Annotated in this window: 456 protein-coding genes, 3 tRNA genes and 1 riboswitch (2 of these 460 only partly in view); of the genes, 182 read left to right on the top strand and 277 right to left on the bottom strand. The window is 56.8% G+C overall.

Annotation, left to right across the window (positions count from 1 at the left end):
- Positions 1-399: the 5' portion of a GatB/YqeY domain-containing protein gene (locus tag Q0746_RS02470; protein ID WP_298256852.1), read on the bottom strand. The gene continues 60 nt to the left of window position 1, outside the view; the window shows 399 of its 459 coding nt (coding positions 1-399); its start codon is at positions 397-399; the stop codon falls past the left edge of the window.
- 169 nt (positions 400-568) lie between these two features.
- Here Q0746_RS02470 and carA point away from each other — a divergent pair, with 169 nt between their 5' ends.
- Together carA and Q0746_RS02480 are read left to right on the top strand one after the other, a co-directional pair.
- The gene (gene carA, locus Q0746_RS02475; protein ID WP_298256854.1) at positions 569-1,723 is read left to right on the top strand and encodes a glutamine-hydrolyzing carbamoyl-phosphate synthase small subunit; all 1,155 of its coding nucleotides are present in this window, start codon (positions 569-571) and stop codon (positions 1,721-1,723) included.
- A gap of 59 nt (positions 1,724-1,782) precedes the next feature.
- Positions 1,783-3,750 carry a glycosyltransferase gene (locus tag Q0746_RS02480; protein WP_298256856.1) on the top strand — a complete coding sequence of 656 codons (1,968 nt, stop codon included), beginning with the start codon at positions 1,783-1,785 and terminating at the stop codon, positions 3,748-3,750.
- On the opposite strand, the gene Q0746_RS02485 is transcribed toward Q0746_RS02480, so the two are convergent.
- Positions 3,691-4,341, bottom strand: a complete 651-nt coding sequence (locus tag Q0746_RS02485) for a GntR family transcriptional regulator (RefSeq protein ID WP_298256858.1) — start codon at positions 4,339-4,341, stop codon at positions 3,691-3,693. The genes Q0746_RS02480 and Q0746_RS02485 overlap by 60 nt on opposite strands.
- A 113-nt stretch (positions 4,342-4,454) precedes the next feature.
- Here Q0746_RS02485 and Q0746_RS02490 point away from each other — a divergent pair, with 113 nt between their 5' ends.
- Both Q0746_RS02490 and Q0746_RS02495 read left to right on the top strand, forming a co-directional pair.
- Positions 4,455-5,102 (top strand): pyrimidine 5'-nucleotidase, encoded by a 648-nt coding sequence (locus Q0746_RS02490; protein ID WP_298256860.1) that lies wholly within the window; start codon positions 4,455-4,457, stop codon positions 5,100-5,102.
- Positions 5,103-5,140: 38 nt separating this feature from the next.
- On the top strand, positions 5,141-6,325 hold the full coding sequence (locus tag Q0746_RS02495; protein ID WP_298256862.1) for a UbiH/UbiF family hydroxylase: 1,185 nt from the start codon (positions 5,141-5,143) through the stop codon (positions 6,323-6,325).
- Here Q0746_RS02495 and Q0746_RS02500 read toward each other — a convergent pair.
- Entirely contained in the window at positions 6,322-7,449 is a 1,128-nt protein-coding gene (locus tag Q0746_RS02500) for an aminotransferase class V-fold PLP-dependent enzyme (RefSeq protein ID WP_298256864.1), read from the bottom strand. The genes Q0746_RS02495 and Q0746_RS02500 overlap by 4 nt on opposite strands.
- Positions 7,450-7,581: 132 nt before the next feature.
- Between Q0746_RS02500 and Q0746_RS16675 the strand changes: the two genes are divergently transcribed.
- A complete protein-coding gene (locus Q0746_RS16675; protein ID WP_363322726.1) occupies positions 7,582-7,884 on the top strand; it encodes a DUF4156 domain-containing protein in 303 nt (100 codons plus the stop codon).
- A 28-nt stretch (positions 7,885-7,912) separates the two neighbouring features.
- Here the strand turns inward: Q0746_RS16675 and Q0746_RS02505 are convergent, their stop codons facing one another.
- Together Q0746_RS02505 and Q0746_RS02510 are read right to left on the bottom strand one after the other, a co-directional pair.
- Complete coding sequence (locus Q0746_RS02505) at positions 7,913-8,365, bottom strand: Lrp/AsnC family transcriptional regulator (protein WP_298256866.1); 453 nt, start codon at positions 8,363-8,365, stop codon at positions 7,913-7,915.
- Positions 8,362-8,817 carry an Lrp/AsnC family transcriptional regulator gene (locus Q0746_RS02510; protein WP_298256868.1) on the bottom strand — a complete coding sequence of 152 codons (456 nt, stop codon included), beginning with the start codon at positions 8,815-8,817 and terminating at the stop codon, positions 8,362-8,364. The genes Q0746_RS02505 and Q0746_RS02510 overlap by 4 nt, the downstream gene beginning before the upstream one ends.
- 135 nt (positions 8,818-8,952) lie before the next feature.
- Here Q0746_RS02510 and ilvC point away from each other — a divergent pair, with 135 nt between their 5' ends.
- Together ilvC and Q0746_RS02520 are read left to right on the top strand one after the other, a co-directional pair.
- On the top strand, positions 8,953-9,975 hold the full coding sequence (ilvC, locus tag Q0746_RS02515) for a ketol-acid reductoisomerase (protein WP_298256870.1): 1,023 nt from the start codon (positions 8,953-8,955) through the stop codon (positions 9,973-9,975).
- 89 nt (positions 9,976-10,064) lie between these two features.
- Complete coding sequence (locus tag Q0746_RS02520; RefSeq protein WP_298256872.1) at positions 10,065-10,985, top strand: DMT family transporter; 921 nt, start codon at positions 10,065-10,067, stop codon at positions 10,983-10,985.
- Here Q0746_RS02520 and glmM read toward each other — a convergent pair.
- From glmM to Q0746_RS02560, 8 genes are all read right to left on the bottom strand, one after another.
- Complete coding sequence (gene glmM, locus Q0746_RS02525) at positions 10,975-12,318, bottom strand: phosphoglucosamine mutase (protein WP_298256874.1); 1,344 nt, start codon at positions 12,316-12,318, stop codon at positions 10,975-10,977. The two genes, Q0746_RS02520 and glmM, sit on opposite strands and share 11 nt — an antisense overlap.
- A gap of 47 nt (positions 12,319-12,365) precedes the next feature.
- Positions 12,366-13,370, bottom strand: coding sequence for a dihydropteroate synthase (folP, locus tag Q0746_RS02530; protein ID WP_298256875.1), 1,005 nt, complete (start codon positions 13,368-13,370; stop codon positions 12,366-12,368).
- A 9-nt stretch (positions 13,371-13,379) separates the two neighbouring features.
- Positions 13,380-14,318 (bottom strand): dihydroneopterin aldolase, encoded by a 939-nt coding sequence (locus tag Q0746_RS02535; RefSeq protein WP_298256877.1) that lies wholly within the window; start codon positions 14,316-14,318, stop codon positions 13,380-13,382.
- A gap of 106 nt (positions 14,319-14,424) precedes the next feature.
- Positions 14,425-15,096: a cell wall hydrolase gene (locus Q0746_RS02540; RefSeq protein WP_298256879.1), complete on the bottom strand. Its 672-nt coding sequence runs from the start codon at positions 15,094-15,096 to the stop codon at positions 14,425-14,427.
- 155 nt (positions 15,097-15,251) lie between these two features.
- On the bottom strand, positions 15,252-17,846 hold the full coding sequence (locus Q0746_RS02545) for a putative PEP-binding protein (protein ID WP_298256881.1): 2,595 nt from the start codon (positions 17,844-17,846) through the stop codon (positions 15,252-15,254).
- A 61-nt stretch (positions 17,847-17,907) separates the two neighbouring features.
- Positions 17,908-20,001, bottom strand: coding sequence for a glycine--tRNA ligase subunit beta (gene glyS, locus Q0746_RS02550; RefSeq protein WP_298256883.1), 2,094 nt, complete (start codon positions 19,999-20,001; stop codon positions 17,908-17,910).
- A 1-nt stretch (position 20,002) separates the two neighbouring features.
- The gene (locus Q0746_RS02555; protein ID WP_298256885.1) at positions 20,003-20,527 is read right to left on the bottom strand and encodes a DUF6446 family protein; all 525 of its coding nucleotides are present in this window, start codon (positions 20,525-20,527) and stop codon (positions 20,003-20,005) included.
- Positions 20,524-21,465 carry a glycine--tRNA ligase subunit alpha gene (locus Q0746_RS02560; RefSeq protein ID WP_298256887.1) on the bottom strand — a complete coding sequence of 314 codons (942 nt, stop codon included), beginning with the start codon at positions 21,463-21,465 and terminating at the stop codon, positions 20,524-20,526. Before Q0746_RS02560 ends, Q0746_RS02555 begins: the two co-directional genes overlap by 4 nt.
- Before the next feature lie 191 nt (positions 21,466-21,656).
- Here Q0746_RS02560 and Q0746_RS02565 point away from each other — a divergent pair, with 191 nt between their 5' ends.
- Positions 21,657-23,393: a serine protease gene (locus Q0746_RS02565; protein ID WP_298256889.1), complete on the top strand. Its 1,737-nt coding sequence runs from the start codon at positions 21,657-21,659 to the stop codon at positions 23,391-23,393.
- A 56-nt stretch (positions 23,394-23,449) separates the two neighbouring features.
- Here Q0746_RS02565 and Q0746_RS02570 read toward each other — a convergent pair whose 3' ends face one another.
- Positions 23,450-24,022 carry a TetR/AcrR family transcriptional regulator gene (locus tag Q0746_RS02570; protein ID WP_298256891.1) on the bottom strand — a complete coding sequence of 191 codons (573 nt, stop codon included), beginning with the start codon at positions 24,020-24,022 and terminating at the stop codon, positions 23,450-23,452.
- A gap of 109 nt (positions 24,023-24,131) precedes the next feature.
- Here Q0746_RS02570 and Q0746_RS02575 point away from each other — a divergent pair, with 109 nt between their 5' ends.
- Positions 24,132-24,722, top strand: a complete 591-nt coding sequence (locus Q0746_RS02575; protein ID WP_298256893.1) for an NAD(P)H-dependent oxidoreductase — start codon at positions 24,132-24,134, stop codon at positions 24,720-24,722.
- Between the two features lie 121 nt (positions 24,723-24,843).
- On the top strand, positions 24,844-25,029 hold the full coding sequence (locus tag Q0746_RS02580; RefSeq protein WP_298256895.1) for a hypothetical protein: 186 nt from the start codon (positions 24,844-24,846) through the stop codon (positions 25,027-25,029).
- 25 nt (positions 25,030-25,054) lie between these two features.
- Here Q0746_RS02580 and Q0746_RS02585 read toward each other — a convergent pair whose 3' ends face one another.
- From Q0746_RS02585 to Q0746_RS02595, 3 genes are read right to left on the bottom strand one after another with little or no spacing between them, the layout of a single operon-like run.
- Positions 25,055-26,638, bottom strand: a complete 1,584-nt coding sequence (locus Q0746_RS02585; RefSeq protein WP_298256897.1) for a 5-guanidino-2-oxopentanoate decarboxylase — start codon at positions 26,636-26,638, stop codon at positions 25,055-25,057.
- Position 26,639: 1 nt separating this feature from the next.
- Positions 26,640-28,088 carry a TrkH family potassium uptake protein gene (locus Q0746_RS02590; protein WP_298256899.1) on the bottom strand — a complete coding sequence of 483 codons (1,449 nt, stop codon included), beginning with the start codon at positions 28,086-28,088 and terminating at the stop codon, positions 26,640-26,642.
- A gap of 59 nt (positions 28,089-28,147) precedes the next feature.
- Positions 28,148-29,014 carry a bifunctional 5,10-methylenetetrahydrofolate dehydrogenase/5,10-methenyltetrahydrofolate cyclohydrolase gene (locus tag Q0746_RS02595; RefSeq protein ID WP_298256901.1) on the bottom strand — a complete coding sequence of 289 codons (867 nt, stop codon included), beginning with the start codon at positions 29,012-29,014 and terminating at the stop codon, positions 28,148-28,150.
- Between the two features lie 181 nt (positions 29,015-29,195).
- Positions 29,196-29,273: riboswitch (SAM riboswitch) on the top strand.
- 56 nt (positions 29,274-29,329) lie between these two features.
- Here Q0746_RS02595 and metZ point away from each other — a divergent pair.
- The 7 genes from metZ (at position 29,330) to arsH (ending at position 34,995) form a co-directional block, all read left to right on the top strand.
- A complete protein-coding gene (gene metZ / locus Q0746_RS02600; protein ID WP_298256903.1) occupies positions 29,330-30,511 on the top strand; it encodes an O-succinylhomoserine sulfhydrylase in 1,182 nt (393 codons plus the stop codon).
- A gap of 92 nt (positions 30,512-30,603) precedes the next feature.
- Positions 30,604-31,704 carry a GTP cyclohydrolase FolE2 gene (gene folE2, locus Q0746_RS02605; RefSeq protein ID WP_298256905.1) on the top strand — a complete coding sequence of 367 codons (1,101 nt, stop codon included), beginning with the start codon at positions 30,604-30,606 and terminating at the stop codon, positions 31,702-31,704.
- Positions 31,701-32,381 carry an alpha/beta hydrolase gene (locus tag Q0746_RS02610; RefSeq protein ID WP_298256907.1) on the top strand — a complete coding sequence of 227 codons (681 nt, stop codon included), beginning with the start codon at positions 31,701-31,703 and terminating at the stop codon, positions 32,379-32,381. Before folE2 ends, Q0746_RS02610 begins: the two co-directional genes overlap by 4 nt.
- A 42-nt stretch (positions 32,382-32,423) precedes the next feature.
- Complete coding sequence (locus tag Q0746_RS02615; RefSeq protein WP_298256909.1) at positions 32,424-32,756, top strand: helix-turn-helix domain-containing protein; 333 nt, start codon at positions 32,424-32,426, stop codon at positions 32,754-32,756.
- A gap of 35 nt (positions 32,757-32,791) precedes the next feature.
- Complete coding sequence (arsB, locus tag Q0746_RS02620; RefSeq protein ID WP_298256911.1) at positions 32,792-33,859, top strand: ACR3 family arsenite efflux transporter; 1,068 nt, start codon at positions 32,792-32,794, stop codon at positions 33,857-33,859.
- Entirely contained in the window at positions 33,856-34,260 is a 405-nt protein-coding gene (arsC, locus tag Q0746_RS02625) for an arsenate reductase (glutaredoxin) (protein ID WP_298256913.1), read from the top strand. The genes arsB and arsC overlap by 4 nt, the downstream gene beginning before the upstream one ends.
- A 30-nt stretch (positions 34,261-34,290) precedes the next feature.
- Positions 34,291-34,995, top strand: a complete 705-nt coding sequence (arsH, locus tag Q0746_RS02630; protein ID WP_298256915.1) for an arsenical resistance protein ArsH — start codon at positions 34,291-34,293, stop codon at positions 34,993-34,995.
- Here the strand turns inward: arsH and Q0746_RS02635 are convergent, their stop codons facing one another.
- From Q0746_RS02635 to ftsY, 3 genes are read right to left on the bottom strand one after another with little or no spacing between them, the layout of a single operon-like run.
- Positions 34,996-35,601, bottom strand: coding sequence for an inner membrane-spanning protein YciB (locus Q0746_RS02635; RefSeq protein ID WP_298256917.1), 606 nt, complete (start codon positions 35,599-35,601; stop codon positions 34,996-34,998).
- A 3-nt stretch (positions 35,602-35,604) separates the two neighbouring features.
- Entirely contained in the window at positions 35,605-36,510 is a 906-nt protein-coding gene (locus tag Q0746_RS02640; protein ID WP_298256919.1) for an EamA family transporter, read from the bottom strand.
- A 4-nt stretch (positions 36,511-36,514) separates the two neighbouring features.
- Positions 36,515-38,098, bottom strand: coding sequence for a signal recognition particle-docking protein FtsY (gene ftsY / locus Q0746_RS02645; RefSeq protein ID WP_298256921.1), 1,584 nt, complete (start codon positions 38,096-38,098; stop codon positions 36,515-36,517).
- A 106-nt stretch (positions 38,099-38,204) separates the two neighbouring features.
- On the opposite strand from ftsY, the gene Q0746_RS02650 reads away from it, so the two are divergent.
- Positions 38,205-39,077 (top strand): lytic transglycosylase domain-containing protein, encoded by an 873-nt coding sequence (locus Q0746_RS02650; protein WP_298256923.1) that lies wholly within the window; start codon positions 38,205-38,207, stop codon positions 39,075-39,077.
- Positions 39,078-39,083: 6 nt separating this feature from the next.
- Here Q0746_RS02650 and Q0746_RS02655 read toward each other — a convergent pair whose 3' ends face one another.
- The gene (locus Q0746_RS02655) at positions 39,084-40,769 is read right to left on the bottom strand and encodes an NAD(P)H-dependent oxidoreductase subunit E (RefSeq protein ID WP_298256925.1); all 1,686 of its coding nucleotides are present in this window, start codon (positions 40,767-40,769) and stop codon (positions 39,084-39,086) included.
- 185 nt (positions 40,770-40,954) lie between these two features.
- Between Q0746_RS02655 and Q0746_RS02660 the strand changes: the two genes are divergently transcribed.
- Both Q0746_RS02660 and Q0746_RS02665 read left to right on the top strand, forming a co-directional pair.
- A complete protein-coding gene (locus Q0746_RS02660; RefSeq protein ID WP_298256927.1) occupies positions 40,955-41,998 on the top strand; it encodes an alkane 1-monooxygenase in 1,044 nt (347 codons plus the stop codon).
- 88 nt (positions 41,999-42,086) lie between these two features.
- On the top strand, positions 42,087-42,437 hold the full coding sequence (locus Q0746_RS02665; RefSeq protein ID WP_298256929.1) for a hypothetical protein: 351 nt from the start codon (positions 42,087-42,089) through the stop codon (positions 42,435-42,437).
- Between the two features lie 70 nt (positions 42,438-42,507).
- Here Q0746_RS02665 and xseA read toward each other — a convergent pair whose 3' ends face one another.
- Positions 42,508-44,058 carry an exodeoxyribonuclease VII large subunit gene (xseA, locus tag Q0746_RS02670; RefSeq protein ID WP_298256931.1) on the bottom strand — a complete coding sequence of 517 codons (1,551 nt, stop codon included), beginning with the start codon at positions 44,056-44,058 and terminating at the stop codon, positions 42,508-42,510.
- 64 nt (positions 44,059-44,122) lie between these two features.
- On the opposite strand from xseA, the gene purD reads away from it, so the two are divergent.
- Complete coding sequence (gene purD, locus Q0746_RS02675) at positions 44,123-45,385, top strand: phosphoribosylamine--glycine ligase (RefSeq protein ID WP_298256933.1); 1,263 nt, start codon at positions 44,123-44,125, stop codon at positions 45,383-45,385.
- On the opposite strand, the gene Q0746_RS02680 is transcribed toward purD, so the two are convergent.
- Both Q0746_RS02680 and Q0746_RS02685 read right to left on the bottom strand, forming a co-directional pair.
- Positions 45,382-46,137: a VCBS repeat-containing protein gene (locus Q0746_RS02680; protein WP_363322727.1), complete on the bottom strand. Its 756-nt coding sequence runs from the start codon at positions 46,135-46,137 to the stop codon at positions 45,382-45,384. The genes purD and Q0746_RS02680 overlap by 4 nt on opposite strands.
- Positions 46,134-46,457, bottom strand: coding sequence for a 2Fe-2S iron-sulfur cluster-binding protein (locus Q0746_RS02685; protein ID WP_298256935.1), 324 nt, complete (start codon positions 46,455-46,457; stop codon positions 46,134-46,136). The genes Q0746_RS02680 and Q0746_RS02685 overlap by 4 nt, the downstream gene beginning before the upstream one ends.
- 205 nt (positions 46,458-46,662) lie before the next feature.
- Here Q0746_RS02685 and Q0746_RS02690 point away from each other — a divergent pair, with 205 nt between their 5' ends.
- Complete coding sequence (locus Q0746_RS02690; protein ID WP_298256936.1) at positions 46,663-47,223, top strand: peptidoglycan-binding domain-containing protein; 561 nt, start codon at positions 46,663-46,665, stop codon at positions 47,221-47,223.
- A gap of 33 nt (positions 47,224-47,256) precedes the next feature.
- Complete coding sequence (locus tag Q0746_RS02695; protein WP_298256938.1) at positions 47,257-48,363, top strand: acetoin utilization protein AcuC; 1,107 nt, start codon at positions 47,257-47,259, stop codon at positions 48,361-48,363.
- Here Q0746_RS02695 and Q0746_RS02700 read toward each other — a convergent pair.
- From Q0746_RS02700 to Q0746_RS02745, 10 genes are all read right to left on the bottom strand, one after another.
- Positions 48,360-49,442: a zinc ribbon domain-containing protein gene (locus tag Q0746_RS02700; protein ID WP_298256940.1), complete on the bottom strand. Its 1,083-nt coding sequence runs from the start codon at positions 49,440-49,442 to the stop codon at positions 48,360-48,362. The genes Q0746_RS02695 and Q0746_RS02700 overlap by 4 nt on opposite strands.
- 117 nt (positions 49,443-49,559) lie before the next feature.
- Positions 49,560-50,906, bottom strand: coding sequence for a DegQ family serine endoprotease (locus Q0746_RS02705; protein ID WP_298258029.1), 1,347 nt, complete (start codon positions 50,904-50,906; stop codon positions 49,560-49,562).
- Positions 50,907-51,271: 365 nt separating this feature from the next.
- Positions 51,272-52,174 carry an acyl-CoA desaturase gene (locus tag Q0746_RS02710; protein WP_298256942.1) on the bottom strand — a complete coding sequence of 301 codons (903 nt, stop codon included), beginning with the start codon at positions 52,172-52,174 and terminating at the stop codon, positions 51,272-51,274.
- Between the two features lie 11 nt (positions 52,175-52,185).
- Positions 52,186-53,196 carry an SRPBCC family protein gene (locus Q0746_RS02715; protein WP_298256943.1) on the bottom strand — a complete coding sequence of 337 codons (1,011 nt, stop codon included), beginning with the start codon at positions 53,194-53,196 and terminating at the stop codon, positions 52,186-52,188.
- Positions 53,197-53,254: 58 nt separating this feature from the next.
- Complete coding sequence (locus Q0746_RS02720; RefSeq protein ID WP_298256946.1) at positions 53,255-53,449, bottom strand: DUF2065 family protein; 195 nt, start codon at positions 53,447-53,449, stop codon at positions 53,255-53,257.
- Positions 53,449-54,333, bottom strand: a complete 885-nt coding sequence (locus tag Q0746_RS02725; protein WP_298256948.1) for a protease modulator HflC — start codon at positions 54,331-54,333, stop codon at positions 53,449-53,451. Before Q0746_RS02725 ends, Q0746_RS02720 begins: the two co-directional genes overlap by 1 nt.
- Entirely contained in the window at positions 54,333-55,493 is a 1,161-nt protein-coding gene (gene hflK, locus Q0746_RS02730) for an FtsH protease activity modulator HflK (RefSeq protein ID WP_298256950.1), read from the bottom strand. Before hflK ends, Q0746_RS02725 begins: the two co-directional genes overlap by 1 nt.
- Positions 55,494-55,565: 72 nt before the next feature.
- Positions 55,566-56,924, bottom strand: coding sequence for a glutathione-disulfide reductase (gene gorA / locus Q0746_RS02735; protein WP_298256952.1), 1,359 nt, complete (start codon positions 56,922-56,924; stop codon positions 55,566-55,568).
- A gap of 15 nt (positions 56,925-56,939) precedes the next feature.
- On the bottom strand, positions 56,940-57,728 hold the full coding sequence (rpiA, locus tag Q0746_RS02740; protein ID WP_298256954.1) for a ribose-5-phosphate isomerase RpiA: 789 nt from the start codon (positions 57,726-57,728) through the stop codon (positions 56,940-56,942).
- 149 nt (positions 57,729-57,877) lie between these two features.
- Positions 57,878-58,540 (bottom strand): thiamine diphosphokinase, encoded by a 663-nt coding sequence (locus Q0746_RS02745; protein WP_298256956.1) that lies wholly within the window; start codon positions 58,538-58,540, stop codon positions 57,878-57,880.
- A gap of 223 nt (positions 58,541-58,763) precedes the next feature.
- On the opposite strand from Q0746_RS02745, the gene Q0746_RS02750 reads away from it, so the two are divergent.
- A complete protein-coding gene (locus Q0746_RS02750; RefSeq protein ID WP_298256958.1) occupies positions 58,764-61,169 on the top strand; it encodes a hypothetical protein in 2,406 nt (801 codons plus the stop codon).
- Between the two features lie 112 nt (positions 61,170-61,281).
- Here Q0746_RS02750 and Q0746_RS02755 read toward each other — a convergent pair whose 3' ends face one another.
- The 4 genes from Q0746_RS02755 to Q0746_RS02770 all read right to left on the bottom strand — a co-directional run bounded on the left by Q0746_RS02755 (position 61,282) and on the right by Q0746_RS02770 (position 64,057).
- Positions 61,282-61,971 (bottom strand): HTTM domain-containing protein, encoded by a 690-nt coding sequence (locus Q0746_RS02755; RefSeq protein ID WP_298256960.1) that lies wholly within the window; start codon positions 61,969-61,971, stop codon positions 61,282-61,284.
- Positions 61,968-62,396 carry a hypothetical protein gene (locus Q0746_RS02760; RefSeq protein WP_298256962.1) on the bottom strand — a complete coding sequence of 143 codons (429 nt, stop codon included), beginning with the start codon at positions 62,394-62,396 and terminating at the stop codon, positions 61,968-61,970. Before Q0746_RS02760 ends, Q0746_RS02755 begins: the two co-directional genes overlap by 4 nt.
- A gap of 138 nt (positions 62,397-62,534) precedes the next feature.
- Positions 62,535-62,756 carry a DUF2842 domain-containing protein gene (locus tag Q0746_RS02765; protein WP_298256964.1) on the bottom strand — a complete coding sequence of 74 codons (222 nt, stop codon included), beginning with the start codon at positions 62,754-62,756 and terminating at the stop codon, positions 62,535-62,537.
- A 5-nt stretch (positions 62,757-62,761) separates the two neighbouring features.
- Positions 62,762-64,057 (bottom strand): adenylosuccinate synthase, encoded by a 1,296-nt coding sequence (locus Q0746_RS02770; protein ID WP_298256966.1) that lies wholly within the window; start codon positions 64,055-64,057, stop codon positions 62,762-62,764.
- A 142-nt stretch (positions 64,058-64,199) separates the two neighbouring features.
- Here Q0746_RS02770 and secG point away from each other — a divergent pair, with 142 nt between their 5' ends.
- The 14 genes from secG (at position 64,200) to Q0746_RS02840 (ending at position 76,372) form a co-directional block, all read left to right on the top strand.
- Positions 64,200-64,562, top strand: coding sequence for a preprotein translocase subunit SecG (secG, locus tag Q0746_RS02775; RefSeq protein ID WP_298256968.1), 363 nt, complete (start codon positions 64,200-64,202; stop codon positions 64,560-64,562).
- A gap of 168 nt (positions 64,563-64,730) precedes the next feature.
- Complete coding sequence (locus Q0746_RS02780) at positions 64,731-66,374, top strand: CTP synthase (RefSeq protein WP_298256970.1); 1,644 nt, start codon at positions 64,731-64,733, stop codon at positions 66,372-66,374.
- A gap of 3 nt (positions 66,375-66,377) precedes the next feature.
- Positions 66,378-66,776: a TerB family tellurite resistance protein gene (locus Q0746_RS02785; RefSeq protein ID WP_298256972.1), complete on the top strand. Its 399-nt coding sequence runs from the start codon at positions 66,378-66,380 to the stop codon at positions 66,774-66,776.
- Between the two features lie 20 nt (positions 66,777-66,796).
- A complete protein-coding gene (locus Q0746_RS02790; RefSeq protein WP_298256974.1) occupies positions 66,797-67,090 on the top strand; it encodes a DUF1330 domain-containing protein in 294 nt (97 codons plus the stop codon).
- Between the two features lie 39 nt (positions 67,091-67,129).
- Positions 67,130-67,576 (top strand): TerB family tellurite resistance protein, encoded by a 447-nt coding sequence (locus Q0746_RS02795; protein WP_298256976.1) that lies wholly within the window; start codon positions 67,130-67,132, stop codon positions 67,574-67,576.
- Between the two features lie 14 nt (positions 67,577-67,590).
- The gene (locus Q0746_RS02800; RefSeq protein ID WP_298256978.1) at positions 67,591-68,316 is read left to right on the top strand and encodes a PhnD/SsuA/transferrin family substrate-binding protein; all 726 of its coding nucleotides are present in this window, start codon (positions 67,591-67,593) and stop codon (positions 68,314-68,316) included.
- A gap of 84 nt (positions 68,317-68,400) precedes the next feature.
- Positions 68,401-69,180 (top strand): ATP-binding cassette domain-containing protein, encoded by a 780-nt coding sequence (locus tag Q0746_RS02805; RefSeq protein ID WP_298256980.1) that lies wholly within the window; start codon positions 68,401-68,403, stop codon positions 69,178-69,180.
- A gap of 36 nt (positions 69,181-69,216) precedes the next feature.
- Entirely contained in the window at positions 69,217-69,948 is a 732-nt protein-coding gene (locus tag Q0746_RS02810) for a transporter substrate-binding domain-containing protein (RefSeq protein WP_298256981.1), read from the top strand.
- A 79-nt stretch (positions 69,949-70,027) separates the two neighbouring features.
- On the top strand, positions 70,028-70,894 hold the full coding sequence (locus tag Q0746_RS02815; protein ID WP_298258031.1) for an ABC transporter permease subunit: 867 nt from the start codon (positions 70,028-70,030) through the stop codon (positions 70,892-70,894).
- Positions 70,891-71,697, top strand: coding sequence for an ABC transporter permease subunit (locus tag Q0746_RS02820; protein ID WP_298256983.1), 807 nt, complete (start codon positions 70,891-70,893; stop codon positions 71,695-71,697). Before Q0746_RS02815 ends, Q0746_RS02820 begins: the two co-directional genes overlap by 4 nt.
- Before the next feature lie 61 nt (positions 71,698-71,758).
- Positions 71,759-72,460 (top strand): type 1 glutamine amidotransferase, encoded by a 702-nt coding sequence (locus Q0746_RS02825; protein WP_298256985.1) that lies wholly within the window; start codon positions 71,759-71,761, stop codon positions 72,458-72,460.
- Complete coding sequence (locus tag Q0746_RS02830) at positions 72,450-73,826, top strand: glutamine synthetase family protein (RefSeq protein ID WP_298256987.1); 1,377 nt, start codon at positions 72,450-72,452, stop codon at positions 73,824-73,826. The genes Q0746_RS02825 and Q0746_RS02830 overlap by 11 nt, the downstream gene beginning before the upstream one ends.
- Positions 73,823-75,118: an FAD-binding oxidoreductase gene (locus Q0746_RS02835; RefSeq protein WP_298256989.1), complete on the top strand. Its 1,296-nt coding sequence runs from the start codon at positions 73,823-73,825 to the stop codon at positions 75,116-75,118. Before Q0746_RS02830 ends, Q0746_RS02835 begins: the two co-directional genes overlap by 4 nt.
- A gap of 69 nt (positions 75,119-75,187) precedes the next feature.
- Positions 75,188-76,372 (top strand): DegT/DnrJ/EryC1/StrS aminotransferase family protein, encoded by a 1,185-nt coding sequence (locus Q0746_RS02840; protein ID WP_298256991.1) that lies wholly within the window; start codon positions 75,188-75,190, stop codon positions 76,370-76,372.
- 2 nt (positions 76,373-76,374) lie between these two features.
- Here the strand turns inward: Q0746_RS02840 and Q0746_RS02845 are convergent, their stop codons facing one another.
- From Q0746_RS02845 to phaC, 4 genes are all read right to left on the bottom strand, one after another.
- Positions 76,375-77,343: a LysR family transcriptional regulator gene (locus Q0746_RS02845; protein WP_298256992.1), complete on the bottom strand. Its 969-nt coding sequence runs from the start codon at positions 77,341-77,343 to the stop codon at positions 76,375-76,377.
- A 93-nt stretch (positions 77,344-77,436) separates the two neighbouring features.
- Positions 77,437-78,003 carry a polyhydroxyalkanoate synthesis repressor PhaR gene (phaR, locus tag Q0746_RS02850; RefSeq protein ID WP_298256994.1) on the bottom strand — a complete coding sequence of 189 codons (567 nt, stop codon included), beginning with the start codon at positions 78,001-78,003 and terminating at the stop codon, positions 77,437-77,439.
- A gap of 168 nt (positions 78,004-78,171) precedes the next feature.
- A complete protein-coding gene (locus Q0746_RS02855) occupies positions 78,172-78,621 on the bottom strand; it encodes a phasin, PhaP (protein ID WP_298256996.1) in 450 nt (149 codons plus the stop codon).
- 195 nt (positions 78,622-78,816) lie between these two features.
- Complete coding sequence (phaC, locus tag Q0746_RS02860; protein WP_298256998.1) at positions 78,817-80,628, bottom strand: class I poly(R)-hydroxyalkanoic acid synthase; 1,812 nt, start codon at positions 80,626-80,628, stop codon at positions 78,817-78,819.
- A gap of 112 nt (positions 80,629-80,740) precedes the next feature.
- Here phaC and phaZ point away from each other — a divergent pair, with 112 nt between their 5' ends.
- Positions 80,741-82,024: a polyhydroxyalkanoate depolymerase gene (phaZ, locus tag Q0746_RS02865; protein WP_298257000.1), complete on the top strand. Its 1,284-nt coding sequence runs from the start codon at positions 80,741-80,743 to the stop codon at positions 82,022-82,024.
- On the opposite strand, the gene Q0746_RS02870 is transcribed toward phaZ, so the two are convergent.
- From Q0746_RS02870 to Q0746_RS02890, 5 genes are all read right to left on the bottom strand, one after another.
- Complete coding sequence (locus Q0746_RS02870) at positions 82,021-82,716, bottom strand: alpha/beta fold hydrolase (RefSeq protein WP_298257002.1); 696 nt, start codon at positions 82,714-82,716, stop codon at positions 82,021-82,023. The two genes, phaZ and Q0746_RS02870, sit on opposite strands and share 4 nt — an antisense overlap.
- A 114-nt stretch (positions 82,717-82,830) precedes the next feature.
- Positions 82,831-83,442 (bottom strand): hypothetical protein, encoded by a 612-nt coding sequence (locus tag Q0746_RS02875; protein WP_298258033.1) that lies wholly within the window; start codon positions 83,440-83,442, stop codon positions 82,831-82,833.
- 10 nt (positions 83,443-83,452) lie between these two features.
- Positions 83,453-83,905 carry a VOC family protein gene (locus tag Q0746_RS02880; RefSeq protein ID WP_298257004.1) on the bottom strand — a complete coding sequence of 151 codons (453 nt, stop codon included), beginning with the start codon at positions 83,903-83,905 and terminating at the stop codon, positions 83,453-83,455.
- Positions 83,906-84,886 carry an alpha/beta hydrolase gene (locus Q0746_RS02885; protein WP_298257006.1) on the bottom strand — a complete coding sequence of 327 codons (981 nt, stop codon included), beginning with the start codon at positions 84,884-84,886 and terminating at the stop codon, positions 83,906-83,908.
- On the bottom strand, positions 84,886-85,626 hold the full coding sequence (locus tag Q0746_RS02890) for an alpha/beta hydrolase (RefSeq protein WP_298257008.1): 741 nt from the start codon (positions 85,624-85,626) through the stop codon (positions 84,886-84,888). Before Q0746_RS02890 ends, Q0746_RS02885 begins: the two co-directional genes overlap by 1 nt.
- Positions 85,627-85,838: 212 nt before the next feature.
- Here Q0746_RS02890 and thrS point away from each other — a divergent pair, with 212 nt between their 5' ends.
- Entirely contained in the window at positions 85,839-87,785 is a 1,947-nt protein-coding gene (gene thrS / locus Q0746_RS02895; RefSeq protein WP_298257010.1) for a threonine--tRNA ligase, read from the top strand.
- On the opposite strand, the gene Q0746_RS02900 is transcribed toward thrS, so the two are convergent.
- The gene (locus Q0746_RS02900) at positions 87,778-88,086 is read right to left on the bottom strand and encodes an ArsC/Spx/MgsR family protein (protein WP_298257012.1); all 309 of its coding nucleotides are present in this window, start codon (positions 88,084-88,086) and stop codon (positions 87,778-87,780) included. The two genes, thrS and Q0746_RS02900, sit on opposite strands and share 8 nt — an antisense overlap.
- A 287-nt stretch (positions 88,087-88,373) precedes the next feature.
- Here Q0746_RS02900 and Q0746_RS02905 point away from each other — a divergent pair, with 287 nt between their 5' ends.
- On the top strand, positions 88,374-88,583 hold the full coding sequence (locus Q0746_RS02905; RefSeq protein WP_021099906.1) for a cold-shock protein: 210 nt from the start codon (positions 88,374-88,376) through the stop codon (positions 88,581-88,583).
- 262 nt (positions 88,584-88,845) lie between these two features.
- Here the strand turns inward: Q0746_RS02905 and Q0746_RS02910 are convergent, their stop codons facing one another.
- Positions 88,846-89,844 carry a hypothetical protein gene (locus Q0746_RS02910; protein ID WP_298257018.1) on the bottom strand — a complete coding sequence of 333 codons (999 nt, stop codon included), beginning with the start codon at positions 89,842-89,844 and terminating at the stop codon, positions 88,846-88,848.
- 81 nt (positions 89,845-89,925) lie between these two features.
- The gene (thyX, locus tag Q0746_RS02915) at positions 89,926-90,834 is read right to left on the bottom strand and encodes an FAD-dependent thymidylate synthase (protein WP_298257020.1); all 909 of its coding nucleotides are present in this window, start codon (positions 90,832-90,834) and stop codon (positions 89,926-89,928) included.
- A 252-nt stretch (positions 90,835-91,086) separates the two neighbouring features.
- Between thyX and Q0746_RS02920 the strand changes: the two genes are divergently transcribed.
- From Q0746_RS02920 to Q0746_RS02935, 4 genes are all read left to right on the top strand, one after another.
- Positions 91,087-92,001: a hypothetical protein gene (locus Q0746_RS02920; RefSeq protein ID WP_298257022.1), complete on the top strand. Its 915-nt coding sequence runs from the start codon at positions 91,087-91,089 to the stop codon at positions 91,999-92,001.
- Positions 91,991-93,376 (top strand): surface lipoprotein assembly modifier, encoded by a 1,386-nt coding sequence (locus Q0746_RS02925; RefSeq protein WP_298257024.1) that lies wholly within the window; start codon positions 91,991-91,993, stop codon positions 93,374-93,376. Before Q0746_RS02920 ends, Q0746_RS02925 begins: the two co-directional genes overlap by 11 nt.
- Positions 93,377-93,446: 70 nt before the next feature.
- Positions 93,447-94,268: a DUF817 domain-containing protein gene (locus Q0746_RS02930; protein WP_298257026.1), complete on the top strand. Its 822-nt coding sequence runs from the start codon at positions 93,447-93,449 to the stop codon at positions 94,266-94,268.
- 26 nt (positions 94,269-94,294) lie between these two features.
- Entirely contained in the window at positions 94,295-94,729 is a 435-nt protein-coding gene (locus Q0746_RS02935) for a VOC family protein (protein ID WP_298257028.1), read from the top strand.
- A gap of 48 nt (positions 94,730-94,777) precedes the next feature.
- On the opposite strand, the gene Q0746_RS02940 is transcribed toward Q0746_RS02935, so the two are convergent.
- The 6 genes from Q0746_RS02940 to yajC form a co-directional block, all read right to left on the bottom strand.
- Positions 94,778-96,199 carry a pyridoxal-dependent decarboxylase gene (locus Q0746_RS02940; RefSeq protein WP_298257030.1) on the bottom strand — a complete coding sequence of 474 codons (1,422 nt, stop codon included), beginning with the start codon at positions 96,197-96,199 and terminating at the stop codon, positions 94,778-94,780.
- A 135-nt stretch (positions 96,200-96,334) separates the two neighbouring features.
- On the bottom strand, positions 96,335-96,688 hold the full coding sequence (locus Q0746_RS02945) for an Mth938-like domain-containing protein (RefSeq protein WP_298257032.1): 354 nt from the start codon (positions 96,686-96,688) through the stop codon (positions 96,335-96,337).
- 4 nt (positions 96,689-96,692) lie between these two features.
- Positions 96,693-97,445, bottom strand: a complete 753-nt coding sequence (locus Q0746_RS02950; protein WP_298257034.1) for a sulfite exporter TauE/SafE family protein — start codon at positions 97,443-97,445, stop codon at positions 96,693-96,695.
- Positions 97,438-98,406, bottom strand: a complete 969-nt coding sequence (secF, locus tag Q0746_RS02955; protein WP_298257035.1) for a protein translocase subunit SecF — start codon at positions 98,404-98,406, stop codon at positions 97,438-97,440. Before secF ends, Q0746_RS02950 begins: the two co-directional genes overlap by 8 nt.
- A 4-nt stretch (positions 98,407-98,410) precedes the next feature.
- On the bottom strand, positions 98,411-100,081 hold the full coding sequence (gene secD, locus Q0746_RS02960) for a protein translocase subunit SecD (RefSeq protein WP_298257038.1): 1,671 nt from the start codon (positions 100,079-100,081) through the stop codon (positions 98,411-98,413).
- A 3-nt stretch (positions 100,082-100,084) separates the two neighbouring features.
- Positions 100,085-100,405, bottom strand: coding sequence for a preprotein translocase subunit YajC (gene yajC / locus Q0746_RS02965; protein ID WP_298257040.1), 321 nt, complete (start codon positions 100,403-100,405; stop codon positions 100,085-100,087).
- Between the two features lie 146 nt (positions 100,406-100,551).
- Here yajC and Q0746_RS02970 point away from each other — a divergent pair, with 146 nt between their 5' ends.
- The 6 genes from Q0746_RS02970 (at position 100,552) to Q0746_RS02995 (ending at position 106,578) form a co-directional block, all read left to right on the top strand.
- A complete protein-coding gene (locus Q0746_RS02970) occupies positions 100,552-101,259 on the top strand; it encodes a hypothetical protein (protein ID WP_298257042.1) in 708 nt (235 codons plus the stop codon).
- Between the two features lie 81 nt (positions 101,260-101,340).
- Entirely contained in the window at positions 101,341-102,630 is a 1,290-nt protein-coding gene (gene serS / locus Q0746_RS02975; protein ID WP_298257044.1) for a serine--tRNA ligase, read from the top strand.
- Positions 102,631-102,756: 126 nt separating this feature from the next.
- Positions 102,757-103,542: a 5'/3'-nucleotidase SurE gene (gene surE / locus Q0746_RS02980; protein ID WP_298257046.1), complete on the top strand. Its 786-nt coding sequence runs from the start codon at positions 102,757-102,759 to the stop codon at positions 103,540-103,542.
- A complete protein-coding gene (locus Q0746_RS02985) occupies positions 103,539-104,192 on the top strand; it encodes a protein-L-isoaspartate(D-aspartate) O-methyltransferase (RefSeq protein ID WP_298257048.1) in 654 nt (217 codons plus the stop codon). Before surE ends, Q0746_RS02985 begins: the two co-directional genes overlap by 4 nt.
- A gap of 45 nt (positions 104,193-104,237) precedes the next feature.
- Positions 104,238-105,401, top strand: coding sequence for a peptidoglycan DD-metalloendopeptidase family protein (locus Q0746_RS02990; protein ID WP_298257050.1), 1,164 nt, complete (start codon positions 104,238-104,240; stop codon positions 105,399-105,401).
- A 121-nt stretch (positions 105,402-105,522) separates the two neighbouring features.
- A complete protein-coding gene (locus tag Q0746_RS02995; protein WP_298257052.1) occupies positions 105,523-106,578 on the top strand; it encodes a Hint domain-containing protein in 1,056 nt (351 codons plus the stop codon).
- Positions 106,579-106,597: 19 nt separating this feature from the next.
- Here the strand turns inward: Q0746_RS02995 and Q0746_RS03000 are convergent, their stop codons facing one another.
- The 5 genes from Q0746_RS03000 to Q0746_RS03020 form a co-directional block, all read right to left on the bottom strand.
- On the bottom strand, positions 106,598-107,086 hold the full coding sequence (locus Q0746_RS03000; protein WP_298257054.1) for a hypothetical protein: 489 nt from the start codon (positions 107,084-107,086) through the stop codon (positions 106,598-106,600).
- Between the two features lie 99 nt (positions 107,087-107,185).
- Positions 107,186-108,025 carry an ATP-binding protein gene (locus tag Q0746_RS03005; protein WP_298258035.1) on the bottom strand — a complete coding sequence of 280 codons (840 nt, stop codon included), beginning with the start codon at positions 108,023-108,025 and terminating at the stop codon, positions 107,186-107,188.
- A gap of 8 nt (positions 108,026-108,033) precedes the next feature.
- Positions 108,034-108,939 (bottom strand): twin-arginine translocase subunit TatC, encoded by a 906-nt coding sequence (tatC, locus tag Q0746_RS03010; protein ID WP_298257056.1) that lies wholly within the window; start codon positions 108,937-108,939, stop codon positions 108,034-108,036.
- Positions 108,936-109,523, bottom strand: coding sequence for a Sec-independent protein translocase protein TatB (gene tatB / locus Q0746_RS03015; RefSeq protein ID WP_298257058.1), 588 nt, complete (start codon positions 109,521-109,523; stop codon positions 108,936-108,938). The genes tatC and tatB overlap by 4 nt, the downstream gene beginning before the upstream one ends.
- A 26-nt stretch (positions 109,524-109,549) precedes the next feature.
- Complete coding sequence (locus Q0746_RS03020) at positions 109,550-109,762, bottom strand: twin-arginine translocase TatA/TatE family subunit (RefSeq protein ID WP_298257060.1); 213 nt, start codon at positions 109,760-109,762, stop codon at positions 109,550-109,552.
- Positions 109,763-109,992: 230 nt separating this feature from the next.
- Here Q0746_RS03020 and Q0746_RS03025 point away from each other — a divergent pair, with 230 nt between their 5' ends.
- Both Q0746_RS03025 and Q0746_RS03030 read left to right on the top strand, forming a co-directional pair.
- On the top strand, positions 109,993-110,310 hold the full coding sequence (locus Q0746_RS03025; RefSeq protein WP_298257062.1) for a hypothetical protein: 318 nt from the start codon (positions 109,993-109,995) through the stop codon (positions 110,308-110,310).
- Between the two features lie 19 nt (positions 110,311-110,329).
- Entirely contained in the window at positions 110,330-111,025 is a 696-nt protein-coding gene (locus Q0746_RS03030) for a YafY family protein (protein ID WP_298257064.1), read from the top strand.
- A gap of 31 nt (positions 111,026-111,056) precedes the next feature.
- Here Q0746_RS03030 and Q0746_RS03035 read toward each other — a convergent pair whose 3' ends face one another.
- Entirely contained in the window at positions 111,057-111,500 is a 444-nt protein-coding gene (locus Q0746_RS03035) for a DUF6314 family protein (protein WP_298257066.1), read from the bottom strand.
- Between the two features lie 9 nt (positions 111,501-111,509).
- Positions 111,510-111,857 (bottom strand): hypothetical protein, encoded by a 348-nt coding sequence (locus tag Q0746_RS03040; RefSeq protein ID WP_298257068.1) that lies wholly within the window; start codon positions 111,855-111,857, stop codon positions 111,510-111,512.
- Positions 111,858-111,938: 81 nt separating this feature from the next.
- On the opposite strand from Q0746_RS03040, the gene purB reads away from it, so the two are divergent.
- The 3 genes from purB to Q0746_RS03055 all read left to right on the top strand — a co-directional run bounded on the left by purB (position 111,939) and on the right by Q0746_RS03055 (position 115,463).
- Entirely contained in the window at positions 111,939-113,240 is a 1,302-nt protein-coding gene (gene purB, locus Q0746_RS03045; protein ID WP_298257071.1) for an adenylosuccinate lyase, read from the top strand.
- Positions 113,241-113,377: 137 nt separating this feature from the next.
- Positions 113,378-113,977: a hypothetical protein gene (locus tag Q0746_RS03050; protein ID WP_298257073.1), complete on the top strand. Its 600-nt coding sequence runs from the start codon at positions 113,378-113,380 to the stop codon at positions 113,975-113,977.
- A 385-nt stretch (positions 113,978-114,362) separates the two neighbouring features.
- Positions 114,363-115,463 (top strand): FliG C-terminal domain-containing protein, encoded by a 1,101-nt coding sequence (locus Q0746_RS03055; RefSeq protein WP_298257074.1) that lies wholly within the window; start codon positions 114,363-114,365, stop codon positions 115,461-115,463.
- A gap of 84 nt (positions 115,464-115,547) precedes the next feature.
- Here the strand turns inward: Q0746_RS03055 and lon are convergent, their stop codons facing one another.
- On the bottom strand, positions 115,548-117,956 hold the full coding sequence (gene lon / locus Q0746_RS03060) for an endopeptidase La (protein ID WP_298257075.1): 2,409 nt from the start codon (positions 117,954-117,956) through the stop codon (positions 115,548-115,550).
- 295 nt (positions 117,957-118,251) lie between these two features.
- Here lon and Q0746_RS03065 point away from each other — a divergent pair, with 295 nt between their 5' ends.
- Together Q0746_RS03065 and Q0746_RS03070 are read left to right on the top strand one after the other, a co-directional pair.
- Complete coding sequence (locus tag Q0746_RS03065) at positions 118,252-119,115, top strand: hypothetical protein (RefSeq protein ID WP_298257076.1); 864 nt, start codon at positions 118,252-118,254, stop codon at positions 119,113-119,115.
- A 52-nt stretch (positions 119,116-119,167) separates the two neighbouring features.
- The gene (locus tag Q0746_RS03070; RefSeq protein WP_298257078.1) at positions 119,168-119,665 is read left to right on the top strand and encodes a YcxB family protein; all 498 of its coding nucleotides are present in this window, start codon (positions 119,168-119,170) and stop codon (positions 119,663-119,665) included.
- Positions 119,666-119,669: 4 nt separating this feature from the next.
- Here the strand turns inward: Q0746_RS03070 and tgt are convergent, their stop codons facing one another.
- Entirely contained in the window at positions 119,670-120,800 is a 1,131-nt protein-coding gene (tgt, locus tag Q0746_RS03075; protein ID WP_298257079.1) for a tRNA guanosine(34) transglycosylase Tgt, read from the bottom strand.
- Between the two features lie 52 nt (positions 120,801-120,852).
- On the opposite strand from tgt, the gene Q0746_RS03080 reads away from it, so the two are divergent.
- From Q0746_RS03080 to Q0746_RS03105, 6 genes are all read left to right on the top strand, one after another.
- Complete coding sequence (locus Q0746_RS03080; RefSeq protein WP_298257081.1) at positions 120,853-121,548, top strand: hypothetical protein; 696 nt, start codon at positions 120,853-120,855, stop codon at positions 121,546-121,548.
- Between the two features lie 111 nt (positions 121,549-121,659).
- Positions 121,660-122,022: an SUF system Fe-S cluster assembly protein gene (locus Q0746_RS03085; RefSeq protein ID WP_298257083.1), complete on the top strand. Its 363-nt coding sequence runs from the start codon at positions 121,660-121,662 to the stop codon at positions 122,020-122,022.
- The gene (locus Q0746_RS03090) at positions 122,022-122,384 is read left to right on the top strand and encodes an iron-sulfur cluster assembly accessory protein (RefSeq protein WP_298257085.1); all 363 of its coding nucleotides are present in this window, start codon (positions 122,022-122,024) and stop codon (positions 122,382-122,384) included. Before Q0746_RS03085 ends, Q0746_RS03090 begins: the two co-directional genes overlap by 1 nt.
- Positions 122,381-122,704, top strand: coding sequence for a TfoX/Sxy family protein (locus tag Q0746_RS03095; protein WP_298257087.1), 324 nt, complete (start codon positions 122,381-122,383; stop codon positions 122,702-122,704). Before Q0746_RS03090 ends, Q0746_RS03095 begins: the two co-directional genes overlap by 4 nt.
- A 12-nt stretch (positions 122,705-122,716) precedes the next feature.
- Positions 122,717-123,469 carry a triose-phosphate isomerase gene (tpiA, locus tag Q0746_RS03100; protein ID WP_298257089.1) on the top strand — a complete coding sequence of 251 codons (753 nt, stop codon included), beginning with the start codon at positions 122,717-122,719 and terminating at the stop codon, positions 123,467-123,469.
- Complete coding sequence (locus tag Q0746_RS03105; protein ID WP_298257091.1) at positions 123,470-124,630, top strand: cytochrome P450; 1,161 nt, start codon at positions 123,470-123,472, stop codon at positions 124,628-124,630. It begins immediately after the preceding gene.
- A gap of 35 nt (positions 124,631-124,665) precedes the next feature.
- Here the strand turns inward: Q0746_RS03105 and Q0746_RS03110 are convergent, their stop codons facing one another.
- From Q0746_RS03110 to Q0746_RS03120, 3 genes are all read right to left on the bottom strand, one after another.
- Complete coding sequence (locus tag Q0746_RS03110) at positions 124,666-125,736, bottom strand: ABC transporter ATP-binding protein (RefSeq protein ID WP_298257093.1); 1,071 nt, start codon at positions 125,734-125,736, stop codon at positions 124,666-124,668.
- Between the two features lie 59 nt (positions 125,737-125,795).
- Positions 125,796-127,166, bottom strand: coding sequence for a sodium:proline symporter (locus Q0746_RS03115; protein WP_298257095.1), 1,371 nt, complete (start codon positions 127,164-127,166; stop codon positions 125,796-125,798).
- Between the two features lie 99 nt (positions 127,167-127,265).
- The gene (locus Q0746_RS03120) at positions 127,266-128,045 is read right to left on the bottom strand and encodes an SDR family oxidoreductase (protein ID WP_298257097.1); all 780 of its coding nucleotides are present in this window, start codon (positions 128,043-128,045) and stop codon (positions 127,266-127,268) included.
- A 367-nt stretch (positions 128,046-128,412) separates the two neighbouring features.
- Here Q0746_RS03120 and Q0746_RS03125 point away from each other — a divergent pair, with 367 nt between their 5' ends.
- Complete coding sequence (locus tag Q0746_RS03125) at positions 128,413-129,429, top strand: Hint domain-containing protein (RefSeq protein ID WP_298257099.1); 1,017 nt, start codon at positions 128,413-128,415, stop codon at positions 129,427-129,429.
- A gap of 72 nt (positions 129,430-129,501) precedes the next feature.
- Entirely contained in the window at positions 129,502-130,866 is a 1,365-nt protein-coding gene (locus Q0746_RS03130; protein ID WP_298257101.1) for a pentapeptide repeat-containing protein, read from the top strand.
- Between the two features lie 5 nt (positions 130,867-130,871).
- Here the strand turns inward: Q0746_RS03130 and Q0746_RS03135 are convergent, their stop codons facing one another.
- The gene (locus Q0746_RS03135; RefSeq protein ID WP_298257104.1) at positions 130,872-131,237 is read right to left on the bottom strand and encodes a SnoaL-like domain-containing protein; all 366 of its coding nucleotides are present in this window, start codon (positions 131,235-131,237) and stop codon (positions 130,872-130,874) included.
- A 118-nt stretch (positions 131,238-131,355) separates the two neighbouring features.
- On the opposite strand from Q0746_RS03135, the gene Q0746_RS03140 reads away from it, so the two are divergent.
- From Q0746_RS03140 to Q0746_RS03150, 3 genes are all read left to right on the top strand, one after another.
- Complete coding sequence (locus Q0746_RS03140) at positions 131,356-132,963, top strand: peptide chain release factor 3 (protein ID WP_298258037.1); 1,608 nt, start codon at positions 131,356-131,358, stop codon at positions 132,961-132,963.
- A 113-nt stretch (positions 132,964-133,076) separates the two neighbouring features.
- Positions 133,077-134,411: an acyltransferase gene (locus Q0746_RS03145; protein ID WP_298257106.1), complete on the top strand. Its 1,335-nt coding sequence runs from the start codon at positions 133,077-133,079 to the stop codon at positions 134,409-134,411.
- A 228-nt stretch (positions 134,412-134,639) separates the two neighbouring features.
- On the top strand, positions 134,640-136,163 hold the full coding sequence (locus Q0746_RS03150; protein ID WP_298257108.1) for a DEAD/DEAH box helicase: 1,524 nt from the start codon (positions 134,640-134,642) through the stop codon (positions 136,161-136,163).
- A gap of 85 nt (positions 136,164-136,248) precedes the next feature.
- Here Q0746_RS03150 and Q0746_RS03155 read toward each other — a convergent pair whose 3' ends face one another.
- The 41 genes from Q0746_RS03155 to Q0746_RS03355 all read right to left on the bottom strand — a co-directional run bounded on the left by Q0746_RS03155 (position 136,249) and on the right by Q0746_RS03355 (position 173,659).
- Positions 136,249-137,913: a ribonuclease J gene (locus Q0746_RS03155; protein ID WP_298257110.1), complete on the bottom strand. Its 1,665-nt coding sequence runs from the start codon at positions 137,911-137,913 to the stop codon at positions 136,249-136,251.
- Positions 137,914-138,687 carry a type III pantothenate kinase gene (locus Q0746_RS03160; RefSeq protein WP_298257112.1) on the bottom strand — a complete coding sequence of 258 codons (774 nt, stop codon included), beginning with the start codon at positions 138,685-138,687 and terminating at the stop codon, positions 137,914-137,916.
- An 80-nt stretch (positions 138,688-138,767) separates the two neighbouring features.
- On the bottom strand, positions 138,768-139,520 hold the full coding sequence (locus Q0746_RS03165) for a biotin--[acetyl-CoA-carboxylase] ligase (protein ID WP_298257114.1): 753 nt from the start codon (positions 139,518-139,520) through the stop codon (positions 138,768-138,770).
- Positions 139,510-140,949, bottom strand: coding sequence for an NADH-quinone oxidoreductase subunit NuoN (gene nuoN, locus Q0746_RS03170; protein WP_298257116.1), 1,440 nt, complete (start codon positions 140,947-140,949; stop codon positions 139,510-139,512). Before nuoN ends, Q0746_RS03165 begins: the two co-directional genes overlap by 11 nt.
- An 11-nt stretch (positions 140,950-140,960) precedes the next feature.
- A complete protein-coding gene (locus Q0746_RS03175; protein WP_298257118.1) occupies positions 140,961-142,502 on the bottom strand; it encodes an NADH-quinone oxidoreductase subunit M in 1,542 nt (513 codons plus the stop codon).
- On the bottom strand, positions 142,502-144,616 hold the full coding sequence (nuoL, locus tag Q0746_RS03180; protein WP_298257120.1) for an NADH-quinone oxidoreductase subunit L: 2,115 nt from the start codon (positions 144,614-144,616) through the stop codon (positions 142,502-142,504). The genes Q0746_RS03175 and nuoL overlap by 1 nt, the downstream gene beginning before the upstream one ends.
- 6 nt (positions 144,617-144,622) lie before the next feature.
- On the bottom strand, positions 144,623-144,928 hold the full coding sequence (nuoK, locus tag Q0746_RS03185) for an NADH-quinone oxidoreductase subunit NuoK (RefSeq protein ID WP_089944285.1): 306 nt from the start codon (positions 144,926-144,928) through the stop codon (positions 144,623-144,625).
- Positions 144,929-145,342, bottom strand: a complete 414-nt coding sequence (locus Q0746_RS03190; protein WP_298257125.1) for a hypothetical protein — start codon at positions 145,340-145,342, stop codon at positions 144,929-144,931.
- Positions 145,339-145,953 (bottom strand): NADH-quinone oxidoreductase subunit J, encoded by a 615-nt coding sequence (locus tag Q0746_RS03195; protein ID WP_298257127.1) that lies wholly within the window; start codon positions 145,951-145,953, stop codon positions 145,339-145,341. Before Q0746_RS03195 ends, Q0746_RS03190 begins: the two co-directional genes overlap by 4 nt.
- A complete protein-coding gene (locus tag Q0746_RS03200) occupies positions 145,953-146,354 on the bottom strand; it encodes a carboxymuconolactone decarboxylase family protein (protein WP_298257129.1) in 402 nt (133 codons plus the stop codon). Before Q0746_RS03200 ends, Q0746_RS03195 begins: the two co-directional genes overlap by 1 nt.
- Complete coding sequence (locus Q0746_RS03205) at positions 146,351-146,743, bottom strand: carboxymuconolactone decarboxylase family protein (RefSeq protein ID WP_298257131.1); 393 nt, start codon at positions 146,741-146,743, stop codon at positions 146,351-146,353. Before Q0746_RS03205 ends, Q0746_RS03200 begins: the two co-directional genes overlap by 4 nt.
- Positions 146,740-147,231 (bottom strand): NADH-quinone oxidoreductase subunit NuoI, encoded by a 492-nt coding sequence (gene nuoI, locus Q0746_RS03210; RefSeq protein WP_298257133.1) that lies wholly within the window; start codon positions 147,229-147,231, stop codon positions 146,740-146,742. Before nuoI ends, Q0746_RS03205 begins: the two co-directional genes overlap by 4 nt.
- Positions 147,232-147,256: 25 nt before the next feature.
- A complete protein-coding gene (locus Q0746_RS03215; protein ID WP_298257135.1) occupies positions 147,257-147,982 on the bottom strand; it encodes a hypothetical protein in 726 nt (241 codons plus the stop codon).
- 6 nt (positions 147,983-147,988) lie between these two features.
- Entirely contained in the window at positions 147,989-149,026 is a 1,038-nt protein-coding gene (gene nuoH / locus Q0746_RS03220) for an NADH-quinone oxidoreductase subunit NuoH (RefSeq protein WP_298257137.1), read from the bottom strand.
- A gap of 6 nt (positions 149,027-149,032) precedes the next feature.
- The gene (locus Q0746_RS03225; RefSeq protein WP_298257139.1) at positions 149,033-149,422 is read right to left on the bottom strand and encodes a hypothetical protein; all 390 of its coding nucleotides are present in this window, start codon (positions 149,420-149,422) and stop codon (positions 149,033-149,035) included.
- A gap of 6 nt (positions 149,423-149,428) precedes the next feature.
- Complete coding sequence (gene nuoG / locus Q0746_RS03230) at positions 149,429-151,444, bottom strand: NADH-quinone oxidoreductase subunit NuoG (protein ID WP_298257141.1); 2,016 nt, start codon at positions 151,442-151,444, stop codon at positions 149,429-149,431.
- Positions 151,445-151,447: 3 nt separating this feature from the next.
- Positions 151,448-151,933 (bottom strand): DUF3291 domain-containing protein, encoded by a 486-nt coding sequence (locus Q0746_RS03235; RefSeq protein ID WP_298257143.1) that lies wholly within the window; start codon positions 151,931-151,933, stop codon positions 151,448-151,450.
- Positions 151,930-152,337: a DUF5333 family protein gene (locus Q0746_RS03240; RefSeq protein WP_298257145.1), complete on the bottom strand. Its 408-nt coding sequence runs from the start codon at positions 152,335-152,337 to the stop codon at positions 151,930-151,932. Before Q0746_RS03240 ends, Q0746_RS03235 begins: the two co-directional genes overlap by 4 nt.
- Before the next feature lie 12 nt (positions 152,338-152,349).
- Entirely contained in the window at positions 152,350-152,691 is a 342-nt protein-coding gene (locus Q0746_RS03245) for a hypothetical protein (RefSeq protein ID WP_298257147.1), read from the bottom strand.
- A complete protein-coding gene (locus Q0746_RS03250) occupies positions 152,688-153,032 on the bottom strand; it encodes a hypothetical protein (RefSeq protein WP_298257149.1) in 345 nt (114 codons plus the stop codon). The genes Q0746_RS03245 and Q0746_RS03250 overlap by 4 nt, the downstream gene beginning before the upstream one ends.
- Positions 153,029-154,327 (bottom strand): NADH-quinone oxidoreductase subunit NuoF, encoded by a 1,299-nt coding sequence (gene nuoF, locus Q0746_RS03255; protein WP_298257151.1) that lies wholly within the window; start codon positions 154,325-154,327, stop codon positions 153,029-153,031. Before nuoF ends, Q0746_RS03250 begins: the two co-directional genes overlap by 4 nt.
- Before the next feature lie 43 nt (positions 154,328-154,370).
- The gene (locus Q0746_RS03260; protein WP_298257153.1) at positions 154,371-154,589 is read right to left on the bottom strand and encodes a DUF5337 domain-containing protein; all 219 of its coding nucleotides are present in this window, start codon (positions 154,587-154,589) and stop codon (positions 154,371-154,373) included.
- A gap of 19 nt (positions 154,590-154,608) precedes the next feature.
- On the bottom strand, positions 154,609-155,682 hold the full coding sequence (locus Q0746_RS03265; protein WP_298257155.1) for a hypothetical protein: 1,074 nt from the start codon (positions 155,680-155,682) through the stop codon (positions 154,609-154,611).
- 26 nt (positions 155,683-155,708) lie between these two features.
- A complete protein-coding gene (locus Q0746_RS03270; protein WP_298257157.1) occupies positions 155,709-156,842 on the bottom strand; it encodes an NADH-quinone oxidoreductase subunit E in 1,134 nt (377 codons plus the stop codon).
- A 43-nt stretch (positions 156,843-156,885) separates the two neighbouring features.
- On the bottom strand, positions 156,886-157,170 hold the full coding sequence (locus Q0746_RS03275) for a hypothetical protein (protein WP_298257159.1): 285 nt from the start codon (positions 157,168-157,170) through the stop codon (positions 156,886-156,888).
- A complete protein-coding gene (locus tag Q0746_RS03280) occupies positions 157,167-158,378 on the bottom strand; it encodes an NADH-quinone oxidoreductase subunit D (protein WP_298258039.1) in 1,212 nt (403 codons plus the stop codon). The genes Q0746_RS03275 and Q0746_RS03280 overlap by 4 nt, the downstream gene beginning before the upstream one ends.
- Positions 158,378-158,989 carry an NADH-quinone oxidoreductase subunit C gene (locus Q0746_RS03285; protein WP_298257161.1) on the bottom strand — a complete coding sequence of 204 codons (612 nt, stop codon included), beginning with the start codon at positions 158,987-158,989 and terminating at the stop codon, positions 158,378-158,380. Before Q0746_RS03285 ends, Q0746_RS03280 begins: the two co-directional genes overlap by 1 nt.
- A complete protein-coding gene (locus tag Q0746_RS03290; protein ID WP_298257163.1) occupies positions 158,986-159,519 on the bottom strand; it encodes an NADH-quinone oxidoreductase subunit B in 534 nt (177 codons plus the stop codon). Before Q0746_RS03290 ends, Q0746_RS03285 begins: the two co-directional genes overlap by 4 nt.
- Positions 159,510-159,875: an NADH-quinone oxidoreductase subunit A gene (locus Q0746_RS03295; RefSeq protein WP_298257165.1), complete on the bottom strand. Its 366-nt coding sequence runs from the start codon at positions 159,873-159,875 to the stop codon at positions 159,510-159,512. Before Q0746_RS03295 ends, Q0746_RS03290 begins: the two co-directional genes overlap by 10 nt.
- A gap of 277 nt (positions 159,876-160,152) precedes the next feature.
- The gene (locus Q0746_RS03300) at positions 160,153-161,271 is read right to left on the bottom strand and encodes a lytic murein transglycosylase (protein ID WP_298257167.1); all 1,119 of its coding nucleotides are present in this window, start codon (positions 161,269-161,271) and stop codon (positions 160,153-160,155) included.
- Positions 161,272-161,348: 77 nt separating this feature from the next.
- Entirely contained in the window at positions 161,349-162,386 is a 1,038-nt protein-coding gene (locus Q0746_RS03305; protein ID WP_298257169.1) for a serine hydrolase, read from the bottom strand.
- 93 nt (positions 162,387-162,479) lie between these two features.
- Positions 162,480-163,151, bottom strand: coding sequence for a hypothetical protein (locus Q0746_RS03310; RefSeq protein ID WP_298257171.1), 672 nt, complete (start codon positions 163,149-163,151; stop codon positions 162,480-162,482).
- Positions 163,151-163,927 (bottom strand): crotonase/enoyl-CoA hydratase family protein, encoded by a 777-nt coding sequence (locus Q0746_RS03315; protein ID WP_298257173.1) that lies wholly within the window; start codon positions 163,925-163,927, stop codon positions 163,151-163,153. The genes Q0746_RS03310 and Q0746_RS03315 overlap by 1 nt, the downstream gene beginning before the upstream one ends.
- A gap of 12 nt (positions 163,928-163,939) precedes the next feature.
- Positions 163,940-164,782: a hydroxymethylglutaryl-CoA lyase gene (locus Q0746_RS03320; RefSeq protein WP_298257175.1), complete on the bottom strand. Its 843-nt coding sequence runs from the start codon at positions 164,780-164,782 to the stop codon at positions 163,940-163,942.
- Complete coding sequence (locus Q0746_RS03325) at positions 164,779-165,435, bottom strand: glutathione S-transferase family protein (protein WP_298257177.1); 657 nt, start codon at positions 165,433-165,435, stop codon at positions 164,779-164,781. The genes Q0746_RS03320 and Q0746_RS03325 overlap by 4 nt, the downstream gene beginning before the upstream one ends.
- The gene (locus Q0746_RS03330) at positions 165,428-167,368 is read right to left on the bottom strand and encodes a biotin carboxylase N-terminal domain-containing protein (protein WP_298257179.1); all 1,941 of its coding nucleotides are present in this window, start codon (positions 167,366-167,368) and stop codon (positions 165,428-165,430) included. The genes Q0746_RS03325 and Q0746_RS03330 overlap by 8 nt, the downstream gene beginning before the upstream one ends.
- Positions 167,369-167,506: 138 nt before the next feature.
- The gene (locus Q0746_RS03335) at positions 167,507-169,105 is read right to left on the bottom strand and encodes a carboxyl transferase domain-containing protein (RefSeq protein ID WP_298257181.1); all 1,599 of its coding nucleotides are present in this window, start codon (positions 169,103-169,105) and stop codon (positions 167,507-167,509) included.
- A gap of 19 nt (positions 169,106-169,124) precedes the next feature.
- Positions 169,125-169,604: a hypothetical protein gene (locus Q0746_RS03340; RefSeq protein ID WP_298257183.1), complete on the bottom strand. Its 480-nt coding sequence runs from the start codon at positions 169,602-169,604 to the stop codon at positions 169,125-169,127.
- A 119-nt stretch (positions 169,605-169,723) separates the two neighbouring features.
- Positions 169,724-170,887 carry an isovaleryl-CoA dehydrogenase gene (locus tag Q0746_RS03345; protein WP_298257185.1) on the bottom strand — a complete coding sequence of 388 codons (1,164 nt, stop codon included), beginning with the start codon at positions 170,885-170,887 and terminating at the stop codon, positions 169,724-169,726.
- A gap of 829 nt (positions 170,888-171,716) precedes the next feature.
- Positions 171,717-172,937, bottom strand: a complete 1,221-nt coding sequence (locus tag Q0746_RS03350) for an aminotransferase class I/II-fold pyridoxal phosphate-dependent enzyme (RefSeq protein WP_298258041.1) — start codon at positions 172,935-172,937, stop codon at positions 171,717-171,719.
- Between the two features lie 56 nt (positions 172,938-172,993).
- Entirely contained in the window at positions 172,994-173,659 is a 666-nt protein-coding gene (locus Q0746_RS03355; protein ID WP_298257187.1) for an HAD-IA family hydrolase, read from the bottom strand.
- 121 nt (positions 173,660-173,780) lie between these two features.
- Between Q0746_RS03355 and glmU the strand changes: the two genes are divergently transcribed.
- The 3 genes from glmU to Q0746_RS03370 are packed head-to-tail and all read left to right on the top strand — an operon-like array spanning position 173,781 to position 177,643.
- Entirely contained in the window at positions 173,781-175,136 is a 1,356-nt protein-coding gene (gene glmU / locus Q0746_RS03360; protein WP_298257189.1) for a bifunctional UDP-N-acetylglucosamine diphosphorylase/glucosamine-1-phosphate N-acetyltransferase GlmU, read from the top strand.
- Positions 175,137-176,960 (top strand): glutamine--fructose-6-phosphate transaminase (isomerizing), encoded by a 1,824-nt coding sequence (gene glmS, locus Q0746_RS03365; protein ID WP_298257191.1) that lies wholly within the window; start codon positions 175,137-175,139, stop codon positions 176,958-176,960.
- Positions 176,957-177,643: a DNA alkylation repair protein gene (locus Q0746_RS03370; RefSeq protein ID WP_298257193.1), complete on the top strand. Its 687-nt coding sequence runs from the start codon at positions 176,957-176,959 to the stop codon at positions 177,641-177,643. Before glmS ends, Q0746_RS03370 begins: the two co-directional genes overlap by 4 nt.
- Here the strand turns inward: Q0746_RS03370 and Q0746_RS03375 are convergent.
- Positions 177,640-178,164, bottom strand: coding sequence for a hypothetical protein (locus Q0746_RS03375; RefSeq protein ID WP_298257195.1), 525 nt, complete (start codon positions 178,162-178,164; stop codon positions 177,640-177,642). The two genes, Q0746_RS03370 and Q0746_RS03375, sit on opposite strands and share 4 nt — an antisense overlap.
- Positions 178,165-178,249: 85 nt before the next feature.
- On the opposite strand from Q0746_RS03375, the gene moaA reads away from it, so the two are divergent.
- From moaA to Q0746_RS03390, 3 genes are all read left to right on the top strand, one after another.
- On the top strand, positions 178,250-179,254 hold the full coding sequence (gene moaA, locus Q0746_RS03380) for a GTP 3',8-cyclase MoaA (RefSeq protein WP_298257197.1): 1,005 nt from the start codon (positions 178,250-178,252) through the stop codon (positions 179,252-179,254).
- On the top strand, positions 179,247-179,675 hold the full coding sequence (locus tag Q0746_RS03385) for a hypothetical protein (protein ID WP_298257199.1): 429 nt from the start codon (positions 179,247-179,249) through the stop codon (positions 179,673-179,675). The genes moaA and Q0746_RS03385 overlap by 8 nt, the downstream gene beginning before the upstream one ends.
- Before the next feature lie 69 nt (positions 179,676-179,744).
- Positions 179,745-180,506, top strand: a complete 762-nt coding sequence (locus tag Q0746_RS03390) for a sulfite exporter TauE/SafE family protein (protein WP_298257201.1) — start codon at positions 179,745-179,747, stop codon at positions 180,504-180,506.
- A 77-nt stretch (positions 180,507-180,583) separates the two neighbouring features.
- On the opposite strand, the gene Q0746_RS03395 is transcribed toward Q0746_RS03390, so the two are convergent.
- Positions 180,584-181,747: a M20 aminoacylase family protein gene (locus tag Q0746_RS03395; protein WP_298257203.1), complete on the bottom strand. Its 1,164-nt coding sequence runs from the start codon at positions 181,745-181,747 to the stop codon at positions 180,584-180,586.
- A gap of 45 nt (positions 181,748-181,792) precedes the next feature.
- Complete coding sequence (gene argE, locus Q0746_RS03400) at positions 181,793-182,944, bottom strand: acetylornithine deacetylase (RefSeq protein WP_298257205.1); 1,152 nt, start codon at positions 182,942-182,944, stop codon at positions 181,793-181,795.
- 265 nt (positions 182,945-183,209) lie between these two features.
- Between argE and Q0746_RS03405 the strand changes: the two genes are divergently transcribed.
- From Q0746_RS03405 to Q0746_RS03425, 5 genes are all read left to right on the top strand, one after another.
- Entirely contained in the window at positions 183,210-184,229 is a 1,020-nt protein-coding gene (locus Q0746_RS03405; protein WP_298257207.1) for an ABC transporter ATP-binding protein, read from the top strand.
- Positions 184,219-185,214, top strand: coding sequence for a dipeptide ABC transporter ATP-binding protein (locus Q0746_RS03410; protein WP_298258043.1), 996 nt, complete (start codon positions 184,219-184,221; stop codon positions 185,212-185,214). The genes Q0746_RS03405 and Q0746_RS03410 overlap by 11 nt, the downstream gene beginning before the upstream one ends.
- A gap of 56 nt (positions 185,215-185,270) precedes the next feature.
- Positions 185,271-186,983 carry a peptide ABC transporter substrate-binding protein gene (locus Q0746_RS03415; RefSeq protein ID WP_298257208.1) on the top strand — a complete coding sequence of 571 codons (1,713 nt, stop codon included), beginning with the start codon at positions 185,271-185,273 and terminating at the stop codon, positions 186,981-186,983.
- Between the two features lie 82 nt (positions 186,984-187,065).
- Entirely contained in the window at positions 187,066-188,091 is a 1,026-nt protein-coding gene (locus Q0746_RS03420) for an ABC transporter permease (protein WP_298257211.1), read from the top strand.
- Positions 188,084-188,986, top strand: coding sequence for an ABC transporter permease (locus Q0746_RS03425; protein WP_298257212.1), 903 nt, complete (start codon positions 188,084-188,086; stop codon positions 188,984-188,986). The genes Q0746_RS03420 and Q0746_RS03425 overlap by 8 nt, the downstream gene beginning before the upstream one ends.
- An 81-nt stretch (positions 188,987-189,067) precedes the next feature.
- Here the strand turns inward: Q0746_RS03425 and Q0746_RS03430 are convergent, their stop codons facing one another.
- From Q0746_RS03430 to Q0746_RS03455, 6 genes are all read right to left on the bottom strand, one after another.
- Entirely contained in the window at positions 189,068-189,352 is a 285-nt protein-coding gene (locus tag Q0746_RS03430) for a hypothetical protein (protein ID WP_298257214.1), read from the bottom strand.
- A gap of 105 nt (positions 189,353-189,457) precedes the next feature.
- Entirely contained in the window at positions 189,458-190,738 is a 1,281-nt protein-coding gene (locus tag Q0746_RS03435) for a DUF3422 domain-containing protein (protein WP_298257216.1), read from the bottom strand.
- A 143-nt stretch (positions 190,739-190,881) separates the two neighbouring features.
- Positions 190,882-192,054 (bottom strand): type III PLP-dependent enzyme, encoded by a 1,173-nt coding sequence (locus Q0746_RS03440; RefSeq protein WP_298257218.1) that lies wholly within the window; start codon positions 192,052-192,054, stop codon positions 190,882-190,884.
- 247 nt (positions 192,055-192,301) lie between these two features.
- On the bottom strand, positions 192,302-193,159 hold the full coding sequence (yghU, locus tag Q0746_RS03445) for a glutathione-dependent disulfide-bond oxidoreductase (RefSeq protein WP_298257220.1): 858 nt from the start codon (positions 193,157-193,159) through the stop codon (positions 192,302-192,304).
- Positions 193,160-193,300: 141 nt separating this feature from the next.
- On the bottom strand, positions 193,301-194,734 hold the full coding sequence (locus tag Q0746_RS03450; protein WP_298257222.1) for an NAD(P)(+) transhydrogenase (Re/Si-specific) subunit beta: 1,434 nt from the start codon (positions 194,732-194,734) through the stop codon (positions 193,301-193,303).
- Between the two features lie 15 nt (positions 194,735-194,749).
- A complete protein-coding gene (locus Q0746_RS03455; protein ID WP_298257224.1) occupies positions 194,750-196,324 on the bottom strand; it encodes a Re/Si-specific NAD(P)(+) transhydrogenase subunit alpha in 1,575 nt (524 codons plus the stop codon).
- Between the two features lie 324 nt (positions 196,325-196,648).
- On the opposite strand from Q0746_RS03455, the gene kynU reads away from it, so the two are divergent.
- Positions 196,649-197,842, top strand: a complete 1,194-nt coding sequence (gene kynU / locus Q0746_RS03460; protein WP_298257226.1) for a kynureninase — start codon at positions 196,649-196,651, stop codon at positions 197,840-197,842.
- On the opposite strand, the gene Q0746_RS03465 is transcribed toward kynU, so the two are convergent.
- A complete protein-coding gene (locus Q0746_RS03465) occupies positions 197,839-198,243 on the bottom strand; it encodes a DUF1801 domain-containing protein (RefSeq protein ID WP_298257228.1) in 405 nt (134 codons plus the stop codon). The two genes, kynU and Q0746_RS03465, sit on opposite strands and share 4 nt — an antisense overlap.
- Positions 198,244-198,368: 125 nt before the next feature.
- On the opposite strand from Q0746_RS03465, the gene Q0746_RS03470 reads away from it, so the two are divergent.
- Positions 198,369-200,288 (top strand): cation:proton antiporter, encoded by a 1,920-nt coding sequence (locus tag Q0746_RS03470; RefSeq protein WP_298257230.1) that lies wholly within the window; start codon positions 198,369-198,371, stop codon positions 200,286-200,288.
- A 3-nt stretch (positions 200,289-200,291) separates the two neighbouring features.
- Here Q0746_RS03470 and cobT read toward each other — a convergent pair whose 3' ends face one another.
- Positions 200,292-201,299, bottom strand: coding sequence for a nicotinate-nucleotide--dimethylbenzimidazole phosphoribosyltransferase (gene cobT, locus Q0746_RS03475; RefSeq protein WP_298257232.1), 1,008 nt, complete (start codon positions 201,297-201,299; stop codon positions 200,292-200,294).
- 80 nt (positions 201,300-201,379) lie between these two features.
- On the opposite strand from cobT, the gene cobS reads away from it, so the two are divergent.
- Positions 201,380-202,150 (top strand): adenosylcobinamide-GDP ribazoletransferase, encoded by a 771-nt coding sequence (cobS, locus tag Q0746_RS03480; RefSeq protein ID WP_298257235.1) that lies wholly within the window; start codon positions 201,380-201,382, stop codon positions 202,148-202,150.
- Positions 202,151-202,215: 65 nt separating this feature from the next.
- Here the strand turns inward: cobS and Q0746_RS03485 are convergent, their stop codons facing one another.
- The 5 genes from Q0746_RS03485 to Q0746_RS03505 form a co-directional block, all read right to left on the bottom strand.
- Positions 202,216-202,731 (bottom strand): CarD family transcriptional regulator, encoded by a 516-nt coding sequence (locus tag Q0746_RS03485; protein WP_298257237.1) that lies wholly within the window; start codon positions 202,729-202,731, stop codon positions 202,216-202,218.
- A gap of 200 nt (positions 202,732-202,931) precedes the next feature.
- Entirely contained in the window at positions 202,932-203,270 is a 339-nt protein-coding gene (gene fdxA / locus Q0746_RS03490; protein WP_298257239.1) for a ferredoxin FdxA, read from the bottom strand.
- Between the two features lie 51 nt (positions 203,271-203,321).
- Positions 203,322-203,699, bottom strand: coding sequence for an RNA-binding S4 domain-containing protein (locus Q0746_RS03495; protein WP_298258045.1), 378 nt, complete (start codon positions 203,697-203,699; stop codon positions 203,322-203,324).
- Entirely contained in the window at positions 203,696-206,443 is a 2,748-nt protein-coding gene (locus Q0746_RS03500) for a helicase-related protein (RefSeq protein ID WP_298257241.1), read from the bottom strand. The genes Q0746_RS03495 and Q0746_RS03500 overlap by 4 nt, the downstream gene beginning before the upstream one ends.
- A 37-nt stretch (positions 206,444-206,480) precedes the next feature.
- Positions 206,481-207,041, bottom strand: a complete 561-nt coding sequence (locus Q0746_RS03505; protein WP_298257243.1) for a tetratricopeptide repeat protein — start codon at positions 207,039-207,041, stop codon at positions 206,481-206,483.
- Between the two features lie 82 nt (positions 207,042-207,123).
- On the opposite strand from Q0746_RS03505, the gene Q0746_RS03510 reads away from it, so the two are divergent.
- Both Q0746_RS03510 and Q0746_RS03515 read left to right on the top strand, forming a co-directional pair.
- Positions 207,124-207,411, top strand: a complete 288-nt coding sequence (locus tag Q0746_RS03510) for an SCP2 sterol-binding domain-containing protein (protein ID WP_298257245.1) — start codon at positions 207,124-207,126, stop codon at positions 207,409-207,411.
- Positions 207,408-208,355, top strand: a complete 948-nt coding sequence (locus Q0746_RS03515; protein ID WP_298257247.1) for an alpha/beta hydrolase — start codon at positions 207,408-207,410, stop codon at positions 208,353-208,355. Before Q0746_RS03510 ends, Q0746_RS03515 begins: the two co-directional genes overlap by 4 nt.
- On the opposite strand, the gene Q0746_RS03520 is transcribed toward Q0746_RS03515, so the two are convergent.
- The 10 genes from Q0746_RS03520 to Q0746_RS03565 all read right to left on the bottom strand — a co-directional run bounded on the left by Q0746_RS03520 (position 208,352) and on the right by Q0746_RS03565 (position 215,898).
- On the bottom strand, positions 208,352-209,035 hold the full coding sequence (locus Q0746_RS03520; RefSeq protein ID WP_298257249.1) for an ABC transporter ATP-binding protein: 684 nt from the start codon (positions 209,033-209,035) through the stop codon (positions 208,352-208,354). The genes Q0746_RS03515 and Q0746_RS03520 overlap by 4 nt on opposite strands.
- On the bottom strand, positions 209,028-210,290 hold the full coding sequence (locus tag Q0746_RS03525) for a lipoprotein-releasing ABC transporter permease subunit (RefSeq protein WP_298258047.1): 1,263 nt from the start codon (positions 210,288-210,290) through the stop codon (positions 209,028-209,030). The genes Q0746_RS03520 and Q0746_RS03525 overlap by 8 nt, the downstream gene beginning before the upstream one ends.
- Positions 210,291-210,622: 332 nt before the next feature.
- Positions 210,623-211,006 carry a DUF3461 family protein gene (locus Q0746_RS03530; RefSeq protein WP_298257251.1) on the bottom strand — a complete coding sequence of 128 codons (384 nt, stop codon included), beginning with the start codon at positions 211,004-211,006 and terminating at the stop codon, positions 210,623-210,625.
- A 92-nt stretch (positions 211,007-211,098) separates the two neighbouring features.
- Complete coding sequence (ureG, locus tag Q0746_RS03535; protein ID WP_298257253.1) at positions 211,099-211,710, bottom strand: urease accessory protein UreG; 612 nt, start codon at positions 211,708-211,710, stop codon at positions 211,099-211,101.
- Positions 211,707-212,390: an urease accessory UreF family protein gene (locus Q0746_RS03540; RefSeq protein ID WP_298257255.1), complete on the bottom strand. Its 684-nt coding sequence runs from the start codon at positions 212,388-212,390 to the stop codon at positions 211,707-211,709. The genes ureG and Q0746_RS03540 overlap by 4 nt, the downstream gene beginning before the upstream one ends.
- Entirely contained in the window at positions 212,335-212,802 is a 468-nt protein-coding gene (locus tag Q0746_RS03545; RefSeq protein WP_298257257.1) for an urease accessory protein UreE, read from the bottom strand. The genes Q0746_RS03540 and Q0746_RS03545 overlap by 56 nt, the downstream gene beginning before the upstream one ends.
- The gene (gene ureC, locus Q0746_RS03550) at positions 212,802-214,511 is read right to left on the bottom strand and encodes an urease subunit alpha (protein ID WP_298257259.1); all 1,710 of its coding nucleotides are present in this window, start codon (positions 214,509-214,511) and stop codon (positions 212,802-212,804) included. The genes Q0746_RS03545 and ureC overlap by 1 nt, the downstream gene beginning before the upstream one ends.
- Positions 214,511-214,816 (bottom strand): urease subunit beta, encoded by a 306-nt coding sequence (locus Q0746_RS03555; protein WP_298257261.1) that lies wholly within the window; start codon positions 214,814-214,816, stop codon positions 214,511-214,513. Before Q0746_RS03555 ends, ureC begins: the two co-directional genes overlap by 1 nt.
- Positions 214,817-214,827: 11 nt before the next feature.
- Positions 214,828-215,130: an urease subunit gamma gene (locus Q0746_RS03560; RefSeq protein WP_298257263.1), complete on the bottom strand. Its 303-nt coding sequence runs from the start codon at positions 215,128-215,130 to the stop codon at positions 214,828-214,830.
- Between the two features lie 3 nt (positions 215,131-215,133).
- Positions 215,134-215,898, bottom strand: coding sequence for an urease accessory protein UreD (locus Q0746_RS03565; RefSeq protein WP_298257265.1), 765 nt, complete (start codon positions 215,896-215,898; stop codon positions 215,134-215,136).
- Positions 215,899-216,364: 466 nt separating this feature from the next.
- Here Q0746_RS03565 and urtA point away from each other — a divergent pair, with 466 nt between their 5' ends.
- The 5 genes from urtA (at position 216,365) to urtE (ending at position 222,278) form a co-directional block, all read left to right on the top strand.
- Positions 216,365-217,639, top strand: coding sequence for an urea ABC transporter substrate-binding protein (urtA, locus tag Q0746_RS03570; protein ID WP_298257267.1), 1,275 nt, complete (start codon positions 216,365-216,367; stop codon positions 217,637-217,639).
- Positions 217,640-217,710: 71 nt separating this feature from the next.
- The gene (gene urtB, locus Q0746_RS03575) at positions 217,711-219,666 is read left to right on the top strand and encodes an urea ABC transporter permease subunit UrtB (RefSeq protein ID WP_298257269.1); all 1,956 of its coding nucleotides are present in this window, start codon (positions 217,711-217,713) and stop codon (positions 219,664-219,666) included.
- 3 nt (positions 219,667-219,669) lie between these two features.
- Positions 219,670-220,842: an urea ABC transporter permease subunit UrtC gene (urtC, locus tag Q0746_RS03580; RefSeq protein ID WP_298257271.1), complete on the top strand. Its 1,173-nt coding sequence runs from the start codon at positions 219,670-219,672 to the stop codon at positions 220,840-220,842.
- Positions 220,839-221,579: an urea ABC transporter ATP-binding protein UrtD gene (gene urtD / locus Q0746_RS03585; protein WP_298257273.1), complete on the top strand. Its 741-nt coding sequence runs from the start codon at positions 220,839-220,841 to the stop codon at positions 221,577-221,579. The genes urtC and urtD overlap by 4 nt, the downstream gene beginning before the upstream one ends.
- A gap of 3 nt (positions 221,580-221,582) precedes the next feature.
- Positions 221,583-222,278, top strand: a complete 696-nt coding sequence (gene urtE, locus Q0746_RS03590; protein ID WP_298257275.1) for an urea ABC transporter ATP-binding subunit UrtE — start codon at positions 221,583-221,585, stop codon at positions 222,276-222,278.
- A 9-nt stretch (positions 222,279-222,287) separates the two neighbouring features.
- Here urtE and Q0746_RS03595 read toward each other — a convergent pair whose 3' ends face one another.
- The 8 genes from Q0746_RS03595 to Q0746_RS03630 all read right to left on the bottom strand — a co-directional run bounded on the left by Q0746_RS03595 (position 222,288) and on the right by Q0746_RS03630 (position 233,487).
- A complete protein-coding gene (locus tag Q0746_RS03595) occupies positions 222,288-222,899 on the bottom strand; it encodes an SGNH/GDSL hydrolase family protein (RefSeq protein ID WP_298257277.1) in 612 nt (203 codons plus the stop codon).
- Positions 222,899-224,236 (bottom strand): proline--tRNA ligase, encoded by a 1,338-nt coding sequence (proS, locus tag Q0746_RS03600; RefSeq protein WP_298257280.1) that lies wholly within the window; start codon positions 224,234-224,236, stop codon positions 222,899-222,901. The genes Q0746_RS03595 and proS overlap by 1 nt, the downstream gene beginning before the upstream one ends.
- A gap of 454 nt (positions 224,237-224,690) precedes the next feature.
- Positions 224,691-226,214, bottom strand: a complete 1,524-nt coding sequence (locus Q0746_RS03605; protein WP_298257282.1) for a Ppx/GppA family phosphatase — start codon at positions 226,212-226,214, stop codon at positions 224,691-224,693.
- A gap of 100 nt (positions 226,215-226,314) precedes the next feature.
- Positions 226,315-228,489: an RNA degradosome polyphosphate kinase gene (locus Q0746_RS03610; protein WP_298257284.1), complete on the bottom strand. Its 2,175-nt coding sequence runs from the start codon at positions 228,487-228,489 to the stop codon at positions 226,315-226,317.
- Positions 228,490-228,570: 81 nt separating this feature from the next.
- A complete protein-coding gene (locus Q0746_RS03615; protein ID WP_298257286.1) occupies positions 228,571-229,242 on the bottom strand; it encodes a DnaA/Hda family protein in 672 nt (223 codons plus the stop codon).
- A gap of 5 nt (positions 229,243-229,247) precedes the next feature.
- Entirely contained in the window at positions 229,248-230,324 is a 1,077-nt protein-coding gene (locus Q0746_RS03620; protein WP_298257288.1) for an AI-2E family transporter, read from the bottom strand.
- 117 nt (positions 230,325-230,441) lie between these two features.
- Entirely contained in the window at positions 230,442-232,571 is a 2,130-nt protein-coding gene (scpA, locus tag Q0746_RS03625) for a methylmalonyl-CoA mutase (protein ID WP_298257290.1), read from the bottom strand.
- A complete protein-coding gene (locus Q0746_RS03630) occupies positions 232,534-233,487 on the bottom strand; it encodes a hypothetical protein (RefSeq protein WP_298257292.1) in 954 nt (317 codons plus the stop codon). Before Q0746_RS03630 ends, scpA begins: the two co-directional genes overlap by 38 nt.
- Positions 233,488-233,653: 166 nt before the next feature.
- Between Q0746_RS03630 and Q0746_RS03635 the strand changes: the two genes are divergently transcribed.
- Complete coding sequence (locus tag Q0746_RS03635) at positions 233,654-234,130, top strand: DUF4174 domain-containing protein (protein ID WP_298257294.1); 477 nt, start codon at positions 233,654-233,656, stop codon at positions 234,128-234,130.
- A gap of 122 nt (positions 234,131-234,252) precedes the next feature.
- On the opposite strand, the gene Q0746_RS03640 is transcribed toward Q0746_RS03635, so the two are convergent.
- The 7 genes from Q0746_RS03640 to Q0746_RS03670 form a co-directional block, all read right to left on the bottom strand.
- Positions 234,253-234,831 (bottom strand): hypothetical protein, encoded by a 579-nt coding sequence (locus tag Q0746_RS03640; RefSeq protein WP_298257296.1) that lies wholly within the window; start codon positions 234,829-234,831, stop codon positions 234,253-234,255.
- Positions 234,832-234,837: 6 nt separating this feature from the next.
- Positions 234,838-236,838, bottom strand: a complete 2,001-nt coding sequence (locus tag Q0746_RS03645; protein WP_298257298.1) for an acetyl/propionyl/methylcrotonyl-CoA carboxylase subunit alpha — start codon at positions 236,836-236,838, stop codon at positions 234,838-234,840.
- Positions 236,839-237,199: 361 nt separating this feature from the next.
- Positions 237,200-237,559 carry a hypothetical protein gene (locus Q0746_RS03650; RefSeq protein ID WP_298257301.1) on the bottom strand — a complete coding sequence of 120 codons (360 nt, stop codon included), beginning with the start codon at positions 237,557-237,559 and terminating at the stop codon, positions 237,200-237,202.
- A 192-nt stretch (positions 237,560-237,751) separates the two neighbouring features.
- Positions 237,752-237,883, bottom strand: coding sequence for a hypothetical protein (locus Q0746_RS03655; protein WP_298257303.1), 132 nt, complete (start codon positions 237,881-237,883; stop codon positions 237,752-237,754).
- 214 nt (positions 237,884-238,097) lie between these two features.
- Entirely contained in the window at positions 238,098-238,499 is a 402-nt protein-coding gene (locus tag Q0746_RS03660) for a DUF6497 family protein (protein WP_298257305.1), read from the bottom strand.
- Positions 238,496-238,795, bottom strand: coding sequence for a hypothetical protein (locus Q0746_RS03665; RefSeq protein WP_298257307.1), 300 nt, complete (start codon positions 238,793-238,795; stop codon positions 238,496-238,498). The genes Q0746_RS03660 and Q0746_RS03665 overlap by 4 nt, the downstream gene beginning before the upstream one ends.
- Positions 238,796-238,813: 18 nt before the next feature.
- Positions 238,814-240,346 (bottom strand): acyl-CoA carboxylase subunit beta, encoded by a 1,533-nt coding sequence (locus Q0746_RS03670; RefSeq protein ID WP_298257309.1) that lies wholly within the window; start codon positions 240,344-240,346, stop codon positions 238,814-238,816.
- 173 nt (positions 240,347-240,519) lie between these two features.
- Between Q0746_RS03670 and Q0746_RS03675 the strand changes: the two genes are divergently transcribed.
- The 8 genes from Q0746_RS03675 to Q0746_RS03710 all read left to right on the top strand — a co-directional run bounded on the left by Q0746_RS03675 (position 240,520) and on the right by Q0746_RS03710 (position 251,898).
- Positions 240,520-241,734: a multidrug effflux MFS transporter gene (locus tag Q0746_RS03675; RefSeq protein ID WP_298257311.1), complete on the top strand. Its 1,215-nt coding sequence runs from the start codon at positions 240,520-240,522 to the stop codon at positions 241,732-241,734.
- A 58-nt stretch (positions 241,735-241,792) separates the two neighbouring features.
- A complete protein-coding gene (locus Q0746_RS03680) occupies positions 241,793-243,172 on the top strand; it encodes a helix-turn-helix transcriptional regulator (RefSeq protein ID WP_298257313.1) in 1,380 nt (459 codons plus the stop codon).
- Complete coding sequence (locus Q0746_RS03685) at positions 243,169-243,954, top strand: alpha/beta fold hydrolase (protein ID WP_298257315.1); 786 nt, start codon at positions 243,169-243,171, stop codon at positions 243,952-243,954. The genes Q0746_RS03680 and Q0746_RS03685 overlap by 4 nt, the downstream gene beginning before the upstream one ends.
- Positions 243,955-243,963: 9 nt before the next feature.
- The gene (locus tag Q0746_RS03690; protein ID WP_298257317.1) at positions 243,964-245,100 is read left to right on the top strand and encodes an alpha-hydroxy acid oxidase; all 1,137 of its coding nucleotides are present in this window, start codon (positions 243,964-243,966) and stop codon (positions 245,098-245,100) included.
- Positions 245,101-245,224: 124 nt separating this feature from the next.
- Complete coding sequence (locus Q0746_RS03695) at positions 245,225-248,662, top strand: pyruvate carboxylase (RefSeq protein WP_298257319.1); 3,438 nt, start codon at positions 245,225-245,227, stop codon at positions 248,660-248,662.
- A gap of 135 nt (positions 248,663-248,797) precedes the next feature.
- On the top strand, positions 248,798-249,601 hold the full coding sequence (locus Q0746_RS03700; RefSeq protein WP_298257321.1) for a phosphodiesterase: 804 nt from the start codon (positions 248,798-248,800) through the stop codon (positions 249,599-249,601).
- A 97-nt stretch (positions 249,602-249,698) separates the two neighbouring features.
- Entirely contained in the window at positions 249,699-251,516 is a 1,818-nt protein-coding gene (locus Q0746_RS03705) for a M3 family oligoendopeptidase (RefSeq protein WP_298258049.1), read from the top strand.
- Between the two features lie 28 nt (positions 251,517-251,544).
- Positions 251,545-251,898 (top strand): MmcQ/YjbR family DNA-binding protein, encoded by a 354-nt coding sequence (locus tag Q0746_RS03710; RefSeq protein ID WP_298257323.1) that lies wholly within the window; start codon positions 251,545-251,547, stop codon positions 251,896-251,898.
- A gap of 52 nt (positions 251,899-251,950) precedes the next feature.
- Here Q0746_RS03710 and Q0746_RS03715 read toward each other — a convergent pair whose 3' ends face one another.
- The 3 genes from Q0746_RS03715 to Q0746_RS03725 all read right to left on the bottom strand — a co-directional run bounded on the left by Q0746_RS03715 (position 251,951) and on the right by Q0746_RS03725 (position 255,151).
- A complete protein-coding gene (locus tag Q0746_RS03715; RefSeq protein ID WP_298257325.1) occupies positions 251,951-252,943 on the bottom strand; it encodes an ankyrin repeat domain-containing protein in 993 nt (330 codons plus the stop codon).
- A 112-nt stretch (positions 252,944-253,055) separates the two neighbouring features.
- A complete protein-coding gene (gene rpoH, locus Q0746_RS03720; RefSeq protein WP_298257326.1) occupies positions 253,056-253,952 on the bottom strand; it encodes an RNA polymerase sigma factor RpoH in 897 nt (298 codons plus the stop codon).
- A 176-nt stretch (positions 253,953-254,128) separates the two neighbouring features.
- Entirely contained in the window at positions 254,129-255,151 is a 1,023-nt protein-coding gene (locus tag Q0746_RS03725) for an RluA family pseudouridine synthase (RefSeq protein ID WP_298257328.1), read from the bottom strand.
- Between Q0746_RS03725 and Q0746_RS03730 the strand changes: the two genes are divergently transcribed.
- Complete coding sequence (locus Q0746_RS03730) at positions 255,150-255,464, top strand: DUF6476 family protein (protein ID WP_298257330.1); 315 nt, start codon at positions 255,150-255,152, stop codon at positions 255,462-255,464. The two genes, Q0746_RS03725 and Q0746_RS03730, sit on opposite strands and share 2 nt — an antisense overlap.
- A gap of 27 nt (positions 255,465-255,491) precedes the next feature.
- On the opposite strand, the gene Q0746_RS03735 is transcribed toward Q0746_RS03730, so the two are convergent.
- Positions 255,492-255,568, bottom strand: a tRNA-His gene (locus Q0746_RS03735).
- 63 nt (positions 255,569-255,631) lie between these two features.
- Positions 255,632-256,165, bottom strand: coding sequence for a GNAT family N-acetyltransferase (locus Q0746_RS03740; protein WP_298257332.1), 534 nt, complete (start codon positions 256,163-256,165; stop codon positions 255,632-255,634).
- 65 nt (positions 256,166-256,230) lie between these two features.
- On the opposite strand from Q0746_RS03740, the gene Q0746_RS03745 reads away from it, so the two are divergent.
- A complete protein-coding gene (locus Q0746_RS03745; protein ID WP_298257334.1) occupies positions 256,231-256,425 on the top strand; it encodes a DUF6324 family protein in 195 nt (64 codons plus the stop codon).
- A gap of 2 nt (positions 256,426-256,427) precedes the next feature.
- Here Q0746_RS03745 and Q0746_RS03750 read toward each other — a convergent pair whose 3' ends face one another.
- Positions 256,428-257,714: a vWA domain-containing protein gene (locus Q0746_RS03750; protein ID WP_298257336.1), complete on the bottom strand. Its 1,287-nt coding sequence runs from the start codon at positions 257,712-257,714 to the stop codon at positions 256,428-256,430.
- On the opposite strand from Q0746_RS03750, the gene Q0746_RS03755 reads away from it, so the two are divergent.
- Positions 257,702-258,529: a DUF6502 family protein gene (locus tag Q0746_RS03755; RefSeq protein WP_298257338.1), complete on the top strand. Its 828-nt coding sequence runs from the start codon at positions 257,702-257,704 to the stop codon at positions 258,527-258,529. The genes Q0746_RS03750 and Q0746_RS03755 overlap by 13 nt on opposite strands.
- Positions 258,526-258,711: a hypothetical protein gene (locus Q0746_RS03760; protein WP_298257340.1), complete on the top strand. Its 186-nt coding sequence runs from the start codon at positions 258,526-258,528 to the stop codon at positions 258,709-258,711. Before Q0746_RS03755 ends, Q0746_RS03760 begins: the two co-directional genes overlap by 4 nt.
- A 149-nt stretch (positions 258,712-258,860) precedes the next feature.
- Here the strand turns inward: Q0746_RS03760 and Q0746_RS03765 are convergent, their stop codons facing one another.
- Complete coding sequence (locus tag Q0746_RS03765) at positions 258,861-259,316, bottom strand: MmcB family DNA repair protein (RefSeq protein WP_298257342.1); 456 nt, start codon at positions 259,314-259,316, stop codon at positions 258,861-258,863.
- A gap of 116 nt (positions 259,317-259,432) precedes the next feature.
- Between Q0746_RS03765 and Q0746_RS03770 the strand changes: the two genes are divergently transcribed.
- Both Q0746_RS03770 and Q0746_RS03775 read left to right on the top strand, forming a co-directional pair.
- Complete coding sequence (locus Q0746_RS03770; RefSeq protein ID WP_298257344.1) at positions 259,433-259,756, top strand: metalloregulator ArsR/SmtB family transcription factor; 324 nt, start codon at positions 259,433-259,435, stop codon at positions 259,754-259,756.
- Positions 259,749-260,165, top strand: coding sequence for an SRPBCC domain-containing protein (locus Q0746_RS03775; RefSeq protein WP_298257347.1), 417 nt, complete (start codon positions 259,749-259,751; stop codon positions 260,163-260,165). Before Q0746_RS03770 ends, Q0746_RS03775 begins: the two co-directional genes overlap by 8 nt.
- A 250-nt stretch (positions 260,166-260,415) precedes the next feature.
- On the opposite strand, the gene Q0746_RS03780 is transcribed toward Q0746_RS03775, so the two are convergent.
- Positions 260,416-261,300 carry a LysR family transcriptional regulator gene (locus tag Q0746_RS03780; protein ID WP_298257349.1) on the bottom strand — a complete coding sequence of 295 codons (885 nt, stop codon included), beginning with the start codon at positions 261,298-261,300 and terminating at the stop codon, positions 260,416-260,418.
- 87 nt (positions 261,301-261,387) lie between these two features.
- On the opposite strand from Q0746_RS03780, the gene Q0746_RS03785 reads away from it, so the two are divergent.
- A complete protein-coding gene (locus tag Q0746_RS03785) occupies positions 261,388-261,996 on the top strand; it encodes a class I SAM-dependent methyltransferase (RefSeq protein WP_298257351.1) in 609 nt (202 codons plus the stop codon).
- 3 nt (positions 261,997-261,999) lie between these two features.
- Here the strand turns inward: Q0746_RS03785 and nusB are convergent, their stop codons facing one another.
- From nusB to Q0746_RS03815, 6 genes are all read right to left on the bottom strand, one after another.
- Complete coding sequence (gene nusB, locus Q0746_RS03790) at positions 262,000-262,470, bottom strand: transcription antitermination factor NusB (protein ID WP_298257353.1); 471 nt, start codon at positions 262,468-262,470, stop codon at positions 262,000-262,002.
- Complete coding sequence (locus Q0746_RS03795) at positions 262,467-263,003, bottom strand: 6,7-dimethyl-8-ribityllumazine synthase (RefSeq protein ID WP_298257355.1); 537 nt, start codon at positions 263,001-263,003, stop codon at positions 262,467-262,469. Before Q0746_RS03795 ends, nusB begins: the two co-directional genes overlap by 4 nt.
- A 2-nt stretch (positions 263,004-263,005) precedes the next feature.
- Positions 263,006-264,097 carry a 3,4-dihydroxy-2-butanone-4-phosphate synthase gene (gene ribB / locus Q0746_RS03800; protein WP_298257357.1) on the bottom strand — a complete coding sequence of 364 codons (1,092 nt, stop codon included), beginning with the start codon at positions 264,095-264,097 and terminating at the stop codon, positions 263,006-263,008.
- Between the two features lie 160 nt (positions 264,098-264,257).
- Positions 264,258-264,824, bottom strand: a complete 567-nt coding sequence (locus Q0746_RS03805) for a hypothetical protein (RefSeq protein ID WP_298257360.1) — start codon at positions 264,822-264,824, stop codon at positions 264,258-264,260.
- Positions 264,825-264,869: 45 nt separating this feature from the next.
- Positions 264,870-265,388: a GNAT family N-acetyltransferase gene (locus tag Q0746_RS03810; RefSeq protein ID WP_298257361.1), complete on the bottom strand. Its 519-nt coding sequence runs from the start codon at positions 265,386-265,388 to the stop codon at positions 264,870-264,872.
- Complete coding sequence (locus Q0746_RS03815; protein WP_298257363.1) at positions 265,376-265,975, bottom strand: riboflavin synthase; 600 nt, start codon at positions 265,973-265,975, stop codon at positions 265,376-265,378. The genes Q0746_RS03810 and Q0746_RS03815 overlap by 13 nt, the downstream gene beginning before the upstream one ends.
- A gap of 188 nt (positions 265,976-266,163) precedes the next feature.
- Here Q0746_RS03815 and Q0746_RS03820 point away from each other — a divergent pair, with 188 nt between their 5' ends.
- The 3 genes from Q0746_RS03820 to Q0746_RS03830 all read left to right on the top strand — a co-directional run bounded on the left by Q0746_RS03820 (position 266,164) and on the right by Q0746_RS03830 (position 270,807).
- Entirely contained in the window at positions 266,164-267,453 is a 1,290-nt protein-coding gene (locus Q0746_RS03820) for a capsular biosynthesis protein (protein ID WP_298257365.1), read from the top strand.
- Positions 267,454-267,668: 215 nt separating this feature from the next.
- Positions 267,669-268,745: a polysaccharide biosynthesis/export family protein gene (locus Q0746_RS03825; RefSeq protein ID WP_298258051.1), complete on the top strand. Its 1,077-nt coding sequence runs from the start codon at positions 267,669-267,671 to the stop codon at positions 268,743-268,745.
- Positions 268,735-270,807, top strand: a complete 2,073-nt coding sequence (locus Q0746_RS03830; protein WP_298257367.1) for a capsular polysaccharide biosynthesis protein — start codon at positions 268,735-268,737, stop codon at positions 270,805-270,807. Before Q0746_RS03825 ends, Q0746_RS03830 begins: the two co-directional genes overlap by 11 nt.
- A 68-nt stretch (positions 270,808-270,875) precedes the next feature.
- Here the strand turns inward: Q0746_RS03830 and Q0746_RS03835 are convergent, their stop codons facing one another.
- From Q0746_RS03835 to Q0746_RS03910, 16 genes are all read right to left on the bottom strand, one after another.
- Positions 270,876-271,163 carry a hypothetical protein gene (locus Q0746_RS03835; protein ID WP_298257368.1) on the bottom strand — a complete coding sequence of 96 codons (288 nt, stop codon included), beginning with the start codon at positions 271,161-271,163 and terminating at the stop codon, positions 270,876-270,878.
- Positions 271,164-271,396: 233 nt separating this feature from the next.
- Entirely contained in the window at positions 271,397-272,503 is a 1,107-nt protein-coding gene (gene ribD, locus Q0746_RS03840) for a bifunctional diaminohydroxyphosphoribosylaminopyrimidine deaminase/5-amino-6-(5-phosphoribosylamino)uracil reductase RibD (RefSeq protein WP_298257370.1), read from the bottom strand.
- A gap of 4 nt (positions 272,504-272,507) precedes the next feature.
- Positions 272,508-272,975, bottom strand: a complete 468-nt coding sequence (gene nrdR, locus Q0746_RS03845; protein WP_298257372.1) for a transcriptional regulator NrdR — start codon at positions 272,973-272,975, stop codon at positions 272,508-272,510.
- A gap of 106 nt (positions 272,976-273,081) precedes the next feature.
- Positions 273,082-273,498, bottom strand: a complete 417-nt coding sequence (locus tag Q0746_RS03850) for a secondary thiamine-phosphate synthase enzyme YjbQ (protein WP_298257374.1) — start codon at positions 273,496-273,498, stop codon at positions 273,082-273,084.
- Entirely contained in the window at positions 273,495-275,144 is a 1,650-nt protein-coding gene (locus Q0746_RS03855) for an SDR family oxidoreductase (protein WP_298257376.1), read from the bottom strand. Before Q0746_RS03855 ends, Q0746_RS03850 begins: the two co-directional genes overlap by 4 nt.
- Positions 275,137-275,577 carry a DCC1-like thiol-disulfide oxidoreductase family protein gene (locus tag Q0746_RS03860; protein WP_298257378.1) on the bottom strand — a complete coding sequence of 147 codons (441 nt, stop codon included), beginning with the start codon at positions 275,575-275,577 and terminating at the stop codon, positions 275,137-275,139. The genes Q0746_RS03855 and Q0746_RS03860 overlap by 8 nt, the downstream gene beginning before the upstream one ends.
- Positions 275,578-275,631: 54 nt before the next feature.
- On the bottom strand, positions 275,632-276,123 hold the full coding sequence (locus tag Q0746_RS03865) for a hypothetical protein (protein ID WP_298257380.1): 492 nt from the start codon (positions 276,121-276,123) through the stop codon (positions 275,632-275,634).
- Between the two features lie 91 nt (positions 276,124-276,214).
- On the bottom strand, positions 276,215-278,188 hold the full coding sequence (rpoD, locus tag Q0746_RS03870) for an RNA polymerase sigma factor RpoD (RefSeq protein WP_298257382.1): 1,974 nt from the start codon (positions 278,186-278,188) through the stop codon (positions 276,215-276,217).
- Positions 278,189-278,287: 99 nt separating this feature from the next.
- A complete protein-coding gene (dnaG, locus tag Q0746_RS03875) occupies positions 278,288-280,267 on the bottom strand; it encodes a DNA primase (RefSeq protein ID WP_298257384.1) in 1,980 nt (659 codons plus the stop codon).
- Between the two features lie 63 nt (positions 280,268-280,330).
- Positions 280,331-280,864, bottom strand: coding sequence for a sarcosine oxidase subunit gamma (locus tag Q0746_RS03880; protein WP_298257386.1), 534 nt, complete (start codon positions 280,862-280,864; stop codon positions 280,331-280,333).
- Positions 280,857-283,763 (bottom strand): sarcosine oxidase subunit alpha family protein, encoded by a 2,907-nt coding sequence (locus tag Q0746_RS03885; protein ID WP_298257388.1) that lies wholly within the window; start codon positions 283,761-283,763, stop codon positions 280,857-280,859. The genes Q0746_RS03880 and Q0746_RS03885 overlap by 8 nt, the downstream gene beginning before the upstream one ends.
- Complete coding sequence (locus tag Q0746_RS03890) at positions 283,760-284,020, bottom strand: sarcosine oxidase subunit delta (RefSeq protein ID WP_298257390.1); 261 nt, start codon at positions 284,018-284,020, stop codon at positions 283,760-283,762. The genes Q0746_RS03885 and Q0746_RS03890 overlap by 4 nt, the downstream gene beginning before the upstream one ends.
- A gap of 9 nt (positions 284,021-284,029) precedes the next feature.
- A complete protein-coding gene (locus Q0746_RS03895) occupies positions 284,030-285,283 on the bottom strand; it encodes a sarcosine oxidase subunit beta family protein (protein WP_298257392.1) in 1,254 nt (417 codons plus the stop codon).
- A gap of 106 nt (positions 285,284-285,389) precedes the next feature.
- On the bottom strand, positions 285,390-285,974 hold the full coding sequence (locus tag Q0746_RS03900; protein WP_298257394.1) for a pilus assembly protein: 585 nt from the start codon (positions 285,972-285,974) through the stop codon (positions 285,390-285,392).
- A complete protein-coding gene (locus Q0746_RS03905; RefSeq protein WP_298257396.1) occupies positions 285,971-286,528 on the bottom strand; it encodes a TadE family protein in 558 nt (185 codons plus the stop codon). Before Q0746_RS03905 ends, Q0746_RS03900 begins: the two co-directional genes overlap by 4 nt.
- A complete protein-coding gene (locus Q0746_RS03910) occupies positions 286,525-288,000 on the bottom strand; it encodes a TadE/TadG family type IV pilus assembly protein (RefSeq protein ID WP_298257398.1) in 1,476 nt (491 codons plus the stop codon). Before Q0746_RS03910 ends, Q0746_RS03905 begins: the two co-directional genes overlap by 4 nt.
- 324 nt (positions 288,001-288,324) lie before the next feature.
- Here Q0746_RS03910 and Q0746_RS03915 point away from each other — a divergent pair, with 324 nt between their 5' ends.
- A complete protein-coding gene (locus Q0746_RS03915; RefSeq protein WP_298257400.1) occupies positions 288,325-289,755 on the top strand; it encodes a Glu/Leu/Phe/Val dehydrogenase in 1,431 nt (476 codons plus the stop codon).
- Positions 289,756-289,800: 45 nt separating this feature from the next.
- Here Q0746_RS03915 and Q0746_RS03920 read toward each other — a convergent pair whose 3' ends face one another.
- The 3 genes from Q0746_RS03920 to Q0746_RS03930 form a co-directional block, all read right to left on the bottom strand.
- A complete protein-coding gene (locus Q0746_RS03920; RefSeq protein ID WP_298257402.1) occupies positions 289,801-290,322 on the bottom strand; it encodes a hypothetical protein in 522 nt (173 codons plus the stop codon).
- 59 nt (positions 290,323-290,381) lie between these two features.
- The gene (locus tag Q0746_RS03925) at positions 290,382-291,338 is read right to left on the bottom strand and encodes an NAD(P)-dependent oxidoreductase (RefSeq protein WP_298257404.1); all 957 of its coding nucleotides are present in this window, start codon (positions 291,336-291,338) and stop codon (positions 290,382-290,384) included.
- A 113-nt stretch (positions 291,339-291,451) separates the two neighbouring features.
- Positions 291,452-291,823: a hypothetical protein gene (locus Q0746_RS03930; RefSeq protein ID WP_298257406.1), complete on the bottom strand. Its 372-nt coding sequence runs from the start codon at positions 291,821-291,823 to the stop codon at positions 291,452-291,454.
- Positions 291,824-291,875: 52 nt separating this feature from the next.
- On the opposite strand from Q0746_RS03930, the gene Q0746_RS03935 reads away from it, so the two are divergent.
- Positions 291,876-292,628: an alpha/beta fold hydrolase gene (locus Q0746_RS03935; RefSeq protein WP_298257408.1), complete on the top strand. Its 753-nt coding sequence runs from the start codon at positions 291,876-291,878 to the stop codon at positions 292,626-292,628.
- Positions 292,629-292,705: 77 nt separating this feature from the next.
- A complete protein-coding gene (locus Q0746_RS03940; RefSeq protein WP_298257410.1) occupies positions 292,706-293,065 on the top strand; it encodes a DUF4157 domain-containing protein in 360 nt (119 codons plus the stop codon).
- A 2-nt stretch (positions 293,066-293,067) separates the two neighbouring features.
- On the opposite strand, the gene Q0746_RS03945 is transcribed toward Q0746_RS03940, so the two are convergent.
- Positions 293,068-293,256, bottom strand: a complete 189-nt coding sequence (locus Q0746_RS03945; RefSeq protein WP_298257412.1) for a CTP synthetase — start codon at positions 293,254-293,256, stop codon at positions 293,068-293,070.
- Between the two features lie 177 nt (positions 293,257-293,433).
- Here Q0746_RS03945 and Q0746_RS03950 point away from each other — a divergent pair, with 177 nt between their 5' ends.
- A complete protein-coding gene (locus tag Q0746_RS03950; protein WP_298257414.1) occupies positions 293,434-293,556 on the top strand; it encodes an entericidin, EcnA/B family in 123 nt (40 codons plus the stop codon).
- Between the two features lie 47 nt (positions 293,557-293,603).
- Here Q0746_RS03950 and Q0746_RS03955 read toward each other — a convergent pair whose 3' ends face one another.
- Both Q0746_RS03955 and lepA read right to left on the bottom strand, forming a co-directional pair.
- Positions 293,604-294,236, bottom strand: coding sequence for a hypothetical protein (locus Q0746_RS03955; protein WP_298257416.1), 633 nt, complete (start codon positions 294,234-294,236; stop codon positions 293,604-293,606).
- A gap of 102 nt (positions 294,237-294,338) precedes the next feature.
- Positions 294,339-296,153 (bottom strand): translation elongation factor 4, encoded by a 1,815-nt coding sequence (lepA, locus tag Q0746_RS03960; protein WP_298257418.1) that lies wholly within the window; start codon positions 296,151-296,153, stop codon positions 294,339-294,341.
- 324 nt (positions 296,154-296,477) lie between these two features.
- Between lepA and Q0746_RS03965 the strand changes: the two genes are divergently transcribed.
- Together Q0746_RS03965 and Q0746_RS03970 are read left to right on the top strand one after the other, a co-directional pair.
- Positions 296,478-296,846: a hypothetical protein gene (locus tag Q0746_RS03965; RefSeq protein ID WP_298257420.1), complete on the top strand. Its 369-nt coding sequence runs from the start codon at positions 296,478-296,480 to the stop codon at positions 296,844-296,846.
- Positions 296,847-296,963: 117 nt separating this feature from the next.
- Complete coding sequence (locus tag Q0746_RS03970) at positions 296,964-297,278, top strand: hypothetical protein (RefSeq protein WP_298257421.1); 315 nt, start codon at positions 296,964-296,966, stop codon at positions 297,276-297,278.
- On the opposite strand, the gene Q0746_RS03975 is transcribed toward Q0746_RS03970, so the two are convergent.
- From Q0746_RS03975 to meaB, 5 genes are all read right to left on the bottom strand, one after another.
- On the bottom strand, positions 297,254-297,718 hold the full coding sequence (locus Q0746_RS03975; RefSeq protein ID WP_298257423.1) for a low molecular weight protein-tyrosine-phosphatase: 465 nt from the start codon (positions 297,716-297,718) through the stop codon (positions 297,254-297,256). The two genes, Q0746_RS03970 and Q0746_RS03975, sit on opposite strands and share 25 nt — an antisense overlap.
- Before the next feature lie 164 nt (positions 297,719-297,882).
- On the bottom strand, positions 297,883-298,377 hold the full coding sequence (locus Q0746_RS03980; protein WP_298257425.1) for a copper chaperone PCu(A)C: 495 nt from the start codon (positions 298,375-298,377) through the stop codon (positions 297,883-297,885).
- Between the two features lie 56 nt (positions 298,378-298,433).
- Positions 298,434-298,781, bottom strand: coding sequence for a hypothetical protein (locus Q0746_RS03985; RefSeq protein WP_298257427.1), 348 nt, complete (start codon positions 298,779-298,781; stop codon positions 298,434-298,436).
- Positions 298,782-298,951: 170 nt separating this feature from the next.
- Positions 298,952-299,239 carry a 50S ribosomal protein L28 gene (rpmB, locus tag Q0746_RS03990; protein ID WP_298257429.1) on the bottom strand — a complete coding sequence of 96 codons (288 nt, stop codon included), beginning with the start codon at positions 299,237-299,239 and terminating at the stop codon, positions 298,952-298,954.
- A 181-nt stretch (positions 299,240-299,420) separates the two neighbouring features.
- On the bottom strand, positions 299,421-300,383 hold the full coding sequence (gene meaB / locus Q0746_RS03995) for a methylmalonyl Co-A mutase-associated GTPase MeaB (RefSeq protein ID WP_298258053.1): 963 nt from the start codon (positions 300,381-300,383) through the stop codon (positions 299,421-299,423).
- A 122-nt stretch (positions 300,384-300,505) separates the two neighbouring features.
- On the opposite strand from meaB, the gene Q0746_RS04000 reads away from it, so the two are divergent.
- The 4 genes from Q0746_RS04000 (at position 300,506) to Q0746_RS04015 (ending at position 307,392) form a co-directional block, all read left to right on the top strand.
- Positions 300,506-301,225, top strand: a complete 720-nt coding sequence (locus Q0746_RS04000; protein ID WP_298257431.1) for a DUF3108 domain-containing protein — start codon at positions 300,506-300,508, stop codon at positions 301,223-301,225.
- A 31-nt stretch (positions 301,226-301,256) separates the two neighbouring features.
- Positions 301,257-303,674 (top strand): ATP-dependent helicase HrpB, encoded by a 2,418-nt coding sequence (gene hrpB, locus Q0746_RS04005; RefSeq protein WP_298257433.1) that lies wholly within the window; start codon positions 301,257-301,259, stop codon positions 303,672-303,674.
- Between the two features lie 66 nt (positions 303,675-303,740).
- On the top strand, positions 303,741-306,029 hold the full coding sequence (locus tag Q0746_RS04010) for a xanthine dehydrogenase family protein molybdopterin-binding subunit (RefSeq protein WP_298257435.1): 2,289 nt from the start codon (positions 303,741-303,743) through the stop codon (positions 306,027-306,029).
- Positions 306,030-306,297: 268 nt separating this feature from the next.
- Positions 306,298-307,392 (top strand): DUF2235 domain-containing protein, encoded by a 1,095-nt coding sequence (locus Q0746_RS04015; RefSeq protein WP_298257436.1) that lies wholly within the window; start codon positions 306,298-306,300, stop codon positions 307,390-307,392.
- Position 307,393: 1 nt separating this feature from the next.
- On the opposite strand, the gene kynA is transcribed toward Q0746_RS04015, so the two are convergent.
- The gene (gene kynA, locus Q0746_RS04020) at positions 307,394-308,236 is read right to left on the bottom strand and encodes a tryptophan 2,3-dioxygenase (protein ID WP_298257438.1); all 843 of its coding nucleotides are present in this window, start codon (positions 308,234-308,236) and stop codon (positions 307,394-307,396) included.
- A 161-nt stretch (positions 308,237-308,397) separates the two neighbouring features.
- On the opposite strand from kynA, the gene Q0746_RS04025 reads away from it, so the two are divergent.
- The gene (locus Q0746_RS04025; protein WP_298257440.1) at positions 308,398-311,478 is read left to right on the top strand and encodes a valine--tRNA ligase; all 3,081 of its coding nucleotides are present in this window, start codon (positions 308,398-308,400) and stop codon (positions 311,476-311,478) included.
- Positions 311,479-311,687: 209 nt separating this feature from the next.
- Here Q0746_RS04025 and Q0746_RS04030 read toward each other — a convergent pair whose 3' ends face one another.
- Both Q0746_RS04030 and Q0746_RS04035 read right to left on the bottom strand, forming a co-directional pair.
- The gene (locus tag Q0746_RS04030) at positions 311,688-312,455 is read right to left on the bottom strand and encodes a crotonase/enoyl-CoA hydratase family protein (protein ID WP_298257442.1); all 768 of its coding nucleotides are present in this window, start codon (positions 312,453-312,455) and stop codon (positions 311,688-311,690) included.
- 38 nt (positions 312,456-312,493) lie between these two features.
- Positions 312,494-312,658, bottom strand: a complete 165-nt coding sequence (locus Q0746_RS04035; RefSeq protein ID WP_298257444.1) for a Tat pathway signal protein — start codon at positions 312,656-312,658, stop codon at positions 312,494-312,496.
- 79 nt (positions 312,659-312,737) lie between these two features.
- On the opposite strand from Q0746_RS04035, the gene Q0746_RS04040 reads away from it, so the two are divergent.
- On the top strand, positions 312,738-313,841 hold the full coding sequence (locus Q0746_RS04040; protein ID WP_298257446.1) for a pyridoxal phosphate-dependent aminotransferase: 1,104 nt from the start codon (positions 312,738-312,740) through the stop codon (positions 313,839-313,841).
- A 4-nt stretch (positions 313,842-313,845) separates the two neighbouring features.
- On the opposite strand, the gene Q0746_RS04045 is transcribed toward Q0746_RS04040, so the two are convergent.
- Together Q0746_RS04045 and Q0746_RS04050 are read right to left on the bottom strand one after the other, a co-directional pair.
- Positions 313,846-315,057, bottom strand: a complete 1,212-nt coding sequence (locus Q0746_RS04045) for an aminotransferase class V-fold PLP-dependent enzyme (RefSeq protein ID WP_298257447.1) — start codon at positions 315,055-315,057, stop codon at positions 313,846-313,848.
- 84 nt (positions 315,058-315,141) lie between these two features.
- Entirely contained in the window at positions 315,142-315,852 is a 711-nt protein-coding gene (locus Q0746_RS04050) for a TIGR04283 family arsenosugar biosynthesis glycosyltransferase (RefSeq protein WP_363322731.1), read from the bottom strand.
- A gap of 40 nt (positions 315,853-315,892) precedes the next feature.
- Here Q0746_RS04050 and Q0746_RS04055 point away from each other — a divergent pair, with 40 nt between their 5' ends.
- The gene (locus tag Q0746_RS04055; RefSeq protein ID WP_298257449.1) at positions 315,893-316,663 is read left to right on the top strand and encodes a folate-binding protein; all 771 of its coding nucleotides are present in this window, start codon (positions 315,893-315,895) and stop codon (positions 316,661-316,663) included.
- A gap of 140 nt (positions 316,664-316,803) precedes the next feature.
- Positions 316,804-318,189 carry a DUF3179 domain-containing (seleno)protein gene (locus Q0746_RS04060; RefSeq protein ID WP_298257451.1) on the top strand — a complete coding sequence of 462 codons (1,386 nt, stop codon included), beginning with the start codon at positions 316,804-316,806 and terminating at the stop codon, positions 318,187-318,189.
- 23 nt (positions 318,190-318,212) lie between these two features.
- On the opposite strand, the gene Q0746_RS04065 is transcribed toward Q0746_RS04060, so the two are convergent.
- Together Q0746_RS04065 and Q0746_RS04070 are read right to left on the bottom strand one after the other, a co-directional pair.
- Complete coding sequence (locus Q0746_RS04065) at positions 318,213-319,382, bottom strand: benzoate/H(+) symporter BenE family transporter (protein ID WP_298257453.1); 1,170 nt, start codon at positions 319,380-319,382, stop codon at positions 318,213-318,215.
- Between the two features lie 79 nt (positions 319,383-319,461).
- Entirely contained in the window at positions 319,462-320,253 is a 792-nt protein-coding gene (locus tag Q0746_RS04070; protein ID WP_298257455.1) for an inositol monophosphatase family protein, read from the bottom strand.
- 100 nt (positions 320,254-320,353) lie between these two features.
- On the opposite strand from Q0746_RS04070, the gene Q0746_RS04075 reads away from it, so the two are divergent.
- Positions 320,354-321,265, top strand: a complete 912-nt coding sequence (locus Q0746_RS04075) for a DMT family transporter (protein ID WP_298258057.1) — start codon at positions 320,354-320,356, stop codon at positions 321,263-321,265.
- Here the strand turns inward: Q0746_RS04075 and Q0746_RS04080 are convergent.
- Positions 321,262-322,179, bottom strand: a complete 918-nt coding sequence (locus tag Q0746_RS04080) for a LysR family transcriptional regulator (protein WP_298257457.1) — start codon at positions 322,177-322,179, stop codon at positions 321,262-321,264. The two genes, Q0746_RS04075 and Q0746_RS04080, sit on opposite strands and share 4 nt — an antisense overlap.
- Positions 322,180-322,267: 88 nt before the next feature.
- Between Q0746_RS04080 and metF the strand changes: the two genes are divergently transcribed.
- The 7 genes from metF to Q0746_RS04115 all read left to right on the top strand — a co-directional run bounded on the left by metF (position 322,268) and on the right by Q0746_RS04115 (position 329,551).
- Positions 322,268-323,131, top strand: a complete 864-nt coding sequence (gene metF, locus Q0746_RS04085; RefSeq protein ID WP_298257460.1) for a methylenetetrahydrofolate reductase [NAD(P)H] — start codon at positions 322,268-322,270, stop codon at positions 323,129-323,131.
- Between the two features lie 71 nt (positions 323,132-323,202).
- Entirely contained in the window at positions 323,203-323,691 is a 489-nt protein-coding gene (locus Q0746_RS04090; protein WP_298257462.1) for a PaaI family thioesterase, read from the top strand.
- 197 nt (positions 323,692-323,888) lie between these two features.
- Positions 323,889-325,037 (top strand): ABC transporter substrate-binding protein, encoded by a 1,149-nt coding sequence (locus Q0746_RS04095; protein ID WP_298257464.1) that lies wholly within the window; start codon positions 323,889-323,891, stop codon positions 325,035-325,037.
- Positions 325,038-325,105: 68 nt separating this feature from the next.
- The gene (locus Q0746_RS04100; RefSeq protein WP_298257466.1) at positions 325,106-326,182 is read left to right on the top strand and encodes an iron ABC transporter permease; all 1,077 of its coding nucleotides are present in this window, start codon (positions 325,106-325,108) and stop codon (positions 326,180-326,182) included.
- Complete coding sequence (locus Q0746_RS04105; RefSeq protein WP_298257468.1) at positions 326,179-326,961, top strand: ABC transporter ATP-binding protein; 783 nt, start codon at positions 326,179-326,181, stop codon at positions 326,959-326,961. The genes Q0746_RS04100 and Q0746_RS04105 overlap by 4 nt, the downstream gene beginning before the upstream one ends.
- Positions 326,933-327,400 carry a pseudoazurin gene (locus tag Q0746_RS04110; protein ID WP_298257470.1) on the top strand — a complete coding sequence of 156 codons (468 nt, stop codon included), beginning with the start codon at positions 326,933-326,935 and terminating at the stop codon, positions 327,398-327,400. The genes Q0746_RS04105 and Q0746_RS04110 overlap by 29 nt, the downstream gene beginning before the upstream one ends.
- A 150-nt stretch (positions 327,401-327,550) precedes the next feature.
- The gene (locus Q0746_RS04115; RefSeq protein ID WP_298257472.1) at positions 327,551-329,551 is read left to right on the top strand and encodes an AsmA family protein; all 2,001 of its coding nucleotides are present in this window, start codon (positions 327,551-327,553) and stop codon (positions 329,549-329,551) included.
- 58 nt (positions 329,552-329,609) lie between these two features.
- On the opposite strand, the gene Q0746_RS04120 is transcribed toward Q0746_RS04115, so the two are convergent.
- A complete protein-coding gene (locus tag Q0746_RS04120) occupies positions 329,610-330,329 on the bottom strand; it encodes a WYL domain-containing protein (protein ID WP_298257474.1) in 720 nt (239 codons plus the stop codon).
- Between the two features lie 88 nt (positions 330,330-330,417).
- On the opposite strand from Q0746_RS04120, the gene Q0746_RS04125 reads away from it, so the two are divergent.
- On the top strand, positions 330,418-330,813 hold the full coding sequence (locus Q0746_RS04125; protein WP_298257476.1) for a RidA family protein: 396 nt from the start codon (positions 330,418-330,420) through the stop codon (positions 330,811-330,813).
- Between the two features lie 160 nt (positions 330,814-330,973).
- On the opposite strand, the gene Q0746_RS04130 is transcribed toward Q0746_RS04125, so the two are convergent.
- Together Q0746_RS04130 and Q0746_RS04135 are read right to left on the bottom strand one after the other, a co-directional pair.
- A complete protein-coding gene (locus Q0746_RS04130) occupies positions 330,974-331,558 on the bottom strand; it encodes a GcrA family cell cycle regulator (RefSeq protein WP_298257478.1) in 585 nt (194 codons plus the stop codon).
- A 118-nt stretch (positions 331,559-331,676) separates the two neighbouring features.
- Complete coding sequence (locus Q0746_RS04135; protein WP_298257480.1) at positions 331,677-332,591, bottom strand: DMT family transporter; 915 nt, start codon at positions 332,589-332,591, stop codon at positions 331,677-331,679.
- A 218-nt stretch (positions 332,592-332,809) separates the two neighbouring features.
- Here Q0746_RS04135 and rimO point away from each other — a divergent pair, with 218 nt between their 5' ends.
- Positions 332,810-334,198, top strand: a complete 1,389-nt coding sequence (gene rimO, locus Q0746_RS04140) for a 30S ribosomal protein S12 methylthiotransferase RimO (RefSeq protein WP_298257482.1) — start codon at positions 332,810-332,812, stop codon at positions 334,196-334,198.
- Between the two features lie 43 nt (positions 334,199-334,241).
- On the opposite strand, the gene Q0746_RS04145 is transcribed toward rimO, so the two are convergent.
- From Q0746_RS04145 to Q0746_RS04155, 3 genes are all read right to left on the bottom strand, one after another.
- Positions 334,242-334,670, bottom strand: a complete 429-nt coding sequence (locus Q0746_RS04145; RefSeq protein WP_298257484.1) for a hypothetical protein — start codon at positions 334,668-334,670, stop codon at positions 334,242-334,244.
- Positions 334,671-334,697: 27 nt separating this feature from the next.
- Positions 334,698-335,159: an ImmA/IrrE family metallo-endopeptidase gene (locus Q0746_RS04150; RefSeq protein WP_298257486.1), complete on the bottom strand. Its 462-nt coding sequence runs from the start codon at positions 335,157-335,159 to the stop codon at positions 334,698-334,700.
- A 420-nt stretch (positions 335,160-335,579) separates the two neighbouring features.
- Positions 335,580-335,933 carry a YigZ family protein gene (locus Q0746_RS04155; RefSeq protein WP_298257488.1) on the bottom strand — a complete coding sequence of 118 codons (354 nt, stop codon included), beginning with the start codon at positions 335,931-335,933 and terminating at the stop codon, positions 335,580-335,582.
- A 91-nt stretch (positions 335,934-336,024) separates the two neighbouring features.
- Between Q0746_RS04155 and Q0746_RS04160 the strand changes: the two genes are divergently transcribed.
- A complete protein-coding gene (locus tag Q0746_RS04160; protein ID WP_298257490.1) occupies positions 336,025-336,777 on the top strand; it encodes a YHYH protein in 753 nt (250 codons plus the stop codon).
- Here the strand turns inward: Q0746_RS04160 and Q0746_RS04165 are convergent.
- Positions 336,774-337,142 (bottom strand): diacylglycerol kinase, encoded by a 369-nt coding sequence (locus Q0746_RS04165; protein ID WP_298257491.1) that lies wholly within the window; start codon positions 337,140-337,142, stop codon positions 336,774-336,776. The genes Q0746_RS04160 and Q0746_RS04165 overlap by 4 nt on opposite strands.
- The gene (locus Q0746_RS04170; RefSeq protein WP_298257493.1) at positions 337,139-337,855 is read right to left on the bottom strand and encodes a M48 family metallopeptidase; all 717 of its coding nucleotides are present in this window, start codon (positions 337,853-337,855) and stop codon (positions 337,139-337,141) included. Before Q0746_RS04170 ends, Q0746_RS04165 begins: the two co-directional genes overlap by 4 nt.
- Positions 337,856-337,985: 130 nt before the next feature.
- Between Q0746_RS04170 and Q0746_RS04175 the strand changes: the two genes are divergently transcribed.
- From Q0746_RS04175 to Q0746_RS04185, 3 genes are all read left to right on the top strand, one after another.
- Positions 337,986-338,222 carry a hypothetical protein gene (locus tag Q0746_RS04175; protein WP_298257495.1) on the top strand — a complete coding sequence of 79 codons (237 nt, stop codon included), beginning with the start codon at positions 337,986-337,988 and terminating at the stop codon, positions 338,220-338,222.
- Positions 338,222-339,325, top strand: coding sequence for a class II histone deacetylase (locus Q0746_RS04180; protein WP_298258059.1), 1,104 nt, complete (start codon positions 338,222-338,224; stop codon positions 339,323-339,325). The genes Q0746_RS04175 and Q0746_RS04180 overlap by 1 nt, the downstream gene beginning before the upstream one ends.
- A gap of 175 nt (positions 339,326-339,500) precedes the next feature.
- Positions 339,501-339,800 (top strand): hypothetical protein, encoded by a 300-nt coding sequence (locus Q0746_RS04185; protein ID WP_298257497.1) that lies wholly within the window; start codon positions 339,501-339,503, stop codon positions 339,798-339,800.
- A gap of 79 nt (positions 339,801-339,879) precedes the next feature.
- Here Q0746_RS04185 and Q0746_RS04190 read toward each other — a convergent pair whose 3' ends face one another.
- From Q0746_RS04190 to Q0746_RS04210, 5 genes are all read right to left on the bottom strand, one after another.
- A complete protein-coding gene (locus tag Q0746_RS04190; protein ID WP_298257499.1) occupies positions 339,880-340,794 on the bottom strand; it encodes an AraC family transcriptional regulator in 915 nt (304 codons plus the stop codon).
- A gap of 106 nt (positions 340,795-340,900) precedes the next feature.
- Complete coding sequence (locus Q0746_RS04195; protein WP_298257501.1) at positions 340,901-341,302, bottom strand: rhodanese-like domain-containing protein; 402 nt, start codon at positions 341,300-341,302, stop codon at positions 340,901-340,903.
- A 15-nt stretch (positions 341,303-341,317) separates the two neighbouring features.
- Positions 341,318-342,208 carry a DMT family transporter gene (locus Q0746_RS04200; RefSeq protein ID WP_298257503.1) on the bottom strand — a complete coding sequence of 297 codons (891 nt, stop codon included), beginning with the start codon at positions 342,206-342,208 and terminating at the stop codon, positions 341,318-341,320.
- 46 nt (positions 342,209-342,254) lie between these two features.
- A complete protein-coding gene (locus Q0746_RS04205; RefSeq protein WP_298257505.1) occupies positions 342,255-343,163 on the bottom strand; it encodes a fatty acid desaturase in 909 nt (302 codons plus the stop codon).
- Positions 343,153-343,365: a DUF2061 domain-containing protein gene (locus Q0746_RS04210; RefSeq protein WP_298257506.1), complete on the bottom strand. Its 213-nt coding sequence runs from the start codon at positions 343,363-343,365 to the stop codon at positions 343,153-343,155. Before Q0746_RS04210 ends, Q0746_RS04205 begins: the two co-directional genes overlap by 11 nt.
- Before the next feature lie 101 nt (positions 343,366-343,466).
- Between Q0746_RS04210 and Q0746_RS04215 the strand changes: the two genes are divergently transcribed.
- Positions 343,467-344,327: a helix-turn-helix transcriptional regulator gene (locus tag Q0746_RS04215; RefSeq protein ID WP_298257508.1), complete on the top strand. Its 861-nt coding sequence runs from the start codon at positions 343,467-343,469 to the stop codon at positions 344,325-344,327.
- Positions 344,328-344,374: 47 nt separating this feature from the next.
- On the opposite strand, the gene Q0746_RS04220 is transcribed toward Q0746_RS04215, so the two are convergent.
- Together Q0746_RS04220 and Q0746_RS04225 are read right to left on the bottom strand one after the other, a co-directional pair.
- Positions 344,375-345,121: an SDR family oxidoreductase gene (locus tag Q0746_RS04220; protein ID WP_298257510.1), complete on the bottom strand. Its 747-nt coding sequence runs from the start codon at positions 345,119-345,121 to the stop codon at positions 344,375-344,377.
- Positions 345,118-346,572: a carnitine 3-dehydrogenase gene (locus Q0746_RS04225; RefSeq protein ID WP_298257512.1), complete on the bottom strand. Its 1,455-nt coding sequence runs from the start codon at positions 346,570-346,572 to the stop codon at positions 345,118-345,120. The genes Q0746_RS04220 and Q0746_RS04225 overlap by 4 nt, the downstream gene beginning before the upstream one ends.
- A 57-nt stretch (positions 346,573-346,629) precedes the next feature.
- Here Q0746_RS04225 and Q0746_RS04230 point away from each other — a divergent pair, with 57 nt between their 5' ends.
- Positions 346,630-347,019, top strand: coding sequence for a hypothetical protein (locus Q0746_RS04230; protein ID WP_298257515.1), 390 nt, complete (start codon positions 346,630-346,632; stop codon positions 347,017-347,019).
- Positions 347,020-347,021: 2 nt separating this feature from the next.
- Here the strand turns inward: Q0746_RS04230 and Q0746_RS04235 are convergent, their stop codons facing one another.
- From Q0746_RS04235 to Q0746_RS04245, 3 genes are all read right to left on the bottom strand, one after another.
- Entirely contained in the window at positions 347,022-347,537 is a 516-nt protein-coding gene (locus tag Q0746_RS04235) for a lipocalin family protein (protein WP_298257517.1), read from the bottom strand.
- On the bottom strand, positions 347,534-348,445 hold the full coding sequence (locus Q0746_RS04240; protein WP_298257519.1) for a 3-keto-5-aminohexanoate cleavage protein: 912 nt from the start codon (positions 348,443-348,445) through the stop codon (positions 347,534-347,536). The genes Q0746_RS04235 and Q0746_RS04240 overlap by 4 nt, the downstream gene beginning before the upstream one ends.
- A 90-nt stretch (positions 348,446-348,535) precedes the next feature.
- The gene (locus Q0746_RS04245; protein ID WP_298257521.1) at positions 348,536-349,576 is read right to left on the bottom strand and encodes an aldo/keto reductase; all 1,041 of its coding nucleotides are present in this window, start codon (positions 349,574-349,576) and stop codon (positions 348,536-348,538) included.
- A gap of 165 nt (positions 349,577-349,741) precedes the next feature.
- On the opposite strand from Q0746_RS04245, the gene Q0746_RS04250 reads away from it, so the two are divergent.
- Positions 349,742-350,335, top strand: coding sequence for a YceI family protein (locus Q0746_RS04250; protein WP_298257523.1), 594 nt, complete (start codon positions 349,742-349,744; stop codon positions 350,333-350,335).
- On the opposite strand, the gene Q0746_RS04255 is transcribed toward Q0746_RS04250, so the two are convergent.
- Positions 350,332-350,850, bottom strand: coding sequence for a hypothetical protein (locus Q0746_RS04255; RefSeq protein WP_298257525.1), 519 nt, complete (start codon positions 350,848-350,850; stop codon positions 350,332-350,334). The genes Q0746_RS04250 and Q0746_RS04255 overlap by 4 nt on opposite strands.
- Positions 350,851-351,012: 162 nt before the next feature.
- Between Q0746_RS04255 and Q0746_RS04260 the strand changes: the two genes are divergently transcribed.
- Positions 351,013-352,236 (top strand): MFS transporter, encoded by a 1,224-nt coding sequence (locus tag Q0746_RS04260; RefSeq protein WP_298257527.1) that lies wholly within the window; start codon positions 351,013-351,015, stop codon positions 352,234-352,236.
- A gap of 81 nt (positions 352,237-352,317) precedes the next feature.
- Positions 352,318-354,036, top strand: a complete 1,719-nt coding sequence (metG, locus tag Q0746_RS04265; RefSeq protein ID WP_298257529.1) for a methionine--tRNA ligase — start codon at positions 352,318-352,320, stop codon at positions 354,034-354,036.
- Here metG and Q0746_RS04270 read toward each other — a convergent pair.
- Positions 354,033-354,461 (bottom strand): YqaA family protein, encoded by a 429-nt coding sequence (locus Q0746_RS04270; RefSeq protein ID WP_298257531.1) that lies wholly within the window; start codon positions 354,459-354,461, stop codon positions 354,033-354,035. The two genes, metG and Q0746_RS04270, sit on opposite strands and share 4 nt — an antisense overlap.
- 222 nt (positions 354,462-354,683) lie before the next feature.
- On the opposite strand from Q0746_RS04270, the gene Q0746_RS04275 reads away from it, so the two are divergent.
- Both Q0746_RS04275 and Q0746_RS04280 read left to right on the top strand, forming a co-directional pair.
- Positions 354,684-355,148: a tetratricopeptide repeat protein gene (locus Q0746_RS04275; protein ID WP_298257533.1), complete on the top strand. Its 465-nt coding sequence runs from the start codon at positions 354,684-354,686 to the stop codon at positions 355,146-355,148.
- Positions 355,149-355,229: 81 nt separating this feature from the next.
- Positions 355,230-355,315: transfer RNA gene (locus Q0746_RS04280), tRNA-Leu, on the top strand.
- An 85-nt stretch (positions 355,316-355,400) separates the two neighbouring features.
- Here Q0746_RS04280 and Q0746_RS04285 read toward each other — a convergent pair.
- Positions 355,401-355,715 (bottom strand): DUF6280 family protein, encoded by a 315-nt coding sequence (locus tag Q0746_RS04285; RefSeq protein ID WP_298257535.1) that lies wholly within the window; start codon positions 355,713-355,715, stop codon positions 355,401-355,403.
- A 216-nt stretch (positions 355,716-355,931) separates the two neighbouring features.
- Here Q0746_RS04285 and efp point away from each other — a divergent pair, with 216 nt between their 5' ends.
- The gene (efp, locus tag Q0746_RS04290) at positions 355,932-356,495 is read left to right on the top strand and encodes an elongation factor P (protein ID WP_298257537.1); all 564 of its coding nucleotides are present in this window, start codon (positions 355,932-355,934) and stop codon (positions 356,493-356,495) included.
- 4 nt (positions 356,496-356,499) lie between these two features.
- On the opposite strand, the gene Q0746_RS04295 is transcribed toward efp, so the two are convergent.
- Positions 356,500-357,357 carry an alpha-1,2-fucosyltransferase gene (locus Q0746_RS04295; RefSeq protein ID WP_298257539.1) on the bottom strand — a complete coding sequence of 286 codons (858 nt, stop codon included), beginning with the start codon at positions 357,355-357,357 and terminating at the stop codon, positions 356,500-356,502.
- An 89-nt stretch (positions 357,358-357,446) separates the two neighbouring features.
- Between Q0746_RS04295 and Q0746_RS04300 the strand changes: the two genes are divergently transcribed.
- Positions 357,447-358,106, top strand: a complete 660-nt coding sequence (locus tag Q0746_RS04300; RefSeq protein ID WP_298257541.1) for an FkbM family methyltransferase — start codon at positions 357,447-357,449, stop codon at positions 358,104-358,106.
- On the opposite strand, the gene Q0746_RS04305 is transcribed toward Q0746_RS04300, so the two are convergent.
- The 3 genes from Q0746_RS04305 to putA are packed head-to-tail and all read right to left on the bottom strand — an operon-like array spanning position 358,097 to position 363,095.
- Positions 358,097-358,978 (bottom strand): glycosyltransferase family 10, encoded by an 882-nt coding sequence (locus tag Q0746_RS04305; protein ID WP_298257544.1) that lies wholly within the window; start codon positions 358,976-358,978, stop codon positions 358,097-358,099. The genes Q0746_RS04300 and Q0746_RS04305 overlap by 10 nt on opposite strands.
- Positions 358,975-359,715 (bottom strand): rhomboid family intramembrane serine protease, encoded by a 741-nt coding sequence (locus Q0746_RS04310; protein WP_298257546.1) that lies wholly within the window; start codon positions 359,713-359,715, stop codon positions 358,975-358,977. The genes Q0746_RS04305 and Q0746_RS04310 overlap by 4 nt, the downstream gene beginning before the upstream one ends.
- Positions 359,716-359,747: 32 nt before the next feature.
- Complete coding sequence (putA, locus tag Q0746_RS04315) at positions 359,748-363,095, bottom strand: bifunctional proline dehydrogenase/L-glutamate gamma-semialdehyde dehydrogenase PutA (protein WP_298257548.1); 3,348 nt, start codon at positions 363,093-363,095, stop codon at positions 359,748-359,750.
- Between the two features lie 117 nt (positions 363,096-363,212).
- Here putA and Q0746_RS04320 point away from each other — a divergent pair, with 117 nt between their 5' ends.
- Positions 363,213-363,668, top strand: coding sequence for an Lrp/AsnC family transcriptional regulator (locus tag Q0746_RS04320; RefSeq protein ID WP_298257550.1), 456 nt, complete (start codon positions 363,213-363,215; stop codon positions 363,666-363,668).
- A gap of 67 nt (positions 363,669-363,735) precedes the next feature.
- Positions 363,736-365,202 carry a cobyric acid synthase gene (locus tag Q0746_RS04325; RefSeq protein ID WP_298257552.1) on the top strand — a complete coding sequence of 489 codons (1,467 nt, stop codon included), beginning with the start codon at positions 363,736-363,738 and terminating at the stop codon, positions 365,200-365,202.
- A 3-nt stretch (positions 365,203-365,205) separates the two neighbouring features.
- Here the strand turns inward: Q0746_RS04325 and Q0746_RS04330 are convergent, their stop codons facing one another.
- The 3 genes from Q0746_RS04330 to Q0746_RS04340 all read right to left on the bottom strand — a co-directional run bounded on the left by Q0746_RS04330 (position 365,206) and on the right by Q0746_RS04340 (position 368,355).
- Positions 365,206-366,180, bottom strand: coding sequence for a hypothetical protein (locus Q0746_RS04330; RefSeq protein WP_298257554.1), 975 nt, complete (start codon positions 366,178-366,180; stop codon positions 365,206-365,208).
- Between the two features lie 71 nt (positions 366,181-366,251).
- Positions 366,252-367,628 (bottom strand): TolC family outer membrane protein, encoded by a 1,377-nt coding sequence (locus Q0746_RS04335; protein ID WP_298257556.1) that lies wholly within the window; start codon positions 367,626-367,628, stop codon positions 366,252-366,254.
- Positions 367,629-367,701: 73 nt separating this feature from the next.
- Positions 367,702-368,355, bottom strand: a complete 654-nt coding sequence (locus Q0746_RS04340; protein WP_298257558.1) for a protein-L-isoaspartate O-methyltransferase — start codon at positions 368,353-368,355, stop codon at positions 367,702-367,704.
- 240 nt (positions 368,356-368,595) lie between these two features.
- Here Q0746_RS04340 and Q0746_RS04345 point away from each other — a divergent pair.
- The 4 genes from Q0746_RS04345 (at position 368,596) to Q0746_RS04360 (ending at position 372,814) form a co-directional block, all read left to right on the top strand.
- Positions 368,596-368,669 (top strand) — tRNA-Cys (locus Q0746_RS04345).
- A gap of 519 nt (positions 368,670-369,188) precedes the next feature.
- Positions 369,189-369,809, top strand: coding sequence for a hypothetical protein (locus Q0746_RS04350; RefSeq protein WP_298257560.1), 621 nt, complete (start codon positions 369,189-369,191; stop codon positions 369,807-369,809).
- The gene (locus tag Q0746_RS04355) at positions 369,810-370,379 is read left to right on the top strand and encodes a hypothetical protein (RefSeq protein ID WP_298257562.1); all 570 of its coding nucleotides are present in this window, start codon (positions 369,810-369,812) and stop codon (positions 370,377-370,379) included.
- A 23-nt stretch (positions 370,380-370,402) separates the two neighbouring features.
- Positions 370,403-372,814 carry a hypothetical protein gene (locus Q0746_RS04360; protein WP_298257564.1) on the top strand — a complete coding sequence of 804 codons (2,412 nt, stop codon included), beginning with the start codon at positions 370,403-370,405 and terminating at the stop codon, positions 372,812-372,814.
- A gap of 455 nt (positions 372,815-373,269) precedes the next feature.
- On the opposite strand, the gene Q0746_RS04365 is transcribed toward Q0746_RS04360, so the two are convergent.
- From Q0746_RS04365 to Q0746_RS04405, 9 genes are all read right to left on the bottom strand, one after another.
- Positions 373,270-374,838: a relaxase/mobilization nuclease domain-containing protein gene (locus Q0746_RS04365; protein ID WP_298257566.1), complete on the bottom strand. Its 1,569-nt coding sequence runs from the start codon at positions 374,836-374,838 to the stop codon at positions 373,270-373,272.
- Positions 374,835-375,296 carry a plasmid mobilization relaxosome protein MobC gene (mobC, locus tag Q0746_RS04370; RefSeq protein ID WP_298257567.1) on the bottom strand — a complete coding sequence of 154 codons (462 nt, stop codon included), beginning with the start codon at positions 375,294-375,296 and terminating at the stop codon, positions 374,835-374,837. Before mobC ends, Q0746_RS04365 begins: the two co-directional genes overlap by 4 nt.
- Positions 375,293-376,081 carry a hypothetical protein gene (locus tag Q0746_RS04375; protein ID WP_298257569.1) on the bottom strand — a complete coding sequence of 263 codons (789 nt, stop codon included), beginning with the start codon at positions 376,079-376,081 and terminating at the stop codon, positions 375,293-375,295. Before Q0746_RS04375 ends, mobC begins: the two co-directional genes overlap by 4 nt.
- A 12-nt stretch (positions 376,082-376,093) precedes the next feature.
- Complete coding sequence (locus Q0746_RS04380) at positions 376,094-376,309, bottom strand: hypothetical protein (RefSeq protein ID WP_298257571.1); 216 nt, start codon at positions 376,307-376,309, stop codon at positions 376,094-376,096.
- Between the two features lie 72 nt (positions 376,310-376,381).
- The gene (locus tag Q0746_RS04385) at positions 376,382-377,125 is read right to left on the bottom strand and encodes a hypothetical protein (protein ID WP_298257573.1); all 744 of its coding nucleotides are present in this window, start codon (positions 377,123-377,125) and stop codon (positions 376,382-376,384) included.
- A gap of 35 nt (positions 377,126-377,160) precedes the next feature.
- A complete protein-coding gene (locus Q0746_RS04390) occupies positions 377,161-378,264 on the bottom strand; it encodes a site-specific integrase (protein WP_298257575.1) in 1,104 nt (367 codons plus the stop codon).
- A gap of 731 nt (positions 378,265-378,995) precedes the next feature.
- Entirely contained in the window at positions 378,996-380,741 is a 1,746-nt protein-coding gene (locus tag Q0746_RS04395; protein WP_298257577.1) for an ABC transporter ATP-binding protein, read from the bottom strand.
- A gap of 14 nt (positions 380,742-380,755) precedes the next feature.
- On the bottom strand, positions 380,756-381,892 hold the full coding sequence (locus Q0746_RS04400) for an ABC transporter permease (RefSeq protein WP_298257579.1): 1,137 nt from the start codon (positions 381,890-381,892) through the stop codon (positions 380,756-380,758).
- Between the two features lies 1 nt (position 381,893).
- On the bottom strand, positions 381,894-382,877 hold the full coding sequence (locus Q0746_RS04405) for an ABC transporter permease (protein ID WP_298257581.1): 984 nt from the start codon (positions 382,875-382,877) through the stop codon (positions 381,894-381,896).
- A gap of 322 nt (positions 382,878-383,199) precedes the next feature.
- Here Q0746_RS04405 and Q0746_RS04410 point away from each other — a divergent pair, with 322 nt between their 5' ends.
- The 3 genes from Q0746_RS04410 (at position 383,200) to Q0746_RS04420 (ending at position 388,655) form a co-directional block, all read left to right on the top strand.
- Positions 383,200-385,110 carry an ABC transporter substrate-binding protein gene (locus Q0746_RS04410; RefSeq protein ID WP_298257583.1) on the top strand — a complete coding sequence of 637 codons (1,911 nt, stop codon included), beginning with the start codon at positions 383,200-383,202 and terminating at the stop codon, positions 385,108-385,110.
- 89 nt (positions 385,111-385,199) lie between these two features.
- Entirely contained in the window at positions 385,200-386,150 is a 951-nt protein-coding gene (locus Q0746_RS04415) for a calcium/sodium antiporter (RefSeq protein WP_298257585.1), read from the top strand.
- A 588-nt stretch (positions 386,151-386,738) separates the two neighbouring features.
- Positions 386,739-388,655, top strand: coding sequence for an ABC transporter substrate-binding protein (locus Q0746_RS04420; RefSeq protein WP_298257587.1), 1,917 nt, complete (start codon positions 386,739-386,741; stop codon positions 388,653-388,655).
- A 127-nt stretch (positions 388,656-388,782) separates the two neighbouring features.
- On the opposite strand, the gene Q0746_RS04425 is transcribed toward Q0746_RS04420, so the two are convergent.
- Positions 388,783-389,778, bottom strand: coding sequence for a succinylglutamate desuccinylase/aspartoacylase family protein (locus Q0746_RS04425; RefSeq protein WP_298257589.1), 996 nt, complete (start codon positions 389,776-389,778; stop codon positions 388,783-388,785).
- 85 nt (positions 389,779-389,863) lie between these two features.
- On the opposite strand from Q0746_RS04425, the gene Q0746_RS04430 reads away from it, so the two are divergent.
- Complete coding sequence (locus tag Q0746_RS04430; RefSeq protein WP_298257591.1) at positions 389,864-390,934, top strand: substrate-binding domain-containing protein; 1,071 nt, start codon at positions 389,864-389,866, stop codon at positions 390,932-390,934.
- A 3-nt stretch (positions 390,935-390,937) separates the two neighbouring features.
- On the opposite strand, the gene Q0746_RS04435 is transcribed toward Q0746_RS04430, so the two are convergent.
- The 4 genes from Q0746_RS04435 to Q0746_RS04450 form a co-directional block, all read right to left on the bottom strand.
- Positions 390,938-392,683 carry an ABC transporter ATP-binding protein gene (locus Q0746_RS04435; protein WP_298257593.1) on the bottom strand — a complete coding sequence of 582 codons (1,746 nt, stop codon included), beginning with the start codon at positions 392,681-392,683 and terminating at the stop codon, positions 390,938-390,940.
- Position 392,684: 1 nt separating this feature from the next.
- Positions 392,685-393,824 carry an ABC transporter permease gene (locus Q0746_RS04440; protein ID WP_298257595.1) on the bottom strand — a complete coding sequence of 380 codons (1,140 nt, stop codon included), beginning with the start codon at positions 393,822-393,824 and terminating at the stop codon, positions 392,685-392,687.
- Between the two features lies 1 nt (position 393,825).
- Positions 393,826-394,809 (bottom strand): ABC transporter permease, encoded by a 984-nt coding sequence (locus tag Q0746_RS04445; protein ID WP_298257597.1) that lies wholly within the window; start codon positions 394,807-394,809, stop codon positions 393,826-393,828.
- Between the two features lie 144 nt (positions 394,810-394,953).
- Positions 394,954-396,027 (bottom strand): substrate-binding domain-containing protein, encoded by a 1,074-nt coding sequence (locus Q0746_RS04450; RefSeq protein ID WP_298257599.1) that lies wholly within the window; start codon positions 396,025-396,027, stop codon positions 394,954-394,956.
- Positions 396,028-396,237: 210 nt separating this feature from the next.
- Between Q0746_RS04450 and Q0746_RS04455 the strand changes: the two genes are divergently transcribed.
- The 4 genes from Q0746_RS04455 to Q0746_RS04470 all read left to right on the top strand — a co-directional run bounded on the left by Q0746_RS04455 (position 396,238) and on the right by Q0746_RS04470 (position 401,998).
- Positions 396,238-397,053 (top strand): alpha/beta hydrolase, encoded by an 816-nt coding sequence (locus Q0746_RS04455; RefSeq protein WP_298257601.1) that lies wholly within the window; start codon positions 396,238-396,240, stop codon positions 397,051-397,053.
- A gap of 271 nt (positions 397,054-397,324) precedes the next feature.
- A complete protein-coding gene (locus Q0746_RS04460; RefSeq protein ID WP_298257602.1) occupies positions 397,325-398,419 on the top strand; it encodes a carboxynorspermidine decarboxylase in 1,095 nt (364 codons plus the stop codon).
- A gap of 26 nt (positions 398,420-398,445) precedes the next feature.
- Complete coding sequence (locus Q0746_RS04465; RefSeq protein ID WP_298257604.1) at positions 398,446-399,687, top strand: saccharopine dehydrogenase family protein; 1,242 nt, start codon at positions 398,446-398,448, stop codon at positions 399,685-399,687.
- 121 nt (positions 399,688-399,808) lie between these two features.
- Positions 399,809-401,998, top strand: a complete 2,190-nt coding sequence (locus Q0746_RS04470) for an NADP-dependent isocitrate dehydrogenase (protein WP_298257606.1) — start codon at positions 399,809-399,811, stop codon at positions 401,996-401,998.
- A 185-nt stretch (positions 401,999-402,183) separates the two neighbouring features.
- Here the strand turns inward: Q0746_RS04470 and Q0746_RS04475 are convergent, their stop codons facing one another.
- Complete coding sequence (locus Q0746_RS04475) at positions 402,184-402,462, bottom strand: DUF3572 domain-containing protein (RefSeq protein WP_298257608.1); 279 nt, start codon at positions 402,460-402,462, stop codon at positions 402,184-402,186.
- Between the two features lie 97 nt (positions 402,463-402,559).
- Between Q0746_RS04475 and Q0746_RS04480 the strand changes: the two genes are divergently transcribed.
- Positions 402,560-403,972, top strand: coding sequence for a diguanylate cyclase (locus Q0746_RS04480; RefSeq protein WP_298257610.1), 1,413 nt, complete (start codon positions 402,560-402,562; stop codon positions 403,970-403,972).
- Position 403,973: 1 nt separating this feature from the next.
- Here Q0746_RS04480 and Q0746_RS04485 read toward each other — a convergent pair whose 3' ends face one another.
- From Q0746_RS04485 to Q0746_RS04500, 4 genes are all read right to left on the bottom strand, one after another.
- Positions 403,974-404,477 carry a periplasmic heavy metal sensor gene (locus Q0746_RS04485; protein ID WP_298257612.1) on the bottom strand — a complete coding sequence of 168 codons (504 nt, stop codon included), beginning with the start codon at positions 404,475-404,477 and terminating at the stop codon, positions 403,974-403,976.
- 5 nt (positions 404,478-404,482) lie between these two features.
- Entirely contained in the window at positions 404,483-404,866 is a 384-nt protein-coding gene (locus tag Q0746_RS04490) for a hypothetical protein (RefSeq protein WP_298257614.1), read from the bottom strand.
- Complete coding sequence (locus tag Q0746_RS04495) at positions 404,863-405,444, bottom strand: RNA polymerase sigma factor (protein WP_298257616.1); 582 nt, start codon at positions 405,442-405,444, stop codon at positions 404,863-404,865. Before Q0746_RS04495 ends, Q0746_RS04490 begins: the two co-directional genes overlap by 4 nt.
- A 72-nt stretch (positions 405,445-405,516) precedes the next feature.
- Entirely contained in the window at positions 405,517-405,993 is a 477-nt protein-coding gene (locus tag Q0746_RS04500; RefSeq protein WP_298257618.1) for an EF-hand domain-containing protein, read from the bottom strand.
- A 193-nt stretch (positions 405,994-406,186) separates the two neighbouring features.
- Between Q0746_RS04500 and Q0746_RS04505 the strand changes: the two genes are divergently transcribed.
- From Q0746_RS04505 to Q0746_RS04525, 5 genes are all read left to right on the top strand, one after another.
- Positions 406,187-406,591 (top strand): DUF983 domain-containing protein, encoded by a 405-nt coding sequence (locus tag Q0746_RS04505; protein ID WP_298257620.1) that lies wholly within the window; start codon positions 406,187-406,189, stop codon positions 406,589-406,591.
- Positions 406,592-406,627: 36 nt separating this feature from the next.
- Positions 406,628-407,218 carry an NUDIX hydrolase gene (locus Q0746_RS04510; RefSeq protein WP_298257621.1) on the top strand — a complete coding sequence of 197 codons (591 nt, stop codon included), beginning with the start codon at positions 406,628-406,630 and terminating at the stop codon, positions 407,216-407,218.
- A gap of 77 nt (positions 407,219-407,295) precedes the next feature.
- Entirely contained in the window at positions 407,296-408,297 is a 1,002-nt protein-coding gene (locus Q0746_RS04515) for a lysylphosphatidylglycerol synthase transmembrane domain-containing protein (protein ID WP_298257623.1), read from the top strand.
- Between the two features lies 1 nt (position 408,298).
- Complete coding sequence (locus Q0746_RS04520; RefSeq protein WP_298257624.1) at positions 408,299-409,612, top strand: FAD-binding oxidoreductase; 1,314 nt, start codon at positions 408,299-408,301, stop codon at positions 409,610-409,612.
- A complete protein-coding gene (locus Q0746_RS04525) occupies positions 409,609-410,346 on the top strand; it encodes an SDR family NAD(P)-dependent oxidoreductase (RefSeq protein ID WP_298257625.1) in 738 nt (245 codons plus the stop codon). The genes Q0746_RS04520 and Q0746_RS04525 overlap by 4 nt, the downstream gene beginning before the upstream one ends.
- Here Q0746_RS04525 and Q0746_RS04530 read toward each other — a convergent pair.
- On the bottom strand, positions 410,343-411,776 hold the full coding sequence (locus Q0746_RS04530; protein WP_363322733.1) for a UbiA family prenyltransferase: 1,434 nt from the start codon (positions 411,774-411,776) through the stop codon (positions 410,343-410,345). The two genes, Q0746_RS04525 and Q0746_RS04530, sit on opposite strands and share 4 nt — an antisense overlap.
- A 2-nt stretch (positions 411,777-411,778) precedes the next feature.
- Entirely contained in the window at positions 411,779-412,561 is a 783-nt protein-coding gene (locus Q0746_RS04535) for a lytic transglycosylase domain-containing protein (protein ID WP_298258061.1), read from the bottom strand.
- A 398-nt stretch (positions 412,562-412,959) separates the two neighbouring features.
- On the opposite strand from Q0746_RS04535, the gene Q0746_RS04540 reads away from it, so the two are divergent.
- From Q0746_RS04540 to Q0746_RS04550, 3 genes are all read left to right on the top strand, one after another.
- On the top strand, positions 412,960-413,154 hold the full coding sequence (locus tag Q0746_RS04540) for a pilus assembly protein (protein WP_298257628.1): 195 nt from the start codon (positions 412,960-412,962) through the stop codon (positions 413,152-413,154).
- Positions 413,155-413,409: 255 nt separating this feature from the next.
- On the top strand, positions 413,410-413,604 hold the full coding sequence (locus tag Q0746_RS04545; protein ID WP_298257630.1) for a pilus assembly protein: 195 nt from the start codon (positions 413,410-413,412) through the stop codon (positions 413,602-413,604).
- A 249-nt stretch (positions 413,605-413,853) separates the two neighbouring features.
- Complete coding sequence (locus Q0746_RS04550) at positions 413,854-414,048, top strand: pilus assembly protein (protein ID WP_298257630.1); 195 nt, start codon at positions 413,854-413,856, stop codon at positions 414,046-414,048.
- Positions 414,049-414,308: 260 nt separating this feature from the next.
- Here the strand turns inward: Q0746_RS04550 and Q0746_RS04555 are convergent, their stop codons facing one another.
- Entirely contained in the window at positions 414,309-414,638 is a 330-nt protein-coding gene (locus tag Q0746_RS04555; RefSeq protein ID WP_298257632.1) for a hypothetical protein, read from the bottom strand.
- An 80-nt stretch (positions 414,639-414,718) separates the two neighbouring features.
- Between Q0746_RS04555 and Q0746_RS04560 the strand changes: the two genes are divergently transcribed.
- From Q0746_RS04560 to Q0746_RS04610, 11 genes are all read left to right on the top strand, one after another.
- A complete protein-coding gene (locus Q0746_RS04560) occupies positions 414,719-414,907 on the top strand; it encodes a pilus assembly protein (RefSeq protein ID WP_298257634.1) in 189 nt (62 codons plus the stop codon).
- Positions 414,908-415,042: 135 nt separating this feature from the next.
- Positions 415,043-415,876 carry a Flp pilus assembly protein CpaB gene (gene cpaB / locus Q0746_RS04565; protein WP_298257636.1) on the top strand — a complete coding sequence of 278 codons (834 nt, stop codon included), beginning with the start codon at positions 415,043-415,045 and terminating at the stop codon, positions 415,874-415,876.
- Between the two features lie 213 nt (positions 415,877-416,089).
- The gene (locus Q0746_RS04570; protein ID WP_298257638.1) at positions 416,090-417,517 is read left to right on the top strand and encodes a type II and III secretion system protein family protein; all 1,428 of its coding nucleotides are present in this window, start codon (positions 416,090-416,092) and stop codon (positions 417,515-417,517) included.
- A gap of 6 nt (positions 417,518-417,523) precedes the next feature.
- The gene (locus Q0746_RS04575; RefSeq protein ID WP_298257640.1) at positions 417,524-418,171 is read left to right on the top strand and encodes an OmpA family protein; all 648 of its coding nucleotides are present in this window, start codon (positions 417,524-417,526) and stop codon (positions 418,169-418,171) included.
- A gap of 210 nt (positions 418,172-418,381) precedes the next feature.
- Positions 418,382-419,638, top strand: a complete 1,257-nt coding sequence (locus Q0746_RS04580; RefSeq protein ID WP_298257642.1) for an AAA family ATPase — start codon at positions 418,382-418,384, stop codon at positions 419,636-419,638.
- A gap of 15 nt (positions 419,639-419,653) precedes the next feature.
- Positions 419,654-421,099 carry a CpaF family protein gene (locus Q0746_RS04585; RefSeq protein ID WP_298257644.1) on the top strand — a complete coding sequence of 482 codons (1,446 nt, stop codon included), beginning with the start codon at positions 419,654-419,656 and terminating at the stop codon, positions 421,097-421,099.
- Positions 421,100-421,104: 5 nt separating this feature from the next.
- Positions 421,105-422,073, top strand: a complete 969-nt coding sequence (locus Q0746_RS04590; protein WP_298257646.1) for a type II secretion system F family protein — start codon at positions 421,105-421,107, stop codon at positions 422,071-422,073.
- Between the two features lie 4 nt (positions 422,074-422,077).
- Positions 422,078-423,058 (top strand): type II secretion system F family protein, encoded by a 981-nt coding sequence (locus Q0746_RS04595; RefSeq protein ID WP_298257648.1) that lies wholly within the window; start codon positions 422,078-422,080, stop codon positions 423,056-423,058.
- A 3-nt stretch (positions 423,059-423,061) separates the two neighbouring features.
- Positions 423,062-423,628 (top strand): tetratricopeptide repeat protein, encoded by a 567-nt coding sequence (locus Q0746_RS04600; protein ID WP_298257650.1) that lies wholly within the window; start codon positions 423,062-423,064, stop codon positions 423,626-423,628.
- A 36-nt stretch (positions 423,629-423,664) separates the two neighbouring features.
- Complete coding sequence (locus Q0746_RS04605) at positions 423,665-424,510, top strand: tetratricopeptide repeat protein (protein ID WP_298257652.1); 846 nt, start codon at positions 423,665-423,667, stop codon at positions 424,508-424,510.
- Between the two features lie 3 nt (positions 424,511-424,513).
- Complete coding sequence (locus tag Q0746_RS04610) at positions 424,514-424,993, top strand: prepilin peptidase (protein ID WP_298257654.1); 480 nt, start codon at positions 424,514-424,516, stop codon at positions 424,991-424,993.
- Here the strand turns inward: Q0746_RS04610 and Q0746_RS04615 are convergent.
- Positions 424,990-426,594, bottom strand: a complete 1,605-nt coding sequence (locus tag Q0746_RS04615) for a hypothetical protein (protein ID WP_298257656.1) — start codon at positions 426,592-426,594, stop codon at positions 424,990-424,992. The genes Q0746_RS04610 and Q0746_RS04615 overlap by 4 nt on opposite strands.
- A 165-nt stretch (positions 426,595-426,759) precedes the next feature.
- Here Q0746_RS04615 and Q0746_RS04620 point away from each other — a divergent pair, with 165 nt between their 5' ends.
- Entirely contained in the window at positions 426,760-428,073 is a 1,314-nt protein-coding gene (locus Q0746_RS04620; protein ID WP_298257658.1) for an ATPase, read from the top strand.
- A 77-nt stretch (positions 428,074-428,150) separates the two neighbouring features.
- Here Q0746_RS04620 and folD read toward each other — a convergent pair whose 3' ends face one another.
- The 17 genes from folD to ruvC all read right to left on the bottom strand — a co-directional run bounded on the left by folD (position 428,151) and on the right by ruvC (position 443,717).
- On the bottom strand, positions 428,151-429,053 hold the full coding sequence (gene folD, locus Q0746_RS04625; RefSeq protein WP_298257661.1) for a bifunctional methylenetetrahydrofolate dehydrogenase/methenyltetrahydrofolate cyclohydrolase FolD: 903 nt from the start codon (positions 429,051-429,053) through the stop codon (positions 428,151-428,153).
- 109 nt (positions 429,054-429,162) lie between these two features.
- Positions 429,163-430,839, bottom strand: a complete 1,677-nt coding sequence (locus tag Q0746_RS04630) for a formate--tetrahydrofolate ligase (protein ID WP_298257663.1) — start codon at positions 430,837-430,839, stop codon at positions 429,163-429,165.
- 172 nt (positions 430,840-431,011) lie between these two features.
- Complete coding sequence (locus tag Q0746_RS04635) at positions 431,012-431,599, bottom strand: MOSC domain-containing protein (protein ID WP_298257665.1); 588 nt, start codon at positions 431,597-431,599, stop codon at positions 431,012-431,014.
- 138 nt (positions 431,600-431,737) lie between these two features.
- Entirely contained in the window at positions 431,738-433,657 is a 1,920-nt protein-coding gene (ftsH, locus tag Q0746_RS04640) for an ATP-dependent zinc metalloprotease FtsH (RefSeq protein WP_298257667.1), read from the bottom strand.
- An 89-nt stretch (positions 433,658-433,746) separates the two neighbouring features.
- A complete protein-coding gene (gene tilS / locus Q0746_RS04645; RefSeq protein ID WP_298257669.1) occupies positions 433,747-434,970 on the bottom strand; it encodes a tRNA lysidine(34) synthetase TilS in 1,224 nt (407 codons plus the stop codon).
- Positions 434,967-435,794, bottom strand: coding sequence for a tol-pal system protein YbgF (gene ybgF / locus Q0746_RS04650; protein WP_298257671.1), 828 nt, complete (start codon positions 435,792-435,794; stop codon positions 434,967-434,969). The genes tilS and ybgF overlap by 4 nt, the downstream gene beginning before the upstream one ends.
- A gap of 12 nt (positions 435,795-435,806) precedes the next feature.
- On the bottom strand, positions 435,807-436,325 hold the full coding sequence (gene pal, locus Q0746_RS04655) for a peptidoglycan-associated lipoprotein Pal (protein ID WP_298257672.1): 519 nt from the start codon (positions 436,323-436,325) through the stop codon (positions 435,807-435,809).
- Positions 436,326-436,409: 84 nt separating this feature from the next.
- A complete protein-coding gene (gene tolB, locus Q0746_RS04660; protein WP_298257674.1) occupies positions 436,410-437,756 on the bottom strand; it encodes a Tol-Pal system beta propeller repeat protein TolB in 1,347 nt (448 codons plus the stop codon).
- 53 nt (positions 437,757-437,809) lie between these two features.
- Entirely contained in the window at positions 437,810-438,925 is a 1,116-nt protein-coding gene (locus Q0746_RS04665) for an energy transducer TonB (RefSeq protein ID WP_298257676.1), read from the bottom strand.
- Between the two features lie 6 nt (positions 438,926-438,931).
- Complete coding sequence (gene tolR, locus Q0746_RS04670; protein ID WP_298257678.1) at positions 438,932-439,408, bottom strand: protein TolR; 477 nt, start codon at positions 439,406-439,408, stop codon at positions 438,932-438,934.
- A gap of 3 nt (positions 439,409-439,411) precedes the next feature.
- On the bottom strand, positions 439,412-440,107 hold the full coding sequence (gene tolQ, locus Q0746_RS04675; RefSeq protein ID WP_298257680.1) for a protein TolQ: 696 nt from the start codon (positions 440,105-440,107) through the stop codon (positions 439,412-439,414).
- A gap of 111 nt (positions 440,108-440,218) precedes the next feature.
- Complete coding sequence (ybgC, locus tag Q0746_RS04680) at positions 440,219-440,611, bottom strand: tol-pal system-associated acyl-CoA thioesterase (protein WP_298257682.1); 393 nt, start codon at positions 440,609-440,611, stop codon at positions 440,219-440,221.
- Positions 440,612-440,614: 3 nt separating this feature from the next.
- The gene (locus tag Q0746_RS04685; RefSeq protein ID WP_298257684.1) at positions 440,615-440,833 is read right to left on the bottom strand and encodes a DUF6500 family protein; all 219 of its coding nucleotides are present in this window, start codon (positions 440,831-440,833) and stop codon (positions 440,615-440,617) included.
- Complete coding sequence (locus Q0746_RS04690) at positions 440,830-441,435, bottom strand: hypothetical protein (RefSeq protein WP_298258063.1); 606 nt, start codon at positions 441,433-441,435, stop codon at positions 440,830-440,832. Before Q0746_RS04690 ends, Q0746_RS04685 begins: the two co-directional genes overlap by 4 nt.
- Before the next feature lie 42 nt (positions 441,436-441,477).
- Positions 441,478-442,500, bottom strand: a complete 1,023-nt coding sequence (ruvB, locus tag Q0746_RS04695; protein WP_298257686.1) for a Holliday junction branch migration DNA helicase RuvB — start codon at positions 442,498-442,500, stop codon at positions 441,478-441,480.
- A 51-nt stretch (positions 442,501-442,551) separates the two neighbouring features.
- Positions 442,552-443,211 (bottom strand): Holliday junction branch migration protein RuvA, encoded by a 660-nt coding sequence (ruvA, locus tag Q0746_RS04700; RefSeq protein WP_298257688.1) that lies wholly within the window; start codon positions 443,209-443,211, stop codon positions 442,552-442,554.
- Complete coding sequence (gene ruvC, locus Q0746_RS04705) at positions 443,208-443,717, bottom strand: crossover junction endodeoxyribonuclease RuvC (RefSeq protein WP_298257690.1); 510 nt, start codon at positions 443,715-443,717, stop codon at positions 443,208-443,210. The genes ruvA and ruvC overlap by 4 nt, the downstream gene beginning before the upstream one ends.
- Before the next feature lie 339 nt (positions 443,718-444,056).
- Here ruvC and Q0746_RS04710 point away from each other — a divergent pair, with 339 nt between their 5' ends.
- The gene (locus Q0746_RS04710; protein WP_298257692.1) at positions 444,057-444,248 is read left to right on the top strand and encodes a DUF1127 domain-containing protein; all 192 of its coding nucleotides are present in this window, start codon (positions 444,057-444,059) and stop codon (positions 444,246-444,248) included.
- A gap of 77 nt (positions 444,249-444,325) precedes the next feature.
- Here Q0746_RS04710 and Q0746_RS04715 read toward each other — a convergent pair whose 3' ends face one another.
- The 9 genes from Q0746_RS04715 to Q0746_RS04755 all read right to left on the bottom strand — a co-directional run.
- Positions 444,326-444,679 (bottom strand): hypothetical protein, encoded by a 354-nt coding sequence (locus Q0746_RS04715; protein ID WP_298257694.1) that lies wholly within the window; start codon positions 444,677-444,679, stop codon positions 444,326-444,328.
- A 76-nt stretch (positions 444,680-444,755) separates the two neighbouring features.
- Positions 444,756-445,625: a 50S ribosomal protein L11 methyltransferase gene (locus Q0746_RS04720; RefSeq protein ID WP_298257696.1), complete on the bottom strand. Its 870-nt coding sequence runs from the start codon at positions 445,623-445,625 to the stop codon at positions 444,756-444,758.
- 65 nt (positions 445,626-445,690) lie between these two features.
- A complete protein-coding gene (locus tag Q0746_RS04725; protein WP_298257698.1) occupies positions 445,691-446,935 on the bottom strand; it encodes an MFS transporter in 1,245 nt (414 codons plus the stop codon).
- A 93-nt stretch (positions 446,936-447,028) separates the two neighbouring features.
- On the bottom strand, positions 447,029-447,715 hold the full coding sequence (locus Q0746_RS04730) for an adenylate kinase (protein ID WP_298257700.1): 687 nt from the start codon (positions 447,713-447,715) through the stop codon (positions 447,029-447,031).
- Positions 447,715-449,685, bottom strand: coding sequence for an acetate--CoA ligase (gene acs, locus Q0746_RS04735; RefSeq protein WP_298257702.1), 1,971 nt, complete (start codon positions 449,683-449,685; stop codon positions 447,715-447,717). Before acs ends, Q0746_RS04730 begins: the two co-directional genes overlap by 1 nt.
- A gap of 549 nt (positions 449,686-450,234) precedes the next feature.
- Complete coding sequence (gene rpsD, locus Q0746_RS04740) at positions 450,235-450,855, bottom strand: 30S ribosomal protein S4 (protein WP_298257704.1); 621 nt, start codon at positions 450,853-450,855, stop codon at positions 450,235-450,237.
- Between the two features lie 132 nt (positions 450,856-450,987).
- The gene (locus tag Q0746_RS04745; RefSeq protein ID WP_298257706.1) at positions 450,988-451,677 is read right to left on the bottom strand and encodes a M50 family metallopeptidase; all 690 of its coding nucleotides are present in this window, start codon (positions 451,675-451,677) and stop codon (positions 450,988-450,990) included.
- Positions 451,678-451,681: 4 nt separating this feature from the next.
- Positions 451,682-452,737, bottom strand: a complete 1,056-nt coding sequence (locus Q0746_RS04750; RefSeq protein ID WP_298257708.1) for a Hint domain-containing protein — start codon at positions 452,735-452,737, stop codon at positions 451,682-451,684.
- Between the two features lie 154 nt (positions 452,738-452,891).
- Positions 452,892-453,296, bottom strand: partial view of a lipid A-modifier LpxR family protein gene (locus tag Q0746_RS04755; RefSeq protein ID WP_298257709.1) — the final stretch only. 507 nt of this gene lie beyond the right edge of the window; 405 of the gene's 912 nt are visible here — the last part of the coding sequence; the start codon falls outside the window, past its right edge; its stop codon occupies positions 452,892-452,894.

Raw genomic sequence — 453,296 nt, forward strand, 5'->3', positions numbered from 1 at the left:
TTTCCCTTTCAAGATCCCCATCACGCGCCCCATGTCGCGGATGCTTTCTGCGCCGACTTCTTTGATCGCCGCATCCACTGCGGCCTCCGAATCCTTTTCGGACAATTGCGCAGGTAGAAAGTCTTCGATCACTTTGACCTCGGACAACTCACGCTCTGCCAATTCAAGGCGCCCGCCCTCCTCATAGGCACGCGCGCTTTCTTGACGTTGCTTCACCATCTTGCCGAGAATCGCCAAAACCTCTGGATCGCCGACGCTTTTGCCATCAATCCGCAGCGCGATGTCTTGGTCTTTGATCGCCGCATTAATCAGCCGCAAAGTGCCCAAACGGGCTGCGTCCTTGGCCTTCATGGCCTCCTTAAGGGCATCGGTGATGCGTGTGCGCAAGTCATTGGACATAAGGTGCCTTCCCTGAGACCTTGTGAAGCGCGTCTTTTACCTAAATCCGTCAAACATCACAACAGCCCCTTTGCGCGTTGCAAAAAAGGCAGTTGCTGTGGTTGACGCCCCCTGATCCCCCCCGTAGATAGTCCAAAGTTTTGCATTCAGCTTTGTGGGAGAAGCCGCCATGACCGCCAAACCGACAGCCTGTCTTGTTCTGGCCGATGGCACCGTATTTTACGGCCATGGCTTTGGGGCAACCGGCCAGACCACCGCCGAGCTATGTTTCAACACCGCCATGACCGGCTACCAAGAAATCATGACCGACCCGTCCTACGCGGGCCAAGTGGTCACTTTCACCTTCCCGCATATCGGAAACACGGGTGTGACAGCCGAGGATGACGAAACCTCCGTCCCCGTCGCGGCCGGAATGGTGGTCAAATGGGACCCAACGAAATCTTCGAACTGGCGCGCAACGGGTGAGCTGACCGACTGGCTGAGCAAGACCGGCCGCATCGGCTTGGGTGGCATTGACACCCGCCGCCTGACCCGCGCCATCCGCTCGCAAGGCTCGCCGCATGTTGCCATGGCACATGACCCTGAGGGCAATTTCGATTTGGAAGCGCTGGTCGCCGCCGCGCGTGGTTTTGCTGGGCTTGAAGGCCTTGATCTTGCAAAAGAAGTCACCTGCGCACAATCCTATACATGGGACGAGCAACGCTGGGCATGGCCCGAAGGCTTCACCAAGCGGACCGAGAAAGGCCATAAGGTTGTCGCCGTAGATTTCGGGGCAAAACGCAACATTCTGCGCTGCCTCGCGTCAGCTGGGTGCGATGTAACCGTTTTGCCTGCCTCCGCCACCGCAGAGGAAGTCTTGGCCCATAATCCTGACGGGGTATTCCTGTCCAACGGGCCCGGAGACCCTGCGGCCACGGGCGTTTATGCAGTGCCGATGATCAAGGGCGTTTTGGAGCAAGACATCCCCGTCTTTGGCATCTGCCTCGGTCACCAAATGCTGGCTTTGGCTCTGGGCGCGAACACCATCAAGATGAACCACGGCCACCACGGCGCCAACCACCCCGTTAAGGATTTGGACACCGGCAAGGTCGAGATCACCTCGATGAACCACGGCTTTACCGTCGACAGTCAGACGTTGCCCGAAGGCGTGTTGGAGACACATATCTCGTTGTTTGATGGATCGAACTGCGGCATTCGCGTGAAAGATCGCCCTGTGTTTTCAGTGCAGTACCACCCTGAAGCCTCCCCAGGACCACAAGATAGCTACTATCTGTTCGAACGCTTCGCCGCGGCAATGGCCGATAGAGCATCTGTGTCAGCTTAACGCCCCCTTAAGGAGAATCAATCAGTCTTCCAGCGTAGACCTTGCGCCGGAGATGAAGGATGAACGCGCCTGTTAAGCTGCCCAATCAGGCCAGCGCGCGCTCCGAACACAGGGGGTGGCGGGAAGAAGCCTTTCGTCGCCAACCCGCCAATGCGCAATCCCTTTTGGGCAAACAGCTGGTGGACAAAGGTGTTATCACCTCTCCCCAACTGTTGGTGGCCTTGGCACTTCAGGCGCGCCAGAATGTGCCCTTGGGGGAAATACTGGTCGCACAAGGCTTTGCAACCGAAGTCGATATTCTAAAGGTTCTCGCCAGACAGCATGACACCTATTTGGTCGATCTGGCCGCTTCCCCACCGGATCCGCGGCTGTTTGCATCGTTTTCGCCGGATGATTGCTTGCGGTTTGGCTTCATGCCTTGGCGCATGCAAGGGGACAAAACCATTCTGGCGACAGCCCATCCCGAACGCATCAACAGCATTCGCGTAAAACTGCCCCCGGACCATGACAATGCAGACTTCGTCTTGGCGGCGCGAAACGATATTCAGGAGGAAATTCACCTCCATTACAGTGCCCGACTTGCGCAACAAGCCGAAGAGAGAACTGCCCCGCAAGACAGTTGCCGCAATTGGTCCACCACAATGATGCAAATGACCTTGCTGACCTGCATTATACTATCGATCTTTGGCGCTTTCTTTGCCCCCGTTTGGTTGATCTGGACACTCTTTGGCGCGGCCACATTCTCTCTTTTCCTCAACAGCATTCTCAAGGCCGCCTGTACGTGGATCGCGCTTTGGCACGAAGCCGAACCGGCGTCGGATATGGCGCAACGCTCGGTCGGCAGGCTTCCCAAGATTTCCATTCTTGTTCCCTTGTTTCGCGAACGCGACATTGCGGGGGCCTTGGTGAAACGCCTTGCGCGGATATCCTATCCTAGGGAACTTTTGGAAATTTGCTTGGTTGTGGAGGCCAGCGATGAAGTAACACAAGAGGCCCTGACCAAAGGGGGGCTTCCTCAATGGATGCGCGTTGTGCGCGTGCCGCAGGGCGGAGTGCAGACAAAACCGAGGGCATTGAACTACGCATTGGATTTCACATCAGGCTCTTTGGTCGGGGTCTATGACGCCGAAGATGCGCCGGATCCTGGGCAGCTTCATGAGGTCGCTAAAAAGTTTGCGTTTGGAGGAGATGACCTTGCCTGTGTGCAAGGCATTTTAAGTTTCTACAATTCAAAAACAAATTGGTTATCTCGTTGTTTTTTCTTCGAATATGCAGGTTGGTTTCAGGTCATGTTGCCCGGTTTGCAAAAACTGGGCTTTGCCATTCCTCTGGGGGGAACGACCCTGTTTTTCCGCCGCGATGTCTTGGTTAAACTTGGGGCGTGGGACGCTCATAACGTGACCGAAGATGCCGATCTGGGTATGCGTCTGGCGCGGCGGGGATATCGATGTGAGATGATGGAATCGGTCACCCAAGAAGAAGCCAACAGCCACGTCTGGCCATGGGTCAAACAGCGATCACGCTGGCTCAAAGGATATGCCGTTACTTGGTGCGTTCACATGCGCCGGCCAGTCCTTTTGTGGCGCGAATTGGGGGCATGGAAGTTTCTTGGTTTCCAGACGTTGTTCCTGAGTACGCTGATGTCATTCCTACTGGCCCCCGTATTATGGTGGAGCTTGTTGGCCTATCTGTTCAACTGGCCCAACCCTGTGTTTGATCCAATGCCCAAACCGATGGTTCATGTGGCAACTGCCTTTTTTCTCTTCGCTGAGGTTGGAACGCTTGCAGTATTCACAACTGCAGTGAAAGGGTCTGTAAACCGCCCGAGCATTGGATGGATTATAACCCTCCCCGCCTACTTCATTTTTGGTACTTTGGCCGCATACAAAGGTCTTGGTGAATTGCTGTTCAACCCGTTCTACTGGGACAAAACCGAACACGGTATGTTCGGTGGCGCGTCCGATAGTTCAGTCAGCACCGATCTTTCCGGCGTCGATACGAAGACGAGTCTGGAAAGCTATGGATAAATGATCGCGAAGCGCCTTTGACGCCGCAGCACCATCGCGCGCTTCAATCGCTTGAACGATGGCCAGATGTTCGGCCAAAGCCACTTCACCGCGCCCGGCCGCGGCAAGGGATGTCGTCGCCAGCAACGCCATAGAGCGATACACGAGGTCAAGCTGGCGCACCAAGAACTGGTTGTGTGATGCCAAGTGAATCTGGCGATGAAAGCGCCTGTTCGCCTGAGACAACCGCGACGGGTTTGACAAAAACGCGTGATCCTCTTCGACCATCGCATACAGAACCTTCACCTCTTCGGCGGCCGCATGTTGTGCAGCCAATTCCGCCGCAAGCCCCTCCAAGGCCGTCCGCACTGTATACAGCTCTGCCATCTGATTGTGATCCAAAGACGCCACGATCAACGATCGCCCGTCACGCGTTAACATCGATTGCGTCTCCAATCGCTGCAACGCCTCACGGATTGGCGTGCGCGACACGCCAAACCGGTCGGCCAATTCGCTTTCGACCAAGCGATTTCCCGGCTTGTAGATGCCCGTATCAATCGCATGGAGGATCAAGCCATAGGCGTCATTTGCGGCGGGTACATCAATGGACATTATTCACACTTTCTGGATCACTGCCGCACGCTAGCCCTCTGCCCAGCTTGGTGCAAGTTTATCGCCGCATTATTCCCGTTGCAGTCCGCCCTCCGAACGCTAAAGTCGCGCTTATGCCATCCTTTGACTTCTCTCGCATACGCACTTGGGTGTTTGATCTCGATCACACGCTTTACCCGCCACAGATGCAGCTTTTCAGCCAGATTGAAGTCCGTATGGCCAATTGGGTGATGAAAGAGCTGGGTGTCGACCGCGCCGAGGCAGACCGTCTGCGGGCCAAATATTGGCGCGAACACGGAACGACTTTGGCGGGATTGATGCGGCTTCACAACGTAGAACCAGAAGGCTACCTGAGCGATGTGCATGACATTGACTTTACGGTTCTCGATCCCGACCCGTTGTTGCGCGATGCGATATCCGCTTTGCCAGGGCGCAAGGTGATTTACACAAACGGCACCGCGCCCTATGCAAAAAACGTGTTAAACGCCCGTGGCTTAGAGGGTGAATTTGATGCAATCTACGGCGTAGAACACGCCGATTTTCACCCTAAACCTGATCGATCTGCATTTGAAAAAGTCTTCGCGTTGGATGGGCTCTCGCCCGACGTTTCGGCGATGTTCGAGGACGATCCGCGCAATTTGGCCGTTCCGCATGCCATGGGGCTGCGCACGGTGCATGTGGCCCCAACCCCGCAAGCCGCACCCCATATTCACCATCACACCGACGATCTGCGCGGCTTTCTGACCCAGCTGATCCCATGACCCTTGGCCTCGCGTCAGTGGCGACATAGGTTGACTGCATGAGCACGGATATTTTCATCTCTGGTGGTGGCGTCGCAGGCCTGACAGCGGCATGCCTGTTTGGCAGCCAAGGATACAATGTCACCTGTGTTGACCCAGCACCACCCGTCACTCAACGAGATGCGGACGGGGCCGACCTGCGGTCAACCGCATTCTTGCAACCTGCCATTCCGGTGTTGGAGATGGCGGGCGTCTGGCATCAACTTGCCCCCCATGCCATGCCCCTGCAAACCATGCGTATCGTCGATGCCGGCGGCGAGGCGGCAACGCCCCGCGCGACCCGCGATTTCGATGCCGCCGACATCTCGGAACTGCCCTTTGGCTGGAACCTGCCCAATTGGTTGATCCGCCGAGAGTTGGTCGCCCGTTTGGCCGAGCTCCCCAATGTGGAATTCCTGCATGGCGTTGCCTGTACAAAAATATTCACCCGTTCTGCTTCTGCCAAACTTTGGCTCAGCAATGGGACCACCCAAGATGCGCAGCTGGTCATCGCGGCAGACGGGCGCAACTCACTGATCCGTGAAAACATGGGGATCGAGGTTAAAACCAAGCGCTATGGACAAAAAGCGCTGGCCTTCGCCGTCACCCATCCGGTGCCACACAACAATGTTTCAACCGAGATCCACCGCACCGGCGGGCCATTCACCTTGGTACCCCTGCCCGATTACAACGGCTCGCCCAGCTCAGCCGTGGTTTGGATGGAAACCGGTCCCGAGGCCGCCCGCCTACACGCCCTGCCCGAAGACGCCTTCAACGCCGAAATGTCGGAGCGGTCATGCCACCTGTTCGGCCCGCTGACTTTGGCCTCCAAACGCAGCATTTGGCCTATCATCGCACAGGTCGCCAACCGTTTCAGCGCCGAGCGCGTCGCCTTGATCGCAGAGGCTGCCCATGTCGCCCCCCCCATTGGGGCTCAAGGGCTGAATATGTCATTGACTGATCTGAGCGAATTGCTGGACCTCAGCCATTTGCACACTTTGGGCAGCAAAGACATGTTGGATGCCTATGACAAAAAACGCCATCTTGCCGTGAAGCTACGGGTGGCGGGGATCGATTTGCTGAACCGTGCATCCATGTCGCAAACCGAATGGATCAGGGACCTGCGATCGGCAGGGATCGGGGCGATACATGACACCGCCTCGATCCGAAAATCACTGATGAGACTTGGGCTTGGTGCCCGTTAAAGCACTTCGTCCGTGATCTCTTGCAGCGCCTTCAATGTGCCCTCGACATCATACAGCTTATCAAGGCCGAACAGCCCAAGGCGGAAGGTGCGAAAATCGTCCGGCTCGTCGCATTGCAAAGGCACACCCGCCGCGATTTGCACACCAATGGCCGTAAATTTCGACCCGTTTTGCACCGCAGGATCGTCTGTATAGCTGACCACCACGCCAGGCGCACCAAAGCCATCGGCGGCGACGGAGGTAATGCCTTTGGCTTTCAACATCGCCCGCACGCCGTCGCCCAACTGCCATTGCGCCGCGCGGAGTTTCTCGAAACCGTAGTCGCGGGTCTCTAGCATCGTGTCGCGAAAGCCGCGCAAGCCGTCCGTGGGCATCGTCGCGTGGTAGGCGTGACCGCCGCCCTCATAGGCTTCCATGATGGTGAGCCATTTCTTCAAATCAATCGCAAAGCTGTCGGATGTGGTCTCGTCGATCTTGGCGCGTGCGCGGGCGGACATCATCACCAGCCCTGCGCATGGCGTGGCCGACCAGCCCTTTTGCGGCGCGGAGATCAGAACATCCACGCCCGTCGCCTGCATATCCACCCAAGCACAGCCCGAAGCGATGCAGTCCAGCACCATCAACGCGCCGACTTCATGGGCCGCGTCGGCCATGGCTGTGATGTAGTCATCGGGCAGGATCACACCGGCGGAGGTTTCCACATGCGGCGCGAACACCACAGCTGGTTTTTCATCACGGATGCGGGCCACCACGTCGTCAATCGGGCACGGCTGGAACGGCGCGCGGGTGTCGTTGCCAGTTTGGCGGGCCTTCATCACGGTGGTCTCGGACGGCAAGCCGCCCGCTTCCATGATCTGGGACCAGCGGTAGGAAAACCAGCCGTTACGCACCACAAGCGCCCGTTGGTCGCGGGCAAACTGGCGGGCCACGGCCTCCATCGCATAGGTGCCACCGCCCGGAATCACGGCGACGGCCTCGGCCTTATAGACGTCTTTCAACATCCCCGAGATATCGGTCATCACCCCCTGAAAGGCCTTGGACATGGAGTTCAACGAGCGGTCGGTGAACACCACCGAGAATTCGCGCAGACCATCGGGATCAACGTTTTCGAGCAATGCAGACATGGGGTAACCTCCTGAGTTTGGAAGGGACGTTAGGAGGGATTTTGGGAGGATGCACGGGTTAATTTGAAGTTTTTCACTTCATACTCATGGTATTTAGTGATCTACAAAAGCTCTATTTTCACGGAGTTCATAATGCATAAATTTACTTTCCCCTTTTTCATTTTTTTGCTTGCCTCATGTAGCACCGAGTTGACGCCAGGTGCTCAGTTGGTACGACAAATATCTACAGCGATGACTTCAGAGTGTACGTTCTTAGGACCTGTTTCTGGATCAGAATCTCTGGGCTTTGATATAGCGGGGGATGCTGAGAGCGCTTTCAACAAGGTTCGGAATGAAGTCGCGGCACGTGGTGGCAACGCTTTTGTGTTAACGAATTCGACCTCCAGCGACGTCGCTACCAACGTTCAAGCAGACGCATATAGATGCCCGACCTAAACGCTACACTTAAGCCGGTCGGGGACTGTCACAACGGCCCCGCCAATCGCTCCTCGCTCAGCAGCACGTTGGCCTCCACATCCCCTACCCCCGGCAAGGTCATGACGCGGCGGCGTAGGACGCGTTCGAAATCGGACAGGTCACGAGCGACCACGCGCAGGCGGTAATCATAAAGGCCCAGCACATGTTGCACGGTTTGCACCTCGGGGATGGCGGTCACCGCGCGCTCAAAGTCCTCAAGGCTAACGCGCCCTTTGGTGGCGAGCTTCACGCCTAGGAACACCGTGACGCCAAACCCCAACGCCTCCGCGTCCAGATCAACGCGGCGGCCAGCCAGCACGCCCTCGTCCTGCAACCGCTTGATACGCCGCCATGTGGCGGGTTGGCTGAGGCCCAATTCACGCCCCAAAGCCCCCGCACTTAACGTTGCATCCGCCCCAAGGGCGCGCAGGATGGCGAAATCTATGGCGTCCCAACTCATATCGGTAACGTCTCGGTGGTCTTGATCGTGGCCACATGCATCAAGGCCTCCAACTCCGCAATATGCGGCAGGGTCAAGATGTGGTCGCGGTACAGGCTTTGGTAATGCGCCATGTCGCGGGCAATCACTGACAGACGCACATCCACACGGCCAAGGAAGGTTTGAATGGCAATGACTTCGGGTATGTTGCGGGCCGCGTCTTGGAAATCATCGAACGCCCGTGGCGCGGTCTTATCCAGCGTGAAACGCAAGGAGACCTCGACCGCGAACCCAAGCTTTGCCCAATCGATCACCGCGTATTGGCCTTTCAGGATGCCGCTCGTGGTGAGCTTCTCAAGCCGCCTTGCTGCGGTGGCGGGCTGGATTGCACATCGCTCAGCCAAGTCCGACACAGGAGCAGTCGGATCAGATTGCAAGTAACGCAAAAGGCGGCGATCAACATCATCAAGCATGAATTTTTAATACATTAGCCAAATCACGAATGCCAGGGCATATATCTTACAGATATATCATCGCTTTAACTCTAGCACCCCCAGCCCCAGCCTATATGTTGGCCCACAATCGAAACCTATATGAGGACGCCCGACATGCGCGTTTACTACGATCGCGATTGCGATGTTAACCTGATCAAAGACAAAAAAGTCGCCATCCTTGGCTACGGCTCCCAAGGCCACGCCCACGCGCTGAACCTGCGCGACTCCGGCGCGAAAAACCTTGTTGTCGCTCTGCGTGAGGGCTCCTCCTCCAAGGCGAAAGCCGAAGGTGAAGGCCTGAAGGTTATGGAAATTTCCGAAGCTGCGGCTTGGGCTGACCTGATCATGTTCACAATGCCCGACGAACTGCAGGCTGAAACATACAAGAAATACGTCCACGACAACATCCGTGAAGGCGCTGCAATCGCATTCGCCCACGGCCTGAACGTACACTTCGGCCTGATCGAGCCTAAAGAAGGCATCGACGTCATCATGATGGCGCCAAAAGGTCCGGGCCACACAGTGCGCGGCGAATTCACCAAAGGCGGCGGCGTACCTTGCCTCGTTGCCGTTGACCGCGACGCATCCGGCAAAGCGCTGGAAATCGGCCTGTCCTATTGCTCCGGCATCGGTGGCGGTCGTTCCGGCATCATCGAAACCGACTTCCGTGAAGAGTGCGAAACCGACCTCTTCGGCGAGCAAGCCGTTCTTTGTGGCGGCATCGTAGAGCTGATCCGCATGGGCTTCGAGACCCTTGTAGAGGCTGGCTACGAGCCTGAAATGGCCTACTTCGAGTGCCTGCACGAAACCAAGCTGATCGTTGACCTGATCTATGAAGGCGGCATCGCCAACATGGACTACTCGATCTCCAACACTGCGGAATACGGCCAGTACGTATCCGGCCCGCGCATCTTGCCTTACGAAGAAACCAAGGCGAACATGAAAGCGGTCCTTAGCGACATTCAGTCCGGCAAATTCGTGCGCGACTTCATGCTTGAGAACGCTGTTGGCCAGCCAACACTCAAAGCTTCGCGTCGCTCCAACGACGAGCACCAGATCGAATTGGTTGGCGGCAAGCTGCGCGCCATGATGCCATGGATCTCTGCTGGCAAAATGGTCGACAAAGCAAAGAACTAAGGCCTTTTCTCTCGGCTCAGGCCGAGCGATAGGATGAATTCGGAAAAGGCGTCTCGCAAGAGGCGCCTTTTTCATTTACCGGTGGTCACATGAGCACCCCGACCCCCGAAAACCCTGGATTGGTGAACTGGCTTTTGATCATGTCGCTTGGCATCATCTGGGGCAGTGCCTTTATGTCGGTGCGCCTGTCGCTGGACGGCTTTGGCCCATGGAGCGTCGCCGCTTGGCGCACAGCCATTGGCGGTGTCACCCTCGCGGTTTTTGGCGCAGCCTTGGGGCAAGGTCTGAACACCATCCCCTCCCTGCGGGGCTGGGCCTTTGCCGGCGTTATTGGTGCAGGCGCAATTGCCCTGCCCTTTGCCTTGCTAAGCTGGGGGCAGCAATTCGTGCCATCCGCCTTTGCGGGGGTTGCCATGGGGGCGGTGCCTTTGCTGGTTTTGCCGCTTGTCTACCTGTTCTCCAAAGAAGAAGGCATCGGTCCGCGCCGCATCATCGGGATGTCACTGGGGTTCATAGGTTTGTTCATCCTCGTCGGACCAGGAGCCACAGCCACATCCGGCCATGAGGCCGAGTGGTTGGGCCGCCTTGCCTGTCTTGGCGCGGCGGCCTGCTACGCATCCGGGTCTGTGATCACCCGCCGCTCCCCCAAGATGCCACCAATCGCCTTTGCAACGGCCTCCTTGCTGGTGGCCGCCATAATTCTTGTTCCGATTGCGGTGATCACCGAAGGCGTGCCCCAAAGCTACCCGATGAAACCCACGACCGCCTTGATATATGCAGCGCTGATCCCGACCGCATTGGCCACGGTAATTCGTGTGCGGGTTATCACGACCGCTGGCTCACTTTTCATGACATTAACAAGCTATCAGGTGCCGGTCTGGTCCGTCATTTTCGGGGTGAGCTTCATGGCTGAAGCCCTTCCCCAACAAATGTTTTTCGCTCTTGCGATTATCCTCGCGGGCATCGCAATCAGCCAGTCACGCGCTATGGCAGACCTGTTCAGGCGGTAGCGGTTTGAACGGCTGAAACCACGCTGCCCACGACCTGCGCAAGCTTTGCCTCATCCTCGCATTCTGCCATGACGCGGATAAGCGGCTCGGTGCCTGACTTGCGGATCAACAAGCGACCGTTGCCGTCCAAAGCCGCCTCTGCATCCTTGATCGCGGCCTTCACCGAGGCCTCATCCAGCGGCATTTGCCCCGCTGAATAGCGTACGTTTTCCAACAGTTGCGGGCATCGTTCGAATTGCGAGACCAAGGCGCTTGCGGGTTTGTTCAGCTGCTTCATCGCAACCAAGAATTGCAGCCCCGCCACCAAGCCATCGCCGGTGGTCGCATAATCGGTCATTACGATATGGCCCGACTGCTCCCCGCCAAGATTATAGCCGCCTTTGCGCATCCGCTCGACGACATAGCGGTCGCCAACGTCGGTGCGCTCCAAGCGCAGGCCTTTGGATTCCAGATGACGTTCCAGCCCGAGGTTGCTCATGACGGTGGCCACCAATGCCCCGCCCTTCAAGCGCCCTTCGTCAGCCCAACGGGTGGCCATGAGGGCCATCAATTGATCCCCGTCCGCAACTGCGCCGGTCTCGTCCAAAATCATCACTCTGTCGGCGTCACCGTCCAAGCAGATGCCCACGTCCGCACCATGAGCCACAACCGTCTCGGCAGCGGTGGTCACATTTGTCGAGCCACAGCCTTCGTTAATGTTATAGCCGTTGGGCGACACACCGACGGGGATCACTTCCGCCCCGAGTTCCCACAGAACTTCCGGAGCCGTTCTATAGGCAGCCCCATTGGCACAATCGATCACAACCTTGAGGCCCTTGAGGGTCATACCCTCCGGAAGCGTTGACTTCACCCGTTCGCCATAGCGAAAACGCCCGTCGTAAATGTGCTTCGCACGGCCGATGTTCTCGGATTGAGCGGGGCGAATCTCCTCTTCCATTATGGCTTCGATCGCCATCTCGTCCTCATCCGACAGTTTGAACCCGTCGGGGCCGAAAAACTTAATGCCATTGTCGTAATGCGGGTTGTGAGACGCAGAGATCATCACACCGACATCCGCGCGCATCGAGGTGGTCAACATACCCACAGCGGGAGTTGGCACCGGCGACAACAGCAACACATCCATCCCCGTAGAGGTAAATCCGGCCGTCAAAGCGTTCTCGAACATATAGCCGGACAATCGCGTGTCCTTCCCGATGACCACGCGGTGGCGACTTTGGTCTTTTCGGAAATAGCGCCCAGCGGCAGCCCCCAGCTTCAAGGCCATATCTGCGGTCATTGGATATGTATTTGCGCGCCCGCGCACCCCATCGGTGCCAAAGAATTTCCGTGCCATAGAAGGGCTTTCCTGTTTGTTCTGCCCGCGTTGCTGCGCGGGTCAAATTATGAGGTATGTAGCGCGCGCCATAAAGCGAAGGCTTGCCGGTGCGCATCTATATCATGTGCACGGATGATCTGAACACCCTGCATAAGCCCTTTTAATGCCACAGCCACCGATCCAGATGCGCGGTCTTCCGCTTGTGGGGCCCCGCCAATGTTACCAATGAAACGTTTTCGTGAAACCCCAAGCAAGATTTGGCAGCCCAAGGTGTGAAACAGGCTCAGGTTGCGGATCAAGGTCAGGTTATGCGCTTGAGTTTTGCCAAAGCCAATGCCGGGATCCACGATGATCCGTTCCTTGGGAATACCAGCCTTTTGCGCTGCGGCGACGCGCGCGGCAAGGTGGTCAAACACATCCAGCAGCACATTGTCATACTGCGGGCTGTCTTGCATGGTTTTGGGATCACCTTGGGCATGCATCAAGCAAATGGGGGCTGTGCTGTCTCGTGCCACATTTGGCATCTCGGCATCATAGGTCATGGCCGAGACATCGTTAAGCATCGTCCCTCCCGCCGCCAACGCCGCCTGCGCCACTGCCGCCTTGCGTGTATCGATGGAAATCGGCGCCGTCACGCCGGCCTCCCTGAGGGCCGCAATAACCGGTGCCGTGCGGGTGATTTCTTCCGCTTCGGGCACAAAGGCCGCGCCCGGGCGCGTACTTTCCCCCCCGATGTCCAAAATATCTGCACCCGCCTCAAGCATCACTTGCGCATGTGCGGCAGCAGCCTGCGGTGCGGAATACTTCCCCCCGTCCGAGAAGCTGTCAGGCGTGACATTCAGCACCCCCATGATCGCCGCCCTGTCTTTGGGCAAACCGGCCAAAACATGTGGCTCACTCAAGGTTTGCAAATGTTCAAAGGGCATATCCGAGGCGGGCATCAGCGCGTGGCTGATCCCGCGCTCTAATGGCTCAACCTGATTGAACCACAACGGGCCACCGTGCAGGGAAACCGCATCCGCAGGGCGTTTTGCATCAGCACAGACAATCGGGCGAAAGTAGACAGGCATAGGCTTAGATTACCCAAGCAATGGCGCAGAGTTCAACAACTCTTCAAAGGAAAGAACCTCCCCCGCCCCATGCGCCATATCCCCGACCGACACGACCCGCGCCGCATCAAATTCGCCAGCCAACCATTCGGCCAAAGCAGCTGCATCTCGCGTATCGGTTTCGGGCCCATCCGTGGCATCGAGAACCAACTTCGACGGGGCCCAGACACTCATCTGACCATGCTTCATGGCCCAATCCAGCTCTGTGCGGGTCGACACCACGACGCAGCGGCGATCCAATGCGGCCAGCACCCACGCATTTTGCTCCAACGCCAACAGGTCGATCCGGCGTTGCGCGGCGGGGTGCTTTGCCTTCGGAGCGGGTTCACCACCGACCGGCACACAGAGTATGACCGGCGCGCCTGATGCCTCCAAAGCATCCAGCGCCTTGCCCAATTCCGCAGCACCGATGACGTCATTCCCCAAGAAAGCCACCAATGGGGCCACCTCAACTGCGGTCTCGGCCACATCGCGTAGCATTTCGCGGTCGCGCACGATCTCGACACCAAGGGCACCGGGGCCGCGGTCCAGTTTTTCAATGCGCACAAACACCCGTGCGGCCAGCGGATCTGCGAGAATATCCTCGGCCACTTTCGCCGCCAATGTCTCCAGAAGGTTCAGGCGTTCCGCTTGCAATTCGCGGTCGATCGCCTCGGTGATTGTGTCATAGGACAGAATTTTGTCGACGTCATCATCCACCCCGCCCGCGCCGGTCAACTCCGGCAGCTGCACCTCCACAACCACGTTAAAACAGATGCGCTGCAATGTGCCGCGTTCTTGCTGAAACGCGCCGATCTCTACTTCACGGATATGGTCGCGCAGCGAAATTCGGTCGCGCAGCTCACCGCCAGAGGTTGCCTCGGCGCGCTCGCTTGGATGCGCAAACGCCAGTCTAATGTCAGAACTCATATGGTCGGGCTTTCTAAATCGCAAAGCGGGGTCACGCGCCTCTCTAGCAGGCCGGTTCAGGATGCGCACACCCCATTTGCGACCTATTCACCCATGTCTGCGGGGCTTAGGAGCGCGCGTAGAACAGGTGAACGCCGTGGCGCGCTGTGCGGCGGAACTTGGAGGCCCAACGCGGGTTCACCGCCGTTGTGTGGTAGAAGGTTGCCCCGCCCGACAATGTGCGCGGTGCCCCATTGAGCATCATCCGCGCAATCTTGCCCACACGGGCAAAGGCGGCGGGTTCGTTGATATGCTCGGGCCGCCCGTCACATGTATAGGTAAACTGGCAGGCAAACTTGCGCCCTGTGCCCTGTTTGATCACGCCGCAGACCGTGTCAGGAAAGCGCGAGGAAGACACGCGGTTCAAAATGACCTCAGCCACCGCGATTTGGCCTTTGATCGTCTCGCCACGGGCTTCGAAATATAAGGCCTCAGACAAGCAGCGCCACTCTGGGCCACCGGTGGCGGAGGGCAGCGCGTTCAGCGTTTTTGCATCTGTGATCAGCTTGCCCGTGCCGACAGCCTTGCGGCCGAGGGGCGTTGATATTTTCACCAATCTGGCGCTGTCCACGGAAGCCAAGCCGTCTTGGTACAGTTTTTCCGACTGCACGATCGCCGAACTGAAGGCCAAAGACGTCCCTGTCGAAGACGATTTCGCCCCGTCCGCCGCAGCAATTCCAGCGGTCAAAATCATGCACGCCGCGCCTACAGCTTTTGCTGTTGCCTGAATAAAGCTCATTACTCGCTACCTTGGGGCATATCCCCGCTATGATGATCCCCTCTGATCACAAGACGAGGGACATACTGCCTGAGCGTTAAGGAATCCAGCCATCCCCCGCGCAGCACCGCAAAATCCGCTAAAATCAGTTTAAATCGTCAATATTTTGTGGGAATTCACAGATCCGGAACAATACCGGCATCTTCGGGAAACTCGAAAACATCGTCTGCTTCAAGCGGATCGCGAATCGCCAGCTGGGCTGCGGCCAGTCGTGCGACCGGCACGCGATACGGCGAGCAAGACACGTAATCCATACCCAAAGAGCGACAGAACGCGATACTTTCGGGATCACCGCCGTGTTCACCACAGACCGATAAGGTCAGCTTCGAACGCACTTGGCGTCCCCGCTCCGAGGCCAGCGCCAGTAGCTCCCCGACCCCGTCCTGATCCAAGGCCAAAAACGGGTCCTCCGCAAAGACACCTTGGTTGACATAATCAGACATGAACCGCCCCGCATCATCGCGTGACAGCCCATAGGTCATCTGCGTCATGTCATTGGTGCCGAAACTCAGGAAGCTGGCGTGGGTTGCGATGTCACCGGCCCGCAAAGCTGCGCGCGGGGTCTCGACCATGACGCCAAAGCGGTACTCAAGGCGCTCACCTGTTTCGCTCATCACGTCAGCCGCCACCGCGTCAATCCGTGACTTTACGATCTCTACTTCGCGTTTGGCAGACACCAAGGGGATCATGATTTCAGGAACCACAGCCGCCCCTTGCGACGAGGCCTCGATCGCAGCTTCAAAGATCGCGCGCGCCTGCATCTCGTAGATTTCGGGAACGGTTAGCCCAAGACGCACCCCGCGCATCCCCAGCATGGGATTCACTTCCGACAGATCGTCAATACGCGCCTGCGCCTCGCGTGCGCTCATATCCATGGCGTCGGCCAGTTCCACGATACCGGCACGGGTGGAGGGCAGAAATTCATGCAAGGGCGGGTCAAAGAGGCGCAAACAAACGGGGCGCGGAGCCATGATGCGGAACATGTCCCGAAAGTCGGCACGCTGCATCGGCAAGAGCCGCGACAAAGCCGCCGCGCGATCTTCGGCGTCTTCGGCAAAAATGGCTTCGCGCAGCACTGTCAGGCGATCCTCGCCAAAGAACATATGTTCCGTCCGGCAAAGCCCGATGCCTTCTGCCTCGAACAGGCCAGCCGCCTCGGCGTCTTCTGGCGTGTCGGCGTTCGCCCGCACGCCGATGTCGCGCAGGTCATCCGCCCAGCTCAACAACTCGCGGAAGGCCCCGCTAAGACCTGCTTCGATCAATGGCACGGCCCCCGCGATCACTTGACCGTTGGTTCCATCCAGCGTCACCACATCGCCTTCGCCCAGCACACGGCCGTCCTCTGAGGTCAATGTGCGGGCCTTGGTGTTGATCACGACACCGGTGGCCCCCGCAACACATGGCAGCCCCAAGCCGCGCGCGATGACCGCCGCATGACCATTGGCCCCGCCGCGTTCTGTCAAAATGCCCTTGGCCGCATGCATGCCGCGCACGTCCTCGGGGCTAGTTTCACGACGCACCAGAATGCAGGCCTCGCCTTGAGCGGCGGCAGTCTGGGCAGCAAAGGAATCAAACACCAGTTTGCCCGTCGCCGCACCGGGGCTAGCGGCAATGCCATTGGCCAGAAGATCACGCACGGCATCCGGCGTCACTTGCTGGTGCAACAGCTCGGAGATCGCGCGCGGCTCAATTCTCAGCACCGCATCCTCGCGCGAAATAATGCCGTCATTGGCCAATTGGGTCACCACTGCAACCTCGGCACGCGCCGATCGCGGGGCGGTGACTGCATCCAGAATATAGAGGTTCCCCCCTTCCAGAGTGAACTCGATCTGCATCTCTTCACGCAGTCCGGTGCGGCTGACGTCACCTAGGCGGCACAGCTCTTTGAACACCTCTGACTGGGATTCTTCCAGCGACTCTCCACGGTCGTCACGCGTTAGGAAAATGGTGTCCTCATGCGCCCCGCTTAGCGCGTCTCGCCCTTGGCTCTGGCGTTTGTAACGTCCGACTTCCTGCGCATCACCGCTTTCGGAATTGACGAATTGGATCACACCAGCGCCGCTTTCGCCTTTGCCCATGCCGAAGGCCATGCGCTGCACCACTAGGCCTAAACCCGCGTCTTCCGGTGCCCCCTTGGACATGCGCAACAAACGGGCCGAGGTCCCTTCCCACGCACGCGCTGAAGACTTAAGCACTTGATAAAGCTGCGTTTCCACGTCCTGCGGGAAGGCCTCGTCGGTCTCGTCCTCATAGGCTGCCAGCGCTTTGTCGACTGTCAGGTCGGGGATGTCGAAGATTTCGTCGTCCAACCGCGCCACGTCGACCGAATAGGAGCGGATAAATTTCAAATGCAAGGCCGCCGCAGCGCCTGCCCCCAAACGCGAGGCAAAGAAGGCCTCATTGCTGCGGTTCATCCCGATGTTGAGGATGGTGCTTGGCCCGCCCCAATCCGTCTCCATCGGAGAGGAGCGCACGGATAGAACCGGCCAACTGCCGAAGTAATCCAACAGCCGCGCCATTTCGGGCTGATGCCCGCTGGCGATCGCCCGCACCGACGGAATTGAGATCGCAACCGTATCTGGAACAGGCATATCTAGCCGGACAAGGCGCTGCAGGCATTTCGCCCGCGCGCCATGCAGCTTCCGGTGGATCGCTGCGGTGGGCGTTATCAGCTCAAAGTTCAAATGGTCCAACATACTGCGGCGCAGCATAGGGCAGATGTGCGCCCGCGCAAGCGTGACGCACATCTATGTTAACGATTTATGACGGGTGTTACCCGTCGACCTTGGTCAAATCGGCCACCCCGCCGCAGATCACGCGGATACGGTGCAGCAAACACAGGCGGTTGCGGCGCACGATCGGGTTGTCGTCGTTGACCTGCGTGGCCTCGAAGAACGCATCAATCGGACCACGAAGCTGCGCCATAGCGGCCATGGCTGTGGCGAAGTCACCCTGCCCCATCGCCGGTTTGATCACGCCATCGGCTGTGTCGAGCGCTTTGAACAGGGCCTTTTCCTCGTCCCCTTCGGCGAATTTGGGATCAGGATCCAACTCATAGGAAACGCCGTCTTTCTCTTCTTCCTTGGACAGGATGTTGTTGGCACGCTTGAACCCTTGGATCAGGTTTTCGCCGTCGTCGGTTTTCAGCGCCTCTGACAAGGCCTCTGCCCGCTTCACCAGAAGGTTCAAATCGTCGCTGCCCTCCATCGCAATGCAAGCGTCGATGATGTCGTGCCGGATGCCCTTGTCTTTGAGGAAGACTTTCAGGCGGTCGTGGAAGAAGGAGAGGAGGTCTTCGGAGATAGACGTGTCACCCGATAGTTTGAGTTGAGAAATCAACATCACCACCGACGGCTTCCAGAGTGTCTTCAAACCAATTTCGACGTCATTTTCGAGAAGTAACCGAATAACCCCCAACGCCGCACGGCGCAGCGCGAAGGGGTCTTTCGAGCCTGTTGGCTTCTCGTCAATCGCCCAGAACCCTGTCAGCAGGTCGATCTTATCGGCCAGCGCCACTGTAACCGACACGGGTGCTGTTGGTACGTCATCTGACGGCCCCAAGGGCGAGTAATGCTCTTCACACGCAGCACCCACTTCAGCCGGCATCCCCGCCGCATCAGCGTAGTAGCGGCCCATCAGGCCTTGCAGCTCTGGGAATTCATAGACCATCTCGGACGACAGATCAGCCTTGGCGACCCGCGCCGCCTGCTCTGCCAGATCAGGATCAGCGCCTACCGCAGGGGCAATCTCGCGTGCCAAAGCGGCGATGCGCTCAATGCGTTCCTTCTGCGACCCCAGCTTGTTGTGGAAGGTCACATTCTCCAGCGCGTCGATCCACGGCTGCATTTTGTCGCCCTTGGCGATGCGCAGATCGTTCTCCCAGAAGAACGCCCCATCGGCCAAACGTGCAGACAGAACCCGCCCGTTGCCCGCCAGAATGGTGGCGCCTTGGTCGGCGGTCTCGATGTTGGCGACGGTCACATATTGCTCGATCCGGCCGGTTTTCGGGTTCCTGACCGAGAAGAACTTCTGGTGCTCTTTCATCGAGGTTTTCAAAACCTCTGGCGGTAGGTCAAGGAACTGCTCCTCGATCTTGCCCATCAGCACCACAGGCCATTCCACCAGCCCTGCGACCTCAGCCAGAAGGCCGCGATCCTCGACCACTTCCATGCCCTGCGCAAAGGCCTGATTGGTGGCGTCCGCCCAGATGTGATCGGCCCGCTCGGAGGCATCCAGCACAACCTTCGCACGCTTTAGCTTTACCGCGTAATCCTCGAAAGACGTTACAGAAAACGCATCCGGCGCCATGAAGCGGTGGCCCTGCGTGGTGTTGCCTGATGCAATGCCATCGATGTTTAGGTCCACCACCTCGGCCCCTGCCTCATCGGACAGGATGCACAGGATCGAATGCAACGGACGCACCCAGCGCAGCGCGCCAGTGCCCCAACGCATGGATTTGGGCCACGGGAAGTTGCGCACCGCGTGCTCCAGCACTTCCGCCACGATTTCGGCAGCAGGTCGACCCGGCTTGTCGATCACGGCAAACCAAACCTGGCCCTTCTTGTCGTCACGGGCCTCCAGCTGGTCTTCGGTCAGGCCGGTGGAGCGCAGGAAGCCTGCCATCGCCTGCTCTGGCGCGCCAACCTTGGGGCCTTTGCGTTCTTCTTTGACCGCAGGCGATTCAGCCAGCAGCCCTTCCACCGACAAAGCCAAGCGGCGCGGCGTTGAGAAGGCACCGGCAGAAGCATAGGTGAGCCCCGCCTCAACCAAGCCATTGGTGACCAGCTTTTTGAGATCCTCGGCCGCTTTGCCCTGCATACGGGCGGGAATTTCTTCGGAGAAGAGTTCAATCAGAAGATCAGGCATATCAGTTGCTTTCTGTCGGTCGAGCTGGGCATTCAGGGCCGACGGCTGTTCCGTCATAGGCCTTTTGCCCGCAATCATTGAGCTGCTGCCATATGTAGCCGCGCCCGTCGTCGAAGATGACCACAATGCGGTCCACCCCGTATTCAATGTTTTCGTGGCCCAAGAACGCCAAAGCGCTGCCATCTGCCAAGGCGTCCCCAATCTCGGACGCGTTGAAGCAGTCGAACCAGTCGGGCGCAGTCAAAGGCACCGCGCCATCTGCCAATTCGTAGGTTTCCGTCAGCATGGAGTGCGACATTGGCGTATCAAAGCACGCGCGATACCGGATCGGCGAAGACGTCGCGTCAATGGCTGTGATGTCATCTGCGATGATCTCTTCCGGCTCTCCGGTGACCACAGACACCAGCTGCACTGCGTCAGGTGCCGCCACTTTGTCGTAGTAGTGATACACTTGCAGGTAATAGAGCCCCGCGCCCGCTATCAATGCCATGACCATAATGCCGATCCCTACAATCTTGCCGTTCATGCCGCGGGCTCTGGGGTATAACCCCCTGCCGCCGTCTGAACGAAGGCATCTGCGCAGGCCACCGTCAGCGTGCGCACCCGCCCGATGTAGGCTTGGCGTTCGGTGACCGAGATCACCCCGCGCGCGTCCAACAGGTTAAACAAGTGGGACGCCTTGATGCATTGATCATAAGCTGGCTGCGCCATGACGATACGGCGGCCGGTCTTTGGATCATCCGCAGGTTCCGCCAAGATGCGGGCACATTCGGCCTCCGCGTCCTTGAAGTGCTGTAACAGCGTGTCGGTGTCGGCCACGTCGAAGTTCCAGCGCGCATATTGCGCCTCTGCCTCGCGGAACACATCGCCGTAAGTCAACGGGATCGGCGCATCTGGGTCGTTGAACGGCATCTCGTTGCCGTCATCAAAGCCCAGCACATACATCGCCAAGCGCTCCAGCCCGTAGGTCAATTCGCCCGAGACAGGTTTGCAGTCATGCCCGCCGACCTGTTGGAAATAGGTGAACTGCGACACTTCCATGCCGTCGCACCAGACTTCCCAGCCAAGCCCCCACGCGCCAAGCGTCGGGCTTTCCCAGTCGTCCTCCACAAAGCGGATGTCATGCACCCCCATATCGATGCCGATGGCTTCTAGCGAGCCAAGGTACAGCTCTTGCAAATCCGGCGGGGACGGTTTGATGATCACTTGGAACTGGTAGTAGTGCTGCCAGCGGTTCGGGCTGTCCCCATAGCGGCCGTCCGTTGGCCGGCGAGAGGGTTGAACATAGGCCGCAGCCCAAGGCGTCGCCCCCAAAGACCGCAAGGTCGTTGCTGGATGAAACGTGCCTGCGCCAACTTCCATGTCATAGGGCTGCATCACCGCGCAGCCCTTGGCCGCCCAGTAGTTTTGCAGACGCATAATGATCTCCTGAAAGGAGCGTGGTTTTTGTAGCGTTTCGGCCATGGTGCTTGCCCTAATGGTGGTTTGGTTTCTCAATAGGCAACCCCAGTGGGGGGGTCAATCACCTCCCCCTCTTCACAATCACAACGAACACGAGCTTTTCAGGTGCGCCCACCGCCTCAGGTGATAGTTTGCGCCAAATGAGAATCAGGGTGGCCCTTAGATCACCCATGGGACCAACGGGGATTTTGAGTATGTCGCGCAGTGTTTTTGCCGCTTTGTTTTTGACCGCATCCAGCGTGGCTTTTTCTGCTGCAGCACAGTCATGGGTACAGGTGGAAGCTTTGCCAAGCCTGCGTGCGGCAGAAGATCGCGCCCGCGCCTATAGCTCCGCGCTGACAGATGTGAACGGGTTTCGCCTTAGCTCCGGCTGGTATGCCTTGACCCTTGGGCCCTATGAAGAAGCCGAGGCTTTGGCCAAACTTCGCCAGCTGCGCAATGCAGGGATCATCCCGCGGGACAGCTACATCTCTGATAGCGCCCCCTACCGCCAGCAGTTCTGGCCGATTGGCGGCGGATCGACCGGTATTGCCCCCGAGGCCCCAGCACCATCTGCAGCAGAGCCAGCGGTCGAGGCCCCTACAGCGACCGCCGAGCCGGTGGCACCGGTGGAGGTTGAAGAAACCCCGCGCGAGGCGCGCGCTTCCGAAGGCCTGATGAGCCGCGACCAGAAGAAAGAGCTGCAAGTCGCCCTGCAGTGGTTTGGCTTTTACAAGTCCACGATCGATGGGTCCTTCGGCAAGGGCACCCGCAACTCTATGGCAAAATGGCAATCCGCCAACGGCTATAAAGCCACGGGCGTTTTGACGACCAAGCAACGCGAAACCTTGATGGGCAGTTACACAAGCGCATTGGCTGCATTGGGGTTGGGTGTGGTCAGCGAGGAAAAGGCCGGTATCGACATCACCATGCCCATCGGCCTCGTGGAGTTCGACAAATACGAATACCCCTTCGTTCAGTACAAGGGCAAAGACGGCAACGGCATGCAGGCGATGCTTATCTCGCAACCCGGTGACGCAGATACGTTGTCTGGCCTCTTTGAGATCATGCAAACGCTAGAGATTGTGCCACTGGAAGGGGAGCGCAAGAAAAACCGCCGCTCCTTCACCCTGACAGGGCAAAATGACCAAATCCATTCCTACACCTACGCCCGTACCGAAGGCGGCTACGTCAAGGGCTTTACACTGGTCTACCCCCCCGCCAAAGCTGACGATATGGCGCGGGTCATCGAGATCATGCAAGACAGCATGGTTATCAACGAAGGCACTTTGACCCCAGATCTGTCGGATGCGGCGACCCAAGGGATCGACCTGTTGTCCGGCCTTGACGTGCGCCAGCCGAAATTGTCGCGCTCTGGCTTCTATGTTGACGGGCGCGGGCATGTGCTGACCACCGCGCAGGCCGTGGCGTCTTGCGGGCGTATCACTTTGGATGGCAGCTACGAGGCGACCGTTAAGGCCACGGGCAAAGGGCTTGCCCTGCTGGAGCCCTCCACCAGCCTTGTGCCCCTGAACTACGCCAACTTCGCGACCACCCCGAGCCGCTTGCGTGCTCCGGTAGCTGTGGCGGGATATTCCTATGAGGGCGCGCTGGACGCCCCGACTTTGACCTATGGCACACTACAAGACGTCAAAGGTCTTGGCGGTGAAGCCGAATTAGCGCGTCTGGATCTCGCGGCCTTGTCAGGTGACGTTGGTGGACCGGTGCTGAATGCCTCTGGCGGAGTCTCCGGAATGTTGGTGGATCACGATCTCACCGGCAAGGCCCTCCCAAGTTCCGTCCGGTTTTCGTTGAAAGCCAGCGAGCTTGCAATCTTCCTGAGCGAAAACGGAGTAACCGCATCGGCCAGCGAAGCGACGGGTGAGCTGGATGCGGAAGATCTCGCGGTTTTGGGGACAGATATGGCAGTTTTGGTTAGCTGCTGGGAGTAGGTCTGCCCTCCTCGCTCACCCCTTGAAGGTGAGCGACCCGAAGCGCCTACGCAGGCCTAGCGGCACAGCCACGCATCTAGGTATTTTGTCAGGCGCTTGTCTACTGGATCTTCGGAATTGATCGAGCAAAAGTCCAACGCCATGCTTTGTATTGCAAAGGCTTGTATGCCCTCTGCCAAAATCACCGGCGACACGTCCTTGCGAAATGGTCCTGTGGAAAACCATTGGGCAAAGACCGTGATCTGGCGCTCAAAGGTGCGCGCCACTGGGCCGATTTCATCCTTCGCAGCCGCGCCTGAGTGGCGAATGATCAGATCAAAAACGTAACGCTCGCAGGTCATGAACTGAATCAACGGCATAAGATGCCCGATAAGCGTGTCCACTGTGGTTGGCTGCGGCAGGGATTCGAGTGTGTCCAGACAGGCGTCGATCTTCGCCCCGATGATAATCTCCATCAAGGCATCTTTGTCACGAAAATGCGCAAAGAACGTCCCCTTCGCGACGCCCGCGTTTTGCACCACCTGCTCCACACGCAAGGCAGAAAAACCGTCCGAGGCTATAATTTCCCGTGCGGATTCAATGAGTTTCGCCCGAGTAGCAAGGGATCTCTTCTGGACTGGTTTGTTCATTTCCCCATGAATACAAGATTTCCCGCCGGGGTCAAATTTTAAGTTGACCGTGGTCACTTTGTTAAATATGACCACGGTCAATATCGACATTCAACAAAGGATCCCCCCAATGCCCAACAAGCGAATCTTCATTCTGGTTGGCCATCCAGCCGAAACCTCCCTGAGCCGATCACTGGCTGAAACCTACAAAGAAGCCGCGCAGACCTCCGGAAACGAAGTGCGCATCACCTATTTGCATGACTTGGACTTTGACGCTGATTTCGAATACGGCGGATATTCCAAACACAAGCCGCTTGAGCCCTGTTTGACGGCGTTTCAAGGCGATTTGGAATGGGCGGAGCACTTTGTCTTGGTCACTCCGATGTGGTGGGGTGGATTGCCCGCAAAACTGAAAGGCTTGTTCGACCGGACACTTTTACCTGGATGGGCCTTCGACACGCGCACGCGCAAAATGGGGCTGCCCCTTCCTTTGCTAACTGGCCGGACGGCGCGCGCTGTCGTGACCTCCGATACTCCAGATTTCTTCTTTGGCTTGCTGTATGGGAAAGCCTTGCTTCGCCAGCTTAAAGGGCAAATTTTCAAGTTTATCGGTTTGAAGCCAGTGGGGATTTCGCATTTCTCTCAGGCAACGTCTCCCAAGCCCGAGAAAGTAGAGCTTTGGCTCGCGGACATGAGAAAACTTGGCACGCAGGGCAAGTAGCTTCGCGATCAAATGCACAGATGAGGTGAGCGGCACCGCTGCCGCCGCCTCGCCTGCGCGCAGGGTTCGGTGAGGCAAGGCAATCATTGCCCCTTTAAGACGCAACCGCTACAGTTGCCGCATGAAACATGTACCCAAAGAAACAACAGATGACGCGCTTATTCAGGAATTCCTGAACAAGGGCGGAAAAGTCAGCGTTGGCAAGACCAAACCGCTGAACCCAGAACTCGGGCTCAGCAACAATGTTTGGAACAACAAGCTGACCAAAGAAGAAAAAGCCGCCCGCGACAAGCACACCAAGAAGTAGGCAGGGCGGGTTTGCCTGCGCGGGGTTAGCCCAGCGCGGTCTCTGGCGTGATATGGATCAACGTCGGCCCATTGGCGATCAATGCGTCTTGCACCGCTTGCTTGAAGTCCTCAATCGAGCGCGGCGCCGAGGCCCTAGCGCCATAGGCCTGCGCCAGCTTACAAAAATCGGGATTTTGCGCGATCACCGCGTTCGGGGCAATTTGCGCGCGCGTCATGCTGTCCTCGATCTCTTTCAACTTGCCGTTGTCCCAAACAATGATCGGCAGGCTCAACCCTAGCTCGACAGCCGTCGCTAGCTCTTGCACGTTGTATTGGAAGCCGCTGTCGCCGTTGATCGAAACGACTGGCGTATCCGGCATGCCCATTTTCCCACCGATCGCCGCAGGTAGCGCATAGCCCAATGTTCCAAAGCCGGAGGGATGATGCCAATGCCCTGCGCGCTCCATTGGGTAGGTTTCATTGGCCACATAGGCGAATTGCGTCATGTCGGAAAAGATCATCGTGTCAGACGGCAAGGCTTCGTGCAAAGCATCAACCAAACCTATGATACCTGGTCGGTCTGCGGCGGTTTCCATGCGCCATTGCTGGCGGGTTTTCGCAATCGCAGCCGCGTCCCAATCGCTGTCGGAGGGCGTCATCATCTTCAGCAGAGCTTCCGCAAACACCGTGCAATCCGCCAACACCGGATGCGCGCTGCGGTGGTGGTCGGCTAGAACCTCTGGATCAAGATCAACGCGGATCAGCGGGCAGGCATGCATCAAAGGCTTGCGCCAAAGATCGCATTCGGACAGCTCGCTGCCCAACACCAGCACAACATCGGCCTGCGCCATAATATCTGCGCTGCCCGACCTGCCCAAAGTCGCCCCGAAGGTCAGCGGCGTATCATGCGCGAGAATGCCGCGCCCTGCGTAGGTGGTGAAACTTGCTGCTCCGCAACGCTCGACCAGCTGTTGCAGATATGCGGATGCATTTTTCGCCCCGCCCCCCGCGATGATCACAGGCTTTCGCGCGGCATGAAGCATCTCGGAGATACGGGTCAGCTGGGCCGTGTTGGGTGCGTCAAAGGCAATGACCCGATCGCTAAGTGGTGCGGCAGGCGCATCCCCCTCCAGCAAGGAAATCGGCACATTCATCAGCTTCGGCCGCGCGCGCGAGGTTTGGAACTCCAGCAGCGCACGGTCGATCAAGTGATAGGCCGCCTCTGCCGTATGCGCGGTCTCGGACCATTCGGCAACGCTCGCCCCTGCGCCTTCTTGATCTAGCATCTGATGCAATTGCCCGCGTGTCCCAACCACATCGTCCAGACATGAGGCAATCACCAACATCGGTACGCTGTCAGAATAGGCTTGCCCCACAGGGTTCATGATGTTGCACAGGCCCGGTCCAGTAATGACATATGCCACGCCTGGCTTGCCGGTGGCCCGCGCATAGCCATCCGCCATAAACCCCGCACCCTGTTCGTTGCGGGCCAAGACATGGGTGATCCCTGCCTCTTCTATCCCGCGATACATCTCTTGGTTGTGGACGCCCGGAATGCCAAAGATCACCTCCACGCCGCGATCCTTCAACATATGCGACAGCTGCGCACCTAAGGGTTTGACGGGCATATCAGGCTCTCCAGAAACGAACGGTGAAAATTGCGTAGACCGCCAGCAGCTCAAGCCGCCCGATCAACATAGAGGCGGCCAACAGCCATTTGGCGGTGTCGTTTAACCCCGAGAAATTGCCAGCAGGCCCGATTTCCTCGCCCAACCCCGGCCCGATGTTGGCCAAGGCCGACGCCGCCCCCGATACAGAGGTGATAAAATCCAGCCCAGTCATACCAAGAAGGACGGAAAGCCCCCCCATGGATACCAAAAACAACACGAAGAACGACATCACCGACGACATGACATCCTCGCCCACCGGCTTGCCTTCATAGCGCGGCTCAAAGATCCCATGCGGGGTGTGGATGCGGCGGATTTGCGCCTTGATCGACGCAAAAAGCAACTGGTAGCGGAAAATCTTTACCGAACAGGCCGTCGAGCCCGCGCAGCCTCCGACCAGCCCAAGAAAGAAAAACACCGCCACCGCAAAGCTGCCCCAAAGCTGGTAGTCCACGCTGGCGTAGCCGGTGCCTGATATGATGGAGACGACGTTGAACAGCCCCTCGCGAAACCCTACCGACGCATCCTCCCCGAAGGCGTAGATGCGAAAGACAGTCAACAGCAGCGTGAAGGCGAAAATCGCCATCAAATAGGCGCGAAGCTGGCTGTCACGCAGCAACGGCTTGGCCGACCCGGACAACAATTGGACATAGCGTACAAACGGCAAGGACGCCAAAATCATAAAGAAGGATGCCACATATTCCGGCGCGCCCTGAAAGGCCCCAAAAGAGGCATCCGACGTCGAGAATCCCCCCGTAGACATGGTGGTCAACGCATGATTGATCGCCTCAAAAACCGGCATTCCCACCATGGCGTAGGCCACTCCACACGCCACGGTCAAACCAATGTAGAAATAGGCGATCTGGGCCGCGATCTGCACCGCGCGCGGCAACACTTTACCCATCGTGTCAAAGGACTCCGAGCGGAAAATCTGCATCCCCCCCACCCGCAATTCGGGCAAGAACACCATTGCAACCACAATGATACCGATCCCCCCGAACCATTGCAGCATGGACCGCCACAGCTTCAGCCCGTCGGGCAAACTCTCCAGCCCTGTGAACACAGTGGCCCCAGTCGTGGTCAGCCCCGACATCGCCTCGAAGAAGGCATCAACATAGCGCGCCTCGGTGGCCCCCAAATACAAAGGCAACGCCCCGAAAACAGGCAGCGCCAACCACACACCCGTGGTCAACAAAAAGGTTTGTTGAATGGTTAATCGCCCGCCAACCCCATTGGCCGTGGCCAGCGCCACAAGGCAGCCGACCCCGCCCGTGATGATCGCACTTTCGGCGAAGGCGGGCCAATGACCGTTGCCGACCCATAGGTCCAGCCCCATCGGCACAAGCATGGAAGCCCCGAGGCAAGCGGTAAGAAGGCCAATCACATAGGCCACTGGGCGCGCGTCAAACATAACGCCAAGGCTTGGAGCGGAGCCGGTGAAGTGTCAAGCTTAAGAAGCCGCCGTTTGCCCTATAGCCAACCAGCTGCAAGCTGCCGCTGATGCGCGACCATAGCATTGCGCATCAAGATCGCGACGGTGACCGGACCTACCCCGCCGGGCACGGGGCTGACCCATCCCGCCACTTCCTTCACCGCGTCCGTGTCGACGTCCCCCACGATTTTCGGGCCATCGGCGGTCTCTATCTGATTGATGCCGATGTCGATCACCGCAGCCCCGGGTTTGATCATGTCCGGACCGACAAGATGGGCTTTCCCCACGGCCACAACAACCACATCGGCTCGGCGAGAATGCATGGCGACCGAGCGCGTCATATGATGGCACACCGTCACGGTGCAGCCTTCGGCCATAAGCATCATCGCCGCAGGCTTTCCGACGATCTCCGAATGGCCGATCATCACCACTTCCAGCCCTTGCAGCGTCAGGCCGGTTTCCTTGACCAACTCGACGCTGGCGGCGGCGGTACACGGGGCAAGGGTCACGTCAGAATAGACAATATTCCCGATCGACGCGGGGTTCATTCCCTCGACGTCTTTCAGCGGATGAATGGCGGACTGCAACGAACGCACATGGATGTGCTCTGGCAACGGACGTTGCAGGATAATGCCTAGAATACTGGGGTCGTCGTTCATCGCCAAGATGCGTTGTTTGCACTCGTTTTGCGAGATGTCAGCGGGCCAGCGCAGTTGCTCGAACGGCAGACCTGCTTGCTCGGCCCCGCGCGCCTGATTGCGCACATATACGTCGGCCTCGGGCGTGTCCCCCACCAAAACAGACACCAAACGGGGCATGTCAGCGACCTTGGAGGTGTAGTCCTTCACCTCCTGGATGATGCGCTTTTTGACAGGGAGCCCATTGATCAGCCGATTGTCTTTCATAATCCGTAATACCTTATATCCGTTGTGGTCACATGAAGGAGAAACGAACGGCATTTGCAAGGCCCTCGAGGCATGGATTTGACGCGGAATGCCACTAACTTTGTCGCCTATACGAAACTGCCGTCACGGCCCTGCATTTGGCCCGACGCGACGGTATTGACCCTGATCGCACACAGGCGTATCTAAATCTTGTGGCGATTTGTTACCGGATTGCGGGCCACGTTAAATATGCTGCTAAAGAGGATGGATAGCGTTGAGCCTCCCCCTTTTCCCGGTGGAGGCTTTTTATTTGGGCGATGCCCAACAGAGGATGACATGACAAAAGACTGGTCCCCCCGCACCAAATCCGTCCACAGCGGCTCTCGCCGTTCGCAATATGGCGAAATGTCCGAGGCGATATTCCTGACCCAAGGATTCGTCTATGACACCCCCGAGCAGGCCGAGGCCCGCTTTATCGAATCCGGCGCGGATGAGTTTATATATGCCCGCTACGGCAACCCCACCGTGCGCATGTTCGAAGACCGCATCGCGGACATGGAGGGCACCGAAGACGCCTTCGCCACCGCATCCGGAATGGCCGCCGTTAGCGGTGCGCTGATTTCCCTGTTGAAGGCTGGCGATCATGTCGTCTCTGCCAAGGCCCTCTTTGGGTCCTGCCTCTATGTTTTGGAAGAAATCTTGGGGCGGTTTGGCGTTGAGGTCACCTTCGTGGATGGGACAGACCTATCCGCATGGGAGGCCGCCGTGCGAGACGACACCAAGGTCGTCTTCCTAGAAACCGTCTCCAATCCGACTTTGGAGGTCATTGACCTGAAAGGCGTCGCAAAAATCGCCCATGCCAAAGGGGCGACCGTTGTGGTCGACAATGTTTTTGCGACCCCTGCGTTTTCAAAGGCTGTGGATTTGGGCGCAGATGTCATCGTTTATTCCGCCACCAAGCATATCGACGGCCAAGGCCGCTGTCTGGGGGGCGTGATCTGCGGCACACAGGATTTCATTCGAAAAACGGCTGAGCCATATCTCAAACACACCGGCGGGTCTTTGTCTCCGTTCAACGCTTGGGTCATGCTGAAGGGCTTGGAAACCATCCATCTGCGTTGCAATGCGCAGGCGGAAAGCGCCCTGTTCATCGCCCAAGCCCTCGAAGGCCACAACAAGCTGGATCGCACGCTGTATCCATACCTTAACTCTCACCCGCAACAGTCTATTGCAAAAGAACAAATGGGCGCCGGAGGCACCGTTATCTCGCTGGACCTTCAAGGTGGCAAAGAGGCGGCATTCAAGTTCCTGAACGCGTTGGATATCATCTTGATCTCAAACAACTTGGGAGATTCCAAAAGCATCGTGACCCATCCGGCGACGACAACGCATCAGCGGCTCAGCGACGCTCAAAAAGTCGATCTGGGCATCACGGAAGGCCTTGTGCGGATCTCCGTGGGGCTGGAGGACAAGACCGATTTGCTGAATGACATCCGCACCGCCCTAGACGCGGTCTAGGACGAATTGGTCGGTTTTTCTTTGTAACGCTTGGCTGCGCCCCCATATAAAGGGGCGCAAACTGCCGCTGCATCCCAAGGGAAGGAAGCCCGATGAATGTCCATACGCCTGAGCCAGACGAGCCAACCCGCGCAGAGGCCGAAGCCGCCCTTGCGGTGTTGCGCCAATGGGCGGGGAGTGCGGATCCGATTGAGGTAGCCGCGCTAGATCCGCTGGTCTCGCGCCTGATCCCCGGTGCGGAACTGGCCAATTACCCTGCCCTTGCCCGCGCTTACCCCGAAGATTTCGCCGTCGATGACGCCTATAAGGCGTCCATGCCCGACCTGCAAAATGGGCCGTCCTCGCTGATCCGCGGGTCCAAGCAGCATATCCAGCATGTTGGCATCTCTAACTTCCGCCTGCCTATCCGCCTGCGAAGCCGCGACGCCGACGATCTGACCCTTGAGACCTCCGTCACTGGCACCGTGTCCTTGGAGGCCGAGAAGAAGGGCATCAACATGTCGCGCATCATGCGCAGCTTTTATCGCCACGCCGAACAGACCTTCAGCTTTGAGGTCATCGAAGAGACGCTGGATTCCTACAAGACCGATTTGGAAAGCTTCGATGCGCGCATCCAGATGCGGTTCTCCTTCCCCGTGAAGATTGACAGCCTTCGCTCAGGCCTCAGCGGCTACCAGTATTACGACATCGCGCTTGAGGTCGTTGACACTGCCGGCACGCGCAAGAAAATTCTGCATCTGGATTATGTCTACTCGTCCACCTGCCCTTGCTCGCTGGAACTGTCCGAACATGCCCGCCAGTTTCGCGGCCAGCTGGCGACACCGCATTCTCAGCGCTCTGTCGCGCGGATTTCGATGGAGGTCGATAGCTCCGCAGATTGCCTGTGGTTTGAGGACGCGATTGACCTGTGCCGTGCCGCGGTGCCCACCGAGACCCAAGTCATGGTCAAACGGGAGGACGAGCAGGCCTTTGCCGAGCTCAACGCCGCCAACCCGATCTTTGTCGAAGACGCCGCACGGTCGTTTTGCGAGCAGCTGAAAGCAGACCCGCGGATCAAGGACTTCCGCGTCGTCGCGTCCCATCAGGAAAGCCTGCACAGCCATGACGCCGTATCTGTGATGACCGAAGGGGCCACTTTTGCAGCCGACAGTTTGGACCCCAAGCTGTTCAACACCTTGTTCCATGTAGGGTGAATATTGTCATCCTGCCTGGGCTGGACGGGACCGGCGCACTGGTCTCACAGCTTCAAGATTTGCTCGCGGTCGAACATAGTGTCACGGCGGTTCACTACCCTGCCGAGCTGTCCAGATATGATGACATCAAATCATGGCTGCAGTCCGCTTTACCCCAAACAGATTACATCCTCGTCGCGGAATCCTTTTCCGGACCGCTTGCCGTCATGATCGGGGCCAGTTGCCCGCGCCAGCTCAAGGGGATAGTTTTCGTAGCCAGCTTCGCCCGCTCTCCTCGCCGTTTGCCGGCAATATCTGCGTCCCTGCTGCGCTTCCTGCCGGTTAAATCGCGGGTGTTTACGGGGTTGGCGCAGCCGGTGTTGATGGGGAAATGGTCCTCCGCTGCATTCACCCGAAGCTTCACGAAATCGCTGCGCATAGTTCCCTTGGCCACATTGTCAGCACGGCTTCGGGAGGTTTTGCGCGTTGATGTCACAGATAAAATCGCACAGATCAAAGCGCCATACACCTACCTGCAAGCCACGCATGACCGATTGGTTCCGGCAAAAATCTCTAACGATTTCAACACCGGTGCCGGAAAGGTCACTCTTGTGGCCGGTCCACATTTCTTGCTGCAAGCAAACCCCGAAGACACCGCGAAACACATTTTGGCCTTCGCAGCGCAGCAACATCGTTGAAGGTGATTGACTTCCATCCATCATATCCATAATTCATGATATATGGATAAAAATGACGCCCTCGACGCCTTTGCCGCCCTCAGCCAATCCACACGACTGGATGTCTTTCGCCTGTTGATCAAAGCAGGGGCAGAAGGCATGTCCGCTGGGGACATCGGACAGGCCCTAGATGTGCGTCAAAACACCATGTCCAACAATCTATCGATCCTGACCCGCGCTGGCCTGATCAAAGGCGCGCGCAGTGGACGTAGCATCACCTACCATGCCGACATGGACGGAATGCGCGGCTTGTTGGCGTTTTTGATGGAAGATTGTTGCGGCGGGCGTGCCGAGCTGTGCCAACCCGTCATCGAAGAAATCGCCTGTGCCTGCTAAGGCCTTCCCCTCCCCACTCGATCCAAAGGTTTATCATGACTGACACCCCTTCACCGGCCGCAGCAGGCCTTGGCACCTTCGAGCGCTGGCTCTCGGTTTGGGTCGCCCTTGCCATCGGAGCAGGCCTTCTGCTGGGCAATCTGTTTCCGGGTCTCTTCTCTGCGCTTGCGGGGCTTGAAATCGCTTCGGTCAACCTGCCGGTGGCGGTGCTGATCTGGGCTATGGTTTACCCGATGATGGTCGGGGTGGACTTCGGCGCGGTCAAGCAGGTGGGGGACAAGCCCAAAGGGTTGGTCATCACCTTGGTCGTGAACTGGCTTGTGAAGCCTTTCACCATGGCCGCCTTGGGGGTGTTGTTCTTTGAGTATTTGTTCGCAGGACTGATCCCCCCCGACGATGCCCAAGCCTATCTGGCTGGGGTGATCCTGTTGGGCGCGGCCCCTTGTACGGCGATGGTATTTGTGTGGTCCAACCTGACCCGCGGGGATGCCACCTATACGCTGGTGCAGGTCAGCGTGAACGACGTGGTTATGATCTTTGCCTTCGCGCCCATCGTGGCATTCTTGCTGGGGGTGACGGATATTGTGGTGCCTTGGGACACGCTTCTTTTGTCGGTCGGCCTCTACGTGCTGCTGCCTTTGCTGGCAGGCTATCTGACCCGCAACGCTTTGATCCGCAAGAATGGCGCGGCAGCGGTGGACGACTTCAAATCGCGGGTGCAGCCTTTCTCGATCTTTGGGTTGTTGGTCACTGTGGTGCTGCTTTTTGGGTTCCAAGGCGAGGTCATTCTGGAGCGCCCCCTTGTCATTGCGTTGATCGCCATCCCCTTGCTGATCCAAACCTATGGTATCTTCTTTGTCGCCTATGGCGCGGCGCGGGTATGGGGCGTTCCCTTCAATGTGGCGGCCCCATGTGCGTTGATCGGCACCTCCAACTTCTTCGAGCTGGCGGTTGCGGTCGCCATTAGCCTCTTCGGTCTTGGTTCAGGGGCTGCCCTTGCCACGGTGGTAGGAGTGTTGGTGGAGGTGCCGGTAATGCTGTCACTGGTTGCCTTCGCAAACCGCACGCAACACTGGTTTCCAAAAGAGAAAGGCACATCATGAGTATCGTCATCCACCACAATCCGGCCTGCGGCACCTCGCGCAATGTTCTCGCAGTCCTTGAGGCCACGGGGGAGCCCCTGACCGTCGTGGAATACCTAGAGACGGGCTGGACACGCCCCCAGCTGCAAGCGCTGTTTGCCGCCGCCGGTCTTACGCCACGCGACGCGCTGCGCACCTCAAAGTCCCCAGCCGAAGAGTTGGGCTTGCTGGACCCTGCCGTCAGTGATGACGCCCTGCTGGATGCGATGCTCGAACACCCCGTCTTGGTGAACCGTCCTATCGTATGCACCCCCAAAGGCGTGCGCCTGTGCCGCCCAAGCGAGGCTGTGCTGGACCTTCTGGACAGCTACCCCGAAGGGCTGACCAAGGAAGACGGCTCTTTGATGTTAACCCCCTCTTAATCAGACGCCCTGACAAAACCGAGACACCTCATGACTGATACTCCGCAGATCGATGATGCGCATTTTCGTGTGCCCCTTCCCTTGGCCGCCGCACCCCCCAGCACCCACAAGCCAAGGATCGCCATGCTGTATGGCTCCTTGCGGGACCGCAGCTTCTCGCGGCTGATGACCGAGGAAGCCGCCCGCGTGCTGACCCGCATGGGCGCGGAGGTGCGCATCTTTGATCCGCGCGACCTGCCCCTGCCCGATAGCGAGGACGCAGATCATCCCAAGGTGGCCGAATTACGCGCGCTGGTGGCGTGGTCCGAGGGCATGGTCTGGTGCTCGCCGGAACGCCACGGCGCGATGACAGGCATCATGAAATCCCAGATCGACTGGATCCCCCTAAGCATGGGGGCCGTGCGCCCCAGCCAAGGAAAAACGCTGGCGGTGATGCAGGTAAACGGCGGTTCGCAATCCTTCAACACGGTCAACCAGCTGCGCATCTTGGGCCGCTGGATGCGGATGATCACGATTCCCAACCAGTCCTCGGTGGCCAAGGCATGGCAGGAATTCGACAACGACGACCGAATGAAGCCCTCACCCTTCTACGACCGGATGGTTGACGTGATGGAGGAGCTCATGCGCTTTACCCTGCTGACCCGCGACCTCAAACACGACCTTGTCGACCGCTACTCAGAGCGCAAAGAAAGCGGCGAGGAATTGATCAAGCGGGTGAATGCCAAGGCTGACTGACTAGGCGTCGGCCTCTGGATCGTCCGAGTATTTTTGCAGCATCCCCGCTTGCGACATGAAGAACGCAAACAAGGCGATGGGAAAGCCGAAGGTTTCGATTTTCACCCAAGCGTCTGTAGACATCAGTCGCCAAACCAACTCGTTCGCCACGGCCAAAGTGGCGAACATCGCGGCCAGTCGTTTGGTCAGGATCATCCAGCCCTCGGGCTTCAATGGAAGAAAATCGTCCAACACATATTCCAGCCATGACCGCTTCAGCAGCAAGCCAATCCCAAGGATCGAGGCGAACATGCCGTAAACGATCGTAGTCTTGATCTTGAAGAATTTCTCGTCGTTGAAATAGACCGTCAGACCGCCAAAGAAGATCACCATAAAGGCTGTGAGGATTTGCATGCGGCTAAGCTTGCCCGTCAACTTCCACAAGATACCCATCGATATCAGCAGCAGCGGCACGAATAATGCCGTCACCACGATGAAGCCGGAATATTCAGTGCCACCAATGGTGTACACCTCTTCTTTCATTTTCACATAGGCAATGAAGAACAACAGCACAGGGCCAAGTTCCAGCGCGGATTTCACGCCTTGAGAGATCGTCTTTTCTGCCATGTTCTAGCCTCCTGCTTCCACAATTACCGCGCCAAGCGCGATCAGCGCCATCAAGGTCAGGCGGCGCGGTCCGACCTTTTCGCCCAAAACCAACCAGCCAATCAAGGCCGCAAATACGGTCGAGGTCTCGCGCAATACCGCCGCCTCGCCGACGTTATCCAAACGCGTCGCCACCATGATCGACCCAAACGAGAAAAACGCCACGAATGCGCCAATCACCCCACGCCCCAACAATGGCGCCAGCGTTGGGCGGTTCGCCTTGCGCCACCATAAATAGGCGGCCACAGGAGGCATAAAAAACAGGCCATCTATGAAGAAAAACCATGCAAGAAAGGTAAACGGATCCGCCGTCGCGCGAATGCCGTAGGCGTCATAGGTCGTATAGGCGGCCACAAACAGCCCCGTCCCGACCGCCAGCCACAAGGCGGGCACCAGCGTGTCGCGGTTCACGGTAATGGTGCGCAAATTATATGCCGCCAGCCCGAAAATCCCCGCCAGCAAAGTGGCGACACCAAGCCATTGCACGATGCTAAACACCTCGCCAAACAAGAAATAGGCCCCGATGACCGTGAACAACGGACCAGTGCCGCGCACCACCGGATAGACGACTGTGTAGGCCCCCTTCGAGTAGGTGAAGCCCTGCATCAGCTTGTAGCCCACATGGATCACAAACACGGTCGCAAAGATCGGCCACATATGCGCCTCGGGCCACGGCACCACGAAAAGCGCAAAAGGCGCGGCCATCATGCCATAGCTGAAATCAATCGCCCCACGCGACAGCCACGGATCGTGGCGCCCCTTCTGCAAAGCCCCGAAAATCGCATGCAACAAAGCCGCCGCCAGTGCCAAGGCCAGCGCCAGCTGGTGCCCCGCCTCCGTGCCTTCCAGCGAGGTCAGCCATGCGCTCATACGGTCACTCGGTGGCTGCGCCGGTCAGGGCTTGGGCGAATTCCTCTGGGTCAAATGCATCCAGATCGTCGATTTGCTCTCCCACGCCGATCGCGTGAATGGGCAGGCCGAACTTATCCGCCAAAGCCACCAAAACGCCGCCCTTGGCCGTGCCATCAAGCTTGGTCATCACAAGGCCAGACACATCGCTGATCTGGCTGAACACGTCCACTTGGTTCAGCGCATTTTGCCCCGTCGTCGCATCCAGCACCAACAAGGTGTTATGCGGGGCTGTGTCGTCCTTCTTGCGGATGACGCGGACGATCTTGGCCAGCTCTTCCATCAGGTCGGACCGGTTTTGCAACCGCCCTGCGGTGTCGATCAGCAAGAGATCCGCGCCCTCTGCCTCGGCCTTCTCCATGGCCTCAAAGGCCAAGGACGCAGGGTCCGATCCTTCGGGGGCCGTCAACACCGGCACGCCCGCGCGGTCGCCCCATACTTGCAATTGTTCAACGGCGGCTGCACGGAAGGTGTCGCCCGCTGCGATCACAACCTTCTTGCCCGCATTGGAGAATTGCAGCGCCAGCTTGCCAATCGTCGTCGTTTTGCCCGAGCCATTGACCCCCACCACCAAAACCACCTGCGGGCGCTTCGGGTAGATCGGCATCGGCTTGGCCACCGGCTCCATGATTTTGGCGATTTCCGCTGCCAAAAGGTCTTTAATTTCTTGCGTGGACAGCTTCTTGCCAAAGCGGCCTTCGGCCATATTCGCGGTCACGCGCAAAGAGGTGTCGACCCCCATATCCGAGGCGATCAACAACTCTTCGAGCGCCTCTAGCATGTCGTCGTCCAATTCGCGACGCACGACGGTTTTCTCTTCCTTGCGCCCAAGCATCCGGCCAATCAGGCTTGGCTTCTTTTTCGGCGCGGCAGGCGCATCCGACCCCGCCAGAAGGGCTGCGGCCTCTGGGGCGTCGAGGGCGGCGGCCACATTCGCCTTGGCCTCTGCCAAGGCCTGTGCGGCGGCCTCTTCGGCGGCTTTTTCTTCACGTTCGGCTTTCTCTGCGGCGGCTTTGGCAGCTTGTTCCGCTTCCTCGGCTTCTTTTGCGGCTTGTTGCGCCGCACGCTCTGCGGCTTCTGCGGCGCGAGCCTCGGCTTCCAGCGCTTTTTGTTTCGCGGCTTCGGCCTCGGCAACTGCGGCTACGCGGGCCTCTTCGGCGGATTGCTGGTCGGCGGCAAGCTTTGCGGCGGCGGCCTCGGCGACTTTTGCGGCCAATGCCGCCGCTTCAACTTCGGCCAGACGCGCGGCCTCTGCTTCTGCGCGGGCTTGTTCTTCGGCGGCCAGTTTTTCCTGCGCCGCCAGTTTTTCCTGTGCAGCCAGTTTTTCTTGCGCAGCCTGGTCCTCGGCTGCAGCTAGGGCTGCAGCTTTGGCGGCGCGGGCTTCCTCCGCCAAGCGCGCTTCTTCGGCTATCCGCGCCTCTTCCTTCGCGGTCGTGTCAGCGACGACCTGTTCTTCGACGCCGCCATCTTCGACAATCGCATCCAGACCCTCTTCCAGCTTGGAAGAAGATTTGAAAAGTTTGTTCTTGAGCTTATTGAAAAAGGACATGGGGGTCTTCGAGGCCTTAAATGTTCCGACTTCTATCCACCTAACCTTTCACAGGCCCAGATGGAAGATGTGGCGCTCAATTGCCTGTCGGGTTAGGTCTGCGCCCATGAGATGGTTATTCGCCCTATTGCTGATGTCGGCCCCCGCTGTGGCCGCGCCCCCCGACCCGATGTGCACCACGGGGAAATGGGGGCATGTGCAATGCATTCGAGACGCGCATTTCGTTCATGACCTGTGCCAGTTGATCGAAACCACCTCCGCGACGCATGGGTTAAACCCGCATTTCTTCACGCGTCTGCTGTGGCAGGAAAGCCGGTTCAACCCCAATGCACTGTCGCATGCCAACGCCATGGGTATCGCGCAATTCATCCGCTCTACCGCGACCAAGCGCGGCCTCAAAGACCCGTTCAACCCTGCCGATGCGATTGATCACTCCGCTCAATATCTGGCGGAAATGGTTAAACGCTACGGGAACGAGGGCATGGCGGCGATCGGCTACAACGGCGGCGAGGCCCGCGCCGAAGGGTTTTTGCAAGGCAAGGGGCTGGCCTCGGAGACAGAAAACTACGTGCCGATCATCACCGGATTGGAGGCCGATGCTTGGCGCGATGGCAAACCTAAGACACATGATATGCACTTGTCGAAAACCGATAGCTTTCGCAACGCCTGCTATGCTTTGGCCAAGAAGCGACAGCTCACACCATTGCGAAAAGTGCCGCGCTACAAACCTTGGGGGGTGCAAATGGCGGCGGACCGGACCAAATCCGGCGCCCGCAGGCAATTTAAGCTGCGCACGGCCAACTGCCGCGCAACTGTTGCAAACGAAAAACTGGATGTGATTTACAAGAAACACCGCGTGGCAAAGCTAAAGGGTTGGTACATGGCCCGCATCAGTCGCAACAGCCGAAAATCGGCGCAATCTTTGTGCAATAAACTGCGCAAAAGCGGATGCTCTTGCGCAGTTTATAAGAATAATTAGAGCAGCTTACACTTCGTCTTTGAAGTGCTTCATCACCATGCGGATCGGGTTCGGCGCGGCCTGACCCAAACCACAAATTGAGGCGTCGCCCATCGCTGTGCACAGCTCTTCCAGCAGGGGTTGATCCCAGCTATCGCGCTCCATCAGCTTCACCGCTTTCTCGCACCCGACGCGACACGGGGTGCATTGGCCGCATGATTCATCCTCAAAGAAACGCAGCATATTCAGCGCGGCCTCTTTGGCGGAATCCTGATCCGACAGGACAACCACAGCCGCCGAGCCGATGAAGGTGCCCAAAGGTTGCAACGTGTCAAAATCCAGCGGCACATCATTGATATGCGCAGGCAGCAAGCCGGATGACGGGCCGCCCGGCTGGTAGGCCTTGAACACATGCCCCTCCAGCATCCCGCCAGCGGCGTCGATGATATCGGTGATGGTTGACCCCGCGGGCAGCAAATGCACGCCTGGCTTGGCAACACGCCCAGACACCGAATAGCTGCGCAACCCTGTGCGGCCATTCTTTTCGGTGGCGTTCAGAACATCCGGCCCTTCACGGCAGATGCGCGCAATCCAATGCAATGTTTCGACGTTATGCACCAATGTCGGCTGCCCAAATAGCCCGACCTGCGCCACATAGGGCGGACGGTGACGCGGCAACCCGCGCTTGCCTTCGATCGATTCGATCATCGCGCTTTCTTCACCGCAGATATATGCCCCCGCCCCGCGACGCAGCTCGATATAGCCTTCGGGCGCCAAACCTGCCGCCTCAATAGCTGCAATTTCGCGACACAGAATTTCCAGAACCGCCGGATATTCATCACGCATATAGATGTAGCAGCGATCCGCCTCCACAGCCCAAGCGGCGATCAACATACCCTCAAGGAAAAGATGCGGGGTGCGTTCTAGGTAGTAGCGGTCTTTGAATGTACCAGGCTCGCCTTCGTCGCCATTGACGGCCAAATAACGTGGACCGGCATTGCCGCGCACAAAGCCCCATTTGGTGCCAGACGGGAAGCCCGCGCCCCCGAGCCCGCGCAAACCGGATTCTTTGAGCAACGTCTGCACGTCTTCCCAATTTCCCCCGCTTCGAATCGTCAACAAAGCCGCGTAACCGCCTGTTTTGTTGTAATCTTCAAAGGTTTCATAATCAGGAATTTTGGCGTGCGTATCATCTGCGGCAATCGCCGATTCGACCTTGGCGACCGTCGCATGATCCACATGATTATGCCCCAGCTCAAGCACCGGCGCGGTGTCACAACGCCCCATGCAAGGCGCGCGCAACACCCGTACCTGTGTGGCATCCATCCCGTCTTCCAGCGCGGCCTTCAACGCCTGCGCCCCTGCCAATTCGCACGATAGTGAGTCGCACACACGGATCGTCAACGCAGGCGGCGGGGTCTCTTCCTCTTTGACCACATCGAAATGGGCATAGAAGCTAGCGACCTCGTAGACTTCGGCCATGGACAGGCGCATTTCTTCGGCCAGCGCACGCAGATTGGCGGCGGACAAATGGCCGAATTCGTCTTGTATGAGATGCAGAAATTCAATCAACAGATCACGGCGACGTGGCCGATCCCCCAGCAGCGACTGCACCACAGCCAAAGCATCGTCTTCATATTGACGGCCTTTGGTGAACTTTCGTCCCCGCCCCTTGCCCGATTTCCAAACGCCTTTGCGTTCATCTAGCGCCATGATGCTCTCCCGATCTTGCTTGTGGAGAACCTATGCCGAGACGCGTCGTCAAGAATACGCAAAAACGACCTCAATGAGCGTTCCTGCGCAGCCTGAGCCGGATTTATTTACAGCTCTTCCATGATTTGGGCACATTCGTATTATTTAGGAAACATCACAGCTCTACCGATTTGGAATAAACACCGATGCCCCGTTCTTTTCTCGCCTTCACCCTTGCCACATTGCTGCCTCTTCCCTTCTTGATTGCAGGTGCGTTTTTCGGGGGGTGGGCCGTGTGGATCGCGTTGTTCTACATCACCTTGTTTGTCGCTGGCGTGGATGAATTCATCCCCGCCTTGACCCGTGACGGTGAGGCGGCAGAGGACGAAGAGGCTGATCTGTTGTCCTTAATGCTTGTGGGCATTCACTTCTTTTTGCTGATTTTGATGGTTTGGGCCTTGTCGGGTCACGGCCCGCGTTTGTTTTGGATAGAAGCGGTAGGCTTATTCGTGGCCACTGGATTGTTCATGGGACAAGTCAGCAATTCCAACGCTCATGAATTGATCCACAGGAATGCCCGCGGTCTGCGTCGGGCGGGCAAATGGGTTTATATTTCGCTGTTGTTCGGACACCATGTATCGGCGCATCCGCTGGTGCATCACACTCATGTGGGCACGCCAAACGACCCAAACACCTCGCGCCTGAACGAGAGTATCTACCGCTTTATGCAACGTGCGTGGGTGGGGAGTTTCAAGGCAGGGCTCAGCGCTGAAGAAAAACGCTTGGCGCCTCTTGGCATTGGCCGGTGGGACATGAAAAACCCCTATTTTCTCTATGTCAGCGGAGCCGTGCTGATGCTGCTGCTTGCCCTGTTCATTGCGGGGCCATACGGCGTGTTGATCTATGTGCTCTTGGCCATTTTTGCGCAGACGCAACTGATGTTGTCGGACTATGTGCAGCATTACGGGCTGGAGCGCGCGCAGCTAGCAGATGGAACATATGAGCCCGTAGGCGTCCAGCATTCTTGGAACGCGCCGCATTGGTTGTCCTCCCTTTGGATGCTGAATGCCCCGCGCCATTCCGATCACCATGCGCATCCGTCCAAGCATTTCACGAACCTAGAGATCCCCGCACGCGGGGAGGCCCCCATGCTGCCGCATTCCTTGCCCGTTATGGCGTGTATCGCGCTTTACCCAAAGCTGTGGAAAAAGGTGATGAACCCGCATGCGCAGGCGTGGAGGGTGGCTTGACCCGTCGCCGCTTTGCACCCATTTTGGGCCAATGAAATATCTTGCCCTCCTTATCTGCCTTGCACTTCCCGCCCATGCGGAAACCCCGATGACAGCGGCCCAATTCGAGGCTTTTACCAAAGGGTCGACCATATTTTTCAACCGCCACGGTGCGCCCTATGGCGCGGAGCAATATCTCGAAGATCGCAAGGTCATCTGGAGCTTCCTTGACGGTAGATGCCAGCGCGGTTCTTGGAGCGCGAAGAGCGACCAGATTTGCTTCCTATATGACGGCCAACCCAGCCCTTTGTGCTGGTATTTCTTCGATGACAACGGCCGCCAATCCGCGCGGGTTGTCGGGGATGTTCCTGAAAACGATCTGGTTGCGGCGGGAAAAAGCAAAAGCCCCCTCGCCTGCCCGGGACCTGAAGTGGGCGTCAGCTATCGGGTGATTGAATGAGAACGCGCCAGCTGGGGACTTCCGCTCGTGCGGCATTCTGCAGGTAGGGTCCACAAGTAGGGATAGAAGGTTAATCGTCAAACAGGCTGGCTTGGCCTGATTTCGGCGGCTTTGGCTTGGGGGCGGGTTTTGCGGCCGCGCCGACAGGGATACGGGCATCTTTGAACTGAACCTCCAAGGCGGCGGCTTTCTTGGCGGCCTTGCTGTCAGTGACGACCTTATCGCCATCCCAAACCACCGCATACCCTCGCTGCAAGGTCGCTTGATATCCCAGCGTTTCGCGCAAACGGTCCAGCTTTTCCATGTTCGAACGCCAGTTGAGCACCTGCCCCTGTCCGGCTTGCGATGCTGCACGGGTGGCCCGTGCAAGACGGTCGCGTTGTAGGGTTAGGTCGCGGCTAAGCCCGTTGGGGCTTAATCCGGCGGCCACGCGGTCAAACTGCGCACGGGATCGTTCTGCCCGACGGTCCAACGCCACTGCCAGCTTGTCGCTTGCTTGGTTTAGACGGGCTTTCATCCGGTCGGTTTGACGCGCAAGGATTGAAGGGCGCAGCGGTGAGACGGCTTTTTCAAACGCCAGCCGTTTTGCCGCGGCCCCTGCCTTAAGCGACGCGTCCAAACGCCCGCCTGCAATATCGAAACGTTGACGCGCCACTTGCGTCAATTCCTCGCGACGGGGCAACGCGCGTGACACATCGGCCAAGCGCTGCTTGCGGGCGCCAACCATACCGGTGAGGGCTTGCGCCATACGCGCCCCATAGCTGTCGACCGCCGCCAGCAGTTCCAACCTTACGGGCACCGCATGCTCTGCCGCCGCCGTCGGCGTGGGCGCGCGCAAATCGGATACATAGTCAATCAACGTGGTGTCGGTTTCATGCCCCACCGCCGAGATCAGCGGAATGTCCGAGGCCGCCGCCGCACGGGCCACCGCTTCCTCGTTAAACCCCCATAGATCTTCAATCGAGCCGCCGCCGCGTGCAACGATGATCAGGTCGGGACGCGGAAGGGCCCCGCCTGACGTCAGCGCGTTGAAGCCGTTGATTGCAGCAGTCACTTGTGGCGCACAAGCCTCGCCTTGCACGGCCACCGGCCAAATCAAGACCTTGCGCGGGAAACGGTCGCGCAAGCGGTGCAAAATATCGCGAATAACCGCGCCTTGCGGCGAAGTCACAACGCCGATGATCTCTGGCAAATACGGAATGCGCTTCTTGCGCGATGCGTCGAACAGCCCCTCGCTTTCCAACAGAGCCTTGCGCTTTTCCAGCATGGCCATCAGCGCGCCGACACCTGCGGGGCGGATTTCTTCGATCACCATTTGGTATTTTGATTGTCCGGGGAAGGTGGTCAGCTTGCCGATGGCTACGACCTCCATCCCCTCCTCGGGCCGAATGGCCATTTTGGCGGCCTGCCCTTTCCAGATGATCGAGGCCAGCACCGCACGGTCATCTTTGAGGTCCAGATACACATGGCCGGATCGCGCAATCATCACGCGGCCAACCTCGCCTTTGATGCGCACGCGACCAAATTGCCCCTCGATGGTACGCTTCACCGCACCCGCAATTTCGGTGACTGTAAATTCCGGCTCGTTGCGGCCCGGTTGATCGTCTTCGAGAAGGTCCATGTCGTAGCTCTTGTGATGCCTGCCCGCGCAGCTTAGAACGCCCGAAACCAGAGGGGAAGCGACGATGAACATTTTGATCCTTGGAAGCGGCGGACGTGAACACGCTTTGGCATGGGCCGTGAAGCAAAATCCGAAATGTGATCGCCTGATCGTGGCCCCAGGAAACGCGGGCATCGCCGGCGTGGCAGAATGTGCCGCACTCAACATCATGAGCCCTGATGCTGTCGTCGACTTTGCCCAAAGCCAGTCGATTGATTTCGTCATCATCGGGCCGGAAGACCCGTTGGCCGCGGGCGTTGCGGACGCCCTGCGCTCTGCGGGCATCTTGTGCTTTGGCCCTTCGGCGGCTGCAGCACGGTTGGAGGCCTCCAAAAGCTTCACCAAGGAAATCTGCGACGCGGCCAATGCACCCACCGCAGGTTACGCGCATTTCACCGATCTTGAAGCCGCAAAGGCCTATGTTAAGGAGCAAGGCGCGCCGATTGTGATCAAGGCTGACGGTCTGGCCGCGGGGAAAGGCGTCGTTGTGGCAATGGAGCTGCAAGAGGCCCTAGACGCTTTGGATGACATGCTTGGCGGCGCATTTGGTGCGGCAGGTGCAGAAGTGGTGATCGAAGAGTTCATGGAAGGCGAGGAAGCCTCCTACTTCATCCTGTCAGACGGCAAGACCGTTTTGCCGATTGGCACCGCCCAAGACCACAAGCGCGCCTATGACGGCGACAAAGGCCCCAACACCGGCGGCATGGGGGCCTATTCCCCTGCCCCTGTTTTGTCGGACGACATCGCAGCCAAAGCCATCAAGGAAATCGTGCAGCCCACCATCGACGAGATGGCAAAACGCGGCACCCCCTATCAAGGTGTGCTTTACGCGGGCTTTATGATCAAAGACGGGCAGCCACGGCTGGTCGAATACAATTGCCGCTTTGGCGACCCTGAGTGTCAGGTGTTGATGATCCGTCTGGGTGCGCAAGCCCTCGACCTGATGCTCGCCTGTGCCGAAGAACGTTTGGCAGACGTGAGTGTCAACTGGGCGGATGACCATGCCATCACGATTGTGATGGCGTCAAACGGGTATCCGGCTGCATATGAAAAGGGTTCCGTCATTCGTGGGCTTGAAGCCCTACCCGAAGACAGCGCCAATATGGTGTTTCACGCCGGAACCAAAGCAGAAGGCGCGACGATCACCGCCGTCGGCGGACGCGTGCTCAGCGTCACTGCGCGCGGGGCGTCCCTGTCGGAAGCCCGCGACCGTGCCTATGCAATGGTGTCAGATATCGACTGGCCGGAAGGCTTTAACCGTTCAGACATTGGCTGGCGCGCGCTTTAGCGGCACTCAAGGGCCGCGTTCAAAGAGGCGCGGCCTTTATGTGGACCGACATCCCGCATCACCAATTTACCGTCCTCAAGGCGGGTCGCGATCACGCGGCTCCAGTTTGCCGAAGCGGTAATCAGCTCTTTGGTGTCATCGCAAATGCGCAGCCCGCCGCCTATGTCGACCTCGCCAATGCGGTGATTGGTCAAGCCTGCCTGATCCACCACATGCTCAAGCGCACCGTCGCGGTAGCGCCAAATGCGTAGGGTCTTGGCCAAATGCGGGCGATCGATATAGGCCAGCTCCACCAAGCCGTCGCCATCCAGATCAGCGACGCCAATCGGGGCCAGCCAACGGTTGGACCGCCCGATGTGAGGGGTCGAGGCAATTTTGCCGGTTTCATCATACACCGCCAACTGGGCGCCGGTGTGAACCTGAGTTTCAACCACCACCACTTCAGGCTGACCGTCCCCGTCAACGTCGGCCAAACGCGGGGCCACGTCCTCAAAGACGCGGTCCTTTGGCAGCTTGATTCTCACCTTGGTTTTATGCGCCCAATCCTCCACCACAAGCTCAAGCGTGCCCCACTCAATGGCATCCCCTAGGATACCATGGGCGTAGCGGGAGGTGGGGTCAGCGTAATGTGCCTCGACAATTGTGTCGGCGAGCGCGGCGGCCGTCCCGCCTGCAATCAAGCACGCGGCCAGCCCTGCGCGGCGCATGAAACCGCGCAGACTGCGCGACGCGAGACGCCGCGCCCTGATCAAATCTGCTTCTCTGGCATGCGAACGACAAGGCCATCCAGCGCATCAGTGACCTTCAACTGGCACGTCAGGCGCGATTTTTCGGCGTCTGGCTCATAGGCGAAATCCAACATGTCTTCTTCCATCGCCTCTTTCGCTGGAACCTTGGCCACCCAAGCCTCATCCACGTAAACGTGACAGGTCGAGCATGCACATGCGCCACCGCAGTCGGCCTCGATGCCGGGGATATTGTTGTCGCGCGCGCCTTCCATAACGGTCAAACCGTTGGCAACGTCTACAACATGCTCTTTGCCGCTGTGCTCGATATAAGTGATTTTGGCCATCTCTGGGCATCCCTGTCTTAGCAATTGGTCTAAAACGCATGTAGTGCAAGCCGTCCGCTTTTGCCAGCCCCTTTGGCTGTTGGTCGTGCTGCGCGAATGCCGCACTCGCATTTCAGCGCATCTGGCTCTCTTGGCGCAGGCGGTGCCATAAGCTAGTTTACCGGCAACGCGGCTCTAGACCGCATCACATAGGGTCCGAGCAGACATGTCCCAAATGATCAACAAACGCAGCCTCGCCGCTGCCGTGACGCTTGCCGTTTTGACGGGCTGTTCACCGGTGTCTGTTGGCCCCGACGTCACCAAGCTGATCACTCCGACCCATATTACAGCGGTGGATATGAAGCCTCCCTCTGAGCTGCCGGGCGTTTGCTGGGGGCATATTCCAGGGCCGCAGATCACCCAGATCGTGTCGGATATCGTCATCGCCACCCCTGCCCAATTCGGGCCGAACGGCGAGGAAATATCACCAGCAATTTACCGCGAAGTCACCCGTCCGCAAACGTTCAACGAAGGCGACGGCCGCTGGTTTACGCGCACATGCGACGCGGATATGACGCCCGAATTCGTGGCCACCTTGCAACGCGCTTTGGCGGCCCGCGGTCTCTACCGTGGGGACATCAACGGCCTGATGGATCAGCGCACTCTGCGCGCGGTTCAGGAGTTCCAAACACCGCAAGGCCTAGATAGCGCAGTGCTGAGCCAAAGCGCCGCCCAGCAACTGGGGTTGATCGCGGTTGAGGTCGAACGCGACACCTCCGAAGGGTAACCCTTTGCCCGGAGCGCGCAGGAAAGGACCATTGTGGCCAACACCCCGATCCTCCTAGGAAACTCCATCTACGAGCGCACTGGCAAGGGGACACGCCATCCTTTGGCTTGGCCCAAAACTGCCCCGACCTTGGCGCTTATCCGGCGCCTGCCGTGGTATGATCCGGCCCAATATGTGGAAAGCCCCCAAACCAGCTCACGCCGGATAAAGGCCTTTCATGACCCGAACTATGTTGACGCCGCCTTTGACGCCGAGACGCAACAAATGGTCCCCGATGCTATTCGCTTGAAGTTCGGGCTGGGCAGCAGCGACAACCCTATTTTTCCCAGCGTTATCCATCGCGCCTCGGCGGCCTGTGGTGCAGCACTCAAAGCCGCAGCGCTGTTGCGCGATGGCGGCGTCGTCCACAGCCCGCTGGGTGGCGCGCATCATTCGCAGCCCGCCCGCGCCAGTGGTTTTGGCTACTTCAACGACCTTGTGCTTGGGATAATGGCCCTCACTGAAACCTCCTCAAAACGCGTCGCCTACATCGATCTGGATGCGCATCACGGCAATGCCGTCGAGGACGCCTTTGCCTTCAACCCGAACGTCATGACCGTCTCGGTTCATCAACAGAACTGCTGGCCCCATAGCGGCATTGAGAGCGACCCGAAGTTCAATGTCTATAACCTTCCCGTGCCCGCAGGGTTCAACGATAGCGAAATGGCGCATGTGGTTCAGGAGGGCTTGCTGCCCTTGCTGGACCGCTTTGCCCCAGACGCCATCGTGATCCAAGCCGGAGCAGATGCACTTGAGGCCGACACGATGATGGACCTCGCTTTGTCAAATTTGGCCTATTTCGACACCATCAAGCAGTTGCGCAACCGCGCCCCGCGCATCTGGGTGACAGGTGGCGGGGGGTATAACCCTTGGGCGGTTGTGCGATGCTGGACGGGCATTTGGTGCGTCTTGAACGATCGCGATCCTGACACGTCAATCCCGCGAGACGTCGAAGACGACATCACCGCACATATTCAGGCTTGGCCAACGGTAACAGCCCCTCAAGACAACTGGCTGTCGACCCTGCAAGACGCGCCCCGTCCGGGTGAAGTTCGCCAAACGGTGGTTGATACGGTTGCCCGCTGTGTGGCAACTAACTAAGCCTGCGCGTCGTTCGAGCTGCCTTTGGAGGGATCACCGCAGGTGCCGCAAAAGTTGTAAAACGAGTTCTCGCGCGTGCCGCAGTTGGTACATTTGCTAAACAGGCAAAACCCGCAATGGACGCAATAGTCGACGTCAGCCATCGGTGGCTTCTCCGACTTTCTTACGGCCTTGGTGACAAACCGGCGGTCGCAGCTGGGGCAGACCCCGTCCGAAATCTTTTTCACCGCCGTTTCATATTCGATCAGCTTGCGTTTTTCGGTCTCGGGCTTTTGCTCTTCGGTCTTCTTGTTGCTTTGATAACGCATCATCGCCTTGATCGAAAAATGCGCAAACAACAAGGCCATGGCAATGCCGACGATGTATCTGACATAGCCGCCATAAGAGGGCAGATAGGGCACCAATTCGACGAAGAACGCAAAGAGAGAGAACAAAATGAAGCTTCGATAGATCGGCCAATAATGCGAGCTACGCTTCTTGGCGATCATCCACGCGGATATCAAAAGCAACGGCAAAGTCAGCGCGAGCCGAAGCATGAAAACCTTCAACACTTCGAATTTGCGGGCTTTTTCATATATAGGCCGCGCGGCATCTATGACCTGGCGCCTGTCTTGGCGAAGAGCCGCCAAGGTGCGGCGCGGCTCTACGCCTTTTTGCTCTAAGCGTTCGATGTCGCGCTCGGCTTTGCGTTCCTCAAGTTTCAGCGCCTCGATCTCATGGCTGCGCTTGATGACTTCAGAGTTCTGATCATCCGCTTCCGTGGCAGTTCGCGTCGCAATCCAGCTTCGAAAATTGATCAACTGGGTGTTGTAGTCCAAAGACCGTGACTTTAGTCGAACACGCGCATCTTCAATGTCGTTCTTATTGACGAGCAACGTGGCCTCGAGGGTGTCGATCCGCGCGTCGATGGCCTCTAGTTTGACGTTATCGACAAAGTCGCTCTGCGATATTCGCTTTCCGGCAGTCGGGACGTCGGACATGATCAGCCCGCCCAATTGTATCAGCAGCCCTGCGATCACAATAGACAACAACCACATGGCTAAGCTGAACCAAAACATCGGACGTCGGACGGCCTTCATTTGCATTTCCAATACATTTTTTCAATGTCGCCACAGCTAGCAAACCTTGCCCCTTTCAGGCAAACAAAAAAGGGCGCTCAAACAAAGCGCCCTTTCCTTAAACTATTGAAGCAATGATTATTCTTCGAGGCTAAGCGCCACAAAGCGGGGGTCACCTTCGCGGCGGATCAGCATCAAGAAAGACTTTCGCCCTGCGTCCTTTGCCTCCGCAATGCGAGCCTCCAGATCATCCACAGACGCGATCTTTTTCTGACCAGCTTCCACGATCAAGTCACCGGCGCGCAGGCCTTTTTCAAAGGCGTCACTGTCTTCCGAGACATCTTTGACCACCAATCCGTCAAGCCCAGCATCCAGCCCCAATTGCTCACGCAACTCGTCGGTCAGGACCGCAACGGTCATGCCCATGATCTTGCTTTCCTCAACCTCGGCCTTGTCCAATACAACTGGAACAGCGGTGGCTTCGGCTTCTTCACGGCGACCCAAGGTCACTTTCAACGTCTCGGATTTACCCTCACGGATAACCACGACGCGGACCGCTTTCCCCACTTGGGTGTTTCCGACCAAGCGCACAAGTTCACGTGTATCTTTCACGTCATTGCCGTCAAAAACGGTGATCACATCGCCCGCCTTAATGCCGGAATCCTTACCAGGACCATCAGGAACATCTGTCACCAGCGCGCCTTTGGCATCCGCCAGTTCAAGCGCCTCGGCCACATCTTCGGTTACGTCTTGGATGCGTACACCCAACCAACCGCGACGGGTTTCGCCAAATTCCTTCAATTGATCCACAACTTTGGTCACCACGTTGGACGCCATGGAAAAGCCAATCCCGATCGAGCCACCTGAGGGCGACAAAATGGCCGTGTTCACCCCAATCACATCGCCAGAAACGTTGAACAAAGGCCCGCCGGAGTTTCCGCGGTTGATCGCAGCATCCGTCTGGATGAAGTCATCATAGGTGCCCGACAAGGCGCGGCCACGTTGCGACACAATACCCGCAGACACGGAAAACCCCTGCCCCAACGGGTTGCCAACCGCCACGACCCAATCGCCTACCCGCGCGGCGTCACTGTCGCCAAAGGACACAAATGGCAGCGGCTTGTCGCTTTCGACTTTCAGCAATGCAATGTCGGTCTTCGGGTCGGTGCCGATCAGTTTGGCATCCAGCTTTTCACCCGAGAAGAACTCGATCTCAATTTCATCTGCCTTATCAATCACGTGGTTATTCGTGACGATATAGCCGTCCTCAGAGATCACAAAACCCGACCCCAAGGCGGAAGACCGGCGCGAGCGCTGCCCCTCTTGCTGGCGATCAAGGAAATCCTTGAAGAAGTCTTCCAAAGGCGACCCTTCGGGTACAATAGGGCGCGGTCCTTGATCAACATCCGCCACCGTTGTGGATGTGGTGATGTTAACAACCGCAGGACTTACTTGATCCGCCAGATCCGCAAAGCTTTCGGGCATCTTGGCGTTGGCCGCGACGGCATGTGCCAAAACAAGTACAAAGCCCAAAACCAAAGCCGAGAGTGCCCTGAACGGGCCAGTCTGACTGTCTGTCCTTGTGAGAATATCTACTTTCACGTTTTCGCTCCTTTGCGAACTCTGCCTATGCTTGGCGGCGGTCTTGCCTAAAGTCACGCCGCGCTCTGCACATAATCTGTGCGTCCATGCAGGCGTTATCAACCACCCGTAATGTCGCAATGCTTCAACTCACTGTGAGAGTTGTGTCAGTCTAGCACAAGCAGGCTTCCCGACAAACGCAAGGCAGGTCGGCGAATTCACGCTGTAATGCGTTACAAAACTTAACACCACGTTACCTTTGCAAGGGCCTAGCTGCGCTGCAGCCCCTCGCGTGCAGGCATTGATGCCGGCAGTTTGACATTTGCCGCCAACCCAACCCGCGACAGGCCACGGATCAGCTGGTATCCGGGGTCGAGCTGCCCTCTCTCCACCCCCAAAAGTGCTGAGTGCGGAAAGGCGTGATGATTGCCATGCCAATTTTCCCCAAATGTAATCAGCCCCAACCACGGCAGGTTGTATCCTTGAACCGGAAGCCCCTCGATCCGCCATGCTTGATGCCCGCCGCGATGGGCGAAATGCCCAACCATCCAATGCCCAAACAACGACACAAAAACCCGCAAACAGACGCCCCAAAGAACCCACGCCCAACCACCAAATGCGAAGAGCACCAAGGCCAAAGGGATTTGTTGCGCCATCCATGTGCGCTCTAAGAAACGGTAAAACCGGTCTTGTGCCACGGCCTCTTCAATCAATAATGTCGGGGGCGAACTCAAGTCATAGACACAGCACATCTGCCACCACGCATCGCGCCAGAACCCCGCATCATGGGACGGATGCGGCGGGCATTTTGTTTGGCGCTGGTGCCAGTCTCGCATGTCATGGGCGCGGATCATCCCGAAGGGGCCAGCCATCCCCACCAACACCCCCAACCAGACCAGCGCATATTCAACGGCGCGCGGGGTTTCGAAACTGCGATGTATGAGCAACCTGTGCATGCCCACGGAATGCCCTGCGCAGATCGTCACGGCACAAAGCACCAAAAAGACGAGAAAGGCATCAAGCTGCGCAAACAAAACGATCCCCGCCAGACCCGCCACCGCATTTCCCAACACCCACACCACTTTCACACGATCAGCACGGACAACCCCATCCACCGCAGATGTACTGCGGTCAGGGATCACCCGTTCTGTCGCGATCCATCGGGACTGCATGTTCCCCTCTCCTAGCTTTCTGCGCGGGCCATAACATCACGCGCCAACACATCCATCGCCAGATAGGCCGCGCCTTTGGTCACCGGTGTGAAGAACCAAGACGGCGCAAGAAGGCGATCATATTCCAAGCTGACGGATACTCTTGTGCCGTGGGGTTCTGCCTGAACGTGGTAGGTCAGATGCCGGTGTTTTAGCCAAGTTGCAAACGGGCTGCTGTCGGAGAGCACCTTGAAGACCACCGCGTCCTCCGAGCGCTCGACCACTTGCAAGGTCAAATACCCCTGCCCTTCGCGCCCTTCGAATTTCACCTTGCGCATCGCCCCTAGGGCCACGCCCTCGTCGATCACGACCTCTACCGGCTGCGGAAAAACACGAAGGACTTCCGGAAGGGGAAAACTTGGCTGAGTGGCCTGCTCCAAGGTGGCCCAAACCTGCGCTGGAGAGGCTGCAACGAGATGCGACGCCTCGCTGCGGTTGGTTTGCGAAAAGGAATAGGCATGTGGCAGCCCCTCTAGGCTGCAAACACAGAGGACCCCAAAGGCGACAGCCAAGCTGCCAAAGTCAAAGAACCGGCTCTTGGGGTCGCTGTCCCCGCCTTGCCGAAACAAGTCAAGAAGAGCCGCCCCACCTTTGAACAATATGAATCCGATGGCCGCAAGAATGGCGACAACTGCCACGATCATCGCAACGCAAAACACGACGATCAGCAATGCGCTGGCGGCCCTGGAATCTGACGCCACGGCAGGCTGCGGCGCAATCACACTGCCCACCCCAAGCACACAGGCCATCGCAAAAGACGATTGCAGCGTGCGCCGGAACACAATCACACTAAACCCTTGAGGCAGCCCATTGCGTACCGCAACCCAGCAAAGGTGAACGACCATGATGACCAATAGCGGGGCAACGAATTGCAGGCCGGTCTTCACATAGGCCGATTGCGACACAAGCCACGCGTAATACAAGGAACAGGCCGCTGCCGTAGAATGGGCCCAAAACACAGAGCGAAAAGCCATCTTAATCATAGGTGTCTCTAATCAATTCAGAACACAACTATGCGGCACAAACCCTGTGTTTCCAAGTCTAGAAAGCGCCCTTTGCGATCCAGACGAAGAAGACCCCAAGCGCCACGGCCGCAAGCCCCATCCCGCGACGGGTCTCGGGTGGTATATCTGCCAAAGCCTTCACAATGTCCTCCATACGCGAAGGGGCCAGTGCAAGCACCAGCCCCTCAACGACAAGCACAAGCCCTAAGGCCAATGCGATATGGATAAGCATCAGTTGGCAGCCGCGCCTGCGTCCGACTTCAGGTAGTCAAAGAACGGGCTGTCAGGGTTGATCACCAGCGTTGAGTTGCTCCCCTTGATCGAGTTCTCGTAAGCATCCAGCGAGCGGCGGAACTCGAAGAACTCCGCATCCGCACCATAGGCCTTGGCAAAGATCGCATTGCGAAGCGCATCGGCTTCACCACGGGTGATATCCGCAGTTTTCTGCGCCTCTGACACCAGCTCTACCACCGTACGGTCAGCTTGGGCACGCACACGCAACGCGGCTTCCTCACCACGCGCAATCTCGTCGGCGGCTTCACGTTCACGCTCTGCACGCATCCGGTTGAAAGTCGCGTCTAGGTTTTGCTCTGGCAGGTTGGTTTGCTTCAAACGCACATCGACAACTTCCAGCCCCAAGGAGCGCGCCTTGGCGCGGGCTTGACTGGTGATCCGTGTCATCAAGGACGCGCGATCAGCCGACAAAATGGTGTTCGAAGTCACGCCGTCGGAGCCCAGAACACTCCGGATAACGGGGTTCAGGATTTTCTCCAGCAGTGCGTCACCGGCACGTAAACCCCCAACACCAACAGCTTGGCGGAATTGCTCCACGTCTGAAATGCGGTAGCGGGCGAAAGCATCCACCACCAAACGACGGTCATCCGATGGGGTGACCTCGATGGCTTGGGTGTCCAGCGCCAAGATGCGGTCGTCATAGGTGACAACTTCTTGCAGCAAAGGCACTTTGAAGTAGAGGCCTGGTTCTTCCTTGACCGATTTGATCTGGCCGAACTGGAGCACTAACGCTTTCTCGCGCTCGTCGACGATAAACACCGAGGACAGGATCACGAATACCGCGCCAAACAGCGCGATTAGGGATATGGTTCCTTTGGTCATCAGTTGGACCCTCCGGTGGTCGTGCGACGCAACTCATTGAGCGGCAGATATGGGACAACGCCCTGCCCGCCTTCGGAAGAGCTGTCGAGAATGATTTTATCAGTGGAGCCGTAAACCCGTTCAACGGTCTCCAGCCACAAGCGTTTGCGCGTCACTTCTGGTGCTTTCGCATATTCTTCCAAAACGGCTGTGAAGCGTGCGGCTTCACCTTCGGCTTGGTTGACCTGCTGGGCGCGGTAGGCTTCGGCTTGCTCCAGAAGCTGGGCAGCTTCACCACGGGCACCCGCCAAAACTCGGTTGGCATAGGTGTCAGCTTGGCGCTGTAGGGTGTCGCGCTTTTGCTCGGCGGCTTGCACTTCGCGGAAGCTGTCGATGACTTCGCGCGGCGGGTCGGCCTTATCAAGGTTAAGACGCACGATATTCACACCGGAATCATATTGGTCCATCGTCGTTTGAATCAACTCAAGGGTGGTATCGGCAATTGCCTGACGGTCACGGTTCAAGATTGGTGCCAGTTCAGAGCGCGCAATGACCTCACGCATCGCCGATTCAGACACGGCGCGAATGGTTTCGCGTGGCTCGGCAAGGTTGAATTGAAACTTCGCTAAGTCGTTGATGTTCCAAACAACTTGGAAGTCTACATCGACGATGTTTTCATCCGTGGTCAGCATCAAGCCGCTTTCGCCGCGCCCCCCCAAACCGATGTCTTCGGTTTGCTCGCGGGTCACAGGTTGCACTTCCGCGGTGACCAGCGGCCAAGGCGCAAAGTTCAAACCGGATTCGCCGGTTGCGGAATATTCACCCAAGAACAGTTCAACCGACTGCTCTTCGGGCTTCACCGTGTAGAACGACTTGAACAGCCAAAGCGCCACAGCGCCCATGGCAATCAGTCCGAATGTGCCCTTAGTGAACCCAAGACCGCCAGATCCGGAGCCACCGCCACCAGTGCCATTGTTGGAGCCACCACCGCGACCGCCCATCAGGACGCGCAATTGCTCTTGGCCTTTTTTCATCAGCTCGTCGATCTCGGGGATCTCGCCACCGCTTGGCTTGCGGCCACCGCCACCGCCGTTGTTGTTCGAGCCGTTAGACCCGCCTCGATCGTCTCCTCCGCCGCGGTTTCCACCGCCGCCCCAAGGTCCGCCATTGTTACCGGCCATGCAGCATTATCCTCTTATCAATTCGTCTACGTTCTATAGCTTGGTCTTAAGTGGGTCCTTAAGGCCCCGAAATCAAGCGCTTCTTACAGGGGTCTTCATTGTAACCAGCTCTTCCGACATGGTCGGGTGCACGGCGCAAACCTGATCAAACTGCGCTTTGGTTGCCTTCATCTTCACCGCAATGCCAGCCAGTTGGATCATCTCACCTGCCGCAGGTGCCACAATATGGCAGCCCAACACCACGTCCGTGTCCTTGCAAACCACCAATTTCATCAACACGCGATCTTCACGACCAATGAAGCTTTGCTGCATTGGCTTAAACGAAGTCGAATAGATGTCGACAGGGCCAGCTTCTCGGGCCTCTTCCTCGGACATGCCCACGGTTCCCAACTCGGGCTGCGTGAACACGGCTGACGGGATAAGTTCGTGGTCAACCGGCGTTGGGTTGCCATTGAACACTGTCTCGACGAAAGCCATGCCTTCGCGGATCGCAACAGGTGTCAGGTTCACGCGGTTGGTCACATCACCAATCGCATAGATGGAAGCTTGGCCGGTCTGGCTGTAGTCATCGACGATGATCTCGCCACGACGGCCAACTTCTACGTCAACGTTCTCCAAGCCCAAGCCTTCGGTGTTTGGGGCCCGTCCGGTGGCATATAGCACGGCCTCGAACTCGGATGTATCGCCGTGGGTATCGGTGACCGAAACGCCGGCTTTGGCCTTTTGCATGTCGGCAATGTTGGTGCCGGTTTTGATGGTGATTCCACGTGCAGACATCATATCAGCAACCAACCCGCGCGCCTCGTCGTCAAAGCCGCGCAGAACTTGCGCGCCACGGTAGAACAAGGTCACCTCTACGCCCAGACCATGCATGATGCAGGCAAATTCGCAGGCAATAAAGCCACCGCCCACGATCAATATCGATTTCGGCAGTTTGTCCATGTGGAAGATGTCGTCGGACACCATGGCAAGATCGGTGTCGAAGTCCTCGGTGGGGCGCACCGGACGCCCGCCGGTCGCCACCAATATGTGTTTGGCAGTTTTGCGGGTGCCATCGGCCAGCGCCACAGTATGCGCATCTGCAATCGTGGCGCGCGAGGCGAATGTCTCCACGCCGGAATTTGTCAGCAACTTTTGATAAACGCCTTCAAGGCGGTCCAATTCGCCGTTTAAACGTGGCGAGAACTTGGACCAGTCGAATTCTCCCATGGAGACATCCCAGCCATAGTCAACCGCCTCGCCCATCGCTTCACGGTAGCCCGAGGCAAATACCATCAGCTTTTTGGGCACGCAGCCACGGATCACGCAGGTGCCCCCCAACCGGCTTTCTTCCGCCAAGCCGACCTTGGCCCCGCCTGCGGCGGCGACGCGCGCGGCCCGCACACCGCCAGAGCCGCCACCAATAACGAATAGGTCAAAGTCGAATTCCATGCGTTCTGTCCTTACTTAATCTGCGATGTCGACAAACAGGTTGTCCGTTTCTTGCACGTCGATTTTCTCGTGCTCGACGGTGCCATTGTTAATGTCGCGGACTTCCACAGACCCGTCGCCATTGCCAATCACAACTACGTCACAGATATCAATGAACAACCCGTTTTCAACCACGCCGGGAATTTGGTTCAGCACCAAAGACAGCTGGCGCGGATTCCCGATCCGACGCAGGTGCAGATCTAGGATAAAGTTGCCCTCATCGGTGACAAATGGCGTGGTGCCATTCATGCGGAGCGAGGTGCTGCGCCCCAATACATCCAGATTCACCAATGTTTCTTCAATCAACGCCTTGGTCGTCTGCCAGCCAAAGGGGATCACCTCTACAGGCATCGCGAAGGCGCCAAGGGTTTCGACCTGCTTTGACAGATCTGCGATCACGATCATCTGGTCAGAGGCCGTGGCGACGATCTTCTCGATCAGCAAGGCCCCGCCCCCGCCCTTTATCAGGTTCAGGTTATGGTCATATTCATCCGCGCCATCGATGGTCAGGTCCAGCCATTTGGCCTCGTCCAGCGTCACAATAGGGACGCCGACCTGTTGCGCCAACTCCGCCGTGCGCTTGGATGTGGCCACTCCGGTGACCTTCAATCCGTCGTTGCGCACCAATTCGCCCAAGCATTTCACCATCCATGCCGCAGTAGAGCCCGTGCCAAGCCCAACCTTCATACCGTCTTCCACATAATCGACCGCGCGTTTCGCCGCGACGAACTTGGCTTTATCAATGGGGGAAAGCGTGCCTGACATAGATGCATCCTCATATGGTGTCCGCAGTGCTTATACGCGCTATACGCGCGATGGGCGAGGCATAAAGCCGTGAAAATTGCCCATGAACGGGCGCAATATACCTGCAGCTGGTCGCACCCCTGTCGCAAGACAGTTTCACCCAGTGGTTTTCAGTCCTTTGGCACCAAGGCTTGCAACACGTCGTCAATATGCTCGACCGGCAAAAGAACCAACATTAACCGTGAGTTAAAGGACAAACGCACAGGGCCGGTGACTTCGTTGGACGTCCCCCCCCTTGTCCATGGGGCCATGGCAAGCCCCGCGATCGGATACTTCAAGCCCTCACTGCGTCCCGTGACCTCCCCCATCGGAAAAAGCGAGAAGCGGGTGCCGTGCGGAAGGTCAATCGAGAAGGAAGACGGCGCCAGAAAGCACAAGTCTTCTTCCCCCATAAGAATGCAGCGCTGCTCTGGGTGGCGCACCAAGGCCGTGCAGGCTGCCAATTCGTGGTCCAGCCGCCCCCCCGTGAAGCCATGCGCCAAAATTGCAGGGGCCGCGACTGACCTGAGACATTTCTCAAAGTCGGTGCTGTCTTGCTCTGCTATGGGGTAGACTGTGGTCGCATCCAATTTGGCGCGCGTATCCGGACTGAGGCTGTCCATGTCGCCGATTACAGCCTCGGGTTTCAGGTTATTCGCCACCGCCAGCTCGGCTCCACCATCGGCGCAAACTAGAATCGGTGCCACCTTAAGCGACTGAATTACATGTCTAAAATGTGTCGGAGCCCCACCCAAAAGTGTCATAAATAAGGGGGTGTGTACAATTTCTGCCATAGTGCGTGTATTAATGGACACACTGGAAACAAACGGCAAGTTTTCTACGCATAAAACGTCAAAACCAGACGGATTTCGTTTTCGTTTGCGAAATTCAGAGTGCTAGCTTTACGCAGTGGTGGGAGAAAGTGAGTATACCGTGGTTGGTGATAGTAAGATTTTAACAGTCTCATATGGGACATTTTCATGTACTCTGGAGGGGTTCGACGAACCGTTCTCGACGATGAAAGCGATTGCGGAGTATTTCCGTGATCTAGCGGCAGATGACCGCTATTTTGGCGCGGAGCCTCCGACGCCTGATACAGAAATGCTGCATAAGATTGCAGAAAGCACGATCCAGCGCCGCGTTGCCGCCGAACTGGCAGAGAACGGTGTGATCCTGCGCCAGACAGAGTCCGCCCCCGAGGTTGCGGCCCCTGCTCCGGCATTGGCAGTTGAATTGCCCAAAGCAGAGGTAGCGGTGGAGCAGACACCGGCGCCGAAAGCTGAGGTCATGACATCTGTTGCGAAAGTCCCCGTCGCCCCTCAGGTTACTCCGGTGCGCGCGGAAGCAGTCCCCAACATCGCGATGCCAGAGGCAAATACCGGCGATACAGTTGCCGACAAATTGCAGCGCATCCGCGCAGTTGTCGCACGGGAGAACGCAGCCCCCGCGCCCTACAGCGAAGACCAACACGCCGAAGAGTTCGAAGCCAACAGCGATGACGCTGACGCCCAAGCTCCAAGCGCCTTGTTTGAGACCCCCATCGATCTTGGGGATGAAGGCGCGGATAACGCCTCCATCGACGCGATCATGGCTGGCCTGAACGAGCCGGACGAGGATGATGCGGAAGCACAAGCTAAAGCAGACGCCGAAGCAGAAGCACAGGCTAAAGCGGACGCAGAAGCAGAGGCGCAGGCTAAAGCAGATGCCGAAGCAGAGGCGCAAGCCAAAGCGGACGCCGAAGCAGCAGCGCAAGCTAAAGCAGACGCGGAAGCAGCAGCGCAGGCCAAAGCAGAAGCCGAAGCAGCAGCGCAGGCCAAAGCAGACGCCGAAGCAGAAGCGCAAGCTAAAGCAGACGCCGAAGCAGCAGCGCAGGCCAAAGCAGACGCCGAAGCAGAAGCGCAGGCTAAAGCAGATGCCGAAGCAGAAGCGCAAGCCAAGGCAGACGCCGAAGCAGAGGCGCAGGCTAAAGCAGATGCCGAAGCAGAAGCGCAAGCCAAGGCAGACGCCGAAGCAGAGGCGCAGGCTAAAGCGGACGCCGAAGCAGAAGCGCAAGCCAAAGCGGACGCCGAAGCAGCAGCGCAAGCCAAAGCGGACGCCGAAGCAGAAGCGCAGGCCAAAGCAGATGCCGAAGCAGAGGCTGACATCTCAAATGAAGACGATGCGGAAAAGGCGGAAGAAGAAGCCCTGCGTCGTACCAAACCGCGCCGTCGCATCGTTGTTCAAAAGATTTCGCGTGCCGATATGGAAGCTGCTCAGGCAGCGAAAGAGGCAGAGTTGCCGCCAGAAATGGAAGCAGAACTCATGGCGGAACTGGCTCAAGTGGAAGCCGAAGCCGCCTCCCCAATCGAAGCAACTGACGAACCCGTTGCGGAAGAAGCGGTCGCGGACGTTGAAGCCGTAGTTGAAGCTGAACCACAAGACCAAGACGCAGACGACATTTTGTCCCGCCTGACTGGCTCCCTCGAAGAGGATGCCGTTGCCACGGAGCAAGACGTGTCTGAGCTGGCCCAACTGGACGGCGACAAGGATGACGAAGACGTCTTGAAATCCTTGATGATGGACGCAGATGCTGAAGTCGACACAGCCGTTGAAGCAGAAGCAGAAGCAGAAGCAGAAGCAGAAGCAGAAGCAGAAGCAGAAGCAGAAGCAGAAGCAGAAGCAGAAGCAGAAAAGCCAGCCGACATCGAAGCTGAGCGCAAGTCCAAATCTTTTGCCGCAATGGCTGAAGACGACGCAATCGAACGCTTGATGTCGACAACAAGCTCGCGCCTTGAGAATGATGAAAGCTCGGTTCGCCGTGCCTCCATCGCCCACCTGAAAGCTGCCGTTGCCGCAACGAAAGCCGATCGCTCTATTGCAGATGCGAATGACAAGCGTGAAGAAGAAGAACTGGACCAGTATCGTGACGATCTGGCCCGCGTTGTTCGCCCTGGTCGCCCGACCGCTGGCAGCAGCCGTTCTGACCGCCCGTCGCCTCTGGTCTTGATCAGCGAGCAACGCATCGACCAAGTGGAGGAAGCCGCCGAAGCTGTCGCAGCCTCCGCCCCTGCAGTTGATGTGCGTCCGCGCCGCGTGACCCGTGGCAATTTGGCACTACAAGACGAGTTGGAAGAACAGTTCGAAACTGAAGAGAACCTGTTCGTCGAAAACGACCAGATGTCTTTCGCGGAATATGCGGCAAAAGTTGGCGCATTGGAACTTCCGGACATTCTGGAAGCAGCCGCCGCCTTCTACGTGGAAATCGAGCAAGCGGAGCACTTCACGCGCCCGATGCTGATGCGCAAGCTGGCAACGATCTCTGGCCCCGAAGCGCCTTCGCGCGAAGATGGCTTGCGCGCCTTTGGCACTCTGCTTCGGACCGGCAAGCTGGTCAAAACCGACAACGGCAAATTTACGCTCTCCAAGAGCTCACAATATGCCTAAGAGGCCCGCTGGCCGGGTCTGCTCCCGGCTGGGCACCAACCACGGGACGAGGTGCGCAGAAATGCGCGCCTCGTTTCGCGTTTAAGCCCCTGTAATAAGTGCAAAAACATTACTAAGCGCCATCCAAAATGCGCCCCTGAAGCCAAAAAATCGAAGGGTAAGACGCCAGCCAAAACCACACAAAGCGGTTCAATCCAAACAGGCAGGCGTTGGCCAGATGAAAGCAAAACGCAATGGCCAGAAACAGGGCCAACACAGTCGGGTTCAGCACGCTTATGGGAAACAGAACCTCGAACACCATGGCGCTCCAAGATGCCCACCACAAAAGCCGCGGTCGCTTTGAAAGATCGCGAAGGGAAGCCGTCACCGGATAGGCAGAAAACCCGAAAACATCGCGCAGCGCCTGCCCGCCCCGCCAGTCTGGGTTCGCAATTTTGACCTGCCCCGATACAAAATATGACAGCATAACCTGCACCGCCAGATACCCGAACGCAGCTTGCGCCCAAAGCCCATCTGGCGCCCAATGCGCCAAACAAAGGCAAAACAACACCAAAAGCCCCATTCGATCACTGCCACCGTTGTAAGGCCCTTGAAATCGATGAAGCACCGCAAGGCTATGAAGGCATAATCCCAGCAGCACCCATTGGCTTTGCAGACCGAACAGCAGCAAAAAGCTCAAGGCCCCGCGAATGGCGAAAAGCTTGGGCGCAACACGCGACCCGAACACATGCTCGGCGCTTTGCTGCAAGAACGCGAGAGCCAACAGCAGTTCCGTTGCACGAAGAGCGTCGTCAAAGGTCATGGACAGCCGAATTCGGTCAATGGAAATGGATCGGAGGTGAATACTGTTTCTTGCGACTGCCCCGCGCCTTCCCCCTGCACAAACACCACGCGAAACTGAACATTCGTTTTAATGCGCGGTGCAGTAAGTTGCTTCACGTCAGCGCGCACACGGTGGCGAATCTGCGCAATACTGTGGGGCGTCGGGTGCAGCGCAATTCGCTCGGCGCAACTCATCACGAACAAAGATTCGTTGCGCATCGGGTTCCAAAACAAGCTGACAAGCATCCGCCACGGATCGATTTTCTGGGGGACTGGGCGAAAATCAGACCAAGCCTGCGATGAACCACCGCTTGGCTCGACCCACGCCCATTGAACGCGTGGCGAGGCTTCAACCGTTTGAAAAAACCGCCAAGACGGCAGCAAAACAGGGAAAATCAGAGACAAAGTCTTCAGCATGTCCGGAGTTAACAAAAGCAAAGTTAACGACGTGCTAAATTCCCTGTTCAAAGGCGCGTAAACGCAACAAACAGCCCTTGGCGTTGCGGCTAAATCCCGCTCCGGTAGATCGTTTTCAGCGCCCTATCATTCGTCCGCATCGGGATCAGCCTGACCGATCCCTTTGAAGATGAACTTAAACGGCAAGGCCCACACAAAGCCCAAGACCACGTAAATCGCGATTTCAAGCAGCACATGCGGGCGCTCCAGCGTCCCCAAGATAGACCACGCCACCGCAATATAAAGCGGCAAACCGATGATCAGGATCACCAGCGCCCAACGGCGGCGTGCTTTGTAACTTAGGGCCATCGCGATCAGTCCGAAAACGGATCAGTGACAAGAATGGTGTCGTCGCGCTCTGGCGAGGTCGACAGCAAGGCCACAGGGCAATCGATCAGCTCCTCAACGCGGCGGACGTATTTAATCGCCTCCGCAGGTAGATCCGCCCAAGACCGCGCGCCTTCGGTGGACTGGGACCACCCCGGCATGGTCTCGTAGATCGGCTTGCAACGGGCCTGATGGCTCGACGCGGTTGGCAGATAGTCGATGCGTTCGCCGTCCAGCTCGTAGCCGACGCAGATTTTCAGCTCTTCAAAGCCGTCCAACACATCCAATTTGGTGAAGGCAATGCCCGATACGCCAGACGTGGCGCATGTTTGGCGCACCAGAACCGCGTCAAACCAGCCGCAACGGCGTTGACGGCCTGTTACCGTGCCAAATTCATGGCCCCGCTCACCCAAGCGCTGGCCGTCGTCGTCTTGCAATTCACAAGGGAAAGGACCCTCGCCCACGCGGGTTGTATAGGCTTTGACGATGCCGAGGACGAAATCAATCGCGCCTGGCCCCATGCCGGAGCCCGTAGCGGCCTGACCTGCGATCACATTGGAAGAGGTCACAAAGGGGTATGTGCCGAAGTCGATATCCAGCAACGCGCCTTGCGCGCCTTCAAACAAGATGCGCTTGCCGGCTTTGCGCTTCTCAGCCAGCACTTTCCACACGGGAGCCGCAAATTGCAGCACGGAGGGTGCGATGGCTTCCAGCTGGGCGATCAGGGCCGCGCGGTCAACGGGATCTAACCCCATGCCACGACGCAGGGTGTCGTGATGCTCCAACAGGCGGTCAACGCGGGTTTCCAGCGTTTCACGATCGGCCAAATCAGCAACGCGAATGGCGCGGCGTCCCACTTTATCTTCATAGGCAGGTCCGATTCCGCGACCGGTGGTGCCAATCTTGGTGCCGGGATTCGCGGCTTCTTCTCGGGCGCGATCCAATTCGCCGTGCACCGGCAGGATCAGCGGCGTATTTTCCGCAATCATCAAGTTGTCAGCGTTGATCTCGACCCCTTGGCCTTGCAGCAAAGCGATCTCTTTTTCCAAGTGCCAAGGGTCCAGCACAACGCCGTTTCCAATGACCGACAATTTGCCGCCGCGCACAATGCCAGAGGGCAGAAGCGACAATTTGTAGACCTTGCCATCAATGACCAGCGTATGGCCTGCGTTGTGACCGCCTTGGAAGCGCGCGATGACATCTGCGCGCTCCGACAACCAGTCCACGATCTTGCCTTTGCCTTCGTCGCCCCATTGAGCGCCGACAACTACCACATTGGCCATGCTGAATTCCTTGTCCCGGAGATTAAACCCGCGCCCGTATACAAGCGCTTCTTCGTGGGGGGAAGTCACAAATGGCGGGTTGCGCCGTGACGCCGCCCCTACTACATACCACCGGAACAATTGCGTCATAGGCCACTGCCCCATGGAAAACATTATTCTCACCGTCCACTTGATCATTGCTTTGTGCCTGATCGGTATTGTGCTCGTTCAACGCTCTGAGGGCGGCGGTCTGGGTGTCGGCGGCGGCGGTGGCGGAACCACGTCAGGGCGCCCCTCGATCACTGCATTGGGCAAGCTGACATGGGTTTTCGGCATCGCATTTGTCATCACGTCAATTAGCCTGACCGTGATTGCCGCACGCAACGCCAACACCGGATCGGTGCTAGACGGCGATGCGATCACGGCCCCTGCGCAAAGCACGGCCCCCGCTGGCGATGCGCTGTTGCCGCCCAGCTTGCCTGCGACCGGTGATGCGCCATTGGCCCCACCTCGCATCGACGAGTAAAAACAAAAATTCACTAATTATGGGCGGTTAAGCGAAATCGCCCACATTATGTTGCGGCGCGCGGTTGCGGGAGCGCCGCGAATCCTCTATGTCTTAAATCCCGTGAGTAAGGGCATTTTCATGCTCTGAAGCACCAATAATTTCAGGTTACACGGGACAGATCCAGCCATGGCAAGATACGTATTCATCACCGGCGGGGTTGTTTCCTCCTTGGGCAAAGGTTTGGCTTCAGCGGCACTGGGTGCCTTGTTGCAGGCCCGCGGCTATTCGGTGCGCTTACGCAAACTTGACCCCTATCTGAACGTCGATCCCGGCACGATGAGCCCTTTCGAGCATGGCGAAGTTTTCGTCACCGACGACGGCGCGGAAACCGATCTGGATCTTGGTCACTACGAGCGCTTCACCGGCGTGGCAGCCCGCAATACTGATTCCATCTCATCTGGGCGCGTATATTCCACCGTTTTGGAAAAAGAGCGCCGCGGCGATTACCTTGGGAAAACCATTCAAGTGATCCCGCATGTCACCAACGAGATCAAAGATTTCCTGAATGTGGGCGACGACGAGGTCGATTTCATGCTGTGTGAAATTGGTGGAACCGTTGGCGACATCGAAGGCCTGCCCTTCTTTGAGGCCATCCGCCAATTCGCGCATGAACGTCCTCGTGGGGAATGCCTGTTCATGCATCTGACGTTGCTGCCTTATCTGGCGGCCTCGGGCGAGCTGAAAACCAAACCGACGCAACACTCGGTCAAAGAATTGCAATCTATCGGCATCGCCCCCGACATTCTGGTGTGTCGCTCCGAGCATCCTATCCCCGAGAAAGAGCGCGAGAAGCTGGCCCTGTTCTGCAACGTGCGCCCCGATAGCGTGATTGCAGCCTATGACCTTGGCTCTATCTACGACGCGCCGCTGGCCTATCACAAAGAAGGGTTGGACACGGCCGTGCTGAACGCCTTTGGCATCTCTCCTGCGCCAAAGCCAAAGCTGGGCGTTTGGGAAGATGTGTCCGATCGGGTGCATAACTATGAAGGTGAAGTGCGCGTCGCCATCGTGGGCAAATATATCCAACTTGAAGACGCCTATAAGTCGATCAAGGAAGCTTTGATGCATGGCGGCATGGCCAATCGCGTCAAGGTCCGCGTGGAATGGGTCGACGCCGAAGTGTTTGACCGCGAAGACGCAGCCCCGCATCTGGAAGGCTATCACGCCATTCTGGTTCCCGGTGGCTTTGGCGAGCGCGGCACCGAAGGCAAAATCAAAGCGGCGCAATTTGCCCGCGAAAAAGGCATCCCCTATCTGGGCATCTGCCTTGGCATGCAAATGGCCGTTGTCGAAGCAGCCCGCAACTTGGCCGGCATGGTGGATGCGGGCTCCGAAGAGTTCGACCATGAGGCCGGAAAGAAACGTTTTACTCCAGTGGTTTACCACCTCAAAGAATGGGTTCAGGGCAACCATAAGGTGAAACGCAAGGAAACCGACGACAAAGGCGGCACCATGCGCCTTGGGTCCTATAACGCGACATTGACCAAGGGCTCCAAAGTGGCGGAAATCTACGGCGACACAGCCATCGAAGAACGCCATCGCCACCGCTATGAGGTGGACACCAAATACAAGGACGCGCTGGAGGACAAAGGCCTGATCTTCTCGGGGATGTCTCCTGACGGCAGCTTGCCAGAAATCGTCGAAGTGAAGGACCACCCGTGGTTCATCGGTGTGCAATTCCACCCAGAGCTGAAATCCAAGCCCTTCGCCCCGCATCCGCTGTTCCGCGATTTTGTACGTGCAGCAAAGGACAATTCAAGGTTAGTGTAACCCATGTTCGAAAAATGGTTCAAACGCACCAGCCCGGAGGCCCCGCCTCTGCCCACCCCCACGGCGGAATTGTCATTGGGCGCGTTGTTGGTGCGTATGGCCAAGGCCGACAAGAATTATCACGTGACCGAAATCGGTGTTGTTGATCGCGTTTTGGCCTCACAATTCGATCTGACTTCGGTCGAGGCGGCCAGAATGCGTGCCGATTGCGAACGTTTGGAAAAAGCGGCCCCCGACACGGCCCAGTTCATCGCGTTGATCAACTCCAACATTCCCACAGCGCAACGTCGTGCACTTCTTAAGGCGCTCGCGGATGTCGCCCGCGCAGACGGAATAGATCACCCCGAAGAAGAAGCCCTGATACAGGTTCTCGCGACCGAATTGGACGCACAATATAAGTAAGCAAGGGAAAGAGCCCCATCATGCCCAAAGCCTATTGGATCGCCCACGCCGAAGTCTCTGACCCGAAGGTCTATGAGCAGTATAAAGCTGCCAATGCAGCGCCGTTCAAAGAATTTGGCGCCCGCTTTGTCGTCCGCGGCGGGGCACAAGAGGTCCGCGAAGGAGCTGCCAAGTCGCGCACCGTTGTCATCGAGTTCCCATCTTTGGAGGCGGCACAAGCGTGCTATGACAGCCCCGGTTATCAGGCCGCCTTGGCGATCCGGAATCCGATATCCGAGGCCGATCTGGTCATCGTCGAAGGCTATGAGGCCTAGCTGGTTGACACCGCCCTCTTTGAGCTGTCCTTTACCCCTATGATTGCTGATTTTTTCAAGCGGCTTACCGCCGCCAAGGACGCCCCGCTGGATGCCAGCGACGCCCGTCTTGCCCTTGCGGCCCTGCTGGTTCGCGTGGCCCGTGCCAATGATGATTACACCACCTCCGAAGTGGCGAAAATCGATGTGATACTGGCCCGTCACTACCCTGACCTTGATGCCACCACGGCTGCCGCCCTGCGCGTTGAGGGCGAAGAAATTGAAGACACGGCCCATGACACGATCAAGTTCACCCGCTCGATCAAAGACGCCGTAGAGCTGGACGACCGGATCGAGGTCATAGAAGCCCTTTGGGAATTGGTTCTCGCCGATGGCGAGCGTGATCACGACGAAGAAGGCGCCCTGCGTTTGATCGCACCGCTTCTGGGCATCAATGACCGCGACAGCGCTTTGGCACGCCAACGGGTCGAACAACGGCTGGCATGATCGCCAGCCTCCCCATGTATGACCGTCCAGAGACGGCTGAGGCGAACGACCGGTTGTGGCATTTAATTTGTGCGGCCTTAGGCGATTTGGCCCCCGACCGGCTGACCCGCGACATTGCCGATCTGACGACTCATTGGCAGTCTCCCGATCTGGTTTTGTCGCAGACATGCGGCTTCCCCTACCGCGCGATTTTGTCAGACAGGGTGCATCTTGCGGCCTCTCCTGTTCTGAACCTTGATTGCCCGACTGGGCACTATTACTCGGTCATCATCGCGCATAAAAGCCGCGCGGGCGCCCCATTGACCGACTTCAATTTTGCCACCGCCGCCTATAACGAGCCGATGTCGCAAAGCGGCTGGGCCGCCCTATATGCGCATATGTCGGGGGCCGGACTACAGCTGGGCGCGCTTATGCAAAGCGGGGCGCATCGTGCCTCCGCGCAGGCCGTGGCAGACAGACAGGCCGACATAGCGGCCATCGATGCGCTGACGTGGCAGATGATTTGCAAATGGGACGATTTCGCCTCCGATCTTTGTGTGATCGAAAAAACGGCACCGACACCAGCACTGCCCTATATTTGTGCCCGATCGGTGTCGCCAATTTTGATCCGAGATGCCCTGCGGCAGGCCAGCCGCGCCCTCAGCGAGGAAGACAAAGACACCCTTGGCCTTTTGGGGGTTACGGTCTTGCCAACGCAAGCCTATCTGGACATCGCGACGCCCCCGCCACCTGCAAAGTAACCTAGCGTCACTTTCCGAATTCCCATTGCAAATGCTGCGAATCTCGGCCCTATTAAACCACTGCTACCCAATTTGAGAGTTTACGTGTCTGCCAACACCCCCCCCGTCCTAGAAATCAAAGACCTGCATAAAGCCTATGGCGCATTGGAGGTGCTCAAAGGGGTATCTGTAAGTGCGAAAGCAGGGGATGTTGTGACGCTTATCGGCTCGTCGGGGTCAGGAAAATCGACGCTTCTGCGCTGCGCCAATTTGTTGGAACACAGTCAGCAGGGTGAGGTGCTGTTCGATGGCGAACCGGTCAAATGGAAAGGCGATGGGCTGGCCCGCCAGCCCGCGGATCCCCGTCAGGTCACCCGCATTCGCACGAATCTTTCCATGGTGTTTCAGCAGTTCAACCTTTGGTCGCATATGACCATCTTGCAAAACGTCATGGAGGCCCCTGTCACCGTTCTGGGCAGGGACCGCGCGGTCGTTGAACCTCAGGCGCGCGCGCTTTTGGACAAAGTGGGCATCGGGGACAAATGCGACGTCTTTCCCGCGCAAATGTCCGGCGGCCAGCAACAACGTGCCGCGATTGCGCGCGCATTATGCATGCAGCCCAAAGCGCTGCTGTTTGACGAGCCAACCTCCGCCCTTGATCCCGAGTTGGAGCAAGAGGTGGTAAAAGTCATCAAGGACCTCGCCGCCGAAGGGCGCACGATGATGATCGTCACCCACGACATGCGCCTTGCAGCAGATGTCAGCGATCATGTGATCTTCCTGCACCAAGGCCGGATTGAAGAAGAAGGCGCACCAGCTGAATTATTCGGCGCGCCCAAGACAGAACGATTGCAGCAGTTTCTGAGCGCAACCGTTCCCGCATAAACTTTAGCTACAACGCATAACTATGGAGAAACCAACATGAAAAACCTGATCCTTTCCACCACCGCCTTGGTGATGACCGCAGGTTTTGCATTGGCTGACGGCCACGGCAAAACCATCCGCATGGGCACAGAGGGCGCGTATCCTCCCTACAATTTCATCAATGACGCTGGCGAAGTCGACGGCTTTGAGCGCGAGCTGGGCGACGAGCTGTGCAAACGCGCCGAGCTGACCTGCGAATGGGTCACCAATGAATGGGACAGCATCATCCCGAACCTCGTGTCCGGCAACTACGACACAATCATCGCTGGCATGTCCATCACCGCAGAGCGTGACGAAGTTATCGACTTCACCGATCCATACACGCAGCCCGATCCATCCGCCTATTTGGCAATGTCTGCTGACGTTGACCTGAAAACCGCAGTGATCGCGGCGCAGGCCTCCACTATTCAAGCCAGCCACGTAGCCACGATGGAAGGCGCCACGCTGATCGAATTCGCAAGCCCAGAGGAAACGGTTGCTGCGGTCAAAAACGGCGAAGCTGATGCCGTTCTGGCCGACAAAGCATTCCTCGAGCCTGCGGCAGAAGCCGAGGCAGACCTGAGCCTCATCGGTGAAGACATCCTGTTGGGCGGCGGCATCGGACTTGGTGTGCGCGAAAGCGACGGGGAGTTGAAAGAAAAGTTCAACAAAGCCATCCAGTCCATGAAGGCCGACGGTTCTTTGAACGCGCTGATCACCAAGCACCTGCCTGGCTCCGCGACATTCTAAAACATCAAAGGTGGAGCACATCGCTCCACCTTATCACTGCTTCCTAAATACCTAATTCCGACGCTCGACTGGCCATCCCATCTTTAGTTATTGTACCGATCCCACCACCTTAGAGGGCCTGTCTTGGCTCAGCTGCTACCTGACAACGGGCAAGCACATGGGGCTGTATTGGGCCTTCGGCACCGTCCTCATCTTGCTTGCGATCACCGCCCCTGCGGCGTTGATGTTTGGCTTTGGTGGGGCGATGGCCGCGCGCTCGAATGTGCTTCCTATGCGCTGGTTCGGCAAAGGCTACATCGCCATCGTTCGCGGAGTGCCCGACATCGCCTTTTTCTTGTTCTTTGTCATCGCCTTGGATCAGGGCTTTGAATGGATGCGCCACCAGTACTTATGCCCTGACTGGGACCAACCGATCCGCCAGGGCAACGATTTCGTGGTCTGCCAAGCAGCAAAGCTGCCTTTGGGCGACGCCCCCCAATGGGTTCATGAGGTTTACGGATTTTTCACGGCGGTTCTGACATTTGCCATCGTCTTCGGAGCCTTTGCCGCAAATGTCTTATTCGGGGCCATGAATGCGGTGCCCAAGGGGCAAATCGAGACCGCCCAAGCCTATGGCATGACACCCGCGCAAATCTTCCGCCGCATCACCGTGCCGCAGATGTGGGTCTATGCCCTGCCTGGGCTGTCCAACTTGTGGATGGTGCTGATCAAGGCGACGCCGCTGCTGTTTTTGCTGGGTGTCGAGGACATTGTCTACTGGGCCCGCGAGTTGGGAAGTTCCAAAACGCCGCGCTTTACGGATTATCCCCATGGTGACTGGCGCTTGTGGTATTTTCTGGGGCTTTTGGTCTTCTACCTATCCTTCACCAAACTGTCTGAATTCGTGCTTGAGCGCATCATGAAACGCCTCACCCATGGCCAAGCCACCTTGGGAGGTGCGTCATGAGCTGTTGGGACACCGTTCAGGCCTATGCTTTCCGCTCGCTGGGATATGGCGAACGCCTGCTTCCACGTGATGACTTCACCATTTGCCAACAGGTCACGCTGATCGGCTCTGGGATGTTGTGGAACATCTATTTTGGACTGTTGGCGTTGATTGCCGGATTTGTACTGGCCAATGCTGTGGCAGTCGCGAAGGCCTCAAACAACATCTGGCTCCGCCGCCCTGCCAATTGGTTCATCTTGATTTTCCGTGGCTCCCCCCTGTTTATCCAGTTTTTCCTCGCGTATTTCTTGTTCCTCACCCTCAAGCAATCAACGGGGGCGTTTAGCTGGTTGACCTCGGCTTGGGCGGGGGCATTGATCGTGCTGTTCTTGAATACTGCCGCCTATACGGCCGAAATTTTCTACGGCGCGCTGCGGTCGGTCCCCAAGGGCGAGGTCGAAGCCGCAGACGCCTATGGCATGACCGGTTGGTCCCGTTTTCGCCGTGTGATCTGGCCCACCATGATGCGCCTTGCATGGCCCGCCTACACCAACGAGGCGATCTTCTTGTTCCACGCAACCACCTTGGTGTTTTTCGCAGGCTTTCCAATCGTCAAACAAGGCGGAGACGCTTTGTACTACGCCAGCTATTTTGCCGATAAGACCTTCAACCCGTTTGTCCCCTACCCCATTTTGGCAGGGTTTTTCATCCTGCTGACCCTGTGCGTCATCGGTATTTTCGGGCTTATCAACAAGCGCCTGAACCGGCATCTCCCGCAGCAGGAAAAACGCAAATTGCGCTACCGGCCACAACTTATCAGATAAGCCCTTTCGCGCAGCAAACGGCGCGACTACCTTACGCTTAATCGACACACTAGAGGCCCCAATGAAAATCGGCATCCTAACCTGCGGTCACGCAGCCTCCGAGTTGCAAGAAAAATTCGGCGACTTTCCGGACATGTTCCAATCCTTGCTTGATGATCAGGGGTTCACCTTCGAAACCTATGACGTCGAGCATCTTCAGTTCCCCACCAACATTCACGACTGCGACGGCTGGTTGCTGACCGGATCGCGCCACGGGGCCTATGAAGATCACGCCTTCATTCCTTTGCTGGAGACCTTCATTCAACAAGCCTATAGCGCGCATGTTCCGATGGTTGGCATCTGCTTTGGGCATCAGATCATTGCGCAAGCCCTTGGAGGGCATGTCGAGAAATTCTCGGGCGGTTGGGCGATTGGGCTGAACGAATACGACTTCGAAGACCTTGGATCTGTAAAGCTGAACGCGTGGCATCAAGACCAAGTCATACGCAAACCCGAAGGGGCAACCACAGTTGCCTCGAACGGGTTTTGCGAACATGCCGCACTGGTCTATGACACCCGCGCCTTTACCGTGCAGCCCCATCCCGAGTTCCAAGGGGCGTTGATCAAGGATTTCGCCCAGCTGCGTCAAGGCACGGCGGACTACCCTCAGGATTTGATGGATAAGGCGGTACAAACGTCGGCACAGAACAACCACAATCAGGCCTTGGCGTCCAAGATATCGACCTTCTTCAAGCAACCGCGTCAGCCTGCCCATGTCGAATAGCACAACCGCCTCAAACTGGTTGGAAACTCTTCCAGACGCCGCATCGTCCTACCTGAAGGACCACCGTTTGGACGAGGTCGAGTGCATCATCTCCGACCTGCCGGGAATCGCGCGTGGGAAAGCCGTACCTGCGTCCAAATTCGCAAAGCAATCGCAGTTCTTCCTGCCCAATTCGATCTATTTCCAAACGATCACAGGCGGTTGGGGGGAGGCCGCAGGCGCAGGCGGCTTTACCGAACCCGATATGATCCTCAAACCCGACATGAGCACGGCCTGCGCAGCGCCTTGGACGGGGGACTGGACGTTGCAAGTGATCCATGACGCCTTCGACCAAGCTGGCGAGCCGATTCCCTTTGCCCCGCGCAACGTGTTGAAACGCGTGGTGGAAATGTACCGCGCACGGGGATGGGAACCGGTTGTGGCCCCCGAAATGGAATTCTATTTGGTGGCCCGCAACATCAATCCCGCCGAAGCCATTGCGCCTATGATGGGGCGCTCGGGCCGGCCCGCGGCGGCGCGGCAGGCCTACTCCATGAGCGCTGTGGACGAATTCGGCCCCGTTATCGACGACATCTATGATTTCGCGGAACACATGGGCTTTGAGATCGACGGCATCACCCAAGAAGGTGGCGCGGGGCAGCTGGAAATCAATTTGCAGCACGGCGATCCGGTCAAGCTGGCGGACGAGATTTTCTACTTCAAACGCCTGATCCGCGAAGCCGCGTTGCGCCACGATTGCTTTGCCACCTTCATGGCCAAACCCATCGAGGGCGAGCCGGGAAGTGCAATGCATATCCACCACTCGGTAATCGACAAGGCGACAGGCGCGAATATTTTCACCGCCAAGGATGGCTCCGAGACGCCCGCCTTCAAGCATTTCATCGCTGGGCTGCAAAACCACCTGCCATCCGTTGTCGCCCTGCTTGCGCCTTATGTGAACAGCTATCGGCGCTACGTCAAAGATCAGGCTGCCCCGATCAACTTGGAATGGGGACGCGACAACCGCACCACCGGCATTCGAGTGCCCATTTCCGATCCTGCCTCACGGCGCGTGGAAAACCGTTTGGCGGGAATGGACTGCAACCCCTATCTGGGCATAGCTGCGTCTTTGGCTTGCGGGTTTTTGGGGCTCAAAGAGGAAAAGCCCCCTAGCGCCCAATACAAGGGCGACGCATATGAGGCCATGGCTGACGTGCCCCGCGGCCTTTATTCCGCATTAAATTTATTAAATGAAGACAAAGAAATACAGGGTATTCTTCATCCTGACTTCTCAAGAGTTTATTCGATCGTCAAGGCCGCAGAGTATGATGAATTCCTGCAAGTCATCTCGCCATGGGAGCGCGAGCATCTTTTGCTAAACGTATGAATCTTCTGGACGCCAATGACGCCCTTGGTGCCTATCCCGACGGGTATTACACCGCCTCAGCACGCCCCCTTGCCGCATTTCCGCCTCTAAGAGGTAAGGTAGTTGCAGACCTTTGCGTTATCGGCGGCGGCTACACCGGCCTGTCGGCGGCGCTACATGCGGCTCAATCTGGGTTGGACGTGGTGTTGATCGACGCCCAACGCGTGGGCTTCGGCGCGTCGGGGCGCAACGGCGGCCAAGTGCAATCCGGCTTCAACATCTCTCAACAGGCCCTCGAACAAATGCTGGGCCCCAGTGACGCCCGCGCGCTTTGGGACATGTCACAAGAGGCCATGGCGCTGACCAAAACCCTTTGCGCCAAACATGCCCCAGAGGCGGTGTTCAAATCCGGCATCGCGCACGCCAATTGGCACGCCCGAGAGACGCAAACCGACCACCAAAACGCCGCCTATCTGGCGGAACATTACGGCTATGACCAGATAGAACCCCTGTCCCAAGAGGCGCTTTACGGCATCTTGCGCTCCCCTGTGTATAAGGGCGGGACTTTGGATCACGGCGCGGGGCATTTGCACCCTTTGCGCTATGCTTTGGGATTGGCACGGGCCTGCGTCACATCCGGCGTGCGTATCTTCGAGACCACCAGAGCCCAGAGCATCGACGGCACAAACGTGCTTTGCGACGCAGGGACGATTTCCGCCTCGCATGTCATCCAAGCCACCAACGGGTATGGCACCGAACTGACACGCCCGACCGCCACACGGGTCATGCCGATCAATAACTTCATCGCGGCAACCGCGCCTCTTGGGGAACAACAAGCCGAGGTCCTGCGGCGCGACATTGCCGTGTCGGACAGCAAATTCGTGGTGAACTACTTCCGCCTAAGCGAAGACGGTCGTCTTTTGTTTGGGGGCGGGGAAAGCTACGGTTACCGCTTTCCAAAAGACATAGCGACAACCGTGCGCGCATCTATGGAGCAGGTGTTTCCCCAGCTCAAAGCCGTGGAGATCACCCATGCATGGGGCGGGACCTTGGCGATCACCCGATCCCGCCTGCCCCATATTTCACGCCCGCAGCCTGCAGTTCTAGCCGCAGCCGGATATTCCGGACATGGGGTCGCTTTGGCCGGTTTTACAGGCAAGGTCTTGGCCGATGCGGTGCGCGGTGACACCGACGGCTTTGACAGACTGGCGAAATTGCCAACCGCGCGCTTCCCTGGCGGGGCCGCATTGCGGTCTCCTTTGTTGGCCTTGGCCATGACTTGGTACGCCACCCGAGACAAATTGGGCATCTAGGCCCTTTTCGAAGATCGAAAAATAGGTTACAGGTTTTCCGAAAGATACTTTGGAAAAGGCAATGCTGGCATGCGTGACCTCCCTGTAACTGCCCCGAATACCTACACCTCGGAGCCCATCCCCGAAGCCGCCCAAGAGGCCATCGATGCGATGATGCGCAGTGGCGATCTGTTCCGCTATACAGCCGCCAAAGACTCCCCCGTTGCCCTGCTCGAGCAAGAGTTCGCGGCGCTTCTTGGGTCCAAATACGCGCTGGCGGTGTCGTCATGCTCTGCCGCCCTGTTCTTGGCCCTGAAGGCTTTGGATCTGCCCCGCGACGCAAAAGTCCTGATCCCCGCCTTTACCTTTGCTGCCGTACCCTCCGCGGTTATCCATGCCGATTGCCTGCCGGTGCTGGTCGAAGTTGGCGATAACTACCGCGTGGATTTGGACGATCTGGAGCGCAAAATCGCTTCGGCGGACGCGGTTTTGATCAGCCACATGCGTGGCCACACTTCTGATATGGATGCCATCATCGCGCTGGCCGAGCAGCATGGCCTACCGCTAGTGGAGGACGCCGCGCATTCCCTTGGTACGAAGTGGAATGGCCAAAACATCGGCACCCTTGGCAAGATCGGCTGCTTCTCGTTCCAAAGCTACAAAATGATCAACGCTGGCGAAGGCGGCATCATGATCACCGATGACGCCGAATTGGTCGCGCGGGCGGTCATTATGTCAGGCGCCTATGAGCACAATTGGGCCAAGCACGCGATTGTCGGTGACGAAGCCGCGAAATGGCAAAACAAGCTGCCGCTCTACAACCTGCGCATGCAGAACCTCAGTGCCTGCGTCATCCGTCCGCAATTGCCCGAGCTGGCTCGACGGGTGGCCGATGGACGTAGCAACCACGACTACGTTGCTGAACGCCTAGAAGGTAGCGGCTACTTCACCGTCCCTGCCCCATTGAATGCCGAGCTGCGTGCGCCTGATTCAATCCAGTTCAACCTGAAAGACTTCACGCCTGCCCAAGCCCAAGCCTATATGGACGCCACCAAAGCCCTTGGTGTCAGCACTCAGGTCTTTGGCCTGTCACAGGACAATGCGCGTGCATTTTGGAACTGGCAGTTCATTCCGGGTGACACGCCAGCTTTGCCGAAAACCCGCGCAATGCTGGCCAAGGCCTGCGACACACGCCTGCCCGCACGGCTGACCCGCGACGAATTGGACTATATCGCAGATGCGCTGATTGAGGCCGCAACAAAAGTGCGCGGCTAGTCCTACTCCAAGACCCGCATCTGCCCCTTGAGCCACGGCATCTTATGGGTGCAATATTCGACGATGTCGCGTTGGAACAAGGGGCGCATCTCGGCTGCGACCTGCGACGGCATATCCTGAGTAGCCCCCTCGCGGGCCATCAAGGAAATGCGCCGTGAAATTGGCTCAAAAGGCAACTCAAAGATGTCGACACGGTCAATAAACCGCTTTGCGCGCATCACGCCAAGCGGGGTCAGGATCGTCCAGCCTTCGCCCTTCGCCACCATCGCCATGATCGCGTGATAGCTGTCCAATTCAAAACGGTGAGACGCCCGCAGCTTCACCCGCGACAGATGCGAGGCAATCTGGCGCCCCATGACATGACGGGACGTATACAAAATCAACGGGTGCGCCCGAAGTGTCGCCATCAAATCTGCCCCTTCGCGCACCATACGGCGCGGGGTGACGACAACAAACGGGTCTTCCATCAGCGGATGAACCTCGTAGGATGGTGACAAATTGTTGGGCTCTGCGGTGACCGCCATATCCAATGCCCGCGTTTCCAGCTGATCCATCAAACGATGCGACGCGCCGGTTTCCAGCAAGAATTGCGCCTTTGGCATCTGTTCGGCCAATCCGGTCAGAAGGGCTGGTGTGACATCCGCGTCAAAATCCTCAATGACCCCGATCCGCAGGCGCATACGGGCCGACAAATCTTTAAGCGCCAACTCCGAGGTCGCCATAGCCGCCTCGTGCAAAATGGTCTGCGCACGGTGCAAAAACAGCTCGCCCGCCTGCGTCAACGGCATCGGGCGTTCCGTGCGGGTCAAAAGGCGCGCGCCAAGGGCGGCCTCAAGATTAGACAATTGCTGACTGACGGCAGAGGGGCTGGCCCCAAGTCTGCGCGCAGCGGCGGTTATGGAGGGCTCCTCGGCGGCGGCGACGAAGATTTCAACCTGCCAAAGCGTAATTTTCCCTGGAGTATCAACCATGTAGTTTCCTTAGAGCATGGCGGTTTGACCCGAGTGCGGTCGACAAGCCCACATCCCCCCAACCAAAGGGCTCAAGACGTAGGATATCGGCCCCTACTTCCCCATCTTCGCAACAGCGGCTTGCATTTCAGCCAGTTGCATTTTGATCGCGTCCAACTCGGAGCTATCATCCTCTTTCGACGCAGGCATGGGTTTTGAGGCCGCGCTATCAGCTGCCTCTGGCGCGCTCCAGCCTCCCATCATCGTCTTCATAAACGCCTCTTGTTGGGCTTTGATTTGCTCAAACCCCGGAACACCGGCAATCGGGCTGGAAATACTCTCGACAACTTTGCTTTGACCTTCGCGCAGCATCTCAAAACTTGCTGCAAGGAAGTCGGGAACCATGCTTTGGGCATTGGTGGTATAGCTGCGCACAAGATCTGTTAGCACGTTGATTGGCAAAACATTTTCGCCCTTGCTTTCGTTGTCGGCAATGATCTGCAAAAGATATTGACGGGTGAGGTCATCGCCTGACTTCAGATCAATAATTTGGACATCGCGGCCGTCTTTGATGAACCCAGAGATATCATCAAGCGTCACATAATCACTGGTCTCGGTGTTATAGAGCCTCCGCGACGCGTAACGTTTGATTAACAAAGGTGTCATTTCAGATTTAGCCACGAAAACCTCCCAGTATTGCAGTGCAGAAAAACGCTAGCGCAGGCGCAGCGAAAAAGAAAGGGGGCCTGCATTCGGGCGTGGCAACAAAAAAGGGCGGGCCCAAAGCCCACCCTAGAAACCTGCGCGCTAAAGGGAGGAGATAGCGGCAGTCTTTTGAAGCGTTAAAGCTTAGGCAGCTTTAGTTGCTTTTTTGGCTGTTGCTGTCAGCTCGTCTGTTGCTTTCTTAACAGCAGCAGAAGTGTCCTCTTGGATGTCTTTGCCAGCAGCCATCAGCAGCTCAACAGTTTCCATTTGAACTTTTTTCGCAACTTCAGCGAAAGCAGCCAAGTGCTCTGCGGAAGATTCTGCCTGTGCAGTTGCGAAGTCGGAAGCGGATTTTGCATAGTCAGCAGGCTCTGCTTGCGCTTTTGTAACACCGGAGATTTTGGTCAGTGTTTCTTTTGTCCATTTGGAAGACAGCTCAGCAGAAGTCGTCGCAGCGTCCAGAGCAACTTTGGACATTTTTTCGCCCAAAGCAGCGGAGTTTTTAACTGCTTCGTTGTAAGCAGACATGTCTACTGGAAATGCAGCTGCCATGTCGGAGAAAACTTTAGTGAAGTCTTGAGTTTTGTTAGCCATTGTCGTGGTCTCCAAGAAAGAGGGCCATCTGCGGCCCGATGTTTCGTTCGCGTCTGCAGAATATATACGTGCTGCATTGCAGCATTGCAAGCTTTTTTCTGCGTTGCGGCAAAAGATCGTTATCCCCGCTTCAGGTCAACGAAAACCTTGGACAGCAATATGCACCTATCCCTTGTGGAGAAGCCCGCGCGCCACTTATGACTTGCCGGATTTCATCAGCACGTAAGTCCCCGGAGCAGGCGCGAGTATAGGGCAGTCCTGATCTCCGGGCATCCGCGCCGCAACCATTCTATCTGAATCCTTCGACAGCCAAACATCCCAACGCGGCCACCAAGACCCCTCGTGAAACGTAGCCCCTGCCCACCAATCATCCTGCGAACCTGCCATGTCCGCGTTACTATAGTGACCATATTTTTTCTTTGAGGGCGGGTTAATGATCCCAGCAACATGTCCAGACTCAGACACGATGAAAGTCTTATCCGTTGATCCGAACTTCTGGATACCGGTGTAAGAGCCGCGCCATGCCGCAATGTGGTCGGTCTCACAGGCAATCGCGCAAATCGGCAAATCAATATCCGACAAAGCCAGCGTTTCACCCAAAAGCTGCATCGTGCCCTTGGCCAGCTTGTTGTCTTGGCAAAGGTCGCGCAGGTATTCCACGACAAAGCGCCCTGGCAAATTGGTACTGTCACCGTTCCAATACAGCAGATCGAAGGCCGGAGGGGCCTCCCCCATCATGTAGCTGCGAATAGCTGGCCCGTAGACCAAGTCATTCGCCCGCAAATACGAGAACGTCCGTGACATAAAGAATGAGTGCAAATAGCCTTTATCCGCGACCTGACGCTCGATCCCGTCCACAAAATCATTCTCCAAGAAAACGCCCATTTCCCCAGGGTCTTCGAAGTCAGACAGCATCGTGAAAAAGGTGGCGGACTTTACGGATGTATCGCCGCGCTTTTTCATCAAGGCCAGCACCAGTGACAACATTGTCCCTGCGATACAATACCCCACGGCGTTCAATTGCGCTTCGCCGGTAATTTTCTTCACCTGCTCAAAGGCCGTCAAATAGCCTTCGTCAATGAAGGTATCGATGCCCACGTCTGCGTAGCTTTCGTCCGGATTCACCCAAGATACGATAAACAATGTGTGCCCTTGATCGACGATCCATTTGATCAAAGAGTTTTGCGGCTTCAAATCCATGACGTAGAATTTGTTGATCCATGGAGGGAAGATCACAACCGGCGTCGCATGGACCTGTTCGGTCGTCGGCTTGTATTGGATCAGCTCGAACATGTGATTGCGGAACACCACAGAGCCTTCCGTCGTCGCGATGTTTTCTCCCACTTTAAAGGCGGTCTCATCGGCCAAGCTTACCAGTAAATCGCCCTCATTGGCCTCAATGTCGTGAACGAGGTTTTCCAACCCCTGCACCAAAGACGCGCCATCTGTTTCAACAGCCCGAGACAAGGCGTCAGGGTTGGTGGCCAAAAAGTTGGTTGGCGCAAACATGTCGATGATTTGCTGCGCGAAGAAGGACACACGGTTCTTCTCATGGTCCTCCAACCCTTCGAGGTTGTGCATCGCGTCTGTGATGGCCTCCGAGGAGTACATATATTGTTGTTTGATAAAGTTAAAATAAGGGTGAGTGTCCCACAGCTCTGACTTGAAGCGGCGGTCTGTTGGGCCTTTGTCCTGCGGAGGTTCAATTTTGCCATGCGCAAGCTGCTGCTGTGCATCGACATAATGTTTGAGCGACTTACCCCAATAATTGACCTGCTGTTCAAGAATTTTGGACGGGTTGTTCATCATTTCCGCCATATAGGCGGCGGCGGCTTGGACATAGACGTCTTGATTTGGGCCCTGAAGCCCGTGATCAGCCGACTTTTTCTTGCCCATGGCCGAGACCAGCCGCTTGGACAACTCATCCATCTTGGCAAGGTTTGCATTCAGGCGTTCTAGCTTTTCAGCATTATCATTCTCGGACGCACCATCAGTTTTAGTTGTCATATTAACTTTTCTACCCTACCTTGATGCTGCACTTGCGAAGCATACCCCTTTGCTATCGCAGCAAAGCGATAACTTGAAGTAGGGCAAAGCTTACGCTCGAAAGGAACTATCTGTGAAGTATATGGCAACTTATGACCTGATGGAAACTATGCGCGTGACCAATCAATGGCTTGGCGCAACTGCACAGGCCATGGGTGCCTTTCCTGCCGCAGGTATGACCGCAAACCCGATGTTCAAAATGCTGGGCGCGTGGGGAGAGGTTACCGAACGCGCTTTTTCTCGGATGGTGGCAAAACCTGACTGGAACATCGCCTCTGTCGTAGGGGAGGATGGCCGCGACCATCTGGTCGAAGTCGAAGTCACCTTGGCAAAGCCCTTTGGCGATTTGATCCACTTCAACGTCACCGACCGCCCTGAAAAACCGCGCAAAATTCTTCTGATCGCCCCGATGTCCGGCCATTACGCGACTTTGCTGCGCTCCACTGTGGTCAGCCTTTTGCCCGATGCGGAAGTCTACACAACCGACTGGCATAATGCCCGTGACATCCCTGTCAGCGAGGGCAAGTTCGACGTCGAAGACTACACCCTTTATCTTGTTGATTTTCTTAAAGAACTTGGCCCAGACACGCACGTGATTGCGGTCTGCCAGCCTGCCCCGTTGGCCTTGGCTGCGACCGCCTATCTTGCAGATGAAAACCCTAAGGCCCAGCCTCGTTCCCTTACGTTGATTGGCGGGCCGATTGATCCCGATGCGGCCGCCACGGACGTCACAGACTTCGGTCGCCGCGTCACCATGGGCCAGCTCGAAGGGACTGCCATTCAAAGGGTCGGCTTCAAATACAACGGGGTCGGTCGCCAAGTGTACCCAGGCTTGTTGCAGCTGGCGTCCTTCATGTCGATGAACGCCGAACGCCATAGCACCGCTTTCACAGAGCAGGTCATGCGCGTGGCACAAGACGAAGCGGGCGAGCACGACAAGCACAACAAGTTTTACGACGAATATCTAGCCGTGATGGATATGACCGCCGAATTCTACCTATCCACGGTCGAGCGGATCTTCAAAGGGCGCGAGATCGCAGAGAATCGTTTCATTGTGAATGGGAAAACAGTCGACATAGGCAAGATCTCAACGGTTGCCGTGAAAACCGTTGAGGGCTCCGAAGACGACATCTCCGCCCCGGGTCAATGCATTGCGGCGTTGGATTTATGTACTGGGCTACCCGAAGACATGAAGGCATCCCATGTGGAGCCCGGCGCAGGCCACTACGGTATTTTCGCAGGCAAAAGCTGGCGCAACAACATCCGCCCCTTGGTGCTGGAATTCATCGATGCAAACGCCGCTGCGCCAAAAGCCGCCAAAGGCAATGTCGCGCCGCTAAAGAAGAAAAAGGCCTAGGCTTGCAACCACTGCTTGAGCGCGGCATTGACCGCCTCAGGCTGCTCCAGCGTGGGCAAATGCCCCGCATCGGGCACAATTCTCAGCTGCGCACGCAGGATCAAATCTGCCATAAACTGATGGCGAGACACTGGGCACAACCGGTCATGCTCACCGCATAGGATCAGTGTCGGCATTTTCAGTTTGCGCAATGTCCCTTGCTGATCCGGACGCCGCTGCAACGCGCGAGACTGGCGCAGATACACGCCCTCGCCCATCTCCAGCGCCATATCCAGCACAAGGTCCAACACCGCCTGACGCCCCTCGCCCGGCGCGAGGAATTCGGGCTTCATATCTTCGCGAATGACCTCAACCAGCGACCCCGCCATGACGCGCGCGATTTGCGGCTCTCGTGCGGCGGCATAGGCGGGTGTTTCACTCAGCGCATTGGTGTCCATCAAGGCCAGTCGTGTCACCCGATCCGGCGCACGCCGAACCACCTCCATCGCGACGATCCCTCCCATGGATAAGCCCGCCAAGGCAAAGGTCGGTGGCGCCGATTCAAGAATTTCGGTGGTCATAGCTTCCACCGTGTCGTGGTTGCTGATCGGCGCAATATGAATGGCGCGATCACGCCCCAAGGCCTTGACCTGCGGCCCGTAAAGGCGCCCATCACACATCATACCAGGCAAAAGAACGAGTGGCTCGGGCATCAGTAACTCCTAGTTCGGCCGGCCTAGCTAGACCGTCGGGGGGATGAGAATGTTGAACAAACACAAGTACAGCGGGTAAACCTGTGGGTACAGGGGCAAACAATGTTCGATCCCTTATGGCAGGCCTAACCCGCGAAACCGAGGAAAATCTTCGTATCTGGCAGACCGCTGCGCCTGTGTCTCTTCCGGTTCGCGACCAGCGGCCAACAATTTGCCCCGCGGGGCGATGTAGCTGGAAATCGTGCGACGCGGCGTTGGTTCCCACGTCAGGTTAAACGCCGCCAGCTTTGGAAAAAACCATTGTTCCGAATATGGCAAATGATCATGTATCCAATAGGCCAAATCGCGCCAATCTCGCCCCTGCGCATATTGATCCGCAAACCAAGGAATGACGATCGTGGCCCCACCGATGGGGGCAACCGCCGAGCGGTCCCAAATGTGGCATTCACCAGGGTAATCATTGCGCGCGCAGTTCAGTTTGTTCTCGTTTCCAAACCTGTTCAACGTCGCAGAGCGATACCCAGAGCGCACCGTGACACAGCCAAAGGTTTCATGCAGCGGATCCAACAGCTCTGTGCAAAATGCCCGCCCGACCTGCAGTGTCAGCTCTATGTTTTCGGGGATATTTTGCAACTGGTGAAAATTCGCAATTTCAGAATACAAAAACTCGCGCATGAAGAAATACTTGGACAAGCGTTCGCGGCCCAAGGTCTCCAACGACCACATTGATGCCGGCTTACGGCGTACCATCGGATGTACCATAGCCGTTCCACCGAAACGCCCCATCCGTGTCTCGCAGCGGCGAGAACGGGTTATATGCGACTTCCCAGACATGGCCGTCCAGATCGCTGAAATAGCCGTGATGCCCCCCCCAAAACACATCTTGGGCAGGCTTGAGAACCTTGCCCCCTGCCCGTTCCGCATCAGCAAGCACCTGAGCAACCTCACCCTTTTCGCGAACGTTATGCGCCAGCGTCACCCCAGAGAACCCGCCGATGCCCGCCACATCGATGCCAAGCTCCTTCGCCAATCCGGACGCGGAATACAGCCCCAATGTCTGCCCGACCATATCAAATGCCACAACGCCATCCGGACTTGGGGTTCGCGTCCAGCCAAGTGCTTCGTAAAAATCGGCGGCAAGCGTCAGATCGGCCACAGCCAATGTGATCAGCGAAATCCGTTGTTCCAATTACAGGTCCTCCATCCAATCCTTGATCAACGCGACCGTGCCGTCTGTCTGTGCGGGGCTTAAGATGTCGCCTGCGATCACGTGGTTGAACGGATCATCATCGCCGGTGAGCTTTCGCGGGGCCAAGGTGACCGCTCCGCCCCATTTTGTCGAGATCGCACGGGTGGTTTCTGCCGACACCACTGCATCCTCGTCGGAAAACACCATCAGGACCGGCGTCGTAACCTTGGCGTAATCCGTTTCACGGGCATGTTTCACCAGCGCCATCATCGGGACCAGCGCCGTGGTGGGATAGAGCGTCGTCCAATATTTTGCGTGCCCCTCATTTTCGGGATCAAAGCTACGTTCGGCCCCTGCGACAAGCGCCGCCCAACTGCGCGCCAGAGGCCACTCCAATAAGGTCGCCGCAGGGGAGCGTACGCGGAAATTCGGCGACACCATCACAATACCTTTGACCTGCTTCATTAGCGCCGGATTGGTCGCCGCAATCGCCGTCGCGGTCCCCCCTGTGGACGTCGAGATAACGATCACCTCCTCGCCAATACGCCTGCCAATGGCGAGCGCTTCTGCGGTGTCCTCTATCCAGTCCCCTGCAACGGTTTCCACCATCGCCAAACCACCACGCCCATGCCCTGTAATACGAGTATAAAACAGGTTCGCACCAAGCTGCGTTGCCAGCATATCCGGCACGGGCCTGATTTCTTCAGACGTCGCGGAAAACCCATGAATGTAGACAATCGACAGCGACGTCTTTGCCCCGGCCTCGCCAGCCCAAATGATGCGTTTCTCGACCCCTTGGGTGATGTCATCAAAGGGCGCTTCAACCGCCTTAAGATATGCATCAAGATCATCCCCTAAAGCGCTCTCTTGAAATGATATTTCCACGTCGACGGGTTCACGAGGCGCAAACAGCCACACGGCAAGACCGATCCCCACCAGCAACAGCAATACGCGGCCAAGCCATTTGCCAAAAGCCTGCATTACACCCGCCCCAAAACATCAGCCACTGCAATCTCAATCATCTCCAACGCTGCCTCATCAGAGAACCGGTGATCCGCCCCTTTGAGCAGGGTCAATTGCATGTCCGGCCCGCTGGCATGTTCAAACAAGCGCTGCGCCACAGACATATCCACATCTGCATCCGCCGATCCTTGCAAAAAGCGGGTCGGAAAGGGCAAGGGTAGCGGCGCGCGCAACACCAGATTGTCGCGCCCCTCCTCAATCAACCGCTTGGTGATGATATAGGGCTCGCCATAGTCTGACGGCAAGGCCAGCTGCCCTGTCTCCAGCTCGGACTTTTGGGCGTCGGTAAAGCTGCCCCACATGCTGTCTTCGGTAAAATCAGGAGCCGCCGCAATTGTGACCAGACCCGCGATCCGCTCGGGGATGCGTTTGGTCATAAGCAGTGAAATCCATCCGCCCATGGAAGATCCGACAAGCACCTGCGGCCCCTTGGTCAGGGCCTCTATTGCGTCTTGGGCATCTTGCGCCCAATCGCCAATTGCACCGTCTTCGAATGCGCCTGAGGACTCCCCATGCCCCGAATAATCGAACCGCAAAAACGCGCGGCCCTGCGCCTTGGCCCATGCTTCGAGATGCACAGCCTTTGTGCCGCCCATATCGGATTTGAAGCCCCCTATGAACACCACTCCGGGGCCTGTCCCACCCGTTTTATGGAAGGCGATGCGGCGGCCTGAGGCCGTTTCTAGATAGTCAGGCATGGGGCCTCCGTCAAAATTGTTTGGCACAAGCTAGCGAATGCGGTTTGAGTTGCAACCGAAAGCCTACCGCATGATCTAGCAATGAAACCGCCCCTTTCAACCAAATAGCGTGCATCCTTGCTTGACCTTCGCGCAAGCTCCGGCCAAATACCCCCTACACATAACCCGCAACCGGGCGTTCCGTGGGCGCCAAACTGACGAGGAGCCAACATATGGCCTCTATCTCCCTGACCTTTCCTGACGGCAATTCGCGCGACTTTGAAGCTGGTGTCACCCCTGCTGAAGTTGCCGCCTCCATCGCGTCGTCGCTTGAGAAAAAGGCGATCTCTGCCACTGTAAACGGCGAGCATCATGACTTGGCGTGGCCGATCGAGGCCGACGCGCAAATCGCGATCAACACCATGAAGGACGAGGCCCCAGCACTGGAACTGATCCGCCACGATCTGGCGCATATCATGGCCCGCGCAGTACAAGCTCTATGGCCGGACGTGAAGGTCACCATCGGGCCGGTTATCAAGAATGGCTGGTACTACGACTTTGACCGAAAAGAGCCCTTCTCCAGCGAAGACCTCGGCGCCATCGAGAAGAAGATGAAGGAAATCATCAACCTTCGCGACCCAGTGCGCACAGAAATCTGGGACCGCGCGCGCGCGGTGAAGTTCTACGAGGACAACAACGAGCCCTATAAAGTCGAGCTGATCGAAGCCATTCCGGGCGATGAACCTTTGCGCATGTATTGGCACGGCGACTGGCAAGACCTATGCCGTGGCCCACATTTGCAGCACACCGGACAAGTCCCAGCTGACGCGTTCAAACTGATGTCTGTGGCGGGGGCCTACTGGCGCGGCGACAGTGATCGCGCAATGCTGCAACGTATCTATGGCGTGGCGTTCCAGAACAAAGAGAAGCTCAAAGAACACCTCCATTTCCTTGAGGAAGCCGAAAAACGTGACCACCGCAAATTGGGCAGCGAGATGGACCTGTTCCACATGCAAGCCGAAGCCCCAGGTCAGGTGTTTTGGCATCCGAATGGCTGGACCGTTTACACAGAACTGCAAGACTACATGCGCCGCCAGCAACGCAAAGGCGGCTACGTCGAGGTGAACACCCCGCAGGTCGTTGACCGCAAGCTGTGGGAGGCCTCCGGCCATTGGGACAAGTATCAGGAAAACATGTTCATCGTCGAAGTTGACGAAGAGCATGCCCGCGAAAAATCCGTGAATGCCCTTAAGCCGATGAACTGCCCCTGCCACGTTCAGATTTTCAACCAAGGCTTGAAATCCTACCGCGACCTGCCGCTGCGGATGGCCGAGTTCGGCTCTTGTGCACGCTATGAGCCGTCCGGCGCGCTGCATGGCATCATGCGGGTGCGCGGGTTTACCCAAGACGATGGTCACATCTTCTGTTCAGAAGACCAGATTGAAGCCGAAACAAAGATTTTCATCGATTTCCTGTCCAAGGTCTATGCGGACCTCGGCTTTAACGACTGGACGATTAAGCTATCGACTCGTCCGGAAAAGCGGGTCGGCTCCGACGAAACTTGGGACCGTATGGAAGCCGCCCTTGGGGATGCGTGTAAGGCCGCTGGTCACGACTTTGAAATCTTGGAGGGCGAAGGCGCCTTTTATGGTCCGAAGCTAGAGTTCACGCTGACCGACGCAATTGGCCGGAACTGGCAGTGCGGCACCTTGCAGGTTGATGCCAATACGCCCGGGCGTTTGGAATCCACCTATATCGGTGCGGATGGTGAGAAGCATGAGCCGGTCATGCTGCACCGTGCGACGTTGGGCTCCTTCGAGCGGTTTATCGGCATCCTCATTGAGGAGCATTCCGGAAAGCTGCCGTTCTGGCTGGCTCCGCGTCAGGTGGTGGTCGCCTCGATCATCTCGGATGCAAACGACTATGTGATTGAAACCGTTGCAAAACTAAAGGCCGCTGGCATTCGCGCCGAGGCAGATATCCGCAACGAGAAGATCAACTACAAGGTGCGGGAGCACTCGGTTGGCAAGGTGCCGGTCATCTTGGCGGTCGGGAAAAAGGAAGTCGAAGACGGCACAGTGACCCTGCGCCGCCTTGGTGAAAAGCAGACATCTGTGGTGGATGCGGCAACGTTGATTGCGGATCTCAAGCTGGAGGCCTGCCCTCCCGATCTCAGGTAAGCAAAGCCTGCACATCCTTGCCCCACCCCAAATGAAGCGTTCCGTTGTCAATGACGGGGCGCTTCATAAGTGTTGGATGTGCCAGAAGTTGCTCTAACGGGTCGGCCGCGCGCTCGGCGTCCGACATCCCGCGCCAAGTGGTAGAGCGCGTGTTCACCAATGCAGCGCCAAAAACCTCCAAGAATCGGGCCAGTTCGCTGCGGTCCAACGGGGTGGCGCGAACGTCGATAAATTCGGCGTTTGGCAATGCTTTGAGGGCCTTGCGGCAGGTGTCGCAGGTTTTGATGCCATAGAGTTTCATGCGGTTTTCCTTTTCGATTCCGGTCGGTTTATGGGCATGTTCACGAAATATGTCCAGAATTCGCCCATATGAAAACCATGCGTATCAATAACTTACCTTCCGAACGGGTGCCGAAAAACGCCGAATGAATATCAGTCATTGAAGTTTTAAAAAGCAGGTCTAATCTATTGCTTGTGAGACAGACTTTGCGTTTCGGCCTTCTTCTACGGAGCAGACCACTAAACTTGAAGACACTGCTACACCACCCCGCCGCAAACCCGCGGGCGGATACTAGAAGGAGACACGGAATGGCCACTGGCACCGTAAAATGGTTCAACACCACCAAAGGCTTCGGCTTTATCGCACCCGACGATGGCGGCAAGGACGTCTTCGTGCATATTTCAGCCGTTGAGCGCGCTGGTCTGACCGGCCTGCGCGACGACCAGAAAATCCAGTACGAGATGATCGAAGGCCGCGACGGCCGCGCGTCAGCTGGCGATCTGGTAGCACTTGATTAATATTTGAATGCTCTAAAACATGGAAAAGCCCGCTTATTTTGGCGGGCTTTTTTGTTGGGGTTTTGAGCGGGGTTTGCCGGTCGGCAAAGCGTCGGCAAAACGTTGGGCAAGCTGTCGGCGGGTTTAATCCCCAAGCCTATCGAAATGGCAGCGCCCGAACCGAGGGGTGGGAGCGGAACGCGCCCGCCCCGTGGGGGCGGTTCGGGCGCGGCACGATCTTTGATCGTGCGAGGTAAGATAGTTGCACTATCCTATGCCTCAACTAGATAGCACCGACCCAACTCGAATAACTAGACGGTGGATCAGCAGTCAAGGTGCGCCAATGCTCTCGAAAGAACTGTTCACAGTACATATCCGATAGGATGATTTTCTCACCGTTTTCTTTAACTCTAATGTTAAAGTTTTTTGCCAACTCATTCTTCACGGTACGTTGGTAGCTCGCCGACAATCCGCCTACAGTAGCGAGCACCTCGACATTTGGGTTGGCACGAACCTTGAGGAGTTCCAAATTTTGACGGTGAAAGGCTGAACCTAAAAATACAATCCGTTCTGCTTCCATCAAGTCCTTGTGCATCGCAGATTGCTTATCTTGGTCACCCATACCTTGTGTAAATGTTCTAATTTCCGAAGCAGCTACGGCAAGACTGTCAGCCCTCACATTTCCGAAAGGAGCGGCTGCAGTATCAGAATTTTGCCAAGGTAGCCTTCCTGCAATTCCATACGGCCTGTGAACACGAAGATCTTGCACGTAATCTTGAACCAATTCCTCAGTCAAACCATAGTAATTTGCGATCGATTTCGGGAGGTAATGCTCTAAGCAGCGATCATAATTAAATGAAACGAACGATAAGTTTTCGAAGATATTAGAAATATCTTCCCTCTTTCTATTCTCGCAAATAATTTTCGTTAGGTGAGAGTACCAAGTCGATCCAAATTTCCTCAAGTCAATTTCATTAGAACGCTCGTGAGTTTCCTTAAAGAAGTGACTTTGTTTCTCAGCGGAATGGATGGCTCTAACGATCCCTAACTTAGCTACAAGTTCAGTCTGAGCATCACCCAAGGCATCTACGATATTATCAATGGATATTGCTTGTTTGGCCGATGCTATTATTTGATGAGCCGAATGCCTGTGACTATTGAACTTTTCTACCTCCCTTCCCTCGTTTAGCGAAATCTTCAGCGCTTCAGAAAGAGTGCGGTCACCACTCGTCTGGCCATTCCAGTCATACTTGAGATTGATAATCTTTGAGATATCTTCCAATAGGGCGTCCCCGACTGGAAGCCCCACCTCGGCACTCGCCCCTGCCCCCAAGACAAAGAGTGTTTTCGCGCGAAACACCCGTCAGTCTCCAACAACCCCCATAAACTCCCGCCATTCACCTTTGGACATGCCGGAAGTCTCTTGGGTGACGTCCTCGCCTTTCAGCATACGGCGCAGGCAGTCGACGCCTTTGCCGGAGAGTTGTGCGCCGCCCAGACGGTAGTCCTCGAACGCGGAATAGGCTGCGGGGACCCAATCGGCGACGACCTTACAAATCGCATCGGCATAGACGCGGATTTCGTATTGGGCGTGGCTGTCCGCGCGCAGGCGCAAGAAGTGGAACAGATTGTGGAGGTCCACCTTCCAGTACCACTGCGTATAGATGTTGGCGGGCAGGTTCATGCGGGCCAGCTCGCGGGCCAGTCCGTCTTGGCCGTCATCGGAGATCATCGCCTCGTAGTTATCATAGGCGCGGGTGCTGTCGGACTTGAGGATTTCCAGCACGCGTGCGGCCTCCTCGCCCTCCAGAATTTGACCGCGGCCTTGGTTGTTCACCACGGATTGCGCGTTGATATGCTCGGGCGCGGGAATGTAGAATTCGCGATCAAGGATGGAATAGCGGGCGGAGTATTCGTTGACGTTGGCCGTCCGGTGGCGGATCCACTGGCGCGCCACGAAGACGGGCAGTTTGACGTGCAGCTTGATCTCGCACATCTCGAACGGCGTGGAATGCCAGTGGCGCATCAGGTAGCGGATCAGGCCTTCGTCGTTTTGCACCGATTTGGTGCCCTTGCCGTAAGACACCCGCGCGGCCTGACAGATGGCGCTATCGTCGCCCATATAGTCGATGACGCGGATAAACCCGTGATCAAGGACCTCATGGGCGGTATACAAGTGCTGCTCCATCCCCGGCACTGTGGCGCGCATCGTGGTGTTGGTTTGAGACCGCGCCTCAGCGATTTCCTGAGCTTGTTCGGTGGAAATAGGCATATGCGGTCTCCGGCGTATTAAGATTCGTGGACTGAAACCACATATTGCGTCGAAGGCGGGGGTCACATCAAGATGATGTTGCGGTTATCCACAAGGTAATGCCTATCCCTTTGAAACACGGGCGATTGTTTAGCAACACTCGGCAAATTCACCAGCTTCTGCACGCCTGTGTCGTTGACTTTTAACCTTTCCCGACCGAGTTTCCGAACAAAACGCGCCCAAGTGCGCTTATTCGGGCAGTGAGATATAGCTATGACATTTGATACAGCCGTGAAGGCATTTGGCATCCTTTCAATATCCGCACTGGTCGCTTGCGGCGGCGGCGGGTCGAACCCTGTCACGGGTGGCACAGTTGATACTGTTGTCGACCCCACTGATCCGAACACGGTCACCGGACAAAAGATCGCCTTCGACGAGTCTGTGGCATTGGTTGCCAACACGATGGAATTTGATGACCAAGGCACTGCTGACCCGTCAGATGACACGCTGAACATCAACAACATCCCATTTGACACCGAAACAGGGTTTTACAACAGAGCCGCTACCTTGCCCAATGGCTGGGGACTTTACGAGAGTGACGAGCGCGGCCAAAGCGGTCGCCTTAGATACTCCGCGATGTTCAACAGGTCTGCATCGGGTAACGTAGAAGGCGGTGTTGCCGCTTCTCCGGACTGGTTGGGGACCGCGAATAACGCCGGCGCATTGGTTCGCCGCAACAATTCCGCAATTTCACTGCCAGTGAACGGGATTATCCAATATACTGGCACCTATGGCGGCATCCGTGAATTGGACAATGACGTGGTCGGTGGCGCAGGGATTGAACTGGTCACGGGCGACGCAAGTGTTCTGATCGACTTTGACGATTTTGACATAACCGGCGATATCGTGGGCTTCATCACCAACCGACAAGTATACGACGCGGATACGCAAGCTCTTCTGGGCACCTTGGCAAGTGTTTCATTGGCTGAGGCGTTTATCAACCGCACCGACGCGACCATCGACGAAAGTACAGCCGTTGCCGTTGACGGCACTTTGAACGGGACTTGGGAAGGCGTGTTTGGAGGGGCAAACGGAGAGGAAATCGCTGCTTATGTTATCCTCAACGGCACGACGCCGGTAACCGCTGCGGAAGTACGCGAACTAGGTGTACTTCTGGTTGCTCAATAAAACCATATTGGAAGTCGCGCGGGGGGCGCTGCTTCTGACACTTCCGTTTCTATTTGCAACTGACGCTTCGGGGCAAAGCTCGCGAGGTGAAATAACGGTGGTTGAAAGCCGGTCACTTGCGTTCTCACTGGTATCGCAAGGACAACCTGTGCCTGCGCGCGCAATTGCGCTTGCGCTGCTCAAACGGGATCCGAACGACATCAAGGCATTGCTCGTGTTGTCGCGTGCGGAGCGCTTGATGGGGAACCTGAAGGACGCAAAGCGCGCAGGAAAGCGAGCCTGGAAAACAGCTGATTCCTCGGGACATAAGTTTACTGCGGCCATGCTTACCGCGCAGGCGGTATCCTCAATGGACAACAAGTTGTCTGCCCAAATCTGGTTGCGCCGAGCAGCGCAAGTTGCCCCCAATGAGAAGCTTAAAGCCTCCGCTGTTCGTGACTTACGTTTTGTAAGAGGAAGCAGCCCTGTTTCCCTTAACTTCGACATCTCCGTAGCGCCTTCAAGCAACATCAATAACGGCTCAAAATCAGAGTTCATTGAAATTGCAGGGCTTCCGTTTGCGCTTAGCGGCGATGCTCAGGCACTGTCGGGCATAGAATACGCCTTTGGCTCTACTTTCTCTTATAAACTACCGACCCAAAACGACTGGAACCTCACTGCGGGTTTATCGTTGTCGTCTCGTTTTTATACTTTGTCTTCCAGCGCAAAAGCCCTTGCGCCGGATGTAAGCGGCTCAGATTACGCATTTCAGGAAGTCACAGCCTCCCTGGTCGCCAGCAAACAGGATCGCGACAGAAAAGGTGCTACTAGCCTGCATGTTAAAGCAGGTCACAATTGGTATGGTGGATCCTCCCTCAGTCAGTTTGTCGAACTGGGGGCCAGTCGCCAACTCAGAGTCGGAAAAAGGTCATCTTTAGGCTTCAACCTTGGATTGCAGCGGCAATGGCGCCAAGACAGCGACCTTCGGTCTTCGGACGTTACCAATTTGTCAGTTACATGGGCTCATGCTCTGAACGGCGGTGGTGCTATTTGGGTAACCGGATACGCAAGTGACACGGCATCAGAATCAGCGGCAATTGCACATGGCAACTATGGCGCGACCATTCGATACACGCCCGCAAAGCCATTGTTTGCAGATACAAATCTGGAGCTTGCAATGGGGTATAGCGAGAAGGAATTTGACCGAGCCCAGTTTCCGTTTTCACGACGAGAGGACAAAACTGTGGATGCGTCAATAAAAGTGATTTTCAACGATCTGAATTACATGGGGTTTGCGCCAACGGCCGAATTGAATGCCAAACAGACAAGTTCAACGCTGGATCAATTCAGCCTTGAAGACATAGGCGTCAAACTTGGTCTTCGGTCGACTTTCTGACATTAGCCTCCCTACCCCGCAAAACACCCGTCGCCTTGAACGTGTCTTAGGGGACTTCGTCCGGACACGTATGCGCGGTGTATTGGGCGAGCTGTTCATGTTCGTCCTCAAACAAGGCTGGGCCGCCCTCTTCGGGGTGTTGTTTCTTGTGGCCATCATCGGCACCAAGCTGGTGTGGCAGGACGACTGGGCGCTGCAACGGTATGACGGGCTTTTCATTTTTGCCGTGACCACTCAAATTGCCATGCTCTACTTCAAGCTCGAAACTTGGGATGAAGCCCGCGTAATCTTGTTGTTCCACGTCACGGGCACAGCGATGGAGCTGTTCAAAATACGAATGGGATCATGGTCTTACCCAGAACCAGGCCTGTTCGTTCTGGGCGGCGTGCCTATGTTTTCAGGCTTCATGTATGCGTCGATTGGCAGCTATATTGCGCGGGTGATCCGCATCTTTCACATGCGTTTCGCACCTTACCCGCCACTTTGGGTGACCTTCGTCTTTGGCACGGCCATTTACGTGAACTTCTTCGCCCATCACTACACAATCGACATTCGGATGGGGCTCTTTGCCGCCTCGTTGGTTCTTTTTGCGCGAACCCGCATCTGGTTTTACGTCGGCACAGAGCCGCGCTGGATGCCCATGCCCGTGGCCGCCTTTTTATGCGCCTTCATTGTCTGGATCGCTGAAAATGTCGGCACGATGACCGGCACTTGGATCTATGCGGGGCAATCTGCTTTGGAGATGGTCAGTTTTGCGAAGATGGGGTCATGGTATTTGCTGCTTTGGGTGGCATTTGTGACCGTGACACTCGTGTCGCGTGGAGCATTGTCCCCGAATTCCGAACGCCCGCCCGCAAGGCCCTCGCCATCCGCGCCGGAGACGCTAAACTGACGCAGATTTCGAAGTTAGGAGCCCCCATGAAAATCGAATTCCTGCACACAATGGTGCGCGTCAAAGATTTGGATAAATCCATTGCGTTTTACAAAATGCTTGGCCTGATCGAGCGGCGTCGCATGGATCATGAAGCAGGTCGCTTCTCATTGATCTTCATGTGCCCCCCTGAGCAAGCCGACGGTCGCGCAGATGTTGAACTGACCTACAATTGGGATGGGGACGATGCCCTGCCCGATGACAGCCGCCACTTCGGCCACCTCGCTTACCGCGTCGAGAACATCTACGAGATGTGCCAAACATTGATGGATGCAGGCATCACCATAAACCGCCCCCCACGTGACGGGCATATGGCCTTCATCCGCTCTCCTGACAATGTCTCTATTGAATTGCTACAGATGGACGAGCCGTTGCCCCCGCAAGAGCCATGGGCCTCGATGGAAAACACCGGCCACTGGTAGCACAAACATGCAAGCGGCCCGCGTTGTCGTGGGCCACTTGCTTCGCTATTAGGCGGCGGCGCGCCTCACCGCGTCTTCTACAGCCGCGATAGCTGCCCGAATGTCTTGGCTGGTGGTGCGGTGGTTCACCAAAGCGGCGCGTAAACAACTGCGTCCCTTGATGACCGTTGTCGAGAACACCGCGTCGCCATTCAATTGCAACTGGGCCGCGATTTGATTGGCGTCGCCATGTTTCACATAGAGGCAACAGACATTGGAGGTCACCTCATAGGGTAGCTCCAGCACATCAGAGGCCCTGACCAGTTCAGCCATCAATGCCGCTTGCTTGCAGTTGTCGGTGATCGACTTGGAAAAGGCCTCCTCCCCGATCGATTTGATCGCGGTCCAGACCTTGAGCGCGCGAAACCCGCGCGACAGCTCCAAGCCATAATCGCAAAACCACAGATCACCGCCTCCGAGGCCCGCGTCTTGCTGCTCCAAGTAGCTGGGGCGGGATGTGAAACTGTTGATGTGCAAGCTGCGGTCATAGATCATGCAGGCCCCGCAGTCATAGGGAACAGACATCCACTTGTGGAAGTCGCAGGCAATAGAGTTTGCCCGCTCCATCCCCGTCGCAAGCTGCGCCCAAGGGGCCTCGGCCAAGCGCACCCAAAACCCGAAGGCCGCGTCTATATGCATCCAGATGTTTTGCGCCGCGCAGAAGTCGGCAATGTCCTGCAACGGATCGAAAGAGCCTGTATTCACCGCCCCCGCGGTCCCCACAACAGCCAAAGGCACCCGCCCTTGCGCCCTATCCTCAGCGACGAGCTGCGCCAAAGACCCCATGTCCATCCGCATATCCGCGTCAGTGTCCACGGTGCGGATCGCATCTGATCCAAAGCCCAAGACCTCCAATGCCTTACCAATGCACGAATGCGTACCGCTGCGTACATAGACTGACACCGGAGGCAGCGATTGGATGCCAGTTTGGCGGACCTCATGGCCGAATTGCTTGTTGCAGGCGGCGCTCAACGCCAAAATTGTGGCTTGAGATGTGCCCGTCGTCAAAATCGCCGACGCTTGCTTTGGCAACCCCGATACCCCCAGCAGCCAGTCAAGCGCTGCGCGCTCCACCTCCATTGCGCCGTGGTCGCGACCACCGCAATTGCTGTTCATGGTAGCGGCAACCAATTCGGCCCCGACAGAGACCGGCAATCCGGCCCCATGCACCCAGCCGAAGAAACGCGGATGCGTGTTGCCCGTCGCATAGGGCATGATGTCTTGAACCAGTTGCTCCAGTGATTGCGCCGAGCCGACCCCAGTGGTGTCCGGATTGAGCGCCAGCCGATGTGCCATGTCTTTCGGCTTTGGCTGCCAAGGCAGTTCTCGGGCCGATTTCATCCGCTGCAAGCAATGGTCCATCAGGTCGTGCATTTCGCGGCTGAAGTCATCCCAGTTTTCTGGGTCTAGATGTGTGCCTTCGGACGTCATAACGGGCCTATTCGTAGGAAAGTGGTTGAAAAGATATCTAGGTCATGCGGCAAGCGTTGCGCAATGTGGCGCGGGCCATCTGGGGCCTACCATCACATTATCGCAAATCACGCGTCGCATAATCGCGATGCGGGGCTACACTGGGATCAATGCTGCCCCAATGCGCCGCCCCTCAGACAACAGCACGTTATAGGTGCGGCAGGCGGTGGGGGTAGCCATTAACTCTACACCGATTTCAGCCGCATCCAACGCGTTGCGCAAGGCGGCCGGAATATGGGTTATCTCCGCGCCCGTTCCGACAAACAGCACGTCCAACAGCTTGGCGCGGCTGAGGATTGTGTCGCGATCCTCAAAGCCGCCCCATGCAAAGCGCTCGGTCGGCAGCAGCAGAACCGGCCCCTCAATAATTTCACCCCCGACCCGAAAGAACCCCGGACCGTAGCTGTCGACCGGAGGAGCGGTGTCATAGGTGATTTCAGTTAGTTTCATGGCGTTAGTCCCAGATCGGTAAGCCCATTAGGATGGCTAGGGCGATTATGACATAGGCCGTCAGGCGATAAAACACCTCAAGGCGTGGGATGAAGATGGCTTGGCCCAGTTTTGCCCCGATGCCGTAGGGGATCAGCAACAACAAACCAAGCGCGATGGCGTCCGACGTCAACATACCTTGCAGCGCCATACTGGGAAGAAGCAACAGGCTGCTCACGGTCAAAAACACCAAAGAGTTTGCACGAACCTGCTTAACCGGCGCCGAGCTGCTGAGTTGAAACAACAGCATCACCGGCCCCAACAGGCCCGTCGCCCCGCCAACAAAACCAGCCCCTGCCCCCACGCAAGCCTGTGTCGCGCGATAGGCTGACAACCGTTGACGCCAACCGCTGACAAGCGCCGCCAGGGTCACTGCGGCAACAGCAAGCACCGCCCAACGCACATGGGTCACATCACTGCTGCGCAACACATAGATGCCCACAGGCGCGCCCAGAACCGAAAAGCCAATCATCGTGAATACCGAACGCTTGTCCATTTGCCCCCATGCGCGCGGCACGAGTGTGACCAAGGACGCAAGAGCCGATACGGAAAAGGAGGCGACAGCCAGCTCCGGCACCCAAAAAATCGTGGCAACAGGCATGAAGATCAAAGCGGCACCGAACCCCGCAAAACCGTAGACGACCCCCGCCACGACGGTGATAAAAGCGACCCAGCCCAAGCCCGGTTGGGCAAGGGCTGAGGTCAAAACATCAAGCATCTATGTTTGCGTATTGCCCGCCAGCGTTCGGATCCTTCTTGGACCAGTCGCGCTTCACCCCAAGGAACAGCAAAATCGTGGAGGCCACGAAGACCGAGCTATATGTACCCACGATAATGCCCCAGATCATGGCAAACACAAAGCCGCGGATCACATCGCCACCCAGCACAAACAGCGCAATCAGCGCCAAAAGTGTGGTCACAGATGTCATCATCGTGCGCGACAGGGTTTCGTTGATCGACAGGTTCATAACCTCAGACAACAGCTTGGTCTTATACTTGCGCAGGTTCTCGCGAACACGGTCAAACACAACAACCGTGTCATTGATCGAGTACCCGACGATAGTCAGCAAGGCGGCAATGATCGCAAGGTCAAACTTAATTTGCACCGCAGAAAAGATGCCCAACGTGAGGATCACGTCATGCACCAAAGCGGCCACGGCCCCCACGGCGAACTGCCACTCAAAACGCATCCAGATGTAGATCAGCACTGCCGTGATCGCCATAAGGACGGCGATTGCAGCGGTTCTGATCAGCTCACCAGACACCTTTGGCCCAACGGATTCGACGGAAGGGAACTTCATCTTTGGATCAAGCGTTCGCAGCGCTGTCTCCACTGCCGAGACGGTTTCGCCAGTGACCGACTCGTCGCCCTCTTGCGCCTCAATGCGCACCATGGCGACGTTTTGATCGGCAGCAAAAGTTGGATCAAACACCTCGGTGATTGAGATGTCGCCCAAGCCCGCAGGTTCCAACGCCAAACGGTAGGCAGCCACATCTACAGGCAAGGTGCTTTCGGTCCGGATGGTTGTGCCACCGCGAAAATCGATGCCGTAGTTCAGGCCTTGCGTCAGGAAGGACGTCAAGCTGACCGCCACCATAATGACCGAGATACCCAGCCACATTTTCCATTTGCCAAAGAAGTCCCAAGACGTCTCGGAAGGTACAAGTTTCAAACGCATGGAATTATACCTCTAACTTTTTGGGGCGACGGCGCTCGAACCAGAACACAATGAGCATTCGGGTCACATAGATCGCAGTGAACACAGAGGTCATGATGCCAAGCCCCAGCGTCACCGAGAAACCGCGCACCGGACCGGAGCCCATGACGAACAAGATCACGGCGACGATGAATGTGGTGATATTGGCGTCCAGAATGGCGGATAGGGCTTTCTCGTAGCCCAGTTCAATTGCGCGGGCTGGCCCTTTGGAGGTTTTCAACTCCTCGCGGATACGCTCGAACACCAGCACGTTGGCATCGACCGCCATACCGATGGTCAACACGATGCCCGCAATGCCCGGCAGAGTGAGCGTAGCACCGATCAAGGACAGAAGGCCGAAGATGAGGCCTACGTTGATGATCAACGCGATGTTGGCGAAGATGCCGAAAGTGCCGTAGCTGAGGAACATGAAGACCAGCACGCCGATAAAGGCCACGATGCAGGCGATTTTCCCCGCGTCGATGCTGTCTTGCCCAAGCTCTGGCCCGATGGTGCGTTCCTCTAGAAAGGTCATTTTGGCTGGCAATGCCCCAGCGCGCAGCAAGACGGCGAGATTGGTGGATTCCTCGACCGAGAAGTTACCGCTGATCTGGCCGGAGCCGCCAAGGATAGCTTCGCGGATTACGGGGGCAGAGATTACTTCATTGTCCAGCACGATGGCGAAAGGTGCGCCGACGTTTTCGCTGGTGAAGAGGCCGAACTTGCGCCCGCCGGTTGAATCGAAGCGGAACGTCACGGACGGCTGCCCGTTTTGATCAAACGCAGGTTGTGCGTTGGCCAAGTCTTCGCCCGAGACAACCGGAGTTTTCTCGAGAATGTAGAAAGTGCCCTGCTCTTGCGGATCGATAGAAGGTGCTAGGAACTGGCGACCGGTGACCCGCTCATTCGGGTTGGATGTCCGTGAGACAACCGGATGAAAGCCCAGTTTGGCGGTTGTGCCAATCAGGCCTTTCAGTTCTGTCGCGGACCCAATGCCGGGCACCTGAATAAGAATGCGGCGCTCTCCTTGGCGCTGAATGGTGGGCTCGCGTGTGCCTGCTTCATCCACACGGCGGCGGATGATTTCCAGCGACTGTTGCATCGTGCGGTCGTCGGTGGCGACGCGCTCGGCCTCTGACAGGGTAACGGTGATTACATCACCCTGCCCCGAGACCTCAATGTCGTTGCTTCCTGCCCCCGTCAGGCTGGCCACGGGGGTTGCCAGTCCACGTACAAGGCGCAAGGCCTCTTCCAACCCAGCAGGATTGGAAATCTTGAGCTTCAACTCACCGGATCCGGCGTTCTGGCGGCGTATGGTGCCTACAGTGTCGCGCGCATCCCGCAAGGTGTTGCGCACCTCGGGCCAAAAGCCATCCATGCGACTGTCATAGACATCTTCCACATTCACCTCAGCCAGCAAATGCGCCCCGCCCCGCAGGTCGAGGCCCAAATTGACCAGCCCAGACGGCAAGAAGCTAGGCCAGCCCGCGGCGTCAGCCGATAGCTCCGGAGAGGTGGTCGCGCCTGCGGCCAGCGCAGTTGTCGCGTCATTGTGCTTTTCTACCTGAGTGTAGAAACCGTTGGGCAGCGCAAGCGCTAACCCAACAAGCACCGTCAGCAGGATTACAACCCGCTGCCAGGAAGGCATCTGAAGCATTTGTTAGCTCGCTGGTTCGGTTTTATTGATCACGGATGCCAAGGTAGATTTGATCACGCGAATTTTCACACCTTCCGCGATTTCGACTTCCACTTCGCCGTCATCTTTGACCTTGGAGATTTTCCCAACGACACCGCCTTGGGTGATCACTTGGTCGCCGCGGCGCACTGCATTTACCATCGCCTGATGGTCTTTAAGCTTCTTTTGCTGCGGGCGGATCAACAAGAAATACATGATCCCGAAAATCAAGATCAACGGGATGAATTGGGTAAATGTGCTAGCGGCGCCTCCGGCGGCCTGTGCGTAGGCAGGTGTGACGAACATCTGCAGTCCTTTTGTTTGTGGGCCGTGAGCGGCCTTTGTCAGTTGCGGGGCACCCTATCGCCGCCACGCATGAGGCGCAACGGGGATAGTAGCCTTCGACCAATGTGATATATTGGTTTTTTATTTTGAGATTTAAAGGACATGGGATGGCAGATTTCACCACCGAGAGCATTTACCGTTGCCGCCCACAGGATGCAGCGTTACTTGCACACGCGGAAGACCTAGACGCGAGATATGACGCCCTTACCGAAGTTCATAATAACGCAAGCCAACGCGTGGAGTTTCTAGGTTACAATCATGACCACGAAACTCACCTTCAAGAGTTTTTTCAGATGTACATTCTGGATGAACCCGTCTCACTGCACGAATACGCCATATATCCTTTGATCCATTTCCGTGTTGTCAAATCCGGCGAAGTCGTCAACCAAGCAAATACTGTGCTCGATTTAATTGCCAGAATTCACCACGATCCGACCCCCATAATTTCTTCCCTTAAGGAGCGCATGCAAAAGATCGCGGCCTACTTTGAGGGCGCCGTCGCCGCCCCAAACCAAGACCCCTTCATGTTACAAGAACACCAAAGGGGCTTGGCGAGTTCGAAACAAGCGTTGGAACAATTCCACCTGACCGCCGACGACATTCGCACGGTCTACACGCTTTCAGTGATACGCGGGTCTTATTCAGAAGAAAGGCCTGAACAGCTAAAAGAAATGGACGCGCGTATTTCCCCTCGTCATCCAGTTATCGGCTCTCTTGCCCGATCTTTTGGCTTCCTTAAGACAATCGTTGCAACCTATGAGGACGCCGCTGATGCCGGAGAGGCCATCGTACATTTACAGACCTATGGAACTTGAAGCCTCACACGCACTTCCCCCCCCAACAAAAACCGGTCATAAGCCCCACATATAACGTAAACCTACAAGAGGACGATCCCCATGCATGACATCCGCATGATCCGCGAGACCCCCGAGGTCTTTGACGCCGCCATGAAAATGCGCAAGTCGGATGTCTCCTCTTCAGACGTTCTGGCCATTGATGCCGCCCGCCGCGCCAAGATTGCCGCCGCCGAGGAAGCCAAAGCCGCGCAGAACGCCGCCTCCAAGAACGTCGGTGCAGCCAAAGCCAAGGGCGATGAAGCCGAATTCGAGCGTTTGCGCGCCCTTGTGGGTGACAAAAAGGCCGAGGTGGCGCGCCTGAATGACGAAGCCAAGCTGGAAGACGACAAGCTGACCGCTTTACTGATGGGCTTGCCAAACATCCCGTTTGAGGACACGCCCATCGGCGAAACCGAAGACGACAACGTTGAAATCAACCGTTGGGGTACGCCGCGTCGCTTTCCCTTCACCCCAAAAGAGCATTATGAGCTGCCAGGTGTCATCCCGGGCATGGACTTCGAGACGGCCGCGAAGATATCGGGCTCGCGCTTTGTGATCCTCAAGGGGGCCGTTGCCCGCCTGCACCGCGCCTTGGCTCAATTCATGCTCGACACCCATGTGGAAAATGGCCTGTCGGAGACATGGACGCCAGTTCTGGTGAATGAGGCGATGATGTATGGCACCGGCCAGCTGCCAAAATTTGGCGAAGACAGCTACCAGACAACCACCGGTCAATGGCTGATCCCGACATCCGAAGTTTCGCTGACCAACACTGTGAACGGCGAAACTCTGGATGAAGCGAAGCTGCCGATACGCATGTGTTCGCATTCGCAGTGCTTCCGCTCCGAGGCAGGTTCTGCGGGCCGCGATACCTCGGGCATGTTGCGTCAGCACCAGTTCGAGAAAGTCGAAATGGTATCGATCACCAAACCCGAAGACAGCCGCGCCGAATTGGACCGCATGACCGCCGCCGCCGAAAGCATCTTGGAAAACCTGTTGTTGCCGTTCCGAACAGTTGTGCTGTGTACAGGCGACATTGGCTTCGGCGCGCAGCGCACGCACGACATCGAGGTCTGGTTGCCCGGTCAGCAAGCCTACCGCGAGATCAGCTCCATTTCGGTTTGTGGTGCCTTCCAAGCGCGCCGCATGAACGCGAGGTTCAAACCTGCAGACGGCGGGAAGCCCGAATATGTTCACACGTTGAACGGCTCTGGCCTAGCGGTTGGGCGTTGCCTGATTGCGGTGCTGGAGAACGGGCAACAAGCGGATGGCTCGATCGAGCTGCCGGTGGCGTTGCATCCTTACTTGGGCGGCAAAACCACGCTCGACCCGTTTGGCACGCTGATTTAGGCCTCGGCGCTTCGGGCACGATTGTGCCAATTGAATCACGCGCGGGCCCCTGTCGGGCCCGTGCCGCCTTTACCGCCTGCGTGCTTTTCCCTAAAGCTGGGTTGAAAAGCACTTAGGGCGGTCAATATGCGCATTCTCATCACCAATGACGACGGCATCAACGCACCAGGCCTTGAGGTCATTCACGCGATTGCCACCGAGGTCGCTGGCCCCACAGGTGAGGTTTGGACCGTCGCCCCCGCCTTTGAAAAATCAGGTGTGGCCCATTGCATCAACTACGCCCACCCCACGATGATAGCCGAATTGGGCCCGCGCCGCTTCGCCGCCGAAGGTGCGCCCGCTGATTGCGTTCTGGCTGGGGTGCATGATGTTATGGCAGAGGCCAAACCCGATCTAATTTTGTCAGGTGTAAACAAAGGCAATAACTCTGCCGAGAACACGGTCTATTCCGGCACCATCGGTGCGGCTATGGAAGGTGCCCTGCAAGGGGTGAAGTCTATTGCCATGTCGCAATACTTCGGGCCCGGCAATCTGGCGCTCGAAAACCAGTTCGAAGCCTCCGCGCAGCACGGCGCCGAGCTTGTCAAAAACCTACTTAAGAATGGCATTTGGGGCGGAGAAACCTATCAAACCTTCTACAATGTCAACTTTCCTCCGGTGGCGGGTGCTGATGTCAAAGGAACACGCGTGGTCCGCCAAGGACTAAGGCCAACGGGTGGGATGGGCGTGGAACGCCACACCCCGCCAAACGGGCGCAATTACCTATGGATCAAGGGCAACCCGCAAAACACCAACTCTGGCGACAACACCGACGCCACTGTCAACATCGACGGCTGGATTTCGGTCACGCCGATGCGCTGCGATCTGACGGCACATGACCTGTTGGACGATCTGGAGCGCCGCCTCGCATGAATGATGAAGCAATCTCTGATGCGGAACGCAAAATGCAGTTCCTTTTTGGGCTGCGCTCCAAGGGCGTGATGGATGCCCGTGTTCTGACGGCCATGGAAAAGGTCGACCGAGGTGCATTTATCACCGGCACCTTCGCTGATCGCGCTTATGAGGATATGCCTTTGCCTATTGCGTGCGGGCAAACGATTTCGCAGCCGTCAGTTGTGGGGCTTATGACCCAAGCCTTGGACGTGCAGTCGCGTAGCAAGGTTTTGGAGGTGGGGACCGGATCTGGATATCAGGCAGCCGTGCTGAGCCATCTTGCGCGTCGTGTCTACAGCGTGGATCGCCATGCGCGGCTCACCCGTCCCGTCCGCAAGTTATTTCAGGACCTCGACATCCACAATGTGACCATCGTCACCGGTGACGGCAGCCATGGATTGCCCGAACAGGCCCCGTTTGATCGCATCCTTGTGACGGCCGCGGCAGAAGATCCACCCGGCCCCCTCTTGGCGCAACTGCGTGAGGGCGGTATCATGGTGGTACCGGTGGGGCAGTCCGACGCGGTACAAAGCCTGATTAAGGTGACTAAGTCCCCGCAAGGGTTTGACTATGAAGAACTAATGCCGGTTCGCTTCGTCCCTCTGCTAGAGGGATTGGGGCAGGACTAAACCAAAAGGCCCAGACATAAGGGCCATGGATTGAGGAAGAAGAATATGCGCAGCAGGCGTTTCAGCAAGTTATTGCCTATGGTGGCTTTGGGTTTTGGGCTTTCTGCCTGCGACGGACAGATCGGGCAAAGCCTTGCAAATCTGGACCTCGATTTGCGTGGCACCGCTGGTGGGTTGGACACCTCAAGCGCCGCACGCAAGGCCACGGGCACCCGTCCAAAGCCGGACAACCGCGGGATCATTACATACCCCAACTATCAGGTCGCAGTGGCCCAACGCGGCGATACGGTCGCAAGTGTCGCCAACCGTATCGGGGTCAACCCAAGCGAATTGGCAAGCCACAACGGCCTGAAGATCGACGACAAGCTGAACAAAGGAGAGGTTTTGGCCCTGCGTGGCTCGGTATCGGCCCCTGCGGCTCCAAGTACTGAAACCAAACCTCTCGACATCACAGAAATCGCGACGACGGCCATTGGGCGCGCTCCGGCATCCCCCCAACGCGCGGCAAAGCCCGTCGATGGCCCAGAGCCGATCCGCCACCAAGTCGGTCGCGGAGAAACCGCCTATTCCGTGGCGAGGCTGTACAACGTCTCGGCGCGGTCTTTGGCGGAATGGAATGGCCTCGGCCCGGACTTGGAAGTTCGTGAGGGACAATATTTGCTGATCCCAGTGGCCAAAGACGGCTCCGCCACGGTGAAAGCTCCCGCCACAGAAGTTGCCGCAGTGGCACCTGGCGCAGGCACCCCGACGCCGCAGCCACCTTCTGCGACCAAACCCCTGCCCGACCAGAAGATCGAGCCAAAGGTCACACCCGCAGCCGCAACAGCGGCAGTGGCGCCAAAGGCGACTGCAAGCAAAACGGCAAAGCTGCTTCAACCGGTGTCCGGTAGCGTTTTGCGCCCCTACAAAAAGCGCAAGAACGAAGGCATCGATATCGCTGCCAGCACCGGCACGCCGGTAAAAGCAGCAGCCGACGGTGAAGTTGCGGCCATCACCCGCGACACAGATCAGGTGCCGATTTTGGTGCTTCGCCATAGCGGGAATTTGCTGACCGTCTACGCCAACATTTCTGACATCTCGGTAAAGAAGGGCGACAAAGTCTCCCGTGGTAAGACCATTGCCAAGGTTGGAAAAGGCTCGCCAAGCTTCTTGCACTTCGAAGTGCGCGAAGGGTTTGAGAGCGTCGATCCCGCCCCTTTCCTGAAGTAACAAATAGGGCAAAAGCGTGGAAACTAGCTAAAAACTTTCACGCTTTTGTCTATTTTTAGCCCGAGAATACCCCCACTCCACCGGCATTGTTCACGTATCGTAAACAGTGTTCGAGGCTATCATGGCCATTTTCTACGGGTACTCAAATGCCATTTTTGGCACGCAAAGCACGGTCAACGGCTCTGCCCATAATTACGCCTTTGGTCCTCCCATCGGCGGAAATTGGACGTGGACGGGCGCAACAACCAGTTTTCACGTTCGCGAGAATGACGGCGCGACCGTCTACAACGGCGACACCACCAATGAGCAAGTCGGCTCCAACGAGCAACTTGGCGGCGCGTGGGAGCAAGTCACTCTTATTGGCGGCACCTATTACCAAACGATTTGGGACTACACATTTGAAGTCACTGCCCCCGATGGCACGGTCTACCGTGTTGGGGTCATTGACGTTGACTTGAACAATGATGACGATCTGAACGATACCGTTGGGGGCGCTTCAGAAGACGGCTATTACTTGGTCTTTCCCGATGGGGTCCCACCAGCGGGCGTGACCTATACCATTGGTGGCATTGTAGAAAATGACGCCTACACCCCGCATACCGGCCTTGGCGCACAGGTTGTCTGTTTCGCAGCTGGCACCCGTATCGAGACTGAAAACGGGCTGGTCGAGGTGCAATATCTGCAACCTGGTGACAGGATCATGACCCGTGACGCCGGCCTGCAAGAGCTGACATGGACAGGAGCCCGCCGCGTTGACGCCATCGGTAGCCTAGCGCCGATCGTGATTAGCAAAGGCGCATTGGGCAACAGCCGCGACCTCATTGTCTCCCCGCAACACCGCATGCTGATCGAAGGATGGCAGGCTGAATTGTGGTTTGGCGAAAGCGAAGTTTTCGTGAAGGCCAAAGATCTGGTGAACGGGGACACAATCTATTCCCGCGAAGGCGGCAAGGTGAATTATCACCACATTCTGTTTGACCAGCATCAAGTGGTCTTTGCGGAAGGTGCTGCATCGGAAAGCTTCCACCCTGGACCACAAGCCCTGAGTGCTTTGGATGAAGGCCCGAGGGACGAATTGCTAACGCTGTTTCCGGATTTGGAGCATGTTACCGCTCCCCTCATGCCTTCCGCCCACATGAGCTTGAAAGGCTATGAGGCGACATGCCTTCTTCACTGAAGCACTGTTGCCTTTGCCCTTACGAATAGAAATCAATCAGAGGGCGGGACGTGTCATAGCCCGCGTTTCTTAGAGCTGGCTCCATTACGGACCAAAGCGTATCGGCCTCATCCGACTCCTCATAGGCCTTCACTGCATCGGAAATGAGAGAGACCAAAGTGTCATCAACCCCCGCACGTCCCTTGTTTTCTTCGTTTGCGGGCGCAGACTGCTCCTCTTTCTCGGCCGTGCCCCCAACGCCGGCTTTTTCGTTCAAACTTCGGGCGTCAACACCAAAGTCGCTGAGAATTGATGCCAACCCCGCGCCGGGCGGAATTCCAATTTCTCGAATTTTGGCGAGGATCTCTTGCGCATTCGCTTTAGACAAATTGTCAGTGTCGTAGAGAGACAAGAAACCGGTCAGCGCCTGTTCTTGCGCAGGGCTGATCCTTGCTTCTTGTGACAGCAGTGCTGGCATTCCACTGTAACCGGATATTCCCTGCATCAGTTTCTCCTTACGTTTTGACACGCCTGCATCATAACATAAGCACAAACCGGTAAAGGAGCCGTGAATACCCTTAACTTACATCAAATTGATCCGATGTTTCTGGCCAAACAGCAAGAAAAGCTAAACCTTCAGCCCCTGCCGTCCCGCCAAATCAGTGAAATACTGCCACGCAACCCGACCAGAACGTCCACCGCGGGTTTGCTGCCATTCAATCGCTTCAGCGCAGAGCAGCGCGTCGTTGATCTGGACCTTATGCGCCGCGCAGTAGCCACGGATCATGTCTAGATATTCATCCTGCGTACAAGGATGGAACCCCAACCACAGCCCGAAACGATCTGATAGAGAAACCTTTTCCTCGGTTGCCTCAGACGGGTTAATGGCGCCGCCCCGCTCGTTTTCGATCATATCGCGGGGCATCAGGTGACGGCGGTTCGACGTCGCATAGAAGATCACATTCTCGGGGCGACCTTCGATGCCGCCGTCCAGAACGGCCTTTAACGACTTGTAGTGTTGGTCGTCGTGGCTAAAGCTCAGATCATCGCAGTAGAGAACAAAGCGGTGATCCGAGGCCCGCAGCAGGTTCAACAACCGACCGATAGATGGCAGGTCTTCGCGCTGTACTTCCACCAATTTCAGCGGCAGGCCCGCGCGTACGATGTCGCCATGCACCGCCTTCACAAGGGAGGATTTCCCCATCCCGCGAGATCCCCAAAGCAGGGCATTATTGGCGGCGAAACCATTCGCGAATTGCAGCGTGTTGGCATGCAACGTATCGCGGGCGCGCTCAATTCCAATCAGCAGATTTAGGGCTACCCCGTTGACGCTTTGTACGGGGGCCAACCGGTCAGGATCGACGTGCCACAAAAAGGCAGAAGCCTCGTCAAAATCAGGGGCGTCACCGGGCGGCGGGGACATCCGTTCCAACGCCTGAGCGATGCGGTCCATCGGGTCATTGGTCATGTCATCCATTACGGCCCGCGATCCTCTGCATGCTCTTCTGAGGCGACATCCTCTTCGCCCAGATCATCTTCGTCGTCCCAAAGCCCCTGCTCGCGCAGCTTAACTTCACGGTCTTTTTCGACACGGGCCACCAAGAAGATGGACACTTCGTAAAGGCCGTAGACCACGGAAAAGAGCACCAGCTGCGTCACCACATCCGGCGGCGTCACCAAAGCTGCAACAATCAAAATCCCCACAACCGCGTATTTGCGGGTTCGGCGCAACCCGTCTGCGCTGGCCAAACCGGCCTTCCCCATGAGCGTCAACAACACAGGCAGTTGAAAGCACAAGCCAAAGGCCACGATCATTTTCAGTGTAATATCAAGGCTTTCGTTCACCTTTCCGTTGAAAACAATGTCGATCCCGCTGTCAGCCGTTGAGATGCTGTCAGAGGACACCATTGCCGCAAAGAAGGACGGTAAATCTGCAAAGCCAAGGAAGAAGGCCATCGCCATAGGAACCACGACGTAATGCGCAAAGGCCGCGCCAAGAAGAAACAACATCGGAGAGGCCACAAGGAAGGGCAAAAAGGCGTTCTTTTCGTTCTTATAGAGCCCAGGGGCCACAAAGCGCCAAAGTTGGTACCCGATCACCGGAAAGGACACGAACAAGCCACCCACCATCGAAATTCGCACAAGGGTAAAGAAATACTCTTGCGGGGCGGTGTACTGCATGACGGGGTTCGGATTGCCCAAATCGCGCATCGTGTTCTCGATCGGGATAAGCAGGAAATCCAGAATGGCGCTTCCGAAGGTGAAGCAAACAACCATACCTACGATAAAGGCCATCACTGCGCGGATCACGCGGGTCCGCAGTTCTGTCAGGTGCTCGATCAGCGGGGCGGAGCTGTCTTCGATGTCACTCTCGGTGCTCATGTGTCAGCTTTCTTGGCTTTTGTCTTTGGCTTGACTGCAGGGGCGGCCTTGGATTTCGAAGCCGCTTTCGGCTTCGGTGAGCTCTTCGGCTTGGCCGCCGCCTTGGGTTTGGCTGCAGTCTTGGGTTTGGCCGCCGCCTTCGGTTTGGTGGCGGTCTTGGGCTTGGCTGCAGCTTTGGCTTTGGGGGCGGTCTTGGGCTGCGCGGCTTCGGTCTCTTTTGCGATCCGGTTCTCTGCGGCCTTATGCGTTGCGGCCTTGATCTTTTCGGCGGCTTCGGCCCGCTCTTTGGCCAGTTTTTGCGTCTCCGACCCCTCAGGGAATTTGTCGAAATTGGTGGCTTCGCGGATTTTTTCCAGCCCCAACGCCTTGGGGTTGGCAGCGGCCTTCACTGTGTCGGCCACATCCTTGACGCCTGCCTCATCAGCGGCGTCCTCCATGGCACGGGAAAATTCGCGGGCCATGCGCTTGGCCTTTGCGGTAAACTGCCCCAACGTGCGGAACATGCCTGGCAAGTCTTTGGGACCGACCACCACCAAAGCAACCAGCCCCACGACCAGCAGCTCCAAACCACCTATTCCGCCCATATCAGCTTCCCCTTACCCAATCCGAATTAGGCTTTGTCTTTTTCGTCTTCTGGGGTCACATCTTTTACCGCAACATCTGCGTCTTTGAGTTCTTTGGTGCTGTCATCTACGCCCTTTTTGAACGCGGTGATGCCTTTGCCCACTTCGCCCATCAGGCCAGAGATTTTGCCGCGACCGAAAAGCACCAGTACGACGACAGCGATTAGAACGAGGCCCACAGGGCCGATATTGTTCAACATGATTTGGTCTCCCTTGATCGCGCATAGGTAGTTAGACGCGGATGAATGTTTCTGCTTCTACATCTAGGGTCTCAATGGCGCGGGGAAAAGGCGCAAAACGTCCGTGACGCTGCGAAATTCAAGCGAATTGTCACCTCAGGCAGCTTGCCTGATCACTCCTGACAGGTTTATGTCAGTTGTGGGGTGTCACAAAGCTCATATTGAAACAGAATCACTGCAGGAGCCCCCCGATGTCTCAAAACGCCCAACCACAGGTTGCCGAAATCGTTACCTTCAAACTAAAGGACGGCACTAACGAGAGCGCTTTTCTTGCGCTCATACGCGCCTCTCAAACCTGGGTTGACGGCCTGCCGGGATTCATCAGCCGGCAAGTCACGCGCGGGCCAGATGGCCGCTGGACGGATCACATCCTTTGGGCGGATGCCGCCTGCGCCAAAACCGCACAAGACAGCTTTGGCCATCAGGAATTCGCCCCCGACATCGGCGAGATCATGAACCATGAAACTCTAGAGATGCGCCATGAGACGGTGTTCATGGCCGCGTCATGACCCGCCCCGCAACCCGCCTATGAGAAGAACTGACCGCCTCTTTGATCTGATCTTGCTTCTAAGAGACGGTCGCCTGCACCGCGCCGAAGATTTGGCGCGGTCGCTGGAGGTGTCGGTGCGCACCATCTACCGCGACATGGATACGCTGCAGCTGTCCGGTGTCCCCGTCGAAGGGGAACGCGGCATGGGCTACATGATGACTGCGCCGATCACCCTGCCCCCGCTGAACCTGACGTTGGTGGAGCTGGAAGCGTTGCATCTCGGCATGGCAATCGTGGGTGAGGTCGCGGATGAGGAGTTGCAATCGGCGGCGCAAAGCTTGTCGTCAAAAATCGATGCGGTTTTGCCGGAAGACCGCTCTACTCCGCCCACAGGTTGGGGATTTGCAGTCTACCCGTTCAAGGACGCCGCTGGCGGGTTTCGCTTCATGCCTCAGCTGCGCACGGCCATTCGGTCACGCCAGAAACTCAACATCACCTATGCGACCGAGGACGGCACCCCCAGCGAGCGGATCATTCGCCCGCTCCAGATGGAATATTGGGGGCGTGTGTGGACCGTGTCCGCATGGTGTGAAATGCGAAACGATTTCCGAGTGTTCCGCGCGGATCGCATCAGAAGCCTGAAACCCTTGGCAGAACTGTTCGTCGAAGAACAAGGCAAGTCTCTTGCGGATTTACTGGCGCGAGAAAAAACCGATGAACATGACGGCTCTTAGGGGGCTGACGCCCCCAGAGAATTGAGTTCAATCAACGGGCTTGCGCCACCGGCGTGTAGCGGGAAATCATCCGGTAATCCTTGGACGGCCCAAGAACCTTCCATTCCGCCTGCCATTTCGGCCAGTGGCTGAAGTCATAGCTGACGAAATAGTAATCGGGGTCGCACAGGTGATCGTCGTCGGGCATCGATCGATCAAGTGCGATGGAATGAAACGGGCTGCCGTCTTCGAAGTGCACTGCAATCTTTTGCACGCGTCCTGCCTCCACGGCCCGCCAAATATACTGGCGCTTGGCGGTCATGGCGGGCTGCTGACCGTAGTGCAGCTCCCCTTCTTCGACATAGGTCAACTCGTGAGGGGCCGTATTGGTAAAAACCGCCATGCCAGACAGTTGCCCGTTCATCCCGTTGCGGCGGTCCATGATCGATCGCGTAAGTTGCCACTTCCCTTCAAGCTGCTCCAAGCGTCTTAGCATCCAATCCTCTTAATCTGCGTAACGTCCAATGGTCTCGGCCCCACTATCGCCGATAAACTTTAACGCAGTGCTATCCGCGTTTCGTTCTATCTTGTAGCAAGCCCAGCCCGCAGCTGGCGGCCACTGGCTGCAATATGCGTCCCCCTCGATCCGCCAAGTGCCCCAAGTTTCGTGCCCGCTGGTGTAAAGCGTTCGACCAGAGGGATAGAAGTGCTGCGTGGCCCCCTCATAGATCAAGCCTCTGTCGCTGAGCGCCATTTCGGCCTGCGCGCCGGTAAGCGGCAGCCACTTCGGGCTTCCCCAACAAGGTGCACATAGCACAAAACCCGCGAGAATGGCAGCGACCCCCTGTCTCATATGGCTTATCTCCGGTTGTTCCTGTTGCCGCGGCAGTTTAAGACGCCCGCATCTGCCACGCAAACTATGAGAGCGCTTCATATGATCCCTCGCTATTCCCGCCCCGAGATGGTTGCCATTTGGTCACCTGAGACCAAGTTCCGCATCTGGTACGAGATCGAAGCACACGCCTGCGACGCCATGGCCGATCTGGGTGTGATCCCGCGCGAAAACGCCGACGCCGTTTGGAAAGCCAAAGACGTTGAATTCGACGTGGCCCGCATCGACGAGATCGAAGCCGTCACCAAGCATGACGTCATCGCCTTCCTGACGCATCTGGCAGAGCATGTCGGATCTGACGAGGCGCGCTTCGTGCACCAAGGCATGACCTCCTCAGACGTGTTGGACACCTGCTTGAACGTGCAACTGGTCCGCGCCTCCGACATTCTGATCGAAGACCTGAAAGGCCTGATGGCAGCACTTAAAACCCGCGCGCTAGAGCATAAAGACACCGTGCGCGTTGGCCGCTCCCACGGCATCCACGCAGAACCCACTACCATGGGCCTGACCTTCGCGCGCTTCTACGCTGAAATGGACCGCAACTTGGCCCGCCTGAAAGCCGCCCGCGAAGAAATCTCTACCGGTGCTATCTCCGGCGCCATCGGCACATTCGCCAATGTGGACCCCCGCGTTGAGGAACACGTCTGCGAAAAGCTGGGCCTGTCGCCAGAGCCGATCTCGACCCAAGTGATCCCGCGCGACCGCCACGCGATGTTCTTCTCTGTGCTGGGTGTGATTGCTTCCTCGATGGAAAACATCGTCATTGAAATCCGCCACATGCAGCGCACCGAAGTTCTGGAAGGTGCTGAATTCTTCTCGATGGGGCAAAAAGGCTCTTCCGCGATGCCGCACAAGAAGAACCCGATCCTGACCGAAAACCTGACCGGCCTTGCCCGTCTGGTGCGCATGGCAGTTATTCCGGCCATGGAAAACGTCGCCCTGTGGCACGAGCGTGATATCTCGCACTCTTCGGTGGAGCGCACGATTGCCCCAGACGCCACAATCACGCTGAACTTCGCGCTGAAACGTTTGACCAGCGTTATCGAGAAGATGCTGATCTTCCCTGACAACATGCTCGACAACATGAACAAATTCCCTGGCCTCGTGATGTCGCAGCGTGTGCTGCTGGCATTGACCCAAGCAGGCGTGTCGCGCGAGGATGCCTACTCCATGGTGCAGCGCAACGCGTTGAAGGTTTGGGAACACCGCGTTGATTTCCAAGAGCAATTGTTGGCTGACGAGGAAGTCGTCGCGGCCCTTGGCGTGGAGGCAATCAACGAAAAGTTCGACATGGGCTACCACACCAAACACGTTGATACGATCTTCAAGCGTGTCTTTGGCTAGATGATACCGAAATAGAACTCCCCCAGTGCTGGGCCGCGATTTGAGTTTTCTGTTTACAATGGGCAGAAAATTTCCGAGTTTGCAGCGGCACAGCTGCCCTTACCCAATTGGCGGCATGCACTGGGGGACATCTACCTATGACAATATTTAGCTGGGCACGTGGCGGGCTTTTCGCTGCATGTGCGACCTTGATTACAACAGGCACTGCGCTGGCATCAGGGGGCTACGACAACGGGACACCGGCTGGTCGTGGCAATCTGGACCTTGAGTTCACCTTAAACCCGGGAGACGCGTTCGAGGACGGCCAGACTTACGTGGTTTGGGGGTACGGCCTAACCGAGAAGCTGGATTTTCATGGCTATGTCTCTCATGAGGCCAACGGCACTGATCAGTTCTATCTGGGCCTTATGTATAATTTTTACAGCAATGAATGGCTGGATCTGTCGACTGCCATCGGGTTCAGACAGCGCAGCGGAGTGACGGATATTTTCCTGCCGCAACTGTTGTACACCATAAAACTCCCCAATGATTATGATATCATCGGCAGCGCAGTGAACGTCTATAACACGACGGATAATGAAAACCGTGGTGTCGCGCTGGATGTGGGTCTTCGCATCCCTCTTCCCACGGTTTTGACGCCAAAAATTGCCAAAGATGCCAAGTTGACTGTCGGGGCCTTCCGGCGCGCGGCTGGTGGCCGGTGGCTACCGACCTATAGCGTTGATCTGCGCTTCTAAGCGGTTGGTTCTTCTCCGGTTTGGTCTTTTTCTGCACTCGTGTTAGTATTTGCAGCTTAGACAACAGGAGAGACACGCAGATGAAGACCAAAACGCTCTTGGCCGCTCTGGCCCTCGCCCTGATGCCAGCGCTTGCGTCGGCACAATGCATTAAAGGACAGCACAAGCAGGCCGCGTCGTGCCAAGCTGGCACCTCATGGGATGCTGCCACAGGCGCGTGCGTGAGCCAACCGACGGGATAACGCCGCCCGACCACTGGGCGGCCCCGCCGCCCTGTGGGCATTTTGCATAAATCGTTCCTATCTCGGCGCCCTACTATCACCCCTCGTTAATATCCGCCCTGTCTACTGAGCTGTGCGAGAATACTAATGGGATGGGAAAAACCATGGATATGGTGGCACAGCCGCGCGCCAGCGTGGGTTTGGGAATTGGCGGCAAGGTCGCTGACAGAGCATTTGCCTTTGATGGCTCGGACAAACCAATCGCGCTGAACGGCGCACAAAAAGCGGCCGTCATCGTGCAGATGCTACTGCATGCCGGTGGGGCAATTCCCCTTTCAGTCATGTCCGAAGCCACTCAGGTGCATCTGGCACGTGTTTATGCGTCGATGGGGCCGATCAACAAGGCAACCGTTGCCAAGGTTCTGACGGATTTCTCAACCCATCTTGACGCCCATGGGCTTAGCTTTCCCGTCGACACCACAGCCGCGCTGGATGCGCTGGAAGGGAATTTAAGCGATAGCCTGCTGGAACGCATGCGCCAAATTCACAGCCCCACCTTGCCCAAGAACACATGGGAGTTGATCGCAGATATTCCGCCTGAAGAATTGGCTGAGAAAATCGCCGCTGAAAGCCCGCGTGTGGGGGCAATTATCATGTCGAAACTGCCCGCGGCTGCGTCCAGCAACGTGATGGAATTGCTGGAAATTGAAACCGCAAATGCCGTAACCTTCGCCATATCAGAGACCGAAGCCGTTCAAGTTGAAACGGTGGACATCGTCGCACAAACCATATTGAACAGTGGATCCGGAAACGCAGAAGGCGGGGCGTTCACGGCCAAACCTGTTGCCCGAGCAGCATCCCTGCTCAATGCGGCCGGTTCGGCTCAACGCGATACTGTGCTGGAGGCCTTGGATGCCCTCGATGCTGCCTTCGCCGCACAGGTCCGCAAAGCGATCTTCACATTCCCAGATATTCTGACACGACTGAAACCGACCGACATTCCTGCGATCATTCGCGTACTTCCTGGGGACGAGTTGAACGCCGCATTGAAAGCGGGCTCAAACGATCATGTGGAGGTTGTCGACTTTATCTTGGAAAACCTTTCAAAACGTATGGCAGACGCCATCCGCGAGGAACTCTCCGAGGTCGCACCACTCTCTGGAAAACCGGCAGAGACAGCGATGGGCAAGCTGACAGCCGCCATCCGGCAGCTGGAAGAAAGTGGCGACCTGACATTGATTGCACGGGAAGAACCGGAAGAATAACCGGCGCATTTGATACGTCATTGGTGGGAACAAAAAAGGGCGGCCTCCTCAGGTCGCCCTTTCAAATTCAACGATTACAAAACCTTAGTGCGCGACAGCACCTGATGTGTCGCTCCCCTTCGCCGCCAATGCTGCGGCGGCGGCTTCCTCGGCTTCTTCGTCCCATTCAACGGCCTCAGGCTCGGATACCAACGCGAGCTTAAGCACCTCGGAGACATGGCTGACGGGGATGATTTCCAGACCCGCCTTCACGTTGTCAGGAATTTCCGGCAGGTCTTTTTCGTTCTCTGCAGGGATAAGCACCGTCTTGATCCCTCCACGCAGCGCCGCCAGAAGCTTCTCTTTCAAGCCACCAATCGGCATTGCGTTGCCGCGCAGCGAGACCTCCCCTGTCATGGCGATGTCTTTGCGCACGGGAATTTTCGTAAGCACCGACACAATTGAGGTGACCATCGCCAAGCCTGCGGAAGGGCCGTCTTTTGGTGTCGCGCCATCGGGGACGTGAACATGGATATCAAGCTTGTCAAAACTTGGCGGCTTCACCCCAATCGTAGGAGAGATAGAGCGCACATAGGAAGACGCCGCGTCGATAGATTCCTTCATCACATCGCCGAGCTTGCCGGTGGTCTTCATCCGGCCTTTGCCCGGCAGGCGCAGCGCCTCGATTGATAGCAATTCGCCACCAACGGAGGTATAGGCCAAACCGGTGACGACACCGATTTGGTCGTCCTGCTCGGCCAAGCCATAGCGATACTTTTTGACGCCAAGATAGTCGTCCAGATTGTCAGGCGTGATCGACACGGAGGTTTCAGCCTTGCGCACAATCTTGGTAACGGCCTTACGGGCCAGTTTGCCAATTTCGCGCTCCAGATTCCGCACACCCGCTTCACGCGTGTATGTCCGGATCATTTCAAGCAATGCCGCGTCGGTCAGCTCGAACTCGCCCTTTTTCAAACCGTGGTTCTTAACCTGTTTGGCAATCAAATGCTGCTTGGCGATTTCGGATTTTTCGTCCTCGGTATAGCCCGCCAACGGGATGATTTCCATGCGGTCAAGCAGTGGGCCAGGCATGTTGTAGCTGTTTGCGGTGGTCAGGAACATGACATTGGACAGGTCGTATTCCACCTCCAGATAGTGATCGACGAATGTACCGTTTTGTTCCGGATCAAGCACTTCTAACATCGCGGACGCCGGATCCCCGCGGAAATCCTGCCCCATTTTGTCAATTTCATCTAACAAAATCAGCGGGTTGGTTGTCTTTGCCTTTTTAAGCGCTTGGATGATTTTACCCGGCATAGAGCCGATATACGTGCGGCGGTGACCGCGGATTTCAGATTCGTCACGCACCCCCCCCAGCGAGATGCGGATAAATTCACGCCCCGTTGCTTTGGCCACAGATTTCCCAAGAGAGGTTTTACCAACACCCGGAGGGCCAACAAGGCACATGATCGGGCCCTTCAGCTTTTTCGAGCGCTGCTGCACCGCAAGATACTCAACGATGCGTTCCTTAACTTTCTCTAGTCCGTAGTGGTCGTCATCAAGGACTTGTTCCGCTTTCGCCAAATCCTTCTTCACCTTGGATTTCACCCCCCACGGGATGCCCAAAACCCAGTCCAGATAATTGCGCACAACTGTGGCTTCAGCAGACATCGGGCTCATATTCTTGAGCTTTTTCACTTCCGCGTCGACCTTCTCCTTGGCCTCCTTGGACAGCTTGATTTTGCTAATTTTCGCCTCTAGCTCGGCCACTTCGTTCTGGCCTTCTTCGCCGTCGCCCAGTTCCTTTTGAATGGCTTTCATTTGCTCATTCAAATAGTACTCGCGCTGCGTACGCTCCATTTGGTTTTTGACGCGGGATTTGATCTTTTTCTCGACCTGAAGCACGGACATTTCGCCCTGCATCATGCCATAAACTTTCTCCAACCGCTCCGCCACAGAGAGGGTTTCCAGCAGCTCTTGCTTTTGGTGAACTTCGACACCCAGATGGCCGCCGACCAAATCGGCGAGCTTATCCGCCGCTTCGGTTTCCGCGACCGAGGCTAAGGCCTCTTCGGGGATGTTTTTCTTCACTTTGGCATAGCGCTCGAACTCTTGGGCGACCGAACGGGTCAACGCATTGACGGTTTCCTCGTCACCCAAAACTTCATTCAATTCAACGGCTTGCGCCTCAAAGAAGTTCTCGTTCTCAACGTAAGTTTCAATTCTTACGCGTGAGTGACCTTCGACCAAAACCTTCACGGTCCCATCGGGCAATTTCAGCAGCTGCAAAACATTCGCGAGGACGCCCACTTCATAGATGTCGTCCGCAGAAGGGTCATCTTGAGAGGGGTCAATCTGGCTCGACAAAAGGATCTGTTTGTCATCCTTCATCACCTCTTCCAAGGCGCGAACCGATTTGTCGCGTCCCACGAAAAGCGGAACGATCATATGTGGAAAAACCACGATATCTCGCAAAGGCAAAACGGGGTAAGAAAGGGTTGGTTGCTCGGTCATCTTTTTTCCTTTTTAGCAAGACTGCCAAAGCCCCGCATGCGCAGCAGCTGTTCAGCAATCTCCGGTATCGGACTCATGAAGTGGGGGCCATCCCTGCCTCTTTCAACCATCTACCGAATTGGTTGAGGACAGTTTGGCCCCGCAGCGCCCCAGATACAAGCCGATGTCAGGATGAATTTTACTCTTGTCGCCATGGTTTCGGACATTGGAAATCCCAAATCCAGCCTCACTCATGCCCCATTAACAAACGATCAACACTTCATAACAAGTGTTTTAGATCTGCTCAGAGGCCCGTATGCTCTCATTATTCCTGCGTCACTATCGTCGCTTCACAGCGTTTTCCCTAGGCCTTGCCTGCCTTGGGCCTGTGATGTTGAGGGCGTTGGGCTTTACCCCTTCATTGATCGGGACTCTCAGCATTATCTTCGCGGCTTTCTTGGCCAGCGTCTTCCTCGGGGCACTCATGTACATCCTTGCCCCGCGGCGCCGCGGATGTCTGGAGATCGCCGGAATGGGCGCGCTGATCGCGGCCAGTTTGCTCTATTTCACGTTTCCCACCAGCTTTAGCCCGTTGATCGCCGTCGGATGCGCCGTTGGTCTTTGGGGCCTTACTTCTGTGGGGATTGGGGCCGCGCTACACGGGAAACACGCACGCAAAATCGGGACCCTCACCTCTTGGCGGGATCGCTATTCCGGCCATATCCCCTATCCCGCGCGCTTGATTTGGCGCCACGTTGTTCCAGGTGCGGCTGACCCAAGTGATCATTGCACCGGCATGATGGCAAAATATGACGAAGATCTGGAAGATCCGGACACAGTTCATGTCACCTTCAAAGGGCGCAAAGGCCGCGCCGCCGAGTATTCGTTGACGTTTCTTGAACGCGATGAACCCTCCGCTTGCCGCTTTTTCTTCCAAGGAAACGAGGCAGATGGCACCTTCGTTGATGGGGTGTTTTCATTGCGAACGACCACGCTGGATCGCGATTCATGCTTTGTCTCTTGCGTCGAGGAACGCTCCGGTTTGAGCATCGGGAAGCTGGTTGAGCGCTGGTTTGACGACGCCTTGGGCTATCAACACGATAGGCTGGTCGACATTTTGGACCGCTTGTATGGCGAAACATACGGTCAAACCAAAGCCGGCCTGACCCCTGCCGAATAGGCACCTCGCCCCTACTGGTCTTCGTGGACAATAGTGGGTTAGCCTAGGCGCTATGATTACTTTATCTTACAGCATCGACGAGCCGGAATTCATGCGGGCTGCCCGCGCCTATTGGTCCTACAGCGGGATCGGCGATCGCGGGAACGTGTTGCTTGCGGTTGGCTTGGTGCTCATGGGGGGCGCATTGGTCCTTTGGGACGTTCCCACTGGCTGGATTTGGATCGGCGGGGCCGTGCTCCTAGGTGCGATGACCATCGCGCGAAATCTTTTGTGGCAGCGCGGCTACCGCAAGATGGTGAAATATCGCGCACCGATCACAGCCAGCTTCATGCCCGAAATGATCGAAGTCCAATCGGCCGAAGGAGAATCCACCCTGCCTTGGGCAACCTTCAAAAAATACATCGAAACACCGGAGTATTTCTTCATCACTATGCCTCGGCGCGGCCTGTCCATTATTCCCAAACGCGCCTGCAAGGACGATCTAGAAATCGAAGCCCTGCGCGACATGATCACCGCCAATCTGCCCCGCGCCAAGATGCGCTGGACGTGAACGCCTAGAGACGCTCAATGTCGCCATGCGCGCGTGTTTCATGGAAGGTTTTCACAAATCCGGCCAGATCGGACGTCGCAATAGCCGCGCGAAGACCCGACATAAGCTCTTGATAGTAATGCAAGTTATGCCAAGTCACGAGCATGGAAGAAATCATCTCATGGGATTTGAACACATGGTGTAGATAGGCCCGCGAATACTGCGAGCAACAAGGGCAACTGCAGGCCTCGTCCAAGGGGCGCGGGTCGTCCATGTGGCGGGCGTTCTTGATATTGACCACCCCGTGACGGGTGAACGCCTGCCCTGTGCGCCCCGAGCGCGACGGCAAGACGCAGTCGAACATGTCGATCCCACGCTCCACTGCCCCGACAAGATCATCGGGCTTACCGACGCCCATCAGATAGCGTGGCTTGTCTTGTGGCAACTGATCGGGGGCATAGTCCAGACACCCAAACATTGCCTCCTGCCCCTCGCCCACCGCAAGGCCTCCTACGGCGTAACCTTCAAAGCCGATCTCGGTCAAAGCTTTGGCGCTTTCTTCGCGGAAGTCTTGCTCCAACCCGCCTTGCTGGATGCCGAACAAAGCGTATCCGGGGCGGTCGCCAAACGCCTTGCGAGACCGCGCGGCCCATCTCATTGACAACTGCATGCTGTCGTTGATGCGGGTGCGATCTGCGGGCAGCGCAGGGCATTCGTCAAAACACATCACAATGTCAGAGCCGAGCAACTTTTGGATTTCCATCGACCTCTCGGGCGAGAGCATATGCTTGGAGCCATCGATATGGGATTTGAAGGTCACGCCTTCCTCGGTGAGCTTGCGCAGCTCTGCAAGGCTCATAACTTGAAACCCGCCGCTGTCGGTCAAGATAGGGCGATCCCAGTTCATAAACTTGTGCAGGCCACCCAAATTGGCAATCCGTTCCGCCGTTGGGCGCAGCATCAAGTGATAGGTATTGCCCAGCAAAATATCCGCCCCAGTGGCGCGGACACTTTCAGGCATCATCGCCTTCACCGTGGCCGCAGTCCCCACGGGCATGAAGGCCGGTGTACGAATTTCCCCGCGCGGAGTTGAAATAACGCCGGTACGAGCCTTGCCATCGGTGGCATGAAGGTCAAATTTAAATCTCTGTGTCATGGGACCCGCTTTAGGGGTAAAAGTAAGTTCTACGCAAGGGAGACGGCCATAAATGAACCGCCGCGCGCTTCTCATATCACTGTTGGTCAGTGCTGCCCTGCCAGCTTTTGGGCAGTCGGTCCGCTACGAGTTGGAAAACTCTTTAACCGAGCGCGCAAAATGGCGCAGTCTGGGCGATAAAAACTGGGTTACCAACGACCCGATAGAGCGGGCCCGCTCTGGGCGATCTCGCATCACGACTTACGAACTGGAACACGTCGGTGGCGGAACGCCGGTTGCCCGACTTAAGTCGCTGATTGCATTGGCTGAAGCTGGCCCCAAAGGGTACAACGCGGTTCACGTAGGCGCACGCATCAAGACCCCCAAGCCCCCGACGCAGATGACCCTTGGCCAAATTCTGGCGTGGATCAAACATACGCCGGGGCAGCCCCATGCGATTGGCCGGTATCAGTTTATTCCCTCGACTTTGCGGTCCCTGATACAGCGCGCGGGCCTACCCGCAACAACGCGGTTTACACCCAAAATCCAAGACCAACTGGCCGATCTTTTGCTGGCTGATGCAGGGCTACAGAAGTTTTTAGCAGGGCGCATGTCGCGCAAGCGTTTCATGAACAACTTGGCAAAAATTTGGGCCGGTCTCCCCACATCCTCCGGAAAAAGCTACTACGACGGCTATGCAGGCAATCGCGCCACCCTAACGCGGGCCTATTTTGATGGAAAAATGCGGGAATTTTTCCCCAAATCCTGATCGGGATCCTGTGTTTCATACGAATGATGTGAAATCCTGCAGGTCTGGCACTGGACGATGCCTTGGCCAATCCTTATATCTTTACTCAACTATCTCTTATGGACGCTGAACATGACCCAGCCAACTGAACATCTTGAAGGCGCGCCGCTGATCAAGCCCTCTTCTACGGACCACCCGCTTTACGATAATATCGTTGAGGCGTGTCGCTCCGTGTATGACCCTGAAATTCCAGTAAATATCTACGATCTCGGGTTGATCTACACTATCGACATCAGCTCCGAGAACGAGGTTTCTATCCTGATGAGCCTCACCGCTCCGGGGTGCCCCGTCGCAGGCGAAATGCCGGGCTGGATCGCCGAGGCAATCGAGCCAATCGCAGGTGTCAAACAAGTTGGGGTTGAGCTGATTTGGGAGCCCCCTTGGGGCATGGAGATGATGTCCGACGAGGCACGTTTGGAACTGGGGTTCATGTAATGTTTTCCATTCCGGGCAAACAGGCCGTCTCCATCACTGATCAGGCCGCGGTTCAAATCGCCAAACTGATGGCGCGCGACGGGCATAAAGCCTTGAAAATTGGCGTAAAAAAGGGCGGTTGCGCTGGCATGGAATATACCATGGATTACGTCGATGAAGTCGCAGACAATGACGAAGTGGTCGAACAAAACGGTGCCCGTGTGATCATTGCTCCAATGGCGCAGATGTTTTTGTTCGGAACCGAAATCGACTATGAAACCAGCCTTTTGGAAAGCGGGTTCAAGTTCAATAACCCGAATGTCTCGGAAGCCTGCGGATGCGGCGAGTCGATCAAGTTTGACGAGAACCTGTTTAAGAAATGAGCGTGAGTGAGGCCGACATTGCCTTCGCCCGCGAGCTTTTCGCAGCCCTCCCTGCCATCACAACCCGCAAAATGATGGGAGGTCTGTGCCTCTATAGCGAGGGGCAAATATTTGCGCTCTTGCACTCTGACGGACAAATTTTCCTCAAGGCACAGGGCGATTTTGTCCCTGAAATTGAAGATCTTGGTGGAACCCGCTGGACCTATACCCGTAAGGACGGCAAAGTGGCTGAAATGCCCTATTGGTCCTTACCCGATCAATTTCTCGACGACCCAACCGAGGCCAGTGCTTTCGCACGCAAAGCCTTGGATCACCTCTAAAGGACGAATTTAATGCGCCGTAAACTTGCTGCTGGAAACTGGAAAATGAACGGGCTCACCGCCCAATTGGCCGAAGTCGAGGCGCTTTGCGCAGCCCACCCGAGCCCCAGCGTGGATTTGCTGATCGCCCCTCCTGCCACCTTGGTCTCCTCTATGGTGGTGACTGCATCCGATCACGCGCTGGACGTCGCAGGTCAGGATTGCCACCCAGAAAGCTCCGGCGCGCATACTGGCGACATTTCAGCCGAGATGCTGAAAGACGCAGGCGCGTCTCACGTAATCCTCGGCCATTCGGAACGCCGTGAAGACCACAATGAAAGCGACGACATTGTGCGCCGCAAAACCCGTGCGGCCTTGGACGCCGGACTAAAGGTTGTGATCTGCATTGGTGAAAGTCTCGAAGAGCGCGAAGCCGCAAACACTTTGGACATCATCGCCGGTCAATTGGCGGGCTCCTTGCCTGATGTTCTCACCGGTGAAAACACCGTTATTGCCTATGAACCGATTTGGGCGATTGGCACCGGAAAAGTGCCGACATTGGCACAGATCAGCGAAGTTCACACCTTCATTCGCGCGAAACTGGAAGCACGGTATGGGGAAGGCGTCGGCCGCTCCATTCGTTTGCTCTATGGTGGCTCGGTGAAACCGGCCAATGCATCGGACATCTTTGCAGTCCCCGATGTCGATGGCGCTTTGGTTGGAGGGGCATCGCTAAAGGCAGAGGATTTTTCCGCCATCATCAAAGCTTTGGAAAACGCCGCCTGAATGAAGTGCGTTTCACAAGCTCCAACGGATCAAGGGCTGAACCAAGATCCCTACCCGTTCTACGACCGCATCCGCCCGCTGGGCCAATTGGTCTGGTGGGAAGACTACGACATGCCCGTTGCGGCCTCACATGCCGTCGTTTCAGCCTTGCTTCGCGACCGCCGCTTCGGTCGCGAAAACCCGTATCCGCCGGCGATCCCGAAGCATCAAGCCGCGTTCTATGCGGTGGAAGCCCACTCTATGTTGGAGCTGGAGCCCCCACGACATACGCGGCTGCGTGGATTGGTTTTGCGGGCCTTCACCTCACGTCGCATCAAAGAGCTTGGCCCTGAGATCGAGGCCCTCAGCCACGAGCTGATCGACGCCTTCCCAGACACGCCTTTTGATTTGCTGACCGAATTCGCACAAAAGCTGCCGGTAATCATTATTGCCCGCCTGCTTGGCGTTCCTGAAGGCAAAGCGCCAGACCTGCTGCGCTGGTCCAACGCGATGGTGCGCATGTATATGGCGTCGCGTACCCGCGCCGATGAGGACGCGGCGGCACAAGCGGCAACCGATTTCGCAACCTATCTGCGCAGCTATGTGGAGGCCCGACGCGCCAAGCCTGCAGATGATCTGATTACCCGCTTGATCGAAGCAGAAGAAGATGGCGAACGCCTATCCACCGACGAGCTAATCACCACATGTATCTTGCTGCTCAATGCGGGTCATGAGGCGACGGTTCACTCCCTCGGGAACGGTGTCAAAACCGCACTGCAGACTGGGAAACGGCCTGACGATCCAGACAAATTCGCCGAGGAAATTCTGCGCTACGACCCGCCCCTTCACATGTTCACTCGGTTCGCGATGGAAGACATCGAGGTCTTCGGCCACAGCTTCAAAAAGGGCGAAGAAGTCGGCCTGTTGCTAGGCGCGGCCAACCACGACCCAGATGTCTACAACAGGCCGAGTGAATTCGACCCAGAACGGGACATGCCCCCGCACACCAGCTTTGGCGCTGGCTTGCACTTTTGCGTCGGAGCGCCCTTGGCACGCCTAGAGTTGTCAATCGCGGTGAGCGTTCTGTTTCGCCGTTGTCCTGACCTGAAGCTGGCAAGCCCGCCGGAATATGCCAACAGCTACCACTTTCACGGGCTGACGCGACTGATGGTGTCGCAGTAGATCAATATAGATAGGCCGCCCTACCGGCCATTTGGTCAGGCCGCGAAGACAAAGCAGCGGTCGCGACGCATGGTCAACCACAGGGTCGTGCCTTCCTTTGGCAAGAAGACCGCCGGCACCGTCGCCTTCAAAACAGAATTGTCTGCCGCCATGCGGAACTCGACTAAACTCTCGCGCCCCATAAAGCGGGCCCGCTCCACGACGGCGCGCGCAGGCGTCCCATCTTGCGGCGTGGGATTGGGGCCATGGCCTTGGCGGTCAAAGTCGATTTTCAGATGCTGCGGACGGATCACGATCTCAACCGCCCCCCCGTCCGGATGGCCCGGAGTTAGGAACTGACCAAAGGGCGTGTCTGTCAAAGCCCCGTTGGATTTCCCACATATCACGTTGATATCACTGAAAAATGCGGCCGCTTCCTTGTCGGCGGGTGCATTGTAAATATTATAGGGGTTGCCCTGTTGCACGATTTGCCCGCTTCGCATCAAAGCGATCTCATCGGCCATCCGCATGGCCTCATGCGGCTCATGGGTCACCAGCAAAACCGCTGTGCCCTCTTCCTTTAGCACCGCCAAAGTTTCATCACGAATTCCATCGCGCAAACGGTCATCAAGGCCAGAGAATGGCTCGTCCATCAGCATGATTTTGGGCCGTGGGGCCAATGCACGGGCCAGGGCCACGCGCTGTTGTTCGCCTCCCGACAATTCATGTGGATACATGTCGCCAAATCCGCCAAGCCCCACGCGATCTAGCAATTCGCCTACTCGCCGAGCGGCCTCCGCCTTCGTCCCCGTCAGTCCAAAGGCCACATTTTGCGCCACGCTCAGATGCGGAAACAAGGCAAAGTCCTGAAACATCAACCCGATAGATCGCCCCTCAGGTGGTACGCGCAGCGCGTCGCCGCTGATCAGCTGGCCATCAACCCACAGCTCGCCGCTGGACTGGCGTTCCACCCCCGCGATGATACGCAAGGTCGTGGACTTACCGCAGCCCGACGGCCCCAACAGGCAGGTCACCTGCCCCGGAGCCACGCTGAGAGACAGGTTATTCACCACCTGTTTGCCTGCAAAACTTCTGCAGATGTTTTTCAGCTCTAACCTTGGGATCACGTGATTTGTCGCCTCTTACCCGATCAAAACAATCGGAAAACTAGGTAACAGTCTCCTCCCTAGTCGGCAACCCTGCGCGACCCAATCACAACCGATGCAAACCCCGCAACCAGCACAACCACGCAGATCGCCAAAAGTTGCTCGTACTTCGGCGCGTCCGGCAAGATCGTGGCCATGAACTCCGTTCCGCGCAAAAAGTAGGCCATTGCCCCCAATATGGCCGCGATGAACGACACCGCGTAGGACCATAGTGGCACCGACCACCCAAATACAAACACAGCCACCATAACCGGCGTCAGGAACATCGATGCCGTGCCTGAAACGGCCACCGCGTCAAACAAAGTCGCGTTGCCCCACAACGTCAACGCACCGCCAAGCACCATAAAGATGACCATCACCATACGCCCGCCCATCAAAGACCGCGGCGCAAGGCGCAACTCTTCGACGCATAGGCGCGCAGCAGATGACAGCGCAGAATCGAGCGTCGACAAGGCAGACACCAACAACGACACCAAAAGCGCCACAAACACCCAAGTCGGGAACATGCCCGCCCAAGTGGTCAACAGCTGCCCCTCATAGGCCGCGCCAAGGTTGGCGGCATGAATACCGAATACACCAAAGGCCAAAATGCACAGGCTCGACAGCCAGAACGCATGAAGAAAGGAATTTCGTGTGGTCTTGCGATCCGCGATAAAGCCTCGGTCCATCATCACAGGGTCATGCGCTGGATAGGAAAACACCTGCAACAAAGCCACGGCAAGCAACACCCAACCTTGGCGGGATCCAGATGCCCCCTCTGACGTCACAATTGCGGTCACGGAGAACTCAGGCGATGCGACCAAATAGATAAACGCCGTGGCGAATACGGCCAAGAAGATCACCATTTGCACCACATCCGTGCGCAAAGCCGCACTCAGCCCCCCCCACGCCGAATAACCCAAGCCAAGCACCGCCACAGCGACGATTGCATAGGTTCCTGCATGCGCGACTTCAGGCAAAACCGCCCCGAAGATCAAGCCCACCACCAACAGGTTGGCAAAGACCTCGGAGAGCAAACGCAAGGCGATAACGACATTATACGCCCCTTGCCCAAAGGCGCCAAACCGTGCGCCCAGCCAGTCCTGCACCGACGTTGCATCGCGGGTGCGCAGCTGGCCGATGATGTATCCCCCCGTCAAAAACGAAAGGTAATAGGCCGCATATGCCAGCGTGCCCGCAGCGCCATAATAGTACCCAAGGATGGCAGAGTTCATCAAAGATCGCGCAAAAATCCATGTGGTGACTTGGCTAAGCACCAATGTCCAAAGGCGCGGCGCGCGCCCTGCCACCTGCCCGTCAAAAAAGCCCTCTACGGATGCACGACGCGGGGCCATCAGGAATGAGAAGACAATAACCGCCCCGAAGGCGGCAATTACATAGAGGCTGAGCATAGTTCTGTCCCGACTTGGATTTTTTTAACTAGGCCGCGCATAGCAAAGCCCCGCCCATCGGGCGAGGCTTTAGACACCTCCCAACACAATCGTGATGACCTACAATGTGGCGTTCGTTGCTCCGCCATCCAGCAAAATGTTTTGCCCAACGATAAAACCCGCATGTTGCGAGCACAGGAAGGCACATGTCGCGCCAAATTCGGCGCGCGTGCCATACCGGCGGGCGGGAATCGTGGCCTCGCGGGCGGCGCGTGCTTCCTCCATGCTTATCCCCTGCTGTGTGCTTACACCTGTGTCCAAAGACACGGCACGGTCTGTCGCGTGAATGCCTGGCAAAATGTTGTTCATTGTCACTCCTGACGGCGCAATCTGGCGCGAGGTGCCCGCAACATAGCCGGTCAAACCCGCGCGTGCGGCATTCGACAAGCCAAGCACTGGGATCGGGGCTTTGACCGATTGTGACGTGATGTTCACCACGCGCCCCCACCCGCGATCCATCATTGCAGGCACCAGCGCTTTGATAAGCGCAATTGGGGTCAACATGTTGGCATCCAAAGCAGAAATGAAGTCATCACGGTCCCAGTCGCTCCACATGCCGGGAGGTGGGCCGCCGGCATTATTGACCAAAATGTCGATCTCACCTGCAGCTTCAAGCACCTTGGTGCGGCCCTCTTCACTGGTGATGTCGGCCGCGATCGCCACGACCTCGACGCCAAAGCGGTCACGCAGGGTCTGCGCGGCCTCTTGCAGAGGGCCATCGGTGCGGGCATTCATCACGATGTTCACTCCGGCCTGCGCCAAAGCCTCTGCACAGCCAAGGCCAAGCCCTTTGCTCGACGCACATACCAACGCGCGCTTACCTTTGATCCCTAAATCCATTTCAAGCCTCTTCCATTCGCCGCATTACATTTAATCTTCTGCATGCGTAGCACTCCGTAGCTGCCGCGAGAAGAACCTTATCAGCGCCGCAATTCCGCCTTTGATTCGTAAAATCCGGTTAAATCACTCGTCAAAACCACAATTGTCGGAACCAAAACGCGCTTTCACAGCGAATTGTTTCCTCTCCCCCCCTGAATTTGCGACACATTTAACCAAATTCCCCTGCAATCGTTGCAAAATTTTCGACATACTTTAAACCAGACTTAACGATGGCGGTGGGGTTCGCCAGAGAATGAAGGTGCGGGGGCACGTTCGTTTCTATCTGGAGTAGCTTGGAACTGTTGTTTGTTTACAAGTGAGCTGCCTAATGCAACATCATCTGCCAACCGAATTTGTCGCCAATCATGCGTTTCTGGTCTATCCAGCCGCGGAGTTTCGCGTCTCCAACGGCGTGAACCACGGCGACCCTGTTGCCGGTGTAAATGATGTCTGCCTTGGGGATGGCTACAGTCTGAAACGAAGCGCGCAAATTTACTCCATGGATCTGTCGGAGCGCATTGGCGCGGGGCCTCGTCCGGTTTTCTCTGTCTCCGATGGTAGCCAGATCGAAGTGCCCGGCACACGCACCCGCATTTCGGCGCGATTGACCTTCATGACCCAGATCGGCGCGTCGGTGGATGCATTGGTAATCACATGTGACGCACCACTTGCGCGCGATTACTTCTACCCGCTTGGCCCGATTGAATCTGGTGTGGAATACACGCTGATCGCTGCCGAGGATGCACCACGTGAAATCCCCTTGGCCGATCTGACTGGCATGAGCTTCGGTCGCGGCACTCGCATCACCATGTCCGACGGCTCCCAACGCCCTGTCGAGCAGCTGAAAGCGGGCGACCGCGTTCTGACCCGCGACAATGGTATGCAAGCCGTTCGATGGGTTGGGTCGCGCACGGTGCAAGGAGCAGGTGAATTCGCCCCCGTTGTCATCAGCCAAGGTGCTATGGGCAACGCTGAGGACATCACCGTTAGCCAGCAGCACCGTATGCTGGTGTCCGACTGGCGCGCCGAGGTGATGGTCGGGTCACGCGATGTGCTGATCTCCGCGATCGATTTGATCAATGATGACACCATCTACGTGCGTAAAGGCGGCTTTGTTGAATACACGCAGTTGGTCTTCGACCAACACCAAATCCTCTATGCTGAGGGCGTGCCAACAGAAAGCCTGCACATGTCGCAGCAAATTCTGAATGGTCTGCCAGAGGACGTGGCCTCCGAAGTTCTGCAACTCTTTCCAGACCTGCCCACCGATGAGCCAAAGTTCAGCCGCGTGCCGCTGAAAAGCAAAGACGCCGCCAACCTTCTGCGTCAAACCGGTCGCCTGTAACGCCTACCCGCTTTGCATCAAAGGCCAGAGCCGCTAGCGTGGCCGTGAGCGAGGCGAGAAGGCAGCAACAGCATGGCAAATCCCCAACATCTAGAATGGCTGCGCGAAGGCGTAGACGCGTGGAACGCACGCATGCGGGAAAAGCGGTTCGTTGCGGACCTGCAAGGGGCGGACCTGCAAGGGGCCGACCTGCAAAGGACCGACCTGCGAGGGGCAGACCTGCGAGGGGCAGACCTGCAAGGGGCGCTCCTGTTAGAGGCGGACCTGCAAGGGGCCGACCTACAAGGGGCCGACCTGCAAAGGGCGCACCTGCGAGGGACCGACCTGCAAAGGGCGCTCCTGAAAGGGGCACTCGTGCGAGGGGCGGGCTTGCAAAGGGCGGATGTGAGAACAATCGTATATTCGGCGGAGCGCGATGCGCTCACACGCACCGCTGAGTATACGGACCTTAGCAAAACCCGCCTTTTAACGCAAAATCAGGTCAACCTGATGCGCGGCGACAGCGGAACGATCCTGCCCCAACACATCACCCCCCCCGCCCATTGGCCGGAGGTTGGATTGGAGGAAGAGCCGCCCGTCGAAAGCGCTTTTCACAGCGACGAAACAGCACGTGGCCCTTCGCCGGTTCAATATACCCCACCTGCGGCCTTCAAGACCGAAGACAATGTCATCGACATTCGCCACACACCACAACGCCCAGAACCCCGCGAAGCCTCGCAAACTCCGATAGACAACGCGCTTTGCGAAAAAACCCGCAAAGCCCTGCTGCATCAAACCCGCACCATCGTGAAGCTTCTGACAGCCTATGAGAATGAGGACAGCAACCGTGCCGAAAATGCAGCGCAAATCGCAATCACATGCAAAGAGCTGTGCGATGCGCTGGATGTCCCAGCCGAAGATTTCCTCCCGACCCTGTTGGAAGACTACATAGAAGCCATAGCCATCGGCTACGGCGAGGACATCCATGCCTTCGAGACAAATGACCGCGCCGCCATCGAGCGCCTGATCAAACGTGGCCGGCAGCACTACGCCTGTTACCCCGAACTCGTCGAAATCGCCGACCCAGAAAATACACGTTTTATCCCTGACACGTTCCCCTACACCGTCGCCTCGCTTACTGCCGAGATTGACGACATTGTCTACGGCGATGAAAGCGAAACCTTCTTTAGCAACACGACACGTACTCTGATCGAGGCCGAAAAGACCGCCCGCGTTCCCCGTGACGTTGACCCCAACAAGTCCAAACTCGCACGACTTGGCGCCATAACTGCCGAAATGTGGCGCGAAATGGAGCCACAGCGTGAACGCATAAAGAAGCTAGGCCTCAAAGGTAAGGACGGTGTAGACAAAGCTACCGCATGGCTAAAAACCTTCGAGAAGGTTCAGAAAATCTGGGAAGCCATAGAGCCCTATATTGGGAAAACCCCAGACGCCTAAAGCCCCTAATCCACGTAGAAGAATTCCTCGCGCACGATTTTCCCTTCGGCCACATGATACACGGCGATCTCTTCCATGTTGGAAATCTCACCCGTCTCTTTGCTCTTGGCTTTCATTTTGAAGGTCACACCGAAGCGGTCATCGCCATGTGGATAAGGCCCGCCAACTTCGCCCTCTAGGATTTCAAAGGCGCTGGCGAACCATGCGTGCTTGCCTTTGATGCCTTCAATTCCGACGGTTTCGCGGCCGTTTCCTAGATCTCTGGCTTCGACCGATACGGCGTCCGTCGCGTAAAGCTTGCCAAGGTTTTCCTCTTCACGGTTTTCGCGGCACCCCGCTACCAATTCATTCGCGATTTCCAACAGCGTCATTTTCATCTCCCAATTAATGTTCCCTATACGTTCTCACAATGCCCGAAAAACGTCACCTGATCAAGACAGCGTGCCTGATCGATTGCGGAACTCCGCCGACGCCTCTATATCCAACCGCATGTTAGACCTCGCATCAAATCAGCCTGTGTTGCCGCCCGAGATTTCTCGTCGTCGGACCTTCGCCATCATCTCGCACCCTGATGCGGGCAAAACGACCCTGACTGAAAAGTTCCTCCTGTATGGTGGTGCGATTCAAATGGCGGGGCAAGTGCGCGCCAAGGGGGAGGCACGCCGCACCCGTTCTGACTTCATGCAAATGGAAAAGGATCGCGGGATTTCCGTCTCGGCGTCCGCGATGTCTTTTGACTTTGACAGCCACCGATTTAACCTCGTGGACACGCCGGGTCACTCGGATTTTTCCGAGGATACTTACCGGACACTGACGGCCGTGGATGCAGCCGTGATGGTCATCGATGGTGCTAAAGGCGTCGAGAGCCAAACGCAAAAACTGTTTGAAGTCTGCCGCTTACGCGACCTTCCTATTCTTACATTTTGCAACAAAATGGACCGCGAAAGCCGAGATACCTTCGAGATTATTGACGAAATCCAAGAAAACCTTGCCATTGATGTCACGCCTGCCTCTTGGCCGATTGGCGTCGGTCGTGACTTCATGGGCTGCTACGATCTGATCAACGACCGCCTTGAATTAATGGACCGCGCCGATCGCAACAAAGTAGCTGAAAGCATAGAAATCAACGGGTTGGACGACCCGAAATTGGCCGAACACGTGCCGGAAGCGCAGTTGAACCAATTCCTCGAAGAGATTGAAATGGCTAAGGAATTACTCCCAAGCTTCAATCACCAAGACTTTCTTGACGGGACGATGACGCCGATTTGGTTCGGCTCTGCCATTAACTCTTTTGGGGTGCAGGAACTGATGCAAGGCATTGCGGATTACGGCCCGCAGCCGCAGCCGCAAAAGGCCAGCCCGCGTGCAATTTCCCCTGATGAATCAAAAGTTTGCGGCTTCGTCTTCAAGGTTCAAGCCAATATGGACCCCAAGCACCGCGACCGCGTGGCCTTCGTGCGCTTGGCGTCAGGCCATTTCAAGCGCGGAATGAAGTTAACCCATGTGCGCACCAAAAAGCCGATGGCGATCTCCAACCCTGTGCTATTTCTCGCCTCGGACCGCGAATTGGCCGAAGAGGCATGGGCCGGTGACATCATGGGCATTCCAAATCACGGGCAACTGCGCATTGGCGACACCTTGACCGAAGGCGAAATGATCCGAGCCACGGGCATCCCCTCTTTCGCGCCTGAATTGCTGCAAAACTGCCGCGCGGGCGACCCGATGAAGGCCAAGCATTTGGAAAAGGCGCTGATGCAGTTCGCCGAAGAAGGTGCCGCCAAAGTGTTCAAACCAGCGTTCGGTTCCGGCTTTATCGTCGGCGTGGTTGGCGCGTTACAATTCGAAGTTCTAGCATCTCGCATAGAGCTGGAGTACGGCCTGCCCGTACGTTTCGAAGGATCGCAATTCACCTCGGCCCGTTGGGTCACCGGTGACAAAACTGCCGTCGATAAATTCATCGAGGCGAACAAGCAGCACATCAGCTATGACAACGACGGCGACGTGGTGTTCTTGACCCGCCTACAATGGGACATCGACCGCGTGGCCCGCGACTACCCTGACGTAACGCTTAGCGCGACGAAGGAAATGATGGTGTAAACTGTGGATGCTTCAGAAGTGTCGATTTGTATGGGCACTTCTGCTATGATTGTGAAATCACGGCCCATTTCGGGCCCAAAGCACAATTATAACAAATATATAGAGCATTCTCAGTGACCCAAAAGCACGCTTCCGACAAAATGCCAAAAGGCCTGTTCGCCGCTGCGCGTTGGGCGGCCGAGCGCACGCCAGACAGCCGCAATCGCGCAGTCGATTTATACCGCGCCATCGCAATTAGCTTCGTCATCTTGGGGCACTGGCTCTTGGTCGCAGGGGTTATCCGCGACGGCGAGCTCGACTTCGTGATCCTGCTTGCCGAGCAACCTTGGACCCATTTCGCCACTTGGCTGTTCCAAGTAATGCCGGTGTTCTTCTTCGTCGGAGGTTTCTCAAACGGGCTGTCATGGACGTCCGCGCGCAAAGATCCTGTGAAGAAATCTGCTTGGGCGTCCTCGCGTCTGTCCCGCCTGTTGAAACCAACGGTTCCGGTCGTGCTTTTCTGGGCTGTCGCGGGGGCTGTCGCCCATATGTTGGGTGTCTCGGTGGAGCTGATCTCTAACGCCTCACAAGCTGCCCTCGTGCCTGTATGGTTCTTGGCCGTCTATATCATCATGACTATGGCGGTCCCTGCCACGATGGCTCTTTGGGACAAAATGGGCATCGCATCCGTTGGCGTTTTGGCGTTGGGCGCGATCATGGTAGATGCAATTGCCTTCGGGGCAGATCAAGGGTGGCTCCGTTGGAGCAACTACGCCTTTGTCTGGCTTGCCGTACACCAACTGGGTTATTGGTGGGGCACGGCCGAACGCCCTAAGACTTGGGCGTTGGGCTTTGTCGCATTGGGCTGTGTCTGGCTCTACGTTTTGATCGTGCAGTTCGGCTTCCCCGTGGCAATGGTCAGCGTTCCAGGCGCAGAGATGTCCAACACCCGCCCCCCAACCACCGCCATGCTTGCCGTTGGAAGTGTGCAGATCGGGGTGATCTTGTTGTTGACTGATCTGGCGCAGAGATGGCTTCAGAACGTGAAAATCTGGACGTGGGTCATCGTGTTCAACCAGATGATCATGTCGATCTATCTTTGGCACATGACGGCCCTGCTAATCGTCGTCGGCATCACGGCCTATGTGTTCGCAGGGGTTGGGCTGCACGAGGCTCCGGGAACCGGCTTGTGGTGGGCCATGCGCCCAATTTGGGTGGCCCTGTTCACCGCTGTTTTGGTTCCCTTTGTCTTGATCTTTGTCGTCTTCGAGGCCGGCAGCAAAACCACGGCAGACATGCGCCCCAGCCCTTGGCAGGCCATGTTCGGGGCTGTCATGACCTGTGCAGGTTTGGTCACGATGGCGATGGTGGGGCTTGGCAAAGAGAACGCAATTGGCGTCAATTGGTTGGCCGTGGGGCTGGTGGTGTTCGGTGTATTTGTCGCCACGCGGCGATTCTCTGCGCGCTAGATCAGTCTCCAATGCGGCCAATTCACCACGTATTGTTGTTAGAAGGCGCTTTATTTACCGCTGTTTAGCGCCTTCACCCCTGTATTTATTGACCTCTTGGTCCGCGCGGGATACATGCAGCGTACCCGCGGAAAACGTCTGCGGGTCGACGCAGGGACGCGTTGGAACCTGCGTCCCCAATTTCTGCCGCATCTTGCCCCATGGTGGGGCTGCGCAATTTGGATATACATGACAAAATTCACAGACCTGAAGTTGCACGCCAAAGTTCTTAAGGCGATTGATGAAGTTGGCTACACCGAGCCTACCCCCATTCAAGCCGGAGCGATCCCGCCTGCCCTTGAGGGCCGCGATGTTCTAGGAATCGCACAAACCGGCACCGGCAAAACCGCCAGCTTCACACTGCCGATGATCACTTTGCTAAACCGAGGCCGCGCACGGGCACGCATGCCCCGCTCCTTGGTTTTGGCCCCGACACGCGAATTGGCCGCACAGGTTGCGGAAAACTTCGACCTCTATGCCAAGCACACCAAACTGACCAAAGCACTGCTGATCGGCGGCGTATCTTTCAAAGAGCAAGACGCCCTGATTGACCGCGGCGTTGACGTGTTGATCGCCACTCCGGGTCGTCTTCTGGACCATTTCGAGCGCGGCAAGCTGATTTTGTCGGACGTGAAAGTCATGGTTGTGGACGAAGCCGACCGCATGTTGGATATGGGCTTCATCCCCGATATTGAGCGCATCTTCCAGATGACACCTTTCACCCGTCAAACCTTGTTCTTCTCGGCCACTATGGCCCCCGAGATCGAACGGATCACCAACACATTCCTGTCGAACCCCGAGCGGATCGAAGTCGCGCGTCAGGCGACGACATCTGACACGATCACTCAGCTGTTGTTTGAGTTGCCCGGCACCCGCCGTGACGCCCAAGCCAAGCAAAAGCGCGACTTCCTGCGCAAGCTGATCGACCAAGAAGGCGAGAAAGTCACCAACGGCATCATCTTCTGCAACCGCAAGGTAGATGTGGATATCGTCGCGAAATCGTTGAAAAAATACGGCCATGACGCGGAACCAATCCACGGCGATCTGGATCAAAACCACCGCATGCGCACCTTGGAAGGCTTCCGTGACGGCAAAATCCGGTTCCTTGTGGCCTCTGATGTGGCGGCACGCGGGCTGGACATTCCAAATGTCAGCCACGTGTTTAACTTCGACGTTCCTGGCCATGCGGAAGATTATGTGCACCGCATCGGTCGCACAGGTCGCGCTGGACGCCTAGGCACGGCGATGATGATCTCGACCCCTAAGGACGAGAAGCAGCTCGCCGCGATTGAGAGCCTGATTGAGAAACCCGTTCCGCGTGGAGACGTTGGCGAGCAAAAAGCGCCTGTCTCAAAAACCACCGAGGCAGATGCGGCAGCCGACACCAAAGAAGAGCGCCCGACAAAATCTCGCTCACGCTCGCGCAGCCGCTCCAAGGCCAAGCCAGAGGCGGAAGCAAAGGCAGATGCCCCAGAGGTCGCAGCGCCCACGAAAACGCCCGAGAAAGCCGAGGCCAAGCCTGCGAAGACTGAAGCCTCGAAAGAGGCGCAAGAAGCGGCTCCCAAGCCCCAGCAAGAACACGCGCCCCGTTCACGGTCTCGCGGTGGAAAAGGCCGTGGGCGCAACGAAGACCGTGGCCCGAAGGTCGTGGGTTTGGGCGATCACCTGCCGACTTTCATCGAAAAGAGCTTTGCGGAACGCCGCGCCGACTGATTTTCAGCTACACCAAATTCAAAAGCCCCCGAAGCAGATCAGCTTCGGGGGCTTTTTTGATTCTGACTGGAACGAATGGGACGGCTTAGGCCGCCAGTCTGGAGATCAGCACCACAACCTCAGGCTTCTTGCCGATTTCCTTTTGCGATGTCTGGCGAACAATGCGCTTGATCTTCTCTTCCAACTTGTCGTCATTCGCCACAGTTTTGGCGTCCGCACGACCAAGAAACTGGCCAATTTCGTCTTCCAAGATGTCTTGCAACGCCGCGTGGGATTTGCCGGTTTCTGGCAAGCCACGCAGTTCGCACCACGCATCGGACAGCGGGTCATCTTCTTCGTCGATCAAGATTCCGATCACCACCTGCCCGTTCAACGCCATGCGGATGCGGTCACGTACAACCCCGTCCAAAGCGCCGATTTGGACAGAGCCATCAAGGTACAAGCGCCCCGTCTCAATGAACTCCACCACTTCGGGTTTGTCCCCAGATAGCGAAACCATAGTGCCATTTGGCGCCACGACAGAAGCGATGCCATTGGCTTCGCCAATTTTCGCGTGCTCGCGCAGCATACGGTGTTCGCCGTGGTTCGGGATCAAGATTTGCGGCTTTACCAATCGGTGCATTTCTTCCAGATCGGGCCGGTTCGCGTGGCCGGACACGTGAATATCCGCCATCTTGTCGTCGATAACATCGACACCCAATTCACTGAAATTATTGACGATTTGCCCTACCGAGGTTTCATTCCCCGGAATGGTCTTGGAAGAGAACAAAACCGTATCGCCTTCGCGCAGGGATATGCCCAGAAACTTGCCTCGCGACAGTTGCGCGGTTGCGGCGCGGCGCTCCCCTTGGGATCCTGTGGCCAAGATCATCAGGTTTTCACGCGGCACGTCGCGGGCCTCTTCTGGCAGAATGTAGGGGGGGAAATCGGTGACAACACCGGTCTCAATTCCCGCCTTCACCATACGCTGCATGGACCGACCCATCAGGCAGATAGACCGCCCCGCCTCGCGACCAGCCTCCGCAAGCGTTTTCACCCGCGCAATGTTGGAGGCAAATGTAGTGGCGACAACCATCCCCGTGGCGTCCCGCACCAAAGGTACGATGTTCGGCCCCACAGTGGCCTCGGAGCGGCCTTCATGTCGCGAAAACACATTGGTTGAATCACAGATTAGCGCTTTTACCGGAGCCAAGTCAGACCACGCTTTGCGATCAAAGGCTTCGCCCAGCACAGGTGTCTCGTCGATCTTGAAGTCGCCCGAATGCACCACCCGCCCGTCCGGCGTGTCGATCACCAGACCAGAGCTTTCGGGGATCGAATGCGAAATCGGCATGAAGCCTACCTTGAACTTGCCCACTTTGACCTGTTCCGGCATTGGCTCAACGATGTTGATCTCAGAGCCGGAATAGCCGTGCTCAGCCATCTTCAATGCAGCAATATGCCCCGTGAATTTGCGCGTGTAGATTGGCGCCTTCAGGCGGCTATACAGATGCCCGACCGCGCCCACGTGGTCTTCATGTGCATGGGTGATAAATATTGCATCGAGCTGCTTTGCGCGATCCGCAATCCATTCGATGTCTGGGAAAATCAGATCAACACCCGGGGTGCTGTCCATATCTGGGAAGGTCACGCCCATGTCGACCAAGATGAACCGCTCCTTGCCCGGTTTCCCGTAGCCATAGAGATACATGTTCATGCCAACTTCGCCCGCCCCGCCTAGGGGAAGGTAGACCAGTCTTTCGCCTGCCATTTAGGTATTCTTTCTATTGTGCTCATTGATGACCACCAGCCCACGCATGGTCAGGTCATCGTCGAATTCGTCAAATAGGGCGTCTGCCTGCTGGAACAGCGGCGCCAACCCCCCGGTGGAAATTACTTTCATGTCGCGGCCGTGCTCGGCTTTGATGCGGGCGCATATCTCTTTGATAAGGCCGATATAGCCCCAGAACACACCCGACTGCATGCACGCAACCGTATTCGTACCAATTACCGTTTGAGGCTTGCTAATATCAACATGTGGCAATGCCGCAGCCGCCTGATGCAACGCCTCCAAGCTCAAGTTCACCCCAGGTGCGATCACGCCCCCGATATAGGCCCCGTCACTGTCAACAACATCAAAGGTCGTAGCCGTGCCAAAATCGACCACGATCAAGTCGCCTCCGAAAAGGTCATAGCCCGCGACCGTGTTCACCAACCGGTCAGGGCCCACAGCGGTCCCCTCATCCACGCGCACGTCCACCGGAAGCGCACAGCCCTCTTTGCCCACAACCAGCGGGCGCGTGTTGAAATAGCGGTCCGCAAAAACCCGCAGGTTGAACACCACACGCGGCACCGTGGAGGACACTATGACTTGTGTGATTTCTACGTCGATCTTCTCAAACCGCATGAGCGTCGACAGCCAGACATAATACTGATCTGCCGTGCGCTGCCATTCGGTCGAGGTGCGCCAAGTCGCGATGAATCCTTCCCCATCCCAAATGGAGAACACGGTGTTCGTGTTGCCGCAGTCAATCGCCAGTAGCATACCTTTGCCCTTTTTGGTCACGCAGTTGCGTAGGCCTGTGCATATACGTCCTTGTCGGGGGCGTCAAAGTTCGGCCGGTCTCACTGAAAATACACATCCGCCGCCGCGATTTCGCGCAGTCCCTTCGAGGTTTGCAAAATCAGGTTCCCAGCCGCATCGATCCCCTCAAACGTCCCCGAGTGTTCCTCACCCACGGTGCGCGCGGTGATGACGTCGCCCAAACGCGCGGCTTTCGCCAACCAAGCCTCTCGGATTGGGGCAAATCCATAGGTCACAAACTGTGTCTCCCATTTTGCATAGGCCGCAGCCAGCTCCAGCGCGAAATCCTCTGTGTCCACGGAGGCACCGATTGATTGCAAGCTGGTCGGAGCAACGGCGTGCTGCTCCAACTCAGAGGTGTTGGGGGCCTCTTTCAGGTTGACGCCGATCCCGATTGCCAAGCTATCGAGGGACCCGCCCTGCCCCGCACTGGCAAGCAATATGCCTGCCAGTTTGCCGCCATGCAGCAGAACGTCATTTGGCCACTTAAGCGAAAATGCCTCTGGGCGACCGGTCAGGGCCACACAGGCTTCAAACAACGCCAGCGCCGCCACGAAGGACCGCAGAGAAACAATTTCAGGGGGGTCTTTGGGGTGCAGCACCAAAGTGCCTGCGAAATTGCCCTTAGGGTTGGACCACGCCCGCCCACGCCGCCCATGTGCGGCGGTTTGCGTCTTGGCGATAATCCAAGTCGGGCCGGATATGGTGCCGGCCCGACGGTTTGCCTCGGCCATGGTGCTGTCCACGCTTTCCAGCGTAATCAGCCCATAGCCGGCGGGCCATTCAGTTGACAAGTGCGCCAGCGGCGGTCAGGGCCAATCCTTCGATACCAAACAGATTGATGACCCCCAGAAGCATCACGGCAGCAGCCCCGACCAAGAACATCCAATTGACCATTGGCATGGAGCCGTTCAGCGCGTCGCGCTCTTCGCCGAAATACATGTAGTAGATCACACGCAGGTAGTAGAAGGCGCCGATCACCGAACCGACGACACCGGCAATGGCCAACCACGCCATATCCGCATCCACAGCCGCTTTCAGCACGTAGAACTTGCCAAAGAAGCCCACCATCGGCGGAATGCCCGCCAGAGAGAACATCAACACCAGCATCGCCAAAGCACGCATCGGCTCTTTCTTGGAATAGTTCTGCAACGCGTCGATATCGGTGACCGGCTCGCCGTCTTTCTCCATCGACAAGATGAACGCGAAGGTGCCGATATTCATCGTCACATAGATCGCCATATAGATCAGCATGGCTTGCACGCCTTCCGCGGTGCCCGCGGCCAAGCCCATCAAGGCGAAGCCCATATGCGCGATCGAGGAATAGGCCATCAGGCGCTTGATGTCGCGCTGGCCGATCGCAGCGATCGCGCCGAGGAAAATGGACACGATCGACAAAAAGGCCACGATCTGCGACCAGTCGGCGACGGCCCCGCCAAAGGCGTCATGCACAACGCGGGCAAACAATCCCATAGCAGCCACTTTAGGGGCCGTGGCGAAGAAGGCCGTGATCGGTGTGGGCGAGCCCTCGTAGACATCAGGTGTCCACATGTGGAAGGGCGCCGCTGATACTTTGAAGGCCAAGCCCGCAACCACAAACACCAGACCAAACAACAAACCAAGGGAGATGTCGCCTGCATGCACCGTCGAGTAGATACCTGCAAACAATGTGGTGCCCGCATAGCCGTAGACCAATGAAGCGCCATATAGCAGCATGCCCGACGACAGCGCGCCCAGCACAAAATACTTCAAACCCGCTTCCGTGGATTTCGCAGAATCGCGGCGCAAGGATGCGACGACATAAAGCGCCAAGGACTGCAACTCCAGCCCCATGTAGAGCGCCATCAAATCGCCTGCTGACACCATCATCATCATGCCGACAACCGAAAGTGCAACAAGGATCGGATACTCAAATCGGAACAACCCGTGACGGGTCATGAAGTCTTGGCTCAAGAGCAAGATTGCTGCGGCAGACAGCAATATCGTAACCTTGGCAAAGCGCGAGAAACCGTCGTCCATGAAGGCCCCACCGAAGGCCGCATTCGCCCCTTCGCCATTGAAGCCAATCCATGCGGCAAGCAGGACGAACACAAGGCTCGTGGCCCAAAGGACCAAAGGCGCCGCCTTGTCCTTGGTAGTATAGACCCCGCCCATTAAGGCCACCATGGCGAAAACCGCCAATATGACTTCGGGCAGAACGATATTCAGGTCAGCTTGGATCATCTTATCCGTCCTTAGTGTCCGGCCACAGCCGTGGTTACGCCGCTGTCGAGCAGCGCAGTGTCATAGTTAGAGACAAGCGCTTCCACGCTTGGCCCGATCAGATCCAGCACCAATGCCGGATAAACCCCCAGCAAAATGGTCATGAAGATCAATGGTGCGAAGATCGCTTTCTCGCGAGAGGTCATATCCGTGATCGAACGCAGGCTTTCCTTAATCAGATCACCCATAACCACGCGGCGGTACAGCCACAGACCATAAGCCGCCGACAGAATAACCCCCGTGGTCGCAAACATCGCAACCCAAGTGTTGACTTGGAACACGCCCATCAATGTCAGGAACTCCCCAACAAACCCCGATGTGCCTGGAAGGCCAACATTTGCCATGGTGAAGAACATGAAGATCAGCGCATAGGCCGGCATCCGGTTCACCAATCCGCCATAGGCGTCGATTTCGCGAGTGTGCATCCGGTCGTAAATCACACCAACACACAAGAATAACGCGCCAGAAATGAACCCGTGGGAGATCATCTGGAAGATCGCGCCGTCAACACCTTGCTGGTTGGCCGCAAAAATACCCATGGTCACATAGCCCATGTGCGCAACCGAAGAGTAAGCAATCAGCTTCTTCATGTCGGACTGCACCAAAGCCACCAATGAGGTGTAGATAATCGCGATGGCAGACAACCAAAGAACATAGTTTGCAAGAACCTCGGTCCCGACAGGGAACATCGGCAGCGAGAAACGCAAGAAGCCGTAGCCGCCCATCTTCAACAAGATTGCCGCCAGAACTACGGACCCTGCGGTCGGTGCCTGCACGTGCGCATCCGGCAACCAAGTGTGAACAGGCCACATTGGCATCTTCACCGCAAAGCTGGCGAAGAAGGCCAAGAACATCAGTGTTTGCAACCCGCCTACGACTGTTACACCTGCGACAGAGAAGCTCTCTGATGCGAAGGTATGTGACAGCAAAGTCGGAATGTCCGTCGTGCCCGCGTCCATATACATGGCGATCATGGCCACCAGCATCAAAACCGACCCCAACAATGTGTAGAGGAAGAACTTGAACGACGCATAGATGCGGTTCACCCCGCCCCAGATACCAATGATCAGGAACATCGGGATCAAACCGGCCTCGAAGAAGAGGTAGAACAAGATCAGATCAAGCGCGCAGAACACGCCCAACATCAACGTCTCCAGCAACAAGAAGGCGATCATGTAGTCCTTCACCCGTGTCTTCACATCCCAGCAGCTGGCGATCACCAGCGGCATCAGGAATGTGGTCAACAGCATGAAGGTGACGGAAATTCCGTCGACGCCCATTTTGTACTTCAGCCCCAAGAGCCAGTCGCGCTCTTCCACAAACTGGAAGCCGGTATTGGCTGGGTCAAAGCCTGTGTAGACAAAGATCGACAGCAAGAAGGTCAAGCTTGTGGCAAGCAAGGCAAGCCATTTGGCACTGCGCTGCGAAGCCTCATCATCGCCGCGCAAAAACACGGCCAAGATCACAGCCGCGACAAGCGGCATGAAGGTGATAACGGAAAGTAAGTTGTCCATTAGTGGCCGCCCCCGACGCCAGTCTCAATAGAAGGTCCGCCAATCGCGAACCAAGTGATGATAAGTACCACGCCGATTACCATGGCGAAGGCGTAGTGGAACATGAAGCCGGACTGCGCACGGCCCGCAAGGCGTGTCAGGAACGGCACGGCCCCCATCGCGACCCCGTTGATCGAGCCGTCGATGACTTTGCCGTCGCCCCGTGTCCACAAGAAGTTGCCAAGACATTTGGCCGGACGGATGAAGATCACCTCATACAACTCGTCGAAGTACCATTTGTTCAGCAAGAACTGGTAGAGATGCTTCTGGTTGTTCGCCAAACGTCCAGGCAGGCTTGGGTTTTTGATGTAGAACATCCAAGCCGTAAAGAAGCCGATCAACATTGCAATGAACGGGGCAACCTTTACCCATTTCGGCGCATGGTGAGCCTTGTCCATCGTGTGGTTGTCTGGCCCCATGTAGATGGCACCCTGCCCCGGAACCTGTGGCGCGCCATGATCTGCGTGATCATCATGGCCTTCATCGGTGCCCGCCGCGATAGCCGCCATGCTGAGCGTGTTAGGGTCAACAATCGCGTGCTGCTCACCTTGGGTCATGCCGAAGAATTTCTCCACGTCATGGTGGTCACCAAAGAACGGCTTGAAGAACACCATGCCTGCGAAAACTGCTCCCACAGCCAGCACGCCAAGTGGCACCAGCATAACCATTGGGCTTTCATGCGCATGCTCATGCGTGTGCTTGTCGCCGCGCTCGGTGCCGTAGAAGGTCATGAACATCAGGCGCCAAGAATAGAACGATGTGAACACCGCCGCGATAACCAGCAACCAGAAGGCGTAGCCGGATCCGCCGCCCCATGCGCTCTCGATGATCGCGTCTTTGGACAGAAAGCCTGCAAAGCCGATGTGGGTCAGCGGAATGCCAACACCTGTGATCGCCAATGTGCCGATCATCATCGCCCAGAAGGTCAACGGAATTTTCTTACGCAGGTTGCCGTAGTTGCGCATATCTTGCTCATGGTGCATCGCGTGAATGACCGAGCCCGCGCCAAGGAACAACATCGCCTTGAAGAACGCATGTGTCAGCAGATGGAACATGGCCACCGAGTAGACGCCAACACCTGCGGCCACAAACATGTAGCCCAGCTGCGAGCAGGTCGAATAAGCAATCACGCGTTTGATGTCGTTTTGCACAAGGCCAACGGTCGCCGCGAAGAAGGCGGTGGTCGCCCCCATAACAACGATGAACGCTTTGGCGTCAGGTGCGAATTCCATCAAAGGCGACATGCGGCAAACCAAGAAGACACCAGCAGTAACCATGGTCGCGGCGTGGATCAGGGCAGACACCGGTGTCGGGCCTTCCATCGCGTCTGGCAACCAAGTGTGCAAAAGAAGTTGGGCCGATTTGCCCATCGCGCCGATGAACAACAAGAAGGCCAACAAGTTTGCGGCGTTCCAGTCAGTCCACAAGAAATGCAACTGCGTTTCCGCCAATTCAGGTGCGGCGGCAAAAACATCAGAGAAGTTGATGCTGTCGGTCAGGTAGAACAATCCGAAGATACCAAGCGCGAAACCGAAGTCACCCACACGGTTAACCACAAAGGCTTTGATCGCGGCGGCATTTGCGGATGGTTTCTTATAGTAGAAGCCGATCAACAGGTAAGACGCAACGCCCACACCTTCCCAGCCAAAGAACATTTGAACCAAGTTGTCCGAAGTCACCAGCATCAGCATCGTGAAGGTAAAGAACGACAGGTAAGCAAAGAAGCGCGGCTTGTAGCTGACGCCTTCGCCGAAATGTTCGTCATGCGCCATGTAGCCGAAGGAATACAGGTGCACCAGGCTCGACACCGTGGTCACAACGATCAACATGATCGCGGTCAAACGGTCCACACGAATGGCCCAAGAGGTGTCCAAAGTGCCGGATTGGATCCAACGCAGCAGCTCGATGGTTTCGGTTGTGCCGTCGAAGGTCAGGAAGACGACCCAGCTCAGAAGTGCCGACAAGAACAGCAGTCCCGTTGCAATCACGCAGCCCGCTTGCTCGCCGATGAACTTCCAGCCGAAGCCGCAGATCAAAGCGCCGATCAGAGGAGCAAAGAGGATGATGGTTTCCATAGTGACTTAGCCCTTCATCACGTTGACGTCTTCCACGGCGATGGTGCCGCGGGTTCGGAAGAAGCAGACCAGAATGGCCAGCCCGATTGCCGCCTCAGCCGCCGCAACCGTCAGCACGAACAAGGTAAATACCTGTCCGGCGAGGTCGCCAAGATAGCTGGAGAAGGCTACGAAGTTGATATTCACCGCGAGCAACATCAGCTCGATCGACATCAAGATGATGATGACGTTCTTGCGGTTCACGAAGATGCCGAAAATGCCGATGACGAACAATGCCGCCGCGACTGTGAGGTAGTGTTCAAGTCCGATCATTTATCCTTGCTCCAGCAATCCAATAAGCGCCGAGTGGTCGCAGATTTCGTTGGTATATCTTTCATGGTCACCCGCTTTGGTGGGGTCGTAGTCAAATGACTTCTCAGGAAAAGCCACTTTCAATGTTTCAATTACGTCGAACCAGCCATGCATGTCTGGGCCACCAGAGAAGAAAGGGGGCTTTTGTGCACCCGGACATCTTGCCAAAAACTCTTGCTGCCAAGGCTCATACTCATCGCTTGGCTCTTGGCAAATCATGGTCCACTCATAAGTGGCATGGCCGATGCTTTGTCCAGCGTATGAACATGGCAACTCAGAATTCACCCCCATATCAGCGCGGCTCGACAATGCAACATCAGCAGATGCTGGCAATGCCCAGAAAGTCAGACCAAAGATAAAAGCGGTTCTGTTCACAACCCCTGCCCCGGTTTGACGTCTTTCAACTCCATCTGCTCCGCTGGATCGCGGTAGATTTGGCTTAGCACGTTTTGACGTTTGATGTCTGGGCGGTGGCGCAGGGTTAGCACGATGGCACCGATCATGGCGACCAGCAGGATCAGGCCTGCTGCTTGGAACAGGTAGATGTATTTGGTGTAGATCAACTGGCCCAAAGCCACGGTATTTTGCGTGTCTTCCAGCGCAGGCGTGACCGCGTCGCGCAGCTCAGCTGCGTTCTCCGCGCCCGTCCAAGCGCCGAAGACCAAGGCCAGTTCCATCAACAAAATAACGCCGATCAGCCCTGCAAGCGGGACGAATTTGGCCAACTCCCCGCGCAGTTCTGCGAAATCCACGTCCAGCATCATCACCACGAAAAGGAACAACACCGCGACCGCGCCCACATAGACGATGATCATCAACATGGCGACGAATTCCGCCCCCAGCAAAACGAACAATCCAGCAGAGGATAGGAACGCCAAAATCAACCACAGCACCGAGTGCACGGGGTTGCGTGACACCACAACAAACATGCCCGAGGTCACGACCGTAATGGCAAATAGGTAGAATGCAAAATCAGCGAAGCCCATTAGCTTGTCCCTTCTTCGTCCAGCACTTCTGTCGCAAGCTCCATCGCTTTTGACATGGCCGGTACGCCGCCAAACATTGCGGCTTGTGCAATGGTTTCGGCAATCTCTTGTTTCGATGCGCCCGCCTCTTTGAGGTGACGGACAGTCAGTCTGATCTGGCTTTCGCCCTGAGCCCCCTGAATCGTCAACCCCGAGAGGGTCAGCAACAGGCGCGTCTTGGCATCAAGCCCCTCGGGGCTCAACCCCTTACCCATGAATTGCTCCATCATCTCTGAAGAAAGCGTGGGCATAATATTCTCGAATCCTTTAGGCGTGAACGCTTCCAGCGCAGGGTTCATGGATTTCGCCATGTCCTGCCCCATCTTCACAAAGGCCTCAAAGGGGTTGGTTGGGTCGCTCATGTGTCAGCCTCCTCGGCTTCAAACACTTCAATCGCCGCGTTCATCGCGTTGATCATCGCAGGGAACCCACCATAAAGCGTCATCTGAAAAATGATCTCGCAGATTTCCTCACGGCTGGCGCCAACCGCGCGAGCAGATCCAATGTTCACCTTCAACTGCGGGCGGGTTTGAGACCCCATCGCCGTCAAAGCTGCAATCGTCGCCAGCAGACGGGTCTTTTCGTCCACGCCGCCACGCGCATAGAATTTGCCATAGGCCACATCCACGACGGTTTCAGCCAAGCCGGGAACCAGCGCGTCATAGCGGGCGCGTAACGCGTCCTCCATGCCGGGGTTCACCTGCTCGGACAATTCCTTGCCGCGTGCGTATGTGCCTAGGCTATCGTTCATCGGTAAGGCGCATCCATCTCTAGGTTGCGCGCGATCTCGCCTTCCCAACGCTCGCCATTCGCCAATAATTTGTCCTTGTCATAGAACAGCTCTTCGCGGGTTTCGGTGGCGAATTCGAAGTTCGGCCCCTCGACAATGGCGTCCACTGGGCAGGCTTCTTGGCAGAAGCCGCAGTAGATGCATTTGGTCATGTCGATGTCATAGCGCGTTGTGCGGCGCGAGCCGTCGTCGCGCGGTTCCGCATCGATGGTGATCGCTTGGGCAGGGCAAACAGCTTCGCAAAGCTTACATGCAATGCAACGTTCCTCGCCGTTGGGGTAGCGGCGCAAGGCGTGTTCACCACGGAACCGAGGGCTCAAAGGCCCCTTTTCATGCGGGTAGTTCAAAGTCGCCTTGGGGGCGAAGAAGTACTTCAGCCCAAGTTGCATGCCTTTGAACATGTCCAGCAGCAGGAAGTATTTAGCCTTACGACCGAAGCTGACACTCATCTCATCTCTCCCGTTGGGCGGCACATCATGCGCTGGCCCATTTCGTTTGGTAGTCGCTCTGCAATGCGGATCCAGCCCGCGCCTTTGCAGTCGTCTTTTCAATCTCATAGTGCAGATACATGCGGCCCTCTGGGATCATCCCCTTCAGGCGCAATCTGCGACCGGTTTCTGCGGCGTCCGGAAAGTTCAGCGGCGCCACCGTTCCCGGAATTTTGTGGATGCCCGCGCAGATATGCACGAGGCATTGGCATTTTCGTTTCCAAAACGTCCAGACCAGCTCTGGCGAGAATTGGTACATCCCGTGGCCAACCCAGCCGTTCATGCCATTGGCCGACACGAAACGCCCACCAGGTTTCAACATGTTGAACACATTTTCCAAGGCCTGCGGAACGTTGAAAACATGCTCAATCGTGCCCCCGTCAAAAATGAAGCCAAATTGGTTGTGCAGCTTCTTTGACACGGGTTCGTTAAGATCATGCTCAATGGACGGTCCCTCATATGAGGCAAAATCCATCGTTTCGATTTCCCCCAAACCAAGGTTGCGAAACAGCGTCTCGGAGTACCCGTCTTCCTGTAGAAAATGGAACCGTTTCTCCTTGATGCCTGCTCGGCGCAAAGACTTTTCATAGGACTTGGCAAAGGGCGGTTCGATCTTGAACGACTGACGGCCCAGCATCAGCGACCGGCCCGCAGGCCGGAAGCGGGTGGAAAGATCCACCAATTGCTGAAACAGGGTGCAGTCGACGCCCATGGTTGATTAGCCCCCCACTGCCCAGCGAGCATAAGCCCCGCCAAATGCGCCGTATTGGGCAAAGAAGGCCACAAGAACAACCCAGCCCAGCGACAACGGCAAGAACACTTTCCAGCCAATGCGCATCAGTTGGTCGTAGCGGTAGCGCGGCACGATGGCCTTCACCATGGCGAACATGAAGAAGAAGAATGCCATTTTGCCAACCATCCACAATGGGCCATCCGGCAAGAACGGGATCGGGGACAACCAGCCACCAAAGAACAGCAGTGTGATCAGGGCGCACATCAAGAAGATAGCGATATATTCACCGGCCATGAACAGCAAAAACGGGGTTGAGGAGTATTCAACTTGGTAGCCCGCAACCAGTTCCGATTCAGCCTCTGGAAGGTCGAACGGCGGGCGGTTCGTCTCAGCCAAGGCACTGATGAAGAACAAGAACACCATTGGAAGATGCGGCAACCAATACCAGCTGAAGAAGCCGTAGCTGCCATCTTGGGCGCGTACGATGTCGCCGAAGTTCAACGATCCCGTGGACAGCACGACACCGATGATGATCAAGCCGATGGAGACCTCATAAGAGATCATCTGCGCCGCAGAGCGCAGGCAGCCAAGGAACGGGTATTTGGAGTTTGACGCCCAGCCCCCCATGATCACGCCGTAAACTTCCAAAGAGCCGATGGCGAAGACGTAAAGAATAGCGACGTTCAAATCCGCCAGCACCCAAGTGTCGTTAAACGGGATCACTGCCCAAGAGATAATCGCCAGCACAAAGGCCAGCATCGGGGCCAGCATAAACACAAATTTGTCTGCGCCCGCAGGGATCACGATCTCTTTGACCACATATTTCAGCGCGTCAGCCACCGATTGCAGCAGCCCGAAGACGCCTACAACATTTGGCCCGCGGCGCATTTGCACGGCAGCCCAGATTTTCCGGTCGCCGTAAACCAAGAACAGCAGGGAAATCATCACGAAAGCGATCATTGCCAAACATTGTGCGGCGATGATCAGTGCGATCCCTAGTCCAGATGAAAGAAATTCAGCCATGGTCCCTCAAACTGTTGGTATGCCGGTTTCGGCACATTCTGCGACGACTACTTCGGCGTCGATTGTTTGCAATCCGTCGGGCAGCGCAGCCGAGATGGTGTAAACCGCATCTCCGGCCCAAAGGCCACCCTCTTCCTGTACGTTTGTGCGCACATGACGCGCAAATCCGAAACCTCGGATCAATGCGTATTGTGCAGCCGCACATTTTCCGTAATCCGCGACGTCCGCATTGGTCCGCGCGCCCTTCATCCGGACCAGAAAGCTGACGATGTCATCGTCGAGCCGTCTGGTCTCGATCCCGAGGTACTCCGGCGCAAAATAGTCCTGCGTCGGATCCTCGGTTGGGGTACAGGCCACTAGCATGGCTGCCCCCAGAAGGAATATGCGGTTGCGCATGTCACGTTACTCCGCAGCCATCGCGGGGTTGGCCCGTGCTTTGGCGTTGGCCGATAGCTCTGCCATCAATTCAGAGGCGCGCGCGATCGGATTTGTCAGGTAGAAATCGGTCAAGGCGGGGCGGAAGTCTGCTTTGCCCATCGCCTTTGTCTTAAGTGGCGTCCATGTGTTTTGCGCCACAACATCGATGTCGGCAAGATGCGGCACCTCTGCGACCAATGCGCTGCGCAATTGCGCCAAGCTGTCGTAAGGCAAGGTCGCGCCCAGCTCCGCTGACAACGCACGCAAAATGGCCCAATTGTCTTTCGCCTCGCCCGGAGCAAAGCCCGCGCGCAACGCCAACTGCGGGCGGCCTTCGGTGTTGACGAACACGCCCTGCTCTTCTGTGTACGCAGCCCCTGGAAGAATAATGTCAGCGCGATGCGCGCCCCGATCCCCATGAGACCCTTGGTAAATTACGAATGGACCAGCCGCGATTTCGACCTCATCAGCGCCAAGGTTGTAGATAACTTCGGCGTCTTTGATGGCATCCATGCCACCTTCGGCCGTGCAACCTGCATCCAGCGCACCGACGCGACCAGCCGCAGTGTGCAGCACCAGCAGCTTGCCGCCAGATTTGTCACAAATGGCCTGAACGGTTGCAAGGACGGCTTCCCCGTCAGCTTCGCGCAATGCGCCTTGGCCGACGATGACGATGCACTTCTTGTCCTTCAGCTCGGCCATATCCAAACCGGCAACATGAGCGAGCGCGGCACGATCAGTGCCCATATGCTCATATTCGTAGGTCAAATCTACTTTTTCGCCAACCAACGTCACATCCGCGCCTGCGGACCACGCCCGACGAATACGTGCGTTCAAAACAGGCGCTTCGATCGTGGGGTTTGTCCCGACCAGCAAAATCTTATCCGCGCCATCGATGTCTTCAATCGCAGCATTTCCGACATAGGCCGAGCGGTTGCCCGCTGGCAGTTTCGCGCCGTCCGTGCGGCATTCCACAACACCACCTTGACCTTCAACCAGTTGCTTCAGCGCATATGCCGCCTCAACCGGAGCCAGATCGCCTACAAGACCGGCAAGTTTCTTGCCCTTCATCGCCGCAGTGGCTGCTTTCAATGCTTCGTCCCAGCCTGCTTTGCGCAGCTTGCCGTTCTCGCGGATATAAGGCGTGTCCAAACGTTGGCGACGCAGGCCGTCCCAAACAAAGCGTGACTTGTCGGAAATCCATTCCTCGTTCACGCCATCATGGTTGCGCGGCAAGAAGCGCATGACTTCGCGCCCTTTGGTATCAACGCGAATGCTGGAGCCAAGCGCGTCCATCACGTCGATGCTTTCGGTTTTGGTCAATTCCCATGGGCGTGCCGTGAAGGCATAGGGTTTGGAGACCAATGCACCAACGGGGCAAAGGTCAATGATGTTGCCTTGCAAGTTGGAATTCAGGGTTTGGCCCAAATATGATGTGATCTCGGCGTCTTCACCGCGGCCCGTCTGGCCCATCTGCGTGATGCCCGCCACTTCGGAGGTAAACCGAACACAGCGCGTGCACGAAATGCAGCGGGTCATATGGGTCTCGACCAATGGGCCAAGGTCCAGATCATCTGTCGCGCGCTTGGGTTCGCGGTAGCGCGAGAAGTCAACGCCATAAGCCATGGCCTGATCTTGCAAATCACATTCGCCGCCTTGGTCGCAGATCGGGCAATCCAGCGGGTGGTTGATCAACAGGAATTCCATGACACCTTCACGGGCCTTTTTGACCATAGGTGAATTGGTTTTCACAACCGGCGGCTGGCCTTCGGGACCAGGGCGCAGGTCGCGCACCTGCATCGCGCAAGACGCGGCGGGTTTGGGCGGGCCGCCCACAACTTCGACCAGACACATGCGGCAGTTGCCCGCAATTGTCAGACGCTCGTGATAGCAGAACCGAGGAACCTCGACGCCCGCTTGCTCACATGCTTGGATCAGGGTCATTGCCCCGTCACATTCGACCTCAGTGCCGTCGATGATTACTTTTTTTAGGTCGCTCATGCGTTACTCCGCAGCCACTTGGCAGCCATGTGTTTTCCACATGGTCGCGTCTTTCAAATAGTCCCAGCCAAACGCGTCGGGGCTGTCACCCTTTGCGTTCAACATCTCAAGTCTTTCCAGCGCTTCGTCTAATGTTGGCTGATGCCCAACCGGCACCCACCACATAACGAAGTGCATCTTATCCAACACCTCGAACCACTCTTGGCGTTTCTCATAGAATTGCTTGTGCACCGTGCCCCAGACGAACGTCTCAAGGCTGGCCACATCTTCCCAAACTGTCAGGTTCGGCACATATTGCGGGTCACCTGCAATCGAATGTGCCGTGGCTCCTGGCGCACCGGAGCCCTCAAGCATCCACACAAAGCCCGGCATGCGTTTGCCCAAGCTGTTGATCCGGTCAATGTTGTCAATGAACTCGGCCACGCGTGGATCATCCACTGGGGCCAGCAGTCTGCCAACATTCAACTCGGCGAGGTGATGACCCTTCATTGCGCCACCTCCACCAGCAAGGCTCCAATGTCGGATCCTTGGGAAATCTCGCTCCGACCCGCCGCACAAACAGCCTCGCCAGAGGCCGTTTCAAGCTGGTGCTTGTCTGCAAAGACCTGCTGCGCCTTTGTGAGCTGCGCTTCGCCGCTTTCCATGTCAACGAAAGGGTCCTTGGAGTTAAACCCATCGGCTTCGAGTTTCATTTGCAAAGCTTCAGAGGCCTGAATGACGGCCAGCGGATCCACACGCAGTTCTGCACACGACAAGGCCAAAGACTGTGCCGCAGATGTCGCCACCAAAGCAGATACGAAATAGTCGGGCATTGGTCGCATGTCGGCCAACGCCGGCGCGGCCACCAAAAAGGTAGCAGCGGCGAAGGGGCCAAATTTCACGACGCTCGACATTCTCAATCAATCCTAACGTTTGGTGCAGCGGGCGTTGAACACCAGCGTGTCACCGTCTTGGGTGAAGGCCCAATCTTTGCTGACGCTGCTCAATTTCCATTCAGCATCCGAGCCGCCATAGTTCAGCAAGCAGTATTTGGTGGCCTCAAAGCGCACGCTTTCGCGAACTTCTTCGACCCCTGCGCCTTTGTTCTGGACGCGAATTTCGATATCGCGTTTGTCATCGCCCGACGACAGTTTTGCCTTGAAAGGCAACGCCCGTTCGGTATCCGCATTCCGCGACTTGTCACGGCTAAACGTCGAGCAAGACGCCGCCCCGAAAGCCAACGACGCGATGAGCACCAGCCGGATCATGACTTCAATCCTGAGCCATCAATCACCTGATCGCTTTGCGAGACACCGACGCAGAATACTTTCACGGTGAGCAAGCCACCGTCGCGGGTGCGCGTGTCAGGAATGGCGCTTTCGCCCTCTTGGCAGGCAATTTCCATGGCACGGGTCACCGCGCGATTTTCATCTGCCACTGGGATCTGCGCACCATCCTTGTAGCGAAGAACCACACGGGTGGTATCCGCGGCACGCCCTGCTTCAACGATCTCGATAGGCGGGCCTTTGGGTTCTTCCGATACAGGACCGGTAGGAACACAGGCCGCGAGAACGGCGGCGGCGGGAATCAATGCCAACGCGCGCATCATTCTGCGGCCACCGCTGACACGCGGCCAGTCCGCTTGTGCTTGATGCGGTCTTCAATCTCGTCGCGGAAATGGCGCACCAAACCTTGAATTGGCCAAGCTGCCGCATCACCCAAGGCACAAATTGTATGGCCTTCGACCTGTTTGGTCACATCGAGCAACATGTCGATCTCTTCGACCTCCGCCTCGCCGGTGACCAAACGATCCATCACGCGCATCATCCAGCCGGTGCCTTCGCGACACGGCGTACACTGCCCGCAGGATTCATGTTTGTAGAATTTCGACAGACGCCAGATCGCTTTGATGATGTCAGTGTTCTGATCCATCACGATCACCGCGGCCGTTCCCAAGCCGGAGCGCTGCTCTCGCAGCCAGTCGAAATCCATGATGCAGTCGTTTTCCATCATCTCGCCGGGCAACATCGGAACAGATGACCCGCCCGGAATCACGGCCTTGAGGTTGGACCAACCGCCGCGGATGCCGCCACAGTGGCGGTCGATCAGCTCTTTGAACGGGATCGACATGGCCTCTTCGACAACGCAGGGGTTGTTCACATGACCCGAGATCGCGAACAATTTGGTGCCCGCATTATTTGGGCGACCAAAGCTAGAAAACCAGTCACCGCCCCGACGCAAAATAGTTGGCACAACCGCAATGGATTCTACGTTGTTCACTGTGGTCGGGCAGCCATAAAGGCCGGCCCCCGCTGGGAACGGTGGCTTCATGCGGGGCATGCCCTTTTTGCCTTCAAGGCTTTCCAGCAAGGCGGTTTCTTCGCCGCAGATATAGGCCCCTGCCCCGTGGTGCAGATAAATGTCGAAGTCCCAGCCTGATTTGGCGGCGTTCGGGCCCACAAGACCTGCCTCGTAACATTCGTCGATGGCGGCCTGCAGAGCTTCCTTTTCGCGGATGTATTCGCCGCGAATGTAGATGTAGCAGGCGTTGGCATTCATCGCGAAGGACGCGATCAAGCACCCTTCGATCAAGGTGTGGGGATCATGGCGCATGATCTCGCGGTCTTTGCAGGTGCCCGGCTCGGATTCATCTGCGTTCACCACCAAATAGCTTGGGCGACCGTCGCTTTCTTTGGGCATGAACGACCACTTCAAACCGGTCGGGAAGCCCGCGCCGCCACGGCCACGCAGGCCGGAGCCCTTCATCTCTTCGACAATCTTGTCACGGCCACGCTTGATGATTGCGGCTGTGCCATCCCAATGCCCACGGGCTTTCGCGCCCTTAAGGGAGCGGTCATGCATCCCGTACAGGTTGGTAAAGATGCGGTCCTTGTCTGCAAGCATAGCTGTCGCGTCCTGTCTGATCTTCTTGTGTCGCATAACGCGCCTATTGTCTGGCGCGCCACACTCGTAATAATACGACCAACGCCCAAACGAACGCGGCCCCTGCAATCATGTCCAGCAGGAAGGCGTATTTCGCAGGCAAACCAAGTTGCCCCCCAATCACCTGTGCCCCGACCCAGATCAGCATCGTGGCAAAAATCACGATAGCCGCTTGTCGAGCCTGCCTGACCATACGCGGGTCCTCTTGCGAGGGCCCACTCATTGTTTAGTTCCAGTCAGGGTCAATAGACCCCGCCCTTTTTCACCTTCTTCGAGAACTCGGTCTGGCCACCTTTGGCCAAAATCTTGGCCTGCTTTACCCACTCATCGCGGGAAACGCGGCCCTTCACGCCCTCAAGATTGTTATCTGCCCATTCCACTTCTTTCTTGCGCCAGCTGGCCACCTGATCGAAGTGATATACGCCTTGTTTGTGAAGCTCACCTTCCAGTTTCGGGCCAACGCCTTTGATCTGCTTTAGATCATCAGGGCCGCCGTCACGGGCTTTGCTCAAGAGTTCCGGTTTTCCATCTGCTGCGACGGGCTTGGCCTTGGCCTTTGGTGCCGCTTTCGCTTTCGCGGCGGGCTTCGCAGATGCGGCCTTCGCCGCAGGCTTCGCGTCCCCCGCTTTGGCCTTGGTCGCAGCCTTTGGTTTCGCTGCTGCCGTTTTAGGTTTGGCTGCAGCTTTTGGCTTCGTCGCGGCTTTGGTCTTTGGCTCAGCTTTCGCTGTCGCGTCTGTGCCACTTGTGGATTTGGCTGCCGTTTTAGAGCTCGCAGCTTTCTTCGCAGCTGGCTTCTTGGCCGCTGGTTTCTTCTCTGCGGGTTTCTTTTCTGCAGGTTTCTTTGCGGTGGTTTTCTTCGCCGCAGTTTTCTTCGCCGCTGGTTTGGCCTTTGCGGTGTCCGCTTTGGCCTCACCTTCGTACTTCCAGTCCCCCTTGCGCGCAGCAACATCCGCTTCGCCAGCAAGTTCCGCTGAAGGCTTCACCTTGGGTTCTGTGCTGGTGCTGGTTGCAGCGACGTTAGCTGCTGCTGCACTTGAAGTTGTGGCATCAGCCGTCGAGGTCAAGGGCGCCGTCGTCGCGGCGTTATCGGAGGATGCGGATGTACCAGAAGACATATCCGTGTCGGAGCTGCCGCAGAATGCCCAGTTCAGCACGAAGCCGCCGGCGATCAATGTCACCAAGCCCCAAAGTGCTGCGGGCATAAAGCCGAAATTCCGCATCGACATCAGCAATGCAGCAACCAAGACGCCAGCGATCAGCGCAACAAGCCAGCACACCGTTTTGCAGCTTGAGTTACTTGTGTTGTTCTGTCCCATTATCCGTACTCCCCGTCTGTTTCAGACTAGTAGACGCCGCCTTTTTTTACACGGCTTGAAAATTCCGTAGCGCCGCCTTTGGCGAGCACTTTGGCTTGCTTCACCCACTCATCCCGGGAAACGCGGCCATTGAAGCCTTCAAGGTTTTCATCGACCCAAGCGACTTCTTTCTTGCGCCAGCTGGCCACTTGATCGAAGTGGAACACGCCGAGCTTGTGCAAAAGCTCTTCGAGTTTGGGGCCAACGCCTTTGATCATCTTCAGGTTGTCGGCACCACCGGCGCGCGCCTTTTTCAAGAGTTCCGGCTTCCCGTCTGCAGCAACGGGTTTTGCTTTGCTCGCGGATTTTGGAGCAGATTTTGCGGCAGCTTTGGCAGCCGGTTTTGCTGCCGGTTTCGCAGCAGTCTTTGTGGCTGGTTTGGCCTTGCCGGCGGTCTTGCTCTTGCTTTTGCCGCCATGTTGCCACGGGGCCAGCAACGGTACTTCCGTGCCATCGATGCGTTTTACGGTATCGCCGATATCAGCCGCCAGTTGGACTGATGCGTTGTATTGCGTCTTTCCGCTGTCAAACTCGGTCAGCGAGGTCAGGCCTTTGCGAGGCTCCGCCGCATAGCGTCCGTTTTGCGATCCCGGGGTGGGTACATCGCCCGCCGCCAGCATGTCGATGATCTTCACCAGACTCTTGCCCGACAGATCTTCGTAGTAGTCCTTGCCGATCTGGGCCATGGGCGCATTGGCGCAGGCACCGAGGCATTCGACTTCTTCCCACGAAAACTTTCCGTCCGCAGACAGTTGATGCGGCTTCTCGGCGATTTTCTCTTTGCAAATTCCGATCAGATCTTCCGCACCACAAATCATGCAGGACGTCGTGCCGCAAATTTGAATATGCGCAACAGATCCAACAGGTTGCAACTGGAACATGAAGTAGAATGTGGCCACTTCCAAGGCGCGGATATAGGCCATACCCAGCTTGTCCGCGACATATTCAATGGCCGGACGGGTCAGCCAGCCCTCCTGCTCCTGCGCGCGCCACAACAGCGGAATAATCGCCGAGGCCTGACGACCTTCAGGGTATTTCGTGATCTGCGCATCCGCCCAAGCAAGGTTTGCGGGGGTGAAAGCGAAGCTGTCAGGCTGGTCTGCGTGAAGTCTGCGAAGCATGGAGGTCTTAAGCCTTTATTTGTTCGTCAAAGAGAGCGCGGAATTAACCGCAGGCCCCCACAGTGGATCGGATGCCGCCGCCAGGTTGCTCAACTGCCTGAAGCTGCGCAATCGCCTCTTCTTGCACTTTATCAAGCTTCATGTCTTTCCAGCCGGTCAGGTTGCGAATTTCAGCATGGGTGATGCCGTCGAAGTCGATGCAACCCACTTGCGCCATTGCGGAAGCGTAGCGCGCGAGGTCGACGTCATCAACGCTCAGCTCGGGGGCCGGGACACAAGCCGCCAAAGTCAGGGCGCCTGCTGCTGCGAATGTAGAAAACTTGTTCATCGGTCAATCTCTCCAAAAACTACGTCCATCGTTCCAATAATAGCGGCCACATCAGCAAGTTGGTGGCCTTTGCACATGTAATCCATAGCCTGCAAATGCAGGAACCCGGGTGCCTTGATTTTGGCGCGGTAAGGTTTATTCGTCCCGTCCGCCACCAGATACACGCCAAATTCGCCTTTAGGCGCTTCAATCGCGGTGTAAACCTCACCCGCAGGGACGTGGAACCCTTCGGTGTATAATTTGAAATGATGGATGAGGGCTTCCATCGATGTTTTCATCTCGCCGCGTGCCGGAGGGGTCATCTTGCCCCGCGCCATCACATCGCCCTTCTCAACACGAAGCTTGTCGATACACTGGCGCATAATCGAGAGCGACTGACGCATCTCTTCCATACGGCACAGGTAACGGTCAAAGCAGTCGCCATTCTTCCCAACCGGAATTTCGAATTCCATTTCATCGTAGCATTCATAGGGCTGCGAACGGCGCAGATCCCATGCCAAACCAGAGCCGCGGACCATCACGCCGGTGAACCCATAGTCAAGAATATCTTGCTCGGACACGATCCCGATATCCGCATTGCGTTGCTTGAAGATCCGGTTGTCGGACAACAGCCCGTCGATGTCGTCAAGCACCTGAGGGAAGGTCGTGGTCCATTCCTCAATGTCGTTGATCAGGTCATCCGGCAGGTCTTGGTGAACCCCACCCGGGCGGAAGTACGCCGCGTGCAGACGCGCGCCACAGGCCCGCTCGTAGAACACCATCAGTTTTTCGCGTTCCTCAAAGCCCCAAAGCGGCGGCGTCAATGCGCCCACGTCCAAGGCCTGTGTGGTCACGTTCAACAGGTGGTTCAGGATACGACCGATTTCCGAGTATAGCACGCGGATCAAAGAGGCGCGGCGCGGCACTTCGGTGCCTGTCAGCTTTTCAATGGCCAAGCACCAAGCGTGCTCTTGGTTCATCGGGGACACGTAATCGAGGCGGTCGAAATACGGCAGGTTTTGCAGGTAGGTCCGGCTCTCCATGAGCTTCTCAGTCCCGCGGTGCAGCAGGCCGATATGCGGATCGCAGCGTTCTACAATCTCGCCGTCCAGCTCCAGAACCAAGCGCAAAACGCCGTGCGCTGCAGGGTGCTGCGGGCCGAAGTTAATGTTGAAGTTACGGATCTTCTGCTCGCCCGTCAGAGCGTCGTCGAATTTGCCACCGTCCATCATTTCGCCCCCTCTTCAGCTTTCTCGTCACCCGGCATGATGTATTCGGCACCTTCCCATGGCGACATGAAGTCGAACTGGCGGTATTCTTGGACCAGCTTCACCGGCTCGTAGACCACGCGCTTCTCGGCCTCGTCGTAGCGGACTTCGACATAGCCCGTGGTCGGGAAGTCCTTGCGCAGCGGGTAGCCGCGGAAGCCGTAGTCGGTAAGGATGCGGCGCAAATCAGGGTGGCCGGAAAACATGATGCCGAACATATCGAAGATTTCACGCTCGAACCAATTGGCCGCCGGATAAACGTCACACAGCGATGGTACGATTTCGTCTTCGCGGGTCGCCACCTTCACGCGGATACGGTGGTTCTGGTACATCGACAGATATTGGTAGACCACTTCAAAGCGCTGTTCGCGGGTCGGGTAATCGACCGCAGTGATGTCGACCATTGTCGAGAAGCGGCAAGCGCGGTCAGTTTTCAGAAACTCCGAAAACGCGATAAGCGAGCTGGGTGCGATATGCACGGTCAACTCGTCAAATGCGATCTCGGTGGTCAGCACGCAGTCAGGGCGCTTCAGCTCGATGTGAGCTGCGAGTTCTTGTAGGGCTGCGGTCATCGAATGATATTCCCCGTCCGACGGATTTTGCGTTGCAACTGAAGGATGCCGTAAAGCAGCGCTTCGGCTGTGGGCGGACACCCAGGCACGTAGAGATCAACCGGCACGATCCGGTCACAGCCACGCACAACGCTGTAAGAATAGTGGTAGTAGCCGCCGCCGTTCGCGCAGGACCCCATGGAGATCACGTAACGCGGCTCTGGCATCTGGTCGTAAACCTTGCGCAGCGCGGGGGCCATTTTGTTGGTCAATGTGCCCGCCACGATCATCAGGTCCGACTGACGTGGGGAGGCGCGAGGCGCTGTGCCGAACCGCTCCATGTCGTAGCGGGGCATAGCGGTGTGCATCATCTCAACAGCACAACACGCCAAACCGAATGTCATCCAGTGCAGCGAGCCGGTCCGCGCCCAATTGATGATGTCCTCGGTCGAGGTGACAAGGAAACCCTTGTCTTGCAGTTCAGAATTCAACTGCGCAGTGGCGACATCCTTGTCCCATCCCGCAGTGTTCAAACCGGTTGCTACTCCCATTCGAGTGCTCCCTTTTTCCATTCGTAAGCAAAGCCAATTGTCAGCACTGCAAGGAAGACCATCATCGACCAAAAGCCCAGCAAGCCCACATCCTTAAAGGCCACAGCCCAAGGGAAGAGGAAGGCAACCTCTAGATCGAAGATAATGAACAGGATCGACACCAGATAGAACCGAACGTCAAATTTCATCCGCGCATCATCGAATGCGTTGAACCCGCATTCATAGGCAGAGACTTTTTCGGCGTCTGGGTTACGGACTGCGACAACCGCCGCGGCTAAAATCAGCACCAATCCCAAGCCAATGGCTATTGCCAGAAAAATAAGTATGGGCAGGTATTCGCGTAGAAGCTCGTCCACGTAAGTCTCCTTCTTGCCTGCTCAGTGGTGACTCACAGGACTTGTTAGTTGCGGTGATCTTTACGCTTGCACGTGCAGGGGGTCAACCGATGGACATGCTGTCTTGTCGTACTAGAATCCTAATAATTCATACCACGCCGGTCATTTTTCGCCCGCATAAATCCTTAGTGTTTTCATTGGGTATGCTGTGCGATTCTTGATGCAGCGGTTATGAGGGGATGAACCGCATGGCAACTTCGGGCGGGTCGACCGGAAATCAAACCCACCCTCATGGCCGCTAAAGCAGCCGCGCCAGCAACGCCGGTGAAGGGGTTCCTGTGGCTTCTAGGCCGATGCTTTGCTGATAGGCGCCTATTGCGGCTTTGGACTTTGGCCCCAGAACGCCATCGGCCCCGCCGGTATCAAAGCCCTTCGCCGTCAGGCGTTCTTGCAGGCGCTTGCGGTCCTTGATGGTCAGCCCGTATTTGTCCGGCCCGAACGGGGTCTTCAATGGCCCACCTCCGGCCAAACGATCCGACAGGTGCCCTACCCCCAACGCGTAATTGTCGGAGTTGTTGTACCGCTTGATCGCCTTAAAGTTCTGCCCCACCGAAAAACGCGGCCCGCCGGCATCGGGTTGCAAGCCACCGCTGGTGACTTCACGGCCCCAAGGCTGCGAAGCTTGCCAGCCGGATCGCGCCAAATAGGCTGCGGTCGAGGCCAACGCATCGGATGGGTCCTCGGACCAGATGTCGCGTCGCCCGTCGCCTGTGAAGTCCACTGCGAACAATTGGTAAGAGGTGGGGATAAACTGCGTGTGCCCCATCGCCCCTGCCCAAGACCCAACCAAACGGTTGGGAGTGGTGTCGCCCGTTTGCAAAATCTTCAAAGCCGCAATCAGCTGCTTTTCAAAGAACGCGCCACGGCGTCCGTCAAAGGCAAGCGTAGCAGTGGCCGAGACCACAGGGATATCACCGCGCCGCGTTCCGAAGTTGCTTTCTACGCCCCAAATTGCCGCGACCACATTGGCGGGCACACCATATTTGGCCTCAATCGCGTCAAGTCGCGACCGCTGCTGCGCAAAGGCAATGCGGCCCGCCTTAATTTTCTCTTCAGAGGCCACAATGGCGAGGTAGTCTTCAAAACTGCGCTTGAATTCCGTCTGATTGCGGTCGCGTTCAATAACTTCTGGCAAAAAGCCGACGCCGCGCAAACCCGCACGCAGGGTCGCGTCCGTTATCCCGCTAGAAGACGCCCGCGCGCGGAAGCTGTCGATCCAACGATCGAAGGCCGCGTTTGGGACGGCGCGAAATGCGGTGGTCGCGGATTTGGTAGCCGCAGGTGCGGATGTCCCCGAGCTGCAGGCTTGCAATGCGCTCGCACCTGTAAGGGCTAGAAAGTGACGTCGTGTGAACATGGGGCTGCTCCCTCTGAGTGGGGTTGTTTTGCGCAACCTTAGCGGAAGAACCCGCCCCAAGGAACGGGTCAAATTCGCTACTTTCCCCGTAAAATCGGTGCAAGGTAATCCGTCACGACCTTGACCGGCAGCTGCCACGCCTCCGGATCGTTGTAGCGCCCTGCAAAGGCCACGAAAACCAGCCCCAGTTTCTTGTTGATAGAGAACCGCTGCCCGCCATTGCCGAAGCCTGCACTCCACGCTGGCGGATCACTTGGCGCAAGCCACCAATGCAAGCCGTATTGCAAGGGCGGTGCTTGCACATTCGGGGATTGCGCGGCCGCAAGCCAGTCTTTCGGGATGATCTGTTGGCCACGCCAATTTCCATCTTGCAGAACGAGCTGCCCAATCTTCGCCAAATCCTGCGCCCGTAACCGCAGACCAGATGCCGCGGACGGGATGCCGTCTTCGCCGCCTAGCCACTCAAAGCGGTCAATCCCGAGCGGTGCAAACAGCCGCTCCTTGGCGAATTGATCCAAGGGCATCGCAGCCCCTCGCGAAACAAGCGCCCCCAACACGGCTGTGGCACCTCCATTATAGATGAACCCCGCTCCTGGCTCCGAGATTATCGGGCGTTCCAACACGAAGCGGATGCGGTCGGGTGCCTGTTCCATAGCGATTTCGCTGTTGGCCGCGCTGGTGTAAGGCAGGTCCTCGTTCCACTCGATCCCCATCTGCATGCTCAGCACGTGGCGGATCAAAATTCTTTGACGGTCTGGGTCGGAAGCCAAATCTTCATATTCCGGAAATTGCGCAACAAGCGGCGCGTCTAGGTCCGGCACAATTCCTTCCGACAAGGCAATGCCATACAACAGACCTGTGATGACTTTCGAAACCGAGCGAAGGTCATGCAATTCTTCCGGCCCATGCTGCACCGGTCCCAAGTCTTGCCCCCACCGCTGATCCACACCTTCAAAGTAGCTTTCGGCCAAAGGTTCGCCATGTTGAAGGACATAGACGGCATGCAGCCCCTCCAGCTCCCCCGCGGCGAAGGCTTCCTTCAAGGCATCATCCATTGGTCCCGCTGAGGCGGACGCCGTCATCATAGTAAAGGCAAAAATTAGCGGCCTGATCATACGCATCATCCCAAATCACTTTGAGGCAGTTTTCCAACGCGGCATGCCACATGTCAAAGCCAAGAGCGGCCCGATCCCCTAGGCCAATTCCTTCTAATCCAATTCTTTCAGCGCGCGAGAAAGTTGTTTGCCAGCGCGCGCTGGAAGGTTGGCCAAAGCGGTCTCTGTGGCAATGTTCTGGCGCGTCACAAACACTGCCAACGCGTGGGCGCGCGTCGACTGCCTCATGTATCCTTGCCATCCAGCTTGGTCCGCCCCCGTCATCTGGATCACCCCAAGCCCAGCCGCGATAACATATAGATCAGTTGCGAGTTCCTCCGCTGGCTCACCGCCCGGCCAATCACGCATCGTTCGCGCCATACGTTGGTGCATCAGCTCATGCGCCAGCATAGAGATCAAGGCCATGGGACGACGGATCAGCGTCGGGTCATATCGGATCAGCCCGCCCTCATGGTCACCCTGCCAAGTTCCCGCAACATCACTTGTCACACCATATTGGTGACGCAGCTCATCGGGCAGCACCTCAAGCGGAGCGATCGATATATCCAGATCATCCACCCCGAGCATGGGTTTGAGGTTATCAACCAGCCCAGCGACGACTTCATCAGCAGACCCCTTTGGGGCGGGAAAGTAGTCTTTGGTTGGCAGTATCAGGGGCGTTTGAGGTGTCAAAATGCCGTTGTCTTCGGCCCAGTCAAAACTGTCCTCGATCCAGCCTTGCATGTCTTCGCTAACATCATAGCTGGCTTTGAACAGTCCAAACACTAACTAACCCAACTGGCCTTTCGCTTATCAAAGAAGGCCGCAATCCCTTCAGCGCTTTCGGCACTCTCCCAACGAGTCACCAAAGCCTGAATCGAATGCGCCACCTCTGTTTGCCCCGGGGCGCCACCCAGATGCAAGGCCAAAGCTTTGGCTTCTGCCACCGCCCCGGGGGCGCAGGACAGATAGGGTTTGATTTCGGCCTCGACGTCGGCATCAAGATCGGTGGAGACAGAAGCAACAACCCCGAGGGCCTTTGCTTCTTCGGCTCCAAACACTCGGCTGGACATGAACACCCGTCGCGCGTTGCCCTCGCCCATGCGAGCGATCACATATGGCCCGATCGTGGCAGGGATCAACCCCAGCTTGGTTTCGGTCAGCCCGAATTTGGTGTCGGGCCCGCAGATCGCCACGTCACAGACACAAGCCAAGCCAACGCCGCCTCCGAAGGCGGCCCCCTCAACGCGTCCGATCACTGGTTTGGGCAAAGCATTCCAAGCGCCAAGCATAGAGGCCAGCTTGCCGGCCTCGCGCCCGCGTGTCTCGCCATCCGCGTCAATCTGCGCGCGCATCCAGTTCAAATCCCCGCCCGCGCAAAACAACGCTCCGGCGCCACGCAAAACGACCGCGCGCACATCCGCATCCGCCGCCAGCTTTGCCGCACAATCGGTAAGCTCCGCAATCATTTCACCCGACATGGCGTTGCGCTTATCCGGACGGTTCAGCGTCACAGTGGCCACGCCGCGGTCGTCTCTTTCGATCAACAGGGTTTCATACATGTTTTCAGTCCTCTATCCGCGCATGGCTTGGGCCATTTGGCCTGCCCGCGCTATTATCTTCGCATCCAATCCGGTGGCGTATCCTGCGTCCTCAACATGAGCCAACACGGCTTCCGTCGCGACATTGCCCGCAGCCCCTGGCGCATAGGGGCAGCCCCCTAACCCGCCAACTGCGGCATCAAACACGCGTACCCCGTGCAGCAAAGCCACGTCGATGTTTTGCAAAGCCCGACCGGAGGTGTCATGGAAATGACCTGCCAGTTTTCGGGCGTCGCACACCTCCAGCACTGCGTTGAGCATCGCGTCAATTTGTTCTGGCTCTGCCTGCCCGATCGTGTCCCCCAACGAGACCTCGTAGCAGCCCATCGCAAAGAGTTTTTCCACCACTCTGGCCACATCCGCCGGATCGGTTGGCCCGTCAAAGGGACAATCCGCGACACAAGAGACATAGCCGCGCACCGGCATAGGGGCTGCCTCCATGATGGGTACGAAACGGGTGATGCTCTCCTCGATCGTTGCATTGACATTGGCCTTGGAGAACCCCTCGGACGCGCTGGCGAACACCGCAACTTCGTCCGCTTTGGCCAAAATGGCCCCCTCCAACCCGCGCATATTCGGGGTAAGGGCCGCGTAGGACACGCGATCAGCGCGGTTGATGCCCGCAAGAACATCGGCGCTATCGGCCATCTGTGGTACCCATTTCGGGGAGACGAAACTGGCCACCTCGATGCGTTTAAACCCAGCCGAGGAGAGCGTGTCCACCAAGGCAATTTTGTCCGACGTGGCGATTTGCGCTTTCTCGTTTTGCAAACCGTCGCGGGGGCCAACTTCAAATATCTCAACCGTGTTTCTCATGTCGGAACCTCAAAGAATTCTCGGGGGTAAAGCCTGTCGTCCACCGGCGGCAAAGAGGCTAGAAATGCTGGGCGTTCACGGATGCGGGCGTACCAGCTTGCCACCATCGGGAAGCCCTCAAGTTTGGTGAAATGCTGCGCCGAATAGACCGAATACCCGCAAGAAACATCCGCAGCCGAAAAGCCGCTATCCAATAGGTATTCGCGCCCATCGAGGCGCCGCTCCAACGCGCCGTAGCATTTTCCGATCCGCGCGGCCTCCAGCTTCATCACGATGGGGCTACGCATGTGATCCTCATAAAGCGCCACATGCTGTTGGGTGAGTGCGGCGCAATGCTGGGTAATTGTTTCGGCAAAATGCACCCAGACCAGCCAATCCGCGCGCTCTGGGTGACCTGCTTCGCGCCCCATGCCTGCCTCGGGGAACATTTCGCACAGATATTGGGTGATTGCCCCCGTCTCGAACAGCGTTTGCCCCCCGATCTCCAGCGCAGGAACACGGCCCGAGGGGTTCAACTTCAGGTAGTCCTCCGAACGCAGGTTCTTCCCAAATGCGTGCACCACCGTTTTGAAGGGCACACCCAATTCATGAAGCAACCACAAACTGCGCATCGAGCGCGTTTGATGCGCATGGTGGAGGGTGACCTCAGTCATCACCCAGTTCCAAACGGACCAATGCAACGCCAGCCGTCACTTGATCCCCCGCGGACGCCATCACCTCGATGACTGTGCCATCGGCCTCTGCGCGCAGGGCGTGTTCCATTTTCATGGCCTCCAGAACCAGCAGCCGGTCGCCCGCTTTGACCTGAGCGCCCGCAGCGACATCCACGACCCGCACCAAGCCCGGCATAGGAGCACGGGTGACCCCGTCGCCCGCCCCCTGATCCGCATCACGCGCGAGTGGGTCGGGAACTGTAAAGGCGTATGTGTCGCCCCAAAACACTGCCCCTTGATTGCCGTTGCACCAAACAGCGGCGGCAATCTTGGTGCCATCGATCCCCCAAGCCTGCCCGTCATGGGTCAACTCATGGGTGGCGTCAGGCAAGGTCACTTTGAACCGCGTGCCCGATAGGGTTTCAACGCGCGCCTCTTCGGCGTCCTCGAAGGCAAAATGGGCAATTTGCTCCACCCCGCCCCACAGGGACTGACCTGCGAAATCTGGCAAATCTTGTGCGTGATGCAGCCCCAAAGACGCCGCAGCCGCCAACGCCCGCGTCTTGGAGCATGGGGCCGCTTGGGCGATCAGCGCGTCTAGATCGCGCTCAATCAGGCCCGTGTCGACATCACCGGCCGCAAAGCCTTCGTGCAAGGACAGCGCCGCGAGGAAGCCGATATTGGTGACTGTGCCGCCAATTTGCGTGGCCTTCAACGCATGCGTCAACTGACCCAATGCTGTTGCCCGATCCGGCCCATGCACGGTCAATTTGGCAATCATCGGGTCATAATGCGGGCTGATTTCGTCGCCTTGGCGCACGCCGGTATCAATGCGCGCGCCTTGCGCGAACTGCAACCGGTGCAACACGCCTGTGGCTGGCAAGAACCCCGCAGGGACATCCTCGGCATAGATACGGGCCTCAAAGGAATGCCCCGTGATCGACAGGTCTTCTTGTTTGACCGGCAGGCCTTCTCCCGAGGCCACACGCAATTGCCATTCCACCAAATCAACACCAGTGATGGCTTCTGTGACGGGATGCTCGACCTGAAGACGGGTGTTCATTTCCATGAAGTAAAAGCGGTCCGCGTGAAGCCCGTCGGATGCATCAACGATAAACTCGACCGTCCCTGCGCCCGCATATCCCACGGCTTCTGCTGCGCGAACGGCGGCTTGCCCCATGGCGTCCCGCATCTCGGGTGTCATGCCAGGTGCAGGGGCTTCCTCAATGACCTTTTGGTGGCGGCGTTGCAGCGAGCAGTCGCGCTCGAACAAATGCACGGCCTGCTTGCCGTCGCCAAAGACCTGCACTTCGATGTGGCGCGGTGTGGTGACATATTTCTCGATCAGGACTGCGGCATTACCAAAGGCCTTTTGTGCCTCGGTCTGCGCGGCCTCCAACTCTTGAGCGAAGTCCTTCGCCGCGTCCACGCGGCGCATCCCCTTGCCGCCGCCACCCGCGACCGCCTTGATCAAAACAGGATAGCCAATTTTGTCGGCCTCGGCAGCCAGATTGTCCTGCGCGGCTTCGTGATAGCCTGGCACCACAGGGACCCCCGCCTCGACCATCAAGGCCTTGGCTGCATCCTTCAATCCCATTGCACGGATCGCCTCCGCCGAAGGGCCGATAAAGCGAAGACCCGCCGCCTCCACGGCCTCTACGAAGTCGGGGTTTTCCGACAAAAAGCCGTAGCCCGGGTGAATGCCTTGAGCGCCCGTAGCCTGCGCCGCCGCAATGATTGCGTCCCCACGCAGGTAGCTTTCCGCTGGTGTGGCCCCCCCCAGCGAGATGGCTTCATCCGCCAAGGCGACGTGACGCGACTGCGCATCCACATCCGAATGAACCGCGACGGTGCCCACGCCCAAGCGGCGACAGGTGTCGATGATGCGGCAAGCGATTTCACCACGGTTGGCGATTAGGATTTTGTTAAACATTTATGCGCGTCCCAATGATGCAAGAGCAGGCCCTGCGGACCCGCCGCTGGCCTGAGCGGAACAAAGGGGCTCGAAGCCGCTTTGGGCCGCCCCCTTGTTGGTGAAAGGGTATGACTGAGTGAGGTGACGATGCATTCTCTACATCCGGAACACGCCGAAACGTGTCTCCTCGATTGGGGCATTCAGGGCCGCACGCAAGGACAATGCCAGCACGTCGCGTGCCTTACGCGGATCAACGACACCGTCATCCCACAGCCGCGCCGACGCATAGAGCGGATGCGATTGCTCCTCAAACATATCAATAGTTGGCTGCTTGAAGGTGGCCTCTTCTTCTTCCGACCATGTGCCACCCTTGCGCTCGATACCGTCGCGCTTCACCGTGGCCAGCACACCCGCGGCCTGCGGCCCCCCCATGACCGAAATCCGGCTATTGGGCCATGACCACATAAAGCGCGGCTGGTAAGCCCGCCCCGACATGCCGTAGTTACCGGCCCCGAAAGAGCCGCCCACAACCATCGTAATTTTCGGCACCGAAGTCGTTGCCACCGCCGTGACCATCTTGGCCCCGTGGCGTGCGATACCTTCGTTTTCATACTGCTGCCCGACCATGAAGCCGGTAATGTTTTGCAAGAACACCAAGGGGATACGGCGTTGCGAGCAAAGCTCCACGAAATGCGCGCCCTTTTGGGCCGCTTCCGAGAACAGCACACCGTTATTCGCGATGATCCCCACCTGCATGCCGCAGATATGGGCAAAGCCAGTGACCAAGGTCTCCCCGTAGCGCTTCTTGAACTCGTCAAAGCGCGAGCCATCGACCACACGGGCGATCACCTCGCGAATGTCGTAAGGGGTTGTCAGCGAGGCAGGCACCACACCCAGCAACTCTGAAGGGTCGTATAACGGCGCGTCGTAAGTGGCCTCCGCCCCATCCACAGAGCCGCCCAAGTTCCCCACCGCCTGACGCGCCAATGCAAGAGCATGAGCATCATCCTCAGCCAGATAATCCGCAACGCCAGACAAGCGCGTATGCACATCACCGCCGCCCAAGTCCTCGGCACTTACTACCTCGCCCGTGGCGGCCTTCACCAATGGCGGACCGGCCAGAAAAATCGTGCCTTGCTCTTTCACAATGATCGTCACATCAGACATGGCAGGCACATAGGCCCCGCCTGCGGTGCATGACCCCATCACAACCGCGATCTGCGCAATGCCCTTAGCTGACATCCGCGCCTGATTGTAAAAGATGCGCCCGAAGTGGTCGCGGTCTGGGAAAACCTCGTCTTGATTGGGCAGGTTCGCCCCGCCACTGTCCACCAGATAAACGCAAGGCAGGTGGTTTTCCTCTGCAATTTCTTGGGCGCGAAGATGCTTCTTTACCGTCATCGGGTAGTAGGTGCCGCCCTTAACCGTGGCGTCATTGCACACGACCATAACTTGGCGCCCCTGCACCAGCCCGATGCCCGCAATCACCCCTGCACAAGGGGCCGCACCACCGTAAAGCCCATGCGCCGCAGTGGCCCCGACTTCCAGAAACGGGGAGCCCGGATCCAGCAGGTTCGACACCCGATCGCGCGGCAGCATTTTGCCCCGCTTCAAGTGACGCTCACGAGAGCCTTCGCCCCCGCCAAGCGCTGCGGCACTGGCGGCATCTTTGATGACCCTTAAGGCCTCAAGATTTGCCGCTTCATTCGTGCGGAACGTCTCGGAACCGGCAGAAATATCAGAGGTTAGTTTCATGTTTGCGCCCTTAGATGCATTACTCTTTTAGCTCGCAATATCCTGCGGAGGATCGTCCCTCCAAGCAGGCTGCGAATTCGCCCGATAGGCCCGCCAGCTCGCTGATTTCACAGCCCAGCCGCGCACTCTCCGCGCCCGTGGTTTTCGCCTCGGCCACGTCTTGGCACTTCTGGACCACATAGCCCGTCCATTGCCCCATTAGGTCCAACAACTCCGAGGTGCCGCCGGTCGTCACGGCCTCGATCACTTCATCTTGCAGGGTCTGAACGGTGCCAGACCATTCTTCGCGAACCCCGCTGAGGCAGGTGGTATGCGCCAATGTGCCCACCTCATGAGACACGCAGGGTTGGAACATCAACTCCACGCATTGCGGCCATGTGGTGCCCGCCTCCATGGCTTCCAAACAGGCAAGAACAAGAACCTTGTCTTGCGCGATTGGGGTTTCGGCGGCGACGGCGGGGGTGGCCGCCATAGCAAGTACGAGAGGAAGATATTTCATTCGATGTCCTTCAAACCATGTTGAAAAGCGGGGATCCGCTTTCGTTCAAGTTTGGCCACCAGAGCACACCGCCCATGATCACTTCAACTTCATACGTCATTCGAGCGACCCCAAGCCTGCTACGCCATCGCTCCCATCAGCTCGCGCCCTACCAGCATGCGCCGGATCTCGGAGGTGCCTGCCCCAATCTCCATCAGCTTGGCATCACGGAACAAACGCGCCACGGGCGCATCGGCCAAGAACCCAGCGCCGCCCAGCGCCTGCACCGCTTGGTGCGCTTGGACCATCGCTTGCTCAGAGGCATAAAGGCAGCACGCAGCGGCATCCTGACGGGTGATCGCCCCGCGATCGCAGGCGCGGCCTGCCTCGTAAACATAAGCGCGTGCGGAGTTCATCGCGGTATACATGTCGGCAATCTTGCCCTGCATCAGCTGGAACGAGCCGATGGGTTGGCCAAACTGCTTGCGCTCCACCATATAAGGCATAACCTCATCCAGACAGGCGGCCATAATGCCGGTGCCGATGCCTGCCAAAACCACGCGTTCATAGTCCAAGCCCGACATCAGAACGCGGACCCCGCGCCCCTCTTCGCCCAGCACGTTTTCGAACGGGATTTCGACGTCATCAAAGATCAGCTCCGCGGTGTTTGAGCCGCGCATACCAAGCTTGTCAAAATGCGGTGACGTGGAGAACCCTTTCATGGATTTCTCGACGATAAAGGCGGTGATCCCCTTCGGGCCAGCCTCTGGGTCAGTCTTGGCGTAGACCACTAGCGTTGAGGCATCTGGGCCATTGGTGATCCAGTACTTATTGCCCGACAGGCGGTAATGGTCGTTGCGCTTTTCCGCCTTCAAGGACATGGAGACCACATCCGATCCGGCTCCGGCCTCTGACATTGCCAAGGCGCCAACATGCTCGCCTGACATTAGTCCGGGTAGATATTTTGCCTTTTGCTCGGGCGTCCCGTTCAATTTTATTTGGTTCACGCAAAGATTGGAATGTGCGCCGTAAGACAGCGACACCGATGCAGATGCCCGTGCGATTTCTTCCACGGCGACCACATGGGCAAGATAGCTCATCCCCGAGCCACCATCTTCCTCAGGCACGGTAATGCCAAGCAAACCCAGCGCGCCCATCTCGGTCCACAGATCAGCTGGAAACTCGTTTGACGCGTCAACTTCCGCGGCAATTGGCTTCACGCGATCTTGGGCCCAGCGGTGCACCATGTCACGCAAGGCATTGACGTCTTCCCCTAGGTCGAAATTCATCGAGGCATTAAACATGGCGTCACTTCCAGTTATTGAACATGTGTTCATATACTAGTCAGAGCCTTCGTGCCGGTCAACACCAACAATTGAATTGGCCGAGCAGACGGCCGGTTCAACAATCAACCGATTCTTAAGGAATTGTTCACCTCCGCTAACTAGAAAGGTAAGGAATCACATACCTTTTGGGCGCCCAATATCCCCTAAGTCATTGCCAAAGCACCATTAACCTTGCGCCACCGCGGGAAATTGCCTCACTTTCGACACAGTATCTGTTCCGAAGAAATGAGACCAAAAAATGATCTATCTAGCCTTCTACCGGGGAGAAGGTCGGCCGTTTAGCGATACTCTTGTAAAGTGGGTCACCCGCTCAGAGTTCTCGCATTGTGAGATATTAACTAGTTCCCGACCGCCCAAAACTGGAGAGACTCACCTCTGCGTTACTGCGCAAGGCAAGCATGGGGGCGTCTGTGTGCGTGAGCTTTATTTCCGCGAAGGCGCCTATGAATTTGTGCAAGTTCCGTGGGCCCCACATGACACCTTTGAGCGCGCTGCCCGCCACACAGGTCGGGGCTACGACTACTGGGGATTGCTGATGAGCCAGTTCATCAACCTGCGCAGACACGTACAAGACCGGTGGTTCTGCTCAAAGCTCTGCGCACAGGCGCTTGGGCTATCCGAAGCGCACACCTATTCCCCAGGTGATTTGAAACGCATCGTGGAGGAACACAACCGTGTCTACAGCATGGCGCATTTCACCACGCGCGAGGCGAGCGCGCTGCACGGGGTCAGCCCCTCTTTGGACAAGCGCCCACCGGCAAACACACCCTCTACGCCTGAAACCGGCCTATCCGCTCTGGCTCGCCAAAGCCGCGCGACCATGCAAAGCACGCGCTTCGCTTTGAATAATGCGGGCAATCAGGTCGCAATCCTCAACACTGAACGTCAAAGGCAGGCGCATATCCAACAAACCGGACAGGATTTCATCCGTCCGCGCCAAAGCTTGAGGCCGCGCGTAACGCCAACTGTCGTATCGCGAGGTGAAAGCGACTGGCTCGGCAGCTCCGAACCACTTCAACTCCACGCCGCGGGCGGCACAGCGAGAGGTAAACACCTCAATTTCGTCAACCGAGGCTTTCGGGAGCCGGAACTGGATAGATGAGCCAACAAAGACCCCACGCGGGTCGCGCTCGATGATGGATAGCCCGGGGGCATTGCGCAAACCGGCTTCCATCGCGGCGTAGCGGGCATTCCATGCCTCGACCTGCTGAGGCAGCTTTGCCAACTGCGGGCGCAAAATTGCGGCGCGCAGATTGTCCATCCGGCCCGATATATTCGGGGTGACATATTTCACCTGTTCGAATGCATCGGCAGGTGGGGAGGCAAGATGCCGTTCATAGAGCATATATGACCCCGACATGATTGTGGCCCGCGCCATGATCTGCGCATCGTCGGACACCATCAAACCACCTTCACCCGAGTTGACATGCTTATAGGTTTGGCAAGAGTAACACCCGATGATGCCGTGCCGCCCTGACGGGGTGCCCTTCCAGTCCGCCCCCATCGTGTGGGCGCAGTCCTCCACGACCAACACCCCAGAGGCGTCGCAGATATCCATCAACCGGTCCATGTCGCACAAATGCCCGCGCATATGGGACAACAGCAGGTATTTCGCGGCAGAGGCCTCAATTTGCGCCTCCAGGTCATCCAGATCAATGGTCAGATTGTCGGCTGTCTCGACGAACAATGGCTCCGCCCCAAGCGAAGCAATCGCCCCGGGCACCGGCGCCAATGTGAACCCGTTGGACAGAACCGTGTCACCGGCCTTAACCCCTATTGCACGCAATGCGCAGCCAATCGCATAGCCACCCGACGCCACGGCAAGTGCGTATTTCGCACCGGTAAACGCTGCGAATTCCTGCTCCAGCAAGGCCGTCTCGCCATGTTCTGCATCGGTCACATTGTAACGGTGAAGCCGCCCATGCTGCAAAACCGCCATCGCAGCGGCGATACCCTCCTCCGGAATAGGCTCTTGCTGGGTAAAGCTGCCGTCAAAAACTTCAAACATCATCTAGGCCTTTTCGAATTCTGCAGCCCTGACCTTGGGGGGGGGCTGAATAACAGTCAAGCGATCAGGCGCGACACAATTTCCTCCAACTCGTCAAAGTGAGACATCAACGCCTCGGGCTTCAAGGCCGCGACGTCAAAATCCCCGGGCCCGAAGGTCACTAAAATAGAGGGCACACCCGCATGGGTGGAGGTATCTCGGTCGGTTTTCGTATCCCCCACCAGAACCGAACGCGCAACCTCCCCACCTGCCCGCTTCACGGCTTCGATATAAGGGCTGGGATCTGGCTTGCGGACAGGTAGGGTGTCGGCCCCCACGAGGCTATGAAAGACGTCGCGGAACGCCAGCTCTGCCATCAATTGCTCGGCCAGACCTTCCGGCTTGTTGGTGCAAATGCCGACCTTATAGCCCGCGTCACGCAATCGGATGACCGCCTCGCGCGCGCCGGGATACAATTTGGTATGGCGCGCGATATCCGCCCCATAGGCTTTCAAAAGGACAGGATACTGCGCGTCAATATCCTCCGAGCTATACGCAACACCCAAGCGCTCGAACCCCAAGGTCAGCATGGCTCGCCCGCCGCGCAACGCAGTTCCCGCGTCCGTCTCCGCCCGAAGCACATCGCCGTGCCCCAACCCGCGAAAGCAGGCGTTCGCCGCCGCCAGCAGGTCACCGCTGGTATCGGCTAAGGTCCCGTCCAAATCGAAAATAACCGTGCGCATAAATGTCTCCTGTAACGTGACGAAACCTGTTGTGACGCAGGCGCACCTTGCGCTGCAGCACGATACCGATAGAACGGGGCCAACAAGAAGGAAAGGCCGGGCAACCGGAAAGGTCCCATACGTGAACAGTAATTCTATCGCCCTCGTTTTGCTGGCCGCTGGTCAAGGCAGCCGCATGAACTCCAATCTTCCAAAGGTATTGCACCAGATCGGCGCAGCCCCTCTTGCGGTTCACGCTCTGCGCGCGGCCACGGCATTGGAACCTGAAAAGACCGTCATCGTCACCGGACATGGCGCGGATCAGGTCGAAGATAGCCTGTCAAAACACCACGACGACCTCGTTTTCGCCCGCCAGACCGAGCAAAATGGCACCGCCCATGCGGTCGACCAAGCCCGTTCGGCGCTTGAGGGCTTTGAAGGCGATGCGGTCATTCTATACGGCGACACCCCTTTTGTGTCGGGCGAAACATTGCAAAACATGAAAGACGCCCGTGCAACGGCTGACGTCGTAGTACTAGGCTTCAACGCCAAAGATCCGGGCCGATATGGTCGCCTGATCGTGACAGATGGCGCGTTGGATGAAATCGTCGAAGCCAAAGACGCCACCCCTGCGCAGTTAAAGGTCACCCTGTGCAACTCCGGCGTCGTGATGTGCAAATCATCTGTGTTGTTCGAGCTGATCGCGGAAGTCGGCAACGACAATGCCTCTGAGGAGTACTACCTCACCGACATCATCGGCCTCGCCCGCGCGCGTGGGTTAACCGCCACAGCCGTCACATGTGACGAAGCCGAAACACTGGGCATCAACACCCGGCAGGAACTCGCCGCCGCCGAAGCGGCCTTTCAGGCCAGAATGCGTCACCTCGCCATGGAGGATGGCGTGTCCTTGGCGCAGCCAGACAGCACCTATTTCGCCTATGATACGGTTTTGGGCCGTGACGCGGTGATTGGCCCGAATGTGGTCTTTGGCCCAGAAGTCACTGTTGAATCAGGGGCCGAGATCAAGGCCTTTAGTCATCTTGAAGGCTGCCATGTAGCACAAGGCGCTGTCGTTGGCCCCTTTGCCCGCCTACGCCCCGGTGCGGAGCTGGAGGAAGGTTCCAAAGTCGGAAACTTCGTCGAAATCAAGAACGCCACGCTGGCCGAAGGGGCCAAGGTCAACCACCTGTCATATGTGGGCGACGCGCATGTCGGCTCTGGGGCCAACATTGGCGCAGGGACCATCACCTGCAACTATGACGGGGTGTTCAAACACCGCACGACAATCGGCGCAGGTGCGTTTATCGGGTCGAACACCTTGCTGGTCGCCCCTGTGGATGTGGGGGTCGACGCCATGACCGGCTCTGGAACCGTGGTAACCGAAGACGTGCCCGACGGGGATTTGGCCCTGTCGCGGGTGCGCCAAACAAACAAGACGGGCCTCGCACGCAAGCTGATGCAAATGCTGCGAGCCAAAAAGCAAAAGAAGGACGCGTAAATGTGCGGAATTGTTGGAGTTCTCGGAACTCATGAAGTTGCCCCGATCATTGTCGAGGCCCTAAAGCGCCTCGAGTATCGCGGCTATGACAGCGCTGGCATTGCGACCGTGAACGACGGGGCGCTTGATCGCCGCCGTGCTGTTGGCAAGCTGGTCAATCTGTCTGACCTGTTGGTCCACGAACCATTGGCGGGCAAATCCGGCATCGGCCACACCCGTTGGGCCACCCATGGCGCCCCTACGGTTGAGAATGCACATCCGCATCAATCCGGCCCTGTTGCCGTGGTGCACAACGGGATTATCGAGAACTTCAAGGACCTGCGCGCTGACCTTGCCAAAGATGGCTTCACGAGTGAAACCGACACAGACACTGAAACCATTGTCATGTTGGCCCGCCGCTTTCTAGACCAAGGCCTGCCCCCGCGTGACGCGGCAGAGCAGACGATTGCGCTGCTGGACGGCGCATTTGCGCTATGTTTCTTGTTCCACGGCGAAGACGACCTGATGATTGCAGCGCGCAAGGGGTCTCCATTGGCTGTGGGACATGGAGACGGGGAAATGTACGTGGGCTCTGACGCGATTGCGCTGGCTCCGATGACCAACCGCATCACCTATCTTGAGGAAGGCGACCGCGCCGTCCTGACCCGCAACAGCTTGGAAATCTATGACGCCAAAGGAAAGCTGTCCAACCGCAAGATGAAAACAATCGCGGTGGACGAAGCGCGAATTGAAAAGGCGGGCCACAAGCACTTCATGGCAAAGGAAATCGCCGAGCAACCCGTCGTGCTGGCCGACGCTTTGCGCGCTTATAGCAGCGCCGATGCCAAAGGCATTGAACTGCCGAGCGGCACTATCGACTTCACCAAATGCGACCGCATAACAATGGTTGCTTGCGGGACTGCCAATCTTGCCTGCCAAGTGGCCAAATACTGGTTTGAGCAAATCGCAGGCCTGCCTGTCGACGTCGACATCGCATCGGAGTACCGATACCGCCAGCCGGTGATCTCGGATAAATCATACGCGCTGTTCGTTTCTCAATCGGGTGAGACCGCGGACACTCTGGCCGCCCTGCGCTACGCCAAAGGTCGGGCCGCAATGATTTTGTCGGTGGTCAATGTGCCCGAAAGCTCCATCGCACGAGAAAGCGATCTGGCGCTGCCAATTATGGCCGGCGTCGAAGTGGGCGTGGCCTCTACCAAGGCCTTCACCTGCCAGTTGCTGGCCCTCGCAACGCTGGCCCTTAAGGCCGGTCACCAACGTGGCCATCTGGATGACGCAGCCTTGACCAAGCACATGGAAGAATTGAACCTTCTGCCTGGCATATTGAACCAGTCCTTAACGCTTGAGAAAGCAATCAAACGCATTGCGCGCAAAATTGCTTCTGCGCAGGATGTGCTATTCTTGGGTCGCGGTCCGATGTATCCGCTGGCGCTGGAAGGCGCACTTAAACTCAAAGAAATCAGCTACATACATGCTGAAGGTTACGCATCAGGCGAACTAAAACACGGCCCCATAGCGCTGATCGACAAGACAGTGCCCGTGGTTGTCATGGCCCCAACGGACGAGTTGTTCGACAAAACTGTGTCCAACATGCAAGAGGTGATGGCGCGCGGCGGCAAGGTGGTGTTGATCACGGATGCGGCAGGCGCAAAGGAGGCCAGCGACGGCGTCTGGGAAACCGTCATCATGCCCAGCATCAGCCCGTTTCTTGCCCCTATCCTCTATGCGGTTCCGGCCCAGCTTTTGGCCTATCACACCGCTGTTGCAAAAGGCACCGATGTGGACCAACCCCGTAACCTAGCAAAATCAGTGACTGTAGAATGACACCGCAAGACGCGATCTCGCATCTCGAACGCATGGCCGACGCCTCCAAGGCGGCCAGCCTCGCTGAGTATCACGGCGTGGAACGCCCTTACCTTGGCGTCGCCTCATCCGAGTTGGACACACTTGCCAAAGACTGGCGCGGTGACGATTTATCCGCCCGCCTTGCGCTTGCAAAAGGCCTGTGGGACAGCAACATCTTTGAGGCCCGCATTTGTGCGGCCAAACTTCTGACCCAAGCGCGCATCCGCCCCGATGATGCCCCCGCGTGGGACATGCTGGTGAGCTGGCTCGAAGATGTGGATTGTGTGGCCATTGCAGATCAACTTTCGAATGCGGCATCAAAGCGCGTGGTGTGGGATACGACGCGCCTGAGCCAAATGGACGAATGGGTCGGCGCGCCGAATGTCTGGACCCGCCGCGCCTTGCTGACGTTCACGCAACCCTGGACAAAGCAAAACCGGTCCAAACTGGCCGATGAGGCGGTCCGGGATCGGGTTTTGGAATGGGCCGCCATTTTGGCAGAGGATCACGACCCGCTGATCCAACGCGCAATTGCGTGGTGGTTACGTGACCTGTCGCGCCATGATGCACCACGCGTACAGGCCTTCTTGGAAGAACACGGTGAGCGTATGACCAGATCGGGGCGCCGTGAGGCCGCCCAGATGCTGAAACGTCAAAGCTAGCTTTTGGAAACCTTGAGGCTGGCCAAATCGGTCAGCCCAAGGTTCAACCCTCGCATCGCTGCCAATGAGATACGGCTGCCCGCGGATGATGGCCCGTCAATCGGGATCAGTTTCAGCTGAACGACCGCCCCGCTTTCTGTCTCGACCGAGCCTTGTGTTTCGGTCTCGACCAAAGGTGTTCGAAGCCAAAACCCCTGCTCTGTCGGGTCGCCCAAGCTGGCGATTGTGGTGCCCAGAAAGGTTGCGCCGGCGGGTGCGGTAGATGCTGCCTGTTTTTCGGCGGTTGTGGATTTGTCCAATGACGCTGCGTTTTGCCCAACAGCCCCGACCTCTACCACCGAGGGCTCGGAAGGCGCAGACACGTCAGGTTCCGCCGGTGGATCAATCGCGCTGAGCGGCTCTTCAGATGCGGGCTCTTCGGCAGGCGGTTTTTTCTTCAATGCTTCGAACGGGTTGCTGAACGTTTCCCCACAAGCGGAAAGCGACAGGATCAGGGCGAAGGTGAGTATCAGATGCTTCATGACAAAAACGTTACCCGCATTTATATAAGTCATCAACGACCTTAGGCGGGTTGTCGCGGGCTGTCGCGCACACTACCTTAAAACTATGAAAGCCCCGCTCATCGACCCATTCCATCGTGCCATCACCTATCTGCGCCTATCCGTCACGGACCGGTGCGATTTTCGCTGTGTGTATTGCATGTCGGAAAACATGCAGTTTTTGCCGAAAAAAGAGCTACTTACGCTGGAAGAACTGGACCGCATGTGCACCGCCTTTATCGGGCTCGGCGTGGAGAAACTTCGGATCACCGGGGGCGAACCATTGGTGCGTCGCGGAATCATGGGGTTCTTTGAAGGCATGGGGCGGCATTTGGAAGCTGGCGCGTTGAAAGAGCTGACGCTGACCACCAACGGATCGCAGTTAGAAAAATACGCCGCAGACTTGTATTCCGCAGGCGTACGTCGGGTGAATATTTCACTGGATACGCTCAACGAAGCCAAATTTGCAGAAATTACCCGCTGGGGGCGTTTGCCACAGGTTTTGCGCGGGGTTGAGGCGGCCCTCACCGCTGGTCTGAAAGTTAAGATCAATGCGGTGGCCTTAAAGGACTTCAACGAGGACGAGCTGTTCGACATCGCCGCTTGGTGCGCCGATCTGGGTATGGATCTGACCTTTATTGAAGTGATGCCCATGGGGGATATCGGGAATGAGAACCGCATCGGCCAGTTTTGGTCGCTCAACGATCTGCGCGCCAGTCTGGCCGAGGAATTCACCCTGACCGACCTGCCGGACCGCACTGGTGGCCCCGCACGTTATATGCGCCTCGAAGAGACCGGCCAAAAGATCGGCCTGATCACCCCGCTGTCCCATAATTTTTGCGAAAGCTGCAACCGCGTGCGCATCACCTGCACCGGCGAAATTTACACCTGCCTTGGCCAAGAGGGTAAGTCCGATCTGCGGGGGCCTTTGCGTTCGTCCGAAAGCGACGCCCCGCTGGAAGACGCCATTCGCGCGGCGATCGGGATGAAGCCCAAAGGCCACGATTTTGATTACTCACGCCAAGAGCTCGGCGGTCAAATGACACGCCACATGAGCCACACGGGTGGCTAGGATATGGCTTGCAGGCTGGCTTAGCTTGGCAATAGCCGCGCTAACGCATGAGGTCGTCTCTTTCGGGATATACCATGGCTTTTTGACCGGTGAGCGAGACCTCCTTTTCTACCTGTACCCGTCTAGTCTTGGAGAAATCATCGGCGTCACATTCTTTACTTCGGCCCTATGCGCGTTGCCGTTGACCTTGTTTTCCTACCTGTGCAAGCCCAGACGACTTAGACTGATCGGCCTTGGGGCAATCTGGACCTCTTTATGTGTCTGGCAGTACTATATGACGGCCTTTGAATACCGCGCGCATTTTGGCGCGACATGGCTTTCCTACGAACCCTTTTGGGAACTGATGTGGTCCCCATGGCTCACACCGCTCGCAACTCTGCTTGGCCTCGTCCCGTTCCTGTGGATCATACGCCACCGCTAAGCTGACTGGTATGCGTCCGCCTCATGTGTCACAAAGTTGCCAAACCTGCCCTCAGCCTTTGGGACCAAGATGACCCTTTTCGAAATCCTTCTGCTTTTGTCTGCCGCCTTTGGTGCCGGTGTCTTGAACACCATTGCGGGGGGCGGCACGTTTTTGACCTTCCCTGCCCTCGTTTTCGTGGGCATTCCGCCGGTAGTGGCCAATGCGACCTCTACGGTCGCTGTGTTGCCGGGGTACTTGGGCGGTGCACTGGGCTTTCGCAAAGAGGTTATGGAGTTCGACCGCAAGCAGCTGTTCCGCCTGATCGGCATCGCCCTTCTGGGTGGCGCGCTTGGGTCGTTCTTGCTGCTGATCTCATCGGATCGCGCCTTTTCGGCCCTTGTGCCGTTCTTGCTGCTGGCCGCGACATTGATCTTCCTGTTCGGCGCGCGCATTCGTGCATGGGCCGCGTCACACTCAAAATCGGTCACGCCCTTTGGCTTCATCGGCATGTTCGCCGTCTCGACCTATGGCGGCTACTTTAATGGCGGCTTGGGCATCATCTTGCTGGCGCTGTTTTCCCTATGGGGCATGACCAACCTGCATCAGATGAACGGGCTGAAAACCTCGATGAGCTTTATCCTGTCGGTAATATCTGTGGCCATTTTTGCAGGTGCCGGCATCATCGAATGGAAAGCGGGGCTGATGATGATGGTCGCCTCCACCGCCGGTGGCTATGCGGGCGCGCCTCTATCCAAGGCGCTGCCCATGCCGGTTGTACGCGGGATCGTTGCGACGGTAGGCTTCGTGATGAGTGCCGTATTCTTTTACCGCGTCTTCATCGCCGGATAGCTGCAAAGAAGTCGCCTGGTTTTCAACACCTCAGGCACCGCACTTCGGGGCGAAGCCTAAGGTGTTGTTCTTCAAGATCACCCAGCAGAAAGTCGCTGTTCGACAATTTCAGCCCACCAACTACATCCGGCGGGAATCGCTTCGTCATTAAAGTTGTATTCAGGGTGATGAACATTGGCGGTATCGCCGTTGCCCACAAGGATGTAGGCCCCTGGGCGTTCTTCCAACATGAAGGCGAAATCCTCCCCGCCCATGACCAAAGGCGCCTCGTCGCATGCCCCTGATACTTTCGCCGCGACGGAGGCTGCGAATTCAGTTTGCGCCTCGTGGTTCACCATCACGGGGTAACCTTTCATGTAGTTCACATCAACGCGCCCGCCAAACGTCGAAGCTACTCCTTCGGCAATTTCGGGCACGCGGTGTTCTGCCAGATCACGCATCTCAGTCGACATCGTGCGCACGGTCCCTTTAAGCGTTACCGTCTCTGGGATTACATTGAAGGCTTTGCTTTCCGTCTCGAAGGAGGTCACCGAGACCACGATCTGCTGCACCGGATCGGCGTTGCGCGACGCGATGGTCTGCAGCGCTAGCACCATATGCGACGCCATCACGGTGGTATCGATGGTCTCTTGAGGTTTTGCGGCGTGACCGCCTTTGCCCGTGACAGTGATCTCAAACATGTCAGTCGCCGCAAAAAACGCCCCCGGACGGATTGCAAAGCTGCCCACTGGGCGGCCCGGCCAATTGTGCATGCCGTATACTTCGTCGATGGACCAGCGGTCCATCATACCGTCTTCGCACATCTCGCGCCCGCCGCCGCCGCCCTCTTCTGCTGGTTGGAAAATCACCACGACCGTGCCGTCAAAATTGCGCGTCTCGGACAGGTATTTCGCCGCCCCCAGCAACATCGCCGTGTGCCCGTCGTGGCCGCAGGCATGCATGGCACCCGGAGTTTTAGAAGCATACTCCAGCCCCGTGGCTTCCAGTATCGGCAGCGCATCCATATCGGCCCGTAGCCCGATGGTTTTGCCCGACCCGTTGGATTTGCCCTTGATCACGCCGACAACACCGGTGCGCCCGATCCCTTCAACGACTTCGTCACAGCCAAAGGCTTTCAGCTTTTCCGCCACCACCGCAGAGGTGCGATGGGTTTCAAACAAAATCTCGGGGTTTTCGTGCAGATCGCGGCGCCATTCGGTGATCTCGGGCAGCAATTCGGAAAATCGGTTCTTCACAGGCATGAGGCGTATCCTTTGGAATAATAGCGAAAGTTGTCGTGTTCAAATTCAGGTGGCTAAATGATCGATAAGCTTGGTCATGAATTGCTGTCCGGCCTCAAATTGTGAAACCTCTAGGAACTCATTTGGCTGATGTGCCTGCGCAATATCGCCGGGACCACAGATGATGGTGGAGTAGTCTTTCTCCTGAAACTGCCCCGCCTCTGTGCCGTAGCTGACAACATGGCGCGCGTTATCTCCGGTGATTTGGCGCACGAGGCGTTCAGCCATACCGTCATTTTCCGGCTGAAGCGGTGGCACGTGAAAACGCTGGGTGATCTCGATGCGCGTTTCAGGCACCACGGCCTGCATCTGGGCCTCCACCTCTGCTACGCGGGCAAATAGCGCGTCGCGATACGATTCGATGTTGTCCCCGGGGACCAAACGGAAGTCGATGCCAAATTCGCAATCCTTAGCGGTGATATTATGGGCAGTACCGCCTGTTATTGTACCAGTATGTGCAGTGGTGAAAGGCGGCACGAACTGCGCGGCAAGCGCGGAAGGCGTCGCAGCCATATTCGTGTCATTCACTTGATTCGCCCATTCAATCAGTTTTACCCCGTACATGATGGCGTTCACGCCAGTGTGCAGCAGCGAAGAATGAACCTCGAACCCGTGCATATGTATCCACCAGCCGTAGCCGCCTTTGTGGCCCGATACGGCTTTCATCATTGATGGCTCCCCCACGACCACAGCGCTGGCAGCGGGCATATGTTTGCGCATCTGGGCAATCATAGGAGGGGCCCCCAAGCAGCCGACTTCTTCATCATAGCTAAAGGCGATTTGCAGCGGGCGCTTGATGCCGCGCTCTAGCGCAAGGGGGACTGCGGCCAAGGCCAATGCGTCGAATCCCTTCATATCGCACGTGCCGCGACCATAGAGTTTGCCGTTCTTTTCTACGACTGTGAACGGGTCAGTGTCCCACGCCTGCCCCTCAACGGGAACCACATCCGTGTGGCCAGACAGCACAACGCCGCCTTCGGTCAAAGGCCCGACATTGGCATAAAGAGAGGCTTTATTTCCGTCATCATTGTAAACCCGTGTGGCGGAAACCCCGTGGCTTTCCAGATAGTCTTCCACCCAGTCGATCAAGTCCAAATTGCTGGCGGAGCTGACCGTTTGAAATGACACAAGCTTGTCTAATATGGCGCGGGCGTCCATGAAGCGTCCTTTAATTTCGAAGGGTTACGCGCGGAGTGTTGATCCGCACCTTGCGCATCGTCAAGCCCTCCGTTGAGAAATCACCAAATGCCGCTACGTCGCGAAAAATTTCGAATTTTATCGTACGTCGCGAAAAATTTCGAATTTTATCGTACGTAGCGAGAAATTTCGAATTTTATCGTTGCCACTCAAAATTCTGGTGATACGGTCCTCCATTATCGACGAGCACCAGAGGATACTGGAGCCGTTCAATAGGGGATATTTAATGCCAGACGGGCCAGCGCCAGTCCTAGAAGCCGTGCTTGATGTACGGGACCTAAAGACCGTTTTTAAAACCCGCTCCGGCGAGGTACATGCCGTCAACGACGTCAGCTTCGACGTGCGTCCGGGTGAATTGTTAGGTGTGGTTGGCGAAAGCGGGTCCGGCAAGTCTGTGACGATGATGTCGCTGATCGGTTTGCTGCCATCCCCACCCGCAGATATTCGCGGAGGGCAGGTTTTGCTTGATGGCCTTGACCTGCTGCAAGCTGATGCGGACACCCTGCGTCGCGTGCGCGGCGGGCGAATCGGTTTCATTTTCCAAGACCCGATGACCTCGCTCAATCCGGTGTTCAACGTCGGGTATCAGATCATGGAACCCTTGCGCACGCATATGGGGATGACCAAGGCACAGGCGCGCCTGCGTGCGGCCGAGTTGTTGGAACTGGTGGGCATTCCGGATGCCAACCGCCGCCTCAAAGACTACCCGCACCAGTTCTCGGGCGGCATGCGTCAACGCGTGATGATCGCGATTGCGCTGGCCTGCGATCCACAGGTGCTCATTGCAGATGAGCCGACGACCGCGTTGGATGTGACCATTCAGGCCCAAATTCTAGAACTGGTAAAAGAGCTGCGCGAGAAGCTGGGAATGGCGATCATCTGGATCACGCATGACCTTGGCGTCATTGCCGGAATCGCTGATCGTGTCATGGTAATGTATGGGGGGCAGGTTGTGGAACAGGCCCCTACCCGCGAGTTGTTCAACAATCCGCAACACCCCTACACACGCGCGTTGCTGCAAACGATCCCGAGTGTGCGCGGAGAGCGGCCCGAAAAATTGAACGTCATTGAGGGCCAGCCACCAATCCTCGGCGCTGCCCCGACCGCCTGCCCGTTCCGTGCGCGCTGCGGCTACCGCTTTGACCGTTGCGATACTGAAAACCCAAGCCGCATCTCCGCTGGAAATGGCCATGACGCGGCATGCTTCTATGACTTCGACGCCGGAGGTCCGCGCAATGCTGGATGATCAAAAGCAGCCTCTTGTCACTGTCGACAATCTGAAAATGCACTTTCCGATCTTTGGCGGGTTGCTGCAACGGCGCACCGGAGAGGTGAAAGCCGTCGATGGGATATCCTTCGATATATTCGAGGGGGAGACCCTTGGATTGGTCGGCGAGTCGGGGTGCGGCAAGTCCACCGTAGGGCGTTCTGTGTTGCGCTTGTATGAGGTCACTGATGGCTCAGTGGTGATTGACGGGCAGGACATTGCAAAGGCGGCCCCCGAAGAGCTGCGCCACATGCGGACGCAGATGCAAATGATCTTCCAAGACCCGCAAGCCTCCCTGAATCCGCGGATGAAGGTGGCAGAGATCATCGCAGAACCCCTGCGAGAGCATATCAAATCCACCCCTGCAGAGCGTCGGACCCGCGTGTTGGAACTTATGGATCAGGTTGGATTGAACCGCGACTTCGCCAATCGCTATCCCCATGAGTTTTCGGGGGGCCAGCGCCAGCGCATCGGTATTGCGCGCGCTTTGGCTCTTAACCCCAAGTTCATCGTGTGCGACGAGCCTATCGCCGCCCTTGATGTGTCTATTCAGGCACAGGTTGTAAACCTGCTGGAAGAGCTGCAAGAAACGTTGGGGCTGACTTACCTGTTTATCTCGCATGATTTGTCGATGGTGCGCCATATCGCGGACCGTGTGGCGGTGATGTATCTAGGCCGCATCGTCGAGCTGGCCCCGCGCGACGACATCTACGCCGACCCGCAGCACCCCTACACCAAGGCACTCTTAAGTGCGGTGCCCGAGCCCGACCCCTCTGTAGAAGAGAAAGTCGAACGCATCATTTTGACCGGCGACGTCCCGTCCCCCGCCAAGCCACCGCAGGGGTGCAACTTTTGCACGCGCTGCCCCGCGGTGAAAGACATTTGCAAACGCGACGAGCCCGAATTCCGGGAGGTCCAACCGGGCCGTTTTGTCGCCTGCCATAGATTTAACGACATTACATAGAGCGTTGATAAGACGTCTAAATGAGGCACTATGAGCACTCAACAAGGAGAAATTAAATGAAACTCAAATTAGCCCTAATGGGAGCCGCAGCCTCATTGGCCTCAGTGCCAATGGCGATGGCCGATGGCCACGCCGGAGAGCGTGGTCGTGATGGCAACGTATCGATCATTTACTGGCAAGCGCCGTCGATTTTGAACCCGTTCTTGTCTGGCGGCACCAAGGATATTGAAGCCGCCTCGATGATCATCGAACCTTTGGCGCGCTACAACGAGACAGGCGCTTTGGTGCCTTGGCTTGCAAGCGAAATCCCAACAACCGAGAATGGCGGCGTATCCGAGGATCTGACCACCATCACTTGGAAAATCACGCCCGGCATCAAATGGGCCGATGGCACGCCTTTCACCTCGGCTGACGTGAAATTCACCGCCGACTACTGCATGCACCCCGAAGGCGGCTGTGCGCAGCTTACAAAATTTGAAGGTGTGACCTCCGTAGAGGCGCTTGACGACATGACCGTTAAGGTCACCTTCGACAAGCCAACCCCCTTCCCTTACGGCCCCTTCGTGGGCGGCGAAAGCCCGATCATCCAAGCCGCGCAATTCGCGAACTGCACCGGTGCTGCGGCCTCCAGCTGTTCTACCGAGAACTTCAATCCCATCGGCACCGGCCCGTTCAAAGTTGTTGAGTTCAAGCCCAACGACGTGATCACAATGGAAGCCAACGACATGTACCGCGAAGAAGGCAAGCCTGCCTTCGCATCGGTGACCTTCAAAGGCGGCGGCGACGCAACCGCTGCGGGCCGCGCGGTTATGGAGACAGGCGAGTTTGACTACGCTTGGAACCTTCAGCTGGCACCAGACGTCATCGCCAACATGGAAAAGGGCGGCAAAGGCACACCGGTCGCAGGCTTTGGCCCGCTGGTCGAGCGCATCATGCTGAACCAAACCAACCCTTCCGCTGACCTGAGCGCCGAAGACCGCTCCGTGATCCGCCCGCACCCGTTCTTGGGTGATCCGGCCGTTTACAAAGCGATGTCCATGGCCATCGACCGCTCGTTGCTGGTGGAAATCGGCTACGGCAAAGCGGGTAAAGTGACCTGTAACTGGGTTCCGGCCCCTGACGCGTTCAACTCCACATCGATGACCTGCGACAAGCAAGACATCGCTGGGGCAAACAAATTGCTGGAAGATGCCGGTTGGGTCGACAGCAATGGCGACGGCAGCCGCGACAAAGATGGCGTTGAGCTGAGCGTCCTCTATCAATCCTCAACCAATGCGGTGCGTCAGGACTTCCAAGCCTTGATCAAACAGTGGTGGTCAGAAATCGGCATCACAACAGAGCTGCGCAACATCGACGCGTCGGTCTTCTTTGGTGGTGATGCGGCGTCTCCGGACACGTTCCAGAAGTTCTATGCGGACGTGGAAATGTACGCCAACACCTTCAACGGCACCGACCCGCAATCCTACCTTGCGAACGGTCTTTGCGACAAGGCACCTAGCCCAGCGACGCAGTGGCAGGGTGAAAACATCTCGCGCTTCTGTAACGAAGAGTTCGATGCCCTGCACGCCAAGCTGGCCGAAACTGCAGGCCTTGAAGCCCGCGCCGAGATTGGCAAACAGCTGAACGATATCATCGTGCAAAACGGCGGTATGATCCCGCTTGTGCACCGTGGCCGTCTGTCGGCGCATGCCAACTCCCTTGGGGGTGTAATCCTGAACGTTTGGGATAGCGAGATCTGGAATTCGGCCGATTGGTACCGCATCAAGTAATCTCTGAACCTCTTCGTGAGGCGGGCCAGTCCCGCCTCACATTCCCCACCCTTCCTTAAGACCTGAACCGAGGCGCCGAAACATGTTCACCTTCACGATCCGCCGGTTGATCCTAACGGTCCCGACGCTTCTGTTCATTTCTTTCGTGATCTTTATGATCGTGAAGCTCAGCCCGTCTGATCCGACGGGCAACCTGCCCCTGACCATCCCGTCAGAGGTACGCGAACAAATTCGCGAGGCTCTGGGCGTCAACAAGCCGCTGATTGTGCAATACGGGTTATGGCTAAAGCAGTTCTTCTGGCTGGAGCCACGTATCTACCTAGAGCATGCCTTTGGCTGGGACATGGGCACAGCCGGTGAGGTTCGCCTGATTTCTTACCAGACCCGTTCGCCGGTGATGGAATTGATCATGCAACGCATGCCTCAAACCTTGATGGTTGTCGGCACGGCATATCTGGTTGGCACGCTTATCGCTCTGCCGATCGGGATTATCTCGGCCTACAAACAATATTCCGTCTTTGACCAGCTGGGCACTTTGGTGTCGATGATCGGCTTCTCGGTGCCACCGTTTTTCTCGGGCGTTTTGGTTATTGTCCTGTTCTCGGTGATGATCCCCAGCGATAGTTTCTTCTGGCTGCCCTCGATCTATGACACCACCCACGAGGTGACGGACTGGGAAAGCTTCAAATACCAATTCCGCCAGATGATCATGCCGGTGATGGTGTTGGCCTTGCAAATTACAGCGCAGATTTCGCGCTTCACACGCGCCTCCATGCTCGACAATCTGAACCAAGACTACGTGCGCACAGCGCGGGCCAAAGGCTTGAAAGAGCAAACGGTCGTACTTGTCCATGTTTTGCGCAACTCGATGATCCCAGTGGTCACCGTAATTGCCTTGGGCATTCCGTCGATCTTTGGCGGGGCGATCATCACTGAACAGGTGTTCAAGGTGAACGGGCTTGGGCAGCTTTTGATCATCGCAATTCAAGGCGGCGATGTGCCAACTGTGCAGACCTTGACCTTCATCTTCGCGATCCTGATCGTGCTGTTTAACCTGATTGCCGATGTCCTTTACGGCATTCTGGACCCGAGGATTCGCTATGACTGATACAACGCAAGCCCCTGCTCCGCGCAATCAATGGTGGGATGTCTGGGACCAGTATAAAACCCACAAAGGCGCGCTGGTTGGGGCGGTCTTCTTTCTGACAATCATACTTGCTGTGATTTTCGGGCCGTGGCTGTGGGGCATTGACGCCACTCACATCGACATTCGTGCGCGCAACCAAGGCCCCAGCATGGCCCATCCGATGGGCACCGACCAACTGGGCCGTGATACCTTTGCGCGGATGATGGCGGGCGGACGTGTGTCCTTGGCCGTGGGGCTGACCGCGATGGCACTGGCCTTGGGGCTTGGCACTTTGGTTGGCGTTTTGGCCGGATATTTCAAAAAGTTAGATGGGGTGTTGATGCGCACCACCGATCTGTTTCTCGCCTTGCCCCTCTTGCCCCTGTTGCTGGTGATCATCATGCTGTTTCGCGACAAGCTGAACGCGGCCTTCGGGCCGGAGGGTGGCATCTTCATTCTGATGGTCGCCGCCATCGGGGCGACGTCATGGATGCAAACCGCACGGATCGTGCGCGGCGATGTGCTGGCAATCAAAGAGCGCGAATTTGTCCTCGCCGCACGCTCCATTGGCACCCCGAACCGACGCATGATCACCCGCCATGTCCTGCCGAACGTCATGTCCCCGATCATGGTTTCCGCCACCTTGGGGATTGCCAATGCGATCATCACAGAAAGCGCGCTGAGCTTCCTAGGCCTTGGCTTCCCACCGGATTTTCCCACATGGGGTCGCCTGCTGTTTGATAGCGTCGACTACTTGCAACAATACCCCGAGCGCGTGATGTGGCCCGGTCTTGCGATTTCGCTGACGGTGTTGTCGGTGAACTATATGGGGGATGGCTTGCGCGACGCATTGGATCCGAAGATCCGCGGGCGGTAGCTCTCCTTCCGTGCGAAACAACAAAAAAGGCCCGGATGCGCAATGCTCCGGGCCTTAATCGTTCAGATGAAGTGGAAGAGTTTAGCCCTTCATCTTCTTCATCACCATGCCGACAACCATCTGCACGACCATGCCGCCTACGCCGCCGCCAATCAGATTACCAGCGATCGCGCCGATATCCATGCCGCCCGCCGCATCACCGCCTGTAGCCCCCAAGAGGCCACCGATAAGTGAGCCGCCACCGACACCGCCGACCGCGCCTGCAACCAAATTGCCAATGCCGCCCATGCTGCCACCAGCATTAACTTTTCCGCCCGCCATGCCGCCAACGGCACCACCGACAAGTTGAGAAATAAGTGCTTCCATGAAGGTCCCTCGCTCTGTTGCCCCGCTGGTCTTTGCCTGCGGGTTGCGTAAAGTGACCATTTTTTGGGCACGTTTGTCAACATATTGTGCCTCGGAGCCGCTGAGCTACTCCATCTTCTCGCGAATTTTGTGAACCATCCACCAGACGATGAGCACCACGACAGGTGTCGTCACCGCCGCCAACAGCAGCTTCGACACCCCGAACGCATAGGCCGCCGGTTGCGCCATATAGAGCACCAGATTGACCGCATAGTAGCTGATCGCAACGACCGACAACCCCTCGACGGTTTTTTGCAACCGAAGCTGCAAATCGGCGCGTTGGTCCATGCTTTCCAACAGCTTTTGATTTTGCGCAGACCGCTCCACATCCACCCTCGTGCGCAACAGATCACCTGCGCGAATGGCCCGCTGTGCCATGGTTTGCAAACGACGCTCTGTCGCCTTCACAGTGCGCATAGCTGGGTCAAAGCGGCGCATCATGAAATCAGCAAAGGACTGCCGCCCCTCAAACCGTGTTTCGCGCAACACCTCTATCCGCTGATTTACAATGGCTTCATAGGCGCGTGTTGCCCCGAAGCGAAACGATGATTCCGCCAGCAGGTTTTCCAACTCTGCCGAGGTCTCCAAAAGCTCGCGCAGCGTATCCTCCGCGCCAGTGCCGCCTTGTGTCATCGCCGACATCAGTCCCGACAAAGTGCCATCCAACACCCCCATGCGCGGCTGCAGCTCACGCGCCCGCGCAAGCCCAAGCATCGACATGCTCTTGTAGGTCTCGATTTCGCACAGCCGTTGGACGATGCGCCCGATCCGCCGTTGTCCCGTTTCCGCCTTCACGAATACTGCCAGCCGCATATGGCCCGCGGCATCGATCCGAAAATCCCCTGCAATGGTCGCCGCCCCGTCCAAGACCGTGCTTACTGCAAGGCTTTCTGGGACGAACCAATCATCCACCAGCTTGGAAATTTCCTCTTTGCTGCTGTCGGCTTCCACACGGATCAACGCCGAGGTAATGCGCACCCCCGGAGCCGTCGCCAGCCAGTCATTGGGGAAAATTTCGAAGGATACCGGATCAAAGGCGCGCCCTTCCATGCTTGGCATGAACAACGTGTAGGTGACAAACTCTGTGTGCTGTTCCCACTTCAGCTTGAATTTCCCCACATCCCCGAACCAATGCGTCGCCCCGGGTTGAGGGTGCGCCGCGCCATAGCGGTCCAGCAGTTCTGTCAAATGGGCGCGATCCGCATTCCGGTCTCGGTCCGCCGCTTTCTCCGAGCGCTTGATCGCAAGATAGATGGCCTCGCAGGGGGCAAGCAGCGTCGGGAACGGGCGGGCGTGAAGTTCGTTGGCCAATGCGTAGCGCAGCGGGTGGTCTTCGATAGGAGGCATAGAGTCACCCGTAAGTAGAAATCCTTCTCAGGTTACGCTGCTTCACTCAAATGAGAAAGATTTTTCTGTTCAATATCAAATGTTTATCGGTGTGCAACGGCATACATTAACCAAGTATGCCGCTCAGCACTTCAACCGGTCCTTTAGATCGTCACAACCGCCAAAGGAGGGAACCCATTGAAACCTATGGAGGAATAGGACGACGTATAGGCCCCTGTATTACGGATGAGCACGCGATCGCCAGCCTTCAACGACAAGGGCAGTTGCATCGGGCGTTTCTCGTACAGCACATCAGCGCTGTCGCAACTTGGGCCCGCCATCACGCAAGGACCACATTCCTCGCCGTCACGAGCGGTTTCAAACAGATAGCGGATCGCCTCGCCTTCGGTTTCTGCCAAGCCGGAAAACCGGCCAATGTCCAGATACACCCAGCGGTGCATGTCGCGCTCTGATTTGCGCGAGACCAACATAACCTCGGCAACGATAACCCCCGCCTCTGCGACCATGCCACGGCCAGGCTCCGCCATGATACGCGCCACATCACCGAAACGCTCGGTGACCTGTGCCATCACTGCGGCGGCATAGGCGGTCGGGGCGTCGATAGCTTCGCCGTGAAACGCAGGGAAGCCGCCGCCAATGTTCAGCAAGCTAAGGTCGTGGCCCGCCTTTAGGGCGTCATGCCAGATCACCGCCAGCGCATCCAAGGTCGATGTCCACATATCCGCCCTGCGCGTTTGCGAGCCGACATGGAACGACAAACCTACCGGATCCAAGCCCAGCCCCTTCGCCACATCCAGTAAGTGCAACGCAGTGTCGCGGTCGCAGCCAAATTTCCGCGTCAAAGGCCAGTCAGCATGTGACACCTCAACGATCAAACGGATGTAGACTTGGGCGCCAGGCGCATGCTCGGCGATTTTCACCAGCTCTTCTTCGGCGTCAGCCGCAAACAAAGTGATGCCCGCCGCATGTGCGAATGCGATGTCGGAGGCGCGTTTAATGGTGTTGCCATAGGAGATATCTGCCGGATCCGTACCGAGGCTCAGACATAACTCGATTTCCCCGCGTGAGGCCGCGTCAAATTTGCACCCAAGGCCCAGCAGCGTCTCAATCACGGCACGTTCCGGATTTGCCTTCACGGCGTAATGGATATCCGCGCGGCCCAACCCTGCCTTAAGTGCATGATATTGCTGCGCGACCATCTGGGTATCGACCACCAATGTCGGGGCATCGAACTCATGTGATGCGACATAGGCATCCAAACGATTGCTGATAACGGAACGGGCAGACGCCTGAGCGTCCGAGAATTGTACAGTCATGGTCATCTCCAGTTAGACCCGGCCATAACGGGAAAAACCCGCGCGAGACCGCTCACTTCCAAGGGGAGACGTTACCGTCGCTACGTAAACACGTGTTGCGTAAACTGCTACAGGCCAGAGGCGCGTGCGTTGGCGTCTATATCAGCCATATCGTTCGAATTGTGAGTCGAAGCAATAAAAAAATGAAGCCGCTCATAAAAAAATGCCCCACCAAATGGCGGGGCAATTTGTCTTCGGCTCGGGCCAATCAGCCCTGCAACTTGTCTTGGGTCATGGTGTCAAAATCAGACGCATTGTGACGCTCATGAAGTTGACCTTCCAGCGGGCCGGATGTCCGGTTTACCATCAACCCGCGCTGAACCGCCGGACGCTTGGCAATCTGCTTTTGCCAGCGGATGACGTTCTCATATTCATGCACGCTCAGGAATTCTCCGGCATCATAGGCCTCCCCTGCCACCATTCGACCGTACCAAGGGAATGTGGCCATATCCGCAATCGTATATGTGTCACCCGCGAGATATTCATTGTCGGCCAGATGCTCGTCAAGAACATGCAACTGGCGCTTCACCTCCATCGAGAACCGGTCAATCGGGTATTCCTGTTTAAACGGAGCATAGGCATAGAAGTGGCCAAAGCCACCGCCCAGATAGGGCGCCGACCCTTGCAGCCAGAACAGCCAGTTCATGGTTTCCGACCGCTTCTCGGGATCGGCAGGCAAGAATGCCCCAAACTTCTCGGCAAGGTAGAACAAGATAGAGCCGCTCTCGAACAGACGCGTGAGAGACTTCGTATCGAACAGGGCCGGAATTTTGGAATTGGGGTTCACATCCACAAAGCCGCTGGAGAATTGATCCCCTTCCCCGATGTTGATCAACCACGCGTCATACTCCGCGCCGCTATGCCCAAGCGCAAGCAGCTCTTCGAGCATGATCGTCACCTTCTGACCATTCGGTGTCGCAAGGCTATACAGCTGCAACGGGTGCTCTCCGGTCGGCAAATCCTTGTCATGCGTTGGACCGGAAACCGGACGGTTGATCGAAGCAAAAGTGCCGCCGGACGGTTGCTCCCACTTCCAAACCTTCGGGGGGACGTATTCGTTGGTCATGTCAGTTCTCCTTTGTGCACACAGAACCCTGCGCGATCGTAGAGTGCAATTCGAAAATGCGCACATGTTTGGTGCGGTACAGCAATTGCAAAAAAGCCCCGCCATTTCTGGCAGGGCTTTGTTATTTTCTGAGACCGAGGCTTAGTCGATCTTTGGCAGCAAGCTGTCCAAGGACGCCTTGGCATCCCCGTAGAACATCCGCGTGTTGTCCTTGAAGAACAGCGGGTTCTCGATGCCAGAGTAGCCAGTCCCTTGGCCACGTTTGGACACGAACACCTGCTTGGCTTTCCAGCACTCCAGAACCGGCATGCCAGCGATAGGCGAGTTAGGATCGTCTTGGGCCGCTGGGTTCACGATGTCGTTGGAGCCGATCACGATGGCAACATCCGTCTCGGGGAAGTCCTCGTTGATTTCGTCCATCTCCATCACGATGTCATAGGGCACTTTGGCTTCCGCCAGCAGCACGTTCATGTGACCCGGCAAACGACCCGCAACAGGGTGAATGGCGAAGCGCACGTTCTTGCCTTGGGCGCGCAACTTGCGCACCAGCTCGGCCACCGCCGATTGAGCCTGTGCTACAGCCATGCCGTAGCCTGGGATGATGATAACGCTATCCGCCTCATTCAGAGCCGTTGCCACGCCGTCCGCATCGATGGCGACTTGCTCGCCTTCGACTTCCATCTGTGGGCCAGCTGCGCCGCCGAAGCCGCCCAAGATGACCGACACGAAGGACCGGTTCATCGCCTTACACATGATGTAGCTGAGGATCGCACCAGAAGAGCCAACCAACGCCCCGACCACGATCAACAGATCGTTGCCAAGCGAGAAGCCAATCGCCGCCGCAGCCCAGCCGGAGTAGCTGTTCAGCATGGAGACAACCACCGGCATATCCGCGCCGCCGATGCCCATGATCAGGTGGTAGCCGATGAACAGCGCCGCCAAGGTCATGATGAACAGCGGGAAGAAGCCACCAGTGTTGAAGTACCAGATCAAAGCAAGCAGAGAGATGGCCGCCGCACCGGCGTTCAGCATGTGACCGCCCGGCAGCTTTTTCGCCGCAGAGTCCACTTTGCCCGCAAGTTTGCCGTAAGCCACAACGGAGCCAGTGAAGGTCACAGCCCCAATAAAGATGCCCAAGAACAGCTCGACCCGCAGGATGCTGATCTCAACGCCCGACTTATGGGCCAACAAGGCCGCGAAGCCCTCGAGCGCATGACGCTCTTCGTCGCCCATGGCCATAACACGGCCCAACTCGATATGTGCGATCAGGCCAACGAAAACCGCCGCCAAACCGACAAGCGAGTGCATCGCTGCCACCAATTCCGGCATCTCGGTCATTTGAACCTTAGTGGCCAATTGATACCCGATAGCCCCGCCACCTGCGATCAGCAGCAGCGACAAGAACCAATAGCCCGCACCGGGGCCGACCAGCGTCGCGGCCACGGCCAAAGCCATGCCCACAATGCCATACCAAACGGCGCGTTTCGCGCTTTCTTGGCCAGACAAGCCGCCAAGCGACAAGATGAAAAGTACTGCGGCAACAACGTAAGCCGCGGTGGTAAATCCGAATTCCATGATCTCTACCCCTACTTACGATTTCTGGAACATGGCGAGCATACGCCGTGTCACAAGGAAGCCGCCGAAGATGTTAATGCCGGTCATGAAGACCGCCAATGCCGCCAGCAAGATCACAAGGAAGGACCCTGACCCGATCTGCATCAAAGCACCCAAAATGATGATCGACGAAATGGCGTTGGTCACCGCCATCAGCGGGGTGTGCAGCGAATGCGCCACGCCCCAGATCACTTGGAAGCCGATAAACACCGACAACACAAACACGATGAAGTGCTGCATGAAGCTTGCCGGCGCCACAAGGCCCACAGCCAGCAACAGTGCCGCACCAACCGCAATCAAAGTGACCTGCGTTTTGGTCTCTTTCTTGAAGTCCGCAACCTCTTGGGCCGCTTTCTCTTCTGGTGTCAGCTCTGGCACAGCCGCCTTCTTCGGCGCTGCAGCAATCGCCGCCACTTTAGGGGGTGGAGGCGGGAATGTGATCTCTTTGTCGAAGGTCACAGTCGCGCCGCGGATCACGTCATCTTCCATGTCATGCACGATCACACCGTCTTTTTCTGGTGTAAGGTCGAACAACATATGTCTGATATTGTTGGAATAAAGCGTAGACGCCTGCGCGCCCATCCGTGATGGGAAGTCGGTGTAGCCGATGATGGTCACGCCATTCTCGGTGACGATCTTCTCGTCCATGACGGTCAGCTTACAGTTGCCGCCCTTCTCTGCCGCGAGGTCCACAATGACCGAGCCCGGCTTCATCGCCGCAACCATGTCTTCGGTCCACAGCTCTGGCGCTTCGCGGTTCGGGATCAACGCGGTGGTGATTACGATATCGACCTCTGGGGCCAATTCGCGGAACTTGGCAAGCTGTGCTTCGCGGAACTCCGGCGAGGACACGGACGCATAGCCGCCCGATGCGGAGCCATCTGCCTGCTCTTCCTCAAAGTCGAGGAACACGAACTCGGCGCCCATGCTCTCGACCTGCTCCGCCACTTCGGGGCGCACGTCGAACGCAAGTGTAATTGCCCCAAGAGATGTCGCAGTGCCGATCGCGGCCAAGCCAGCCACACCAGCGCCCACAACCAGAACCTTGGCGGGTGGAACTTTACCCGCAGCCGTCACCTGACCGGTGAAGAAGCGGCCAAAGTTGTTGCCGGCCTCGATCACCGCACGGTAGCCTGCGATGTTTGCCATGGACGACAGCGCGTCCATCTTCTGCGCGCGAGAGATACGCGGAACCATTTCCATCGCGATCACACGGGCGCCAGCTTTTTTGGCGGCGTCCATGCCTGCCTCGTTGGCAGCGGGGTTGAAGAAAGAGATCAGGGTTTGCCCGTCACGCAGCTTTTTGCTTTCTGTCGTGGTGGGTTGGCGCACTTTGACGACGACGTCGGCAACCTTCCACAATGCGGCGGCGGTCTTTACGACCTCAACGCCCGCATCTTTGTAGGATTTATCAGAGAAGCCAGCCATAGCACCTGCTCCGGTTTCGATCACACACGTGTGGCCGAGCTTCTGGATTTGCAGTGCTGATTCAGGCGTCATGGCAACCCGTGCCTCGCCTTCGTAGGTTTCTTTCGGTGCCCCGATTTTCATTGAGGGTCCCCCATAGTCTAGTTCAGTTTCATGCGCAGATAGGCTTTCAATATAGTTGCTCCTAGCGATTCACAAGGCACTGGCACAGTATACGAAAGTATACCGCCCCAAGCCTCTACCCAGACGCAATAATATGTCTCTATAGACACCGTGGTTCTTCACATTAAGGTGTTCCAAACCCAACAACATGGCGCATTCAACCGACCGCAACCGATGACTCACCAACAGCAACTCGCGGGCATATAGCTGGCCCTGCATGGCCTCAACGACAACCTCAGCGCCCCGCCGCTTGATCCTCAGCCGATAAGTTTAAGGATTTTCCAGATGGACATTTTCAAAACCACCCGCGCCCTTTTTCATCTACCCGAGGGGGTGACCTATCTGGATGGCAACTCGCTTGGCCCTCTTCCCCACGCCGCACAAGACCGCGTGGATGCGATGATGCGTGACCAATGGGGCGAAATGCTGATTACCGGCTGGAACAAAGCCGGATGGATGGAGCAGCCGTCGCGCGTTGGGGACCGAATTGGCAAGCTGATTGGCGCCGAGGCAGGTCATGTCGTGCTGGGAGACACCCTGTCGGTCAAGGTCTACCAAGCACTGGCCTCCGCGCTGGAGTTGAACCCCGATCGCAAGGTGATCCTCTCCGACAGCGGCAATTTCCCGACGGATTTATACATGGCCCAAGGGCTGATCCGCATGTTGGACCGCGATCTGGAACTTCGGGTGGTCCCCCCAGAGGACGTCGAGGCCAATTTGAAAGACGACATCGCGGTAATGATGCTGACACAGGTGGATTACCGGTCCGGCCGCATGCATGACATGGCGCATTTGACCGAGGTGGCGCATCGGTCAAACATTATCACGATCTGGGACTTGGCCCATTCCGCAGGCGCGGTGCCGGTTGATGTATCAAAGGCCAAGGCCGATTTTGCGGTCGGATGCAGTTACAAATACCTCAACTCCGGCCCTGGTGGTCCCGCCTTCATCTATGTCGCCCCGCGCTATGCAGATGTCGTGACCCCTGCGCTATCCGGCTGGCTTGGCCATGCGGCACCCTTCGATTTCGACTTGAACTACAAGGCCGGCGCAGGGATTGAGCGCATGCGTGTCGGCACTCCTGCGATCATCCAAATCGCCGCATTGGAGGCCGCGCTGGACATATGGGACATGGTCGATATGGCGCAGGTACGCAGCCGCGCAATCGAGTTGTCCGAGCTGTTCATCAAAGAAGTGGAAACGCGCTGTCCCGAGCTGGTTCTCGCCTCTCCTCGTGACGCGGCACAGCGCGGCAGTCAGGTCTCATTCGCCCATCCGCAGGGCTATGCGATCATGCAGGCGTTGATTGCCCATGGGGTCGTCGGGGATTTCCGTGCTCCTGACATATTACGCTTTGGCATCACGCCACTGTATCTGGGGCATGACGATATCATCCGCGCCGCCAAAACCTTGCAGACAGTCATGGATGGTGCCCTATGGGACCGCGATGCCTATAGGGTGCGCGCCCGCGTGACCTAAACGCGGATACGCTTGCGAATGTGATACGTCAGGGCAGACGCGATGACATATTCCACAAGTTCTTCATCCTCACCAAGGATCACCCCCCGCTTGCCCGACAGATGCGGCACATCGCCAAACCTTTGCCGCGCGTCCTCGATAATTGTGGTGCTACATGGAACCATCACCGCAGCCCGACCGTTGATCCGCCCTAAACGCAGAGTCGTGCCAGTTTTGGGGGTCTCGGTCAAAAAAGCCGGCTCCCCCCATTTCAGGGTTTCGGTCAATGGCCCCACCCCGTCGGTTTGCAGCGCAATCCGCAATATCGCGCGCCTTGCCTCTCGCAATGCCGCCGCGACATCGTCGGGCAAAGCAGTCAACGCGGCGCAAATTTGTGCAGACATATCACTTGGCACTGTCATCTTCGCTTCCTATCTAGTTTAGTCCACTTCAACCCACACAGATGATACAAATCTTGCTATGATCTGCATAGGCTTTCACAACGTCCCACGCGCCCCTTCCTCCGCGTCAAATCTAAAGTAAATTAATGAATTCTTTCCTCTTCGCTTCGACCCTATATCTCTTTGCAGCCTGTGTGGCGGTGCCATTGGCCGTGCGCCTTGGTTTGGGGTCGGTGCTGGGCTATTTGCTGGCAGGGATTATGATCGCGCCATTGGACGGTTTGGTGGGATCCGACACCCAAAGCCTGCAACATTTCGCCGAGTTCGGCGTTGTGATGATGCTGTTCATCATTGGCCTAGAGCTGGAGCCTCGCGCCCTTTGGGATATGCGTCACAGGCTGCTGGGGCTTGGCGGGCTGCAGGTCACTCTGACCACAGGCCTGATCCTTGCGGCGGCCATGGCATTGGGCGTTCCTTGGCATGCGGCCACTGCCATCGGGTTGATATTCGCCCTCTCATCAACTGCTATCGTGCTGCAAACGTTGAATGAAAAGGGGTTGATGGGCACCAACGGGGGGCGCTCGGCCTTTTCGGTCCTGCTGACGCAGGATATCGCAGTGATCCCGATGCTGGCCCTCGTGCCCTTGCTGGTTTGGCCCGGCCTTAGCAATCGCGTATCCGAAGCCGACGCGCATCATTCGGGGGGCACCGACGCGGCCACGGAAGTGATGCATCTTCTGGAAGGCTTGCCAAGCTGGGGGGTTACTCTGGTGACCTTGGCGGCGATCGTGATGATCATCGTCGGGGGGCATTTCCTGACCCGCCCCGTTTTTCGCTATATCCACCGCGCCAGACTGCGCGAGATGTATACCGCGGTGTCGCTGTTGTTCGTGGTGGGCGTAGCGGCCCTGATGGTGTTGGTCGGCCTGTCCCCTGCTCTTGGGGCGTTCCTTGCAGGTGTGGTTTTGGCCAACAGCGAATTTCGTCATGAGCTGGCCGCCGATATCGAGCCCTTCAAAGGGCTGTTGCTGGGCCTGTTCTTTATCACCGTTGGCGCGGGCATAAATTTTGGCACCTTGATGGAGGCCCCGCTGACAATTCTGGGGCTCACCATCGGGGTGATGGCGATCAAAGCCGCGGTTCTGTTTGTGCTGGCGCTTTTGTTCAAAATCAAAGGGCGCGACAGAATGCTGTTTACGCTTGGTCTGGCTCAAGCCGGTGAATTTGGCTTCGTCCTGACCAGCTTCAGCCTGCAGCAAAATGTCATCCCTGCCGCGCTGTCCGAGACCCTGCTGCTCGTCATCGCCCTATCCATGCTTTTGACGCCACTCTTGTTCATTGCCTATGACAAGCTGCAACACCGCTTCCTTGAGCTGGGGGAGCCCGTTCCTCATGATCATATAGATGACCAGCAACCGATCATCATTGCAGGCGTTGGACGGTTTGGTCAGGTGGTGAACCGCCTGTTGCAAAGTTCTGGGTATCAAACCACCGTGTTGGACCACGACTTGCCACTGATCCAGCTGATGCGTCGCTTCGGGTTCAAAGGCTACTTTGGGGACCCCACCCGACCTGAAATGCTGCTCGCCGCCGGATTGGCGGATGCGAAAGTTCTTGTGGTGGCCGTGGATGATCCGAATTCGGCCACCAAAATTGTGGAATATGCCCGCAAAACCCGACCCGACCTGAAGATCATCGCCCGTGCGCGTGACCGCGTGCATGTGTTCGCGCTTTATCAAGCTGGGGCCGACAAAATCGTGCGTGAGATGTTCGACAGCTCCCTTCGCGCAGGGCGCTATGCGCTGGAAGAGCTGGGCCTGACCGAACATGACGCACACGAGCAGGAGGTCGCCTTCTTCCGAATGGACCGCAACGCCGTGTCGGACTTGGCCGAGCTGTGGGATCCCAAAATCCCAATCGGTGAGAACGAAGCCTATGTGGAACGCGCCAAAGCCCTGAACCGCGATCTGGAGGTCGAGCTACTGGCCAAGTTGTCCAAGCCGGAACCAGAGCCAGGGACCGAGCCGGAAGCTGAAACACCCGCCAAGCCCACACCCCAGACCTAAAAGCTAGCCGCCGCTGACGCCTGCCTCGGCAAAGGTCGCCATGCCTGAATGACAAGCGACGGCGGCTTTCAACACCCCAATGGCCGCTGCCGCCCCCGACCCTTCGCCCAACCGAAGCCCCAAAGTCAGCAATGGCGCCTTGCCAATCCCGTCCAACATCTGGCGGTGCCCCCCTTCGGCAGACAAATGCCCTGCCACACAGTGATCCAACGCCCCTTCACAGGTCTTCTCCAACACAGATGCGGCGGCGGTACAGATAAACCCGTCAAGGATCACGGGGATGCTATGCGCGCGCGCGGCTGCAATTGCGCCAACCATCGCCGCCAACTCACGCCCTCCCAAGCAGCGCATAACCTGCAAAGGATCGCGCGACTTGTGAAGCGCCAATCCCGCATCCACAACCCGCGCCTTGAGAGCCAGACCTGCGTCGTCAATGCCAGTGCCGCGACCGACCCAATCTGCCCCCGTGCCCCCGAACAGGGCAGCGCCCAAAGCCGCGGCAGATGTGGTGTTGCCGATGCCCATCTCACCAGTCACCAGAAGATCGGCGGAGGCATCCACCGCATCCCAGCCGGTCTGCAGGGCCGTGACGCAATCGGCCTCACTCATCGCGGGGCTTACGGTGAAATCCTCGGTTGGCCGGTCCAAATCCAAAGAATGCACGGTCATTGACGCCCCAAAGGCCTTCGCAAGCTGATTGATCGCGGCGCCACCGTGCTCGAAGTTTGCGACCATCTGCTGGGTCACTTCGGGAGGGAAAGCCGACACGCCTTGCGCGCAGACCCCATGGTTGCCCGCAAAAATTACGATCTGCGGGGCCTCTAGGCTGGGGCGGTCGGAGCCACGCCAGCTTGCATACCAAATCGCCAAATCCTCCAGCCGCCCCAACGCGCCGGGGGGTTTGGTCAGCTGCCCATTGCGCTCTTGCGCTCCGGCAAGGGCCGTCGTGTCCGCAGTCGGAGAGGCTCTCAACAGGGATGAGAATTCAGTCAGAGTCGAAAAAGGGGCCATGGGATGCTCGCAATTGTAATAGCTGTTGCATCTGTTTACCCCTGAGACGCAGAGACACAAGTAGATGGCGGCCTCATATCATGAACAATTCCGACACGACCCCAGCAAAAATCGAGGATATCTGGGTGGCATTGGGCCTTTTGACACGCTTTCCTTTGCCGCAACGAGACTGGGACAGCGAACGCCCAGCGGCCTTGGCGGCATGGGCCTATCCTTTGGTTGGCTTGGCGGTGGGGCTGCCTGCCTGCGTGATTGCGCAAGGCTTTTGGGGGATGGGATTGCCGGTCGAAATGATCGCCGCGATAATTTTGCTGGCCATAACAATGTTCACTGGCGCGATGCATGAAGACGGGTTGGCTGACGCGGCTGACGGCCTCTGGGGGGCGAATACTTCAGAGCGACGCTTGGAGATCATGAAAGACAGTCACATCGGGGCGTATGGGGTTATCGCGCTTATTGCCGGATTCGCCTTGCGCTGGAGCGCGCTGGCGGCTCTTTTGTCAGCGGGCTTTTTGTGGATACCGGTCTTGGTGACGGCAGTGATCTCGCGGGCGGCAATGGTACCCATCATGGAGATGTTGCCCAACGCGCGCAGTACGGGGCTGTCTCAGCTAACTGGCCGTCCTAGAACGGCGGCTGTGGTAATTGCGACGGGACTAAGCGCGGTTGCGGCGCTGGCGGGCTTGGGGCTGTCGGGCCTTTGGGTTCTTTTGGTGGCAGGGGCGGCAATGGCCGCTTGCGGATGCATTGCCCATCGCAAAATCGGGGGGCAGACCGGTGACATCTTGGGCGCCACCCAGCAAGTTGTAGAAATCACCGTGCTCGGCGCAATCTGCGCGGTGCTGCTGTAGGGGGAATACGCAAAAAGCCGCCCACCTGAAAAGATGCGCGGCTTTTGCTTAGACTTGGCGTGGATTTAGGCTGCCGCGGTTGTGCGGCTGATCAACACGTCATCGATCTCTTTCATCGAATCCGGCTCTTCCTTGCCTTGAACCACAGCAACTTCGCGGGTCAGGCGCTCGAGCGCGGCTTCATACAGCTGGCGCTCGGAATAGCTTTGCTCGCGCTGATCGCCATGGCGGTGAAGGTCACGCACCACTTCTGCAATCGCGATCAAATCGCCGGAGTTGATCTTTTGCTCATACTCTTGCGCACGGCGCGACCACATGGCCCGCTTCACACGTGCTTTGCCCTTGAGGGTTTTGAACGCTTGGGCCACCAGATCAGGGGACGACAAGGGGCGCATACCCACTTCGATCGCTTTATGCGTCGGAACACGCAAAGTCATTTTGTCTTTCTCGAAGGCAACCACGAAAAGTTCCAGCTCGATACCGGCCACTTCTTGGGTTTCCACGTTGATCACTTTGCCCACACCATGGGCCGGATACACAACGAATTCATTCGCACTAAAGTCTTGTTTCTTCTTGCTCATTCATACTCGCACCCTATTGGATGCGCCCTTCTTAAACAGCGAAAAAGACGGGCCGGAGAAATGCCTCCGGTCAATCCTAGATCATGTTTGATTTTCCGCACCTGAGTGAAACTTAGCGTAGGTGCGCCATATCCTTGGGCACACTATATCATAGAATCAGCTCAATCGAAAGCCGTGCAAATTTTGGGCAGAAATTTGCCCTAGCCGCCTTCGCCAGGCTTCTCGGAGAAGTATTTCTCCAACTTGCCTTCTTCGCCGTCGCGCTCTTCGGCTTCGGGAAGTTGGTCTTTCTTGGTGATGATAACGGGCCACAATTCCGAGTACTTGCGGTTAAACTCGACCCATTTCTCCATATCCGGTTCAGTATCCGGGCGGATCGCATCTGCAGGGCACTCTGGCTCGCACACACCGCAATCGATGCACTCATCTGGGTGAATCACCAACATGTTCTCCCCCTCGTAGAAACAATCTACGGGGCAAACTTCAACACAATCAGTGTATTTACAGGCGATGCAGGCGTCGTTGACGATATAGGTCATGAGCGGTGTCCGATGTTTCTTGTCGAGCTTGTCCTAATCCTCACAGGAAGATCATTCAAGACCACGATCACGTGAAAGGTCCAAGCTTCGGCGATCTTTCTTCGTCGGGCGCCCGCCAACGCGGTCTGCGCCAAAGGCTTTCGGCTTTTTCTCTTGCACAGGAGTTTTGTCGATATAGAGCAATTGCGCCTCTGGGGCGGGGCCGCGACGCTCTCCACAGGCGGCGATTTCAACAACCCTGATCTGGCTGCCCTGAGGAAAGGTCAGCGTGTCGCCAGCCCCCACCTTGGTGGCGGCTTTGTCGACTTTGTTGGAATTCACCCGCACATGCCCACCGTTAACCTGTTTGGCCGCCAGCGTGCGCGTCTTGAAAAAACGCGCATGCCAGAGCCATTTGTCGAGGCGGATTTTGGGCGAGCTTTCGATCAGTCCTTTTTCAACCCCATAAGGGCCGCGGCGAACGGGTTGTCAGGATCGATGGCTTTTTCCTTCTTGGGCGGGCGGGCCTGATAATTCTGCGCCTTGTTGTCGCGGCGCGGACCACCTTTACCCTTCGGCTTGCCACCTTGTTTGCCTTTGCCACGGTTGTCCCCTTGCGGGCGTCCAGCCTCGCGAGGTTTGCGCGTGCCAAAACCACCCCAAGTGAAGGTGTAGAACACCTCTTTTTCAGGGGCCGGAGCATCTGCGCCGGCGTCCGCGTCTACATCCGCAACCGAAGCCGAAGCCGAAGCCGGGGTCGCTGCTTCCGACGCATCAACGCTTTCCTTCACCTCCGCTGCAGGTGTCGCGGCGGTTTTCACCTTGTCGCGTTCCCCCTGCTCCGCCTTATAGCCAAGGCCGGTCATCAGGTTTGCAAATTGCTCTAGGGTCATGCCGGTGATGGACAGCATGTCCGCCTTGGCCTCGAAGCCGCTGCGGCTGTTTTCGGCGCGCAACTGGTCAGCCAGACGCTCCAGCATGTCGATGCGGATCGCACGATCCCCTGCAAGACGATAGCCGGCTTGGGTGTAATATCCCTCTGGCGCGTCTTTCACTTCGGGCACCGTCACCAATCCAGGAGGCGGCGCTTCGGGAAACTCCGCCAGATCCTTTTGCAAGGACCACAGAACCAAACGCAGCCGCGTTGGGGCAGGTTTTAGCAGCAGCGGCATGAATATGGTGAACTGGCCAAAGCGAATACCATGCTTGCGCAATGCCCCGCGCGACTCTTGATCCAGCGCCTTTACGTCATTGGCAACGACATCACGCGGAATAACGCCCAAAGCTTCAGACATTTGAAAGGCAAAGCCCTTGGCTAGGCCGGTCAATGTCTCGTCGTTTGAAAGGGCCATCATTGGCTCAAACGCGGCCGTAATTTTGCGGTCGATGAAGTGCTGCAAACGGCGTTTGACCTTCTCGGCCACGTCCGCGCCTGCTTCGTCATCAACAAAGGCCTCGACTTCTGGCTTCAAAGCGCTGCCGCCTTTGACCAGCTTGCCCACGGCCATGTCGCCCCACATCAGGCCACCTTGTTCGGTGAAATCCATCTCGGTGTCGGGCGCATTGTAGAACTTGTCTGCACGCAGGTTGAAATGCGGCGTCAGCGCTGCCAAGGCGGCTTGGCGCAACATCTTTGCCTCGTCCGGGCTGGAGGTTTGATCCTGCCGGAACCGAAACCCATCAAGACGGCCAATCATCTGATCCTCTACCGTCACTTCACCCTTGTCGTTCACGTCAGCCACGAGGCTCTCCTTCTGTTTCAACCGCCGCAGCAACACAGATGTGCGCCGGTCGACAAATCTTTGCGTCAGTGCCCCGTGAAGGGCATCCGACAATCGGTCTTCTACAGCACGGGTTTCCCCGCGCCAATGGGTTTCGTCCTGCACCCAGCCTTTGCGCTGCGCGACATAAGTCCAAGTGCGGATAAAGGCCAATCGCTTGGACAAGGCATCAATGCCGCCATCCGTACGGTCAATACGGCTCACTTGGCCGGCGATATAATCACGCGGCACCAGCCCCTTATCGTGCATATGGCCAAAAATAGTCTCCAAAAGGGATGAATGCTCCCCTTGGCTGATTCCCCTGAAATCGGGGATGCGGCACACGTCCCACAACAGCTTTACATCCTGCGGCGTAGATACGCGCGCGTTCACTTCAGTGACGTCACGCAAGGATTTCAAGGCCACGACATCATCCGCATCGCGGGCGCGGCTTAACCAGTCGTCGTCGGTGCGTTTCTCAAGGCTTTGTAGCAAGCGCCCGATAGAGCCGAACTCCAACCGGTCATTGCGCCACTGAAGCTTTTTCACCGGTTGAAACTGCGCCGAGGTAATCGCGTCCACAATCTCAGGTTCCAGATCCGTGGCCTCACCCGTCACGCCAAAGGTGCCAGGCTGCATGTAGCGCCCCGCCCGTCCGGCAATCTGCGCCAGCTCATTCGGCATCAAGCGACGCATGCGGCGCCCGTCAAACTTTGACAAAGCCGAGAACGCCACATGGCTGACATCCAAATTCAGCCCCATCCCGATGGCGTCGGTCGCGACCAGATAATCCACATCGCCGTTTTGGTACATCTCGACTTGCGCGTTGCGGGTGCGCGGCGACAATGCCCCCATGACAACGGCGCAGCCGCCTTTTTGGCGACGGATTAACTCGGCAATGGCATATACATTTTCAACAGAAAACCCGACAATTGCACTGCGGGGCTTTAGTCTGCTTATCTTTTTCGAACCTGTGTAGCTTAGTTCCGAAAACCGCTCGCGACGCATGAATTGCGCTTTCGGTTCCAGTGCGGCAATCGCGCTGCGCATGGTGTCGGAGCCCATAAACAGGGTTTCAAGCTGCCCGCGCGCGCGCAACAACCTGTCGGTAAACACATGCCCCCGCTCGGGGTCCGCGCATAGCTGTATCTCGTCAATTGCCAGAAAATCGGCCCCCATGCCCTCTGGCATGGCTTCAACGGTGCAGACCCAATAGGCAGCGCGATCCGGCACGATACGTTCTTCGCCCGTGATCAGCGCAACCACAGACGGCCCGCGCAGCGCAACTATTTTGTCATAGACTTCACGCGCCAACAGTCGCAGCGGCAAGCCGATGACCCCCGTGCGATGGGCCAGCATTCGTTCAATTGCATAGTGGGTTTTGCCGGTGTTGGTCGGGCCAAGAACCGCTGAAACGCGTGCCTGTTGGCTCATATCTTGCCCTTAATGCGCGCCAGATGTCTGGTGCCGTCTAAATATCTTGACCAGAGACCGTTCTCTCCAGCCGCTCAATAGCTTCTTTTAGGCCTTCGCGTTGAGGATGTATAGCAGCAGCTGCCTCATAGGCCGCCAGCGCTCCTGCGTCGTCTCCCAGCTCTTCCAAAATACGGCCCAACCCTTGCATGGCCCCGAAATGACGCGGGTTCAGAGCCAAGCTACGTTGGATATCGGCAATAGATAGCCCGTATTCATCCATGTTGAAGAACGCCGTGGCGCGGGCATTCCACCCTTCGGCGAAATCTGGCGCATGGTCTGTCAAAGCCGTCAGATGATCGACCGCTTTGGCGAACTCGCCGTCCTCCATGGCTTTGCGCCCGCGCGACAGCAGCAAATCCATCGAGGCCGAGCCAGACTTGGACCATTCTGCCCAAATCTTGTGCTCAACAGCTTGCGGGTCTTGCAAATCCGGTTGCAGCAACTCCGCATAATATTGCTCTATATCTGCCTCTTGCGCCACGATATGGGGGACAAATGCAAATACCGCTAAAAATGCCGTAACGAAAATATTGAGGACTGTGCGCGAAACTATCATAACGCCTTTAACTCTAACGGCTGATTTGCAAAAAACAAATTGCGCAAACACATTGGCCATCACTTTTTCAGGAGACGAAATAATGAGCGACGTAATCAATCAAGCCGTAGACGCCCTAGCTGGTAAAATGGACGGCGGCTTTGACGGCTCCGTAAAATTCGTGATTGAGGGTGAAGGCTCCATCATGGTCGACAGTGACGGTGTTCGTGCAGGCGACGACGACGCCGAATGCACCATGACTGCGGACGCAGACACATTTGAGGCCATTCTGAGCGGCGACTTGAACCCGACAGCGGCTTTCATGACCGGAAAACTGACCGTTGACGGTGACATGGGCGCTGCCATGAAGCTGGGATCCGTCTTGTCGTGAGCCTGACACCCGCCCCCTTTCACGCCGATATCGCTAATGGTCCGGATGGCGGTTGCGCCTATTGGTTGACCACATCTGATGACATTCGAATCCGCATTGGTGTTTGGGGCGGCGGCGACAAAGGCACCGTGCTGCTGTTTCCGGGGCGCACGGAGTTTGTCGAGAAATACGGGGCCGCCGCAAAATCCTTTCAAGATCGCGGCTTTTCCACGGTGGCCATCGATTGGCGCGGCCAAGGCTTGGCCGACCGCGCCTTGGACAACCGGCTGATTGGCCATGTTGACAAGTTCAACGAATACCAACACGACGTCGCCGCAGTTCTCAAGGCCCTCCCTGCGCTGAACCTGCCGGAACCCATGGGGCTGTTTGCACATTCCATGGGCGGATGCATCGGGTTGCGCGCGCTCATCGAGGGCCTGCCGGTCAACGCGGCGGTCTTTACTGGTCCTATGTGGGATATTGCACTTGATCCGCTGCGACGTGGCGCAGGCTGGGCGTTGTCCTCCCTCAGCCGGAATACGCGGTTCGAACGGGTGCTGGCGATTGGCACCTCGGAGGTGTCCTACGTGCTGTCCCAACCGTTCCAAGACAATATGCTGACCCGTGACAAAGCGGCCTTCGAGGCCATGCGCCAGCAGATCACAACCTACCCCGAACTGGCCCTTGGCGGCCCGTCTTTCGCGTGGATCAACGAGGCCTTCAAAGAATGCCACGCCTTGTCATCCATGCCGACCCCAAACCTGCGGGCGATCACCTTCCTTGGCACCAATGAGCGTATCGTCGACACAGATGCCATCCACGACAGAATGGCCCGCTGGCACAATGGTGAACTGCGCCTGATTGAAGGCGGCGAGCACGAGGTTGCGATGGATTTGCCAGATGTGCAGGCAGAGGTATTTGACGCGGCGGTGGAGCTGTATTCAACCGCGCTGGCGGACGCCTAGACGTCCACCAAAACCCCCTGCTCGAGCCGGACCATACGGTCCATTCGGCCAGCTAGCTCCAGATTATGCGTCGCAATTAGCGCCGCCAATCCGGTGGAGCGGGCCAAGTCCATCAACGCATCAAACACCTGATCCGAGGTTTCTGGATCAAGGTTCCCCGTCGGCTCATCCGCCAGCAACAAACCCGGCTTGTTGGCCAGTGCGCGACAAAAGGCGACGCGCTGTTGCTCCCCTCCTGACAACTCTCCTGGGCGGTGGTCAGCCCGAGATGCCACCCCCACCTTATCCAGCAATTCATTGGCATGAGCTTCAGCGTTGCGCTTGGACACACCCGATGCAAGCTGTGGCAGCACGATGTTTTCCAGCGCTGTAAACTCTGGCAACAGATGGTGGAACTGGTAGATGAAACCCACCTTTGAGCGCCGTGCTGCCGTGCGCGCGCGGTCGCTGCGCCCGCTCAGGTCATCCCCGTCAATTTCCACGCGCCCCTTGTCCGGCGTGTCCAGCAAGCCGGCCATATGCAGCAAGGTAGACTTGCCAGCACCAGATGGGGCCACCATGGCCACAACCTCCCCCGAAGCCACCTCAAGATGCACGCCCCGCAGAACCGCAAGTTCATTGGGTTTGCCTGCATTGTAAACTTTCTCGACACCGTCGAGCAGCAATGCCGCGTTACTCATAGCGCAAGGCCTCCACAGGGTTCATACGGGCCGCGCGACGGGCCGGAAAGATGGTCACGACAAAGCTTAGGAACAACGACAATGAGATGGCGGACAACACGTCGCCCAACTCAAGGCGCGCAGGCAGCTTGGAGATCAGCCGGATTGACGGGTCCCAAACACCGCCCCCCGCAACCCAATTCACCAGCCCGAAGATCTGGTCAATGTAGATTGCAAACAGACATCCAAGGATCATCCCCAGAATCGTGCCAATGACCCCGATGGACGCGCCGCAGATGAAGAACACCCTCAAGACCGATCCCTCAGACAGCCCCATCGTACGCAAAATACCAATGTCGCGCCCCTTGTTCTTCACCAGCATAATCAGCCCCGACACGATGTTCATCGAGGCAATCAAAACCAACACCGACAAGATCAAGAACATCACATTGTCCTCCATCTCAAGCGCTTGCAAGAATGCACCAGAGCTATCTATCCATGTCCATAATAGCGCGCCGTCGCCTGCGGCAGACAGCAAAGCCCGCTCTTGCTTGCTGACGTTTTCAGGATCATCAAGGATCACCTCGATCTCATCCGCCACACCTTCGCGGTTGAAGTAGTCTTGCGCCTTGTCAAACGGCATATAGACCCGCGTGCGGTCAATGTCGTAGCGGCCCACTTGGAAAACATAGACCACCTCATAGGCGGAAATCCGTGGCGAGGTGCCGAAGGGGGTTTTGGTCCCATTGGGCGAGATCAGTTTGACCTTATCCCCCACAGACACCCCAAGGCTGCGCGCCACGCCCCAACCGATGGCAATGGTCATACCATTGTTGGCCACACCGAATTTCGACAGATTTCCCAACCGTTTTTCAGGCTGAGCCACTCGGCGCACCATCGCCAGATCTGCTGCACGAATGCCGAAGACCTCGGCGGCGGCATTCCCTGACGATGACGCCGTCAAGACTTGCCCTTTCACCAAAGGCGCAGCACGGATCACGCCCTCGGCCTTGGCCATCTTGGCGGTGAGCCCGTCGTAGTCCTCGATTACCCTTGCGTAAGTTCCGGACGCGTCGGTTTTGCCCGACGAATACACAGTCACATGGGCATTCGCGCCTAAAATGGTGTCGACAAACTCATACCGAAACCCCGAACGCACGGCCAAGGTGATGATCAAGGCTGCGACCGCCAAGGTGATCCCGATCAGGCTGATCCACGTCATGACCGACACGCCCCCTTCGGCGCGTTTTGCCCGCAAGTAGCGCCAAGCGATCATCCATTCGAACCCCGCGAAAGGGGCGGTAGAGGGGGAAGTGTTGCTGCTCAACGGCGCTCTCCGGCAATGATTTTGCCGTCACATTTGCGCTGATCGCTCAATCAGGTCAAGTGAATGACACCAAACTGCGCTGACACGCCCCGACCTGACACTAGGGCAACCAAAGGCTGGCCCGCAGTTCCATCTGCGCGATTCCCCCCAAATGCAGCAAAATACGCCTGAAATATAGCGCTCCACACCTGCAATCCGCGGTCCATCGCAGATATCACGTAAAAGTGGCGCCGCCCGTGGGGAACCTATAGGTCTGCGCGCGCGTATTGCACCGGCTTGGGCTATTCCAGCGCGTCAATTGCCTTGGAGAGATGTGCCAAGCGGGCGTTCAGCTCTTTGGTGATCTCGGCGATCTCTGCTTGCAAATCTTGCTTGGTCGCCGCCGTCGCTTTTTGGTCACTCAACAGATGATCCAGCTCTGTCACCGCGGTTGAAAGCAAGGGTGATATTTCCATCCTGACCTTCGCTGCATCCCCGCCTGACATCGGCTTCCCAATGCGCTTGAACTCGTAACTCCGGCGTTTGGGTAGCAAAGAGCCACGTGGCCGACCATAGTTGATTTTCAAGACATCCATATCATCCGATACGCGCACCAACGAATAATGCACAATCTGGTCAGGATTCAGGATACCCATTTCGGTAAGGCTTGGGGTCGGAGTGCTCATCTGTTTTCTTCCAATTTGGCAATGCATGAAGCTGTTAAAAACCCCACCCTACACGCCCTTGAAGAAAAAGCGACAGATTGCTGATGGCCCCGCTAAATTCCACCCAATTCACAAATGATCTTCAAAACCTGTTCCACCCCTTCCCTGTGGCGCAAAGAGCAAAAGACATATGGCCGTTCGCCTCGCATTAGGTCGCAATCACGCTGCATCACCTCCAAGCTGGCGCCAACATGCGGGGCCAGATCGGTTTTGTTAATCACCAACAGGTCAGACTTGGTTATGGCGGGGCCACCCTTGCGCGGGATTTCCTCTCCTGCTGCCACGTCGATCACATAGATCGTCACATCCGCCAGTTCAGGGCTAAAAGTCGCGGATAAATTATCGCCGCCACTTTCGATAAACACGACCTCAAGGTCTGCGTGCCTGCTGCGCAATTCCTCAATCGCGGCCAGATTGATCGAGGCATCTTCACGGATGGCCGTATGCGGGCAGCCCCCCGTCTCGACCCCGATCACACGGTCTTGCGGCAATATCTGCATCCGCATCAAGGCCTCGGCATCTTCTTGGGTATAGATGTCATTGGTAATCACCCCAACGGAACACCGGTCCTTTAACTCCCGTGCCAAGGCGGCCGTCAACGTGGTCTTTCCAGCGCCAACAGGGCCACCAATGCCAATGCGTAACGGGCCATTCATTGCAGTCATGAGCGAAATATCCTTGGTTGAAGCGTCTCATGGGTCATCGACGCGATGTCGGACAAAAATGCTGTACTGTGCAAATCGTCCAAAGTGCCGTCACGCGTGTTTTGCGCGATCTCGATGCAATCGGGGGTAAGTGCGGCCAGCACTGCCTGCCCTTCGGTTTGCCCCAAAGGCACCGCGCGCACGGCGGCAGAGACCAGATTGCTTGCAAAAGCTTGCAGATACATCCGTGCGGTCAAATCCACGTCGATACCTGCCCGCGCGGCGGCAGCGCCAATAGCAACGGGATAGCATAGGTCACGCGCTTCCCCGCCCCAAATCGCGGCCGCGGTCTTTGCGAAGGCCGCACCTTGAAGCCTCGTCTCTAACAAGCGCTCCGAGGAGGCTGCAAAGGCCAAGGCAGTGTCATTCACCAGTTGCAAATCATCGCTGGCATAAGCGGCGCGCAACAAGATGCAGTCATTGCCGCCACTGCCAAAACGCAACACCCCGCGTAGCCAGTCGCGCAAGCTGTCTGAACTGGTGACCACACCGTTTTGAATTGCCACCTCCACCCCATGTGAATAGGCAAAGGCCCCCACCGGAAATGCGGGCGACAGCCATTGCGTTAGGGTTAATATATGCAGATCAGTGCTCATGCGCGGTCGCGACATGTTCATGCGAATGGGTGCGCCCGTGGCCATAAGCCCCGCCTTCGGGGGTGAACGGCTCCGACACCTCACGCAGGGTCGCACCGAGGTGTTCCAACATATGGCCGATGACCTTGTCGCGCTGGATCATCAGGCGTGTGTCCTCGATCTGGCAGGGCGTGTGGCGGTTGCCGATGTGCCACGCAAGCTGCACCAGATTGCCCGTCACCTCATACAGCTCTTCTTCTGCGGCCACGACCTCAACCAGCCGCCCGTCGGTCAACTCAAACGCATCGCCGTGATCCAGCGATGTCGTATGCTCCAAATCCACCAGCAGGCTTTCCCCCTGCGCGGTTTTGATCACCTTGCGGCGCAAAAATCGCTCATCATAGCTCATCACGCATAGCTCAAAGCTGCCCGACCAATCGCCCGCGCGGCGGATTTTCTGAGAGGTATAATCCGCCATCAGAACATGAAATAGCGCTGCGCCATCGGCAGGCTCTCCGCAGGTTGGCAGGTCAGCAATTCGCCGTCCGCGCGCACCTCATAGGTTTCAGGATGCACCTCGATCTTCGGCAGGGCGGCGTTCAGTATCATATCTTGCTTCCCAATATTGCGGGTGTTTTGGACGGCGATCGTTTGCTTGGACAGCCCAAGGCTGTCACCAATCCCCGCCGCATGGGCCGCGCCTGACACGAAGCTCACCGAGGTGTGGCGCAGCGATGTGCCGAACGCCCCAAACATCGGGCGCGAATAGACCGGCTGCGGTGTCGGGATGGAGGCATTCGGGTCCCCCATTTGCGCGACAACAATCGTCCCCGCCATCAGCACCATCTCGGGCTTCACCCCAAAGAACGCCGGATCCCAAAGCACCAAATCCGCCCGCTTGCCGATGCTGATATCGCCAAGCACATGGCCAACCCCCTGCGCAATCGCGGGGTTGATCGTGTATTTCGCAATGTAGCGGCGCACGCGCATGTTGTCGTTATCGCCGGTCTCTTCCGCCAGAGGGCCGCGCTGCTTTTTCATCTTGTCGGCGGTTTGCCATGTGCGGATCAACACCTCGCCCACGCGCCCCATCGCCTGACTGTCCGACGCGATGATCGAGAAGGCCCCGAGGTCGTGCAAAATGTCCTCTGCTGCGATGGTTTCGCGGCGAATGCGGCTTTCGGCAAAGGCGATGTCTTCGGGAATGGATTTGTCGAGGTGGTGACACACCATCAACATGTCCAGATGTTCCTCCAGCGTATTCACAGTGAAGGGGCGTGTGGGATTAGTTGAGGACGGCAACACATTGGCATCGCCACATATTTTGATAATATCCGGTGCGTGACCACCGCCCGCACCCTCGGTGTGGAAGGCGTGAATGGTGCGGCCTTTCATGGCGTCGACTGTGTGCTCCACAAAACCGGATTCGTTCAGCGTATCCGTGTGGATCATCACCTGAACATCCATGTCATCCGCCACCGACAGGCAGCAATCAATGGCGGCGGGGGTGGTGCCCCAATCCTCGTGCAGCTTCAACGCGCAGGCGCCGCCTTTGACCATTTCGACCAATGCGTCGGGCTGGCTGGCGTTGCCTTTCCCCGACAGGCCGATGTTCATCGGGATGCCGTCAAACGACTGCAACATGCGCCCGATGTGCCAAGGACCGGGCGTGCAGGTGGTGGCCAAAGTGCCATGCGCGGGGCCTGTGCCACCGCCAAAACAGGTGGTCACGCCGGAGTGCAAACTGTCCTCCATCTGCTGCGGGCAGATAAAGTGAATGTGGCTGTCCATGCCGCCCGCCGTCAAAATGCGCCCCTCGCCCGCGATCACTTCGGTGCCGGGGCCCACAAAAATGTCGACGCCAGATTGTGTGTCTGGGTTGCCCGCCTTGCCGATGGCGTGGATCAAGCCGTCTTTCAACGCAACATCCGCTTTATAAATCCCCGAGTGGTCAACGATCAGCGCATTGGTGATCACCGTATCAACCGCCCCGCCCGCGCGGGTGACTTGGGATTGCCCCATCCCGTCGCGGATGGTTTTGCCGCCGCCGAATTTGACCTCTTCGCCGTAGGTGGTCAGATCGCGCTCCACCTCAATGATCAGGTCTGTGTCTGCAAGGCGCAGTTTGTCGCCGGTCGTGGGGCCATACATCGCGGCGTAATTGGCGCGGGAAATTTCTTGAGCCATCAGAGGTCTCCCATGACTTGGGCGTTAAATCCAAATACGCGTCTCTTGCCGCCAATGGCGATCAAGCGCACCTCGCGGCGTTGACCCGGCTCAAAACGCACGGCGGTGCCAGAGGCGATATCAAGGCGCAGCCCGTAGGCCGCGTCGCGGTCAAACTCCAACGCGGGGTTGGTTTCTGCGAAATGGTAGTGGCTGCCGACCTGTACGGGGCGGTCGCCAGTGTTGGCGACGATCAGGGTGATGGCGTCTTGGCCCTCGTTCAAGGTCAAGGTGCCCTCGGCGGGAAAGAGTTCTCCGGGGATCATGTTGTGCGCTCCTACCTGATCGGGTTGTGGACGGTGACCAGCTTGGTGCCGTCTGGGAAAGTGGCTTCGACCTGCACTTCGTGGATCATCTCGGCGATGCCATCCATACATTGATCGCGGGTGACAACGTGACCGCCCGCCTCCATCATATCCGCCACCGAACGCCCATCGCGCGCGCCCTCGACGACCGCGTCGGTGATCAGTGCAATGGCCTCGGGGTGGTTCAGCTTCACGCCGCGCGCCAAGCGTTTGCGCGCCACTTCAGCCGCCATCGCGATCAGCAGCTTGTCTTTTTCTCGAGGGGTAAGTTGCATGGGCTAAAGCCTCCATGATGTGGGCAGATTATTTTGAGTGAGCCGTTCCAGTGCAGGAACCAAACTGCGCCGCAACTCATAGCTGTCGGCGGCCAATTGCCGGATCACCAGCACGTCTTCGTGCAGCATGCTGGCCCCCGCAGTATCGGGCAGCATGGCGCGCAGCGCGTCCAAATGCGCGGCGGCATCGGGCGCCACCAAAACCACGCTGGCCATTGCACCCGCGCCATTGGCAACTGCTGGATGGGACAAATGCGCGGCGGCATCACCAGAGAGGGTCATTCCGTCGATATAAAGAGGGCGCGAATTGCGGGTGATCTTGATGCGGTCTTGGAAATTGACGTTGTGCAGCTGCTCGGACATGGCGGCGCGACCAAAGACGATAGGTTCCACCATGACGAGGGTTGCGCCGTCTTCCAGCGAAATATCCAAGCGACGCTGCAGGGCACAGCAATCAAACAGGATCAGCTCTTGCGGCAACCAGTTCATCCGCGCCCCAGACCGCACGACCAGCCTGTTTTCCACCTGTGCAACCTCGCCACTTTGGGCGCGGTACGCACGTTCCGCCGCTTGCGTGGTCAGTGTCAGCCCTGCACCCTCTTCAACGGATATGTCCAAATCATATCTGTCGCCACCGGTGATGCCGCCTGCGGTGTTGACCAATATCACCTCTGCCTCGTCGCGCATCTGGTGAGGAAATACCAATTTGGTGGAGCCGGTTTGGCGCAAACCACTGAGCCGCGTTTTGCCAGCAACATCTGCACACATCACCACCTTCCCCGTGCCAATGGCGCGCGGTTGGACTGCACAAAGGTCAGTTCGTGGTATAGGGGACAAAAGGTTAATGGCAGGCTCCGGCAAAAGGCATTTGTGCCTAGTGTTCGAGCATATTCATCGATGAAGTGGCAGGATTTCCGCGTAAATCGAATGAAGCCCAAAAGTCAGAGTTTAAAATTTAGGCGCTTCGCATGTATCGCGCCCAATATTTAATCATTGCGTTCTAATTCGTTAATTTTCGGGTGCGGATATTTGCGCTTCCGGACCTGCCCCACAACCATCACCACATCCTCTGAGTTCGAATCTAGATATTTGATGGCAGGGGTGTGTGACGACTGGTTGAATTGGACCTCACTCCGGCCGCCACACGATTTGCAACACTTACGTTGCAGGGACTAGCTAAGGCGCATGTGTTCTCAGAACAAGCCAAAGCTCACTCCCTGCTTGGAGAGATCACATGAGAACCACCACTGCTCTAGCCACGGCCCTGACCTTCAGCGCGGCCCTGCCTGCCTTTGCCGAGGATTGCACCCTTAAGGTTGGCGTCCTGCACTCCCTGTCTGGCACGATGGCAATTTCCGAAACCACGCTCAAAGACACCATGCTGACGCTGATCGATCAGCAAAACGCCAAAGGCGGCGTCTTGGGCTGCCAATTGGAAGCCGTGGTGGTTGATCCGGCCTCTGACTGGCCACTGTTTGCGGAAAAAGCCCGCGAGTTGATCAGCGTGCATGAAGTTGACGTCATTTTCGGCAACTGGACATCCGTGTCGCGTAAATCCGTGCTACCGGTGATCGAAGAGCTGAACGGCCTGCTGTTCTACCCTGTTCAATATGAGGGCGAAGAAAGCTCCAAAAACGTGTTCTACACAGGTGCCGCCCCGAACCAACAAGCGATCCCTGCGACGGATTACTTCCTTGACGAATTGGGCATCGAAAAATTCGCACTGTTGGGCACGGACTACGTCTACCCGCGCACCACAAACAACATTCTGGAATCCTACCTGCAGTCCAAAGACATCGCGAAAGAAGATATCTTTGTGAACTACACACCATTTGGCCACTCTGACTGGTCCAAGATTGTAGCTGACGTGGTTGCATTGGGCGCAGACGGCAAGAAGGTCGGCGTGATCTCGACCATCAATGGCGACGCCAACATCGGCTTCTACAAAGAGCTGGCCGCGGCTGGTATTTCCGCCGACGACATCCCAGTTGTTGCGTTTTCCGTTGGGGAAGAAGAGCTGTCCGGCTTGGACACAACCAATCTTGTGGGCCACCTTGCGGCGTGGAACTACTTCCAATCGGCAGAAACCGACGCCAACGCTGAATGGATCGCCGCTTGGAAAGCCAAAATGGGCGAAGAGCGCGTGACCAACGACCCAATGGAAGCCCACTACATCGGCTTCAACATGTGGGTTAACGCGGCAACTGCTGCTGGCACCGCCGACGTGGACGCCGTTCGCACCGCAATGTACGGCCAAGAGTTCCCGAACCTGACAGGCGGCACAGCCGTGATGTTGCCCAACCACCACCTGTCCAAGCCTGTTCTGATTGGCGAGATCACTGAAGACGGCCAGTTCGACATCATCAGCCAAACAGCTGAAGTTCCAGGTGACGCATGGACAGACTTCCTGCCAGAATCCGCCAAATTGGTGTCTGACTGGAAGGCCTTGGATTGCGGCATGTACAACACAGAGACCAAGTCCTGCGTTCAAACCCTGTCCAACTACTAATCCACCCCTAAGTGAGGGCGCGCGCCTGTGCGCCCTCACCCCTTTGAACTTCCCCCCCGAAAGCTTTTCCCATGAAACACCTGTTTCTCGCAGTCCTCGCGGCACTGCTTTTGATCAATGCCGCCACAGCACAAACGGTATCGGTTCAAGACGTGTTGCAAAGCCAGCGCGAATTGCTCGAGAAAAGCTCTCGCAAAACCATTGCCCCCGCGATCGACGCCATCGCCAGCAGCGGCTTGCCTCAGATGCAAAGCGTGCTTGAGGCATGGCAGTCCAAGAACATGTGGCAGCGCAAGGCCGACGGCCTGTTTTTTCTGGCCACCAAGAATGACGACGGCACCTATGCTTTGCAGGATTTTCAGGACGGCGCACCGCGCGGGAACGCCATCAAGAAGGACCTGAAGCAGCTGAAACCCAACAGCGGCATCCGCGCAATGATCGCAACCGCCTTGGTGCAGTTCCAGCTGTCCGATCCCGATGCAGCCAAACGCCGCGCGGCCCTAGATTCCATCGCCCGCGACCCCGAGGCTGCGGCGCTGGCCCCCTTGCGCGCCTCCATTGAGGGCGAAGTTGACGCAGATATTTTGGCCCGAAAAACCCGCCTGAACCAGCTTATGACCATGAGCTTCGACACAGACACCACCGCACGGGTTGAGGCGATCAACGCAATGGCAGGCGATCTGAGCGTCGATTTTCGCGGCACGTTAAATCCGCTTCTGGCCACCAAGATGGTTATCACTGATGCGGACACCACGCCTGAGGGAAACATCGCCTCCAAACTGCGCCCCGGCACAGAGGCGCTGGCCCCATTAGCGGCATATGAGGCATTGGTCGCCAATGGCCTTGCCCCCGCACTGACCACCAATGACGCCCGCGACGCACTCCTAGAGGCCAATATCAGCAACGCGCGCATCGCTGGGGTGCCTGTTGCGCAACTTGCGACCGAGGCCAAGCGCAACGAGGTCTACGATCTGCTGGTGGACAACGGCGTGGCCCCTGCCCGTGTCACCGCATCCAGCATTGAGGCAACCCTTGATAAGCACAGCTTCTACGACCTCTACCTAGAGCCATCCCCCCAAGTCACGACCGCCGCCAAAGCCGCGCTTGCCAAGTCGCAAACCCGTGTCTCTGTCAGCCAAGCCGCAGACCTTGGGCTGGATGCACTATCCTTGGCGTCGATCTATTTTCTTGCGGCCATCGGCCTTGCGATCACCTTCGGCGTCATGGGGGTCATCAACATGGCGCATGGTGAATTCATCATGATGGGCGCCTACACAGGCTACGTCGTGCAGCAGTTCGTCCCCAACCACACGCTGTCGATCATCCTTGCCGTGCCCTTGGCCTTTGCCGTCACTTTCGCCGCAGGTGTCGCCCTAGAGCGACTGGTCATCCGATGGCTCTACCACCGTCCCTTGGAAACCTTGCTGGCCACATTCGGTGTGTCCATCGCCCTGCAGCAACTGGCCAAGAACATCTTTGGCACGCAAGCCCGCCCGCTGACCTCTCCGGCGTGGCTGGATGGGGCATGGGTAATCAATGACGTGCTGGCGATTAGCTATATCCGCATCGCGATCTTCATTCTGGCGCTGCTGTTTCTTGGGCTGTTCTTGTTCATCATGAAGCGCACCCGTCTCGGTCTGGAGACCCGCGCCACAACCCAAAACCAACGCATGGCCTCTAGTATGGGGATCAACACCGACCGCGTGAATATGCTGACCTTCGGGCTTGGGTCAGGGATTGCGGGCATTGCAGGTGTGGCCATCGGGCTGTTCGCGAAGGTCACCTCCGAGATGGGAGACGACTACATCGTGCAAAGCTTCATGACCGTGGTCGTGGGCGGAGTAGGCAACATCTGGGGCACGCTTGCCGGCGCGATGATGATCGGCGGCTTCCAGAAAGGCGTGGAGTGGCTGAACCCCTCAAACACGCTGGCCGCCCAAACCTATATGATCATCTTCATCATCATTTTCATTCAATTCCGGCCAAGGGGCATCATCGCCCTCAAGGGTCGCGCGGCGGGAGATTAAGCCATGAACACCTCATTCATCGCGCGCAACCCGTCGGTGCTGGTCTTTTTGGCCCTTTTGGCCCTGTTCACGCTGGTGGTCACGGTCTTGTCCGAGGGCTTTGGCATTGGCTTCATTTCCACAAGCTTCGTCAAAACCTTGGGCAAAACTCTTTGCTTATGCCTTGTCGCCGTCGCCATGGATTTGATCTGGGGCTACACGGGCATCTTGTCGCTGGGCCATTTCGCCTTCTTCGGTTTGGGCGGCTATATGGTCGGCATGTGGCTGATGTTTGAGCGCACGCGCCAGATTGTGGTCAACTCCCTGTCTGACGGCGTTTTGCCCCCCACGCCCGAGGAAATCAAAGCCGCCATCGGCAACCAGATTTTCGGGGTCGTGGGCAGCAGTGAGTTCCCGCTGATCTGGGCCTTCGCGGATAGCATCGTGTTGCAACTGGCCTTTGTCGTCTTGGTTCCAGGTTTGCTGGCTTTCGTCTTTGGCTGGCTGGCGTTTCGCAGTCGCGTGACAGGCGTGTACCTGTCAATTTTGACGCAGGCTATGACCTTGGGCCTGGCCCTATACCTGTTCCAAAACGCCAGCGGCTTGCGTGGCAACAACGGGTTGTCGGGTTTACAAAACCTGCCCGGGGTCACCGCTCCGCAGGCCACCGTGTCCTTGTGGTTCTTCTGGGCCTCGGCGGCGGCACTTGGCGCTGGCTACCTGTTGGTGGCTTGGGTGGTGTCCGGCAAATTCGGCTCCGTCATTCGCGGCATTCGCGACAATGAGGCCCGCGTGCGCTTCCTTGGCTATTCGGTCGAAAGCTACAAGCTGGCGGTCTTCACCCTGACGGCCTGTATCGCGGGCATCGCGGGCGCGCTTTATTACCCGCAAGCCGGTATCATCAACCCCGCAGAGGTCGCACCGATCGCTTCGATCTATCTGGCAGTTTGGGTGGCCATTGGCGGGCGCGGCAGGCTTTATGGCGCGGTGATTGGCACCGCCTTCGTCAGCCTTGTGTCCAGCTGGTTCACCGGCGGTCAGGCCCCCGACATCAACCTTGGGTTCTATACCGTCAAATGGGTCGATTGGTGGCTGATCCTGCTTGGCCTCAGCTTCGTGCTGGTGACGCTTTACGCCCCGCGCGGCATGAGCGGCATCATCGATCTAATGACGCGCAAGAAAGGAGAAGACAGATGAGAAGCCTTCTCGAAGTTTCGGGTGTGACTGTCAGCTTTGACGGCTTTCGCGCGATCAATAACCTGTCGTTTCAAATCGGAAGCGCAGAGATGCGTGCGGTGATCGGGCCAAATGGCGCGGGGAAAACCACCTTCATGGACATCGTCACCGGCAAGACCCGCCCCGATGAGGGCCGGATTACTTGGGGCGACAAAAGCATCTCGCTGATTGGCATGTCAGAGGCAAAGATCGTCCAAGCGGGCATTGGTCGCAAATTCCAAAAACCCACGGTGTTCGAAGACCAAACCGTCCAAGAAAACCTGCTGATGGCCCTGCGCAAAGATCGCGGCCCTCTTCGCGTGTTGTTCTACCGCCCGGCCAAGCGCGATCTTGCCCGAGTGGATGAACTGGCCGACGAGATCGGCCTGACCGATGCGTTGCTACGCTTGTCAGGGGAGTTGAGCCACGGCCAAAAGCAATGGCTGGAAATTGGCATGCTCTTGGCCCAAGACCCGCAATTGCTGTTGGTGGACGAACCCGCCGCAGGCATGACCCCTGCCGAGCGCGAAAAGACCACTTCGATCTTGGTGGAGGCCGCCAAAACCCGCGCAGTGGTGGTGGTAGAACATGATATGGAATTCGTGCGCCGCCTGAACTGCAAAGTCACCGTGCTGCACGAAGGTGCCGTTCTGGCCGAAGGGTCGTTGGACCATGTGACCAAAAACCAAGACGTTATTGACGTTTATCTAGGGCGCTAAATTATGCTGAATATTCAAGACCTAACACTGCATTACGGCAAATCTCAGATACTTTACGATGTCTCCCTTACCGCCAATGTCGGGGAAGTCACCTGCATCATGGGCACCAATGGCGTGGGCAAAACCAGCCTGTTGAAAGCCATCTCCGGAACCCATTCCCGATCGGGGGGCGAGATCACGCTGGACGGGCAAAAGCTGCGCAATCTGCCAGCGCATTCCCTTGCCCAATTGGGGGTTGGATATGTGCCGCAAGGGCGCGATGTCTTTCCGTTGATGACGGTGCGCGAAAACCTGCAGACGGGATTTTCTTGTCTGCCAAAATCCGAACATTTCATCCCCGACGATATCTTCGAGTTGTTCCCTGTCCTCAAAGAAATGGAGCACCGGCGCGGCGGCGATCTGTCTGGCGGGCAACAACAACAGCTGGCCATTGCGCGCGCCTTAATCACCAAGCCCAAGCTTCTGTTACTGGACGAGCCCACCGAGGGCATCCAGCCCAACATTATTCAGCAAATCGGGGATGTCATCAGAACCCTGCGAGAACGCGGCACGATGGCGATCGTTCTGGTCGAGCAATACTTCGACTTCGCATTTGATCTGGCGGATCAGATGGTCGTTATGAAACGTGGCGAGGTCATCGAAAACACCACCAAGGCCGGCATCGAACGTGGTGCCTTGTTGCAAATGGTGTCTGTGTAACCGGCGACGCTAAGGCGCAAGCATCCTTGTGACAACCGGTGCCAAAGACGCCCCAATCGCACGGGTATTTTCCGCATCCAGATGAAGCCCATCAAGGGCCGAGCAGACCGCGACGTCATTGCTGTCAAAGAACTCGACCTCGTTAAGTTCCGCAATCTTTGTGACCAAGTCGCGGTACTTTTGGCTGGCATCAATCATGGCCGAAGTGATGTCCGAACTGGGAACGATAACAGGAGGAGCCACCACCAAAATTTGCGGCACCTCACACGGAATTCTGCAAGGATGGTGGCGCACAATCTCGATCAATCGCGCCATGCCGCGCGCAGCCAGTTCCGGATTGACCCCACAAAAGGCGTCATTCGTTCCCAGCATCAAAACCACCAAATCAACGGGGGCATGCGTGTGCAAAATGGACGGCAGCAGGGCCGCCCCATTCGTATCAGCGGGGCTAACGGGCATGTCAAAGGCCGTCGTCCGGCCGCGTAGCCCCTCTGGGATCACTTCGAAACCGGTGCGTTCGTGCAGTACAGTTGTCCAGCGATCAGCCGTCGGGTGACGCCCTCCTCCGTCAGGGCGCGCACCCCATGTTAGGCTGTCCCCAAATGCCAGTATTGTCGCCATCAGTGCCCTGCGTAAATCGCCGCGACCTTGGCCACTGCATCTTCCGGCGACATCTCTTCGCTTTCGCCCGTGCGGCGCGAGGTCAGCTCCACCACGCCGTTTTTCAACCCCCGAGGGCCAACAGTGATGCGCCAAGGCAACCCGATCAGATCCATCGTGGCGAACTTGCCGCCTGCCCGCTCCTTGCGGTCATCATACAGCGGCTCAAGCCCCAAAGCAGTCAGTGATTTATATAGCCCTTCGCAGGCCGCATCGGCGTCTTCGTCGCCTTGTTTCAGGTTCACGATTCCGCAATGGAACGGTGTCACGCCTTCGGGCCAGATAATGCCCTTGTCATCGTGGCTGGCCTCAATGATCGCCCCCAACAGACGCGACACACCAATGCCGTGCGACCCCATATGAACCGGAACAGATTTCCCGTCTGGCCCTTGAATGGTGGCCTTCATCGCTTCGGAGTATTTGGTGCCGAAGTAGAAAATTTGCCCAACTTCGATGCCCCGCGCGGTTTTGCGACGTTCTTCGGGCACCTCGTTGAACAAGGCCTCATCATGCGTCTCGTCGGTGCGGGCGTATTTGGTGGTGAATTCCTCCATCACCCCTGCGCATTGTTCCTTGTTGTCGTAATCAATTTCGCGGTCACCAAAGGTGAGGTCGGTCACGGCGCTGTCGTAGAACACCTCCGACTCGCCGGTGTCCGCCAGCACCAAAAATTCATGCGTATCATCGCCGCCAATCGGGCCAGAATCCGCGCGCATAGGGATCGCTTGCAGCCCCATGCGCTCATAGGTGCGCAGGTAGCTCACCAGATGGCGATTATAAGCATGCAACGCATCTTCTTTGGTCAGGTCAAAGTTATAGCCGTCCTTCATGTAGAACTCGCGGCCCCGCATGACGCCAAAGCGCGGACGGCGCTCGTCGCGGAATTTCCATTGTATCTGGTACATCGTCAAAGGCAGGTCTTTGTAGCTGCTGACATGGCTGCGGAAGATGTCGGTGATCATCTCCTCGGCCGTGGGGGTGAACAACATATCGCGGTCGTGGCGGTCTTTGATGCGCAGCATCTCTTCGCCGTAGTCGTCGTAGCGACCGCTTTCGCGCCACAAATCCGCCGACTGGATGGTTGGCATCAGCATCGCCATATGGCCTGCGCGCGCTTGTTCCTCATGCACGATGTTTTCGATCTTCTTGAGAACTTTGTAGCCCAGCGGCAACCACGAATAGATGCCTGCCGACGATTGCTTGATCATGCCCGCGCGCAGCATGTAGCGATGCGATACGATCTGCGCCTCCGCAGGGGTTTCTTTCAGGACGGGCAAGAAGTAGCGGGACAGGCGCATAAGGAAAGCTCACATCGGTGTTTCAGGGTTAAAGTGTGGTTACGCCATGACGCGATGTGGAGCAAGCCGCTCACTCATCGATTGTGCAGCATCTATGGCCAAGAACCGGATCACACTGGTGCAGCCCGCAGATGCGGCCAGACATGCGCGCCACACAGCGCCCCGCAGGAGACGACCTAGCACCGAAATGTCGTGGCGCCCCAGTCGAAAGACGCCCCCGATACGGCCCTGATGCGAGGAAGTCGACGGGGCAGCTGACTGCCTTTCCGGCCTGCTGAATGGGGCTACATTTGGTTCAAGTCAGTCCAAGCGAAACGGATCTCTGACAAAACACCGCGTGCGCGGCATTCTCAGGCTATCATCTAACTTCTGTTAAGGCGCCAGAAACGTCATCGGGGGCCAACCGGATATTTCGCCAAAGCTCACAAGCGCCGAGCGGCCCTCAATATTCGTATCACTGGACATCCATCTCAGCATCCAAGGCCGACGCCAAGGAGGCAAAGCGGGCCTGTGCGACCTCCCCGAACAGGGCTTTGGTGTCGGGGTGCAGCTTCATCTTCAACAGGCGCTTCTTTGGGTGCCACTTTAATTGCCCCATCAATTCGGGGCGTTGCACTGAAAACATCGCCCCAAACCGCATGGCTTTGCCCAAGACTTCGGCGTCGCGCAACTCGCGCTTTGACAGCAGGTCGAACAGTTCTTGGAACGGTGTCCCATTGCGCGAGTTTTTGTACCGGTGCAGCAGGGCTGTTCCCAAGAACACCCGTCCGTTGTGATCCAACCCCCCAAGGTTGGCGCGGGTGGAGTTGTCAAAACACACTTCTGCGCGGTAATCGGGGTGCGCACGCCAACTGACGTCATGCAAAAGGCAGGCGGCCTTGATCAGCCGCAATCTTTCGGGAGCGGTCTTTTCGAACAATGGTTCAATAAAGCGGTAGAGGAATTTGCCAAACCCCGGAATGCGCGCATTCATCGCCTCGTCGTAGCGGCAGGCTTCGATCAACGGGTCGCGGCGCTTTAATTCAAAGGGCATTTGCTCATAAAGCAGCCCCTCACGGATACCATAGCTAGACACAGCAACCGACTTCGGTTTGAACCGCTGGATTAGGGATTTCAACACCTGCGCCGCAATCGGCACCAACCGCATCCGAGCTTCGGAATTTCCGGTCATCGCCCGCAGTTCTGCGACGTTATGCTTGCTGATCCATTTCACCGTCTGCAGGATCGATTTGGTCGTCATCCGGTATTCATGCAGCACTTTCAACGGGTAACCGCGGCGCTCCATGTCCAGACGTGCAATCGCACGCCACGAGCCCCCTACAAGGAACAGGGTCTTGTAATCCCCGTCGATTTGTTCGCGCAGGTCATCAATCGTTTCGTCGATCACGGCCTTGCGGGTTTTGGCGCCGCCTTTCAGGCTCATGAGTTTCAGCGGGCCGATCTGCGATGAAATCCGCCGTCCCACAACGCCGTCGCCCAATTCTGCCAATTCCATCGAGGACCCACCGATGTCGCACATCAACCCGCGCGCCTCCGGCCAGCCCAAAAACACACCCTGTGCGGAAAGTCTGGCTTCCTCTGCACCTTCCGCCACCCATAAGTTCAGGCCGGTTTCGCGGGCCACTTCGGCGCGAAAATCGGGGCCGTCCAGCGCGTCGCGCACTGCGGCGGTTGCTACGCAGGTCATGGGTGATACCCCCATCCCCTGTGCCAGCAAGGCGAACCGCTTCAAGGCCGCCAAAGCCCGTTCTCGCCCTTGCGGGTTTAATCGCCCTGTCTCAGAAAGCCCCGCACCAAGCCCCGCCATGACCTTTTCGTTAAAGAAATACGCAGGGCTGCGCGCCGCACCATCAAACACCACCATCCGCACCGAGTTGGAGCCAACGTCAATAGCCCCCACCCGCTTCAAAGCCTTCGACTTCGGATCGTTGAACAAGGGGCGCCCGAAGGGGCCGTCTTCGTCGTGGTTACTGTCCAAAGCTTTTCTCGCCTTTGGGTTAGGTTTTGCGAAATCACCATGCCGTTTGAACGGGCAAGGCGTCAATGTGAAAGGCACATCCCCAAAGGATGCGGCAAGCTTAATCCGGCGTGTGGGTCAGTTCGGGCACATCCCCCGCGCCAGCTGATCCGCGCCCCGACAACGACGGGTTTTCCATAAAGAAGCGGTGACAATTAAACGGGTTCTCTTGGCCTTCAACTTCGGCGCGTTCGTAGGAGCCATCCGGTGACAGCACCCAGCTTTGAGATGTGTCCGCAAGATTGGCGGCCATGATCTGGCTCATCACCTGCGCCTGCACGGTCTTATTGGTGATCTCGACCAGAGTTTCCACGCGGCGGTTCAGGTTCCGACTCATCCAGTCAGCGGAGGACATGTAGACCTTGGCCTTCTTTGAAGGCAGGCCGTGCCCATTGCCGAAACACACGATGCGCGAATGCTCCAAAAAGCGCCCGACGATGGATTTTACGCGGATGTTCTCGCTCAGGCCTTTGATCCCTGGGCGGACCGCACATATCCCGCGCACCACGAGATTGATTTTCACCCCAGCTTGCGACGCGCGATAGAGGGCATCAATCACGTCGACCTCTACAACTGCATTCATCTTTGCCCAGATTTCCGCAGGCCTTCCTTCGGCGGCGTAACCTGCTTCTTTGTCGATCATCTTGATCAGCTTTTTCTTCATGCCTGTCGGGGACAGATACAGGTTTTCAAGATGCTCTGGTTGCGCGTAGCCGCCGATGTAGTTGAACACTTTCGTGGCATCGCGCCCAAGGGAGGCATCGCAGGTAAACAAGCTAAGATCGGTGTAAATTCGGGCCGTAATCGGGTGATAATTGCCTGTCCCGTAATGCGTGTAGGTGACCAGACTATCGCCTTCGCGGCGCACGACCGTGCTGATCTTGGCGTGAGTTTTGTAGTTGATAAAGCCGTAGACGACATGCGCGCCCGAGCGCTCCAACTTGCGCGATTGACGAATATTCGCGGCCTCGTCGAAACGGGCCTTCAACTCCACCAAGGCGGTGACGGATTTGCCGTTCTCCGCAGCCTCACAAAGGGCTTCCACAATCGGGCTTTGGTGGGAGGTTCGGTACAGCGTCTGCTTGATCGCCACGACATTCGGATCGCGCGCGGCTTGCGCTAGAAAGCGGATGACCATGTCAAAGCTTTCATAGGGGTGATGCAGCAACATGTCTTTCTGGCGAATGGCCGCAAACATGTCCCCGTCATTGTCTTGCACCCGCTCCGGAACGCGCGGGCTAAACGACGGCCACAGCAGGTTCCGCGGGGCAGCCGACACCAGCTCGCCAAGGTCGGACAGACCAATCATCCCGTAAATCTCGATGACGTCCTTTTCGGTGACCTCTAAAGATTTCATGATCAAGTTGCGCAGCTTGGCAGGTGCATCGGCGCTCATCTTCAAGCGCACCACCTCCCCGCGGCGGCGTCGTTTCAAGGCAACTTCGAATTCCCGCACGAGGTCTTCGGCCTCTTCCTCAACCTCCAGATCACTGTCGCGCAACAAGCGGAACGCGCAATGCCCTGTGGTTTTATAGCCTGGAAACATCTCGCCAATCTTCAGCAGCAACAGCTGCTCCATCGGTAAGAACCGCTGGTGCCCCTGACCGCAAGGCAAGGAAATGAAGCGCTCAATCTGCGCAGGGATCGGCAGCAAGGCTTGCAAACTGCGTCCGTCATTTGGGCGCTCCAGCTGCAATGCCAGACTAAAACCTTCGTTGGGGATGAAGGGAAATGGATGGGCAGGGTCAATCGCCAGCGGTGACAACACTGGGAACACATTCGACATGAAGTAGCTGTCAAGGAATTCGCGGTCAGCCTCGCTTAGGCTTTCTGCGTCCATCAGCCAAATGTTGCTGGCTTCCATCTCGCCTTTTAACGCTTCCCATACCGCGTCCTGCTTGGTGATCAGAGCGCGCGCATTCTGGTCGATCAAGACCAATTGCTCGTCAGGGGTGCGCCCGTCTGAGGACGGCGTACGGTTGCCGGCGTTGGCAAGCTCTCGCAGGCCCGCCACACGCACCGTGTAAAACTCATCCAAGTTGGTCGAGGAAATTGCCAAAAAGCGGACCCGTTCCATCAACGGGACACGCGGATTTGAGGCTTCATCAAGCACACGCCAGTTGAACGCGAGCCAGCTAAGCTCACGGTTGAAAAAGCGACTTGGCCCGTGGACGTCAAGATCATCAATCTCTACGGCTTCGGGGTAATCTGCGGTCAGGAAGTCTGCGTTAATCATGGCGACTGTCTTGGGTTGGGAATGTAACGTCACAGTGACGAATGTGAGGATAATGCGCGGCGAAGTCCAGACGCGGCGCGATCAATCCCCCGACATTTCGGCCAAAACGTCACGCGCCAACCCTTTGCCTATCGGGCGTTTTTCAGCCAAGGCGCGGGCATCCATCCCTTCGACAAACCCGCGCACAGCCTCAAAACTTCGCGGAAGACGGGGCATCACGTAACTCAGCAAATCGGGTTTGATCGCAATTTGGCGGTCCGAGAACATCTTCATCACCAAGGCCATCAGCAGCATGTCGTCCAGCGCCTCCAGCTTGGCGACAGAGGTTCCAGACATCCGGCTTTTCAGGTCGGGCAACACAAGATCAAGCCTTGCAGGTGCCACCGCCGAGGTGACCAGCAGCGGGTGGCCTGCCTCTTGCATCAGGTTATGCAGGTGAAAAAGCTGTGTCTCTTGCGCCCGATCCCCTGCGATTTTGTGCAAATCCTCTACCACAAGCGCGCCACGGGCCAGCGCCATGGGCTCATGGAGCGCCTGTGCCAAAACGACTTGCGCATCTGCCTCTTGCGCCCAAACCATAGCCAAATGCGTTTTTCCGGCTCCGGCGGGGCCCACCAAAACCAACTTGTTCAATGGCCAATTCGCCCAGTCTTCCACCGCAGACACGGCCAAGGCGTTGGCATCAGACACGAAGTAGTCTTCGCGCCCCAACGCTTCTTTCGCGGGCAAGGAAAAGGCCAATTGTTCAGGCATAGGGGTTATTCGGCGTCCGGTTCTTGGTCACTGTCCAGCCCCTTGTAGAGGCGGCTCATGCGGTATTGCTCGGTGCCAAAGCGGGTCACCACGCCAATCGAGGCGGCCACAGGAACTGCTACCAGCATCCCCACGAAGCCGAACAGCGAGCCAAAAACCGATAGGGCAAACATCAACCAAACCGGATGCAGCCCGACGCTTTCGCCAACCAGTTTGGGGGTTAATATGTTGCCCTCCAGAAACTGCCCCGCAATGAACACCGCGGCGACCGCGCCGATCATCACCGGTGCCCCCCAGAATTGAAACAGCGCCAAGCCCACAGCCAGCACGCCACCGATGACCGCACCGATATACGGAATGAACGAGATCAACCCCGCGATAAACCCGACCACAAGGCCAAATTGCAGCCCGACCAGCATCAACCCCACCGCGTAGAACACGCCCAAGATAGCACATACCGTCAATTGACCGCGCACGAAGCTGGCAAGGGTCTTGTCGATCTCGGAGGCAATTTTGCGAATTTTCGGGGCATGATCACGGGGCAAGAAGCTGTCAATTTTTGCGACCATATTGTCCCAATCGAGCAGCAGGTAGAACGCCACAACCGGCACAACCACGACAAACACAACCGCATTGATCACCCCTAAGGCCGAGGTAAAGATGCTTTGCGCGAATGCCCCGCCGCGCTCTTGGATAGTGGCCCCGATAGAGGCCAAAGACTGGCGTAAGGTTGAATTCGCGTCCCCTAGGTCGGGGAACCGTTCCGACAGAAAATCCCGCAGTCGCGCGAATAAATCCGGCGCGCTTTCGAATAACCCAGCGGCTTGACTAACAATCATCGGCACGATCAGAACCGCCATCAAGATGAAAACCAACACTGCAAACAGGCTGATCACGGTGGTGGCCAAAACGCGGCTCGCCCCCATACGCTCTAGGCGGTCCGCCAACGGGTCCAGCCCATAGGCAATGGCCCCGCCCACCACGAAGGGCAGCATGACATCACCTAAATACCATAGCGCCAACATGAACACCGCCGTAGCAATGCTCCAATATTTTGCCTGTTCTCGTACTGGTAACGCCATGAAACCCTCTCTTGTTGGGTCCAGATGTGACCTATGGAGGGGTAGGTTTCAAGGCTCGGTGCAAAAATCTCCGAGATAATGCGCCCCTCCAAACAGAGGAGCGCCGTTACCGGTCTATCAACGCGCCTTTCGGATCAGTGCCAAAATATCCTTGGCTGCGTCGGGAATATTGGTTCCCGGTCCGAAAATTGCTTTGACGCCGGCGTTTTGCAAGAACTCGTAGTCCTGTTGCGGTATCACGCCACCGCAGATCACCAAGATGTCGCCCGCCCCTGCGGCGTCCAATGCCTCGATTAACTTTGGCGCCAGTGTTTTGTGACCCGCTGCTTGGCTGGAGATGCCGATGACATGCACGTCATTGTCGACCGCATCTTGTGCGGCTTCCTCGGGGGTTTGGAACAACGGGCCAACGTCCACGTCAAAGCCGATGTCGGCGAAGGCCGTTGCAATCACCTTGGCGCCGCGGTCATGGCCGTCTTGGCCCATTTTCACCACCAGCATGCGCGGGCGACGGCCTTCTTCTTCGGCAAAGTTTTCCACGTCCTTCTGGATCGCGGCGAAACCTTCATCGCCCTCATACGCTGCGCCATATACGCCAGCCAAAGTCTTCACTTCAGCACGGTGGCGACCAAATGCTTTCTCCATTGCCATGCTGATTTCTCCAACAGTTGCGCGGGCGCGAGCGGCATCCACTGCCAACTCCAACAGGTTGCCATCACCCGAGGTGGCGGCCGTTTCCAGAACTGACAGTGCCGCATCGCAGGCGGCTTGGTCGCGGCTGGCCTTGATTTTGTCGAGGCGGGCAATCTGGCTTTCGCGCACCGCCACGTTATCGACGTCGAGAATGTCGATCGGGTCTTCCTTGTCCAAGCGGAACTTGTTGACGCCAACGATGACTTCCTCGCCGCGGTCCACCTGCGCCTGACGCAATGCGGCGGCTTCTTCGATGCGAAGCTTGGGCATGCCAGAGGCCACGGCCTTGGTCATCCCCCCCATTTCCTCAATCTCTTCAATGAGTTTCCACGCTTCGTCCGCAAGGTCAGAGGTCAGCTTTTCTACGTAGTAGGATCCAGCCAGCGGGTCGACGACCTTGGTGACCTTCGTCTCATTTTGCAAAATCAGCTGAGTGTTGCGCGCGATACGGCTCGAGAAGGCGGTGGGTAACGCAATGGCCTCGTCAAAGGAGTTCGTGTGCAACGATTGGGTGCCGCCCAAAACCGCCGACATCGCCTCATAGGCCGTGCGCACGATGTTGTTGTAGGGGTCTTGCTCCTGCAAAGACACACCCGACGTCTGGCAGTGGGTGCGCAGCATGGATGACTGCTCTTTCTTGGGCTCAAATTCCTGCATGATTTTGTGCCACAAGAAGCGCGCCGCGCGCAGCTTGGCGGCCTCCATGAAGAAATTCATCCCAATCGCAAAGAAGAACGACAGACGCCCCGCAAAGGCATCCACATCCATGCCATTGGCAATCGCCGCACGCACATATTCGCGCCCGTCCGCCAGCGTGAAGGCCAATTCTTGCACAAGGTTCGCGCCAGCTTCTTGCATATGGTAGCCGGAGATCGAGATAGAGTTGAACTTCGGCATATCGGACGCCGTGTAGGCGATGATATCTGACACGATCCGCATCGATGGCTCTGGCGGGTAGATGTAGGTGTTGCGCACCATAAATTCTTTGAGAATGTCGTTCTGAATTGTGCCAGATAACACCGCGCGGTCATGACCTTGTTCTTCACCGGCGACGATGAAGGACGCAAGCACAGGGATCACGGCGCCATTCATGGTCATGGAAACCGAAACCTTGTCCAGCGGGATGCCGTCGAACAGGATTTTCATGTCTTCGACGCTGTCGATGGCCACACCGGCCTTGCCAACATCCCCCACCACGCGCGGGTGATCGCTGTCGTAACCACGGTGGGTGGCCAGATCGAACGCGACCGAAACCCCCTGCTGCCCGGCATCAAGTGCCTTGCGGTAGAAGGCGTTGGATTCTTCGGCTGTAGAGAACCCAGCATACTGACGGATCGTCCAAGGGCGACCGGTGTACATGGTGGAGCGCGGCCCGCGCGTAAACGGCCCCTCACCGGGCATTGAGCCCATGTGCTCCAGATCCGTCGCATCCTGTTCGGTGTACACCGGTTGGATTGCGATCCCCTCAGGGCTGTCCCACGTCAAACCGTCCAATGGGCGGCCGCGTAGCTCTTTCTCAGCGCGCGCTTCCCACGCTTCTTGTTTCTTGGTCATGGTGGCTTCCTTCTGTCATGTTCGCCCCGCCAAATGTGCCTTCGGTCGGGTCTAAGTAGGTCACGCGGCTACTGTTCACACCGGCTTCGAGCCATGCGATATCCGCGAGGTAGTCATCTTGCAATTTGCCCGCTTGGGCCGCGTCAAACGGCATGTAGCGCGCGCCAATTCCCGCTGTGGACAGGCGCAACGCACTGTCCAAATCCCCGCGCTCCGCGGCGATTTCAGAGAGTTCGGCCGCAGTGGCCGATGCGTTGGATTTATGAGGCTTGGACATTGTTCCGAAGGCAATGTCGCGCCCAAGGAAATGTGTAACGAGCCTTCGCGGGTTGGACACCCAGCTTTCGAACGGCCAAACGATGATCTGGGCGTTTGGAAAAATGGCCTCGACGTCAGCGATAACATTGCGCCAGCGGCGTGGCTGGGTCACCAGCCGGTCAAGGTCTGCAACCGACGGCAAAGACGCCCCCATCTTCACCCGAAAGGCCAGTTGAGATGCCCAGTGCACATCATAGGCCCGAATGGCGAGGCCGATCCGCAAAGCGCGCCCTTCAAAGGCCGGTGCAAACCGCGCCAAGCGATCGGATAGCTGACCATAGAGCCGTGTCGCCCCAAGGTTTTGCGCCATAGTTCCAATCAGGTTTTCCTCGCTGATTACAAGCTGTTGCGCGCCATTTTGCTCCATCCGAGAGGCTTCCATGCGCAGGCGGCCACAGGACCGCTGCCCAAGCTTCGCATCCCGATTCGTCAGTGTTGATGGATCCTTGATCAATCCGGCAAGTAACCCGCTGCGGGTCCGATGTGGCCCCCAGAATGCCACCCCAGATCGCCGTAGGGCCGGACGTTGGTCGTTCAACAAAACCTGCAAACCGGTCGTTCCGGTCCGATGCGCCCCTAAATGTAGGCAAATTTCCACAGCACACGCCCTCAACAGGCCCGCCACCCAATGCAGCCGGCTAGAGCTATCGTTGTCCCCCCAAAGGCTGACCATGTGCTTAACTCGACAATCTTGTGAAAATCTACGCGATCCAGCCATTCCATTCCCGAAAATGCCCCCTATATTGGGAGCAGAGGGAGCCTTCATGAAACACGCTATCTTACTTGTTTTATCAGCATTTTTCGCCACTTCGGTCGCCGCCCAAGGGGTGCCCGAAAACGTGCTGGAAGATCCGCACGCGGTTGGCCCATATGAGGCAGTTGATACGAATTTGAACGATTTTCTCTGGCTCAAGCGGCCTGTTGTGATCTTTGCGGACACGCCAGCGGACCCAAGGTTCAAACGCCAGATCGAGCTTCTGGAAACCCGTCTCGATGCCCTGATCGAACGTGATGTCATCGTGATGGTCGACACATCGCCAGCCAATCCGTCAGACATTCGCAAGAAATTGCGCCCGCGCGGCTTTATGATGGTCCTGATCGGCAAAGACGGCGAAGTAGAGCTGCGCAAACCGTCCCCTTGGGACGTGCGCGAAATCACGCGGGCCATCGACAAAATGCCCATGCGACGCCAAGAACTCAAAGAAAAACGTGAATTACAGGCGCTAGAACTAAAGAACTGAGCAGCTGCTTCATTGCGCATTAACGCAAAACGCCCTATATTGGGGATAGGAACGGCATTCTGCCCGACCGCAACCGTGTAAGGTGAGTGATATGTCAAACAAGACGCCAAAATCTCCTCCCCCTATGACTGGCCAGACGGGGCCACGTCCCGGCTACTAGGTTTCGCCGCAAGGCCGGTGCTGTCGCGTAAGGCGCGCAGGGCCATTTCTCCACGTGCCAAAGCTTCTTGCTTCAATGCGATGTAATCGGTGTACATGCCGATCCGCTGCACTTGATCCATCTCGCGAAACAAGTCCGAGCGCAGGTCGTCAATGATCGCATCAACCGCAAACACCTGATTGTAATAGCCGACAACCGGCTGGATCACCGGATCGGGCAGCACATGAATTTCGGCAACCAATGCGGTGAAAATCGTGTCATTCCGCTCGCTGGGCACGACGGGGATGTATTTGGCATCCTCTTCCATCGCGGCAACGATGCGGCTCCATGATGCGGACAGATCGAACAGTTTCAAGGTGACCACATAGTGGTCAATCTCCGCGATCAATGCTGTTTGCACATCCTGCACCCGCTCCAACCGTCTGCGGCGTTCCCGCTTGCGATTTTGGTGACCGTTAAAGACCCACCCCAACGCCACGAATACGCCGGCGACAATCGCCTGCTGTACCCGTGGATCGATGAGGTGGGTGAACATCGTCATGAGAAGTTATTCAAACTCCATGATGATATCGTCCACGGCCAAGTTGTCACCGGCTGTGGCGTTGATCTTGGAGACCTTGCCCTTCCGCTCGGCGCGCAGGATGTTTTCCATTTTCATCGCCTCGACGGTGCACAACGCTTGGCCGTCCTCGACCTCGTCGCCGACTTCTACATCCACTTTGACGATCAAACCCGGCATAGGGCATAGCAGCAGCTTGGAGGTATCCGGTGGCAGCTTCTCGATCATCAGACCGGCAAGCTCTGCCTGACGCGGGGTGCGCACATGTACCTTCAGATCGGCGCCGCGGTGCCGCATCCGGAAGCCGCCAGATATTTTGTCGACCTTCAAAACAAGCTTTTCGCCATCAACTTTCAACTTGGCCAAGCTGTCGCCCGGGGTCCATTTGGAGGTCACGCGTTGCTTGGTGCCATCCGCATGGGTCACGGTGGCCCCGTCTTTGTCAGCCTTGATAGACACTTCGAAGCGGTCGCCTTGCAGGGTTACAACCCACTCTTTGCCAACTTTGCGGCGGTGGTTGTCCATGGTGCCAGAAATGCGCGCACGGCGAATTTCGGCCACACGGTGCATTGCAGCCGCCGAGGATGCGATGCGCATCAACTTCTCTTTTGGCAACTCAACTCCCATGAAACCTTCGGGGTATTCTTCCTCAATGAAGGCTGTGGTGATGTTGCCGGATACAAATTTCGGGTGATCCATCACTGCCGCACAGAACGGCAGATTGTGGCCAATGCCTTCAACCTCAAAGCTGTCCAAGGCCACGCGCATATGCTCAATCGCATCCGCACGGGTTGGCCCCCAAGAGCACAGCTTGGCAATCATCGGGTCATAGAACATCGAAATCTCGCCGCCCTCATAGACGCCTGTGTCATTGCGCACCGCGCGTTTGTCGTTGGCTTTCTCGGCGGGTGGGCGGTATTTGGTCAGGCGGCCAATGGACGGCAAGAACCCGCGATACGGGTCTTCTGCGTAAAGGCGCGATTCCATCGCCCAGCCGTTCAGCTTGATGTCTTTTTGCGCCAGTTTCAGCTTTTCACCGTAAGCCACGCGGATCATCTGCTCGACCAAATCGACGCCGGTGATCAGCTCGGTGACCGGGTGCTCCACCTGCAGGCGGGTGTTCATCTCTAGGAAGTAGAAATTGCGGTCGCCATCAACGATGAACTCAACAGTACCGGCAGAGGTGTAGCCCACCGCCTGCGCCAACGCGCAAGATTGCTCGCCCATGGCTTTGCGGGTGGCTTCATCCAAGAACGGCGACGGCGCTTCCTCGATCACCTTTTGCTGGCGACGCTGGATAGAGCATTCGCGCTCACCCAGATAGATGCAGTTGCCATGCCCGTCAGCAAGCACCTGAATTTCAATGTGGCGCGGTTGGGTGACGAACTTCTCGATGAAGATCCGGTCATCGCCAAATGAATTTGCGGCCTCGTTCTTCGACGACTGGAACCCTTCGCGGGCCTCGTCATCGTTCCACGCGATCCGCATGCCTTTACCACCGCCACCGGCGGAGGCTTTGATCATCACAGGGTAGCCAATCTCGGTCGAGATTTTCACAGCTTCTTCTGCGTCCTCAATCAGCCCCATGTGCCCCGGTACGGTGGAAACTTTTGCCTCCTGAGCGATCTTCTTGGAGGTAATCTTATCCCCCATTTTCTCAATCGCGCCCTTAGGTGGCCCAATGAATGCGACGCCAGCGGCCTCTAAAGCCTCGGCGAACTTAGCGTTTTCAGACAAGAACCCGTAGCCGGGGTGTACCGCTTCCGCGCCTGTGTCTTTGATCGCTTGCATAACCTTGTCGATCACGATGTAGGATTGGTTGGCTGGAGGGGGGCCGATGTGAACGGCCTCATCCGCCATTTGCACGTGCATCGCTTGCGCATCCGCGTCCGAGTAGATCGCGACAGTCTTGATACCCATCTTGCGGGCGGTCTTGATGACACGGCAGGCGATCTCGCCGCGATTGGCGATCAGGATTTTCTTGAACATTAGGTCAGGTCCCCTCTTGCCCAGCCGATTGGCTGGGAGTCTTGCATCAGTAAAGGTCCAGCCACGCATCTGCGTGCCTCGACCCTGTTCGTTAGGTTGTTGGTTGTTCTACGGCGCGCAGCCGCCTTCCCGTTCCGCAATCCGGTCATGCGGCCAAAAAAAGAGGCCCGCCACAGATGGGCAGACCTCTTTAGAGGGGAAGGGTAACGGTCTTGTACTTGCAGGCCCATCATTGTGCTGTGACCGGCTTGCAAACCAAAGGTGCGACAGCCAATGCCACCAGAGAAGGCAAAAGCTTCCCCAGCGTTAATTTGAGCACTATTTCGCCCAATCTTGACATATGGCAGCGCGAAATCGCCCATTATTCGATGAATTCCTCGGAAAACGCGTTCGGGAAGGACGCTTGCACGCGGCGCACGTCTATCCGCAGCAAGGCTTCATAGCTGGCGGGGTCGAACGGATCCTCGGCGGGAATAACCTCGCGGCCAAACACCCAGTTGAGACGTCCTGCATCCAGATTGCCCCGCTCAAACGGCTCTTCGCCAAAATGTTGGTACAGCGCCCAGATAAATCCCGCATCGGCGCGGCGATCTGCAGGGCGACGATCAGCAAAACGTTCCCGAGCATTCAGCGCAGTTGGGCCGCTTTTGTTGTCGCGACGGATGGTAAATTGGAAATCGCTGCCTGGAAGGCGCGAGGGGAAGCCTTTGTGCTTCAGCATGAGGTCACCTTTAAGCGAAAGTCATGATCCCTGCCCTGCAACCTGCGAGCAGTCATTCGAACATGCGAACGGCCCGCGCGGGCGCGGCTTGGGGCGAAGGTATCAATGTCAGAAAAAGAAGGGGCCGACAGTGATGTCTGGCCGTTGGGGTTTTGCGGGGCGATGCAAAAACTCCGCCCCGCAAATGTAGTATTAGTACTTGTTGTAAGTAGTCTCTTCGACAACTGGCTCAACAATAACAACTTCTTCTTCTTGCTGGCCGCCGCATGCTGCGACGATTGCAACGAAGCCAAAGGCTGCGAGTGCTTTGATGCTCTTGGACATCTGAGTCTCCTATTTAAGTCTGGCGAATCATTAGCGGGGCTAATCCCCACTTCTTCATCGCACACATTAGGGGTCACAGAAATGCGACCTCGACGCAAGGTAGCCGTTCCATTGAGAAAAAAATATATCTTAGATGCAGGGATTGCGCGATGTGTTGCTAATGCACCATCCGCAAAATTTGACGAAATTTTACATGTAACTGCTTGATTATTCATTACAAACCGCTCCAAACGCAGGTGCCATCAGTGACCGTAAACACGTCAAAGTACTGAATAACGTTCGGCACGGACTCGCCGAACTCCGTTGCTTGTGAGGCAACAGAGACCACGATTTCGCGCGCATTGGGTGCAAACTTCGCAATGATTCTAAGTCCTTCGGAGTCACAAAGCGCCTGAAAGTCCTGCTCAATCACCTCGAATCCGAAGGCGGTTTGATCTGCAATTTCTTCCGCAACCAACCTCAGACGCACGGAACGGCGGACGGCTTCATAGGCCCCATGTGGCTCAAACAGCACCTCATGGGGGAAGTATTCCACCGACGATACCGCGCGCAGCGGCGCCTGCTCGGCACAGGCCATCCCCGTCGTAGCCAACAACATCAGCGCTGCAAGTTTCATACTGAGCGCCCCACGATCCAGTCGATCCGCGCCGCATCAAGCCGCGCCTCCAGCCCCCTGATCCGAGTGTAATTGGCCACCAAAATCAGAGTGACCCCGCCGATGGCCGCACCATAAATGAGGAAAAGTTGGGTGATCGCAAACCAAACGGGTTCATCCAATTCACCGAATTTGCTGGGTGCAATGCTCTCGGAGACAAGCGCCAAGAACAGAGCCCAAAGCGCAATTGCGCGTTCGTACTCTGCGCGAGTCTTCCCCACAATCGTCGAGCAAATTTCGGTTCGATCCCGTTTCATCCGCTTTGCGCCCCTCTCCTACAACGGAATGTTGTCGTGCTTTTTCCATGGGTTTTTCAACGACTTACCGCGCAAGGATGCGAATGCCCGCGCCACGCGCTTGCGGGTGGAATGCGGCATGATCACTTCATCGATGAAGCCCTTTTCCGCCGCCACAAACGGGTTGGCAAAACGGTCTTCATAGTCTGCGGTCCGCTCGGCGATTTTTTCGGCATCACCCAGTTCCGAGCGGTACAAGATTTCAACCGCACCCTTGGCCCCCATGACAGCGATCTCAGCCGTCGGCCACGCATAGTTGAAATCACCGCGCAGGTGCTTGGACGCCATAACGTCATAGGCGCCGCCATAGGCTTTGCGGGTGATCACCGTGACTTTCGGCACAGTGGCCTCACCGTAAGCAAACAGCAGCTTCGCGCCGTGCTTGATCACGCCGCCATATTCTTGCGACGTTCCGGGCAAGAAGCCTGGAACATCGACCAACGTCAGGATCGGGATTTCAAACGCATCACAGAACCGCACAAACCGTGCCGCCTTGCGCGAGCTGTCGATATCCAAGCACCCCGCCAGAACCATTGGCTGGTTGGCGACGACACCCACAGATTGCCCCTCAAGACGGATGAAACCCGTCAGGATGTTCTTGGCAAAGTCTTCTTGGATCTCGAAGAAATCACCCTCATCCGCCAGCTTCGTGATCAATTCCTTCATGTCGTATGGTGTGTTCGCATTGCTTGGCACCAGCGTATCAAGGCTGTCCTCAATGCGCGCCGGATCGTCAAAGAACGGTCGAACTGGCGCTTTCTGACGGTTGTTGAGCGGCAAGAAATCCACCAAGCGGCGCACTTCGGCCAAGGCCTCCACGTCATTCTCAAACGCGCCATCGGCAACCGAGGACTTCTTGGTATGCGTGCTTGCGCCCCCCAACTCTTCGGCCGTCACGACCTCATTGGTCACGGTTTTCACCACGTCAGGGCCCGTTACGAACATGTAGGACGAATCTTTCACCATGAAGATGAAGTCGGTCATTGCAGGCGAATACACCGCCCCACCCGCACAGGGCCCCATGATCACGCTGATCTGAGGAACCACGCCGGATGCCATGATGTTGCGCTGGAACACTTCGGCGTAACCCGCCAAAGAGGCCACACCCTCTTGGATACGCGCCCCGCCGGAATCGTTGATCCCGATCACCGGCGCGCCGTTCTGCATCGCCATATCTTGGATTTTGCAAATCTTCTGCGCATGGGTTTCCGACAAGGACCCGCCAAACACCGTAAAGTCTTGGGAAAACACATAAACGAGGCGGCCGTTGACCGTGCCCCATCCCGTCACCACGCCATCCCCAGCTGGGCGGTCTTTTTCCATGCCGAACTCGGTGCAGCGGTGCGCCACAAACATGTCGAACTCTTCAAAGCTGTCTTCATCCAGCAAAAGCTCAATCCGCTCGCGTGCGGTCAACTTGCCCTTGGCATGCTGTGAAGCGATGCGGCGCTCGCCGCCACCTTGGCGCGCGGCGTCGCGGCGGCCTTCCAATTCATTTAGGATATCTTTCATGGCGCAGGCCTCCCGATCAATTTGGCGCAAACCTACACAAACGCCGCGACGCGGCAAAGGACCAATCGGCAAATTTGCAAATATAGCAAACCCACCAATCAGGTAATTGCAAACTTGCAAACATCTAAACTAATGGGTTCACCTTCCAAATTCCCAAGCCTAACGTCCCCCTCATGAGCTATTCATCAGCGCGACTTTTTGATCGCACCACCCCGCCTCACATCTTCACGCTCGTTCTGCTTGCAGGGGTGTCGGCGATGAATATGTCCATTTTCCTCCCCTCCCTTCCGGTCATGACGGAGGCCTTCAATACCGAATACGGGGTGATGCAACTGTCGATCTCGCTGTATTTGGCCTGCACTGCATTGCTTCAAATCCTGATCGGCCCCCTGTCAGACCTCTATGGGCGCCGTCCCGTCGTATTGGGCGCATTGAGCATCTTCGCCTTGGCGTCGCTGGGGTGCTATGCCGCCCCGACAATCGAAGTTTTCTTGGTGTTTCGCATGATCGCTGCCTGTGTGGCTGTGGGCATGGTGATGTCGCGCGCCATCGTGCGCGACGTTGTTCCAATGGCAGAATCCGCCTCGACCATGGGGTATGTCACCATGGGCATGTCACTGGTACCCATGTTCGCCCCGACGATTGGCGGCTTCATCGACGAGCTGTTCGGCTGGCGCGCAATCTTCTTGTTTGCCTTTGCCTTCGGGATCGGACTGGCACTGCTATGCTGGGCCGATCAAGGGGAGACCAACACCGAAAAATCAGCCAGCCTCGTTGCACAAGTCCGCGACTACCCAGAGCTGTTCACCTCCCCCCGCTTCTGGGGATACGCCCTGTCGGCGGCCTTCGCATCCGGTGCATTCTTTGCCTTCCTTGGGGGCTCTCCCTATGTGGCATCGGTTGTCTATGAGCTCCCTTCAACCACATCTCGCTATCTGTTTGGCGTTCCTGCAGTGGGGTACTTCGCCGGAAATCTGTTTTCTGGGCGCTATTCGGTCCGCATCGGGGTGAACCGCATGATCTTGATCGGGTGCATCCTTCTGGTCGTTGGTTTGACTGGCTCCCTGATCGTAACGGCCGCCGGATATGGGTCTGCCTATGTGTTTTTCGGGTTCTGCACCTTTGTGGGTTTGGGGAATGGGTTGGTCCTTCCCAACGCGAATGCCGGCCTTTTGTCGGTGCGACCGCATCTGGCGGGCACCGCGTCGGGGGTGGGCGGCGCAATTATGATCGGTGGCGGGGCTGCCCTGGCCGCGCTGGCAGGCGCGCTGCTGGAGGGAGGGCAAGGAAGCTTCCCCTTGCAATGGGTAATGCTGCTCAGCGCAGTCGCCAGCCTGATCGCAATCTTGCTGGTTATGCGCCGCGAGAGAGGCATTCTCGAAGCTTGAGATCGAACTTTGCAAAGGCTATAGTCAAACATAGCAAAACTGCAAAGGCGCGCCCGATATGGCCCCAAGAAAACTCTATGCCGGCACGAAACTGCGTGAACTTCGGACCCGTATGGGGCTGACACAAAAGGCATTTGCATCAAAGCTGGGCGTGTCCCTGCCGTATTTGAACCAGATGGAAAACAACAACCGTCCGGTTTCCACATCCGTGGTTCTTGCGATGGCCAGCGAGTTCGGCTTCGATGTCACCGAACTGTCTACCGGCGACGCCGAGCGTTTGGTCACCGATATGTCTGAGGCGCTTTCGGATCCGATATTCGCAGAAATCGCGCCCCCTCTCGCCGACCTGCGCCTTGCCGCCTCCAATGCCCCCGCCCTGTCGCGCGCATTTATCGAGTTGCACCGCGCCTATCGCCAAACCCACGAGCGCCTCGCATCTTTGGACGAAGTATTGGGCCAAGAGGCCACCAATTTGCAGCCAAGCCCGTGGGAAGAGGTCCGAGATTTCTTTCACTATTGCGATAACTATGTCGATGCTGTGGATCACGCCGCCGAGCGGTTCTCCAGCACAATAAACGGGGATGTCTTGCGCTCTTCTGCGCTGAAGTTTGATCTGCAATTCACTGACAGCAAACGCATTCGCCGCTATGATCCGGTGACCAATACTTTGCGGTTGGCAGCCAGTTCCCCGCCCTCAACTCAGCGATTTCAGTTGCTACACCAAATTGCACTTTTGGAACAAAATGAACTTTTGGACGCAACATTGGACCTTGCCCGCTTTCAAACCGACGCCGCACGCCACATTGCCAAGATCGGGATGGCCAATTACTTCGCCGGCGCTGCCTTGATGCCCTATACTGCCTTTCTGGAGGCAGCCCAAACCACCCGACATGATCTGGAGCAGCTTGCAGATCAATTCGGCGCCTCGATCGAGCAGGTGTCGCATCGGCTTTCCACCTTGCAGCGTCCGGGAGCGAAAGGCATTCCGTTTTTCTTTGTACGCGTCGACCAAGCAGGCACGATCACCAAACGGCACTCGGCAACGCGGTTGCAATTCGCCCGCTTCGGTGGCCCCTGCCCACTTTGGAATGTTCACCGCGCGTTTGAAACCCCGGGGCGATTCCTACGCCAGCTGGCCGAAACCCCTGACGGGGTGCGCTATATCTCAATCGCGCGCGATGTCTCCAAAACCGGCGGCAGCTTCACTGCACCGACCCGCCGCTATGCCATTGCCCTCGGTTGCGAAATGACACATGCCAGCGAAATCGTTTACGCCGATGACATGCTACCGGCCAGCCCGCAAGCCTTTGAGCCAATTGGAATTTCCTGCCGCATCTGCCCACGTCGCGAATGCCACCAGCGGTCTGTGCCCCCCCTTGAAAGCAAACTCTCCGTCGATCACGACCAACGCGGCACCCTGCCCTATAAGGTCGAATGATGCGCATAATTTTGCGAGCAGCTTTGCTTTTCTCGCTGTTCTTCGCGGCGTATTTCACCTTGGAGCGGTTCATTGTCTATCCGCTGGCCCCCCGCAGCATCGCCCCCTCGGACGCCCGCCTGAAGGTCAGCAAAATTGGGGACATGGTGGTTTGGTCCGCGCCCGCAAAACGTGGCAAACCTACGGTGGTGTATCTGCACGGCAACGCCGGTCATATCGCCAAACGTACCGCGCGCCTGCAACGGCTGATGGATCGCGGATATGGCATCGTCGCCCCCGCCTATCGCGGTAGCAACGGCAGCAAGGGGTGGCCCACTGAGGCGGGAATAGCGTCCGATATCAACGCCTTATACACATCTCTGACCAATGGAGCATTCACCGGAACACCTACCGTTCCAATCCTGTATGGCGAAAGCATCGGCGCTGCGGTTGCAATCAATCTCGCCACCACCTCCGCGGTGCGCCCCCGCGCAATCGTGCTTGAGGCCCCCTTCACATCTCTCAAAGATGTGGCGGCCCACATGCATCCGCAGTTGCCCCTCGCCACTGGCTTGATGTTGAGCCGTTGGCCCAGCGTTCGCCGCGCCACAAAACTACAGGCTCCCTTGCTCATTTTGCATGGGGAGAAGGACGACTTCATTCCGCCCAAAATGGGCCGCGCGATCCTTGAGGCCGCCGGTTCCAAACACAAGGAGCTTTACGTGGTAAAAGGTGCGGGCCATATCAATATGTGGACAGGGGACGCGCAACGGCGTTTGTATAGATTCATAAAACAATTCTAAGGTCGCCCGATGGATCATCACGCCAAATACCCCGGACTGTCGGACCTGAAGGCGCAGGCGCGCAAACGCATTCCGCATTTCGTGTGGGAATATCTCGACAGCGCCACCGGCCAAGAGGCCACCCTCAAACGCAACCGCCGCAAACTCGACGAGGTGCTGCTGCGCCCGTCCATTTTGCACGGCGAGTTCGCGCCCGATCTATCCACCACATTCTTAGGGCGCGACTTCAAACTGCCTTTCGGCATTGCCCCCGTTGGCATGTCCGGTCTGATCTGGCCCGACGCCGAACGCATGTTGGCCAAAGAGGCTGCCCGCCAAGGCATCCCCTACTCTTTGTCCACCGTCGCCACACGAACACCCGAAGACCTTGCCCCGCATTTGGGCGAGGACGCGTGGTTCCAGATGTATCCGCCTCGCGATCCAGACATCCGCAAAGACATGATGGCGCGCGCAAAGGCGGCAGGATTTAACACGCTGGTGATGACTGTGGATGTGCCAGTGGCTTCGCGCCGTGAACGCCAGACCCGTGGTGGCCTGACTCAACCGCCCCGCCTAACCCCCCGTCTGGCGCTGCAAGCAGCCCAATGTCCTGCTTGGCTCAATGGTATCCGCAAAACGGGCATGCCGCGGATGAAATTGATGGACAGTTATTCGGAGCAAAAGGTCAGCCTGTCCTCCACCGAGCATGTCGGCTACCTGCTGCGCACCTCTCCAGATTGGGACTACGTCAAATATCTGCGCGATGAATGGGACGGGCCGTTGATCGTGAAAGGCGTGGCCAATCCTGACGATGCCGCCCGCTTGCAAGACGAGGGCGTGGACGCGCTATGGGTCTCCAATCACGCCGGTCGCCAGTTCGATGCGGGCCTCGCGACCATAGAGTCCCTACCCCATGTCCGCGCCGCAACCTCCCTGCCCTTGGTTTTCGACAGCGGCGTCGAGGGTGGCTTGGACATCATTCGCGCTTTGGCTTTGGGGGCGGATTTCGTGATGCTGGGCCGCCCATGGCACTACGCCCTTGGCGCTTTGGGCAGCGCTGGCCCTGCGCATTTGGCGGATATGCTGGCGAAAGACATGGCTTCAAACATGGGGCAACTGGGGACGAAAACCCTCAAAGAACTCTCTGGTCGCTTGGTTCACAGATAAAAAACAGCCCCTCGCCGCTTCGTTAGCGCTACCAAAAACTGGGTATACCCAGTTGTAACTAGTTTACGACACGGCGCTTTGCCCCTATTCATGCCGCAACTGCACAAATAGGGGTCCTCCTGCCATGGCCGATTTCCAGAAAATACTCATCGCAAACCGCGGCGAAATTGCGATCCGTGTGATGCGCGCTGCCAACGAAATGGGGAAGAAAACCGTCGCCATTTATGCCGAAGAAGACAAACTCGGCCTGCACCGCTTCAAAGCAGATGAAGCCTATAAAATCGGCGAAGGCCTTGGCCCTGTGGCCGCCTACCTCAGCATTGAGGAAATCATCCGCGTCGCTAAAATGTCCGGCGCTGATGCGATCCACCCCGGCTACGGCCTGCTGTCCGAGAACCCCGAATTTGTAGACGCCTGCAACGAAGCCGGTATCAAGTTTATCGGCCCCAAAGCCGAAACCATGCGCAAACTTGGCGACAAAGCTTCTGCGCGCCAAGTGTCGATTGAGGCCGGCGTTCCGGTAATCCCAGCCACTGCTGTCTTGGGCGACGACATGGAGGCGATCAAAAAAGAGGCCGCTGAAATCGGCTACCCCTTGATGCTAAAGGCCTCTTGGGGCGGCGGTGGTCGCGGCATGCGCGCCATTAACTCCGAGGACGAGTTGGAAGAAAAGGTCCTTGAGGGCCGCCGCGAAGCCGAAGCCGCCTTCGGCAATGGCGCGGGCTTCCTTGAGAAGATGATCGTACGTGCCCGTCACGTAGAAGTGCAAATCCTTGGCGACAGCCACGGCCAGATTTACCACCTGTATGAGCGCGACTGCTCGGTCCAACGCCGTAACCAAAAAGTGGTGGAGCGCGCACCAGCCCCCTATCTGTCCGGCACCCAGCGTGAACAGATTTGCCAATTGGGCAAGAAGGTCTGCGAACATATCGGCTATGAATGTGCAGGTACCGTTGAATTCCTGATGGATATGGACAGCGGCGAGTTTTACTTCATCGAAGTAAACCCACGCGTCCAAGTAGAGCACACCGTCACCGAAGAAGTCACCGGCATCGACATCGTGCGGGCGCAAATCCTGATTGCCGAGGGCAAATCCCTCGTGGAGGCCACAGGCTGCGCATCGCAATATGACGTCAAGCTGGACGGCCACGCGCTGCAGTGCCGCGTGACAACAGAAGACCCGCAAAACAACTTCATCCCAGACTATGGCCGCATCACGACTTACCGCTCGGCCACTGGCATGGGCATTCGCCTCGATGGCGGCACCGCCTATGCGGGTGCGGTGATCACGCGCTACTACGATAGCTTGCTGACCAAAGTGACCGCTTGGGCGCCGACGCCTGAGGCCTCAATCAACCGTATGGACCGTGCGTTGCGCGAATTCCGTGTGCGCGGTGTGTCGACGAATATTGCCTTCGTGGAAAACCTGCTCAAGCACCCGACGTTCTTGAACTATGAATACCACACCAAGTTCATCGACGAAACGCCTGACCTCTTCGACTTCAAAAAGCGCCGCGACCGCGCAACGAAGATTCTGACCTATATCGCGGATATCACCGTCAACGGTCACCCAGAAACCGAAGGCCGCGCCCTGCCCGCAGAGGCGCGCACGCCCAAAGCCCCTGCACCGCAAGCCAAACCTGCCTACGGCACGCGTAACATTCTCGAGGATCACGGCCCACAAGCCGTCGCCGACTGGATGTCCGACCAAAAGCAGCTGTTGATCACCGACACCACCATGCGCGACGGTCACCAGTCGTTGCTGGCCACGCGCATGCGGTCCCTTGATATGATCCGCGTGGCGCCGACCTATGCGTCGAACATGCCGCAGCTTTTCTCCATGGAATGCTGGGGCGGGGCGACATTCGACGTGGCCTACCGCTTCTTGCAAGAATGCCCGTGGCAGCGCCTGCGGGACCTGCGCCGCGCCATGCCAAACCTGATGACGCAAATGCTGCTGCGCGCCTCCAACGGGGTGGGCTACACCAACTACCCTGACAACGTGGTGCAAGAATTCGTGCGCCAAGCCGCCGAGACCGGCGTTGACGTCTTCCGCGTGTTCGACAGCCTCAACTGGGTAGAGAACATGCGTGTGGCGATGGATGCGGTCGCTGAATCCGGCAAGGTTGTCGAAGGCACGATCTGCTACACTGGTGACATTCTGAACCCTGACCGCGCGAAATACTCGCTGCAGTATTACGTCGACATGGGCAAAGAGCTGAAGGCCGCTGGTGCCCATGTGCTTGGCCTGAAAGACATGGCAGGTTTGATGAAACCAGCCTCCGCGCGCGTTCTGGTCAAAGCGTTGAAAGAGGAGGTCGGCCTGCCGATCCACTTCCACACGCATGACACCGCAGGCGTGGCAATCGCGACCATTTTGGCGGCCTCCGAGGCCGGAGTGGACGCGGTGGATTGCGCCATGGATGCGCTGTCTGGCAACACCTCGCAAGCGACACTTGGCTCCGTGGTCGAGGCCTTGGCCCACACCGACCGCGACACGGGCTTGGATATCAAAACCGTACGCCAAATTTCGGACTACTGGGAAGCCGTGCGCGGCCAATACGCCGCCTTCGAGAGCGGCATGCAGGCCCCCGCCTCCGAAGTTTACCTCCACGAAATGCCAGGTGGTCAGTTTACCAACCTCAAGGCGCAAGCCCGCTCTGTCGGCTTGGAGGAACGCTGGCACGAGGTGGCTCAAACCTATGCCGATGTGAACCAGATGTTTGGCGACATCGTCAAAGTGACGCCCTCCTCCAAAGTTGTGGGCGACATGGCGTTGATGATGGTCTCCCAAGGCCTGACGCGTGACGAGGTCGAAAATCCGAAAACCGACGTGGCCTTCCCTGACAGCGTGGTCGACATGATGCGCGGCAACCTAGGCCAACCTCCGGGTGGCTGGCCAAAGGCGATCCAGAAGAAAATCCTCAAGGGCGAGAAGCCAATGACCCACCGCCCCGGCGAAAAGCTGGAACCGGTTGATCTGGAAGCCACCCGCGCCGAGCTGTCCGAAATGTTGGGTGGCAAGGATATCGATGGCGAGGATTTGAACGGCTACCTGATGTACCCGAAGGTCTTCACCGATTACGCCGAACGCCATGAAATCTATGGGCCTGTGCGCACCCTGCCGACACGGACCTTCTTCTACGGCATGGAGCCGGGCGAAGAGATCAGCGCCGAAATCGATCCGGGAAAAACGCTGGAAATTCGCATGCAGGCTTTGGGCGAAACCGATGATGCGGGCGAGGCCAAAGTGTTCTTCGAACTCAACGGCCAACCCCGTGTTATCCGCGTGGCAAATCGCAAGGCCGCATCTTCCTCCGTGCGCATGCCGAAGGCCGAAGTTGGCAACCCCAACCACATCGGGGCGCCAATGCCGGGTGTTGTGGCCACTGTGGCGGCGCGTGTGGGTATGCAGGTCAAAGAAGGTGACCTTCTGCTGACCATCGAGGCGATGAAGATGGAAACCGGCATCCACGCCGAACGTGACGCAGTGATCAAGGCCGTTCATGTGGCCGCTGGGGGGCAAATCGACGCCAAAGACCTTCTGGTCGAGTTCGAATAACCCCGCGCCCTTGGCCCCTTTTGCGGGGCACTGCGTTTGACCAAATTGAAAGCTGGGCCTAGCGGCGCGTGAAAAACGCCGCTAGGCTTTCTTTTAGGCCCCGCAGGAGGGGCGTCAGTTCGGGGGCGCTACACAATGAAGCTTCTTGTTTTTTCGGACCCGCATTTGGTGGAGCCTGACCAACGGATCATCGGCCTCAACCCGTCGCAACGCTTCTCTCAGGCCCTTGATCACGCATTGAAAAACCATCCAGACGCCGCACATATGGTGATCCTTGGGGACTTGACCCACCACGGTCGAGACGCTCAGTATCTCGCGCTTCAACGCTGCCTCGACGCGGTCAACATCCCGCTGTCTTTGATGCTGGGAAACCACGATGATCGATCAGCCTTCCTCAAGGCTTTCCCTGATACGCCCCTCACCCCCTCGGGGCACGTCCAACATGTGGTCCAGTTGGGGCACCACCGCTTGATTTGCCTCGACACGTTGGATGCCGAGGCCACGCCGAAGCATTCCGGCCTGCTATGCGAAGCGCGCATGGGATGGCTGCGCGACGCCCTTGAGGCAGCCAAGGGCGCGCCTGTGACTTTGGCATTGCATCACCCCCCCTTTGTCACGGGTCTGGATGGCATGGACGCTATTCGTCTGCGAAATGCGCAAGAATTGCAGGCGCTCATCGCCGAGTTTCCCAATGTGGTGCAACTTCTTTGCGGCCATGTGCACCGCAACATTTCCGGCGGGCTGTGCGGCACATCCTTCGCGACCTTCAAAAGCACCTGCCATCAGTCGCCCCTTACCTTGGGCCTGCAAGGCAGCGATCACTCCATAGACGAGCCAGCAGGCTACGGTATCGTCTTGTTCACCAAAGACCGCGTTATCGTGCATACGGATGATTTAGGGGGGCGCGGCGCCCCGACTGTCGATGGACATTCCGCTTAATCTTTTTGTTTTGATCAACAACATCTTGTTGCCGTGTTCGCGCGCACATAGGTTGGCTGGGAATTAGATCAAAGGACGTCCCATGCGCACACCGTTTATGCCCTCTTTCAAGCAACCTCTTCGCGATGTCATCGAGGGCGGCGGCGGCCTTGGCGACCTGCCGGATTGGGACCTCAGCGATCTTTACACGGCACCGGACGCAAAAGAATACACTCGGGACATGGAGTGGCTTGCGCAGGCCTGCGCAGGGTTTGCCGCCGAGTTTGAAGGCAAGTTGGCCGATCTGGATGCCAAAGGCCTGCTCGACTGCGTTCTGCAATACGAAAAGATCGACATGATCTCTGGGCGCATCATGTCTTATGCGGGACTGCGCTACTACCAAAACACCACCGACGATGAGCGCGCGCAGTTCATGGCCAACGCGCAGGATAAGATCACCAGCTTCTCGACCCCGCTGGTGTTCTTCTCGCTGGAAATCAATCGGATTCCAGATGAACAACTGGACGCCTTGTTCGCGCAAGACGCGGATCTCGCGCGCTACCGCCCGATCTTTGATCGCCTGCGTGCCATGCGCCCCTATCAGCTGTCTGACGAGCTGGAAAAATTTCTGCACGACCAATCCACCGTTGGGGCCGCCGCATGGAACCGCCTGTTTGACGAGACCATCGCGGGCCTGAAATTCACCGTGAATGGCGAAGAGATGGGCATCGAGGGCACGTTGAACCTGATGACCGATCCCGACCGCGCCAAGCGCGAGGCCGGTGCACGCGAGCTGGCGCGGGTGTTTGGTGAAAACGTCAAACTCTTTTCCCGCGTGCACAACACGCTGGCCAAGGAAAAGGAAGTCGAGGACCGCTGGCGTGGCATGCCCACCCCACAAACCGGCCGCCATCTTGCCAACCACGTCGAGCCGGAGGTCGTCGAGGCCCTGCGCAACGCGGTCGTCGCCGCCTACCCCAAGCTGTCGCACCGCTATTACGAGCTGAAGCGAAAATGGCTGGGCTTGGACGTCATGCAGGTCTGGGACCGCAATGCCCCCTTGCCGATGGAAGACCCTCGGCTCGTGGGCTGGGACGAAGCCAAAGATACCGTCATGGAAGCCTACCACGACTTTGCCCCCGAAATGGCCGGCATCGCGGAGCCGTTCTTCAACCGCGGGTGGATCGATGCGGGCGTCAAACCCGGCAAGGCCCCCGGCGCGTTCGCCCATCCCACCGTCGCCGATGTGCACCCCTATGTGATGCTCAACTACTTGGGCAAGCCACGTGATGTGATGACATTGGCGCATGAGCTGGGCCACGGCGTTCACCAAGTTCTGGCCGCGGGGCAAGGCGAATTGCTGTCCTCCACCCCGCTGACCTTGGCCGAAACGGCGTCGGTCTTTGGCGAAATGCTGACCTTCCGCAAAATGCTGTCTAAGGCCAAAACCCAAGCCGAGCGCAAGGTGCTGCTGGCAGGCAAAGTCGAGGACATGATCAACACCGTGGTGCGCCAGATTGCGTTCTACGACTTCGAGTGCAAGCTGCATGAAGCCCGCGCACAAGGAGAACTAACGCCAGACGATATCGGGGCGTTGTGGATGTCGGTGCAGGCGGAAAGCTTGGGGCCAGCGTTTGAGTATATGGAAGGCTACGATAGCTTCTGGTCCTATGTGCCGCATTTCGTTCACTCGCCGTTTTACGTCTATGCCTATGCCTTCGGCGACGGGTTGGTGAACGCGCTTTATGCGGTCTTTGAGGAAGGCGGCGACGACTTCCAAGACAAGTATTTCGATATGCTGAAAGCTGGTGGCTCCAAACATCACAAAGAACTTCTGGCCCCCTTTGGCCTTGATGCGTCGGACCCCAAATTCTGGGACAAAGGCCTGTCGATGATCTCTGGGATGATCGACGAATTGGAAGCCATGGAGGAGTGATCCTCGCTCAACTCGGAGCCCGTCGTTCATGAACCGTGAAGAATTCAACAACTTCTGCGCAGCGCTTCCCGCCACAAACCACGTGGTGCAATGGGGGAACTCGGATGTCTGGAAGGTCGGCCCCAAGGTCTTTGCCATGTGCGGCTGGAACGACGGGAAAGACGCCTACACCTTCAAAGTGTCAGATATCGCTTGGGAAATTTTGCCCGATATGCCTGGCCTGCGCCCTGCCCCCTATCTGGCATCGCGCGGGATGAAATGGATTCAACAGTTTGAAGCGCCTGGCTTGTCGGATAGGGAGCTGAAAGCGCATATCGAGATGTCCTACGATATGGTCAAAGCAAAGCTGACAAAGAAAATGCGGGCCGAGTTGGGAATATAACTCGGCGCCGCATAATCATAGCTTCCGTGTCACGGCACCGCAGTCGAGCCTGCTAACCTTCCGCCGCCAACCGCCCGTCCAATGCGGCGCGGATCATGTCGCGGGCGCGGGCATAATCGGCGGCATAGGCGCGGTCGCTTTCTTCCGCGGCACTGGCGCTTAGACGGTCTTGCAGGTTCCGTTCGGCGGCCAAGGCCCCTTCCGTGACAACGTCAATCACCCGCCGCCCTGCCAAATCTGTGGCCCTTGGGTCGGCACCGGAGGCCAAAAGCGCCTGCACCAAGTCCACGTTGCCCCCCGCCATCATGAGCGGTGGCAGCCCCGGCATATTGTCCAACGATACGTCAGACGGCGGTGGCGTATCCGGATCAGCCCCGCGTGCCAAAAGCCCCACGGCCAATGACGATTGCGCATTTATCAGGGCCAAATGCAACGGTGTAAGCCCTATGCGGTTGGGGCTGGTGACCAGCTCTGGCGGTAGCATTTCAAGCAGGCGCTCCATGTCGTCTGCTTTCGGGTAATAGTTAAACGGGGAGGCCGCGGCATGCAGAACACTGTAGCCCCGTGCCGTGCGAAACCTCGGATTCGCGCCCTGCGACAGCAGCAGTTTCACCATGGAGGGAACAGCGTCCACATGCGCGGTGGCCCATATCAAAGGCACGGCCCCATTGCGGCCTTGCGGGGCATTGAGGTCCAGATCACGATGGGCCAACAAGAAGTTGCGCGCCGACGTCACACTTCCCGTGAGCAACAGATCGCGGAGCTCGTCATAGGGGGCCGGTAACGTGTCTAGCTGGATGTCGCCAATGTCACCCGTCTGCAGTGCTTCAATTTGCACCGAAACCAGCTCTTCAAAGCGCTGGCTATCCCCGACCTGCAACGCCAGTTTCATTTCGGTGTAATAGAGATCAAGCGCACGCATTTGCGCGTCGCTCATGGCGGCAGGATGTGACAGGGACTTGCGCCCTTCGACCATGTAGGCCCCTGCGACACTTAAGGAAAACGCCGTAAACAACGCGACCGGAACCATTCGGGACAGCATCATGCAACCACCTGTGATTTCAATGCGTCATCGGCCATATGTCGTCCTTCCCACCACGGCACAGAAAAAGGCCGCGCAATTGCACGGCCCTTTTGTCAGTTCACTTTGGCAAAAATTAGGCGTTTTCCAGCAAACCTTTTTCGCCGGCCAAACTGCGCATACGTTCTTGCAGTTTCTCGAAAGCGCGTACCTCAATTTGGCGAATGCGCTCCCGCGAGACGTCGTATTGCCCCGAGAGTTCTTCCAAGGTGATCGGCTTTTCTTGCAAACGGCGCTGCACCAAAATGTCCTTCTCGCGATCATTCAGCACGTCCATGGCTTCCGCCAGCAGCTCGCGGCGGGTTTCCATCTCGTCCTTGGCTTCGTAGTCGCCCGCTTGGTCGGCGTCTTCGTCTTCCAGCCAGTCCTGCCACTGCGTGGCCCCTTCGCCGTCCGCCGAAACAACCGCGTTCAGTGAGGCATCCCCCCCCGACATGCGGCGGTTCATCGAAATCACTTCGCTTTCGGTGACGTTCAGGTCGCTCGCAATTTTGGCCACGTTTTCAGGCCGCAAGTCGCCTTCTTCCAACGCGCCAATGCGGTTCTTTGCCTTGCGCAGGTTGAAGAACAGTTTCTTTTGCGCAGATGTCGTGCCCAGCTTCACCATCGACCACGACCGCAGGACATATTCCTGAATGGACGCCCGTATCCACCACATCGCATAGGTCGACAGACGGAACCCTTTCTCTGGGTCGAACTTTTTCACCGCTTGCATCAGGCCCACATTGGCTTCGGAAATAACCTCCGCCGTCGGCAAGCCGTAGCCGCGATAGCCCATGGCGATTTTCGCCGCGAGACGCAGGTGGGATGTGACCAGTTTATGCGCCGCACCGCTGTCCTCGTCATCTGCCCAGCGTTTGGCCAGCATGTATTCTTCCTCGGGTTCCAGCATCGGGAACTTGCGGATTTCTTGCATATAACGGTTGAGACCTTGCTCCGGACTAGGAGCTGGCAATCCAGTGTAATTCGTCATGTTCTCATGCCCCCCTTAAAAGGTTTGCTATTCGGATACCGAACATAGGAGCCGGTTATCTCCGGCTCAAGTTATTGCAGCGCACATACCCTGTGCGCGTTACTCAAGTATTAATGTAGGGTGCAAAGTCCCGTTTCAAAGGGTATGTTACGATTATTCACATAAATGTCAGGAATTCAGCCCAATTCTTCCAAAAGCGCTGTAAAATCAGGCGGCAGAGGTGCCTCAAATCGCATCATCTCCCCAGAAACGGGGTGTTTGAAGCCCAAGGTCGCGGCATGAAGGGCTTGTCGCGGAAATTCGCGTATCGCGTCTTGCGCGGCCTCGGGAAGGGCGTTTTTGGCAAGTTTGCGCCGTCCACCATAGACCGGATCCCCGACCAATGAATGCCCAACATGCGCCATATGCACCCTGATCTGATGCGTGCGTCCGGTCTCTAGCCAGCATTCCAAAAGGCCAACCACCGCAGGCGTCCCAAAACGTTGCAACACGCGCGCGCGCGTGACGGCATGGCGGCCCACATTCTTAACAACGGCTTGGCGCTGGCGGTCCGTTTTGTGGCGCGCCAGATTCGCGATGATCCGCAGGATGTTGCCCTGCTCGAACGCCACTCCTGGCAACCCGTTGATCCGCGGGTCCGAGGCCTCGGGCACCCCGTAGACCAATGCATTGTAGCGCCGCTCAACGGTGTGTTTCTCAAATTGCTTGGCCAGCCCTTGATGCGCAATGTCAGTTTTGGCCACGACCAAAAGCCCCGACGTCTCCTTATCGATGCGGTGCACAATGCCAGGGCGCTTTTCGCCCCCGATGCCGGACAGGCTGTCCACGCAGTGATGCAACAGGGCGTTCACCAATGTCCCCTTGGGCGACCCCGGAGCCGGATGCACCACCATGCCCGCAGGTTTATTCACCACGATCAAAGCGTCATCCTCATAAATCACGTCTAGCGGGATGTCCTCCGCCACGGTGTCGTATTCTACCGCTTCTCCGATGGTGATCATCCACACCTGCCCCAGCTGCGCTTTGGTTTTTGGCTGGTCCACGACCACCCCGTCCAGCGACACGGCCCCCTGCTCGATCAATTTGACCAGACGTGAGCGGCTCAACTGTGCCTCCACTGGTGCAAACAGGGCCAATGCTTTATCAAGGCGCGCGGGCGGGGCGTCAGTGATCTCGACCGCGATAGTTTGAGGCGACATGGACAGTAATCCCGAAATTCCGGCGGAAGAGCCCGCCAACCTAAAGTTCCTGCGACGGCTGGTTACAACCCTGACCGCAACGATGATTGTGGGCCTTGTAGTGATGATTGCGCTGGTTGTCATCCGCTTGAACGCAGGCCCCCCAGACATTGCCCTGCCCGACTATATCGAACTGCCGGACGGAACCCGCGCCACGGCCTTCACGCAGGCCCCGACTTGGTTTGCAGTGGTGACGGATGATGACCAAATCCTAATCTTCAATCGCGACAGCGGAGAGCTGACGCAAACCATATCCGTCACATCGCGGCCCTAATCCGGCAATTTATGAAGTTTGGGTGGATGGTACCGCCTCCCCGGCTCGAACGGGGGACCCCTGGTTCCACAAACCAGTGCTCTAACCAACTGAGCTAAGGCGGCACACTGCGTGGGATTTACCCATAGGCGTGACCGAATGCAAGACCGGTAAAGCGATTAATTCGCTTAAAGCAAAAGTTCGAACTCCTGCTCGACAGTGTCTTGCCCAAAGGCATGGGACTCGCGCTCTTGCGTCATCACAAAGCCGCGTTTGCGATACAGTCGACAGGCGGCCACATGGCTTGCATGGGTCCAAAGCACCAGCTTCGAGGCCCCGACCGCGCGCGCATGCTCAATCACGGCCTCCAGCATAAGCGGCGCAAGACCCAACCCCCGCGCAAAGGGCTCGAGGAAAAACATCCGCAGCCGTGCAGTTGTCGCGTCATCCATAACACAAAACACCGATCCCAGACGCTTGCCGTCGACGTCGGCAATAAACGCCCGTTCAGTTTTAGGGTCATGATTTTCGATAAACTCAGCCAAGATACGCATGACGAAGGCCTCAAAGGTGGCGTCATACCCTTCGTCCTTGGCGTAAAATGTGCCATGCCGCGCTGCAATCCAGCCCGCATCCCCAATTTGCAAATTTCGCATCTCAACTTTGGTTGATCCGGATGCCAATGCCGCACGTTGTTCGTTCGTAATTACATCGATGTCCATACTGCCTCTTGCCTCAGTGAATTATCAACGCTACCTCAGGTCCCAGCCATGGAAAAGAGGATCTTATGGGTATCAACAGCGAAAGCGAAATCGCAGGCAACCTGCAAATCGGCCCAACCACTGACGGCATGGTGCGTATCTATGTCGAGGCAGACGGTGTCGAATTGCCCTTCGACTTCGACCCAGAAGAAGCCGAAGAGATCGCAGAAGAAATTCGTGCGGCCGCAGCTGGCGCCCGCACGATGTCCAAAGGCAAGTAACGCTAGTTCAGGCAGACGCCCTTGCGGTAGCTGCCAACCTCACGCACCACTTTGGACGGGGCCGCTTCAATGCGCCGCCCTGTCAGCTCAGAGCGCAGCACCCGCCCCACCAAATCCGTCAGCGCGGTCACGCGGTAGCACGACACAGTTGGCTCCGCATGGCTGTAGCCGACGCCGCTGTCATCGGTCAGGAACATGTAGCGCCCTCCGGTTTGCACAGCGGCTTGGCGCATGAGGTATTCCGCCTCTGGCCCAACGCCGCTGGCCCCCAGCCCAAACACCTGAATGCCCTTGGAGGCCGCAGTGCGTGCCGCTTGCAAGTAGGTCTTCGCGCGATTGTTGTGCTCTGGGGCGTCAGCCACATGGATCAGCAAGCGTTCCCCTTTGCCACTGCGCCATTGCATGCCCGCCGCAGAGGCCAAAGCCCGCCCTGCGGCCTCTGGGTAATCCCCGCCGCCCCCTGCGGATTGCTGACGCAACCAGCCCTGCATCTGCGATTGTTGCTTGGTGAACCCGTAGTTTTTCACAACATAGGCGTCCCCGTCGTCGCGGTAGACCACCAGCCCATAGCGAATATCGACACCGGATGCCGCCCGCTTGGCCTGACGCGTTAGCCCCTTCAACTCCTTGGTCAGCCACGCCAACTCATCCGCCATGGAGCCGGTCGTATCGACAACAAACACCATGTCCAAGAAGTCTGGCTTCCAGTCCCCACTAAACGGCAGTTGCACCTGCGCGCGCTTCCCTGTCTTCAAACGCTGCACCATCGGGGTGCCTTGCCCCTCTGGGATCGCGCGCAATTCGACCTCGCGCAGGCGCCCTGCCCCAAGGCTCGCTGGAAAGACCGAGATCATACCGTCCACGCCCGAATACCCTGCGTAAAACGGCTCCGCTGCCCCGGGTTTGCGCAATGTCACCCGAACCCCCGGTGCAGGTTGGCCATCGGCTCCGCGCAATTGCGCCAAGACAGGTGTCGACAGGTTTGCCATTGGCAGTTTCAACGCCTTGCGCGATTTGGCCTGATAGCGGGTGAACGACGCAAGGTTCAGCGCGTCGTCAATGTCGCCTGCTGTTACAACTCCGCGCCGCGCACGGCCCGGATTGCGCGAAGGCGGTAGCGGTAAGGGAGCCGGAGCAATTGCCGTGCTACCCTTCGCGCTAGGCGCCATGTCCGCAGCAGCCTCGACCATCGGTTCTTCCAAAATAACGGCCCCTTCAGGAACGTCACAGGCCGATAAAAATACGCTGGCCATAAGGGCAATTCGGGGTGCTGAAAATGTCTTGGTCATGGGGTGCTCCAATTAATGTGTATTTTGCACATATTTCAAATTCACTTGCCACCGTCAAGAAAAATGTGCATATTGCGCATATGTTGGATTTACTCGATGCCCTCCTCGCCCCCTTTGCCCGCCTAATGGTGGCATTGGGCGTGCCTTTCCCCGATTTGGCCGAACGCCTGAAGGCGCATTACGTCGAAGCCGCGCGCAAGACATGCGACGGCAAACCAACCGACAGCCGCCTGTCCGTCATGACCGGATTGCAGCGCCGCGATGTGGCGCGTTTGCGTGATTTTCACCCGAACGAGCCGCGCCTGACCCATCTGTCGCGCCTGATCTCACTGTGGCAAACCGAGGCAGACTACAAAGGCGCACCAATCCCCAAAGGCGGCCCTGCCCCGTCTTTCGAAGCCCTTGCGTGGGAAGTGCGCCGCGACGTCCACCCGCGCACAATGCTGGATACGCTAATTGCTGCAGGAACAGTGTCGGTGGACGGGGAATCGGTGAATTTGATCGAGACATCCTATCAACCGCTGGCCGGATCCGAGGATCAAATGGCCTATCTTGCGCGCAACATGGGCGACCACCTGCAAGCGGCGACAACCAATATCACCTCAGACGTACCGCCGTATTTTGAGCGCGCCGTACATTATGCCGCCCTCTCGCCCGAACAAGTCGCCACGTTGGAACAGCAGTACCGCGACGGGCAAATGGCGTTGCTGGAACAGATCAATCAACAGGCGTCCCAGATGAAAGCCGTGCCTTCCGACGCCCCGCCCGTCAGGTTCCGAGCAGGTGGATATTTCTATTTTGAGGACGCAACATGAAGCGGATAACAGCAGCGGTTCTGGCATTAGCTTTGGCAGCTTGCGCGACCCCTGAAGCTGTCGTTCTTGAAGAACCAATCGTCGCAGAGGTCGCAATTGAAGCCGCCCCAGCGGCCAAGGTCGAAGACTGCGTACCCGGTGAAGACGACGGCATCGGCGGCACCGGATGCTCGGTAGATTAGGTGGCAGATGAGGTAACCCACGGGTTACCCGAAGCGTTGCGTCGTTAACCTTTTTAGGGCGTCATAACAGCCAATAGCACCGAACGGTTTTACCTATCTTTACAATGAGTTAATGCAATCACATCAAAATCACGCTGGATTTGATGTGATTACGCAAAGCGCCTGAAATCTGGGTCACGCATATGGGTGAGTCTCTGGGCCGCAACTCGCCCAAATTTCTGCGTCAAAACCTTGCGTCGCGCGGCGGCCAGCTTGTCTTCGGGGCTCATCCGGACGATCTCGGCCCCGTAAGCATCGGCAATGATCAAGCCAGTCGTGTCTGGCAGCAATTCAGTCGGGAAGTGCTCATCCACCGCCCAGAAATAGCGGTCACACCACTTGAGATAGCCATGCCATTTGTTGTCCGACTGGAAATCCGCGCGGGAGGATTTGCACTCCACCACCCACAGCTCCCCTTTGGGGCCAAGGCCCATTACATCCACGCGCTTGCCACGTTCAGGCACGAATTCTTCAACGCAGGCAAACCCATGCGACGCCAAATGGCGCGATACTCCTCGGGCGAGAAGCTGACCGGGTTGCAAGGAATGTGTCGCGGATACGGGCATGAGGTGAATGTGAACAAAACGTAAACAAAAATCAAGCCCAAGATAGATGTTGACTCAATACCTTTTGGTATCATATCCAATGAAGTACCAAAAGGTATCACTTTAAAGGCCCCATAATGACCCCCGAGCAACCCACCTTCAAAGCCCTCGCCGACCCGACACGCCGCGAAATTTTGCGCCAGCTCAGCGCGGCCGACATGACCATCGCCCAAGTCAGCGACAACTTCGACATGACCCGCGCCGCCGTCAAAAAGCACCTCACCGTGCTTAGCGACGGCGGGTTGATCACCGTGCGCACCCGAGGGCGCGAACGCGTGAACGCCCTAAGCCCAGAAGGGTTCGCCCCCATCCGAGACTGGCTAAGCTTCTTCGACCAGTTCTGGGACGACCGCCTCGCCGACCTGAAATCTACCATTGAAAAGGACCACACCGATGACTGAGACCACCCTACGCAAATCCATCTACCTCAAGGCGCCCAAATCCACCGTATGGGATTATCTGACAGAGCCGGACAAGCTGGCCATCTGGTTCCACAAACCCAAGGCCGCGCTGGCCGACGGGCAAGACTACGCCATGTATGGCACCGAGAGCGGCGACAAGCTGATGTGGGGGAACGTGGTGAAGGCGCAGCCGCATGACTACCTTGAATACACCTTTACAATCACCCCGATGGGCGACGCCACAAGCACCGTCAAATGGCGTCTGGAAGATGTGGCAGGCGGCACCCGCTTGTCACTGGAACACATTGGCCTGCCGCAGGGTGAAGAGGCGTTCGGCCTGACATTGGCACTCGATAAAGGGTGGGACGAACATCTGGGCCGCCTGCGCGCGGACGCCCACGCTGATTAACCGCGCCACGCTCCCTTGCTTTGCAGCGAGGGAGCGCCTACATCCATAGACGACGGTTCTGCCCTTCTTGTAACATGAGCGCTACATTCTGGTGGCCTTAAGCAATTCCTCGGGAGCTGGCTCTGTCTGGACCCTGGTTCAGTTACCTGGTGCCCACCTGTACATACAGGTCTGCGGGAATAAGCGCTCTACGGTTGTGGTGGTTCCGTCACCTCTTTCCACACTCGCCCCTTGTCTTTCACCTGCACGCCTAAGCCAAAGCGTCGGCCAAAAGGTCAAACACCAGCCTGATACGGCTGCTGGTGATCAACTCGCGGTGGCTTACCAGCCAAGTCGGGATGGTCAGCGGAACTATATCGGGCAGCACGCGCACAACTTCGGGCGACAGGGCCGCGATCTGTTCGGACATGACCGAAATCCCCAGCCCGTCCCGCACAAACTGCCAACCGACGACCCCGCTGGCCGAGTGATACCGTATGTTGCTTCGCGTAACGGGCAACCCCATTGCCAGCAAATGAACCAGCATCTCATCGGGATTGCCGTAGGCGATAAAGCTCGCCTCTGCGAGGTCTTCCAGACATTCAGGATGGCCGATACGCGCGACATATTCCTGCGTGGCATACATATAGGCATTCTGGTCCGAAAGCTTGCGCGCAATCAGCTCTGGCTGCACAGGCCGCACATGACGCAGGGCAATATCCGCGTCGCGGCGCAACAGGTCTGACAACGCGTTGGAGGCGACAACTTCCACCTCCACCCCAGGTGCTTCGTCGCGCAACATCTTAAGAATGCGGGGCATTTGATATGTCGAGGCAACATCGCTGGCGCTAATGCGCACCAAGCCCTCGATGCTTTGCGACTGCCCCGAGGCTGCAAGCGATACGCGGCTGGCGGCCTCTCCCATGGCCCGAACATGATCGACCAATTGCGCGCCGGATGTCGTAAGTGTCAATGACCGCCCGACGCGTTCGAACAAGGTGACCCCCAAAGCCTCTTCCAAGGCTGCGACTTGGCGGCCCAAGGTCGGTTGCGTCTGGTGTGTGGCGCGCGCAGCAGCCGACAACGAGCCCTCCTCCACCGTGGCGAGAAAGGCCCGAATGTGATTCCAATCAAAAGAGACCGCATCCCAATTCATACATATATGTATAAAGGGTCGCCAGATTTCGGCAATTCCTATATCACACGCGCATGGGTATCTATATCTCCACAAAGGAGATCTATCATGACACCCGCATCATTTTGGGACGGCGTTGCCGAACATTACGCCAAGAGCAAAATACGCAATCCCGAGCAATACCACCTGTCACTCGAGCGCACGCGTTCCTATCTGCGCCCAGAAGACCGCGTAGTCGAGTTGGGCTGCGGCACGGGATCTACTGCGTTGCTGCTGGCTCAGAACGTGGCCCTTTATACCGGCACAGATGTCTCCGCCAAAATGATCGAAATTGCCAATGGCAGGCTGGCCGGAGAGACCGTGCAGAACTTGGACTTCATCGTCTCGGATTCTGACAGCGATGCGCTTGGCACATCCTATGACGCGGTGCTGGCCCTAAATCTGTTGCATTTGGTCGACGATCTGCCCGCCACCCTGCGTCGTGCTCACATGATTACCCGTGACGGTGGTTTGTTCATCAGCAAAACCCCCTGCCTTGGACCCAAAAGATGGGTGTTTGCCCCGCTGATCAGGGCCCTGAAACTATTTGGAAAAGCCCCGCCCATCGTTCGGATGCTTACGCCCGAGGTGCTGGAACAGGCCATCACAGACGCAGGATTTGAGATCATCGAGACAGGGGACTACGTCAGCCGCTATGTGGTCGCACGAAAAAGCTAGACCTTAGCTGAAGGCATCCGGCTGGGCTTCGCGCGCCATATGGTCGAGGACGGCATTGACGAATTTTGGCTCTTTCCCCTCTGGGAAGAAGGCCTTTGCCACGTCAACAAATTCCACGATCACAACCTTTGGAGGCGTTTTCGCTGCGACCAACTCGGCACCTGCAGCGCGAAACAGCGCCCGCAGGGTCGGATCAATGCGATTGATCGGCCATTTGGCGACCAGCGCACGGTCGGTCATTTGGTCAATCGTCGACTGCTCGGCCACCGCCCCATCCAGCAATCCGCGAAATGTGTCGACATCCCCCTCAACCATTTCGGTGTCATCGATCACTTCGCCGAAACGGTGATCCTCAAATTGGGTGCGCACCTTGTCGATCGAGTGATCGCTATGCTCCATCTGAAACAGAGCCTGCACGGCATAGAGCCGCGCGGCGGAGCGCATTGCGCGTTTTTGGTTGCCTGAAGTGGTCATGCGATCTGGAAACTCTCATCATCGTCGTTTTTGCGGGGCAAGAATCCCACACCCGAACTGGAAGCGCCGTATTTGCGCTGCAATGCGATAAGATGCAAGGCCGCTTGCGCCGCGCCGCCTCCTTTGTTTTGATCTTTGGGATCTGCGCGCAGCTCAGCCTGCTTGCGGTTCTCGACTGTCAGGATGCCATTGCCGACATTGGCACCTTGCAAACCAAGCAACATAAGCCCGTGAGAGCTGTCGTTGCAGACCGTGTCGTAATGCGTGGTTTCGCCGCGAATAATGCAGCCCAGCGCGACGAACCCGTCAAAGTTGCTTTGCCGAAAGGCGATCCGAATAGCCGGTGGAATTTCCAGCGCACCGGGCACTTCTATCACCTCATAGGTGGCACCGGCCTTTTCCGCTTCTGCGGTCGCGCCTGCCAGCAAATTATCAGCGATATCCTTATAGTAAGGAGAGACAACAATGGCGAGTTTGACCGGCTTGTCGAACTCGGGCGTGGCTAGGATGTGATGGTGTTCTGCGGTGGCCATGGTTATGCTCCTGTGATCGGGCGGGTGCCGACAATGGACAGCCCGTAGGCATCGAGGCCGACCACTTTCGGGGACGGCGAATTGGTTAGCAGCTCTAGCTGCGATAGGCCAAGGGCGGCAAGGATTTGTGCCCCCAGCCCGTATTGTTTCAGCGTATGTGGCGATTGCCCGCCCTCTGCGTCAATCTTCATTTGGGTGTCGCGCAGTAAAACCACAACACCGCGCCCCTCGGTTGCGATGGCCTTCATGGCCTGCGCCATTTCGCTGGCGGGGCTTGGGCCTAGGCCCAACACGTCTTCCACGGGGTTGAGCGCATGCATTCGCACCAATGTCGTCCCCTCAGAGGTCAAATCCCCTTTGGTGAGCGCGATATGCTCCGCCCCCATAGTTTCATCTGTGAAAACCCGCATCATCCACTCCCCGCCGAATTCGGAGGTGACCGGCTGCTGTGCGCTTTCCTTAACCAGATTGTCATGGCGCCGTCGGTAGGCGATCAGATCGGAAATCGTGCCGATCTTGAGGCCGTGCTTTTGCGCGAAGGTTACCAAATCGGGCAAGCGGGACATGGTGCCGTCTTCGTTCATAATCTCGCAGATCACCCCCGACGGGTTCAACCCCGCAAGGCGCGACACATCCACTGCGGCCTCTGTGTGGCCCGCGCGCACCAACACGCCCCCATCGCGCGCCCGAAGGGGAAACACATGGCCTGGCGTGGCAATATCGGCGGCGGTTTTTCCCGCATCAATCGCCACAGCCACCGTGCGTGCGCGGTCATGCGCGGAGATACCGGTCGTCACCCCTTCGCGGGCCTCGATGGAAATCGTGAAGGCCGTTTCGTGGCGCGACGAGTTATAGGACGCCATCAAGGGCAAGCCCAAGGCGTCGATCCGCTCTGAGGTCAGTGTCAGGCAAATTAACCCGCGCCCATGTGTGGCCATGAAATTCACTGCCTCAGGGGTGGCCATCTGCGCGGGGATCACCAGATCCCCCTCGTTCTCGCGATCCTCGTGGTCAACAAGGATAAACATCCGCCCGTTGCGGGCATCCTCAAGGATTTCCGAGATCGGAGAAATGGCGTCTGAATAGTCGGTCATGGGTCGCATCCTTTGATGCTTTGCCAATTAGAGGGTTTGAGGCTGCTTGGGAAGGGTTCACGCCAAATGCCGCGGCGTAGCGCTGGTAGGACGCGCAGGGATTTAGGTATTTTTGAAGCAGTGATGAGGGGAAGGTCGCGCCTTGCCCCACACCGCCGGCTTAGGACGAGAAGTAACAATCAGACGCAATGAAACCCGCAAGTTTCCCAGCAATGGACCAATCGCGTTCATGCGAGGTGTCACCGATCACCAAAACCCCGTCGAGCGGCAGCTTTTCTTGGTGCAATGGAGCGCGCACCGCGCGGCGGATTTCGGACCAGCTTTGCGCGAAATGCGGAGCGCGATCTGTCGGGATGTGCAGGCCTTGGGCTTGCAGGGTGGCTTGCGCCTGCTCTGCCGACAAGGGCGCATGAATGAGGCCTGCGAGGTCGGCCTTGATGGGCAGTAACGCGTTTGCCCGCGGGCTGGCCTGCGCGTCCCGCATCATGCGCAGCGCGTTGTTTGAAAACAAAAAACCGACCACATCGCGCCCAGTGGACGCGCGCACGGACGCATAGGTTTTATAGGGCAAGCCCAAGGCTTCGGCGCGTTTGACGCGGCTGCGCAAGATTTCAATCGGCAGGTTGGGGATCAGCTGCGCACGCGCCTTTGTCCAGGCGTGTTTGCGAAAGGCGAAACCCGCCTCCATGGTGGGGCCATTGTTGTGACCAATTTTTGCGCGCTCCATTGGGGGACCTCCTGTGATGTCGCCCCACATTACAAGGCGCGCCCGTTATCGCAAAGGCGCGCGGGTCAAGATATCATTGGGATAGCTTTCGTCGCCGATCTTGAAACCGCTTTCGCCCAGTTTGGTGAAATCATGAGCACCATAGAAAGCGCGCGCCTTTGTGTTTTCGCTGTTCACTGCCAGCCAAACCTGACCGCCAGCCCTATCCAACACAGCCTGCAACAATGCACCCCCCAGCCCCCTGCCCTGATGGCGCGGCTGAACATAGAGCGATGCGATTTCCGTGCTCACCGTGCCGTTGACCGGATCGGCGCTATTTTCGTCGATATGGATGAACCCATCGATGCCGTCACGGTTTTGCGACACGATCAGGTGATGATCGGGATCACCGATCCAGTTGCGAAAAAGCTTTGGTGTGAAATGCGCCAAGGCGAAATCCGCGAAAGGGGCATTGATGCCATGGTGAATGTAGGTGGCAAACCACACCTCCAGCGACACTGCGGCCAGACTGGATGCATCCGCCAGAACCGCCGCGCGCAGGTTTGGCGCTGTTAGCTGCCCCATTCTTGCAAGCGCGCCACATATCTGGCCAGCGTGTCGATCTCCAAGTTGATCCGGTCGCCGACTTTGACGTCGCCCCAGTTGGTGGCGACCTTGGTGTGCGGGATGAAATTGACCCCGAATGTCGCCCCATCGACCTCGTTCACGGTAAGCGATGTGCCATTCAGCGCCACGGAGCCCTTGGGCGCCACGAATTTCGCCAAATCATCGGGGGCCTCAAACAGCACGCGGGTGCTGTCGCCCTCGTCGGTCATCTCGACCACGACGGCCACCCCGTCCACATGACCTGAAACGATGTGACCACCCAACTCATCGCCCAGCTTCAACGCGCGTTCCAAATTCAGGCGTGTGCCCTCGGCCCAATCCCCAATGTTGGTTTTGGATACGCTTTCCGCCGAGATTTGCACGTCGAACCACGGCGTCTCATCAGACCCGCGGTCAATCACCGTGAGGCAGCACCCGTTGCACGCAATGGAGGCACCTATATCGATGCCCGCAGTATCATATGCGCAAGATATACGCGCCCGCAGATCGCCTTCTTGCTTTAGCTGCGAAACCCGCCCGACATCGGTGACAATACCTGTAAACATGGCTGCATCCTCAATTTGTTCGTCTTGGAATTAGCGCGGCAGAGCAACCTGCGCAAGGATTCCCCCTAGGCAAGCTGACCACCTCGCGCCACAGTTACGACCAATTCAAGCCTTACCCCCGCCCTATGGGCTGGGCAAATTGTCAGCAACTTGTATGAGTATCCGGTGAACCACGTGAAGGCCACGCTATGACACTGTCCGGAAAGGACAAAACATTCCTATTCCTGCAAGGCCCTCACGGGCCTTTCTTCTACCGCTTGGGCAAAATGCTGAAAGCGGCAGGAGCGGAAGTTTGGCGCGTCGGGTTCAACAAAGGCGATGATGCCTTTTGGTTCTCCAATGACACATACATCCCCTATTTGGGCAGCCACGACGACTGGGCCGACGCGTTTTGCCGCATCGTAGAAGAAAAGGCTGTCACCGACTTGGTGCTTTATGGCGACACCCGCCCGATCCATGCCCAAGCCATTGAGCGCGCGCGCGCGATGGGCCTGCGCATTCACGTCTACGAAGAAGGGTACTTGCGCCCCTATTGGGTCAGCTACGAACGCAATGGAGCCAATGGGCATTCTCGCCTGATGGATATGTCCGTAGATGACATGCGCAAAGCCCTTGAGGGGCTGGATTTGGATTTGCCCGATGCCCCCGCGCGTTGGGGCGACATGCGTCAACACGTCTTTTACGGGATGGTGTATCACTATTTTGTCTTCCTCAGAAACTGGAAGTACCGCAACTTCCGACCGCACCGCTCGCTTACGGTGACGAAGGAATTCCAACTGTACCTCAAGCGGCTTGTGACCATGCCCTTCACCGCGATGCAGCGCCGTTTAGCGACATTGCGCATCAAGCATGGGGGCTTCCCTTATCATTTGGTGCTGCTGCAACTGGAGCATGACTCCAGCTTTCAGATGCATTCGCCCTTCAAGACCATGACCGATTTCCTAGAGCTGGCCATAGACGGATTTGCCAAAGGGGCGCCGACGCATCACCATCTGGTGCTGAAGGCGCATCCACTGGAGGACGGGCGGGTGCCGCTGCTCCATGAGATCAAGCAGATCGCCAAGCGATTGGGCGTGGCTGATCGCGTTCACTACGTGCGGGGCGGAAAACTGGCGGGGTTGCTGAACACCGCACGCTCGGCGGTGACGGTGAATTCGACTGCGGCTCAACAGGTTTTGTGGCGTGGATTGCCACTGAAGGTCTTTGGCGACGCCGTGTACAACATGCCGGAGTTTGTCTCCACCCAAAGCCTGCCTGAGTTTTTCACCAACCCAACGCGCCCAGACAGCCGTGCATATCGTGACTACCGCCACTACCTGCTGGAGACATCACAAATTCCGGGCGGTTTTTACTCGGCGCGCGGGCGTCGTCAGCTGCTGCGGCAGGTGGTCGATATGATGCTCGCGCAGGAAGATCCCTATGATGCGCTTGTTGCAGGTACCGCGACGCCGCGCCAGCAATTGCATGTGGTGAAATAGCCGCCCCACCCCAACATCCGACCTAAGGTAAACTTGCCACTGCGACGCGCTGGCAACACTTCGCCGAGCGCAATTTCAAAGGGCTAGCAATTTGGCGATCATCCGATAGAGTAAAAAGAAAAAAACTTGAGGCAGTCTCATAATCGAGGAGGACACCAGTGAAAAACTTGGGTCCCAAAGCTACTAAAATAGTAGCTTTTACACTTGTGGCCGTAATGGCTGCATCTTGCGGGTTGCCAAAATCTGGCCCTGGAAAGAAACAGATATTTGCAGGCTCCGTCCAAAAGCAGGGCGACGCCTTCATCGTATCCGTCAACAGCCGTGTCACGCGCGCGACCGCCGTACAGCCCGTTCTGGGCTTCAGCGACGCATTCTTGAATGCCGGCGTTGTGGGCTCCGACACCATTCGGTCCGGCGATACTCTTGGCTTGGCCATTTGGGAAAACGTCGATGACGGCCTATTGGCCCCAGAAGGCGCCAATGCCACCGATTTGAACGAAGTGCAGGTCGATGGATCTGGCTTTATCTTCGTTCCCTATGCGGGCCGCATCAAGGCTGCAGGCAACACGCCTGAAGCCCTGCGCCGCATCATCACCGGCAAGCTCGACACCCAAACCCCAGACCCGCAGGTGATCGTGCGTCGTGTGGCCGGTGACGGTGCTACCGTATCTTTGGTCGGGGGCGTCGGTCAGCAAGGCCTGTTCGCAATTGAGCGCCCCACCCGCACGTTGTCGTCGATGATTGCCCGCGCAGGCGGCATTTCCATCGCCCCTGAAGTGGCACAGATCACCGTGATCCGCGGCAAGCAGCGCTCTAAGATTTGGTTCGAGGATTTGTACTCCAACCCCAAATTCGACATCGCGCTGCGCCCCAACGACCGCATCCTGATCGAGGAAGACAGCCGTGCCTTCACCGTCCTTGGGGCGACGGGCGCGCAGAACCGCATCGAGTTTGTCACCCAAACCCTGTCCGCCATTGAGGCGATTGCGCAGGTGGGCGGCCTGAACTCCAACCTTGCAGACCCAACAGGCGTCTTCGTGTTCCGCAACGAGCCGGCAGAAGTGGCCAATTCGGTCTTGGGACGCACTGATTTGCAGGGCGATCAGCGGTTTGCCTATGTATTGGACCTCACCCAGCCCACTGGCATGTTCGAGGCCCGTGATTTCGTGATCCGCGACAACGATACGGTCTATGTGACCGAGGCCCCGTTCGTGACATGGAACAAAACCATCTCGGCGCTCACCGGCTCCCTTCAGTCGGTCAACGCCTTGTCGAGCCTCGGTGGCAACTAACCCACCGAGCTTAGATGAAGCCGTGGACGGGTCCTCCCCCCGCCCACGGCTTTTCTATTTCAACGGGGGGTTTTTCACCCAAAAACGCGTGCGCCGCATTCTTGATCTGGCGGGCTATGATCTGACGCTCGGCAAACCGTCTCAGGACGATCTCATTGCCGTTTGGGGCAAAAGCCCGACATCCGGGCGCGGTGAGAAAATCGCTGACCGGACAGATGCCAAGCTGGTGCATGTAGAAGACGCTTTCCTGCGATCTTTGCGCACCGGCCGAGACGGCGATCCCCCCTTAGGTTTGACGGTGGATCACAGCCGCCCCTATTTCGACTGCGCCGGCCCGTCTGACTTGGAGCGCCTCCTGTCCACAGAGCCGTTCGACGACGCCCATGAATTGACGCGGGCACGGGAGTCAATCGACCGAATAAAGCGGCTAAACCTTTCAAAATACAATGACTTTGACGATGACGCCCCCCTTCCCGCTGCAGGGTATGTGCTGGTCATCGACCAGACCCGTGGCGACGCATCCATCAAACACGGCCGCGCCAACGCCGATCATTTTCGCGAAATGCTGGCGCTCGCCCAAGAAGAACACCCCAACGCGCGGATTGTCATCAAAACCCACCCCGAAACTCAAGCGGGCCATAGGGACGGGCATTTCACAGCCAGCGACGCGCAGGGAAAAATCTCCCTGTTCGACGCCAAGGCCGCCCCCTACGCCCTGATGGAAGGGGCCATTGCGGTCTATACGGTGAGTTCCGGCATGGGGTTCGAGGCTATTCTGGCCGGCCATCGCCCAGTGGTATTTGGCCAGCCGTTCTATGCTGGTTGGGGGCTTAGCGACGATCGCCAACCCATTGACCGCCGCCAGCGGGTATTGACCCGTGCGCAGCTGTTTGCAGGCGTCATGCTGAGGTACTGCAAGTGGTATGACCCCTACCGCGACCGCCTTTGCCAGTTGGAACAAGTCCTCGACACCCTCGAGGCCCTGACCCGAGCGCAACGCCAAGACGCCCGCGGCCATGTCGCCTCACGCATTCGCCTTTGGAAGCGTGGACCGTTGCAGGAAATTTTCGGCGGTGGCCGGTTCGGCAAAGACGCCCGCCTGCGCTTTATCGAGGAGCCCGACGCCGCATTGCTGGCCGCAAAGGGTGGATCCTTGATGATATGGGCTGGCAAAGAGCCCAAAAACCTCGCCCAGCGCGCCGAGGCCCAAAACACATCCCTGCTGCGCCTTGAAGATGGCTTTTTGCGATCCCGCGGATTGGGGGCAGACCTTATCGCCCCCTTGTCTTTGGTCACCGACCCAAAAGGCATCTACTACGACCCAACCCGACCAAGCGCCTTGGAAGGCCTGATCGCATCAAGTGGCACCCTTCCTTCCGCGGCCCTGCTGCGCGCCGAACGCCTGCGTATGGCAATCGTGAAAATGGGGTTGAGCAAATACAACTTAGGCGGCGCCCGCATGGACGTGGCTGCAAACGGGCGCGAGGTCATCTTGGTCCCCGGTCAGGTCGAGGACGACGCATCTATCCGGCTTGGCACCCGAGACATTGCCACCAATGGCGACCTACTGGCCATCGTGCGCCAAGATTTTCCCGACGCCTATATCATCTACAAACCCCATCCTGACGTGGAGGCGGGCCTGCGGGACGGAAAAATTGCGGCCGATGAGGCTGACATGATTGCCGATAAGGCAGATGCTATCGAACTGATATCTAAGGCTGATCGCATCTGCACCATGACGTCACTTTTGGGATTTGAGGCCTTGCTGCGGGGCATATCGGTCACCTGCTATGGCGCGCCTTTCTATGCCGGTTGGGGGCAAACCGACGATCGCGGCCCTGTGCCTGCACGGCGCGGGCCTGATGCCAGCTTGAACGGTATGGTTCATGCCACCTTGATCGATTATCCGCGCTATTATGATCCGGTCACACGCCAACCCTGCCCCGTTGAGGTTGTGGTGGAGCGCTTGGCGACGGGAAAGTTGCCCCGCCCCAGCCTCGGCAACCGCCTTTTGGCCAAAGCCCAAGGAGCATTGGCAAGCTACGCTCATATCTGGCGATAAAAAAGGCCTCCTCGCGGGGGGACGAGGAGGCCTTTGGCTGATTTAGTCCGGGACTGGACTGATCAGGATTACTTAACGATACGCTCAGCGGCAGAGTCGTTGCCCAGTGCGAAGAAGGCGTGAACGTTGCGGGAAACGTCGTTGCCGCTCAGGGTGATGTTCTGCTCGGCTGCGCTTTCGTTTGCGGAAACGCCGGCCCACAGTGCAGCATTTGCGTCGCCTTTGGATGTTTCGCCAACCACGCGCTCAGCGGCAGAGTCGTTGCCCATTGCGAAGAAGGCCTGAGCGTCAGATACGTCAGCAAATGCAGGTGCGGTTGCGGACAGGGCGATCAAAGTTGCGATTACAGTTTTCATTTCTAGTACTCCGTAAGATGTATGTTGTGTTCGGCGTGTTGCCGTTGATGAACCTAATTTGGACCTTGTTGGCCTCACGCACAATGCACGGGGGCGTGATAATTTGCGCCAATTGGTGCGCTAATGCACAATGAGCCTTCGCACCAGCCCATAGCATCACAGGCGTGTGAAAAGCCGCTCACGAAGTGTGAGAACGCTGAAATACTGGGAATAAATGACCGTCGGAGCGGTGCCTAATCAGCGACTCGCTGCCATATGTGCATGGTGTCTTCGCCGACCCTGCGATTACTGCGCAAGGAGAATCGTGGGGCGGCCTCAAGCCCGCTGTAGTCTAGCGGCCCAAGGCTGGGTAATCCCGTAGCGCCAAGCATAACGCCCGCCGTGAAGCCCACCACTTGGTCGACCACATCGGCCTCCAAGAGTGACGCGGCCAAGGAACCACCCCCCTCGCAGAGCACACGGGTCAGCCCCGCCTGCCCCAAGGCCAGAACCGCCTCAGACATATCTAGGCCCGCCCTGCCTTGCCCGACCTCAATAAGTGTCGCCCCCCGCGCACGCCAGAAATCACGTGCAGCCGGCGCCGCGTCACTGCCATGGATCAACCAGACCGGTGCTGCGCTGTCGTCTTCGGCCAAGGGACCATGCGTGGGAATATTTAGCGCAGCGCTGACCACAACCCGCACCGGCTGACGGCGCTGCCCCATCGCGCGCAGGGTCAAGGACGGCAGATCTTCGCGGGCGGTGCTGCCACCGACCATCACCGCATCATGACTGGCACGCAGGGCCTGCACCTGCTGACGCGCGGCAGGTCCGGTAATCCACTGGCTTTCGCCGGTCTCTGTCGCGATGCGGCCATCAAAGGAAGAGGCCAGCTTTAACGTCACCATCGGACGCCCCGTGGTGACCCGCTGCAAAAAGCCCTGCTGATCTTGGCGCGCCTGCTGATCCAACACACCTGTCACCACCTCAAGGCCCGCGTCGAGCAACATCGCAATCCCCCTGCCAGAGACACGCGGGTCAGGGTCACCGGTCGCCACCACCACACGGGCAAGGCCCGCATTGATCAGCGCCGAGGCACAGGGAGAGGTTTGTCCGGTATGAGAGCAGGGCTCCAGCGTCACGTAAGCCGTGGCCCCACGCGCAGCGCCATCGGGCAATTGCGACAGCGCATGACGTTCCGCATGTGGGCGCCCACCCGATTGTGTCCAGCCGCGTGCCAGCACACGGCCGTCTTTGACAATCACACAGCCCACCGCAGGGTTGGGCCATGTCTGGCCCAGCCCCCGCGCCCCCAGCGATAGGGCCAAGGCCATCCACCGCTGGTCATCAGGCTGCATCATGGGGTTAGTCGTCTTTAAGAGAAGGCGGCCGCAACTCGGAGACGAACTCCTCAAAGTCATCAGCTGCTTGGAAGTTCTTATAGACCGACGCAAAGCGCACATAGGCAACCGTGTCGATACGGGCCAAGGCCTCCATCACGATTTCGCCAATGGCGGGCGATTGAATGTCGGTCTCGCCCATGCTCTCCAAACGGCGCACGATGCCGGAAATCATCTGGTCAATGCGCTCTGGCTCGACTGGCCGCTTTTGCATGGAGATCCGAATAGAGCGCTCCAGCTTGTCGCGATCAAAGTCTTCGCGTTTGCCGGAAGACTTAATAACGACCAGATCGCGCAGTTGCACACGTTCATAGGTGGTGAAACGACCACCACAGGCCGGACAAAACCGGCGACGGCGGATGGCTACATGGTCTTCGGCGGGACGAGAGTCCTTCACCTGAGTATCTACATTACCGCAAAATGGACAGCGCATCGCTTTTTTCCCTCTATCCTCTGTCTGGGTGTTTTCCCCCAGTTATCCACAGGCACTATAGGCAGTCCGCTAAACTTTGGGTAGAGGGCAATTCGCCCCCCTACGCCTAGTGAGACAGATGCGCCACGACCTGCCTGTCATGCGGGTGATCGCGGTGCTCGAACACATAGATACCCTGCCATGTCCCCAAGACCAGCTGCCCCTGTTTCACCGGAATATTAAGCGACACCGGCATCATCGCCGCCTTAATATGCGCAGGCATATCATCGGGGCCTTCATAGGTGTGGGTCAGATAGGACATGTTGGGATCGCTCGTCGGTGGCACCAAGCGAGCAAAGAAGTTGCGCAGATCGACTTGGACCTCGGGGTCGGCGTTTTCTTGGATCAACAGCGAGCAAGAGGTGTGGCGGACAAATAGTGTCAGCAGCCCGTCAGCGGGGGGCTGCCCCGACAGCCAGCTTTGCACCTGTCTGGTGAATTCATACAAGCCTTGCCCTTTGGTGGGGATGGTAAAGATAGTCATTGCGGCTCCAGATACCCTTTGTAGTGCACGATCAATCCGCCCGTGGGCAAACTCAGACGCACATCAAACTGGAAACGCCCCTGCGCATCAACCGTCTCGGAGGTTTCGCTAACAGGGGTCAAGAACCGCGGAATCGCGAATTTCCCGAACACACGCCCCTTGCCAACCGGAAATTCCAAAGCGCCATCCACCACCCGAAGGTTCAACCCGAAGCGCAGCGGGCCGAACTGTTCCGTCATACCAATGGCCGGATCATAGCGCAGAACGGATTGGAACCGCTTCCCCCCGATAGTGCGCGTCCAGATCTCGGCCTGACCATCGGCCAGAATTTCGACCTGCGCGGGCACCTTCCCGCCTTTCAAAGGGAACCCGCCACAAAGTGCTGCGATCTTCCCCAGCAGACTGGAGGCCACTTCAACCTCTGCGCGTCCTGAAAACCGATCCAGATAATTGGGGCTGTGCAGTATCTGAACCGGCTTGGGCAATGCCGCAAAATCAGATCCAAGGGCTTGCGCAAAAATGGGGGAGATATCGCGATCCCGCCTCTCGCAGACCGCATGAATACGAGCCAGTTGCGCTTCGGCCTGCGCGCGACTGAAAGCCGCCAATGCCGGCCCTGCGCCAGCCCTACCCTGCCCCATGAGCAACTGATCGAGCAAAATCACCGCAGGCTGCACCGGAGTTTTGGGCCCATGCCCGTCAGGAATGATCATATCCCAGATACGTTCTTGGCATTGGCCCGCAGCCCGTCCTTGCACCCGCACCCGCATCCCGCCGCTGTCAGACCCGAAACCCACAAAAAGGTTGGACAGGCTGAGCAACGGCTTTGATAGCCGCTCCAGCGTAGAAATGCCCAAAGCCGGAACCAGATGCCTAAAAAGGCTGAGGGCGCGGTGAAACATCACCAACTCCAGCCCCGCACGCGCTGTCACGGTTCTTGCGTTAAAGCGTTGCGGAAACAGGGCGGCGTCAGGAGTGTCCACAAGTGCGGCCAAGCGCGGCCTCAAAGTCTGCCCACCGGCAGTTGGCGCGACCCGAATGCTGTTGGCCCAGCCGTATGACCGCTTGATCCTGCCCCCAATGGTTCGCTCAAACGGTCGCCCGACCTGCCCCAAGATCGCCCGCATCACCGAGAGGCCACGCGGGGTTTTATTGCCAGGAAGGATGGAGGTCTCAATCAGGTCGACATGATCCATTCCGTCGATCAAATCAGCGGCAATCGCGGAGGAAAGCGCCGGTGTCGTCGACGCCCCCGACCACACACAGACACCCTGCGCGCGCGCCAACGCATCCAACTCAACGATCCCCGCAACGAAGGCCGCCCCATCTGCGATGTCCAGATAATGCGCACGAGACTGCACCACAGCCTTCGCGAATTCATAAGGAGCAGCCCCATAACTTTGAAACGGCCCAGAGCAATCAATCACCGCAAAGGGTCTCACGTGCTCAAGCGCAGACGAAACGGCCGCAACATCTGCACGGTCAAAGACGACGACATCGGCCCGCAACTCTGTGGCCAAGGCGTCCAGCGTCTCTTTCGTGCGACCGGCCAGCGTCAAGGCTATGTCTTCGCGCGCCGCCAGCTGACGGGCCAGATGGCCGCCAAACAACCCCGTCGCCCCAAGAAGAAGAACTGATCTAGCCAAGGAAACGGTCCTGAATGTCGGGTGTCGGGACAAGGCAGGCCTCGGTCTTGCCAAACACTGCATAGCGGTTGCGGGCTACGCGATCATAGAGCCAATCCGCCACGGGACGCGGCAACAAGCGGACCAGTTTCGCCGCAGACCATAGCCCGCCCAACGCGTCCATGGCCGCCGCAAAGGCATCCAGCTTGGTATAGATGCGCCCGTCAATAATGACGACATTGCTGTCGTAGTCTGCGGATTTAAGGCCAAGGTGAGAATACAGCTTTTCCCCCAACTCGGATTGCGCAACGACAAACCGGAAGCGTTGACGGCGGTCATGCTTCAGCATGAATTTCAAAAACCCAGAGCACAGCACACACAGACCGTCAAACACGATCACATCAGCCCCAAGGATCAGCGCCGTCACATTCGGGTCTGGGTCAATTTGTGCCATACACAACAGCTAAGTCCGCACATGCCACAAAAGTATGCGGAACAATGTCGCAGGTCACTGGCACTCTTTCCAACGGAATGTCGGGTAATCATAGCAAAGCCCTGCGTCCTCTCGCTGGCCGAACAAAGCATCGATGTTGGTCTCAACGCTGCCCGCGTCGCATTGCAAAGACGCGATGTTCTTGCCCGATTGGGAAACTTCGACACCACCCGCCACATCCGGTGCATCCGTGTTTCGTCGTGTGGAGCTATAGGCCTCGTAGGTATAGTCGCCATTGTTGAAAGACACGCTTTCCCAGATCGACGAGCTGACACCGGCCCACGGCGTGTAGTTCACTGTGCGGACTGCGTCGAGAAGCTCGATTTCGGGCGTCTGGCCAGTCTTCCCAAAGCGGTACAAAACATATGACCCGTCAGTGCAGACATCCAAGACCTTCTGCCCTGACGACATCGTGCAGGTTAGCAAAGACGTCAGGTTCGGCGCGCACCCCGCAACCGCAGCTTTCGGAGCGATACATATGATTGAAAGGACAAGAAGTCGGTACATAGCTTTAGGAAACCCCGGATTTCAACGGCGCGTTCTTACGCAAAGACATTCGCCGGATGGCACAAAAAAGCGCCCCAAAGGGCGCTTTAATTTACTGGTCCAAGAAGCTGCGCAGCTTGCGCGATCTTGAAGGGTGCTTCAGCTTGCGAAGCGCTTTGGCTTCGATTTGACGAATACGCTCCCGTGTCACGCTGAACTGCTGGCCGACCTCTTCCAATGTGTGGTCAGTGTTCATCCCGATGCCGAAACGCATCCGAAGCACACGTTCCTCGCGCGGGGTCAGGGACGACAATACGCGGGTTGTGGTCTCTTTGAGGTTTTCCTGAATGGCGCTGTCCAACGGCAGCACGGCATTCTTGTCCTCGATGAAATCGCCCAGTTGCGAATCTTCCTCGTCACCGATGGGCGTTTCCAAGGAGATCGGCTCTTTCGCGATCTTCATAACCTTGCGCACTTTCTCAAGTGGCATTTGCAGCTTTTCGGCCAATTCTTCCGGCGTTGGCTCGCGGCCAATTTCGTGCAGCATTTGGCGACCGGTCCGGACCAGCTTGTTGATCGTCTCGATCATATGAACCGGAATACGGATCGTGCGCGCTTGGTCAGCGATCGAGCGGGTGATCGCCTGACGGATCCACCATGTCGCATAGGTAGAGAACTTGTACCCACGACGGTATTCGAACTTATCAACGGCCTTCATCAGGCCGATGTTGCCTTCCTGAATGAGATCAAGGAATTGCAGCCCGCGGTTGGTGTATTTCTTGGCGATGGAAATCACGAGACGCAGGTTGGCCTCGACCATTTCCTTCTTGGCCTGACGGGCTTCTTTTTCGCCCTTTTGAACTTGCTGCACGATGCGGCGAAACTCGGTGATGTCGACGCCGACATATTGACCCACTTGCGCCATCTCGGCGCGCAAGTCTTCGACCTTCTCGCGGGACCGCTCCATCAGGGCTGTCCAGCCACGGCCGGTTTTGGCTGTGATGCGCTCAACCCAACCTGGGTCCAATTCATAGCCACGGTATTCGTCGATGAACTCGCGACGGTTGATGCGCGCTTGGTCAGCCAGCTTCACCATGCTTGAATCGATCGACATAATGCGACGGTTGATGCCGTAAAGCTGGTCAATCAACGCCTCGATCCGGTTGTTGTGCAGGTGAAGCGAATTCACCATTTCAACGATCTCGGAGCGCAAGTGCTGGTATTCTTTTTCTTCCTTCTTGGAGAAGGTGTCATCGTGATTGATCGTCGCCGAAATCCGCAGATCCTGCATATCAGCCAGCTTGGTGTAATCATTGGCGATCAGGTCAAGCGTTTCCAGCACACGAGGCTTTAGGGCCGCTTCCATCGCCGCCAACGACATGTTGGCCTGCTCATCTTCGTCTTCGTCGTCATCGTCATTGGCAATCGGGTTGCCATCCGCGTCGAGCTCTTGCGTGGTTTCGGCCGGTTTCGACTCCCCCCCCGCCAAAGGAGAAGGCACAACCGCTTCGGTTTCATCCCCCTCTTCCTCCAGCGTGTCGCCAAAGGTGGTTTCCAAATCGATCACATCGCGCAGCAAAATGTCCTCGGACAAAAGCTCGTCGCGCCAGATGGTGATCGCCTGAAAGGTCAGCGGGCTTTCGCACAGGCCGGCAATCATCGTGTTGCGGCCAGCCTCGATGCGCTTGGCGATGGCAATTTCGCCTTCACGCGACAGCAGCTCAACCGAGCCCATTTCGCGCAAATACATGCGGACCGGATCATCGGTACGGTCCAAAACTTCTGTGGTGGAGGACGACAGGACAACTTCCTTGGCCGCACCATCGACTTCAACCAGATCCTTGGCGGAATCATCTTCCTCTTCTTCGATGATGTTGATGCCCATTTCGGACAACATCGACATCACATCCTCGATCTGCTCGGAGGCGACCTGCTCGGGCGGAAGCACCTGATTGAGCTGGTCATAGGTGATGTATCCACGCACACGCGCTTCGGCGATCATCTTTTTGACGGCAGCTTGGCTCATATCGAGGCCTGCCGCAGCATCCTCTCGGGCTTGCGTCTGATCGTCGGTATCTTTGGCCATGAAGTGTCTCCCAAAAGCGCAAAAGAGTGATTCGCGCGAATCATCTCCGAATCAATACCGCGAATCATAGTGATTCGCACGTCGGTTTCTAAGGCAGGGTTACTGCCCCTTCTTTACCCAAATCTCACCATCGATGAGCGACTGCAAGTAGTCCGACATAGAACCACGGTCTTCCCCGTCGCCCCCGTCAGAAATGCCCGCGCTGCGCATCGAATTATTGCGGGCTTCTGCGGCCTGCCCGACACGCCATGTCAGGGCCTCATCGGCCACGCCTGCAAGGTCTTCAACGGCATCTTCTATCTCGCGTTTGATGCCACGGCGGGCCTCAAGCTTGGCCAATTCTTCGGCCATGGTCATGCGGGTTAATTTCAGGTCTGCCCCTGCTCGAACAGCAGGCGCAATCTGCACATGGCTAAGCGACCAGAGCTTTTCAAGTGGGGCCGGTCCGATCTCTGCGGTCAAAATGTTTTTAAGGTGATCCGAATCGGTCTCCTCCCCGTGCCGCAATAGCGCCGCGAGAATCATCCGGTGATCCTCACCATGCAGATCCAAAACCTCCAGATCGGACAGAAACTCGGACAGCAAGACAGGATGCGAGATCAAGATCGCCAGGATCACCGCCTCGCGCACGCGGGTCTCGACATCCGTGCTTTGCGCCAGCAGTGAATTCTTGGTCGAGGCCACGGCCACGCCTTTGTCGGGAAATTTGCCTTTGCCTTTGCCCTTGCCCTTCCACGGCGTGCGCTCGCGGCTGGGCTGCCATTCACGTCCCCCCTCTGCCGACGCCGATGGGGTCAGGCCGAACAATTCGGACCGCAATCGTTTGATCTCATGGCCGTAATGGCTGCGCAGGTTGCCATCGCTGATCTTCTTGAGTGCTCCGCGCAGGGATTGATCCAACGCAGCGCGCCGCTCAGGGCTGTCGAAAATCTTGCCTTCGGTTTCGCGCTGCCACAGCAGATGCACCAAGGGTTTGGAGTTATCGACCAAATGGCGCATGGCCTCCACGCCTTGGGTTTTGATCAAATCGTCAGGGTCCAATCCTTCGGGCAAAACGCAAAACCGCATCGATTGGCCAGCCGACAACATTGGCAACGCCAGATCAATCAGCCTCATCGCGGCTCTGATCCCCGCCGCGTCTCCGTCCAATGCGATGATCGGCTCGGGCGAGATGCGCCACAAAAGCTGCAACTGGGTCTCGGTTACGGCAGTCCCCAAGGGCGCGACGGTAGATTTCAACCCCGCGGCCGAAAGCGCAATGACGTCCATGTAGCCTTCCGCCACAATCAATGGCTCCCCTTTGCCTGCGGCTTCACGGGCGGGGCCGTGATTATACAGGCTGCGCCCCTTGTCGAAGAGTTCCGTCTCGGGGGAGTTCAGGTATTTGGCGTTGTCATTGGGGTCCATGGCCCGCCCACCAAAGGCGATGCATCTTTTGCGCGGGTCACGGATGGGGAACATGATGCGGTTGCGGAAGGTGTCATAGGGCTTGCCCCCCTTGGTAGAGGCTTTGGCCAGCCCAGCGGCTAGGATCAGTTCCTCCGCCACGCCCTTGCCGGTCAGATGGTCCCAAAGGTTTTGCCACCCGTCAGGCGCAAACCCGATGTCGAATTGGTCCTGAGTTTGCTGCGACAGCCCGCGTTTGTTGATGTAGTCACGCGCCGCCGATCCAGCGCCTGAATTCAACTGAAGGCGGTAGAACTGCGTCGCCTGCTCCATGACCTCCGCCAATTGGGTGCGACGGTCGGATTTCTTTTGCGCCTGAGGATCACGGGCGGGCATTGTCATGCCGGCTTCCTGCGCCATGATCTGCACCGCTTCCATGAAGGGCACATTCTCGGTTTCTTGAATAAATCCAAGGGCGTCGCCTTTGGCTTGGCAGCCGAAGCAGTAGTAATAGCCCTTACGGTCATCGACGTGAAAGCTGGCCGATTTTTCCTGATGAAACGGGCATGGGGCCCACATGTCTCCCTTCCCGGGGTTGGACTTGCGCGTGTCCCACATGACCTTGCGCCCCACCACCTGAGAGATGGAGACACGTTCGCGCAATTCATCAAGGAAACCGGGTGGCAAGCTCATAGACCAGAATATCGGGCCGCTGGCCCTCAAAGTCCAGTGACCCGCCGCAGATTTCCTGTGGATTTAATCTGGCAGGGCCGCCTGCGCATTGACCGACACCATCGCGGCACGCAACTCGTCCGCCAGCGTCTTGGCAAAAGCGCGGAACACCATGACCTCGAATCCGCCCGAACGCTTCACGATAATCGCGCTCATATGCCCCACAAGGGAACGCACGACCTGACCCTCCTGCAACTGGTCCAGCTGCACTGGGCAAAGCCGCGCCATGACGGCCCCAGCCTCTTCCCCCGCAAGCCGCACCGAACACCATGCGTCCGACTGATCCGTTACCGCCGCAGGAAGCTTCGGAGCAGCTGCCCCGATGAGGAAATACTGCCCCCGCCCCACCCAAAGAATTTCAACATCTCCTTTGCGCGTGGACGCCCCTGCGTCCGGCAACCCGATGCCCAATGCCTTGACGAGCGCCGCATCCACCTTGCTCCCCTTGAAGGGGGCGATGGAGAAGATGGGGCGCGATGCCGCCTCATCGGCGGATAATGCGCCTAAGCGCAGCGGAAACATTCCGTGGGCGGCTGATTTGGCTTTTAGATCAATCACGCGCTTTGCTCCCTTGTGGATCAAGAAACACGGGGTGACAAATTTCAACCCGCGTGGTGACGTCATGCAAATGATCGACAAGTTTCAACACCTCGCCGTGGCGCGCGCGCCCGTTTTTAAGAAACCCCAAACCGATCATGCCCAACATGGGCGAGAAGCCAACCGAGGTGGTGTAGCCCTGTTGGTTTTGACGAAGGGGCGCGTCGTCCAGCTCAAAGAAAAATGCCCCAGCGTTCAATTCCTTCACCGCCCCCACCGGTTTCAGGCCGACAAGCTCTTCGCGGTTCTCATTTAGCCCCGAACGCATAGCCGCCGTTTTGCCAATGAAATCCTTCTTCTGGGACATCATCATGCCCATTCCCACATCCCCAGCCGTCACCCGCCCGTGAATTTCAGAATGGGTTAGGAAGCCCTTCTCGATGCGCATCACATTGAGGGCTTCCATCCCGTACGCCCCGCCGTCCAAGCCCTCCGCATGATCCAGCAGGCCTTTGAACAGGCTTTCCCCAAAACGGGCCGGAACGGCCAACTCATAGGCATGCTCCCCCGAAAACGAGATGCGAAACAGCCGCGCTGTAACCCCACCGATTGAGACCTCTGCACAGCCCATGAAGGGCAAGTTGGGCGCATTGTCCAACACCTGCGCCAAAAGATCGCGTGACTTAGGCCCAGCAATTGCGAATTGCGCCCAAGCTTCGGTGATGGAGATGAACTGCACATCAAGGTCCGGACGCAAACATTGCGACACGAATTCCAAATGCCGCATCACCTGCGCGGCGGCAGCGGTTGTCGTGGTCATCACATAGTGATTTTCCGCGATACATGCCGTGGTTCCGTCATCCATGACATGCCCGTCCTCGCGCAACATGATGCCATAGCGGACCATGCCCGGCCTCAGGGTGGAAAACGTGTTTATGTAAAGAAAGTCGAGGAAAGCGCCGGCGTCCGGTCCTTGAATGTCGATTTTCCCCAAGGTGGACACATCCGCGATCCCCACCGAGGAACGCACCATAGCGACCTCGCGGTCGCAAGATTGCCGCCAATGGGTTTCCCCGTCCTTGGGAAAGTAGCTGGGGCGGTACCACAGCCCAGCCTCAACCATAGGAGCCCCCAGCTTGCGGCTCTCGGGGTCGGAGGTTGTGAACCGCTGCGGAGCAAATCCCATGCCTTGGCCAGTGCCTCCCAATGCGGCGATGGCAATGGGAGTATATGGCGGGCGGAAAGTGGTGGTGCCGGTCTCGGAAATTCCGCGCCCTGTTGCATCCGCGAGCACTGCCAATGCGTTGACATTGCTGCTTTTCCCCTGATCTGGTGCCATGCCTTGGGTGGTGTAGCGCTTCATGTGTTCGACGGATTTGAAATTCTCCTGCGCGGCAAGTTTCACATCCTTCACCGTCACGTCGTTTTGGAAATCCAGCCACGCCCGCCCTTTTCCAGGCACGGCCCAAAGCGGAGAAATCCGCGTTGGCTCATCTTGCGCATTTGGGCAGTTTGGCGCGCGGGCATCCAATCCCAGTGTTTTCAACACTTCCTTCGCGCGAAAGATGCCGGATTTAAGACAGGCCTTTGTCGAGAAGCTGCCGCCCGCCGCGCCTGCGACCTCCATCCCCTGCACCATGTTGGGCACGGGGATGAAGGCCGCAATCTTTTCATTCCATTGCGGGCGACCATTCATGTGGCAGGGCAAATGCACCGTCGGGTTGTAGCCCCCCGACACGCCCAAGCAATCGGCCATGATATCGCCCACGCCTGAAATCGTGACACCTTCAACCAGCTTGCGCCCCTTCACATTGGTCACATGAGCGCCTTTGTAGATCGGGAAGTTGCCCGAAATCTCGGCGTCGGCGCGGCTGTCCACATAGGCCACGATATGCACGCCAGCCTCCGACAGATCGCGCGCCGTTCGAAAGGCATCATCATTATTGCCAAACAGCGCCACGCGTTTGCCCGCCGCCACACCATACCTGTTGAGATACCCCCGCACGGCGGATGCCATCATCACGCCAGGACGGTCGTTGTTTTGAAACGCAATCGGGCGCTCCATAGCACCCGCTGCATAGACGCACCCTTTGGCCACGATACGCCAGAACGTTTCCAACGGGGCGCCGCCCGCCTGCGAGACGTGATGCGACACGCGCTCCACCGCCCCATAGGTGCCCCCGTCATAGGCCCCCGTCACGGTGGTGCGTTTCATCAGGCGGACATTGTCCATCTCGGCCAGCTTGGCGATTTGGTCTCGCGCCCAGAGGTGCGCGGGCATGTCATCGACCTCAAAGGTCTCGGAATTCAGACGCCCGCCAAACTCGAAGTCTTCTTCGGCCAAAATCACCTGCGCGCCCGCTTTGGCCGCCGTCAGCGCCGCCATGATTCCCGCGGGGCCGGAGCCCACAACCAGCACGTCACAAAAGGCGAAAGCCTTGTCATAGCGATCCGAATTCTGCGCCATCGACAGGCGTCCGAGCCCTGCGGCGCGGCGGATGACCGGCTCATATATCTTTTCCCAAAAGGCCTTCGGCCACATGAAGGTTTTGTAGTAAAATCCGGCACTTAGAAATGGCGACAGCAGGTCGTTCACCTCCAACAGATCCCACTCAAGACTGCCAAGGTGGTTTTGCGACCGGATATCGAGACCGTTTACAAGTTCTTGCCCTGTCAGCCGTAAATTCGGAGTGATCTGATCCCCTTGGTGCAACTCAACCAGCCCGTTCGGGTCTTGAGTGCCGTCAGACATCAGCCCGCGTGGGCGGTGGTATTTGAACGAGCGGCCCACAAGATGGATATCATTTGCCAGCAACGTTGAGGCCAGCGTATCGCCCTTGAAACCGGCGTAGCTGTTGCCATTGAAGGTGAAGCTGCGCCGCTCGGAGCGGTCGATCAGGCCTTTGTTATCCAGCCTCATTTCGCCACCTCGGATGCCAGTTCCACGCTTAGAATTTCATGGGTGGTCACGTTGCGTTCCAGCAGCAGCCAACTGGAACAGCCCGCCTCGTGGTGCCAAAGGTCTTTCGTGACACCCGCAGGGTTCTCGCGGATGTGCAGGTACTTATGGATCGCATCCAAATCGCCCTCGGCGGGACGGTTCAGGTAATCAGACGCTCCGAGGTAGTAAAACTCGCGCCGGTCACGATCACCGCAGATTGGGCATTTGATACGCATGTCTCGTCCTCAGTGCAGATTGTGTTGAGAGCCGGTGCCCTCTTCGTCCATCAGGTCGTGGCCTGTGCGGAAGCGATCGAAAGTGTGACGTTCAGCCACCTCATGCGGCTTATCCTCAGCCATCAGATGCGCCATGCACCAGCCGGACGCAGGCACCGCCTTGAAGCCTCCGTAGCACCAGCCGCAATCCATATAGAGGCCGTCGACTTCGGTGCGATCAATGATGAAAGAGCCGTCCGGCGTCATATCCATGATCCCACCCCATGATCTAAGCACCTTGGCCTTGCCCAATGCGGGGACAAGGGACATGCCCGCCTCCATCACATGCTCCATCATCGGCAGGTTACCGCGTTGGGCATAGGAGGCGTAGAAATCCAAGTCTCCGCCAAAGACCAAACCACCCTTGTCAGACTGGCTGAGATAGAAGTGCCCCATGCCGAAGCTCACCACATGGTCGACCGTGGGCTTCAGGCCCTCGGACACGAAGGCCTGCAGGATGTGACTTTCGATGGGCACCTCCAGCCCCGCCATGGCTGCCACTTGGGACGAACGCCCAGCCACCACGATCCCCACCCTTTTGGCACGAATGGTCCCTCGTGAGGTCTGCACCCCCTGAACCGCCCCGTCTTTGACATCGATGTCGGTGACTTCGCATTGCTGGATAATGTCGACGCCCAGTTGATCCGCACCGCGCGCATACCCCCAAGCCACCGCATCATGGCGGGCCGTTCCACCGCGCGGATGGTAAAGGCCACCGTAAACAGGAAAGCGGTGATTTTCAAAATCGAGATAGGGCAGATGTCTGCGCACACCTTCGCGGTCCAAAAGGATCGCGTCATCGCCTTGGTTGCGCATCATATTCCCGCGCCGCGCGAAGGCGTCGCGCTGACCGTCTGAGTGGAACAGGTTTATCAACCCCCGCCCCGAATGCATCGTGTTGAAGTTCAGCTCCTGCTCCATGCTTTCCCACAGCTTGAGGGAATGGGAATAGAATTCGGAGTTCCCTGGAAGGAAGTAGTTGGCGCGCACAATGGTGGTGTTCCGGCCAACATTCCCTCCCCCGATGTAGCCGCGCTCGAGCACCGCGATGTTTTTGATGCCGTGGTTTTTGGCCAGGTAATAGGCGGTGGCCAAGCCGTGCCCCCCTCCGCCAATGATGATCACGTCGTATTCCGACTTCGGCTCGGGGTCCCGCCAAACAGGACGCCACCCCTTATTGCCGGTTAGTCCTTGTTTGAGGATTTGAAAGGCATTGTAGCCCATTGCAGTCTCCCGTGGTCACCACGGGTAGAAAAACAGCAAAACGGGCAGAGTGGAAGACCCTGCCCGACATTGATTTGTATCACAGCGACACATGCGTCGCTTGTGCCTAGCAGCTAGGCACATCCACGCCATTGTCCCAAGACAAGCAAGACGCAAAGCGAGGGGAGGTTACCACAAAGTTCTCAAACACGCGGTGACCCCAGCCAATGTTAAACGCCGGATTGTAGTCGGTGAATGACTCAACCAAGATCACACGCTCTCCTATGGCCATCAACGGGATACGGTTCCTGAACGCAGATCCCCGCACGGTGTCATTCGTCTGTACAGACAAGGTACCTTTGGTCGAATGGGACCACAGAACGCGGTGTTTTTTCCCGTTCCACGTCAAGCTCGTGACCCGCAACGCCGAGGTGCCAGACGTATAGGCCAGCGAGTCGTAGAGGTCCTGCAAGTTGTTGATATATTGCTCCGTGGCGCCATTGGTCCGGCGTGACAGAATATCGCCAATTGTATAGGTGGCCTTAAGCGCAGTGTTGCGGTTCTTGAACCCGTCGAAGAACACAAAGCCCCCCACAAACCATGCCATAAGCAGCGGCAGGATCAGCACGGCCTCAACGGTCGCAGAGGCCCGAGTATCACGTATGAACTGCGCAAACGGGGCAGCGGTTTTTTGCAAAAGCTGTTTCATCATTCAGGCTCCACCGAAAAGGCCGACATCGCAATCATGTTCAATCGCCCATGGGAATCGCGCGTTAGATACTCCCCCAAGGCAGCCGTCGGGAAGAATGGCACAATCGACATACAGGCCCGCAAGAACATCACATCATTCGCCTCACCGGTATCAAACGCGGTGGCAGGGATCACATTGTCGGCGTGGTTCCGGCAAGGTGTCGCCCCCGTAGGGAAGTCCCAGTTCTGATCGTCCTCATCCACCCGCACCATCTCAAGTGTCAAATCGTCAAGGCAGTGGTTTCTCAAGATGACCGTCTGAGAGCATAGCAATTGCTTCACCTGATCTTGCGTAAACGCGCGATTGCTCGAAATGCGCACTTCACGCACCGCCACATCCAGAGCCCGATCAAACATCATGTAGCGGGTCATCAGCATCCCGATCTCGAAAATTGACATGAAGACCAACATGAAGGCTGGGAACAAGATGGCGAACTCAATCGTTGCGTTCCCGTCTTCACGCCCCATAAGGCGACGCAGAGAGCGCAAGAAGAGTGATGGCTTACATGACATCATTGGATCAATCTCAACTGGTTAATTGTTTTGGCAATGGCCCCGAAAGCATCACTGATTTCAACACCTTCCACTGCATAGAAGTGGCTATCTGTTGTCGCACATTCGCTCATGACTTCCGACGCATAAGCATTGGCGCTGATTTCGAAACCGATACTGAACACCACGATCCCTGCATCGTTTGATGCGTCGCAAATATCGTGCAACCGGTTATCCGCAGTAACAGAACCGTACTTCTGGTAGTAGAACTTATTCCGGTCGTACCAGCGCACAAAGTTATTGAGGAAATAGAACAAAGCGTATTTGTTCCACTGGCGGCGCTCGGACGTGGAGTTATACGCCCAGCTTTTGATCCGGTATTGGTTCACGTTCATCCCGTCAGTCATCAGCACGATGACCTTCACGGTTTCTTCGTCATCATAGTCCACCGGACGGCCAGAGAACGCCGGGTCAACATCACCAGAGCTGATCAGGGCATCCACAACCGGCCGCATGTTCGGATCCAGCAACGCCGCGCCCCACTTCATGGCATAGTGAATGCCTGTCGCGGTTCTGGGTTGGTATTGGTTGATCGTGTTCTTAAGGAAATTCACATCGTTCTGGAACAGCTTGATTTCCTCATGAGACTTGTCTGAGCACCAAGGGTTTTGAATGCGATAGCCATAAGAAGACCCATAGTATAGGCTGGAGTACTCAAAGTGCTGGGCTTGTTGATACTGCTTGGAAAAGCTCAAAGGCACGGTTGTGAAGTCGCTGGCCTCGAACTCCACGCAATGCGAGTAGCCGTGCACTTGGTTCACATTCAGCGCGTCGAACAGCGCCTCACCTGCGTTGGTTTGCCCTGTGTAAGGGATCACCGATATGGAAATCAGATCTTTTGTGTCAGGCGTAATCAATGTGTCCACGAATTCATTCGCAGCTTGCTGCATGTTTTCCAGCTTGTCGCGATCATCCATGGAACCCGAGATATCAAGCACCAAGGAAATTTCGACTTGGTTGATCCGCTCCTCGGCAGCACCGCCCGCTGGGGCGTCAAGGCTCCCGATGCCGACCATATTCAAGAACATGCTGTCAACTTGGCTGGAGGCATCCGCACGCACGGTCCGGAAGTTCAGCCCTTCGGTCACATCCACGGTTAGGTCATACCCGCTGAGGCCGGATTTGGCGAAATAGTCTTCGACGACCTCTTGGGGATCATTTGTCTGGTCCAGATCAGCGGCCGCAAGAACAGCGCGATCCAAAGTCGCTTGCAATCGCGAGCGCATGTTTTCGTGGCGCATAAAGTCAATGGCCATGCCCGTCGCGACAAGGACCATCATGAAAATTGTCAGCCCGAAGATCAGCATCGTGCCGCTTTCTTCGCGGGCGAATCCACGGGTACGGCCTGCAAGCCGCATTTTTACTTGGGCCAGAAACCCTGCGTTTTGCCCCAAACCATTGGAGATCTCGCTACATTCATTACGCTTGTCACTCATGACTGACCTTCCCTAGCACCAGCACGTGCTTTGTCACCGGACGCAATTCGTCCAAAACCTACTAAGCCCCATCACTGTGGCTAGAATTTGGCGAAATTGGGCGGAATTGGGGCCTTTAATCGGTGTTTTCGGCAACTTTTCAACGGTCTGTTAGGTATTGTTCCTGCACGTTCACCAATGAGTGACCAATTGTACGGAATCAGCCAATCCGGAGCCGATAGATCAAAAACCACTTACGTTACGTAGAAACCGCGTCTAGGTTAACTTTATAAGCCGCCCAAAATTTAAGCAGTTTATTAACACCTGCCGTGTCAGGAGACATACATGAGCACACCAAACGAACCCTCTTTCCGTGAATCCGTTGAACTGATGTTCAATCGGGCTGTGGCCCTAATGGATCTGCCACCGGGACTGGAGAACAAGATCAGAGTCTGCAACGCGACCTATACCGTACGGTTCGGTGTTCGGTTGCGAGGCCAGATTCACACTTTTACAGGATACCGCGCCGTTCATTCCGAACATATGGAACCTGTAAAAGGCGGCATCCGCTTTGCCCCCAATGTGCACCAAGACGAAGTTGAAGCGCTTGCGGCTTTGATGACTTTCAAATGTGCGCTTGTGGAAACACCTTTCGGTGGCTCCAAGGGCGGGCTGTGCATTGATCCGCGGGAATGGGATGAGCACGAACTGGAGCAAATCACCCGTCGCTTTGCCTATGAGTTGGCCAAACGTGACTTGATTAGCCCCAGCCAAAACGTCCCCGCCCCAGACATGGGAACCGGCGAACGCGAAATGGCATGGATTGCCGACCAATATGCCCGCATGAACACCACCGAAATCAACGCCCGCGCTTGTGTCACAGGCAAGCCGTTGAATGCCGGTGGTATCGCAGGGCGTGTAGAGGCGACCGGCCGAGGCGTGCAATATGCTTTGCAGGAGTTCTTCCGCTATCCAGAAGACATCGCGGCGGCTGGCCTTGAGGGGACACTCAAAGACAAGCGCATTGTCGTTCAAGGGTTGGGAAATGTGGGCTATCACGCCGCAAAATTCCTGTCGGAAGAAGATGGCTCCAAGATTGTGGGCATCATCGAACGGGACGGCGCCCTGACTAGTGACGCAGGCTTAAACGTCGAGGCCGTTCATGCGTGGATCGCCGAGAACGGGGGCGTCAAAGGCTGCCCCGAAGGAACCTATGTCGAAGACGGTGCGAGTGTTCTGGAAGCCGCCTGCGACATCATGATTCCGGCGGCACTGGAAGGGGTTATCAACCTGTCCAACGCGGAGCGTATTCAGGCCCCGCTGATCATCGAGGCCGCGAATGGTCCGATCACCTCTGGCGCGGATGACATTCTGCGCGAAAAAGGGTGCGTGGTCATTCCAGACCTCTATGCCAATGCGGGCGGTGTGACAGTGTCCTACTTCGAATGGGTCAAAAACTTAAGCCACATTCGCTTTGGCCGGATGGGGAAACGCCAAGAAGAGGCACAGCACCTATTGTTGATCAACGAGCTGGAACGCCTGTCAGGTGACAAAGGCCTTGGATGGGAGTTGAGCCCTGATTTCAAGGCGCGCTTCTTGCGCGGTGCCGGTGAGATTGAGCTCGTGCGTTCTGGGTTGGATGACACCATGCGAACGGCCTATCAGGCGATGCGTGCGGTCTGGCACGGGCGCGAGGATGTCCATGACTTGCGCATCGCGGCCTATTTGGTCGCTATCGACCGGATTTCCAGCAGCTACCGCGCCAAGGGGCTGTAGCCGTCACAATCGGGTGGGGCGCGATATGCGCCCTGCCCGTCTTGGCTAGCGCAGACCATCCAAATCAATCAGACCATCGCGTTCTGCAATCATCGCGGCCAATGTATCCGCCATGAGCTTCCCTTCGGCGCCAGAGGTCAGACCACCCACGCCAATACGTTTGCCAAACCGCCACCACAGCCCCGGCGCCCAAGCATTCGGATACGGAACTTTCAGGGTCACCAAAAACCCGTTGGACGGCTTAAACGCGAAGAAGCTGCGGTCCACCTTCAACACATCTTCCATTCGGAAAATGACGCGACCATCTGACAAGCGCAACTCATCGTCCGTCAGTTCGATCATATGCCCTGTCACGTCCCACATTTTGTAGCCGCCATAGAGCGCCGCCAGACCCAAAACGATCAACAGAAACACCAAATGCAAACCGGCAGGTGGCTCCACGGCGACAAGATATAATAGCAAAGCCCCCAACGCATATAAAACCACGGTCCCGAACAATCGGCGCGGGGCGGAGGGGATCAACCCCGCAATCACTTCAGAGCGCGGTTCATTCTTGGTGTCAGTCATGGGCTCGCTTTCAATTGCACATCTCCCGCTTAGCGAAACTCGCCTTGCGGCGCTAGCCCTCAGCCTCGATTTGGCACCACCTCATATCCGGCCTCTTCGGGTTCCTCGTCAACCATTTCAGCCGGAAACCCCGGCGCTGTGATGTCCAGCCCCGTTGCATCCTCCAAGCGTTTGACAATATTGGGGGACAACTCGCGCGGGCCATAGCGCGCAATCCCGTCCTTAAAAATTTCAATCATGAGCGGGTTTACCTCCAAGGGGATTCCCGCACGATCGGCGACCTCTTGAAACAAACCGATGTCCTTCAACACAAGGTCCATGGTAAATGAAATGTCGCGAGATCCGTTCAAAATGACCTGACTTTCGGTCTCATGGACGAAAGATGTGCCGGAGGAGATTTTCATCGCCTCATAGGCCACATTCAAGTCCATCCCCGCCCCTTTGGCGACCGTTAATGCTTCTGCGCAGGTAATCAGGTTGGCCGTGGCGAGGTAATTGGTCAAAACCTTCAACACCGAGGCCGACCCGACGTCCCCCGTGTGCAAAACCCGCCGCCCCAAAGTGGTCAGCAAGGGCAGTATTCTTTCGAAAGTCGCACGGTCACATCCCGCAAAGATTGAGATATTTCCCGTATCTGCCCTGTGACACCCCCCAGACACGGGGCAATCCACCGCCGTCGCACCGGTTTTAGACACCAACGCACTGAGGCGTTTGACCTCTGCCTCGTCGGTGGTCGACATCTCCATCCAGATTTTGCCTGGCCCCATTGCTTCGATTAACCCGTCCTTTCCTTCAACGACCTCTGCCGAAATTGACGGGTGGGGCAAACACGTGATCACGACATCGCAGGCCTGCATCAATTCGCGCGGGCTACCGGCTGATTTGGCCCCCTTTTCCATCGCAGCCGCCACCAGATCCTCGTCAAGGTCGCGCACAGTGACGTCGAGCCCGTTGCGCAACAAAGACCCGGCCAACTTACCCCCGACATTGCCCAAACCGATAAAACCAACACGCATTTATTTTCCTCCCGTTGTTCAGGAGATGGTGAAAGGCGTATTGCGACCCGTCTGTTCCAATTCCGACGCGGCCTCGGAAAAGCGAAGCACGCCGCAGGGGCAAGATGACGAAACTACAAAAATCCCCGCCAACGCAGCACAGCCAAGGCAATCCCGCCGATAACCAACACTTGCACGATGAGTGATGCAGCGAACCCGAATGCTGCTTTGACCTTCACGGCCTTTTCGTCAATGGCCTCGAGATGGGCAATGCAGACACTATAGGCAGTGCTCACGCGATGTGGATCAAGGCGCAGAAGCATTTTTGGCTCCTTCGACATGCGCTCGGCGTTGACCAGCTCTTGCGCGGCCAAGCGCACCTGACGCGGCAAAGAGCGCCCCGCCCGCCGCACGCGCACCTCCAAGGATCCGCCCCGCATGCCAAGTTTTTCGCGCAACAGCACAAAAACCCGCTCAACCAACTGCTCTACAACAACCTTTTCCATACCCTTCCCTAGCCACTTCCACGACAGACTGGAAGCTGCTAGGGCTTGGCCTATGCTCAACTACACGACTTTTGGCACCGATGATGCCGCCGCGCCTCTATTAATCGCCCACGGATTGTTCGGATCAGCCCGCAACTGGGGCGTGATCGCAAAACGCCTGTCTGACCGTAGCAAAACTGTGGTCGTTGACATGCGCAACCATGCCCACAGCTTTTGGGACGCCAGCCACAGCTATGAAGACTTGGCCAAAGATTTGGCAAAGGTGATCGAAACCATCGGCGCGCCCATGGACGTTCTTGGCCACTCAATGGGGGGGAAGGCGGCAATGGTTTTGGCGCTGTCACGCCCCGAGTTGCTGCGCAAACTTGTCATCGCGGACATCGGTCCCACCCCCTATGCGCACACACAGATGGGGCCCATCGCAGCCATGCGGAGCGTGGATTTCAGCAAGATCGAGCGCCGCTCGGATTTGTTGGAGCAACTCACAGGGCTTGAGGCTGGCGTGCCGGAATTCTTGGCGCAATCCTTTGATCTGGCAACAAAGACATGGCGGCTAAACCTTGATGTCCTATCCGGCGAGATGGGAAAAATCGTAGGCTTTCCAGACATCGACGGCCGCTTTGACGCGCCCGCCTTGTTCCTGTCTGGGGCCAATTCCGACTATGTCAAACCCGAGGACCGCCCGCGCATAAAGGCTCTGTTTCCGCAGGCCAAGTTTGCCAAAATCCCCGACGCGGGACATTGGTTGCACGCCGAAAAACCGCGAGAGTTTGAAGCCGCGGTGCGGGTTTTTCTAAACACCTAGGCCCACGACCGCCCCAGACTTGACCCTGAGGTCGCCCGCGTCCTATCGTAACCCCGTATTTTACAGGAGTATTTCTCATGGGCAAACCGTCCGACGGCGCACCGACCACCGACCCGAAAACCAATCAGGCGATCCAATCTATTTCCGCGCAGCTGGGCATGTCTCATAAGGATTCCCTACAGCTATTGGTGCAGCTCGGGGCCGCAGAGGTCGCCAAAAACATGGGCGCGCGCGCCATGACCAACCCAGACAACAGCATCGTGGGGGCTGGCAGTGACGCCAAATCAGCGCCCAAAAAGTTGCTGGGGCATGAGCTCACGCATGCGCTGTCGCAAGGCTCGGTGGACAAATCCATCAACGATTTGGAACGCGCGGCCCAAAAGAACGCGTTCTTCATCCGCAAAGCCAACGCCTCCAGCGACGCGTCGAACCGTTAGGCTCAGACGATCTTGGCGGTGATCTGCTTGGCCAGCCACCAAGTGGCGGGGATCGAAAGCACGAACCCCACCGCAGCGGCCGCCACGATCGGCACCCAAGTGTCATACCCCATGCTCAACACGGCGATCACACCAATGCCCGCAAGGGTTGTGGACGTCATTGAGAACAGGATTGCAGCAAGGCGGAACATGGCAGGGACTCCTTCGTAGTCGTTACGCAAGCGTCATACCCCGATGCGCCCGCCCCCACTTTGATCTGGGTCATATGCCCATGCGCGGGTTTGAGCCTACCTCGACACCCGCACCTAGATGCAACGACAGAGCTTTGATAAAGTTGCGCAAAACACCAAAACCAAAGGCCCAAGCAGATGATCACACGCAAAAGCATCCTATGTCTGACCGCAATACTGGCGCTGACCGCCTGCGAAACGGTCGAGGGCATCGGGAAGGACGTGAGCGGAGCCGCGCGGGCGGTTAAGCGGGCTTTGTAGGTGGCGGCGGGAGATTTCACATGTCTAGTACCCGAAACCTCCGACGACTAACTCATTGAGCCTTTTATGTTGTCAAACATGTTAAGCAACGCAACATGTGACCAACGAGCCTGGGAAAATTTAAGCTTGAATTTCGCCATCGCTGCCTCATCATTTCCAGCGTTTTGCATCGTAGGATTAAGCGCGTCGAATAGTAATTTTGTAGATGATACGATGAAATCGTGAAGTTCGCCCTTTTTTGAGTAGGTACTATCTTCTCCGGCCCTAAAACGCCTTCTACAAACCATTAAATTGTGTCCAAGCTCTTCATCTCGGTAATTCAGTAAATTAACCCGAACAATTTTCGAATCTTCGTTTAGCTCCTCGTACCTCGCCTGCCAAATATCTTTTATATCGTTTGAAATCAATTTCTTAGCTGATACTAAAGTAATCGCATCGGTATCTTCATCCCATAACCTTGCCGCAGCTAGGTACGCAGCGTCTTCAAATGCATAAAAAATATCGAGAAGCGATTTACGTTGAAGGGTCAAAGGCAAAGGAGGATCGGTTAAACTAGGCCTACTTAGGTATTCCTCACAAAAAGCTAAACTAGTCAACAATACACATAACTCGCGATCAAGTCGCTGCCTGATATCTGCAACTGTCAGTATATCCTTAGTACCGCTGCTCACGTTACTCATTTCTTTGTATCCCAAAAGTTAGCCTGGAAACCTTTCCTAGGTATGGGCACGCGCTTTGCTTTGCAAAACGCTGCCGCCCACCCGCCGTGAAATTGAACAGCTTTAGCTGTCCATTTTCAAGGCGCTAATAAACGCCTCTTGAGGGATGTCCACCTTCCCGAACTGGCGCATCTTCTTTTTACCGGCCTTCTGCTTCTCCAGCAGCTTTTTCTTCCGCGAAGCGTCGCCGCCGTAGCATTTGGCAGTCACGTCTTTGCGCATGGCGGCCAGCGTTTCGCGGGCAATGATGCGGCCACCGATGGCGGCTTGGATCGGGATTTTGAACATGTGGCGCGGGATCAGGTCCTTGAGCTTCTCAACCATCGCGCGGCCGCGTTGTTCAGCGCGGTCGTGGTGCACCATGATCGACAGCGCATCCACCGGCTCGTCATTCACCAAGATTTGCATCTTGACCAAACGGTCCTCACGGTAGCCCGTCATTTGGTAATCAAACGACGCGTACCCCTTGGTGACGGATTTCAGGCGATCATAGAAATCGAACACAACTTCATTGAGGGGCAAATCATAGACCACCATCGCGCGGGTACCGGCGTAGGTCAGGTCCTCTTGGATGCCGCGACGGTCTTGGCACAGCTTGAGGACATCGCCAAGGTACTCATCCGGCACAAGGATCGTCGCCTTGATGCGCGGCTCCTCTAGGTGGTCCACATGGGTCAGGTCCGGCATGTCGGCGGGGTTATGCAGGTCGATCTTCTCGGCCTCCTCCCCGTCTTTTGCGCGCATATAGACGTGGTAAATCACCGAGGGCGCTGTGGTGATCAGATCGATGTCATACTCGCGCTCGATCCGGTCGCGGATCACCTCTAGGTGCAACAGCCCAAGGAAGCCACAGCGGAAGCCAAAGCCAAGAGCGGCAGAGGTTTCCATCTCGTAGCTGAAGGACGCATCATTTAGCGCCAGTTTCTCAATCGCATCGCGCAGGTCCTCGAACAGCGCGGAATCCACAGGGAACAACCCACAGAACACCACCGGCTGCGACGGCTTGAAGCCATCAAGCGCCTCGTCAGTGCCCTTCTTCTCGTGGGTGATCGTGTCGCCCACGCGCGTGTCACGTACCTGCTTGATCGATGCGGTCAGGAAGCCCAACTCGCCCGGCCCAAGTTCGTCGATATTGGTCAGCTCAGGCTTAAACACCCCGATGCGGTCCACATGGTGCGTGGAGCCGTTCGAAAGCATCTTGATCCGCTCGCCGCGCTTCAACACGCCGTCAATGATGCGCACCAGCACGATCACCCCGAGGTAGCTGTCGTACCATGAATCCACCAGCATCGCCTTCAGCGGCGCATCGCGTTCGCCCTGAGGGGCGGGCAGGCGGGTGACGATGGCTTCCAAAGTCTCGTGGATGCCCTGCCCCGTTTTCGCGGACACCTGAATAGCGTCGGTGGCGTCAATGCCGATGACGTCTTCGATCTGTTCGGCCACGCGGTCGCAATCGGCGGCGGGCAGGTCGATCTTGTTGAGCACCGGCACGATCTCGTGATCCGCCTCAATGGCGTGATAGACATTGGCCAGCGTCTGGGCCTCAACCCCTTGCGAGCTGTCGACCACCAGCAGCGAGCCCTCAACCGCACGCATGGAGCGCGAGACCTCATAGGCGAAATCCACGTGACCAGGAGTGTCGATCAGGTTGAGAACATAGTCCTCCCCGTCGTCGGCCTTATAGTCGATCCGCACCGTCTGCGCCTTGATCGTGATACCGCGTTCGCGCTCGATATCCATGCTGTCGAGCATCTGGTCCTTCATGTCGCGCGCGGCGACAGTATTCGTCTCTTGGATGAGGCGATCAGCCAGCGTGGATTTACCGTGGTCGATATGCGCCACGATGGAGAAATTGCGGATTTTTGAAAGCTCGGTCATGGGAAAGGGATATGGTTGGCTTTCATGGCTTGGTCAAGGTGCCTGTTGCCCTTGGTGCCTTAGGTTTAACAGATGATCCCCATGTTCTGCATCATCCCGCCCGCAAGACCCTTAGTGAGAATCAGTTCGGCCTGAAACTATGGCAACAATGTGTCTGCGGTTGCCGGAACAGAAACAGTGACCGCCTTCCCTAGGGTTTTAGTTCAAGTATCACACCATATATGGACCATAACCCACTGAAAAATGGCAAAAACTTGACGTTAACGTGTCATTAATGGACATTAACGGTCTCTGTTCTGCTGCCCCTCCAAAAGGATGTTAATTATGTTCCGTATTGCCCTTGCCGGCCTTTGCCTCGTAACCGCTGCACCTGTTTTTGCCGGTGACCAATCACTCTACCCGCATGTTCACACCAACACCTTTATTGTGGGCAGCTACACGACCCCTATCAACTACCGCGCTCATAACCCATCTGGCGACAACACAGGTCGCGGCTTCAACGAGAGCGAAATCATCCGCTCCCGTGGTCACAACACAGCCGACACCAAGTACCTTCCGCGCACACGCCACGGCGCAGGCTCGATTGCCGATGACGGCCCTGTCACCGAGATTTTTGTCGAGAACCTGCCAGCACTGAATGGCACGCATGCACCACGCCGCGTCATGTTGGGTTCGAACCTGCCGCGCTACTAAGCGGCCCTAAGTACAAATTGTGATCGCCGCGGAGATTGAATTCTTCGCGGCGTTTCGCGTATGATCCCCCCAATTCAGAGCGCGAGCCACATCGCGCCGAACTTATGGAGCGGGAATATGGGTTTCAAAACAGCAATCATCCTATGTGTGGTGGGCCTATCAACAAGCGGCGCAATCGCTGGACCAATAGAGCGCGCCTGCCTCAAGGCTGATCGCAAAGCCGCTTCGCGCCCCTTGTGCAATTGCGTCCAGCAAGTGGCTGACCTGACATTAGACAGCGGTGATCAACGCCTTGCCGCGACGTTCTTTTCAGACCCCCACCGCGCGCAGGTTATCCGCCAGTCCGACAACTCGGGCCATGAGCGGTTTTGGAAGCGCTACAAAGAATTCGGGGCAAACGCAGAAAGCTACTGCCGGTCCGTCAGAAGCTGAGCCACCAGCCCGTCGACATACCCTTCAAGTAAAGCAATCACCGGCATGAATTTACCGGTGTAATACGGGTCAGGGACATCTACATCTTCTGCGTCCGGTCCGAAGGATGACATCAAGACGATGGGCACGGATTTACCGGCAGGACGTTTGGCTTCGATATCTCGGCGGATGGCCTCATCCATCGCAATGATATAGTCAAATGTCTCGAAATCATCGCTCCGAAACCGGCGCGACATTTGATCCTCGATGTTATATCCCTTAATCCGCGAAGCAACCACAGCGCGCGCATCTGGTGGGTTACCAACATGCCATCCTGCGGTGGCGGCGCTGTCTATCTCCAGCTCCAACCCAGCGTCTTGCGCCTTTGCTCTCAAAATGCCTTCCGCCATTGGCGATCGGCAGATGTTGCCCAAACAGACAAACAATACTCGTATTGTCACTTTGATAGCTCCCCAGCTAAGCCACAACCTTGCGCGATATGGCTTTACCGATCAAGTGAGAAGCCATCTTACCTAACGTTAACTTGAGGGGTACTCTGGGAAAAGGAATAAAAAAGGCGGCCCCTTCGGACCGCCTCAGACAGGTGTTTCAAATGTAGGTTTGCTTAGTGATCGTGAGACCCGTGTTTGTGGCCATGACCATCTTTCTGCCCGTGATCGGGTTTGCGCTCCAAATCGACCGGCACCATGACTTCAATGTCGCCAGCCTTTTCGAAGGTGAGTGTCACGGCAACCATGGCCCCTTGCTCCAAGGTGCCATTCAGGCCCATCAGCATCACATGCTTGCCACCGCGCTTCATTTCAATCATGTCACCCGCGGCTACGGGAAAGCCCTCCTCGACATGCACCATTTTCATGACGCCGTCATTCTCGTGATGGGTGTGCAGCTCTACGCGTTTGGCCGCCGGTGAGGCTGCCCCAACAAGAACATCATCAACATCGGTCATGTTCATCAATGTGATAAAGGCCGCGCCAGTCTTGGCATTTGCGGTGGCGCTACGCGCGTAGGAATCGGTCACCTTGAAGGCTGCATCGCCCGCGAAGGCCGCTGTGGAAAGAGTGGCGGCAAAGATGGCCGCAGAAATGAGTTTCAGAGACATATGACATGCCCTTTCGTCTGAGGTTTTAGTGATTGTTTGGAAGTCGATAAGCCGGATCAACCAACAGGTGGTGCGCGCGCACTCACCCCAGCATTATCGCGACGGGCAACGGCTTGACTGGACTGGATCAGTACCAACTCCATGCGCCCTACCGGAGCGCATATCTCCAGCCCCGATGAAACCGGCGCCCCCGCGAGGGCCACCATTGTGCAATCCGGACACATCGGGGCGGGATCGACCTTGCCACCATTCGCATCCAGCAATATGGTTTGCAGGCCGGCCCCAGTGCATATCACCATAACCTGCGCGCCGGCGTCGCGGTCGCGCATCATCGCCATGGACCCCATTGTGGCCACCATGGTGAGCACAAGCAGCAAGGCAAACAGTTGGCGCACAATCATCATAGGCAAAGTCTTAGACCGCAGGCGTCACCGCGCCAAGACGTCAATTTGCCCCTTCACCCCAGTGTGACGATCCATCGCGCGGCCCCTCCGCGTCAGTGGCATTCCGCCTCGCAAAACGACAACGGCCCCGCCGGTTAAGGCGAGGCCGTTTCGATACGATCAACGAAACCTTAAGCTTCTGCTTGGGCTTTCGCGATGTCTTTCTTAACCTTGAGCGCCTTTGTGGACAGCTCAGCGTCTTTCGACTTTGCCATGAAGCCATCAAGGCCACCGCGGTGATCTACCGTGCGCAGGGCAGCAGCAGAGATGCGGAACTTGAAGCCGCGACCCAAGGTCTCGGACAACAATGTGACATCGTTCAGGTTCGGCAAGAACCGGCGACGAGTACGGTTTTTAGCGTGGCTGACATTGTTGCCGACCATCGGGCCTTTGCCAGTGAGTTCACAGACGCGCGACATATGCGTTTCCTTCCGGTCTTAAACAAGTGAAGGCACCGCACATACGATGCCCTAAATTCGATTTGCGTGGAATAGGCGCAGATTCTGTAAGGGTCAAGGGCAGATTGGTTGAATCCCCCAGCATACACAGTGTTTCTTGCTGATAGCGGCGTATCAGGACGAAACCGCGCGGAAAAAACCGTTACTTCGACAGAGCATCCAGCATTTTGGCAGCCGCCCGATCGGGGGAAAGCGCCCCTTGGGAAACCTCCAACGCCAGAGATTCCATCGCTGATTTCGCTGACGTATCCGTCGTGATCCGAGCCAAAAGCCCCGTGCGCACCGCTTCGTTGAACCAATGCACACCTTGGGCCTTGCGCCGCGCCTCCCAGTGGCCATGCTCTTTGCGCCAAGTGCTGAGCGACTGCATATCCTGCCATGCCTCATCCAGCCCCAGCCCCGTCAGCGCCGACACACTTAAGGCCTTTGGGAAGCCCTCAGGGTCCTGCACCCGTTTGCGCAACAGGCGCAATGCCCCTGCGTAATCCGCTTGGGTGCGGGTCGCCGCGGGCTTGAGATCACCATCGGCCTTATTCACCAAGATCAAATCCGCGATCTCCATGATACCGCGCTTCACGCCTTGCAACTCGTCGCCGCCCGCAGGGGCCAACAACAAGATGAACAAATCGGACATCTCGGCCACCATGGTTTCGGACTGGCCAACACCCACGGTTTCAATCAGCACCACATCAAAGCCCGCCGCCTCGCAAAGCGTCACCGCCTCACGGGTACGCCGCGCCACGCCCCCCAAGTGAGACTGCGAGGGCGAGGGCCGGATAAACGCATTCGGATCGCGAGACAGTAGGTCCATGCGGGTTTTATCCCCCAATATCGACCCTCCCGACCGCGTAGAGCTTGGATCAACCGCCAACACCGCCACCCGAAGCCCCTGCCCCGTGAGGTGCATCCCGAACCCCTCGATGAACGTCGATTTCCCCACCCCTGGTGTACCAGACAGCCCGATCCTCAACGCCTGCGGGGCGTCCACACGTAGCCTGTCAATTAAGGCCAGCGCATCCGCACGATGATCTTCGCGTGCGCTTTCAACCAGTGTGATTGCGCGCGCCAAAGTGCGCCTGTCCCCCGACCGTATCTTTGAGGCCATGTCTTCAATATGTTTCAAGGCTGGGCAATCTTTCGCTTGTTTCCCCGTAGCGCGGGGGTGTTAACCGTAGGCTCAAGGGCCAATATGTCTGAGACGCATAAGTGATGCAACGAGGCTAGAATATGAAGCAGTTTATGAAAATCTTGGGCATTTGCGCCCTTCCCCTGACACTGACCGCGCCACAAATGGCCGCGGCTGACGGGGCGACCAACGCGAAATTTTCCGTGGCAATTCGGGGAATTACCGCCGGAACCCTAACCGTCAAAGGCTCCGAAAGCGGTGGATCCTACAAAGCCTCTGGCGTGCTACAAAGCGGCGGGCTGGTCGGTTTGGTCGCCAAGGTGAAATACACCGCGACCTCCAGCGGACGTATCAAAGGCAGCAGCTTTAGCCCCGCGCGCTATGACGAGAAGGCCGATACGGGCAAACGCAAATCCAGCTCCTCGATGACCTATAAAGGTGGCGTACCCAGCGTCTCGGATTACCAACCCTCCCCGAACGGGGTGAAACCCTCTACGCAAAAGGGCACCGTCGACCCGATGACCGCGCTATATGCGGCCTTTCGAGACGTCAACAAAGACGAGGTTTGCAAGCTGGATGTCAAAATGTACGACGGCAAGCGCCGCTCGCAGGTAAAGCTCAGCACCCCGCGCGCCGAGGGCGATATGATCAAATGCGATGGCGAATACCGGCGTCTGGCGGGTTTCTCAGCCGAGGACATGGCGGAGAAATCGCGCTTCCCCTTCAACCTGTTCTACGCCAAGACCGCAGATGGCCGTTACCGCGTGGAAAAGGTGGTCACACATACGCTTTATGGCAACGCGGTGATGAAGCGGAAATAGACGCCAGCTTGAATGCGCGTTATGCGAAGGCATGAGCCTTCCGATTGAAGATGTAGTAGACGCCCTTGTTGGTCACATGACCGACACGGGCGTTTGCGTCTTACAAGCCCCGCCTGGTGCGGGCAAAACCACCCGCGTCCCGCTGGCCTTGCTGGCGGCGGGGGCCTTTGAGGGCCGCTTGATCATGCTGGAGCCGCGCCGCCTTGCCGCGCGCGCCGCCGCCGAGCGCATGGCCCAGACCTTGGGAGAACCCGTAGGTCAAACCGTGGGCTACCGCATGCGCGGAGAAACCAAAGCCTCCAAAGCCACCCGCATCGAGGTGGTCACCGAGGGCATCCTGACCCGCATGATCCAAAGTGACCCCGAACTGACCGGCGTCGGCTGCGTGGTGTTTGACGAATTTCACGAACGCTCCCTCAATGGCGACCTCGGGCTGGCGCTGGTTTGGGAAGCGCGCGGTGCCCTGCGCCCCGATCTCAAGCTGATGGTGATGTCGGCCACTTTGGATGCCGCCCCCGTTGCCGCTCTTTTGGATGACGCGCCTATCGTCACCTCCGACGGGCGCGCGCATCCCGTTGAAACCCGCTGGCTGGACCGCCCGTTGCACAAAGACACCCGCTTCGAGGTGGCCGCAGCTGATCTCATCAACCAAGCCGTCAAAGACACCACCGGCGGCGTTTTGGTGTTCCTTCCCGGTGAAGGTGAAATCCGGCGGGTGATGAACAATCTTACCGTGCCAAAAGGTGCCGTGGTGCGCCCTTTGTTTGGCGCGCTCCCGTTCAAAGACCAACGTGCCGCGATTGCCCCTGAAGATGGCATCCGCAAAATCGTGCTGGCGACATCCATCGCGGAAACCTCCCTGACCATCGAAGACGTGCGCGTTGTGGTCGATGCGGGCCGTGCCAGACGGGCGCGGTTCGACGCGGGCTCCGGCATGTCGCGGCTGGTCACCGAAAAAGTATCCCGCGCCGAAGCCACGCAGCGCCAAGGCCGCGCAGGACGTGTGCAGGCGGGTGTGTGCTACCGCATGTGGACCCGCGCCGAGGAAGGCGCCCTACCAGCCTTCCCCCCCGCCGAGATCGAGGCCGCAGACCTCACGGGATTAGCGCTGGAACTGGCCAATTGGGGATCTCGCCCCGAAGATTTGGCTTTCCTGACACCGCCCCCCGAAAACGCATTCAACGAGGCAAACGCCCTGTTGGAAATGCTGGGTGTCTTGAAGGCAGGCCGGATCACAGATCACGGGCGCAGTTTGGCCGCGATGCCATTGCACCCGCGCCTTGGCCACATGCTGGCGAACTCCGGCAGCACCGGCCCAGCGCTCGCTGCGATCTTGGGGGAGCGCGATCCATTGGGGCGCAACTCCGGATCAGACATCGCTGCACGCGTCAAGCTGTTGGGGGGCTCGGTCCCACCGCACGCCAATCGCGGTGTGGTGGAACGCGCGCGCGCCGAGGCAAAGCGCCTCAAGCGGTTCGCAGGCACCACCGAGCGCAGCTTGGGCGAGATGGCGGCCTTGGCCTACCCCGACCGCATCGGGATGCGTCGCCCTGGCAAAGATGCGCGCTATGTGTTGTCGGGCGGCAAAGGCGCTGTGATTGACAACAGCGACAACTTGGCAGGGCAACGCATGATTGTGGCGCTTGATCTGGACGGCGATGCCCGCGAGGCCAAAGTCAGGCTGGCTTGCGCAATTACGGAAGCCGAATTGCGCGCCCTCTATGGCGATCAGATCAAATGGGTAGAGCTGTGCGAATGGTCCAAACGCGATCGCAAAGTGCTGGCCCGAAGACAAGAACGCTTCGGCGCTTTGACCTTAGACGACCGCATGTGGAAGGACGCCGACCCAGACCACATCGCGCAAGCTATGCTAAAGGGTGTGCGCCAATTGGGGCTGACATCCTTGAACTGGTCCAAGCCCGCCAAATACCTCCGTGCGCGTGTGCAATATATGCGCGAAGGCCTGCCAGATTGGTCCGACGAAGGCCTGATGAGCAGCTTGGATCAATGGCTGCTGCCATATCTAAGCGGTGTGCGATCAGCGGACGACCTTAAGGGTGTCAACGTCGCGGAAGCTTTGCGTGCAGGTCTGGACTGGGACCAGATGCAAGCCCTTGATGCAGGTGCCCCCGCCAAGTTCACCACACCACTTGGTCGCGATCTGGCGCTGGACTATGCCGATGGCGCCCCAGCGCTAGAGGTCCGCTTGCAAGAAATGTTCGGCGTCACGCAGCACCCGCGTACAGGGCCAGAGCAATTGCCACTGAAGATAACGTTGCTCTCTCCGGCGTCCAAACCCGTGCAAGTCACCACCGACCTGCCCGGCTTTTGGGCGGGTTCCTACGCTGATGTTCGTAAGGACATGCGCGCGCGCTACCCGCGCCATCCTTGGCCCGAAGACCCGACCGTGGCCGACCCGACGCTACGTGCAAAACCGCGCGGCACGTAACTGGGCTGGACAGTGCGCCCCTTGGCGCTAGTGTCTGAGCTGACCCACACTACGGAGGCCCGCGTCATGACCCTCGCCAATAGCAAATTCGGCACATCCCAACCCGTCAAACGCCGCGAGGACACCCGCTTTTTAACCGGAGACGGTCGCTACCTAGATGACACAACGCCAGATGGGGCGCTGTTTGCCTTCGTGTTTCGCTCCTCCGTGGCCCATGCCGACATCACCGAACTCGACATCAGCGACGCCGAAACCTCCGACGGGGTGCACTTGGTTCTGACGGCAGACAGTTTCGAGGCGGCAGGTGGCGCCAACAAAATGGCCGCGTCGATCAACACCAACCGCGACGGCAGCAAAGGGGCCGCCCCCCTGCGCCCCATCTTGGCAACCGGCCGCGTGCGTTTTGTGGGTGAAGCCATCGCAATGATCGTGGCCGATAGCCTAGAGCAGGCCAAGGACGCCGCCGAGCTGATCGGTTTCGACTACGACGATCTGGACGTGCATATGGACGTCGCAGCCGGTGGCCCCGCGATCCACCCAGAAGCCCCCGATAACGTCGCATATGACTGGGGCATCGGGGATGCGGATAAAACCGAGGCGGCATTCAAGACCGCGGCTTTCACCACCAAAGTCGAGATCGACGACAACCGGATCATCGCCAACTCCATAGAGCCCCGCGGCTGCTGGGCCAGCGTTGAGGATGGCCGTCTACATATGGAATACTCCGGCCAAGGGGTGTGGGGGCTGAAAGGCTCGCTGGCCTCAACCTTGGGCATCGACAAAGAAGACGTACATGTCACCACCCCTGATGTGGGCGGCGGTTTCGGCATGAAGGCTTTTGACTACCCCGAATACTTCATGGTCGCCCTTGCGGCCCGAAAGTTGAACCGCCCCGTTCGCTGGCAGGCCGACCGCACCGAATCCATGCTCACCGATAACGCCGGACGCGATCTGATATCCACCGCCGAACTGGCCTTTGACAAAGACCACAAAATCACCGCCTACCGTGTGAATGCCGTCAGCAACATGGGGGCCTATAACTCCGGCTTTGCACAGTTCATCCAAAGCGATCTGGCGTCCAAGGTTCTGATGGGTGTCTACGACGTGCAGGCGGCCTATTTTTCCAATCAAGGTATCTACACCAATACCACGCAGGTTGATGCCTATCGTGGTGCCGGTCGCCCCGAGGCGATCTATGTCCTCGAGCGCGCGATCGACTATGCCGCACGCGAATTGGGTGTGGATGCGCTGGAATTGCGCCGCAAGAATTTCATCCCAGCGGACCAGTTTCCCTACACATCCGTTACAGGGGAACTTTACGACGTTGGTGATTTCCACAAAGTCCTGAAGCGCACAGAGGTCGAGGCCGATATGGCAGGCTTTGCCGCGCGCAAAGAAGGCTCGGCCCAGAACGGCAAGCTGCGCGGCCTTGGGGTGTGCTACTACATCGAAAGTATCCTCGGCAGCCCAGACGAGACCGCCAACATCGAATTCACCGACACAGGCCGCGTGAACCTGTATGTGGGCACCCAAAGCAACGGTCAGGGTCACGAAACCGTCTACACCCAGATGCTGCATGAATACACCGGCATCGACCCCGACCTGATCGACATCATCCAAGGAGACAGCGACCGCATCGCCACGGGCGGAGGCACCGGTGGGTCACGCTCTGTCACCACGCAAGGCACCGCCAACAAGGCTGTGGCAGACAAAACCATCGAAACCTTTCGCCCCTTCGTTGCAGAACAGCTGGGGGTGCCAGAGGTGGCGTTTGAGGACGGCGCGTTCCGCGCAGAGGGCTCCAACACCGTTATGACACTGATCGAGGCCGCAGACGCAGCCCGCGCCGAGGGCCGCGAAGATTTGCTCAGCATATCAGCCAGCACCACCTTGCCGGGGCGATCCTACCCCAACGGCTGCCATGTGGCTGAGGTTGAAATTGACGCCGACACTGGCGTGACCGAGGTGGTCAAATACACAGTGGTTGACGATTTCGGCGTGTTGATGAACCCGATGATGGCAGAGGGTCAGGTGCATGGTGGCGTCGTGCAAGGCATCGGGCAGGCCATATCGGAACATGTGGTTTATGACGATGACGGCCAGCTTTTGACTGCCACCTTCATGGACTACGGAATGCCGCGCGCCGCGGACATGCCAATGATTGACTTCCATTCTGAGCCCGTACCTTCAACGGCCAATGTGCTTGGGATGAAGGGCTGCGGCGAAGCCGGAACCGTCGGTGCCTTGGCCGCCGTTGCCAATGCGGCGTTGGACGCCATGTGGGAACGTGGTGTGCGCAAGGCTGACATGCCCTTTACGCCCCAACGTGTGTGGCAAATGTTGCGTGACGCCTGAATTTGAAGGGGGATGCTGAATTGACGACTGCAGACAGGTGTCGCTTGAATTTTGCGCGGCGTGACTGAACACTTATGCCGTTCCGCCAGCACCCCCAAAAGGTCATTTGGCTATCTTTAGAGGAATGTAACACCCTCGGAATAATATGTGAGATGGATTGACTGGAAGCCCTGCTACATTCCCATTAGGGTTAATGAGCAGATGAAATGGAGTGAATACAGTGCGTTGGTATAAGGGATTGGCAAGGCTTGGTGGATATGCTCGTCCCATGTCCAACCGCTTAAAGTCTCTTGTTGGTTTCGGTCCGGAACCGCAATCTGTCCATCCGGCGGCGACACGCGGTCCTGTTACGCATGTCATCATCCTTGACGGCACCATGTCCACGCTGGATCGAGGATATGAAACCCACGCTGGCACCACCTTTCGCCTGTTGTCCGAAATGGCCCCAAACAAGGCTATTTCCCTGAAGTACGAGGCGGGCATTCAATGGCGCGGGTGGCGTCGCGCCATCGATGTGATGGCCGGAGTGGGCATAAACCGCCAAATTCGCAACGCCTATGGTTTCATCGCGTCACGTTATCGCCCCGGCGACCGCATATTTTTGTTCGGGTATTCGCGCGGAGCATATGCAGTGCGCAGTCTGGCTGGGGTCATCGACCAAGTGGGATTGCTGCGCGCTGATTGTGCAACGGAGCGCAACGTACGCCAAGCCTATCGCCATTACCGGCGATCCCCGAAATCCGACGCAAGCAAGGCCTTTCGAAAGCAGCATTGCCACGCAGAAGCCAATATCGAAATGATCGGCATATGGGACACAGTGCGCGCCCTCGGGTTTCGCGCGCCGGTTTTATGGCGGTTTTCCCCTGTGGAGCATTCATTTCACAACCACACGCTCGGCTGTTCGGTGAAACACGGCTACCACGCATTGGCGCTCAATGAGACCCGCCGCGTGTTCGAACCGGTTTTGTGGCAGAGCCGCAAGGGGTTTGAAGGCGTGCTGGAGCAAGTTTGGTTCAAAGGCGCGCATGGCGATATTGGCGGGCATTTGATGGGCTATGATGACTCCCGCCCCCTTGCGAATATACCGCTGGTCTGGATGCTGGAGAAAGCCGAGAACTGCGGCCTGCCCCTGCCCGACGGCTGGCAGGCCCGTTTCCCGTGCGACGTCAACGCACCTTCGGTCGGGACATGGCGCCAATGGGGGAAACTGTTTTGGCACCGCCGCGCCCGTGTTGTTGGCCAAGATCCCTCGGAGCGTCTGCATCCAAGTGTCATCAACGGGCCGCAAGCCTTTGTTCCCGCCACCCCCGCACAGATGAAGGCACAAGTCACGCCACTGATGAAGCCCACAGGGCGCAGCTAGGTTACAGCTCCGTTCGGACGCGCCATAGTTCAGGAAACAGCTCCACCTCCAACATGCGCTTGAGGTAACTCACACCTCCGGTCCCCCCAGTGCCGCGTTTGAACCCGATCACCCGCTCAACCGTGGTGACATGGTTAAACCGCCAGCGGCGGAAGTAGTCTTCAAAATCCACCAGCTTTTCAGCCAGTTCATACAGTGCCCAATGCGATTGCGGGTCGCGATATACTGTGGCCCACGCCTCCATTACATCCTCATTGAACTCATGGCTGACGGATATGTCGCGCGCCAAGACCTCGGGCGGCACGGCCAAGCCGCCACGCGCCAGCGCCCTCACGGCTTCGTCGTACAGGGACGGCAACGCCAGTTCCGCCTCGATCCGTTCCATAATGTCGGGGCGATGGGCATGGGGGGCGATCATTGCGGGGTTTCTGTTGCCCACCGCGAATTCAATCAAACGATATTGCCACGACTGAAACCCCGAGGACTGCCCCAAATCGTCGCGAAACGCGGTGTATTCGCTGGGCGTCATCGTGCGTAAAACGTCCCAAGCATTGTTTAGCTGTTCAAAAATCTTGGCCACACGGCTGAGCATTTTGAACGCTGAATGCAGCTGGTCCTCCCGAATGGCATGTCGCGCTGCCGCGATTTCATGCAAGGCCAGCCGCATCCACAACTCGGAGGTTTGATGCTGGATAATAAACAGCATCTCGTCATGGGTGTTCGTCAGACATTCCTGCGCCCCCAATACCATGTCCAGCTTCAGATAGTCATTGTAAGACATGCGACCGTCAAAGCGCATCTGCGCCCCCTCTTGTGACGGGTCGTATCCGCGGCCTTTGGTCATTCACCCTGCTCCTGAATGGTTTTGCATCCGCATGGTATCTTTCTCAAAGTCGCATGCAACCGGCCTCGGTGAAGCTTGCCGCAAGAATTGCCCCGATCTGCCCTTTTCGCCCCCGCTTAGGCGCGGTATGACCCCTGTAACTCCAAAAGGGGACCGATATCATGGCCATGGAAAAGACATTTAACGCAGCAGAGGCCGAAAGCCGCCTCTACGCCGCATGGGAAGCCGCCGGATGCTTCACCGCCGGTGCGAACGCATCGAAGGCTGAGACTTTCAGCATCATGATCCCGCCCCCCAACGTCACCGGCGTTCTGCACATCGGGCATGCCTTCAACAACACGCTGCAGGACATCTTGATCCGCTGGAAACGTATGCAGGGCTATGACACGCTTTGGCAGGCGGGCACGGACCACGCGGGCATCGCGACGCAGATGGTGGTGGAACGCAAGCTGGCCGAATTGGGCGAGCCAAAGCGCACCGAGATGGGGCGCGAAAAGTTCCTTGAAAAGGTCTGGGATTGGAAGGCCCAATCCGGTGGCACTATCGTTGATCAGCTCAAGCGCTTGGGCGCGTCTTGCGATTGGTCCCGCGAGGCCTTCACCATGTCCGGCGCCCCCGGCGCGCCCGAAGGCGAAGAAGGCAACTTCCACGATGCCGTGATCAAGGTCTTCGTTGAGATGTACAACAAGGGCCTGATCTACCGTGGCAAGCGCCTCGTGAACTGGGACCCGCACTTTGAGACCGCGATCTCCGATCTGGAGGTCGAAAACATCGAGACCCCGGGTCACATGTGGCACTTCAAATACCCGCTGGCCGGTGGCGAAACCTATGAATACGTCGAGCGCGACGAGGACGGCAATGAGACCCTGCGCGAGACCCGCGATTACATCTCAATCGCCACCACACGCCCCGAAACCATGCTGGGCGACGGCGCGGTGGCGGTTCACCCGTCGGATGAACGCTACGCCCCAATCGTCGGAAAACTTTGCGAAATTCCGGTCGGCCCGAAAGAGCTGCGCCGCCTGATCCCGATCATCACCGATGAATACCCCGACAAGGACTTCGGCTCAGGTGCGGTGAAAATCACCGGCGCGCATGACTTCAACGACTACCAAGTCGCCAAGCGCGGCGGCATCCCGATGTACAACCTGATGGACACGAAGGCCGCCATGCGCGCCGACGGCAAGCCCTACGCCGAAGAGGCCGCCGTGGCCCAAGCCATCGCCAACGGCGAGCAGGACTTCGACGAAGCGATGATCGCCGCAATGAACATGGTGCCCGAAGCCTACCGCGGCATGGACCGCTTCGAGGCGCGCAAGAAGGTTATCCAAGACATCACCGATGAAGGCCTCGCCGTGATGCATGAGGTCATCCGCAAGGTAAAGGACGAGGACGGCGTTGAAAGCGAGTTCACCGAGATCGTGCCCTACGTCGAGAACAAGCCAATCATGCAGCCTTTCGGCGATCGCTCTAAGGTGGTGATCGAGCCGATGCTGACAGATCAATGGTTCGTGGAGACCGATAAAATCGTCGGCCCCGCGCTGGATGCCGTGCGCAACGGCGACGTCAAAATCATGCCCGAGAGCGGCGAGAAGGTTTACTACAACTGGCTGGATAACATCGAGCCATGGTGCATCTCGCGCCAGCTGTGGTGGGGCCACCAGATTCCGGTTTGGTATGGGCCGGGACTCACATCAATTAATTACGAGGATGAGAAAAATCCCGGTGTCATGGACATTTGGGATTGGGAAAATCCTATAGCCTTCTGTGCATCAACACATGAAGAAGCCCTTGGCCTCGCCGCAGCCGAATATGGGGAGGCTGGGGCATTTGCCTACCTAGTTGCAGATGAAGCCGAGGATTCCCAAGAAGCACGAGAGGCCGAAGCCGATGATGATGGGCAACCAATTCGCTTGTGGCGCGACCCCGATGTCCTAGACACATGGTTCTCCTCCGGCCTCTGGCCCATCGGCACCCTCGGCTGGCCCGAGGACACGGAGGCGCTGCAAAAGTACTTCCCAACCTCCACGCTGATCACCGGCCAAGACATCCTGTTCTTCTGGGTGGCGCGGATGATGATGATGCAATTGGCCGTTGTGGACCAAATCCCCTTCGACACCGTCTACCTTCATGGTCTTGTGCGCGACGCCAAGGGCAAGAAGATGTCGAAATCCACCGGCAACGTCATCGACCCGCTGGAAATCATCAATGAGTACGGCGCCGACGCGCTGCGCTTCACCAACACGGCCATGGCGTCGCTTGGGGGTGTGCTCAAAATCGACATGCAGCGCATCGCGGGCTACCGCAACTTCGGCACCAAATTGTGGAACGCCGTGCGCTTCGCCGAGATGAACGAAGCATACAAAGGGCCCGACACAAAGCCCCTGCAAAGCCAGCCACCGGTGGGCCTCGAGTTCACGGTCAATAAGTGGATCGTAGGCGAAACCGCCAAGGTGCGTATGGACGTCGACGCCGCCCTTGAAGCCTACCGCTTCAACGACGCCGCCGACGCGCTTTACAAGTTCGTGTGGGGCAAGGTTTGCGATTGGTATGTGGAATTCTCCAAGCCGCTTTTGCTCGATGGCACCGACGCCGAGAAGGCCGAGACCCGCGCAACAATGTCATGGGTTCTGGACCAATGCATGATCCTTTTGCACCCGATCATGCCCTTCATCACCGAAGAGCTATGGGGCGAGACCGCCAAACGCGACAACATGCTGGTGCACGAAGATTGGCCCACCTACGGCAATGAACTCATTGACAAAAACGCCGATGCGGAAATGAATTGGGTTATCGCCCTGATCGACGCAGTGCGCTCCGCGCGTGGTGAAATGCACGTCCCCGCAGGCCTCAAAGTCCCATTGGTGCAGGTTGATCTGGGCGACGCGGGCCTCACAGCGCTTGGCAACAACGAAGCGCTGATCCTAAAGCTTGCACGCATCGAGAACGTGTCCGTTGGCGAAGCCCCTAAGGGCTCGGTCACCATTCCCGTGGCCGGCGGAAACTTCGCCCTGCCTCTTGAAGGCATCATCGACGTTGACGAGGAAAAAGCGCGCCTAGAAAAATCTCTAGGAAAACTGGCCAAAGAACTCGGCGGTCTACGAGGTCGTTTGAACAACCCAAAATTCGCCGAGAGCGCCCCCGCCGACGTCGTTGCCGAGGCCCGTGAAAACCTCGCAGCGCGCGAAGACGAGGAAGCAAAGCTCAAAGCCGCACTCGCGCGGCTGGCGGAACTGGACTAGGCACTCATATTTCCATTTGGTCTTAAATACTCAAAACGCCCCGCCTGCATCGGGCAACGGAATTTGAGTATTTTTAACCAAATGGAAACGAGAATCATGTCTCTCTTGAGGTCCGGTACAGGCTGGAGAGCCGATGACCGGACCGGATGGAGATCGCCAAGAGCGACCTTCGGAGCGCGGCTGGGGGCATCCTCAGCCGCCTCTTACATCTATTTCTTGGACAATCCGCGCATAACCGCCGCCATTTGATCAGGCTTGCCGATAAGGGCCGCCTGCTCCGTGGATTCCGCCATCAATATGCTGGTTTTGGTTCCAGTCCGAGCCTCGTCCATCAAACGCTTTGCAGCCCGAATGGCGCTTGGGCTTTGGGCTGCAATTTGAGTGGCCAACTCCATCGCGCGGGCCATCGGATCCTTGTGCACTTCGGTCACCAGGCCCCACTCCAAAGCTTGTTCGGCCTCGACGACTTCGGCGGTGTAAATCAAACGACGCAACACATCATCGCGCAGAACTTGGGGGAATATCGTCATTCCGCCCATATCAGGAACCAAGCCCCACTTCATCTCCATGATCGACAATTTTGCCTTTGGAGACGCGACCCGCATGTCCGCAGCTATCGCCAATTGCATCCCAGCCCCGTAGCACTCGCCATGCAGGGCGGCGATAACGGGAACCTCCAGCTTACGCCACGCAAGAGAGAACTCTTGGAACCGGTTGGTGTCGCCGTGAGTGCGGCGCACAACGACCTCCTCCATGTCCTGCCCAAGCAGGCTGGTTAGGGATGCAACGTCGATACCGGCGCAAAACGCGCGCCCCTCGCCGGCTAAGATGACACAGTTTACGTCAACCGCCTGCAAGGCCTCGGCCGCGGCCAGCACCTGATCCAACATATCCAGCGAAATCGCGTTTAACTTGTCGGGACGGTTCAACGTAACCCGCGCAATACCGTTTGCAATTTCCGTGGTGACCAACTTCATGCTGGAAGCCTAGGCGCAAGAATTGCCTCATTCCAGCGTTATCTGACAACGCGCTCCACCGCTCGCATCATCCCCAGCGCCTTGTCGTAGACAAGTTCCAGTATAACGCGGGGTTTGCGGGCCTGTATTGCAACGGGCACCGCGCGGCTGGCACCGGTGGCAAGAGTTGCGGCCATAAAACCGCGACGCGTTAGCTGTGTCATAGGTTCCTCCGTTCTTTGGTACATGGGGAGCCCCTTCGCCACTTGCAAGCGGGCGCAAAACGCGATCAAACTTCGCCTCATGAAAAGACCACCTCTGACCCCGCTTGCCGATAGCCTTCCTGCCTCTGTCCCCTTTGTGGGGCCCGAAGCCTTGGAGCGCGTGAATGGCGCCGTTTTCAAGGCCCGCCTCGGGGCCAATGAAAGCGTTTTCGGCCCCTCGCCCAAGGCCCTTGCGGCAATGAAAGCCGCCACCAGCGACATCTGGAAATATGGCGACCCCGAAAGCCACGACCTGCGCCACGCCCTAGCCGCCCACCACGGCATTGCCGCAGACAACATCATGGTAGGTGAAGGCATTGATGGCCTTCTGGGGTATCTTGTGCGGCTTTATGTGGCGCAGGGAACCGATGTAGTGACCTCTGAGGGCGCCTACCCGACCTTCAATTATCACGTGGCCGGATTTGGTGGCATATTGCACATGGTACCTTACACCGAGGATCACGAAGATCCGGATGCACTGCTCGCGAAGGTCCATGCCACACAGGCACGGTTGGTCTATTTTGCCAACCCAGACAACCCGATGGGCAGCTGGCACCCCGCAGCAAAGGTGCAGCGCATGATTGATGCTGTGCCGCAAGATTGCCTGCTGATCCTAGACGAAGCCTATATAGAGCTGGCCCCAGATGGCACCGCCCCCGCCTTGGACACCAGCAACCCGAACGTCATCCGAATGCGCACCTTCTCGAAAGGGCACGGCATGGCGGGGGGGCGAGTGGGCTATGCAATTGGCGAAGCCGAGACAATCAGCGCCTTCAACAAAATTCGCAATCATTTCGGCATGTGCCGCGTCTCGCAGGCTGGCGCCTTGGCGGCATTGGAGGATCAAGCCTATCTGGCTGAGGTTCGCACCAAGGTTGCAGCCTCGCGAAACCGCATCGCCGACATTGCGCGCGACAACGGCCTAACCCCCTTACCGTCCGCGACCAATTTTGTCGCCGTTGATTGCGGCAAGGATGGGGAGTACGCCCGCAAGGTTCTGACCGGATTGCTAGACCAAGGCTTGTTCGTGCGGATGCCATTTGTTGCACCGCAAAACCGGACCATTCGTCTCAGCTGCGGATCTGAACAGGATATGGATCTGCTCGCAGCCGCTTTGCCGAAGGCCATCGCCTCTGCCAGCTAGGCCGCTACTGCCCAGCGCACACCGACGCGGCGGCAGCCAAGGCGCCTTCCCCATGAGGAATGCCCAGCGCCTTAAGCCCCGCATCAATCGACCCCAGAGTGCCCAAAAGCATATGCGTGTTCACATGCCCCATATGCCCGATGCGAAAGAACCCATCTGATGCAGGATCATCCGCTGTGGCCATGCCCAGTCCAATTCCAAGCGTGACACCGGCCTGCTCTGTCAGCCAGTTGCGCAGGTCGGTGCCATAGGGCGCACCGATACGCACAGACGTGACCGCGTGGCTCCGTGCGGCAGGATCGTTCATATTGAGCTCCAGCGAGCCACCCTCCCCCCACGCATCACAGGCGGCCCAAACGGCGCGTGCCAGCGTTTCATGGCGGCTCAAAACATTGCTCAGGCCCTCCTCATGCACAATCATATCCAGCGCCACGCGAAGGCCGTAAAGATGATGCGTGGGCGCCGTGCCACACGACATATGGTAGTACATCTCGGGGTTGGCCCTTGGGTGCCAGTCCCAATATCCCGACACGCGTTCCTTGTTCTGGCGGGCGGCCTGAGCCTTGTCATTGAAGAATATGAAACACATCCCCGGAGGGACCATCAGCCCCTTCTGGCAGCCGGTCACCATGACATCGATGCCCCAAGCATCCATCTGCATATCATCGCACCCCAAACAGGCGATGCTATCGACCATCATCAGCGCCGGATGGCCGGCTGCATCCATCGCCGCCCGTATCGCAGGCAAGTCAGACCTGCCAGAGCTGGCCGTATCAGTCTGCACCACCAACACGGCCTTGATCTTGTGATCCGCATCCGCTCGCAAAGCGTCCTCGACGGCCTGCGGATCAATCGGCGCGCGACGGCCGAAATCCAATTGCTCCACAACCAACCCGCGTTTGCGAGCCGTCTCGGCCCAGCCCAGCGAAAATTGCGCCGCCCCCGGCACCAGCACCTTGTCCCCTTCGGACAGCACATTGGCCAATGAGGCCTCCCACGCCGCATGGCCATTGCCAATATACATCGCCACCTGCCCGTTCGTTCTGGCCACGGCCCTTAGATCGGGGATCAACGAATAGGTCATATCAACCAACTCGCCGGTATAGATGTTCGGCGCGGGGCGGTGCATGGCCTGCAACACGCGCTCTGGCATGACGGAAGGACCGGGAATCGCCAGCGTGTGACGACCATGGGACAGATTGGTGGAATTGGACATGTTCACGGGCCTTTTGAAATCGCTTGCCTCAAGAGGTAGAGCCGCCAGTCTGGCCCGTCAATTCGCGATCCGTGGCCTTGGCGATCAACCTTTGTGATAGCGCGCCGCAAGCGCTTCGGGGTCGGCCCCGAAGCTATAGCGGGTCAATGTCGCGAAGTTGCGAAGACTTTGCCGCAGCCAGCCGTTTTTCTCGTAGCGCTCTGCGCCCGTTGCCACATGGGTGTCCAGCAGGCGAATGCGGCCCTTCAGGGCGCGCGCCAACGCCACATCTTCCATCAACGGCTGATCAGGGTAGCCGCCGCAATAGTCATAAAGCGCCCGCGACATGATCAGGCCTTGGTCTCCGTAAGGAAGGTTCAGCCCGATGCTGCGCATATTTGCCCAAGACGCCACCAGCCGCGGCGCAATCCCCTTCGCGCGAAACGACAGCCGGAAGGCTGCGGCTAGGTTTGGATGCTCGGCGCGGTGAATGGCGGCGGCGCCGACCCAGTCAGGAGCAAGATGCGTATCGGCATGCAAAAACAGCAGCCACTCGCCCTTTGCTGCCTTGGCCCCGCGATGCAGCTGCCCCCCGCGTCCTTTAGGGCCATCAACAATCACCGCCCCCGCCTCTTCGGCAATCATGAGCGTGTCATCCGTGCTGCCCCCGTCCGAGATGATCAACTCGCGGATCATCCCCATCTCCAGCCCCGGCAACAAAGCGTTCACGGTGGCCGGCAGCTCGGCGGCCGCATTTAGGGTTGGGATCACGATGGAAAACGGTGCAGACATATCGGGGCTGTTATAGCCGTGCATGCCTCCTATATAACAGAGCAAAGAACGCAAGAGGGATCAAATGTCAGACGCCGCACGTATGTTGATCGAAGTCACCGGCAGCGACCGCGTGGATTTTTTGCAGGGTCTCGTCACGAATGACTTGGAAAATTTGTCAGACGGGCTGGTCTATGCGGCGCTTTTGACCCCACAGGGAAAATTTCAGGTCGACTTTTTCTTGGTGCCTTGGGGGGATTCAATCCTGATCGACGTGGCCGCCGAATATGGCGAGGCCTTGATGCGCCGCCTGACCTTTTACAAACTGCGCGCCGATGTGAAGCTGGCGCAGCTTGACGCAGATGTCACCCGCGGCCTGGGCGACATCCCCAACGGAGCGTTCATAGACCCGCGCCACAAGGCTATGGGGTGGCGCGGATATGGGGCCGGATTTGCCTTTGACGCGCAAACAGACGTGGATTGGGATTCCATTCGCGTCGCCCATTGCATCCCCGAAATTGGCATCGAATTGATCCCCGATGACAGCTTCATCTTGGAAATGGGGTTCGAACAACTGGGCGGTGTCGATTTTCGCAAGGGCTGCTATGTCGGCCAAGAGGTCACCGCCCGCATGAAACACAAAACGACGCTGCGCAAAGGGTTGGCCTTGGTGGACATTAAGGGCGAGGCCCCCGTTGGTACCCCGATCGACGCGCATAACAAGGCCGTTGGCACCCTTTACACCCAATCCGGTGGCCGAGCGATTGCCTATCTGCGCTTTGACCGCGCGACCGAAGGGATGACAGCCGGTGACGCGCGGGTTGACTACCTACGCGGTGAATCCCCCGCCGAGTAACGCATGCCCCGCGATCACCTTTCGCTAAAGCGAACGTGATTTGCCGATTGGCAGGTTGAGACCGCATTCTGGCCGCGCAACTGGCCGGACTAAGGTCGCAGCACTGCAATGCGCTATCGGACATGACACATGGGGGAATTATGAAACTGGCATTTGGCAAGCTTATGCGCGCGCTTTTGGCCGCGCCGCTACTCACTTTGACGGCATTTGGGGCGCATGAGGCCGACGCCCAAAGCACGGGGTCGTTGCCCTCCTATGTCACCGAAGAATTTGGAACCCCTCCAAAAATTCCAAAGGGTGGCCTGTCGCGCAATTTGCGAAACGCCGTGAAAACCGCATTCATAGACAGCACAGAGAACACCAATTGGGGGGCGAAGCAATCCGCGGCCTTGGCGACCATTCGCGCCTCAAAGGATCCACGTTTGGCGTGGATCATCAGCGACATGATGCGCTTTGCCGCTGGCCCCAGCATGAGCGCAGAGCTTACCGACGCCGCCGCCTTTTTGTTGGGAATCAAAACGCCGCAACAAAACACTTGGGGCGTGGTCACGGATCATCTTATCGCGTGGGACATTCCCGCGCCGCCAAATTACCTCAAGGCGAAACGCGCCATCTTCACCAGCGTGATACCGGGTTGGGGCAAGATTTTCGTGAAGGGCGACATTGACTGGCGCTTCGTCTCTTGGGGGGGCGTCTTGATCGACAACCGCCCCTATAATCGCACGGATGAGGTCTGCAACTGCATCCCCGCGGCCGACAACCCAAAGGTCAGCAGCGCGAAGGATGCCAAATGGCTCAGAAACAGTGACATCGTGTTTGGCATTGAGGTCAACGGAGCGTACCGCGCCTACCCCCGCCGCATCATGGAGGTGCGCGAAATGGTCAACGACACGCTGGGCGGGCGCGACTTGGGCATTCCTTACTGCACCCTGTGCGGTGCAGCGCAGGCCTATTATACCGACAACCTTCCCGGTCGTATCAAACGTCCCGTGTTGCGCACATCTGGGCTTTTGATCCGCTCCAACAAGGTGATGTATGACATCACCTCCAATTCGGTTTTTGACACGTTTCTTGGCGAGGCGGTTACCGGCCCCTTGGCGCGGCGCAACATCAAGTTGGAGCAAGTCAGCGTCATCACCACAGATTGGGGGACATGGAAGCGCGAGCACCCCGAAACCACGGTATTGGTGGAATCCCTTGCCCTTGGGCGTAACTTCGATTTTCGCAACAACCGCGATGCCAATGGCCCAATCTTCCCTGTGGGGGATGTTGATCCCCGCCTGCCTGTTCATGAGGACATCATCGGTGTCGTGACCGCGTCAGGCAAACCGGTGGCCTTTCAACGCTCCAAGGCATTGGTGGCCCTAAAGCGCGGACAAAAGATCGAGGTCGAAAACATCCGCCTCAAACTGGACGCCGGTGGCATCAAAGCCGTGGACGCGAAAGGGAAGGATTTGGGCAGCCATCAGGCCTTCTGGTTTGCGTGGTCTCAGTTTCACCCCAGCACCCGCCTATGGCGTGGGTAGCAGGCGTGGCGGCTGATCACCTGTTACTGGGTGCGCGACTTTGCGACCCAGACAATGCCGCCAACAACCACCCCCCAAAACGCGCCGCTCACGCCCAGCAGTGTCATGCCACTTGCGGCAATCAGAAACGTCAACGCTGGGGCCTCTAGCTGAGACGCATCACTGAACGCAGCTTTCAGAGAGCCGACCATCGCAGGGATCAATGCCAAACCCGCCACCGAGATGATCAACCCAGATGGGGCCACACTGGCCAGCGAAGTGACCAAGGCGGCTGCGAAGGCCAAAAACACGTAGACAAGCCCTGAAACCATTGCTGCGACATAGCGTGTTTTGGGGTCTCGCCCTGCGTCTTCCCCCGCCATCATCGCCGCTGTGATCGCGGACATATTGACAGGAACCGACCCGAAGGGGGCGAAGGCGAGGCTGACAAGTCCGGTTTTACGGATCAAAGGTTGCCGGTCTACCGCGTATCCATTCAGCTCCAGCACCGCAAACCCCGGAATGTTCTGGCCCGCCATCGTCACCAGATACAAGGGAAGCGCTATGGAGATGACGGATTGGCCGGAAAAAACCGGCAAAACCGGCGCAAAGGTTGGAAACCACGCCGTGGCGGGGTGGAGCCCCTCAGCCGAGACATCAACTGCAAAATACGTCACCACCAAAAACGCCATTACCGCGAACGGCATTGCGGCCAAACGGGTCCAAGTCAGGCCGACCGCCCAAGCAATGATGACCGGCAAAACGAGAACGGGGATCGAGCCCAACGCCAACGCCGGTGCCAGACATAATTTCAGCAACACTCCGGCCAATAAGCCGTTGGCGATCGGCTTGGGAATAGAGGCGACGGTTCGGCCAAGGGCGGGCACAAATCCGGTGACCACAATCATCGCAGCGCAGACAATCATCGCCCCAACGGCCTCTGCAAACCCGCCCGGCAGGGTTGCCGTCGCGGCAAGAAACGCCGCCCCGGGGGTGGACCATGCAACAGCGGCAGGAATGCGCGTGACCGCGGGCAACCACAGGCTGCAAATCCCCATACCGATGGTGGCAAAAAACAACCCCGTGGCGGCTTGCGTTTCGGTTGCGCCCATTGCGGTCAACCCAGCCAGCACAATCGCGAAAGAGGCTGCATACCCCACGAATGCAGCCAGAAGCCCCATGTAGGCGGCAGAAACAGTAAAATCGCGGAACATCAGCCTAAAATCCAGTAACAGGTTTCAAGCTACTCATACATCTCTCGAAGCAATTCACCAGCTTAGAGAGACACCAAGGTTATTCGCGTTCGCGGATCGTCTTGGCGAAGGATGGGAAAATATCGGCGTTGGCCGCGATCAGATGCCCGTCTTCAAGCAGGTTTTGCCCCTCGCGGATCGTCTCGACAAAGCCGCCCGATTCCTTGACTAGCAGCACGCCGCCCGCGATATCCCAGATGTTCAGGCCGCGTTCCCAATAGCCGTCATAGCGGCCAGCAGCGACATAGGCCAAATCAAGCGCCGCAGAGCCCCAGCGACGGATACCGGCACATTGAGGGGCAAGTCGCGCAAGGTCTTGCAAGGCTGCGGGCAGGTAGCGACTACCGCCAAATGGCACGCCTGTTGCGAAAACAGATTCGATCATCTTATGGCGGGCGGATACGCGCAAGCGCTGCTCGTTCATAAACGCGCCCTCGCCCTTTTCAGCCACGAACATCTCGTCCTTGGCAGGGTCATAGACCACAGCAGATACGATCTCGCCCTTATGCTCTAGGGCGATGGACACTGCGAAATGCGGCATGCCGTGTAGAAAGTTCGTTGTGCCATCCAGTGGGTCCACAATCCAGCGGCGGGTCGGGTCTTTGCCTTCGATCTCGGCGCTTTCCTCGCCCAGCCAGCCGTAAGTCGGGCGGGCCTCCATCAGCTGCTCTTTGATGATTGCTTCGGCGGCGAAATCGGCCTTGGACACAAAGTCGCCCGCGCCCTTCATCGAGACCTGCAGGTTTTCAACTTCGCGGAAGTCTTTTACCAGCGATCGGCCGGCAACACGTGCGGCTTTGATCATAACGTTAAGATTGGCGCTGCCTTGCATGGGTCATCATCCTGTGGAGAGGTTCGGAGGCGCGTATAGACCTATCGCGCGCCTAGGGAAAGCCCTTGCGGACATGGCAGAATTGAACGAGCCTCCGTCCATGTCCACAGACCGCCCCTTCCTTGGCATCATGTTCATGATCAGCTTTTGCGTTATCGCCCCTTTGGGCGATGCTTTGGCGAAGGTTTTGGGCGAGACAATACCGCTGGGCCAGCTCGTTTTGACCCGCTTTGCGGTGCAAACGGCCGCCCTGCTTCCATTGGCCTATTTCACAGGCCGAAGCCTTTGGATGTCGCGCCGTGTGTTCCGCCTGACGGTGGTGCGGTCTTTCCTGCATATCATCGGTATCGGGGCAATGTTTTCCTCATTGCGCTTCCTGCCGCTTGCTGATGCGGTGGCGATCGCCTTCGTGATGCCTTTCATCATGTTGCTATTGGGGAAATACGTGTTGCAAGAAGAGGTCGGCTTGCGCCGCCTGCTGGCCTGTGTTGTGGGCTTTATCGGCACTTTGCTGGTGATCCAGCCGAGTTTTGCCGCCGTTGGGGTACCGGCCCTGCTGCCGCTGCTTGTGGCGGTGGTCTTCGCCTTGTTCATGCTGGTGACCCGCCAGATCGCCAAGGATGTGGACCCGATCAGCATGCAAGCAGTCAGCGGCATGGTCGCCACGGGTGCTTTGGGGCTGATGTATCTTATTCCCGGGACTGCAACGCTTGCGCAATTCCAGTTTGTCATGCCCGAAGGCGCCGGTATTTGGTCTATGCTGCTGGCCATCGGCCTGCTTGGCACATTCGCGCATCTTATGATGACATGGAGCCTGCGCTACGCCCCCTCCGCCACGGTGGCCCCCGTCCAATATCTGGAAATCCCCATCGCCACATTGATGGGCTTTGCGGTCTTCGGGGACTGGCCCAACGGGCTGGCGATGCTGGGCATCGGCATCACAATGGCAGCTGGGCTCTATATCCTCATGCGTGAACGCCGCATGTCGAAACTGATCCCCCCCGCAGCTTAGGCCGGTTCAGGCCCACGTTGTAGTTTTAGCGGTTCTGTGCGGGCCAGCCGGATAACATTCGACATGAAGGGTTTCGCCGTATCTTCGCTCCGTGTTGCAGCATATAGCCGCTTGGTGCGCCCCTCTTTGGTCAAGGGCCGCGTGACGTAGTCGGAATTGAAACGCACCTCGCGCACCACCCAGTCGGGCAGCACTGCCACACCGCGGTTGGACGCCACCAGCAGCAAGATCACCGCCGTAAGTTCCACCTGCCGCATGGACTTGGGTTCAACGCCTGCGGGCGCCAGCAACTCGGTGAACACGTCCAACTTGCTGCGGTCCACCGGATAGGTGATCAAATGCTGATCTTTCAGGTCGGCCGCCTCGATGTAATCCTTTTGGGCCAAGGGGTTCTGGCTGGAGGCCAAGAACACCGGCTCGTAGTCAAACAAGGGGGTGAAATCCACACCGGGTAGATCTTCGGGGTCCGATGACACCACTAAATCAACCTCCTCGCGCACCAAGGCAGGCAGGCCGTCGAACGACAAGCCGGGGCGGATGTCCACATCCACATCCGGCCAATTCTTGCGAAACCCTTCCAGCACAGGAAACAACCACTCAAAGCAGGCATGACATTCGATCGCGATATGCAGTCGACCGGTCTTGCCCATGCGAAGGCCTTCAAAATCGGCTTGCAGGGCTTCTACTTCGGGCAAAATGCGTTCCGCCAATCGCAAAAGCTTGCGCCCCGCTGCGGTCAGTTTCATCGGTTTTGCACGGCGGATGAACAGTTCGACCCCTGCTTGATCTTCCAGCCCCTTTATCTGATGGCTGAGCGCGCTTTGGGTGATGTTCAACTGGTCAGCGGCCTTCGCCAAGCCGCCTGCTTCGTGAATGGCACGCACCGTTCGCAGGTGGCGGAACTCTATATGCATGCTGTCCTCATAATCATCGTGAAAGTTATGAATTTGTCTCACATGATGGCCTGTGGCACAAGTAACCAACCTCAAAAGGACCGTTGATATGCCCCGCCCGAACGTCTCGTTTGAATTTTTCCCGCCAAAATCAGTGCAAGCCAGTTTCCGGCTTTGGGATACCATCCAGACTTTGGCACCACTTGATCCCACTTTTGTATCAGTGACTTACGGCGCTGGCGGGACAACGCGGGAATTGACCCATGAGGCGGTCACAGCCCTGAACAAATCCACCGACCTGCGCGTCGCGGCGCATCTGACCTGTGTCAGCGCCACCCGTGAAGAAACCATGGCCATCGCCCGCGACTACATAAAATCCGGTGTGACAGACATTGTGGCCCTTCGCGGCGACGCCCCAAAGGGCGAAGATTTTGCACCCACGAAGGATGGCTTTGCCTCCTCCATTGAGTTGATCGAAGCCCTAAAAACCGAAACCGACGCCACGATCCGTATCGGCGCCTATCCCGACAGCCATCCAGAAGCGGGATCAATGGACGACAATATCGCCTATCTGAAGCGCAAGTTTGATGCCGGCGCAGATGCGGCGATCACCCAATTTTTCTTCGAATCCGATACGTTTTTCCGCTTCCGTGATGCCTGCGTGAAGGCCGGCATTACCCAGCCCATCCTTCCTGGCATCTTCCCGATCGAGGATTGGACCCGTGCGCGCAATTTTGCGCTGCGCACTGGCACGAAGGTACCTGCATGGCTCGAGGATGCCTTTGCCGCTGCTATCCGCGACGGGCGCCACGACCTTTTGGCGCAATCTGTGGTGACGGAGCTGTGCTCCGAGTTGGTTGATGGCGGCGTCGAGGACTTGCATTTCTACACGCTAAACCGCCCCGAATTGACCCGCGATATCTGTGCCGCCCTTGGCGTCGCCCCAAAGGCCGCATTGGCGCAAGTCGCCTAACCGCAGGACCTGTTGCACACGGCTGACCTGTCTTCTACCTTCTCGGCGAGTATCCAAAAGACAGGTCCCCCATGCCCGATCAATATCTAGCCAATTCCGCTGACGAGCTTCCCGACCTTGCGATGACCATGTCTATGTCAGGGCTGGAATTTATGGAAAAAATTCTTGCGGGCGAATTGCCCATGGCCCCCATCGGAAAGGGGCTGAACTATCGCCTGCACAGTGTTGAACCCGATAAGGTGATCTTTCGCGGCGCACCGGGGTTTGATCAGATGAACCCCACAGGCACCGTTCACGGCGGCTGGTATGGCACGCTTTTGGACAGCTCCATGGCCTGCGCGGTGATGACCCGCGTACCGAAAGGGTCGATTTACACCACATTGGAATTCAAGGTGAACATCATCCGCCCTATTCCATCAGGCACCACCGTGGACAGCATAGGAATGGTCGAGCACGCTGGCCGCTCTACCGGCGTGGCAACCGGAAAAATTGTCGGCGCCGAGGATGGAAAGCTCTACGCCACGGGCTCCACGACTTGCATCATAATGACCCCCAAGTAGGAAGCCCGAGCCAGACGAGCGGGGCCTTTTCATAGGTCCGGCACGCCGGTTGAATGTCTGGATTTTGGTGCAAGCGAACTTGTTTTTCCAACCGGATGGTCCCTTGGAAGTACCCCAAAATAAATTAGTTGACAATAATAGTAAGGTAAACGATTACGCTCTCCAGAACGTTTTGTTCGCTAACACTGGAGACTGCCATGAAGACCGCTTTTACGCGTCGTGGCTTTGCTCTCGCTACCGCAGCCACCGCGATGTTCTTCGCGACAGCCCCGCATGCCTTTGCAGACGCTATGACCCTCACTGACATCGCGGGGCGCGAAGTCACTTTACCTGACACGCCCTCCCGTATCATCCTTGGCGAAGGTCGGATGATGTATGCAGTGGCGCCCCTTGCCACTGATGATCCGTTCGAAAACATCGTCGGCTGGAAAGACGACCTGATCCTTTACGACCCTGACGCCTTCCGCCGGTTTGAGACTGCCTTCCCTCAAGACACGGCGCGGATGGTGAACTTTGGCAATCCCTACTCGGGGGATTTCAGCATCGAAGCTGTGCTTGAGAACGAAGCCGACCTGTTGATCCTTGATCTGGGCAACCTGTTCAAAGCCGAAGAAACCGGCCTGATTGAAAAGCTGGACAAGGCGGGCGTTCCCGTAGTGTTTATTGATTTCCGCCAAAACCCGACGGCGAACACAGTCCCCTCAATGTTGCTGCTTGGTCGACTGTTGGGTGAAGAAAGCCGCGCATTAGAATTTATCGATTTCTATGTCGCCGAAATGCGCAAAGTGACCAATGTTGTGCAATCCCTGCCAGCAGAAGAAAGCCCCTTGGTCTTTATGGAGAACGCCGCTGGCTGGAACCCCGATTCCTGCTGCAACACCTTTGGCAGCTATAACTACGGCCGTTTCATCGAATTGGCGGGCGGCGTGAACTATGGCTCTAGCGTCACAACCGGATTTCGCACCGATGTCAGCCTTGAAGGCTTGATCACCGCGGACCCTGACGTTCTGCTTGGCACAGGGGCAAACTGGGCCGAAGCGCGGCCGGAAGTCGGCGCAACATTGCTGGGATACGACGGCGATGTGGCCAACAATGAGGCCCGCCTGATTGCCTTGTCGAAACGCAAGGGATTTGCGGATCTGCGGGCGGTGCAAAATGGCCGAATGCATTCCATCTACCACCAGTTTTACAACAGCCCCTACCATTTTGTCGCCATCCAACAACTGGCAAAATGGATCCATCCAGAGGCGTTCGAGGACCTCGACCCTGACGCGACCTTTGTGGAGCTGCATGACCGCTTCATGCCCTTCGATGCGGCGGGTCAATTCTGGGTGAGCCTCCCCTAGGCTCGTCTCCTGTTGCGGGGCGGTTGCCTGACTGCCCCGCCCTTTTCCCTTATTGAAAGGTCTTCCCGATGGTTGATCTAAGCTCGGATCAAGACGTGGCTGTGTCCGCACTGGTCCATGGTTACAAAAGCCGCAACGCACGTCGAGCGGCCTTACTGCTGGCGGTGTTGGCGGCCCTGTGTCTGCTGGTTATTGTTGATGTAATGACCGGCCCCGCGCGCCTGTCGTTTGCAGACGTCTTGTCCGTTCTGTTCAACCCGTCAGCCGCCACGGCGCAGCAAAAGGTTATCATCTGGGACTTACGTTTGCCCATCGCCCTTATGGCTTTGTGTATTGGCGCGATGCTGGGCATTGCGGGCGCCGGCATGCAGACAATCTTGAACAATCCGCTGGCCGATCCGTTTACGCTGGGGCTGTCATCGGCGGCCAGTTTCGGCGCGGCCCTCGCAATTTCCTTACAGTGGTCCCTTATCCCGGGCGCGGGGGTCTATTTCATCACTGGGAACGCATTTGTTATGGCGATGCTCACGTCGCTGGCGCTTTATGGGTTCACGCGACTGCGCGGTGTCACCCCTGAGGCCATGATCCTTGTGGGCATAGCCATGTTGTTTACCTTCAACGCCCTTTTGGCATTGCTGCAATATGGCGCCTCCGAGTTGGAACTGGCGCAGATCGTGTTCTGGCAGCTTGGATCATTGGCGCGGGCAAGCTGGGGAAAGGTCCTAACCTGCGTGGTCGTGCTGGCCATTGTTCTACCCTATTTCATGTCCCAAACATGGTCTCTGACGGCCCTGCGGATGGGCGAAGAGAAAGCCGCAAGCCTTGGCGTCAACGTATCTGTCTTGCGTCTGACCGTGCTGGCGGGCGTGTCGTTGCTGGCCGCCGTCGCGGTGTCCTTTGTGGGGGCTGTTGCATTTGTCGGGCTTGTTGGCCCGCATATCGCGCGGATTGTGGTGGGCGAGGACCAGCGCGGATTTCTGCCCCTCTCTGCATTTGCGGGGGCGCTGATCATGGCGGGCACATCGATTGCGTCAAAGGCTATCACACCTGGCGTCATCTATCCCATTGGCATGATCACATCGCTTATCGGTATCCCCTTCTTCATCTCTTTGATCCTGTCGCAACGGCAAAGGCATTGGCAATGACACTTTCAGCACAAGGGCTATCGGTCCAATTCGGGGCACGGCAGGTTCTGCATGACACAGGGTTCGGCGCCCTGCGGCAGGGGCAGCTGACGGCTCTGATCGGGCCAAATGCCGCGGGAAAATCCACGTTGTTCCGCACCATAGCGGGGCTAATCAAACCTCAAAGTGGCACCGTTTCAATCCATGGGCAGGATTTGGCCCAGCTCGGCGTCAAAGCGCGTTTGGACCGTGTCTGTTTCATGCCGCAGTTCTTCACGGCCAATGCGGCCTTGTCGGTCTTCGACGTTGTGCTGATGGCCCAAAAGCAGCTCGCGGGATGGCGCGTGAGCACAGATGATATGACCGCGGTAGCCCAACATCTGCACAACAGCGGCATCGGTCATCTGGCCGAGGCCAATATTGGGGAATTGTCCGGAGGTCAGGCGCAATTGGTATCCGTCTGTCAGGCTCTAACGCGCAAGGCCGATGTGTACCTCTTTGATGAACCGACATCAGCGCTGGACCTACGACATCAACTAGAAGTCATGACGCGCATTCGCACCGCCATAAAGGACCGCAATGCAATCGGCATAGTCGCGCTGCACGATCTCAACCTTGCCGCTCGATATGCCGATCATCTGCTGTTGATCGGAAATGGCAAAATTCGCGCTCAAGGTGCGCCCGCAGAGGTGCTGTCTGACCCTCTGATTGCCGAAACCTACGAAGTTGCCATTGAAACGGCACAAGGCCCCAGAAAGGAATTGAATGTTCATGCCTATGTTGAACACTCGGCTGCGTAGCACCGCGATTGCAGCCCTAATGTGCACGCCAGCCCTCCCAGCCGCCGCGGAGGAGTTTGAAATTCTGATGCTGAACACGGCAGCTGAAAACGCGCAGCATACCAATGTCTTTGCCCCTGATATCCTGCGCATCCAGCTCGGCGACACGGTCACGTTCATTCCGACCGACAAAGGCCATAACACGGCGTCAAAACGGGGGATGATTCCGCAAAGGGCAGAGCCGTGGAACTCCCCTATGGATGAGAAATTCAGCCTCACGCTAACCGTTCCCGGCGTCTATGGCTACATCTGCCTGCCGCATTACGAGATGGGCATGGTCGGCCTGATCATTGTCGGGGACGAAATGCAAAACCTAGACGCAGCAAAAGACGCACGGCAAGTAGGATCGGCCCGCGGCGCGTTTCGCGACCTCTTTGCCAGAGCGGAGGGGAGCCAATGACACCCCAATGGGCAGGCTGATCGGACGCGTATGCATCCCAACTGCGCGGCGTTCACCTTGGGTGGCAGATAGGATTGAGCACAGCTAACCGTTGTAGCCCGCCCGCCGACGTCCTACCCTGCGGCAAAGCCCATAAGAGGAACAGGCCCCATGCGTTGGATTTTTCGAATTGTGATCACCTTGATCATCCTTGCCGTGATCGTGGTGGCGGGGTTGTTCTTGATCCCCACCGACAAGATAGCCCGCATTGCGGAAGACCAGTTTGAGAAGAATACCGGCCGCGCGCTCAGCATTGGGGGCGATGTCTCGCCGCAGATATTTCCGCGCTTGGGGGTAAAGCTGGAAGACGTTGCGATCTCGAACGCGGAGTGGTCGGGCAAAGGGCCTATGTTGACCGCGGCCTCGATGGAAATGGGCGTGGGCTTCTCGGCCCTTTTGGGTGGCGAGATCGTGGTTGAGGCCTTTGACATCCAATCACCTGTGATCCGGCTGGAGAAATCCAAGGACGGGCGCGCAAATTGGGATTTCATCAATGACCTAGGAACCAAGGATGATGGCGGCGACGACGGGTCGACGGATGTGTCCCTGCCCTTGGCGCAGATCACAAATGGCACGGTTGAATTTGTAGACGCCCAAGCGGGGCAATCTTACGCGCTCAGTGCCTTGGACGCGACGCTCCGACTGGCAGATTTGAAAGGCGCAGGACAAGTCGCGCTATCGGCCCTCTACAAAGGGCAAGCGGTGAAAGTCTCGGGCACGATCAACGGCGTGCAACAGATGCTGGACGGCGGCGAGCAAGGGGTCGACCTGACGGCCACCGCAAGCGGAAACAGCGTAACATTTAAAGGCGTGGCAAGTCTGGATCCCGTGCAGGCGAAAGGTGCGGTGTCGGGCTCGATTGACGATCAAACCCATCTGTTCGCGCTGATGGAACAAGCGCCGCCACGCATCCCCCAAGGACTTGGCCAAAAGGTAAAGCTGTCGGGCGAGTTGACGCTGACCGATCGCCAAATTTTCCTACGTGGTGCCACGTTGGATCTGGATCACAACCGTTTTAGCGGTGATCTGGACGTGGCTTTGCAGGATAAGCCCTTTGTGACTGCGCGGCTGTCGGGCGGGGATATAGACTTTTCCGCCATGAGTACCGACACCTCCGAGGGGGACGGGGCAGCCAACGCGGGTGCGGGCGGCTGGTCTGATGCACGCATTGACGTGTCAGGGCTTTCTGGTGTGAACGGCGAGTTCTCCTTGAAGACGAAGTCGCTGGACTTGGGATCATTGCAGCTTGCGGGGACGGATATTGCGGGCACTTTGGACCGCTCGCGGTTGGTGCTCAATCTGGCGCAAGTTGGGGTGTTCGACGGCAATGTGTCTGGCCAGTTCGTGGTCAACGGTCGCGGCGGCCTGTCGGTTGGTGGCGACATGAAGGCCTCTGGGGTGGCCATGCAAAAGCTGCTGGCGGATTTCGCGGGCTTTGAGCGGCTTGTGGGCGACGCGTCAATGTCGTTGAAGTTTTTGGGCGTCGGAAACACGATGAATGAAATCATGAATGGGCTGAAAGGTTCGGGCCGGATGGATGTTGGCAGCGGGGAGTTGCTGGGTCTCGACATCGCTGGGATGATCAAAAACTTGGACGCATCCTATCAGGGTGAAGGCTCCAAAACGGTGTTTGAAGATATCTCCGCCAGTTTCGCCATTGACGGCGGGATGCTCAGCAACTCGGATCTGAACTTCAAGGCGGATCTGTTGACGGCAACCGGAAACGGGGTTGTCGATCTAGGCGGGCAAACGATCAAATACCGCTTGGCTCCGGTGGCCTTGGCGGGCCGGTTGAAGGACGGCATTCGCGTTCCCGTTATCATCGAAGGGCCATGGAGCAACATTCGGTTCCGCCCAGATTTGAAGGCGCTGATCGACACCGAGCTTGAAGCCGAGAAAGAAAAGCTGAAAGCACAGGCGAAAGCAAAAGAAGAGGAGCTGCGCGCAAAGGCCAAGGCCAAGGAGGCCGAACTGAAGGCCAAGGCGGCGCAGAAGCTGAAGGACGAATTGGGTGTAGACCAGCAGCAAGGACAAAGCGTGGAAGATGCATTGAAGGAAGGTCTGGAGAATAAGGCCAAAGATGCGCTGCGTGGCCTGTTGGGCGGAAACTAAGCGCATAGAACCGCGCGAAGGAGACGCCCACAACCGGCCAAATTGTGCATCTGCGCCGTCAGTTCACCATATCTTTGTAGGGGCAAACATCATCCTCGAAGGGGACATGTCTGCGCCGGAATTGTGCGCCGTGGATGCACTCGGGTCGGCTGATCCGATCCATGCGGAAATGCCGGAACCCTTCACGCGCCGGATCCCATGCGACGAGGTACCAGAGGGGCTGCAAAATCAGCAGAGCTTGGGGCTCGACCTTGCGGTGCGATTTAGCGCCTTTGACATCTTGATAATCAAAGCTCAGGTGAAGCTGTCCAAGAAACGCCGTCTCAAAGGCCGGAAGCAAAGACGGATCAATCTGCCCCAAGTCCGACAAGTCTTGCTTCGGCGACAACTTCCCAATGTGCAGGCAGTCCAGAAACCGTTGCAAGTCGCGCAATTTATCCGCCGGTAAGGATTTTTCGATCTTGGCAAGGCCAGCATCGGCGAGATCAGAGAACGGCAAGTTTTGCGCTGAACGCATTGCAGCCACGCTGATCAGCAGCGCAAAGACCTCGGCCACAGACAGGCGCGCAGATGTTTGCATGGATTGAGGGTCCAGCTGTAGCCCACCACCAGGTCCACTTTCGGAATAGATGACAAACCCGTCGTCTCGCAGCGCCGAGATGTCCCGCAAAACGGTTCTTCTAGAAACGCCGACGTCCCGCGAAAGCTCGTCAATCGTGGCAGTTTCGTTGCGGCGAAGGATACGCGCGATGGCGTCTTGTCGTTGTCTGATACTCATAAATTCGATCATAGCATAATTAGTGACAAATTTTGGCACCAATTTCATTTAGACAATTTGCAGAGACATTGAAATGGAGATTTGAACGATGAAACGCACCGCTGTTAACCCTTGGGATTGGTCCTTGAAGCTTGGTTACAATCAGGCCGAGATCATCGAAGGCCCGTCGCGCCAACTGATTGTCTCGGGCCAAACCGCCGTTGATGAACATGGCGCGCCACAACATATTGGCGATATGCGGGGCCAGATTGATCTGGCTTTAACCAACCTGGAGGCCGTTCTGGCAGACGCAAACATGGATCTGAGCCACGTCATTCGGTTGGGCATTTACGCGACAGACGTGGATGAGGCGATGAAGAATTTTGATCTTCTGGGGATGCGTTTTGGGCCAGTCCACAATGCGCCTCCGATGACACTGCTGGGCGTTACCCGCTTGGCCTTGCCAGACCTGAAGTTTGAAATCGAAGCCACTGCAGCGGCCTGATGCAGATGGAAAGATAGATCAGCCAGTCGGCTCAAAAACTTGGCGGGTTGGGCCCAACCCATCGCCAGTGCCAAGCGGTTCAAAATGGAAAAGGGGCACCTTGCAACCAAGCAAGGCACCCCTTTTTCTATTCTGTGGATTTCTATCCTGTAGGTCTGCTTTACCGGCGCCGATCGCGACGCGCTGACATGGGTTGAAAAGCCACGCCGACATGGGCTTCGCAATACGGTTTACCAGTTTGCGAAGGCAGGCCACAGAACCAAAAATCCTCGGTCGCTGGGTCGCCTACGGGCCATTTGCAGGTGCGCTCGGTCAGTTCCATAACAGAGAGGCGCTTGGCGCCTTTCTCAACTTCGCGCACGGAGGCCAAAGCCTCTGGGCTGATTTCATTCGCTGACGGTTGCGGCGGCAGCGGTTGGCCTGCGGTCACGATGAGTTTCGGGCGGCCGATAGGGCGATTAACCGGAGCGGCTGGCTTGGCCTCAGGTGTTGGGGCCGCCGCCGGAGCAGCTTTGGGTTTAGCGGCAGGTTTGGGTTTGGCGGCCGCTGCAGGTTTTGCCTTCGCGGTGGTCGCAGCCTTTGCGGGGCTTGCCCCCCCAGTGCGGTTGGACAGACCCAAGCGGTGCACCTTACCGATCACGGCATTGCGGGTGACGCCGCCCAATTCCTTGGCGATCTGAGAGGCGGATTTTCCTTCGCCCCACATTTTCTTCAACACTTCGACGCGATCATCGGTCCATGACATGCGGTGTAGCCTTTTCAAACGACAAACCGCCCGAATTGCTGTGCGCGGGGCGGTGTGTTCTTTTCCAGTTGCCCCTAATTTAGAGGCCAATGCGTCGGGATACAAGTTTGGATAAGGGCTAGTCTTGCGCAGGCGGTGCTAAGGGGCGCTTGGCGCGTCCTTCTCGCCACGCCAACAAGGCCGCCCCCGCGATGATGACCCCTGCCCCAAGCAAGGAAATCGCATCTGGCACTTTGTGGAATATCGCGGCGTCATACAGCGTCGCAAATACCAGTGTAGCATAACTGAACGGCACGACGAAGGAGGCCTCTGCGCGGCGCATGGCTTGGATGAAACAGGTCTGCGCACAGGCCATCATCACCCCGATCCCAGCAAGAGCCGCCCATTGATTTTGGGTGGGAAGCTGCCAGACGAAAACCAACGCGATCGTGGCCAGAATGATGCCAATTGAGTTGTTAATGAACAAAATGGCCAAAGGGCTGTCGCGACCGGTAAGCAACTTGATGATGGTGATCTCAACGCCCATCGAGACAGCCGCAGCAAGCGCTAGAAGGGCCAGCGGGTTAAACTCTGCCCCGCCCGTGATGAACCCGGGTCTTAGCAAAATGATCGCGCCCACGATCGCAATGGCCGAGGCGCTCCAACGGATAGGGCCGACACGTTCGCCCAGCAAAGGGATGGCAAGCATCATTGCGAACACGGGGTTCAGGAAGCTGATGGCGGTGGCGTCAGACAGCGGGATAAATGCGACCGAGGCAAACATCAATGTGATGCCTGTGGCCCCGAACACCGTGCGGACGGCGTGCATTTTCAGGTTTTTGCTTGAGAGCTTTGGGCGCAAGGCTGCCGCAGTGACGGCAATCGCAAGCCACGCAAACAAGAAGCGACCATGCGCAATCTGGATCGGGTGCAGCGGCTCACCCGCCGCCCCTGTTCCAATGACCTTCGCCAGCAAGGACGTGCCCGCAATCAACAAAGACGCAAGCAACATAAAGGCGATGGCCGCAGTGCGGTTTTCTGGAATGGGGGTCATCCCCCCGCGCTACGCTCGCTATGAGTGCGGGGCAAGGGAATTTTTGGCATATGAGGAAACGGTTTCTGTCGCGGCGAATGTAAACCACTGGATCGGCACATTGGCGCAGGCGCGACGTGACAGCATTCGCCCCATGTCGCCCGCGCAGAATGCAGACAGCTTCCCGCAAAGCCTCAACCCCACTTTCCCCCGCCCGCCGTCCAGCGTATACGCGGCATATGGCTCAGAACCCCCCAAACCTCCGCCCCGACCTTGCACCGAAGCTCAAGCTCTCGGAGGCACCCCGCGACAACCAGCCGAAAATCGGCATGGTCTCCCTCGGTTGCCCCAAGGCGCTGGTGGATTCTGAACGCATCCTCACAAGACTGCGCGCCGAGGGCTATGCCATTTCCCCCGATTACGCCGGTGCTGAGGCGGTGATCGTCAACACCTGCGGTTTCCTCGATTCAGCCAAGGTGGAATCCTTGGATGCCATCGGCGAGGCGCTGACCGAGAACGGCAAAGTCATCGTCACCGGTTGCCTCGGCGCCGAGGAGGACTACATCCGCGGCACCCACCCTTCGGTCCTCGCCGTCACGGGGCCGCACCAATACGAACAAGTCCTCGACGCCGTCCACAAGGCCGTCCCCCCCAGCCCCGATCCCTTCATCGACCTACTACCGGCAACCGGCGTGTCCCTGACCCCGCGCCACTACAGCTACCTCAAGATTTCCGAGGGCTGTAACCACAAGTGCAAGTTCTGCATCATCCCCGACATGCGCGGCCGCCTTGCGTCCCGTCCGCAAAAGGCCGTCATCCGCGAGGCCGAAAAGCTGGTCGAGGCCGGCGTCAAGGAACTGCTCGTCATCTCCCAAGACACTTCCGCTTTCGGCACCGACTGGAAGGACCGCCCCTCCAAGGCGCCGATCCTTGATCTGGCCCGTGAGCTTGGCAGCCTCGGCGCGCAAAAGGACCTGTGGATCCGCCTGCACTATGTCTACCCCTACCCGCATGTGCGCGAGCTGATCTCGCTGATGGCCGATCCCGCCAATGCGCTGCTGCCCTATATGGACATCCCGTTCCAGCACGCGCACCCCGATGTGCTTAAACGCATGGCGCGCCCTGCGGCGGCTGCACGGACGCTGGACGAGATCACCGCATGGCGCGCGGAATGCCCCGACATCACCCTGCGCTCGACGTTTATTGTCGGCTACCCCGGCGAGACGGAGGAGGAGTTCCAAACCCTCCTCGACTGGCTGGACGAGGCGCAGTTGGACCGCGTCGGCTGCTTCCAATATGAAAACGTCGATGGCGCACGCAGTAACGCTCTGCCCGATCATGTGGCGCCCGAGGTCAAGCAAGACCGCTGGGACCGCTTCATGGAAAAGGCGCAGGCGATTTCCGAGGCGAAGCTGGCCTCAAAAGTCGGCACAACAATTCAGGTAATCGTGGATGAGGTGGACGCAGAGGCCGCCACCTGCCGCACCACGGCGGATGCGCCCGAGATTGACGGGAACTTGTTCATCGACGAGGGCTTCGAGGGGCTGAAGGCTGGCGATATGGTCGACGTGCTGGTGGATGAGGCTGGGGAGTATGATCTGTGGGGGTTAATCGCGAATAAGAAATGATCCAGTGGATCATTTCCGCGATTAACGGGAACCCGCAAGTAGCTTAACCCTTGCCCTTAAATAGACCATGCGTAACAGCAAGAACGAGCCCAATTGCGCTTACTGCGGTACTCCCAACCAATATCTCCAAGACGCTGTCTGAGATTTTGAAACGGCCATCGTTGATCGATGAAATAAAAAGCAGCCCGCCAACAGACGCTGAATAAAACACAAGATAGCGAAAAACCCAAAGAGCATAATCTTGGCGCATTTCTCGGTTTGCGACTTGATCCGCTTGATCATTCTCTTGCTTTTTGACTTCTAGCTGTAACATCTTGATTTTAAGCGCACGAACATCAGAATCATACTGACCAGCAGTATCAAGACCCTCGTTCAGAGTAGCATCAACATCTTTTTCAGTGCGCTTTTGAACTGCTGCTTTAGCATCTTCTATTGTGATGGTTGTGGGCAAAGTCTTCGAAGCCGAACTCAACTGCTATTCCCCACAACCAATCACTAATCAAAAGGTCTTTTTAGCGACTTTCAACATGTCACTTGTAACAAGAAACATTTCTTGCATTTCACGATCCGAAAATAGATCAGCATACATCGGTGCGAAGCTAGAAGGGACTAGAAGGCGCGTAGCAAAGTCATCCGCCTCGCGCTCTTGAACCGTATCGACCTCATGTTTCAAACGAGGCACATAACCTTCGCTAGCGGCATACTCCGCGTGCAAAACATGATGTCCCAATTCATGGGCAATCGTGTACTGTTTTTCTTCCGCACTGTCGGCCGCATTCACATAGATCTTTTTCTCATCATGGTCATAAAAACCATGAATTCTATCGGAGGCACCGCCTTCAAAGGCAACGAAAACAACATCAACGTTTTCGCCCTCGGCAATATCTTCGACTCGAACAGGTGGGTGAGTAACTTTGTATTTCTTCAGAAGCGTCTCAACAGACTTAGTTATACTAGACATTGTTACCTCCTTTAGATTGCGGGATCAGTGTAGAGCTGGATCATGTCATTAGTTAGACTATTTCTACCTATAGTTGCACCTCACTGCAATAGCACATGCTAATAGACAAGTTGTTGTGAAACGCCTTGATAACTAGGGATTTGCACCTACATCTATAAGAAGAGACTGTAAAAAAACATTAAACGTACCGAGCGCACTCAACAATATCACTCAGACGGGGCTCGCTAACCAGTTGACGTAGCAGCCACACTATCCCTTAATAACCACCCAGCGCACGCCCCATTAATCAACCTAACCGCGCATATCTTGCCCGACGCAATGCAGACGTTTCGCAGACCCTCAATTTCCCAGTAAACAAACACGTTAACCACGCCAATTCGGCCCCGCGGACCACACACCGCGATCCAAGCGTCCGATGCCTCAAACTCGCGCCTCGAAATAAATCCGTACGCAGTCCTGCACCCGCCGGAAGCGATCCCCGCCCAGCTTCACCCCGCCAAACCAGCGCGTAACCACCACGACCTCACCCACCAACTCCTCGCGTTCCAGCATCCGCAGGATCACCATTCCCGCCCCGCTTTCGCCGTCGTCGTTCTTCACAGGTGTGCCGTCCGGCAGGATCACCGCCCATGTGTTATGCGTGGCTTTGGCATATTTCTTGTTACGGCACAGCGACTTAACAAAGGCCGCCGCCTCGCCTCGTGTACTCACAGGGCCGCCAGACACCGCATATTTAGAGCCCCGATCGGTCAGGATATTTTCAAGCTGGATCATCCTCGCACCCTAGGGCAGAAGTTTTTTCGACGGAACCCCGCCTTATCCGCGTTGAAAGGGTATTGGAACACATTAAGGACTGAGCCAGCCCATGAACTTTAAAGCCATTTCTCTTAGCCTTGCCGTGGCTCTCACCACCGCGACTGCGGTCTACGCACTCACCAATCGCATTTCCATCGACCGCACCGACACACAAATTTGCGTCCTTTCCAATGGCATCCCAGATCACCCCACCGGCCGGTTTCCAAACGCCGGAAACCCGCATTCCATCTCGGCGCAAAATGTAAGTGTCTGCGTGACTGCCACCCCTGAAAAAAGCACCAAAGCCCAAGAGGTCAACGTCACGGGAATCTTGAAAAATGGTATCCTCGTGCGCCCCGGAACCGCCGACTGGTACGACGCGTCCAGCCCCCGCGGGCACTCGCGTGACGACGCCTCTGGTTGGAACTTGGACGGCATGGGCCCCAACAACACGCTTGGCTTGGACGAGAACAACGCCCATGTCGACCACCGCGGGCTGTACCATTACCACGGCATGCCAGAGGCCTTGTCCCCCACGTCAGCACACACGCAAATAGGCTGGGCTGCGGACGGCTTCCCCATCCATTATGTCGGCACATCCGCAATGCCGTCCTACATGTTGAAATCCGGCACGCGCAATTCAGCCCCCTTCGGAGCCTATGACGGATCCTACAACCAAGACTTTGAATATCAACGGGGGTCCGGAAATCTGGACAAATGCAACGGGGCGCTACTGGACGGTAATTACGTCTATTTCGCCACCGATAGTTACCCGTATTTCCCAAGATGCCTTTACGGGACCGACATCACAAAAATCCGCTAAAGCAAGGCGCAGATCAATACCATCCAAGCTGCCCCAGCGGCAATCGCCGTCAGCGCCACCCCCGCGCTGGCGGCGTCTTTCGCAAATTTCCCCAAGGCGTCATGTTCCAGCCCCGACCGGTCCACCGCGGCCTCAATCCCTGTGTTCAAGGCCTCTGCCGCCAACACCAACACCCCCAAAGCAATGATCAACGCACGGCCTTCGGCACTAAGGGGCAAGATCAGCGACGCCCCAATTGAACAGACGTTCACAAACGCCCAAAACTTGAAACTCGGCTCATTTTTCCAAGTCGCAACACCCCCGTGCCACGACCATCGGCAACGGTTCGAAAACCGTCGCCACTCGCGTTGGACTAGACCGCTCAAAGCTTGGAGTTCACCTTGCGAACCGTCTCGATACGGCTGGCATTGGGGGGATGGGACCCAAGAAAGCGGTCGCCCGGGTCGGGAATGCGGTTAAAGAACTCGGCACCGCGCACTGGGTCAAACCCTGCCCGCTTGGCGATTACCGTGCCTAATGCATCGGCCTCCAGTTCGTTCTTCTTGGAGTAGGCCCGCGCGCCGACGGACCCGCCGAGCTGCTGACCAGTATCAACATCAAAGCCGACCGACGCCGCGATGATCCCGCCAATGATCGCGCCCCCGATGGCGGATTGCTGTTGCTCGGCGAGGTGCCGTTCGATGTGATGCGCGGCTTCATGGCCCATCACGAAGGCGATCTCGTCGCGGTTGCGCGCATCCGCGATAAGCGCAATTGTGAAGCCCAAGATCGGACGTCCGGTTTTATCCAGTGTTTGAAAGGCGTTAGGCGGCTGGTTGGTCCGCTCGTCGACAACCACTTTGAAATCACAATTCAAATCAGGGGCACGTTTGCGGCACTCACGCTCCGCGACCGGCTCCACCTGACGGACCACTGCCTTGAAATTCGCCACGGCCGCGCGCGATGACAATTTGGGCGGCTGGCTTTTCTTCGCAGCCGCCGCAGGCTTTGGCGCGGGTTTGGAGTTAGGAGTTTCAGCAGTGTCAACGGTGCACGCCCCCAAAGTCGCAGCCGCAAGAATTGGTAGCAGTAATCGCATCACAAACCTCATATAATTTTCGCCGAATGTAGCCCGCCCAGCTTCCCCCGCCAAGCCCGCAGATGAGCATTTGCAATTTTGATCGCTCCCACCTTACGGTGAGGTCAAACAAACCGCAGCCGGAGGCCCTATGTTCACTATCGAGCACGAGTTCGACGCCACATTAGTGACCCTCATCGATGAGGGCACAGATCATCTACAAGGCGACATTTCGATCAACGCTTTCGAAGATTGCGTAACCGTTGAACAATTGGACCCCCATAGTGATCGCGTTCATAGGCTTTCGTTCTCGATGCAGCAGATTCGCGATCTTGCAGCCGCTTTGGACCTCCCAGAGGGCAGCTATCGGCTGGCGGGCAAACCATGATCAAAACCGGCTTCTTTTGGGACGAAAAATGCTTCTGGCACGCAGGCGGCGATTTCGCCTTCACCCTGCCTTTAGGCGGGTTGGTTCAGCCGTTGGCGTCGGGTGGCCTGCCGGAGAACCCCGAAACAAAGCGGCGCCTGAAAAACTTGATGGATGTTACAGGCCTGTCGCAACAGCTGCACAATCGCAACGCCAATCCTGTGGAGTGGGACGACCTTATCCGCGTCCACCCCGAGGCCTTTTTGCGCAAGTTCAAAGAAAAATCTGACGCGGGGGGCGGCTCGATGGGCCTTCGCACCCCCTTTGCACAGGGCGGATACGAGCTGGCCACATTGTCTGCGGGGCTGGCAAAGGACGCTCTGTTTAGCGTGTTGAACAGTGAATTGACCAATGCCTACGCCCTGTCGCGCCCCCCCGGACATCACTGCTTGCCTGATTTCCCCAACGGCTTTTGCCTACTTGCCAACATCGCCATCGCGGTTGAGGCGGCTTTGGCCCACCGTCTGACCGACCGCGTGGCCATCGTTGATTGGGACGTCCATCACGGCAATGGAACCGAGGCCATATTCTATGATCGTGACGACGTGTTGACCATTTCGTTGCACCAAGAACGCAACTATCCAATGGACACGGGGGATGCTGAAGACCGCGGCGTCGGAACTGGCGAAGGGTATAACTTAAACATCCCACTGCCTCCGGGTGGTGGACACGAAATGTATCTGGAAGCGATGGAGCGCCTTGTTCTGCCGACCCTCAACGACTTCCGTCCGGATGTGATCATCGTAGCGTGCGGATATGATGCGGCCGCGATTGATCCGCTGTCACGGATGATGGCCACCGCCGAGACCTTCCGCGCGATGACCGAAATGGTACAAGAGGCCGCGTCAGACCTATGCGGCGATCGGTTGGTGCTGGTTCATGAGGGCGGGTATTCCGAGGTCTATGTCCCATTTTGCGGCCATCACGTCGTGCAACAAATGTCCGGCAGCGCGATCCATGCAGAAGACCCTTTGGCGGACACCTTGAAGTTGCGGCAACCTTCGCCGCGACTGATGCGGATGCATAGTGAATTCATCACGGATTTGGAGGCGACCCTGCGGTAGCCTTCGACAAAGAAACTTTGGAAAAACCAAATTATTCCAGTGCTTTGACGCTCTGGTTCAAAGGGCTGCAGCTGGCGTTCAAGCCAGCCGGTCAGCCAGTCTTTATCTGTTCCCCATCAGCGACGGGATGCACATATCCCACCGCTCCAAAGGTACCAGATAAAGGATGAACATGATGAAACTTCTAACTTTTGCAACGGCAATTGCGCTTGTCGCCGCGCCTGCCTTGGCAGAGACCCCCGCTGAACTTTACGGCGCAGAACATGCCGGCAATGGCGGGTCTGCCTTTGCTTTGGAGACTGCCGTCAAAAAGCTGTCGGGCGACGATCTAGACGACAAAACAACGCTGCGTGCGCCAGCCCAGACCTCTCGCAACTCGCAAGGTCATTTGCAACTTGCCAAGAACATGGGTGTCTCCCCAGACACCTACACCAGTGCCCAACTGGCGAAGATGTTCATTGGCAGATACGACTGACTCACCGGTCCCCAGCACTATGAAAATAGTGATCGAAGTCAGTCGAAGCCCCGGTTGGATCACTCCTTCCGGGGCCTTTTTATGTCTCTTGCGGGGGGGATGCGCGGGTGTGTTCAGCGCGAAACCGGCTGGGGGACACCCCAAGTTGCTGCTTGAAACTACGCGACAAATGCGCCTGATCCGCAAAGCCACAATCCGCCGCTATTTGCGCCAAGGGCATGACGCCACCACCGACCAACCGGCTTGCTATCTGCAGGCGCATCTGAGTGACAAACCGCATGGGGGTTTCCCCGACCTTGGCCTTGAACTTGCGCGAAAACGCGGCTTCGCTCATGCCGATCTCGGAGGCCAATTGAGCCGGAGTAAGCTTTTCGCCAAGGTGATCTTCAATATAGGTCACTACCTGCGTGTATTGGCGGGCATCGAAGTGCCGATCCAACCTGACATCAGCCGAGTTGCTTTGCCCGTAGCGTTTGACCATCTGTACCAAAAACATGCGGGCCAAAGCATCAAACACCACACTGGACCCCAGATCGTTATCTGCGAGGGTTTCCAACATTCGCTCTGCTGCGCTGCGAATGTCGGCGTCATGAAAGAAAAACGCGTCGTCGAACTGCCCGCCCTGTACCACAACCTTAAGTTCCGTCAGCGCAAAGCGGCGCATCACCTGTGGATCGACATGCAACAAAATCACCTTGGTCGCATCCAGCCATTCCCATGAGGTCTCCACCCCTGCAAGGGCGACGGCGATGTCGTCTTGTTGCATGGTGAAACGTTCGGTGTGACCGTCGCGTTTCGCAATGATGCGCACCGGCGTGTCGTGAACCGGAATGATAAGCGTGCTATAGGCCGTTACATGTGCAGGCACCGACCCGGGCTCGTCTTCGCGGTACTCAAAGTGCAGCAAACCGTCCATGCTTGTGTGCTCTAGAACGGGCGGAGAGACGAATTCCTTCAAGGGGTTAAGCCAAAACTGGTTGTCGTATCTCCCCATCAGTTGTCACCCCGCCATCAAATTGAACTGTTCGGTTCAGATATGAACCAGCTCACCTAAGGTCAAGGGATGGCATGTCGCAAATATGAAAAATTTTTGACCGCTTCTACCGCTCTTGCGAGCCGCCTCGGTCCACCGGTCCCCCCTGCGCCTCCCAAGTGGAAAACCCCTCGCGAAGATGGGCGGCACTGAACCCCATGTCGTTCAAAGTTGCCACAGTCAGCGCAGAACGCCACCCAGAGGCACAATGAAACACAAACTTCTTATCTTGGGCGAAAACATCTTTGAAATAAGGGCTGTCGGGGTCCACCCAGAATTCAGCCATGCCGCGCGGGCAGTGAAAGCTTCGCGGAATTGAGCCGCTACGCTGGCGTTCGCGGACATCTCGCAAATCAACAATGACCACATCTGGATCATCCACCATCGCAATGGCATCTTTGGTTTCGATTTCTTCGATCCGCTCTCTTGCCTGCGCAACCATTTGTGCCGCCGATACTTTCAATGCCATGTCCAAGCGCCTTCCCTACAATGCGGCGACCAGCACCAGAATACTGATCACAATTAACGCAATCCCCGCCAATTCCTTGCTCGTGCTGCGTTCCTTAAAGATGAAATAGGACGCCAAAAAGGTGAAGACCAATTCGACCTGACCCACTGCCTTCACATAGGCCGCGTTTTGCAGCGCAAAGGCCGTGAACCAACCGAACGAGCCGCACATCGACGTCACACCAACCATCGACGACACCCGCCATGATGCCACCACGCGGCCGATCTCGCCCTTATCGCGCCAAGCAAGCCACGCCGCCATAATCAGCGTCTGATAGGCAGTGACAATCGCCAAGGTCACACCCGCGCGCACAATCACATCGGCACTGTCGATCTGCAACGCCGCACCACGGTACCCTACCGCCGACACTCCGAAAAACAGCCCAGACCCGAGGCCAAACCCCGCTGCCTTGTTGAAAAACCGCGCACCGCCTTTGGGCGGGTCAGACAGCAGAACGACGCCAATGAACCCGATGGCAATCGCCAGAACGCCCAAGGATGAGATCCCCTCGCCCAAGACAATCAGCCCCATCAGGGCGGTCAGCACCACCTCGGTTTTCTTGAACACGATGCCGACCGCGAAATTGCGCTCGGCGAATAGGGCCACGACGCAGGCTGTGGCAAGAATTTGGCCGATCCCCCCCGACAGGGCATGACCCCAAAACGTTGCATTGAGAGCCGGAAAGGAATTGCCCGTGACAAACAGGTAGCCCCAAACGGTTAACGCGATAAAAGGGCTTGAAAACAAGAACCGCGAAAACGTTGCACCACCGGTCGACAACTTCGTTGCCTTGAGATGCTTTTGCAGCATGAAACGCAAGTTTTGCATGAAGGCCGCAAATACCGAAACGTATATCCATAGGGCCATTTGTCTCTCCAAGCGCTGCCTGTCGCTTGTCTATACCTGTTCGACATTAGGCGTCTAGGTTCTCTTGTTCTCGGCGTAGCAACGGATGCGCAACTGGGTCTTTTGACCACAACAGATGGCGCATAAAGACCGTGGCATATGACGGGTACAGGTAGCGATCATTGCAGGCCAAAAAGCGGTCCCGCTGCGCACGGTAGGTGTGGGGCAGATCATACCAAGACACCTGCGGATGCATGTGGTGCACGGCGTGCAGGTTGTTGTTCAGGAACAAGAGCGCCAATGGCCCGCGATCCTCAATGATAACCGAGCGTGCGCGGCATTGCTCATGCGCGCGGTGCTCTAGGAATGTCCTGATTTTTAGCAGCGACACCCCCAAATAGGCCGCGACAAGATAGGCCCAGACAGGCATCGGGGACTGGAAGACAAGCCACAACACACCAGCCGCCCCAACTAGATGCGCCGCCCAACTTCTGGCAATCTTGGTGCCCCCCTCTCCCATATCTGCGCGCAAGAAGGCCCACTGCCCCAAGAATGGCCCGATCAACATCCGCCCAGCCAGCGTGTTGTTTAGCTTCAGGATGGCTTTGTGCCAGCCAGGCTGACCCTCCCAATCCTTTTGCGTCAGAAAGTTGGTTTCCGGATCATCATAGGGATCGGTTAAATTGGCATCGCGGTGGTGGGCCAGATGCGTGTCGCGAAAGCGGCCATAGGGGATGAATAGGTTCAAAGACGGGCGCACCATAAGGGCATTCAACCATTGCCAAGCTGTCGGGTGACCGTGAAGGGCTTCGTGCTGCAAAGAGGCTTGCTGTGCGACAGTTACCCCAGCCAGCAAGACCGCAGCCGTCAAGGACCACTCAGACAGCCAGAACACCGCCCCGCCCCAAGCTGCATAGGTGGCGGCCAAGACGACCAATGTTGGCCATTCAATCAATACCGCGCGTTTACCTGTCACGGCGCCCCGTGCCCCAAGATATTCGCGCCCAAACCCGCTCGTAGATCACATAGCAGATCAATCCCAAGGCCGAATTGACGAAGGCCATGCCACTCCCCAAGGCCAACGACCCCGTTGACGCATAGCCCACACCGATCATCATGACGAAGCCCAACAAGGTCCAAAGCACGGCCTTCACCACGCTGCGCGATTTGCTTTCCATATAATCCCTTTCAGAATGCCATTGGGATAGCGCGCGGTAGCGGAGTGGGGCCATCCTGTAGATGGTTCACATTTTCAAGCATTGGTGATATAATTAAACGTATGCTTGAAATTATGGACAAACGAGACCGTGCAGAGCTGTTTCGCTCCCGCATCGCCATCGCCATGGACAATGGCCATGTGAGCCAAAGCGCCTTGGCTCGGGCGATTGGTGTCGACCGCTCGACCGTATCTCAATTGCTGAAATCCGAAACGGCACGGCTGCCGAACGCGCAGGTCGTGGGGGAATGCGCACGCGTGCTAGGTGTTTCTGCGGATTGGTTGCTGGGCCTCACTGACCGACCGGAACTTGCCGCCGATCTCATGGCCACAGCCCTGACGTTTTCTGAGGCCCCGCGGGCCTTGGCAGACGAGCAAATCTATAACTGGCACCGCGAAGCCGAGGGCTATAAAATTCGACATGTCCCCGCCAGCCTGCCCGATATGTTAAAGACCCGCGAGATGTTGGAGTGGGAGTATTCCCCACATCTAGGTCGCACAACAGAGCAAGCCATCGGCGCCTCCGAGGACAAGCTGGCGTGGATGCTTGGCGCACAGTCCGACTATGAAATCGCGGTGCCCTTGCATGAGCTTTACGCAATGTCGAAAGGTCACGGGTATTACGAAGGCCTCCCGGTTCACATTCGTCGGGGGCAGCTGAACCGTCTGTTGGAATTGCACGAACTGCTGTACCCGTCCTTGCGCCTTCATGCTTTCGATGCGCGAAAGCTGTATTCGGCACCTGTCACGATTTTCGGGCCAAAACTGGCAGTCATTTATTTGGGCAGAAACTACCTCGCATTCCGTGATCGTGAGCGGGTACAGGCCATCACCGCACATTTTGACGGGCTGGTACGAGAGGCAGATCTATCGTCCAGAGACATGCCCAAACTGCTCCAAAACTTAGTTGATGCAATGGATTAATTAATCCGCGTTAACAATTGATAATAAATGATTAAATCGCAAGAAGATCAAATCTTTGGATCAGGGTTTTCTGTGTGTCCATCCACAGCGATCACTTGCCCGCATACCATTCGCGCCGCGTCTGATCCCAGAAAGACCGCCATATCGGCGATATCCGATGCCTCCACAAAGCGGCGCATAGATGTCCCCGACGCATACCCATCATAGACTTGGTCGCGGGTCATGCCTTTGGCTGCCGCTTCGCGCTCCAACACCCCCTCCATGCGTGCGCCTTCAACCGCGCCAGGACATATTGCATTGGCGCGGATGCCATGGGGCCCCAGCTCCATCGCCAGAGTTTTCATCAACCCGATGATCCCCCATTTCGCCGCCGCATAGGGCGCGCGATTGGGATAGCCGTAAAGGCCCGCCGTCGAGGACGTCAGGATAATCGACCCTCCGCATTGGCGCTTCATCATCGGGGCGGCATGTTTCGCCGCCAAGAACGCCCCCTCCAAATTGACCGAAACGCAGCGATGCCAATCGGCAAGCTCCACATCCTCAATCGCGGCCGTAGGCCCCGCAATTCCCGCATTGGCGCAGAGCACATCGAGCCCGCCCCATTCGGCCTCCACTGCCGCAAAGAGCGCCGACATTCCAGCAGCGTCGCAGGCATCCACCACCGAGGAGTTCCAATCGGCAGGCACCTGCGAGACATCCAAATCCGTGACCCAGACCTGCGCGCCCACGGCCGCGAAGGCCGCCCCCATAGCATGCCCGATACCAGAGCCGCCCGCTGTAATGAGAACCCTCATCGCTTGCCGACCGCCGCCCCCGCACCTTCGGGGACCGCTAGCTCTGCATGGGCCTTGGCGATCTGGGATAATTTCGCCGCGATCTCCGTCGATGGCTCGGACGCGCGACGGGTCTTAAGCGACACATGGATCAGCATATGCTCCCCTGTTGCCAACAGCCGTTCGCCGTCAAACATGCGGTGGAACAGGTGCATTTTCTTGCCCTGCCCGTGCAGGACTTGGGTGTCCACGTGAATTCGCGTGCCCGCATGCACCTCGTCGACGTGGCGTATGTGGGTTTCCGCCGTGAAGTAGCTGCCACCAGAGGCGATGTAATCCGCGTCGCAGCCGATCATCTCCATGAAGCGGTCCGTCGCGTCGCCAAATGCCTGCAAGTACCGCGCCTCATTCATATGGCCGTTGTAATCCGTCCAATCGAGGGGCACCGCGCGTTGCACGGTCAGGATCGGCGTTGAAACATCTCCAAGCGCGGGTTTGGCAGGGTCTATACGGTTCAACACTGCGCCGGCGCCGTAATCCTGCGCCTTGAGCGCGCGCATGATCGAGACAAGGTTATTGTCGCGGATACGCTCCAACTCGCGGATGCTAAACGCGCCGGACTGCGCATCGGACTGGCTGGCGATTTGGTCCACCAACTCATCCGTCAATTCCGGCACATCCATCAACTTGGTCCATGGCCATTCCAGACATGGACCAAACTGCTCGATGAAGTGCTTCATACCAGCCTCGCCACCGGCAATGCGGTAGGTCTCAAACAGGCCCATCTGCGCCCAGCGCAGACCAAAGCCCATGCGGATGGCTTCGTCAATTTCCTCCGTGGTGGCGATGCCGTCTTTGATCAGCCACAAGGCTTCACGCCACACCGCTTCTAGAAATCGATCCGCGATATGGGCGTCGATTTCCTTGCGCACATGCAACGGGAAACACCCGATGGAGGTCAGAATATCCTTGGTCCGTTGGATCATGCCTGCACCATTGGCAGGGCTTGGCACCACCTCGATCAGCGGCAAAAGATAGACGGGGTTGAACGGATGGGTGACCACGATCTGCTCGGGGCGCGCCGCGCCCTCTTGTAGCTGCGACGGCTTGAACCCCGAAGTCGAAGAGCCAATCACCGCATCCTCGCGGCAGGCAGCCTGCACCTGTGCGAAAACCTTGTGCTTGATGTCCAAGCGTTCCGGCACGCTTTCTTGGATCCAGTCAGCGGGACCTACCGCCTCGGCCAAATCCGCGTGAAAGCTTATCTGCCCTTCATCCGGCATCGCCCCGTCGGACAGGCCTGGCAACGAGCGGCGGGCGTTGGCCAGCACCTCGTTCATCTTGCGTTCAGCCTCTGGGTCGGGGTCAAACACCCGCACGTCCCAGCCCATAAGCAAGAACCGCGCGGCCCAACCGCCCCCGATAACCCCGCCACCTAGGATTGCAGCTGTTTTCACTTTTATCTTCGACATCATAGTGCTTTCCTGCTTGCGGATATGAGGGCCCAACGACTATTTCTGGAGTTATTGATGAATTTCTTACGCGACCTGCCTAACACCGAATTTGTGTTTGATGGCACAGTCGAAGACCTGCTGACCGGCTTGCAGCCCGGACCTTCCGGAACAACAGTCGTCGCATCGGGGATGTGGTTCGACTATGATAGCCCAGATTATTCGCATTTTGACGCCTACGACGCCGCTTTCGACCGGATCGGAGCCAAGATAAACAAGGCCTTGGGCGAAATCGCCAACCGCAAGCTTGGCTTTGACGAAGAAAGCTTCGAGCCGGTTCCAATGCTGATGAGGCACGACATCTTTGCAGATTACTTTTTTCATTGGCCCCAAGCCAAACTGATCCTGACCTCGATGCATGAAGATAAAGAACTGCCGATCGAAATCACCTTGATCCGGCTTCCCTGACATCACCTTCTCCTCAGTTGCGTCAGATCATAGCCGTTGAATGCCAAAATCTCCCGCGCGGCCTTAAGGCGGTCCGCGCGCAGGCTTTTCGTGCGGTTCAGGATCATCCCAAAGCGCCCCGACGGTGTGCCCAAGACCGCCGTGCGGTGGTCCTCGTCGACCCAGATCACCCAGATCGGGTCTGCGCCCTCTTGAGTCAGGCGCCCAAACTGTCCGACATTCAATAGCGGCCATTCCGCCCCCTCTGCGTCCGCCGCCAAAGGGGAGATTGCGGCTTGGGGAATGTATCGGTATCCGCCAGCTTCCGCGCGGAAAGTCACGCGACTGATGGCCACTTCGCGCGGGGTCTGCTCAAAGCTTTCAACGACATTCCAATCCCCTGCAAATCGCTTGGCGTCAAAGCGCGTGGAAGAGGTAATCGCCACTGTCGTGTCGCGGAAGCCGTCCGGCACAAAGGCGGGTTGCGGCGCGCAGGCTGCGACCACCAGCAGCCCCAAAAGTGCCCACCACCGCCTCACCCGCGCGGGGCCCGTTTGGTAAGACCCAGCTTTTCGCGCACCATTTCGGGGCCGATGACCTTGGCACCCAAGCGCTCAATGATCTCGACAGAGCGGGTCACCAGATCTGCATTCGTCGCCAATACACCGCGATCCAGCATCAGATTGTCCTCTAGGCCCACGCGCACATTGCCCCCCGCCAAGACGCTGGCGGCGACATATGGCATCTGGTTGCGCCCCAGCCCGAAGGCCGAGAAGGTCCAGTCGTCCGGCACATTGTTCACCATCGCCATGAAGGTATTCAGATCATCCGGCGCGCCCCATGGGACGCCCATGCACAGCTGCACCAAAGCCGGACTGTCGAGCACCCCGTCCTTGACCAGCTGCTTGGCATACCAAAGGTGGCCGGTGTCAAAGGCCTCGATCTCGGGCTTGACGCCAAGCTGGGTCATCATCGTGCCCATAGCCGTCAGCATGCCCGGTGTGTTGGTCATGACGTAGTCGGCCTCGGCGAAATTCATGGTGCCGCAATCTAGCGTGCAAATCTCGGGCAGGCATTCGGCGATATGGGCGACGCGTTCTTCTGCCCCGATCATGTCGGTGCCATCTGCCACGGGAAGTGGGGCCGCGCTAGAGCCAAAGACAATGTCCCCCCCCATGCCCGCGGTCAGATTCAGCACCACATCCACCTCGGCATCGCGGATACGGTCCGTCACTTCGCGGTACAGTTTCAAATCCCGCGATGGCACGCCCGTTTCAGGGTCGCGCACGTGGCAATGCACCACGGCCGCCCCCGCCTTGGCGGCAGCAATGGCACTCTGTGCAATGTCCTTGGGGGAACGCGGCACATGGGGGCTTTTGTCTTGCGTAGAGCCCGAGCCGGTTACGGCACATGTGATAAACACGTCGCGGTTCATTTCTAACGGCATTAGTGGTCTCCCTTTTAAAGCAGCAGGCAAAATCGCGCTTCCCCCCGCTGGTCCAATTTCGCCAGATTATCGCCCGTAGGCGACATGCGGTTAATATGGCATGGGGTGCGCACGGTGGGCGGCGTTGATGTCGTCCAAGACCGATTGCTCAAGCACCAGATCCTTGCCGGCAATGATATGGTTCATCTGATCCATCGTCGTCGCCCCAAATATCGGGATTGTCGGGAACGGGCGTTGGCAGCACCACGCAAGCGCCATATGAACAGGATCCAGACCATGTTTGGCCGCAATGTCCAGATAGACCTGCGCCACGCCAAGCACCCGATCAGATGCCCGCCCGCCCATTTGCGAATTGATGGACATGCGCGAGCCTTCCGGCATCGCCCCACCTTGATATTTGCCCGTGAGATAGCCAACCGCCAACGGCGAAAACGCCAGAAGCGAGATGTCCTCGTTATGCGACAGCTCCGCCAGATCGGTATCATAGAGGCGGCATAGCAAAGAATATTCGTTCTGGATGCTTTCCATCCGAGGCCCGCCCATACACTCGGCGATTTGCAGCCACATCATGGTGCCCCACGCGCTTTCATTGCTGAGGCCAATATGGCGAATTTTGCCTTCAGCCACCAAGGACTGCAATGCACCCAACACGTCTTCCATATGCGCGACTGTCGCTGCGCGGTTTTGCTTAGACGGGTCATATGTCCAGTTTTGGCGGAACATGTAGCTGCCGCGATTTGGCCAGTGCAGTTGATACAGGTCAATCACGTCGGTTTGCAGGCGCGTCAGCGACCCCTCGACCGCCTCGCGAATGGTTTTCGCCGAGATTTCCTCGCCGTCGCGGATGTAGTTGCCCACTCCTGCCACTTTGGTCGCCAAAACCACCTCATCACGACGCCCCGTCTTGGCAAACCAGTTGCCGATGATCTCTTCGGTCTTGCCCGCATTTTCCTTGTTCATCGGATTTACCGGATAAGCTTCGGCTGTATCGATAAAGTTGATGCCAGCGTCGAGACTGGCCTCGATTTGCGCGAACGCCCCGTCTTGCGAGGTTTGTGTCCCCCATGTCATCGACCCCAAGCAAAGCTGGGAAACCATCAAGTCGGTACGGCCTAGGCGAACTGTTTTCATCGGAGAACTTTCTGTCGAATGAGTGGATATCTGGACGCGGAGCCTACTCACCTTCCTTGTCGTGGCAACCGCAAAAGCAAATGCACCCCACATATCTGTGATGACAATTTGACCACCCGAGCTGCGAAACACGTATAGAGTTCAGGGATCACATCTGGATTTACTATGACCCATTTCACCCGTCGCGCGTTGATCACATCTTTGGCTGCACTCCCCTTTGCAGGTGGTGCCTTTTCGGCCCCCTCCGCCTATGCGTTGCAGCCTCGCAAATCCAATGTGGGCTTTAGCTACCAACTGGCCGGCAAACCCTCAAAGGGCAATATGCCGGTCAAACGCGCTTCGGTGATGATTGACGTGCAAGCCTTGGAAAAATCTTCAATTGATGTGGAGGTCGATGTCAAGCGCGCGAAAACCGGTTTCATCTTTGCCACCGAGGCCCTGAAGGCCGCCTCTGTTCTAGATGCCAAAAACTTCCCGACAATCCGGTTTCGATCCACGACGATCCGCCTCAATGGCAATGGGCGCCTTTCGGATGGGGCGGAAATTGACGGTCGCATGACAATCAAGGGCATCACGCGGCCCGTCACTTTGCAAGCAGCGCTCTTCCGGCAAGCGGGAACACAGGCGAATGACCTGAGCCAGCTCAGCTTTCGTGTCAATGGCCGGATCAGCCGCGCGGCCTTTGGGGCCACGGGCTATGCAGATTTGGTCGATGACGCCATAGAACTGGACATCACCGCCCGCGTGAAGCGGAACTAGGAGGCTTCGATTTCGACCCGCGTCAAGACGCTTTGGTTCAACTCGCGAAACGGGCGGATGTAGCAGGTGACCACGGCCCATCCGCGCTCCATATCCGTCAATCTGGACACAAATGAATGCGGTGAGGCCGTTGGCATGTTGCGTACCTTTTGCGCCATGGCCTGATAGCTTTCGTCGTCATTCCACCCGCGATTTGACGTGCCGCTGATCCGCCCAAGCGCCAGAAAATCTGCCCCCGCCCCCTTGGAGCGCGGCAACAAGTGATCCACATCCTGCCCTTCAGATGTACGCGGCATCACGGCGTCAAACGCGGCGCGGTAACTGGTATATGCGGGCTTCACATAGACCGTAGCCCAATTTTTGCGCACCCGCACAAACACATTGGAAATGCTGCGCTGGCCAATCTGGTAAATCGATACATCTGGCAACATCATATCTTCCGCATCAATTGCCGGAATAGGCCAGAGCACTCCTTGTTGACGCATCATTGCGCCGTATTGTCTTGCAGTGATCATGTTCAACCTCACGAAAATAGAATTAAATAATGCGGGCAGTATTTAGGAAGTTTTCGACACAATCCAGACTTTTTGCCTTCCAGCGACAAATTGGTGACGCGAAATCGCTTGCAGTGTGCAGAGCAACAGGTGAAGCCTAGAACATTGCATAAAGGCAAACGCATGCGTCTTTTGATTTCCTTCGCCGCCCTGTTTTTCTCGGTCGTATTGCTGCAGCTGTCCTCCGGAGGGGTTGGCCCGCTGGACGCCCTATCGGGGCTTACGCTTGACTTCTCCAAGGCGGAGGTCGGCTTGCTTGGATCAGCGCATTTCTTGGGCTTTTTCATCGGCTGCTGGTGGGCGCCACGCGCAATGGGATCGGTCGGACATTCCCGCGCCTTCGCGGCCTTCACGGCAACGGGGGCCATCGGGCTATTGGCCCATATGCTAATTATCAACCCTTATGCTTGGGCGCTAATGCGGATTGCCTCGGGGCTTTGTGTTGCTGGGTGTTATACAGTTATCGAGGCATGGCTGCACTCAAAGGTCACCAATGAGACGCGCGGCCGCGCCATGGGCACTTACCGGTCGGTGGACATGGGGGCGTCTTTGGTCGCGCAATTGATGATCGGTGTGTTGGAACCGGCATCCTACGTGTCCTACAACCTGTTGGCGTTGCTTTGCTGCGCCTCCATCTTGCCGCTGACATTGACCACAGCCCGACCGCCCGACACGCCAAGCGCCCCGCGTTTGCGCCCCATGTTGGCCATCGCACGGTCCCCGCTGGCTGCCGCAGCCGTCGTGGTCGCGGGCCTGAACAGCGCGGCATTTCGGATGGTTGGACCGGTTTATGGTCAAGAGGTGGGGCTGCGGCCTGATCAAATCGGTATCTTCTTGGCGGCATTCGTGGCCGGTGGAGCATTGGCGCAAGTTCCCTCCGGCTGGATTGCAGATAAATACGACCGTCGCTGGGTGCTTATCTGGCTATCGGTGGCGGCAATCCTGTCGAGCGTATTTACCGTGTTTTCGGCCACTGGCGGCACCACAATGGTGTTGCTGGGGGCTGCTGTCTTCGGCTTCACCACCTTCCCGATATTCTCGGTTGCAACCGCACATGCCCATGATTTCGCAAGTTCCGAAGAACGGGTGGAGCTATCCGCCGCACTGATGTTTTTCTACGCGGTGGGAGCCATCGCGTCTCCGCTTGGCGCGTCCAAGCTGATGGAGGCTTTCGGCCCGACCGCATTGTTCATCCTGATGGCGATTGGGCACGGGGTGCTGGTGCTCTTTGGTTTGAACCGGATGCGCGCGCGCGCGACCCCACAACAACGCACGCCCTATATTTACGCCCCGCGCACCTCTTTCACGATCGGTCGGCTGTTAAGACGCCACCGCGACCGCAAATAGCTTAACCTTTTGCGAATTCCAGCACTGGCAGGAGGCGCAGGCTTGGGCTAAACCAGCGCAACACCGGCCAAGGACGATCACATGACGCGCATCCTCATTACCTCTGCCATTCCCTATATCAACGGGATCAAGCACCTCGGGAACCTTGTGGGCTCTCAACTGCCTGCCGACCTTTACGCACGCTACAACCGTGCACGCGGGTCCGAGGTCATGTTCATCTGCGCCACGGACGAGCATGGGACCCCTGCCGAGCTGGCCGCCGCCAAAGCGGGCAAACCGGTCGATGAGTTCTGCGCTGAAATGCACGAGATCCAAGCGGACATTGCCAATCGCTTCGGGCTGTCCTTTGACCACTTCGGGCGGTCGTCCAGCGATCAAAACAAAAAGCTGACACAGCATTTTGCGGGCCGCTTGAAGGCGGAAGGCTACATAGAAGAAGTGTCCGAAAAGCAGGTTTATTCCAACGCCGATGGCCGCTTCTTGCCAGATCGCTACATCGAAGGCACCTGCCCCAACTGCGGCTACGACGGCGCGCGCGGCGACCAATGTGAGAACTGCACCAAACAGCTGGACCCAACCGATCTGATTGATCCGCGGTCTGCGATTTCTGGTTCCACTGATTTGGAGGTCCGTGAGACCAAGCACCTGTACCTGCGCCAGTCCAAGCTGAAAGACCAGCTGGATGCGTGGATCACCTCCAAAGGCGACTGGCCGGTTTTGACGACATCCATCGCAAAGAAATGGCTGCATGACGGCGACGGTCTGCGTGATCGTGGCATCACCCGTGACCTGAACTGGGGCGTACCCGTCAAGGACGGCGACGCTGAGTGGGCTGGCATGGAAGGCAAGGTTTTCTACGTTTGGTTTGATGCGCCGATTGAATATATCGCAGCCACCAAGGAATGGGCCGACGCGCGCGGGCTGGACGACGACGCCTGGGAAAGCTGGTGGCGCACCGATAAGGGCGCTGAAGACGTGCAATATGTGCAATTCATGGGCAAGGACAACGTGCCATTCCACACGCTCAGCTTCCCCGCCACGATCATGGGCTCGGGTGAGCCTTGGAAGCTGGTCGACTACATCAAATCGTTCAACTACCTCAACTATGATGGCGGACAGTTCTCTACCTCCAAAGGGCGCGGCGTTTTCATGGATCAAGCGCTGGAAATCTTGCCCGCCGACTATTGGCGCTGGTGGCTGCTGAGCCATGCCCCCGAAACGTCAGACAGCGAATTCACATGGGAGAACTTTCAATCCTCGGTGAACAAAGACTTGGCGGATGTGCTGGGCAATTTCGTGTCGCGCGTCACTAAATTCTGCAACTCCAAATTCAGCCCCGCCGTGCCCGAGGGCGGAACATATGGCGAGCGCGAACAAGCCCTGATTGCCGATCTCACCACCAAGACACGCGCCTATGAGACCCATATGGCCGCCATGGATGTGCGTAAATCCGCGGCCGAGCTGCGCTCTATTTGGGCTGCGGGGAACGAGTATCTGCAAGAAGTGGCCCCGTGGTCGACCTTTAAAACCGATCCTGAGCAGGCTGCCGCTCAAATTCGCTTGGCGCTAAACCTGATCCGAGTATACGCCGTTTTATCTGCCCCTTTCATTCCTACGGCCTCCGCACAAATGCTGTCGGGCATGAACACTTTGGACATGAGCTGGCCAGACGACCTGGAAGCCGCCCTAGGCGTGCTGCCGGTGGGCCATGAATTTACCGTGCCCGAAGTGCTATTTGCCAAGATCAGCGATGATCAACGCACAGAGTGGGCCGAAAGGTTCTCCGGAACCCGCGACTAAACCCAAGCCAGCGCCACCATGGCCAGCACAAGGTAGCGCCCGAACTTGGCAATCGTGACCAACACCAAAAACGGCCCGATTGGTTCGCGCATAACGCCTGCCACTACGGTAAGCGGGTCACCCACAATTGGCAGCCAGCTTCCCAGCAAGGACCACCGCCCGTAGCGACGATACCGCCACTGCGCACGGGACAATTGCGCCTGAGAGACGGGAAACCAGCGCCGGTTTTGAAACCGCAGCAGAGACCGCCCAAGCGCCCAGTTGATCACCGCACCCAACACGTTCCCGCAAGTCGCTACCGCCAGCAGCGCACCCACAGGATGTTCTCCTGATACAAGTAGTGCGACCAAAACGGCCTCTGATTGCAAAGGCAGGATCGTGGCCGCGATCAGCGCGGATGTGAAAAGGGTGGCATAAGCAATCATTGAGGCTACCCGCTACCACCAAGTTGCCGCAAAGTAGAGCACTACCTGACGGCTGTTCTTCCTGTGTTGACGAAAATCTTACCGCCAGACACTTGACCGATCCCCCCAAAGCCGCGTCAATTACACATGCGCATCTTGTACCTTGCAACAGTCCTGCTGTGTTCGCCTGCCTTTGCGAGTTGCCCGCCCCTGCCCGAGCGGAGCGAGCGGCACAATGCACTCATGGACCTCATCGAAGCCGCCCCCAGTCAAACAGTCGCGCGAGACTTCACCAACGAGTTGTGGGGGATTTGGGCCACCGCCCCCGATGAGACCGCGCAAGAAATTCTGGAACGCGGCATGAACCGCCGCGCGTCCTTTGACCTGACTGGGGCGCTCAGCGACTTCGATACATTGGTGGACTATTGCCCCGATTATGCAGAAGGCTATAACCAGCGCGCTTTTGTGAATTTTATCCGCCAAGACTACGACGCGGCCCTGAAAGACCTGACCAAAGCGGTAGAGTTAATGCCCGACCACATCGGTGCGATCGTAGGGCAAGCCTTGGCGTTGATACAGCTGGGACGAGACCGCGAGGGGCAAATCGCGCTGCGTCGGGCGTTGATCCTGAACCCTTGGCTGCCAGAACGAAACCGCGTGACGCCACTTCCCGATGAAGAAGAAAACGACATAAAAACCGACCTTTGATCTTTAAGCCCCTGCGGCTCCTCGCTATGTTCGCCGCAGATCGCGGCACCAACCCGTTGGTTCAGCGATGGCACGTCGGATGCGGGCGTGGTGGAATGGTAGACACACCAGACTTAAAATCTGTTGGGCGTATGCCCGTGGGGGTTCGAGTCCCCCCGCCCGCACCAAAGTTTCAGATCTTCGCCAGCACCACCCACAAAAAAAGCACGCCCCCAAGGGGGCGCGCTTTTTAACTTAAAGAAGAGATCAAGCTTATGCAGCTTCGGCTTGGTTCCGGCGTTCGCTTTCTTCGCGTGACAGCGCGACAGACGTACGCACACCATTTCCAACAAAGGCCATAAGGCCAGTCACAACACGCTCGTTAGGGTCGATACCTGCGCAGCTAAGCACTTCGCGACCATCGCGTGAGCGAGCCCAACGAGCAATTTGCTCTGGACCGTTTCCATATTTTTTATCATCCGCAATCGCATCATCGAGTGCGGCCAGAACGACGGCAGCAAACAGCTTTCGCGCGCGTTGTCCTTGTTCAAAGTTGAAAGCGTTGCCATCAACGAAATCAGCAGCCATTTCGTTTCCTTTGTTTTTGCTCTTGTATCTTTGGGCGTGAAGCTGGTTGTGACACATACTGTCCGATTCGTCATTGCATTTATGGAATACCACCCATGCGCTTTTTGCATAGCTAATCTTCATGCTTAACCGTATTTAGTCTTCTTGCCTCCGTATTGCTCCCCAGATATAGGTTTGATCCGAACACAATCAACCTTTTGCCAAGGAAATGACACAATGCCTAAAGTTAACGGAAACGAAATCCGCGGTGGCAATGTATTGGAACATAACGGTGGACTATGGGTCGCCGTTAAGGTGGACCATGTAAAGCCCGGCAAAGGCGGTGCCTTTGCCCAAGTCGAAATGAAGAACCTGCGCAACGGCTCGAAATTGAACGAACGTTTCCGTAGTGCCGACAAAGTTGAAAAAGTCCGGTTGGAGCAAAAAGACCAACAGTTCCTGTATGAAACTGACGGCATGTTGACCTTCATGGACACTGAAACCTACGAGCAAATCGAACTGCCCGCCGACCTTCTGGGCGAACGCCGCCCCTTCTTGCAGGACGGCATGATTGCCGTCGTCGAGTTCCACGAGTCTGAAGCTCTAAATGCTACTCTCCCTCAAAAGGTAACATGCAAGGTGGTCGAAACCGAACCTGCGATCAAAGGTCAAACCGCCTCTAAAAGCTTTAAACCCGCGGTGTTGGACAATGGCGTTCGCATGATGATCCCACCCTTTGTAGGTGTCGACGAAGACATCATCGTCGACACAGAATCGATGGAATACTCAGAGCGGGCCTAAGTTCTTAGACCGCGATCCAACGATCTGGCAAAATATCCGGATTGGCCAACTTTGGATCATTAAACCATTTCGCAGGCCCGACCACACGTGCGTCGGGCTTGCGGTCCAACCACCCCCCCCACCATGAAAACGTCGAGTTTGCGATCACATGATCAGTGCAACACGACATCAACCGCAAGTCTTCATAGTGCTTGTCAGGGCCGTTGTGACCCACCGCCGTCATGTCGTAGGGAAGTTTCAGATTTTCGCGAACCCACTCCGGATCATCGGAAAACACAAAAACTTTGATATCGCCTACACCTTCCGACAATTTCGCCAGCGCCCGCAAGTAATAGGCTTCATCGCATGTGGCATAGGTTGCGTTGGATTTTGGCGTCCCGAGGTAATCCCCGCGGCGCATGTGCAACGAGACGCTGTGACCGGCCCCGACGATGCGATCGGCAAATTCCGCATTTTGTGTGTCCGCTGGCGTAATGATCCGTAGCTCATCACCTAATTCATCAAGAACATCCGCGAAGTATTTCTCGGACTGAAAATACCCGTGCAAATAGCTGTTGTCTGGAGCTTCTTTGATGCTTCCCTGAAATGCCAGCCCCCGCTCTCGCAGGAACTTGGGATTGCGTCCAAAGGCTCGCCAAAATGCATATTTCAATCGCTGGTCTTTCCCAGGTGGTAGGCTCTTTGGGTCTGCAATGGCAGCGTTGATGTTAAAGTGGTCCAAAGCAAACGCCCAATGCGACCCCGGGGGTGCAAGCCGCGTATCCAACACCAACTCGGTCTCGAGCCGTAAAGAGACCGCACGCGCTGTCGCATATTGAAAGAGTTGGTTCCCTAAACCGCCAAACACTCTGCTGTAAATCATATCGCCCCTCCAAAGTTGTAAGGCTTGCCCTGCATCGCCGCGTTTGACATAGCTACATCGTCAATTAACTCAATTGCGGACGGACCTGAATGCGTATTTCTCTTAAACTATGGCTACGCCTCCGCCGTGAACCTTGGCGTCGCGCTGCATATACAGCCTATCGCCAATGGAAACGCGACAAGATGGAAGCCAAACGCTTCGAGTTCGAGGGCATTGGCCCTGAAAGCACTGTGTTTGATGTCGGCGGGTTTGAGGGAAACTGGGCTCAGGAGATCTTTGACCGCTACGGTGCGACGGTGCATGTATTCGAACCTCATCCTACGTTTGCCAAGGCACTGGAACAGCGCTTTGCCAATAACCCCAAAATCATAGTGCATGCCTTCGCTTTGGGCAGTGAAGCAGGAGAGTTGCACCTGTCCGATGATGGCGATGCCTCTTCGGCAGTAAATGATGTGACAAACGCTGTATCTGGTGAAGTTCGTGCTGTGAGCGACTTCATGGCGGCGTTTGAGACAGACACAATCGACCTCATGAAGATCAACATCGAGGGCGGCGAATACGATTTGTTACCGGCCCTTTCGACCTGCGATCAGCTCAAACGCTTTGGTATCATTCAAGTTCAGTTCCATCAGTTTCGCGAAACCGATGATGCGCTGCGCGATAGCGTGCGTGCCCAGTTGGTTAAGTCGCATACGCAGGCTTGGTGCTATCACTTCGTTTGGGAAGAATGGCACCGCACTCAGGCGTAAAGGCAGGGTTTGTCCTGTTCTATCGTACGCGCTGCGCGACCTAAGTAATCTGCGTAAAACTTTGCCCGTTTCGCGTTCTCTTCAAGGGCGTCAATGCGTGATGCATAGTCCTCGGCCGAAGTTTGCATCAAAGCCTTACGAATATCTTCTTCAGTTTCGCAAATTATCATTCCATCGGGATCGAAAAATTTTGCTATGTTGGGGCACCCCCAATAGATCGGAACAGTTTTGCAAAGCGCTGCATCAACCATTTTTTCCGTAAAATAATCAAGCTCTTGCGTGTTTTCGATCACCACGGAATACCGATAGGGTGCGAGCCCGTCTTGCTTATGCTCGAATGCCTTGTAGCCGCGCCCCATCACGTCCACATCCAAATTTTTTTCGCGCAAGTGGTCAACGATCCGGTGGCGCAACTGATGCCCTTCTAGATCACGCTTTGCCGAAGCAATTAGGGATGTCATTTGCAACTTGGTCGGGTCAATCGCATCCAGATCGTCAATGAACGTAAACCCAAACACGAAATGCAATGCGTTGGGAACGGCCTTAAGAACGGCAGAGTTTTTGGTTAGAACGCGGTGGAACCGCCGATGCAACCGGCGAGCATTCTTTAGATGATGCGCATGCACGCTGTCAGGCTCCACAATCATGACAGAGACCCGTGCCTGCACGCCAAACCAAGGCAGGTAGAACATCGGCTTGCGCGGGAAGGTGAGCAGGTGATCTTCGGAGCTTAGGTCCGCCACTGTACCCTCTTGCAAGCGTGCCGGGCGACCAAGCGGCCAAACCAGCTCATCAAGAGACATTTTCGCGATCCCAAAAGTCGGCCAGCGACCATAAGGCACCACCGCGATTGCGGGCTCGGTAGATGTCATTTGTCTCTCTTCACAACAGGCACCCGCGATCCATAGTCGACTTCCGGATGTGGCGGGTGGCCTTGGGTTTTCTGCCAGTAGTTTGCCCCGCCGCGCTTATGCCACAACGGCAAGCACAGCAACAGACCAATGACAAACCCGCCCGCATGCGCCCAATAAGCGACGCCTACCGCATCGCCCCCAAGGCTGTTCACACCGTTGAACAACTGCAAAGCAAACCAAACACCCAGCATGGCCCAAGCAGGGACAGTGAAAACCTTAAAGAAAATGATGAATATGATAATGATGTCGACCTTCGCCCGCGGGAACAAAAGCAGATATCCCCCCATAAGCCCTGCGATGGCACCTGATGCCCCGACCACCGGCACCGCACTTTGCGCATTTGCCATCAATTGTCCTATATCCGCCCCGACACCCGCCGCGAGATAGAATACCAAGAAGCCGATATGCCCCATTTGGTCTTCCAAATTATCGCCAAATATCCACAAGAACAGCATGTTACCGGCCAAATGCATCAACCCGCCGTGCAAAAACATGGAGGTCACAAGGGTGTATAGATCCGTCCCTGCGCTGATCTCATTGGGTTGCATCCCCCAGGTCGCGAAGAACGTGCCTAACGCGCGTTCATCGTTAAACAGGGGCCAGTAGATCGCGAAGATCACAACATTCAATGCGATCAACGCATAGGTTACATAGGGCGTGCGCTCTGACGGGTTATGGTCACGAATTGGAAACATACATTTGACGCTGACGGATTGGGACTAGAGCGTCAAGCGCCCACCTCTGCCAGCAAAGCAGCATTCCCTCCCGATGCGGTCGTGTCGATACAGATATGTCGCTCTGAGAGGGTATCACAGGGGCGCGGGGCTTCCGTTAGAAGTTGCAAAATCGGGCCATCACGTTGGGCAAGCGCTTGGCGCAATTTGCGCGCAGTTGCCGCATCCCCTCCCCACACGACGCCAGAGATATCAGCCGCGGTTTGCACCTCATCCAGCGTGCCTTGGCGCGCCGTGCCACCGGACCGCGTCACCGCCTCTATCTGTGCTGCGTGATCCGGCCCCAAGCACAAGAAAGGCGCGCGAGGGGTATGGGTTAGTCGGTTGGTCTCACCGGTGGGGCCTGGCATATCCAACACCTCGGATGGCACGTCCCCCCCTGCACTGCGGGTAAATTTGGTCAGATACAACGGCCCGCCAGCCTTGGGGCCGGTCCCCGACAAACCTTCACCACCAAACGGCTGAGAGCCGACAACCGCGCCGATTTGATTGCGGTTCACGTAGATATTGCCGGCCTCCACTTGATCGACGACCGATTGCACGCGGTCGTCAATGCGCGTGTGCAACCCAAAGGTCAGCCCGTATCCGGTTGCATTGATGGCCTCAATCACCTCATTCAACTGATGTGATTTGAATGTTGCCACATGAAGCACCGGCCCGAAGATTTCCTCTTTCATCTGGGCGATGCCATCCACCTGCAGCAAAGTTGGCGCGACGAATGTACCCTCTTCAGGGCACGTCAACTCGTGCAGCACCCTTCCTTCTGATCGCGCTGTTTGAATGTAGTTTGCAATCTTGTTGCGTGCGGCGGCATCAATAATCGGCCCGACATCCGTCTTGACGTCCCAAGGGCTGCCAACCTGCAAGGCGTCCATTGCCCCTTTCAACATCTCGATCAGGCCTTCCGCCACGTCCTCTTGCACGTATAGACACCGCAACGCAGAGCAGCGCTGCCCCGCCGACTGGAAGGCCGACGCAATGACATCGCGTGTCACCTGCTCCGGCAAGGCGGTGCTGTCCACGATCATAGCGTTCAACCCTCCCGTCTCCGCGATCAACGGAGCGGTGGCGTTCCCGTGTTGCGCGAGGGTTTCGTGAATACGCATCGCCGTTGCGGTTGATCCGGTAAAACACACCCCATCAATCAACGGCTGAGCAGTGAGTGCCGCCCCCACGTCGCCGCCCCCTGGCAACAACTGCAACGCCTCCTTCGGCACCCCCGCCTCATGCAGCAACGACGTCGCAAAATGGGCGATCAACGGAGTTTGCTCGGCCGGTTTGGCCAGCACCGCATTCCCAGCCGCCAATGCCGCCACAATTTGCCCAGTGAAGATCGCCAAGGGAAAATTCCAAGGAGAGATACAAACAAAGCGACCCCGTGCAGGCCCCGTTAACTTTTCGGCTTCCCCCGCATAGAATCTTAAAAAATCAACGGCTTCGCGCAACTCTCCGACGCAGTCAGGCATGGTTTTTCCAGCTTCGCGTGCAAGTAACGCAAAGATACGGCCCATGTTGGCCTCATAGAGATTTGCCGCCCTCCGCAAGACCTCTGCCCGTTCGGTTGCGCTGACTGCCCATGGTGTGGCCCCCGCAACAGCCACAGCCGCATCCTTGTCAGTCGCCAGTTGCGCATTGCCAACCCTATCGCTGGGGTTGGACGGGGAGGTCACGTCGCGTGTTTCGGTTGCGGATGCGCCGTCTATGGACAGCAAGCCCACCTTGAGCACGTCCGATTTGAATTCTGCGCGGGCCGCATCGATAGCCTCCATGTCACGCGGATCAGTCCAGTCCCACCCCTGAGAATTCTTCCGCCCGGGAAAGATATCAGACGGCAGCGGCACGGCCGGAAAGGACAATCCGTCCAGCTGGGCAAACGGATCGGACGCGACAACTGATGCGGGAACCTCTTCGTCAACAATCTGGTTCACAAACGAACTGTTGGCGCCGTTTTCCAGCAACCTGCGCACCAAATAAGCCAACAGATCCCGATGCGCCCCAACCGGAGCATAGATACGGCAGCGGGTCTTCCGGTCGCGCAAAACGATGTCATGTAGCTGCTCGCCCATGCCGTGCAACCGCTGAAATTCGAAACTGTCGTGATCCGTCGCCATATCCAGCACGGCCGCTACGGTATGGGCATTATGGGTGGCAAACTGCGGGTAGATGCGATCCGTGCGCTCTAGCAATTTGCGCGCGCAGGCAATGTAGGACACATCTGTGGCTTGTTTGTGGGTAAAGACGGGGAAGCCCGCCAGCCCCATGACCTGCGCTCTTTTGATCTCTGTGTCCCAATAGGCCCCTTTCACGAGGCGCACCATGATGCGGCGGTCCAAACGCTGTGCCAATGCATAAAGCCAGTCGATGACATAGCCCGCGCGCGGGCCATAGGCCTGCACCACGACCCCAAAGCCGTCCCAGCCCTGCAACGCGGTATCACAAAGCGCGGCCTCGATGACATCCAAGGAAAGATCCAACCGGTCGGCTTCCTCGGCGTCGATGTTCAACCCGACGCCCCCTTTCGCCGCCAATCGGCATAAGTCCATAAGACGTGGCACGAGCACGTCCATCACGCCTTGCTTTTGTGGGGCCTCATAGCGCGGATATAGCGCCGAGAGCTTCACCGAAATCCCTGCGTTTGCACGGATGTCGCCAAGCGTTGCGGTTTTGGCAATCGCACTGATCGCATCGGAATAGGCGTTATAATACCCAAGGGCATCCGCCTCTGTGCGCGCGGCCTCCCCGAGCATGTCATACGAAAAAGTATAACCTTCCGCCTGCTGCTCCTCAGCGCGCTTCATCGCGTTGCCTATTGTCTCGCCCAACACGAACTGGCGGCCCATCTCCTTCATGGCTCGGCCGACTGCCGTGCGAATAACAGGTTCCCCCACGCGTTTAACCATCCCGCGAATTTGCCCTGCGATCCCAGCGGCCTCGGCATCCAGAACTTTTCCCGTAAGCAGCAATGCCCAAGTCGAGGCGTTCACCAAGGACGATGCGGATTTCCCCAAATGGCGCCCCCAGTCGGACGGCGCAATTTTATCTTCGATCAGCGCATCCATGGTGTCGGCATCAGGCACCCGCAACAGGGCTTCCGCGAGGCACATCAATGCGACACCCTCGTCTGTGGACAGGCCATATTCTGCTAGAAAGACCTCCATCAATCCCGGCTTGGTGGAGGATCGGATTTGCTCTACCAATTGAGCGCCCGATGCGGCTATCCTGCTGCGATCTTGTGGAGTCAGCTTTGCAACCGAGACCAATTCATCAATGACCGCCCGTTCGTCGGGGATCATGTGTTCGCGAAGTTGAGTGCGTATATCGGCGGCGGTTGAGCAGAGCATATCGGACCTTTTTCGGCAGGAATTTTGACCAGAGTATGAGCCCTATTGCAATTTTGTGGCCCGATCTGGTATGGTTTACCAGATTACCTCCCGCAAAATCGTGGAGTTGCAGGAAAAATGACCGACACCCTAGACGCCTATGACACCGCAATTTTGAAAGCTGTCTCCGCCAACGGCAGGGTTACTGTGACCGAGTTGGCTGAACGGATAAACCTCTCCAAATCCCCGACCCAAACACGCCTGCGCAGGTTGGAAAATGCCGGATATATTCGAGGCTACACCGCCCAGCTAAACCCCGTCAAACTAGGGCTGGCTCATATCGCCTTTGTCGAGGTCAAACTGGACGACACCCGCGAAACAGCGCTGAAACACTTCAACCAGTCCGTTCTGAAGGTCCCTGAAATTGAACAATGTCATATGATTGCAGGAAAATTCGACTATCTACTGAAGGTACGGACGTCGGATATGCAAAACTACCGTCGCGTTCTGGGCGAATGCGTCAGCACCCTGCCGCATGTTGCGCAGACCTCAACTCATGTGGTCATGGACGCCGTAAAGGAAGACGCGATCTAGCCGCGCCCCCTTTACTTCGCGCTTCAATCGCGGCACCTCAGCGGGAGCAGGCGAAGGAAGCGATCACATGACCAAAGCAATCATGATCCAAGGGGCTGGCTCCAACGTGGGGAAATCCATGATCGTTGCGGGGCTTTGCCGCCTGTTCGCGCGGCGTGGCCTGATCGTGCGCCCCTTCAAGCCGCAAAACATGTCAAATAACGCGGCGGTGACCACAGACGGCGGTGAAATCGGGCGCGCGCAGGCCCTGCAAGCCTTGGCCTGCGGCGTGCCGGCGCATACCGACATGAACCCAGTCTTGCTGAAACCTGAAAGCGACGTCGGGGCGCAAGTCATCGTGCATGGAAAGCGGTTTGCCACCCTCAAAGCCCGAGACTACGCAAAGGCCAAGCCGCAACTCCTGTCGAAAACTCTCGAGAGCTTTCAACGGCTTGCAAGCTCTGTGGATTTGATCGTGATCGAAGGCGCAGGCAGCCCAGCAGAGATCAACCTGCGTGAAGGCGACATCGCCAATATGGGCTTCGCAGAGGCCGCAAATATACCCGTTGTTTTGGTCGGCGATATTGACCGCGGCGGTGTGATCGCCCAAATCGTCGGAACGCATTGCGTTTTACCGGCGGCAGATCGCGACCGGATAAAGGCCTTTATGGTCAACAAGTTTAGAGGAGACGTCACGCTGTTCAACGACGGCATGACCGAGATCACCTCCCGCACCGACTGGGCGCCATTGGGCGTGCTACCTTGGTTCAAAGACGCATGGAAATTGCCTGCGGAAGACGTGATGGATATTACCTCCACCGCCCGCGATGGCGAAGTCATAAAGATCGCCGTCCCGAAACTGTCGCGCATTGCCAACTTCGACGACCTTGATCCCTTGGCTATGGAGCCGGGCGTGTCCGTCGACATAGTCGAGCCAGGCCGCCCCCTGCCCGCGGATGCTGATCTGATCCTCATCCCGGGGTCAAAGTCCACCATCGGGGATTTGGCCTTTCTACGCGCTCAGGGCTGGGACATTGACCTATACGCGCATGTCCGGCGTGGCGGGCATGTAATGGGTATCTGTGGCGGGTTCCAAATGTTGGGAGCGACAATTTCCGACCCTGACGGAATTGAAGGGCCCGCCGGCACAGTGGCCGGTCTGGGCTTGCTGAACGTCGAGACAACGATGGCCGCTTCAAAGCGGCTGGCGGATGTTGAGGGCACCCATCTGGCGTCAGGCGCCAAGGTGAAAGGGTATGAAATCCATATCGGGACAACGACAGGACAAGACACTGATCGGCCATGGCTGAGCATCGACGGCAAACCTGCGGGGGCCGCGTCTTCAGATGGGAAAGTTGAGGGGTGCTATATCCACGGGTTGTTCAACGCCGATGCTTTTCGCCACTGCTACTTGGAAAAGCTGGGAGGGACGTCACAGGTCAGCAACTACAGCGCCTCGGTCGAAGACGCTCTGGACGCTTTGGCCGACCATCTTGAGACCCATCTGGATGTGGAAACGCTGCTCAGCCTAGCTGAGACGGTAAACGCCAGCTAATTGCTACTCAAACTCTCGTGTAAGCATCGCACGGTGAATCTCGCGCCGAACCAACTTACGCACGTTACGCGTGATCTTTTCACCAAGATCGCCGGTTAATTCTTCGCGCACGATGTCCGCAACAAGTTCGCGCAAAGCGTCCTCGTCAATGACGCTCTCGTCAAAGTCAGCAAGGTTAACTTCTGGCTCTTCAGCCCCGTCTTGAGGCGCATCAACGACAGAAGCGGCAGCGGCGGCTGCAAAAATTGCTTCTTCCTTCAGAGAATCGTCTTCAGCTTCCGCGTCACTGGCCGCATCTGCATCCTCGGAAGGTGCGGTCGGAGCCTGCATTTCAGCTGCATGGTGATCCTCTGAGGTCTCAAGCGCAGGTTCGGCATCGCCTTCCGGTTCATCGACCCAGTCGTGAACATCTTCGCTTGCGGCCTCTGCAACCTCTTGATGTTGCTCCTCGCTATCGGTTTCTGCCGAAGCTTCGATGCTGTCAGGGCTTTGAAATTCTTCGTCAGCCCATTCCATTTCCGGCTCAACCTCAGGGTCGGCTGCAGGCTCAACTTTGCGACCATGCCGCACGAAATCAATGACAGGAGAACTCTCCGCAGGTACGTCATCCTCGTAGTAGTCATCGCTGGCCATGGATGGCCAATCCGCATGATCGTCCGTCGATTCTACAGCGTTTTCAGCGTCCAACAGACGTGCTTCGCCCGAAATTCTATGGCGAAAATTGGTCATATCAGCCGGCCCAGCGTCGGGTTGCGAATCTGTCTCTTCGGAATTCACCCGTAGCGCAGAGGTCAAAATCAATGCGTCCGCTGGCTTACTTTCGGCTTGAACCTCATGATCCGGCTGCGTGGTTTCAGCCTCCACCGCGTAACTTTCTGAGGATTCCTTGCTTTTTTCGTCAGACCGAGTGTCAGAAACGAGCCTACGAATGGAGGACAACACATCTTCCACATCTACATTAGTCACAGGATCCGACATACACTCAGCCTCTATACTTTTGATGTAAGATACCCGTCGACTGCCGACCTGACAACAGATCGTTAGACTCTTCAGTTCTTTTGGTAGCGGTTGAGGATACGGTCCAGCTTCTTGCCCGACTTGGTGATCGGAACAGGCGCATCTTTGACCGCGTTGTAATACTCGGTCGGATCATAACGCTTCACTTTTAGCTTCAGGTTATCCGCAGTCAGCAGCCCCATCGAAGCCAAAACGCTATAAGCCGCTGAATAGGCTTGCGTTTGAGCGACCACAAAATTGGTTCTGGCATCTGATAAGTCTTGCTCGGCGTCCAAAACGTCCAATGTCGTCCGCGCGCCCAATTTGGCTTCTTCGCGCACACCATCAAAGGCGATTTGCGCGGCTCTGATCTGGCGTTCCGACGATGTGACCTGCGCACGCGCTACGGCCAACTGGGACCAACTGTTCGCGACACCTTGATCAACGGCCAGAACCTGTTGGTTCAACTGGGCTTTGGAGGCATGCACCAAAGCCAGCGCCTGACGGCCCAAGGCCGACAGCTGGCCACCCTGATATATCGGCACGGAAAGTGTCAGGCCCACGCTGGATGAATCCGTGGTGTCGTTCACGCCGTTGGAATTTGTATGAGACAAATTCCCATTTGCGCGCAACTGCGGACGAGTTCGCGCCTTGGTGGCAGCGTAGCTCAGCTCATTGGCCTTAATTTCATGCTGAATTTGATCAATCCGCGGGTTTATACGACGCGCAGTCGCCTTCGCAGCATCAAGTGATTTCGGCAGCTTCGGCAAGCTTGTGATCTGCTTAAGGTTAGACGCTTTGCGACCAACGGCGATTTTATACAGCTCTCGCGTGATTTCCAATTGGCCCTGCGCATTGGCCAGATCGCCGCGTGCAGCGGCCAACCGCGCCTCTGCCTGCGCCACATCTGTTCGCGTGACTTCGCCCACTTCAAACCGGTCGCGGGCTGCGCGCAATTCTTGAGTGATCAGGCGCATGTTGCTTTGACGCAGGGACAAAACGCGTTGATCGCGAAGAACCTGCACATAGGCGTTCACCGTATCAAGAAGAACTGCCTGTTCTTGCTGAACCAATTGGCTTCGCACCGCGAGAACCGATTCTTTGGCTGATTCCACCGCAAGCTGCGAACGCCCGCCGTCCCAAAGCAATACATCGACTGACAGCCCCACAGTCGCCGACAATGAAGACCCGATCGAGGACGTCTGTCCCTGCGTCAAAGACGTGCTGCCACTGATCTGTGGGCGCAAAGCCGACAGGGCAACCGCGACACCTTCATCTTGAGAGCGCAGCAAAGCCCGATTTTGTTCCAGCAAGTTTGAGTTGTTATAGGCCGCAGTCATAGCACTGGCCAAGGTTTCAGCCGAAACTTGAACCGTCGAAAGCCCAAGGGCGATTCCGAACAGCATTGCGCTCAATCTACGTTGTTTCATGCGACCTACCTATTTGCTGATGCGCCTTCAGAAGGCGTGGGTACTCAAAACGGCAACGCCCGTGTTTCAAATTTTATAGTGCGAAATTCGTCTCCGACGAAAATCCTGGCAAAACTGGCGCACCGGCGTTGAACGCCAAGCTCCAGCTTACATTGCCGTTAACTTTACGCCCCAAACGGGCCTCGCCCAATGCATTATCAGAGAAAATGGCCATGATCCGACCGCCCTCTTTGAGTTGCCCCAAAATCTCTGCCGGCACATGTGACACTCCGCCTTGGATGCAAATAACATCATAAGGTCCTGACTTCGCAGCGCCATTGGCCAACGGGCCAGCAATAACGACAGCATTGTCCACATTCTGTTCAGCCAAAATGGTTTCCGCGTCACGCGCAAGATCTTCATCTTGCTCCAGAGCCACCACAACATCTGCAGTATGAGCCAAAACCGCAGATGAATACCCCAAACCACAGCCGATATCGAGCACGACATCGCTGCGCTGAATATCAAGCGCATCCAACATTTTAGCGAAGGTGCGCGGCTCTAACACCACGCGCCCCTCTCCCAACTCGATAGCGCCGTCGACATAGGCGACGTCACGCTTATCTTGTGGCACATAGGCCTCCCGACGCACCGTTAACATGGCGTCGATGATTGGGAATTTGGTTACATCAGACGGGCGCACTTGCGTGTCGACCATCATTGTTCTGTTTGCAGCATTATCAAGCATACTAAACTCATTAGTCTAGTTTCAGTTATCGACGGTTTGACACAGTTCGCCGGACGCATCAACGACGAAGTCAATGTAGCTGCACAACCTTACCTTGATTTGAAACGATTTGTAACGATTTTGGCGCATCCTGCTGAGTATAGCCCGCTTTTGCCCCCATGCCGGAAGGAAAGGAACGCCCCTTGCGCTACACTCTTGCGCGACCCATTCGCTTAGTCTAGAGAACCCGCACACCGTTGAGGCGAGTTGGCGGAGTGGTTACGCAGCGGATTGCAAATCCGTGTACACCGGTTCGATTCCGGTACTCGCCTCCAATAAAATCAGATGCTTAGTCGATCAATCTGATTGCATGCCCTCAATTTGGTGGCGTTTTTGGTGGCGTATTCTTGTTAAGTGGCTTTTCAGCCTTCCTCTCATGCAACGCAACCAAATTGGCAATACCATCCACCTCAGAGAGCTAAAGCTCAATATTTCCCCGAAGGGCGATATCTGACCTTACTGTTTAAACGCCGCTTGGCCACACTCGCCGTCCCACTTAGAGCCGCTATTTCCAAGACAAAACGCAGGGAGCCCACAGACGACTATCGGGGCCGCGCCCTGAATAAGCTTCATCCAGACAGGTGGGAGGGAACTTCACTGCAAGTGCGACAGGGAAATGAAGAAAGTTGTAGTGGGTGATGAGTATAACCAATAAAGTTTCTCCTGAACGTCAGGGAAACAGTGGTACAAGTCAGTTTTATCTCTGTTAGTGACGGCCTAACTGCAAAACCCCAACGCTTCTTGGACACTAGGGAGCGAGTGTGCTACATTGTTAGAAAAGATTGAGGTGGAACATGAGTAGTTCAACAAAATTTCACTGGCTCACCCACGAAGGGTCGCGAGCAACGAAGCCAGTGCATGATTATGTGTTATGTGAGACGAAGAACTTTGCTGTTCTGCCATCCCTCGGTAGCTTAGTGCCTAACTGGGTCTTGATAATCCCTAAGAACCCGATGCCATGCCTTTCACATCTGAATTTGAACGAGCAAAATGAGCTTACGAACTTGTCTGAACGAGTACGAGCTAAGTTTAGCTGGTCACCAGCAGAAACTTTTCTGTTTGAACACGGAGGTGAATACGGAAGCCCAATCAGCTGCGGTGTTGACCAAGCTCATTTGCACTTGGTGAACGTAGATTTTGACCTCATTCTAGCGGCTAAGAACTTCAACACTGAACTGGTATGGGAAACAGAAGAGGGATGTCTTCCAATGCCCTCTACCTCGGAGCAGAAAAAAGCAGAATATTTGGCGTGTTCCAATGCTGGCATCGTACATTTTGCGTTCCCAAAATCTCCGGTTTCTCAGTTCTTTAGACGCGTTATCGCGCAAGAGACAAGCCAGCCGGAAAAATGGAACTATCGTGACTTCCCCGCTTTGGAAGAGATTTCCAACACGAACGCAAGGTTTTTAGCTTAAGTGTCCGTTGATGAAGACGAACTAGATGATGATCGTTGTCCTTGGGACTGGAAAACCAAATACCCTTATAGGGTGTGGTTTCAGATCTCTATCGAATTGATTTGGACCTTAAGCATCCTCGTATTCGCACTGCTTATTCTTTTCGACGGCGCTTTAGTGCGGGCAACTGATTGCTTGAATACGTGCCAAAATCAAACTCACTATGCTTCGGAAATATTTGGTGTTTCAATCCGATCTGAGGCCGTTAATTGGATTGCGCTTTTTGCAGCTGGAATGATTGGAGGAGCACTGTTTGTACTGAAATGGCTTTACCATTCGGTTGCTAAGGGCCGTTGGCATCAAGATCGCTTGTTGTGGCGACTAATTGTGCCAATCAACTCCGCTGTAGTTTCATTGTTTACCGGATTTATATTTGCGTCAGGGGTTATCCCATTTCTCAAAGGCGAAGCGTTCGACGACCTCTACACTCTTCTAGGATTTGGCTTCATATTTGGGTACTTTTCTGACAATATTCTTGCGGCACTACAGAACATTGCGCAAAATATTTTCGGAACTCTCACTGACAAGTAATAAGGTAATAGCTCGCATCAAATATGTTTACTCTGGAAAAAGTAACAAAATCTAAATTTTCTGACTTTTCTGACTTTGGGAAGGTATCCCAAAGGTTTGGAGCTAAGGCCGCGGGTTTGACTACGCTTCCGAGTCAATGGACGCCCGAATTTCGTTTAATTCGGATTGATTTTCATAAAAACTGGCTTGAGACTGGTGAGTTGGAAGCCGGCATTTTGCAGGAGGTTGCAGATTGGCAAGTTCAACTTGGCGAAGATGTCATTGTTAGATCTAGCGGAGTGAACGAGACGATAGATGATCGTGGTAAATACAGGTCAATTATCATTTCCGCTGGCCACGATGCACTTGCAGTATCTGACGCAATAATTGAAATTTTCGACCACGCTCAAACAAGAGACCCGAATGATAGGCTTGGCTTGATCATTCAGAAGCATGTCCCTTCTGAATTTACTGGACACCTTTCAAACGAACGTCGATTAAAAACAACCCGTAATCAATGGGATTTCGAATTTGAAAAACCAAGCATTGGACGATCTACTGGAATAGACTCAACTCGGATCGAGCCTTGGCCTGACGACGTAAAAATGATCACAGGTAAAAGTAGCTCTGAGATTAGTAAGTCGATGCGCAGACTCGGAAACTGGGCAACAAAAAACCTCCCTGAACGAACGCATTTTGAATGGCTTATATGTGGTACCCAACTCTGGGTGGTTCAAGCCGATTTCGAGTGGCCAGAACATGACAACGGAATCGACCCCACCAATTTTCAACTCGAAAACGGGGAAGTATCTCTCGATTTTCATGCCACCACACTCATGGAGCCTTATAAAGTTGGCACGTTGACTAAATGGAAGAAGCTTAAGAATTTATCCGATTTTGACTTCGATGACGTTGAATTTGCTCCAAAGATTTTTCACCTGAAAGGCGAGACTGTAGAAAGTTCTATCAACGATCAAAAAAAATCAGCGATACTTATCAACGAACTTCGAGCCGTCACAGCCGATCGCGCTGTAGTAAGAACAGAATCCTGCGACCAACGCTTGCAGGCATTTAATATGCCAAGGACAGATACTTGTAGCGCAGCGGACGCAGTGGAATGGTGCCAAAAACAAATACTAGCACACATCGCAGATGGGATCGCCCCGAAGGATGTCGCATTTTTCTGCCACGCATTTCTGCCAGCAAGGGCGGCGGCTTGGGCATATGCTAGTCCAGATCGGAAGCTAGTGTTCGTTGACGCATTGTGGGGACTACCGGACGGACTTCAGTACTGGCCAACGGACACATACGAAGTTGCAGTTGATCAGGCCAAGATCATTCAGACCAAAACTGTCTTTAAACCCAAATTCCTTGCTGAACTGGGATGTGGAACTTGGGATTATCAAAACGTAAAGAAGAGTAAAGCAAGATCGCAAGTGCTCAGTAGATCCGATATATTAGAAGTGGCCTCGCGAACCCACAACATTGCGAAAAAACTGGGGGAAGAAGCACAAATAATGTGGTTTTGCGGTATTCCCGACGAATATCGAGTGGGTCAAAACCTCCCATGGTTTCGTTCCAGGGAACTCTTTGAAGAGGAAGCCCCTAGATCAAATCAAAGCTTCCGCGATTTCACCATTAAGGTTCCTGCCGATTTGGGAAACCTACCTCAACACAAAGTATGCCTCGTTCTAGCTCCAGATGCAGAATTAGTGCGGAACGATCATTTTCTAAACTTGGTTGCAGACAAGGCGCTTGAGAAAGATCTACCTATCAAATTTTTTGGCTCCCGCCTAGGTCACGCTTATTATCGTCTCGTGCAAAAAAAGGTGAAATTAATATTGCCCAACTCAGCACGATACAAGCGTACTCGAGATCGTAGACAGTTCGGGAAACTGGTTCGCGATAAGATTCCGGAAATGATTAGGAATGGAGGCGAAGAGGCTTCTGAAGGAATTTTACAATCACCTGAAATCTTATTCGCTTTGGCAGGTAAAATGTTCGAGGAAGTTGAAGAATTTCTTGAAGCAGAAGACAAAGTTAGCCAAATAGCCGAACTATCAGATATTTATGAACTATTAAGAGCTATGGCTCACCACTGCGACATTGAGTGGGAGGAAGTCGTTTCTTCAGCTAATTCCAAAAGAGAGAAACGAGGCGGCTTTGAAGAACGCAAAATCTTGCTAGAGACCTCACTACCCAAGGGGGAAAATTCTTCGACTAAGCTACCCATGGTTTCGCTCAAAGATTTACTTGAGATAACAGAAGGTAAAAGCTCGGTTCAAATCCCGCTGGGAGCGCTTTCTAATTTATTTGCAGGACAAAAATTTCAAGCAAACTTTGATGGAGATGCATCGCGTTTCACTTTTTCGATAATTCAGGGAAAACTTGAAATAACACGTACACAAAGCAAAGACGACGCGACGAAATCTAACCAAGGAGATCTTTTCAATTAGAAGCACTGCTACCGCAGGCATTTCTTCATCTCTCGCCACAAGTGTACTTCTCTGAGCACCTATTGTTTTAGGGGCGACTGTGTTGAAATCAGCCAACCCATTCTTTGTATGATAAGTATAGACCGTTCTCAACTATTGCTGTGGTGGCCCCACTTCATAGCTTGAAGCTCTGACCAACTAAGATCTCTTTCGCGTCAAGGCCTAGCTCCTTGATGATATACCCTGCGTCGCCCCACCTAACGATATTGCGCATATAGCGATTGCCATCAACATCCTCAAATAAGCATCGAATGTTCACGTAGTCCCCCCAAACGCCCGCAATGGCAGTCACGTGTATATCAGACGGCAAGCAATCAACTTTTGTGTAGTCTCGATAGTCAATCCCAATGTCGCGAGCTTGGGCAAAGCTCATGGTGAATTTTTCGTGGTCCAATCGCATCTTTCTTCCTTTCAATTTATAATCCGTAGCCGTGGCTGTGATCGGCTTCCCGTTCGCGGGCGTTGTCTAGGTCTCGTTCAACTGCCTCTCGGCGGCTTTCATTAATTTCAAGCTTGTCTCTAGTTGCGTGCGCAGCGTCCCGTAACTCCGCCCCTCGCTCAACAAGCCGTTCAACGCATCCACGGATGCCGTTTGCGATTGAATGAGCACTGACACGCAGGCGGCCAATCCATCCATCTGGCTCTGCATCCCGTTCGTCGAGCGTGTCTCTAACCCGCTCAATTCGGCGGCTGAGACCTCGCAGGCCGTCACCAACCGCTCCACGCAGGCGAGCAAGTCGCGCTCCAAGGCTGTCAGGGGCGTTGTCATTCATCTCTCCTTGATCTGGATGCACAGCACGGGCCAATCCACCATTGTGCAGGTCTTCATTTCGGTGGTGTTCGGGTCCAAGATCACCCACGTCTGACCGGCTTGATTGACCCGCATCAGGCCCATCTCTTTCAGCTCTGAGCGCGTCATCATCCCGACCCAAAACCAGCTCGCGGCCATCATCAAGGCGATCCCTGCCCCAACCATCCCCGCGATGATCCACGGTGAGTACGTCAGCCAAGTCCTGATCTGTTCGAGCCGGTCCTCGAACAAGTTCCTGTTGTGAAACAGGAAGTGCGCCGTATCGTTCTGCATTGTATCCCGCGCGTCGTTCAACATGGTCTGCGAGGTCTGCACGAAGGCGCTCATGTGAGAGGCCATCAAGTCTTCTTGTTCGGTTTGCATCTGCGCCAGTTTCGTACTCAGCCGCGATTTCTGCATGTCGGGTTGGGGACCAGTTTTCATGGGTCAGGAGGCCTTCAAGTTTGAACGGTTTGGAAAATTCAGGATCGCGGACACTGATTGATTTTGTAGCTTGGCGCGTGACCTCGAACCCTGTGTCTTCAAAGAACGCGACCATGGACGCGCGATCAGTGATCAGGCCCGCGTCAATCTGGTCGTAGAGGGCGGAAACTATGACCTGCCGTGCCTCGGCGCGGTCAGCGCTCTCGCGTACGGGTTTGAAGTCGCGGGCGCGGTCTGGCTCCATCGGGTCGGCCCAACCATGGGTCTTGTTCAACACGTCGCGCAAGGTAGCGAACGCCGCCACGTGGCCCGGCGGTGCGATGTTCAGTGCCTTGCCCGTCGCCAGCTCCAAGCGCGGGGTGCAAAAATGCAGCTCGACATTGCCCTCGTGGAGATGGCGCACCCAAAGGCAGTCGTATTGGTCCGCCTCAAGCCCCGCAAAGGCCAGAGCTTCAAATAGCTCAATGGCCTCTTGCTGGGCGTCCTCGTTGGGCTGGTCGCTGTCTGCAAAGCTGATCACGCCTGCGGTGTAGCTCCACTTGTTCGCGCTGGCGTCGATTAAATCCCGCGTCCGGTCGGGATTGCCGTGCAGCACTTCAGGTAAAGGATCGCGGTTTTTGGTCTGAGGTTGGCCGCCTTCGTCGCGGATCAGGTTGCGGTTTTCGTCGTAGGCCAAAACCTCGCGTGCGGTCAGGTAGTCAACGGGGGCCGCGCCGCCGCCCGTGCCAGACGAAAAGAACGAGATGATCATTGCTGGCCCTCGCTGTGCTGACCGATGATCTGCGCAAGCTGGCGCTCAATTGTGACAAGCCGCACGCTGACCTTGAGGGCGTCGATATGGCTTGTGCGGCCAGATTTGACGGCCTCGTTAATCCAGCGAGCCAGTTGGTTGAGGTTCCCGCCGACACGGGCAACGGCCAACGTCAGCGACGGGTCAACGCGCGGCACGGGCTTGCGCCGTCGCGCTTGGACCAGCCCCAAGGCCTCGCGCATCAGCGTGGCGTTGGGCAGTCCAGCCGCGTCCGCCTTGGCGACAAGCGCGGCCTTTTCAGCAACGGTGCATCGAAAGATCACAGTCTCGGAAAGGCCTTCTTTGACGCGCTCGCCGCGCGTCTGGTTGGGGTTTGAAGGGGAGGCACGCCGCCCCTCACAAGTCCCGCCGATGTAATCGGTGGGTAACCTTGCTGTTTGCCTAGATTGCGCAGTCATGACTTCACTCCGCGAGCTTCTTTAGCGATAGCACTGTTCAATACCGACGCTGTGGGGCGACTGTGACTTATGACCTTGCGGCTTGCATTAGGGTTTAAGGTTTTATGATTTGATTTGATATCATCTGCTTTACTCTCTTGTTTCGATACGGTTTCGGAACCCTTTCGAAAGGGTTCCACAGTCTGCAAACCGTCACTTGGCAACATTTGATAACAAGCTTGAATTGAGCTGTACGCGCCTTTGCCCCGACTATTGATTTCATCCATCAGAATAGCGTTGAAGCCATCGCCGTATTTGAAGAAAATCATCTTTAAGAACGCACGAAATGCCGAATGGGCTTTCTTATGCTCTGTGCTGAGGTCTTCCCAATTTAAGGTCTGCATAAAGCTTGAGACCGTGAACTCGGCGATAGCACGGCAGAACATTTCGGCTGGCCAAGCTGGTAGACCTTGGAAGCTCTTCATGTGGCCTTTCATTTGATTGCCGTTATCGGGTGCGTTTAGGGAATGAAACCAACCGATCAACCGCAAGGCTTGATGGTCGTGGTCGTATTCAATGAGTTCGCATCGTTGAAGTTCAGTGATTGCGGCTTGAATCTCAATGGGTTTAACATTCGCGTCATAGCTCCAGATTTCCACTGGATAGCGAAAAAGCCCGATATAGTTGCTTAACTTTGAGCACTGCGCGGTCAGGTATATGAAGCGGACGTCATTGGACGAAAGCGCCCTAAACTTTGGATCAGAAAATAAGTCAAAGTCGATCTGCGCATAGTATTTTACAGCCATTATACTAACCGCCTACACTGAGATGATTTTAGATTTGACCCAATCGTCCAAGTCAACGCGCCGGTACAATATGCACCCAGCGACATTGGCGAACCTTGGTCCACGAACGCGGTTCTGCTTCATCCGTAACTTAGAAAGCTGGCTTTCTGAGATTTTCAGATACGCCGCAGCCTCTGGGGGCCGGTAGTGTTCCTGCAACTCTTCGATCTGTGTTTCACCTGCGTGCATCGCGGACTCCTGTGGTTCATCGAGGTGCACTCAGATTGATTAACGTTGCTGGGAAAAGCATGTGTTTAGATTTTAGTAATTTTTGGTCACCCAGAACTGAATTCCGAATTTTTTATACCACGTGTTTGATTTCTGTTTGTTTTCAAGCCACTTCAGCATCGAAACCTCATATCGCATTTGCTCGCGATCCATTTTCTTCCAAACGCGTTCAACGACACTCGGGGTCGGCTTACCAATTTTTCTGTTCAGATAGGTCACATGAGCGAAGCCATTGCAAATCAACGGCAAGGCACTTTGGCGCTCAATTTTCGCTTCTGATGTAAATTGCATTCCAAGCCTACGACATAACAAATCGGCACTTTCAAAGACCGCCAGATTCCGCAATTTGTCACGTGTTTCCGAAGGCCCTTTCTTGCTTGGCACGGGAAAGGTACCTGACAACACTTCGCCTGCAAAGACTCTGAGCTTGAAAGGCACCGCAACTTTCAACTTTAGGTTTTCACCAACCACTTCAATCAAACGCGTGTAGACTTTGAAATCAACCTTGGCCGCTTCGTAGACGCCGTTGGCCCATATTGGGTCCATCGCATAACCCTTCTTTCGCTTTACTATGCCGATAGAAAGATCAAAACACAGATAGAATAGAACCGTTTCGCTGGAATTTATGATCGACGTATAGTGGTCAGCGATGGACACAACCTGCGCCTGCACGGCCGAACCATACAGCTTTAAATCGGCGTCATGCACCTTGGCAAAAAAGTCCGTTCTGTTCGAGTAAATATCCTGCCCAAGGTCGTGATTGATGAAATAATTCACAGCATTCAACCAATGAACGGGGGCAACCCTTGAATTCATTTTTTCGATAATACGTCTAATGCCTGCCTCTTTTCTTCTCTGTAGTTTGCGCGATCATAGACCGCCGTTACGCTTCGGTCCGCATGGCCAAGCACCCTTTCAACGATAAATCTAGGCACCTTATTTTCAGTCATTCTCGTTGCAGCAGTGCGACGTAAATCATGTATTCGCCAGTCATCGACACCAGCCCCCTTTGCCAACCGGTCTTTCTCACGAGACCCCAAACGCAACTGCTTCAACCCAGTTGGGCCAAAGACAAATGGGCCGCGTTTGGGCTGCTTCTCCAAAATCTCCATGAGAGCGGAAGTGAGAGGCACTTCATGCGCCTTTGCCCTCTCCCTTTTTGTCGCTTTAAATTTCGCGGCAGGAATTGTCCAAATATCGCCCTCAAGCTCTTCCCACTTCATGCTCGCAACATTGTCTTTGCGCTGAGCCGACATCATCAAAAACCTAAAGTATGCTCCGAGGTTATCTTCGAAGGTCGCATCCCAGACCTTGCGCCACTCTTCGTCCGTCAAAACCCGGTCACGCGGTGTTGCAATCGCTGTGGCCTTCAAACCTGCCCAAGGGTTTTCATCGATCAAACTTTCATCAACGGCCCACCCAAACATTGGCCGGATGTATCGAATGACTGCACTTCCCCTAAGTTCACTTGATTTCTTCGAAACATGTGAACGCAGCTCTCGACCGTGGTGGATGGATACATCAGTCAGGCGAAGGTGACCGACAAACTCATTGGCCCATACGTCCCATGCAGATTGAATATCGCACCATGAACGCATCTTCGGTCCTCGTGCGGTTTTGTATTCTGCGAAGAGATCGGCGACAGTTTTGATATGTTCCGGCGTCCACGGGGCATTTGAGCTTGCTTTAGTTTGTATTGCGGCCATCCGTGCATCACGGACGGTCATATGTGGAAAAAGGCCAAGACGGACCATTCGACGTTTCGCACCGCGATACACGAACGTGTGCCATTGCTTAGACCCAAACTTCTTTCCTACGCGCAGCACTAAGCCGCGTTCAATCGTATCTCGAACGTCATAGCGTTCGGACTTGTGCTTTAGATTGATGATGTACGTCTCTGTGAGTTTTGCTTGCATTTTGGTGGCGCTTTGGTGGCGTTTCAGTTGATAGACACATCTTCACCCTGATTCCTGAAAGTTCATAAGTCAATACAATCAAAGGGTTTTGAACCTGTAGGAACCTGTGGGAAACAGGATTCTAAGAATTGCAAATCCGTGTACACCGGTTCGATTCCGGTACTCGCCTCCAATTATACCATGCACTTAGCCCCCACTCTCTCACGCTTGAGGCTCCGCGCCTACGGGGGCTACATTTATGTGTCTCGAGACGGTGGTTATTGTTGATCGAGCTTGAGTTGAGCCGCATCGCTTTCGTCTGGATCGCCTGTGTAAACGATGAACGTCAGGTATCGCTTTGGTGATGGCGGATTTGATTTGGGCTTCAGCGGTGCTGCTTTAAAGGGCATGACAGGTGTGGAAGCTGAAGAGTTTAGCGCGGTGCAAGATCGCTGATCGGCAGGGCGGAAGGGCGGAAGGGCGGAAGGGCGGAAGGATGGCAAAGCCGTTTAGCTCTTGGGAGCAAGCCGCAACAGCCCCTACGCGCTTCACAGGCTCGTCTAGGGCCCAATTGTCGCCCCTCCTCTAAATCCCCCCCTCAATGCATTATTGACGGCGCCCTTCCCTATTCCAACACCTGTGCGCGATCTTGAACACTGGCATTTAATACTCGTCGCACAACGGTGATATGCGACGTCGATATCTAATCCTTTGGGATTGGCCCCACTCGCCAGGCGATTGCCACCAGACCGTCACCCGTTTTCATATCGGAAGCGTTGTCGCGATCCGCGTTGATCTGGATGGGTGATCGGCACGGCGGACAGCAGCGCCCTCGTGTAATCATGCGTGGGCTGGGTGCAGACAGTTTCGGAATCGCCAGATTCAACAATGTCCCCTTTGAACATGACCAAAACCCGATCACAAAAATAGCGAACCAGACCCAGATCGTGGCTGATGAACACATAGCTTAGTCGCAACTCTTTTTGCAATTCTTGGAGCAAGTCCATGATTTGCGTGCGAATACTCACGTCCAACGCCGACGTCGCCTCGTCCGCAATAATGATCCGCGGATTGGGTGCAATAGCACGCGCAATACTAATACGTTGGCGTTGCCCACCAGAGAAGGCATGCGGATATCGCTCAAGTGCTGACGACGGGAGCCCAACCAGATCCAGCAATTCCAAGATGCGTTTTCTGCGATCGACTGGCGACGTCATACCGTTCAGCAACAGGCTTTCCCCAATGATCTGCGACACGCTCATGCGAGGGTTAAGAGACGCAAAAGGGTCTTGAAACACAGTTCTCATGTCACGCCACGTGGGCTGCAACTGCGCATCGTTGAGCTGAGAAATCTCGGCCCTGTCCCCGCCTCTATTGGTGTAATGCAGCTGGCCGGCTTCGATACTATGGACACGCTGAATGCAACGGGCCAACGTCGTTTTACCCGACCCGCTTTCGCCAACAACCCCAAGGGTCTCACCCTCGTGCAGGGTAAAGCTTGCATCATTCACCGCAACCAATGTGGTTTGGGTCATGCCTAACAGACCGGTCTTGCCGTAGAACTCTTTGCGCAGGTTGCTGGCTTCTAAAATGGGGGCACCGATTGGTTGAACTTGCCGTTGCGCCAGCCGGTCTGGAGACGGGATCTGTGAATCCCGCGCAGATTTTAGCAGCGCCTTGGTGTAGTCATGCTTTGGACGATCAAAAACATCCTGCACATTTCCATTTTCGATCACCTTTCCATGCCGCATAACCGCAACGTGATCGGCGATTTCAGCGACAACTCCCATGTCATGGGTGATGAACAAAATCGCCATGTCATTTTGTTTCTTCAAGTCATTCAGAAGATCCAGAATTTCGGCTTGAATGGTCACGTCCAACGCGGTGGTTGGCTCATCCGCGATCAGTATTTTGGGATTGCAAATAAGCGCCATCGCAATCATTGCCCGCTGCCGCATGCCGCCGGAAAACTCAAAGGGATATTGATCTATCGCCTTTTCCGGATTGGGGATTTCGACGCGGCGCAGCATTTCAATTACGCGGTCGCGGGCGGCCTTTTTGTTCAACCCTTCATGCAGAACCAAGCTTTCAGTGATCTGGCTGCCGATCGTGTGCACAGGTGATAAAGAGCTCATAGGCTCTTGAAATATCATCCCAATATCGCGACCTCGAATGTTTCTGATAACACCTGATCTGGCTTCAAGCTTGGCCAAATCCAACGAACGGGTCTGTTCCGTTTTTGAACTAGGGTGGGCCTCATGCAGCAGAATTTCGCCCGATGCAATGCGGCCGGGTCGATCAACCAGCTGCAAAATGGACCGCGACAACACGCTTTTCCCTGAGCCACTTTCACCGACCAGACACAAGGTCTCTCCGGGCACCAGATTGAGCGATACATCATCCACTGCGTTAAAGATTCCGTGTCTGGTTTCAAACACAGTTACCAGATTCTTAATCTCAAGAATTGGATGGTCGGCGGGCAAATTTTGTTGGGTCATTTGTGACATCCTCTTCACTGATCTTGCGCATAGGGGTCAGCTGCGTCACGCAATCCGTCCCCCAGAAAGTTCAAAGCCAAGACCGCGATCAACACAAAAAATCCGGGAACAAATAGCCATGGTGCTTGCGCGATGGAACGAATGTTCTGCGCTTCTTTAAGCAGAACACCCCATGAGATGGATGGCGGCAATAACCCCAACCCGAGGAAAGACAACGATGTTTCCGCCAAGATCATTGCCGGAATTGCCAGTGAAACAGACGCAATAATGTGGCTCATCAAGGATGGCATAATATGGCGAAACACTATTCGACGCGGGCGTGCCCCGTCTAATCGCGCTGCGGTCACAAAATCCTCGGTGCGGAGCGCCAAAAACCGGCCTCTGACCACCCGCGCCAATTCAGTCCACCCGATCAACGATAAAATCACAGTAATAGCAAAATATCGCATCAACGGGTCGATGTTGGCGGGGATGGTCGCACTTAGACCCAGCCAAATTGGAATGGTTGGCATGGACAAGATCAACTCGATCGCGCGGGTCGAGACAGAGTCAAACCATCCCCCCAGATAGCCAGCCATACCGCCAATCAACGTGCCCAGAAACAGGCTCATCGCAACACCGACCAAGCCAATGGACATCGAAATTCGCGTCCCAGCAATGGACCTGCTCAGCATATCACGACCAAGCCTGTCTCCTCCCAGTAGATAGAAACGCTCATCCGGGTCAGTTGGGGCGATCAGCCGACGTTGCATCGGTATGAAGCCCGCCAGCAGATAAGGTTCGGATTTCCCCAAGAACGAGATGTAGATCTTTTCATCAGGGTTTCGTTCATAGGACGTCGCCAAAGTTTCGGGGTCTCGGGATAGCGTCGTGCCCAAGACGTGCGGGCGAAAGCGCGTACCGTCTTCCGTGCGGTCTAAAAACTGAACCATTTGCGGTGGATGGAACACATCCCGCCGAGACGTGACCTCTGGATCAAAGGGTTGGAAAAATTCTGCAAATGCCGCGAGGACATAGAGAAAGCCAACCAGATAAAGACTGATCAAAGCCAGTTTGTGTTTTTTGAATTTCAGCCACATCAAGCGCCATTGCGATGCTTCGGCGATGTCGGTGGGGATGCGCGGGTCTGTTTGATCTACAAGATTGGACATTTTAGCGATACCGAATGCGAGGATCGATCATGGCCAGAACAATATCTGACACGATCATACCGATTATAGACATGACGCTGAGCATCAAAATGAACGCACCAGCAAGATACATATCTTGCGTGAGCAATGCGTCGAGCATCAGCGGATCAACGGTTGGCAAAGACAAGACCACCGCCACCACAGTGGAGCCCGAAATGATTTGCGGGAAAACCCATGCGATTGTGGATGCAAACGGGTTCAGCGCAATACGAACGGGGTATTTGAGGATCGTCTTAAACTCGCTCAAACCTTTGGCGCGCGCGGTCGTTACATAGGGTTTATACAGCTCGTCCAAAAGGTTGGCCCGCATGATCCGGATAAGGCTGGCAGTGGCAGACGTACCGATGATCACGACAGGGATGATCAGGTGCTTCACTAGGTCTAAAAACTTGGCCCAAGACCATTCAGCATTCACGTATTCGGCTGAAAACAGCCCCGTTACATTGGTGCCAAAGTACACGACACCCACATACATCAAAATTAATGCCACCAGAAAATTCGGCGTCGCCAATCCGATGAACCCGATGATACTGAAAAAATAGTCCCCCCAACTATATTGCCTCACCGCCGATAATATCCCTATGGGAAGTGCGATGGCCCATGTGAATAACAACGTTGATGTGGCCAATATCACCGATAGGATCATGCGATCCCCGATCAATTCAGACACTGGTTGTTGCCACTGGAAAGACAGTCCGAAATCGCCTTTGGCGATGCCACTTATCCACTTCCAGTATTGGGACAAAAACGGCTCATCGAGGCCAAACCGGTCGCGCAAAGAGTTCAACCGCACCTCATCAACCTGCCGCCCATCGGCCTCAAGCTTAGCTGCATAGCTTTCAACATAGTCGCCAGGTGGCGCCTGAATAATCGTAAACGCTAAAAAAGACGCCGCGAACAAAAACGGCACGGACCACGCCAGTCTACGCAAAATATAAGCGTACATTTCCCCTCCCTAGGAGCTATACGGGCCTCGCCTCCTCCACGAAGAAAGCCCGAAACTCTACATTTGACACAATTGGATATTAGTATTCCAAAATCCTAAACCAATATTATCTGCATCGGATTCCTTTATAAATAGGGATAGAATTTTGGATGTCGATGGCTAATTTGATTTTTACGGTTGCAAAATTCAATCTTACCTTCAAGGTAGGCTAGACGAAAAGCAAGTCGTCACAACAGATAGGCCGCTGATCCGGACGTTGGATTGTGTTGGCCCTGTACAACCGACCGCCGATCAAATCGGCGATCGAAATTGGAGGGACTCAATGACTAGTAGATTTAGCCGCGGGTTAATCTTGACCGCAACAACAGCCCTAATGTCGACGGGCGCATTTGCCCAAGCGACAGGAGAAGCCCCAGAACTGGCAGAATTGGTAGCCCAAGGGGCGCTACCACCAGTAGAGGAGCGCGCGTCGCTTCAACCGGAGGTCATCAACTACGGCGAACTTGGTACTTTTGGAGGAAAGATCAGGTTCGGCATGCGGGGTGTCTCGGACGAAGGCACATTACGTCAGGCCGTTGGCACAAATGGATTGGTGCGCTGGCACCACAATCTGTCCGAACTGGTGCCGAATGTAATTCGCGAATATACGGTGTCTGAAGATGCACGCGAATTTACATTCAAAATGCGCGAAGGCATGAAGTGGTCGGACGGCGACGACTTCACCACCGAAGACATCGCATTTAGCATTAATGATTTGCTGCTCAACTCCGATTGGGAAGAGATCTCAACCCGCTACAAATCAGGCGGCGAACCTCTAAGCCTAGAGGTTGTGGATGACTACACCTTCATCATTCGCTTCAAGCACCCGAATGGTGGGTTCTTGGGACAGATGGCCCGCGAAGAAGGCGCGCGTCTGAACCATTATTCAGCGCATTACTGCAGCCAATTCCACCCGAAGTATAACGACAACCTTGATGGCCTCATCGCCGAAGAAGGTGTCGAAACATGGCAGGAGTTGATGTACAAAAAATGTGGTGATGTGCGTGACGAGGTCCGTTGGATCAACACCGATCGCCCCGTATTGGACCCTTGGGTTCTTGCCACACCGCTGCGCGGCGGTACCACAACGGTCTTGTTTGAGCGCAACCCCTACTTCTGGCAAGTCGACGAGGCAGGCAACCAGCTGCCCTATATCGGCGACATGGAAGCTACGATCTATCAAGATCCCGAAGCGATGCTCATTGCGGCGATTGCTGGTGATTTTGACTTCCAATACCGCCGGATCGACGCTCCGGGGAACCGGCCTGTTCTGGCCGAAAACCGCGAACGGGGTGACTACCAATTGTACGAAGTGACCGCCGCCGGCGGCAGCTACAACTGGATTCAGCCAAACCTGAACCACAAAGACCCCGTGATCCACGACCTGTTTAACCAGCGTGATTTCCGGATTGCCCTCTCCATCGGCACAGACCGTCAGGAAGTCATCGATACAGCGCTTTTGGGTGTTGGTACCCCTTGGCAAACTGGTCCATTCGAAGACAGCCCGCTTCACCACGAAAAGATTTCCAAGCAACATCTGGAATATGATCCCGATCGCGCGAATGAATTGTTGGACAGCTTGGGCCTAACGGAACGCAACGACAAAGGCATCCGCCTGCTGTCTGACGGGCGTCCTGCAAAGTTCTTGATCGACATTCGCAACGGACATCCACACATCATCGACATGATGACCATCGTGAAGCCGCAGTGGGAAGAAGAGCTGGGCATTCAGATCGATTTGAATGTTGTGGACCGTTCGGTGCACCGTCAGCGGTCCCGCCAAGGCGATCATGATATGACCGCAGATAGCGGAAATGCGACTTGGCTACCTGGTCAGCTGCCTTCAGCTTTGCTGCCGATTGACAGCAGCTCGCGCCACGCGCCACTTTGGACCGCATGGTACCAAACTGACGGGCAAGACGGGATTGAACCCCCAGAGCACGTGATGGAACGCTACCGTATCTGGGAAACGATCTATGCAACCGCTGATCCGGAAGAGCAAATCCGTCGCTACCACCAACTCGCCGATATCGCTGCAGAACAGTTCGAAGCCTTTGGCATCGCACAAAATGCGTCGACTTACGGGGTACGTAAAAATGGTCTTATGAACATCATGGAAGGTATGAAAAGTACCGGCCAGTTCCCAAGCCCTGCCAACGTATTCATGCCGCAAGCATGGTATTGGGCTAAATAACCTCTCCCTAAGAAACGAACGGGTCGCGCTTTTGTGCGGCCCACCTCGGCCCACATTCGTGTGGGCCCTTTTTTTGAAACGAGGCGAAGATGTTGTTGTTCACCGTTCTAACGGTCTTAGGGCTGGGGCTGCTTGTCGTATCGGCAGATAAGTTAATTGAGGAAGGCACCGCCATTGCCGAACAGTTGGGCATGTCCCCCCTGATCATCGGCCTTACAGTGGTCGCCTTTGGAACGTCTTTCCCCGAACTGATCTTTACAACTGGTGCCAGCTTGAGCGGCAGCGGCGGGTTGGCTATCGGCAATATTGTCGGGAGCAACATCACCAATACCTTACTGATTTTGGGAATTGCTGCGTTGATCCGGCCCTTGCCAATTGAACACACCATGATTTGGCGCGACGGGGCTGTTTGGGCCGCGGCGACGATTGTGTTTGTGGTGTTTCTGTTCACGCAATCCTCACTTGGCCCGCTGCACGGAAGTGTTCTTTTGGTGATCCTCGCGGGCTACCTGTTTCAATTGCTACGCCAAGATGCCGTTGAACTTCCAAGCGCAGAGGATGCGAATTCGGATGACCCATCTGATCAAGCCCCCCAAAAGCGCACGAAAACAGCTTTGGTGATTCTTCTGTCTTTGATCGGAATTGCGCTTGGGTCCGAGATTGCCATCTACGGGGCCACTGGCCTCGCGAATGCGCTTGGTGTCAGCGAGTCGGTCATTGGCCTGTCGATCATCGCGCTCGGAACAAGCCTCCCTGAATTGGCCACCGTTGTTGTCTGCGTGCGCCGCAATCAAAGCGGCATGCTGGTGGGCAACATTATCGGATCCAACATCTTCAATATTTTGGCCTGCATCGGCATCCCTGCCCTTTTTGTCGGCATTCAGACGCCTGTGGAAATGTTGTCATTCAGCGTTCCCTTCCTAGTCCTGATTAGCGTGGTAGCTTTGGCCATGCTGCGCACCAATTGGACGATAACCCGCCTAGAGGGGGCCGTTTGCTTGTGCGGTTACGGGGTCTATCTGGCGACGATAACTCAATAGGATTACCCTCAGCCGAGCATCGAACATCTGGCAGGCTCGGCTGAGCGGCTTCTATAGATCGATGTCCGCGGAGGCATCAGACCCGTGAGGGCAATTACTCCGACCCGAGAGGCTGATTGCATCAGGTCAACTCGCCTCAAAGACCCGAATGAAGTGGCTCTCAGTTGGAATGCAGCAGAATGGTATTCTGCGCTCGTGCCACCCGAAAATTCATACAAACAACTTGTTTGATTGAAGGGGTGTCGAAACCCAACACCTAACGGCACTCATGACACCAAAGCACATCTCTAAAAATATAAGTTATATTTATCAAGTAGTTAAATTAAATTCGCCTCCTGCAAGAAGCACAACCCCTCCTATGGAAGCGCCCTCCGAAATCAAGAAATCAAACAATTTTCACGCATTTTTCTCAAAATTGATTGACAAGCGAACAATTGCCTCCAAGACTGAATGTGTCTTGCTGCATCGTTTCACCTGCCCTTAGGGCACCCCACGAATTGCCCAGTCATCTGATCGTCGCAGCAAAGCGTCAGTATCACGTCCCCAACCAGGAAGGGCGACGCGACAAAACACCTTGAGGGAGGAACAATGAGACATTCGACATTACTTTCCCGAATACTCGCGACCACCATCGCGGCCGCCACACTGCACAGTGCAGCATATGCTCAGGCGTCGGGAGAAGCACCAGACCTAGCAACGCTTGTAGCCAACAGCCAACTGCCCCCAGTCGCAGAGCGGGTTGGCAGCGATCCGGAAGTCATAGACTACGGAGAGATCGGCACCTACGGCGGTACTGTCCGCTTTGGCATCAATGGCTCTGGTGATAGTGAATCGATCCGTCAGATGATCGGCGCGAATGGTCTTGTCCGTTGGGATTTAGACCTACAGACCATCATTCCAAACGTGGTGAAGTCGTATGAGATTTCTGACGACGTCACGACCTACACCTTCCACATGCGCGAAGGCATGAAATGGTCAGACGGCGAACCTTTGACCACCGACGACATCGCATTCAACGTTAACGATCTTCTGGAAAATGACGATTGGGACGAAAATGGCGGCAGCCGGATGAAGTCGGCCAAAGGGCGGTTTGGCCTAGAAGTTATTGATAAGTATACGTTTAAAATCGTTTTCCCAAGTCCAAATGGTGATTTTCTTGGCGGCATGTCACGTCACAACGGCATTCATCTGATCTCGCATGCGAAACACTACTGCAAGCAGTTCCACCCAAAGTATAACGACAATATTCAGGCCGATATGACAGCGGCAGGCGTGGACAACTGGCCGCAGCTGATGCGTAACAACTGCGGTGAAGGAACGGGAGCGACCCGCTGGGCCAATCCGGAACGCCCTTCGCTTGAGCCTTGGATCATCGAAGAACCGCTGGATGGCGGCGCGACCAAAGTGACGTTCAACCGCAACCCTTACTTCTGGAAAGTCGACGCAGAGGGCAACCAATTGCCCTATATTGATCGGATGGAAGGCAGGGTGTTCCAAGATGCCCAAGCGATGACGCTGGCTGCAATTGGTGGTAACTTTGATTTCCAGTTCCGTGGGATCGACACCGCATCGAACCGTCCGGTTCTTGCGGCAAATCGTGAAAAGGGTGGCTACTCCCTCTACGAAGTTACCGGCGTGGGCGGTAATATTGCTTGGATTGAACCCAATCTGAACCACCCTGACCCCGTGGTGCGTGATTTGATGAATGAAATCGACTTCCGCGTGGCCATGTCTATTGGCACAAACCGAGAAGAGATCATCAACACAGCCCTGCTTGGGGCCGGTGAGCCGTGGCACACAGGCCCCTTCCCTGGCAATCCGCTGTATCACGAGGGCGTTGCAACTGGAAATCTGAAGTATGATCCAGACCGCGCAAATGCCTTGCTGGATGGCCTTGGCCTGACAGATCGCGACGCGGATGGCATTCGTCTGATGTCTGATGGCCGCCCTGCCCGCTTCTTGATTGATGTGGCCGCAAGCTCTTTGGTGAGTGTCATCGATATCACCGAGATGATGTCCAACCAGTGGAAGAACATCGGCATAGATCTGCGGGTAAATGTCGTTGACCTGACCCTGCACGAAGCACGCGCTGAATCAGCAGAGCATGACTTCACTGTTGCCTTCTCTGGCGCCACATGGATGGCCGGTCAGACCCCGAAGGCCATCATTGCAATCAGCGGCAATACCTTCGCACCCCATTGGGGCGACTGGCACAAGTCTGGCGGCAGAAAAGGAGAAGAACCTCCGCAGTATATGAAAGAAGCCTATCAAGCATGGGCGGACGTCGCGGAGGCTGGCTCTACGGAAGAGCGTGTTGCGGCCTATCATCGGATCGCAGACATCGCAGCGGAACATCAGTTTGGCTTTGGTATCTCCAAACATGTTTCGACCTATGGGGTCAAAAAGAATGGCTTGGAGAACGTGCTGCCAAACATGAAAGCAACCTCCCAGTTCCCGAGCCCAGCCAATGTTTACATGCCTGAAGCATGGTATTGGTCTAAGTAACTCCCCCTCCCTGTAAGACTGAGCCGCGCAGCCTCTGCGCGGCTTTTTTGTTGCGCAATCTTACCCGACAAACACAAAAAACGGCGCCACATTGGCACCGTGTTGGTTCCAATAGTTGAGTTTTTGCTTATTCTATAGGGACTTCACGGGCAAATCGCCCGACGGTCATCCCAAGCCGCCGATACTGCACTGGCATCACCAAATAGGTGTTGTCATGGGGCGTGCGGATCTCCCGCTCTCCCTCAGTGGCGATCAATGTGCCAGCTTTCTCAAAAAATTCGCCGTTCATATAATCGCCTTCGAAGGCAAAGCTGGGCTCGTAGTCATAGATCAGTTCCGACACTTCCAGATTCAGCTTTTGCCGATCCGGATTGTAGTCTTCGCGCAAACTCTCAGGCAGCATGTCGTGAATATCCAGAAAGCCCAAAGAGGCCTGCCATCCGTTTTCGACGCTTTCAGGGGACCAATGATGCCCAACCTGAATCTGAAGCGCCGCAGCGCCATGCGCTGGATTGCTAAAGCGTTCGTAGTCCAGCAAACGAATGCGGTCGCTTTCCTGTTTCGGGCCCGACAGCACCAGCGGCGTATGAGGTATGCGTTGTGCCAGATCAATCGCGCTTTGACGGCTACCCGGATTGGCCACCGGCAGCCCTCGGCACTGGAACGAATGAATATCCAACAGCACATCAACGCGATCAATCACCGGGCGCAATTCACGGGCGCGTTTGTGTTCGCTGCCCTGTAAGGACATGTCGTCTAGCTCTTTGCCCCATATCCGGTTGATGTCGGCATCAATAAAGCGGTGCCACTGAGGGTTCTCAGGGTCAAAGCGGTGGTAAGCGTCTACATTGCCAAAGCAATAAGTCACCTTTCCTCGTGCCGGAACCACGTCTCGGTCCAAGAACCGTTTGATCACATGCGCACCGCAGATTTCATTGCCATGCATGATCCCGCAAATCATCAAATGCGGGCCAGGTTTGCCACTGTCCTTTTCCCAAACATAGGGCACGCCATGAGACCCCGCCGCATAGGGTTGAATGTTTGGTACATCGATTAGAACTCTGATGTATTGCGCAGAGAATTTATCAGTATAAACTGCCGTTTCAAACGTGTTTCTCGCCACAAGGATGCACCCTTCAAGAATTGTTTGTCCGATTGATTGAAGCAATTTTTGAGGTTATGGTCAGGCAAGTCAATAGGATATCGGTTTGGATTTACTAACCAATTTGAGAGAGATGGCGCTTGCCGCGCCACCTGGCTCCAAGTTTCCGACAATTCGGAAGTTAATGGCGAAATTCAACGCCACTCAATACGCAATTCATCTGGCGTTGCAGCAGCTCAATCAAGAGGGCGTGTTGGTCTCGCATGTCGGCCGCGGGACAGTTGTGGCGTCACATGGCGAAGCGGTCAGCGTCAAGCCAAAAGCCGATCAACCCACCCGCGTTCTTCTGTTGCACTACCGATCTAACAGCAAGCGCAACGACTTGGTTTCAGACGCAATTCACCACATTTTGTTAGAGCGCGGCTGCCGTGTGGTTTCGGTGGCCTATAAGGATGACGAAGACCTGAACGCCATGCGCGGCGAGGGTCAGTTCGACTTTTGCGTGGTGCAGCCTCGCCGGTCGATCCTCTCGACCCGTTTGATTGATATTGCGCGACGCAATGCCCGCTATGTGATCGTCGAAGGCCAGACCGTTTCCGGCACTGAATTCGATGGTGTCGTGCGGGATCAACCCACCAGCCTGCGCCTTGCAATCCGGCACCTCAGTGGCCTCGGCCATACCCGTTTGGGACTGGTATGCGAGGACGGTCACGGGGGCACTGTTGAAAACGATATTGAGCAATTGTTTGATTTTTGGTCCGAAGTCGTTCACGGCACTGATGTGGTGCCCTTTAGTCGCCGCCCCTCTCAGGATCCGGACAACACCACCCAGTCCAACATAGATCAGGTTCTGACCGACTGGCGCGACCTGCCCGACGCGGCCCGCCCCACGGCCCTGATCATCTGCGGCAGCTTTCAGGCGGATTATTTGCAACAGGCCTTTGACGCCGCAAATATCCGTATTCCCGACGACCTCAGCATCGTCAGGGTCTGCTCGACCAGCGTGGAAGCTTTGCATGGCGGGGTGTTCACCACCGTAGGCCGAAAATCAGAAAGCATCGCCGAAGCGCTTGCGGATTTGATCGAATGGCGCACGAGACATCCAAAAGAAGCGCAGCTGATCACCCGCGCCTTTCCTGATGTCATAGAGCGTAAAAGCTCTGCCCAGATAGGCTAGTCCTTAGCCCTCGACATAGCGCGTGCGGGTCTTTGAGGCCCGCATCGTAGGATCTGCAATCGGAACGGCCGACAGCAAAGACTGGGTGTAGGGGTGTTGCGGATTGGTGCAGACGTCTTCGGTCTCGCCCTCTTCCATGATCTGCCCTTTGTACATCACCACCACGCGATCGCAGAAGTACCGCACAAGGCCGACGTCATGGCTTATGAAAAGGTAACTAAGGCCCAGTTTTTCCTGCAACTCCAGCAACAGGTCCATAATCTGCGTCCGCAAGCTGACATCCAGCGCCGAAGTTGCCTCATCTGCGATGATGATCCGAGGGTTCGGCGCAATTGCGCGAGCAATGCTGATCCGTTGCCGTTGCCCGCCTGAAAAGGCATGCGGATAACGCTCTGCGGCGCTGCCAGGAAGGCCGACCAGATCAAGCAGCTCTGCCACACGGGCACGCTGCTCGACGGGGGTTCCGAGGCCATGGTTCATCAGCGGTTCAGCGATGATTTGCCCTACAGTCATGCGAGGATTGAGCGAGCCAAAGGGGTCTTGGAAGATAATGCGCATATCCCTCCATGGCTCCTTCAAGTCGGGTTTTGTTAGGGGGGCAAGGTCACGCGTGTTGCCCTGTCGATCGGTATACAGCACAGCCCCCGAGCTGACGGAATGAATGCGTTGGATGCAGCGGGCGAGCGTGGTTTTACCAGAACCGCTTTCTCCAACGATTCCAATGTTTTCGCCGTCTCGCAACTGCAAATTCGCGTCCTTCACCGCCAGCAGTGTTTTGGCCTCGCGACGAAAGCCCGCTGGTGTAATCACGTACTCCTTGCGCAGGGCCACGGCTTCGAGGATGGGGTCTCCCAACGGGCGGCGTTCGCGCATCGCAAGACGACGATCAGACGGCCCTTCGCATTGCGTGGCCGCATGCAAAAGCGATTTTGTGTAATCATGCTGAGGCGATGCGAACACCGAATAGACATCGCCCTTTTCCACCACTTTGCCATGGCGCATCACCGCAACGTCATCGGCAATTTCAGCGACCACCCCCATGTCGTGGGTGATGAAAAGGATCGCCATATTATGCGCCTTTTGCAGACTGCGCATCAGCTCTAGAATTTCCGCCTGAATGGTCACATCCAGCGCGGTCGTCGGCTCATCGGCAATCAACACCTTCGGGTTGCAAGACAGCGCCATCGCAATCATCGCACGCTGGCGCATCCCGCCTGAGAATTCGTAGGGGTAGCGTTTCACCGCCTCTTCTGGGTTCGGGATTTCCACCATGCGCAACAGCTCTACTGAACGCGCAATGGCTTCCTTCTTGCTCATCCCCATGTGAATACGAAGCGTTTCCCCGATTTGGTCGCCAATGCGGTGTACCGGCGACAAAGAGCTCATCGGCTCTTGGAAGATCATCGCAATGTCATCACCTCGGATCGCGCGCACCTGTTTGCCGCGTGGGTCCATGCCGATCATGTTCACAGTGCTGTGCCCTGCGCCATCACCGAAGTCAGTATGCAGCAGGATTTCTCCGCCCGTGATCTTCCCCGGTGCATCGACAATCTGCAGGATAGAGCGCGACATTACACTTTTGCCGCTGCCGCTTTCGCCCACAACGCACAGCGTCCGCCCGGGATACAAGGAGATGCTGACATCATCGACGGCCTTGAACCAACCATGCCTTGTTTTGAATGAGGTTTCGAGGTTCTTCACCTCAAGGATCGGGGGCTGCGTGTGCTGAGTAGAGGACATTTGGCTCATGTTAGCTCCCCTCGCTGGCATAGGGATCGGCTGCGTCGCGCAACCCGTCGCCCAGAAAGTTCAAGGAAAGGACTGCAAGGGCCACGAATGCTCCGGGAATGAATAGCCAAGGTGCTTGCGCAATTGCGTGAATGTTCTGCGCTTCTTTTAGCAGCACACCCCAAGAGACGGTTGGCGGGGACAGCCCAAGGCCAAGGAAGGACAAAGAGGTTTCCGCCAAAATCATCGACGGGATCGCCAATGTCACCGAGGCAATGATGTGACTGACCAACGATGGCATCATATGGCGAAAGATCACGCGACGTGTTGGCGCGCCGTCTAGCTCGGCGGAAATTACGAAATCCTCTTGCCGCAATGCCAGAAAGCGGCCCCGCACCACACGGGCAAGTTCTGTCCAGCCAATGAGTGACAGGATGATGGTGATCATGAAATAGCGCAAAAGCGGGTCTAGGGTCGCAGGCAAAGCAGCGCTCAGCCCCAACCATACCGGAATTGTGGGCATTGCAAGGATCAGCTCGATCGCACGCGAGGACACCGCATCCACCAAACCGCCGAAGTAGCCAGACAACCCGCCAATCAACAGGCCAAGACACAGACTCAGGGTAACACCCACCAGACCAATCGACATCGAGATGCGCGTCCCCATCATGGCACGGCTGAACATATCACGGCCAAGGCGATCTGCGCCAAAGAGGTAGAATTTTTCATCCGCCGTGGCAGGGGCAATCAATGTGCGCGACATTGGGATCAGACCAAACAGATTATACGGCTCGTTCTTCCCAAAGAGTTTCAGGTAAATCTTTTTGTCTGGATTTTTGACATATGTTGTCGCCAGCGTGATCGGATCTCGGGTTAGCTTTTGGTCATATACATACATCCGAAGCGCCCAGCTTGCGTCCTCGGCGCGGTCCACAAAATGGATACGCTGCGGAGGATGAAACAAATCGGCCGTAGATGTCTCGCTCGGATCAAAAGGTGAGAAGAATTCAGCGCAAAGCGCGATGAGATACAGAAAGCTGACGATGCAAAGGCCGAACATGGCTAAGCGGTGCTTGCGAAATTTCAGCCACATCAACTTCCACTGCGTCGCCTCTGCAATGTCGGTGCTCAGCCGAGGATCGATAGAATTAGATTGTGTCATATCAGCGATACCGAATTCTTGGGTCAACGAGGGCAAGAAGAATGTCTGAGACCAGCATTCCCACGATGGAAAGGGCGCTCAGCAACAAAATGAAGGCGCCCGCAAGATACATGTCCTGCGTCAGCAAGGCGTCCAGCATCAACGGATCGGCCGTCGGCAGCGACAGGACTACCGCGACGATGGTGGATCCGGAAATGATTTGCGGGAAGGCCCAGCCGAGCGTTGAGACAAACGGGTTCAACGCCAGACGCACCGGATACTTCAAAAGCAGTTTGGTCTCGCTAAGCCCCTTTGCACGGGCCGTGACCACATAGGGTTTTTGCAGCTCGTCCAGCAGATTGGCCCGCATGATGCGAATGAGGCTGGCCGTCGAGGACGTGCCGATAATCACCACGGGGATGATCATATGTTTCAGCAGGTCCAACATCTTGGCAAATGACCAGTCCGCATTCACATATTCACTAGAGAACAAGCCAGTGACGTCTGATCCGAAATGCACCACGCCGATATACATCAGCACCAAGGCAATCAGGAAATTAGGGGTCGCGAGACCGATAAACCCGATGAAGGTGATGATGTAATCCCCCATGGTGTACTTGCGCACCGCCGAAAAAATGCCAAACGGCAAAGCCACAGCCCAAGTGAACAACATGGTCGAAAAGGCCAATATCACCGAAAGCGCCATGCGTTGACCGATCAGCTCGGAGACGGGGCGATCCCATTCGTAGGATTGCCCAAAATCGCCTTGAATGGCGCCTGTAATCCATCGGAAGTATTGCACCGGATGCGGGTCGTCCAAACCAAAGCGAATGCGCAGGGCTTCGATGCGGGACGGGTCCATGTCATTGCCCTCGGACACCATGCGAGCAGCCAGAGAGGTTACATAGTCACCTGGGGGTGCCTGAATAATGATGTAGGCAAGAACCGAGGCTGCGAAGAAGAACGGTATCGACCAGATGATCCGTCGCACAATATAGCCTAACACCTATCTTCCTCCCCTGACCGATTGAACGGCCCCAGAAAATTGATTGTTTGATTTGATGATACAAACACACATTGTTTGACGTGGGAAGATAAATCTTGAGGCAACTTCGATTCAACGCAAACAGACTGCGCCAAACACGATGTCCTAACCTGTGCGGCGCCCAGTACTGGAGTGCGTGATGATCTGCGGCATAGACATCGTCACAAGCGGCGCAGCATCTGGATAAGTCATCCGCCATTCCGCTGTTTCGCAAACTGCCTGTGCAATAGATTCAGCCGACCGCCCGACTGTGGTAAAGAACCCGTCATGCAAGGACGGCACGCTGGTCGAACATATCCGCAGAAGGCTGAGATCTTGAGGCACCTTGATGTCATTTTCCGCCAAGATCTCACGTATTTTGGCAGCCGGAAAACGACCCCAGACAATCAAAGCCGTCGGCCGAATGTCCGCAGAGAGTGACTTCCATTCTGCCAGCACATCTTGCAATGCCGGCGCCGCCTCATCGGCTCCATCCATATTGGCGCGACGTCGGAACACTTCTGCTTTCGGAACCGAAGTGACCTCGGATAGGAAATCAAATATCTGCTCAAAATCGTTCTCTTGAGGCATCCCCTCACGGTTCTCACAAACCAACCCTAACCTATTGTGATCAAGTGCATTTAGATGACGGATAGCGAGGCGCATACTGGCACGCGGGTTGCGGGCAACGATGTCAAAATCCATGCCCTCCATGTTCTTGCCTTCTACAACGATATGGCGCGCACTGCGCTTTGCGAGCTCTAGCAAGCCCGTCGACAGGCTGGAAAGTCGCGGCTGCACGATACACAGATCAAACTGCCCTTCCCCCATCAGCGACACCAAATCTTCTTCGTTGCCATAGGCCACGGAAATGACGCGACAATCGACTTGTGTCAGCTGGTCCTGAACCGCTTCGGCAACATGATCCCCGCGCTCATTGTGGGCGTGGTGGTGCAATAGCAAAACACGGCGCAAGTTGGATTCGGCCTTGCGACCGTTCGGAAACGCCTGTGGAAAGGCGACCCGAGTGCCCTTTCCCACATGAGACTCGAGCACACCTTCTTCATTCAGTGTTTTGAGCGCTGTTTGCACCGCATATTGCGTCACCCCATGGCGCGCCATCAGCTCGCGTATGGTCGGAAACTTGGCCCCAGACTCAAGCGCAAGCGCTGTATCTCGTAGCTGCGAAAGCAGATTCATGCACCACTCCCATTGACTTGTGCGCCCATGTCTATCACAAACGAATTCAATCAATCAATCAATAAAGAGGGATCAAACAGCCTTCCAACCGGCCCCATCTTCTTGTTTTCATTGGCGTTCTAACGGGAAATCCCTGTGCCAATGCAGAAGAACTCACTCCCCAAATGGAAGCGGCTCCGTCTTACAATACAGTAGTGGAACAAACAATCTATGCAATCCATCAATGAGATTTTTGATCACGTGACGCCGCCGGCGAAAGACAAAACGCCGATCACAACCTGTAAGACCGATCCACGATTTAGCTATACCTTCTACATCCCCCCCACCCTGTCGCCCAAAACATCGCTTCTTACTGTGATCCACGGCAACATGCGCAGCGTGGAGCGGACACGCGACGCCTTTGTCGATTTTGCGCGTTGGAATGACTGCGTGATCATGGCCCCCCTGTTTCCGCTGGGTGTCTTGGGGGATGACAACAAGGATGGCTTCAAATTCATCCAAGAGGGCGACATCCGATATGACCTTCTATTACTTGAAATGTTTGCAGAGGCGCGTGCCAAGTTTGGCCTAGAGACCGAACAGATGGGGATTTTCGGCTTCGCTGGTGGCGCTCAATTTGCCCAACGGTTCACACTATTGCATCCCCACAAAGTGAAAGCGGCGTCAATTTCGGCACCGGGTTCGGTGACGCTTTTGGACCCAGACAAAGACTGGTGGATCGGAATTGGCGACACCAAGGAGCGCTTCGGCATCGAGGTTGATGTAGATGCGCTCGCCAAAGTGGCCTTTCAACTGGTCGTCGGCACCGCAGATGTGGACCCCGGCACCAATGAGACCAGTGCGTCATGGATTCCAGGCGGTCGCATAGCCGGCGAGACAGCCCATGAACGCGTGCGCTCGCTCGAGGCATCCCTAAACGATAACAACATCAAGGTGCAGGTCGATCTAGTGAGCCGTAAGGGCCATGAGCTGCTGGACTTAGTGCTGCCCTCAAAGCTGTTCTTTAAGGAAGCGCTCGCTCATTAAGCCAGAGCACTGGGCTGCCCCGCACCTTTCATGAAGGTTCTTTGCTGAAACCACATGTGGGGCAAGCTTGGCTGAAAACTTGGGCGTTTGCTTCTAGCCAGCTGACAAAGTTAAGCGTGATGATCTTGCACGAATAGCGTAACTCGTCCGCAGGCGCATTTGGCTGAATTCCTAGGTCGCTACTTCCTCCACCAACATTGCAGAACCCCAACGGTGGCCCTATTATCTGGGCTCTCGAACGCGTGAAAAAATTCCACAGAAAGTCTTTGCCGTGCAAACCCCCTACTACCTCATCGACAAATCTCGTCTCCGTCCCAATTTGGAAAAAATTGCATGGTTGCGCGACGCGTCCGGAGTGCGTTGTTTGCTTGCCTTAAAGTGCTTTGCCACTTGGTCCGTATTTGATTTCATGTCGGAATATATGGACGGCTCCACCTCATCTTCATTGTATGAAGTTCGCTTGGGCGATGAAAAATTTCCCGGCGAAACACACGCGTATTCAGTCGCTTATGCGGATCATGAGATTGCGCAGGTTCTGGCCTGCTCTGATAAAATCATCTTCAATTCCATCGGGCAACTCACCAAGTTTTCCAAGGAAAGCTCAGGGCATATTCGGGGGCTGCGTGTAAATCCTGGCGTCTCGACGTCGGAGTTTGACCTTGCCGATCCTGCCCGCCCCTTCAGCCGCTTGGGCGAACATGATCCCAGCGCGATTGACGCCGTCGCGGATCAGATCAGCGGGCTCATGTTTCACAACAACTGCGAAAATGCCAGCTTTGAGCGATTTGACGAAATGCTGTCTTTGATCGAGGACCGGTTTGGCTCCGTGATACAGAAAATGGACTGGATTAGCTTGGGCGGTGGCATTCACTTCACCGGTGAGGACTACCCGCTTGAGATATTCGCCGCACGGCTCAAGGCGTTTGCGCAAACCTACGGGGTACAAGTATATCTGGAGCCGGGAGAGGCCGCGATTACGGGCGCGGCAACCCTTGAAGTGACGGTACTGGACACCCTGCACAACGGAAAAAACCTCGCCATTGTCGACAGCTCCATTGAGGCGCATATGCTTGATCTGCTGATCTACCGCGAAGCCGCAAAAGTGACACCAAACACCGGCCCGCATGAATGGACCGTTTGCGGGAAATCTTGCCTCGCGGGCGACATCTTTGGCGAGTTCAGGTTTAGCAGCCCCCTAAAGGCGGGTGACCGGCTTTCGCTTCAGGACGCTGCAGGGTACACGATGGTAAAGAAGAACTGGTTCAACGGGGTGAAGATGCCAAGCATCGCAATCCGTGAGCTGGATGGAACCACACGATTGGTGCGTGATTTCGACTACGACGATTTCGCCACCGCACTGTCTTGAAGACAAAAGAAGAAGGTCTTGGATATATGAAACGCAATGTTCTTATCATTGGCGCAGGTGGCGTCGCGCAGGTCGTCGCACATAAATGCGCGCAAAATAACGATGTTTTCGGTGATCTTCACATCGCCAGCCGGACAATTTCCAAGTGTGAAGCCATCATTCAAAGCGTCCACGACAAAGCCGCGATGAAGCAAGACGGCGTATTCAAAGCCCATACAGTAGACGGCATGAATTCGGCCGAAGTAGCAGCCTTGATCACTTCGACATCTGCTCAGATCGTCATTAACGTCGGCTCTCCTTTCGTCAACATGACCGTTCTCGAAGCCTGCATCCAAACGGGCGCCGCCTATATCGACACGGCTATTCATGAAGACCCTGCCAAGATTTGCGAGACACCGCCTTGGTACGGAAACTACGAATGGAAACGCCGCGACGATTGCGCCGCCGCTGGGGTTACCGCGATCTTGGGCGCGGGTTTCGATCCGGGCATGGTGAACGCATTTGCCCGCTTCGCCGTGGACGAGTTCATGGACAAGGTGACCTCCATCGACATCGTAGATATCAACGCGGGCGATCACGGGAAATATTTCTCGACCAATTTTGATCCTGAAATCAATTTCCGCGAATTCACTGGCACGGTGTACAGCTGGCAAAAGGGTGAATGGACACAGAACAAAATGTTCGAAGTCGGCCGCGATTGGGATCTTCCCGTTGTTGGCAAACAGCGCGCCTATATGTCGGGCCATGATGAAGTTCATTCCCTCGCCGCGAATTATCCAGAGGCGGATATCCGGTTCTGGATGGGATTTGGCGATCACTACATCAATGTCTTCACTGTGCTGCAAAACCTCGGCCTGCTGTCGGAGCAACCGGTGACAACCGCTGAGGGCCTTGAAGTTGTCCCGTTGAAGCTGGTCAAAGCCGTGCTCCCTGACCCATCAAGCCTTGCCCCGAACTACACCGGAAAGACCTGCATTGGTGATCTGGTAAAGGGCATCAAGGACGGCAAGGAAGTCGAAGTTTTCGTCTACAACGTCGCGGATCATAAGGAGGCCTATACCGAAGTGGGCAGTCAGGGCATCTCTTTCACCGCGGGGGTTCCACCTGTGGCCATGGCAATGCTGATCGCCGATGGCACCTATGACACGGGCAGCATGGTCAACGTCGAAGAGCTGGACCCGAAGCCGTTGTTCACCTTGCTGGACACCATCGGACTGCCCACCCGCGTCAAAGATGCAGACGGCGATCGCGCATGGAACGGTGCATGACATAATCGACTGCATTTCCGTTAAAATACTTGCGACATATCGCATCGTATACCACGGCATACAGTAGACGACTCTCTTGGCATGCGGTATGGGTCCCCCAACCCAACCCAAGAGGTCTCTTATGTCTGACATCATCTACACCAAAGTGGACGAAGCCCCCGAGCTGGCGTCCGCCTCCTTCTTGCCAATCATCCAGAAATTCGCCGCCGCTGCTGGCGTTTCGATTGGCACCAAGGACATCAGCCTCGCTGGTCGCATCCTGTCGCAATTCCCTGAGTTCCTGAAGGAAGACCAGCGCCAGTCTGACGATCTTGCAGAATTGGGCCGCTTGGTAAAAACCGCTGAGGCCAATGTCATCAAGCTGCCAAACATCTCGGCCTCTGTCCCGCAGTTGGTGGCCGCGGTGAAAGAGCTTCAGTCGCAAGGTTTCGCCCTTCCCGACTACCCTGAGACCCCAAGCACAGATGCTGAGAAAGCCGTTCGCGCCAAATACGATGGCCTCAAAGGCTCTGCAGTGAACCCCGTTCTGCGCGAAGGCAACTCGGACCGCCGCGCCGCAAAAGCCGTCAAAAGCTTTGCCCAAAACAACCCGCACCGTATGGGGGAATGGACCGCCGACAGCAAAACCCGCGTCGCCTCCATGTCCGGCGATGACTTCCGCTCTAACGAGGTCTCCGCGACTTTGGCGAAAGAAGCCACAGCGAAAATCGTGTTGGAAACCGCCAATGGTGAAACCGTGCTGAAGGACGGCATCAGCTACCCCGCAGGCACCGTTGTCGATGCAACCTTCATGAGCGCCAAAGCCTTAGGGGCGTTTCTGAGCGATGAGATCGAGAAGACCAAGGCTGAGGGCACGTTGTTCTCTTTGCACATGAAGGCGACGATGATGAAGGTCTCCGACCCGATCATCTTCGGCCATGCCGTCAAAGCCTTCCTTGCCCCTGTGTTCGAGAAGCACGGTGCGGCAATGGCAGAACTGGGCGTGAACCCGAACTCTGGCATGGGCGATCTGCTGGCCCGCGTTGACGGCAATGCCGCGATCATGGCCGACATTGACGCCTGCATGGCATCACGCCCGCCGATGTATATGGTTGATTCCGACAAGGGCATCACCAACTTGCACGTCCCATCTGACGTGATCATCGATGCCTCCATGCCTGCGCTGATCCGCGCAGGCGGCAAGGGCTGGGGCCCAGACGGCAAAGAGGCCGACACCAACTGCGTCATCCCGGATGACTCCTACGCTCCGGTCTATGACGAAAGCATCAAATTCTTCAAAGAGAATGGCAAGCTGAACCCCGCAACTGCAGGCACGGTGCAAAACATCGGCCTGATGGCGCAAAAAGCCGAGGAATACGGCTCCCACCCGACCACATTCGAAATCAAAGAGGCCGGTACGGTTAAAATGATCCTCGACGACGGCACCGTACTGCACAGCCACGCAGTCGAGGCTGGCGACATCTGGCGTTCGGCATCCGCCCGCAAGGCCCCGATTGAGGATTGGGTCAATCTCGCGATTGATCGCCAGAAGGCTGAAGGCAGCCGTGCCATCTTCTGGCTCGACGCAACGCGCGCCCATGACGCCGAGTTGATCGCATATGTAAAGCCGATCTTGGAAGCCAAAGGCGTTGCCGACAAATTCGAGATTATGGCCCCACGTGAAGCCACACGCGCCTCGCTGGAGACCATCACCAAGGGCGAAAACACCATCGCAGTTTCGGGCAATGTGTTGCGCGACTATCTGACTGACCTGTTCCCGATCTTGGAGCTGGCGACCTCGGCCAAAATGTTGTCCATCGTGAAGCTGATGAACGGAGGCGGCTTGTTCGAGACAGGTGCCGGTGGTTCGGCCCCGAAGCACGTTCAACAGTTGATGGAAGAAAACCACCTGCGTTGGGACAGCCTTGGCGAGTTCTGCGCATTGGGTGAAAGCCTGACATTCCTTGCCAACGCTAAAGGCAACGAGAAAGCCCGCGTCTTGGGCGAAGCCGTTGATGCCGCAACCCAAGGCATTTTGGACAATGGCAAATCGCCGTCGCGCAAAGTCGGCGAGCCTGACAACCGCGACAGCCACTACTGGTTCGCGCGTTACTGGGCTGACGCACTGGCCGCGCAATCCAGCGACGCCGATCTGGCCGCCCATTTCGCACCAATCGCCAAAGCGCTGGCCGAGGGCGAAACCAAAATCACCGCCGAGCTGGCGGCGGCTCAAGGATCAGCTTCCGACTTGGGCGGCTATTTCCACGGGGACGCTGCAAAAACCGCAGCGGTGATGCGCCCATCTGCAACGTTGAACGCAATCATCGACTAAGCCGCAAGGTTACAGTCACAAAAGGGCCGCGCTGCATACCGTAGTGCGGCCCTTTTCACGCTTTGCGAGTTGTTTCATACGCCGCAGGGCAAAAGCGCAAAATCTACCTATCGCAGGCCCGCATGACGAAAGATCGATGCCAAGCGGATCCAGTTTCCGCCCCGTTGATCCCCGCCGCTGTTGGACTAGGTCCAGTTCGGCACTTCACCACCTGGAAGGAATTGCCGTGCCATCATCGGCTGGCGATAATCCAGCTGGTTGTCATCGCAAAACCCCGTGACCCAAGCGTCATCCATCAACAAGAAATCGAGGACCGATCCCAGAAACGCCGGATCTGCTGCCTGCGCGCGAACGCTATCGATGGACGAGCCGCTGGCCCCTAAGAACACCCCCATCAGATCATCAGAGGCAGCAATCCACCTCAGCGCCGTCAGGGCCAGTTCTTCTGCTTTTTGCGGGGTCATAGAGCGGGCTCCAAACTTGGTAAATGTTTCTTAACTCTTCGCAGAACACACTGCTTGCCATCAAGAGATGATTCCCATCTCAGGAGCAAAAGCGCACATGGCTGGCCGCATTCTCATCATAGATCCGCTACCAACGAACAGAATGGTCTTGAAGGCCAAATTGTCGTTAGCTCACTATGACGTCAACGTCGCCGATGGCGTAGATCAAGCACGTGAGCTGACCCAAACACATCTGTTCGAAGCCATTTTGATTTCCTCGGCCCTCGTGGATTTCACCGAAAACTGTGTTCTGACGTGGATGACGGCCGCTCAGCAGCAAAGTTGCGCGGCAAGTACCTTCATTTTCATGCATGATTTTGCGCAAAGTGATCAAAACCCCGAGCTGTTGGAGCAATGCCTCAATGCAGGGGCAGATGATGTTCTCACGCGCCCCTTTACCGAAGATGTCTTGTTGGCCCGCATTCGCAATCTGATGCGCGATAACGCCTATAACAGGGAACTGAACCTTCCCGCCTTACAACAAGGGCTTAGCGCAGACGATCAAACTCCTGCCCTTGCCCCTCCGACACATACGGTCATCGCGCAAGTCAGCGTCACCGATACACCGCGATTTTCAGCCCGCGTCAGTGGGTATCTTCACGATTTGAACCAGTGCATCCCTCCTCCAAACCACGTCAAATCCGTGCCTCTTTCGTTGATCACGCAACCAGACCCTACGACGAATGAACCTGATGTCGTTCTGTTGGTGGCTCAAAACGGGGCAACGGAACGCGCATTGCTGGTCATGTCACAGCTCTTGTCCCGAGCACGCATGCAAGATGTCAGAGTGATTGTCGTTCTTGAAACCCCTTCTCCCAAACAGACCGCCCGTGCGTTCGATATGGGGGCACATGATGTATTGGCCCTAAGCGCAGCCCCCTCTGACACTGCCACGCGAATTCAGGTTCAAGCGAACACCCGCTTTGCTATTCGAAGCCGAAAAAACGTGGTTCGTGAAGGGCTTAGACTGGCTGTTATAGACCCGTTGACGGGGTTGTATAACCGGCGCTATGCGGCCAGCCGGTTGCAAGAAATTCAACGCGACTGCCTGAGTGCGCGCGCCAGTTTTGCGGTATTGGCCTTTGATGTAGACCATTTCAAGGTTGTGAATGATCGCTACGGGCATTCTGTCGGGGACGTGGTTTTGACAACTCTTGCAGAAACGCTGCGCAAAAACCTGCGGGACGAGGACTTGATTTGCCGCACAGGCGGGGAAGAATTCCTTGTCGCGCTCCCCAAAACCGACAGCCTGCAAGCCACAGCCACCGCCAATCGTTTGCGCCAACTCGTCGGTGCCATGGATATCGCGGTGGAGGGGCAATCCGCACCATTGCAGGTCACGGTCAGTGTCGGGCTTTCCATCCAGAACGGGCAGGTCCCGATTTCTGACATGTTGGAACAGGCCGATCGCGCCCTTTATCAAGCGAAGGCGCGTGGCCGGAACGTTGTGGCGATCGCGACGGCGGCTTAACTTAATCTTTAAGCCACTTCTTCCGTTTCCCCCCCCGTTTGAGTGCATGTTGCAACCTGTCCGCATAGGCGATCCGTTGTGCTGGCGTCATTGAGGCGACACGGTCTACCAGCACGATTTGCATCTCGTCGGAGCGACCTTTTATCATCTGTTGTTGCTGCTGCAAAAGAGCGGCGAAAGCCTCTTGGTCAAACGGTGACTGCTTCAGCAAATCTGCGGCCTGTTGGGCAAGCCCCCCCAGCTCGGCCCGAAACTCGCGATTTTGATCTTTACGGCCTTTGCGCAAGGCTTTGCCAATGGCCCGACGGTCAGTCTGGTCCAGTGCCCGACCGTAGATGCCGATCGCAGCGGCTTCAGGTCCTTTGCCCCTGTCACGCCCTGCCCCATGCCGCCCGCCTTGAAAAGCTGCGCCAATGACGGCCCCGATTACCAGTACATTCACCGCCAAAGATACGATCAGCGCGATTTTGATACGACGCGGGGTTTGACTCTTTGTGTCATCCATCTCCATCACCCTTCCTCAATCCAGTAAACATCGCCCAACAAGGCGTGACTCATTACGCCGTCGGCCTCAACATCCTCCTGCCAGCCGGCCCATGTCGTGGCGAACTCGGGGTTCACAAAACCCAAATATACCCCCACACATGCGCAGGCCGTCAAACCGCCCAATGCCGGAAGCCCCCCGATATCTTCGAAAAACTGAGCCCACCAAGACATGCGCCGGTCGGGCGCCTGCGGGATTTCTTTCGCAAATTTCGCCTGTGTCATCGCGGCATCTGACGCGATGCGCGACAGAAGATCAGCGGAGGGAACAGGCGTGTCCTGACGGGCCTGTTGGAAAAAACCTTCCAACTCCAAATCCGCCTCTGGGTTGGTTTTCAGATCGTCCGTCATGATGACAACTCTTCCTTTTGAGACGTCAGAACCTTCGCCAACGTCCGTTTCCCGCGGGCCGTCAAACTTTCGACGGCCTCCACGCTAATGTTCATAACTTGTGCAATCTCAGGGTTCGACAGTTCTTCAATGTGGCGCAGCACCACGGCCTGTCTTTGCCGGTCCGGCAGGCTGGCCAATGCCACGTCCAGAGCAGCCATCCTGTCCGATCGTATCATCTGTATCTCAACCGAAGGAGTGGGATCCGGCGGCTCGGCCATATCATCCAACCCGACATTTACTCTGTTTCGTTTGCGAATTCGGTCAATGCACAAATTGTTAACCACACGGTAGAGCCATGTGGCAGGCTTCGCCTCGCCTGTTCGCCAGTCAGGAGCAATACGCCACAACCGAAGCATGGCCTCTTGCACCACATCCTCCGCCTCGGCCAAATCCCCCAACATACGCCGCGCAAAGCTCAGCGCGAGTGGAGACAGTCGCAATGTCAACGCCTCCGCCGCCGCACTGTCACCATTGGCAAACAGCACGATTAACGCGTCATCGTCGAGTTGATCAGATTGATCCAGAGCCATATCCATCTCAAGCGATACTAACCGATTGTGGCGGTAGGGACGACCGTTTTGTCCGCCCCTACGTTTCGATTTTCAGGCTTAGTTCTTTTGTTTGCGACCCTTGCCCTTTTTGCCCATTTCCTCGAACTCGGCCTTGGAGATTTCGCCATTTCCGTCCTTATCGAGGCGTGAGAACCTGTTGCCTTTGTTCTTGCCGCCAGCATCAACCATCTCTTCTTTGCTCAAGGAGCCGTTCCCATCGGCATCCATACGCTTCATCATCTTGTCCACACGACGCTCCATCCGGCCTTCTTTGCCTGCTTTCGCATGGGCCACCAATTCGTCGCGCGACAAAGAGCCGTCGCCGTTCGTGTCGGCAGAGGCGAAACGCGCATTCCGGTGCGCCTGCATTTCCGCCTTGGTGATGCTGCCGTTGCCATCTGCGTCGAGCTCTTCAAAGGTGACGCGGGGCCCATGCCCACCCTTGGCTTGTGCCATCATCGGTGTGAAAGCCAACGCAAGGCCGACGCTTGCCAAAACCAGTTTCGATTTCAAATTACCTGCCAGTCGTGCCATCTTTAGTCTCCATTTTTTAACATTTAGCGACCAGACTTGGCCGCCGATATGCACCTTTAACGCAGCACATCAGATGTTCCGTCGCACCGTTGCGCATTTTTTTCGCGCCCCCCTCACCCGAGACATCCTGTCACCCTGCAATCGACAACAGAACCGCATATGATACGGCTCTAAGGGAAAAGGTATTTTGACCATGGCCACTGATACACCGAACGAAGAACACCTGCGCGAAGTCAAACCCGCTTTGCTGCGCGGCTGGAAACAGAAGTGCCCCTCATGTGGGCAGGCTCCTATCTTTTCGAGCTTCCTGAAGGTGCGCGACGAATGTCCCGTATGCCATGAACAACTCAGCCATCACCGCGCGGACGACGGGCCGGCCTATCTGACGATCTTGATCGTGGGCCACATCATCGGGCCGCTTTTGTTGTGGTCTTTCGTGAACTTCGAACCGGACCCCCTCATGATCGCCATCATTTTCACCATCGGGTCCGTCGCCCTGTCGCTGTATCTTTTGCCTCGCCTCAAGGGGGCCGTTGTCGCGATGCAATGGGCCAAACGGATGCATGGGTTTTCTGGCCGCTCCGCGTCACCTTTATAGGTTGTAGCAGTGCAAAGCTCGGGCCACAGTGGCGACATGACAGATATTCCCATTCGAGATGCCGCCAGCGTTGTTCTGCTGCGTGATACCGCTACTGCGCCCAAAGTGTTAATGGGTCAGCGCGGCAAGAACGCAGCATTCATGCCTAACAAATATGTTTTCCCAGGTGGTGCCGTTGATCCTGAGGATGCGACAGCCGTGCTTGCTGGCACGCCGTCAACCATCTGCCAAACCCGACTTGGATCCGCTGGACATGCGCTGATTGCGGCCGCGATCCGCGAGACATGGGAAGAAACCGGCCTGACGTTAAGCGGATGTGGTGGGTTGCACTATTTCTTCCGCGCCATCACCCCTCCGGGGCGCCCACGCCGCTTTGACGCACGATTTTTTCTAGGTGACGCCAGCGCAATGACGGACATGGATCTAGACGATTTTTCCCGCGCCAGCGACGAATTGCGTCATCTGCACTGGGTGCCGCTGTCCGAAGCGCGGGCGTTGAACCTGCCGTTTATCACCGAAGTGGTTTTGGCCGAGGTCGAAGCCCTTGCGAACACAAACACCCCGCCAAAAAGCGTGCCGTTTTTTGACAACAGCACAGGAACCTCTCGTTTCTTGCGCATTTCCTAGTGCTTCGCGTATTAATGTTCAGAAGTTAGAAACAGTTCCACATTGCTGCCCTATTTTGTCGCTAGCGCAAGGGGGACATGACATTGATCGACAACATAGCCCCCTCCTCGGCCGAGGCCTCGACTGTTCCGAAACGCGCTTGGCGCGATCGGCTGCTGTTTTGGGGGCTAATTGCCCTTTTTGTATTCGGCTTAGCCGGACTTGTCAGCGCCACTGGCTGGCAGGCCACTTGGGCGGAGCTGCAAAAACTTTCCCTTTGGCAGATGGGTGTTCTGCTGCTCTTGTCACTTGCAAACTATCTGGCACGTGGTCTGCGGTGGCATTACCTAGCACGACGTCTTGGCCTTGAGATCGACGTTCACCACTCTCTCATGCATTTCATCGGTGGCTTTGCCATGACGATCACTCCGGCGCGGATTGGTGAATTTGTGCGACTGCGCTGGATCAAGCGAATGACGGGCTGGAACGTAGAGCGCACAGCTCCGTTGCCACTGGCCGACCGCGCCTTTGATATGGCCGCAATGGGTGCGGTTCTTGGCCTTTCGGTCCTGTTGTGGGGACAAGGGGGAGTGACCGTGATCCCCGTTGCATTGATCGCCATTGCCGGAGCGTTAGTGATCACCCGTCCCAAACTGCTCACCAAACTTGTCGAAAGCCTATACGGGCTATTGCGACGTTGGCCGCGGATGTTTGCAAGCCTACGTCAAGCCGCCCGCTCCATGAGCCGCTTCAGCCAAATAGCCACATCTGGGCCAGCCTTTGCCCTTAGCGCATTTGGGTGGATGGCTGAATGCTATGCCTTTTTCTTGCTGCTGCAATGGATGGGGGCCGACGTGGGTCTCGCCGCCGCGACCGTCATCTTCTTGTTCTCGGCCCTTGCTGGCGGCTTAACCGGAGCACCAGGTGGTCTTGGCGGCGCAGAAGCCTCGATGATGGTTTTATTGACCATGAACGGCGTGCCGATCCATGTGGCGCTGGCAGCGACAACCGTCATCCGAATTACTACTCTTTGGTTTGCGATCGCCTTGGGCGCGCTGACTTTCCCCTTCGCCGAAGCCTTCTCAAACAAGTCGAACTGATATGATCTGGAACAAACTCACCTACACTGGCTGGGGGCGCGTACGCAGCGCCACGGCCCAAGTCGCCCGCCCAGAGCGGACCTCCACACTCGCAGCCACCCAAGCCGAGCAGAGCGCCCCGGCATTTGGCATGTGCCGCTCATATGGCGACTCCCCGCTGAACGATGGGGGGCATGCAGTGGATATGACCAGAATGGATCGCCTGCGCGGGTTTGACCCCGACAGCGGCGTGCTAGAGGTCGAAGCAGGGGCACGCATCGGAGACATCGCGCGACGCTTTGCCCCCGACGGTTGGTTGCCAGCAGTTATGCCCGGAACCGGATTTGCCACCATCGGCGGCTGCATCGCGCATGACGTCCATGGCAAAAATCACCACGTAGAGGGGTCTTTCGGCCAACATGTCCTCGAGATCACCCTGATGAACGATGGCAAGTTGCAAAAGATTAGCCCGTCAAAAGGCGCAAAGCTGTTTCGCGCCACTATTGGCGGCATGGGGCAAACGGGCGTGATCGTTTCCGCCAAGATCAAGCTGCTGCCGTGCAAGGGAGATATCATCACCGTTACCGAGCGCCGGATAGAAAACCTTGATCATTTTCTGGAAGCCTTGGACAACTCGCAATCAACCTACACTGTGGGTTGGGTGGATGCGACGGCAAAGGGCGACGCACTCGGCCGTGGCATCTTGGAAGAAGCCGAGACAGGCTACGGGCTGGTTCCGGATGCCAAAACGCCAAAAACCGTCCCGTTCAATGCCCCGAAATGGGCGCTCTCGAACCCGATTGTCCGCCTGTTCAACTCTGCATATTTCCGCCGCGTCCCAGAAGAGGGTCGCACCAGTGTGAAACCAATCACCGAGTTTTTCTTCCCGCTGGACAAGCTGCTCGCTTGGAATCGCCTTTACGGAAAACGCGGCTTTCACCAGTTTCAATGCGTCGTCCCCGTGGCTGAGGCCGCTGTGTTACGCATCATGCTCGATAAAATCGGGCGCGAAGGCCTTGCCTCGCCGCTGGCCGTTCTCAAACGCATGGGTGCGGGCCGCGCGGGGCTGATGTCATTCCCGATGGAGGGCTACACCCTTGCCGTGGATTTCCCGAACCGCGGTGCCGCCGAAGCCTTGATTGCCGAGTTGGAAGAGATCACCAAGAACGCAGGCGGGCGGGTCTATCTGGCTAAAGACGCCACGCTTGACGCATCTCCTATTCGCTCGATGTACCCAGATGTTGCGAAATTCGCGAAGATCGCAAAAGAGGTAGACCCAGACGGGCACTATGAAACAGACCAAACCCGCCGCCTTAAAATCCGGAGCCACGCATGACCGAAACTTGGATCATTCTAGGAGCCACATCTTCCATGGCCCGTGCCTTTGCCCGCGCCGTTGCCCGCAATGGCGCACAAGTTCTTCTGGCTGGCCGCGACATGGCCGACCTTCAAGCCAGCGCTTCGGACTGCGCGTTGCAAGGTGCTCCCGTGGCCGAAGCCCTACATTTTGATGCTCGCGATCAAGCGACATTTGCCCCAATTATCGAACGCGCCACCGCGTTGGAGGGCATGATAAATGTCGCGGTCTTCGTAGGGTCCATGCCAACGCAAGAGGCCATCGACGCCGACCCATCCCTCATCGCCGGCACTGTGACTGACAACTACGCAGGCCCTGCCGCGTTTTTGCAGATGATTGCGCCAAAGATGGAAGAACGCGGCGGCGGCACGGTTGCCGGCGTGGGCTCGGTTGCAGGGGATCGTGGCCGGATTGGCAATTATGTCTATGGCTCATCCAAGGCTGGTTTCCACACCTACCTAAGCGGGCTGCGCAACCGGCTGACCCGTTCGGGCGGGCATGTGGTCACCGTAAAACCCGGATTTGTGGACACATCGATGACTTGGGGTATCGAAGGGATGTTTCTTGTCGCCTCCCCAGAGAAAATCGCCGCCGACATCCTGACCGCCGTCGAAAAACGCAAGAATGTCATCTACACCCCTGGCTTTTGGCGATTGATCATGGGGATTATTACAGCAATCCCTGAACGCTTGTTCAAAAAGCTGAGCATCTAAAGGCCAAAGGCTTTGTGGAACAACCCTGCGGCGTAGAACATCAAAGTAAGGGCGAATAGGATTAACGATATTCCGTGGCGATCACGCATCGCAAAAACGATCGGGTCGTAATCCTGTTTGCCCTTATACCCCAAGGACACCATGCGAAACAGCCATGCGCCAATCGGCACCATCGCAACCCAAAGCAGCCATTGCGTAGGATAGAGGGACAAGGCTTGGTCGGTGAACGTATACAAAAAGAACACCACCATTGAGCCGAACATTCCCAGCCCTGCCACATTCAACAAATCCGAACGGTCCGGTCGCCCGTAGCCACGTCCTGGCAATCGTTCATCCGAGGTCGCCAACGTCAACTCGGTCAGGCGTTTAACGCAACCCAAAGTGATAAACACGGGGAAGATAAAGACTAGCATATATCCGGTCACATAAACCTCGGACGCCGCCGCCCCCGCTACAACCCGTATAGTATAAAGTGAGGCCAAGGTCGCGATGTCGACCCAGCGCATCCGCTTGAGCTTCAGCGAATAGGCCAAAGACAGCAACATATAGAGAACCACCACCCCGAAGAAGGCCGCATTCAACAAGGCCGCAACACCCAACGCCACAATCGCCAAGCCAATAACGGCAATCATTCCCACCTTCACCGGCAGTGCGCCACTGGCAAACGGGCGCTTGCGCTTTGTCGGGTGCAACCGGTCAGCATCTATATCAAGCAAATCATTGACCAGATAAATGCAAGACGCCGCCGCCGAGAACGACACGATGGCCAACAACACTGGCAAGAACGCCGATAGCCCGAAGTTATGCGCCGCGATGATCGGCAGCAAAAGCAGTACATTCTTCACGTATTGATGCGGTCGCATGGCCTTGGTTAAACTGCGCCACGACCACCCACCCGGCAATTGTGTAACCGCATGCGCCTCGGCGGCCAGCTCAGCACGGGCTTCGGGCTGCTCACCGACCATGATGACGTTGTCCGCGTGTTTCCAGACCTCGACGTCGGACACGTCGTTCCCAGCGTAGTGAAACCCGCGCTCGCCGAAAGCTTCAACCAAAGCGTCAGCTTTCGCCTGCCCTTTGAGGTTTATTGTCCCATCGGAGGCAAATACACGGTCTGACAACCCGTGATGTTCAGCCAGAGCTTTTACCAAGACTTGATCCGAAGCCGAGGCAAGGATCACCTCATGCCCCTGCTCCGCGGCTTCAGTCGCCATGTCGGACACATTGGGGTCGACGGGCATGAGATCCACCCGACAGTCAGCCAATTTCACCAGTTCCGCCTTCAGGCGGGCACGATCGGAAAAATGCGCAGCGGCAACCTTAAGCGTTTCCACAGGCGCACGCCCCATGGCAGACCAAAAGGTTTCAAACAGCATGTCGGTTCGCAAAAAGGTGCCGTCGACATCAAGGATCAGGGGTTTGCGTGTCATCATTAACCTTTCGTGCGGAATACGCAGCCGTCAGAGACCAACTCTGGAGGTGACAAACACATGCCCTTCGCAACCTTCCATGCCGCCAGAACTTTGGGCACATAGTTGCGGGTTTCAGCGTAGGGCGGCACCCCGTTGTGTTTCTTCACTGCGTTTTCACCGGCGTTATAGCCCGCAAGCGCCAAAATCGGGTCGCCTTTGAATTCGTTCATTAACCATTCCAGATAAGCCACCCCACCCTTAATGTTTTGCGCGGGATCGGTGCTGTCGGTTACGCCAAAGCGCGCAGCAGTATCTGGAATAAGCTGCATCAACCCTTGCGCACCCTTGTTGCTTTCGACAGCGACCCGCCCGCCGGACTCGACTGAAATCAACGCCAGAACAAAGGCAGGCGATATCTTCTTGTTCAGTGTTTCAAGCAAAATGGTTGTCCCGTGTTGCGACGCGATAGATTGCATGGTCTCTAATCGAGGAGCCCTGACCGACTTTCCCTTGGGCGCTTTGCCAAGTGTCGCAACCGCCTGAGAGAACCTGCCTGGCCCAGACGCCTCGATGGAAGGTGACACGGCTTCCCAGAACCAGTCGATCTTCGACGGAGCCGGAGCGGCCCCTGCGGCTTTGGGTTTGGTCGGCGCTGCCACTTCCGGGGCTTTGGGCTCGATCTGAATTGTGATCAGCTTTTTAGCACCGCGCTTTGGGGGCGCGATCTTCTTGAAGGTAAAGTCACCTCCAAAGGCGGGCTTCAGCTCTTCAGCCTGCCCCGCTCCGCCCATGCACAAACACATGAGGACGAGAATCTTTCGAATATGGTTCGACATGAGCCTGCCCGACTTGCCGTTTACGTTATTATTTTTTCGGACTGTCGCAGAAAATCGCTCTCTATACCACCTCATCTGCGCAACAATCATTTGCCTGTGCTGGCATTGACGCAATTGCCGGGACAAATACCTTGGGGAAAAGCCCTGAATTTTACGCAAAACGCTTTAAAATCAATTCACTAATAGCCTTTTCTAAAATTAATGTAAGCGCTCACAAAACGAACGATTCTTGCCCCACTCTTGCCCTGATTGAGGGGGATACATGCTTCATACCAAGACGGAGACGCGGCTTAGTTCAGAGGCTAGCCGGGTTACACAAGCGTTAAGGTGAACGAACCGACGTAAAATCCTTGGAGGGATACACTATGAAACTGAACACATTGATTAAGAACTTCGCAGCTGATGAATCTGGCGCAGTAACTGTTGACTGGGTCGTTTTGACCGCGGCCATCGTTAGCCTTGGCATCGCAGTTATGGCTTCTGTTTCCAACGGCTTGGAAACTCTGTCCGGCGACATCGAAACTCAGCTGACTACTCAAGGTATCTCGACCACGTTCTAAACTGGTCGTCGCCTATCAGCGACTTAGGGAATTGTTCGAATGTAGGAAATTACCTGTTTATTCTAAAGCTCTTACAAGAAATTGCTTTGGTTAAAATATGGTACCAGTTTCGCCCAATTCTCGCCCCGATTGAGGGCAATACAGACAATACGACACGCCGAAACGGTGACACAGTTTAGAACAGAGGCTGACTGGGTCGAACTACCGTTAAGGCAACTTAAACTAAGTAAACTTAAATCCTTGGAGGGATATACTATGACACTGAACGCAATGATCAAAAACTTCGCAGCTGACGAATCTGGCGCAGTAACTGTTGACTGGGTTGTATTGACAGCCGCCATCGTTGGCCTCGGCATCGCAGTTATGGCTTCTGTTTCCAACGGCTTGGAAACTCTGTCCGGCGACATCGAAACTCAGCTGACTACTCAAGGTATCTCGACTACTTTCTAAGTTAGTCGCCGCCTAACAGCGACCTTAAGATTAGACCGCGTTCCACCGGAGCGCGGTCTTTTTGCTTGCGCGGGCCTGTCTGTTTACTTCCGTGAAAGTCGGAAAAACCAGCCACCAAGCTTCGGAAAAATGTGAATTTCTTACAATAATCCTATTCGTGTCACTTTCCTGCCCTGTTTTCCAACGATGTTGTAACTCGACAAGCGTCAATTTGAACTAACTAAACTTAAATCCTTGGAGGGATATACTATGACACTGAACGCAATGATCAAAAACTTCGCAGCTGACGAATCTGGCGCAGTAACTGTTGACTGGGTTGTACTGACAGCCGCCATCGTTGGCCTCGGCATCGCAGTTATGGCTTCTGTTTCCAACGGCTTGGAAACTCTGTCCGGCGACATCGAAACTCAGCTGACTACTCAAGGTATCTCGACTACTTTCTAAGTTAGTCGTCGCCTAACAGCGACCTTAAGATTAGACCGCGTTCCACAGGAGCGCGGTCTTTTTGTTTGCGCGGGCCTGCCCCCACAAAACACATTCCAAGAATGATCCTAATAACGTCACCTTCTCGCCGTGATGTCATGCGACAGGTGAACGTAGATTAACTGCGAAGGCCAAGACCTATTCGCATAGCCTACCTGCAGCGCCTCAAGGTTGAAGACAACCGAGAGCGCGCGCACTTACCGGAGACCTAAGTTATGAAGTTAAATACGTTTTTTAAAAAGTTCATCAGCGATGATGCCGGCGCGATAACCGTTGAGGTTATGGCCGTGGGTGGCGTGATTTGCGTCCTTGGCGTCATCGCGGTTGCGGGGGTTGTGCGCGGGGTCGAAGATCTGGACCAAGCCGAAACATACCGTGTCGAACCAGGTGACATCGTCAGCTCGTTCTAAGAAACGACCATAAAGAATAGACATTTCAGGGCCGCGCAGATCAAGCCGCGGCCTTGATGATGACGCCAAGCCGGAATTGTTGGTTAACAAATCGAAACGAACCGTTTCCTTCTTCGGCGTGAAATGTGGCGAAATCGCCATAATATTTCTAACTTTCGCCTTATTTGACTGCAATGTAGGCACTCTACAGACGACCCGCGTCTGTGTACTCGGAGAACCGAATGAAGTACCTAGTATCCCGTTTTTGGGGAAATGAATCCGGTGCGATAACAATCGACTGGGTCATATTGGCCGCCGGCGTTATCGGGTTGGCTATCGCCTCTATGGGAGTGGTCATCGATGGCACCGCTTCGCTCAGCAGCGATGTGAACACATCCTCGGATACTCAAGGTGTGAGCACCTCTTTCTAGCAAGGATAATCGCCTTTGCCGCGGTAACTCCATGCCCCTTCCCTGATTTTGCCGCATTTCCCTCGCATCAGTGGAGCATACGAGTGGACTCGGCACAGAAGTGGCGAGCATTATCAATTTGTAAAGGGGCAAGAAATGCGAGTGGTTTTCGGATTAGTGCTTATATTTGGCGTAGCCTTAGCGGGTTTCGCTGCATATATGGCTAAAAACAGGTTCGACCAATATCAGGCCAAAGTGGCTGCTCAGGAAAAACTGTTGCAAAGCAACGTACCTCTTGAGGCTGTATTTACCGTGAAACGCCAAATGGCTTACGGTGAAACATTAACCAAAGAAGACGTACAAATCATCGCGTGGCCCAATAACGCCATTCCCGAAGGTGCGTTTCAAAAGGGCGAAGACTTGTTTCCACCATCAGGAGAGTTCCGCACTGTCCTGCGCGTCATGGAAAAAGACGAAGCCGTCATGGCCAGCAAGGTAACTGAGCCGGGCGAAGACGCAGGTGTTTCATCGCGCCTTGAAAAAGGTATGCGCGCCTTTGCTTTGCGTGTGGATGTATCTTCTGGCGTGTCAGGTTTCTTGCGCCCGGGCGATCACGTAGACGTATACTGGACCGGCAACAGCCGCGGTCGCGAGGTCACCAAACTGATCGACACGCGTTTGAAATTGATCGCAGTGGACCAAACAGCTGACGGGGACCGCTCTGCGCCGACAATTGCACGCACAGTTACAGTTGCCGCCTCCCCAAGTGAGGTTGGCGCATTGGCGCAGGCGCAATCTTCGGGCCGTTTGTCACTATCACTGGTTGGCGCCGGAGACGATTCCGAAGTCGCAGCCGTTGAAGTTGACCAGAACCAGTTGCTGGGAATTAGTGAAGAAGCGATCGTCGAGAAGAAGGCCGCCAAGGTTTGCACCATCAAAACCCGCAAAGGCGCTGATGTTGTGGAAATCCCGATCCCCTGCACCAATTGATCTGCGGATCCATCTTAAAACACTCCAACGGCACCCTATCTTGGGTGCCGTCTTGCATTTAGCCACTAGAGATAGCGTGGTGTTGCGACAGGCCCACATAAATGACGCGCTATAAACACCTGATTCTTGCAATAAATTTCTAATTCGCGCATGGTTCCGGTGAAAATGGGCAAAAGACCCGTTCAACCCAAGTGATCAGAGAGGCAGATCACAATGAAATTGAAGCAGTTTTTCTGCGCAGGGCTTTTTGGGCTCGCGCTTACGTCATTTGTACCCGAGACCGGTTTTGCACAAAACCTGAAGGTGACCAATCAATCCACGGCACGTAAACTTAACGTGTCTATCAACAGTGCAGTTGTCGTCGAAAGTGACGTCCCTTTTGCTGAATTGTCTGTGGCAAACCCTGCCATCGCCGATATCGCAACATTGTCTGATCGCACGATATACGTGCTCGGCAAGGCTCCCGGACGCACGACGTTAACCCTGTTGGGTGCAGATGGCCGGTTGATTACCAATGTGTCGGTGCGGGTTTCCCCTGACCTTTCAGAATTCAAAGAACGCATCCGCGAAATCCTTCCAGGTGAGAACATCGAAGTGCGCACCGCCAACGACGGGCTCGTGCTTTCGGGAACCGTATCCAGCATTACCAAGCTGGACCGCGCGTTGGATTTGGCAGAACGCTATGCACCCGGCGCAGTTTCCAATCTTATGAGCGTAGGCGGCACCCAGCAAGTCATGCTGAAAGTGCGCTTTGCAGAGATGCGCCGCTCGGTCTCCAAAGATCTCTCGGCCAGCCTCGGCTTCCAAACCTCAGGCGGCAGCTTCGGAGCAAACGGCTTCACCAACACGCTTCAAACCAGTGCAAACTTGGGCGCAGCCCTAGGAACCGGTGCGACGGCGGGGGCAGTGAACTCGGCACGCGAACGTAACGGTGTTTTCTCTTTCGGATTTGGCAGCGGCAGCTTGCGCGCCATGGTTGTGCTTGAAGCGCTGGAAGAAAAAGGCCTTGTGCGCACTCTGGCCGAGCCGAACTTGACGGCCCTGTCCGGCCAAGAAGCAACATTCCTTGCGGGTGGCGAATATCCTATTCCGATTTCGGAAGATGGCTCGGTAACCATCAGCTATAAACCTTTCGGTGTTGAGCTTAGCTTCACTCCGACAGTGCTGGACGATGACATCATTAACCTTAAGCTTGATACAGCTGTATCCGGCTTGGATCCTACAGTTGTTGTTCAAAACGATGGTTTCACAGTGAACGCCTTTTCTCGGCGCGCCTCCTCCACAGTTGTTGAGATGCGTGACGGCGAAAGCTTTGCCATCGCCGGTCTTTTGGAAGATGACTTCCGTGACGTCGCAGGCCAAGTGCCATGGCTGGGGGATATCCCAGTGCTTGGTGCCTTGTTCCGGTCCGCGAACTACGAACGGCGCCAGTCGGAACTGGTTGTAATCATCACCGCGCATTTGGTCTCTCCGACACGTGGCAACAGCCTTGTCATCTCTACCGACCGTGTGCGCCCCCCTACCGAACGTGAGTTCTTCCTGAACGGGAAAGTCGCACGCGAAGTACGCACAAGCCGCACACCAACAGGTGAAGTGGCGCGCCAGGACTTCTCTGGTTCATACGGTTACGTTTTGGAGTAAACACAGATGCTTATATCTTCCTCCCGCATCGCTATGATTGCCGTTTTATCGGTTGGATTGTCCGCATGTTCCGCGCCAAGCAATGTGTTTGAGCGCGAAGCCGGCGGGGATCTTGATGAAGGTGGCTTCGGCAACCCGACCATGACCAACACCTTGTTGCAAAACGGGTCGATCACTGTCGCTGAATCCCTTGGTCACCGCTTCAACGCGGATGTGAACACAGAAGTTAACTTCGAGTTCAACTCCAGCAAGCTGGATGCCAATGCCCGCGCAGCCCTCTTGCAGCAGGCCAATTGGATCAGTCAGTTTCCCGAAGTCACATTCCGCGTCTACGGGCATACGGATTTGGTGGGCTCAAATGCGTCGAACAAGGCCTTGGGCCTGCGTCGAGCGCGCGCGGCTGTTAACTTTCTGGTCTCGCAGGGGATCAGCCGGTCGCGATTGGAAGCCGTCTCTTCTTTCGGAGAAACGCGCCCTGTTATCCATACCGAGAACCCAGAACGCCGGAATCGCCGTACTGTGACCGAGGTGAGTGGCTTCGTTAAGGGTAATCCTCTCGTGCTTGACGGCAAATACGGGGTAATTGTCCAACGCGAGTACGTACAGACCGCAAAGAGCGACGAAACCCTCGCTCGCGAGAGAATAGTGCAATAACGGAAATAATACCTCAATTTCTCGCTAATTTGGCCCCATTCTTGCCCCTTTTCCTAAGCATTCCTTGTCATGAGATAAGCCACAATCCGCTCTAATTCGGCATTTTGGTTTAAATACCGCAAACAGTTGGCGGGGGCACTAACCTTAAAAAAAGGTGCCCTCGTTAACACGAACCCGGCCTATTGTTTTTGGCCAAATGGGATTCTAGGCATGACGAGCAATGTAGCATTACGACCCGACCCGGCACCAATTTCTGCCTGCACTGTCGCCCGCGACGTTCAAAACTTCGATCTCTTGATCGAAGACATGGAAACGGAATTGGGCGAAGCATGGGGCGATCTTAGTTTTGAGGACGCCAACGCCTATTTGAACCAACCTGATGCGTCAGAGTTGCAGTTCATCGCAGTCGCCGTTGACACTTCCGATGAAAACAATCTGACGTTGATTGGTGACATTATCGGCCGTGCAAAGGACATGGATATTAAAGTCATTCTGATCGCAGAAGACGTATCCCCGATTGCGCTACACCAATTGCTAAAACTGGGTGCGAACGATTTCGTCCCCTACCCGCTGCCCGAAGGTGCCCTGCACGATTCCATCGCGCGCATCAACGAGCCGGTCGAAGTCGTAGAAGCGCCGCAAGCACCTGTCACAGCAGATGCGCCCGCCGTTGCCACGGGCAAGGTTGGCACCAACGAGGGGGTTGTATTACCTGTTCATGGTCTCGCAGGCGGCTCCGGCGCGTCGACATTCGCAGTGAACCTTGCGTGGGAGCTTGCCACCGTCGACAAGAAGGTGGACGTTTCGGTTTGCTTGCTGGATCTGGATTTCCAATTCGGGTCGGCCTCAACCTATCTTGACCTGCCGCGCCGCGATGCCGTTCTGGAAATGCTGTCCGATATCGAAAGCATGGATGACGATGCATTTCGCGCGACACTGACGACCTTCAACGACAAAGTTCAGGTTTTGACGTCGCCTGCGGATATGATCCCCTTGGATCTGGTGAGCCCGGAAGACATCGAAAAACTGGTAAGCACCGCGCGTCGTAACTTTGACTACGTCATCATCGACATGCCATCGACCTTGGTTCAATGGACCGAAACCGTGTTGGGAATGTCGGATATTTACTTCGGCATGTTGGAACTTGACCTGCGCTCTGCCCAAAACGCACTTCGCATGATCCGCGCTCTCAAATCCGAAGGCCTCCCCTATGAGAAAATTCGGTATGTGCTGAACCATGCACCCAAGTTCACCGATCTGTCTGGCAAAAGTCGTGCCAAACGGATGGCGGAGAGCCTCGATATTTCCATCGAACTGCATATGCCTGATGGCGGAAAACAGGTTGCTCAAAGCTGTGATCATGGTCTGCCACTGGTCGATACAGCGGCAAAAAATCCGTTGCGCAAAGAAATCGCCAAACTTGCGACATCGTTGCATGAAACCAATCAAACGGAAGCCACAGGATAGTAAAGGGTAGTTAGTATGTTTGCGCGTTACAAAAAAACAGATGCGGCCTCCAAGTCCGCTGCACAGGAAGCCGCTGCTGTTGCGGCTCCTGCTCCTAAATCGGTCGCCTCGAAGTCGATGCGCCGGTCGGAGGCGAAAGCACCTGTTGCACCTGCGGAGGCCATCGCTCAAGACAAAGAGCTTAAGCGTCGCCAACGTCTTGAAGAGGTTCGCTCCGAGCTGCACCATCGCCTGCTCGACAATTTGAACCTTGCCGCCTTGGAAGACGCTCCGGAAGCTGATCTCAAATCCGAGATCATTGCTATCTGTGCCGAAGGGCTGGAGGAGATGTCCGTCATCCTTACCAAGGATGAACGCCAAACTTTGCACGCCGAACTCTTCGACGAAGTCACGGGACTTGGACCGCTAGAGCCGCTTTTGAAAGACGAAACCGTTAACGATATTCTGGTGAACGGTCCGAACCGCGTCTTTGTAGAACGTGACGGCAAGCTGTCCTTAACCAACACGCGCTTCAAGGACGAAAAACACCTGCTGCGGATCATCGATAAGATCGTGTCTGCTGTTGGTCGTCGTGTCGACGAATCAAACCCTTACGTGGATGCGCGCCTAAAAGACGGCTCGCGTTTCAACGCCATGGTTCCCCCGATTGCTGTCGACGGATCACTGGTTTCCATTCGTAAGTTTAAGAAAGAAAAACTTGGCATTGATGACCTTGTGAAATTTGGCGCCTTCTCGGAAGAAATGGCCGCCTATTTGCAAGCCGCCGTTGCCTGCCGCCTGAATGTCATCGTGTCCGGTGGTACGGGTTCTGGTAAAACGACAACGCTGAATGCTTTGTCTTCCTTTATCGACAACTCCGAACGCATCCTCACAATCGAGGATACGGCGGAACTTCAACTCCAGCAGGTTCACGTGGGCCGGATGGAAAGTCGCCCCGCCAACGTGGAAGGCAAAGGTGCTGTATCGCAGCGCGATTGTCTGAAAAACGCCCTTCGTATGCGTCCTGACCGCATTATTGTGGGTGAAACGCGTGGCGAGGAAGTTATCGACATGCTGCAAGCGATGAATACCGGTCACGATGGATCGATGACGACCATTCACGCCAACTCGGCGCGCGACGGGGTCTCTCGTTTGGAAAACATGATCGCGATGGCCGGTATCGAGATGCCGATCAAAGCGGTTCGCGCACAAATTTCTTCGGCGGTAAACTTGATCGTGCAGGCTTCGCGCTTGCAAGACGGGTCGCGCCGCATGGTGTCAATCACCGAAATCACCGGCATGGAAGGTGATGTTATCTCCATGCAAGAGGTCTTCCGTTACCAACGCCTGGGCCTTCAGCCCGACGGTAAGATCATCGGCCAGTTCACCCCAACAGGCGTGCGCTCGCATTATTCCGACCGGTTCAAGCAGTGGGGCTATGATCTGCCTGCTTCGATCTACGAGCCGGTCGCAGCGGAGTAACCAGTATGGAAATCAGTTTTGAACCAATCCTCTACGGCATAATCTTTGTCGCCGTTTTGATGTTGATCGAAGGGGTCTACCTTGTCGTTTTCGGCAAATCGATCAGCTTGAATAGTAAGGTCAATCGTCGTTTGGACATGCTCCAAAAGGGCGGTTCACGCGAAAAGGTGTTGGAACAACTTCGCAAGGAGATGAACCAGCATATGAATTCTGGCGGCATTCCGCTTTATTCTATGTTGGCCGACAAAGCGGTGCGCGCGAATATCGCCTTCACCCCGATGGCGTTGATCGGCATGATGTTCGTGCTGTCCGGCGTGGTTTTTGCCATTCTTAGCCAACTCACCGAAGCAACCGCTCCTGTGCGCGGTCTTATCGCGCTCGCGATGGGGGTCGGTGCGGTCTATGTATGGGTGAACAACAAATGTAAAAAGCGAATGGCGTTGTTGGAAGAACAACTGCCCGATGCGATTGAGCTTATGGTGCGCTCCTTACGTGTGGGCCACCCGTTTGCATCCGCGATCAACATCGTGGCCAAGGAAGTCGCAGACCCTCTTGGCACCGAGTTTGGCCTAATCGCCGATGAATCTGCTTACGGACGCGACGTGGCAGAAAGCCTGAAACACTTGGCAGAACGCATGGATATGCAGGATCTGCGGTTCCTCGCGGTCGCGGTGACAATTCAACAAACTTCCGGCGGTAACCTTGCCGAAATTTTGCACGGCCTGTCTCAGGTTATCCGTGCGCGTTTCAAGCTGTTTCGCCGCGTGAAGGCCATTACGGCCGAAGCAAAATGGTCCGGCATGTTCTTGTCGATGTTTCCATTGTTGGCGCTGGTTGGCATCAACATCATGGAACCAGATTACTACGCAGAAGTTAAAGAAACCGAGTTTTTCATCCCTGCATGTATCGTGGTGGGTGTGTTCCTAGTGGTGAACATGGTCTTCATGCGCATCATGGTAAACATTAAGGTGTAATGAGATGCAGTTTCTTGACACAATCAACACCATCTTAACCGAAAACTTCGGTGAGCTTGGGCCGCTCTTTGCAGTAGGTTTCCTTGGCTTGCTCATGGTGGCAGTGACATTGCCGTCTATGTTGAAGAAAAAGAAAGACCCGCTTGACCGCATTCGCGACGAGGCGAAGCGGACCTATGCGCAGTCGGGAAAAGACGGATCGTCTCTGCGCACGGAGAACGGTACTGACAAGTTGGACAAATTCGCCAACTTTCTGGAGCCACAAGACGTAGAAGAACTGCAAGGCATGAAGCTCAAATTGCTTCAGGCCGGTTACAAACAAAAAACAGCCGTGCGGACATTTCACTTTGCGCAATTCGCGCTTGGGTTGACGTTCCTGACATTGGGCTTGCTCTATGCCTTGTTCATCGGGGGCGACGATATGTCGACCCGCGACCTAATCTTGGCAATCGTGATCCCAGGTGGGGCGGGTTACTACCTGCCCAAATACTGGATCGAACGTCGTCGCCAAGAACGCCAAGAAGAAATCGAATCCGGCTTTCCTGACAGCCTTGACCTGATGCTCGTCTGTGTCGAAGCGGGCCAAGCGTTGGACCAATCCATTATCCGCGTGGCAGCCGAAATTCGTGCAGGCTACCCCGCATTGGCCGATGAATTTCAAATGGTCGCAAATGAGATGAAAGCCGGTAAAGACCGTATCACCGTTTTACGTGATATGGCTGAGCGGGCCGGCGTTCCCGATGTATCCAGCTTTGTGACCGTGCTGATCCAATCTACCAGCTTCGGTACATCCATCGCTGACGCGTTGCGCGTATACGCATCCGAAATGCGGGACAAACGGGTGATGCGCGCCGAAGAAAAGGCCAACGTGTTGCCAACCAAGCTCACGCTGGGCACCATGATGTTCTGTCTGCCACCTCTTTTGATTATTTTGATCGGCCCATCGATCTATGACATCTATAAGAACCTAAACGGCGGTGGTTAATAAATGCGAAATTGGGTGGGTGCGATAGCAATTGGACTGGTCCTTGCGGGATGCGAGGAAAAGGCCTCCTCGCTTGGCGAGGGGGCTAGCCCGTTTCCGCCAACCGGTGATGTCACGCGTTTGCATTCGGTCGATGGCCTCGAAGTCGGGCACCGTCTCATGGCTGCGGGTCAATTTGAACTTGCCCTAAAGGCCTATCTGCGCGCAGCCGGCGAGCAAGGCACCAACGTCGATGTCTTAAGCGCACTTGGCTCAGTCAACCTGCGCCTCGGGCGACTTGGCCAATCCGAAGATTTGCTACGGCGCGCGATCAAGGTCGATCAAACATTTGTGCCCGCATGGAACAACCTTGGGGTGGTTTTGATGGAAACAGGCCGTGTAGGCGAGGCCAGCCGCGTTTTTAAGACGGCCTTTGCCCTCGATAGTGGCAAATCTGACGAAATCAGGGAAAACCTGCGCCGCGCCCTCGCTAAGATAGAAAACCCTGCCTATACTTCAGAAAAAGACGAACGAGCTTTCGACTTGGTGAGACGCGGGAACGGCCGCTACCTGATCCTTCAGGCGCCTTGATCTAAAAGCCATTGAGAGCAGAGTAGAGGACGCCCCATGCGCCATATGAAGACAGGAATGCTGTGTCTTATCAGTGTAGTTGCACTTGCCGCTTGCGAAAAAAGCGACAAAGGCGAATACAGTAAGACCCTCAAAAACGTCAATGTAATTGACGAGAGCAACCTCAACGACATCATGCTGACGGTCGCCGACCCGAATGAAGCGGTCACCTACTTCCAAAAGGCCGCGCGCGAAAATCCGGACCGCATTGATCTGCAACGTGGCTTGGGTCAGTCGCTTTTGCGTGCCAAACGTGCCACAGAAGCAGGCGTGATCTGGTCCAAGATCATCAAGCATCCCGAGGCCAACAACGACGACAAGCTCGCCTTTGCCAATTCCCTTGCCCGCCAAGGCGAATGGAAGAAGGCCGAAAAGGTTCTCGACACCGTTCCGCCGACCTATGAGACCTTCGAGCGCTACCGCTTGGAAGCCATCGTCGCCGACACCAACAAAGAGTGGAAAAAGGCAGACAGCTTCTATGAAACTGCGGTTGGCCTAACCACGACGCCAGGATCCGTTTTGAACAATTGGGGTTTCTCCAAGTTGACGCGCGGAGACTATGACGAGGCCGAACGCCTCTTCGGTGAAGCCATCACCTATGACCCGACCCTGTTCACCGCCAAAAACAACATGGTTTTGGCCCGTGGTGCTCGTAAGAACTACACACTTCCGATCATTCAGGTCACCCAAACCGAGCGCGCGCAACTGCTACATACGATGGCCCTGACTGCGATCAAACAAGGCGATACGCAAACCGGTAAGTCTTTGCTGGAAGAAGCCATCGAGATCCACCCGCAGCACTTTGAAGCGGCTATTCGTTCGCTGCGCACTCTCGAAAGTTAAAGCATGTCGACCTTCGCGTTATGGGCTCTGCCCCTTGCAACCCTGATTTCAATTTGGGTTGCATGGAGCGACCTCGCCCGCATGAAAATCCCGAACAAGGCCGTATTGGCCCTGCTGGTGGTCTTTGTCATCATCGGGGTGATCGCCTTGCCATTTGAGGTCTACGCGTGGCGTTTCTTGCATTTCGCGATCGTTTTGGCGGTGGGTTTCTTGATGACGATCACCGGCCTTGTCGGTGCGGGGGACGCAAAGTTCGCCGCAGCCATGGCCCCGTTTGTTGCGGTGAGCGACGCCACTGCGGTCGCGGCGATTTTCGCGGTCACCACGATATTGTCCTTCATCCTGCATCGCTTGGCCCGTGTAAGCCCTTTGCGCAGGCTCGCCCCCAACTGGGAAAGCTGGGAGCGCACACGCGATTTTCCGATGGGTCTGCCCCTTGCCGTCACATTGGTGATCTATCTGGCCCGCGCCGCCTTCCTTTAGGGGCGCGCGTATAGCGTATAGAGTTCGGTGCGGCGCAGCTCGGTGAGTGTTTCGCCCCGGTCTTTGACGTCCTTCATTATAGCGCGGTACGCGTAGGGAGTTGTTGGGCAGCTTGGCACGAGGAAATAATCCGCAGCATCATATCCGCTAAGGTTCCCGTAGTACCAAGGGGCTGCACCATGCGTTGGTTGCAATCCGCCAAACATCCACAAGCTACCAAATGTGTCTGCAACAAAGACCGTCTTGCCCTCTGACAGGCCCGATTCATCCAAGTCCTTGGCAATGGCCAACGACGCACCAATCAACCCCAGTTCCTGTAGGCAGGTCGGCAGGGCTTCACCCAAAAATTCAACCTCTGGCTTGTGATCCGCAAGGGCGTTGAGATAGCTCAACTCATCGCTTTCAAAGATCATCGGTTTGCGGGTCATGATCCGGTTAACGCGGTCGGCACGGGTGTAGAAGTCACCATGTGTTTCTGCGTAGGGCGTGCCTTGAAACAGCGCGGTGAACCCTTGCTCATTGGTCAAAAAATGCCGCAACGGGCTGGTCGCCATGTTAAAGAATGACGCAAAAACCAATGCCCCAGCGGCCACAGCCAAGGCGACGACTTGTGGGCCGCGCGACACTGCCAAAATCATCACCGCAACCAGTGCTAACCACTTAGGATCATTGCCATAGTTCTGGTAAGTTACGTAGATCATTCCTGGGGCCAAAAGGATTAAGAACATCCCTAAACGCGGGTCAACACCGCGGCGCAAGACCACTGCCGCCAAGATTAAGACAATGTTCCCAAGCAAAAACTGCGGGGCCGCCAGCAATGCGCCCATTGAGAAGCCCGCGCGTGGGCGAATCTCTGTGCTCGACACCAGCAGCAGATCACCTAGATACCCCATCCACATCGCCGGTCCGGCCAATGCTGTCAGAACTCCGGCGAATAGCGCAACAACGACCAGTGCCGTCGCAATGACCCGCCATTGTCCCCGCATGGCCAATGCCACCGCTACTCCTGGGGCGAAGGCGACCCCATAGGTGATTTTCCCCATAACAAAGAAGCTGAACGCCACGCCAACGATCAAACCATCTATCCATTCGTTGGAGCTATGCTTCGGGTCCAAAACTGCGATCAGAATTGCCACGAAGGCAAAACTCCACGCCCAACGGTTATAATGCATTGATAATGATAAGGAAATTGCCGCCTCACCGTGGATCATCGCCAATGCCATGACCAAAACCAACGCGCCGACGCCATACGCCAACCCCCGCGACAGGCGGCTGCGTCCAAGCCACCAAACCATTGGCACCAAAAGCAACGCAACGCTGATTTGAGCCATAACAATGGCAGCCCCTACCCCGAGGCCAAGCCACATGAAGGCAACAATCGGCAGGAAACACAGCATGCCCAGCGGTGTTACAAAATCCAGATGTGGCCATTGGCCTTCGGACATGCGCAGAACGATTTCAATCAGATGCAGCGTGTCGCCTTCATGGCGCTCGACATACAGCCCGCCTTTGGCCAAGGCCAAACCACCCAGCAGCCCGACCAATCCTAACAGATAAACAAGAAAAAGCCTTGCTGCCGACTTATCCATACCTTCGTCCATGCCCATAGTCCCCGTATCCCGCTCTGGTGGCGGCTGTTCAGTTTGGTCGGAAGCTATCCCAGCTTGCCCCATTTTTGAAGCAAGATCGTTTTTGTTGTTTGAACGAAGCGAAATAGGTAAACTACGCGGAAGGATGCCGACAAACCGGCACGTAAGGCAGAGCAAATGAATATGCATACAAACACAGGCGTACAGGCGCCGGCCTCTCCAAAGTCGTTGAAGGACACGGGCCTGAGCATCGTTATGATGCGTGATATCCTATTGAAAACAGTCTTTCGCAAAAACTTGGAGCATGTCTCTGACATGTCGGAAGCGATTTGCCTGTCCTTGGGCCTAACCCAGCAGCTGGTTGAAATCGCCCGTGAGCAAAAGCTGATCGAAGCACAAGGCACGCTTCACGCGGGGTCCGGCTCGGAAATGGCCTTCCAACTGTCTGATGCCGGTAAGTCTCGGGCGCTGGATGCGCTGTCGCAATCGGAATACTATGGGGCCCTGCCGGTTCCCTTGGAGATGTACAAGGAACAGGTAAAGCGGCAGTCTGTCCGCAACATCCAAATCACCCGTGAAAAACTCTTGGCCAATATGGGGCATCTAATTTTGCCCGATAGCCTGCTGGATGATCTGGGGCCAGCGGTTAGCTCGGGACGTTCCATTTTGCTATACGGTCCGCCCGGAAACGGTAAATCCGCGATCTCGAATGGTATTCGCGACGCCTTGGGCGACATGATTTACATCCCGCAATGCATTGAATACGCTGGGCAAGTCGTCACACTATACGATCCAATCGTTCACACCATCGTTGAAGAAGAAGTTGCACAGGCAACCTCTCTTCGTCGCACCGACAACCGCTATGACAAGCGCTACCTCATGTGTGAACGCCCCACCGTTATGACCGGTGGTGAGCTGATGCTGAACATGCTTGACCTGAACTATAACGCCACGTCTCGCACCTATCAGGCGTCACTTCAGTTAAAGTCGACCGGCGGCGTGTTCATCGTGGATGACCTTGGACGCCAAGAAGAACCGCCTCAAGCGCTGATCAACCGCTGGATTGTTCCGATGGAGGCTGAATACGATATTTTGGCCCTGCAATCGGGCGAAAAATTTGAGGTGCCCTTCGACACGCTGGTCATTTTCTCAACCAACTTCCACCCGAATGAGATGTTCGATGGCGCGGCCTTGCGCCGTATTTTCTTCAAGATCAAGATCGACGGCCCAACTCAAGAAGAGTTTCTGAAGGTCTTCGCGATGGTCGCCAAGAAGAAGAAAATGCCGCTCAATGAAGCCGCTTTGATCCACCTTCTAAAAGTGCGCTATCCGACAATCGACAATGTTTACGCCAACTACCACTCGAACTTCCTAATCGATCAAATGATTGCGGTGTGCGAATATGAAGGCATCCCCAACCAAATGACGCCCGAACTGGTCGATCGGGCATGGGCAAACATGTATGTGAAAGACGAAGAGATTAAGCACTAGCAACACACCTTTTTTGACAAAAAAGGGCGGCGAAGTGGATCATCACTACGCCGCCCTTTTCATGTCTTCCTAGTTGCTTACGCGGTCAGGCCCTCGGGTTCACCCAGTTCATTCGCGCGGCAACAGGCCGTCAGCGTATTGGCCAGCAAACATGCAATCGTCATCGGGCCAACACCGCCTGGTACAGGGGTAATCGCCCCTGCCACTGCAGCGGCACTCTCATAATGCACGTCGCCCACAAGGCGGGTCTTGCCCTCTCCCTTTTCAGGCGCGTCCAGCCGGTTGATGCCCACATCGATCACGGTGGCCCCCGGCTTAATCCAATCCCCCAAGACCATTTCTGGGCGCCCAACGGCCGCCACAACGATGTCTGCTCCACGAACAACATCTGGCAAATCCTTGGTCCGAGAATGCGCAATCGTCACCGTGCAACTATCGCCCAACAGCAGTTGTGCCATCGGCTTACCCACAATGTTGGAGCGCCCCACGACAACGGCGTTCAACCCAGAGAGGGAGCCATGGTGATCGCGCAACATCATCAAGCACCCCAAAGGCGTGCAAGGCACCATCGACTTCTGACCGGTTCCCAGCAGCCCAACATTCGAGATGTGGAACCCATCGACGTCCTTGGCAGGGTCGATAGAGTTAATCACCAAGTCCTCATTGAGATGCTTGGGAAGCGGCAGCTGAACCAAAATGCCATGAATGCTGGGGTCTTCGTTCAGCGATTTGATTACTGCCAACAGGTCTTCTTCGGATGTATCGGCTTCAAGACGGTGCTCGACCGACTTCATGCCAACCTCAACCGTCATCTTCCCTTTTGAGCGCACGTAAACTTCGCTCGCGGGGTCCGCGCCCACCAACACAACTGCCAGCCCAGGGGTCAGGTCGTGCTCTGCTTTCAGTCTGCCCACATGCTCGGCGACCTGCGCGCGCACCTTGGCCGCAAAAGCCTTCCCATCAATAACCTGTGCATTCATTGCAGTTCTCTCCATTCAATATTTCAACACCCGCACCGCAGACGGTGGGGACGCAGCATTGCTGCGGTGCGGGCGTAGGGGCAGAAGGCCACCCACGCCCGCGCTAGTTTTAGAACAAGCCTTCGATTTGGCCTTCGTCGTTCAGCATGATCGCCTCTGCCGATGGCACGCGTGGCAGGCCAGGCATCGTCATAATCTCGCCGCAGACAACAACCACAAAGCCCGCACCCGCAGACAACCGCACTTCGCGCACAGGCAAAGAATGCCCGACCGGCGCACCGCGCAAGTTTGGATCCGTCGAGAAGGAGTATTGCGTTTTCGCCATGCAAACCGGCAGGTTGCCGTAACCCGCATCTTCCCACTGGCGCAATTGGTCGCGGATTTTCTTATCGGCCAACACCTCGTCTGCGCGGTAAATGCGCTTGGCGACTGTCTCGATTTTCTCCATCAAAGTCAGCTCGTCGGTGTAGAGAGGCGCAAATTGAGACGCACCACTGTCTGCGATTTCCGCTACACGGGTTGCCAGTTCAGTCACCCCTTCAGAGCCATGCGCCCAGTGCTTACACAAAATCGCTTCCGAGCCCTGCGCTTCAACATATGCTTTAACGGCAGCGACTTCGGCATCTGTATCGCCTGAGAAGTGGTTGATCCCAACCACAACTGGAACGCCAAAGGATTTAACGTTCTCGATGTGGCGACCAAGATTGGAACACCCAGCGTTCACCGCATCTACGTTTTCGGCAGCCAGATCCGCTTTCGCGACGCCGCCATTCATTTTCATCGCACGCACAGTCGCAACCAAGACAACACAATCCGGTGCCAAACCGGCTTTGCGACATTTGATGTTCATGAATTTTTCGGCGCCCAAGTCGGCCCCGAAACCGGCTTCAGTCACAACATAATCCGCCAGCTTCAGCGCTGTTGTCGTCGCCACAACCGAGTTGCACCCATGCGCGATGTTGGCAAACGGGCCACCGTGAACGAAGGCAGGATTGTTTTCCAGCGTCTGCACAAGGTTTGGCTGCATCGCCTGTTGCAACAAAACGGTCATAGCGCCGTCTGCCTTGATGTCACGGCAATAGATCGGGGAACGGTCACGACGGTAGGCGACGATGATGTCACCTAGGCGCTTTTGCAAATCGTCAAGATCCATCGCAAGGCACAAGATCGCCATCACTTCGGAGGCCACGGTGATGTCAAAACCGGTTTGGCGTGGGAAGCCGTTGGCCACACCACCCAAAGAAGTCACACAGTCACGCAGGGCGCGATCATTCATATCAAGAACGCGCTTCCAAACGACGCGGCGCTCATCGATTTCCAACTCATTGCCCCAGTAAATGTGGTTGTCGATCATCGCCGACAGCAGGTTGTGGGCGGATGTGATCGCGTGGAAGTCACCGGTAAAGTGCAGGTTCATCTCTTCCATCGGCACAACTTGTGCGTAGCCGCCACCGGCCGCCCCACCCTTCATGCCAAAGCACGGGCCCAAGGACGCTTCGCGAATACAGATCGCGGCTTTCTTGCCGATCGCGTTCAAGCCGTCACCAAGACCAACGGTCGTTGTGGTTTTTCCTTCGCCCGCTGGGGTTGGGTTGATTGCCGTCACAAGGATCAGCTTGCCGTCCTTTTTGCCACGCTGGGCTGCGATGAATTCAGCTGAAACTTTTGCTTTGTCATGGCCGAAAGGTAGCAAATCTGCGCTTGGGATACCCAATTTGTCGCCGATCTCTTGGATCGGGCGCTTGGAGGCCTCGCGGGCAATTTCGATGTCGGTCTTGAAGCTCATGGTTGGTCTCCCGTTGGCCCGCGCAATCATGCGTCGGTACTATTGTGTACCTTCGCCTATATCTGGGAGATGGCCGCCGACTCCTCGCATTTCCGACATTTAACACGCCGGAATCGGCCTCTTTTTCGATTTGAGTTTCAGATGGGAAACTAACGCAGTACCGCTCGCGATTTCAGCGCGCCAATTCGGCCCAATTGCGCTGGTCCGGAATGTGAAGGGTCACGCTGTCTCCGAGGTTCAAAACCCCTTCTCGTTCGACCCAAGCCGTTACCCCACGCCGGTTTTTCGCCGCAGACTTGAACCCGCGGCCATGCGTTGGCGCATCTTCCTCAATCACCGGAGCGGGCAAGTGGCACGGCCGGTTTTCCATATCCACCGTTAAGACGCTGCCGTCCGGCATTTGAAGCCTTGAAGACGGGGGAATATGCGTGAAATCCGGAATGCCCTCGATCACGACATTCGCGCCACACCATTCCGGATTGAACCTATCAACGCCGATGTCTGCAGCGACTGCGGCCATTTCTTCGGCCGACACGATGCAAACCTGTCGGGTGTTTCGAATGCGCGTACCCTTGGGGTATTGCGTCGTCACACGACTGCAAGAGGCCCGTGTATCGCCGCCATGATCATCGCCCTGCAATCCGCTGAAATGTGCCGCGATGCTGGTCACCGGTCGCGAGCGAAGCGCGCTTGCCCTACTCGGTAAAACGCCCAGCCAAACTATAGTGCCGATGTATTCAGTCTTCATTAAAGCGGGCATGATCAGGATCTCCAGTTTAGCCCATTTTGCACTGCTGTATGACGCGCCGTCCAATCAATCTCTGTGAACCGACCTTTCACGAAAAAGCGCCCCGACATTTCTGGCGGAGCGCTGTAAGCATCAAACTTGTTTTACGGTTTAGGCAGAAGGTTCAGGTTCCATGCCGCCATCCGATTTCGGAGTTTTCGACTTGCGGGTTTTGGGAATCGCCGCGACCGAGGTCGTGCCACTATCAGGCGTGTCGTCTTCCTCGTCATCACCACGGTTTAGCGGCTGTCCAGCAACAACCTTCGCGATCTCGGCGCCGGTCAATGTTTCATATTCCAGCAAACCTTGTGCCAGACGTTCCCATTCCTCGTTCTTCTCGGTCAGGATGCGCTTGGCGGTCTCATAGCCGGTATCCACCAGCTCTTTCACCTTCTGGTCGATGATCTTTTGGGTTTCCTGCGAGTGGCTTGTCCCACCGCTATAAGCTCCCAAATGAGACTGCTGTTCATTGGCATAATCGACATGCCCCAGCTCTTCGGAAAAACCGAATTGCGTGACCATTGCGCGGGCAATTTTGGACACTTGCTGGATGTCAGACGTCGCACCAGAGGTGACGTTCTCTGGGCCAAACTTCAGCTCCTCAGCAACCTTGCCACCCATCGCCATGGCGATCTTCGACGTGTATTTGGTTTTGGAAACCGACAGTTGATCGCGTTCCGGCAAGCTCATCACCAAGCCCAAGGCCCGACCACGGGGAATGATCGTTGCTTTGTGGATTGGGTCATGCTGCGGCACATTTAGGCCCACAATGGCGTGACCCGCTTCGTGATACGCGGTGAGGGCTTTTTCGTCCTCGGTCATCACCATAGAGCGACGCTCCGACCCCATCATGACTTTATCCTTGGCGTTCTCGAAGTCTTCCATCGTCACAAAACGACGTCCAACACGCGCCGCCATAAGCGCAGATTCATTCACAAGGTTGGCCAAATCAGCCCCCGAAAACCCGGGAGAGCCGCGCGCAATGATGCGCAGATCGACGTCAGGACCAAGAGGCACCTTGCGCGCATGCACACGCAAAATTTTCTCACGGCCTTTGATGTCAGGGTTCGGCACTTGAACTTGGCGGTCAAACCGGCCTGGGCGCAAAAGTGCGGGGTCCAAAACATCGGGCCGGTTGGTCGCCGCAACGATGATAATGCCTTCATTGGCTTCGAAGCCGTCCATCTCAACCAGAAGTTGGTTCAGTGTCTGCTCGCGTTCGTCATTACCGCCGCCGTATCCGGCCCCACGTGAGCGGCCAACAGCGTCGATCTCGTCGATAAACACAATGCACGGTGCGTTCTTTTTCGCCTGCTCAAACATGTCACGCACACGAGATGCACCGACACCAACGAACATCTCGACGAAATCGGATCCCGAAATTGTAAAGAACGGCACGCCAGCCTCACCGGCAACAGCACGTGCAAGCAGTGTTTTACCAGTACCAGGAGGGCCCACCAAAAGCGCACCTTTTGGAATTTTCCCACCCAAGCGGCTAAACTTCTGCGGGTTCCGCAAAAATTCAACGATCTCTTCAAGGTCATCCTTCGCCTCGTCGATGCCCGCAACGTCGTCAAAAGTGACGCGGCCTTGCTTCTCGGTCAGCAACTTGGCCTTGGATTTGCCGAAGCCCATCGCGCCGCCTTTGCCGCCACCTTGCATGCGGTTCATGAAGAAAATCCAGATGCCAATGATCACAAGGAAGGGGAACAACGTGCCGACATAGGCAAGGATACCGCTTTGTTCTTGGCTCTTGGCCTCGATCGCCACCTTATTCTCAAGCAGAACCGGCGTCACATCGACACCTTCAGGCTTAATCGTGGTGAAGCTCTCGTTGCCGGATTTCAGTATGATGTTCTCGCCGTCCAATGTGACTTCGCTCACATTGCCAGCCTCAACCCGCGCCACAAAGTCCGAATACGGAATCACACGTGAGTCGGCCGCGGATTGCCCGCTGTTGAACAGGTTAAAAAGAGCGAGGATCAGTAAAAACAATACGACCCAGAAAGCGATATTTCTCGCGTTGCCCAAGGGAATTCTCCTAAATCAGCTCGGCTTCGACGCAGATACTTACGTCGTATACAGCCGTTCCCCTTAAAATAGGGATAAGTGGCGCAGGTTCAATGCGATAAAACAAACTCTAGGTACTCATTCTCGTGTTGCCGCAGAGAAATCGCCCAATTGTTCGCCAAACCGGCCAAAGGTGCGGCCAGTAAACGGCCATCGTCCCAGATCGAGGGCAACGCCAAAATGCGGCTTCGCGCAGCGCCCGCATCACGCCAAACCTCACCGCATTGAGCCAATCCTGCTTCGCCCAAAGCCCGAATTTCAGTGGTTTTACTGTGTGGACCTTGGGCAATCCACCGCCCGTCCCACACCTCGGCTGAAGGCGTGATCAAGTCAGCGACCGCGCTATATTCACGGCCGATCCTCAAGCGCTGCGCGTCTTGGGTAATCACGCAACCGTGCAAAACAGATTTTTGGCGTAGATCTGCCAGAACCCGCATAATCTTGGCTCCGCGCGGGGGGTATTCGCGTCCCGACACGAATTGAAGGGCCGAATTCAACACCCTGCGTTGCGACTCAGGGGACAGGGTTTCCACCCAATCCAGTTCAAAGCAAACATCCCCCAACTCAAGACAAAATCGCCCTTCGACAGCGCGGGCCAAATCCGCATTCACGTCACGTCGCGTGGCGTGCAGATTGCTGACCGACATCAAAATTTGTTCTGGGGAAATCCCCACGGCTTTCAGCGCATTCATATTTTGACGCACCTGAACGCGGTGGTAGCTTGGATCGTCATTCGTTGGGTCGTCACACCATCTGACGCCGGCCCGCGCCAGCACGTCTTGCAGATCAGCGCGACGGGCCGTCAACAAAGGGCGCAAAAAGGTGACGCCAGCGGTCTCAAACTCGGGGCGCATTCCGGATAGCCCGTCCAGCCCCGCGCCGCGTGAAAGACCCATAAGGAACGTCTCGATGTTGTCGTCGGCGGTATGCCCCAAGGCCACCGCACACGCCCCGACCCGCGAGGCCCAATCTGCCAGCAGATCATATCGACCGCGCCGCGCTTGATCGGACAAATTGCCCTGCCCGTCCCAGCGCCAATGCAAAACGTCATGGGGCACGCCGTGGCTTGCACAAAAATCCGCCACGACCTGCGCCTCGGTCGCCGCCTCGTCCCGTAGATTGTGGTTCACCGTAGCGACACTAACCTTCGCCCCTGCTTGCAACAAAAGATGCAGCAAGCCCATGCTGTCGCTGCCGCCAGAAACAGCAACGCCGATCACTTTATCGCGGTGAATCAGGGATAAGATATCGTCGGGAAGTTCAGGCGCGTTCACTGGCAACCAAGGTTGCGCATCGATGAGTTCGCCGCCAGCACCTGATCCGATCCGGGATAGCGCACGCCGACCTCTTTCAGCATCAAGCAGGCTTCCTCCGATTGACCCAGCTCATATAGGGCCAAGCCCAATCGCATCAACGCTTCAGGGGCACGCGGGGCATCAGGAGAGCCAGAGAAGCTTTCCAAATAGGACCGAGCCGCATTGTTCCAATCGCCCGATTGCGCAAAGGCTTGCCCCCCGAAGAAATACGCTTCTGCGGCTAGCGGCCCCCCCGGATAGGATTCATTAAAGGTCGCAAACTCTTGTGCGGCGCGTTGAAAGTCACCTGATGCGAGCGCCGCCTGCGCCCGCTCGAAGTCTGCTTTTTCTGAAACTGCAAGTTCGGCACCACCTGCGTTTGGGGTGGCTGACGGGGCCACGGCAACCGGAGCCGCACCATTACCTGCGCCCGCCTCGCCGCCCAATGGAGGCGCTTGCCCGACAGAGCCTAGATCACATCCCGCCTCCAGTTCGCACAAGCGGAATTCCAAGTCACCAACACGCGTTGTGCCATCGCTGACAACGCGGTTGATACGGTTCTCCAGGCTTTCGGTCTTGGAGGTCAGGCGCGCCAGTCCCGCTTCGATGATATCGATGCGTTGCAGCACGTCGCCGGTGATGGTTAACCCGCCGGTGTTGCCCGCCGCCAACTCCGAGCGCAGCTGAGCAATAGACGCATTCAACTGCCCCAACTCACTGCGTATATCCGCAAGGCTCTGGTCCTGCGCGGCCAAGGGGCCGACACTTAGAGCGAAACTCAAACACATTAGAACCTTGCGCATATTCTTAGCCTATCAGCTGCCTACACCTGCGGAGATCACAGTCACCGCACGTCGGTTTTTCGCATAACATGCCTCGGTTGAACAGACCTCAAGCGGGCGTTCCTTGCCGAAGGTCACCGTACGCAGGCGGTTGTCGGCAACACCGTTCGCGACAAGGAAATCGCGGGCTGCGGCCGCTCGGCGCGCGCCCAACGCAAGGTTGTATTCGCGTGTGCCCTGCTCGTCCGCATGGCCTTCAATGATTGCGTTGTAGGTCGTGTTGGTGTTCAGCCAGTTCGCCTGTTGGGTCAAGGTCGCACGGGCCGTGTCGTTGATGGTGGATTGATCCACATTAAACAGCACTTTGTCGCCGATGGTTTGGTTGAAATAGGCTGGGCTGTTGGGGCTTAACGCGGATGTGGACACGCCACCGTTGTCCAATCCATTCGCCCCAGCCCCAGCAGCGTCGCCGCTGCGGTCAAACGGGCTTTTTGCACAGGCGGCCAGCGCCAGCGAGGTGGTCAGAAATACGACCTTGGTAAACGTCTTCATTGGGTTTGATCCTTATGGGCCATTATGGTTTTGCTCGATTGCGCCGAACCTAGCATGAACGCGGCGCAAAGGGAATCTCACGGTTTATTTCAACAGCGGTGACCAGCTCGGGTCCGATGCGTTCGCTTGCACGGCTTTCAGGTTTCGCCCCGAAATATCCACAGAATACAGCGTCGAGGACCCGCCAGAGCCGGCAGTCTCGCGCGTGAACATGATCACGCGGCCATTCGGGGACCATGTCGGACCTTCATCCAAGAAGGATGCGGTCAGCAGCCGTTCCCCCGATCCATCCACGCGCATCACCCCGATGTGAAAGCGCCCGCGGTTTTGCTTGGTAAAGGCCACCAAGTCACCGCGCGGGGACCAAACCGGCGTGCCGTAGCGCCCCTGCCCAAAGGAAATGCGGGTGGCCTCCCCGCCGCCTGCGTTCATGACGTACAGCTGTTGAGTGCCGGAGCGGTCGCTCTCGAACACGATCTGCGTGCCATCCGGCGAATAGCTGGGGGCGGTCTCGATTGCGGGGCTAGAGGTAAGCTGCGTGCGCTGCCCAGAGGCAAGGTTCAGCTTATAGATGTCGGTGTTTGATCCGGTTGTCAGCGAGAACACCACATCCTGACCATTGGGCGCAAATCGTGGCGCGAAGCTCATGGTGCCGGGCTGGTCTTGCAGCACACGGCGACCCACAGAGGCCACGTCGAGGACATAAATTTTGGGAAAGCCGCTCTCGTAGGACGTATACAAAACGCGGTCGCCATTTGGGGAAAAGCGTGGGGCCAAAACAATCGCCTGCGCATCGGTCAGGAACTGCTGGTTCGCGCCGTCGTAATCCATCACAGCCAGCCGCTTTAGACGCGCGTTCTTGGGGCCGGTCTCGGACACAAACACCGTGCGGCTGTCGAAGTAGCCGCCCTCACCGGTGATCCGTGAATAGACGGCATCTGCCACCTTATGCGCCATGCGACGCCACCCCTTAGTGGAGCCTACAAATTGCAGCCCTTCGCCCATCTGATTTTCGGAAAACACGTCAAACAGGCGAAACTTAACGATGATTTGGCCGTCGCCGGTGACGGAAACCGCCCCCGTCACCAAGGCTTGCGCGTTGATCGCTTTCCAGTCCGCATATTGAACGGGGCTGTCGAAATTGGTGATTTGGCTGATGAACGCGTCTTGGCTGATCGCACGAAACAGGCCGGAGCCTTGCAGATCCGCCGCAACCACAGCCGCGAGATCGCGGGCATATTGATCCGCTCCTGCAGATTCCGCGATGAACGCAGGCGCTGCGAAGGGCAGTGGCTCAATGTTGGGGTTGTTCATCTCGATACACAGCACGCCCTCTTGGCAGTCCTGCGCCGTTGCAGGGGCCGTTGACGCCAAGGTGCTGAAGCCTATTGCGGCCACCAAGCTCAGACATTTGAGAAGTTGTTTCATCATGCTTGAATTCCTTTCACGCCGCCTCGCGGTTGGGCCTGTGTGCGCCATTACGGTCATCTTATCTCTTTGCTCGTCGCGTTGAAGCTCACCTGAACTTCACGCCATTGGTCATATTTGTCGAGGGGAAGGTTGTAGCCGTCAGACCCGCAAATGATGATTGCGCGCCGTGCCGCTTGGTAAGCTTTGTCAACAGCCGCACCACTACCGCCTTTGGACGAAATCAGTTTGATCGATCCCACATCCGGCTTGGCAGCTTGATCCAACTTGAAGCCCACGACGACGGACACCGCTAAGGCATCCGTGCCCAAAGCCCCGACGTTCCAACATTTCTGAATACCCAAGATAAACGCGCCCTCTTCTTGGCGGGTGATGGGTGAAGATGTGCCGCCACCGGGGTTCTCATTGTCAGATACGGCTGTCTCGGTATTGGCCTCGGCCACGGCACTATTGATGCTGTCCGCAAGGCTCGGTGCTGTTGTCTCAGCCACCTGCGGTGCCGGTGCCTTTGGCTTGCGCCCCGGTCTTGCCGATTTGGTCGGCGCAGAGGTCGAAGGTTCGTCGGCTTCTGTCACGATCTGCGTTGTGGACTCTTCGCGCGCGGTCTCCTCTTGCGCCTCTTCTACGGGCGTAGGATCGGCCGCAGGTGCGGTGGCATCTTGGTCGGTCTCGCCAATTTCAACTTCTGGATCAGGTTGTTCCACTACCTCATCCGCAATCCGTTCCGCAGGGCGCGGGACGGGGCGCACGTTGGGCACAATCAAGGTCGCACCGGGGTCGCCGTCCACCTCTGGGGCCTCAGGCTGTTCCGGTGTGGGTGGGGTTTCTACAGGGTCAACCGGCTCAGGGGGCAGCGGATCAGGTTCTACCACCTCCGGCTCAATCGGGTCAGGGGTTGGGGGGGGCGGATCACTTGGGGTGTCCGGCTCTACAGCGGGCGCCGGTTGATCCACGTCAACTGGGGTCACGGGTGCAGGTGGCAAGTCCGGCTCCCCGGGGGATTGGGCCTGCATGGCTTCAAAATCCTCGCCCGAGATAATCGAGACGTTGCTGACCTCCACGTCCAAATCCGTTTCCCGCGATACGAAGAACCCCCCTACAATCAAGTAGAGGATAAAGGCCGCGTGGCCCATGCCCGAAACATATGTGCCCGTGTTGGGAGACATGCGCATGGCGCGTTACTCGCCCTGCCCATCAAGCGATGGCCCGCCAGTGTCCGTCACCAATCCGATGTTTGAAAAGCCGCCTTTGTTCAGGGCCCCCATGACCTGCACGACCCGCTCATAAGGGATCGCGCCGTCCGCGCGCAGGAAGACCTTGTCATCGGCGCGTTCTGCTGCGATCGCCTGCAAGCGGCCGATCAGGTCGTCATCTGCAATCTGCGTGTTCTGGATAGACAGCTGACCATCCGCCTGCACAGTGATCGTCAACGGTTCTTCTTGTTCCTGCGGTAAGGCGGAGGCCGCGGTTTTTGGCAATTCCACCGGCACCCCCACGGTCAGCAGCGGGGCCGCGACCATAAAGATAATCAACAACACCAGCATGACATCCACAAAGGGCGTCACGTTGATCTCGGACATCGGCTTCGCGCCACCCTTGCGCCGCTTGCCGCGACGCCCGCCGGAGGATGCGCCTTGGATCGTGCCACCTGCCATGGCTTAAGCGTCCAACTGGCGCGAAAGGATCGTGGTGAATTCGTCAGCAAACGCCTCATAGCCGGACATGATGCGATCAGCGTCTGTGGACAGTTTGTTGTAGAAAATCACAGCGGGGATCGCGGCGACCAACCCCAATGCCGTCGCAACCAAGGCTTCCGCAATACCCGGGGCCACGACCGCCAGATTGGTGCTTTGCGCAATCGCGATTTCCTCAAAGGCGTGCTTGATCCCCCAAACGGTACCAAACAGCCCGATGAACGGCGCGGTAGACCCAACGGTTGCCAAGAAGGTCAGGCCGTTGTTCAAGTTCTCTTCGACCTTGGCAATCGCCACATCCATAGAGCGGTCAATCCGTGCCGTCGCCCCTGCGATCAGCTGCCCGTCCTCTTTGTGCGAGCGTTGCCATTCGGACATCCCCGCAGCGAAAATCTTTTGCGAAGCGCCCTGCGGGTCGCCGCCGACTTTCTCAAACAATTCGTCCAGAGGCTCTCCCGACCAGAAAGCGCGGTCGAACTCCTCGGCTTCGGCACGGGCTTTTCGGAAGTTGATAAACTTCTGCACGATGATGCCCCAGCCCCAGAAGGAGGCCCCGATAAGCATCAGCATGACCAGTTTAACGATGATTGTTGCCCGCCAAAAAAGCGCCGTGACTGAAAAGTCCACGTCGCTGGCTAGGCCGATTGCCTCAGCTTCCATATTACCTGCTCGCCTTGTTTATTACCGCTTTGCGCGGCTTGATTGACTGTAGAATAGCCGCTTTGGTAGTGCATTGCTACATTTGACGTGGGAAGGGCAGAAAAATTCCCGTTACCGTTGCATCAACTGGCGAATATCCGCCGGAAGTCGCAAGGGGCGGCCGTTTTCGCCCAGACAAACCAAGGTCACTACCGATTTAAACAAGATTTCATTGCCACGTTTGACATCTTGCGTGAGCGTGATGCGCGCTGCGGTGAGCGCCTGCACCACAGTTTCGACCTGCAGACTGTCGTCAAACTTGGCGGGGGCGATGTAGTCGGCCTCTACGCGCCGAACAGCGAACACGATGCCTTTGTCGGTTTTCAGCGCGACTTGATCGACGCCGATCTCACGCACCCATTCACTTCGAGCGCGCTCGATGAACTTCAGATAGTTGGCATAATAAACGATCCCAGCGAGGTCGGTATCCTCGTAGTAGACCCGCAAATCGAACACATGCGTCATAGGCTACTCTCCTGCCTCCATCATCGCGCGGATTTTCAGGGCTTTCTCAAAGTGGTCCAGCCTGTGGGTCTTGATCCACCACGTCGCGACCTCCATCAGTTCTTCAGGAGTGTCGTTCTTATTGTGGAAAAACGCGTAGAACGACAGCCCGACGCCCTCGCCCTTTTTGGCAATCTTATCTGTGCAGATCGCGATCGCCTTCTCGCGAAATGCCTGCCTCACGAGACCAGCGCCCCGACACGGGCCGCCATACGCAACGCATGAGACGCATCCCCAGCCGCAACAGGCATGACCGGATCATAGGCCGCACGAATGACATTCGCGACGTCGGGTTTCAAAATTGCCACGTTGTCGCCAGTCATCGCCAAGGGGGAGGATGTGGCAAATGCGGCCTCGGACCACAGCAACATGGATTGCACCGCTTGCCCCAAGCAAAGCGTATCAGCCGGCAGCTCTGCCATCGCATTATCCATGCGCAGAAACACAAAGCAGGCTTTGATCGCGCCCTCTTCGTCGAAGCGGAACAATCGGTATTGGTTCGCATCTGCCGATTTCAGTCGCCCGACCAGCGGCCCCAGCTCGGGGATCATCTTGTCCAAGTTCGGCGTGTCGGACAGCTCTTGCCAGTCGCGCACGAAGAACACCATGAAATTTGACCCCAGCTCTGCATCCGTCTCGGCCATCTCATGACCTGCCAAGCGGCACACCGCATCAATGGCCCCTTTCAAGATCGCCACCGCGCTGTCTTCCACCCCAAAAGCCACCGGTGCCACAGGGCGGCCCCAGCGGGCGAATTGATAGGTGCCATCCGCGCGGGTGAACATTTTCTCCACGCTTTGCGCTGTTACTTCAAAAACCACAGGGCTTTATCCTTCAAACAAGTCGTTTCGTATCGCCGGCGCATCCAACCCCAAATGGGTCCACGCCTTTTGCGCCAGCATGCGCCCGCGCGGGGTGCGCTGTATCAGACCTTGTTGCAGCAGGTAAGGCTCGATCACCTCTTCCAATGCATCGCGGCTTTCTGAAAGGGCTGCGGACATCGTCTCAATCCCGACCGGACCGCCGCCATAATTTTCGGCGACCAATCGCAAGTAGCGCCTGTCCGCACCATCCAATCCAAGATGATCCACACCAAGACGCGTCAAAGCGCTGTCGGCCAGATCACGGGTGATCTTGCCCCCGCCCTCGACGATTGCGAAATCGACAACGCGGCGCAACAAGCGTCCGGCAATACGCGGTGTACCACGCGCACGGCGTGCAATCTCAAGCGCGCCGTCGTCTTCGCAAGGAACACCCAAAAGCCGCGCACCACGGCGCACGATTTCATGCAGCTCCTGCTCGGTGTAGAACTGCAAACGGGTCGGAATGCCAAAACGGTCACGAAGCGGCGTCGTCAACAAACCCAAGCGGGTCGTGGCCCCGACAAGCGTGAAGGGTTGCAGCTCTATTCGCACCGTTCGCGCGGCAGGCCCTTCGCCGATCACCAAATCCAGCTCAAAATCCTCAAGTGCGGGGTATAAGATTTCCTCGACCACAGGATTGAGCCGGTGAATTTCGTCGATGAACAAAACGTCGCGGGCTTCCAAATTGGTCAGGATCGCCGCTAGATCGCCTGCCTTTGCCAGCACAGGGCCACTGGTCATGCGGAAGTTCACCCCTAGCTCACGCGCCATAATCTGCGCCAGCGTTGTCTTCCCCAAGCCGGGTGGGCCGTGAAACAACGTGTGATCCATCGCCTCGCCGCGGGTTTTGGCGCTTTCGATAAACACCTTCAGGTTCGCACGTGCCTCGGCCTGACCGATGAATTCATCGAGGCCTTGCGGGCGCAATGCGCGATCCGCATCATCCGGTCGCGCCTCAGGGCGCAATGTTGGGTCAGGTTCGTTCATACATATCTCTATGCCGCACAGTGGGCCGCTCTTCCAGAAGAAGCTTCACCGTTATTCCTTGGGGGCCAACAGCTTTAACGCAGCACGGATCAGGGATGGCGTACTCTGTGCCCCCTCTCCCGCAGCCTGCGCCACAGCGCTTGCGGCATCTCCGTGGGCGTATCCCAGATTGGTCAGTGCAGACAACGCCTCGGCCTGTGTGGAGGCATTGCTGGCCGCGACAACGGGCTCTAGCACCGCAGTGTCTTCCTCAGGGGCCGCCACAACCTCGCCCTGCGCCGCGGCCAAACTGCCGCCCATTGCCATAACTTTCGGGGCTTTGTCTTTCAGCTCCAGCACGACCTTTTGCGCTGTTTTGGGGCCAATGCCCTTGGCCGCCTTAATCGCGTTCCAGTCGCCCAAGGTCACCGCCCGCGACACGCCGTCAGGGCCAAGCGTCGACAAAATCGCCATGGAGGCCTTTGCCCCGACACCCTGCACGGTCATCAACAAGCGGTGCCATTCTTTTTCGATCAATGTGGTGAACCCGAAAAGCTGCAAGACGTCCTCGCGGACCAAAAGTTCGGTAAAGAGCGATACGGCCTCTCCGGCATTTGGCAAAACGGCCATGGTCCGCTCCGAGCAATACACCATATAGCCGACGCCCCCGACATCGATCAAAACGTGATCTGTTGCGCGGTAATCAAGCCGCCCTGTGAGTTTGCCGATCATGCCCCTGCCCTCGCGAGTGCTGCGCTTAATGTGTTGCCCGTTCGAGAGTGAAACGCATGGCAAAGGGCGATCGCCAAGGCATCCGTGGCATCTGGCCCCGTCAAGACAACGCCTGGCAGTTGCATCTTCACCATATGCGCGACCTGCGTTTTATCCGCATGCCCCACACCTACGACAGTTTTTTTGATTTTGTTGGGGGCGTATTCGCCTATGCCCAACCCGAATTGTGCGGGCACCAACATTGCAATGCCGCGCGCTTGTCCCAGCTTCAAGGTGCCCGCGCCGTCTTTGTTGACGAAGGTTTGCTCGACGCCGGCTGTATCGGGGGCGTATTGGGTGAACACATCTGACAACTGCTGGTGCAAGCTCAGCAGCCGGTCCCCCAATGGGGTGCCCGTGGCCGAGTGACAGGCCCCATTCGCGACATGTGATACCCGCGATCCGTCTGTTTCAATGATACCCCACCCGAGGTTTCGCAACCCTGGATCAATCCCTATGACGCGCATGGCCTGCTCTTTTTTGTTGTTCTTGGGTCACAAGTAGCACGAAACAAGAACATTTGCCAAGACCGGACATAAAGGCCAATTACGACCCCCCTAGGTCGCAAACCCGCCAAGCCCCTGCCAAACGCGACAAAATCGTCACGAACTATTCTGTTTGCGACACCTTCGGCCGCGCGGGATTCACCATATTAATAAGGTGTTTACCATAGATCACGACCCATGCGGAAAGTGCATAGGGGGCATGCAAAAATCATTCTTGTGAGACTCCGACATGAGGCCTAGATGCGGGTTAGAAACACAAACCGCCCAAACTTTAGGCACACTTAAAAAAGGACGACTCGCATGGCTGTAATTGAAACCACCCGCTCGCTGAACGAAGGCGTCCGCGCCGAAGCTCAAGGCTTTTTCTCCGCTGTGGCAGGCGCCATCGTTGCATGGAACGACCGCCGCGCAACACGCAACGCACTGTCCACATTGTCCGCGCGTGAGCTGGAAGACATTGGCCTGAACCGCTTCGATTTGGGGAACATGTAAGTTACCTCTTTTTCGATCGCAGACGTTAGAAAGCCACCCTATGGGGTGGCTTTTTTCGTTCCGGATTGCAGGTCAGCTCAGGCCTTGCGAAATACCATGTTGAGGCCGTCCGCCATCACGCGGGTCGCAGGATCCGCGTCCAACAAGAAGGCCGCCAACACTTGCATGCTGTTGCCCTTGGCCAAAGTCTCAATCCTGCTTTGATATTCCTCTTCCCCCAGTTGGGCGAGGACGAAGCCTTTCAGCATCACAAAGATCAACGCTGCTGTGACGATGCTTTTGACTGGTATGAGTTTTCGGCGCCGCCGCTTGACCACCTCGACGACAAGGCCATCTTCATTGACCTTTCGGACCACCCGCTTTTTGGGGTCGTCTTTCTTTTGAATGGTGTTCAACCGCTCAATAAATCGGTCTTTGTTTACGTCTGCCAATGTTTTTCCCAGTGCTTATGAATTGCACATTCTCAACTTTGGCTAACAGATTTCTTAACAAAGTCCTAAGAAATTTCTACTTTTTGGACATTCTAAGGGCAGTCCATTCCCCAATGTCGCGTCTTTGCGACAGTTGAAAGCCCGAAGATTCATAGACCGACTGCACTTCTTCGGCCTGATCGATCAGCAAGCCAGACAGGATAATCGTCCCGTTCTGCGCGCAATTTGAAGCCATGTCCGGTGCCAGATCAATCAAAGGGCCCTTGAGGATATTCGCAAAGATCAAGTCAAACGGAGCCTTCGCGGCGATGGCCTCATGCCCGAAACCGATGGCTTCCAGACAAGTGATTTTATCCGCCATTCCATTGGCCTGTGCATTCACTTCCGCGACCTCAACCGCCACTGGGTCAATGTCAGACGCGATCACCACATCGCCCCAGACCGCCGCAGCACCCATCGCCAACACAGCCGTGCCGCACCCTACGTCGATCACATTCGATGCCCGCCCACCTTCGCTGACGTAATCTTCTAGCGACAACAAGCAGCCCTGCGTCGTGCCGTGATGGCCGGTTCCGAAGGCCATCGCGGCCTCGATCAAAAGGGAGACCTTGTCAGATGGCACTTTATCCGCGTCATGGCTGCCATAGACAAAGAAACGCCCAGCCTCGACAGGGGCCAGTTCGCGGCGCACATGAGCAACCCAATCGGTTTCAGGAATTTCGGATACCACAAAGGGCTTGGCATCATGCACAGCGGTCAAAAGCGCCAACTCAACATCGCTGGGTTGTTCCAGAAAATAGCCACCGACTTCCCACAAGCCAGAGTCGTCCTCGACCTCAAACACCCCCACACCGGTTGGCGCAGGATCCAGCATCTCGAGCGCCAACCCCAAAGCTTGTGCGGCAGGTTCCCCCATCAGGGTCGTCAGGGCTGTATATGTCGGCATTGAGGTCGCTCCTTAAAGTTGCCCTTCGCTTAGGCCGCTACCCGTCTCAGTGCAACCCCTGCTGGCTACTGCGCTGGCGCGCCGTTGAACCGCCTGAGGATCGTTTCATGGCCTGGCTTCGGGTGGCGCGGAATGAGCATCGACAGCACCAATGAGGTCACCGCCATGCCCGCCGCCGCAACAAAGACCGATGCGGGCGAATAGATCCACATATAGCCCAGCACCACAGGCAAGAAGACTGCAGCAATGTGGTTAATGGTAAAAGCCACTGCCGCTGTGGGGGCAATATCTGCGGGATCCGCAATCTTCTGGAAGTAGGTCTTCAGTGCAAAGGCCATGGAGAAAAACAGGTGGTTCACTACATATAGCCCCGCCGCCAAAACGACGCCCCAGCCGAAATAGTAGATGCCGCCATAGGCCAAGAACACAAGCGTCAGGCCGACATACTCAAAGATCAGCATCTTGCGTTCCCCGTAGACCCCGATGGCCCGCCCGATCAGCGGTGCGAAGATCATATTGGCCACATAGTTGATCAAGAACAGGCCGGTGATCTCATGCACCTCAAAGCCGAAGCGCTCCACCATCATAAAGGCTGCGAACACCACGAAGATTTGCCGCCGCGCGCCCGAGACAAACTGCAATGCGTAATACAGCCAGTACCGTTTGCGCAGCACCATGGTTTTGTTCTGCGGGTGTGGGGTTTCAAACTGGGGGAAATAGAACAGGCAAAATGCGGCAATCAGCACGGTCACGCCGCCAGCGGTCAGGTAAACCACCTCGTAGCTCAAATTGAAGGTTTTCCAAGTCAACACCAACAACCCATAGGCAATCAGCGACGCGAAGCTCCCCGCTGCGGTCAACCAGCCCAGTGTTTGCGGCGCCTTGTCTTTGTCGATCCACTGCAATTGCAGCGATTGATTGACGGTCTCATAGTAGTGAAACCCGATGCTAGACAGCAGCGTAAGCATCAAAATGCCGCCAAATTGCGGGAAGAAAGAGGTCATGGCCGTGGCCGCCCCCAACAACACCAAAGAGATCAGCCCCAGAACTTGCTCTCGGATGAAAATGATCAAGAAGATCACCCCAATGGCCAAAAATCCGGGGATTTCTCGCACCGTGTGCAACCAGCCGATTTCCACACCGGTGAAACCCGCCACTTCAATGACGAAGTTGTTCAGCAGCGCGGACCATGTCGCAAAGGCGACGGGCATGGCGAAAGCCATCAAGAATAGCAAGAACACCGGTTGGCGGACGAAAGGCAGCGCTTTCGCGTCATCCAGCTGCAGGCGTTTGATGTGGTCTCCGAACATGCATTCGGCTTACGCTCAGTCTAGGTGATTGACCAGCCCAAAGGGCGCGCGCACTAACGCCCTGCGAAATTGCACCCCCAGCCTTGAGGCAATTTAGGCCGACACACGCCCCACGATCGCACCTAATTCCTGTGCGATGGCTTCGATCGCCCCCATGGCATCCACCCGCTCTAAGGCGTCTTTGCTGCCGTAGTAATCAATGAGCGGTGCTGTCTGCGCATGATACGCCTCGAGACGCGAGGTCACGGTTTCCGCAGTATCATCTGCGCGGCGGACCATGTCGGAGCCCCCACATTTATCGCAAACCTCTGCAACAGCAGGCGCCTTAAACGTGTCATGGTACCCTTCACCGCAACCCTTGCAGGTAAAGCGACCAGCAATTCGGGCAACCATCTGCGCGTCGTCCACATCCAATGAGATCGCAGCGTTGATCTGCTGCCCCGCCTCCCGCAACAGCTCGTCCAGTGCCGCGGCTTGTCCGATGGTGCGCGGAAATCCGTCGAGGATAACCCCTTTGGCACAATCGGCGTCTGCCAAACGGTCCTTCAGGATCGCCAGCACGATGTCGTCGCTGACCAAACCGCCCGCGTCCATCACCGTTTTAGCCTTGATCCCCGCATCCGTGCCCGCAGCCACCGCCGCGCGCAACAGATCACCGGTCGATAGCTGCACAAGGCCAAAGCTTTGCTCCAGCATGCGCGCTTGAGTACCTTTCCCCGCGCCAGGTGGCCCCAGAAGGATCAGCACGGGCGCGGGGGTTGTCACAGAACTTCCGTCCATCACGCGCTCTTCCGGTTCATGCGGTTGGCAATCAGGTCGTCCACAACTGCCGGCTCCGCCAAAGTGGAGGTGTCACCCAATGCGGCAAAGTCATCCTCTGCGATCTTGCGCAAAATGCGGCGCATGATCTTGCCAGAACGTGTTTTCGGCAGGCCCGGAGCCCATTGGATCAGATCCGGCTTGGCTATCGGGCCGATCTCGGCGCGGACCCATGTCTCAAGCTCTTTGCGCAGCTCTTCGGTGGGCTCCTCACCGTTCATCAAGGTGACATAGGCGTAGATGCCCTGCCCTTTGATGTCATGCGGATACCCCACGACGGCGGACTCAGCCACTTTGGCATGTGCCACAAGGGCGCTTTCAACTTCCGCAGTCCCCATACGGTGGCCGGACACGTTGATCACGTCATCGACGCGCCCCGTAATCCAGTAATCACCATCCGCGTCGCGCTTGCAGCCGTCGCCCGTGAAGTAGTAGCCGGGGTAGTCGCTGAAATAGGTTTTCTCAAACCGTTCATGGTCCCCCCAAACGCTGCGCATTTGGCCTGGCCAAGAGTTCGCGATGACCAACACGCCCTCCACGTCATTGCCCTCAATCACCTCGGCCGATTGCGGGTCCAGCACCAAAGGTTTGATCCCGAAAAACGGCTGCTGCGCCGATCCCGGCTTCAGGTTTGTGGCCCCCGGCAATGGGGTCATCAGGTGGCCACCGGTTTCGGTCTGCCACCATGTGTCCACGATCGGAACCTTCCCTTTGCCGACGACGTTGTAATACCATGTCCACGCCTCTGGGTTGATCGGCTCGCCCACGGTGCCAAGCACCTTCAGATCGCTCAGGTCGTATTTTTCGACATAGCTATTCCCCTGCCCCATCAACGCCCGCAGTGCAGTTGGGGCGGTGTAAAACTGGTTCACTTTGTGCTTCTGGCACACATCCCAGAACCGGCCTGCATCTGGGTAGGTTGGCACGCCCTCGAACATGATGGTCGTCGCCCCATTCGCCAGCGGGCCGTAAACAATATAGCTGTGCCCCGTGACCCATCCAACATCAGCGGTGCACCAGAAGATGTCACCATCGTGATAGTCGAAGGTGTATTGATGCGTCATCGCGGCATAAGCCAGATACCCGCCCGAAGAGTGCACAACCCCCTTGGGCTGCCCCGTAGAGCCGGAGGTATAAAGGATAAACAGCGGGTCTTCGGCCCCCATCTCGGCGGGAAGGGAGACGTCACTCGCCTCCAGCGCCAACGCGTTGTAATCGTAGTCGCGATCGGTCCATGTGGTCTGCTCGCCAGTCCGTTTAACCACCAAGTTTTTCACGCTGTCCTTGCAATGCAGCAACGCTTGGTCGGCATTGGATTTCAACGGGGTAGATCGTCCGCCCCGTGGCGCGTGGTCGGCCGTAATCACCACCTTGGCATCGCATCCGTTGATCCGCGCGCCCAGCGCATCCGGCGAGAAGCCGGCGAAGACGATCGAATGGATCGCACCAATCCTTGCGCAGGCGAGCATGGCATAGGCTGCCTCGGGGATCATCGGCAGATAGATCACCACACGGTCCCCTTTGCGCACGCCCAGCCCCTCAAGGACATTCGCCATTTTGCACACCGAGCTGTGCAACTGTTTGTAGGTGATGTGCTTGGCATCATCTTTGGTTGGATCGTCGGGCTCCCAGATGATCGCTGTTTGGTCGCCGCGCGTGGCCAAATGACGGTCAATACAATTGGCCGCGACATTCAACGTGCCATCCGCATACCAGTTGATTTTGACGTTCCCTAAGGTGAAATCCACATCCGACACTTGGCTAAACGGCTTGATCCAGTCCAACCGTTTGCCCTGCTCGGCCCAAAAGGCGTCAGGGTCAGCCATCGAGGCCGCATACATCTTGGTGTACCCTGCCGCGTCCACATGGGCTGCCTTGGCAAATGCCGGATCCGGCGCATAAGTTGTATCTGGATTGGATGGGTTTGTCATAATGTCCTCCGCAAATTCAGTAAACGGAGCAAGCACATCAGGCCCCTCAAACCTCATGTTCTACCGAAATAGAACTCGCTCCCTTGTCTGCGCTTATAACACGCAAGATTGACAATTACCGTCAAGCAGCGGGGATTGATAGAAAACTTTGTAAACTAAATTGTCTAACAGCCTGCGCGTCAGTAAATTTGCAGTAAATTCTGTAAATAATAAGTAAGAACAACAATCTGTAACACGCAAGCTTGGCTATTCCCGCAGATTTCAACCTGCGATGAGAATGCCGCACTGCCCATTCAAGACCATAGTCGTAAGATCAATCAGCGCGGCATCTTGGCGCGGCGAAGGCCCTGATCAAACGCATGAAGATTGATTCCAACCTAAATTGATGCAGGCAGCTCTTCTTCACCGCCCATTGCCAAGACACGCTGATTTCTACGAACCGAGGCCAGGCCACACCACATGTCACAGCCCGGCCTTGGTCACAAAGGCGAAACACAAACGAAAAAGACCGCCCCGAAGGGCGGCCTTTGAATGCAACGCTTAAGAAGCTTAGTTCTGCGCGTAGTATTCGATCACGAGGTTTGGTTCCATCACAACAGGGTATGGAACGTCGCCCAAACCTGGAGTGCGAACGAAAGTCGCGGACATTTTGGAGTGGTCGACTTCCATGTAATCAGGAACGTCACGCTCTGGCAGTTGGGATGCTTCGATCACCAGCGCCATTTGCTTGGACTTCTGACGCACTTCGATTACGTCGCCCTCTTTCACGCGGTAGGAAGGGATGTTTACCTTCTTGCCGTTCACTGTGACGTGGCCGTGGTTCACGAATTGACGTGCCGCGAATACGGTTGGAACGAATTTGGCGCGGTATACAACTGCGTCCAAGCGGCGCTCCAGCAGGCCGATCAGGTTTTCGCCAGTGTCGCCTTTAACACGCGCAGCTTCAACGTAAGTACGCTTGAACTGTTTCTCGGTCAGATCGCCGTAGTAACCTTTCAGCTTCTGCTTGGCGCGCAGCTGCAGGCCGAAGTCAGACAGTTTGCCCTTGCGGCGCTGACCGTGCTGGCCGGGGCCATATTCACGACGGTTAACTGGGGATTTAGCGCGACCCCAGATGTTTTCGCCCATCCGGCGGTCAATTTTGTATTTGGCAGCGGTACGTTTAGTCATACGCTGATCTCCTTCTTATGTGTTTTAGAAGGGCGTTGTCCTTCCTCCGGATTTTGCCGGAGTGACAGGGTTCCTCTTGCGAGGGCCACCAACACCAATGAAGTCGCGCTTATAGACGGGATATATGGGGAGTCAATCGCCTTCTGCTGTCGCGCCGAAGGTGATGTTGCTAGAGCCCCCCAAGCCGTAACGCAGACTAGCGCCGATAGCCACCAAGCTTAGCACCAGCCACAAACCGCCCCACAGCATGGTGGTGCCCCCGAACTCATCCGCCAGCATCCACGCATCCGATTGCAAATGCGACCGCGCGATCGTGTCCGAGAAGATGTCAAACGGCACGTAGATCATTGACGTCAGCCCAATCACCCGAAGCACCAAGTCGCACGCTCGGTGATCCAGCCAACGCGCCATCGCCAACAAAACGGCTGCCAAGCCAACACAAAAGACCAAGGCGAACAGGTCACGCATGTAAAGTGCAGCCACCAGCAAAAACACCACGCCCAGCCCCGCAACCACCACCCGATCTGCGACACTGCGCAAAGCGGCGAACAGCAACCCCATGCCCAACAGCAATGAACCTAGGTAGCCTGCCGACAGGGTGAAAAAACGCGAACCGCCCCTAATCTGCGCCACACCGCCTTGTTGTGGAGAGATCGATATCTGCTCAATCGCGCCGCCAGTCAGAAGCGCAGCCAAACCGTGGGATATCTCGTGTAGCAACACCACGACAATCTTCAGCGGCACCATCACAGGTGTCGACCAAAGCGCGAAAATCACAATAACCAGCAGCAACAACTGCCAATGGCCCTTCACATAGGCCATCAGCCTAGTTCATGTCATGCGTTAGAATTGCCGCCTCGGACCGGTTCAGGTTGCGCCGCGCAAAAGGACCATAGCTGTGAAGGTCGCGCTTGAGATCGGGGAACAAGTCCAGCAGATCAGCACGCTGATCCGCGTCAACGGTTTTCAGTGTGGTGTTGGCGGGGTGGTAACTTTCGGTCTCTACGCCATTGGCCCAAAGCACCTGATGTCGTGACAGCAGCAGGTGCACATAAGTCACCTCCTTCACGGTGTGATCGACATAGATCGAGTGATCATTGATCAGGTCAGACGCTGCCACCAGCACTTCGGACTGGTTGAACAATGCAGTCGCATTGGGGCCAGAAAACAAGATGCGGTGATGTGGCGACACCAGCAAATCTTCATCAGGAATGTCACGATCCAAAGCAGAGGTCCTAAGACGCACCGGCCGCAAATCGGGCATCGCATATAGCCGTGCGCCTGACATGCGGCGCTGCCCAATCCACAATATCTCCTGCAAACCGTCATCCTTGGTTTGCACCATATCGCCGATGTTCAGATGCTCGACATGGGTTTCGCCGTCAGCTGTGCGAATGCGGGTGCCTTGCGTAAAGCAAATGACATCGCCACCGAAGTCGCTTGTGCGGTTGTGTACGGTTGCAGTCGCGGGGGTGGATGTGACGCGGTAATTGCGCCCTGCCAGCGGCACGCCTTCGGGGCACCACCACAGAATTTTCGGCAAACGAGAGGGACGTATCGGCACCAAGGTGAAACGCACGTCTCCGTCCGACAGAACATAGCCTTCCGGCCCCGACATCTCATCGTCACCGATGTTGACGTCAGACCCTTCGGGAAGGTCAAACTTTCGTTCCACAACACGGGCCACACGGCGGCGAATATCTTCGCGGCCAAGCTCGCCCGTTAAGATCAATGGAGAATGCGCCCCATCCAGACGCACTGCATCCCCGTGCCAAGACCAGACCTGTCCGGTCTGTGGCAACTGGCCTGGCGCGCAAGGGGCTCCATCCAGTTGAATTTGGTCTGACGTGAGGACATACGTGCCTTGAAAGCCCGTTTTCATGTCCGTTACCTGCTCAAGTTTTTATTTTTATTGTCGTCTTTTGTCATGACGTAGCACGATAAGATGAATCTGGATAGCCATGTGTTAACAAATTGTTAACCCACATAGCTCACCTGTTGCATCAAGGACTCTTTTTGCTTCGGCGCAAACAGGCCTAAAACTGAACATTCAGGCTCAGCGAGCCCACGACCTGCCCTTCCGGCTGGGTCTCATATTCCTCGCTCAGGTAGGTGGCACCATAAAACATCGCCCCGCGTTTAAACTGCTGATGCAGCCCAGCACGTAGCCGCCCGCGCAGGTCCTTCTTGGCGATACCCGCCGTATCAAGGTACTGGCTGTCGGCGACATAGGCGATATCGCCCCCCAGCACCATCGACAGCCCTGTTTTGCGCGCGCCCGCAACCCCAGAATACAATTGCCCCGTCGGAGCATCACGCAGCAGCAACGCCCCTTGCCCGAAGCTGCCAAATGTCACATCCGCCCCCAGACGCGCCAAGGTCTCGGCACCGGCTTGCAGCTCCACGAAAGGGCGCAGCTGCCCCGAGCCCCCAAGGTCGAA

Source organism: uncultured Litoreibacter sp. (assembly GCF_947487515.1).
Classification (GTDB): Bacteria; Pseudomonadota; Alphaproteobacteria; order Rhodobacterales; family Rhodobacteraceae; genus Litoreibacter.

Excerpts from the sequence above, each read along its gene's own strand:
- Q0746_RS04215 (WP_298257508.1), top strand. The coding sequence starts at position 343,467 with ATGCTTGAAATTATGGACAAACGAGACCGTGCAGAGCTGTTTCGCTCC.
- Q0746_RS03710 (WP_298257323.1), top strand. The coding sequence starts at position 251,545 with ATGAACCGTGAAGAATTCAACAACTTCTGCGCAGCGCTTCCCGCCACA.
- Q0746_RS03510 (WP_298257245.1), top strand. The coding sequence starts at position 207,124 with ATGAGCGACGTAATCAATCAAGCCGTAGACGCCCTAGCTGGTAAAATG.
- Q0746_RS03005 (WP_298258035.1), bottom strand. The coding sequence starts at position 108,025 with ATGACCAATGACCCGATGGACCGCATCGCTCAGGCGTTGGAACGGATG.
- Q0746_RS04555 (WP_298257632.1), bottom strand. The coding sequence starts at position 414,638 with ATGGCGATTTCGCCACATTTCACGCCGAAGAAGGAAACGGTTCGTTTC.
- folP (WP_298256875.1), bottom strand. The coding sequence starts at position 13,370 with ATGCCTGTCTACTTTCGCCCGATTGTCTGTGCTGATGCAAAACGCCCT.
- Q0746_RS03545 (WP_298257257.1), bottom strand. The coding sequence starts at position 212,802 with ATGGCGGATTATACCTCTCAGAAAATCCGCCGCGCGGGCGATTGGTCG.
- Q0746_RS02750 (WP_298256958.1), top strand. The coding sequence starts at position 58,764 with ATGAAAGCGATTGCGGAGTATTTCCGTGATCTAGCGGCAGATGACCGC.
- Q0746_RS04590 (WP_298257646.1), top strand. The coding sequence starts at position 421,105 with ATGGAAATCAGTTTTGAACCAATCCTCTACGGCATAATCTTTGTCGCC.
- Q0746_RS04545 (WP_298257630.1), top strand. The coding sequence starts at position 413,410 with ATGACACTGAACGCAATGATCAAAAACTTCGCAGCTGACGAATCTGGC.
- thyX (WP_298257020.1), bottom strand. The coding sequence starts at position 90,834 with ATGCCTATTTCCACCGAACAAGCTCAGGAAATCGCTGAGGCGCGGTCT.
- Q0746_RS03245 (WP_298257147.1), bottom strand. The coding sequence starts at position 152,691 with ATGATCCGGCTGGTGCTCATCGCGTCGTTGGCTTTCGGGGCGGCGTCT.
- ybgC (WP_298257682.1), bottom strand. The coding sequence starts at position 440,611 with ATGACGCATGTGTTCGATTTGCGGGTCTACTACGAGGATACCGACCTC.
- Q0746_RS04500 (WP_298257618.1), bottom strand. The coding sequence starts at position 405,993 with ATGGCACGACTGGCAGGTAATTTGAAATCGAAACTGGTTTTGGCAAGC.
- Q0746_RS04720 (WP_298257696.1), bottom strand. The coding sequence starts at position 445,625 with ATGCCGACATATACAGCCCTGACGACCCTGATGGGGGAACCTGCCGCA.
- ruvC (WP_298257690.1), bottom strand. The coding sequence starts at position 443,717 with ATGCGCGTCATAGGGATTGATCCAGGGTTGCGAAACCTCGGGTGGGGT.
- Q0746_RS03350 (WP_298258041.1), bottom strand. The coding sequence starts at position 172,937 with ATGTTTGAAGTTTTTGACGGCAGCTTTACCCAGCAAGAGCCTATTCCG.
- Q0746_RS03025 (WP_298257062.1), top strand. The coding sequence starts at position 109,993 with ATGTCTCAAAACGCCCAACCACAGGTTGCCGAAATCGTTACCTTCAAA.
- Q0746_RS02545 (WP_298256881.1), bottom strand. The coding sequence starts at position 17,846 with ATGCTGCGCCGCAGTATGTTGGACCATTTGAACTTTGAGCTGATAACG.
- Q0746_RS03035 (WP_298257066.1), bottom strand. The coding sequence starts at position 111,500 with ATGCTAAGACGCTTGGAGCAGCTTGAAGGGAAGTGGCAACTTACGCGA.
- Q0746_RS02810 (WP_298256981.1), top strand. The coding sequence starts at position 69,217 with ATGAAAAACCTGATCCTTTCCACCACCGCCTTGGTGATGACCGCAGGT.
- nuoL (WP_298257120.1), bottom strand. The coding sequence starts at position 144,616 with ATGGAAACCATCATCCTCTTTGCTCCTCTGATCGGCGCTTTGATCTGC.
- Q0746_RS03465 (WP_298257228.1), bottom strand. The coding sequence starts at position 198,243 with ATGACAGTGCCAAGTGATATGTCTGCACAAATTTGCGCCGCGTTGACT.
- tolQ (WP_298257680.1), bottom strand. The coding sequence starts at position 440,107 with ATGGAAGCTGAGGCAATCGGCCTAGCCAGCGACGTGGACTTTTCAGTC.
- Q0746_RS04295 (WP_298257539.1), bottom strand. The coding sequence starts at position 357,357 with ATGATTTACAGCAGAGTGTTTGGCGGTTTAGGGAACCAACTCTTTCAA.
- phaC (WP_298256998.1), bottom strand. The coding sequence starts at position 80,628 with ATGACAACTAAAACTGATGGTGCGTCCGAGAATGATAATGCTGAAAAG.
- Q0746_RS03290 (WP_298257163.1), bottom strand. The coding sequence starts at position 159,519 with ATGGGAGTAGCAACCGGTTTGAACACTGCGGGATGGGACAAGGATGTC.
- Q0746_RS04635 (WP_298257665.1), bottom strand. The coding sequence starts at position 431,599 with ATGCCCGCTTTAATGAAGACTGAATACATCGGCACTATAGTTTGGCTG.
- Q0746_RS03645 (WP_298257298.1), bottom strand. The coding sequence starts at position 236,838 with ATGTTCAAGAAAATCCTGATCGCCAATCGCGGCGAGATCGCCTGCCGT.
- Q0746_RS04050 (WP_363322731.1), bottom strand. The coding sequence starts at position 315,852 with ATGCACGGCTATAACAGCCCCGATATGTCTGCACCGTTTTCCATCGTG.
- Q0746_RS04690 (WP_298258063.1), bottom strand. The coding sequence starts at position 441,435 with ATGTTCACCCGCGCGGATGGCACCTATCAATTCGCCCGCTGGGGCCGC.
- Q0746_RS04230 (WP_298257515.1), top strand. The coding sequence starts at position 346,630 with ATGAATTTCTTACGCGACCTGCCTAACACCGAATTTGTGTTTGATGGC.
- Q0746_RS03815 (WP_298257363.1), bottom strand. The coding sequence starts at position 265,975 with ATGTTTACAGGTATTGTCACCGATGTCGGGCGGGTTTCGCAGCTAAAG.
- Q0746_RS03120 (WP_298257097.1), bottom strand. The coding sequence starts at position 128,045 with ATGGATTTAGGGATCAAAGGTAAGCGCGCGTTGGTATGTGCGTCGAGC.
- Q0746_RS03305 (WP_298257169.1), bottom strand. The coding sequence starts at position 162,386 with ATGATCAGGCCGCTAATTTTTGCCTTTACTATGATGACGGCGTCCGCC.
- Q0746_RS04275 (WP_298257533.1), top strand. The coding sequence starts at position 354,684 with ATGGACCTCATCGAAGCCGCCCCCAGTCAAACAGTCGCGCGAGACTTC.
- Q0746_RS04560 (WP_298257634.1), top strand. The coding sequence starts at position 414,719 with ATGAAGTACCTAGTATCCCGTTTTTGGGGAAATGAATCCGGTGCGATA.
- Q0746_RS04380 (WP_298257571.1), bottom strand. The coding sequence starts at position 376,309 with ATGCACGCAGGTGAAACACAGATCGAAGAGTTGCAGGAACACTACCGG.
- Q0746_RS04540 (WP_298257628.1), top strand. The coding sequence starts at position 412,960 with ATGAAACTGAACACATTGATTAAGAACTTCGCAGCTGATGAATCTGGC.
- Q0746_RS02825 (WP_298256985.1), top strand. The coding sequence starts at position 71,759 with ATGAAAATCGGCATCCTAACCTGCGGTCACGCAGCCTCCGAGTTGCAA.
- Q0746_RS04195 (WP_298257501.1), bottom strand. The coding sequence starts at position 341,302 with ATGGCATTGAAAGTATCGGCGGCACAAATGGTTGCGCAGGCAAGAGAG.
- Q0746_RS02820 (WP_298256983.1), top strand. The coding sequence starts at position 70,891 with ATGAGCTGTTGGGACACCGTTCAGGCCTATGCTTTCCGCTCGCTGGGA.
- Q0746_RS03755 (WP_298257338.1), top strand. The coding sequence starts at position 257,702 with ATGTCTTGGTCATGGGGTGCTCCAATTAATGTGTATTTTGCACATATT.
- Q0746_RS03910 (WP_298257398.1), bottom strand. The coding sequence starts at position 288,000 with ATGAGTGACAAGCGTAATGAATGTAGCGAGATCTCCAATGGTTTGGGG.
- Q0746_RS04605 (WP_298257652.1), top strand. The coding sequence starts at position 423,665 with ATGCGCCATATGAAGACAGGAATGCTGTGTCTTATCAGTGTAGTTGCA.
- Q0746_RS02785 (WP_298256972.1), top strand. The coding sequence starts at position 66,378 with ATGTTCGAAAAATGGTTCAAACGCACCAGCCCGGAGGCCCCGCCTCTG.
- Q0746_RS03345 (WP_298257185.1), bottom strand. The coding sequence starts at position 170,887 with ATGTTTAATGCCTCGATGAATTTCGACCTAGGGGAAGACGTCAATGCC.
- Q0746_RS04475 (WP_298257608.1), bottom strand. The coding sequence starts at position 402,462 with ATGACCCCGCAAAAAGCAGAAGAACTGGCCCTGACGGCGCTGAGGTGG.
- glmM (WP_298256874.1), bottom strand. The coding sequence starts at position 12,318 with ATGGCACGGAAATTCTTTGGCACCGATGGGGTGCGCGGGCGCGCAAAT.
- Q0746_RS03785 (WP_298257351.1), top strand. The coding sequence starts at position 261,388 with ATGACACCCGCATCATTTTGGGACGGCGTTGCCGAACATTACGCCAAG.
- Q0746_RS02615 (WP_298256909.1), top strand. The coding sequence starts at position 32,424 with ATGGATAAAAATGACGCCCTCGACGCCTTTGCCGCCCTCAGCCAATCC.
- Q0746_RS03150 (WP_298257108.1), top strand. The coding sequence starts at position 134,640 with ATGACAAAATTCACAGACCTGAAGTTGCACGCCAAAGTTCTTAAGGCG.
- ybgF (WP_298257671.1), bottom strand. The coding sequence starts at position 435,794 with ATGCGCAAGGTTCTAATGTGTTTGAGTTTCGCTCTAAGTGTCGGCCCC.
- Q0746_RS03285 (WP_298257161.1), bottom strand. The coding sequence starts at position 158,989 with ATGACCGCAGCCCTACAAGAACTCGCAGCTCACATCGAGCTGAAGCGC.
- Q0746_RS04615 (WP_298257656.1), bottom strand. The coding sequence starts at position 426,594 with ATGGACGAAGGTATGGATAAGTCGGCAGCAAGGCTTTTTCTTGTTTAT.
- glmS (WP_298257191.1), top strand. The coding sequence starts at position 175,137 with ATGTGCGGAATTGTTGGAGTTCTCGGAACTCATGAAGTTGCCCCGATC.
- Q0746_RS03525 (WP_298258047.1), bottom strand. The coding sequence starts at position 210,290 with ATGATCGCTTGGCGCTACTTGCGGGCAAAACGCGCCGAAGGGGGCGTG.
- Q0746_RS04330 (WP_298257554.1), bottom strand. The coding sequence starts at position 366,180 with ATGTCGGATCCTGTGACTAATGTAGATGTGGAAGATGTGTTGTCCTCC.
- Q0746_RS03620 (WP_298257288.1), bottom strand. The coding sequence starts at position 230,324 with ATGGCGTTACCAGTACGAGAACAGGCAAAATATTGGAGCATTGCTACG.
- Q0746_RS03715 (WP_298257325.1), bottom strand. The coding sequence starts at position 252,943 with ATGATGCTGTCCCGAATGGTTCCGGTCGCGTTGTTTACGGCGTTTTCC.
- urtC (WP_298257271.1), top strand. The coding sequence starts at position 219,670 with ATGAACACCTCATTCATCGCGCGCAACCCGTCGGTGCTGGTCTTTTTG.
- rpmB (WP_298257429.1), bottom strand. The coding sequence starts at position 299,239 with ATGTCGCGCGTCTGTGAACTCACTGGCAAAGGCCCGATGGTCGGCAAC.
- Q0746_RS04730 (WP_298257700.1), bottom strand. The coding sequence starts at position 447,715 with ATGGACGGAAGTTCTGTGACAACCCCCGCGCCCGTGCTGATCCTTCTG.
- Q0746_RS04360 (WP_298257564.1), top strand. The coding sequence starts at position 370,403 with ATGTTTACTCTGGAAAAAGTAACAAAATCTAAATTTTCTGACTTTTCT.
- Q0746_RS03750 (WP_298257336.1), bottom strand. The coding sequence starts at position 257,714 with ATGACCAAGACATTTTCAGCACCCCGAATTGCCCTTATGGCCAGCGTA.
- Q0746_RS04515 (WP_298257623.1), top strand. The coding sequence starts at position 407,296 with ATGACATTGATCGACAACATAGCCCCCTCCTCGGCCGAGGCCTCGACT.
- Q0746_RS04510 (WP_298257621.1), top strand. The coding sequence starts at position 406,628 with ATGACAGATATTCCCATTCGAGATGCCGCCAGCGTTGTTCTGCTGCGT.
- Q0746_RS03370 (WP_298257193.1), top strand. The coding sequence starts at position 176,957 with ATGACACCGCAAGACGCGATCTCGCATCTCGAACGCATGGCCGACGCC.
- metF (WP_298257460.1), top strand. The coding sequence starts at position 322,268 with ATGCCCCGCCCGAACGTCTCGTTTGAATTTTTCCCGCCAAAATCAGTG.
- tolR (WP_298257678.1), bottom strand. The coding sequence starts at position 439,408 with ATGGCAGGTGGCACGATCCAAGGCGCATCCTCCGGCGGGCGTCGCGGC.
- nuoI (WP_298257133.1), bottom strand. The coding sequence starts at position 147,231 with ATGAGTGTCAGCTTCGGTCGTAAGGCTAAATACTTCCTGCTGCTGGAC.
- Q0746_RS03225 (WP_298257139.1), bottom strand. The coding sequence starts at position 149,422 with ATGCGCAACCGCATATTCCTTCTGGGGGCAGCCATGCTAGTGGCCTGT.
- Q0746_RS04115 (WP_298257472.1), top strand. The coding sequence starts at position 327,551 with ATGCGTTGGATTTTTCGAATTGTGATCACCTTGATCATCCTTGCCGTG.
- ilvC (WP_298256870.1), top strand. The coding sequence starts at position 8,953 with ATGCGCGTTTACTACGATCGCGATTGCGATGTTAACCTGATCAAAGAC.
- Q0746_RS04080 (WP_298257457.1), bottom strand. The coding sequence starts at position 322,179 with ATGCATATAGAGTTCCGCCACCTGCGAACGGTGCGTGCCATTCACGAA.
- Q0746_RS03705 (WP_298258049.1), top strand. The coding sequence starts at position 249,699 with ATGCCCTCTTTCAAGCAACCTCTTCGCGATGTCATCGAGGGCGGCGGC.
- Q0746_RS02985 (WP_298257048.1), top strand. The coding sequence starts at position 103,539 with ATGAATGATGAAGCAATCTCTGATGCGGAACGCAAAATGCAGTTCCTT.
- Q0746_RS03095 (WP_298257087.1), top strand. The coding sequence starts at position 122,381 with ATGAGCGTGAGTGAGGCCGACATTGCCTTCGCCCGCGAGCTTTTCGCA.
- Q0746_RS04340 (WP_298257558.1), bottom strand. The coding sequence starts at position 368,355 with ATGCTTGATAATGCTGCAAACAGAACAATGATGGTCGACACGCAAGTG.
- Q0746_RS02950 (WP_298257034.1), bottom strand. The coding sequence starts at position 97,445 with ATGCTTGATGTTTTGACCTCAGCCCTTGCCCAACCGGGCTTGGGCTGG.
- Q0746_RS04745 (WP_298257706.1), bottom strand. The coding sequence starts at position 451,677 with ATGGCCTATGTGAAGGGCCATTGGCAGTTGTTGCTGCTGGTTATTGTG.
- rimO (WP_298257482.1), top strand. The coding sequence starts at position 332,810 with ATGGCTCAGAACCCCCCAAACCTCCGCCCCGACCTTGCACCGAAGCTC.
- kynU (WP_298257226.1), top strand. The coding sequence starts at position 196,649 with ATGGACATTTTCAAAACCACCCGCGCCCTTTTTCATCTACCCGAGGGG.
- Q0746_RS03155 (WP_298257110.1), bottom strand. The coding sequence starts at position 137,913 with ATGGCAGGCGAAAGACTGGTCTACCTTCCCCTAGGCGGGGCGGGCGAA.
- Q0746_RS04285 (WP_298257535.1), bottom strand. The coding sequence starts at position 355,715 with ATGGCTGCTGATTTCGTTGATGGCAACGCTTTCAACTTTGAACAAGGA.
- Q0746_RS02685 (WP_298256935.1), bottom strand. The coding sequence starts at position 46,457 with ATGGCCAAAATCACTTATATCGAGCACAGCGGCAAAGAGCATGTTGTA.
- Q0746_RS04100 (WP_298257466.1), top strand. The coding sequence starts at position 325,106 with ATGGTTGATCTAAGCTCGGATCAAGACGTGGCTGTGTCCGCACTGGTC.
- Q0746_RS03760 (WP_298257340.1), top strand. The coding sequence starts at position 258,526 with ATGAAGCGGATAACAGCAGCGGTTCTGGCATTAGCTTTGGCAGCTTGC.
- Q0746_RS03775 (WP_298257347.1), top strand. The coding sequence starts at position 259,749 with ATGACTGAGACCACCCTACGCAAATCCATCTACCTCAAGGCGCCCAAA.
- Q0746_RS04610 (WP_298257654.1), top strand. The coding sequence starts at position 424,514 with ATGTCGACCTTCGCGTTATGGGCTCTGCCCCTTGCAACCCTGATTTCA.
- rpsD (WP_298257704.1), bottom strand. The coding sequence starts at position 450,855 with ATGACTAAACGTACCGCTGCCAAATACAAAATTGACCGCCGGATGGGC.
- secF (WP_298257035.1), bottom strand. The coding sequence starts at position 98,406 with ATGCGTTTGAAACTTGTACCTTCCGAGACGTCTTGGGACTTCTTTGGC.
- Q0746_RS03595 (WP_298257277.1), bottom strand. The coding sequence starts at position 222,899 with ATGGCGACAATACTGGCATTTGGGGACAGCCTAACATGGGGTGCGCGC.
- Q0746_RS02585 (WP_298256897.1), bottom strand. The coding sequence starts at position 26,638 with ATGCCCGTCAAACCCTTAGGTGCGCAGCTGTCGCATATGTTGAAGGAT.
- folD (WP_298257661.1), bottom strand. The coding sequence starts at position 429,053 with ATGAATGCACAGGTTATTGATGGGAAGGCTTTTGCGGCCAAGGTGCGC.
- Q0746_RS03500 (WP_298257241.1), bottom strand. The coding sequence starts at position 206,443 with ATGAGCCAACAGGCACGCGTTTCAGCGGTTCTTGGCCCGACCAACACC.
- Q0746_RS04410 (WP_298257583.1), top strand. The coding sequence starts at position 383,200 with ATGACTAGTAGATTTAGCCGCGGGTTAATCTTGACCGCAACAACAGCC.
- Q0746_RS02650 (WP_298256923.1), top strand. The coding sequence starts at position 38,205 with ATGAGATGGTTATTCGCCCTATTGCTGATGTCGGCCCCCGCTGTGGCC.
- purD (WP_298256933.1), top strand. The coding sequence starts at position 44,123 with ATGAACATTTTGATCCTTGGAAGCGGCGGACGTGAACACGCTTTGGCA.
- Q0746_RS04270 (WP_298257531.1), bottom strand. The coding sequence starts at position 354,461 with ATGATTGCTTATGCCACCCTTTTCACATCCGCGCTGATCGCGGCCACG.
- Q0746_RS04220 (WP_298257510.1), bottom strand. The coding sequence starts at position 345,121 with ATGAGGGTTCTCATTACAGCGGGCGGCTCTGGTATCGGGCATGCTATG.
- Q0746_RS04245 (WP_298257521.1), bottom strand. The coding sequence starts at position 349,576 with ATGAAAACAGTTCGCCTAGGCCGTACCGACTTGATGGTTTCCCAGCTT.
- Q0746_RS04010 (WP_298257435.1), top strand. The coding sequence starts at position 303,741 with ATGACCCTCGCCAATAGCAAATTCGGCACATCCCAACCCGTCAAACGC.
- Q0746_RS03130 (WP_298257101.1), top strand. The coding sequence starts at position 129,502 with ATGGCAAATCCCCAACATCTAGAATGGCTGCGCGAAGGCGTAGACGCG.
- Q0746_RS04550 (WP_298257630.1), top strand. The coding sequence starts at position 413,854 with ATGACACTGAACGCAATGATCAAAAACTTCGCAGCTGACGAATCTGGC.
- Q0746_RS03080 (WP_298257081.1), top strand. The coding sequence starts at position 120,853 with ATGAACCGCCGCGCGCTTCTCATATCACTGTTGGTCAGTGCTGCCCTG.
- Q0746_RS04240 (WP_298257519.1), bottom strand. The coding sequence starts at position 348,445 with ATGCCGTTAGAAATGAACCGCGACGTGTTTATCACATGTGCCGTAACC.
- Q0746_RS02505 (WP_298256866.1), bottom strand. The coding sequence starts at position 8,365 with ATGAGTTGGGACGCCATAGATTTCGCCATCCTGCGCGCCCTTGGGGCG.
- Q0746_RS04450 (WP_298257599.1), bottom strand. The coding sequence starts at position 396,027 with ATGAATCTGCTTTCGCAGCTACGAGATACAGCGCTTGCGCTTGAGTCT.
- Q0746_RS03355 (WP_298257187.1), bottom strand. The coding sequence starts at position 173,659 with ATGCGCACGGTTATTTTCGATTTGGACGGGACCTTAGCCGATACCAGC.
- Q0746_RS02575 (WP_298256893.1), top strand. The coding sequence starts at position 24,132 with ATGCCCAACAAGCGAATCTTCATTCTGGTTGGCCATCCAGCCGAAACC.
- Q0746_RS03745 (WP_298257334.1), top strand. The coding sequence starts at position 256,231 with ATGGGTATCAACAGCGAAAGCGAAATCGCAGGCAACCTGCAAATCGGC.
- Q0746_RS04350 (WP_298257560.1), top strand. The coding sequence starts at position 369,189 with ATGAGTAGTTCAACAAAATTTCACTGGCTCACCCACGAAGGGTCGCGA.
- Q0746_RS04000 (WP_298257431.1), top strand. The coding sequence starts at position 300,506 with ATGAAGCAGTTTATGAAAATCTTGGGCATTTGCGCCCTTCCCCTGACA.
- Q0746_RS04585 (WP_298257644.1), top strand. The coding sequence starts at position 419,654 with ATGTTTGCGCGTTACAAAAAAACAGATGCGGCCTCCAAGTCCGCTGCA.
- Q0746_RS04225 (WP_298257512.1), bottom strand. The coding sequence starts at position 346,572 with ATGTCGAAGATAAAAGTGAAAACAGCTGCAATCCTAGGTGGCGGGGTT.
- Q0746_RS04190 (WP_298257499.1), bottom strand. The coding sequence starts at position 340,794 with ATGGGGAGATACGACAACCAGTTTTGGCTTAACCCCTTGAAGGAATTC.
- Q0746_RS04390 (WP_298257575.1), bottom strand. The coding sequence starts at position 378,264 with ATGCAAGCAAAACTCACAGAGACGTACATCATCAATCTAAAGCACAAG.
- Q0746_RS03725 (WP_298257328.1), bottom strand. The coding sequence starts at position 255,151 with ATGTCGCCTCAAACTATCGCGGTCGAGATCACTGACGCCCCGCCCGCG.
- tolB (WP_298257674.1), bottom strand. The coding sequence starts at position 437,756 with ATGATGAAACAACTTCTCAAATGTCTGAGCTTGGTGGCCGCAATAGGC.
- Q0746_RS04200 (WP_298257503.1), bottom strand. The coding sequence starts at position 342,208 with ATGGCCCTATGGATATACGTTTCGGTATTTGCGGCCTTCATGCAAAAC.
- Q0746_RS04470 (WP_298257606.1), top strand. The coding sequence starts at position 399,809 with ATGTCTGACATCATCTACACCAAAGTGGACGAAGCCCCCGAGCTGGCG.
- fdxA (WP_298257239.1), bottom strand. The coding sequence starts at position 203,270 with ATGACCTATATCGTCAACGACGCCTGCATCGCCTGTAAATACACTGAT.
- Q0746_RS02570 (WP_298256891.1), bottom strand. The coding sequence starts at position 24,022 with ATGAACAAACCAGTCCAGAAGAGATCCCTTGCTACTCGGGCGAAACTC.
- Q0746_RS04075 (WP_298258057.1), top strand. The coding sequence starts at position 320,354 with ATGTCCACAGACCGCCCCTTCCTTGGCATCATGTTCATGATCAGCTTT.
- Q0746_RS04440 (WP_298257595.1), bottom strand. The coding sequence starts at position 393,824 with ATGACACAATCTAATTCTATCGATCCTCGGCTGAGCACCGACATTGCA.
- secG (WP_298256968.1), top strand. The coding sequence starts at position 64,200 with ATGGAAAACATTATTCTCACCGTCCACTTGATCATTGCTTTGTGCCTG.
- Q0746_RS02710 (WP_298256942.1), bottom strand. The coding sequence starts at position 52,174 with ATGCAGTCCCGATGGATCGCGACAGAACGGGTGATCCCTGACCGCAGT.
- Q0746_RS03920 (WP_298257402.1), bottom strand. The coding sequence starts at position 290,322 with ATGACTGACACCAAGAATGAACCGCGCTCTGAAGTGATTGCGGGGTTG.
- Q0746_RS04665 (WP_298257676.1), bottom strand. The coding sequence starts at position 438,925 with ATGCGCATGTCTCCCAACACGGGCACATATGTTTCGGGCATGGGCCAC.
- Q0746_RS02900 (WP_298257012.1), bottom strand. The coding sequence starts at position 88,086 with ATGAAACTCTATGGCATCAAAACCTGCGACACCTGCCGCAAGGCCCTC.
- Q0746_RS04300 (WP_298257541.1), top strand. The coding sequence starts at position 357,447 with ATGCGTATTTCTCTTAAACTATGGCTACGCCTCCGCCGTGAACCTTGG.
- cpaB (WP_298257636.1), top strand. The coding sequence starts at position 415,043 with ATGCGAGTGGTTTTCGGATTAGTGCTTATATTTGGCGTAGCCTTAGCG.
- Q0746_RS04120 (WP_298257474.1), bottom strand. The coding sequence starts at position 330,329 with ATGAGTATCAGACAACGACAAGACGCCATCGCGCGTATCCTTCGCCGC.
- Q0746_RS02855 (WP_298256996.1), bottom strand. The coding sequence starts at position 78,621 with ATGGCTAACAAAACTCAAGACTTCACTAAAGTTTTCTCCGACATGGCA.
- Q0746_RS02560 (WP_298256887.1), bottom strand. The coding sequence starts at position 21,465 with ATGGCCGAAACGCTACAAAAACCACGCTCCTTTCAGGAGATCATTATG.
- Q0746_RS02935 (WP_298257028.1), top strand. The coding sequence starts at position 94,295 with ATGAAAATCGAATTCCTGCACACAATGGTGCGCGTCAAAGATTTGGAT.
- Q0746_RS03970 (WP_298257421.1), top strand. The coding sequence starts at position 296,964 with ATGGGTTTCAAAACAGCAATCATCCTATGTGTGGTGGGCCTATCAACA.
- Q0746_RS02580 (WP_298256895.1), top strand. The coding sequence starts at position 24,844 with ATGAAACATGTACCCAAAGAAACAACAGATGACGCGCTTATTCAGGAA.
- moaA (WP_298257197.1), top strand. The coding sequence starts at position 178,250 with ATGAAAGCCCCGCTCATCGACCCATTCCATCGTGCCATCACCTATCTG.
- carA (WP_298256854.1), top strand. The coding sequence starts at position 569 with ATGACCGCCAAACCGACAGCCTGTCTTGTTCTGGCCGATGGCACCGTA.
- Q0746_RS03610 (WP_298257284.1), bottom strand. The coding sequence starts at position 228,489 with ATGATTAACGCAGACTTCCTGACCGCAGATTACCCCGAAGCCGTAGAG.
- tpiA (WP_298257089.1), top strand. The coding sequence starts at position 122,717 with ATGCGCCGTAAACTTGCTGCTGGAAACTGGAAAATGAACGGGCTCACC.
- rpoH (WP_298257326.1), bottom strand. The coding sequence starts at position 253,952 with ATGACGAATTACACTGGATTGCCAGCTCCTAGTCCGGAGCAAGGTCTC.
- Q0746_RS04455 (WP_298257601.1), top strand. The coding sequence starts at position 396,238 with ATGCAATCCATCAATGAGATTTTTGATCACGTGACGCCGCCGGCGAAA.
- Q0746_RS03770 (WP_298257344.1), top strand. The coding sequence starts at position 259,433 with ATGACCCCCGAGCAACCCACCTTCAAAGCCCTCGCCGACCCGACACGC.
- Q0746_RS04095 (WP_298257464.1), top strand. The coding sequence starts at position 323,889 with ATGAAGACCGCTTTTACGCGTCGTGGCTTTGCTCTCGCTACCGCAGCC.
- glyS (WP_298256883.1), bottom strand. The coding sequence starts at position 20,001 with ATGCCTGATCTTCTGATTGAACTCTTCTCCGAAGAAATTCCCGCCCGT.
- Q0746_RS02485 (WP_298256858.1), bottom strand. The coding sequence starts at position 4,341 with ATGTCCATTGATGTACCCGCCGCAAATGACGCCTATGGCTTGATCCTC.
- Q0746_RS03040 (WP_298257068.1), bottom strand. The coding sequence starts at position 111,857 with ATGAGACAGGGGGTCGCTGCCATTCTCGCGGGTTTTGTGCTATGTGCA.
- Q0746_RS04040 (WP_298257446.1), top strand. The coding sequence starts at position 312,738 with ATGAAAAGACCACCTCTGACCCCGCTTGCCGATAGCCTTCCTGCCTCT.
- Q0746_RS04070 (WP_298257455.1), bottom strand. The coding sequence starts at position 320,253 with ATGCAAGGCAGCGCCAATCTTAACGTTATGATCAAAGCCGCACGTGTT.
- Q0746_RS03930 (WP_298257406.1), bottom strand. The coding sequence starts at position 291,823 with ATGGAAAAGGTTGTTGTAGAGCAGTTGGTTGAGCGGGTTTTTGTGCTG.
- Q0746_RS03205 (WP_298257131.1), bottom strand. The coding sequence starts at position 146,743 with ATGAACGATAGCCTAGGCACATACGCACGCGGCAAGGAATTGTCCGAG.
- Q0746_RS03635 (WP_298257294.1), top strand. The coding sequence starts at position 233,654 with ATGAAACACGCTATCTTACTTGTTTTATCAGCATTTTTCGCCACTTCG.
- hflK (WP_298256950.1), bottom strand. The coding sequence starts at position 55,493 with ATGGCCGGTAACAATGGCGGACCTTGGGGCGGCGGTGGAAACCGCGGC.
- Q0746_RS04580 (WP_298257642.1), top strand. The coding sequence starts at position 418,382 with ATGACGAGCAATGTAGCATTACGACCCGACCCGGCACCAATTTCTGCC.
- Q0746_RS03105 (WP_298257091.1), top strand. The coding sequence starts at position 123,470 with ATGAAGTGCGTTTCACAAGCTCCAACGGATCAAGGGCTGAACCAAGAT.
- Q0746_RS03485 (WP_298257237.1), bottom strand. The coding sequence starts at position 202,731 with ATGAGCAAGAAGAAACAAGACTTTAGTGCGAATGAATTCGTTGTGTAT.
- Q0746_RS02500 (WP_298256864.1), bottom strand. The coding sequence starts at position 7,449 with ATGTCTGCATTGCTCGAAAACGTTGATCCCGATGGTCTGCGCGAATTC.
- Q0746_RS03915 (WP_298257400.1), top strand. The coding sequence starts at position 288,325 with ATGAGCACACCAAACGAACCCTCTTTCCGTGAATCCGTTGAACTGATG.
- Q0746_RS04185 (WP_298257497.1), top strand. The coding sequence starts at position 339,501 with ATGAAACTTCTAACTTTTGCAACGGCAATTGCGCTTGTCGCCGCGCCT.
- Q0746_RS04055 (WP_298257449.1), top strand. The coding sequence starts at position 315,893 with ATGTCAGACGCCGCACGTATGTTGATCGAAGTCACCGGCAGCGACCGC.
- Q0746_RS03540 (WP_298257255.1), bottom strand. The coding sequence starts at position 212,390 with ATGGCCACGGGCGCACCCATTCGCATGAACATGTCGCGACCGCGCATG.
- Q0746_RS03200 (WP_298257129.1), bottom strand. The coding sequence starts at position 146,354 with ATGAGCGACCCAACCAACCCCTTTGAGGCCTTTGTGAAGATGGGGCAG.
- Q0746_RS02970 (WP_298257042.1), top strand. The coding sequence starts at position 100,552 with ATGGCAGATTTCACCACCGAGAGCATTTACCGTTGCCGCCCACAGGAT.
- Q0746_RS02890 (WP_298257008.1), bottom strand. The coding sequence starts at position 85,626 with ATGCCTGACTATCTAGAAACGGCCTCAGGCCGCCGCATCGCCTTCCAT.
- Q0746_RS04025 (WP_298257440.1), top strand. The coding sequence starts at position 308,398 with ATGGCCATGGAAAAGACATTTAACGCAGCAGAGGCCGAAAGCCGCCTC.
- Q0746_RS02780 (WP_298256970.1), top strand. The coding sequence starts at position 64,731 with ATGGCAAGATACGTATTCATCACCGGCGGGGTTGTTTCCTCCTTGGGC.
- Q0746_RS03115 (WP_298257095.1), bottom strand. The coding sequence starts at position 127,166 with ATGCTCAGCCTCTATGTAATTGCCGCCTTCGGGGCGGTTATTGTCTTC.
- Q0746_RS04375 (WP_298257569.1), bottom strand. The coding sequence starts at position 376,081 with ATGGCTGTAAAATACTATGCGCAGATCGACTTTGACTTATTTTCTGAT.
- nuoF (WP_298257151.1), bottom strand. The coding sequence starts at position 154,327 with ATGCTTGCAGACAAGGACCGCATCTTTACCAACCTGTACGGGATGCAT.
- Q0746_RS03805 (WP_298257360.1), bottom strand. The coding sequence starts at position 264,824 with ATGGAGCGCGCAAAAATTGGTCACAACAATGGCCCCACCATGGAGGCG.
- Q0746_RS03650 (WP_298257301.1), bottom strand. The coding sequence starts at position 237,559 with ATGCTGAAGCACAAAGGCTTCCCCTCGCGCCTTCCAGGCAGCGATTTC.
- tatC (WP_298257056.1), bottom strand. The coding sequence starts at position 108,939 with ATGAGCACCGAGAGTGACATCGAAGACAGCTCCGCCCCGCTGATCGAG.
- Q0746_RS03300 (WP_298257167.1), bottom strand. The coding sequence starts at position 161,271 with ATGTTCACACGACGTCACTTTCTAGCCCTTACAGGTGCGAGCGCATTG.
- Q0746_RS04150 (WP_298257486.1), bottom strand. The coding sequence starts at position 335,159 with ATGTCTAGTATAACTAAGTCTGTTGAGACGCTTCTGAAGAAATACAAA.
- Q0746_RS02690 (WP_298256936.1), top strand. The coding sequence starts at position 46,663 with ATGTCCCAAATGATCAACAAACGCAGCCTCGCCGCTGCCGTGACGCTT.
- serS (WP_298257044.1), top strand. The coding sequence starts at position 101,341 with ATGCATGACATCCGCATGATCCGCGAGACCCCCGAGGTCTTTGACGCC.
- Q0746_RS03565 (WP_298257265.1), bottom strand. The coding sequence starts at position 215,898 with ATGTGTGCAGATGTTGCTGGCAAAACGCGGCTCAGTGGTTTGCGCCAA.
- Q0746_RS02795 (WP_298256976.1), top strand. The coding sequence starts at position 67,130 with ATGATTGCTGATTTTTTCAAGCGGCTTACCGCCGCCAAGGACGCCCCG.
- Q0746_RS02535 (WP_298256877.1), bottom strand. The coding sequence starts at position 14,318 with ATGAGTTCTGACATTAGACTGGCGTTTGCGCATCCAAGCGAGCGCGCC.
- Q0746_RS03215 (WP_298257135.1), bottom strand. The coding sequence starts at position 147,982 with ATGGGCGTCGACTGCACCCTGTTTCAGCAATTGGTGGATCTTTCCACC.
- Q0746_RS04400 (WP_298257579.1), bottom strand. The coding sequence starts at position 381,892 with ATGTCCAATCTTGTAGATCAAACAGACCCGCGCATCCCCACCGACATC.
- Q0746_RS02940 (WP_298257030.1), bottom strand. The coding sequence starts at position 96,199 with ATGACGTCCGAAGGCACACATCTAGACCCAGAAAACTGGGATGACTTC.
- Q0746_RS03235 (WP_298257143.1), bottom strand. The coding sequence starts at position 151,933 with ATGAAGGGTCATCACCTCGCCGAGTTGAATGTTGGCAGACTGCTGGCC.
- Q0746_RS02640 (WP_298256919.1), bottom strand. The coding sequence starts at position 36,510 with ATGAGCGCATGGCTGACCTCGCTGGAAGGCACGGAGGCGGGGCACCAG.
- Q0746_RS02835 (WP_298256989.1), top strand. The coding sequence starts at position 73,823 with ATGAATCTTCTGGACGCCAATGACGCCCTTGGTGCCTATCCCGACGGG.
- Q0746_RS04250 (WP_298257523.1), top strand. The coding sequence starts at position 349,742 with ATGACCCATTTCACCCGTCGCGCGTTGATCACATCTTTGGCTGCACTC.
- Q0746_RS03940 (WP_298257410.1), top strand. The coding sequence starts at position 292,706 with ATGGGCAAACCGTCCGACGGCGCACCGACCACCGACCCGAAAACCAAT.
- Q0746_RS02665 (WP_298256929.1), top strand. The coding sequence starts at position 42,087 with ATGACAGCGGCCCAATTCGAGGCTTTTACCAAAGGGTCGACCATATTT.
- Q0746_RS03690 (WP_298257317.1), top strand. The coding sequence starts at position 243,964 with ATGGATCATCACGCCAAATACCCCGGACTGTCGGACCTGAAGGCGCAG.
- Q0746_RS02715 (WP_298256943.1), bottom strand. The coding sequence starts at position 53,196 with ATGATTAAGATGGCTTTTCGCTCTGTGTTTTGGGCCCATTCTACGGCA.
- Q0746_RS04255 (WP_298257525.1), bottom strand. The coding sequence starts at position 350,850 with ATGATCACTGCAAGACAATACGGCGCAATGATGCGTCAACAAGGAGTG.
- Q0746_RS04725 (WP_298257698.1), bottom strand. The coding sequence starts at position 446,935 with ATGTTCGGAGACCACATCAAACGCCTGCAGCTGGATGACGCGAAAGCG.
- Q0746_RS03320 (WP_298257175.1), bottom strand. The coding sequence starts at position 164,782 with ATGAGAAACACGGTTGAGATATTTGAAGTTGGCCCCCGCGACGGTTTG.
- dnaG (WP_298257384.1), bottom strand. The coding sequence starts at position 280,267 with ATGAGCTTGCCACCCGGTTTCCTTGATGAATTGCGCGAACGTGTCTCC.
- Q0746_RS04520 (WP_298257624.1), top strand. The coding sequence starts at position 408,299 with ATGATCTGGAACAAACTCACCTACACTGGCTGGGGGCGCGTACGCAGC.
- Q0746_RS03890 (WP_298257390.1), bottom strand. The coding sequence starts at position 284,020 with ATGCGTATCAAATGCCCAATCTGCGGTGATCGTGACCGGCGCGAGTTT.
- Q0746_RS03905 (WP_298257396.1), bottom strand. The coding sequence starts at position 286,528 with ATGATGTCATGTAAGCCATCACTCTTCTTGCGCTCTCTGCGTCGCCTT.
- Q0746_RS04600 (WP_298257650.1), top strand. The coding sequence starts at position 423,062 with ATGCGAAATTGGGTGGGTGCGATAGCAATTGGACTGGTCCTTGCGGGA.
- Q0746_RS03030 (WP_298257064.1), top strand. The coding sequence starts at position 110,330 with ATGAGAAGAACTGACCGCCTCTTTGATCTGATCTTGCTTCTAAGAGAC.
- Q0746_RS04060 (WP_298257451.1), top strand. The coding sequence starts at position 316,804 with ATGAAACTGGCATTTGGCAAGCTTATGCGCGCGCTTTTGGCCGCGCCG.
- ribD (WP_298257370.1), bottom strand. The coding sequence starts at position 272,503 with ATGATGCAGCCTGATGACCAGCGGTGGATGGCCTTGGCCCTATCGCTG.
- Q0746_RS03955 (WP_298257416.1), bottom strand. The coding sequence starts at position 294,236 with ATGAGTAACGTGAGCAGCGGTACTAAGGATATACTGACAGTTGCAGAT.
- Q0746_RS03420 (WP_298257211.1), top strand. The coding sequence starts at position 187,066 with ATGTTCACCTTCACGATCCGCCGGTTGATCCTAACGGTCCCGACGCTT.
- kynA (WP_298257438.1), bottom strand. The coding sequence starts at position 308,236 with ATGACCAAAGGCCGCGGATACGACCCGTCACAAGAGGGGGCGCAGATG.
- lon (WP_298257075.1), bottom strand. The coding sequence starts at position 117,956 with ATGACCGAGCAACCAACCCTTTCTTACCCCGTTTTGCCTTTGCGAGAT.
- lepA (WP_298257418.1), bottom strand. The coding sequence starts at position 296,153 with ATGACCGAGCTTTCAAAAATCCGCAATTTCTCCATCGTGGCGCATATC.
- Q0746_RS02905 (WP_021099906.1), top strand. The coding sequence starts at position 88,374 with ATGGCCACTGGCACCGTAAAATGGTTCAACACCACCAAAGGCTTCGGC.
- Q0746_RS04260 (WP_298257527.1), top strand. The coding sequence starts at position 351,013 with ATGCGTCTTTTGATTTCCTTCGCCGCCCTGTTTTTCTCGGTCGTATTG.
- Q0746_RS02990 (WP_298257050.1), top strand. The coding sequence starts at position 104,238 with ATGCGCAGCAGGCGTTTCAGCAAGTTATTGCCTATGGTGGCTTTGGGT.
- Q0746_RS03440 (WP_298257218.1), bottom strand. The coding sequence starts at position 192,054 with ATGACTGTACAATTCTCGGACGCTCAGGCGTCTGCCCGTTCCGTTATC.
- tatB (WP_298257058.1), bottom strand. The coding sequence starts at position 109,523 with ATGGGCGGAATAGGTGGTTTGGAGCTGCTGGTCGTGGGGCTGGTTGCT.
- Q0746_RS04530 (WP_363322733.1), bottom strand. The coding sequence starts at position 411,776 with ATGACACGCAAACCCCTGATCCTTGATGTCGACGGCACCTTTTTGCGA.
- Q0746_RS02745 (WP_298256956.1), bottom strand. The coding sequence starts at position 58,540 with ATGGCAGAAATTGTACACACCCCCTTATTTATGACACTTTTGGGTGGG.
- Q0746_RS03820 (WP_298257365.1), top strand. The coding sequence starts at position 266,164 with ATGACACTGTCCGGAAAGGACAAAACATTCCTATTCCTGCAAGGCCCT.
- Q0746_RS02480 (WP_298256856.1), top strand. The coding sequence starts at position 1,783 with ATGAACGCGCCTGTTAAGCTGCCCAATCAGGCCAGCGCGCGCTCCGAA.
- Q0746_RS02555 (WP_298256885.1), bottom strand. The coding sequence starts at position 20,527 with ATGAACGGCAAGATTGTAGGGATCGGCATTATGGTCATGGCATTGATA.
- Q0746_RS04435 (WP_298257593.1), bottom strand. The coding sequence starts at position 392,683 with ATGAGCCAAATGTCCTCTACTCAGCACACGCAGCCCCCGATCCTTGAG.
- Q0746_RS03825 (WP_298258051.1), top strand. The coding sequence starts at position 267,669 with ATGGCTGCATCTTGCGGGTTGCCAAAATCTGGCCCTGGAAAGAAACAG.
- ureG (WP_298257253.1), bottom strand. The coding sequence starts at position 211,710 with ATGACTGCAATGAATGGCCCGTTACGCATTGGCATTGGTGGCCCTGTT.
- cobS (WP_298257235.1), top strand. The coding sequence starts at position 201,380 with ATGAACAATTCCGACACGACCCCAGCAAAAATCGAGGATATCTGGGTG.
- Q0746_RS03965 (WP_298257420.1), top strand. The coding sequence starts at position 296,478 with ATGTTCCGTATTGCCCTTGCCGGCCTTTGCCTCGTAACCGCTGCACCT.
- Q0746_RS04160 (WP_298257490.1), top strand. The coding sequence starts at position 336,025 with ATGAACTTTAAAGCCATTTCTCTTAGCCTTGCCGTGGCTCTCACCACC.
- Q0746_RS03660 (WP_298257305.1), bottom strand. The coding sequence starts at position 238,499 with ATGAAACTTGCAGCGCTGATGTTGTTGGCTACGACGGGGATGGCCTGT.
- Q0746_RS03950 (WP_298257414.1), top strand. The coding sequence starts at position 293,434 with ATGATCACACGCAAAAGCATCCTATGTCTGACCGCAATACTGGCGCTG.
- Q0746_RS03410 (WP_298258043.1), top strand. The coding sequence starts at position 184,219 with ATGCTGGATGATCAAAAGCAGCCTCTTGTCACTGTCGACAATCTGAAA.
- metG (WP_298257529.1), top strand. The coding sequence starts at position 352,318 with ATGACGCGCATCCTCATTACCTCTGCCATTCCCTATATCAACGGGATC.
- Q0746_RS04335 (WP_298257556.1), bottom strand. The coding sequence starts at position 367,628 with ATGAAACAACGTAGATTGAGCGCAATGCTGTTCGGAATCGCCCTTGGG.
- Q0746_RS02595 (WP_298256901.1), bottom strand. The coding sequence starts at position 29,014 with ATGAAAGACAATCGGCTGATCAATGGGCTCCCTGTCAAAAAGCGCATC.
- nrdR (WP_298257372.1), bottom strand. The coding sequence starts at position 272,975 with ATGCGCTGTCCATTTTGCGGTAATGTAGATACTCAGGTGAAGGACTCT.
- Q0746_RS03860 (WP_298257378.1), bottom strand. The coding sequence starts at position 275,577 with ATGGCACAAATTGACCCAGACCCGAATGTGACGGCGCTGATCCTTGGG.
- ribB (WP_298257357.1), bottom strand. The coding sequence starts at position 264,097 with ATGACCGACTATTCAGACGCCATTTCTCCGATCTCGGAAATCCTTGAG.
- Q0746_RS03050 (WP_298257073.1), top strand. The coding sequence starts at position 113,378 with ATGACAATATTTAGCTGGGCACGTGGCGGGCTTTTCGCTGCATGTGCG.
- Q0746_RS03810 (WP_298257361.1), bottom strand. The coding sequence starts at position 265,388 with ATGGGGCAGCTAACAGCGCCAAACCTGCGCGCGGCGGTTCTGGCGGAT.
- Q0746_RS03885 (WP_298257388.1), bottom strand. The coding sequence starts at position 283,763 with ATGAGGCTGGATAACAAAGGCCTGATCGACCGCTCCGAGCGGCGCAGC.
- Q0746_RS04210 (WP_298257506.1), bottom strand. The coding sequence starts at position 343,365 with ATGGAAAGCAAATCGCGCAGCGTGGTGAAGGCCGTGCTTTGGACCTTG.
- acs (WP_298257702.1), bottom strand. The coding sequence starts at position 449,685 with ATGACAAACCCATCCAATCCAGATACAACTTATGCGCCGGATCCGGCA.
- nuoH (WP_298257137.1), bottom strand. The coding sequence starts at position 149,026 with ATGGCTGAATTTCTTTCATCTGGACTAGGGATCGCACTGATCATCGCC.
- Q0746_RS03375 (WP_298257195.1), bottom strand. The coding sequence starts at position 178,164 with ATGAAGCATCTGATACTCACCTTCGCCCTGATCCTGTCGCTTTCCGCT.
- Q0746_RS04175 (WP_298257495.1), top strand. The coding sequence starts at position 337,986 with ATGTTCACTATCGAGCACGAGTTCGACGCCACATTAGTGACCCTCATC.
- Q0746_RS03055 (WP_298257074.1), top strand. The coding sequence starts at position 114,363 with ATGGATATGGTGGCACAGCCGCGCGCCAGCGTGGGTTTGGGAATTGGC.
- Q0746_RS02945 (WP_298257032.1), bottom strand. The coding sequence starts at position 96,688 with ATGAAACTAACTGAAATCACCTATGACACCGCTCCTCCGGTCGACAGC.
- Q0746_RS04525 (WP_298257625.1), top strand. The coding sequence starts at position 409,609 with ATGACCGAAACTTGGATCATTCTAGGAGCCACATCTTCCATGGCCCGT.
- Q0746_RS03555 (WP_298257261.1), bottom strand. The coding sequence starts at position 214,816 with ATGATCCCCGGAGAACTCTTTCCCGCCGAGGGCACCTTGACCTTGAAC.
- Q0746_RS02765 (WP_298256964.1), bottom strand. The coding sequence starts at position 62,756 with ATGGCCCTAAGTTACAAAGCACGCCGCCGTTGGGCGCTGGTGATCCTG.
- thrS (WP_298257010.1), top strand. The coding sequence starts at position 85,839 with ATGGCCTCTATCTCCCTGACCTTTCCTGACGGCAATTCGCGCGACTTT.
- Q0746_RS03925 (WP_298257404.1), bottom strand. The coding sequence starts at position 291,338 with ATGCGTGTTGGTTTTATCGGTTTGGGCAATGTCGGGGGTAAGTTGGCC.
- ruvB (WP_298257686.1), bottom strand. The coding sequence starts at position 442,500 with ATGAACGAACCTGACCCAACATTGCGCCCTGAGGCGCGACCGGATGAT.
- Q0746_RS03070 (WP_298257078.1), top strand. The coding sequence starts at position 119,168 with ATGATTACTTTATCTTACAGCATCGACGAGCCGGAATTCATGCGGGCT.
- Q0746_RS03675 (WP_298257311.1), top strand. The coding sequence starts at position 240,520 with ATGAGCTATTCATCAGCGCGACTTTTTGATCGCACCACCCCGCCTCAC.
- Q0746_RS03340 (WP_298257183.1), bottom strand. The coding sequence starts at position 169,604 with ATGAAATATCTTCCTCTCGTACTTGCTATGGCGGCCACCCCCGCCGTC.
- Q0746_RS04320 (WP_298257550.1), top strand. The coding sequence starts at position 363,213 with ATGACCGACACCCTAGACGCCTATGACACCGCAATTTTGAAAGCTGTC.
- Q0746_RS02495 (WP_298256862.1), top strand. The coding sequence starts at position 5,141 with ATGAGCACGGATATTTTCATCTCTGGTGGTGGCGTCGCAGGCCTGACA.
- nusB (WP_298257353.1), bottom strand. The coding sequence starts at position 262,470 with ATGACCACTTCAGGCAACCAAAAACGCGCAATGCGCTCCGCCGCGCGG.
- urtA (WP_298257267.1), top strand. The coding sequence starts at position 216,365 with ATGAGAACCACCACTGCTCTAGCCACGGCCCTGACCTTCAGCGCGGCC.
- Q0746_RS02635 (WP_298256917.1), bottom strand. The coding sequence starts at position 35,601 with ATGGCAGAAAAGACGATCTCTCAAGGCGTGAAATCCGCGCTGGAACTT.
- mobC (WP_298257567.1), bottom strand. The coding sequence starts at position 375,296 with ATGACTGCGCAATCTAGGCAAACAGCAAGGTTACCCACCGATTACATC.
- Q0746_RS03260 (WP_298257153.1), bottom strand. The coding sequence starts at position 154,589 with ATGAGTGGGCCCTCGCAAGAGGACCCGCGTATGGTCAGGCAGGCTCGA.
- nuoK (WP_089944285.1), bottom strand. The coding sequence starts at position 144,928 with ATGATCGGACTTGAACACTACCTCACAGTCGCGGCGGCATTGTTCGTC.
- Q0746_RS04090 (WP_298257462.1), top strand. The coding sequence starts at position 323,203 with ATGCCCGATCAATATCTAGCCAATTCCGCTGACGAGCTTCCCGACCTT.
- arsC (WP_298256913.1), top strand. The coding sequence starts at position 33,856 with ATGAGTATCGTCATCCACCACAATCCGGCCTGCGGCACCTCGCGCAAT.
- surE (WP_298257046.1), top strand. The coding sequence starts at position 102,757 with ATGCGCATTCTCATCACCAATGACGACGGCATCAACGCACCAGGCCTT.
- nuoN (WP_298257116.1), bottom strand. The coding sequence starts at position 140,949 with ATGATCCAAGCTGACCTGAATATCGTTCTGCCCGAAGTCATATTGGCG.
- folE2 (WP_298256905.1), top strand. The coding sequence starts at position 30,604 with ATGAATGTCCATACGCCTGAGCCAGACGAGCCAACCCGCGCAGAGGCC.
- Q0746_RS02870 (WP_298257002.1), bottom strand. The coding sequence starts at position 82,716 with ATGCCCGAGCCACTCGTTCTTTTGCCTGGTATGATGTGTGATGGGCGC.
- efp (WP_298257537.1), top strand. The coding sequence starts at position 355,932 with ATGCCTAAAGTTAACGGAAACGAAATCCGCGGTGGCAATGTATTGGAA.
- Q0746_RS03240 (WP_298257145.1), bottom strand. The coding sequence starts at position 152,337 with ATGTCGAGCGTCGTGAAATTTGGCCCCTTCGCCGCTGCTACCTTTTTG.
- Q0746_RS03560 (WP_298257263.1), bottom strand. The coding sequence starts at position 215,130 with ATGCAACTTACCCCTCGAGAAAAAGACAAGCTGCTGATCGCGATGGCG.
- Q0746_RS03085 (WP_298257083.1), top strand. The coding sequence starts at position 121,660 with ATGACCCAGCCAACTGAACATCTTGAAGGCGCGCCGCTGATCAAGCCC.
- pal (WP_298257672.1), bottom strand. The coding sequence starts at position 436,325 with ATGAAGACGTTTACCAAGGTCGTATTTCTGACCACCTCGCTGGCGCTG.
- Q0746_RS03945 (WP_298257412.1), bottom strand. The coding sequence starts at position 293,256 with ATGTTCCGCCTTGCTGCAATCCTGTTCTCAATGACGTCCACAACCCTT.
- Q0746_RS04480 (WP_298257610.1), top strand. The coding sequence starts at position 402,560 with ATGGCTGGCCGCATTCTCATCATAGATCCGCTACCAACGAACAGAATG.
- Q0746_RS03900 (WP_298257394.1), bottom strand. The coding sequence starts at position 285,974 with ATGATGAAACAGCTTTTGCAAAAAACCGCTGCCCCGTTTGCGCAGTTC.
- yajC (WP_298257040.1), bottom strand. The coding sequence starts at position 100,405 with ATGTTCGTCACACCTGCCTACGCACAGGCCGCCGGAGGCGCCGCTAGC.
- urtB (WP_298257269.1), top strand. The coding sequence starts at position 217,711 with ATGAAACACCTGTTTCTCGCAGTCCTCGCGGCACTGCTTTTGATCAAT.
- Q0746_RS03325 (WP_298257177.1), bottom strand. The coding sequence starts at position 165,435 with ATGACTGAGGTCACCCTCCACCATGCGCATCAAACGCGCTCGATGCGC.
- Q0746_RS04155 (WP_298257488.1), bottom strand. The coding sequence starts at position 335,933 with ATGATCCAGCTTGAAAATATCCTGACCGATCGGGGCTCTAAATATGCG.
- Q0746_RS04015 (WP_298257436.1), top strand. The coding sequence starts at position 306,298 with ATGTCCAACCGCTTAAAGTCTCTTGTTGGTTTCGGTCCGGAACCGCAA.
- Q0746_RS03530 (WP_298257251.1), bottom strand. The coding sequence starts at position 211,006 with ATGAGCACTCCGACCCCAAGCCTTACCGAAATGGGTATCCTGAATCCT.
- Q0746_RS03895 (WP_298257392.1), bottom strand. The coding sequence starts at position 285,283 with ATGGGCTACAATGCCTTTCAAATCCTCAAACAAGGACTAACCGGCAAT.
- cobT (WP_298257232.1), bottom strand. The coding sequence starts at position 201,299 with ATGGCCCCTTTTTCGACTCTGACTGAATTCTCATCCCTGTTGAGAGCC.
- Q0746_RS04490 (WP_298257614.1), bottom strand. The coding sequence starts at position 404,866 with ATGACGGACGATCTGAAAACCAACCCAGAGGCGGATTTGGAGTTGGAA.
- Q0746_RS02845 (WP_298256992.1), bottom strand. The coding sequence starts at position 77,343 with ATGGTTGATACTCCAGGGAAAATTACGCTTTGGCAGGTTGAAATCTTC.
- Q0746_RS03470 (WP_298257230.1), top strand. The coding sequence starts at position 198,369 with ATGAATTCTTTCCTCTTCGCTTCGACCCTATATCTCTTTGCAGCCTGT.
- Q0746_RS03520 (WP_298257249.1), bottom strand. The coding sequence starts at position 209,035 with ATGAGTAACGCGGCATTGCTGCTCGACGGTGTCGAGAAAGTTTACAAT.
- Q0746_RS04045 (WP_298257447.1), bottom strand. The coding sequence starts at position 315,057 with ATGTCCAATTCCACCAATCTGTCCCATGGTCGTCACACGCTGGCGATT.
- Q0746_RS03695 (WP_298257319.1), top strand. The coding sequence starts at position 245,225 with ATGGCCGATTTCCAGAAAATACTCATCGCAAACCGCGGCGAAATTGCG.
- Q0746_RS02660 (WP_298256927.1), top strand. The coding sequence starts at position 40,955 with ATGCCCCGTTCTTTTCTCGCCTTCACCCTTGCCACATTGCTGCCTCTT.
- Q0746_RS02510 (WP_298256868.1), bottom strand. The coding sequence starts at position 8,817 with ATGCTTGATGATGTTGATCGCCGCCTTTTGCGTTACTTGCAATCTGAT.
- Q0746_RS04170 (WP_298257493.1), bottom strand. The coding sequence starts at position 337,855 with ATGCGATTACTGCTACCAATTCTTGCGGCTGCGACTTTGGGGGCGTGC.
- nuoG (WP_298257141.1), bottom strand. The coding sequence starts at position 151,444 with ATGAGCGACCTAAAAAAAGTAATCATCGACGGCACTGAGGTCGAATGT.
- Q0746_RS03450 (WP_298257222.1), bottom strand. The coding sequence starts at position 194,734 with ATGGAATTCGGATTTACCACCGCGGCTTACGTTGTTGCCGCAGTACTT.
- Q0746_RS02790 (WP_298256974.1), top strand. The coding sequence starts at position 66,797 with ATGCCCAAAGCCTATTGGATCGCCCACGCCGAAGTCTCTGACCCGAAG.
- Q0746_RS04325 (WP_298257552.1), top strand. The coding sequence starts at position 363,736 with ATGACCAAAGCAATCATGATCCAAGGGGCTGGCTCCAACGTGGGGAAA.
- Q0746_RS04110 (WP_298257470.1), top strand. The coding sequence starts at position 326,933 with ATGCCTATGTTGAACACTCGGCTGCGTAGCACCGCGATTGCAGCCCTA.
- Q0746_RS03195 (WP_298257127.1), bottom strand. The coding sequence starts at position 145,953 with ATGGGCTTCGCTGATTTTGCATTCTACCTATTTGCCATTACGGTCGTG.
- Q0746_RS03140 (WP_298258037.1), top strand. The coding sequence starts at position 131,356 with ATGTTAGACCTCGCATCAAATCAGCCTGTGTTGCCGCCCGAGATTTCT.
- Q0746_RS02840 (WP_298256991.1), top strand. The coding sequence starts at position 75,188 with ATGCGTGACCTCCCTGTAACTGCCCCGAATACCTACACCTCGGAGCCC.
- rpoD (WP_298257382.1), bottom strand. The coding sequence starts at position 278,188 with ATGGCCAAAGATACCGACGATCAGACGCAAGCCCGAGAGGATGCTGCG.
- Q0746_RS03740 (WP_298257332.1), bottom strand. The coding sequence starts at position 256,165 with ATGGACATCGATGTAATTACGAACGAACAACGTGCGGCATTGGCATCC.
- Q0746_RS04535 (WP_298258061.1), bottom strand. The coding sequence starts at position 412,561 with ATGTGTTTGTGCATGGGCGGAGCGGGGCAGGCTGAAGAGCTGAAGCCC.
- Q0746_RS03730 (WP_298257330.1), top strand. The coding sequence starts at position 255,150 with ATGGACAGTAATCCCGAAATTCCGGCGGAAGAGCCCGCCAACCTAAAG.
- Q0746_RS03280 (WP_298258039.1), bottom strand. The coding sequence starts at position 158,378 with ATGGACGGTGGCAAATTCGACGACGCTCTGACGGGCGAGCAGAAGATC.
- Q0746_RS03415 (WP_298257208.1), top strand. The coding sequence starts at position 185,271 with ATGAAACTCAAATTAGCCCTAATGGGAGCCGCAGCCTCATTGGCCTCA.
- Q0746_RS04630 (WP_298257663.1), bottom strand. The coding sequence starts at position 430,839 with ATGAGCTTCAAGACCGACATCGAAATTGCCCGCGAGGCCTCCAAGCGC.
- Q0746_RS02755 (WP_298256960.1), bottom strand. The coding sequence starts at position 61,971 with ATGACCTTTGACGACGCTCTTCGTGCAACGGAACTGCTGTTGGCTCTC.
- Q0746_RS04395 (WP_298257577.1), bottom strand. The coding sequence starts at position 380,741 with ATGACCCAACAAAATTTGCCCGCCGACCATCCAATTCTTGAGATTAAG.
- Q0746_RS02655 (WP_298256925.1), bottom strand. The coding sequence starts at position 40,769 with ATGGCGCTAGATGAACGCAAAGGCGTTTGGAAATCGGGCAAGGGGCGG.
- Q0746_RS03850 (WP_298257374.1), bottom strand. The coding sequence starts at position 273,498 with ATGACTATCTTTACCATCCCCACCAAAGGGCAAGGCTTGTATGAATTC.
- Q0746_RS03765 (WP_298257342.1), bottom strand. The coding sequence starts at position 259,316 with ATGCCCGTATCCGCGACACATTCCTTGCAACCCGGTCAGCTTCTCGCC.
- Q0746_RS04065 (WP_298257453.1), bottom strand. The coding sequence starts at position 319,382 with ATGTTCCGCGATTTTACTGTTTCTGCCGCCTACATGGGGCTTCTGGCT.
- Q0746_RS03390 (WP_298257201.1), top strand. The coding sequence starts at position 179,745 with ATGACCCTTTTCGAAATCCTTCTGCTTTTGTCTGCCGCCTTTGGTGCC.
- Q0746_RS04030 (WP_298257442.1), bottom strand. The coding sequence starts at position 312,455 with ATGAAGTTGGTCACCACGGAAATTGCAAACGGTATTGCGCGGGTTACG.
- Q0746_RS03505 (WP_298257243.1), bottom strand. The coding sequence starts at position 207,041 with ATGATAGTTTCGCGCACAGTCCTCAATATTTTCGTTACGGCATTTTTA.
- Q0746_RS03980 (WP_298257425.1), bottom strand. The coding sequence starts at position 298,377 with ATGTCTCTGAAACTCATTTCTGCGGCCATCTTTGCCGCCACTCTTTCC.
- secD (WP_298257038.1), bottom strand. The coding sequence starts at position 100,081 with ATGCTTCAGATGCCTTCCTGGCAGCGGGTTGTAATCCTGCTGACGGTG.
- Q0746_RS02590 (WP_298256899.1), bottom strand. The coding sequence starts at position 28,088 with ATGTTTGACGCGCGCCCAGTGGCCTATGTGATTGGCCTTCTTACCGCT.
- Q0746_RS02830 (WP_298256987.1), top strand. The coding sequence starts at position 72,450 with ATGTCGAATAGCACAACCGCCTCAAACTGGTTGGAAACTCTTCCAGAC.
- ureC (WP_298257259.1), bottom strand. The coding sequence starts at position 214,511 with ATGGCTCAAGAAATTTCCCGCGCCAATTACGCCGCGATGTATGGCCCC.
- purB (WP_298257071.1), top strand. The coding sequence starts at position 111,939 with ATGATCCCTCGCTATTCCCGCCCCGAGATGGTTGCCATTTGGTCACCT.
- Q0746_RS02700 (WP_298256940.1), bottom strand. The coding sequence starts at position 49,442 with ATGAAGGCCGTCCGACGTCCGATGTTTTGGTTCAGCTTAGCCATGTGG.
- Q0746_RS02565 (WP_298256889.1), top strand. The coding sequence starts at position 21,657 with ATGTCGCGCAGTGTTTTTGCCGCTTTGTTTTTGACCGCATCCAGCGTG.
- Q0746_RS03125 (WP_298257099.1), top strand. The coding sequence starts at position 128,413 with ATGCAACATCATCTGCCAACCGAATTTGTCGCCAATCATGCGTTTCTG.
- Q0746_RS03315 (WP_298257173.1), bottom strand. The coding sequence starts at position 163,927 with ATGTATGAAACCCTGTTGATCGAAAGAGACGACCGCGGCGTGGCCACT.
- Q0746_RS03020 (WP_298257060.1), bottom strand. The coding sequence starts at position 109,762 with ATGTTGAACAATATCGGCCCTGTGGGCCTCGTTCTAATCGCTGTCGTC.
- Q0746_RS04570 (WP_298257638.1), top strand. The coding sequence starts at position 416,090 with ATGAAATTGAAGCAGTTTTTCTGCGCAGGGCTTTTTGGGCTCGCGCTT.
- Q0746_RS03090 (WP_298257085.1), top strand. The coding sequence starts at position 122,022 with ATGTTTTCCATTCCGGGCAAACAGGCCGTCTCCATCACTGATCAGGCC.
- Q0746_RS04465 (WP_298257604.1), top strand. The coding sequence starts at position 398,446 with ATGAAACGCAATGTTCTTATCATTGGCGCAGGTGGCGTCGCGCAGGTC.
- Q0746_RS04135 (WP_298257480.1), bottom strand. The coding sequence starts at position 332,591 with ATGACCCCCATTCCAGAAAACCGCACTGCGGCCATCGCCTTTATGTTG.
- Q0746_RS03835 (WP_298257368.1), bottom strand. The coding sequence starts at position 271,163 with ATGAAAACTGTAATCGCAACTTTGATCGCCCTGTCCGCAACCGCACCT.
- Q0746_RS03250 (WP_298257149.1), bottom strand. The coding sequence starts at position 153,032 with ATGATGCGCGCGTTGGCATTGATTCCCGCCGCCGCCGTTCTCGCGGCC.
- Q0746_RS03985 (WP_298257427.1), bottom strand. The coding sequence starts at position 298,781 with ATGATGATTGTGCGCCAACTGTTTGCCTTGCTGCTTGTGCTCACCATG.
- Q0746_RS02540 (WP_298256879.1), bottom strand. The coding sequence starts at position 15,096 with ATGAGCTTTATTCAGGCAACAGCAAAAGCTGTAGGCGCGGCGTGCATG.
- ftsY (WP_298256921.1), bottom strand. The coding sequence starts at position 38,098 with ATGTCCTTTTTCAATAAGCTCAAGAACAAACTTTTCAAATCTTCTTCC.
- argE (WP_298257205.1), bottom strand. The coding sequence starts at position 182,944 with ATGGACGCCCGCGCCATATTAGACAAGCTTGTGTCATTTCAAACGGTC.
- Q0746_RS03640 (WP_298257296.1), bottom strand. The coding sequence starts at position 234,831 with ATGACGATGTTCACCCACCTCATCGATCCACGGGTACAGCAGGCGATT.
- Q0746_RS02770 (WP_298256966.1), bottom strand. The coding sequence starts at position 64,057 with ATGGCCAATGTGGTAGTTGTCGGCGCTCAATGGGGCGACGAAGGCAAA.
- Q0746_RS03865 (WP_298257380.1), bottom strand. The coding sequence starts at position 276,123 with ATGTACCGACTTCTTGTCCTTTCAATCATATGTATCGCTCCGAAAGCT.
- Q0746_RS04495 (WP_298257616.1), bottom strand. The coding sequence starts at position 405,444 with ATGGATATGGCTCTGGATCAATCTGATCAACTCGACGATGACGCGTTA.
- Q0746_RS02875 (WP_298258033.1), bottom strand. The coding sequence starts at position 83,442 with ATGTGGTCGTTGGAGACCTTGGGCCGCGAACGCTTGTCCAAGTATTTC.
- Q0746_RS04310 (WP_298257546.1), bottom strand. The coding sequence starts at position 359,715 with ATGTTTCCAATTCGTGACCATAACCCGTCAGAGCGCACGCCCTATGTA.
- yghU (WP_298257220.1), bottom strand. The coding sequence starts at position 193,159 with ATGACCAACGAATACGTCCCCCCGAAGGTTTGGAAGTGGGAGCAACCG.
- Q0746_RS04125 (WP_298257476.1), top strand. The coding sequence starts at position 330,418 with ATGAAACGCACCGCTGTTAACCCTTGGGATTGGTCCTTGAAGCTTGGT.
- Q0746_RS03680 (WP_298257313.1), top strand. The coding sequence starts at position 241,793 with ATGGCCCCAAGAAAACTCTATGCCGGCACGAAACTGCGTGAACTTCGG.
- putA (WP_298257548.1), bottom strand. The coding sequence starts at position 363,095 with ATGCTCTGCTCAACCGCCGCCGATATACGCACTCAACTTCGCGAACAC.
- xseA (WP_298256931.1), bottom strand. The coding sequence starts at position 44,058 with ATGGACCTTCTCGAAGACGATCAACCGGGCCGCAACGAGCCGGAATTT.
- Q0746_RS03065 (WP_298257076.1), top strand. The coding sequence starts at position 118,252 with ATGCTCTCATTATTCCTGCGTCACTATCGTCGCTTCACAGCGTTTTCC.
- Q0746_RS04620 (WP_298257658.1), top strand. The coding sequence starts at position 426,760 with ATGAATATGCATACAAACACAGGCGTACAGGCGCCGGCCTCTCCAAAG.
- Q0746_RS04365 (WP_298257566.1), bottom strand. The coding sequence starts at position 374,838 with ATGATCATCTCGTTCTTTTCGTCTGGCACGGGCGGCGGCGCGGCCCCC.
- Q0746_RS02720 (WP_298256946.1), bottom strand. The coding sequence starts at position 53,449 with ATGCTTATCCATATCGCATTGGCCTTAGGGCTTGTGCTTGTCGTTGAG.
- metZ (WP_298256903.1), top strand. The coding sequence starts at position 29,330 with ATGACAAAAGACTGGTCCCCCCGCACCAAATCCGTCCACAGCGGCTCT.
- Q0746_RS03795 (WP_298257355.1), bottom strand. The coding sequence starts at position 263,003 with ATGGCCACCGCAGAACACCATCACATCCTAGCCACGCCCGAGTTCGAC.
- tgt (WP_298257079.1), bottom strand. The coding sequence starts at position 120,800 with ATGACACAGAGATTTAAATTTGACCTTCATGCCACCGATGGCAAGGCT.
- Q0746_RS04130 (WP_298257478.1), bottom strand. The coding sequence starts at position 331,558 with ATGTCATGGACCGATGATCGCGTCGAAGTGTTGAAGAAAATGTGGGGC.
- Q0746_RS03425 (WP_298257212.1), top strand. The coding sequence starts at position 188,084 with ATGACTGATACAACGCAAGCCCCTGCTCCGCGCAATCAATGGTGGGAT.
- Q0746_RS03430 (WP_298257214.1), bottom strand. The coding sequence starts at position 189,352 with ATGGAAGCACTTATTTCTCAACTTGTCGGTGGTGCCGTTGGCGGCATG.
- Q0746_RS16675 (WP_363322726.1), top strand. The coding sequence starts at position 7,582 with ATGCATAAATTTACTTTCCCCTTTTTCATTTTTTTGCTTGCCTCATGT.
- Q0746_RS02725 (WP_298256948.1), bottom strand. The coding sequence starts at position 54,333 with ATGACCAAAGGAACCATATCCCTAATCGCGCTGTTTGGCGCGGTATTC.
- Q0746_RS02800 (WP_298256978.1), top strand. The coding sequence starts at position 67,591 with ATGTATGACCGTCCAGAGACGGCTGAGGCGAACGACCGGTTGTGGCAT.
- Q0746_RS02885 (WP_298257006.1), bottom strand. The coding sequence starts at position 84,886 with ATGCAGGCTTTTGGCAAATGGCTTGGCCGCGTATTGCTGTTGCTGGTG.
- Q0746_RS04105 (WP_298257468.1), top strand. The coding sequence starts at position 326,179 with ATGACACTTTCAGCACAAGGGCTATCGGTCCAATTCGGGGCACGGCAG.
- Q0746_RS03655 (WP_298257303.1), bottom strand. The coding sequence starts at position 237,883 with ATGTCCAAGAGCATCAAAGCACTCGCAGCCTTTGGCTTCGTTGCAATC.
- Q0746_RS02995 (WP_298257052.1), top strand. The coding sequence starts at position 105,523 with ATGGCCATTTTCTACGGGTACTCAAATGCCATTTTTGGCACGCAAAGC.
- Q0746_RS03615 (WP_298257286.1), bottom strand. The coding sequence starts at position 229,242 with ATGCCTGAACAATTGGCCTTTTCCTTGCCCGCGAAAGAAGCGTTGGGG.
- Q0746_RS03160 (WP_298257112.1), bottom strand. The coding sequence starts at position 138,687 with ATGCTACTGGCGATTGACTGCGGCAACACGAACACCGTGTTCTCCATT.
- Q0746_RS03700 (WP_298257321.1), top strand. The coding sequence starts at position 248,798 with ATGAAGCTTCTTGTTTTTTCGGACCCGCATTTGGTGGAGCCTGACCAA.
- Q0746_RS02705 (WP_298258029.1), bottom strand. The coding sequence starts at position 50,906 with ATGCCCGAAAGCTTTGCGGATCTGGCGGATCAAGTAAGTCCTGCGGTT.
- Q0746_RS04710 (WP_298257692.1), top strand. The coding sequence starts at position 444,057 with ATGGCTGTAATTGAAACCACCCGCTCGCTGAACGAAGGCGTCCGCGCC.
- Q0746_RS03670 (WP_298257309.1), bottom strand. The coding sequence starts at position 240,346 with ATGAAAGATATCCTAAATGAATTGGAAGGCCGCCGCGACGCCGCGCGC.
- Q0746_RS02930 (WP_298257026.1), top strand. The coding sequence starts at position 93,447 with ATGCGCGGTGTATTGGGCGAGCTGTTCATGTTCGTCCTCAAACAAGGC.
- Q0746_RS03455 (WP_298257224.1), bottom strand. The coding sequence starts at position 196,324 with ATGAAAATCGGGGCACCGAAAGAAACCTACGAAGGCGAGGCACGGGTT.
- arsB (WP_298256911.1), top strand. The coding sequence starts at position 32,792 with ATGACTGACACCCCTTCACCGGCCGCAGCAGGCCTTGGCACCTTCGAG.
- Q0746_RS03270 (WP_298257157.1), bottom strand. The coding sequence starts at position 156,842 with ATGCTTCGCAGACTTCACGCAGACCAGCCTGACAGCTTCGCTTTCACC.
- Q0746_RS04415 (WP_298257585.1), top strand. The coding sequence starts at position 385,200 with ATGTTGTTGTTCACCGTTCTAACGGTCTTAGGGCTGGGGCTGCTTGTC.
- proS (WP_298257280.1), bottom strand. The coding sequence starts at position 224,236 with ATGCGCCTGTCCCGCTACTTCTTGCCCGTCCTGAAAGAAACCCCTGCG.
- meaB (WP_298258053.1), bottom strand. The coding sequence starts at position 300,383 with ATGGCCTCAAAGATACGGTCGGGGGACAGGCGCACTTTGGCGCGCGCA.
- Q0746_RS03135 (WP_298257104.1), bottom strand. The coding sequence starts at position 131,237 with ATGACGCTGTTGGAAATCGCGAATGAATTGGTAGCGGGGTGCCGCGAA.
- Q0746_RS03665 (WP_298257307.1), bottom strand. The coding sequence starts at position 238,795 with ATGAAACGGGATCGAACCGAAATTTGCTCGACGATTGTGGGGAAGACT.
- Q0746_RS03685 (WP_298257315.1), top strand. The coding sequence starts at position 243,169 with ATGATGCGCATAATTTTGCGAGCAGCTTTGCTTTTCTCGCTGTTCTTC.
- Q0746_RS04405 (WP_298257581.1), bottom strand. The coding sequence starts at position 382,877 with ATGTACGCTTATATTTTGCGTAGACTGGCGTGGTCCGTGCCGTTTTTG.
- arsH (WP_298256915.1), top strand. The coding sequence starts at position 34,291 with ATGACTGATACTCCGCAGATCGATGATGCGCATTTTCGTGTGCCCCTT.
- Q0746_RS04595 (WP_298257648.1), top strand. The coding sequence starts at position 422,078 with ATGCAGTTTCTTGACACAATCAACACCATCTTAACCGAAAACTTCGGT.
- scpA (WP_298257290.1), bottom strand. The coding sequence starts at position 232,571 with ATGACCAAGAAACAAGAAGCGTGGGAAGCGCGCGCTGAGAAAGAGCTA.
- Q0746_RS04575 (WP_298257640.1), top strand. The coding sequence starts at position 417,524 with ATGCTTATATCTTCCTCCCGCATCGCTATGATTGCCGTTTTATCGGTT.
- Q0746_RS03335 (WP_298257181.1), bottom strand. The coding sequence starts at position 169,105 with ATGAAACTAACCTCTGATATTTCTGCCGGTTCCGAGACGTTCCGCACG.
- ruvA (WP_298257688.1), bottom strand. The coding sequence starts at position 443,211 with ATGATCGGCAAACTCACAGGGCGGCTTGATTACCGCGCAACAGATCAC.
- Q0746_RS04750 (WP_298257708.1), bottom strand. The coding sequence starts at position 452,737 with ATGAAAACGGGCTTTCAAGGCACGTATGTCCTCACGTCAGACCAAATT.
- urtD (WP_298257273.1), top strand. The coding sequence starts at position 220,839 with ATGAGAAGCCTTCTCGAAGTTTCGGGTGTGACTGTCAGCTTTGACGGC.
- Q0746_RS03935 (WP_298257408.1), top strand. The coding sequence starts at position 291,876 with ATGCTCAACTACACGACTTTTGGCACCGATGATGCCGCCGCGCCTCTA.
- Q0746_RS03265 (WP_298257155.1), bottom strand. The coding sequence starts at position 155,682 with ATGGGACAGAACAACACAAGTAACTCAAGCTGCAAAACGGTGTGCTGG.
- Q0746_RS02520 (WP_298256872.1), top strand. The coding sequence starts at position 10,065 with ATGAGCACCCCGACCCCCGAAAACCCTGGATTGGTGAACTGGCTTTTG.
- Q0746_RS04305 (WP_298257544.1), bottom strand. The coding sequence starts at position 358,978 with ATGACATCTACCGAGCCCGCAATCGCGGTGGTGCCTTATGGTCGCTGG.
- rpiA (WP_298256954.1), bottom strand. The coding sequence starts at position 57,728 with ATGTCAGGCACGCTTTCCCCCATTGATAAAGCCAAGTTCGTCGCGGCG.
- Q0746_RS03330 (WP_298257179.1), bottom strand. The coding sequence starts at position 167,368 with ATGTTTAACAAAATCCTAATCGCCAACCGTGGTGAAATCGCTTGCCGC.
- Q0746_RS02490 (WP_298256860.1), top strand. The coding sequence starts at position 4,455 with ATGCCATCCTTTGACTTCTCTCGCATACGCACTTGGGTGTTTGATCTC.
- Q0746_RS03780 (WP_298257349.1), bottom strand. The coding sequence starts at position 261,300 with ATGAATTGGGATGCGGTCTCTTTTGATTGGAATCACATTCGGGCCTTT.
- hrpB (WP_298257433.1), top strand. The coding sequence starts at position 301,257 with ATGAGCCTTCCGATTGAAGATGTAGTAGACGCCCTTGTTGGTCACATG.
- Q0746_RS04420 (WP_298257587.1), top strand. The coding sequence starts at position 386,739 with ATGAGACATTCGACATTACTTTCCCGAATACTCGCGACCACCATCGCG.
- Q0746_RS04505 (WP_298257620.1), top strand. The coding sequence starts at position 406,187 with ATGGCCACTGATACACCGAACGAAGAACACCTGCGCGAAGTCAAACCC.
- urtE (WP_298257275.1), top strand. The coding sequence starts at position 221,583 with ATGCTGAATATTCAAGACCTAACACTGCATTACGGCAAATCTCAGATA.
- Q0746_RS03405 (WP_298257207.1), top strand. The coding sequence starts at position 183,210 with ATGCCAGACGGGCCAGCGCCAGTCCTAGAAGCCGTGCTTGATGTACGG.
- gorA (WP_298256952.1), bottom strand. The coding sequence starts at position 56,924 with ATGGAATTCGACTTTGACCTATTCGTTATTGGTGGCGGCTCTGGCGGT.
- Q0746_RS03395 (WP_298257203.1), bottom strand. The coding sequence starts at position 181,747 with ATGCCTGTGAAGAACCGATTTTCCGAATTGCTGCCCGAGATCACCGAA.
- Q0746_RS04035 (WP_298257444.1), bottom strand. The coding sequence starts at position 312,658 with ATGACACAGCTAACGCGTCGCGGTTTTATGGCCGCAACTCTTGCCACC.
- Q0746_RS03175 (WP_298257118.1), bottom strand. The coding sequence starts at position 142,502 with ATGGACAACTTACTTTCCGTTATCACCTTCATGCCGCTTGTCGCGGCT.
- Q0746_RS04485 (WP_298257612.1), bottom strand. The coding sequence starts at position 404,477 with ATGGATGACACAAAGAGTCAAACCCCGCGTCGTATCAAAATCGCGCTG.
- Q0746_RS02920 (WP_298257022.1), top strand. The coding sequence starts at position 91,087 with ATGACATTTGATACAGCCGTGAAGGCATTTGGCATCCTTTCAATATCC.
- Q0746_RS03275 (WP_298257159.1), bottom strand. The coding sequence starts at position 157,170 with ATGAACAAGTTTTCTACATTCGCAGCAGCAGGCGCCCTGACTTTGGCG.
- Q0746_RS03435 (WP_298257216.1), bottom strand. The coding sequence starts at position 190,738 with ATGCCTCCTATCGAAGACCACCCGCTGCGCTACGCATTGGCCAACGAA.